431 protein-coding genes, 1 tRNA gene, 3 pseudogenes and 2 riboswitches (2 of these 437 only partly in view) are annotated in these 461,373 nt (G+C 47.6%); of the genes and pseudogenes, 218 read left to right on the forward strand and 217 right to left on the reverse strand.

Annotated features, from left to right (window positions below; translation table 11 throughout):
* The 8 genes from LDO05_RS08650 to LDO05_RS08685 form a co-directional block, all read left to right on the forward strand.
* Positions 1-438, forward strand: partial view of an AAA family ATPase gene (locus tag LDO05_RS08650; RefSeq protein WP_251378428.1) — the 3' portion only. Its footprint begins 1,065 nt before the window's first position; the window shows 438 of its 1,503 coding nt (coding positions 1,066-1,503); its start codon lies beyond the left edge, outside the window; it ends in the stop codon at positions 436-438.
* Positions 439-577: 139 nt separating this feature from the next.
* Positions 578-1,450 carry a 3-hydroxyacyl-CoA dehydrogenase family protein gene (locus tag LDO05_RS08655; protein WP_251378429.1) on the forward strand — a complete coding sequence of 291 codons (873 nt, stop codon included), beginning with the start codon at positions 578-580 and terminating at the stop codon, positions 1,448-1,450.
* Positions 1,447-2,664, forward strand: coding sequence for an acetate/propionate family kinase (locus LDO05_RS08660; RefSeq protein WP_251378430.1), 1,218 nt, complete (start codon positions 1,447-1,449; stop codon positions 2,662-2,664). Before LDO05_RS08655 ends, LDO05_RS08660 begins: the two co-directional genes overlap by 4 nt.
* Positions 2,665-2,690: 26 nt before the next feature.
* Positions 2,691-3,986, forward strand: coding sequence for an asparagine--tRNA ligase (asnS, locus tag LDO05_RS08665; RefSeq protein ID WP_251378431.1), 1,296 nt, complete (start codon positions 2,691-2,693; stop codon positions 3,984-3,986).
* 47 nt (positions 3,987-4,033) lie between these two features.
* The gene (locus LDO05_RS08670; protein WP_251378432.1) at positions 4,034-4,732 is read left to right on the forward strand and encodes a DnaD domain-containing protein; all 699 of its coding nucleotides are present in this window, start codon (positions 4,034-4,036) and stop codon (positions 4,730-4,732) included.
* Between the two features lie 171 nt (positions 4,733-4,903).
* The gene (locus LDO05_RS08675; protein WP_251378433.1) at positions 4,904-5,485 is read left to right on the forward strand and encodes an RNA polymerase sigma factor; all 582 of its coding nucleotides are present in this window, start codon (positions 4,904-4,906) and stop codon (positions 5,483-5,485) included.
* On the forward strand, positions 5,482-5,934 hold the full coding sequence (locus LDO05_RS08680; protein ID WP_251378434.1) for an anti-sigma factor: 453 nt from the start codon (positions 5,482-5,484) through the stop codon (positions 5,932-5,934). Before LDO05_RS08675 ends, LDO05_RS08680 begins: the two co-directional genes overlap by 4 nt.
* A 136-nt stretch (positions 5,935-6,070) precedes the next feature.
* Positions 6,071-7,057: a hypothetical protein gene (locus tag LDO05_RS08685; RefSeq protein WP_346657635.1), complete on the forward strand. Its 987-nt coding sequence runs from the start codon at positions 6,071-6,073 to the stop codon at positions 7,055-7,057.
* A gap of 233 nt (positions 7,058-7,290) precedes the next feature.
* Here the strand turns inward: LDO05_RS08685 and mtnB are convergent, their stop codons facing one another.
* From mtnB to LDO05_RS08720, 7 genes are all read right to left on the reverse strand, one after another.
* Entirely contained in the window at positions 7,291-7,935 is a 645-nt protein-coding gene (gene mtnB, locus LDO05_RS08690) for a methylthioribulose 1-phosphate dehydratase (protein ID WP_251378436.1), read from the reverse strand.
* Positions 7,932-8,609, reverse strand: coding sequence for a 2-hydroxy-3-keto-5-methylthiopentenyl-1-phosphate phosphatase (locus LDO05_RS08695; protein WP_251378437.1), 678 nt, complete (start codon positions 8,607-8,609; stop codon positions 7,932-7,934). Before LDO05_RS08695 ends, mtnB begins: the two co-directional genes overlap by 4 nt.
* Positions 8,606-9,820 (reverse strand): 2,3-diketo-5-methylthiopentyl-1-phosphate enolase, encoded by a 1,215-nt coding sequence (locus LDO05_RS08700; protein ID WP_251378438.1) that lies wholly within the window; start codon positions 9,818-9,820, stop codon positions 8,606-8,608. Before LDO05_RS08700 ends, LDO05_RS08695 begins: the two co-directional genes overlap by 4 nt.
* Positions 9,817-10,695 (reverse strand): pyrroline-5-carboxylate reductase, encoded by an 879-nt coding sequence (gene proC, locus LDO05_RS08705; RefSeq protein ID WP_251378439.1) that lies wholly within the window; start codon positions 10,693-10,695, stop codon positions 9,817-9,819. The genes LDO05_RS08700 and proC overlap by 4 nt, the downstream gene beginning before the upstream one ends.
* Before the next feature lie 16 nt (positions 10,696-10,711).
* Positions 10,712-11,959 (reverse strand): glutamate-5-semialdehyde dehydrogenase, encoded by a 1,248-nt coding sequence (locus tag LDO05_RS08710; RefSeq protein WP_251378440.1) that lies wholly within the window; start codon positions 11,957-11,959, stop codon positions 10,712-10,714.
* Positions 11,960-11,980: 21 nt separating this feature from the next.
* Positions 11,981-13,084: a glutamate 5-kinase gene (gene proB, locus LDO05_RS08715; RefSeq protein WP_251378441.1), complete on the reverse strand. Its 1,104-nt coding sequence runs from the start codon at positions 13,082-13,084 to the stop codon at positions 11,981-11,983.
* Between the two features lie 369 nt (positions 13,085-13,453).
* Positions 13,454-14,644 (reverse strand): pyridoxal phosphate-dependent aminotransferase, encoded by a 1,191-nt coding sequence (locus LDO05_RS08720; protein WP_251378442.1) that lies wholly within the window; start codon positions 14,642-14,644, stop codon positions 13,454-13,456.
* Positions 14,645-14,818: 174 nt separating this feature from the next.
* Between LDO05_RS08720 and LDO05_RS08725 the strand changes: the two genes are divergently transcribed.
* On the forward strand, positions 14,819-15,640 hold the full coding sequence (locus LDO05_RS08725) for a carbon-nitrogen family hydrolase (protein ID WP_251378443.1): 822 nt from the start codon (positions 14,819-14,821) through the stop codon (positions 15,638-15,640).
* A gap of 52 nt (positions 15,641-15,692) precedes the next feature.
* Here the strand turns inward: LDO05_RS08725 and LDO05_RS08730 are convergent, their stop codons facing one another.
* Positions 15,693-16,610, reverse strand: a complete 918-nt coding sequence (locus LDO05_RS08730; protein WP_251378444.1) for a LysR family transcriptional regulator — start codon at positions 16,608-16,610, stop codon at positions 15,693-15,695.
* A 364-nt stretch (positions 16,611-16,974) separates the two neighbouring features.
* Between LDO05_RS08730 and leuC the strand changes: the two genes are divergently transcribed.
* From leuC to LDO05_RS08835, 21 genes are all read left to right on the forward strand, one after another.
* Positions 16,975-18,399, forward strand: coding sequence for a 3-isopropylmalate dehydratase large subunit (leuC, locus tag LDO05_RS08735; RefSeq protein WP_251378673.1), 1,425 nt, complete (start codon positions 16,975-16,977; stop codon positions 18,397-18,399).
* 34 nt (positions 18,400-18,433) lie between these two features.
* Positions 18,434-19,036 (forward strand): 3-isopropylmalate dehydratase small subunit, encoded by a 603-nt coding sequence (gene leuD, locus LDO05_RS08740; protein WP_251378445.1) that lies wholly within the window; start codon positions 18,434-18,436, stop codon positions 19,034-19,036.
* 148 nt (positions 19,037-19,184) lie between these two features.
* Positions 19,185-19,961 (forward strand): SMI1/KNR4 family protein, encoded by a 777-nt coding sequence (locus tag LDO05_RS08745; RefSeq protein WP_481857032.1) that lies wholly within the window; start codon positions 19,185-19,187, stop codon positions 19,959-19,961.
* 229 nt (positions 19,962-20,190) lie between these two features.
* Positions 20,191-21,702 (forward strand): N-acetylmuramoyl-L-alanine amidase family protein, encoded by a 1,512-nt coding sequence (locus tag LDO05_RS08750; RefSeq protein WP_251378447.1) that lies wholly within the window; start codon positions 20,191-20,193, stop codon positions 21,700-21,702.
* Between the two features lie 29 nt (positions 21,703-21,731).
* Complete coding sequence (locus LDO05_RS08755; protein ID WP_251378448.1) at positions 21,732-22,346, forward strand: GerMN domain-containing protein; 615 nt, start codon at positions 21,732-21,734, stop codon at positions 22,344-22,346.
* 318 nt (positions 22,347-22,664) lie between these two features.
* Positions 22,665-24,038, forward strand: a complete 1,374-nt coding sequence (locus tag LDO05_RS08760) for an N-acetylmuramoyl-L-alanine amidase family protein (RefSeq protein WP_251378449.1) — start codon at positions 22,665-22,667, stop codon at positions 24,036-24,038.
* Between the two features lie 24 nt (positions 24,039-24,062).
* Complete coding sequence (locus LDO05_RS08765; RefSeq protein ID WP_251378450.1) at positions 24,063-24,695, forward strand: GerMN domain-containing protein; 633 nt, start codon at positions 24,063-24,065, stop codon at positions 24,693-24,695.
* A gap of 80 nt (positions 24,696-24,775) precedes the next feature.
* Positions 24,776-27,508, forward strand: a complete 2,733-nt coding sequence (locus LDO05_RS08770) for an S-layer homology domain-containing protein (protein ID WP_251378451.1) — start codon at positions 24,776-24,778, stop codon at positions 27,506-27,508.
* Positions 27,509-27,586: 78 nt separating this feature from the next.
* Positions 27,587-28,267: an endonuclease III gene (gene nth / locus LDO05_RS08775; RefSeq protein WP_251378452.1), complete on the forward strand. Its 681-nt coding sequence runs from the start codon at positions 27,587-27,589 to the stop codon at positions 28,265-28,267.
* Between the two features lie 25 nt (positions 28,268-28,292).
* Positions 28,293-28,574 (forward strand): NAD/NADP transhydrogenase alpha subunit, encoded by a 282-nt coding sequence (locus LDO05_RS08780; RefSeq protein ID WP_251378453.1) that lies wholly within the window; start codon positions 28,293-28,295, stop codon positions 28,572-28,574.
* A gap of 188 nt (positions 28,575-28,762) precedes the next feature.
* Positions 28,763-32,389 (forward strand): dynamin family protein, encoded by a 3,627-nt coding sequence (locus LDO05_RS08785; protein ID WP_251378454.1) that lies wholly within the window; start codon positions 28,763-28,765, stop codon positions 32,387-32,389.
* A gap of 342 nt (positions 32,390-32,731) precedes the next feature.
* Positions 32,732-33,913 (forward strand): formate-dependent phosphoribosylglycinamide formyltransferase, encoded by a 1,182-nt coding sequence (purT, locus tag LDO05_RS08790; RefSeq protein WP_251378455.1) that lies wholly within the window; start codon positions 32,732-32,734, stop codon positions 33,911-33,913.
* On the forward strand, positions 33,910-34,365 hold the full coding sequence (locus LDO05_RS08795; RefSeq protein WP_251378456.1) for a GNAT family N-acetyltransferase: 456 nt from the start codon (positions 33,910-33,912) through the stop codon (positions 34,363-34,365). Before purT ends, LDO05_RS08795 begins: the two co-directional genes overlap by 4 nt.
* A 188-nt stretch (positions 34,366-34,553) precedes the next feature.
* On the forward strand, positions 34,554-36,212 hold the full coding sequence (locus LDO05_RS08800) for a response regulator (RefSeq protein WP_251378457.1): 1,659 nt from the start codon (positions 34,554-34,556) through the stop codon (positions 36,210-36,212).
* Positions 36,209-37,993 (forward strand): sensor histidine kinase, encoded by a 1,785-nt coding sequence (locus LDO05_RS08805; protein ID WP_251378458.1) that lies wholly within the window; start codon positions 36,209-36,211, stop codon positions 37,991-37,993. Before LDO05_RS08800 ends, LDO05_RS08805 begins: the two co-directional genes overlap by 4 nt.
* Entirely contained in the window at positions 37,990-38,970 is a 981-nt protein-coding gene (locus LDO05_RS08810) for a substrate-binding domain-containing protein (protein ID WP_251378459.1), read from the forward strand. Before LDO05_RS08805 ends, LDO05_RS08810 begins: the two co-directional genes overlap by 4 nt.
* An 88-nt stretch (positions 38,971-39,058) precedes the next feature.
* Positions 39,059-39,889 carry an MBL fold metallo-hydrolase gene (locus LDO05_RS08815; RefSeq protein ID WP_251378460.1) on the forward strand — a complete coding sequence of 277 codons (831 nt, stop codon included), beginning with the start codon at positions 39,059-39,061 and terminating at the stop codon, positions 39,887-39,889.
* Positions 39,890-40,111: 222 nt separating this feature from the next.
* Positions 40,112-41,134 (forward strand): galactose ABC transporter substrate-binding protein, encoded by a 1,023-nt coding sequence (locus LDO05_RS08820; protein WP_251378461.1) that lies wholly within the window; start codon positions 40,112-40,114, stop codon positions 41,132-41,134.
* Positions 41,135-41,267: 133 nt separating this feature from the next.
* Entirely contained in the window at positions 41,268-42,779 is a 1,512-nt protein-coding gene (locus LDO05_RS08825; RefSeq protein WP_251378462.1) for a sugar ABC transporter ATP-binding protein, read from the forward strand.
* A gap of 26 nt (positions 42,780-42,805) precedes the next feature.
* The gene (mglC, locus tag LDO05_RS08830; RefSeq protein ID WP_251378463.1) at positions 42,806-43,816 is read left to right on the forward strand and encodes a galactose/methyl galactoside ABC transporter permease MglC; all 1,011 of its coding nucleotides are present in this window, start codon (positions 42,806-42,808) and stop codon (positions 43,814-43,816) included.
* A 172-nt stretch (positions 43,817-43,988) separates the two neighbouring features.
* Positions 43,989-44,534: a CAP domain-containing protein gene (locus LDO05_RS08835; protein ID WP_251378464.1), complete on the forward strand. Its 546-nt coding sequence runs from the start codon at positions 43,989-43,991 to the stop codon at positions 44,532-44,534.
* A gap of 171 nt (positions 44,535-44,705) precedes the next feature.
* On the opposite strand, the gene LDO05_RS08840 is transcribed toward LDO05_RS08835, so the two are convergent.
* Positions 44,706-44,778, reverse strand: a tRNA-Lys gene (locus LDO05_RS08840).
* A 167-nt stretch (positions 44,779-44,945) separates the two neighbouring features.
* Between LDO05_RS08840 and LDO05_RS08845 the strand changes: the two genes are divergently transcribed.
* The 7 genes from LDO05_RS08845 (at position 44,946) to LDO05_RS08875 (ending at position 53,907) form a co-directional block, all read left to right on the forward strand.
* Positions 44,946-45,758, forward strand: a complete 813-nt coding sequence (locus tag LDO05_RS08845) for a GDSL-type esterase/lipase family protein (RefSeq protein ID WP_251378465.1) — start codon at positions 44,946-44,948, stop codon at positions 45,756-45,758.
* Between the two features lie 25 nt (positions 45,759-45,783).
* Complete coding sequence (locus LDO05_RS08850) at positions 45,784-46,767, forward strand: ABC transporter ATP-binding protein (protein WP_251378466.1); 984 nt, start codon at positions 45,784-45,786, stop codon at positions 46,765-46,767.
* Positions 46,760-47,749: an ABC transporter permease gene (locus LDO05_RS08855; RefSeq protein WP_251378467.1), complete on the forward strand. Its 990-nt coding sequence runs from the start codon at positions 46,760-46,762 to the stop codon at positions 47,747-47,749. Before LDO05_RS08850 ends, LDO05_RS08855 begins: the two co-directional genes overlap by 8 nt.
* Positions 47,750-47,917: 168 nt before the next feature.
* Entirely contained in the window at positions 47,918-49,897 is a 1,980-nt protein-coding gene (gene parE, locus LDO05_RS08860; protein WP_251378468.1) for a DNA topoisomerase IV subunit B, read from the forward strand.
* A gap of 11 nt (positions 49,898-49,908) precedes the next feature.
* A complete protein-coding gene (gene gyrA / locus LDO05_RS08865; RefSeq protein WP_251378469.1) occupies positions 49,909-52,344 on the forward strand; it encodes a DNA gyrase subunit A in 2,436 nt (811 codons plus the stop codon).
* A 388-nt stretch (positions 52,345-52,732) separates the two neighbouring features.
* A complete protein-coding gene (locus LDO05_RS08870; protein WP_251378470.1) occupies positions 52,733-53,188 on the forward strand; it encodes a hypothetical protein in 456 nt (151 codons plus the stop codon).
* A gap of 281 nt (positions 53,189-53,469) precedes the next feature.
* Positions 53,470-53,907 carry a MarR family winged helix-turn-helix transcriptional regulator gene (locus LDO05_RS08875; protein ID WP_251378471.1) on the forward strand — a complete coding sequence of 146 codons (438 nt, stop codon included), beginning with the start codon at positions 53,470-53,472 and terminating at the stop codon, positions 53,905-53,907.
* A 55-nt stretch (positions 53,908-53,962) separates the two neighbouring features.
* On the opposite strand, the gene LDO05_RS08880 is transcribed toward LDO05_RS08875, so the two are convergent.
* Genes LDO05_RS08880 through LDO05_RS08890 form a run of 3 tightly spaced genes read right to left on the reverse strand, consistent with a single transcriptional unit; the run spans position 53,963 to position 56,479 of the window.
* Positions 53,963-54,688 (reverse strand): RluA family pseudouridine synthase, encoded by a 726-nt coding sequence (locus LDO05_RS08880; protein ID WP_251378472.1) that lies wholly within the window; start codon positions 54,686-54,688, stop codon positions 53,963-53,965.
* 6 nt (positions 54,689-54,694) lie between these two features.
* Positions 54,695-55,558, reverse strand: coding sequence for a class I SAM-dependent methyltransferase (locus LDO05_RS08885; protein WP_251378473.1), 864 nt, complete (start codon positions 55,556-55,558; stop codon positions 54,695-54,697).
* A gap of 36 nt (positions 55,559-55,594) precedes the next feature.
* Complete coding sequence (locus LDO05_RS08890) at positions 55,595-56,479, reverse strand: GNAT family N-acetyltransferase (protein WP_251378474.1); 885 nt, start codon at positions 56,477-56,479, stop codon at positions 55,595-55,597.
* Between the two features lie 167 nt (positions 56,480-56,646).
* Between LDO05_RS08890 and LDO05_RS08895 the strand changes: the two genes are divergently transcribed.
* The 5 genes from LDO05_RS08895 to LDO05_RS08915 all read left to right on the forward strand — a co-directional run bounded on the left by LDO05_RS08895 (position 56,647) and on the right by LDO05_RS08915 (position 62,273).
* On the forward strand, positions 56,647-57,426 hold the full coding sequence (locus LDO05_RS08895; protein ID WP_251378475.1) for an ABC transporter ATP-binding protein: 780 nt from the start codon (positions 56,647-56,649) through the stop codon (positions 57,424-57,426).
* A gap of 108 nt (positions 57,427-57,534) precedes the next feature.
* Complete coding sequence (locus tag LDO05_RS08900; RefSeq protein WP_251378476.1) at positions 57,535-58,371, forward strand: prohibitin family protein; 837 nt, start codon at positions 57,535-57,537, stop codon at positions 58,369-58,371.
* A gap of 352 nt (positions 58,372-58,723) precedes the next feature.
* Positions 58,724-59,791: an ABC transporter permease gene (locus tag LDO05_RS08905; protein WP_346657644.1), complete on the forward strand. Its 1,068-nt coding sequence runs from the start codon at positions 58,724-58,726 to the stop codon at positions 59,789-59,791.
* Positions 59,792-59,819: 28 nt separating this feature from the next.
* Entirely contained in the window at positions 59,820-60,497 is a 678-nt protein-coding gene (locus LDO05_RS08910; protein ID WP_251378478.1) for an ATP-binding cassette domain-containing protein, read from the forward strand.
* Positions 60,498-60,836: 339 nt separating this feature from the next.
* Complete coding sequence (locus LDO05_RS08915; protein WP_251378479.1) at positions 60,837-62,273, forward strand: M14 family zinc carboxypeptidase; 1,437 nt, start codon at positions 60,837-60,839, stop codon at positions 62,271-62,273.
* A gap of 104 nt (positions 62,274-62,377) precedes the next feature.
* Here LDO05_RS08915 and LDO05_RS08920 read toward each other — a convergent pair whose 3' ends face one another.
* The gene (locus LDO05_RS08920) at positions 62,378-62,701 is read right to left on the reverse strand and encodes a hypothetical protein (RefSeq protein WP_251378480.1); all 324 of its coding nucleotides are present in this window, start codon (positions 62,699-62,701) and stop codon (positions 62,378-62,380) included.
* Between the two features lie 207 nt (positions 62,702-62,908).
* On the opposite strand from LDO05_RS08920, the gene LDO05_RS08925 reads away from it, so the two are divergent.
* Positions 62,909-64,354 carry an MFS transporter gene (locus LDO05_RS08925; protein ID WP_251378481.1) on the forward strand — a complete coding sequence of 482 codons (1,446 nt, stop codon included), beginning with the start codon at positions 62,909-62,911 and terminating at the stop codon, positions 64,352-64,354.
* Between the two features lie 123 nt (positions 64,355-64,477).
* Here LDO05_RS08925 and LDO05_RS08930 read toward each other — a convergent pair whose 3' ends face one another.
* Positions 64,478-65,998, reverse strand: a complete 1,521-nt coding sequence (locus tag LDO05_RS08930; protein WP_251378482.1) for a solute symporter family protein — start codon at positions 65,996-65,998, stop codon at positions 64,478-64,480.
* The gene (locus LDO05_RS08935; protein WP_251378483.1) at positions 65,995-66,309 is read right to left on the reverse strand and encodes a DUF485 domain-containing protein; all 315 of its coding nucleotides are present in this window, start codon (positions 66,307-66,309) and stop codon (positions 65,995-65,997) included. Before LDO05_RS08935 ends, LDO05_RS08930 begins: the two co-directional genes overlap by 4 nt.
* Positions 66,310-66,783: 474 nt before the next feature.
* Here LDO05_RS08935 and LDO05_RS08940 point away from each other — a divergent pair, with 474 nt between their 5' ends.
* A complete protein-coding gene (locus LDO05_RS08940; protein ID WP_251378484.1) occupies positions 66,784-67,839 on the forward strand; it encodes a CotH kinase family protein in 1,056 nt (351 codons plus the stop codon).
* Positions 67,840-67,907: 68 nt separating this feature from the next.
* Positions 67,908-68,234 carry a DUF4190 domain-containing protein gene (locus LDO05_RS08945; RefSeq protein ID WP_251378485.1) on the forward strand — a complete coding sequence of 109 codons (327 nt, stop codon included), beginning with the start codon at positions 67,908-67,910 and terminating at the stop codon, positions 68,232-68,234.
* 152 nt (positions 68,235-68,386) lie between these two features.
* On the opposite strand, the gene LDO05_RS08950 is transcribed toward LDO05_RS08945, so the two are convergent.
* Positions 68,387-68,953 carry a beta-class carbonic anhydrase gene (locus LDO05_RS08950; protein ID WP_251378486.1) on the reverse strand — a complete coding sequence of 189 codons (567 nt, stop codon included), beginning with the start codon at positions 68,951-68,953 and terminating at the stop codon, positions 68,387-68,389.
* A 29-nt stretch (positions 68,954-68,982) separates the two neighbouring features.
* A complete protein-coding gene (locus LDO05_RS08955) occupies positions 68,983-69,306 on the reverse strand; it encodes an iron-sulfur cluster biosynthesis family protein (RefSeq protein ID WP_251378487.1) in 324 nt (107 codons plus the stop codon).
* A gap of 113 nt (positions 69,307-69,419) precedes the next feature.
* Between LDO05_RS08955 and LDO05_RS08960 the strand changes: the two genes are divergently transcribed.
* The 20 genes from LDO05_RS08960 (at position 69,420) to glnA (ending at position 93,945) form a co-directional block, all read left to right on the forward strand.
* Positions 69,420-70,937: a carboxypeptidase M32 gene (locus tag LDO05_RS08960; RefSeq protein WP_251378488.1), complete on the forward strand. Its 1,518-nt coding sequence runs from the start codon at positions 69,420-69,422 to the stop codon at positions 70,935-70,937.
* Positions 70,938-71,087: 150 nt separating this feature from the next.
* Complete coding sequence (locus LDO05_RS08965) at positions 71,088-72,092, forward strand: ABC transporter substrate-binding protein (RefSeq protein ID WP_251378489.1); 1,005 nt, start codon at positions 71,088-71,090, stop codon at positions 72,090-72,092.
* Positions 72,093-72,110: 18 nt separating this feature from the next.
* A complete protein-coding gene (locus LDO05_RS08970) occupies positions 72,111-72,902 on the forward strand; it encodes an ABC transporter ATP-binding protein (RefSeq protein ID WP_251378490.1) in 792 nt (263 codons plus the stop codon).
* Entirely contained in the window at positions 72,895-73,737 is an 843-nt protein-coding gene (locus LDO05_RS08975; RefSeq protein ID WP_251378491.1) for an ABC transporter permease, read from the forward strand. Before LDO05_RS08970 ends, LDO05_RS08975 begins: the two co-directional genes overlap by 8 nt.
* Positions 73,738-73,859: 122 nt before the next feature.
* Positions 73,860-74,843, forward strand: a complete 984-nt coding sequence (locus tag LDO05_RS08980; RefSeq protein WP_251378492.1) for an aromatic acid exporter family protein — start codon at positions 73,860-73,862, stop codon at positions 74,841-74,843.
* Between the two features lie 96 nt (positions 74,844-74,939).
* Positions 74,940-75,488 (forward strand): outer spore coat protein CotE, encoded by a 549-nt coding sequence (cotE, locus tag LDO05_RS08985; RefSeq protein WP_251378493.1) that lies wholly within the window; start codon positions 74,940-74,942, stop codon positions 75,486-75,488.
* A 183-nt stretch (positions 75,489-75,671) separates the two neighbouring features.
* The gene (locus LDO05_RS08990; RefSeq protein WP_251378494.1) at positions 75,672-77,132 is read left to right on the forward strand and encodes a putative amidoligase domain-containing protein; all 1,461 of its coding nucleotides are present in this window, start codon (positions 75,672-75,674) and stop codon (positions 77,130-77,132) included.
* 59 nt (positions 77,133-77,191) lie between these two features.
* Entirely contained in the window at positions 77,192-80,026 is a 2,835-nt protein-coding gene (mutS, locus tag LDO05_RS08995; RefSeq protein ID WP_251378495.1) for a DNA mismatch repair protein MutS, read from the forward strand.
* Between the two features lie 28 nt (positions 80,027-80,054).
* The gene (mutL, locus tag LDO05_RS09000) at positions 80,055-82,175 is read left to right on the forward strand and encodes a DNA mismatch repair endonuclease MutL (protein WP_251378496.1); all 2,121 of its coding nucleotides are present in this window, start codon (positions 80,055-80,057) and stop codon (positions 82,173-82,175) included.
* A 14-nt stretch (positions 82,176-82,189) separates the two neighbouring features.
* A complete protein-coding gene (locus tag LDO05_RS09005) occupies positions 82,190-82,972 on the forward strand; it encodes a class I SAM-dependent methyltransferase (RefSeq protein WP_251378497.1) in 783 nt (260 codons plus the stop codon).
* Positions 82,959-83,933 (forward strand): tRNA (adenosine(37)-N6)-dimethylallyltransferase MiaA, encoded by a 975-nt coding sequence (gene miaA, locus LDO05_RS09010; protein WP_251378498.1) that lies wholly within the window; start codon positions 82,959-82,961, stop codon positions 83,931-83,933. The genes LDO05_RS09005 and miaA overlap by 14 nt, the downstream gene beginning before the upstream one ends.
* Positions 83,934-83,958: 25 nt before the next feature.
* A complete protein-coding gene (hfq, locus tag LDO05_RS09015) occupies positions 83,959-84,198 on the forward strand; it encodes an RNA chaperone Hfq (protein ID WP_251378499.1) in 240 nt (79 codons plus the stop codon).
* Between the two features lie 140 nt (positions 84,199-84,338).
* Positions 84,339-87,020: a transglycosylase domain-containing protein gene (locus LDO05_RS09020; protein ID WP_251378500.1), complete on the forward strand. Its 2,682-nt coding sequence runs from the start codon at positions 84,339-84,341 to the stop codon at positions 87,018-87,020.
* 152 nt (positions 87,021-87,172) lie between these two features.
* Positions 87,173-87,733, forward strand: a complete 561-nt coding sequence (locus LDO05_RS09025; protein WP_251378501.1) for a ribonuclease FAU-1 family protein — start codon at positions 87,173-87,175, stop codon at positions 87,731-87,733.
* Entirely contained in the window at positions 87,717-88,340 is a 624-nt protein-coding gene (locus tag LDO05_RS09030; protein WP_251378502.1) for a YdcF family protein, read from the forward strand. The genes LDO05_RS09025 and LDO05_RS09030 overlap by 17 nt, the downstream gene beginning before the upstream one ends.
* Positions 88,341-88,454: 114 nt before the next feature.
* Positions 88,455-89,444 carry an AAA family ATPase gene (locus LDO05_RS09035; protein WP_251378503.1) on the forward strand — a complete coding sequence of 330 codons (990 nt, stop codon included), beginning with the start codon at positions 88,455-88,457 and terminating at the stop codon, positions 89,442-89,444.
* A gap of 42 nt (positions 89,445-89,486) precedes the next feature.
* The gene (hflX, locus tag LDO05_RS09040; RefSeq protein ID WP_251378504.1) at positions 89,487-90,776 is read left to right on the forward strand and encodes a GTPase HflX; all 1,290 of its coding nucleotides are present in this window, start codon (positions 89,487-89,489) and stop codon (positions 90,774-90,776) included.
* Between the two features lie 57 nt (positions 90,777-90,833).
* The gene (locus LDO05_RS09045) at positions 90,834-92,087 is read left to right on the forward strand and encodes a methionine gamma-lyase family protein (protein WP_251378505.1); all 1,254 of its coding nucleotides are present in this window, start codon (positions 90,834-90,836) and stop codon (positions 92,085-92,087) included.
* An 82-nt stretch (positions 92,088-92,169) separates the two neighbouring features.
* Positions 92,170-92,583 (forward strand): MerR family transcriptional regulator, encoded by a 414-nt coding sequence (locus LDO05_RS09050; protein ID WP_251378506.1) that lies wholly within the window; start codon positions 92,170-92,172, stop codon positions 92,581-92,583.
* Positions 92,584-92,616: 33 nt separating this feature from the next.
* Positions 92,617-93,945, forward strand: coding sequence for a type I glutamate--ammonia ligase (glnA, locus tag LDO05_RS09055; RefSeq protein WP_251378507.1), 1,329 nt, complete (start codon positions 92,617-92,619; stop codon positions 93,943-93,945).
* Here glnA and LDO05_RS18980 read toward each other — a convergent pair.
* Together LDO05_RS18980 and LDO05_RS09060 are read right to left on the reverse strand one after the other, a co-directional pair.
* On the reverse strand, positions 93,850-94,140 hold the full coding sequence (locus LDO05_RS18980) for a DUF6199 family natural product biosynthesis protein (protein ID WP_481857033.1): 291 nt from the start codon (positions 94,138-94,140) through the stop codon (positions 93,850-93,852). The two genes, glnA and LDO05_RS18980, sit on opposite strands and share 96 nt — an antisense overlap.
* A gap of 111 nt (positions 94,141-94,251) precedes the next feature.
* Positions 94,252-94,830, reverse strand: a complete 579-nt coding sequence (locus tag LDO05_RS09060) for a nucleotidyltransferase family protein (RefSeq protein WP_251378508.1) — start codon at positions 94,828-94,830, stop codon at positions 94,252-94,254.
* A 141-nt stretch (positions 94,831-94,971) separates the two neighbouring features.
* Between LDO05_RS09060 and LDO05_RS09065 the strand changes: the two genes are divergently transcribed.
* From LDO05_RS09065 to lepB, 3 genes are all read left to right on the forward strand, one after another.
* Positions 94,972-95,286 (forward strand): hypothetical protein, encoded by a 315-nt coding sequence (locus LDO05_RS09065; protein WP_251378509.1) that lies wholly within the window; start codon positions 94,972-94,974, stop codon positions 95,284-95,286.
* The gene (locus LDO05_RS09070) at positions 95,286-95,450 is read left to right on the forward strand and encodes a hypothetical protein (protein WP_251378510.1); all 165 of its coding nucleotides are present in this window, start codon (positions 95,286-95,288) and stop codon (positions 95,448-95,450) included. Before LDO05_RS09065 ends, LDO05_RS09070 begins: the two co-directional genes overlap by 1 nt.
* Before the next feature lie 104 nt (positions 95,451-95,554).
* Complete coding sequence (gene lepB / locus LDO05_RS09075) at positions 95,555-96,100, forward strand: signal peptidase I (protein WP_251378674.1); 546 nt, start codon at positions 95,555-95,557, stop codon at positions 96,098-96,100.
* A 77-nt stretch (positions 96,101-96,177) separates the two neighbouring features.
* Here lepB and lexA read toward each other — a convergent pair whose 3' ends face one another.
* Positions 96,178-96,804 carry a transcriptional repressor LexA gene (lexA, locus tag LDO05_RS09080; protein ID WP_251378511.1) on the reverse strand — a complete coding sequence of 209 codons (627 nt, stop codon included), beginning with the start codon at positions 96,802-96,804 and terminating at the stop codon, positions 96,178-96,180.
* Between the two features lie 185 nt (positions 96,805-96,989).
* On the opposite strand from lexA, the gene LDO05_RS09085 reads away from it, so the two are divergent.
* The 6 genes from LDO05_RS09085 to LDO05_RS09110 all read left to right on the forward strand — a co-directional run bounded on the left by LDO05_RS09085 (position 96,990) and on the right by LDO05_RS09110 (position 100,502).
* Complete coding sequence (locus LDO05_RS09085; RefSeq protein ID WP_251378512.1) at positions 96,990-97,355, forward strand: LysM peptidoglycan-binding domain-containing protein; 366 nt, start codon at positions 96,990-96,992, stop codon at positions 97,353-97,355.
* A 125-nt stretch (positions 97,356-97,480) separates the two neighbouring features.
* Positions 97,481-97,654 carry a DUF896 domain-containing protein gene (locus LDO05_RS09090; protein WP_251378513.1) on the forward strand — a complete coding sequence of 58 codons (174 nt, stop codon included), beginning with the start codon at positions 97,481-97,483 and terminating at the stop codon, positions 97,652-97,654.
* 91 nt (positions 97,655-97,745) lie between these two features.
* Entirely contained in the window at positions 97,746-98,738 is a 993-nt protein-coding gene (locus LDO05_RS09095) for an aldo/keto reductase (protein ID WP_251378514.1), read from the forward strand.
* A gap of 30 nt (positions 98,739-98,768) precedes the next feature.
* Positions 98,769-99,284, forward strand: coding sequence for a hypothetical protein (locus LDO05_RS09100; protein WP_251378515.1), 516 nt, complete (start codon positions 98,769-98,771; stop codon positions 99,282-99,284).
* Positions 99,285-99,300: 16 nt separating this feature from the next.
* Entirely contained in the window at positions 99,301-100,107 is an 807-nt protein-coding gene (locus LDO05_RS09105) for an HAD family hydrolase (protein ID WP_251378516.1), read from the forward strand.
* Positions 100,104-100,502 (forward strand): FixH family protein, encoded by a 399-nt coding sequence (locus LDO05_RS09110; RefSeq protein WP_251378517.1) that lies wholly within the window; start codon positions 100,104-100,106, stop codon positions 100,500-100,502. The genes LDO05_RS09105 and LDO05_RS09110 overlap by 4 nt, the downstream gene beginning before the upstream one ends.
* 105 nt (positions 100,503-100,607) lie before the next feature.
* On the opposite strand, the gene LDO05_RS09115 is transcribed toward LDO05_RS09110, so the two are convergent.
* Positions 100,608-101,150: a 1,2-dihydroxy-3-keto-5-methylthiopentene dioxygenase gene (locus LDO05_RS09115; RefSeq protein WP_251378518.1), complete on the reverse strand. Its 543-nt coding sequence runs from the start codon at positions 101,148-101,150 to the stop codon at positions 100,608-100,610.
* A gap of 193 nt (positions 101,151-101,343) precedes the next feature.
* Between LDO05_RS09115 and metH the strand changes: the two genes are divergently transcribed.
* From metH to LDO05_RS09235, 24 genes are all read left to right on the forward strand, one after another.
* The gene (gene metH / locus LDO05_RS09120; RefSeq protein ID WP_251378519.1) at positions 101,344-104,784 is read left to right on the forward strand and encodes a methionine synthase; all 3,441 of its coding nucleotides are present in this window, start codon (positions 101,344-101,346) and stop codon (positions 104,782-104,784) included.
* A gap of 97 nt (positions 104,785-104,881) precedes the next feature.
* Entirely contained in the window at positions 104,882-105,826 is a 945-nt protein-coding gene (gene rnz / locus LDO05_RS09125) for a ribonuclease Z (RefSeq protein ID WP_251378675.1), read from the forward strand.
* 207 nt (positions 105,827-106,033) lie between these two features.
* A complete protein-coding gene (locus LDO05_RS09130; RefSeq protein WP_251378520.1) occupies positions 106,034-106,825 on the forward strand; it encodes a TIGR01457 family HAD-type hydrolase in 792 nt (263 codons plus the stop codon).
* Between the two features lie 26 nt (positions 106,826-106,851).
* Positions 106,852-107,667: an Fpg/Nei family DNA glycosylase gene (locus tag LDO05_RS09135; RefSeq protein ID WP_251378676.1), complete on the forward strand. Its 816-nt coding sequence runs from the start codon at positions 106,852-106,854 to the stop codon at positions 107,665-107,667.
* The gene (locus tag LDO05_RS09140; protein WP_251378521.1) at positions 107,657-108,511 is read left to right on the forward strand and encodes a deoxyribonuclease IV; all 855 of its coding nucleotides are present in this window, start codon (positions 107,657-107,659) and stop codon (positions 108,509-108,511) included. The genes LDO05_RS09135 and LDO05_RS09140 overlap by 11 nt, the downstream gene beginning before the upstream one ends.
* A 33-nt stretch (positions 108,512-108,544) precedes the next feature.
* Positions 108,545-108,895 carry a cyclic-phosphate processing receiver domain-containing protein gene (locus LDO05_RS09145; protein WP_346657637.1) on the forward strand — a complete coding sequence of 117 codons (351 nt, stop codon included), beginning with the start codon at positions 108,545-108,547 and terminating at the stop codon, positions 108,893-108,895.
* Positions 108,896-108,943: 48 nt separating this feature from the next.
* Positions 108,944-110,008, forward strand: a complete 1,065-nt coding sequence (locus LDO05_RS09150; RefSeq protein WP_251378522.1) for an SAM-dependent methyltransferase — start codon at positions 108,944-108,946, stop codon at positions 110,006-110,008.
* A gap of 186 nt (positions 110,009-110,194) precedes the next feature.
* Entirely contained in the window at positions 110,195-111,709 is a 1,515-nt protein-coding gene (locus LDO05_RS09155) for a protein kinase domain-containing protein (RefSeq protein ID WP_251378523.1), read from the forward strand.
* Positions 111,709-112,596: an SAF domain-containing protein gene (locus tag LDO05_RS09160; protein WP_251378524.1), complete on the forward strand. Its 888-nt coding sequence runs from the start codon at positions 111,709-111,711 to the stop codon at positions 112,594-112,596. The genes LDO05_RS09155 and LDO05_RS09160 overlap by 1 nt, the downstream gene beginning before the upstream one ends.
* A gap of 54 nt (positions 112,597-112,650) precedes the next feature.
* Entirely contained in the window at positions 112,651-113,364 is a 714-nt protein-coding gene (locus LDO05_RS09165; RefSeq protein WP_251378525.1) for a hypothetical protein, read from the forward strand.
* The gene (locus LDO05_RS09170) at positions 113,361-114,191 is read left to right on the forward strand and encodes a P-loop NTPase family protein (RefSeq protein WP_251378526.1); all 831 of its coding nucleotides are present in this window, start codon (positions 113,361-113,363) and stop codon (positions 114,189-114,191) included. Before LDO05_RS09165 ends, LDO05_RS09170 begins: the two co-directional genes overlap by 4 nt.
* Entirely contained in the window at positions 114,192-115,985 is a 1,794-nt protein-coding gene (locus tag LDO05_RS09175) for an ATPase, T2SS/T4P/T4SS family (RefSeq protein WP_251378527.1), read from the forward strand.
* Positions 115,966-118,047, forward strand: a complete 2,082-nt coding sequence (locus LDO05_RS09180; RefSeq protein WP_251378528.1) for a hypothetical protein — start codon at positions 115,966-115,968, stop codon at positions 118,045-118,047. The genes LDO05_RS09175 and LDO05_RS09180 overlap by 20 nt, the downstream gene beginning before the upstream one ends.
* Positions 118,048-118,070: 23 nt before the next feature.
* Positions 118,071-118,556 (forward strand): ABC transporter permease, encoded by a 486-nt coding sequence (locus LDO05_RS09185; protein WP_251378529.1) that lies wholly within the window; start codon positions 118,071-118,073, stop codon positions 118,554-118,556.
* Positions 118,556-118,954, forward strand: a complete 399-nt coding sequence (locus LDO05_RS09190; protein WP_251378530.1) for a hypothetical protein — start codon at positions 118,556-118,558, stop codon at positions 118,952-118,954. The genes LDO05_RS09185 and LDO05_RS09190 overlap by 1 nt, the downstream gene beginning before the upstream one ends.
* An 11-nt stretch (positions 118,955-118,965) precedes the next feature.
* Positions 118,966-119,517, forward strand: a complete 552-nt coding sequence (locus LDO05_RS09195) for a hypothetical protein (RefSeq protein WP_251378531.1) — start codon at positions 118,966-118,968, stop codon at positions 119,515-119,517.
* Positions 119,504-120,493, forward strand: a complete 990-nt coding sequence (locus LDO05_RS09200; protein WP_251378532.1) for a hypothetical protein — start codon at positions 119,504-119,506, stop codon at positions 120,491-120,493. Before LDO05_RS09195 ends, LDO05_RS09200 begins: the two co-directional genes overlap by 14 nt.
* Before the next feature lie 168 nt (positions 120,494-120,661).
* Entirely contained in the window at positions 120,662-122,209 is a 1,548-nt protein-coding gene (locus LDO05_RS09205) for an ABC-F family ATP-binding cassette domain-containing protein (protein ID WP_251378533.1), read from the forward strand.
* Between the two features lie 122 nt (positions 122,210-122,331).
* A riboswitch (TPP riboswitch) is annotated at positions 122,332-122,438 on the forward strand.
* 168 nt (positions 122,439-122,606) lie between these two features.
* Positions 122,607-123,293 carry a thiamine phosphate synthase gene (locus tag LDO05_RS09210; RefSeq protein WP_251378534.1) on the forward strand — a complete coding sequence of 229 codons (687 nt, stop codon included), beginning with the start codon at positions 122,607-122,609 and terminating at the stop codon, positions 123,291-123,293.
* Positions 123,275-124,402, forward strand: a complete 1,128-nt coding sequence (gene thiO, locus LDO05_RS09215) for a glycine oxidase ThiO (protein WP_251378535.1) — start codon at positions 123,275-123,277, stop codon at positions 124,400-124,402. The genes LDO05_RS09210 and thiO overlap by 19 nt, the downstream gene beginning before the upstream one ends.
* The gene (gene thiS, locus LDO05_RS09220; RefSeq protein WP_251378536.1) at positions 124,399-124,605 is read left to right on the forward strand and encodes a sulfur carrier protein ThiS; all 207 of its coding nucleotides are present in this window, start codon (positions 124,399-124,401) and stop codon (positions 124,603-124,605) included. Before thiO ends, thiS begins: the two co-directional genes overlap by 4 nt.
* Before the next feature lie 4 nt (positions 124,606-124,609).
* Positions 124,610-125,377: a thiazole synthase gene (locus LDO05_RS09225; protein WP_251378537.1), complete on the forward strand. Its 768-nt coding sequence runs from the start codon at positions 124,610-124,612 to the stop codon at positions 125,375-125,377.
* The gene (locus tag LDO05_RS09230) at positions 125,374-126,465 is read left to right on the forward strand and encodes a thiazole biosynthesis adenylyltransferase ThiF (RefSeq protein WP_251378538.1); all 1,092 of its coding nucleotides are present in this window, start codon (positions 125,374-125,376) and stop codon (positions 126,463-126,465) included. Before LDO05_RS09225 ends, LDO05_RS09230 begins: the two co-directional genes overlap by 4 nt.
* 52 nt (positions 126,466-126,517) lie before the next feature.
* Complete coding sequence (locus tag LDO05_RS09235) at positions 126,518-127,273, forward strand: response regulator transcription factor (RefSeq protein WP_251378539.1); 756 nt, start codon at positions 126,518-126,520, stop codon at positions 127,271-127,273.
* A 44-nt stretch (positions 127,274-127,317) separates the two neighbouring features.
* Here the strand turns inward: LDO05_RS09235 and LDO05_RS09240 are convergent, their stop codons facing one another.
* Entirely contained in the window at positions 127,318-127,842 is a 525-nt protein-coding gene (locus LDO05_RS09240; RefSeq protein WP_251378540.1) for a C40 family peptidase, read from the reverse strand.
* A gap of 270 nt (positions 127,843-128,112) precedes the next feature.
* Positions 128,113-128,754: a thiamine diphosphokinase gene (locus LDO05_RS09245; RefSeq protein ID WP_251378541.1), complete on the reverse strand. Its 642-nt coding sequence runs from the start codon at positions 128,752-128,754 to the stop codon at positions 128,113-128,115.
* Positions 128,755-128,888: 134 nt separating this feature from the next.
* Between LDO05_RS09245 and LDO05_RS09250 the strand changes: the two genes are divergently transcribed.
* On the forward strand, positions 128,889-129,524 hold the full coding sequence (locus LDO05_RS09250) for a trimeric intracellular cation channel family protein (protein WP_251378678.1): 636 nt from the start codon (positions 128,889-128,891) through the stop codon (positions 129,522-129,524).
* 91 nt (positions 129,525-129,615) lie between these two features.
* Here the strand turns inward: LDO05_RS09250 and LDO05_RS09255 are convergent, their stop codons facing one another.
* A complete protein-coding gene (locus LDO05_RS09255; protein ID WP_251378542.1) occupies positions 129,616-130,344 on the reverse strand; it encodes an alpha/beta hydrolase in 729 nt (242 codons plus the stop codon).
* A 256-nt stretch (positions 130,345-130,600) separates the two neighbouring features.
* Here LDO05_RS09255 and pdhA point away from each other — a divergent pair, with 256 nt between their 5' ends.
* The 8 genes from pdhA to LDO05_RS09295 all read left to right on the forward strand — a co-directional run bounded on the left by pdhA (position 130,601) and on the right by LDO05_RS09295 (position 141,187).
* Positions 130,601-131,668 carry a pyruvate dehydrogenase (acetyl-transferring) E1 component subunit alpha gene (gene pdhA, locus LDO05_RS09260; RefSeq protein WP_251378679.1) on the forward strand — a complete coding sequence of 356 codons (1,068 nt, stop codon included), beginning with the start codon at positions 130,601-130,603 and terminating at the stop codon, positions 131,666-131,668.
* A 140-nt stretch (positions 131,669-131,808) separates the two neighbouring features.
* The gene (locus LDO05_RS09265) at positions 131,809-132,789 is read left to right on the forward strand and encodes an alpha-ketoacid dehydrogenase subunit beta (protein ID WP_251378543.1); all 981 of its coding nucleotides are present in this window, start codon (positions 131,809-131,811) and stop codon (positions 132,787-132,789) included.
* Positions 132,790-132,819: 30 nt separating this feature from the next.
* Positions 132,820-134,142 carry a dihydrolipoamide acetyltransferase family protein gene (locus LDO05_RS09270; RefSeq protein WP_251378544.1) on the forward strand — a complete coding sequence of 441 codons (1,323 nt, stop codon included), beginning with the start codon at positions 132,820-132,822 and terminating at the stop codon, positions 134,140-134,142.
* Between the two features lie 3 nt (positions 134,143-134,145).
* On the forward strand, positions 134,146-135,561 hold the full coding sequence (gene lpdA, locus LDO05_RS09275) for a dihydrolipoyl dehydrogenase (protein WP_251378545.1): 1,416 nt from the start codon (positions 134,146-134,148) through the stop codon (positions 135,559-135,561).
* Positions 135,562-135,725: 164 nt separating this feature from the next.
* Entirely contained in the window at positions 135,726-136,520 is a 795-nt protein-coding gene (gene thyA / locus LDO05_RS09280; RefSeq protein WP_276575582.1) for a thymidylate synthase, read from the forward strand.
* Positions 136,521-136,577: 57 nt separating this feature from the next.
* A complete protein-coding gene (locus tag LDO05_RS09285) occupies positions 136,578-137,081 on the forward strand; it encodes a dihydrofolate reductase (RefSeq protein WP_251378547.1) in 504 nt (167 codons plus the stop codon).
* Between the two features lie 207 nt (positions 137,082-137,288).
* Positions 137,289-138,776, forward strand: coding sequence for a glutamate synthase subunit beta (locus LDO05_RS09290; protein WP_251378548.1), 1,488 nt, complete (start codon positions 137,289-137,291; stop codon positions 138,774-138,776).
* Positions 138,777-138,925: 149 nt separating this feature from the next.
* Complete coding sequence (locus LDO05_RS09295; protein ID WP_251378549.1) at positions 138,926-141,187, forward strand: type IA DNA topoisomerase; 2,262 nt, start codon at positions 138,926-138,928, stop codon at positions 141,185-141,187.
* Between the two features lie 15 nt (positions 141,188-141,202).
* Here LDO05_RS09295 and LDO05_RS09300 read toward each other — a convergent pair whose 3' ends face one another.
* Together LDO05_RS09300 and LDO05_RS09305 are read right to left on the reverse strand one after the other, a co-directional pair.
* Entirely contained in the window at positions 141,203-142,000 is a 798-nt protein-coding gene (locus tag LDO05_RS09300; protein WP_251378550.1) for an HAD family hydrolase, read from the reverse strand.
* A gap of 32 nt (positions 142,001-142,032) precedes the next feature.
* Positions 142,033-142,950, reverse strand: a complete 918-nt coding sequence (locus tag LDO05_RS09305) for a winged helix-turn-helix domain-containing protein (RefSeq protein WP_251378551.1) — start codon at positions 142,948-142,950, stop codon at positions 142,033-142,035.
* Positions 142,951-143,125: 175 nt separating this feature from the next.
* On the opposite strand from LDO05_RS09305, the gene LDO05_RS09310 reads away from it, so the two are divergent.
* From LDO05_RS09310 to LDO05_RS09330, 5 genes are all read left to right on the forward strand, one after another.
* A complete protein-coding gene (locus LDO05_RS09310; RefSeq protein WP_251378552.1) occupies positions 143,126-143,851 on the forward strand; it encodes a phosphonate ABC transporter ATP-binding protein in 726 nt (241 codons plus the stop codon).
* A 112-nt stretch (positions 143,852-143,963) separates the two neighbouring features.
* Complete coding sequence (locus LDO05_RS09315) at positions 143,964-145,136, forward strand: hypothetical protein (RefSeq protein WP_251378553.1); 1,173 nt, start codon at positions 143,964-143,966, stop codon at positions 145,134-145,136.
* 35 nt (positions 145,137-145,171) lie between these two features.
* Positions 145,172-145,870, forward strand: a complete 699-nt coding sequence (locus LDO05_RS09320) for a response regulator transcription factor (protein WP_251378554.1) — start codon at positions 145,172-145,174, stop codon at positions 145,868-145,870.
* Positions 145,867-147,285 carry a sensor histidine kinase gene (locus LDO05_RS09325; RefSeq protein ID WP_251378555.1) on the forward strand — a complete coding sequence of 473 codons (1,419 nt, stop codon included), beginning with the start codon at positions 145,867-145,869 and terminating at the stop codon, positions 147,283-147,285. Before LDO05_RS09320 ends, LDO05_RS09325 begins: the two co-directional genes overlap by 4 nt.
* 46 nt (positions 147,286-147,331) lie before the next feature.
* Positions 147,332-148,426: a GNAT family N-acetyltransferase gene (locus LDO05_RS09330; RefSeq protein WP_251378556.1), complete on the forward strand. Its 1,095-nt coding sequence runs from the start codon at positions 147,332-147,334 to the stop codon at positions 148,424-148,426.
* 214 nt (positions 148,427-148,640) lie between these two features.
* Here LDO05_RS09330 and LDO05_RS09335 read toward each other — a convergent pair whose 3' ends face one another.
* Entirely contained in the window at positions 148,641-149,858 is a 1,218-nt protein-coding gene (locus LDO05_RS09335; RefSeq protein WP_251378557.1) for a glucose-1-phosphate adenylyltransferase, read from the reverse strand.
* A gap of 189 nt (positions 149,859-150,047) precedes the next feature.
* Between LDO05_RS09335 and glgB the strand changes: the two genes are divergently transcribed.
* From glgB to LDO05_RS09360, 5 genes are all read left to right on the forward strand, one after another.
* Entirely contained in the window at positions 150,048-152,042 is a 1,995-nt protein-coding gene (gene glgB / locus LDO05_RS09340) for a 1,4-alpha-glucan branching protein GlgB (protein ID WP_251375143.1), read from the forward strand.
* Positions 152,039-153,469 (forward strand): glycogen synthase GlgA, encoded by a 1,431-nt coding sequence (glgA, locus tag LDO05_RS09345; RefSeq protein ID WP_251375144.1) that lies wholly within the window; start codon positions 152,039-152,041, stop codon positions 153,467-153,469. Before glgB ends, glgA begins: the two co-directional genes overlap by 4 nt.
* A gap of 203 nt (positions 153,470-153,672) precedes the next feature.
* Positions 153,673-155,115, forward strand: a complete 1,443-nt coding sequence (locus tag LDO05_RS09350) for an ABC transporter substrate-binding protein/permease (protein WP_251378680.1) — start codon at positions 153,673-153,675, stop codon at positions 155,113-155,115.
* Positions 155,102-155,824 carry an amino acid ABC transporter ATP-binding protein gene (locus LDO05_RS09355; RefSeq protein WP_251375145.1) on the forward strand — a complete coding sequence of 241 codons (723 nt, stop codon included), beginning with the start codon at positions 155,102-155,104 and terminating at the stop codon, positions 155,822-155,824. The genes LDO05_RS09350 and LDO05_RS09355 overlap by 14 nt, the downstream gene beginning before the upstream one ends.
* A gap of 218 nt (positions 155,825-156,042) precedes the next feature.
* Positions 156,043-156,738, forward strand: coding sequence for a 3D domain-containing protein (locus LDO05_RS09360; RefSeq protein ID WP_481856976.1), 696 nt, complete (start codon positions 156,043-156,045; stop codon positions 156,736-156,738).
* Positions 156,739-156,793: 55 nt separating this feature from the next.
* On the opposite strand, the gene LDO05_RS09365 is transcribed toward LDO05_RS09360, so the two are convergent.
* On the reverse strand, positions 156,794-157,594 hold the full coding sequence (locus LDO05_RS09365; RefSeq protein ID WP_251375146.1) for a polysaccharide deacetylase family protein: 801 nt from the start codon (positions 157,592-157,594) through the stop codon (positions 156,794-156,796).
* 146 nt (positions 157,595-157,740) lie between these two features.
* Between LDO05_RS09365 and LDO05_RS09370 the strand changes: the two genes are divergently transcribed.
* The 8 genes from LDO05_RS09370 (at position 157,741) to mobB (ending at position 163,806) form a co-directional block, all read left to right on the forward strand.
* Positions 157,741-158,439 carry a dihydroorotate dehydrogenase electron transfer subunit gene (locus LDO05_RS09370; RefSeq protein ID WP_251375147.1) on the forward strand — a complete coding sequence of 233 codons (699 nt, stop codon included), beginning with the start codon at positions 157,741-157,743 and terminating at the stop codon, positions 158,437-158,439.
* Positions 158,432-159,364 (forward strand): dihydroorotate dehydrogenase, encoded by a 933-nt coding sequence (locus tag LDO05_RS09375; RefSeq protein WP_251375148.1) that lies wholly within the window; start codon positions 158,432-158,434, stop codon positions 159,362-159,364. Before LDO05_RS09370 ends, LDO05_RS09375 begins: the two co-directional genes overlap by 8 nt.
* A gap of 6 nt (positions 159,365-159,370) precedes the next feature.
* Entirely contained in the window at positions 159,371-159,706 is a 336-nt protein-coding gene (gene lpdD / locus LDO05_RS09380; RefSeq protein WP_251375149.1) for a prenylated flavin chaperone LpdD, read from the forward strand.
* 114 nt (positions 159,707-159,820) lie between these two features.
* Complete coding sequence (locus tag LDO05_RS09385) at positions 159,821-160,486, forward strand: PspA/IM30 family protein (RefSeq protein ID WP_251375150.1); 666 nt, start codon at positions 159,821-159,823, stop codon at positions 160,484-160,486.
* A 111-nt stretch (positions 160,487-160,597) separates the two neighbouring features.
* The gene (locus LDO05_RS09390; RefSeq protein ID WP_251375151.1) at positions 160,598-161,104 is read left to right on the forward strand and encodes a DUF4178 domain-containing protein; all 507 of its coding nucleotides are present in this window, start codon (positions 160,598-160,600) and stop codon (positions 161,102-161,104) included.
* Between the two features lie 11 nt (positions 161,105-161,115).
* Positions 161,116-161,859 (forward strand): DUF4247 domain-containing protein, encoded by a 744-nt coding sequence (locus LDO05_RS09395; RefSeq protein ID WP_251375152.1) that lies wholly within the window; start codon positions 161,116-161,118, stop codon positions 161,857-161,859.
* Positions 161,860-162,007: 148 nt separating this feature from the next.
* On the forward strand, positions 162,008-163,279 hold the full coding sequence (locus LDO05_RS09400; RefSeq protein ID WP_251375153.1) for a molybdopterin molybdotransferase MoeA: 1,272 nt from the start codon (positions 162,008-162,010) through the stop codon (positions 163,277-163,279).
* On the forward strand, positions 163,276-163,806 hold the full coding sequence (gene mobB / locus LDO05_RS09405) for a molybdopterin-guanine dinucleotide biosynthesis protein B (RefSeq protein WP_251375154.1): 531 nt from the start codon (positions 163,276-163,278) through the stop codon (positions 163,804-163,806). Before LDO05_RS09400 ends, mobB begins: the two co-directional genes overlap by 4 nt.
* Positions 163,807-163,839: 33 nt before the next feature.
* On the opposite strand, the gene xerS is transcribed toward mobB, so the two are convergent.
* Positions 163,840-164,922, reverse strand: a complete 1,083-nt coding sequence (gene xerS / locus LDO05_RS09410) for a tyrosine recombinase XerS (protein ID WP_251375155.1) — start codon at positions 164,920-164,922, stop codon at positions 163,840-163,842.
* A gap of 115 nt (positions 164,923-165,037) precedes the next feature.
* Between xerS and LDO05_RS09415 the strand changes: the two genes are divergently transcribed.
* A complete protein-coding gene (locus tag LDO05_RS09415) occupies positions 165,038-165,526 on the forward strand; it encodes a GNAT family N-acetyltransferase (RefSeq protein WP_251375156.1) in 489 nt (162 codons plus the stop codon).
* A 2-nt stretch (positions 165,527-165,528) separates the two neighbouring features.
* On the opposite strand, the gene LDO05_RS09420 is transcribed toward LDO05_RS09415, so the two are convergent.
* Both LDO05_RS09420 and LDO05_RS09425 read right to left on the reverse strand, forming a co-directional pair.
* Positions 165,529-166,515, reverse strand: coding sequence for a FecCD family ABC transporter permease (locus LDO05_RS09420; RefSeq protein ID WP_251375157.1), 987 nt, complete (start codon positions 166,513-166,515; stop codon positions 165,529-165,531).
* Positions 166,512-167,501 carry a FecCD family ABC transporter permease gene (locus tag LDO05_RS09425; RefSeq protein WP_251375158.1) on the reverse strand — a complete coding sequence of 330 codons (990 nt, stop codon included), beginning with the start codon at positions 167,499-167,501 and terminating at the stop codon, positions 166,512-166,514. The genes LDO05_RS09420 and LDO05_RS09425 overlap by 4 nt, the downstream gene beginning before the upstream one ends.
* Before the next feature lie 147 nt (positions 167,502-167,648).
* Between LDO05_RS09425 and LDO05_RS09430 the strand changes: the two genes are divergently transcribed.
* The 12 genes from LDO05_RS09430 to LDO05_RS09485 all read left to right on the forward strand — a co-directional run bounded on the left by LDO05_RS09430 (position 167,649) and on the right by LDO05_RS09485 (position 184,411).
* On the forward strand, positions 167,649-168,626 hold the full coding sequence (locus tag LDO05_RS09430) for an ABC transporter substrate-binding protein (protein ID WP_251375159.1): 978 nt from the start codon (positions 167,649-167,651) through the stop codon (positions 168,624-168,626).
* A 90-nt stretch (positions 168,627-168,716) separates the two neighbouring features.
* Positions 168,717-169,145 (forward strand): LuxR C-terminal-related transcriptional regulator, encoded by a 429-nt coding sequence (locus LDO05_RS09435; protein WP_251375160.1) that lies wholly within the window; start codon positions 168,717-168,719, stop codon positions 169,143-169,145.
* A gap of 122 nt (positions 169,146-169,267) precedes the next feature.
* Positions 169,268-170,251 carry a 2,3-diaminopropionate biosynthesis protein SbnA gene (sbnA, locus tag LDO05_RS09440; RefSeq protein ID WP_251375161.1) on the forward strand — a complete coding sequence of 328 codons (984 nt, stop codon included), beginning with the start codon at positions 169,268-169,270 and terminating at the stop codon, positions 170,249-170,251.
* The gene (gene sbnB, locus LDO05_RS09445) at positions 170,245-171,288 is read left to right on the forward strand and encodes a 2,3-diaminopropionate biosynthesis protein SbnB (RefSeq protein WP_481856977.1); all 1,044 of its coding nucleotides are present in this window, start codon (positions 170,245-170,247) and stop codon (positions 171,286-171,288) included. Before sbnA ends, sbnB begins: the two co-directional genes overlap by 7 nt.
* Entirely contained in the window at positions 171,281-172,654 is a 1,374-nt protein-coding gene (locus LDO05_RS09450) for an MFS transporter (protein ID WP_251375162.1), read from the forward strand. The genes sbnB and LDO05_RS09450 overlap by 8 nt, the downstream gene beginning before the upstream one ends.
* On the forward strand, positions 172,623-174,407 hold the full coding sequence (locus tag LDO05_RS09455; protein ID WP_251375163.1) for an IucA/IucC family protein: 1,785 nt from the start codon (positions 172,623-172,625) through the stop codon (positions 174,405-174,407). Before LDO05_RS09450 ends, LDO05_RS09455 begins: the two co-directional genes overlap by 32 nt.
* Positions 174,404-176,287, forward strand: coding sequence for an IucA/IucC family protein (locus LDO05_RS09460; protein WP_251375164.1), 1,884 nt, complete (start codon positions 174,404-174,406; stop codon positions 176,285-176,287). The genes LDO05_RS09455 and LDO05_RS09460 overlap by 4 nt, the downstream gene beginning before the upstream one ends.
* A 5-nt stretch (positions 176,288-176,292) precedes the next feature.
* Entirely contained in the window at positions 176,293-177,525 is a 1,233-nt protein-coding gene (locus tag LDO05_RS09465) for a type III PLP-dependent enzyme (RefSeq protein ID WP_251375165.1), read from the forward strand.
* Positions 177,526-178,180: 655 nt separating this feature from the next.
* The gene (locus LDO05_RS09470; protein ID WP_251375166.1) at positions 178,181-179,395 is read left to right on the forward strand and encodes an alpha/beta hydrolase; all 1,215 of its coding nucleotides are present in this window, start codon (positions 178,181-178,183) and stop codon (positions 179,393-179,395) included.
* Positions 179,396-179,965: 570 nt separating this feature from the next.
* Positions 179,966-180,889 (forward strand): tyrosine-type recombinase/integrase, encoded by a 924-nt coding sequence (locus tag LDO05_RS09475; protein WP_346657559.1) that lies wholly within the window; start codon positions 179,966-179,968, stop codon positions 180,887-180,889.
* A 66-nt stretch (positions 180,890-180,955) separates the two neighbouring features.
* Positions 180,956-182,047, forward strand: coding sequence for a DUF3900 domain-containing protein (locus LDO05_RS09480; protein ID WP_251375167.1), 1,092 nt, complete (start codon positions 180,956-180,958; stop codon positions 182,045-182,047).
* An 816-nt stretch (positions 182,048-182,863) separates the two neighbouring features.
* Positions 182,864-184,411: a 2-isopropylmalate synthase gene (locus LDO05_RS09485; RefSeq protein WP_251378684.1), complete on the forward strand. Its 1,548-nt coding sequence runs from the start codon at positions 182,864-182,866 to the stop codon at positions 184,409-184,411.
* Positions 184,412-184,488: 77 nt separating this feature from the next.
* Here the strand turns inward: LDO05_RS09485 and LDO05_RS09490 are convergent, their stop codons facing one another.
* The gene (locus tag LDO05_RS09490) at positions 184,489-185,418 is read right to left on the reverse strand and encodes an L-lactate dehydrogenase (protein WP_251375168.1); all 930 of its coding nucleotides are present in this window, start codon (positions 185,416-185,418) and stop codon (positions 184,489-184,491) included.
* 322 nt (positions 185,419-185,740) lie between these two features.
* Here LDO05_RS09490 and LDO05_RS09495 point away from each other — a divergent pair, with 322 nt between their 5' ends.
* The 3 genes from LDO05_RS09495 to LDO05_RS09505 all read left to right on the forward strand — a co-directional run bounded on the left by LDO05_RS09495 (position 185,741) and on the right by LDO05_RS09505 (position 188,616).
* The gene (locus LDO05_RS09495) at positions 185,741-186,697 is read left to right on the forward strand and encodes a polysaccharide deacetylase family protein (protein ID WP_251375169.1); all 957 of its coding nucleotides are present in this window, start codon (positions 185,741-185,743) and stop codon (positions 186,695-186,697) included.
* Between the two features lie 71 nt (positions 186,698-186,768).
* Complete coding sequence (locus LDO05_RS09500) at positions 186,769-188,049, forward strand: VPS10 domain-containing protein (RefSeq protein WP_251375170.1); 1,281 nt, start codon at positions 186,769-186,771, stop codon at positions 188,047-188,049.
* A 138-nt stretch (positions 188,050-188,187) separates the two neighbouring features.
* Positions 188,188-188,616, forward strand: coding sequence for a DUF2500 domain-containing protein (locus tag LDO05_RS09505; RefSeq protein WP_251375171.1), 429 nt, complete (start codon positions 188,188-188,190; stop codon positions 188,614-188,616).
* Between the two features lie 115 nt (positions 188,617-188,731).
* On the opposite strand, the gene LDO05_RS09510 is transcribed toward LDO05_RS09505, so the two are convergent.
* Positions 188,732-190,060, reverse strand: a complete 1,329-nt coding sequence (locus LDO05_RS09510; RefSeq protein ID WP_251375172.1) for an FAD-dependent oxidoreductase — start codon at positions 190,058-190,060, stop codon at positions 188,732-188,734.
* Between the two features lie 329 nt (positions 190,061-190,389).
* On the opposite strand from LDO05_RS09510, the gene gerQ reads away from it, so the two are divergent.
* Both gerQ and LDO05_RS09520 read left to right on the forward strand, forming a co-directional pair.
* Positions 190,390-190,866: a spore coat protein GerQ gene (gene gerQ / locus LDO05_RS09515; RefSeq protein WP_251375173.1), complete on the forward strand. Its 477-nt coding sequence runs from the start codon at positions 190,390-190,392 to the stop codon at positions 190,864-190,866.
* 299 nt (positions 190,867-191,165) lie between these two features.
* Entirely contained in the window at positions 191,166-192,467 is a 1,302-nt protein-coding gene (locus LDO05_RS09520) for a hemolysin family protein (RefSeq protein ID WP_251378685.1), read from the forward strand.
* A 110-nt stretch (positions 192,468-192,577) separates the two neighbouring features.
* Here the strand turns inward: LDO05_RS09520 and LDO05_RS09525 are convergent, their stop codons facing one another.
* From LDO05_RS09525 to LDO05_RS09535, 3 genes are all read right to left on the reverse strand, one after another.
* On the reverse strand, positions 192,578-193,087 hold the full coding sequence (locus tag LDO05_RS09525) for a hypothetical protein (protein WP_251375174.1): 510 nt from the start codon (positions 193,085-193,087) through the stop codon (positions 192,578-192,580).
* Positions 193,050-193,652, reverse strand: coding sequence for an RNA polymerase sigma factor (locus LDO05_RS09530; protein WP_251375175.1), 603 nt, complete (start codon positions 193,650-193,652; stop codon positions 193,050-193,052). Before LDO05_RS09530 ends, LDO05_RS09525 begins: the two co-directional genes overlap by 38 nt.
* 214 nt (positions 193,653-193,866) lie before the next feature.
* Positions 193,867-194,454, reverse strand: coding sequence for a TraR/DksA C4-type zinc finger protein (locus tag LDO05_RS09535; protein WP_251375176.1), 588 nt, complete (start codon positions 194,452-194,454; stop codon positions 193,867-193,869).
* Between the two features lie 267 nt (positions 194,455-194,721).
* Here LDO05_RS09535 and LDO05_RS09540 point away from each other — a divergent pair, with 267 nt between their 5' ends.
* From LDO05_RS09540 to LDO05_RS09570, 7 genes are all read left to right on the forward strand, one after another.
* Positions 194,722-195,807: an ABC transporter substrate-binding protein gene (locus LDO05_RS09540; protein ID WP_481857055.1), complete on the forward strand. Its 1,086-nt coding sequence runs from the start codon at positions 194,722-194,724 to the stop codon at positions 195,805-195,807.
* 88 nt (positions 195,808-195,895) lie between these two features.
* The gene (locus tag LDO05_RS09545; protein ID WP_251375177.1) at positions 195,896-196,744 is read left to right on the forward strand and encodes an ABC transporter permease; all 849 of its coding nucleotides are present in this window, start codon (positions 195,896-195,898) and stop codon (positions 196,742-196,744) included.
* A complete protein-coding gene (locus LDO05_RS09550) occupies positions 196,741-197,562 on the forward strand; it encodes an ABC transporter permease (protein ID WP_251375178.1) in 822 nt (273 codons plus the stop codon). Before LDO05_RS09545 ends, LDO05_RS09550 begins: the two co-directional genes overlap by 4 nt.
* Positions 197,559-198,623, forward strand: a complete 1,065-nt coding sequence (locus tag LDO05_RS09555; protein WP_251375179.1) for an ABC transporter ATP-binding protein — start codon at positions 197,559-197,561, stop codon at positions 198,621-198,623. The genes LDO05_RS09550 and LDO05_RS09555 overlap by 4 nt, the downstream gene beginning before the upstream one ends.
* Positions 198,624-198,626: 3 nt before the next feature.
* Positions 198,627-199,424, forward strand: coding sequence for a DeoR/GlpR family DNA-binding transcription regulator (locus tag LDO05_RS09560; RefSeq protein ID WP_251375180.1), 798 nt, complete (start codon positions 198,627-198,629; stop codon positions 199,422-199,424).
* A gap of 37 nt (positions 199,425-199,461) precedes the next feature.
* A complete protein-coding gene (locus tag LDO05_RS09565; RefSeq protein ID WP_251375181.1) occupies positions 199,462-200,286 on the forward strand; it encodes an alkaline phosphatase family protein in 825 nt (274 codons plus the stop codon).
* A 108-nt stretch (positions 200,287-200,394) separates the two neighbouring features.
* Positions 200,395-201,387 (forward strand): histidinol-phosphatase HisJ family protein, encoded by a 993-nt coding sequence (locus LDO05_RS09570; protein WP_251375182.1) that lies wholly within the window; start codon positions 200,395-200,397, stop codon positions 201,385-201,387.
* A gap of 90 nt (positions 201,388-201,477) precedes the next feature.
* Here LDO05_RS09570 and LDO05_RS09575 read toward each other — a convergent pair whose 3' ends face one another.
* From LDO05_RS09575 to LDO05_RS09585, 3 genes are all read right to left on the reverse strand, one after another.
* Positions 201,478-202,710 (reverse strand): aminopeptidase, encoded by a 1,233-nt coding sequence (locus LDO05_RS09575; RefSeq protein WP_251375183.1) that lies wholly within the window; start codon positions 202,708-202,710, stop codon positions 201,478-201,480.
* Between the two features lie 91 nt (positions 202,711-202,801).
* Positions 202,802-203,335 (reverse strand): PadR family transcriptional regulator, encoded by a 534-nt coding sequence (locus tag LDO05_RS09580; RefSeq protein ID WP_251375184.1) that lies wholly within the window; start codon positions 203,333-203,335, stop codon positions 202,802-202,804.
* A gap of 57 nt (positions 203,336-203,392) precedes the next feature.
* A complete protein-coding gene (locus tag LDO05_RS09585; protein WP_251375185.1) occupies positions 203,393-204,745 on the reverse strand; it encodes a TrkH family potassium uptake protein in 1,353 nt (450 codons plus the stop codon).
* Between the two features lie 232 nt (positions 204,746-204,977).
* On the opposite strand from LDO05_RS09585, the gene LDO05_RS09590 reads away from it, so the two are divergent.
* From LDO05_RS09590 to LDO05_RS09600, 3 genes are all read left to right on the forward strand, one after another.
* Positions 204,978-205,256 (forward strand): hypothetical protein, encoded by a 279-nt coding sequence (locus LDO05_RS09590; RefSeq protein ID WP_251375186.1) that lies wholly within the window; start codon positions 204,978-204,980, stop codon positions 205,254-205,256.
* Between the two features lie 119 nt (positions 205,257-205,375).
* Entirely contained in the window at positions 205,376-206,395 is a 1,020-nt protein-coding gene (locus LDO05_RS09595) for an AI-2E family transporter (RefSeq protein WP_251375187.1), read from the forward strand.
* A 329-nt stretch (positions 206,396-206,724) separates the two neighbouring features.
* Positions 206,725-208,506, forward strand: a complete 1,782-nt coding sequence (locus tag LDO05_RS09600) for a hypothetical protein (RefSeq protein WP_251375188.1) — start codon at positions 206,725-206,727, stop codon at positions 208,504-208,506.
* Positions 208,507-208,622: 116 nt separating this feature from the next.
* On the opposite strand, the gene LDO05_RS09605 is transcribed toward LDO05_RS09600, so the two are convergent.
* Positions 208,623-209,702, reverse strand: a complete 1,080-nt coding sequence (locus LDO05_RS09605) for a permease (protein WP_251375189.1) — start codon at positions 209,700-209,702, stop codon at positions 208,623-208,625.
* Positions 209,703-209,886: 184 nt separating this feature from the next.
* On the opposite strand from LDO05_RS09605, the gene selD reads away from it, so the two are divergent.
* From selD to LDO05_RS09640, 7 genes are all read left to right on the forward strand, one after another.
* Positions 209,887-210,939 carry a selenide, water dikinase SelD gene (gene selD / locus LDO05_RS09610; RefSeq protein WP_251375190.1) on the forward strand — a complete coding sequence of 351 codons (1,053 nt, stop codon included), beginning with the start codon at positions 209,887-209,889 and terminating at the stop codon, positions 210,937-210,939.
* Between the two features lie 55 nt (positions 210,940-210,994).
* Positions 210,995-212,035, forward strand: a complete 1,041-nt coding sequence (gene mnmH, locus LDO05_RS09615) for a tRNA 2-selenouridine(34) synthase MnmH (RefSeq protein ID WP_251375191.1) — start codon at positions 210,995-210,997, stop codon at positions 212,033-212,035.
* Positions 212,036-212,279: 244 nt separating this feature from the next.
* Positions 212,280-213,545 (forward strand): hypothetical protein, encoded by a 1,266-nt coding sequence (locus tag LDO05_RS09620; protein ID WP_251375192.1) that lies wholly within the window; start codon positions 212,280-212,282, stop codon positions 213,543-213,545.
* A 60-nt stretch (positions 213,546-213,605) separates the two neighbouring features.
* A complete protein-coding gene (locus LDO05_RS09625) occupies positions 213,606-214,331 on the forward strand; it encodes an ABC transporter ATP-binding protein (protein ID WP_251375193.1) in 726 nt (241 codons plus the stop codon).
* Entirely contained in the window at positions 214,318-215,070 is a 753-nt protein-coding gene (locus LDO05_RS09630) for an ABC transporter permease (RefSeq protein ID WP_251375194.1), read from the forward strand. Before LDO05_RS09625 ends, LDO05_RS09630 begins: the two co-directional genes overlap by 14 nt.
* Positions 215,071-215,291: 221 nt before the next feature.
* A complete protein-coding gene (locus LDO05_RS09635; protein WP_251375195.1) occupies positions 215,292-216,512 on the forward strand; it encodes a sensor histidine kinase in 1,221 nt (406 codons plus the stop codon).
* A gap of 16 nt (positions 216,513-216,528) precedes the next feature.
* Positions 216,529-217,224 carry a response regulator transcription factor gene (locus tag LDO05_RS09640; protein WP_251378687.1) on the forward strand — a complete coding sequence of 232 codons (696 nt, stop codon included), beginning with the start codon at positions 216,529-216,531 and terminating at the stop codon, positions 217,222-217,224.
* A 116-nt stretch (positions 217,225-217,340) separates the two neighbouring features.
* Here the strand turns inward: LDO05_RS09640 and LDO05_RS09645 are convergent, their stop codons facing one another.
* The 3 genes from LDO05_RS09645 to LDO05_RS09655 all read right to left on the reverse strand — a co-directional run bounded on the left by LDO05_RS09645 (position 217,341) and on the right by LDO05_RS09655 (position 221,090).
* Positions 217,341-218,597, reverse strand: coding sequence for an MFS transporter (locus tag LDO05_RS09645; protein ID WP_251375196.1), 1,257 nt, complete (start codon positions 218,595-218,597; stop codon positions 217,341-217,343).
* 673 nt (positions 218,598-219,270) lie between these two features.
* A complete protein-coding gene (locus tag LDO05_RS09650; protein ID WP_251375197.1) occupies positions 219,271-219,525 on the reverse strand; it encodes a hypothetical protein in 255 nt (84 codons plus the stop codon).
* Positions 219,526-219,995: 470 nt separating this feature from the next.
* On the reverse strand, positions 219,996-221,090 hold the full coding sequence (locus LDO05_RS09655; protein WP_251378688.1) for an L-dopachrome tautomerase-related protein: 1,095 nt from the start codon (positions 221,088-221,090) through the stop codon (positions 219,996-219,998).
* 491 nt (positions 221,091-221,581) lie between these two features.
* Between LDO05_RS09655 and LDO05_RS09660 the strand changes: the two genes are divergently transcribed.
* Genes LDO05_RS09660 through LDO05_RS09680 form a run of 5 tightly spaced genes read left to right on the forward strand, consistent with a single transcriptional unit; the run spans position 221,582 to position 223,893 of the window.
* Positions 221,582-221,824, forward strand: a complete 243-nt coding sequence (locus LDO05_RS09660; protein WP_251375198.1) for a spore gernimation protein GerQ — start codon at positions 221,582-221,584, stop codon at positions 221,822-221,824.
* Positions 221,825-221,836: 12 nt separating this feature from the next.
* On the forward strand, positions 221,837-222,223 hold the full coding sequence (locus tag LDO05_RS09665; RefSeq protein ID WP_251375199.1) for a spore coat protein: 387 nt from the start codon (positions 221,837-221,839) through the stop codon (positions 222,221-222,223).
* Entirely contained in the window at positions 222,220-223,356 is a 1,137-nt protein-coding gene (locus LDO05_RS09670; protein WP_251375200.1) for a zinc-dependent alcohol dehydrogenase, read from the forward strand. Before LDO05_RS09665 ends, LDO05_RS09670 begins: the two co-directional genes overlap by 4 nt.
* A 26-nt stretch (positions 223,357-223,382) precedes the next feature.
* Complete coding sequence (locus tag LDO05_RS09675; RefSeq protein WP_251375201.1) at positions 223,383-223,583, forward strand: hypothetical protein; 201 nt, start codon at positions 223,383-223,385, stop codon at positions 223,581-223,583.
* Positions 223,584-223,596: 13 nt separating this feature from the next.
* Complete coding sequence (locus tag LDO05_RS09680; RefSeq protein WP_251375202.1) at positions 223,597-223,893, forward strand: spore coat protein; 297 nt, start codon at positions 223,597-223,599, stop codon at positions 223,891-223,893.
* 235 nt (positions 223,894-224,128) lie between these two features.
* Here LDO05_RS09680 and LDO05_RS09685 read toward each other — a convergent pair whose 3' ends face one another.
* From LDO05_RS09685 to nirB (LDO05_RS09715), 8 genes and pseudogenes are all read right to left on the reverse strand, one after another.
* Positions 224,129-224,503 carry a DUF948 domain-containing protein gene (locus LDO05_RS09685; protein ID WP_251375203.1) on the reverse strand — a complete coding sequence of 125 codons (375 nt, stop codon included), beginning with the start codon at positions 224,501-224,503 and terminating at the stop codon, positions 224,129-224,131.
* A gap of 220 nt (positions 224,504-224,723) precedes the next feature.
* Positions 224,724-224,876 carry a DUF1963 domain-containing protein gene (locus LDO05_RS18985; RefSeq protein WP_481856978.1) on the reverse strand — a complete coding sequence of 51 codons (153 nt, stop codon included), beginning with the start codon at positions 224,874-224,876 and terminating at the stop codon, positions 224,724-224,726.
* Positions 224,803-224,994, reverse strand: a pseudogene (locus LDO05_RS09690) (DUF1963 domain-containing protein); the annotation flags it as partial. The gene LDO05_RS18985 and the pseudogene LDO05_RS09690, both read right to left, overlap by 74 nt.
* A gap of 50 nt (positions 224,995-225,044) precedes the next feature.
* Positions 225,045-225,602, reverse strand: a complete 558-nt coding sequence (locus LDO05_RS09695; protein WP_251375204.1) for an MFS transporter — start codon at positions 225,600-225,602, stop codon at positions 225,045-225,047.
* 6 nt (positions 225,603-225,608) lie between these two features.
* Positions 225,609-227,042 carry an FAD-binding oxidoreductase gene (locus LDO05_RS09700; protein WP_251375205.1) on the reverse strand — a complete coding sequence of 478 codons (1,434 nt, stop codon included), beginning with the start codon at positions 227,040-227,042 and terminating at the stop codon, positions 225,609-225,611.
* 505 nt (positions 227,043-227,547) lie between these two features.
* Positions 227,548-228,381 carry a uroporphyrinogen-III synthase gene (locus LDO05_RS09705; protein ID WP_251375206.1) on the reverse strand — a complete coding sequence of 278 codons (834 nt, stop codon included), beginning with the start codon at positions 228,379-228,381 and terminating at the stop codon, positions 227,548-227,550.
* Positions 228,374-228,739: a nitrite reductase (NAD(P)H) small subunit gene (locus LDO05_RS09710; protein WP_251375207.1), complete on the reverse strand. Its 366-nt coding sequence runs from the start codon at positions 228,737-228,739 to the stop codon at positions 228,374-228,376. The genes LDO05_RS09705 and LDO05_RS09710 overlap by 8 nt, the downstream gene beginning before the upstream one ends.
* A 20-nt stretch (positions 228,740-228,759) precedes the next feature.
* The gene (gene nirB / locus LDO05_RS09715) at positions 228,760-231,201 is read right to left on the reverse strand and encodes a nitrite reductase large subunit NirB (RefSeq protein ID WP_251375208.1); all 2,442 of its coding nucleotides are present in this window, start codon (positions 231,199-231,201) and stop codon (positions 228,760-228,762) included.
* Positions 231,202-231,773: 572 nt separating this feature from the next.
* On the opposite strand from nirB (LDO05_RS09715), the gene LDO05_RS09720 reads away from it, so the two are divergent.
* On the forward strand, positions 231,774-232,196 hold the full coding sequence (locus LDO05_RS09720) for a VOC family protein (RefSeq protein ID WP_251378690.1): 423 nt from the start codon (positions 231,774-231,776) through the stop codon (positions 232,194-232,196).
* 73 nt (positions 232,197-232,269) lie between these two features.
* Here the strand turns inward: LDO05_RS09720 and LDO05_RS09725 are convergent.
* The 3 genes and pseudogenes from LDO05_RS09725 to LDO05_RS09735 all read right to left on the reverse strand — a co-directional run.
* A pseudogene (locus LDO05_RS09725) lies at positions 232,270-232,574 on the reverse strand (SRPBCC domain-containing protein); the annotation flags it as partial.
* Between the two features lie 97 nt (positions 232,575-232,671).
* Positions 232,672-233,340, reverse strand: coding sequence for a hypothetical protein (locus LDO05_RS09730; protein ID WP_251375209.1), 669 nt, complete (start codon positions 233,338-233,340; stop codon positions 232,672-232,674).
* A 166-nt stretch (positions 233,341-233,506) separates the two neighbouring features.
* On the reverse strand, positions 233,507-234,424 hold the full coding sequence (locus LDO05_RS09735; protein WP_251375210.1) for an SDR family oxidoreductase: 918 nt from the start codon (positions 234,422-234,424) through the stop codon (positions 233,507-233,509).
* A gap of 190 nt (positions 234,425-234,614) precedes the next feature.
* Between LDO05_RS09735 and LDO05_RS09740 the strand changes: the two genes are divergently transcribed.
* Positions 234,615-234,908 (forward strand): winged helix-turn-helix transcriptional regulator, encoded by a 294-nt coding sequence (locus LDO05_RS09740; protein WP_251378691.1) that lies wholly within the window; start codon positions 234,615-234,617, stop codon positions 234,906-234,908.
* Positions 234,909-235,009: 101 nt separating this feature from the next.
* On the opposite strand, the gene LDO05_RS09745 is transcribed toward LDO05_RS09740, so the two are convergent.
* Both LDO05_RS09745 and LDO05_RS09750 read right to left on the reverse strand, forming a co-directional pair.
* Positions 235,010-237,502, reverse strand: coding sequence for an FAD-dependent oxidoreductase (locus LDO05_RS09745; protein WP_251375211.1), 2,493 nt, complete (start codon positions 237,500-237,502; stop codon positions 235,010-235,012).
* A complete protein-coding gene (locus LDO05_RS09750) occupies positions 237,499-237,813 on the reverse strand; it encodes an ArsR/SmtB family transcription factor (RefSeq protein WP_251375212.1) in 315 nt (104 codons plus the stop codon). Before LDO05_RS09750 ends, LDO05_RS09745 begins: the two co-directional genes overlap by 4 nt.
* Before the next feature lie 242 nt (positions 237,814-238,055).
* Between LDO05_RS09750 and LDO05_RS09755 the strand changes: the two genes are divergently transcribed.
* Positions 238,056-240,905: a PQQ-binding-like beta-propeller repeat protein gene (locus LDO05_RS09755; RefSeq protein WP_251375213.1), complete on the forward strand. Its 2,850-nt coding sequence runs from the start codon at positions 238,056-238,058 to the stop codon at positions 240,903-240,905.
* 107 nt (positions 240,906-241,012) lie between these two features.
* On the opposite strand, the gene LDO05_RS09760 is transcribed toward LDO05_RS09755, so the two are convergent.
* From LDO05_RS09760 to LDO05_RS09935, 36 genes are all read right to left on the reverse strand, one after another.
* Positions 241,013-241,540, reverse strand: coding sequence for an HPP family protein (locus LDO05_RS09760; protein WP_251375214.1), 528 nt, complete (start codon positions 241,538-241,540; stop codon positions 241,013-241,015).
* Positions 241,541-241,634: 94 nt separating this feature from the next.
* The gene (locus LDO05_RS09765) at positions 241,635-242,354 is read right to left on the reverse strand and encodes an alpha/beta hydrolase family protein (protein ID WP_251375215.1); all 720 of its coding nucleotides are present in this window, start codon (positions 242,352-242,354) and stop codon (positions 241,635-241,637) included.
* Between the two features lie 244 nt (positions 242,355-242,598).
* Positions 242,599-243,201 carry a YbhB/YbcL family Raf kinase inhibitor-like protein gene (locus tag LDO05_RS09770; protein WP_251375216.1) on the reverse strand — a complete coding sequence of 201 codons (603 nt, stop codon included), beginning with the start codon at positions 243,199-243,201 and terminating at the stop codon, positions 242,599-242,601.
* Positions 243,202-243,223: 22 nt separating this feature from the next.
* Entirely contained in the window at positions 243,224-244,018 is a 795-nt protein-coding gene (locus LDO05_RS09775; RefSeq protein ID WP_251375217.1) for a PaaX family transcriptional regulator C-terminal domain-containing protein, read from the reverse strand.
* Between the two features lie 248 nt (positions 244,019-244,266).
* Entirely contained in the window at positions 244,267-245,457 is a 1,191-nt protein-coding gene (locus LDO05_RS09780; RefSeq protein WP_481856979.1) for an MFS transporter, read from the reverse strand.
* Between the two features lie 11 nt (positions 245,458-245,468).
* Entirely contained in the window at positions 245,469-245,909 is a 441-nt protein-coding gene (locus LDO05_RS09785; protein ID WP_251375218.1) for a MarR family winged helix-turn-helix transcriptional regulator, read from the reverse strand.
* Positions 245,910-246,066: 157 nt separating this feature from the next.
* Positions 246,067-246,513 (reverse strand): OsmC family protein, encoded by a 447-nt coding sequence (locus tag LDO05_RS09790; protein WP_251375219.1) that lies wholly within the window; start codon positions 246,511-246,513, stop codon positions 246,067-246,069.
* A 215-nt stretch (positions 246,514-246,728) separates the two neighbouring features.
* Complete coding sequence (locus LDO05_RS09795; RefSeq protein WP_251375220.1) at positions 246,729-248,984, reverse strand: ATP-binding cassette domain-containing protein; 2,256 nt, start codon at positions 248,982-248,984, stop codon at positions 246,729-246,731.
* 114 nt (positions 248,985-249,098) lie between these two features.
* The gene (locus LDO05_RS09800; RefSeq protein ID WP_251375221.1) at positions 249,099-249,536 is read right to left on the reverse strand and encodes a GNAT family N-acetyltransferase; all 438 of its coding nucleotides are present in this window, start codon (positions 249,534-249,536) and stop codon (positions 249,099-249,101) included.
* Positions 249,537-249,580: 44 nt separating this feature from the next.
* A complete protein-coding gene (locus LDO05_RS09805) occupies positions 249,581-251,158 on the reverse strand; it encodes a stalk domain-containing protein (protein ID WP_251375222.1) in 1,578 nt (525 codons plus the stop codon).
* 227 nt (positions 251,159-251,385) lie between these two features.
* On the reverse strand, positions 251,386-251,934 hold the full coding sequence (locus LDO05_RS09810; RefSeq protein ID WP_251375223.1) for a flavodoxin family protein: 549 nt from the start codon (positions 251,932-251,934) through the stop codon (positions 251,386-251,388).
* Positions 251,925-253,193, reverse strand: coding sequence for an ATP-grasp domain-containing protein (locus LDO05_RS09815; protein ID WP_251375224.1), 1,269 nt, complete (start codon positions 253,191-253,193; stop codon positions 251,925-251,927). The genes LDO05_RS09810 and LDO05_RS09815 overlap by 10 nt, the downstream gene beginning before the upstream one ends.
* A 60-nt stretch (positions 253,194-253,253) precedes the next feature.
* Positions 253,254-254,468 (reverse strand): MFS transporter, encoded by a 1,215-nt coding sequence (locus LDO05_RS09820; protein ID WP_251375225.1) that lies wholly within the window; start codon positions 254,466-254,468, stop codon positions 253,254-253,256.
* Complete coding sequence (locus LDO05_RS09825) at positions 254,458-255,399, reverse strand: transketolase family protein (RefSeq protein ID WP_251375226.1); 942 nt, start codon at positions 255,397-255,399, stop codon at positions 254,458-254,460. Before LDO05_RS09825 ends, LDO05_RS09820 begins: the two co-directional genes overlap by 11 nt.
* On the reverse strand, positions 255,396-256,214 hold the full coding sequence (locus tag LDO05_RS09830) for a 1-deoxy-D-xylulose-5-phosphate synthase N-terminal domain-containing protein (RefSeq protein ID WP_251375227.1): 819 nt from the start codon (positions 256,212-256,214) through the stop codon (positions 255,396-255,398). Before LDO05_RS09830 ends, LDO05_RS09825 begins: the two co-directional genes overlap by 4 nt.
* Positions 256,215-258,062, reverse strand: coding sequence for a M20/M25/M40 family metallo-hydrolase (locus LDO05_RS09835; RefSeq protein ID WP_251375228.1), 1,848 nt, complete (start codon positions 258,060-258,062; stop codon positions 256,215-256,217).
* Positions 258,062-259,111, reverse strand: coding sequence for an N-acetyl-gamma-glutamyl-phosphate reductase (gene argC / locus LDO05_RS09840; RefSeq protein ID WP_251375229.1), 1,050 nt, complete (start codon positions 259,109-259,111; stop codon positions 258,062-258,064). The genes LDO05_RS09835 and argC overlap by 1 nt, the downstream gene beginning before the upstream one ends.
* Complete coding sequence (locus tag LDO05_RS09845; RefSeq protein WP_251375230.1) at positions 259,108-260,430, reverse strand: DegT/DnrJ/EryC1/StrS aminotransferase family protein; 1,323 nt, start codon at positions 260,428-260,430, stop codon at positions 259,108-259,110. Before LDO05_RS09845 ends, argC begins: the two co-directional genes overlap by 4 nt.
* A complete protein-coding gene (locus LDO05_RS09850) occupies positions 260,427-261,089 on the reverse strand; it encodes a degT/DnrJ/EryC1/StrS aminotransferase (protein ID WP_251375231.1) in 663 nt (220 codons plus the stop codon). Before LDO05_RS09850 ends, LDO05_RS09845 begins: the two co-directional genes overlap by 4 nt.
* A 23-nt stretch (positions 261,090-261,112) precedes the next feature.
* On the reverse strand, positions 261,113-261,982 hold the full coding sequence (locus tag LDO05_RS09855; RefSeq protein ID WP_251375232.1) for a RimK family alpha-L-glutamate ligase: 870 nt from the start codon (positions 261,980-261,982) through the stop codon (positions 261,113-261,115).
* A gap of 34 nt (positions 261,983-262,016) precedes the next feature.
* Complete coding sequence (locus LDO05_RS09860) at positions 262,017-262,190, reverse strand: lysine biosynthesis protein LysW (RefSeq protein WP_251375233.1); 174 nt, start codon at positions 262,188-262,190, stop codon at positions 262,017-262,019.
* Positions 262,191-262,253: 63 nt separating this feature from the next.
* On the reverse strand, positions 262,254-263,903 hold the full coding sequence (locus tag LDO05_RS09865; RefSeq protein WP_251375234.1) for an ABC transporter substrate-binding protein: 1,650 nt from the start codon (positions 263,901-263,903) through the stop codon (positions 262,254-262,256).
* 63 nt (positions 263,904-263,966) lie between these two features.
* Positions 263,967-264,848: an oligopeptide ABC transporter permease gene (gene opp4C, locus LDO05_RS09870; RefSeq protein WP_251375235.1), complete on the reverse strand. Its 882-nt coding sequence runs from the start codon at positions 264,846-264,848 to the stop codon at positions 263,967-263,969.
* Between the two features lie 16 nt (positions 264,849-264,864).
* Positions 264,865-265,815 carry an ABC transporter permease gene (locus LDO05_RS09875; RefSeq protein ID WP_251375236.1) on the reverse strand — a complete coding sequence of 317 codons (951 nt, stop codon included), beginning with the start codon at positions 265,813-265,815 and terminating at the stop codon, positions 264,865-264,867.
* A 23-nt stretch (positions 265,816-265,838) separates the two neighbouring features.
* Positions 265,839-266,831, reverse strand: coding sequence for an ABC transporter ATP-binding protein (locus LDO05_RS09880; RefSeq protein WP_251375237.1), 993 nt, complete (start codon positions 266,829-266,831; stop codon positions 265,839-265,841).
* The gene (locus LDO05_RS09885; protein WP_251375238.1) at positions 266,828-267,847 is read right to left on the reverse strand and encodes an ABC transporter ATP-binding protein; all 1,020 of its coding nucleotides are present in this window, start codon (positions 267,845-267,847) and stop codon (positions 266,828-266,830) included. The genes LDO05_RS09880 and LDO05_RS09885 overlap by 4 nt, the downstream gene beginning before the upstream one ends.
* 240 nt (positions 267,848-268,087) lie before the next feature.
* On the reverse strand, positions 268,088-269,566 hold the full coding sequence (locus LDO05_RS09890; protein WP_251375239.1) for an Lsa family ABC-F type ribosomal protection protein: 1,479 nt from the start codon (positions 269,564-269,566) through the stop codon (positions 268,088-268,090).
* Between the two features lie 292 nt (positions 269,567-269,858).
* Positions 269,859-271,358 (reverse strand): malate:quinone oxidoreductase, encoded by a 1,500-nt coding sequence (locus LDO05_RS09895; RefSeq protein WP_251375240.1) that lies wholly within the window; start codon positions 271,356-271,358, stop codon positions 269,859-269,861.
* 238 nt (positions 271,359-271,596) lie between these two features.
* Positions 271,597-272,619 carry a serine hydrolase domain-containing protein gene (locus LDO05_RS09900; RefSeq protein ID WP_251375241.1) on the reverse strand — a complete coding sequence of 341 codons (1,023 nt, stop codon included), beginning with the start codon at positions 272,617-272,619 and terminating at the stop codon, positions 271,597-271,599.
* A gap of 27 nt (positions 272,620-272,646) precedes the next feature.
* Complete coding sequence (locus LDO05_RS09905) at positions 272,647-273,471, reverse strand: MerR family transcriptional regulator (protein WP_251375242.1); 825 nt, start codon at positions 273,469-273,471, stop codon at positions 272,647-272,649.
* An 88-nt stretch (positions 273,472-273,559) separates the two neighbouring features.
* Complete coding sequence (locus LDO05_RS09910; protein WP_251375243.1) at positions 273,560-274,318, reverse strand: polysaccharide deacetylase family protein; 759 nt, start codon at positions 274,316-274,318, stop codon at positions 273,560-273,562.
* A gap of 105 nt (positions 274,319-274,423) precedes the next feature.
* Positions 274,424-274,948: a DUF4367 domain-containing protein gene (locus LDO05_RS09915; RefSeq protein ID WP_251375244.1), complete on the reverse strand. Its 525-nt coding sequence runs from the start codon at positions 274,946-274,948 to the stop codon at positions 274,424-274,426.
* Positions 274,949-275,163: 215 nt separating this feature from the next.
* Entirely contained in the window at positions 275,164-275,481 is a 318-nt protein-coding gene (locus LDO05_RS09920; protein WP_251375245.1) for a hypothetical protein, read from the reverse strand.
* A 140-nt stretch (positions 275,482-275,621) separates the two neighbouring features.
* The gene (locus tag LDO05_RS09925) at positions 275,622-277,064 is read right to left on the reverse strand and encodes a glycoside hydrolase family 1 protein (RefSeq protein WP_251375246.1); all 1,443 of its coding nucleotides are present in this window, start codon (positions 277,062-277,064) and stop codon (positions 275,622-275,624) included.
* Between the two features lie 132 nt (positions 277,065-277,196).
* Positions 277,197-277,970 (reverse strand): hypothetical protein, encoded by a 774-nt coding sequence (locus tag LDO05_RS09930; protein ID WP_251375247.1) that lies wholly within the window; start codon positions 277,968-277,970, stop codon positions 277,197-277,199.
* A 131-nt stretch (positions 277,971-278,101) separates the two neighbouring features.
* Positions 278,102-279,316 (reverse strand): MFS transporter, encoded by a 1,215-nt coding sequence (locus tag LDO05_RS09935; RefSeq protein ID WP_251375248.1) that lies wholly within the window; start codon positions 279,314-279,316, stop codon positions 278,102-278,104.
* Positions 279,317-279,481: 165 nt separating this feature from the next.
* Between LDO05_RS09935 and LDO05_RS09940 the strand changes: the two genes are divergently transcribed.
* A complete protein-coding gene (locus LDO05_RS09940; RefSeq protein WP_251375249.1) occupies positions 279,482-280,888 on the forward strand; it encodes an amino acid permease in 1,407 nt (468 codons plus the stop codon).
* Positions 280,889-280,975: 87 nt separating this feature from the next.
* On the opposite strand, the gene LDO05_RS09945 is transcribed toward LDO05_RS09940, so the two are convergent.
* The 9 genes from LDO05_RS09945 to LDO05_RS09985 form a co-directional block, all read right to left on the reverse strand.
* Positions 280,976-282,124 (reverse strand): NAD(P)/FAD-dependent oxidoreductase, encoded by a 1,149-nt coding sequence (locus LDO05_RS09945; protein ID WP_251375250.1) that lies wholly within the window; start codon positions 282,122-282,124, stop codon positions 280,976-280,978.
* Between the two features lie 16 nt (positions 282,125-282,140).
* Positions 282,141-282,875, reverse strand: a complete 735-nt coding sequence (locus tag LDO05_RS09950) for a methyltransferase domain-containing protein (protein WP_251375251.1) — start codon at positions 282,873-282,875, stop codon at positions 282,141-282,143.
* Entirely contained in the window at positions 282,862-284,019 is a 1,158-nt protein-coding gene (locus LDO05_RS09955) for a type III polyketide synthase (protein ID WP_251375252.1), read from the reverse strand. The genes LDO05_RS09950 and LDO05_RS09955 overlap by 14 nt, the downstream gene beginning before the upstream one ends.
* Positions 284,020-284,179: 160 nt before the next feature.
* The gene (locus LDO05_RS09960) at positions 284,180-284,308 is read right to left on the reverse strand and encodes a DUF6254 family protein (protein WP_251375253.1); all 129 of its coding nucleotides are present in this window, start codon (positions 284,306-284,308) and stop codon (positions 284,180-284,182) included.
* A gap of 125 nt (positions 284,309-284,433) precedes the next feature.
* Positions 284,434-285,384, reverse strand: coding sequence for a hypothetical protein (locus LDO05_RS09965; RefSeq protein WP_251375254.1), 951 nt, complete (start codon positions 285,382-285,384; stop codon positions 284,434-284,436).
* Positions 285,385-285,618: 234 nt separating this feature from the next.
* Positions 285,619-286,347, reverse strand: a complete 729-nt coding sequence (locus tag LDO05_RS09970; RefSeq protein ID WP_251375255.1) for an amino acid ABC transporter ATP-binding protein — start codon at positions 286,345-286,347, stop codon at positions 285,619-285,621.
* On the reverse strand, positions 286,340-287,779 hold the full coding sequence (locus LDO05_RS09975) for an amino acid ABC transporter substrate-binding protein/permease (RefSeq protein WP_481857056.1): 1,440 nt from the start codon (positions 287,777-287,779) through the stop codon (positions 286,340-286,342). The genes LDO05_RS09970 and LDO05_RS09975 overlap by 8 nt, the downstream gene beginning before the upstream one ends.
* Before the next feature lie 310 nt (positions 287,780-288,089).
* Positions 288,090-289,310 carry an MFS transporter gene (locus LDO05_RS09980; RefSeq protein WP_251375256.1) on the reverse strand — a complete coding sequence of 407 codons (1,221 nt, stop codon included), beginning with the start codon at positions 289,308-289,310 and terminating at the stop codon, positions 288,090-288,092.
* 27 nt (positions 289,311-289,337) lie between these two features.
* Positions 289,338-290,366, reverse strand: a complete 1,029-nt coding sequence (locus LDO05_RS09985; protein WP_251375257.1) for an ROK family transcriptional regulator — start codon at positions 290,364-290,366, stop codon at positions 289,338-289,340.
* 174 nt (positions 290,367-290,540) lie between these two features.
* Between LDO05_RS09985 and LDO05_RS09990 the strand changes: the two genes are divergently transcribed.
* Positions 290,541-291,005, forward strand: coding sequence for a DinB family protein (locus LDO05_RS09990; RefSeq protein ID WP_251375258.1), 465 nt, complete (start codon positions 290,541-290,543; stop codon positions 291,003-291,005).
* 76 nt (positions 291,006-291,081) lie between these two features.
* Here the strand turns inward: LDO05_RS09990 and LDO05_RS09995 are convergent, their stop codons facing one another.
* From LDO05_RS09995 to LDO05_RS10010, 5 genes are all read right to left on the reverse strand, one after another.
* On the reverse strand, positions 291,082-291,513 hold the full coding sequence (locus LDO05_RS09995; protein WP_251375259.1) for a VOC family protein: 432 nt from the start codon (positions 291,511-291,513) through the stop codon (positions 291,082-291,084).
* A 119-nt stretch (positions 291,514-291,632) separates the two neighbouring features.
* Positions 291,633-291,974, reverse strand: coding sequence for a cupin domain-containing protein (locus tag LDO05_RS10000; RefSeq protein WP_251375260.1), 342 nt, complete (start codon positions 291,972-291,974; stop codon positions 291,633-291,635).
* A 726-nt stretch (positions 291,975-292,700) separates the two neighbouring features.
* Positions 292,701-293,249, reverse strand: a complete 549-nt coding sequence (locus LDO05_RS10005) for a hypothetical protein (protein ID WP_251375261.1) — start codon at positions 293,247-293,249, stop codon at positions 292,701-292,703.
* Positions 293,250-293,551: 302 nt separating this feature from the next.
* A complete protein-coding gene (locus tag LDO05_RS18990) occupies positions 293,552-293,977 on the reverse strand; it encodes a DUF2178 domain-containing protein (protein ID WP_481856980.1) in 426 nt (141 codons plus the stop codon).
* On the reverse strand, positions 293,955-294,185 hold the full coding sequence (locus tag LDO05_RS10010) for a helix-turn-helix transcriptional regulator (protein ID WP_251375262.1): 231 nt from the start codon (positions 294,183-294,185) through the stop codon (positions 293,955-293,957). The genes LDO05_RS18990 and LDO05_RS10010 overlap by 23 nt, the downstream gene beginning before the upstream one ends.
* 359 nt (positions 294,186-294,544) lie before the next feature.
* Between LDO05_RS10010 and LDO05_RS10015 the strand changes: the two genes are divergently transcribed.
* Positions 294,545-295,243 carry an HAD family hydrolase gene (locus LDO05_RS10015; protein WP_346657560.1) on the forward strand — a complete coding sequence of 233 codons (699 nt, stop codon included), beginning with the start codon at positions 294,545-294,547 and terminating at the stop codon, positions 295,241-295,243.
* A gap of 135 nt (positions 295,244-295,378) precedes the next feature.
* Here LDO05_RS10015 and LDO05_RS10020 read toward each other — a convergent pair whose 3' ends face one another.
* Positions 295,379-296,215 (reverse strand): alpha/beta fold hydrolase, encoded by an 837-nt coding sequence (locus tag LDO05_RS10020; RefSeq protein ID WP_251375263.1) that lies wholly within the window; start codon positions 296,213-296,215, stop codon positions 295,379-295,381.
* A 178-nt stretch (positions 296,216-296,393) separates the two neighbouring features.
* Here LDO05_RS10020 and LDO05_RS10025 point away from each other — a divergent pair, with 178 nt between their 5' ends.
* The gene (locus LDO05_RS10025) at positions 296,394-296,852 is read left to right on the forward strand and encodes an ASCH domain-containing protein (protein ID WP_251375264.1); all 459 of its coding nucleotides are present in this window, start codon (positions 296,394-296,396) and stop codon (positions 296,850-296,852) included.
* A gap of 169 nt (positions 296,853-297,021) precedes the next feature.
* Here LDO05_RS10025 and LDO05_RS10030 read toward each other — a convergent pair whose 3' ends face one another.
* The 27 genes from LDO05_RS10030 to hemG all read right to left on the reverse strand — a co-directional run bounded on the left by LDO05_RS10030 (position 297,022) and on the right by hemG (position 327,377).
* Positions 297,022-298,161 (reverse strand): toxic anion resistance protein, encoded by a 1,140-nt coding sequence (locus tag LDO05_RS10030; RefSeq protein WP_251375265.1) that lies wholly within the window; start codon positions 298,159-298,161, stop codon positions 297,022-297,024.
* A 21-nt stretch (positions 298,162-298,182) separates the two neighbouring features.
* The gene (locus LDO05_RS10035; RefSeq protein ID WP_251375266.1) at positions 298,183-299,871 is read right to left on the reverse strand and encodes a vWA domain-containing protein; all 1,689 of its coding nucleotides are present in this window, start codon (positions 299,869-299,871) and stop codon (positions 298,183-298,185) included.
* 10 nt (positions 299,872-299,881) lie between these two features.
* Positions 299,882-300,613, reverse strand: coding sequence for a hypothetical protein (locus tag LDO05_RS10040; RefSeq protein WP_346657645.1), 732 nt, complete (start codon positions 300,611-300,613; stop codon positions 299,882-299,884).
* Positions 300,614-300,832: 219 nt separating this feature from the next.
* A complete protein-coding gene (locus tag LDO05_RS10045; RefSeq protein ID WP_251375268.1) occupies positions 300,833-302,254 on the reverse strand; it encodes an ATP-grasp domain-containing protein in 1,422 nt (473 codons plus the stop codon).
* 60 nt (positions 302,255-302,314) lie between these two features.
* Positions 302,315-303,574, reverse strand: coding sequence for an ATP-grasp domain-containing protein (locus LDO05_RS10050; protein ID WP_251375269.1), 1,260 nt, complete (start codon positions 303,572-303,574; stop codon positions 302,315-302,317).
* Between the two features lie 41 nt (positions 303,575-303,615).
* On the reverse strand, positions 303,616-304,539 hold the full coding sequence (locus LDO05_RS10055; RefSeq protein ID WP_251375270.1) for a DMT family transporter: 924 nt from the start codon (positions 304,537-304,539) through the stop codon (positions 303,616-303,618).
* A gap of 65 nt (positions 304,540-304,604) precedes the next feature.
* Entirely contained in the window at positions 304,605-305,873 is a 1,269-nt protein-coding gene (locus LDO05_RS10060; RefSeq protein WP_251375271.1) for an MDR family MFS transporter, read from the reverse strand.
* Positions 305,874-305,887: 14 nt separating this feature from the next.
* Positions 305,888-306,577, reverse strand: coding sequence for a B3/B4 domain-containing protein (locus LDO05_RS10065; protein ID WP_251375272.1), 690 nt, complete (start codon positions 306,575-306,577; stop codon positions 305,888-305,890).
* A gap of 31 nt (positions 306,578-306,608) precedes the next feature.
* Entirely contained in the window at positions 306,609-307,016 is a 408-nt protein-coding gene (locus LDO05_RS10070; protein ID WP_251375273.1) for a DUF6917 domain-containing protein, read from the reverse strand.
* Positions 307,013-307,933 carry a Gfo/Idh/MocA family protein gene (locus LDO05_RS10075; RefSeq protein WP_251375274.1) on the reverse strand — a complete coding sequence of 307 codons (921 nt, stop codon included), beginning with the start codon at positions 307,931-307,933 and terminating at the stop codon, positions 307,013-307,015. Before LDO05_RS10075 ends, LDO05_RS10070 begins: the two co-directional genes overlap by 4 nt.
* Before the next feature lie 28 nt (positions 307,934-307,961).
* Entirely contained in the window at positions 307,962-309,077 is a 1,116-nt protein-coding gene (locus LDO05_RS10080) for an Ldh family oxidoreductase (protein ID WP_251375275.1), read from the reverse strand.
* Positions 309,078-309,079: 2 nt separating this feature from the next.
* Complete coding sequence (locus LDO05_RS10085; RefSeq protein ID WP_251375276.1) at positions 309,080-310,396, reverse strand: M20/M25/M40 family metallo-hydrolase; 1,317 nt, start codon at positions 310,394-310,396, stop codon at positions 309,080-309,082.
* On the reverse strand, positions 310,393-311,271 hold the full coding sequence (locus tag LDO05_RS10090; RefSeq protein ID WP_251375277.1) for a sugar phosphate isomerase/epimerase family protein: 879 nt from the start codon (positions 311,269-311,271) through the stop codon (positions 310,393-310,395). Before LDO05_RS10090 ends, LDO05_RS10085 begins: the two co-directional genes overlap by 4 nt.
* Positions 311,264-312,394 (reverse strand): DegT/DnrJ/EryC1/StrS family aminotransferase, encoded by a 1,131-nt coding sequence (locus tag LDO05_RS10095; RefSeq protein ID WP_251375278.1) that lies wholly within the window; start codon positions 312,392-312,394, stop codon positions 311,264-311,266. Before LDO05_RS10095 ends, LDO05_RS10090 begins: the two co-directional genes overlap by 8 nt.
* A complete protein-coding gene (locus LDO05_RS10100; RefSeq protein WP_251375279.1) occupies positions 312,391-313,524 on the reverse strand; it encodes a DegT/DnrJ/EryC1/StrS family aminotransferase in 1,134 nt (377 codons plus the stop codon). The genes LDO05_RS10095 and LDO05_RS10100 overlap by 4 nt, the downstream gene beginning before the upstream one ends.
* Positions 313,525-313,528: 4 nt before the next feature.
* A complete protein-coding gene (locus tag LDO05_RS10105; RefSeq protein ID WP_251375280.1) occupies positions 313,529-314,584 on the reverse strand; it encodes a Gfo/Idh/MocA family oxidoreductase in 1,056 nt (351 codons plus the stop codon).
* Positions 314,585-314,607: 23 nt separating this feature from the next.
* Positions 314,608-315,249 carry a phosphoribosylanthranilate isomerase gene (locus LDO05_RS10110; protein ID WP_251375281.1) on the reverse strand — a complete coding sequence of 214 codons (642 nt, stop codon included), beginning with the start codon at positions 315,247-315,249 and terminating at the stop codon, positions 314,608-314,610.
* 17 nt (positions 315,250-315,266) lie between these two features.
* Positions 315,267-316,079 (reverse strand): tryptophan synthase subunit alpha, encoded by an 813-nt coding sequence (trpA, locus tag LDO05_RS10115; RefSeq protein ID WP_251375282.1) that lies wholly within the window; start codon positions 316,077-316,079, stop codon positions 315,267-315,269.
* Positions 316,076-317,269: a tryptophan synthase subunit beta gene (trpB, locus tag LDO05_RS10120; protein ID WP_251375283.1), complete on the reverse strand. Its 1,194-nt coding sequence runs from the start codon at positions 317,267-317,269 to the stop codon at positions 316,076-316,078. The genes trpA and trpB overlap by 4 nt, the downstream gene beginning before the upstream one ends.
* An 18-nt stretch (positions 317,270-317,287) precedes the next feature.
* Positions 317,288-318,100: an indole-3-glycerol phosphate synthase TrpC gene (trpC, locus tag LDO05_RS10125; RefSeq protein WP_251375284.1), complete on the reverse strand. Its 813-nt coding sequence runs from the start codon at positions 318,098-318,100 to the stop codon at positions 317,288-317,290.
* On the reverse strand, positions 318,084-319,133 hold the full coding sequence (gene trpD / locus LDO05_RS10130; RefSeq protein WP_251375285.1) for an anthranilate phosphoribosyltransferase: 1,050 nt from the start codon (positions 319,131-319,133) through the stop codon (positions 318,084-318,086). The genes trpC and trpD overlap by 17 nt, the downstream gene beginning before the upstream one ends.
* Positions 319,134-319,198: 65 nt before the next feature.
* Positions 319,199-320,701, reverse strand: a complete 1,503-nt coding sequence (pdxR, locus tag LDO05_RS10135) for a MocR-like pyridoxine biosynthesis transcription factor PdxR (protein WP_251375286.1) — start codon at positions 320,699-320,701, stop codon at positions 319,199-319,201.
* Positions 320,702-321,155: 454 nt separating this feature from the next.
* Complete coding sequence (locus LDO05_RS10140; protein ID WP_251378628.1) at positions 321,156-322,571, reverse strand: IS1182 family transposase; 1,416 nt, start codon at positions 322,569-322,571, stop codon at positions 321,156-321,158.
* A gap of 138 nt (positions 322,572-322,709) precedes the next feature.
* Entirely contained in the window at positions 322,710-324,215 is a 1,506-nt protein-coding gene (gene melA / locus LDO05_RS10145; protein ID WP_251375287.1) for an alpha-glucosidase/alpha-galactosidase, read from the reverse strand.
* Positions 324,216-324,357: 142 nt separating this feature from the next.
* Positions 324,358-325,248, reverse strand: coding sequence for an AraC family transcriptional regulator (locus tag LDO05_RS10150; RefSeq protein WP_251375288.1), 891 nt, complete (start codon positions 325,246-325,248; stop codon positions 324,358-324,360).
* 191 nt (positions 325,249-325,439) lie between these two features.
* A complete protein-coding gene (locus LDO05_RS10155) occupies positions 325,440-325,796 on the reverse strand; it encodes a group I truncated hemoglobin (protein ID WP_251375289.1) in 357 nt (118 codons plus the stop codon).
* A 126-nt stretch (positions 325,797-325,922) separates the two neighbouring features.
* Positions 325,923-327,377 (reverse strand): protoporphyrinogen oxidase, encoded by a 1,455-nt coding sequence (gene hemG / locus LDO05_RS10160; protein ID WP_251375290.1) that lies wholly within the window; start codon positions 327,375-327,377, stop codon positions 325,923-325,925.
* Positions 327,378-327,537: 160 nt separating this feature from the next.
* Between hemG and LDO05_RS10165 the strand changes: the two genes are divergently transcribed.
* Positions 327,538-327,771: a DUF2249 domain-containing protein gene (locus LDO05_RS10165; protein WP_251375291.1), complete on the forward strand. Its 234-nt coding sequence runs from the start codon at positions 327,538-327,540 to the stop codon at positions 327,769-327,771.
* Between the two features lie 135 nt (positions 327,772-327,906).
* Positions 327,907-328,839 (forward strand): multicopper oxidase domain-containing protein, encoded by a 933-nt coding sequence (locus LDO05_RS10170; RefSeq protein WP_251375292.1) that lies wholly within the window; start codon positions 327,907-327,909, stop codon positions 328,837-328,839.
* A gap of 266 nt (positions 328,840-329,105) precedes the next feature.
* On the opposite strand, the gene LDO05_RS10175 is transcribed toward LDO05_RS10170, so the two are convergent.
* The 4 genes from LDO05_RS10175 to nirB (LDO05_RS10190) all read right to left on the reverse strand — a co-directional run bounded on the left by LDO05_RS10175 (position 329,106) and on the right by nirB (LDO05_RS10190) (position 334,157).
* Complete coding sequence (locus tag LDO05_RS10175) at positions 329,106-330,287, reverse strand: TIGR04053 family radical SAM/SPASM domain-containing protein (protein WP_251375293.1); 1,182 nt, start codon at positions 330,285-330,287, stop codon at positions 329,106-329,108.
* 232 nt (positions 330,288-330,519) lie between these two features.
* On the reverse strand, positions 330,520-331,344 hold the full coding sequence (locus LDO05_RS10180; RefSeq protein ID WP_251375294.1) for a formate/nitrite transporter family protein: 825 nt from the start codon (positions 331,342-331,344) through the stop codon (positions 330,520-330,522).
* A 22-nt stretch (positions 331,345-331,366) separates the two neighbouring features.
* The gene (nirD, locus tag LDO05_RS10185) at positions 331,367-331,705 is read right to left on the reverse strand and encodes a nitrite reductase small subunit NirD (protein ID WP_251375295.1); all 339 of its coding nucleotides are present in this window, start codon (positions 331,703-331,705) and stop codon (positions 331,367-331,369) included.
* 31 nt (positions 331,706-331,736) lie between these two features.
* Positions 331,737-334,157 (reverse strand): nitrite reductase large subunit NirB, encoded by a 2,421-nt coding sequence (gene nirB / locus LDO05_RS10190; RefSeq protein ID WP_251375296.1) that lies wholly within the window; start codon positions 334,155-334,157, stop codon positions 331,737-331,739.
* A gap of 276 nt (positions 334,158-334,433) precedes the next feature.
* Here nirB (LDO05_RS10190) and cobA point away from each other — a divergent pair, with 276 nt between their 5' ends.
* Positions 334,434-335,198 carry a uroporphyrinogen-III C-methyltransferase gene (gene cobA, locus LDO05_RS10195; protein ID WP_251375297.1) on the forward strand — a complete coding sequence of 255 codons (765 nt, stop codon included), beginning with the start codon at positions 334,434-334,436 and terminating at the stop codon, positions 335,196-335,198.
* Between the two features lie 115 nt (positions 335,199-335,313).
* Here the strand turns inward: cobA and LDO05_RS10200 are convergent, their stop codons facing one another.
* The gene (locus tag LDO05_RS10200; RefSeq protein WP_481856981.1) at positions 335,314-336,291 is read right to left on the reverse strand and encodes a glycoside hydrolase family 5 protein; all 978 of its coding nucleotides are present in this window, start codon (positions 336,289-336,291) and stop codon (positions 335,314-335,316) included.
* A 313-nt stretch (positions 336,292-336,604) separates the two neighbouring features.
* On the opposite strand from LDO05_RS10200, the gene LDO05_RS10205 reads away from it, so the two are divergent.
* The 4 genes from LDO05_RS10205 to LDO05_RS10220 all read left to right on the forward strand — a co-directional run bounded on the left by LDO05_RS10205 (position 336,605) and on the right by LDO05_RS10220 (position 341,024).
* Positions 336,605-336,835, forward strand: coding sequence for a hypothetical protein (locus LDO05_RS10205; RefSeq protein WP_251375298.1), 231 nt, complete (start codon positions 336,605-336,607; stop codon positions 336,833-336,835).
* A gap of 177 nt (positions 336,836-337,012) precedes the next feature.
* Complete coding sequence (locus LDO05_RS10210; protein ID WP_481856982.1) at positions 337,013-338,629, forward strand: spore germination protein; 1,617 nt, start codon at positions 337,013-337,015, stop codon at positions 338,627-338,629.
* A 16-nt stretch (positions 338,630-338,645) separates the two neighbouring features.
* Entirely contained in the window at positions 338,646-339,875 is a 1,230-nt protein-coding gene (locus LDO05_RS10215) for a Ger(x)C family spore germination protein (RefSeq protein WP_251375299.1), read from the forward strand.
* Between the two features lie 54 nt (positions 339,876-339,929).
* Complete coding sequence (locus tag LDO05_RS10220) at positions 339,930-341,024, forward strand: GerAB/ArcD/ProY family transporter (protein WP_251375300.1); 1,095 nt, start codon at positions 339,930-339,932, stop codon at positions 341,022-341,024.
* 19 nt (positions 341,025-341,043) lie between these two features.
* Here the strand turns inward: LDO05_RS10220 and LDO05_RS10225 are convergent, their stop codons facing one another.
* The gene (locus LDO05_RS10225; RefSeq protein ID WP_251375301.1) at positions 341,044-341,442 is read right to left on the reverse strand and encodes an NUDIX hydrolase; all 399 of its coding nucleotides are present in this window, start codon (positions 341,440-341,442) and stop codon (positions 341,044-341,046) included.
* Positions 341,443-341,622: 180 nt separating this feature from the next.
* On the opposite strand from LDO05_RS10225, the gene LDO05_RS10230 reads away from it, so the two are divergent.
* Positions 341,623-342,411, forward strand: a complete 789-nt coding sequence (locus LDO05_RS10230; protein WP_251375302.1) for a protein-glutamine gamma-glutamyltransferase — start codon at positions 341,623-341,625, stop codon at positions 342,409-342,411.
* A gap of 80 nt (positions 342,412-342,491) precedes the next feature.
* Here the strand turns inward: LDO05_RS10230 and LDO05_RS10235 are convergent, their stop codons facing one another.
* The 5 genes from LDO05_RS10235 to LDO05_RS10255 form a co-directional block, all read right to left on the reverse strand.
* Positions 342,492-342,638 (reverse strand): type II toxin-antitoxin system antitoxin, encoded by a 147-nt coding sequence (locus LDO05_RS10235; RefSeq protein WP_251375303.1) that lies wholly within the window; start codon positions 342,636-342,638, stop codon positions 342,492-342,494.
* Positions 342,638-343,480, reverse strand: a complete 843-nt coding sequence (locus tag LDO05_RS10240) for an SPFH domain-containing protein (protein ID WP_251375304.1) — start codon at positions 343,478-343,480, stop codon at positions 342,638-342,640. Before LDO05_RS10240 ends, LDO05_RS10235 begins: the two co-directional genes overlap by 1 nt.
* 147 nt (positions 343,481-343,627) lie before the next feature.
* Positions 343,628-344,179, reverse strand: coding sequence for a YdhK family protein (locus LDO05_RS10245; protein WP_251375305.1), 552 nt, complete (start codon positions 344,177-344,179; stop codon positions 343,628-343,630).
* 72 nt (positions 344,180-344,251) lie between these two features.
* The gene (locus LDO05_RS10250) at positions 344,252-345,532 is read right to left on the reverse strand and encodes an ArnT family glycosyltransferase (protein ID WP_251375306.1); all 1,281 of its coding nucleotides are present in this window, start codon (positions 345,530-345,532) and stop codon (positions 344,252-344,254) included.
* Positions 345,533-345,715: 183 nt separating this feature from the next.
* A complete protein-coding gene (locus tag LDO05_RS10255) occupies positions 345,716-345,994 on the reverse strand; it encodes a GNAT family N-acetyltransferase (RefSeq protein WP_251375307.1) in 279 nt (92 codons plus the stop codon).
* A 237-nt stretch (positions 345,995-346,231) separates the two neighbouring features.
* Between LDO05_RS10255 and LDO05_RS10260 the strand changes: the two genes are divergently transcribed.
* Positions 346,232-346,438 (forward strand): hypothetical protein, encoded by a 207-nt coding sequence (locus LDO05_RS10260; RefSeq protein WP_251375308.1) that lies wholly within the window; start codon positions 346,232-346,234, stop codon positions 346,436-346,438.
* A gap of 99 nt (positions 346,439-346,537) precedes the next feature.
* On the opposite strand, the gene LDO05_RS10265 is transcribed toward LDO05_RS10260, so the two are convergent.
* The 10 genes from LDO05_RS10265 to LDO05_RS10310 all read right to left on the reverse strand — a co-directional run bounded on the left by LDO05_RS10265 (position 346,538) and on the right by LDO05_RS10310 (position 360,131).
* A complete protein-coding gene (locus LDO05_RS10265; protein WP_251375309.1) occupies positions 346,538-348,388 on the reverse strand; it encodes a LuxR C-terminal-related transcriptional regulator in 1,851 nt (616 codons plus the stop codon).
* Between the two features lie 380 nt (positions 348,389-348,768).
* Positions 348,769-349,923 carry a SpoIIE family protein phosphatase gene (locus LDO05_RS10270; protein ID WP_251375310.1) on the reverse strand — a complete coding sequence of 385 codons (1,155 nt, stop codon included), beginning with the start codon at positions 349,921-349,923 and terminating at the stop codon, positions 348,769-348,771.
* Entirely contained in the window at positions 349,920-350,267 is a 348-nt protein-coding gene (locus LDO05_RS10275) for an STAS domain-containing protein (RefSeq protein WP_251375311.1), read from the reverse strand. The genes LDO05_RS10270 and LDO05_RS10275 overlap by 4 nt, the downstream gene beginning before the upstream one ends.
* Positions 350,264-350,659 (reverse strand): ATP-binding protein, encoded by a 396-nt coding sequence (locus tag LDO05_RS10280; protein WP_251375312.1) that lies wholly within the window; start codon positions 350,657-350,659, stop codon positions 350,264-350,266. The genes LDO05_RS10275 and LDO05_RS10280 overlap by 4 nt, the downstream gene beginning before the upstream one ends.
* A gap of 21 nt (positions 350,660-350,680) precedes the next feature.
* A complete protein-coding gene (locus LDO05_RS10285) occupies positions 350,681-351,733 on the reverse strand; it encodes a protein-glutamate methylesterase/protein-glutamine glutaminase (RefSeq protein ID WP_251375313.1) in 1,053 nt (350 codons plus the stop codon).
* Between the two features lie 4 nt (positions 351,734-351,737).
* On the reverse strand, positions 351,738-352,544 hold the full coding sequence (locus LDO05_RS10290; RefSeq protein ID WP_251375314.1) for a CheR family methyltransferase: 807 nt from the start codon (positions 352,542-352,544) through the stop codon (positions 351,738-351,740).
* A gap of 82 nt (positions 352,545-352,626) precedes the next feature.
* Positions 352,627-356,355 carry a methyl-accepting chemotaxis protein gene (locus LDO05_RS10295; protein ID WP_251375315.1) on the reverse strand — a complete coding sequence of 1,243 codons (3,729 nt, stop codon included), beginning with the start codon at positions 356,353-356,355 and terminating at the stop codon, positions 352,627-352,629.
* A 12-nt stretch (positions 356,356-356,367) separates the two neighbouring features.
* On the reverse strand, positions 356,368-358,962 hold the full coding sequence (locus LDO05_RS10300; RefSeq protein WP_251375316.1) for a chemotaxis protein CheW: 2,595 nt from the start codon (positions 358,960-358,962) through the stop codon (positions 356,368-356,370).
* A gap of 10 nt (positions 358,963-358,972) precedes the next feature.
* Positions 358,973-359,422: a chemotaxis protein CheW gene (locus LDO05_RS10305; protein WP_251375317.1), complete on the reverse strand. Its 450-nt coding sequence runs from the start codon at positions 359,420-359,422 to the stop codon at positions 358,973-358,975.
* 283 nt (positions 359,423-359,705) lie between these two features.
* Positions 359,706-360,131 carry a hypothetical protein gene (locus tag LDO05_RS10310; protein WP_251375318.1) on the reverse strand — a complete coding sequence of 142 codons (426 nt, stop codon included), beginning with the start codon at positions 360,129-360,131 and terminating at the stop codon, positions 359,706-359,708.
* Positions 360,132-360,350: 219 nt separating this feature from the next.
* Between LDO05_RS10310 and LDO05_RS10315 the strand changes: the two genes are divergently transcribed.
* From LDO05_RS10315 to cntE, 9 genes are read left to right on the forward strand one after another with little or no spacing between them, the layout of a single operon-like run.
* Positions 360,351-361,184, forward strand: coding sequence for a histidine racemase CntK family protein (locus LDO05_RS10315; protein WP_251375319.1), 834 nt, complete (start codon positions 360,351-360,353; stop codon positions 361,182-361,184).
* A 28-nt stretch (positions 361,185-361,212) separates the two neighbouring features.
* A complete protein-coding gene (locus LDO05_RS10320; RefSeq protein ID WP_251375320.1) occupies positions 361,213-362,037 on the forward strand; it encodes an SAM-dependent methyltransferase in 825 nt (274 codons plus the stop codon).
* A complete protein-coding gene (locus LDO05_RS10325; RefSeq protein WP_251375321.1) occupies positions 362,034-363,353 on the forward strand; it encodes an opine metallophore biosynthesis dehydrogenase in 1,320 nt (439 codons plus the stop codon). The genes LDO05_RS10320 and LDO05_RS10325 overlap by 4 nt, the downstream gene beginning before the upstream one ends.
* Positions 363,340-364,947: a staphylopine-dependent metal ABC transporter substrate-binding lipoprotein gene (gene cntA, locus LDO05_RS10330; RefSeq protein ID WP_276575504.1), complete on the forward strand. Its 1,608-nt coding sequence runs from the start codon at positions 363,340-363,342 to the stop codon at positions 364,945-364,947. The genes LDO05_RS10325 and cntA overlap by 14 nt, the downstream gene beginning before the upstream one ends.
* Positions 364,944-365,876, forward strand: a complete 933-nt coding sequence (gene opp1B, locus LDO05_RS10335) for a nickel/cobalt ABC transporter permease (RefSeq protein ID WP_251375323.1) — start codon at positions 364,944-364,946, stop codon at positions 365,874-365,876. Before cntA ends, opp1B begins: the two co-directional genes overlap by 4 nt.
* On the forward strand, positions 365,877-366,770 hold the full coding sequence (gene cntC / locus LDO05_RS10340) for a staphylopine uptake ABC transporter permease subunit CntC (RefSeq protein ID WP_251375324.1): 894 nt from the start codon (positions 365,877-365,879) through the stop codon (positions 366,768-366,770).
* A gap of 1 nt (position 366,771) precedes the next feature.
* Positions 366,772-367,599 (forward strand): staphylopine uptake ABC transporter ATP-binding protein CntD, encoded by an 828-nt coding sequence (gene cntD, locus LDO05_RS10345; RefSeq protein WP_251375325.1) that lies wholly within the window; start codon positions 366,772-366,774, stop codon positions 367,597-367,599.
* Entirely contained in the window at positions 367,586-368,329 is a 744-nt protein-coding gene (locus LDO05_RS10350) for an ABC transporter ATP-binding protein (RefSeq protein ID WP_251378697.1), read from the forward strand. Before cntD ends, LDO05_RS10350 begins: the two co-directional genes overlap by 14 nt.
* A gap of 27 nt (positions 368,330-368,356) precedes the next feature.
* Complete coding sequence (cntE, locus tag LDO05_RS10355; RefSeq protein WP_251378698.1) at positions 368,357-369,544, forward strand: staphylopine family metallophore export MFS transporter CntE; 1,188 nt, start codon at positions 368,357-368,359, stop codon at positions 369,542-369,544.
* Positions 369,545-369,651: 107 nt separating this feature from the next.
* Here cntE and LDO05_RS10360 read toward each other — a convergent pair whose 3' ends face one another.
* The 5 genes from LDO05_RS10360 to LDO05_RS10380 all read right to left on the reverse strand — a co-directional run bounded on the left by LDO05_RS10360 (position 369,652) and on the right by LDO05_RS10380 (position 375,971).
* Positions 369,652-369,903 carry a YolD-like family protein gene (locus tag LDO05_RS10360; RefSeq protein ID WP_251375326.1) on the reverse strand — a complete coding sequence of 84 codons (252 nt, stop codon included), beginning with the start codon at positions 369,901-369,903 and terminating at the stop codon, positions 369,652-369,654.
* A 199-nt stretch (positions 369,904-370,102) separates the two neighbouring features.
* Complete coding sequence (gene cysI / locus LDO05_RS10365; RefSeq protein WP_251375327.1) at positions 370,103-371,824, reverse strand: assimilatory sulfite reductase (NADPH) hemoprotein subunit; 1,722 nt, start codon at positions 371,822-371,824, stop codon at positions 370,103-370,105.
* 38 nt (positions 371,825-371,862) lie between these two features.
* Positions 371,863-373,701, reverse strand: coding sequence for an assimilatory sulfite reductase (NADPH) flavoprotein subunit (locus tag LDO05_RS10370; protein ID WP_251375328.1), 1,839 nt, complete (start codon positions 373,699-373,701; stop codon positions 371,863-371,865).
* A gap of 248 nt (positions 373,702-373,949) precedes the next feature.
* The gene (locus tag LDO05_RS10375) at positions 373,950-375,203 is read right to left on the reverse strand and encodes a copper amine oxidase N-terminal domain-containing protein (protein ID WP_251375329.1); all 1,254 of its coding nucleotides are present in this window, start codon (positions 375,201-375,203) and stop codon (positions 373,950-373,952) included.
* A 147-nt stretch (positions 375,204-375,350) separates the two neighbouring features.
* Positions 375,351-375,971: a DNA-3-methyladenine glycosylase family protein gene (locus LDO05_RS10380; protein WP_251375330.1), complete on the reverse strand. Its 621-nt coding sequence runs from the start codon at positions 375,969-375,971 to the stop codon at positions 375,351-375,353.
* 258 nt (positions 375,972-376,229) lie between these two features.
* Here LDO05_RS10380 and LDO05_RS10385 point away from each other — a divergent pair, with 258 nt between their 5' ends.
* A complete protein-coding gene (locus LDO05_RS10385) occupies positions 376,230-377,567 on the forward strand; it encodes an amino acid permease (protein ID WP_251375331.1) in 1,338 nt (445 codons plus the stop codon).
* Positions 377,568-377,627: 60 nt separating this feature from the next.
* On the opposite strand, the gene LDO05_RS10390 is transcribed toward LDO05_RS10385, so the two are convergent.
* The 4 genes from LDO05_RS10390 to LDO05_RS10405 form a co-directional block, all read right to left on the reverse strand.
* Positions 377,628-377,909 carry a SunI/YnzG family protein gene (locus LDO05_RS10390; protein ID WP_251375332.1) on the reverse strand — a complete coding sequence of 94 codons (282 nt, stop codon included), beginning with the start codon at positions 377,907-377,909 and terminating at the stop codon, positions 377,628-377,630.
* A gap of 219 nt (positions 377,910-378,128) precedes the next feature.
* The gene (locus LDO05_RS10395; RefSeq protein ID WP_251375333.1) at positions 378,129-378,956 is read right to left on the reverse strand and encodes an ABC transporter ATP-binding protein; all 828 of its coding nucleotides are present in this window, start codon (positions 378,954-378,956) and stop codon (positions 378,129-378,131) included.
* Positions 378,957-378,972: 16 nt separating this feature from the next.
* Positions 378,973-380,019, reverse strand: coding sequence for a FecCD family ABC transporter permease (locus tag LDO05_RS10400; RefSeq protein WP_251375334.1), 1,047 nt, complete (start codon positions 380,017-380,019; stop codon positions 378,973-378,975).
* On the reverse strand, positions 380,019-380,999 hold the full coding sequence (locus tag LDO05_RS10405; protein WP_251375335.1) for a FecCD family ABC transporter permease: 981 nt from the start codon (positions 380,997-380,999) through the stop codon (positions 380,019-380,021). Before LDO05_RS10405 ends, LDO05_RS10400 begins: the two co-directional genes overlap by 1 nt.
* Positions 381,000-381,245: 246 nt before the next feature.
* Here LDO05_RS10405 and LDO05_RS10410 point away from each other — a divergent pair, with 246 nt between their 5' ends.
* Positions 381,246-382,265 carry an ABC transporter substrate-binding protein gene (locus LDO05_RS10410; protein WP_251375336.1) on the forward strand — a complete coding sequence of 340 codons (1,020 nt, stop codon included), beginning with the start codon at positions 381,246-381,248 and terminating at the stop codon, positions 382,263-382,265.
* A 190-nt stretch (positions 382,266-382,455) separates the two neighbouring features.
* On the opposite strand, the pseudogene LDO05_RS18995 reads toward LDO05_RS10410, so the two are convergent.
* Positions 382,456-383,714 (reverse strand): annotated as a pseudogene (locus LDO05_RS18995) (erythromycin esterase family protein).
* Positions 383,715-383,895: 181 nt separating this feature from the next.
* Here LDO05_RS18995 and LDO05_RS10420 point away from each other — a divergent pair.
* Positions 383,896-384,279 (forward strand): SET domain-containing protein, encoded by a 384-nt coding sequence (locus tag LDO05_RS10420; RefSeq protein ID WP_251375337.1) that lies wholly within the window; start codon positions 383,896-383,898, stop codon positions 384,277-384,279.
* Positions 384,280-384,401: 122 nt separating this feature from the next.
* Here LDO05_RS10420 and LDO05_RS10425 read toward each other — a convergent pair whose 3' ends face one another.
* The 6 genes from LDO05_RS10425 to ypfJ all read right to left on the reverse strand — a co-directional run bounded on the left by LDO05_RS10425 (position 384,402) and on the right by ypfJ (position 393,612).
* Positions 384,402-385,217 carry a DUF2935 domain-containing protein gene (locus LDO05_RS10425; protein WP_251375338.1) on the reverse strand — a complete coding sequence of 272 codons (816 nt, stop codon included), beginning with the start codon at positions 385,215-385,217 and terminating at the stop codon, positions 384,402-384,404.
* A 91-nt stretch (positions 385,218-385,308) separates the two neighbouring features.
* Positions 385,309-386,520, reverse strand: coding sequence for an MFS transporter (locus tag LDO05_RS10430; protein ID WP_251375339.1), 1,212 nt, complete (start codon positions 386,518-386,520; stop codon positions 385,309-385,311).
* Positions 386,521-386,717: 197 nt separating this feature from the next.
* The gene (locus LDO05_RS10435) at positions 386,718-387,914 is read right to left on the reverse strand and encodes a nitrate/nitrite transporter (protein WP_251375340.1); all 1,197 of its coding nucleotides are present in this window, start codon (positions 387,912-387,914) and stop codon (positions 386,718-386,720) included.
* A gap of 28 nt (positions 387,915-387,942) precedes the next feature.
* The gene (nasC, locus tag LDO05_RS10440) at positions 387,943-390,054 is read right to left on the reverse strand and encodes an assimilatory nitrate reductase catalytic subunit NasC (protein WP_251375341.1); all 2,112 of its coding nucleotides are present in this window, start codon (positions 390,052-390,054) and stop codon (positions 387,943-387,945) included.
* Between the two features lie 38 nt (positions 390,055-390,092).
* Complete coding sequence (gene nirB, locus LDO05_RS10445) at positions 390,093-392,459, reverse strand: nitrite reductase large subunit NirB (protein ID WP_251375342.1); 2,367 nt, start codon at positions 392,457-392,459, stop codon at positions 390,093-390,095.
* Positions 392,460-392,769: 310 nt separating this feature from the next.
* Positions 392,770-393,612 carry a KPN_02809 family neutral zinc metallopeptidase gene (gene ypfJ, locus LDO05_RS10450; RefSeq protein ID WP_251375343.1) on the reverse strand — a complete coding sequence of 281 codons (843 nt, stop codon included), beginning with the start codon at positions 393,610-393,612 and terminating at the stop codon, positions 392,770-392,772.
* A gap of 278 nt (positions 393,613-393,890) precedes the next feature.
* Positions 393,891-394,023: riboswitch (cyclic di-AMP (ydaO/yuaA leader) on the forward strand.
* 6 nt (positions 394,024-394,029) lie between these two features.
* Here ypfJ and LDO05_RS10455 point away from each other — a divergent pair.
* Positions 394,030-394,704, forward strand: coding sequence for a CAP domain-containing protein (locus tag LDO05_RS10455; RefSeq protein ID WP_251375344.1), 675 nt, complete (start codon positions 394,030-394,032; stop codon positions 394,702-394,704).
* 157 nt (positions 394,705-394,861) lie between these two features.
* Here the strand turns inward: LDO05_RS10455 and aspA are convergent, their stop codons facing one another.
* Positions 394,862-396,298, reverse strand: a complete 1,437-nt coding sequence (gene aspA, locus LDO05_RS10460) for an aspartate ammonia-lyase (RefSeq protein WP_251375345.1) — start codon at positions 396,296-396,298, stop codon at positions 394,862-394,864.
* Positions 396,299-396,522: 224 nt separating this feature from the next.
* On the opposite strand from aspA, the gene LDO05_RS10465 reads away from it, so the two are divergent.
* Both LDO05_RS10465 and LDO05_RS10470 read left to right on the forward strand, forming a co-directional pair.
* Positions 396,523-397,158, forward strand: a complete 636-nt coding sequence (locus LDO05_RS10465; protein ID WP_251375346.1) for a GGDEF domain-containing protein — start codon at positions 396,523-396,525, stop codon at positions 397,156-397,158.
* 85 nt (positions 397,159-397,243) lie between these two features.
* A complete protein-coding gene (locus tag LDO05_RS10470) occupies positions 397,244-399,262 on the forward strand; it encodes an S-layer homology domain-containing protein (protein WP_251375347.1) in 2,019 nt (672 codons plus the stop codon).
* Positions 399,263-399,330: 68 nt separating this feature from the next.
* Here the strand turns inward: LDO05_RS10470 and LDO05_RS10475 are convergent, their stop codons facing one another.
* Positions 399,331-401,928: a glycosyl hydrolase gene (locus LDO05_RS10475; RefSeq protein WP_251375348.1), complete on the reverse strand. Its 2,598-nt coding sequence runs from the start codon at positions 401,926-401,928 to the stop codon at positions 399,331-399,333.
* A gap of 542 nt (positions 401,929-402,470) precedes the next feature.
* Between LDO05_RS10475 and LDO05_RS10480 the strand changes: the two genes are divergently transcribed.
* From LDO05_RS10480 to LDO05_RS10500, 5 genes are all read left to right on the forward strand, one after another.
* Complete coding sequence (locus tag LDO05_RS10480) at positions 402,471-403,775, forward strand: ABC transporter substrate-binding protein (protein ID WP_251375349.1); 1,305 nt, start codon at positions 402,471-402,473, stop codon at positions 403,773-403,775.
* An 88-nt stretch (positions 403,776-403,863) separates the two neighbouring features.
* Entirely contained in the window at positions 403,864-404,757 is an 894-nt protein-coding gene (locus tag LDO05_RS10485) for a carbohydrate ABC transporter permease (RefSeq protein ID WP_251375350.1), read from the forward strand.
* A 2-nt stretch (positions 404,758-404,759) separates the two neighbouring features.
* A complete protein-coding gene (locus LDO05_RS10490) occupies positions 404,760-405,593 on the forward strand; it encodes a carbohydrate ABC transporter permease (RefSeq protein WP_251375351.1) in 834 nt (277 codons plus the stop codon).
* Between the two features lie 33 nt (positions 405,594-405,626).
* Entirely contained in the window at positions 405,627-407,444 is a 1,818-nt protein-coding gene (locus LDO05_RS10495) for a cache domain-containing sensor histidine kinase (protein WP_251375352.1), read from the forward strand.
* A gap of 11 nt (positions 407,445-407,455) precedes the next feature.
* Positions 407,456-408,958: a response regulator gene (locus LDO05_RS10500; protein ID WP_251375353.1), complete on the forward strand. Its 1,503-nt coding sequence runs from the start codon at positions 407,456-407,458 to the stop codon at positions 408,956-408,958.
* 95 nt (positions 408,959-409,053) lie between these two features.
* On the opposite strand, the gene LDO05_RS10505 is transcribed toward LDO05_RS10500, so the two are convergent.
* The 6 genes from LDO05_RS10505 to LDO05_RS10530 all read right to left on the reverse strand — a co-directional run bounded on the left by LDO05_RS10505 (position 409,054) and on the right by LDO05_RS10530 (position 414,045).
* Positions 409,054-409,740 (reverse strand): response regulator transcription factor, encoded by a 687-nt coding sequence (locus tag LDO05_RS10505; RefSeq protein WP_251375354.1) that lies wholly within the window; start codon positions 409,738-409,740, stop codon positions 409,054-409,056.
* Positions 409,737-411,215 carry a sensor histidine kinase gene (locus tag LDO05_RS10510; protein ID WP_251375355.1) on the reverse strand — a complete coding sequence of 493 codons (1,479 nt, stop codon included), beginning with the start codon at positions 411,213-411,215 and terminating at the stop codon, positions 409,737-409,739. The genes LDO05_RS10505 and LDO05_RS10510 overlap by 4 nt, the downstream gene beginning before the upstream one ends.
* A gap of 18 nt (positions 411,216-411,233) precedes the next feature.
* Entirely contained in the window at positions 411,234-411,980 is a 747-nt protein-coding gene (locus LDO05_RS10515) for an ABC transporter permease (RefSeq protein ID WP_251375356.1), read from the reverse strand.
* Positions 411,973-412,713: an ABC transporter ATP-binding protein gene (locus LDO05_RS10520; RefSeq protein WP_251375357.1), complete on the reverse strand. Its 741-nt coding sequence runs from the start codon at positions 412,711-412,713 to the stop codon at positions 411,973-411,975. The genes LDO05_RS10515 and LDO05_RS10520 overlap by 8 nt, the downstream gene beginning before the upstream one ends.
* Positions 412,714-412,789: 76 nt before the next feature.
* Positions 412,790-413,725 (reverse strand): hypothetical protein, encoded by a 936-nt coding sequence (locus LDO05_RS10525; protein WP_251375358.1) that lies wholly within the window; start codon positions 413,723-413,725, stop codon positions 412,790-412,792.
* Positions 413,726-413,904: 179 nt separating this feature from the next.
* Complete coding sequence (locus LDO05_RS10530; protein WP_251375359.1) at positions 413,905-414,045, reverse strand: hypothetical protein; 141 nt, start codon at positions 414,043-414,045, stop codon at positions 413,905-413,907.
* Between the two features lie 173 nt (positions 414,046-414,218).
* Between LDO05_RS10530 and LDO05_RS10535 the strand changes: the two genes are divergently transcribed.
* Positions 414,219-414,620, forward strand: a complete 402-nt coding sequence (locus LDO05_RS10535) for an SRPBCC family protein (protein ID WP_251375360.1) — start codon at positions 414,219-414,221, stop codon at positions 414,618-414,620.
* Between the two features lies 1 nt (position 414,621).
* A complete protein-coding gene (locus LDO05_RS10540) occupies positions 414,622-414,948 on the forward strand; it encodes an ArsR/SmtB family transcription factor (protein ID WP_251375361.1) in 327 nt (108 codons plus the stop codon).
* 145 nt (positions 414,949-415,093) lie between these two features.
* On the opposite strand, the gene LDO05_RS10545 is transcribed toward LDO05_RS10540, so the two are convergent.
* Genes LDO05_RS10545 through LDO05_RS10555 form a run of 3 tightly spaced genes read right to left on the reverse strand, consistent with a single transcriptional unit; the run spans position 415,094 to position 417,222 of the window.
* Positions 415,094-415,477, reverse strand: coding sequence for a nuclear transport factor 2 family protein (locus tag LDO05_RS10545; RefSeq protein WP_251375362.1), 384 nt, complete (start codon positions 415,475-415,477; stop codon positions 415,094-415,096).
* A 49-nt stretch (positions 415,478-415,526) separates the two neighbouring features.
* Complete coding sequence (locus LDO05_RS10550) at positions 415,527-416,816, reverse strand: ammonium transporter (RefSeq protein ID WP_251375363.1); 1,290 nt, start codon at positions 416,814-416,816, stop codon at positions 415,527-415,529.
* Positions 416,806-417,222 (reverse strand): hypothetical protein, encoded by a 417-nt coding sequence (locus tag LDO05_RS10555; RefSeq protein WP_251375364.1) that lies wholly within the window; start codon positions 417,220-417,222, stop codon positions 416,806-416,808. Before LDO05_RS10555 ends, LDO05_RS10550 begins: the two co-directional genes overlap by 11 nt.
* 461 nt (positions 417,223-417,683) lie before the next feature.
* On the opposite strand from LDO05_RS10555, the gene LDO05_RS10560 reads away from it, so the two are divergent.
* Positions 417,684-417,914, forward strand: a complete 231-nt coding sequence (locus tag LDO05_RS10560; RefSeq protein WP_251375365.1) for a hypothetical protein — start codon at positions 417,684-417,686, stop codon at positions 417,912-417,914.
* 190 nt (positions 417,915-418,104) lie between these two features.
* On the opposite strand, the gene rbsK is transcribed toward LDO05_RS10560, so the two are convergent.
* A complete protein-coding gene (gene rbsK / locus LDO05_RS10565) occupies positions 418,105-418,983 on the reverse strand; it encodes a ribokinase (RefSeq protein ID WP_251375366.1) in 879 nt (292 codons plus the stop codon).
* 76 nt (positions 418,984-419,059) lie between these two features.
* Positions 419,060-419,260 (reverse strand): DUF4177 domain-containing protein, encoded by a 201-nt coding sequence (locus LDO05_RS10570; protein ID WP_251375367.1) that lies wholly within the window; start codon positions 419,258-419,260, stop codon positions 419,060-419,062.
* Between the two features lie 164 nt (positions 419,261-419,424).
* Between LDO05_RS10570 and LDO05_RS10575 the strand changes: the two genes are divergently transcribed.
* Both LDO05_RS10575 and katA read left to right on the forward strand, forming a co-directional pair.
* The gene (locus tag LDO05_RS10575) at positions 419,425-420,423 is read left to right on the forward strand and encodes a glycine-rich domain-containing protein (protein ID WP_251375368.1); all 999 of its coding nucleotides are present in this window, start codon (positions 419,425-419,427) and stop codon (positions 420,421-420,423) included.
* A 480-nt stretch (positions 420,424-420,903) separates the two neighbouring features.
* A complete protein-coding gene (gene katA / locus LDO05_RS10580; protein ID WP_251375369.1) occupies positions 420,904-422,358 on the forward strand; it encodes a catalase KatA in 1,455 nt (484 codons plus the stop codon).
* Positions 422,359-422,447: 89 nt separating this feature from the next.
* On the opposite strand, the gene LDO05_RS10585 is transcribed toward katA, so the two are convergent.
* From LDO05_RS10585 to LDO05_RS10610, 6 genes are all read right to left on the reverse strand, one after another.
* Complete coding sequence (locus tag LDO05_RS10585; RefSeq protein WP_251378699.1) at positions 422,448-423,656, reverse strand: MFS transporter; 1,209 nt, start codon at positions 423,654-423,656, stop codon at positions 422,448-422,450.
* A 229-nt stretch (positions 423,657-423,885) separates the two neighbouring features.
* Positions 423,886-425,118: an aminopeptidase gene (locus LDO05_RS10590; RefSeq protein WP_251375370.1), complete on the reverse strand. Its 1,233-nt coding sequence runs from the start codon at positions 425,116-425,118 to the stop codon at positions 423,886-423,888.
* 14 nt (positions 425,119-425,132) lie between these two features.
* Positions 425,133-425,663 carry a methylated-DNA--[protein]-cysteine S-methyltransferase gene (locus tag LDO05_RS10595; RefSeq protein ID WP_251375371.1) on the reverse strand — a complete coding sequence of 177 codons (531 nt, stop codon included), beginning with the start codon at positions 425,661-425,663 and terminating at the stop codon, positions 425,133-425,135.
* Positions 425,664-426,272: a bifunctional transcriptional activator/DNA repair enzyme AdaA gene (locus LDO05_RS10600; RefSeq protein ID WP_251375372.1), complete on the reverse strand. Its 609-nt coding sequence runs from the start codon at positions 426,270-426,272 to the stop codon at positions 425,664-425,666.
* 208 nt (positions 426,273-426,480) lie between these two features.
* Positions 426,481-427,407, reverse strand: a complete 927-nt coding sequence (locus LDO05_RS10605; RefSeq protein ID WP_251375373.1) for a DUF4367 domain-containing protein — start codon at positions 427,405-427,407, stop codon at positions 426,481-426,483.
* On the reverse strand, positions 427,379-427,954 hold the full coding sequence (locus LDO05_RS10610) for an RNA polymerase sigma factor (protein WP_251375374.1): 576 nt from the start codon (positions 427,952-427,954) through the stop codon (positions 427,379-427,381). The genes LDO05_RS10605 and LDO05_RS10610 overlap by 29 nt, the downstream gene beginning before the upstream one ends.
* A 403-nt stretch (positions 427,955-428,357) precedes the next feature.
* Between LDO05_RS10610 and LDO05_RS10615 the strand changes: the two genes are divergently transcribed.
* Complete coding sequence (locus tag LDO05_RS10615; RefSeq protein WP_251375375.1) at positions 428,358-428,489, forward strand: DUF4023 family protein; 132 nt, start codon at positions 428,358-428,360, stop codon at positions 428,487-428,489.
* Between the two features lie 105 nt (positions 428,490-428,594).
* Here the strand turns inward: LDO05_RS10615 and LDO05_RS10620 are convergent, their stop codons facing one another.
* Entirely contained in the window at positions 428,595-429,164 is a 570-nt protein-coding gene (locus tag LDO05_RS10620) for an NADPH-dependent FMN reductase (RefSeq protein ID WP_251375376.1), read from the reverse strand.
* A 154-nt stretch (positions 429,165-429,318) separates the two neighbouring features.
* Here LDO05_RS10620 and clpP point away from each other — a divergent pair, with 154 nt between their 5' ends.
* The 3 genes from clpP (at position 429,319) to LDO05_RS10635 (ending at position 430,757) form a co-directional block, all read left to right on the forward strand.
* On the forward strand, positions 429,319-429,903 hold the full coding sequence (gene clpP / locus LDO05_RS10625; RefSeq protein ID WP_251375377.1) for an ATP-dependent Clp endopeptidase proteolytic subunit ClpP: 585 nt from the start codon (positions 429,319-429,321) through the stop codon (positions 429,901-429,903).
* 17 nt (positions 429,904-429,920) lie between these two features.
* Positions 429,921-430,127 (forward strand): hypothetical protein, encoded by a 207-nt coding sequence (locus LDO05_RS10630; RefSeq protein ID WP_251375378.1) that lies wholly within the window; start codon positions 429,921-429,923, stop codon positions 430,125-430,127.
* A gap of 192 nt (positions 430,128-430,319) precedes the next feature.
* On the forward strand, positions 430,320-430,757 hold the full coding sequence (locus tag LDO05_RS10635; RefSeq protein WP_251375379.1) for a MarR family winged helix-turn-helix transcriptional regulator: 438 nt from the start codon (positions 430,320-430,322) through the stop codon (positions 430,755-430,757).
* A gap of 38 nt (positions 430,758-430,795) precedes the next feature.
* On the opposite strand, the gene LDO05_RS10640 is transcribed toward LDO05_RS10635, so the two are convergent.
* From LDO05_RS10640 to LDO05_RS10665, 6 genes are all read right to left on the reverse strand, one after another.
* Complete coding sequence (locus tag LDO05_RS10640) at positions 430,796-431,125, reverse strand: AzlD domain-containing protein (protein ID WP_251375380.1); 330 nt, start codon at positions 431,123-431,125, stop codon at positions 430,796-430,798.
* Positions 431,116-431,808, reverse strand: a complete 693-nt coding sequence (locus LDO05_RS10645; protein ID WP_251375381.1) for an AzlC family ABC transporter permease — start codon at positions 431,806-431,808, stop codon at positions 431,116-431,118. Before LDO05_RS10645 ends, LDO05_RS10640 begins: the two co-directional genes overlap by 10 nt.
* 154 nt (positions 431,809-431,962) lie before the next feature.
* Positions 431,963-432,514 carry a glutathione peroxidase gene (locus LDO05_RS10650; RefSeq protein WP_251375382.1) on the reverse strand — a complete coding sequence of 184 codons (552 nt, stop codon included), beginning with the start codon at positions 432,512-432,514 and terminating at the stop codon, positions 431,963-431,965.
* Positions 432,515-432,664: 150 nt separating this feature from the next.
* Positions 432,665-433,555, reverse strand: a complete 891-nt coding sequence (locus LDO05_RS10655) for a carbohydrate ABC transporter permease (RefSeq protein WP_251375383.1) — start codon at positions 433,553-433,555, stop codon at positions 432,665-432,667.
* Positions 433,555-434,484 (reverse strand): carbohydrate ABC transporter permease, encoded by a 930-nt coding sequence (locus LDO05_RS10660; protein ID WP_251375384.1) that lies wholly within the window; start codon positions 434,482-434,484, stop codon positions 433,555-433,557. The genes LDO05_RS10655 and LDO05_RS10660 overlap by 1 nt, the downstream gene beginning before the upstream one ends.
* A 29-nt stretch (positions 434,485-434,513) precedes the next feature.
* Positions 434,514-435,845 (reverse strand): ABC transporter substrate-binding protein, encoded by a 1,332-nt coding sequence (locus LDO05_RS10665; protein WP_251375385.1) that lies wholly within the window; start codon positions 435,843-435,845, stop codon positions 434,514-434,516.
* A 178-nt stretch (positions 435,846-436,023) separates the two neighbouring features.
* On the opposite strand from LDO05_RS10665, the gene LDO05_RS10670 reads away from it, so the two are divergent.
* The 3 genes from LDO05_RS10670 (at position 436,024) to LDO05_RS10680 (ending at position 439,205) form a co-directional block, all read left to right on the forward strand.
* On the forward strand, positions 436,024-437,214 hold the full coding sequence (locus LDO05_RS10670; protein WP_251375386.1) for an MFS transporter: 1,191 nt from the start codon (positions 436,024-436,026) through the stop codon (positions 437,212-437,214).
* 85 nt (positions 437,215-437,299) lie between these two features.
* Positions 437,300-438,802: a methyl-accepting chemotaxis protein gene (locus tag LDO05_RS10675; protein ID WP_251375387.1), complete on the forward strand. Its 1,503-nt coding sequence runs from the start codon at positions 437,300-437,302 to the stop codon at positions 438,800-438,802.
* 148 nt (positions 438,803-438,950) lie between these two features.
* On the forward strand, positions 438,951-439,205 hold the full coding sequence (locus LDO05_RS10680) for a WGxxGxxG family protein (RefSeq protein WP_251375388.1): 255 nt from the start codon (positions 438,951-438,953) through the stop codon (positions 439,203-439,205).
* A 162-nt stretch (positions 439,206-439,367) separates the two neighbouring features.
* On the opposite strand, the gene LDO05_RS10685 is transcribed toward LDO05_RS10680, so the two are convergent.
* From LDO05_RS10685 to LDO05_RS10695, 3 genes are read right to left on the reverse strand one after another with little or no spacing between them, the layout of a single operon-like run.
* Complete coding sequence (locus tag LDO05_RS10685) at positions 439,368-440,087, reverse strand: ABC transporter permease (protein ID WP_251375389.1); 720 nt, start codon at positions 440,085-440,087, stop codon at positions 439,368-439,370.
* On the reverse strand, positions 440,087-440,875 hold the full coding sequence (locus tag LDO05_RS10690; protein ID WP_251375390.1) for an ABC transporter permease: 789 nt from the start codon (positions 440,873-440,875) through the stop codon (positions 440,087-440,089). Before LDO05_RS10690 ends, LDO05_RS10685 begins: the two co-directional genes overlap by 1 nt.
* Entirely contained in the window at positions 440,859-441,590 is a 732-nt protein-coding gene (locus tag LDO05_RS10695; protein ID WP_251375391.1) for an ABC transporter ATP-binding protein, read from the reverse strand. Before LDO05_RS10695 ends, LDO05_RS10690 begins: the two co-directional genes overlap by 17 nt.
* Before the next feature lie 204 nt (positions 441,591-441,794).
* Here LDO05_RS10695 and LDO05_RS10700 point away from each other — a divergent pair, with 204 nt between their 5' ends.
* Together LDO05_RS10700 and LDO05_RS10705 are read left to right on the forward strand one after the other, a co-directional pair.
* The gene (locus LDO05_RS10700; RefSeq protein ID WP_251375392.1) at positions 441,795-442,508 is read left to right on the forward strand and encodes a LytR/AlgR family response regulator transcription factor; all 714 of its coding nucleotides are present in this window, start codon (positions 441,795-441,797) and stop codon (positions 442,506-442,508) included.
* On the forward strand, positions 442,505-443,392 hold the full coding sequence (locus LDO05_RS10705) for a sensor histidine kinase (RefSeq protein WP_251375393.1): 888 nt from the start codon (positions 442,505-442,507) through the stop codon (positions 443,390-443,392). Before LDO05_RS10700 ends, LDO05_RS10705 begins: the two co-directional genes overlap by 4 nt.
* Here LDO05_RS10705 and LDO05_RS10710 read toward each other — a convergent pair.
* The 3 genes from LDO05_RS10710 to LDO05_RS10720 all read right to left on the reverse strand — a co-directional run bounded on the left by LDO05_RS10710 (position 443,389) and on the right by LDO05_RS10720 (position 444,900).
* A complete protein-coding gene (locus LDO05_RS10710) occupies positions 443,389-443,922 on the reverse strand; it encodes a hypothetical protein (protein WP_251375394.1) in 534 nt (177 codons plus the stop codon). The genes LDO05_RS10705 and LDO05_RS10710 overlap by 4 nt on opposite strands.
* A 30-nt stretch (positions 443,923-443,952) precedes the next feature.
* A complete protein-coding gene (locus tag LDO05_RS10715; protein ID WP_251375395.1) occupies positions 443,953-444,234 on the reverse strand; it encodes a hypothetical protein in 282 nt (93 codons plus the stop codon).
* A 69-nt stretch (positions 444,235-444,303) separates the two neighbouring features.
* Positions 444,304-444,900, reverse strand: coding sequence for a TetR/AcrR family transcriptional regulator (locus LDO05_RS10720; RefSeq protein WP_251375396.1), 597 nt, complete (start codon positions 444,898-444,900; stop codon positions 444,304-444,306).
* Between the two features lie 80 nt (positions 444,901-444,980).
* On the opposite strand from LDO05_RS10720, the gene LDO05_RS10725 reads away from it, so the two are divergent.
* Positions 444,981-446,042 (forward strand): alpha/beta fold hydrolase, encoded by a 1,062-nt coding sequence (locus LDO05_RS10725; RefSeq protein ID WP_481856983.1) that lies wholly within the window; start codon positions 444,981-444,983, stop codon positions 446,040-446,042.
* Positions 446,043-446,048: 6 nt separating this feature from the next.
* On the opposite strand, the gene LDO05_RS10730 is transcribed toward LDO05_RS10725, so the two are convergent.
* The 7 genes from LDO05_RS10730 to LDO05_RS10760 all read right to left on the reverse strand — a co-directional run bounded on the left by LDO05_RS10730 (position 446,049) and on the right by LDO05_RS10760 (position 451,300).
* Positions 446,049-447,134 (reverse strand): DNA alkylation repair protein, encoded by a 1,086-nt coding sequence (locus tag LDO05_RS10730; RefSeq protein WP_251375398.1) that lies wholly within the window; start codon positions 447,132-447,134, stop codon positions 446,049-446,051.
* 169 nt (positions 447,135-447,303) lie between these two features.
* Entirely contained in the window at positions 447,304-448,020 is a 717-nt protein-coding gene (locus LDO05_RS10735; protein WP_251375399.1) for a class I SAM-dependent methyltransferase, read from the reverse strand.
* A gap of 38 nt (positions 448,021-448,058) precedes the next feature.
* On the reverse strand, positions 448,059-448,286 hold the full coding sequence (locus tag LDO05_RS10740) for a DUF2188 domain-containing protein (protein ID WP_251375400.1): 228 nt from the start codon (positions 448,284-448,286) through the stop codon (positions 448,059-448,061).
* Between the two features lie 54 nt (positions 448,287-448,340).
* Positions 448,341-449,225 (reverse strand): non-homologous end-joining DNA ligase, encoded by an 885-nt coding sequence (gene ligD / locus LDO05_RS10745; protein ID WP_251375401.1) that lies wholly within the window; start codon positions 449,223-449,225, stop codon positions 448,341-448,343.
* The gene (locus LDO05_RS10750) at positions 449,222-450,109 is read right to left on the reverse strand and encodes an ATP-dependent DNA ligase (protein WP_251375402.1); all 888 of its coding nucleotides are present in this window, start codon (positions 450,107-450,109) and stop codon (positions 449,222-449,224) included. The genes ligD and LDO05_RS10750 overlap by 4 nt, the downstream gene beginning before the upstream one ends.
* 21 nt (positions 450,110-450,130) lie before the next feature.
* A complete protein-coding gene (gene ku, locus LDO05_RS10755; protein WP_251375403.1) occupies positions 450,131-451,114 on the reverse strand; it encodes a non-homologous end joining protein Ku in 984 nt (327 codons plus the stop codon).
* 39 nt (positions 451,115-451,153) lie between these two features.
* Entirely contained in the window at positions 451,154-451,300 is a 147-nt protein-coding gene (locus LDO05_RS10760) for a hypothetical protein (protein WP_251375404.1), read from the reverse strand.
* 230 nt (positions 451,301-451,530) lie between these two features.
* Between LDO05_RS10760 and trhO the strand changes: the two genes are divergently transcribed.
* The gene (gene trhO / locus LDO05_RS10765; protein WP_481857057.1) at positions 451,531-452,424 is read left to right on the forward strand and encodes an oxygen-dependent tRNA uridine(34) hydroxylase TrhO; all 894 of its coding nucleotides are present in this window, start codon (positions 451,531-451,533) and stop codon (positions 452,422-452,424) included.
* A 213-nt stretch (positions 452,425-452,637) separates the two neighbouring features.
* Here trhO and LDO05_RS10770 read toward each other — a convergent pair whose 3' ends face one another.
* Together LDO05_RS10770 and LDO05_RS10775 are read right to left on the reverse strand one after the other, a co-directional pair.
* Complete coding sequence (locus LDO05_RS10770) at positions 452,638-453,183, reverse strand: DUF1697 domain-containing protein (protein ID WP_251375406.1); 546 nt, start codon at positions 453,181-453,183, stop codon at positions 452,638-452,640.
* 28 nt (positions 453,184-453,211) lie between these two features.
* Positions 453,212-454,036, reverse strand: coding sequence for a hypothetical protein (locus LDO05_RS10775; RefSeq protein ID WP_251375407.1), 825 nt, complete (start codon positions 454,034-454,036; stop codon positions 453,212-453,214).
* A gap of 140 nt (positions 454,037-454,176) precedes the next feature.
* Here LDO05_RS10775 and LDO05_RS10780 point away from each other — a divergent pair, with 140 nt between their 5' ends.
* Positions 454,177-454,389, forward strand: coding sequence for a hypothetical protein (locus tag LDO05_RS10780; RefSeq protein ID WP_251375408.1), 213 nt, complete (start codon positions 454,177-454,179; stop codon positions 454,387-454,389).
* A gap of 48 nt (positions 454,390-454,437) precedes the next feature.
* Here the strand turns inward: LDO05_RS10780 and LDO05_RS10785 are convergent, their stop codons facing one another.
* From LDO05_RS10785 to LDO05_RS10805, 5 genes are all read right to left on the reverse strand, one after another.
* Positions 454,438-455,280, reverse strand: coding sequence for a hypothetical protein (locus LDO05_RS10785; protein WP_251375409.1), 843 nt, complete (start codon positions 455,278-455,280; stop codon positions 454,438-454,440).
* 53 nt (positions 455,281-455,333) lie between these two features.
* A complete protein-coding gene (locus LDO05_RS10790; protein ID WP_251375410.1) occupies positions 455,334-459,206 on the reverse strand; it encodes a PAS domain S-box protein in 3,873 nt (1,290 codons plus the stop codon).
* Positions 459,207-459,383: 177 nt separating this feature from the next.
* Positions 459,384-459,755, reverse strand: a complete 372-nt coding sequence (locus LDO05_RS10795) for a hypothetical protein (RefSeq protein WP_251375411.1) — start codon at positions 459,753-459,755, stop codon at positions 459,384-459,386.
* A complete protein-coding gene (locus LDO05_RS10800; protein WP_251375412.1) occupies positions 459,752-461,167 on the reverse strand; it encodes a radical SAM protein in 1,416 nt (471 codons plus the stop codon). The genes LDO05_RS10795 and LDO05_RS10800 overlap by 4 nt, the downstream gene beginning before the upstream one ends.
* A 37-nt stretch (positions 461,168-461,204) precedes the next feature.
* A protein-coding gene (locus tag LDO05_RS10805; protein ID WP_251375413.1) for a prolipoprotein diacylglyceryl transferase crosses the window boundary here: on the reverse strand, positions 461,205-461,373 show its 3' portion. It continues 599 nt past the right edge of the window; only the last 169 of its 768 coding nucleotides appear in the window; its start codon lies off the right edge, out of view; the stop codon is at positions 461,205-461,207.

Below are 461,373 nucleotides of genomic sequence, written 5' to 3' on the forward strand. Positions count from 1 at the left end.
GTTGCTCTAAGTCCTCGTGGGCAGGCCTTGGGATATGTGCGTCATAATCCACAGCAGGAGCAGTATTTATATACCAAATCATATCTTGAAGGACAGATAATGGTCGCTCTTGCAGGAGCTGCTGCCGAGGAGATCTATTATGGGGGCAGAAGTACGGGTTCCCGCAATGACTTTGAGCAGGCGCTCAAGCTTGTGCATACGATGATGACGTCAGGGCTCACCCGGCTTGGCATTGTCAATATGGATATGGTTACGAAGGAGGTTCTCATGAATGAGAACAGCCGGATCCTGGATGATCTTGCGGCACGCACCAAATCTGCTTTGATTGCGCACTCGGCGGTATTCGACAAATCTCTTGAAATTCTTATACATGAGGAACGTCTCTCCGGAGAACAATTTCGTTGTCAATTTCGTGACAGCGTTCTGTTACCAGCCTGATTTTATCAGGTTGGTAATTTTTTTTTACTTTTTATTCGTGCTAAGATATTATTAGATGTTGGGTATAAAAAGATGTATTATTCGACATCAGGGGTATAATAAGATGTAGGGATTAATACAAAGGATGGAGAGAGACACCATGTACTTTAAAAAAATAGGCGTTATCGGCGGCGGTACGATGGGCCAGGGCATTTGTGAAATGCTTGCAGCAAAAGGATTAGATGTTCTGCTCGTTGAGGAGAATTCAGACAAATTGAACCATGCATACAGCATGATAGAGACAAGCCTAGATAAACAGCTGGAGAAGTGGGCAATTACCCAGGCGGAGAAGAAGCTGATTCTGTCCCGCATTCAGAAAGTTACCCATTTCGCCGAACTCGGATCCTGCGATATGGTGATCGAGACAATCTCGGAAGATTTGAATGCAAAGAGAGAAGTCTTCACCCAGCTTGACCAGGTCTGCCCGAGCAATATCATACTTGCAAGTAATACTTCAACACTTAGCCTGACAGAGATTGCCGGAGGCACAATGTATCCGGAACGCGTCATCGGCATGCACTTCATTTATCCAGTATCCCGTATCGACCTGGTTGAAATTATTCGCGGCTTGAAGACCTCTGATAGTACTTTCGATAATACTAAACGTTTTGTTGAAGAAGTTGTAGAGAAACGCGGCATTATGGTATATGAATCACCTGGATTCGTGACCTCCCGTATCATCTGTATTCTTATTAACGAGGCACTGCATGTGCTTGGTGAAGGCGTTGCAACGGCTGAAGATATCGATGATTCCATGCGGGTCGGATATCAGTTCCAGTACGGACCGCTTGAGATGGCAGACCGCTTCGGACTTGACTCGGTTCTTGCCGCACTTGAGCGCATGTTCCGTGAGTTCGGCGAGCTTAAATACCGTCCTTCCTTTGTACTTAAGAAGATGGTCCGTGCCGGCAATCTGGGCGTGAAGACGGGCGAAGGCTTTTTCAAATACGACAAGGATGGTGACCGGATATGAAAGTTCTCGTCATAAATGCGGGCAGCTCTTCTCTAAAATATCAGCTGTACAATATGGAGGATGAGTCAGTTCTGGCGAAAGGGCTCGTTGAACGGATTGGTATGGATTCCTCTATCCTGACACACAAGCCTACTAATAAAGAAGAAGTTACCGAGGTAAGCGAGATTCTTGAGCACACTACCGCGATTCGTAAGGTGCTTGAGAAGTTGACAGACAAAGAGCATGGAGTCCTGGACTCCGTTGATGAGATTCAAGCTGTTGGGCACCGCGTCGTGCACGGCGGTGAGACATTTAAGGGATCCGCGCTTGTAACGAGTGAAGCAAAGGCAGAGATCCGGAGGCTGTTCGACTTGGCTCCGCTGCATAATCCGCCGGCTATTATGGGAATTAATGCGGCAGAGAAGAATATGCCGAATGTTCCGCAGGTTGTTGCGTTTGATACCGCCTTCCACCAGACGATGGAGGAGAAGGTGTTCCTGTATCCTATTCCTAGAGTGTTGTACAAGAAGCATCATGTCCGTAGATACGGAGCACATGGTACATCCCACGAATACGTAAGTAAGGCAGCTGCCGCGTATCTTGAGCGCCCAATCGAGGATCTTAAGATTATTACCTGCCACATCGGTAACGGTGCCAGTCTTACGGCGGTTAAAGGCGGGGTCTCTGTAGACACTTCCATGGGGCTAACTCCTCTTGAAGGACTGATGATGGGAACACGAAGCGGGGATCTGGATCCTGCTGTTGTCACTTTTGTCATGAACAAAGAGGAGCTCTCCATTAGTGAAGTGAATTCCATGCTTAACAAACACAGCGGACTGCTTGCAATCTCCGGTGTGAGCAGTGATATGCGTGACATTACTGACGGGATGGAGGCCGGAGAGGCCAATGCTACTCTCGCCTTCGAGATGTATGAGTATCGTCTGCGCAAGTATATCGGTGCCTATGCTGCAGCGATGAACGGGGTAGACGCAATCGTGTTCACGGCAGGTGTCGGAGAGAACTCCGTCGTTGTCCGCGAGAAGGTGTGCGAGAATCTGTCATACCTGGGCGTTGAGATTGATCCGGAGCTGAACAAGATCCGTTCAGGAGAGCCGCGCCGGATTTCGTCCGCTAATTCCAAAGTTGAGGTTCTAGTCGTGCCAACGAATGAGGAGCTTGTGATTGCACGGGATACGAACCGGATTGTTCAGGAAACCAAGCAAGCTAATAATTAATGCAGCAGTTAGAGGAGCGGGATAACATGGCGGTCAAGACAGTGATTCGTCAAGTCGGTAATCATGTAGGGGAGACAGTGACCCTGGGTGCTTGGGTGAACAACAAGCGCTCAAGCGGGAAGATCCAATTCCTGCAGCTTCGTGATGGTACTGGTTATATTCAAGGTGTGGTTGTTAAGAGTGAGGTGTCTGAAGAAATATGGGACAAGGCCAAGAGCCTGACCCAGGAGAGCTCACTCTATGTTGAAGGGGTAATCCGTGAAGAGCCCAGAAGCGCTTCGGGTTATGAGATGACGGTAACTGATATTGAGATCATCCATCTCACAGAGAATTATCCAATAACTCCTAAAGAGCACGGGGTTGATTTCTTGATGGATCACCGGCACCTGTGGCTTCGTTCTTCGAAGCAGCGTGCCATTATGGTCATCCGGGCCGAGATCATTCGCGCGATCCAGCAGTTCTTTGATCATAACGGGTTCACGTTGGTGGATCCGCCAATTTTGACGCCTACCTCCGCAGAGGGAACAACCAATTTGTTCCACACCAAATATTTTGATGAGGATGCTTATCTGACCCAAAGTGGTCAGCTCTATATGGAAGCTGCGGCTATGGCTCTTGGCAAGGTGTATTCCTTCGGACCAACCTTCCGTGCTGAGAAGTCCAAGACCCGCCGGCATCTGATTGAGTTCTGGATGATCGAACCCGAGATGGCGTTCACGGATCATGAGGAGAGCCTTCAGGTTCAGGAGAACTTTATTTCTTATGTAGTCCAGTCCGTGCTCAAGAACTGCAGGGCGGAGCTTGAAGCTGTTGGGCGGGATGTCTCCAAGCTGGAGAATATAAAGGCCCCGTTCCCGCGGATTACTTACGATGAAGCGATTGAGTTCCTTCATACTAAGGAATTTGATATTCCCTGGGGTGAGGATTTCGGTGCCCCACATGAGACGGCGATTGCCGAACGTTATGATAAGCCCGTCTTTATCACCCACTATCCAAAGGATATCAAAGCTTTCTATATGAAGCCGGATCCGAACCGTCCTGATGTGGTTCTCTGTGCCGACATGATTGCTCCTGAAGGATATGGTGAGATTATTGGCGGATCACAGCGGATTGATGACCCTGAACTGATGGAAGAACGCTTCAAGGAGCACCAACTCTCCACTGAGACCTATCAATGGTATCTGGATCTACGGAAGTATGGATCGGTTCCTCACTCAGGATTTGGTCTTGGGCTTGAGCGGACTGTGGCCTGGATATGCGGACTTGAGCATGTGCGTGAGACGATTCCATTCCCGCGTACCCTGTACCGTCTGTATCCTTAAGTAATAACAGCTATATGTTGTACCCGATTTGAAGAGGTGAACGTGTAATGGATTTGGGTGAGGGTTGGAAGCTTTGGGCGAATGGGATGGCCTTCGGATTGGAAAAGGGTGCAGCGAGCATCCCTTACGCTTTGCTGGCTTATTACCGGAAGCTCAAGCTTACCGATACAGAAGCAATGCTGCTGATTCAGCTGCTTGCTTTCAGACAGATAGAGCAATCGGATTTCCCCTCTATGGAAGAGATTGAGCGGAGAATGGGGGGGACACCCTCTGTGGTAGCCAGCGGAATCCGCAAGCTGATGAAGGATGGATGGCTGTCGATTGATGAAGTTACTGATTCAGCCGGGATACGCTCAGAACGTTACAATCTGACAGGCATGTACCACAAATTAAGTGTTTGTCTTGCTGAAGAAGCGGCTGCCGAACGGCAGAAGGATCGCTTCATGATGGACGAAGAGCCTGCTTCCACATCTGCTGAAGACGAGCAGCGCAATCTGTTCTTCGTCTTCGAGAAAGAATTCGCCCGTCCGCTTTCTCCGATGGAATGTGAGACCATTTCAGGCTGGCTGGATCAAGACGGGTATGTGGATGAACTGATCCGGCTTGCTTTGAAGGAAGCCGTGTTCGCTGGAAAAGTACACTTCCGATATATTGATCGGATTCTGCTGGAGTGGGGGCGGAATGGGGTCAAGACGGCCCAGGATGCCAAAGAGTATATGAAAAGATTCCGCGGAAATAACAAATAAGGTCCTATACTGGAGGTTGATCCATCAGCAGAGTCTGATCGGAGCAGCCTCTTTTTACATAGCAGAAGCATTCCTTGTCACAACTACTATAATTAATCATAGGAACATCTGAACTAAACTAATATAATCATGCAAAAAAATATGAAATTCATGCAGGGGTCAACTTCTCTCATGACGTCTATTAGTTGGAAGGAGGGGAGAGATATAGAAGAGGAACAACGGATCAGCCAGATCCTGCAAGGGAACCAGGAGGCGTTCAGACAGCTGGTGAATGACTACGGCCCTTATCTGTACCGGATGGCTTACTCGGTGCTGCATGATCAGAAGGAAGCGGAGGACACCGCGCAGGAGACGTTCATTCAGGTCTACAAGTCTCTCCCCGAGTATCGTTCTCAAGGCTTCAAGACATGGATCACGCGGATCTGCATCAACAAAGCAATTGACTGCAAGCGAAGGCGTATACGCCGCAGAGAAGATGAGTGGGAGAATGAAGAAGTACTACAGCATATTCCGGCCGCGGAGGGGGATGCGCTGGATAGCCTGGTAAGAAAGGAACGTATTCAGAGAGTGGCCAGCCGGATTCATGAGCTTCCGGATTCTCATAAAGAGATCGTAACAGCCTTTTACTTGAATGAGATGAGCTATGAGCAGATTGCCGCCGCACAGAGCATTGCGGTGAAGACGGTGGAATCCCGGCTCTATCGGGCAAGACACTGGATAAGGGAGCATTGGAAGGAGGAGGATTGGTCGTGACTGATGGCACGCAGCGGCAAGAAATGTGGAGACAGTACATACTTGGTGAATTAAGTCCCGGCAAGCGGGATGAGCTGGATCAATGGTTAGCTGAAGATGAGACCGCATTAGAAGAATATTTGGTTGTGTTCGAAAGTATGGAGCATCCCATTGGGGATTTGCCTGACATATATGCATTTACTGACCGGGTGATGAATGCCTTACCGGTAAATGATTCCTCAGTGAATCAGCCACTTCAGCTTCATCGTAAGTGGGCTTGGATTAAGCATCCAATCACGCATTATACGATAGCCGCGTCTATTACTCTGCTGCTTATAACCTCTGGATTCTTCGATCGGCTGGAGCAGAACGCTGATCATTTGTGGAGTGGAGATAACGGTTCTATCAGTGAGCAGTGGCTGAGCCGGACTACAAGCTGGCTGGATTCTTGGAATAGATCTGATAAGTGAAAGGATGAATGAAATGCCGGTAATACGTAATCGGGTAACGGCTTTTTTTATGAATTTTCTGCCCGGCCTTGGCCATTTATATTGGGGTAAAAAGATAAGATGTTTCTTCTATATGCTGTTCTTCTGCGGATTTTTGTTGGGAGGGTTCACACTAGCCCTGCTATCTAATCATGGTGAGCCATTTGTGTTCGGTATTGTCTGCGCGGCTTTGGTATGGGGAATCAGCATGTTTGACCTGTTCATTGTGCTGCTGAAGGATTACCCCAATCAGGGGTATAACTCAGGTTATCCAAGCCCTGAGAACAGCAGCCGACTTGATGCGGAACGCTTCTTCACCATTTTGCTCTCTTTCGTGCCTGGCCTGGGACACTTCTATATGGGGCTTATGCAGAGAGGGCTATCGTTTCTCGTTGCCTTCTTCGGAACAATTACAATGCTCGTCTTTCTCGCCGGGATTACTAACGATTCAGTTCTGGTCTTCCTGTGTGTACTGCCTGTAATCTGGTTGTACTGCATGTTCGATGCGGTGCAGTGCATTCACCGCAAATTATCGGGAGAAGTATTAACAGACCGGACTCTCTTCGGCGATTGGGAGATTAGCCGGGAGAGCGGGCGGAGAAGCAAGTTCTTAGCTACCTTGTTGTCTGTAATTCCTGGTGCCGGCCAGATGTATATGGGACTTCAAAAGCGGGGACTCCAGCTCATGGTCTTGTTCCTGGGAACATTCTATATCATTGATGTGATCCGGTTGTCCTTGTTCCTGCTCCTGCTTCCTTTGATCTGGTTTTACAGCTTCTTCGATGGACTCCAGATCGTCAGCAGATATGGAAGAGAGCCTTTGATTGACAAGCCTCTGATAGTGGCCCTCGGGAATCATAGGCGCTTGCTTGGAACCATCTTGCTGCTCTTGGGTATGTATTATATCAGTATGAATATGATTGTGCCCTGCCTGGCAGCTCATTTTCCGGAGCTCTGGATTGAGTATCGTGTTAATAAATATTTGAAGCCTTTCATTGTATCGGTTGTGTTGATTGGCGGGGGATTGAGGCTGCTTACAGGCAGTAAGCGTAAGGTTGCCAAGAATCATGTGGAGATTAGCAACTTTGATCATGACCGATTATAGAATCTTTGATTTGGCAGAAGTGCCTCAAGCCAGACTTTATACAAGTGTTAACTTGGGTTTGATATTATGGCAGGTGGGATAGGAACGTAAGAAGAGGAGACACAAGGTCCATGTCATTTGGTTAAGCTATATCAATGACATGGAGCGCTTGGTGCCTCCCCTTTTTTTGATTGAACTATAATTGAATCACAGACGGATATGATGACCAGTGAATGGATAAGTGTTCCGTGCTACTATTGACGGAGAGCTAAGCTCCGGTAAATATGCTCAAAAATAAACTCAAACGATTCCAAGTGGCGTTTGGCCTCAAACGCATTCGCTCCCCAAGCATAGATGCCATGATTGCGCAGCACGATTCCCGGGATATCCGGATTCAGTGCAGCTGGAATCAGCTCGGCAATCCGAGGTATCTCTGCATAGTTCGGAACGACAGGAATCTCAATACGGGCATTCTCTTCCCAGATTCCCAAGCCTTTAATCAGCTCAATTCCTTGAGCAGGAATTGCTCCTTTGTCGCCATAACCTTCACTAATGATGTTGTTGTAGATGGTATGTACGTGGAAGATCGCACCGCAACCGGTAAGGCGGTAGATCTCGGCATGGATGAGGGTCTCCGCACTAGGCTTTAAGCTGGTAGCTTCGCAGGGACGGCCTTGCTGATCCACGAACAGGAAGTCCTCGGGTGTATGGACGGATTTGTCTTTGCCGCTTGAAGTTACGGCGAAATGAAAGGTATCGGTTGAGAATTCACCTACGCGAATCGACAGATTACCGCTAGTGCCAGGGAACCAGCCGCGGGCAGCGAACTGTTCCTTCACCTTACGGAGCTCATCAAGAGCTCCAAGCTTCTCCTCGAGGGGGATATTAGTGAAACTCATCGTCTATATTCGCCTTCTCTCTTCTTGAAATCCTCAGTAATCTCTACAAATGTCTCAAAAGGGATGTGAGGTACACCGAGCTCTATACACTTCTCCGTCAGATGAGACCGGGAATAGATCCGGTCCGCCAGCTTCGCTGCTTCGAAGTCCGTTAAGCTGTCGCCGATCAGAATTCGTTCGTAGCGGTCAGCAGGGAACCTGCGCATAACCGTAGTCTTGCACATCCCGCAATCATTACTGCAATGTTCGTCACAGAGGTGCGGCCAGGTAATCTTGATATGGGATCCTGTGAAATCGGAACCGTTACAGTAGATATGGTCAGAAGGGATGTCAAAGGGCGCAAGAAGTGGCTGTACAAAAAAGTCAATGCCTCCGCTTGTGACATAGAAGGGGATGTCCCTGCTCCTCAGATAACCCAGGAATTCACGAAAACCTTCCCGTATACCAGCCTGGTTGAGCACGAACTCAAGAATCTCTTCACGTCTGTCAGAAGGGAGCAGCGCGAACATGGCACCGACGCCCTCATGGATCGACAGCTCTCCGGCAACCGTCCGCTCCATGATCGGTTCGTAGCCCTCAGGCTTGAAATGCTTCATAATCGCTACAATATTGTCGCTGTTCGTGATGGTTCCGTCGAAATCACAGAAGACGACGGGCTCTAAGTTAGAACTCATTTCTTGCCTCCCCAAATGTTGAGAGCTCCTTGAAGCTCGGGATTGGTCGTGGCTGCCTCTTCCAGAGATATGCCCTTCAGACTAGCATCGATGGCTTGGAGGAACGCTTGTCCGCCGGCAGCGGCGCCGCCCGGGTGACCATGGATGCCTCCACCGGCATTAACAACGACATCATTGCCGAAATCAGCAAGCAGTTGAGGTACAAGACCTGGATGAATACCCGCGGAAGGAACAGGGAAGCTGGTCTTCTGCGGTAGATCAATCCGTACAAGCTCATGGCGGATCGCCAGATTCTCTTCCCTTGGCATCACGACGGAACCATAAGGGGAAGGGAAGAGCACCAGATCCGCACCTGCCGTACGCATCAGCTTGCCAAGCAGCAGTGAAGCAGAAATCCCGTACTGGGGTGATGGATAGAGCGCTCCTGCGAGAGAAGGATGGGCAGCAATAGGAATCCGGATATCCGGGTCACCGCTCAGTTCCTGAAGAACATCCAGTCCGTAAGCAAGCGGGCTGAACAGCAGGGCAGTCGCCCCGGCGTTCATAGCTTTGAGGGCCTGGCTTCGGAGCTGCGAAGTGGGTCCGGTCAAATTCACCGCGTACAGCAGCTTCTTGCCTGTCGTCCGCTCTGCTTCTTCTGCAGCTTTCCTGCATACCTCGGCTCTTCGTTCGATCGGGGTAAGCGGGTTCTCGAACAGAATTTCATCGTCCTTAATCAAGTCTACGCCGCCCAGCGCCTGAGCCAGGAACTGTTCCTTCAGCCCTTCAAGATCATATCCAACCACAGATTTGAAAATGCTCATCAGAAGGGGCCGTTCAGGTGCAGCAAGAAGGCTGCGAATGCCCGGAATCCCGAATTTGGGACCAGGGAAGCCTGTAAGGAAGTCATCCGAGAAGCCCAGATCCAGAAGTTTAATCTGCCCATCCATAGAGATTTTGCCAAATGCCGTGATCAGCAAGGCTGGAAGGTCTCTGGTAAAGTTGATGTCCGGGTAAGCAATCGTCACGTCGGCATACCGTTCAGATTCTTTGGAACTTTCATGCTCCTCAATGTGAACGACATGGCCAAGGTGCTTCCGCATGCTCTCCTGCTTGAGCTGTGGAAGCTCTGTCCAGCTGCCGACTGTCATGCCTACGGCGATGGATTCTGCTTTGCGGCGGAAGTCTGCTTTGGCGTCATGAATTCTGTAAGTGGCCGTGCAATAGCTCATGATAGTGCCTCCTCTACAGCTGCACCCATCTCGCGGGAACGTTCTGCACAGCGACGTACAGCTGCTTTGACCGTCTCGGTGAAGCCGGCGCCTTCAAACACCTCAAGAGCAGCCTGAGTGGAGCCATTAGGTGAGGTGATGGCTTTGCGAAGACTGGCGGGGTCTTCACCTGTCTGTATCATCATGTTCGCAGCACCAAGAACAGTCTGCACAGTAAGCTCGCGAGCTTGCTCCGCACTTAATCCGCCTTCAATGCCTCCAGCGATCATCGCTTCCATCATGTAGTAGATGTAAGCTGGTCCGCTGCCGGATATTCCGGTTAGAATGTCCATTTGTTCTTCTGGGATTACGCTAACAAGGCCGACTGCCTTGAAGATCGAGAGGACCTGCTGGCTGTGCTCCTCAGATACCTCACTCGAGAAGGCGATGCCGGTTGCTCCAAGTCCTATGGAGCTTGAGGTGTTGGGCATGGTACGTGCAACGGGCTGTGTACGGCCGAGCAGAGCATGAATCGTATTGATCGATAGACCTGCAATGACAGAAATGATAAGCTGGTCGTCGCGAAGGAGGGGGCCAAGCGCCTTAAGCGCTTCGCCGGCATCCTTAGGCTTCATGGCAAGCACCAGAATAGAGGCTTCCTGCAGAAGCTTCTCCTTTGTCTGGGCGTCTGAGGCAGCCCGTACCCCATAAGTATTGTGCAGGAATTCAATCCGCTCCTGACTGCTGCGGTTGATCATGGAGATTTGGTCAGGCTTGGCGACAGCTGTATTGATAAGACCGCGGACAATTGCCTCGGCCATGGATCCCGCGCCATAGAAGCAGATGTTCAACTGATCTGTAATGGACCCGGATGACGGGTTGGATCGATCGGACATGGTAGTCTCTCCTCCTTTATTGACGAATTTGGCCGCTGCCTTGAATAGTGTATTTACTCGAAGTGAGGGCTGGAAGTCCCATTGGGCCCCGTGCATGAAGCTTCTGGGTACTGATGCCGATTTCTGCTCCGAATCCGAACTCGAATCCGTCGGTGAAGCGGGTGGAGGCATTATGATAGACTGCGGCCGCATCAATCTCGTTCAAGAACCGGACCGTATTCTCTTCATTAGCAGTGACGATACACTCAGAATGCTTGGTGCCATACTTTGAGATGTGCGCCAGAGCCTCGTCGAGGTGGGACACCACTTTGATATTGAGAATGTAATCATTATATTCAGTAGCATAATCCTGTTCAGCAGCTTCTTTGGCCCATGGTACCAGCTGAAGGGTTAACGGACATCCGCGAAGCTCTACTTTGGCTTCCTTGAAGGCTTCCGCCAGATCCATTAAATGAGCCGCCGCGAATGATTCGTGAACCAGCAAGGTCTCCATAGCGTTGCAGACAGATGGGCGCTGCACTTTGGCATTCAGCGAGATTTCCTTGGCCATCTGCGGATCGGCTGAAGCGTCCAGATAGGTATGACAGATTCCTGCGCCAGTCTCGATTACGGGTACCGTTGCATTTTGAACTACATTCTGAATCAATGAGGCTCCTCCGCGCGGAATGACAACATCCAGAAGACCATTCAGCTTAAGCATCTCATCAACAGAAGCCCGGCTTGCATCTTCAATTAGCTGAACTGCATTAGGCGGGATTGCTGTGCCGGACAACGCGGTATGAATCAGCTCAATGATCTTGCGGTTCGAGGAGAGGGCAGCTGAGCCGCCGCGAAGCACTACGGAATTTCCAGTCTTGAGGCATAGACCCACCGCATCAACCGTAACATTAGGACGGGCCTCATAGATGATTCCAATGACACCAAGGGGAACACGCTTCTTCACAATATGGAGACCGTTAGGGCGGTCAATCGTCTCCAGAGTCTCGCCAACCGGATCGGGGAGATGAACAATCTGCCGTAATCCCTCGGCAATACCGGAGATCCGTTCATTGTCCAGGGCGAGCCGGTCAAGCAGCGATTCAGGCGTTCCATTCTCCCGGCCTCGCTTAAGGTCCTCTTGGTTAGCTTCGATGATCTCAGATGCCCCTTTGACAAGAGCTTCCGCTACGGCAAGGAGAGCTTCGTTCTTCTGCTCTGTCGTTAATTGACTCAAGATCAAGGATCCAGAACCGGCCAGTTCTGCTTTGTTTCTCACTTCACTCATCGTAATTGCCTCCTTAAATTATTATTTCAGTGAAATCCACTCATCGCGGTGAATCACTTCCAACCTGTGGATTCCATCCATCTTCTTCATGACTTCCTGGCTCGGTAGTCCGAGCACATCAAGCAATTGGGCTTCATCATAATTCACAATCCCGCGACCAAGTATTTCCCGCTTCTCATTCATAACTTCTACGACATCACCGGTACGAAAATTCCCCTCGGCTGCACGTATACCTACAGGAAGCAGACTGCGGCCGCCATAGATTAGAGCTGTCTCCGCACCTTCATCCACAATAAGCGTGCCGAGAGGTGTTGAGAGGAAGCCCAGCCACTGCTTCTTCATGGGCAGGGAGCTTAGCCTGGTGTCGAAATAAGTTCCGCGGCCGTGTCCCTGTACAGCGCGCTGCAGTTCGCCCGGAAGACCGCCCTTGCCGATAAAGACAGGTACGCCTCCCCGTGTGGCAATCTTCGCTGCATCAATCTTCGAACGCATCCCGCCAGTTCCAACTTTGGAACCCGAGCCTCCTGCAATAGAGTAGAGTTCATCCGTGAATTCGCTCACTCTCTCAATCCGGGTAGCCGCCGGGTCGATCCGGGGATCCTTCGTATACAGTCCTTCGGTATCCGTCAGAATGATGAGGTGATCGGCCTTCAGAAGGTTAGCCACAAGTGCGGAGAGTGTGTCATTGTCCCCGAACTTCAGCTCATCGATCGAGACGGTGTCGTTCTCATTAATAATGGGCAGGACGCCCTGCTTAAGCAGTTCCTCGACAGCCATACTGGCATTGCCCATCCGCTTGCGGTTCAGGAAGTCCGTACGTGTCAGGAGTACCTGCGCAGCCGGAATTCCATGCACCTGAAAGGCTTCACGGTACGACTGCATCAGCAAAGCTTGACCTACCGCCGCCGCGGCCTGCTTCTCATGCAGCAGCCTCGGTCTTTCGGCATAACCAATCTCGCGAAACCCGGCCGCGACAGCCCCCGAGGTGACAAGCAGCACTTGATAACCGGCTTCCCGGAGCCCGGAGAGCTCGGCCGCGAAGAATTGCACCGCCTCCCGGTTAAGTCCGCCTTCGGGTGAGGTGAGCGAGCTGCTGCCTATTTTGACAACGACGCGTTGATGCATGACATTCACTCCTACAATAAATTAGTTCGACTTGTGATTATAATCCTGGTCGGTCGTGTGCTCCATATAAACAAAAAAACTCCCGCCTTTGCATCGCAAAGGACGAAAGTTCTGACTTCCGCGGTACCACCTTTATTGATGAACAGGGTTCATCCAACTTACAGCCTGTTAACAGGGGCAGCTGTCCGGCTTGATTAAGCCAGCCGTTCAGGGATAGGATTCCGAAGGGCGGACGGTAAATTCTCACAGCCATTAGGAATTTACTCTCTGGAATACGCCGCGTGTCTTCGTACTGGTCCCGTCATCACGTTTCATTAATATATCGATAGAATAACATGGGAAAAGTGGCTTTGCAAAGGGTGAGTCTGTTCAGAACAGTGAGAGTCTGCCAATGCGGTGTACCGCTTCGCGCAGACGGTCCTCGCTGCTAAGCAGTCCTACCCGGACAAATCCTTCTCCGTGCTTCCCGAACCCGATCCCGGGCGCTACGGCTACTTTGGCCTGCTCAAGTATGAGCTGCGCGAAGCGGGCAGAGTCATAACCTTCCGGTACAGGAAGCCATGCGAAGAACGAGCCTCCCGGCTTGCGTGCCTTCCAGCCGATCTCATCCAGCGCACCGAACAGGGCGTTTCGTCTCGATTCATACACTGCTACAAGATCAGCGACACTCTGCTGACTGGAGGTCAGCGCCACCTGGGCTGCCTCTTGAACAGCTCCGAACAAGCTGACATAGATATGGTCCTGAAGCTGATTAATAAGCGAGATAATGTTCTCATTACCCACGGCAAAAGCGACACGCCAGCCTGCCATGTTGTAAGTTTTGGAGAGGGTGTAATATTCAATCCCCACTTCCTTGGCACCAGGAGCTTCCAGAAAGCTGACGGGGCGATGTCCATCAAACCCAATCGCACCATAGGCAAAGTCGCTCGCAACAACAATATTGTTCTCGGCCGCAAAGTTCACGGTATCCTCATAAAAGGACAGCGGAGCCGTTGCCGAGGTTGGATTATTAGGATAGTTCAGGAACATCAGCTTCGCCCGTGCCTTGTCTACAGCCGATACCGCTTCGTAGTCCGGCAGGAAGTTGTTCTCCTCACGCAGGGGAAGGAAGGACATTTCGGCTCCAGCCAGTGCCACTCCAGACCAGTAATCCGGGTAACCCGGATCAGGCACCAGACACAGGTCTCCGGGGTTGAGCAGAATCTGGCTGATCTGAACGAGTCCAGTCTTGCCTCCAAAGAGAATAGCAACCTCTTTCTCAGGATCAAGGGTAACTCCGTAATCCTCAAGATAACGCTGCGCCGCAGCTTCCTTCAGGAATGAGTATCCAGTGAAGGGGGAGTACTTATGATAAAGCGGGTTCGATACCGCTTCCTTAGCTGCTTGAACTATATGTTCAGGGGTGGGCCGGTCGGGATTGCCCTGTCCCAGATTAATAACATCATGACCTGCCGAAATCTCCCGGTTCACGTTGTGCACCAGAGTGGCGAAGAACTGCTTGGGCAGACGGCCCATGACATCCGCCGCTTGTATGTTTAGGGAAGGCTTGGGTTGTTTCATGTGATACACACTCCGATCAAGGTCCAGTAATGAATTTGCCTGCTTGGCTATAGTCCATCTAATTTATCACGATTTAACCAAGCTGTATAGAATGAATTAGAGGCGGGGAGATTGCTTTTCGAGCTGCTCAAGGGATATGATTATATCTAGTTGCAAGGAAGGGAGTAGAGATTTATGTCCGCAGAACAAACCCATTCTACTCAGAGTAAGTGGAATATTGCGTTGATCCAGTCCGATATTGTCCTTGGCGAACCCAAGCTGAATGCCTTTAGATTGAAGCAGCTGATGGAGCAGTCTCTCCAAGCTGAGCTCAAGCCGGATGTTATCGTTCTTCCTGAGATGTGGAACACCGGTTACGCTCTAACAGAAATCCATGAGTTGGCTGATCTGCAGGGGCTGGAGACCAGAGCCTGGCTGTCGGATTTCGCGCGGGAGTACGGCGTTCATGTCGTCGGCGGCTCTGTCGCCCAGAAGACGGAAGGAAATGTGCGGAATACGACGTATATTTTTAACAGGCAGGGAGAACTTGCGGGTGAGTATTCCAAGATTCACTTGTTCCGGCTGATGGAGGAAGAGAAGCATTTAACAGCGGGAGACCGGAGGGTAACTTTTGAGATTGATGGAACCACCGCCGCAAGCTCGATCTGTTATGATATCCGGTTCCCCGAGCTTGCAAGGTCGCTGGCACTTAACGGAGCCAAAGCGCTCTTCGTACCGGCAGAGTGGCCGCATCCAAGAATCCATCACTGGCGTACACTGCTCACCGCAAGAGCTATAGAGAATCAAATGTTCGTCATCGCCTGCAACCGGGTCGGCGTTAGCGGGAAGGATTCCTTCTTCGGTCATTCCATGATTATTGATCCTTGGGGTGAGATTATCGCCGAGGGTGGAGAAGGGGAAGAGATTGTTACTGGACAGATCGATCTGTCTGTTGTGGATGAGGTTCGCAAGCGGATTCCTATATTTGAGGATCGCCGTCCTGAACTCTATATCTAGATCACACGGCAACCATATACATCGTACTTCGAACAGAATGACTCCGAGGGCTCTAGAGCTCCGGAGTCATTCTGTGTTCCAGCACACCTTTGAACGTGTCGATAAAAGCTTCCGCGGCTTTTGATAAATAACGGCCCTTGCGGTAGGCAATGACAAGGGTACGGCTGGGGATCGGATTCTCAATCGGTATGTATACCGGAATGAGTTCACTCCGCTTCGCCCGGGCGATAAAGCGGGGAACAAAGGTAATGCCCATCCCTGCCGCGACAAGTGATTGAATGGTCTCTATATTATTGCTCTCAAACACTACCCCAGGCTCAAATCCTGCCTTCCGGCACATTTCAATGGTCAAAGTCCGCAGCCCCTGGCCTTTCTTGAGAACGATAAAGGATTCATCTCTCAGCAGCTTCATCTGCTCGGCGCTGTTCAGAACCGGTAAGGCGGCCAGAGGGTGATTGGGCGGAACCGCAAGGTCGATGCGCTCTTCTCCGATGGGTTCATAAGTTAACGAGCCCTCGGTCAGGGGAAGAGATAGCAGACTAAGATCTGTACCTCCGCCAGCAGTCAGCTTCTCAAGATTCAGGGAAGTATCCTCGAGTAACGAAATCTGAATCTCGGGGTAAGCTTCCTTGAAAGCAGGAAGCACATAAGGCAGCAGGTGTGAGCCGGTAATCGGCATGCTTCCAACAACGACACGGCCTTTGCGCAGCTGGGAGATATCATCCATCTCCTGGCGAAGCTGCTCGACAGCGTCCACAATTTTGCGGGCATGGGTGATAAAGCTCTCTCCCGCATGAGTAAGCTCGACCGTGCTTGTATTCCTCTGGAACAGCAGCACGCCAAGCTCCTTCTCCAGCTTGGACAGCTGCTGGCTAAGGGATGGCTGGGCAATATGGAGCTTATCCGCAGCCCTTGAAAAGTTGCGTTCTTCGGCGATTTGAAGCGTGTACTGCAGCTGTCTGAATTCCATCGTTATAACCTCTCATTCGCGTACATTTATAAGTAAATCCTATTAACATTATATACTTAGATAGGCTGGGAACGAAACTAATGGATAAATAAGAGTCAGGCAGGAACCTGCATTTAGATGAAGCGGGCCGCGAAAATGGCAGATGCCGAAGCGGCCCTGTGTAGCATTTGGGGGTTTAAGCTAAATATGCTATTTCTCAAATGGTCAACTTATAGGCCAAACCTATCACAATTATAGAAATCATATCTTGGAACAATTAGTTGACAAATGTTATAGTAAATCTAACGAACGAAGTGGTAGTCTTTATAGGATGAGCCGCTTCGTCAACAAGTTCGCTATTATTGCTAATTTAGAGGTGATTATGATGAGTCAGAAGAAAACGATGTATGAGAAAATTTGGGAAAATCATGTTATTCATCAGGAAGAAGGCAAGCCAAGCATTCTGTATATTGACCTTCACCTTGTTCATGAGGTTACGTCTCCGCAAGCATTTGAAGGGCTTCGTCTAAGCGGACGCAAGGTGCGCAGACCCGAGCTTACTTTCGCTACTATGGACCATAACGTTCCTACCAAGGACCGGTATAATATTACAGATCCAATCTCTAAGCAGCAGATTGACACGCTCTCCCAGAACTGCCGTGACTTCGGAGTTACCTTGTTCGACCTTGATACGATTGATCAGGGCGTTGTACACGTTATGGGGCCGGAACTGGGTCTTACTCATCCGGGCAAAACGATTGTATGCGGCGACAGCCATACTTCCACGCACGGGGCGTTCGGTGCCCTCGCATTCGGTATCGGTACAAGTGAAGTTGAACACGTTATGGCTACTCAGTGTCTGCAGCAGGCTAAAGCGAAGACGCTTGAAGTGCGCTTCGTTGGCAAGCGCAACCCGGGCGTAACTGCAAAGGACCTTATCCTTGGAGTCATTGCCAAATACGGAACTGACTTTGCTACTGGATATGTCATCGAGTATACAGGTGAAGCGATCCGTGAATTGTCCATGGAAGAGCGCATGACCGTCTGCAACATGTCCATCGAAGGTGGAGCAAGAGCAGGTCTGATTGCTCCGGATGAGACTACATTTGAATACCTGCGTGGTCGTCAGTATGTGCCGCAAGGGGCTGCTTTTGATGAGGCGGTTGCCCGCTGGAGAGAGCTTGCTACGGATGAAGGCGCTCAGTATGACCGTGTTGTTGAATTCGATGTGGATTCTCTTATCCCGCAAGTAACCTGGGGAACAAGTCCGGGAATGGGTACCAACATTAGCGCAGCAGTGCCGAACCCGGCAGACTTCGAGTCAGAGAACGAACGTAAAGCGGCTGAGAAAGCCCTTGAATATATGGGACTTACCCCAGGCACTCCAATGTCTGAGATCGAAATTGATTATGTGTTCATCGGTTCATGTACAAATGGACGTATTGAAGATCTTCGCGCCGCAGCAGCAGTCGCTAAAGGTCATAAAGTGTCCGATAAAGTGACGGCAATTGTTGTGCCTGGTTCCGGCCGTGTTAAGATTCAGGCGGAAGAGGAAGGGCTGGACAAGATCTTCACTGAGGCTGGATTTGAATGGCGTGAAGCAGGATGCAGTATGTGTCTCGCGATGAACCCTGACGTTCTGCAGCCGGGACAACGCTGTGCCTCAACTTCCAACCGTAACTTTGAAGGCCGTCAAGGACGCGGAGGACGTACTCATCTGGTCTCCCCGGCTATGGCAGCGGCAGCGGCAGTTGAAGGACGCTTTGTAGATGTTCGTGATTGGAACTTCAAGACTGAAGTTGTCAGCTAAGATCGGGTAGCTAAATAGAGGGGAGACAATAACCATGCAAGCATTTACTAAACTTAACGGTATCGTGGGTCCTGTAGACCGTGTCAATGTAGATACCGATGCTATTATTCCTAAACAATTCCTTAAGCGTATTGAGCGCACGGGATTCGGACAATTCCTTTTCTTCGAATGGCGTTTTGATGAAGAAGGCAATGTGAATCCTAACTTTGAACTGAACAAGCCTCGTTATGAGGGAGCTTCCGTTCTTATCTCCCGCGTTAACTTTGGCTGCGGCTCCTCCCGTGAGCATGCGCCTTGGGCGATTATGGACTATGGCTTCCGCTGTGTAATCGCACCTTCATTTGCAGATATTTTCTACAATAACTGCTTCAAGAACGGAATTCTGCCTATTGTCCTCTCCGAGGAGCAGGTTGAAGATTTGTTCCAGCGTACAGCAGCTCATGAGGGCTACAAGCTGAATGTTGATCTTGAGAACAAGACGATTACGGATGAGTACGGTCTTGTAATTAACTTCGACCTCGACGAGCACCGCCGCCAGTTCCTGCTTCAAGGATTGGATGATATCGGGCTTACGCTTAAGCATGAGGACGAGATTTCTGCCTACGAAGAGAAGAACGCTGCCCGCTTATTCGCTTAATTTTTGTTATAATCCGGAACGAGTCTGATTTCAGACTATGGGATTGCACCTCTTGGTATAGACTTTGGACACCCTTTGGGTACAGCCAATGATATACAAGGGGTGCATTTTTTATGGCGGGATAAGGATACGAAGGGTGGTGGGTTATTTGAGTAGTAATTATCAAGAGATCGATGAGGTACTGGAGAAAATGCAAGCCGCTGTAAGGAGAACAAGAGAGCAGGATCCGGCCTTTTACGCCAAATATCCAATGCAGCTGTACACTGTGGCTGAGGATGAGGATCTACAAAGGGTCGCCGCTCAGTGGACGCTGCCTGATGAATACTTATACTTCCTGAAGCATTTTGTGCCCCAGGCGGTCTCCTGGAACACGGATGACTATATCAATCTAGATATTTATGGCGCCATAGACTTGACCCAGGGTCAATCTGGCTACAGCTTTAATCCAGTTAAAGAGGAGTTCATAACAGATTGGCCGACTGATTATCTGGTCATCGCATCTGATGAAGGCGATCCTTATTGTCTCGACCTGTCGAGAGGGGACACGGCTATTTATACGGCTCCGCATGGGGCGGGAACCTGGGATTTCCAGATAGCCTATGATAATCTGGCTGAATTTCTGAACAGCGTCCTGCTTCCCCGCAGTATGGAAGATGAGGAATCGGAGAATGACGTAGGCGGAACGTATGACTATTATAAAGTGTTCATTTGCGGACCCGGTGCCGACAGGGTGAAAACCCTTGTGTTCATCAAAAAGACGTTCTCTTGTGATTATACACAAGCGAAGACTTATCTGGAGGAAGTACCTCTTCTCGTATTTAAGGGCATTGAGAGCAGCGCTGCTCATATTGAAGATCAGCTAAAGAGCATCGGCGCAGATTATACAAAACAACAAATCAGTGTGGATGAATTTTTGCAACGCTGAGCAATAATGTTCTTTTTCACATGCGCATATTACAAATCTGTTTCTATTTCAACTCTATCAAATGCAATTTTTTCCTGATAAAATGGTACTAATTCGCAGCAATTAAGAGAAAGTAGCGACTAAATTGTCGCAATATGCCAGCTTTATTGTCCATGTATCCCGTTGTTCTCAGGTGAAGATACCTGAACGTCTTTGCACACAATTTTGATTAGGATGGTAGGGGAGAAGGATGAAGAAACTTGGATGGTTAGCATTTCTAATTTTTTTCTTATTGGCATTACCTGGCCAGGGACACGCGGCACCGGGCGAAACGCACATTAAGCTGGACGGAAGAGAGATCAAGCTGGCTAAGGGCAGTCAGGTTCAGGAGATTTCAGGAAATGTATTGGTGCCGATTCGTGTTGTTGTGGAAGAATTGGGCTATAGCGTGAATTGGGACAACAAATCCAAGAAAGTGACCATTGAGCAGGGAAGCCGGGTATTGAATTTAACGGTGGATAAGAGAACGGCATATGTTAATGGAGATAAGATTGTTATGTCTACTCCTCCTATACAAAAAGGAAATGTGACCTACGTTCCTCTGCGATTTGTATCCGAACAGACCGGACTCAAGGTGCTTTGGGATAATAAGCTGAAGACCGCTTTTCTTACCACGCCTGATTACCAGAGCGGGGGCGGCAGTGGTTCTAACGGTGGTTCCGGATCTGGAAATGAAAGCGTTAACCCAGGTCAAGTCCCTGTACCGGGCGGGTCTTCTGGAAATGGAACTACTAATGGGAGCAATGGAAATGCAGCAGGCGGATCTATTGGTGAGACTCAGCCAACGCAACTTTCCTCCATTAACGGGATAAGCTTTAGTGACAACAGGTTAATTGTGGCCATGGATGGGAAAGCGGCCACCAAAGTATCCAAGCTGAGCAATCCGGACCGGCTTGTACTGGATATCATCAACGCAAAGTTCTCGGATTCCTTCTTGAGCAGCCAGCCACTGGACAAATCCAATCAAGGGAGTCTTCAAGTTACTGATTATCCAGATGTTAAGCAGATCAGGTACTCGCAATTCAGCAATAATCCACCCACTATACGTCTTGTTCTAGATTTGAACTATACGAAAGACTATCAGCTGTTGAACGCTGGTGACGGGCTGGTTATCGTGGATCTGAACACAAACTCATCCAATCCGGTAACTTTACCGGGAGGGAATGGCAAGAAGCTGGTGGTGATTGACGCAGGCCACGGCGGCAGTGATCCGGGCGCCATCAGCATCACGGGCAAGAACGAGAAGACACTTACCCTGGCTGTCGTCCTGAAGGTTCAAGAACTGCTGAAAAATGTGCAGGGAATTGATTTTGTGCTTACACGAAGCGGGGATACTTATCCGTCACTAAGTGACCGGGTGAAGATGGCGAATGATTTGAAAGCAGACCTCTTCATCTCGGTACATGGCAATAGTGCAGTATCGTCTGCGACTGGAACAGAGACGTATTATACCAAGCCGGACAGTGTCGAGCTGGCCAATGTCATGCATAAATATCTGGTTGAAGCAACGGGGCTTCCCGACCGGAAAGTCAGACAGAAGAGTCTTAAAGTGACCAGGGAGACAAATATGCCGGCTGTCCTGCTCGAGATTGGATACCTAAGTAATAAGAATGATGAGCCTCTGTTGTACGATGATGCGTTTCAAGACCGGGTTGCTGAGGGTATTGTAGCAGGTATCAAAGAATATCTTGGCCAGCAGTAGACAAGGGGCCGGTAACAGGGGGAATGAGCATGAAGACAAAGAGTATGATTACAGGGCTGCTGCTCCTGCTTACATTAGTTAGTGCGGGATGCGCGCAGAAGCCACAATCTGCTCCTCCAGACAACGGGCAGACTAGTGCACCAGGAGTAACAAGGGTGAGTCAAGAGAAGGTGACTACTCCGGACACTTCACCCGACAGCACAATAGCAGCGGCTTCACCAGGCGAAACAGCGGAGCAAACTAAGGAAGCAGGCACCAAGCTAACGATTAGCTCTTATTACACGGATAGCGATATGCTGGAACTGAAAGAAGAGTCTAAGGACATTTTTTACAAGGACGGACAGGATAAATATGAGAAGGCCTTCAAGGCTCTGCAAGACAGTGGAAGTGACAAGCTGTTCGCGCTGTGGCAGAAGGTAGAATTAAAGTCCCTTGAAATCAAGAACGGAGAAGTGACCCTTGATATTCATTTGCCTGATGAAGCAAGACTGGGTGCAGGCGGGGAAGTCCTGGCCATAGAGGCATTGAAAAAGACCTTTTTCCAATTCGAAGAGGTCAAGTCAATCGAACTACTGGTTGACGGCAGCAAGGTAGATACCTTGATGGGACATGAAGAGTTGGAGCATCCAATGACCAGATCATGATCCATATAGCCTAATCAAGAATCCGCTATGGCGGGTTCTTTTTTTTGTGGAAGCAGTATCCAAATTATACAAATAAATTTATCTGTTCAGAGGTTTGGTTAGGTCGAATCTGGAGCTAAATATAGGTTGTTCTAATGAAAATGATAGGAATGACGATAATAGAAGTAGGGTGATGAGCTGGGAAATATGTCAGGAAAGTTGGCATTTTTCGCAACTTTTAAGAGTAACTCGCGTCTAATAGTCGTTCAGGTGATGTCGAAGGATAGCACAATGTGCAGAAATCATCTTGAACAAAAACAAGAATGGTAGGGGTGAAGGATGAAGAAATTAGGTTTTTTTGCATTTTTGTTCGTCTTTTTATTGGCTTTTCCCGGATTGGGGAGTGCGGCTGAAGCAAGCACGCATATCTATCTTGACGGGAAAGAATTGAAACTGACCTCTAATAATCAGGTTCAAGAAGTCAAAGGCAGTGTGATGATTCCGATTCGTGTCGTCATGGAGGAGCTTGGTTTTAAAGTCAACTGGGAGAATAAGACAGGCACGGTAACCATAAAGAATACGGATACCTCGATTAAATTGGTTGTAGGCAGCAAGACAGCTACAGTTAATGGGACGACTGCAATCGTTCCGGTAGCTCCTTACCTTAAAGGTGACACTTCCATGATTCCTCTGCGTTTCATTAGTGAGCAGATGGGCATGAAGGTCAACTGGGATCATACAACGAAATCTGTATACCTTATTACCCCAAGCAGTAATGAAGGAAACACTTCCCAGCCAGATGGAATTGCAACGATTAGTGGAATCAGCTTCAGTGATAACCGCCTTATTGTGGCAACAAGCGGGAAAGTGAAACCAAATGTGTTCAAGATGACAGGACCGGACCGGATTGTCGTTGATGTGCCAAATACACGCTTTGATGATCTTTTCCCATCCGGAATCCTGGATAACAAGCAGAACGGGTCCATTCAGGTCAATGGATATCCTGACGTTTCACAGGTGCGCTTTTCTCTATTCAGCAATAATCCTTCGACAGTGCGCATTGTAATTGACCTGAATTATGCCAAAAATTATGAATTGGTAAATGCCGGAGATGGCTTATTTATCATTGATTTGAACAAAGGTTCCTCTACGCCGGTAACCCCACCAGGGACAAGCGGGAAGAAGCTTGTGGTTCTTGATGCGGGTCACGGCGGAACAGACCCGGGCGCGATTAGCGTCAAAGGCCGCAAGGAAAAAGACTTCAATCTGGCCATTGTTCTTAAAGTGGAAGCGCTTCTTAAGAACAACAAGAATATTGATCTTGTCCTTACGCGAAGCGGTGATACTTATCCTTCTCTATCAGAACGTGTTAAGATCGCGGAAAAGCTAAAGGCAGACATATTTATCTCGGTACACGCGAATGCGGGACCAGCTGCGGCCAGCGGGGTTGAGACCTACTACACGCGCAACTCCAGTCTGGAATTGGCTAAAGTGATGCATAAGTATCTGGTTAAAGCTTCTGGAATTACCGACCGCAAGGTTCGCTACGCAAGTCTTCATGTAACACGCGAGACGACAATGCCGGCAGTTCTGCTGGAATGCGGATACCTCAGTAATGCGAAAGACGAGGCTCTTCTCTATACAGAGGCATTCCAAGACAGAGTGGCTGAAGGCATAGCGTCAGGTATTAAGGAATATCTGAAAGTTCAATAGGTTTCCTGAAAGGAGGAAGCGAAAGTGACAAGAAAAATCTGGATCACTGCGCTGTTGGTAGTAGTTGTAGGCATAAGCGCAGGCTGTGGGCAGAAGCCGCAGACAGCGGCTGCCCCGGACCCAGCTCCGAAGAACTCATCGACTGCTGGCAATACCGATAATTCCCTGAATTCTTTTAACGCTGCAGGAACTTCGAACACCTCAACTGGAGGAGCTGAGCAGCAGGGAACAGCTCAAGGTACAGTCGATTCGGCGGATCCGAAGCCAGAAACCTTGACCATCGATGCTTATTATACGGATGATCAAATGCTTGAGCTGAAGAAGGTTCAGAAAGAGATCAAGCCGGAGAGCGGTCAGGACAAATACGGAGCTGCCTTGAAGTCACTTCAGAGCAGTGGGGACAGCAAGCTGTACCCGCTGTGGGAGAAAGTGAATTTCAAGTCAGCAAGCCTCCAAGACGGAATGTTGACCGTGGATATTCACCTTCCGGACGAAGCGAGACTTGGAGCAGGCGGTGAATCCCTGGCTCTGGATGCGCTTAAGAAGACAGTCTTTCAATTTGATGAAGTGAAAAGCCTGGAGCTGCTGATCGATGGGCAGAAGACAGATACTCTAATGGGCCATGTCGAACTGACACACCCACTGACGAGAGAATAGGAACTGGAAAAGGAATATGACTGCTGTATGTCGAAATCTGAATACAGCAGTCCATTTTTTTTGTTAAAGGGGAGAATTTCATGTCTAACAAAAGAAGCCGTAAACATCAATCTCGTAAAGCAGTGTCCACCATGCTTGTTACTGCTATGTGCCTAAGCGGTGGAGCTGCTGCATTTGCGGATACAACCACAACGGCTGCCACAACAACAACTTCGGTTCAATCAACAGGAACAGCTTCGATCTTCAGTGACGTAGCCAATGGCTATTGGGCTGAGAAGCATATCTATAAACTCGCATCCCAAGGCATAATTCTTGGAGACAAGGGAAGATTTCGTCCTGGGGACAGCATTACCCAAGAAGAAGCGGTCACACTTGCCTTGAGGTTCATGAACCTGGACAGCAAGCTTCCTGCTGCACCTGTAGTTCCAGATCAGCTGAAGACCGGCAACTATTTCAAACCCTATGTCGCGCTTGCTATTCAGCACGAGTTGATTGACCAGACTGAAGAATTGGCAACCACTGGAGCCAAAGAAACATGGGGCACCAAGAAGGCATCCCGGGAATGGATCGCCAAAATTATCGTGCGTGCACTGGGCAAAGAAGCGGATGCTAAAGCAGCAGCATCGAAAGCTACTGCATTTGCGGACAATGCCAAGATCTCTGCAGGGGCAAGGGGATTCGTAACCGTCGCGGTGGATCTTGGCCTTACCAAAGGAGTGGATGCGAACAGATTCGATCCGCGAGGTGTCGTGACCCGGGCACAGATTGCAACGTTCTTCAGCCGCGCTCAAGCTTATCTGAATCCAGCATATGCCGGCGTCTATGAGGGCGTTATCTCGGAGCTTACAGATTCCAAGCTGACTTTGTATATGAACGGGAAGACGCGCAGCTTTGTGCTTGATAACCGCAGCGTATTCTTCACAAGTGATTCAGAGACCAAGAAAGCGAAGAGCGATCTGAAGCCATACACTAAAGTAACTGTGATTGACAAGGCGGGCTCCGCAGCTTATGTGGAGGTAACGGATCCGAAGCAGCAGGTGGATAGCGCCGAAGGAACTTTTGCCAAGATTACCGGGGATAATACCATTTGGCTTAGTACGGCCAGCGGATATACTTCATATGGTTATGACGCGGGAACCCAGTTCATTGACCAGAATGGTAAAGTCATCACAGCTGCGGCATTGACTGCTGACAGCACGATTGAAATTCAGCGTGAAACCTACTCGCCTGACAAGAAGACGGTCATGGTCAAAGTTAAGTCAGGACTTGTAAACAAGAGTGGGACCGGAACGATTCAAGCCGTTGATCTGAACAGTAAGACCTTGACCGTTAAAGATGCTGCCGGAGGTGTTGAACAGTATAAGGTGGATGACAGTACGATTGTCCGTTATCAAAGTCAGATTATCAGCCTTTCCGAGCTCAAGCCGAATTCGGCTGTGAAGTATACAGTGAAGAACAATGTCTTCACAAGCCTTGAGGTAACTCAGAGCGTTGAGCGAACAGTTAGGGGCATGCTGGTAGATGTTAATGGAACGAGCAAGCTGGTTACATACAAAAGCTCGGGAGGCTCGCTCGAGGCTAAGTTTTTAGCTGATAAGCCGACTATTCTTGTTGACGGAATTGCCGACGCAGGATTGTCAGATCTGATTGCTGATCCTAGCGCAGGTGATCAGGTGGAGATCACCCTGGACGCTCAGGAGAAAGTTACCCGGATTCAAGTGCTGGGCCGTCAGTCCGAGCTGCTTAATGATCTGAACGTGGTCTCTTATGACAGTAAATATAAGGCGCTTACGGTCATTAATGCACAGAATAAGCTTGAAGTGTACAAGCTGGATGACAAGACAAAGCTCGATTATAATACTACCCAGCCTACGCTGTCTGGAGCGGAATATCTGCTGACCAAGGATCGTAAAATCAGCATCACTCATATTGGCAACCGCGTATTGGCTCTGCAAATTGTCTATAAGTACGAGGGAACTTATGTATCAGCTAATACATCAGCCAAGACGGTGACAATTCAGCTATCAGGCGGAAAATTGCTGACTTTGTTCTACACAGGATCAATTCCGCCAATTGAAATGTATGGAATTGCCAATCCGTCAGTGCTGGATATCAAGGCGGGCAGCAGCGTGGTTGCTCTTCTTACGCCAGGGCAGGACGCTGTGCAGACCCTGGCTGTGAAGACACCGGTCCAATTTGAAGTGGTATCGGTAGATCCGTACAATAACCGGATCCGGGTCAAATCCAAAGGAGTAACGGATGAGTTCTACGTGGACAAGGCGGTTCTTCTTGGTGAAAATGGCCAGTCCATTAAGCTTGCGGATCTAACCGCAGGGCAATTTATCAATGTGGTGTTTCATGGCAGAACAGCGGTGTCTGTGCAGGCTGTGAAGCAGGAACTGGGTAAAGTTCTGAGCAGTGACGGGACATCTGTTACGGTGAAGAATTACACAGGAGGGACTACTTCTTATTCCGTCGCAAGCGGTGTTAAGGTAGTCAGAAATGGGGTCGTGAGCACGGGCTCAAGCACACTCACCGCATCTGATCATGTTGAGGTACGTAAGGATGAGAGCGGCCAGCTGGTGTTCACCGTTCTGAATTCTATTGTGCGTCCATTCAATTACTATAATGCTTCTACCAAAGAAGTGTATGTGAAACATGACTTTAACGATAACAATTATCGGTTCGTAATCACTTTGGAAACATATGTTCATCAAGGCGACACCACTTTAACCGTGCAATCCCTCAAAGAAAATGATAATATTGTATTATATTTCAACAATGACAAGCTGGTTGAGATCGAAAAACAATAAGTCATTTTCCAGAGATTGACCGTCCTGATACGGGCTTCAGTCCCGTATCAGGACTTTTTTTTGCCGGGAGGAATGCACATGAAGGCGGCCAGCGTCCGACACATACTGGACAGTATCGGAGCCATGTTTCCGGATGCACACTGTGAACTAAGCCACAGCAACGCCTTTGAACTGACGATTGCCGTGCTTCTGTCAGCACAATGTACAGATGCTACGGTCAATAAGGTGACGGCAGATTTATTCCAGAAGTACCGCACTCCGCTTGATTATGTATCTGTTCCGATTGAAGAATTGGAGCAGGATATCCGCAGGATTGGTCTCTACCGGAATAAAGCGAAGCACATCCATAATCTGTGCCGGATTCTGATCGAACAGTATGGTGGAGAGATTCCTTCAGAGCATGACCAGCTTGTACTGCTGCCTGGTGTAGGCAGGAAGACGGCTAATGTCGTGGTCTCTAACGCATTCGGGGTTCCTGCGATTGCGGTGGATACCCACGTGGAGCGTGTTAGCAAGCGGCTCGGGCTTGCGGGCTGGAAAGATTCTGTCTTAGAGGTCGAGAAGAAGCTGATGAAGCAGGTGCCGAGGGATGAATGGACTCTGACCCATCACAGACTGATTTTCTTCGGACGGTATCACTGCAAGGCGCAGTCCCCGAACTGCCAGGTATGCCCACTCCTTGATGTGTGCCGGGAAGGCAAAAAGCGTATGAAAACTGCGCAGCTTAGAGAAGATAGAGAGAGCAAAACCAAAAAATGATATTGATAGTAGAGGATGAGATTACATGAAATGTATTTCCGTGTACACAGACAATTTCGAGCTTTTCTCGGATATGTTCGAACAAGTGATTGAGATTAATCTGAATGAAAATGACGAGCGTGAGCTTGAAGGAATTACAATCAGTGACTCAGGTGAGGTTCCTGAGCATTACTTGGAGCGTATGGCCAAGAAACCGGAAGTGGTTGTAATGAAGGACAAGAACAGAGGAATTACGATTCTTCAGCATGGCAAAGTATTCGAAATCCTGATTCCTTCAGACGAAAGCGAAGTCGTCACAGCCGGCTAATAGGTTGGCAGACTGACGGAACAACTTCATCATGGAACGACCAGAAATGAAACCGAAGTTTTTCGGTTTTATTTTTTTTGCCTGAGGACGGCTTCCAAGCGCTGATCTCGAATGATAAAATAAACATATTTATATATTCAAGATCGACAGAGAACCTAGAAGAATGCGGTCAGGAGAGAGGCTTTCAAATGAAAACGTTATCAGAACAGAATGAGCTCACGATAGAGCAGTTACTTCATAGCTTGAGAACCTATCTGAGTGAGGAGGGCAATCACAGAGCCGTCAGCGATATAGATGAGCTGGGTCACAAACGGGAGTCCGGAGAGCTTACGATTGCCTTTTGCGGACACTTTTCTGCAGGAAAGTCGAGTCTGATCAACACCCTGTGCGGCAAAAGAGTGCTGCCAGCAAGCCCGCTGCCCACCAGTGCCAATGTTGTTATGATTCGTAATGGCGCACCTAAGGTGATGCTCACAAAAGCTGGTGAGGAAGAGCCGGTACTCGCACCTCTGGAGCAATTAGAAGAATACTGCCGCAATGGGGAGGAATATACAAGGATTGCGGTATGGGATCAAATCCCACTGCTCGGGAACCAAGGCGTGCTTCTGGATACCCCGGGCGTAGATTCAAATGACGCTGGCCATGCGCTTGCGACCGAATCGGCGCTTCATTTAGCGGATGTGGTGTTCTATGTAATGGACTATAACCATGTGCAGTCTGAGACCAATTTGTCCTTTGCCAAGAGTCTATCGGACTGGGGCAAGCCGGTGTATCTAGTCGTTAATCAGATCGATAAGCATCGGGATCAGGAGCTCAGCTTCGACAGCTATCGACGCAGTGTGGAGCAGGCCTTTGAAGTATGGCAGGTGAAGCCGGCGGGTATTTTTTATTTATCCCTGAAACAGCAGGATCATCCACATACGATGCTTCCCGAGTTAGAGAGGATTCTTGCCGAATTGATAGAGCATAGGGAAGGCCTGCTCGAGTATTCGTTGTCCTGCTCTGCGTTCCACACCGCCGAGGCTCATCTGAAGCAGTGGGTCCAGGCGGAAGAGCCGGAGCGCGAACGGTTACTCCATGAGCTGGGTGGGGAAGAAGAGGCAGCGCGGGTAGAGAACGAGATGGAAGTCCTGCGGCAGCAGGCGGAGGAGAATGAGACTCTTCCTTCCAGGCTTCAAGCGGAGCTGGCTGCCGAGCTGGACAAGCTGCTTGGCAGCGCCCAGCTGATGACGCCGCCGATCCGGGAGGCGGCGCAGCTCTATCTGGAGAGCAGAAATCCGGGCTTCAAGATAGGCTTCGTGTTCACGGCAGGCAAGACGGAAGCCGAGAAGCAGCGTCGGCAGGATGAGCTGTACCTGAAGCTGACGGAGCAGGTCTCGGCCCAGGTGGATTGGCACGTCCGGGACTTATTACGGAAGCTTGGGCAATCGCAGAACCTGTGGTTCGCCGGGTGGGAGGCCAGATTGGATGAGGAGCTGCCGAAGCCAAGTCTTGATTGGATCTCCGGCCCGGTCAAGGCCGGAGCCACGGTATCCGGCGAGTCAACGCTGCACTATGCAGCGGATGTCAAAGCCGGCATTACGGCGGCGTACCGCAGGGCCGCCATAGGTCTTGCTGCCGAGCTGCTGGCGGGCCTGGCCCCGCAGCAGGAGGCCATCCGCGGCGAGCTTGCGCAGCGCCGCGAGCTGCTCCAGACGCGCGCGAATCTTGCCGCGCGTCTGGAGGCCCTTGACCGCGGCGCCGCAGCACGCGCCGCGCACTTGCGGGCGCTGCTGGGCGCGCCCGCAGCCCTCACCCCCGGCGTACTGCCGGAGGTGAGGGAACCCGCTGCGCCGCCGCAGACGCAGGCGGCGCAGGAGGCGCCCGCAGCCGCAGCTGTGCAGGCGGCAGCTCCCGCGGTGCCCGCAGCCGCGCCGATCCGGCGGCGGCTGGACGAAGCGGCCGCGCTGCTGGAAGGCGCGGCCGGGGCGCTTGCGCCGCACCCCGCCTTCGCGGCGGGGGTGCGTGCGCTGACCGCGCGCGCCGGCGAGCTGCGCCGCGGGCGGTTCACAGTCGCGCTGTTCGGAGCCTTCAGCGCGGGCAAATCATCGTTCGCGAATGCCCTGCTGGGGCACCGCGTACTGCCAGTGTCGCCGCATCCGACCACAGCGGCGATCAACCGCATCCTGGCACCGGAGGGAGATTATGCACACGGCACAGCCGTAGTGATGCTGAAGACTCCGGAGGCGATGCGGGAGGACTTGGCCTACTCCTTCAGCGTGCTTCAGCTCGGAGACTGGAAGGAGCAGTCCTGGCTGGAGGTGGTCAGGAAGCTGAAAGTGAAGGATATTCCAGCCTCTGGCCGATCTCATTACAGCTTCTTGCAGGCGGCAGCTATGGGCTGGGCTTCCTATGAAGGCAATCTTGGGACAAGTCTAACTGTGGATATAGTCGAATTCTCGGCTTTCGTGGCTGAAGAGGCAAGAGCCTGCTTTGTAGCCGGGATTGATTTGTACTACAGCTGCCCGCTGACAGAGCAGGGGATTGTTCTGGTGGATACCCCCGGTGCGGATTCTATCCATGCCCGGCATACCGGTGTCACCTTTCAATATATGAAAAATTCAGATGCTTTATTGTACGTCACGTACTACAATCATGCGTTCTCACGCGCCGATCGGCAGTTCCTAGCTCAGCTAGGACGGGTAAAAGGCAGCTTTGCCCTCGATAAGATGTTCTTCATTGTTAATGCGTCAGATCTGGCGTCCTCTTCAGAGGAATTGCAGGAGGTTGTATCTCATGTGGATACAAGTCTTCGTACTGCGGGGATTGAACGCCCGCAGATTTATCCCGTGTCCAGCCTGAATGCGCTGGATGCCAAGCTTAGAGGCAATCAGGACCTGCTGTCCGCTTCCGGCTTCGAGGTATTTGAAGGCGCCTTTGATTCTTTTATAGGAAATGATCTCAGCGGTCTGGCTGCAAGCTCGGCTGCTGACGATCTTCATCAGAGTGTGCTTCGCGTTCAGCAGAGGCTTTCTGCATTATCACAATCCGGTCTTGACCGGGAGCGGATTCTCCTACATCTGGATCAGGAGCGTTCGAATTATGAGGAGGCACTCCAAGAACTGAAGAAGCTGGACCTGAGCAGTGAAATTATACAGGAGGCAAATGAGCTTTTATTCCATGTTCGGCAGCGTCTGCGTCTGGCTTCCATGGATCTCTACCGTGAATTCTTCCATCCCTCCCTGCTGCAAGAGGACGGAGGGGATCTGAAGAAGAAATTCGCTGTATCCCTGCATGATTGGACTGCCCAGCTGTCTGGTGAGCTGGAACGTGAGCTTCAGGCTACATCCTTGAGGCTGGAGAACAAGGTGGATAGTTTGGTGAAGAGAGAGTGCGTCAGTTGGGCTGAGCAAGCTGGACAGCGTGAGCTTGGACCGCTATTGTATGCCAAGGATCTTGAACCTTGGACCACTCCGGTGATCGGAGAAGGATTGCTTACAGGGAAGCTGGATTGGCGGCCTTACTGGAACTTTTTCAAGAACCCGAAATATTTCTTCGAAGGCGCAGGAAGAGAGGCGCTGCGGGCCGCTCTCGAGTCTCCACTGGAGGAGCTGGTCAAAGCTGCTGTGGATAAGATACAGGGCGAGTATGCTCAATACTACTGTGATGGGGCGAGACTCAGGAAGGAAAGCGCAAGTGACCATTATATGAATTTGTGGCTGGAATGGGAAAAGGAAATACGCGAAATTGACGGCTCCGGCGAGGAGACAGCAGCGCTTGAAGAACTCCAAAGAAGCCTGATCACAACCGAACAACAGCTTCGGCGGATCTACTGAGCAGATAGAGGATGGTTCGGCCCGGTTCGAATGGACTGAATCTCTCCCGGGTTATGTCAATATGGGAGGACCGGATTCCAGTGAATGGCCATGCCTGCCAGACGGGCAGGGAACCGTGACCAGCTTATGAAGCAATAGGGAATTTACCGTGAGTTAATAGAAGGGTATTTCAGATTTTTGTAACTAATTGTCGGAAATGAGTGAATTTTTAGTGGAGCACTCTTGCATTCTGGACGAGAAACCCGGAAAATAGATAAGAAGAAACTACTTATCGAATTGGATGATTAAGCAGATTTTACACTGACTTAATGGATCCATATTAATTAGGGGGATTTCAGACGAATGTGGGGTGCTCCTTTTTCTGATCATGCCAGAACAATGCTCCTGCTTGGCAGCGGAGAGCTAGGCAAAGAGGTCATCATTGAAGCCCAAAGATTAGGTGTCAGAACTGTAGCTGTCGATCGGTACGAACATGCGCCGGCTATGCAGGTTGCGCATGAGTCTCATGTCATTGACATGTTGGATGCTGAGGCACTGAAGAATCTGATTCGTCAAGTCAAGCCGGATATCATTGTGCCTGAGATTGAAGCTATTGCTACTTCGGCTCTGCTGGAACTGGAAGAAGAAGGATACCATGTAGTTCCAACCGCCCGTGCTGCCCGCCTTACCATGGACCGAGAGGGAATCCGGCGGCTTGCAGCCGAGGAGCTTGGCATACCAACGGCGGCTTACAGGTTCGCGGACAGTCTGGACAGCCTTATAGAAGCCGTGAAGGAGATAGGCACACCTTGTGTGGTCAAACCGCTGATGAGTTCCTCAGGCAAGGGGCAGACCGTATGCCGGACACCGGAAGATGCTGAAGCCAGCTGGAATGCGGCGCTTGAAGGGGCACGTGCGAAGGGGGCGGCGGTGATTGTCGAAGCTTTTGTCAAATTCGACAGCGAAATCACACTGCTTACCGTTCGAAGTGCTTCCGGTACGACTTTTTGTCCGCCCATCGGCCATATTCAACAGGACGGCGATTACATTGAATCCTGGCAGCCTCATTACATAAGCAGTCAGGCCCTCCAAGAGGCACAGGATATTGCACGCTCCATTACAGACTCGCTTGGCGGATATGGATTGTTCGGGGTGGAGCTGTTCATTACAGAGCAGGGCGTTCTGTTCAGTGAGGTGTCTCCCCGTCCGCATGATACCGGCATGGTTACCATGGTTACACAGGACCTATCTGAATTTGCTCTGCACGTTAGGGCTATTCTCGGGTTCCCGATACCTTCGGTGCATGTGCTGACTCCGGGCGCTTCAGCTACACTGAAGGCTGACCGGGAAGGCTTGTCTTTTAAGATTAGTGGGGTCCATGAAGCACTTGAAATTCCTCGAACACAAATTAGATTATTCGGTAAGCCGCTCAGTAAGCCGGGGCGTCGGATGGCAGTAGCACTCAGTGCACATGAAGATGTGGAGACTGCGCGCATCCATGCCAAAAAGGCGGCAAGTCTATTAAAGGTGGAATGGGCTGAATGAGTAATCAGGTATGTGCTCCGGCACTCTTAATCCGCAAATGTTCACGTGAAGATGCGAAGGAGATTACGTCTCTGATGAGACAGCTTCGTTATCCCACGACGGTAAGCGTAATGGAAGAGAGGCTTACCGCACTTGAGAATCATCCGCATTATCGTAATTTTGTAGCAGAACTTGACGGTGAAGTGGTAGGTACCGTCAGCCTTAAGCAGCTGCAGACCCATGAAATGGAGCAGCCCGTTACACGTATTACCGCACTTGTTGTGGATGAGCATCACAGAGGCAAAGGCATTGGAAAGAGACTGATTCATGAAGTTGAGTCCTGGGGTAAGCGAAAGGGCAGTCAGGAGCTTTTCCTGTCCACCGGGGATGATGAACGTATAGAAGCCAAACCGTTCTACGAACGGATGGGGTTCGAATGCTCGGGATACCGGCTTTACAAAACATTGGAATAGTAACCATTTCATCCGTCATCCCTAAGGGATGATTTTTTTTGTCTCCGGATTACATGCCAATATCTGATCGTGAGAAATTCATTGAGGGTTTAAAAGTAAACGGTTACAATGATTGTGCATCTTAATAATTTACGGGGTTGCACAAAGTTTATTTTAGAGGCTCATACCCTAATTCAAGGAGGGTAATCGTGTATAAATTAATTTTAGTCGATGATGAGTCAGATGTAAGAGAAGGGCTGCTGACTGAAATCGATTGGCATGCATTAGGCTTTACCGTGGCGGATACGGCCGAGAATGGTCGCGAGGCTGCGGAGATGATTGAGAAGCATCAGCCCGATATTGTAGTTACGGATATTCAGATGCCTTTTATGAACGGGCTTCAGCTGTCCGAGTGGATCAGGGAGAACTACCCGGCGACTCGAATCATCATTTTGACAGGGTACGATGAATTTGAATACGCCCAGAAAGCGATCCGGCTGCAAATTGATGAATACGTCCTTAAGCCATTTTCCTCCCAGGAAATTATCCAGATTCTGCTTAAAGTTAAGGGGAACATGGATGAAGAGGTTGCCCAGAAAGAGAACATCCATCTATTGACCGAGCACTATCGGCGGAATCTCCCTGTGCTGCAAAGTATCTTTTTGTCTTCACTGGTAACTCGCAGACTTCCCAGGAATGAAATCCATGACAAACTGCAGTCTTACTCATTAAGCCTGGAAGGCGGCAAATATATGGTCTCGGTGATCAGGCTGGATCCCAAAGCTCATGATGAGAGGACAGAGGTCACCAATCCAGAGTCAGAAGGGCCCCATACGATAAACGAAGCCTTCGATCATGATCTGGAGTTGTTCGCTGTGCTGAATATCACATCGGAAATTGCAGGGAAGTATGAGAAGGGCCATGCTTTTATTCACCATGATGAGGTCGTGGTACTGAGTATTAGTAATAAGAGCGATCCGGAATCGCTAAGCCAGTCAACACTCAGCATGCTGGAGGAGATCCGGCATAGTATGGAGCGGTACTTGAAGCGGACCATTACGCTTGGGGCAGGAAGTGTACAAGACAGTCTCGAAAGGCTGTATATGTCTTATAAAGATGCGGTACAGGCACTTGATTACCGGTTGCTGTATGGCGGGAACAAGGTGATCTGGATCGAGGATATGGAGAATCGGACCTTGGAGCCGTTCACCTTTAGCGATTTCAACGAGCAGGAGCTTGTCCGATGTCTGAAGGTTGGCACAGAGCAGGAGATCAGTATGCTGATGGATCAGCTGTTCGACCGGATTACGGATAGTAAAATCTCATATCAGGAATTTCAAATTTATTTGCTGGAGATGCTGACAGCTGCAGTGAAGGTGGCGAAGGAGATCCAGGTGGACCTGGATCGGCTGTTAGAGAACAGGGTAACCGGACTCGGAGAGATCACGAAGTTCTCACACGCTGGGGAGGCCAAAGCATGGTTCAGAGCTCTCTGTCTGAAGTTAAGGAACTCGATTGCCTCGGACCGGGAATCCAGCTATAACCGCCTTGTGATGGATGCAAAGGAATATATCCGGCAGCACTACCGGGAAAGCGAGATATCGATCAACAAGGTGTGTGAACATTTGCATATCAGCACAGGTTATTTCAGTGCCATCTTCAAGAAGGAGGTCAAAATGACCTTTGTGAATTATCTTCTCGGTATAAGAATGGAAGCGGCACAGGAACTGCTTCGGAATACGGAGTTAAAAGCATTTGAGATTGCCGAACAGGTAGGCTTTGCTGACCCGAATTACTTCAGCTTCTGCTTCCGCAAGAAGTTCGGAATCTCACCAAAAGAATATCGAGGCGGAGCCAAGGTGCAATGAAACTGTGGAAGACTTTATTTCAGCGGCTTGGAAGATTTCACTACAAGAAAATCCAGGTCATGATTACCTTATCGTTCATGTTAGTTACGATAATCACCGTGCTGCTGGTCAGTGTTATGCTGTACAACAAATTCTCCAAATCCTCGGAGGAGAACACATACCTGAATATAGGCCAGATTATTGATCAGGTGAACCTTAATCTGGAATTCTACGTCTCGGGTATGAAGGATATTTTTGAGCTGGTAGAGGATCGTGTCGGTAGCGCTCCGAAGTTAATGGGGCAGCTGGAGAGCCAATTGGGAACAATCCTTAATACCCGTGAAGACCTCGTATCCATTGCCTTGTTCACCAAGGACGGAGAACTGGTACTTAACACGCCAAGCGCCGGGATGCGTTCCAATTCCAGATTGACTAGACAGGGTTGGTTCGAAGCTGCCCAGGAGCATCCGGGACTTCTTCAATTCTCCGCGCCTCATATTCAAAATGTATTCAAGTCTCCTTACCGCTGGGTAGTCACTATGAGTAAGGAGATCAGCTATCAGGATCGGGGAATGAAGAGAAAAGGAATTCTTGCTGTGGACATCAACTTCCGTACTATTGATGAACTAAGTAAGCGGGTAAGCCTCGGCAAGAAAGGTTACGTCTATATCATTGATAGTCTTGGTAACATGGTCTATCATCCGCAGCAGCAGCTAATCTACGCCGGACTTAAATATGAGAATCTGGAGCCCGTGCTGAATTACTCCTTCGGCAGCTATGCGGATGCTTCCACGGGGGAAGACCGGATAATAACCATCAAGACTGTACACCCAACCGGCTGGAGGGTCGTGGGTGTGACCTACACGGACGAGATTATGACGACAAAGAAGGACATTAATGCGTTCATGCTGTGGTTTCTGTTCGTAATGCTGGGGATTGTTCTGCTTGTGTCTGTATTTGTCTCTTATCGTATCGCCAAGCCTCTGCGCAATCTGGAGAGGTCAGTGAAGAAGGTGGAGGATGGCGACTTCGGCACGATTATCGATGTAAGCGGAGCTTATGAGGTGGAGCAGCTCTCCAAGAGATTCAATCTTATGATCCGTAGAATCAGAGAGCTTATGGATCAGATTATATTGGAGCAGGAAGCGAAGCGAAAGGGGGAGCTTGAGGTTCTACAGGCTCAAATTAACCCTCACTTTCTGTACAACACACTGAATTCCGTCATAAGAATGGCGGAAGCGGGCCGAAAGGAAGAGGTGGTTACGACCATCACCTCCTTATCCAAGTTCTTCCGGATCAGTCTTAGCAAGGGCAACAACATTATCCCGGTACTTGATGAACTGGAGCATGTGCGAAATTATCTGATTATCCAGAAAATCCGTTTTAAGAATAAGTTTCAGTATGAAATTGAGGCTCAGGACGAGGCATTGAACTGTATGACGCTTAAGCTTATTCTGCAGCCGCTGGTAGAGAATGCGATTCACCACGGCATTGAGATGATGGTAGATGAGGGCTTTATTGGCATTTACACCTGGACCCAGGACGAAACTCTCTTCATCCGGGTGACCGACAATGGCATGGGGATGTCAGAGGAGGTACTTAAAGGGATATTATCTGGACGAGCCAGGCAGGGAAGCGGATCTGGCGTGGGAGTGAGGAATGTGCATGAACGTATCTCTCTGTACTATGGCAAGTCATATGGGTTGACTTTTGAGAGTGAGCTGGAAGAAGGAACGTCAGTAACCGCAAGGCTTCCTGTAGTCACCAGAGCAGATGGCTGGAACCATGGAGGACAATCATGAAGATCAGGCAGCTTGTTGTTCGGTTAGGCGTAATGATGATTTTGTTTATTTCAGCTGGATCGTGCTCCTTGCCTACAAGTTTCCGGGCTGAAGAAGAGTCCGTGACCCGGGTGAGCATGATTGTCAAAATGGATCACGGTGACTACTGGAAGACCATTAAGATGGGCGCAGAGGTGGCTGCCAAGGAGTATAACGTTAAGCTGGATTTCTTGGCACCAGCTAATGAGAATGACTTCAAAGGACAGATCGGTCTGATGAAGCAATCCATCCGGAACGAGACAGATGCCATTATACTATCGGCCAGTGATTATATGGCTTTGGCTCAGGTCACTGATCAGGCGTCCTATCATGGGATACCCGTACTCTCTATGGATGCGGAAGTCGCTTCCGCCAAAGTAAAGTCCTATATCGGAGCGAATAACTACGAAGCTGGGCAGAAGGCGGCTGAGCGTCTTGTGCAGCTTACCGGAACCGAGGGTGAGATTGGCATTGTCAATTTCGTGAAGGGAGCCCGGAATGCAGACGAGAGAGAAGAGGGCTTCATGGACTATATTGCCCGTTTTCCCGGCCTCAAGATCGCGGATGTGGAATACTGCGGGTCTGATGAGAGGCTGGCGGAGATGCTGACCCGGACCATGATTCACAATTTTCCTGATATTAAGGGTATAGTCGCATTAAATGCCGAGGCCTCAATAGGTGCCGGCAAGGCCATTGACGAACTGGGCTACGGAGGCAGAATCAAGTTCATTGCTTTCGATAATCCCCCTGAAATGCTGGAGAAGCTCCAGGAAGGAACGGTAGACGCTATGGTCGTTCAGAATCCGTACAGTAACGGTTATCTTGCCGTGGCTTCAGCAGTACAGCTGGCTGAGGGCAAGAGCATTTCAGAACGTTTTGATACAGGAACGAAACTGATTGATCTGGACAACATGCTGTGGCCGGATAATCAGAAGCTATTATTCCCCTTTATCAAATAGCTGTCCTCTTGACCCAAGTAATAGATCCGCTTGTCTATGGGTAAATTATGTTATATGCAGATTACCTAAGACTTGGAGGGATTCGGCCATGAATGAGAAAAGCCTGCTGAGAACGGGTACGCTCGATGTCGAGAACGTTACCGGTGATATTACCTTTGTGCGGACGCTGATCGCTAATGTATGTTTTGTAGGTGACCCGTTCCGCGGGGATTGGGTGTTAATTGACACCGGGCTTGAATCTATGACACATCTACTAGAGAAAGAAGCGATGGAACGGTTTGGTCGACCACCTAAATCGATTATCCTTACACATGGGCATTTTGATCATGTTGGTGGGGTGATGACTTTGTCCGACCGCTTTGAAGCTCCTGTCTATGCCCATCCACTAGAGCTGCCATTTCTGACAGGACAGCAGGACTATCCTCTCGCAGATCCGGCTGTTGGCGGTGGATTGATGGCGGAAATATCCCCGTTGTATCCGCATAAGGCTATCGATCTGAAGAACAGGGTGCATCCTCTTCCGAGTGATGGGAGCGTTCCTAATCTGCCGGATTGGCGCTGGATTCACACCCCTGGACATAGTCCGGGCCATATTTCTTTGTACCGGGAAGCGGATGGAGCTTTAATCGCCGGGGATGCCTTTATTACTGTTAGACAAGAATCTGCCTTAGCGGTAATATCCCAGAAGATGGAGATTAATGGGCCCCCGGCTTACTTCACCCCGGATTGGGAGCAGGCTAAGCAGTCCGTTCAGAAGCTGGCCGCGCTGAGGCCGCAGCTGGCTGTTACCGGTCACGGACAACCGGTCTCAGGTGATGAGCTGGTGCTAGGACTCAGCCGCCTAGCTGATAATTTCGATGAGCTTGCTGTGCCCGAGCAGGGCAGGTATGTTGATGAAGCTGGTCATAATGAAGAATAAGAATAATTATGAAGCGCCTCTTCCGTGTAGGAAGGGGCGCTTTTTCTATAAGTATGCTTAAGCAGATTAGTGAGAATTTTTATATAACTCATCAGAATTTTGAATTCGCAGAGGTCCGATTATCCTTCATAATGAAAGCGTACACAAGTTGTTCGCAGGTGAACAGATCAGAACACACAAGAAGAGATACTTCATTTCAGATTATGGGAGGTCAACAGAAATATGAAGAAGCTAAGCATGGTGGTACTGGCGACAACGGTAATGGGAGCGGCGCTGGCAGGTTGCTCGGGGAACGGAAGCAGCGGTTCTTCCACAGAGCCGAATGTAGGTGTGGCGATTTATAAGTTCGATGACACGTTCATGACAGGTGTTCGTAACTCAATCGAGACGAATGGAAAAGGAATCGCGAAGGTCGACATTGTAGACAGCCAGAACTCCCAGCCGACACAGAATGATAAGGTCGATATGTTCTTGACCAAGAGCACGAAGGCGCTTGTTATTAATCCGGTTGACCGAACGGCTGCAGGAGTCATTATCGATAAAGCCAAAGCGAAAGACACACCGGTTGTATTTCTGAACCGTGAACCTCTCCCTGAGGACATGAAGAAATGGGACAAAGTCTACTACGTTGGAGCCAAAGCTGAAGAATCCGGTGCCCTGGAGGGCGGATTGATCGTGGATTACTGGAAGGCTCATCCGGAAGCGGATAAGAATAAAGACGGCGTGCTCCAATATGTCATGCTCAAGGGTGAGCAAGGGCATCAGGATGCAGAGCTGCGTACGAAGCATTCGATCCAGGCTGTGGAAGAAGCGGGCATCAAGGTGGAGAAGCTGGCCGAAGACAATGCGAACTGGGACCGTGTAAAAGGCCAAGAGAAAATGGCTGCCTTCCTGGCCGCTCATGGCGACAAGATCGAAGCGGTCCTCGCGAACAATGATGATATGGCGCTTGGGGCTATCGAAGCCTTGAAAGCGGGCGGATACTTTACAGGTGGTAAATATGTACCGGTTGTCGGCGTAGACGCCACCGCGCCAGCGCTGCAGGCCCTCGGGGATGGAACCATGCTTGGCACCGTTCTTAACGACGCAAATAACCAGGGTAAAGCGGCAATCACACTGGCCTCCCTGCTCGGTCAGGGCAAAGAGATTACGAAAGAAAGTGTTGGCTATGACGTAACCGACAAGCAGTATATCTGGATTCCTTACAAAAAAATCACGAAAGACAACATGAAAGACGCACAATAATTGAATTTGAGCTTCTTGGTACAGGGCTGAAAAGGAAGGTTGTCTGCCAAGTGCAGGTAGCCTTCCGATTCTTGTGATAAGCAAGCATATACAAAATGGATAGGAAATGCGGCAGTAAGGAGGCGAAATGCAAATGGCTGAGCAAGAGTACTACCTTGAAATGAGAAATATCTCCAAAGAATTCCCTGGAGTTAAGGCGCTAGATCAAGTCACCCTGCAGGTTAGGCCGGGTACAGTGCATGCGCTTATGGGAGAGAATGGAGCAGGGAAATCGACTCTGATGAAATGTCTGTTCGGTATTTACAAGCCGGACGCGGGAGACATCTATCTAAATGGCAAGAAAAGCGAAATATTGAATTCCAGCGATGCTCTAGCCAACGGGATCTCAATGATCCATCAAGAGCTCCATCCCATTCCGTTCCGGGATGTAATGGAGAATATATGGCTTGGACGATTCCCAATGAAGGGAATTGGTCCATTCAAATTTGTGGATCACCGCAGAATGTACCGGGATACAGAAGAGCTTTTCAGGCAGCTGGATATTGATTTGAGGCCGGATACCCTGGTCGGTAAATTATCTGTGTCCAAAATTCAGTCGATCGAAATTGCGAAAGCGGTATCTTTTAACTCTCGAATTATCGTGATGGATGAACCTACCTCGTCGCTCACAGGTGTGGAAGTGGAACATTTATTCCGCATTATCCGTGATCTGAAAGCCAAAGGCGTCGCCATCATTTATATATCTCACAAAATGGAAGAAATCCTTCGCATCTCAGACGATGTTACCATCATGCGTGACGGGAAGAAGATCGGCACCTGGCCTGCAGCCGAGATGACCACAGATCTTATTATCTCCAAGATGGTAGGTCGTGATCTGACCCACCGGTTCCCGGACCGCGGCAACGTGCCTGGAGATGTTATTTTGGAAGCGCATTCATTGACTTCGCCAGTGGAGAAATCGTTCAAGAACGTTTCTTTTGAGCTTAGAAAAGGGGAGATTCTCGGTATTGGCGGACTGGTTGGTGCACAGCGGACAGAGCTCATTGAAGCCTTATTTGGTCTTCGGGACCTCGAATCGGGGAGCATCTCGATTCATGGCAAGCAGGTCAAGATCAAGTCGCCTAAAGATGCCATGAAGCATGGCCTGGCGCTGCTGACTGAAGAACGCCGGACAACCGGAATATTTCCTGTGCTATCCGTACATGAGAATGGGGCTATTGCCAACCTGGACCGGTATGTAACGCCATATATGCTGCTAAACGAGAAGAAAAAGCAGGCAGAGACTAACAAAATGATCGAGAAGCTGCGGACAAAAACACCGAATACCAAGGCACTCATTATGAATCTGTCTGGTGGGAATCAACAGAAGGTACTGCTTGCCAGATGGCTGCTGACCGAACCGGAGATTCTTCTGCTCGACGAACCAACCCGCGGTATAGATGTGGGAGCCAAATTCGAAATTTATTCCATTATTGCGGACTTGGCGCGTCAAGGGAAGAGCATTATTATGATCTCTTCAGAAATGCCGGAGCTTCTGGGGATGTCAGATCGCATTATGGTTATGTCAGAAGGGAAATTGACAGGGATATTAGATGGAGAAGCGGCCAGTGAAGAGACGATTATGCGGCTGGCTGCCCAGCATTAGAGGCGGGAGAGGGAGGAAGCATGAACATGAGTGCTAGAAGAATACAGGATATGATTACTCAAAATGCCATCTATATTGTACTGGTGGTATTAATTATCGGGATCGCGATCTATGACCCGTCATTTATCGGGATTAATGCACTGCGTGATGTATTGAACCAATCGGCTACGCGGACCATTATAGCGCTGGGTGTTGCCTTTATCCTCATAACGGGAGGAACGGATTTATCCGCAGGACGCATGGTTGGTCTAACTGCTGTTATCTCAGCTTCCATGCTGCAGGTCCAGGACTACCCAAGAAGGTTCTTCCCAGATCTCATTGATCTGCCAGTTATTGTTCCCGTACTTCTTGCTATAGCAGTTGGATTCTTGTTCGGTATGATCAATGGTCTGATTGTCGCCAAATTAAGGGTTCCCCCATTCATCGCTACACTGGGTACGATGGTTATCATTTATGGTGTGAACTCTCTCTATTTCGATATGGATCCGAACCATTCCCAGCCAATTGGCGGCCTGAGACCCGACTTTACAACCTGGTGGGGATCCGGTAGTATCGGTTCAGGCCCGTACTCTGTCCCTTATATCGTTATAATTGCCATTGTCGTCTCTATTCTGGTATGGGTTATCTTCAACAAAACACGGCTCGGTAAAAATATGTATGCGATTGGCGGTAACGAACAAGCCGCTAAAGTCTCAGGAATTAACGTATCCCGCAACCTGATCTGGATCTATTCTATCGCAGGCGCATTGTATGGTCTTGCGGGGGTAATGGAAGCAGCCAGAACAGGCGGAGCAACGAATAACTACGGTAACATGTATGAGCTTGATGCGATTGCGGCATGCGTGGTTGGCGGTGTATCGACAACTGGAGGTATAGGTACAGTACCGGGGGTCCTGACCGGGGTGTTAATCTTTACAGTGATCAACTATGGATTAACCTTCATTGGAGTAAGCCCCAACTGGCAGCTCATCATTAAAGGTATGATCATCGTTGCCGCTGTAGCCTTCGATATGCGCAAATATGCGAGCAAAAAATAATATAGGATAAGGATTCACCAGCCGCGGCAGAAATGTCGCGGTTATACCACATTTTGGTAATGCAAGGTCATTCTATCCATGTTAAAATGTAACATAGAACGAACTCTCTTGATCTAGATTTAAAGGTTATGGGTTGCTCGCAGTAAATTACTTCTTGGAAAGGGGGATTATCATGAATCAGCCATTAATGGGGCAACGGGCATTGCGTATGTGCTGCGCATTATTAACGGTGCTTCTGCTCGGTACGTTCTCCATTCATTCAGACGCTGCCGCTGCTTCCGCGGCGACACCAAAGTCCAGTCAATTGTCCAAGCAGGCGGAACTTGCGGCGAGGTTCGCGAAGATTCAGGCAGACCGGGCAGCCAAGGTGGTTGAGCTTGTGAACAAGGAACGGACAAGCGCGGGACTGAAGAAGCTTGTTGTGCATGACAAGCTGAGAGGTCTGGCGAAGGATAAGGCGATCGACCTGTACAAGCATAATTATTTCAGCCATACTTCACCCACCTTTGGTTCTCCGTTCGACATGATGGATGCATACCATATTACGTTTCGTTACGCGGGTGAGAACATTGCCAAGGGACAGCGTACCCCCGAGGAAGTAGTCAAGGACTGGATGAAGAGCCCGGGCCATCGCAAAAATATTCTTAACGCCCACTACACGCTGATTGGTGTCGGTTATTACAATGGACTCTGGGTCCAGGAATTTATCGGAAAATGATTCAAGCACTGCTTCACCCACTGGGGTAAGCAGTGCTTTTTGTGTCCGTCCTTTTTCTAAAGGGATATCGGCGTGTACAGCTTATACTTGCTAATCATCGAAGATCAAGAAGCAGGGGCATAGAACAATAAAGAAGCAGCGGAACATGTCCGCTGCTTCTTCAATACAATATGGGTTATGCAGGGGTCGAACCTGCGACCTGCCGATTAAGAGTCGGCTGCTCTACCAACTAAGCTAATAACCCGAAATAGGTACTCGGTGAAATTTATTATACTCTTTGACCTTGCCAATGTCCAGTGTTAACTCTAGTGAATTTGCAAATTGTAAAGAGGTGATTTATGTTAATTACATATGTCTAACCTATGTATATATGATTCAGAAACACCTGACAAATAAAGCGGGAGGGTTATTATGAATTCGTCGTCTTGGGCTTGGAGGACCATAGGCATTTCTTCTATTCTGGCAACGCTGCTGCTGTGTGCCGGATTTTTGTATGCCGTGAAAGATGTAATCGCACCGGAGGCCGGGAATCTGTGGGCAAGCATGCCTAGCGGGAGCTTGTCAGATGCAGCCCCGACCACGGATGCCAAGGAATTGAATATCGTATCACTTGGAGATTCCCTGGCTAAAGGGACTGGTGATGATACCGGGCAAGGATTTGTGCGCAGAGCGGTAACCGGGCTTCAGCAAGAACAGAAGCTTCCGGTTAAGCTTGTGAATAATTTGGGTGTGAACGGCATGACTACAAAGGGGCTTCTGCCAACGCTTAGCGAAGAGGGAGTTCAGTATGTGCTTAGGAATTCCAACATTATTCTCCTGTCTATTGGAGGAAATGATCTGTTCCAGGGAGCCCAGAATGTCCAAGCCGGCAAGGCACTTCCTACTTATGAAGAGTTGTCTTCCGAGGTGGAGGAGGCTTCCGCAAGGCTGAAGCAGATTGTCGATCGAATCCACAAGATCAATCCCACTGCTCAGCTTGTGTACGTTGGACTCTATAATCCTTTCAACGACCTGAAGGAAATGCGGATTCCCGGGAACCAGGCCGTGGCGGAGTGGAACATGAGGGCTTCAGAGATACTGAACAGCTATGAGACTGGGCGAGTAGTCTCGACCTTTGATATTTTTACGGGAAATACAAAGAAATACTTGGCGGATGATCACTTTCATCCGAATGGCGACGGATATCAATATATCGCGGAGCGGATTGTTCAGGGACTGCGTTAGCAGATAAGGTGAGGAGTGAGAAGAATTGGCCCATAACATTCAGGAAGAACGCAGCGGCTCTGAAGTCGTGCTCTCTGTGGATCATTTGCGGAAGAAGATCGGGAAGAAATGGATTATTGATGATGTCACCTTTGACGTGAGAAGCGGTGAGATCTTTGGATTTCTTGGACCCAATGGAGCGGGGAAGACAACAACTATACGGATGCTGGTCGATCTCATTAAGCCTACCGAAGGGAAGGTTCAGATCTGCGGTTATGATGTGAACCGGGATCCTGAGCGCGCACTTGCCTTTGTAGGTTCTATTGTAGAGAATCCTGAGGTCTATCCTTACCTCACAGGGTGGGAGAATCTCCAGCACTTTGCCCGGATGCAGCCGGGGATTGATGAAGCGCGCATACAAGAAGTGGTAGAGATTGTAAGACTGGATCAACGGATTCACGATAAAGTGAAGACATACTCACTGGGGATGCGGCAGCGCCTCGGGATCGCCCAGGCCTTGCTTGGCCGTCCTAAGCTGCTTATTCTGGATGAGCCTACGAACGGGCTTGATCCCAAGGGGATCAAGGAGCTTAGGGCCTTCGTCCGCCGTCTGGCTGAAGAAGGAATGGCCGTGTTCGTATCCAGTCATCTATTGAGTGAGATTCAGCTGCTCTGCGATCGTGTGGCGATTATAAGCCGCGGGCGGGTTCTGGCCGTAGGTGGAGTGAATGAATTGGTCTCCGGCAATGCCAACTATGTGATCTGGCAGCTGAGTCCGAGAGCCCGTGGAGTTGAAATTCTGGAGAGTCACGGAGCTAAGCTCGTTGCCGATCCCCATGCCGTGCTGGATGATACGATTGCGGCCGGTCTAAATGAGGATTCTGTGGTTACCCAGTTCACCGGCGGTTCTATATCCGCAACTGTTCCCCTGCTAGTGGCCGCTGGGGTTGAGGTGCGGGATGTTCATAAGATAAATCCTACTCTGGAGCAGCTGTTCCTTGAGATGACAGAAGGTGAATCGATTGAGTAGTATCATGCCTTTAATCAAGAATGAGACCATTAAGATGATGAAGAAGAAAAGATTCTATGTTGTCATCCTGGTACTCATTGTGCTTGTGCCGATCTTTGTATATGCCCAGATGAAGATTGCCCAGAATAACCGGGAGAAATTCAACTCGGATTGGCGTCTGGCTGTGCGCCAGGCCATAACCGATAATCAGAATTCACTGCAAAGCGCCCGGGTTCCCGAGGAATGGAAGAAATACAGAATCGTCTTTATTCAGCAGATGAAATATTACCTTGAGCATGATGTCAATCCCCAGGAGCCGGGAGGGGTCGGCTTCACACGGCAGTTCATGGATAATGCGGCTACTTTGTTCATACCGTTATTGATCATGGCCATAGCATCGGATATTGTATCCTCGGAGCGGTCTTCGGGTACGATCAAGATGCTGCTTACAAGGCCTGTACGAAGGTGGAAGGTGCTGTTAAGCAAGCTGATTGCGCTGCTCATGTTCGTGTCACTGATCGTTGTCTCGGCATTTATTGTGAGCTATTTAATATCAGGACTGGTGTTCGGATATAAAGGATTCAATATACCTGTGTTCACTGGCTTCAAGCTTAACGGCTCTGATGTAGATCTGTCGGGAGTGCATGCTGTACCCCAGTGGGCATATATTCTGATGCAGTGCGGGCTGATCTGGTTCATGAGCATTACCGTCGCCATTCTTGCCTTCATGGTATCCGTATTAGTCCGGAGTACAGCCGCTAGTATCGTTATTATGATGGCTTCGCTGATTGCGGGCACGATTCTGACAAATATGGCCTCTGCCTGGACGAGTGCTAAATATTTGTTCATGGTGAATCTGGACCTGACCAATTATCTGGCCGGAACTCCGGCACCTATCGAAGGCATGACATTAGGATTTTCCTTGACAGTTCTGGCGGTTTGGGCGGCCGTATCGCTCATCATTTCATTCACTGTCTTTACGAAACAGGATATATTGAATTAAAATGGACAAGGATAACAAAACATCTGTTTGCATTTTGATTGTTTTTGTTAATACAGTGTAACTCTTGAAGACTCCTCCTTGGGAAAGGTTAACGATCAAGCTAAGTCCCCGGGGGGATATTTCTTTGGATCACTGTATACATAAAGCGTAAATAAAGGAGGAGCATGAATGGTCGATCAGATCGATTTGTTTGCTGAAGAACCTGTGGGCAAAGACGGCTCAAAGGGTTACGGCGCAGACGACATTCAAGTGCTCGAAGGGCTAGTCGCAGTACGGAAGCGGCCAGGTATGTATATTGGGAGTACAAGCTCGTCGGGCCTTCACCATCTCGTATGGGAAATCGTGGATAATGCAGTGGACGAGCATCTCGCCAAATTCTGTTCGCGAATTGATATTACTTTGCACAAGGACGGTTCCGTTACCGTATTTGATAACGGGCGGGGAATCCCGACCGGCATGCATAAGACAGGGATTCCAACCCCTCAGGTCGTCTTCACAATCCTCCATGCAGGAGGCAAGTTCGGTGGCGCAGGCTACAAGAAATCCGGCGGTCTTCACGGTGTAGGTGCGTCGGTAACGAACGCATTGTCCGAATGGCTGGAGGTTGAAATTTTCCGGGAAGGCAAAATTCACAAGCAGCGCTTTGAATATTGGGTGGACACCAAGGGAATTGAGCATGTAGGTGAACCTGTTACGGGTCTTGAGGTTCTGGGTAATACGAACCGGACAGGATCGAAGATTACGTTCAAACCGGACATTCGAGTATTCCAGGGCGGAATAGCGCTGAATTACGATACCCTCGCGGAACGTCTGCAGGAGATTGCTTTTCTGAACTCGGGCCTGAAAGTGGTTCTGAAGGATGAGCGGTCGGATCGTTCCGACGAGTTTTTTTATGAAGGCGGGGCAAGACAATTCGTTCAGTTCCTGAATGAAGGCAAGGATGTTCTTCATGATGTCATTCACTTCCTGGGTGAAAAGGAGGATGTCGAGGTTGAGGTGGCGCTGCAGTACAATGCAGGCTATACCGAGACGCTGGCTTCCTTCGTGAACTCGATTCCAACTCGCGGCGGCGGTACGCATGAGACGGGGTTCAAGACCGCTTATACGCGGATTATGAACGATTATGCGCGCAAGAACGGCATGCTCAAGGAGAAGGACAAGAACCTCGAAGGAACTGATCTTCGCGAGGGCATGATGGCCGTGATTAGTGTGAAGATGTCCGATGTTGAATTTGTAGGCCAGACCAAGGACCAGCTGGGCAGCGCTTCGGCACGGAGCACGGTGGATTCGATTGTCTCCGAGCGGATGCAGGTCTACCTGGAGGAGAATCCGCAGGTTGCGCAGGTGCTTATTAAGAAGGCGGTTCAGGCTTCCCGGGCGCGGGAAGCGGCTCGCAAAGCGCGGGATGAGATGCGTACGGGCAAGAAGAGAAGCGAGAGCTCGAATCTTGGCGGCAAGCTGACTCCGGCGCAGTCCAAGGATGTAACCCGGACAGAGCTGTTCATCGTAGAAGGCGACTCTGCTGGAGGATCAGCGAAGCAGGGACGCGATTCCAAGATCCAGGCGATACTTCCGCTGAAGGGCAAACCGATGAACCCAGAGAAAGCAAAGCTGGCTGATATACTAAAGAATGATGAATACCGTTATATTATTTCTGCGATTGGGGCAGGAATAGGAACTGAATTTGCAGTGGAAGACAGCAATTATTCCAAAATTATCATAATGACGGACGCCGATACAGATGGAGCACATATCCAGGTGCTCCTGCTGACATTCTTTTATCGTTATATGAAGCCGCTGATTGATGCCGGACGGGTCTATATCGCCCAGCCGCCGCTCTACAAGATTACGCGCAGGTCCGGGAAGCTGGAGACAGCTAGATACGCTTGGACGGATGAGCAGCTGCAGAACTATCTGAAGGAATTCGGGAAGAACTTTGAGCTGCAGCGCTACAAAGGTCTGGGAGAGATGAATCCCGAACAGCTGTGGGAGACGACGATGAACCCCGAGACGCGCAACCTGCTGCAGGTTCAAATTGAGGATACTGCCAAGGCGGAACGGCGTGTGTCCACGCTCATGGGTGACAAAGTCGATCCTCGCAAGCGCTGGATCGTGGAGAATGTGGATTTCACAGAGTTTGAGGAATAGAAGGTGAAGGAATGAGCTCGCTAGAGAATTTTTTGCCCGCATATCTGGAAGAGGTTGTTGGAGACCGCTTCGGGCGGTATTCCAAATATATTATACAAGACCGCGCGATTCCTGACGTTCGAGATGGTCTGAAGCCTGTACAGCGGCGTATTCTGTATGCCATGTACGATTCAGGCAATACGCCGGATAAGCCATACCGCAAGTCGGCGAAGACCGTTGGTGACGTTATGGGTAACTACCATCCCCATGGAGATTCTTCCATCTACGAGGGAATGGTTCGTATGGCTCAGCCCTGGAAGATGGGCCACGTTCTGGTCGATGGCCACGGGAACTGGGGTTCACAGGATGATGATCCGGCTGCCGCAATGCGTTATACAGAAGCAAGGTTGTCCCCGATTGCAATGGAGCTGCTTCGGGATATAGAGAAGCGTACAGTTCTATTCAAAGATAATTTTGATAACACGACCAAGGAGCCGGTGGTTCTTCCCTCACGTTATCCGAACCTGCTGGTCAACGGGGTAAGCGGCATTTCGTCCGGCTTCGCAACCGAGATTCCGACGCACAATTTGCGTGAAATTATCGATGCCTGTATAGCTCTGATGGAGCAGCCAGAAATCGAGCTGGATGAGATTATGTCTTATGTTAAAGGCCCTGACTTCCCTACAGGTGGAACGATTATGGGTGAGAATGGCATTCGGGATGCTTATCAGACGGGTAAAGGCAAGATTTATATCCGTGCTAAGACGGAGATTGAATCCCTTCGTGGCGGCAAGCAGCAGATTGTGATCACCGAGATCCCTTATCAGATAGTCAAATCCCGCCTCGTTACCTCTATGGAGAACATCCGCCTTGAGAAGAAGGTGGAAGGCATTGCCGAGGTTCGTGATGAGAGCGGCCGCGGCGGACTTCGGATCGTTGTTGAACTCAAGAAGGATGCGGATGCCCAAGGGATATTGGCTTATCTGCTTAAGAAGACGGATCTTCAAGTGACTTACAACTTTAATATGGTTGCTATTGTGAATAAGACACCGAAGCAGCTTGGGATTAAAGCAATGCTGGAAGCCTATATCGCTCACCAGCGTGAAGTGGTTACCTTCCGTACGAAATACGAGCTGGAAAAGGCGGAGGATCGTGCTCATGTGGTGGAAGGGCTGGTTAAGGCTCTTAATATACTTGATGAAGTTATCGCTGCGATCAAAGCTTCCAAGAACCGGCAGGATGCGCAGAACAACCTCCAGTGGATGTTCGGCTTCACAGACCGCCAAGCTGATGCGATCCTAACGCTCCAGTTGTATCGGCTAACGAACCTGGAGATTACTTCCCTCCAGAAAGATCTGGATGAGCTGCAGAAGAAGATCAACTCCCTGAGAGCAATTCTGGAGAGCGATAAGAAGCTCACGAAAGTGATCAAGAAGGAGCTTTTGGAGATTCGCGAGAAATACGGGATTGACCGCAGATCCGAGATTCAGGGTGAAGTGGAAGAGCTTAAGGTAGGCTTGGAGGTTCTGGTTACCCAGGAGGATGTGCTCGTGACCCTATCCGGTGAAGGTTACATCAAACGGACAAGCATGCTCTCGTTCACACGTTCGGGCGGGGAACGGGATGGCTCAGGTGTGAAGGAAGGGGATTACATCAAGCATATCCTGGATGTGAATACCCTGGAGAATCTGCTTATCTTCACACAGCGGGGTCAGTACTTCCTGCTTCCTGTCCATCAGGTGCCTGAGTTCAAGTGGAAAGATAACGGTACAGCAATTGTAAATGTGATTCCATTGACCAAAGAAGACCGGATTGTAAGCGTCATTCCAGTCAAGAATTTCGAGGACAACGCTAGTCTCGTGTTCGTAACGAAGCGGGGTCAGGTGAAGCGGACAGAGCTCAAAGAATATCAATCGAAGCGCTCTGGAGCGATTGCTGCAGCAAAGGTAGGACCCGAGGATGCGGTGGTCTCTGTCACTCTAAGCCGGAATGCGCAGGATATCTTCCTGATCAGCAAGCTGGGGATGGCGATCCGCTTTAATGAGCAAGAGGTGAGCTCCATGGGTAGAGTCTCGGGAGGTGTCCGGGGCATTCAGCTGCGTGAAGATGATGAAGTGGCCGCTGCCTTATGGGTAGAAGGTGAAGAAGGAGAGATTCTTGTCATCTCAGATCTCGGCTATGCGAAGAGATCCTTGCTGCTTGACTACCCTACGCAGACGCGTGGGGGCAAAGGAATTCAGTCATTCGAGTTCAAAGAGGGCAAACGTGTGAAGCCGAATGGCAGCCGTATTGCCGGTGCTTATTTCTGCAAGGAGCCACTGCAGATTACCGCGGTGAACAAAGACGGCAAGACGTTCTCATTTAACTCCGAACAAGCACCTGTCATGGAACGCAAATCCATCGGCAAAGCGATGAGTCAAATGGACAAAAATGATGAAATTGTAGATCTTCTTGTAAAACGGGCTTAGAATAAAAAGACAAGCGGATAAAACAAATGAAGACAAAGACAGCCCTTTCAGCCGCAGCGTGTGGTTGACCTATAACGTAAGACAAATTAAAACACCTTCAAGAGAATGCAACCATGTGGTAAAATATGGAGGCGCCCTTGGAGGTGTTTTTTTGTTGGCAGATTTTCAATAGTTATGGTCCGGAAAATGATCTCTTAGTGGCGCAGCATTCAGTAACTAATAGCCATGGAATAAACATGTTTCGCTGGAGTCATATATTTTATTTGGATCGGTGATTCCCAATTATGATCAAAAATTAATTTATTATAAGGGAGTGAGGATAGTTATGCGAAGAAAGTCATTGTTTGTAATCACTATATGTTGTTCTGTCGTAGTCGGAGGCTTGGTGTTGGCCAATATCCGTACTAGCCAGGCTGACGCTAATAGCCCAAGTCTGAGAGAGAAAGTTTCATTTGCAGCTGAAAGCTATGAAGCACAGAAGAAGATTGCTGACGCGCCCGGTGCATCTACAGAAGAAGAGCAAAAGTTGAAGGAGCTGGCAACGAAAGCTGCTGATTTAGAAGCAGAACTAAATCCAACAAGTGCCGTTGAAGAATTTGAAGAAGTCTTTGCAGGTTATAAAGACCTGTACGCCCTCGAAAATGCTTATTACGCTGATCAAAAAGAATCAAAAGACCCTGCTGTTCAGAAGGTTCTAAATGAACTTGAGCGAAAGGGGAAGCTTATAGCTCAGTTCGAAAATCCGAAGTTAGCCAAATCGGTAAGTAGTGATTCGTTGCTAGAGAAGTTTTACGAAGAAACGAATAAATTGAACAGAGAGCTTTATCCGGAGAAATCCAAGTAAACTATCAAGTGCTTTCCCGTTTAGTCACCCTTCTAGTAGACATCACAAAGACTCAGACTATAAGCTGGTTCTGGTATTCAACCGGAGTCAGCTTGTTTAGTTCATGTTGTACTTTATCTTCGTCTTTTAACTTCTACATATACTTCTCATTTATCTCGCTACCCGGAAATTTTTGGAGGAAATTGGGATGGGCGGAAGGAAATTGAGCATTGGCGGCGAAAGTTTATCTGATGAAGTAATACATGAGCGTACTTGAGATCTGTTGATAACGGGGGGATTTAATGTACACGCAGGATTTCGCCCGCTTGTGGGCTAAGTTATCCAAGAACTATCAGATGCATATGGAGTCGGAGCTTTCTCCTTCACTCACTGAAGCTCAGCTCTCAGTGCTGGAGCTTCTGGAGGATCGCAAGAAGATGAAGCCTTCGGATCTGATCCCATATCTGGCAACCACGCCGGCTGCCGTAACGATGCTTCTGGATCGTATGGAGAAGGCGGGATTAATCACTAGAGAGAGAGATCTGGAAGATCGGAGAATTGTGTGGATTTCCATTACCGACAAGGGGAGAGAAGAGACGAACCGGGGGCTCCGGATCCGGAATGACTTCCTGGGCAATGTTCTTGATCAGATATCCTCCCACAATCAACAGCTGCTGATCTTCCTGCTAGGCAAGATTACGTCGTCTAATGAGACTGTATTGAACAAAGAAAGAGCTTAAGCCAACCGGCTTAAGCTCTTTTTTCTCACAATTGGACAAGACCATCATTCTATATCTAGAACGATCTCGCTGCTTGATCATATAAGGATTTGGGCCATTGGTTCCACGGGAACTCATCAGGAGGTGTGGAGACCAACGCGACAGGTTCCTTCGTAACCGGATGTGGAAAGCCTACATAAGCGGACCACAAAGCCAGCTGTTGACCCGGCTTGTTAAGCTTGGCCCCGTATTTCTGGTCGCCATACAGAGGACAGCCCATGTGACTTAACTGCACACGGATCTGGTGAGATCTGCCTGTCAACAGTTCAACTTGAATGAGGCTGAGCCCATCTGTTAACTGACCAAGCACGTTGTAGTCCAGTATAGCATGCTTGCCCCCGTTGGTTCCCTGGGGAACAACACGCACTGTGTTCGTTCGTTCGTCTTTGAGCAGAGTATCTTCCAGCCGTCCGGATGAGACGCCTGGAGATCCGTGAACCACCGCAAGATAGGTCTTGTTAAATGAACGGCTTCGGACAGCTTCGGACAGCCTTGAAGCGGCCTTGGAAGTCTTGGCGAAGATCATGGCCCCTCCGACAGGCCGGTCAAGCCGGTGAACAAGGCCCAGATACACATTGCCGGGCTTCTGGTAACGCTCCTTAAGATCGTGCTTGAGCAGGGTTAAGAGATCTGGATCGCCGGAGGCATCCTCCTGGGAGAGAACATTTACCGGCTTAATGATTCCCAGAAGGTGATTATCTTCGAACAAAATTGGAATCTTTGGATGCTGATTCGCACACATGGGGAGCTATTCCTCCCATCGTCCCAATATTCCACAAGGCAGATTGAGATCTGAACGAGTAATTGGCAGTCCCAATTCACCGGAAGAGATGCGGCCGCCAAATTTCTTCTTCACCGTCATGTTGAGGATATTGGTGAGAACGGTAGGAGATATTCCTGTGGTATAAGAATTGATCAGCATAAATAACGGCCGGTCCGACAAGATGGAGAGACAAGATTCCACAAAGGGATAGAGACTTGTTTCTAACTTCCACATTTCACCGCCAGGTCCGCGTCCGTAAGAAGGTGGGTCCATAATAATCGCATCATATCTACTGCCGCGTCGCTGCTCACGCTGAACGAACTTAAATACATCGTCAGTGATGAAGCGGACGGGGCGGTCGCCAAGTCCTGACAGCTGAAGGTTTTCTTTGCCCCACTGTACCATGCCCTTGGCAGCATCCACATGAACAACTGAAGCACCGGCAGATGCCGCTGCGACCGTGGCTCCGCCTGTGTAGGCGAATAGATTCAATACATTGATTGGACGTCCTGCATTAGCAATCTTGTCCATCATCCAGCGCCAATTGGCAGCCTGCTCAGGGAATAATCCGGTATGCTTAAAACTCGTTGGTTTAATATGAAATTTCAATTTGTCATATGAAATCGTCCAGCGTTCAGGGAGCTTTTTCTTCATCTCCCATTCGCCTCCGCCTGATGAGCTTCTGTGATAATGGCCATGAACATCCCGCCACTCAGTGTTCTCCTGCTGGATCGGCCAGATGATCTGGGGATCAGGGCGGCGGAGAATCACGTCTCCCCAACGCTCAAGCTTCTCACCGTTCCCGGTATCAATGACTTCATAATCTTTCCAATCATTTGCGATATACATAACATGCTCCATCCTTCGGTAAAATTCATTTAGACTTTATTGTACCTTATTATGTGTATTTGTTGCCATATTATCGAACGAGAATGATCCAAGTAATCGGTAATAGTCCTGTACCTCGGTAATTTGGAAGCCGACAGACTTGTACAATTTCATGGCTCCCGGATTGTTCAGAGCTACTTCCAGCCGCAGGCTGCGGCCGGAGATGGCTGCCTGCTGGATTAACTGCTTAAGAGTATCCCGACCTAATCCCTGCCGGCGATACTCTGGATAAATGGCTAATCCATATATCCAGCTTACCTCAGCTTCATGTACAACTCGTACCTTGCCTGCGGTTCGTCCGTCTGCCTCGATGATATAAGTAACGGAATTGGGTATATCTATGGTCGCTTCATAATATTGCTCAGCCGCATGCTGTGGATAGTCGAAGCAAAGCTCGTCCAGCTTGATCAAATCTGCCCGGTCGAGGCTTACAGCAGGCCGCAGAGCAGCTGAGGAGGAAGGCTGAACTTTATAATTGTCATTTTGTCGAGAGCAGGTCATTTGGTATTCCGAAAAGGCAAACTGGACGTCAAGCGACTGCAGAAGTCCTTTGGCAGATAGCGAGTTGGCTGGCGCATTCAATAAAATCTCCTCCACACTCTCCCTTCTCTCTCTTGTGAATGCTTGGCCCAGCAGGGAAGAGAAGAGACCTTGGCGCCGATAATCCGGATGAACCATCCCGCAAGCCTCGATTTTGTGACCGAAGCAATACAAGCCGAGATATCCGACAATTCTGCCGCTGCGTACAGCCACATAATCATCATGCTGATCCTCCCGGCGGGTTCTAAGCATATCCCAGTTCAGTTTCAAGTGAATGCCGTCATGAGCATTGCAGATCTGTTCGAGCTCGGCAATTTGACCCCATTGTGTGTGTGTAATCATACTATCTCCCCTTGGAAAGTCTTGCTCCCGATACATCTTAATTCTAACGGATTGAGGCTGGCGGGCACAGCCATTATCTGGATGGTGAATAACGCGTTAGTTGACAAGCATCCTGCAGCAGGTTTAGTTTGGAAATAGTGAAGATTGGATTCAGGAGGGTTAAGGAGATGGAGTATATTATCGAGATGAACCATATCTCTTGGGTAAGAGATGGAAAGTCTGTGCTTAAAGACATCAATTGGAAGGTCTCTAAGGGAGAAAATTGGGCTCTACTAGGACTAAATGGTTCTGGTAAAACGACCTTGTTAAATATGCTGAACGGTTATATCTGGCCGACTCAGGGCGACATTTCGGTGCTGGGCCACAGGTTTGGAGAGGTAGATATCCGGGAGCTGCGAAGATCAATCGGGTGGGTCAGCTCATCACTTCAGGAGAAGCTGTATGGAAATGATAAAGCCGAAGATCTGGTGGTTAGCGGAAAATATGCGTCCATAGGTCTGTATGACAAACCAACCGAAGAGGATTATGCCAGGGCCAAGCAGTTAATGGAGCATTTGAGATGCTCCCACTTAACGAATCGAACCTATCAGACCTGCTCACAAGGGGAAAAGCAGAAGCTGCTCATTGCGCGTGCCCTGATGGGGTCGCCCAAGCTCTTAATCCTAGATGAAGCCGCGAACGGGCTCGATTTCATCTCCAAGGAAAGCTTGCTGGACAGTATAGATGAGCTGTCGAAGCAGCCGGATGCACCGCATCTTTTGTATGTCACTCACCACACGGAGGAGATCCTTCCGATCTTTAGCAAGACGCTCCTAATTCGAAGAGGCGAAGTTGTCGCTTCGGGACCAACTAAGGAAGTGCTTGAGAGCAATAGCTTGACCGATTTCTTCGAGATGCCGGTGCAGGTATTTTGGAATCAGGACAGAGCCTGGCTGTCCAGAAAATAAAAATTTTTCCCTTTTTTGCCACCTTCGCTGGACTTCTGCGTAATATTCGGTAAGTACGCTTTCGTGTGAAGCGGAAATGAGACCTATAGACCAGTGGAGGGGATATCTGTGAATTCAGGTACAGAACCAAAGAAAAGAACAGGCAATCTTAAAACAGGAGTGGCAGCCATTGTTATCGCAGTAGCCGCAATTATTGTAGGACTTAATTCGTATGCTACCGTCACCTATGGACATGTTGGATTGTACAAGACATTTGGAAAGCTGAACGACAACGTATTATCACCAGGTATCCATCTGAAGATTCCATTCGTACAGACGATTATTCAGGTCAACGTTCAAGTCACCAAGGCGGAGACGGATACGACCGCGTCCTCCAAGGACTTACAGCCTGTGTCCACTCATGTTGCCGTGAACTATTCCGTGAACAAAGACTCGGTGTATAATCTAATGAACAATATCGGCGGCAATTTCGATCAGGTCATTATTAATCCGGCAATCCAGGAGATTGTGAAGGAAGTTACCGCAAGATATCCGGCTGAGGACCTGATCGCGAAGCGGGATGTGGTTGCGGGAGAGGTTAGTGAGCACCTGACCAAGCGGCTCTCGAAATATGATCTGGTCGTGAACGATATCAACATCGTTAACTTTAAGTTCTCCGAGGCGTTCAATCAATCGATTGAAGCCAAGCAGGTTGCTCAGCAGCAGGCGCTGAAAGCTGAGAACGATCTTAAGCGTATCGAGATTGAAGCCAAGCAGAAGATTGCCCAGGCTCAAGCGGAAGCACAGTCCTTGAAGCTGAAGAAGCTCGAAGTTACACCTGAACTGGTTCAGTTGAAGCAGATTGAAATTCAGGAGAAGGCCATTGAGAAGTGGAATGGTCAAATGCCACAGGTTAGTGGCGGGGCTACTCCATTTATTGATATTAATTCGCTGGGCGGTAAGTAACACGAATTTAGAGACAGTTGTACATGGGAACGAAGCTGCGGCTTCGTTCTTTTTTTATAAACGAGCACTCGCATGACCTTCAAACTCTCTGGAAGTGAAATAGATCATATTAATATTTTAGAAATACAGCAGGATTCGACTGTAACTTACACACACATCTTATATAGTGAAAATATGGATTATTCATACATAAATACATAATATTAATTGCGAAGAAATCTCATGTCTATACGATTCAGTCACATGTGTATCTGCCCCTAGTTGCTAAATAACGGTGAAAGGTAAGTGCAGAATGTTGAACACTCTCAGATATGTCTGGCGGAATCCTGGCAGGAGCATCCCGTTGGTATTAGTGGTTGTACTTTCGATTATTATTTCCGCAAGTGTTGGTACCTTAATTCGATCCATTATCAAGGACGGATACGCAAGCATTGCTTGGAATAAGCCATTTGTTGCTTTGTATTCTATTGGTGAGAATGTGCCTCAAAGTGTGATCCGAAATATTTTAGAGAAAGAGGGTTATGATTATCATATCATTCCGTTTGTGACAAGTAATTTGAACACTCCTTCCGTAACGGGTTCAGTGCCTAGAAGAGTGTTAGGAATGTCCACTGAGGATATCGAGAAAACATTAGAGTTAGAAGATTGGCGTCTACAATCTGGCAGAATTCCTAAGGAAGCTGCTAATGAAATATTGGTCAGTTCTATCGTTGCTAAATCTTTGAATATTAAAGTCGGGAATAAGATAGGGGCAGAGCACAATCGCGGTCCAGTCCCGGGTTCTTTGGAGGTGGTTGGGATCTTGGATACTGACGCACAGGTAGCACTTATGCCATATTCAACTTTAGCAAAAATAAAAGATTTACCATCGGCAGACAATGGATATTACCTACTCTATTCAGATACCGCATCTTCTCAAGAGATTAATAGACAGGTTCACGATCTGTTTGGAGAATCGCCGGAACTAAATGTTGAAGTGGAGGACTATTCTGAGGTAACAAGAGATAAAGAAGAAGGACTCACAAATCTGAGATATATGGGATTCTCATTTAACATAATGACGGCGATTTTGCTGGCGATATCCTTGATCTTTTTAACAATGGTATATATCATTCAGCGACTGTCGGAGTTTGCTACAAAATATGTCCTTGGGTGGACTGTACAACGGATTGTTGGTTCATTTGTACTTGAGATGTCCATTACAGCAATGCTAGGATGGTTAATTGGGTTGCTTGGATATACTCTCTTATTAGGTGTGTTATCACCTGTTTTCATGGATGTTGGATTAATTATAGATCGTTCCGTTATTGGAGTCCTTCCATGGACTCTGCCGCTTCCTATTACACTAATTGCGGCTTCGTACTTAATTTCAGCCAAGAAACTTAGTCGCAAAGAAATAGTCAGAATATTTGATGTTTAGTGAAATATTGAAGTTAGAGGTGTATTAAATGAAAATAGAATTTCCATATGAAACTAACCAACTGAGCTTGGAGTATTCAGGCCGGGATGAAACAACTAGTGCTTTGAAGGAAGTAACTGTGTGTTTCCCGAAGGGTACGATTAGCATATTAGGCGGTTCTTCAGGAAGCGGAAAGAGCACTTTATTAAACTGTCTGTTTGGGCTTAAGAGACCAACCAAGGGAACAATCAAATATGAAGGTCATGATGTGACCAACTGGTCTAATCGTCAATGGGCAGAACTCAGACAGAACGAAGTTCACTTAGTAACCCAGCAGACCGTACTATTTCCTTATCTGACAATTTGGGAGAATCTATGCTTTGTAATTTCTCCGCGAGATAAAGAACAGTTAGAGCAGGCAGCACATCTGCTAGAGAGCATGAATTTAATACAGAACAAGCATCGGTATCCACGTGAACTGTCCATCGGAGGGAGACAGAGAATTGCAATTGTCAGGGCACTGCTTGGTGATCCCAACGTGGTTCTCGCGGATGAACCGACATCGGCTCTTGATGAAGAGAATAGCAGGATTGTGATGGATTTATTTATGCATTACGCCGTGAAAGGTACCACTTTTATTGTAGCAACACATGATCCTTCTGTAATGACCTACGGGCATCATTGCCTCAAGTTAAAAGACGGAGAAGTTGTTAATGAAGTGAGTTAGAAACAAATAAAAAGGGAGACGGGCATTAAAGTGAGCTGTTACTGGGAGGTGGTTGTTTGTTAGAAATCGAAAAATAAGGGAAAAAATCAAAAGGTTAGATGAATCAAATGCTAAAAGCCTTTTAATGATAATTTATGCCAGACTTGATACCGCAATAAATGGTACGGGTGGGGATGAACTCATTAAGCAAACTGCGAAGGATATAATTGATATGTATTCGAAACTTCCTGAAGATCCTCCTATCGTTTGATAGGGGGTCTTTTTTACTAGACAATAGTTAATAGAATGAGATATTTTAGTAAAGGAGTGAAAATGTTCTGGGTGAGGGAATGAAGCAACATGAAAAAGTGGTTGATCGCGGGTGCTGCGTGTCTTAGCTTCGCACTTATACATACAAGTGGGGTATCTGCGGCCGCAAATATAGTGAATCCGAAGGAAACATATACGTATGATAGAATGACCCAGGATATCAAGGAGCTTGCAAGCCAATATCCTGATATCATTCATTACAAGTCCATAGGTAAGACGCCCTACGGACGCGAGCAATGGGCAGTAAGTCTTGGGAATGGGGAGTCGACTGTATTTTTTAACGGTTCTCATCATGCACGTGAATGGCTGACAAGCACGCTGAACATGTATATGGTTGAACAGTATGCCAAAGCTTATGCTAGTGGTACTAAATTTGAAGGGTATGATGTCCGGACTATCCTGTCCGAGTCGACCATCTGGTTCGTTCCGATGGTTAATCCCGACGGTGTAACTCTTCAGCAGTATGGGCTCTCCGCATTTCCTCGGTTGGTATGGTCCAGTCTGATCAAGATGAATGAGGGCAGCCGGAATTTCAAGCGGTGGAAAGCGAATGCCCAAGGGATTGACCCGAACCGCCAGTATCCGGCACTCTGGTCAGGTATTAAATTTCCTGCCAAAGCTCCGCGCTGGATGAACTATAAAGGCACCAAGCCTCTGCAGACCAGCGAGAATCAGAATATGGTCACATTCACCTATCAGATTAATCCGGAGATCGCGGTCTCCTATCATTCGGCAGGCCATATTTTATACTGGAATTTCAATACCAAACCAAGCAATCTGGCACGTGACAAGAAGCTTGCGAACACATTCTCAGCGATAACCGGATACTCTCAGGTGAAGCCCTCGCCGAATCCTTCGGGAGGAGGATATACCGACTGGTTCATTACTACCTTCGGCCGTCCTGCCTTCACACCGGAGATTGGGATCAAGGAAGGAGAGACCAATCTCTCGGTCTCTGTATTCGATTCGGAGTGGAAGCGTAACAAAAAGATCGGTTTATGGATAGCAGATGAGGGATACCGTCTCTGGCTGAAGAAGAATCACAGCAAGCATGCTGTTCAGGCTTTCCATAAAGAGATCACGATTTCTGAACTCAAGCAGCTGTTTAATTCCAACAACTTTATTTCAGGAACCGCAGGTACGGTCCGTCCGCAGACGTTAACGACCACAGCCAAATCGGGCAATTGGTACAAGGTGAAGACGGGCAAGGGAGAGAAATGGTTGTATGACAAGAACGCGGTCGTACGCGAACCCGCAGAGTCTACGATCCCAACAGGGGATCCTGTGGATGTGGATCTTACCTTAACTCTTGATGTGGAGACTGAGGTGTATTCTGAGCCAGCCGCAAGAGAAGCAAAAGCTACAATTACGCTGACCGAAGTACATGCGGTTCAAAAGTGGGGCGATTGGTACAAGATTAACACTCCGATTGGGGATCTGTGGATTTATCGGTCTCCATCCTTGTAATCAGCCCGCTGGATAATCGCTTAACACAAAAAGATCTGAAGATCGGACCAAATCCTGTCCGAACTCAGATCTTTTTTTGTGTTATTCTCCGCTACAGAGAATTCTTATTTAGTTAGCAAATATACAGCGAGACCTGCTTCAATTAGGAGAAGAAGGGTACAGACGCCGATGCTCAGCAGAGATAGTCCACGGGCAGCGCCGGTTCTCAGTGAATTCCGTCCAAAGAAGAGACCTGCAAGGCTGGCCGCTGAGGTAATCCCCATGGGAATCCAGATTCCTTCTGTGTTGGGAGATGTGTAGTTACGGTAAAAGATTAATAGCGTAAATAATGTGAGAATGAAAGCGATAATCAAGAACAGAATAGAGACGACAACGCTTCCCATGCCTTCCTTGGATTCTTGCAGCTGGTTATCTGATGTGTTGTTCAACGGGTGATTCCTCCTTAGTTCATTGCCTTATATAATACCATGTTTATCTAATCAATCCAAAGGCGGGACACGCACAATTATTCATCCGTCTCCAGAACTCGTGGTTAGCGGATCCTGATGCAAGATCAGCTAAATTGGAGTATAATATGCGATCTAGATACCGCTGACTCCACAATTAATTACAAGTTAAAGAATAGAGGTGTAAGCATGAAGGCAATTCCCCATACCTATCAGGAGAATGAGGCGGTCCAGCGAAGAAGATGGCTCATCCTTATCGCTGTTAATTTATTTACTTTCATGGCGACCTTGGATGGAAGCATCGTGAATATTGCCCTGCCGGAAATATCATCGAAGCTCTCTCTGGACGTAGCTCAGACCGAGTGGGTGGCAACCAGCTACTTAATGGCGATCTGCGCGGCGGTGCTATTCTTCGGGAAGCTCGGCGACCATGCTGGCAAGATACGGATATTCAAAATTGGCACTGTGGTGTTCCTGATCGGGTCTTTGTTGTGCGGCTTCAGTACAAGCCTGACCTTCTTGATCATTTCCAGAGTGGTACAAGCCATAGGTGCCTCAATGACCATGGCGAACAATATGGGGATCATAACAGATATCTTCCCGGCAAATGAGCGAGGGCGCGCACTCGGATTAATCGGCACTTTCGTATCGCTTGGAAGCATTGCCGGACCGAGTATCGGCGGCGTCCTGGTCTCTACGTTAGGCTGGGAGTATATTTTCTGGGTGAACCTGCCGATTGGGCTTGCGGCAATAGGTCTTGGCTGGAAGGTACTGCCGGATGATCTGGTGAGATCCCGAACGCGAATCGACTTGCCGGGAAGCTTGTTGTTCGCTTGCTTTATAATGCTTCTGTTCACGGGTCTCCTGCTGGGTCAGCAGACAGGCTATCGTAACGGATGGATTATCGCAAGTCTTGCTGCTTCGGTAGCAGCCTTCCTTCTCTTCCTGTGGGTTGAGAAGCGGAGCCAGAATCCACTTTTGCAGCTGTCTCTGTTCCGCAATTCCTGGTTCTCACTTAGCATCCTGTGCGGATTTCTTGTGTTCGTAGCGGTATTCTGCTTCAATATTCTAGCTCCGTTCTATACCCAGGGCATATTGCAGTTGACCCCTTCCCACGCGGGCCTTCTTCTCATGCTCTTTCCAGTCACTATGGTCATTGTCGCTCCTTTGAGTGGGGCGCTATCGGACAAGATTGGTTCTGAACTGCTTACCTTTGCTGGACTCATAGTCAACGTAACCGCCTTGTACGGGATGGCTACTCTTCATCAAGGAAGTTCGATTGGTTGGGTAGGGCTGTGGACCGCACTCCTGGGAGTAGGCAACGGGTTATTTCAGTCTCCAAATAATTCTCTGGTCATGTCCAAGGTGCCTAGAACCCAGCTCGGAGCGGCTGGAAGCATTAATTCATTAATCCGGAACATTGGCATGGTTGTCGGTATTACCGTAGCGACTACCACTTTGTTCAGTGTAATGAGCAGCCAGGCTGGACGCAGGGTAATCGGGTTAATACCGGGCCGGCCGGATATATTTTTAACAGGTATGCATACTGTCTTTATCCTTGCTGCTTGTATTTGCCTCGTTGCTGCCGTACTAACGGGGTGGAGGTTATGGGCTTCAAGAATGCATAGACATTAACCAACTCGGAATTAAAAAATATAGCGCACCCTCTATAGTTACTTGGAGAGCCTCTTAGGACTTTCCTTGTAAGGTTAGGGGGTGCGCTTGGCTTGAGAGTCAGAATTTAAGCTCGTTCATTGCTTATAGACCGGTATTAGCCTTGACCATAACCTCGGTATATTTCTTAGCATCGGTCTTGGACGATAGATACGTGCCTACAATAGCGCCGATGAACCCAAGGGGAATCGATACGATACCTGGATTGGCAAGCGGGAACAAGGCTTCTCCTGTGAAAATGGCTTTTCCCGCTGGGTCCCACACACTAGGGCTGACAGCCACAAGAAGAAGGGCGCTGATCAGACCGGTCAGCATCCCGCTGATGGCACCGGCTGTATTGAATCTGCGCCAGAAGATCGTAAAGACCAGCACAGGCAGATTGGCACTAGCTGCAACCGCGAAGGCAAGCGAGACCAGGAAGGCCACATTCAGCTTCATCGCGAACAGGGCAAGAATGATCGACAGCAGGGATACTCCGACGGATGCCCAGCGGGCAGCCTTAAGCTGCTGCTTCTCGGAGGCATTGCCTTTCTTGATGATATGGCCATAGAAATCGTGCGCGAATGCGGATGCGGCCGACAACACAAGACCCGTAACTACCGCAAGTATGGTGGCGAAGGCGACGGCGGAAATGAACGCGAACAGAAAATCGCCGCCCAGTGCCTTGGCGAGCAGCGGAGCTGCCAGGTTGCCTCCCTTGTCCTGAGCTGTAATCGCATCAGCTCCTACGAAGGCAGCGGCTCCGAATCCCAGGAATACGGTCATAATATAGAAAATGCCGATAATCCAGGTGGCATAGACGACCGAACTGCGGGCGGTTGGAGCATCTTTGACCGTGAAGAACCGGATCAGAATATGCGGCAGACCCGCGGTTCCAAGCACCAGCGCCAGATTGAGGCTCAGGGTATCAAGCGGAACCTTATATTTGTTACCAGGATTAAGGAAGGCTTCACCCAGAGGAGTTGCCGTCTTCAAATGATTGAACATCTCCGTCAGGGAGAAATTGAACTTCGCAAATACGATCAGGGAGATGATGAATGTACCGCCCATGAGCAGGACCGCCTTCGTAATCTGCACCCAGCTCGTCGCCGTCATGCCGCCGAAGACGACATACACGGTCATCAGAACGCCTACAATCACGATGGAGGTCATAGCGTCCAGCCCAAGAAGCAGGCGTATCAAGCTGCCCGCCCCAACCAGCTGTGCAATCATATAGAAGGTGGAGATCGTAATCGTATTAAGAGCGGCAACCCCGCGGATTTTCTTGTCATTGAAGCGGGCGGCAATCATGTCGGCCATTGTGTATTTACCTAAGTTTCTAAGAGGTTCGGCAATGAGATAGAGTACCACGAGGTAAGCGACAAGAAAGCCAATGCTGTAGAAGAACCCGTCAAAGCCTACCAGCGCAATGGAACCGGCAATCCCTAGAAAAGAGGCCGCGGACATGTAATCTCCCGCGATCGCAAGGCCGTTCTGCCAGCCGGTTAGACCACCGCCGCCTGTATAAAATTCATTGGTGCTGTTGGTCCGTTTGGAAGCGAAATAAGTGATGATCAGCGTAATGGCTACAATGGCGAGAAAGAGAAAGAAGGCGGTTGTATTCATGCTTTTTTCCTCCCAGCAGCTTCTTGCTTGATTTGCTCTATATCCTGGTCGAACTGAACAGATTTGCGCGAGTAAATGATACATAACGTCCACGTCATGATGAACTGGGCAAAAGCGAACACCCAAGCCCAGCTGATTGGTCCAATGGCTGGCTCGTTCAAGACATCAGTGTACGAGGTCAGCACCGGAAGCAGGAAGTAGAACACAAGGAAGAACAAGGTCATCGGAAATAAAAATCGTTTTTTCTTGTGCATCAATCGTTTGAAGTGGGGACTCGTCGAAATTCGATTGTAATCCGGGTTCGGTTCCATGTCATTCCCTCCAGTACAAAATATGATAATTCAGTGACATTATGTAAGCGCTTTATTAGCATATTAACATTTTTGGATTCTTAGAATAGGCCAATGGTTCTAAAAATTTTTATTTCATAATCCAGTCTATTACTATAAGCTTGTAATTAGATTATGGGGGGATAGCAGATGTTTCTCGTCTATTTCATGATTGTTGTCGTTGCGGTGGTCATTGTCTGGGCGACCTTCTGGGTCACGAAGAAAGCTTACTCCAAGAAGTGGGATCAACCTGAAGATTAAGCAGACGATAAAGATGTTCAAGAGGATGGGTGCGCGACAAGTGCATTCATCCTCTTTTTCGTGGAAGGGGGTTAAGTCTAAATCTGATTGTTGTTGCGTTCTGATCTGCAGCAGATCAGCTTCGGGTTCAGCCCAATCTGGCTTGGAAGCTGCTGCATAAGCTGTAACAGCAATTGTGAAATGAGGCGGTAGAATATGGGTCTGCCAGTTTACCGGATAGGAATGAAGAAGGCTGACATCACGCAGCTTAACCAGAATATCTGGTCCAAGGAATTCGTCCGCGGTGAATTCAGTATGAAGGGAATCAGCCGGCCAGCCCGGATCAGATTCCGCGGAGAACATACCCGTGAGTATCCCAAGCGATCGTTCGAGATCAGAACCAGGGGACGCACCTATCATTTCAATGCCCAATACGATGATCCATCCATGCTGCGCAACGCGCTGTCTTTTCAATTCTTTGAAGCTATAGGTGTACCTGCTCCGGCTGCACAGCACTGTGTGCTCGTAATGAATGGAGAACTGCTGGGCGTGTATTTGAGGCTTGAGGCCGTGAAGACAAGCTTTTTCCGCACAAGAGCTATACCAGCAAGGAGCATATTCTATGCGGTAAATGATAATGCAGACTTCTCCTTATTCGATAAGGACAATGGACTTCTCAAGGAGTCCTTGTTCTCCGGTTACAGCCTGATAAAAGGTTGGAAGAAGGACAGACAGAGGTTAGAGCAGTTCGTACATTTGCTGAATGCCAAACAAGGGAATGAGCTTCTCAGCTTCCTTCAGCGGCGGATAAATATAGACAATTATCTGCGGTGGCTGTGCGGCGCAGTGATGACGGGGAATGATGATGGACTGCGCCAAAATTATACCTGGTATGAGCATAAGACGACCGGTAAATATGGTATTGTTCCATGGGATTACGAGGGGACCTGGGGAAGGAATTTCTATGGTGCAAGGACGGACTCCAACGTAATCGAGATCCAAGGAGATAATCAATTAACAGGGAAAATGTTAAGCTTTCGACCGCTGCGTGCGGAGTATAAGAGGCTGCTGCGGAGCTTTCTAACGAAGGACTTCAGGACGGCTATAATCATGGGAGCAGCTAGGCGGATGCACAGCCGCATTACTGCCGATGCTGGAAGAGATCCGAACACGAAGTGGGCGATGAGCGATTTCCACGGTGAATTGGGAGTAATCCGGGAGTACACGGAAGAGAGAAGAGAATATTTGATTCAGCATCTGAAGGACCTATAGATCTCCTGTTCCCAGGAGGGAATATATGGTAACCTGTTCATACCACTATTTAGGAGGTCTATAACTCCATGTATCAAGAATCGCAGGATCCTTTTGCTTATGAACGTTATCATCAACGGCCACCTGTCCGGACAAATACCAAGTCAATCGTCTCCCTCGTGCTGGGGATATGCTCTATCTCCGTACCTTATCTCGGATTCGTAATCGGTATTGTGGCCATTATTTTTGCATGCCTTTCATTCAGAGAACTTAAGTATAGCGGTGAGAGGGGCAGGGGGCTATCGGTGGCTGGTCTGGTCTGCGGGATTGTAGGAACCGTGTTCTACGCAGGGGCTATTGTGCTAATCGTCTTATCTATGCTCTACATGTCGAACTATGGTGCGTATGTTTGGTAAAATTTGATACATCCCTGTTATCGCATGACTTCGACCCTCTGTCATAGACTCATAGGAGCTGTATGTCAGCTGATGACCTGCATTCACAAGTGTATTTCTGATCAAAAAAACAGCACGGACGCAGCGTCCGTGCCAAAAGCATTGAGAGATGTCTAGTCCTGTTCACGCCCGTCTACGACAAGCTCCAATTCTCCAGTTGTCGAATCGATAATCATGCCGTGTACAGGGAAATGGGGTGGGAGTAATGGGTGATTCTTAATAATCTCCACAGTATGGATTACCCCCTCTTTTTCGGTACTAAACCCGCGCAGCCATTTTTTTAATTTGATGCCTGAATTCTCAAGCGTATCGAAGACCTCAGTAGAAATTCCTTTTTCATGGATCGAATTGATGATCCTGTCCGAGTTGATGGAAGCCATGCCGCAGCCTGTGTGACCAACTACGATAACCTCTTCCGCACCCAGCTCATAGATGGCTACCAGCACACTACGCATAACACTACCAAACGGCTGGGAGATAATAGCGCCCGCGTTCTTAATGATCTTGGCATCTCCATTGCGCAGGTTCATGGCTCTTGGCAGAAGCTCAACGAGACGGGTATCCATACAAGTTACGATAGCCAGCTTTTTGGATGGGAACTTATCAGAAATATAACTTTCGTATTCTTTTTCCTCGACAAATTGCTTGTTGTAGTTCAGGATTTCGGTAATGTTGCTCATGATCTTATTCCTCCAGTATTTGTCGTTGTTTAGTTGCCGCGAATATCATGCAGTTTGACATTCTGGCCATAGATTTGCGAATCTCCTTCAAGCCGGAACGATCCGTCCAAGGGATCACCCTTGAGTCTTAGCTGATCCTCATAGAATACGGCGCGCTGGGGATCTACCCAGAAGGGGAACGACTCGTTCTCGATCGGGACGTCTGTAGGGTCTGGCTGGCTGATAATTTGAAAAGAAGTAATCCCGTAGCATCCACAGCCTTCAGTGTCATACAGCAGCCGGACTTGTCCGGGTTGCTCGCCGATCTTTGTGTTCAGAATATCCTTCGCCTGCTGGTCCAAAGTAATTCTCATGGTCTCCCTCTCCCTCTAGCTCAAGTAAGTACGCCTTTAAAAGTTGATTATATAGATTGTAATAAGTATCATCAAGAGGAACACCAAAATTTAGAATTGAGGTGAACCTGGTAATGGAACAGGATATTCAGCAGAAGCTGGAACAATTTAGGGAGCTTAACAAGAAAATTAGAAGCTACTATGAAGCCGTCGCTTTAATGGCATGGGATCTGCGCACAGGCGCTCCAAGAAAAGGGGCAGAGACCCGGGCAGAGACACTGGGTGTACTGTCAACGGAGTCATTCAAATTGCAGACTTCGCCTGAGATGGGCGAACTCCTTAAGGCTCTGAACCGTCCAGAAATATTGGAACAGTTAGACGATGTCAATCGCCGGATTGTGGAGAATGTACAGGAAGAATATGACCGCAGTATTAAGATTCCTGCGGATAAATATCAGGAATATGTGACGCTTGCCTCTCATTCGGAGACGTTGTGGGAGGACTTCAAGGAGAATTCCGATTTCGCAGGATTTGAACCCTATTTGACCCAAATCGTTGCCAAGCTGCAGGAATTCATTGATTATTGGGGACCCCGGGATACACGTTATGACACGCTGCTGAACCTCTATGAGCCAGGGCTTACCACAGTGAAGCTGGATGAAGTGTTCGGGCAGCTTCGTGACCGGCTTGTTCCACTTGTCGAAGCAATTCAAGCTTCACCGGACAAGCCCGAATTCCAATTTCTGAATCAACTGTATGACCAGGACCAGCAGGAGAAATTCAGCAAATTCCTGCTTGAGCAGATTGGCTATGACTTTGAGGCAGGACGTATGGATGAAAGTGTTCATCCTTTCGCAACTGGGCTGAATCCAGGGGATGTACGGATCACTACACATTACTTGCAGGACGATGTGACAAGTGCCTTATTCAGTGCTCTCCATGAGGGTGGACACGCGCTCTATGAGCAGAACGTGAGCCCCGAGTTGACCGGAACCCCGCTGGCTGAAGGAACCTCGATGGGCATTCACGAATCCCAGTCCCGGTTCTGGGAGAATATGATTGGGCGCAGCCGTCCCTTCTGGGACCGTTATTTCAGTGATCTGCAGCAGCATTTCCCCGAGCAGCTGGCATCTGTATCCGTAGAAGATTTCCACCGGGCAGTGAACCGGGTTGGGAATTCACTGATCCGTACCGAGTCGGATGAGCTGACCTATAATCTTCACATCATTATCCGGTACGAGATCGAGAAGCAGCTGTTCAATGAAAGCCTTAGTGTTCAAGATCTTCCTAAAGTCTGGAATGAGAAGTATGAGAAGTATTTAGGCATCGTTCCGCCAAACGATGGCGTTGGTGTTCTGCAGGACGTCCATTGGTCTGGAGGAAGCTTTGGATACTTCCCATCCTATTCCCTTGGCAACATGTACGCGGCACAGATCGCGCACACCATCCGCAAGGAGATCCCGGGCTTTGATGAATTGATCGCGGAAGGGAATTTTGCACCAATCAAGGATTGGCTGACCGATAAGATTTATAAGTACGGGAAGAGCCGGAAGCCGGCTGAATTGATTCTGGATATAACAGGAGAAGAGCTGAATCCGAATTATCTTGCCGATTATTTGGAACAGAAATATAAGGCGCTGTACAATCTGTAAATGTGTACTGAACTTAGGCCGAACTTGGGGTTACACCCCCGGGTTCGGTCTTTTTGGTAGGTTCATAACCTTTCGGTAGACGCGTGCATACATTGGAGCATAGCCTTAAGCTGACAGCAGCAGGGCACGTAAGCACAAGGAGGGAAGCAAATGAGGAAATCACGGGCAGCGATGTGGGTGGCCATTATGCTGGTGTGCAGTATAGCTCTTGGCGGTTGCGGTACCGACGGCCAGGGGGCGAAGATTCAGCTCGGCGAGGTCACACGTTCAGTGTTCTATGCTCCGCAGTATGTGGCACTTGAGAAGGGATTCTTCAAGGAGAATGGGCTGGATGTCGAGCTTAGAACGACTTCTGGTGGCGATAAGACGATGACTGCTCTCTTGTCGGGTGGCATTGATGTTGCACTTGTTGGAGCTGAGACCTCCATTTACGTATACCAGCAGGGTTCGGAAGATCCGGTTCTGAACTTTGCGGGGCTTACCCAGACCGATGGGACTTTTCTCGTGTCCCGTCAACAGATCAAGAACTTTCATTGGGACTCGCTGAAGCAATCGGTATTCCTCGGTCAGCGCAAAGGAGGTATGCCACAAATGGCGGGTGAATTTGCTCTTAAAAAGCACGGAATAAATCCGCATCAGGACTTGAAATTGATCCAGAATGTAGATTTCGCCAACATTACCGCCGCCTTTATTTCGGGAACAGGAGATTATGTGCAGCTGTTCGAGCCGCAAGCTTCAATCATCGAGAAGGAAGGCAAGGGCCATGTCATTGCTTCCTTCGGCACGGAGAGCGGCAAGCTGCCTTACACAGCCTACATGAGCAAGAAGAGTTATATTGATGGACATAAGGAACAGGTGCAGAAATTTACAGATGCAATTTTTAAGGCCCAGCAGTGGGTGAACGAGCACTCTCCGGAAGAAGTTGCCCAGGTGGTATCCCCTTATTTCAAGGATACGGACCAAGCGATCCTCGCTAGTGCCATTAAGCGTTACAAAGAGCAGGGAACTTATGCGCTGACTCCGGGGATTGACGAAGCATCCTGGAATAATCTTTTGGATGTCATGGCTGCAGCTGGTGAGCTTAAGGAGAGGATACCTGTATCCAAGCTTGTCGAACCTTCCTTCGCACAACAAGCCGCAGAAGCCGGCAAATAATAGAGAGGGGCGCGGGAAATGGAGCCGGTTATTGAACTACAAGATGTTGAGCACGTCTACGTTACGGACAGGGAAGCTGTCCTCGCGCTTGAAGGGATGAATATCGCGGTTCAGCCAGGTGAATTCATCAGCCTGGTGGGTCCGAGCGGCTGCGGCAAAACCACCCTGCTCTCGATCATGGCCGGGCTTCTTATCCCCACCAGAGGCAGGGTTCTACTGAACGGAAAGCCTGTCACCGGGCCTGATCCCGGTGTAGGTTATATGCTGCAGCAGGATTATCTGTTCCCTTGGCGCCGAATTCTGGATAATGCTGTTCTAGGTCTGGAGCTAAGAGGACAGCTGAGTCCGGAACGCAAGGAATCGGTGGTTCAGCTTCTTGAAGGCATGGGACTCGGAGGAACCGGGGAGTTGTATCCTTCCCAGCTGTCTGGAGGCATGCGCCAGCGGGTGGCTCTGGTGAGAACTTTAGCTGCGGAGCCGGATCTCCTGCTGCTGGATGAGCCTTTCTCTGCACTGGATTATCAGACCAAATTACAGCTCGAGGATCTGATCGCGGAGACGCTGCAGGCCCGGAGCAAGACGGCGATCCTGGTTACACATGACCTGGCTGAGGCGATCGCGGTCAGTGACCGGGTGATTGTCCTGGCGGCAAGGCCTGGGAGAATCCGGAAGACTTTCGAGGTACCGGACAATATAAGGTCCGCACAGCCCTTCTATGCCCGTGAGCAGGAAGGCTTCAATGAGCTGTTTCACCAAATCTGGAAAGAGCTTGAAGCCACTGAGAGAAAGGAGCAGGTGCCAGATGAGTGAGCGGGTAAGTTCCCAGGATAATCAGGCTAATCCTTCAGGTGATTGGCTGCATACTCTGCATCAGGACTACCGGCACCGTAAGCGCCGCAGAGGGCGGGTGATCCTGTTCACTCAGCTGTCGATTCTGCTCAGTCTGATCCTGATCTGGGAGATAGCGGGACGCTTCAGATGGATTGATGTCCTGATCTTCAGCTATCCCTCCAAGGTATTCGCACAGATCTGGAAGGATGTGCTTAGTGGAGAGCTTTGGCCGCATCTGGGCACTACCGTGCTTGAGACGTCTGCAGGCTTCCTGCTGGGCACCTTGGCAGGAACTCTGCTGGCTGTATTAATCTGGTGGTCCCCGTTCCTGTCCAAAGTACTTGATCCTTATATGGTAGTCTTCAACAGCATGCCCAAAGTGGCCTTGGGACCTATCTTTATTGTTCTGTTTGGCGGGGGATTTACGGCGATTGTAATGACAACCTTGTCAATCACGGTCATTATAACCACCCTTGTTGTGAACAGCAGCTTTAATGAGGTCGACCCGAACCTGGTAAAAGTAGTCCGGACTTTTGGAGGCAGCCGTAAGGATGTATTCCGCAAGGTGATCCTTCCCGCGTCATTTCCGGCGATCGTCTCTACCCTGAAGGTCAATGTCGGCATGGCCTGGGTAGGCGTCATTGTAGGTGAGTTCCTTGTTGCAAAAGAAGGACTCGGGTACTTGATCATTTATGGCTTCCAAGTCTTCAACTTCACTCTTGTGTTATCCAGCCTGGTAATCATCGCTGTAGCAGCGACTGGAATGTATCAGCTGGTTGTCTATATAGAACACAAGCTGCTTCGGGAGCGTTAACGCTCCCATCGCTGCTTGAGATTGGTAAAGGAATAAGGGCGCTTCCCGCCTGTATTATTGTGAACGTGTATCAAATCTTATAGGATAGAGAATAGTGAGAGACTACAAGTGGGGGGTGTACGATGGGTTTTAGAGTGATCAAGACCACCATTGCAACTGTGCTTGCGATTGTTATTGCTCATTTGCTGGGGATTCTGAATCCCTTGTCAGCAGGTCTGCTTGCTATATTGGGCGTGGATGTTACACGGAAAAGGAGCATTCACACCGTATCCTCCCGTTTTTTTGCTTCCATAATGGGGCTCGTGATGTCCTCAGTGTTATTCTACATATTCGGGTTTCATATTTGGGTGCTTGCCGTATATATCCTGATCGGATTCCCGCTGATCTCAAGAGCTAATCTGAAAGAAGGCATCGTGACAAGCTCTGTAGTTGTATTTCGCGTGTTCGGCGGGGAGGATGTCAGCTTCGAAGCCCTGTTCACACAAATATTGCTGCTGATTATCGGGCTTGGAAGTGCTGTGGTCGTTAATCTGATCTATATGCCAAATGAAGAGGACAAGCTTACAGGCATCCGAAGGAAAGTCGATAGCTTGTTCGGACTCATCTTCGAGCGGATCGCCTCCCAGCTCCGTGACCCCGACTATGTCTGGGATGGCCAGGAGTTGATTGAGGCGAGCCGGGAGGTGGAGCTGGGCTTGTCCACCGCTAACCGGGCCTTGGACAACCAGGTTATTGCTCCGGATGAGGCATGGGCGATCTATTTCTATATGCGCAAGCAGCAGCTTGACCGGATCGAGAGTATGCTGCAGCTGATCTCGCAGGTCTATCAGAGAATGCCGCAAGGAGAGAAGGCCTCGGTACTGTTCGATCAGCTGTCCATAGATGTGAAGAGAGAGACGTATACGGGCAACACAGAACATATGCTGCAAGAGCTGGAGAAGGAGTTCAAAGCGATGGAGCTCCCGCACAGCAGGGAGGAATTCGAGATTCGCTCCGCCATTCTTCAGCTGTGCAGGGAGCTGGCTTTATACCTGGATATTTCCAGGACGAGCAAGTATCCTACCGAGAAGAGCATCCGAAAGCGGGCAGTGAAACAAAAAACATAAATATAATGAATTCATCCCTCCAATTAATCAACATTCGCCCATGTCCTGCATACACTTGATAGTGAATGATTGATTTGTATGGAGGAGGTTCAAACCATGTCATCGAAATATCAAAGTAGAGAGATTATTACGAAGGCGATCTGCGGCAAAGGTCGTAAGTTCTCTACCGTAACACATACCGTGACTCCGCCTCAGAATCCGTCAAGTATACTGGGGGCCTGGATCATCAACCACCAGTATGAGGCGGTTGCTGCAGGTGACGGAATTGAAGTTATTGGGACATACGATATCAATATTTGGTACTCGTATGAGAGGAACTCACAGACCGCCGTGGCGAAAGAAAAGGTATCTTATGTTGAGCTTGTACCGCTTTCTTATCTGGATTCCAGACACCGGTCTTCGTCGGTGGAGGTATCTGCGGATGCGACGCAGGAACCCAGCACCGTCGAAGCCAGTGTGTCGGGAGACGGCAGCGTGCTTATTCGTGTGGAGCGCGAATTCGCTGTCGAGCTTGTTGCTGAGACCAAGATAAATGTCCTTGTCGTACCGGGCGGCAGCGACTTCGAAGACAAAGACTTTGACTTCAGCGGAGATGGCGGGGATTACGAAGATCTTGATCCGGATCTCCTGGATGATGATCTGTAACTGAATACTCTATTGTATGCAGCTGCCTGAGCAGCGACGAGGGCGGGAGCCCTCTTTTTTTTGTTATTTATTCTGGGATGCCGCTCGAAATACCGAGGATTGCAGCTCTGCTCATGGCAATACCCAACCGAAAGCAGGAAGCTGCATTGGAGTATGCATCATAAGGGGAACGGAGGCGGAGGAATGGAACTCAGAATCATGCTGGGGAGTAATGAGCGTTCTTCGGGAAGACTGAACGCGGTGCTGAAACGTATGGGCTATGCGCATTTGGTACTACAAGATCAGCCCGGGCTCGGCTGGACTGGGCCGCTATCCGGATCCGGCTTCCGCACACATAGCATGAATAGTAATCAGGAATTCGAAGCGAGTCTCGATCCATCAATTATGATCATGAACAAGGAGATTGGTGCATTTCAAGCAGCTGATACACAGTCCATTGAACGCAGACTTAGAACAGCGGGCATCAGAGCTGAATTGGTGGAGGGGCCGGATAAGAATGATGAGCGTGAGCGGCCGGCTTCATATATACGAAAATTCCTTGTAAGGGTCCTTCATCTTAGAGCGGTTGAGATTATTCCCTGTGGCTGGGCGGAGCGGACACTTAGATCAGCGCAGGAGAAGAGGGATCAGGGTTGTCATTCCGGAATGACAACCCTGGAACGGAGACTGGAGAAAATAGCGGTAAGGGCGCTCTACACTCTTGGTCTGGACCTTGGTGAAGTTGTGATTAGCGCCGGTGATGCCGGGACCATGGTGATTCAGCGTGTCCGTGCTCTACCTGACCTGGAAGATGAATCCGCTGCCCTACAGTTCGCCGAGGCCATTGTAGATGAGTCGGTCCGGCTTGCGCAGATCAGCTCTGAACCGCTGAAGCTCGGTATGGATCCCGAATTTCTGCTCTATAACCGGAATGAACACAAGGTGATTCCGGCTTCGAGATTCCTTGAACGGGCAGGTCTTGCAGGCTGTGATGCAGTCCGGTCAAGCGGTCGTACCCTTTATCCCATTGCCGAGCTGCGTCCCTCACCAGGCTCTGAGCCTGCCGAGCTGATCCGCAATCTTATGGGCGCAATGAAATATGCTTCACGGCAAATTCATGATACCTCACTTGTCTGGCTGGCGGGCGGAATGCCGCTCCCTGGACTTCCGCTCGGCGGTCATCTTCATTTCAGTGGTCTGCCGCTGACTAGCGGGCTGCTGAGAACACTGGATAATTACTTGGCTCTACCGGTAGCGCTATTGGAAGATGAGCGTTCTAAAGTCCGCAGACCCAGGTACGGTTATCTTGGAGATTATAGACACCAGGATCACGGAGGGTTCGAGTATCGCACACTTCCAAGCTTTCTCCTTTCCTCTCTTCTGACTAAAGGGATCGTTGGACTTGCAGCACTGATTGCTGAGGAGCATGGTCATCTGCCGTCCAGACCTCTGATCAGCGAGGACGTCCATCAAGCCTACTATTTAGGTGACAAGACCATTCTGAGAAGCGCTTTTGCTCCCCTTGAAGAGGAAATCCGCAGTATGAAGGGTTATCACCGTTATGAGAGATATATACACCCATTTCTGGAGACGATCCGCCTTGGACGGACCTGGGATGAGAGCAGGGATATTAGAACAGTCTGGAAAATAGAGCGAACCTCGTAAGCCCGACTTCTTTTCTGCTATAATAGAAGTCTGTTGAATGAAGGGACGGGAGGTACACCATGGCTAAATATACGCCGATGATTGAACAATATTTGAAGGTGAAGGAAGGCGCTAAGGACGCTTTTCTATTTTTTCGTCTAGGAGACTTCTATGAGATGTTCTTCGAGGATGCAACCTTGGCATCCCGCGAACTCGAGATTACATTAACTGCGCGCGATGGCGGGGCAGAGGGCAAGATTCCGATGTGCGGAGTTCCCTATCACTCTGCTGAAGGCTATATACACCGTTTGATTGAGAAAGGCTACAAGGTTGCTATCTGCGAACAGGTGGAAGATCCTGCAGAGGCGAAGGGCATCGTCAGGCGGGAAATTGTTCGGGTGATCACACCGGGTACCGTGATGGAAGGTAAGACAATCGGGGACAAGGCGAATAACTACCTTCTCTGTGTAACTGAAGTGGGCGGTGTGATGGCGGTATCGGCGTGTGACCTGTCAACTGGTGAGTTATATGTCACCTCCGCACCATCAAGCTTTGAATGGCTCAGAGATGAGATCGGACTCTACACACCTGCTGAAATTATCGGAGATGCGTCATTGCTGGAGTGGATTGAATCCACAGCGAACCCTGTGGGAAGACCCGTCGTCTATACCCCTTGGGATAAGCAGAAAGAGGAAATGGCACGCAAGCAATTTACCGAAGCGGTTTGGATTCGGCTGGAGGAGCAGCGCAGACACAATGTTGCTCTGCTTGTTGCGTATTTGTCGGAGACGCAGAAGCGCTCGCTTGGCCAGCTTACGCGGATAACCGCCTATGAGCCGAATCACTATATGATACTGGATCCATTTACGCGCCGGAATCTGGAACTCGTAGAGACGGTTAGAGAGAGGTCGAAGAAGGGTTCACTGCTCTGGCTTCTTGACCGGACCGAGACCTCGATGGGAGCCAGACTCCTAAGGAGATGGATTGATAAGCCGCTGCTTCAGCGCAGCCTGATTGAGGAGCGTCTTGAAGCGGTGGAGAAGCTGCACGCCGGGTATATTCTGCGTGAAGATCTGCGGGAGAAGCTTGGGGAGATCTATGATCTGGAACGTCTTGTCGGGAGGATTGCTTTCTCCAGCGCCAATGGACGCGATCTGATAGCACTCAAGAAGTCCCTGCGGCAAATTCCGGCGATCAAAGAGCTGTGTGCGGATTCACCATCTGCAACGCTTAAGCGAATCGCAAAGGAGCTGGACCGGTGCGAAGATCTCGCTGATGCCATTGATGCGGCTGTTGCGGATGAGCCCCCGGTCTCTGTGCGGGATGGCGGAATTATCAAGGCAGGATATCATGACCATCTGGATGCTCTGCGTGAGGCTGGAATGAACGGCAAGCGGTGGATTGCAGAGCTTGAGAGTGCGGAGCGGCAGGCAACGGGCATCAAGTCGCTTAAGATCGGATACAACAAGGTGTTCGGATATTACATCGAGATTACCAAATCCAATCTGGCTGCGCTCCCGGAAGGCCGCTATGAACGGAAGCAGACACTTGCCAATGCCGAACGATACGTCACGCCTGAGCTTAAGGAGAAGGAAGCCTTAATTCTTGAAGCAGAGGAGAAAATGGTCGATCTGGAATTTGCGCTGTTCAGTGAGCTGCGTGAGCGGCTGAACCAAGAGATCCCTCGCCTTCAGCAGTTGGCACAGAAGATTGCGGAGATTGATGTGTACCGGTCGATGGCCGAGATTAGCAGTGAGGGCAACTTTGTGAAGCCAACCCTTACGGACGGGTATAACCTAGTCATCGATCAAGGTCGTCACCCGGTTGTCGAGAGTGTAATGGAGGGGACAGGATTCATTGCCAATGGAACCGGTCTTCGCAAGGATGAAGCGGGAATTCTGCTGATCACAGGACCAAATATGGCTGGCAAAAGCACCTATATGCGCCAGGTGGCCTTGATCGTTATCATGGCGCAAATCGGCTGTTTTGTCCCTGCGGCCAAGGCTGAGATTCCGATGATTGACCGGATCTTCACCCGCATCGGGGCAGCCGATGATCTGATCGGCGGGCATAGCACCTTCATGGTGGAAATGGCTGATATTCAGCTCATGACAGAGAAAGCCACTAAGCGCAGCTTAATAATTATTGATGAGCTCGGGCGCGGGACCTCAACAACTGAGGGAATGTCCATTGCCCAGGCTGTCATCGAATATGTGCATGATCATATCGGATGCAAGGCACTTGTGTCTACACATTTCCATGAGCTGGCCCATCTGGAGTCAAGTCTGAGCGGCCTGAAGAATTACAGCATGGCGGTACAGGAGAGCGGGGAGAAGGTTCATTTCCTGCGCAAACTGATTCCAGGCGCGGCAAGCACCAGTTATGGCATCTATTGTGCCCGGTTGGCAGGTCTTCCTGACAGCATAATTAATCGGGCCTATGGATTGCTTCAGAGTCATGAAGAGGCGGCGCCCTTGATGACAGCCGGACAAGCTGCATATTCCGGAGCGCGGCAGGAAGCTCAGAAGACGGTTCGGGAAGAGATGGCCGTTCTGGTGTCCACGTCAGCCGCAGAAGACAGATCGTCAGAGAGGCTCATGGCCAGTTACGAAGATGAGCCTAAGTCGGCCGGAGGTAATGAAGTATCTGAACGAACTGAACGAACTGAACTAACTGAACGAACTGAGCAAACTGAGGTAATTGACCGGGCTGCAAGCTCACGGGCAAATGGCGAGGTTCAGCAGCTTTCCATTTTCGGAGATGAGTGGACTTTGGACAAGCCTGAACCAACCAAAGAGGATGCAAGAGCTAAACAGATCATTAAGCTCGTTAAGAATGCCGACCTGATGAATATGACGCCGATTCAGGCGATGCAGCTGCTAAATGATTTGAAAATGAAGGTAAAAGATATGTAAATTCCTGTGTAGAGAGTGGGGGAGCCAAATGGGACAAATTCAAATTCTGGACGAGCATATTGCGAACCAGATTGCTGCAGGGGAAGTAGTGGAGAGACCTTCCTCTGTCGTGAAGGAGCTGGTGGAGAATGCTATCGACGCGGGTGCGCGGCGAATCGATGTTACGGTAGAAGAAGGCGGGTTGTCACTTATCCGCATTACGGATAACGGCTCCGGAATCGAGCCGGAGGACTGTGAGACGGCCTTTTACCGGCATGCCACCAGCAAGCTCTTGCTAGGACGCGATCTGTTCCAGATCCGGACTCTCGGGTTCCGAGGAGAAGCGCTGCCGAGTATAGCCGCAGTATCCAAAGTGGAGCTGGTGTCCTCGAATGGGGATCATGGACTTGGGCGCCGGGTCATTATTGAAGGCGGTTCACTCAAGGAGAACGAGGATACGCCCGCTCCGCAGGGAACAGATATCTCAGTGAAGGAATTATTTTATAATACCCCGGCAAGGCTGAAATATATGAAGACGATTCAGACCGAGCTTGGGCATATCTCGGATGTGATGTATAGGCAGGCACTTGCCCATCCTGACATAGCGTTCACTTTGCGGCATAACGGCAATCAGCTGCTGCAAAGTCCGGGCAACGGGGATCTGCTGCAGGTGATTGCTTCCATCTACGGAACCCAGGCAGCCAAAGGCATGCTGGGCATTGAGGCAGAGAATGCGGATTATAAGGTCGAGGGATTCATCGGCAGGCCAGACCTCACGAGATCAAATCGCGGTGCGATCTCCATGATGGTAAATGGGCGTTATATCCGCAACCCGGGTCTTCAGGCTGCCATGATGAGAGCCTATCATACCCTGCTGCCGATCAACCGGTATCCGATTGCGGTACTGCAGCTGCATATGCACCCGTCTCTGGTGGATGTTAACGTGCATCCTTCCAAGCTGGAGGTACGGTTTAGCAAAGAGCAGGAGTTATATACTTTTCTGGAAGAAAGTATACGTGCTGTGCTATCCCAGCAGGTGCTCATTCCCCATGTAGTGAAGCAGACAGTTACCCGTGGAGACAGCCAGTCTATTATTCAGGAACAATTTAATTTCCACTCGGCTGGCAAGCAAGGGACAAACCCTGATCAACCAGGTCAGAAGACCCAGATCCCAAGCGCTGAGGGGGAGCTAACAGAACCGGGCTTGCTGAATGCGGACGGCGCATCCATAGGCAGAGCACCTTGGTTCCCGGTAAATGAGAGTCCATTTGCGGGTTATCAAGCTAGCCCCTCAGCCTCTGGTGGCAATGTGAAGGAGACGACTGCTGGCAATCAGCATGCCCCTGAACCATCAGCGGAACGGGGAGACCAAAGGTCGGGGGCATACCCGTCAGGACTACGGGGAGACAGCAGCTCCTACGGCTCTAATCCATCCGGGGATTCTAGGCATGTAAATACTTCCCGGTCCACCTCAGGCAAGGAAGGCGTTAACAGGTATAATAGCTCAGCTGCTTCGGCAGGTATCTCGGCCAGAGCGCTGCCGCCGGAGCAGCTGTACGGTTCCGCAGGAGACAAGCCGGAGCTGCCTGTCTTCCCGGAGCTGACCCTGATTGGTCAGCATCACGGCACCTATCTAATAGCCCAGAACGAGCACGGCTTATATCTGATTGACCAGCATGCGGCCCATGAGCGTGTTAATTACGAATATTATTATGAGAAATTCGGCAATCCGGCTGACGCCTCCCAAGAGCTTCTGATTCCGATTACCTTGGAGTTCACTTCAGCAGACAGTGAGAAGCTGAAGAGCCGCTTGCAGTGGTTCGAGAACGCGGGAGTGATTCTGGAGCATTTCGGGGGTGGAACATTTAGGGTCATCTCCCATCCATACTGGTTCCCGCAAGGGGAGGAGTCTTCGATTATTGAGGAAATGGCAGAATGGGTGTTAAGTGAGAGGGCCATTGATCTGGCCAAGCTGCGTGAACGCTCATCCATACTTTGCTCTTGCAAGGCCTCAATTAAAGCCAATCAGAAGATTACAGCGGAGGAAGCGAATACCCTTCTGGCCAGGCTTGCCGCCTGCAAACAGCCTTATACGTGTCCGCATGGACGGCCTATAGTAGTCTCCTTTTCGACTTATGATTTGGAGAAAATGTTCAAACGAGTGATGTGAACGGAGGAAGAAGATTGATTATTACAACAGGTGATAATGAGGCTTCAGGGACGGTAAGCCGCGCGGCAGCGCTGTCCCAAGAGCTCGGTGTCCCTTACGTTCCAAGAAGCCGGACTTCATTATCCAAATTGATATCCCGTCATCAGGCCGATGCTGTACTGGTCATCCTGGAGAGAGGAATCCGGATCGTGAGCGCAGAAGGCGAGCCGCTCGAATTTCATCCGAGCATGTCTTTTGTCAGAGCCAAGCGGCTGATGAGGGGAGAACCTGATCATATGCTTGAGGTTTCGAGGGCGAAGCGGGGAGACAGCATTATAGATTGTACTTCAGGACTGGGATCTGACTCGATTATATTTTCACTTGCAGTTGGAGAAGAGGGGAGTGTTACTGCGCTGGAGAGCTCGCTTCCCATCTACGGGTTGCTCAAGGAAGGTTTAACAACCTACCAATCTGGGTTAAAAGAGTTTGACAAGGCAATGCGCCATATTGAAGTCAAGCATGCCGATCATCTCCAGCTGCTTGGTAAGCTTCCGGATAAGAGCATGGACATCGTCTACTTCGACCCTATGTTTCGGGAACCGGTGAAGGAATCCTCCTCCATTTCACCGCTTAGGACTTTTGCCAATGGAAGTCCCCTGGACAGCAGATCTATAGAGGAGGCCTGCCGGGTAGCGCGAAAGACCGTTGTCCTGAAGGAGAAAAGAGACAGCGGCGAATTCGCCAGACTGGGGTTCACAGTGCATGAACGTGCCCATACCAAAATAGCTTACGGAGTGATTACGCTTGACAACAGATAAGAAACCCAAACTGCTAGTCCTTGTCGGACCTACTGCGGTTGGCAAGACACGCATGAGTATTGAGCTGTCCAAAATGTTCAACTGTGAAATTATATCGGGGGACTCCATGCAGGTATACCAAGGGATGGATATCGGAACAGCCAAGATTACGCCGGCCGAAATGGATGGCGTGCCTCATCATTTGATTGATGTGCTCACTCCTGATGAGCCTTTCTCTGTAGCCCTTTTTCAGGACTATTGTAACAAGCTTATCCCTGAGATCACTTCCCGAGGGCATTTGCCCTTTATTGTCGGAGGAACGGGTCTGTACGTGGAATCCGTCTGTTATGAGTTCAAATTCACGGACGCAGCCGCGGACGAAGTGTTCCGGGAGGAGCAGCTCAGGTATGCAGAGGAGCATGGGGCAGAGGCTCTTCATGCCAGATTGGCCCTTATTGATCCAGAGTCCGCTCAGCGGCTTCATCCCAATGACCAGCGAAGAATTGTCCGAGCCCTTGAAATTTATCATTTAACGGGTCAGACCCTCTCATCCCAGCTTGCCCTGCAGAATAAGCAATCTCCGTATGATCTGTGTATCATCGGTTTGACAATGGACCGTCAATTGCTATATAACCGTATAGAAGCACGCATTGACGAGATGATGGGCCAGGGGCTGGTTCAGGAAGTTAAGTCACTGCTTGGCAAAGGCTATGCCAGGAATCTTGTGGCCATGCAAGGGCTTGGCTATAAGGAGATTGCCGAGCATTTGGTTGACGGGGTGCCACTAGAGGAAGCTGTATTCAAGCTGAAAAGAGACACGCGGCGATATGCGAAGCGGCAGCTTTCGTGGTTCCGGCATATGCATGACATTCATTGGGTGGACATGACATACCCGGAAAATTACCCGGAGAATTTGGCGAAAGTACGTGCTATAATAGCAGGAAAGTTCCTTGAAGATCTTGAATATACTTCAAAACACTAATTGAAACTCATTGGGGGTACCGCTAATGAACAAGTCCATTAACATCCAAGATACGTTTCTGAATCAATTACGCAAAGAGAATATCCCTGTTACTGTATTCTTGACAAATGGTTTTCAAATTAGAGGGACGATTAAAGCCTTTGACAACTTCACCATTGTCATCGATAGTGATGGACGCCAACAAATGGTGTACAAGCACGCCATTTCCACATTCCAGCCGCAGCGTAACGTCTCTTTGATGCAAGAAACGCCTTCTGAAGGCTAAGAACTAACATGAAACTTTTTTGAACAAAGCACGTTAAAAGGTATAAGATGAAGAGATGGAGCAACCTGAAGAAGGTTGTTCTTTTCTTTCCGTCCTTTATAGAGAGAGAAGATTGACATGAAGGGAGTCAGTACAGAACCATGTCTACGAACAATAACAGACCGTCTTCCAGACTTTCGAGGTCGAATCCGTCTGGAGGCAGCGAGAACACAGCTAAGTCAAAGGGAACGAAGCAGAAGAAAAAGATCACGACAAAGCGTGTGCTTTGGACCATGTTTTTCACCATGGCGTTTGCAGTCATCTGTGCAATTGGCGGTTATATATTCATATCTATTAATGGTGAGAAAATTCTGAGCGAGAACCAGGATAAGCTGACGATTTATGAGACTTCGAAAGTATATGATCGCTCAGGCAATTTAATGGGCGAGTTATCCATTACCAAGAGTGAGCCTGTAGATATCAAGCAGATTCCTAAGCTTCTGCAGGATGCTTTCATTGCAACGGAGGATAAACGGTTCATGGAGCACTCCGGTATCGATCTCTGGTCGATCGGCCGTGCAGCGGTGAAGGACATAGTCGCGCGCTCCAAAGTGGAGGGTGGAAGTACAATTACCCAACAGCTTGCGAAGAATATGTTCCTCTCGCGCGATAAGACCTTTTTCCGTAAGGCAACAGAAGTGTCCATTGCCATGGCTTTGGAGCGTAATTTCAGCAAAGACAAGATTCTCGAAATGTACCTGAACCGGATCTATTTCGGTCAAGGCTCTTATGGGATTAAAGCCGCTTCTCAGCGTTATTTCGGCGAGGGTGATTTGAATCAGCTGGAACTATGGGAAATCGCTACGCTTGCAGCGCTTCCTAAAGGCCCATCCGCCTATAATCCAGTGACGAATCCGGAGCTGTCCAAGAGCCGCCGGGGCATCGTGTTGGACCTGATGCTTGATCAGGGATATATTACGGCAGCCCAGCGTGATGAAGCGAAGAAGGTGGAGTATGATTATACACCTCCGAAGAAGAGCCAGAATTATCTCGCCTTCAAGGATTACGTGATGAAAGAGGCGGAAGCGAAGACAGGTCTGACGGAAGATCAGCTGAACCGCGGGGGTTACAAAATCTATACAACCATGGATAAGCAGGCTCAACTGGCTGTAGAGAAGGCTTTTGCAGATGACAGCAATTTTGAGCAAAGCAAGGACGACCAGCAGGTGCAGGCAGCGGTTGTCATCATGAACCACCAGAATGGCAGCTTGGTTGCTCTGCAGGGCGGGCGCGATTATGAACGCAAAGGCTTCAGCCGGGTCGAAGCCAGACGTCAGCCTGGATCGGCTTTCAAGCCAATTGTTGACTATGCGCCAGCACTGGATACGAAGAAATTCACTCCGAACTCCTTGCTCAGCAATGAGAAGCAGTGCTTCGCGAATGGAACCTATTGTCCGGGTAACCTGCACGGATATTCCAAGACGATTGGAATGGCAGCTGCCTTGGAAGAATCCGCGAATATCCCTGCAGTGTGGCTCCTGGATCAAGTGGGAGTCAAGACGGGTGTCGAGTATGCCACCAAGATGGGCATAACGATGGATCCTAATGACGCGAATCTCGCCATAGCCCTTGGGGGTCTGACCAAAGGAACGAATACACTTGAAATGGCAGAGGCCTATAGTGTATTTGCGAATGGGGGATACCATAATCCTGCCTACTCCATCAAGAGCATTGTAGGACCAGAAGGCAAGGACGTATATACCTACAATCCTCCGGAGCCAGAGTCTGTCCTAGGTTCTGACACGGCGTACTATATGACCGAGATGATGGAGAGGGTAGTTACAAGCGGAACGGGTAAGCGCGCAAGCTTGGGAGGACGTCCGGTGGCCGGCAAGACCGGAACAACCCAACACGGAATCAAAGGCCTGAACAGCAGCCGCAACCGGGATGCATGGTTCGTCGGCTACACGCCGGAATGGACTGCCTCTGTCTGGATGGGTTACGACAAGCCGGACAAAGACCATCTTCTCAAAGGAAGCAGTGGACAGTCAGCGGCACTCTTCGGCACCATCATGAAGGATGCGCTTAAGGATGTTCCAATCAAGGATTTCCCGGTCCCAAGTAACCTTCAGAAGAAGGAAGAGGAGCCTGTTCAACAGGTAAATACTACAATTAGTGGACTTGCCGGAGCCTTCAACCAGGATACGGGTACTGTACTGTTAAGCTGGAATGGAGTCGATGTGGCAAATGTGAAGTACCGCGTATATCGCAAGGAAGCTTCTGAATCCGGTTATACTCAACTGCTGGAAGCTGATTCAACGTCAGTAGAAGATGTAACGGTAATTCCGGATACAACTTATGAATACTACGTTACTTACGTAGATCCTGCTACAGGCCTGGAAAGTGAGAAATCGGCTGTGACCCAGGTATCGACACAGCAAGCCGCGCCGCCTGTAGTCGAACCTGAGCAACCGGATCCAGTTAATCCGGATGATAACACCACAGATCAAGGAAATAATCCGGATAACAATAATGGAAATGGAAACGGCAACGGGAACAGCAATGGTAACGGGAATGGTAATGGTAACGGCAATGGGAAAGGGAACGGAAACGGGCAAGGCGGTGATGATCAAGGGGGAGGCACTGGCCAGGAAGATCAGACAGGAGGAACCGATCAAGGTTCAGGTACTACGAACCCTGACACGACCACGCCTGGAACTACGACTCCAGGCACGACCACACCGGGTACTACTTCTCCAGAAACGGATACTGGAGGAACCTCTAATGATTCCTCTGGAACGGATGCTGGTGCTCAGACCCAGGGTACCAATTCAGGAAGGTAATTCTTCAAGATACAGATAACTATGAGGCCCCGTGATCTAATCATATAGATCACGGGGCCTTTTCTGGCATAGAAGCGTATAATTACTGATTTGGTGCGGCTTAGTGAAATATGGTAAGCTGAATGTAAGAAGAGAGTGAAAGGGTAATTTTCATGAAGCGAAAATTTGGAGACCGGGCGAACTGGCGCCGTGTGACCCGGCGCCAATTCACATCACGTTATGTGGATAATGAAAATTTCACCGGTTACATTACATTGTACAGTATTCAAGCATTGAAAGAGCCGCTGTGGAAGTCTTATGGTAATCACACTTTCAGAATTGCAGACAAGGGCTATTCCTGGTTGCAGTACTATCCGAAAGGCTCTAATTTTATCGTTACAGCGATGTTTGATGATAGACAGCAAATTATTGAATGGTATATAGATATTTGCAAAAGTCAAGGGATCACCGACCAAGGAGTACCCTGGTTCGATGATCTATACTTGGATATCGTTGTTCTCAAGAATGGAGAAGTGTTCGTGCTTGACCAGGATGAGCTGGATGAAGCCCTAACCCAAAGGCTGATCTCTCCGAGAGACTATGAGCTCGCCGCCAAGACTACCCGTGAGCTGCTTCATGCCATTGATGCCCATACCTTCCCTTTCTTTCTGATGTCGCTGGAGCATCGGCGCAGTGGGTTCCTTGAGGAGAAAGATCATGATTCGCTCCAATAAGCCTTATGTGCTTAACAAAATCATCCGCGGAATTATTTTGGCAGCTGTGCTTGGCTGTCTATGGCACGGATACGCATGGTATCAGATTGGCTGCTTACCCAGTACGGAAGTCCATGGCAAGGCTGATGCTGGAATCGTGCTGGGTGCAGCCATGTGGGGGGATGTGCCCAGTCCCGGGCTTAGAGAGAGGCTTGATCAGAGTCTGAAGGAATACCGGGCGGGTTCTTTTCGGTATTTCATCGTTTCGGGAGGACTGAACGCATCGAGATCAAGATATACCGAGGCGGAAGGTATGGCTAAGTATTTAAAAGATCACGATGTTCCAGCCCAAGCGATCCTATTAGAGAATGAAGCGACCAATACTTATGAGAATCTTTTTTTCAGCAGGGAAATAATGAAGCGGTATCAACTGAACACGGCCATCATCATTACCCATACTTTTCACGGAAGGCGTGCGAAGGAAATGGCCGAATCTCTTAGTTACATAGACCCGCAGCTGAGCTTGGTAGAATCCAAGGTGCTGAAGAAAGTACCCAATCATTTTAGAGAAATATTAGCCTATAGCAAATGGACGCTGATTAAGCTGGGCATTCCTCTCTCTATATAACGTATCCAGCCATACGGCATACATTTCTATGACAAACTTCTAATAACCCTTGCATAGAAGGAATACAATCTTATAGTAGTTATCTGCCCCTACTCTAAGATGAGGTGATGCCGCATGCAAGGGCGTGTTGTGGCCGCTGGCGGCCGTTCTGAAGAGAGGCCATCCAGACAGATCAATATTATTCTGCGAAATAGTGATCCTCCTGTCATCTCACAGGCACTTCCTGATTCCGAACCTGCGGGGGTGTCCAAGACTGCCGGACAGCACCAGGGAGTTTTTGCCGAGATACAGAAAGAACTGGATTCATTAATTGGCCTAGAGAACATTAAGGAATTGGTATACGAAATATTCGCTTTGCTCCAGGTTAAGCAGCTGCGGACAGAGGCGGGTCTGCTGGCGGGTTCTCAAGTCTACCATATGATCTATAAAGGGAATCCCGGGACAGGCAAGACCACAGTAGCCCGAATTGTTGCCAAGATGTTTCAGAAGATGGGGGTACTAAGTAAAGGTCATTTTATTGAGGCGGAGCGCGCTGACCTTGTTGGTGAATATATCGGACATACTGCACAAAAGACGCGCGATTTGGTTAAAAAAGCTATAGGCGGTATTCTTTTCATTGATGAAGCATACAGCCTGGCTCGCGGTGGAGAGAAGGATTTTGGTAAGGAAGCCATTGATACATTGGTGAAGGCCATGGAGGATTACAAGGATCAATTCATACTCATCTTAGCCGGGTATTCCGGTGAAATGGAGTTTTTCCTGCACACTAATCCTGGACTTCCCTCACGCTTCCCGATTCAGATTGATTTCCCGGACTATTCCATTGATCAGTTAATTCAAATATCCGAGAGCATGGTCAAAGAACGTGATTATATCCTCATGCCGCAGGCGATACTCAAATTGAAGCAGCACCTCGCTGCAGAAAAGAGTGAAAGCCCTCACGCGTTCAGCAATGCCAGATATGTGAGGAATGTAATTGAGCGTTCCATCCGCCATCAGGCTGTTCGTCTATTGAATCAATATTCAAGCGGCTCTCCGGGCAAGCTTGAGCTAATGACCATACGAACCGAAGATTTCAAATTTGACAAGATTAGTAACAAGTAGATCTTACACTATATCGTTGTCGCTTAAAGGGAGCAATGATCTATGAGAAATTCAACCTATGAGACAAAGACCACACTGCCGGACAAGGCAGTTCTGGTGAGTCTGGTAACAAACGAAGTTAAACGCAGTGGAATCGATCCCGAATATTCACTTAATGAGCTTGTTCAATTGGCAGAGACCGCAGGCGTTGAGATTGCGGATGTAATTGTGCAGAACCGGGAGACACCGGATACGAGATGGTTCATTGGTAAAGGTAAGGTGGAAGAGCTTCGGGCAGCGATTGATGCAATGGGAGCCAATACCGCGATATTTGACCAGGAGCTGTCAGGTGCCCAGGTCCGCAATCTGGAAGAGACACTTGATGTCAAAATCATCGACAGAACCCAGCTTATCCTGGATATATTCGCTCAGCGGGCCAAGACTCGTGAAGGGATCATCCAGGTTGAGCTAGCACAGCACAGTTACTTGCTGCCTCGACTCTCGGGGCATGGCAAGAACTTGTCGCGCCTTGGAGGCGGTATCGGTACCCGGGGCCCAGGGGAAAGCAAGCTGGAGACAGACCGCAGACATATCCGGAACAGAATCAGTGAGCTGAAGGCCCAGCTTGACGAGGTAACCAAGCACCGCAAGCTGCACCGGGAACGCCGCAAAGAGAATGGAGTTGTACAGGTAGCGCTCGTGGGATACACGAATGCTGGTAAATCCACACTTCTCAAGCAGCTGACGGCTGCGGATGTGTATATTGAGAACCAGCTGTTTGCTACGCTTGATCCGACTTCACGGGCCTTGATTCTGCCCAGCGGGAAGGAAGTCGTCTTGACAGATACCGTTGGTTTCATACAGAATCTCCCGCATGATCTTGTTGCGTCCTTCAGGGCTACGCTGGAAGAAGCTAATGAGGCGGATCTCATCCTGCATGTCGTTGATGCTTCTTCTGACACAAGGGATGAGCAGATGAAGGTTGTTGACCGTATATTGAATGATTTGGGTGCAAGCGGGACTCCGCAGGTGGTTCTGTACAACAAGAAGGACCTTTGTACGCCTGAACAGCTGGAGCTGCTGCCGTCCGGTGAAGATCATATCAAGATTAGCGCCTATGATGAGAAGGATTTGGAGATCATCCGCGAGGTTATCCAGGACAAATTAACCGGCGAGACGGTAACTTTCCGCATTCCGGCAGCTCGCGGGGACCTAAGCTCAGTCATCTATAGAGTTGGCGATGTGATCGGGCAAGAAATTGAAGAAGACGATTTGCTGTTTGAAGTAAGACTGAACCAAGCAGATTATGAGAAGCACGGTTACCTTTTGAAGGAATATGAAGTGCGTTCATAAAAGGATCCGTTAAATATATTTTGCGACAGCTAATGGGATAACGAGAGGATAATGGGAATGGCCGTATTTTCAGATCAGATTATGAAATGGATGGAGCTTGCCGAGACGAAGGCGGCTTCAAGATTCAAGGCGATTGACCGGATTGTAGATACCAACCAGTGGAAAGTCATTGAGGCTTTCAAGAAGCATCAGGTTAGTGATTTTCACTTTGCTGGTTCTACTGGATATGCCTACAATGATCGCGGACGTGAGGTGCTTGATCTTGTATACGCAGAGGTGTTCGGAGCAGAAGCCGCATTAGTCAGACCGCATTTTGCTTCTGGAACTCATACTATTGCCACTGCCCTGTTCGGTGTTCTGAGACCAGGGGATGAGCTTTTGTATATTACAGGACGTCCGTACGATACACTTCACAAGGTAATTGGTAAGCCTGGAGACGGTACCGGGTCTCTTGGGGACTATGGTATCCTTTATAAGGAAGCTGCGTTGCTTGATGATGGTGGTGTAGATTGGGACCTGGTATCCAGCTTAATTACAACGGCCACTAAAGTTATCGGGATTCAGCGTTCAAGAGGATACGATTGGAGAGATTCGTTCCGGGTTGACCAAATTGAAGAGATGGTTAAGCGGGTAAAAGAAATCAAGCAGGATGTCATAGTATTCGTGGATAACTGTTACGGCGAGTTCACAGAAGATCGGGAGCCCACAGAGGTGGGCGCCGATCTTATTGCGGGATCCCTTATCAAGAATCCCGGAGGTGGTCTTGCCGAGACAGGTGGGTATATCTGCGGCAAGGCTGAATACGTCGAACTCGCTGCATACCGGCTGACGGCTCCGGGTATTGGCGGGGAAGTGGGTGCCATGCTGGGCACAACAAGAGGGATCTATCAAGGATTATTTATGGCTCCTACGATTGTTGGACAAGCCGTCAAAGGCAGCGTGATTGCAGCAGCAGTATTTGAGCAGGCTGGGTTCGAGAGCAAGCCGAAATGGGATGAACCCAGAACGGATCTGATTCAGGCTATCGCTTTCACGTCTTCAGCCCACCTAATTGCCTTTGTCCAGGGCATTCAACGCGCTGCGGCGGTGGATGGGCATGTTGTGCCCGAAGCCTGGGACATGCCCGGGTATGAACATCCTGTGATTATGGCCGCCGGAACCTTTATCCAGGGTGGCAGCCTTGAGTTGTCTGCGGATGCGCCTATTCGCGAGCCTTTCATTGCTTATATGCAAGGTGGGCTAACCTATTCCCATGTGAAGTACGGCATACTTACAGCACTTCAAAATATGATTAATCACAATTTATTGTGAGCATTCCTAACATGTGCTTGACACTGTAAGACAATATGACATAGAATGGGATTATGATTATTTAAGTGGAAGGTTGAGAGCGATGGGTGATGAAATTCGTAGAAATATGGCCTTGTTTCCAATTGGGATCGTAATGAAGCTTACTGATTTGTCGGCCCGTCAGATTCGCTATTACGAGCAGCATCAGCTAATCGTGCCAGCGAGAACTTCTGGTAATCAGCGTCTCTTCTCCTTCAATGATGTCGAGCGTTTGCTCGAGATCAAAGCATTGATTGACAAAGGCGTGAATATAGCCGGGATTAAGCAGGTAATGACCCCGATGATCAAAGAGTCACAGGAAGCGACAGTAATTACGAATGACACTGAGGAGAAACGCAAGGTTCTGACGGACTCACAGCTCTATCGTATGCTCAAGCAGGAACTCGTTACAGGTGGCAAGAGACCAGGTCAGGTTTCACTGATTCAAGGAGAGTTATCACGGTTTTTCAAGCAATAACCATATAACTTAATCACAAAGGGAGAGGGTACAGTGAGTTACACAAAAGAAGATATTCTTCGTATTGCCAAGGAAGAGAATGTCCGTTTCATTCGTTTGCAATTCACAGATTTGCTTGGAACAATCAAGAACGTTGAGATTCCGGTAAGCCAACTGCCTAAAGCACTCGATAACAAGATGATGTTTGACGGATCTTCTATTGAAGGTTATGTCCGCATTGAAGAGTCTGATATGTACTTATATCCTGATCTTGAGACATGGGTTATCTTCCCGTGGGTAGCAGAAGATCGTGTTGCCCGTCTCATTTGTGATGTCTATATGCCAGATGGTACACCATTTGCTGGTGACCCACGCGGTATCTTGAAGCGTAACCTGGCTGAAGCTAAGGAGCTTGGTTACACCTCTATGAACGTTGGTCCTGAGCCGGAATTCTTCTTGTTCAAGACAGACGAGAAGGGTAATCCAACGATGGAGCTGAATGACCAAGGTGGTTACTTCGACCTTGCGCCTACAGATCTTGGTGAGAACTGCCGCCGCGAGATCGTTCTTACTCTAGAAGAAATGGGCTTTGAAATCGAAGCTTCCCACCATGAAGTTGCACCTGGGCAGCACGAGATCGATTTCAAATATGCTGATGCTGTGAAAGCGGCAGACCAGATTCAGACCTTCAAGCTGGTTGTAAAAACAATCGCTCGTCAGCATGGTCTCCATGCAACATTTATGCCAAAACCGTTGTTCGGTGTGAACGGTTCCGGTATGCACTGTCACCAATCCCTGTTCAAAGGTGATGTGAACTCGTTCTACGAGGAAAGTGATACTCTGGGCCTTAGCCAGACTGCCCGTTATTACATGGCTGGTATACTGAAGCACGCTCGTGCTTTTGCAGCGATTACTAACCCGACAGTGAACTCATACAAACGTCTGGTTCCTGGTTACGAAGCGCCTTGTTATGTAGCATGGTCCTCCAGTAACCGGAGTCCAATGATCCGTATCCCTGCTTCCCGTGGTCTGGGGACTCGTGTCGAGGTTCGTAACCCGGATCCGGCTGCAAATCCTTATCTTGCGCTTGCGGTAATGCTTAAAGCAGGTCTTGATGGAATCAAGAACGAGATTCCTCTTGTAGATCCAGTTGACCGTAACATCTATGTAATGTCAGAGGAAGAGCGCGTTGAAGAGGGCATTCCTAGCCTTCCATCTGATCTGAAGGAAGCACTAGGTGAGCTGATTCGCAGTGAAGTGATTACCGAAGCCCTTGGCGATCATGCACTATCCCACTTCTATGAACTCAAAGAAATTGAGTGGGATATGTTCCGCACTCAAGTTCACCAATGGGAACGTGACCAATATATTACTTTGTACTAAGATTGAGAGAACCCCTGGCGCTTTAAGCGGCAGGGGTTCTTTTTTAGTGGAAATTCCAACCAGACATAATACAATTCCCACGATCCCGCCTAACTGGACCATAACCAAGTATGCCTCGCATCGCTCAGAATCTCCTTCAACCTTCCATCCTTCATTAATATACCATCCCCAGTATGGCTTAAATAACTGAACCACGCCAAGAGATAAGGTTGTGGGCCTAATAGGAGCACCATTTGATCATCCACTTATTAAATATAACGTCAAAGCTAGTGAATTATTCCAGATGGGCATCTAACAGAACGTTAACTACTGTTCGTCTGCTCGGTAGATTGAGAGGCGCGGCCAAATACGATCCCATTGCTTTTGGTCCATCCGTTGTTCGTATACTCGCAACCTTTCAGGAGTGGCCTTGAAGAAAGGAGTTGGTTGTACTTGAAGATCAATAAGGTCTTGAATTCCCCAAGGGGCAGTCAGTATAACAGCTCCGCTAGAGCTTAAGGAAATCCCAATAGAAGTGGCTGTCTCTGGGAATTTAGATATGGCATCTTCACTTGATTTGTAGGGTGGAAGGTTGTTAGGTATATGCATGCGCGCTTGATTCTTGATAGACCAAGGGAGGCCTGGTTGAATGGATAGCAGCCTCTGTTCCAACTCCTTCTCATATGCCTCATTCGGATTATTTGGATCAAAGAAGATTACATCAATGTCAGCGAGAGGGGTAGGACTGGAATAACCATGCACAACATCCCAGAGCTTCGAGCGGATGGCGCCCGCACAGATCCACCAATCCGGCAGCTCTAATCTGGCAGCAGCCTTTAGCAGGCTTAACATCCATTCATCATGTTCAATTAGACAGATAATGTCCTCTTCAGTACAAAACAGCATAGGTACCCCCTTATTCACGTTAAGAACATACGTTCTAATAATTATAGTCCTCAATAATTTTTAAGTAAATAGAGAATTGACTATCTCTCCTAATCTAGTAATAGCATACATTGTAATATACTCTATCGGACAGGAGGAAGGATGATGGAATCCGGTGAGCTATCAACCATTGAGAAGCTGCTGCCGCTTGCTGAGAAGTATGGTCTCGCGGTTCTTCTTACCTTTATCCTGCTTATGGTATTGATTGTCCTTGTTAGAATGATAATTAAGGGAGATTTGGTGCCAAGGAGACTGCTGGATAAAGCTGAAGAGGATCGGGATCGGCTGCAAGCGATTCTGGACAAGGAACGAGAAGAATTGTGGGAACCGGTACTGGATGTGTTCAAGAGTATTAAGAAGGTAGAAAAGAATGAGGGGAGTGATACCGCATGTGGTGGTACAGATGGATCGAACTAATGCTGCAGCAGCAACGAAGCAAGGAGGAGGACCTGCACCAAGCCTCGCGGCGGATCACCGTATCCATCGAGCGCTACAGAAGCTTGTCTCGCGAGATCCAGGCGGAGATAAGGAAGAATCATTTTGCTAAGCAGCTGATTTACCGCAATCATAATGAGAAATAACTAGGCAATAGAAGGATGAATAGGGGAAATTTGTATTAGTAAAATAGGAGATGATATACTTCCCTTAACAAGTTAAAGGGAGGTTGCTAACTACCGTGAAGCTGTTGAAAATTATTATTGGTTATATTCCCGCTATCGCCATTGCATTTGTTCTAAGTCTTTTTATTGGTATCTTTGTCTTCCAGCCCTATAAGGTTGACGGTCAATCGATGGAGCCGACACTGCAGGATGAGCAAAGAGCATACACCTCCAAGCTTGCCCGAACCTTCTCACACATGCCAGCTTATGAAGATATTGTTGTGATTGACAGCAGGGTGAACCGTGAGCGTTCATTCATGGACAATATTGTGGAGCACCCTTTGATCCAGCTGATAAATGGTACCACAAATGATCATATCTTCTTCATTAAGCGGGTGATCGGCAAGCCTGGGGATGTGATTGAAATTAAGAATCAACAGGTGTATCGAAACGGCGATGCTTTGGTTGAGCCTTATATCAAAGAGAAAATGAATCCTTCCGAAGACAGGAAATGGATTATTCCGGATAACCATATTTTTGTCTTAGGGGATAACAGGAATATTAGTAGGGATAGTAGAGAACTAGGCCCAATTCCATTTGATCACGTCATGGGTATTGAACAATTCAAATAGTATTATAAATAGTGAAAAGAGGATGCCCGAGCGGCATCCTCTTCTTTGTGGTTGTATGAAGGGAAGAATCAGGAAGGTTAATGAATGTCGCGAAACAGCCCGACGACTTTGCCCAGAATGGTAACATGCTTGAGGCGAAGAGGTTCGTACGTAGGGTTCTCGGGTTGAAGGCGAATATGGTCTTTCTCTTTGTAGAAGGTCTTCACTGTTGCCTCGTCATCTTCCGTCATAGCCACAACAATATCGCCATTCTCGGCGGTCTGTTGCTGACGAACGATAACAAAGTCACCATTATGGATACCTGCCTCGATCATGCTGTCGCCCATGACAGAGAGCATAAATACTTCTTTATCACTCACGAAATGGTTAGGGAGAGGGAAATAGTCTTCAATATTCTCTGTGGCTGTAATGGGTACGCCCGCTGTTACTTTACCGATAACAGGCACGCGCGCAACCGTATGTGCGAAGAGATTATAATTGTCTGCATCCTCTTGACCCAGCAGTTCAATTGCCCGCGGCTTGGTAGGGTCTCTTCTAATGAAACCTTTCTTCTCCAGCCTGTCCAGATGACCATGAACCGTGGAGCTGGAAGCTAGTCCAACTGCTTCTCCAATCTCTCTTACGGAGGGAGGGTAACCTTTCAATCTGACTTCATTTCTTATAAATTCAAGGATCGCCTGTTGGCGACTGGATACTTTAGACATATGATATCAACCCCATTTAGTAACGTTTGGAAAAATTATAACATAGAACTACCGTTCGTACAAACGTAAGTTCTAAATGGTTCTAAAATTAAAGCGAACAATTGTTCTAAAAAACTATTGAACGAAACAAGTGTTCGTGTTATATTAATTTCAGAAACAAGAACAAACGTTTGGAGTGAGAGAACATGTTAAGATATTCTACATACCAAAGTATTCATGAATCAATTCCTGCCGAGCCCAGCAGACATAAATTTAATTTGGAACACTTGATGTCCAAAGTCATATATGTTCGGGTTGCCGCCCTAGTATTACTCATCGCTGTAACCTGTACGGGGATGATTACAGCCTTTGCTTCCTCAAGCAACCATTCCGGTTCAACCGAGCTTCCTCAGGTCATCGTACAGCCTGGCGATTCTTTATGGAGCATTGCCTCCGCCCACAAGACGGACGACCAAGACATTCGGGACGTTATAAGTAGTATTAAAGAAGTGAACCAGCTGCCAACCAGTGAAATTCAAGCTGGGGATGTACTTGCAATCCCTGTGAATTGATCAATTGCTATAATCCAATCAGATTAACTGACAAGAGAGTTTTTCAAGGATTTGACATGCCTTGACAAGCTCTTTTTCTCATGTCAAAGTAAGAGTTAATGCCTTAACTGAAGGAGGAGTCACGCATGGATATTGATAGCTTGGTACAGCGCATCAACGAGCTTGCGCGTAAACATAAAGAGTCAGGACTGACTGAGGAAGAAACGGTTGAGAGAGCTGAGCTGCGGGAAATTTATCTGCAGAATATTCGCAGAAACTTCCGTCAACAATTGGATTCAATAGAAATTGTAGATAAATAATTAGTCCGGCCTTTGGCCGGAAGTACATACTTTCATTTAACTAACTTATTACATGGTGGACGATTTCATGATTTCAAGAGGGGGGCAAGTAATGAAGTACGCCTATCTAGGAACAAGTGGTCTGGCAGTGTCGAAGTTATGTTTGGGCACCATGACCTTCGGTGGGACAACCAGTGAGAAGGACTCTATGGCAATGATCCACCGGTTCCTTGATCTTGGAGGGAACTTTATTGATACCGCAGATGTATATACTGGCGGCCAATCAGAAGAAATTGTAGGTAATAGTATTCGTGACCGCAGATCAGAAGTTATTCTAGCCAGCAAGGTGAGGATGTCTACCGCTGGGCATGTGAACGGCCAAGGTGCCTCCCGCAAGCATATCATGGACGGCATTGAGGCAAGTCTGAGAAGGCTTGGAACAGATTATATCGATCTGTACCAAATTCATGTATGGGATCAAGCTACCCCGGTAGAGGAGACGCTTCGAGCACTTGATGATCTGGTCACATCAGGTAAAGTACGATATATTGGCTGTTCGAATTATTTATCCTGGCAGTTGATGAAGAGTCTGGCTGTGAGTGAGATGAGGGGCTGCGCCCGGTATGTGTCACTTCAGCAGCAATATAGTCTGCTTAATCGTGAGGCCGACAGAGAAATGATGTCTCTTTGTCTGGAAGAGAATGTGGGCATTATACCATGGGCACCTCTGGGCGGTGGATTCCTCACGAACCGGTATTCACGGGGACCAAAGCCAGATCAAGGGCGGCTCAGTGCGGCCAATGGCGGTGAGAGCTCGTGGGAATACAGGGCTACGGAGAAGAATTTTGACATCCTTGAGCAGGTGGTTAAGATCTCCGAGGAGGTCAATCGCACTCCTTCTCAGGTTGCCCTTAATTGGCTAATGGGTCATGAGGGAATCACTTCACCCATATTTGGAGCGAGTACGCTTGAGCAGTTCGATGAGAATATAGGTGCAGCGGATTTTGAGCTGGATGGTGAGCAGCGACGTCACCTTGATGAGGTAAGCTGTCTTCCAGACGAGTATCCTGGCCGCTTCATTCGAAAGTTCAAGAGACAGATTTAACAGCAGACAACCGAGGAGGAAAGTCGTAGTATGGCACGTTCATTTGAGAAACAAGTTGAGAAGAACAAACAAAGACTGCTTATGCAGCAGAAGAAGCAGGGGATTCAACCAGGTAAGATGGGCCTGAGTGGAGAAGGAGAAACATTCAAAGGCCGAAATTTCATTCTACCTTCAATTCTGATCCTGTTCGGGGTAATGTATGCTTCACTTGGCTTCATAGGAGGGGGCAGCGAAATTAATTCCTTCTTGTATTGGCTTACCATCGGTCTGTATATCATGCTGGGGGTTATCACCTTTATAAGGAAGCCGTATCTGAGAATTGGCAAGAATGCTCTGTATACCTCCAAATTCAACCGGGATCGCATGCTGTCCGCAGATAGTATCCAGAAGATTGTTCTAAGTCAGGGTTCTGTTACGATTGTACCTAAAGGCAGCGGTCAAAAGTGGATCTTCATGCGCTCCCGTAACAGATTCAATACCGAGGTAATGGGTGAGCGTCTGAGAGAATTTGGGAGAAATAACAAAATTACAGTAGAGAATCACTAATAAAAGGGGAATCACAATGTCAATTAAGGCCGTATGTTTTGATCTGGATGATACACTATTATGGGATGAGCGAAGTATAGCCGAAGCTTTTGAGTTCACATGCAAATCAGCAGCAGAGATCACAGGACTGGATGCCACGCAGCTGGAGGAAGCTGTTCGCAGGGAAGCGAGAGCTTTATATGAGTCCTACGAGACTTTCCCGTTCACCCAGATGATCGGGATTAATCCATTCGAAGGACTCTGGGGGAACTTCAATTCTGGTGTGAATTCGGACTTTCAAGCCATGGAGAAGATCGCTCCGGTCTACCGCAAAGAATCTTGGCACCGGGGGCTGCTTGCCCTAGGAGTTAACAATGAGGAGCTTGCAGGCCAGCTGGCTGAGCAATTTGGTGCTGAACGCCGGGCTCGCCCTCATATCTATGAGGAGACTTTCCAAGTGCTGAACGATCTTAAGGGCCAAGTGAAGCTGCTGCTGTTAACGAATGGCTGCCCTGCACTTCAACAGGAGAAGCTGGATGGCGTACCCGAGCTGGCTCCTTACTTCAATGAGATTATTATTTCGGGTTCCTTTGGTAAAGGAAAGCCGGACCGCGCTATTTTTGAACACGCATTGTCCCTGCTTGATGTGAAAGCCTCCGAGGCCCTGATGGTTGGTGACAAACTGACTACGGACATTAAGGGAGCTTTAAGTGCGGGCATTCATTCGGTATGGGTGAACCGCGATGGCAAGACGCGCTCAGACGAAATTATACCTGATTATGAGATCAAGCATTTATATGAATTACACGGAATTATTGACAGTTTGGGAGGTAGCGCTAGTTGAGATTACAACGCTTTGGGATAACGGCGTTAATCAGCTTAGTTCTAATAGTACTCTCTGGATGTGGCAGTGACTCCCATCATGAGGCTGCCGAGATGCCGCAACCGCTCGAAGTGAAGCTTACCGTTAACCCTTCAAGTGCGAAGATGAACGAGAAGGTTTCTTTTGAAGCGAAAGTGACTCAGAACGGGTCGAATGTGGATAATGCACAAGAAGTGACTTTTGAAATATGGAAAGATGGATCTGAGAATCACAGCAAAGTTACGGTACCTTCGGCGGGAGATGGCAAGTATGTTATGCTTAAGTCCTTCACTGAAGCAGGTAAGTATCATGTAATCTCTCATGTAACTGCTGATAGTCAGCACTCGATGCCCTCGGCAGAATTTGTTGTTAAATAAATATGAAGTATAGAATGTCATGTTAAAAAAGCTGTTTGCTATCATCCTGGGATGAGGCAAGCAGCTTTTTATTCATACTATTAAATATTAGCGAATCGCAGTTAGTTAAGCCTTCTGGAAGTTAGGATCTTCATAGGGATGAGCGATCCAGCCATTCTCCTCTACGAACAGACGAATGGCCACAACCTTGCGGTTGTCAGTCAGGGTGAAAAAGTGTACCGTGTTCTCTGGAACCGAGATCAGATCGCCTGGCAGCAGGTTAACATCAAAGTAACCTATTTCGTCCGATCCTTTGATCACGAAGGTTCCCGCACCACCAACGATGGCACGAATCTCATCTTCGGTATGTGTGTGAATCTGTTCGAACTTAGCTAGCAGTTCTTCAATATTGGGAGTCGCTTCCGATAGCGTGATAACATCCCAAGTGCGGTAGCCGCGGCGTGCAACCAAGTCTTGAATCTCCGTATCGAATGTAGCAAGCACTTCCGCTTTCTGCTCATCAGTAAGAGTGAAATTCTCCTGCAAATGGGCTGGCAGCTTGCTGATATCCCAGTGTTCATAAATTACTTCAAATTGATTTAGGAAATTGCGAACATTCTCTTCGCCTGAAATAATTTCGTTCGTTTTTCTAATTCTTATTTCCGCCATGGGATTACTCCCCTTTCATTGATATATAGTTAGGATTATAAACGATTACAGAGGGCGTGTCGACCCCTTATTTGGAAGGATGTCCTTAGATAAACAAGCGTTTTCATAGACACGGAAATGAATCCAATGCCTTTCCTAAAGCGTTTGATTCTGCTAAACTTAACTTTAGCGTTTTACAGGGGGGAATGAAATCTTGATTAAGCCAAGTCTGCAATCCAGAATGAGAGACAAAATATTGATTCTTGACGGGGCCATGGGAACCATGATTCAGCAAGAAGAGCTAAAACCCGAAGATTTCGGTGGAGAAGAGCTTGATGGTTGTAACGAGATGCTGGTTCTCACCCGTCCGGATGTAATCTCCCGAATTCATGAGAAATACCTTGAAGCGGGAGCCGACTTAATTGAGACTAATACTTTCGGGGCAGCCTCTGTTGTTCTGGCCGAATATGATATCCAAGATAAAGCCCGCGAGATTAACCTGGCAGCGGCCAAGCTAGCGGTTGATGCGGTTAATAAATACTCTACGCCTGAACACCCGCGTTATGCGGTGGGGGCTATGGGGCCAACGACCAAGACACTGTCCGTAACCGGCGGTGTGACTTTTGACGAGCTAATTGAAAGTTATGAAGAGCAGGCGGTGGCTCTGATTGAAGCTGGCGTAGATGCCATGCTGCTAGAGACATCCCAGGATACCTTGAATGTGAAGGCGGGAAGCATCGCTATACGTCGTGCATATGAGACTACGGGCATCACTCTGCCCCTAATGATCTCAGGAACGATCGAGCCGATGGGAACTACGCTTGCCGGACAGAACATAGAGGCGTTCTATGTCTCGCTTGAGCACTTGAATCCCGTCTCGGTGGGGCTTAACTGTGCCACGGGGCCAGAGTTCATGCGTGATCATATTCGTACCCTATCGGATATGGCGAGCACAGCCATCAGCTGTTATCCGAACGCGGGTCTGCCCGATGAGAACGGCAATTATCATGAATCTCCGGACTCTCTTGCTGCGAAAATGGCGGCTTTTGCCGAGAAAGGCTGGCTCAACATTGCGGGCGGCTGCTGCGGTACGACACCCGAGCATATCTATGCCATGTCTGAGAAAATGAAGCAGTACGAGCCTCGCCAAATGGATGAGGTATCCCATCCGCCGGCGATTTCCGGAATTGAACCTGTGTATATTGAATCGGATAACCGGCCTTACATGATTGGTGAGAGAACGAACGTTCTAGGTTCTAGAAAGTTCAAACGCCTAATTGTTGAAGGGAAGTACGAGGAGGCATCTGAAATTGCCCGTGCCCAGGTCAAAGGCGGTGCCCAGGTTATCGACGTCTGCGTACAGGATCCGGACCGCGACGAGACCGAGGACATTAAGAAGTTTCTGGAACTGGTAGTCAAAAAAGTAAAGGTGCCCCTGATGATCGATACCACCGATCCGGCTGTCATCGATCTCGCACTTAAATATTGTCAAGGCAAGTCAATAATTAACTCTATTAACCTTGAAGATGGTGAAGAGAAGTTCGAGCAGGTTACGCCTATTATTCATAAATATGGGGCTGCAATCGTAGTTGGTACAATTGATGAGCGCGGACAAGCCATCACGAGAGAAGACAAGCTGGAAGTTGCTGTACGATCGCATGATCTGCTTGTTAACAAATATGGTCTTCAAGCCGAAGATATCATATTTGATCCGCTTGTATTCCCGGTCGGAACAGGGGACGAGCAGTATATCGGCTCTGCTAAGGAGACGATTGAGGGAATTCGTCTGATCAAGGAGGCTCTACCTGCCTGCCATACTGTGCTCGGAATTAGTAATGTGTCCTTCGGTCTTCCAGAAGCCGGACGTGAAGTTCTGAACTCGGTATTCTTGTATGAATGCACCAAGGCGGGCCTGGATTATGCAATCGTGAATACGGAGAAGGTGGAACGATATGCTTCCATTCCTGAAGAGGAACGCAAGCTCGCCGAAGATCTCATTTATGATACTAATGATCAGACACTCGCTTCCTTTGTTGCAGCCTTCCGGAACAAGAAGGTTGAGAAGAAGGAGAAGATCAGCAATCTGTCGCTTGAAGAGAGACTCGCCTCTTATGTGGTGGAAGGAACTAAGGAAGGGCTGATTCCCGATCTGGAGCAGGCACTTGGCAGCTACACGGCCTTGGAGGTAATTAACGGGCCTCTTATGGCGGGAATGGAAGAGGTAGGACGCCTCTTCAATAACAATGAACTGATCGTTGCCGAGGTGCTTCAGAGCGCTGAGGTGATGAAGGCCTCTGTAGCTTATCTGGAGCCCTTCATGGAGAAGAATGAGTCCTCAGTTAAAGGGCGGATTATGCTTGCGACGGTGAAGGGCGATGTTCACGATATCGGAAAGAATTTGGTCGAGATCATCCTTTCCAACAACGGTTATGACATTGTCAATTTGGGTATAAAAGTACCACCGGAGCGTATAATCGAAGCTTTCCGGGAGCAGAAAGCCGATGCTATTGGTCTATCTGGACTTCTGGTTAAATCTGCTCAGCAGATGGTATCCACTGCCCAGGATCTGCGTAACGCCGGAATCGATGTGCCGATTATGGTGGGCGGTGCCGCCCTAACCCGGAAGTTCACCAAGACCCGCATCCGGCCTGAGTACAACGGGCTTGTAGTCTATGCGAAGGACGCCATGGACGGGCTGGACCTGGCTAACAAGCTGATGGATCCGAATTCCAGAGAGAAAATGCGCCTGGATTTTGAAGCAGAGAAAGAAGCAGGCGAGCAGGAAGTAGTTAAGACGGTTCTGCCTGAACTTACCCGCGCTGTCCGTTCCAATATCTCGCAAGATGCACCTGTATATTTGCCGCCAGATCTGGATCGTCATGTGATCAGGAATTATCCAATCAATCACATTATTCCCTATGTGAACATGCAGATGCTTTTGGGGCACCACCTTGGTTTGAGAGGCTCAGTAGAGCAGCTGCTCGCTTCCAAAGACCCTAAAGCAGTAGATCTCAAAGAAAAAGTGGATCAAGTCCTTCATGAAGCAGTGACCAATGAGATTATTCAAGCACATGCTTTATACCGTTTCTACCCGGCTCAATCCAGTGGGAATGATATTTTGATCTATGATCCTGAAGATCACACGAAAGTGCTTAAGACCTTCAGCTTCCCACGCCAGCGAGTGGAGCCGCACTTGTGCTTGTCTGACTATTTAAAGACTGTCGAGAGCGGCATAATGGATTACGTCGGCTTTTTGGTGGTGACTGCTGGCCACGGAGTAAGGGATCTGGCTGAGGAATGGAAGAACAAAGGCGATTACCTTCGTTCTCACGTGGTTCAAGCAACCGCACTTGAAATTGCTGAAGGTCTTGCAGAGCGGGTTCACCATATCATGAGAGACAGCTGGGGCTTCCCGGATCCAGCCGATATGACAATGAAGCAGCGTCACGGCGCAAGATATCAGGGCATTCGGGTCTCCTTCGGGTATCCTGCTTGTCCAGATCTTGAGCTGCAGGAGCCGTTGTTCGAACTGCTTAAGCCCCAAGATATAGGGGTTGAGCTTACAGAAGGGTTCATGATGGAGCCGGAGGCATCTGTCTCTGCACTCGTATTCGCCCATCCCGAAGCACAATATTTCAATGTAGAGAAAGCTTAAGCTGCACTAGTATAAAGATTGCTGCAAAAATCCTCCGGGTAACGGGGGATTTTTGCTAATTTGTAACTAACCAAGAATGCGGAAGAAGGTTGAGAAGATGGAACTCTACTTTATGGGAACCAACGCAGGTGTTCCTTCCCTGCAGCGTAATGTCACTTCCTTGGCCCTGCGAATGTACGAAGAGAGAAGATCATTCTGGCTCTTCGATTGTGGGGAAGGGACACAGCATCAAGTGCTGCGTTCACCGCTTAAGCTGAGCAAGCTGGAGAAAATTTTCATTACGCATCTGCATGGAGATCATTTATTTGGTCTTCCGGGTCTGTTATCAAGCCGCTCCTATCAAGGAGGGGACACTCCACTTGTCTTGTATGGCCCGAAAGGGCTTGAACAATATGTAAGAATGTCACTGGGCATTAGTGAGTCACATATTAATTATGAGCTGATTGTAAAGGAGCATAACGGGGGCCTTATTTTTGAGGATGATTCTATTCGTGTAGAGTCCGCACTGTTGGAGCACCGAATAGACAGCTATGGTTACCGTGTTACGGAGCTTGATAAGCCAGGCCGACTCGACTTTGAGGCACTTGCGAAGCTCGGAGTCAAGCCAGGGCCACTGTATGGAAAGCTCAAAAGGGGAGAGAGCATAGAGTCAGAATCGGGAACGGTTCATGCCAAAGATGTACTAGGTGTACCCAAAAAGGGAAGGGTCGTGACCATTCTTGGGGATACTAGACCTTGTAGTGCCGGAATCCAGCTAGCCAGAAATGCGGATGTGCTGGTCCATGAGGCTACATTCTCACATGAAATGGTTGAGACCGCATACAACTATTATCATAGTACAGCTGTTCAGGCGGCTGAGACGGCTTTGGCTGCGCAAGCCAGACAACTTGTTCTTACTCACTTCAGTTCCCGCTACAAGGACGATGAGCAGCTTGAGGTGCTGCTTGAAGAAGCAAGTACAGTATTCCCGAATACAAGGCTCGCGAAAGAACATGAGCTTGTGCCGGTATGGCGGAGTGAGCAGCGTGAACAGGAAATATAGATGAATTATTTTCCGGGAAAGCGCAGGAAATGACACTGGGCTGCAAAGTTTTTCTTCTTCTAAAAATATACGGTATCAGCCTTCGATAGAGTTCGACGCAAATGTGTACTATTTCTGGCGAGTGGCGGGATTAATGAATTTGCCCGCACCGCTGCTTTCTTTTACAATGGGAATAGTAATGGGAAGAAGATGAGGGAGAGAACAGATTTGAATGAGGCCTGGAAAGCTTTTTTAATTGATTTGGATGGAACTCTGTATCATGGAACACATATGATTCCTGGGGCAGATGAGCTGATACGCCGGCTAAATGAGAAGGGAATTCCTCTACTATTTGTCACGAACAATTCATCGCGCACGCCTGAGGATGTAGCTGTGCATTTAGAACATATGGGAATTGCGGCAGAGCCAGATCAGGTGTGTACATCGGCCGTGGCGGCCGCGCAGTATATTGCAGAGATCGCTCCAGGCTGCCGTGTGGCTGCTATAGGGGAAAAGGGACTGCTAACTGCTCTGGACCAGGCGGGATTACAGCTTACCCACGACCAGCCTGATTATGTGGTTCAAGGTATTGACCGTGCATTTACATATGATAAGTTGACAGAGGCTGCACGCTGGATATTTGGCGGTGCACAGTATATTTTGACGAATCCGGATCTGCTGCTGCCATCGCAGGACGGATTGCTTCCAGGAGCAGGGACTCTGTCGGCTGCAATCAGAGCAGCAACAGGTGCTGAGCCAGTAGTGATCGGCAAGCCTTCAGGCATATTGATGAAATTTGCAACAGATCGACTTGGACTGCGCGCTCAGGATGTGGCCGTTATCGGGGATAATATGCTTACAGATATTACTGCCGGTGTAAATGCCGGCTGCGGGACTATCTTAACCTTAACAGGAGTTACGACAGCTGAGAATCTGGATACCTTTCTGGCAAGTACGGGTGTGAAGCCGGATATGATATGTTCAGATCTCCATGAGCTCACACAGTTAATCACAAGATGAGATTGATGACGAAGGGAAGATGCATTATGCCGGAGCTTCCGGAGATGGACAATTACCGAATATTACTATCCCAGCTTATTCTTGACCGTCCCATCACACAGGTCGTGATTAACAGGGATAAATCAATTAATAAAGAACGAAATGTCTTCATCCAGGAGGTTACTGGGCGCCGTATTATCTTCATCGAGCGGCGCGGCAAGCATCTTCTATTCCATCTAGACAGCGGCCGCCGCCTGCTGCTGCATCTCATGCTGGGTGGATTGCTGTATCTTGGAACCGAAGAGGATAAACCTAATCGCAGTACCCAAGTGGAGCTTAGCTTTGGAGAGCAGACGTTGTATTTTATAGGTCTCCGTCTGGGTTATCTGCATCTGTATAGCGCCAAGGAGACGGATGAGTTCTTGGCAGATCTGGGTCCTGAGCTGATGGACAGGAGAATGGATCAGGACAAATTCATTCAGTTGTTCAGCAGACGGCGCGGCGCGCTCAAAAGTACGCTTGTGAACCAGCATGTCATTGCGGGAATTGGGAACTGCTATGCGGATGAAATAGCTTTTGAAGCTGAACTCAGGCCATCTGCCAAAATTCAGAATCTGTCCGGAGAGGATCTGGCGAGGATCTATCATGCGGCTAGGAAAGTATTTCATCATGCTACAGAGCATGGGGGCTACATGGAGCTTCCCTTAACTCATGAGGATAAACTCACCGGGGGATTTAATGAATTATGCCGGGTCTATGACCGGGAAGGGGAACCTTGTATCCGCTGCGACGGAGTAATCGAGAAAAGCGAGATTGGCGGTAGAAAAGTGTTCTACTGTCCGACATGTCAGCATGACAAGTAAGATCAAGATTGGCGGTCATCTTAGCATTCGCAGAGGTTACTATCAGGCTGCACAAGCAGCATCTGCCATGAATGCCGGCGCGTTTCAATATTTTCCAAAGAATCCACGGAGCTTGACCATTAAGCAGTATGACGCCCGGGACGCTGAGAGATGCAGGCAGTGGTGCAATGACAATGGGATAGTCTCTGTCGGTCATTCTCCGTACCCTAGCAATCTGGCTGTTAATTCGGAAGACGAACCCGCGGTGTATCGTAAAATTGTGGATTCCTTGCGCAATGATCTTGAGATTGCTGAGGCGTGCGGGTCGCTCGGGATAGTTGTTCATTTTGGCACATATAAGGCGGGTAACCCCTTACAGGGATATAAAAATGTTATACAATGTATTAACGAGATACTAAGCGGCTGGCAAGGGAATGCCAAGCTGCTCATTGAGAATCAGGCTGGCGATCATGGAGACATGGGCATGACGATGGAGGAAATGGTTCAAATCCGCAAATTATGCGAGGCCCCCGAACATATCGGCTTTTGCCTGGATACCTGCCATGCATTTGGCGCGGGAATATGGGGCGGAGCCGAGGATGATTCATTCGCAGCCAAAGGGAGAGAACTGGAATTCTGGGATCACGTGGTCGCTGTACATCTAAATGACTCCAAATATCCTTTTGGCTCACGAAAGGACCGGCATGAGCGGGTTGGCCAGGGCTTCATCGGTGAGACAGGGTTCCGTAAGCTGATTGCGATCGAAGAAATTAAAGATAAAGCCTTCATCTTCGAAAGCGAAACAGGGGATGATGGTACATACACATGGGATATGGAGCTGGTAAGACGTTGGTCTGAAGCTTAGCTGATTACGCATCTGGGGAAAGGAAGAACAAATGTGATCCACTTGTATATGGATGATATGCGGCGTTGTCCTGCGGGTTTCACCTTGGTACGAACAGGCCAGGAGTGTCTTGAAGTACTGCGTACAACTCAGGTTGATATCCTTTCACTCGATTACGATATGGGACCTGAGGGAATGACTGGTGGTGAGGTAGCGGCTGTTATGGCTAACGAGGGCTTGTTCGCTAGAGAAATCTATCTCCACACCTCCAGTCTGCAGGGAAAAATGAGCATGTACGAAACACTGTACACTTGCAAGCCTGAGGATGTCATTCTTCATAATGGTCCTATACCTTTTGACCGTCTGGATGAGATCGCTGATCAAGCAGCCAAGAAGACAAAATAAGCAGCGGCGTCTGTTACGCAAGTGCATTTTACTGGAGGTTAAGAGCTTTTGAATAGTCAAGACGAGTTAGAGAACGTAATACCTGGCGTGTCATCACGATTTATTTGCACGGCCAATCATGGGTTCGCCCCCTATGCCCAGGAGGAGTTAAGAAGAAAGTTTGGTTCTGTGAAAAGCACGGTTATCGTGCCGGGCGAGGTCTTCCTTGGAACACTGGAAGTATCCAGCCAAGAGGCGATTGAGAGGCTGCGCGTGGAGCAGCCTATCTTTCTAAGGCATATATTCCCGGTCCAGTACCAAATCGGCATTGTCGGCGGGGACAAAGAGAATGCTATGCTTCAATTAACTTCCTGTCTCAGGCATCTGCCAGAGCTGCGGGGGACACAGGTGACGGTTCAAGCACGCAAGGCCAGTCAAGATTCCTGGGAAGGGACTTCTACGGATCTGAAAGATGCGATTCAGGTGGGTCTTAATGAGTTTGTGCACGAATTTGTGGTAAAGGATGCGGAGCTGGTGGTCTCAGTTTTGGCTACAGACAAAGCTCTATATGCAGGCATTTCTTCTCCTAAAGACAATTTGTCGGATTGGAACGGTGGAGCTGTCAGATTTCAGAAGGAAGACAGTCAGATTTCCAGAGCCAAATTCAAGCTGTTGGAAGCTGAGCGTGTATTCGGGATTGATTTCAGCTCATTCACTGAAGCGCTTGATATTGGAGCCGCACCGGGAGGATGGACCTCGTTTCTGCTTGAAAGAGGCCTTCGGGTTACCGCAGTTGATCCTGCCAAGATGCATCCCTCATTGATGAGTTCGGACAGACTAACATATTTGAACAGGAATGCAGACAGTGTTAAATTTCGGGAAGAACAATTCGATTTGTTAGTATGTGACATGAGCTGGAGTCCTAAACTAACCGCTAAGCTGGTTACTGGTCTGCTGTACAGCCTAGTTCCTGGAGGAACAGCAATTGTTACTGTAAAGCTCTTGAGCAAGAAGCCGCTTGCGCTAATCAGAGAAGTAATGGACACGTTTGATAGGGCAAATATGCAGATCCAGAGAGCAAAGCAGCTGTTCCATAATCGCGATGAAATTACACTATATATGATTAAATATTAATGTCGTTAACTATTATTTTGTAAAATTTGCACTTTACTTAACGGCTTAGGTGTTCTATACTGATTCCAATATTATACAGTGACCACTTAGGGAAAGTATCCCAAGTATTCGTTTGGTTAGCACAACTAACTGACCGGAGCTTGGGACTTTCTCTTTTTTGTGTTGGTTTAGAGAGGAGAGGATCGAGTGCATTTTCCTTCAAAGCTTGAGCCGGGGAGCCTACTTGGGGGCAGATATCAGATCGAGAAGTGGATAGCAAGCGGGGGAATGAGCCATGTCTATTGTGCAGTGGATTTGAAGCTTCATGACAAGAAATGGGCTATCAAAGAAACCATGACGGTATCCGGGCAGAATGCCCGGCTGGAAGAGGAAGCCAGACTGCTCATCAGGCTGAACCATCCCCGATTGCCGCACGTTGTTGATTTTTTCCCGCCTGATGAGGAAGGTTATACCTATTTGGTCATGGACTTTATTGAAGGAGTTACGTTGGAGAATTATCTTGCGGGCTTGACCTGCCTGCCTTCAATCGAAATGGTTCTGCAAATTACCGGCCAGATATGCGAAGGTCTGGAGTACCTTCATACTTTTGACCCGCCCATTGTATACCGGGATTTAAAGCCAACGAATTTAATGATTGATCAAGCGGGCAGCCTGCGCTTTATTGATTTCGGAATTGCCAGGCAATTTAAGATGGATCAGCCGGAAGATACGGTGAAGCTGGGCACGGTTGGTTTTGCCGCACCTGAGCAGTATGGAGGTAAGCAGACTGATGCCAGAACGGATCTGTATTCACTGGGCGCGCTGCTCTTGTATTTAATCACAGGCGGCCAGCTGAGTGAGTGGAGGCCTGAAGTACAGCAGTTGCTTAAAGTTGATGCCAATCAGTCTAACACAACCGCTCTGCTAAAGGTTATAAAGAAGCTGCTGCAATATAAGCCTGAGGATCGTTATGTGTCAGTGAGTGAGGTCAGGAAGGCGCTCCAATCCGTAATCGTGCATCCTTCTTCTGATCGCACTCAGCTTGAGAAGTCAGAGTCCTCCAGAACAAAGGTTATTGCAGTTATCGGAGTCTCGGGAGGTGTTGGTACTACGCATACGGCAATCATGCTGGCTTATTCATTAATTACTCACTTTAAGGAAGTTACTTTGCTTGAGCTTACGGATAAATCGAGTGCGTTCGCAAGACTTCAGACTTCAGCTTCCAAACCAGGTGTAACCGGGGCTTTATCCGCGGAGAGAAGCTTCTCTATCGAAGGTGTTCATTACTGCCGGCGGCCGACCAGAATGGAAATGCTGGATATGATCTCAGGCGAGGGTGGATTGGTCATTCTGGATTTGGGGAGCGACCAGAGCAAAGAGACAATTGAAGAGTTTGTGAGGGCAGACATATCGCTTGTTGTGGGCTCCGCTGCAGCATGGAGATTCCAAGATATTGTATCCTTCTGCAGATTGTCAGCTTCTTACTCTAAAAGTAAATGGATTTACGCAATTCCATCGGCGCCAATGACGGTAATTCACCATCTGCGAAGGAAGCTGGGAACCTCTAGACTGCTTCCTATTCCACACGAGACGGATCCCTTTCAACCTTCTGAGGAGACTGTAGCAGCGATGGAGAATGTGTGCAGATCTATTATCAGCAGCGATAGGCCAACCCGTCTGTTCAAATTTGGTTTTAAGAGAATGTGGAGAGGAGGAGTTTGATGTTTAGGTTAAGACAAAGAACCCGGCATATGCTCTATGCGGCTCTGACGGGTGCAGGTATTGTTATGTTTGTGTTCATCGTGTATCTAGTTATAAGCCAGAACCATAATAAGCAATCCATGAATTTAATTGAACAAAAGTATGAGGGTGAGATTAACCGGCTTAAGGAGGGCAAGGCCAATCAGATGACGTCTGGCTGGATAACAGTCCGGGAGATAGGGGCAGGAGAGAAATTGCGGACAACTGATCTTGAGCAGAAGGATTTCCCGGCTGATCGGGTACCCAGCGATGCACTTCTTCAGAAGGACGATATTGAAGGGAAGATCACCAAGATAGCGTTAAAGTCCAAAACCTTGGTTACCGGATCAGTGCTCTATGAGGCGGAAGCAGCTAGTAATGATCTGCGGAATCGTGAGATTAGCTTCGTGAAAATTCCCGCGGTTCTGAAGTCAAAAGATGTAATTGATGTAAGAATTCAGTTCCCGACAGGCCAGGACTACATTATTTTATCGAAGAAGAAAGTGAAAGATCTAAAGACTACCACCATGACATTAACCTTGACTGAGTCAGAAATCCTGTCTTTATCCAGTGCGGTAGTTGACGCTTATTTACATAAAGCATCTATTTATGCACTTACATATGTCGAGCCTGAGCTTCAGATGTCCGCTATCCCGACCTATCCGGCAAATGATGAGGTGCTTAAGCTGATCTCCAAAGACCCGAATATCTTAAGGCGTGCGGAGCAAGGGCTCAGTCACACATCAAGGGCGCTATTGGAGAAAGACTTGAGCGCTCTAACTCCACAGTCAGCTACTGAATTTGAAGGGAAGCAAGTGGAATATTTACAGTCTGCGCAGCAGACGGATCAGAATACTCAAGTAAAATAAAGCTTCGATTATGAAGATGAAGACCGGGCATTAAACATATACGGAGGGATAAGAGTGAAACACTGGATTTTTGCCGGCGTTAGTGATAAGCGGGAACTGCTGTTGTACCTGAGTAAAATACTTACTAGTAATGGGCAGAGAGTTCTGCTTGTAGATGCTACGGAACAATCTAAGTACAAGTATTCGATTGGTGTGCATGACAACGAAATGCGGTTAACTGAATTTTGCGGGATTGATGTCGCTTCAGGGTATGAGAGTGCGCTTGAACTGTTTAGCGATCTGGATAGCCACGGGGAGTCAGAGCTGTCTTATGATTACATCTTGTTTGACCTGGAAGATCCAGCTTTCTGTGGTCAGGATATTTGGGTAGAAGCAGATGCTGTTGTCTGGGTGACCAGCTTCGAGAGGTACGCCTTGGAGAAGAGCAGAGAGCAGTTCTCTGAGCTGCTGGGTCGGTATCCTCAATTACAAGGAATGAAGATTAGAAGAGTATATGTTCAGAGTGTAGACAGCCGCTTAAGTGAGCCCTACATCCGAAGCTTTGTCAGCAGTCTGCCGTTTGCGTGGCAAGAGGATTTCATTGAAATGCCATGGGATGAGGCGAATGTGGCCGTTCACATAGAAAGTGAGCATGCCCGGACAATTGGATTCAATAGGGTAACCCGGGCATATAAAAATGCTCTGAAAGAGCTGCTGGAGCAGTTAACTGAATGGGATAAGCCTCATACCCGCAAACTGCTGCGTTACGCTGAAAGGAGGAGAGCATGACAACAATCGCTTTCTGGGACTATGGTCAGGCCGGAACCTCAGAGGTTGCAGTGCCTCTCGCTGTGATAACAAGTCTGGATTATCGAATCCGAATTTTGCTTACTCAGACAGGCACGAGGAGAACCGGAATCGGAGAGGCATTTAAAGAAAATAAAAGTTACCCATCAAATGTGCTTGTTGCAAGCTCGAATCAGCAGGGAATCGACTCATTAATGCGTCTATCTGCCAGCGGGATCCTGGACAGGCACAATATTGCGGACTACACGATTCCGCTAGTACAAGACAGACTGGATATGGCCCCGGGGCCGGAATTTGGAGAAGCGGGTCTAGCAAGATATCACGAAGCCCAGTTCAATCATCTGCTTGGAGTTGCCAATGAAAGGTATGAACTTGTGCTGGTGGATTCCCCTGGGAGCGGAACCTTTAATGAATTGACAATGAAGGCCGGGCAGGTAACGGTGATACTGCTCAGGCAAAATACAAGGCTGCTTGAGACTTATTTTGAAGAGGCTAAGTATAATCCACTGATTACGAACAAGCCGCATGTGCTTGTCATTAACGATTATGATGCCGACCAGCATTGTTCTATTTCCAATATCAGACGAAGATACGGCTGCAAGGCGCCATTAATCGGAATCCCGTATAGCCGGGAAATGGCCGATGCCTGGAATTCCCGTGAGGTGATTGCTTTCTTTAGGAGGAACTATGATGTTAACCGGAGAAACGTGCCAGTCTCGAAGTATATGGGTGCCATTAGGCAGTTAAGCCAAAAAGTAATGGAGCTCGCGGATATTCAGCAAATCCCTAACTCAGGAAGGGGGGCTTAAATGGCTTCTGGAATAAATGCGGTAGCTATTGGGGTTATAGGATTGTTCGTTCTATTATTCGTAATTCTCAAAGTCTTCGTACCGAGCCGGAGTCAACATGAGACGGTTCATCAAGAGGAACGATTTACTTTGAATGCACTTATTCAGTCTATTAAACAAAGTCTTCATGAACTCAGCCGGACAAGAGTGGATGACTGGAAATATGGAGAGGAAGAATACCGTAGAATCTCTAACCAAAGAACAGAGCTGAGAAAAGCATTAAAGGGCTGCGTATCCGGGGATTATTCAGATAAGGAATATGTGAAGCTGTATATTGCGGATCTTCTTCAGACCTCATACGGTATTGATTCTATAACGATTAACAAGATCATTCCCTTTGAGGAGCTCCATTTATTATCCATACAGGATCGGTTTGAAATCCTGCTGTACTTGTACAAATCTAGTCATGGGGAGAATGCCATCAGCACCCTTATCGAGAAATATGAGCTGGATAAGGTAAGAACCTCATCGGACGGTGATGATCAGGTATTTGAGATTACGGCGGAAGATATCGACTATGTTTTTTGTCTTGAGAATCGTCCCCTCTTGTTCCAGGAGAAGCTGGACATTGTTGTCCAAAGGATCTATCAGCAGTATAAGGGGTTCTCTGTAGCCGATGAACTGCGTGACCAAAGAATAGATGGAGTAAGCGGCGGTGTAAGTGGGGTTCCCGAGCAAGACTGCCGTAGGGGGATCAGACAGGACTTTGAAGTGGCAGGTTATGACACTCAGCTTCGTAAGGGACCATGTCATGGGCCGAAGAATTATGAAAGCCTATGGATCTTTTACAAAGGAAAATCAATACATCTTCCCTTTCTGTCGTTCGGGAGTGAAAGTGAACTGAAGCGAGTCTGTCAGAATATATACAAGTACAATCTCCCAGGTCAACTCTCCGAATCCAGCGGTTATAAAGTGAACGAGATGAAGGATGGTTCAAGGGTAGTCGTTGTAAGACCTCCTTTTTCGGAGTCTTGGGCATTTTTTGTAAGAAAGTTCGATGTCAAATCTGCTGTACTTGCTCAGTTGATTAAAGACGAGAATGCCGAGCTGCCGATTGAACTCCTGAAATATCTAATGAAAGGCGGCAGAATCACAGCGATTACAGGAGCACAAGGCTCGGGGAAGACTACCCTGCTTATGGCCATGGTCAAACATATTTATGCATCCTATACCCTCCGTGTTCAGGAAATGTCTTTCGAGCTCCATCTAAGAAGCTTGTACAGCAAACGCAACATACTCAGCTTCAAGGAGACCGATTATATTAGCGGCCAAGCCGGCCTGGATCTTCAGAAGAAGACAGACGGGGCAGTGAACATTCTGGGCGAAGTGGCAACAGATGAAGTTGCTACGTGGATGATTCAAATGGCGCAGGTGGCGAGCCTGTTCACGATTTTCACCCATCATGCCAAGACATTCGATGACCTCATTCAGTCATTACGGAATTCCCTGCTTAAATCCGGGATGTTCCGGGATGAACGCATGGCCGAAAGGCAGGTTCTGAGTGTAATTAATTTCAATATCCATCTGCGCGCAGATCTCAATGGAAATCGGTACATCGAACGGATTACCGAATGTGTGAATAGCAACCGTGACAAAGGGAGAAACATTATCGAATTTCATAATGGTCGTTATGTATTGGTTAACTCTTTATCCAGCCACAGTATTCAGGAAATGACGGGACAAATGACTTCTGAAGACGCAAGCAGCTTCCGGACTTTTGTTAGCACTTATTGGGGTGAACACATTGGAGCTTAAGCAGTGGCTGATATGGATTGGAATAGGATCGGGAGTGGGCTTCTTAAGTTTGATCATAGCTTTAAGAGTGATACATAGAAATGAGCAGACGAGCGAAGGGTATTTTGCTTTTACAAAGCCGGCTGCATCCAGTAGCTGGGTTCATCGGTACAAAGTGTGGATGCTGATCTGTTATCAGAACAGTATGAAGGTTCCTGTATTACGTACATACATTCATAAGATTCGCAAAAGAATAGCCGGTGTGAACATCCATAATGAATTTGACTTAAGAATACATACCATGACAGCGGCCCTGTGTATATTGGGAACCTATGGATTCAGCATCACCATATTGTACAGTCTGAATCCGGATTTTATTTATCTATTGACACTAATTCTTACAGCGATCATTCTGAATAGCATGTTTCTGGACTCATATATCCATCGTTTGGAGAAAAAGCTGCTGCTTCAGATGGTTGATTACTTCACAGAGGTCAGACACGCCTACCACCGTCACGGCATAGTAGAGGAAGCTTTGTATGATGCTGCAGAAATTGCGGAAGAAGAAATTGCGAGACACGGATTCGCTATAGCAGACGCGCTGGTCTCAACAAATCCGGCTGATGAGCTCGACAAGTATTATGAGACTTCACCCAGCCGTTTTCTTAAGTCGTTTGCGGGAATCTCGTTTTTAATTATGGAGTATGGGGATAAGGTTAAGAAAGAGGGCTCTATTTATTTAAAGGCACTGAGCAGCCTGACCCAGGAAATCCATCTGGATATTATACGCCGCAATAAACTTGATTATTTATTAAAAGGGCTGCACTTTATTGCACTAATTCCTGTTTTTTTCACAAAACCGATTGAACTTTGGGCGAGAAGAAGCTTCCCATTAATGGAAGACTACTATTTAGGTAAGTATGGGCTGCTGACCAAAATCGTAATATATGTCATTATCATTCTTGCTTACATAATGCTTCAGAAATTAACAGGTGTTGAAGAAAAAAATTATGTTCCCAAACCTGGAAGGGCAGGCTGGGAGCAGACATTATATGAGAATTCAAAATCTGGAAAGCTGGTAAACCTATTTATCCCCGGATCTCATACCATTAGCTACTTGAAAATGTCGGAACTGCTAAGGGACACCAATCATCCGCTAAAGGTGGAATGGATGTATATCCGGCGCATTGTGCTATTTATCGGTGCTGTTCTAATCACACTCGGCTGCACTATCTTCCTGCATTCAAGTGAAAAGGCCCGGATTGTATCCGAGAGTCCCAGGGAATCTATCATGCTCGGCTCAAGTTCTCGAGCAGAATCAACACAACATAACAAGGTACGTGAACAAGATCGCAAGTGGATCAATAGACTTAACGGTTCGGGCTCAGCTGTTAGTTATGAGCAGGTATCAAGGATAGTGGCAACGGATGCGGACAAGAATCTAACTGAAGAGCAGCTAAAAGCAATTGTTAGCAGAATAATGGACAAATTCAACCGGCTGAATCATGAATACTTGAAATGGTGGGAAGTTCTCTTATCGCTTGGAATAGGATGGCTTGGATATTGCTGCCCACTATGGATGCTCTACTTCCAAAGACGAATCAGAGCCATGGATATGAAGCACGAGGTGTACCAGTTCCAGACCATGATTACAATTCTTAGGGAGCTTGAAAGGATATCTGTAGAGGAAATATTGGAATGGATGCATGCTTATTCAGTGATCTTTAGAACACCCATCGAGAAATGCCTGCTTCATTACGAACATGGGGCAGAGGCTTCCCTTCAATCCATGAAAGAAGAATCGGCTCTTCCGGAGTTCACCAGACTCACGGAGAAGCTGCTGCTGGCGGTTGAGAAGATTCCGATTGCGCAGGCTTTCGATGATTTGGAGAGTGAGATGGCTTTTCGATTTGAGCAGAGGCGGCTGGATTACGAGAAAATGCTGGAGACTAAGGCAGGGCTTGGGCGGGTGATCGGCTTCACTCCTATGTATGCACTCATATTTATGTATCTCGTTATACCTCTGATCTGGATGAGCTTTACTCAGATGAGTCAATATTACGATCAAATTCAAAAAATCTAATTAAATTTGGAGGTTTATTTCTCATGAATAACGCGTCTACAGCACTTAAAGTTGCAGCAGGTATTTTCCTGACTATTGCCTTGATTACGATTGTCGTCATTCTATTTATTTCGGCTCAAGAGGCAACCAAGACAGCCCAGAATAACTTCTCAGATATTCAGACCGAGCTTGCTCAAGCCTCATTCACGGTATATGACGATACTTCGATAAGCGGTTCCCAGGTAGTCAACGCGATTAGAAAATACAAAGGGAAAGACCAATTTGGAATTAAAGTTCTAACCGGGAAGAATCAAAGCGGAGTATGGTACGGATCCTCTTTGAACACTACGGATGTTACTGACGGTGCTTATGGATCGGTGACAGGTAAAAGCGCTACTGAGGTCACCAAATCCTGGGATGAAACAGATCCCAACTATGTGAACCCGAGTGGCAAATTCAAGGCTCAAGTCGTTAAAGACAGCTCCAACGTCGTTCGCGGCTTAATCTTTGTGCAAAGCACGGCCAGATAATGACGGAGACAACAAAAAAGCTGCTGTGGTTATCCGCAGGTCTGGCCCTATGGATTACCGCATTGGTCTATGGCTGGGCAGGAGTTTCTCTTAGCAGCCAAGCTCTAGACCATGCTTCGGCGATTGCAGAATCGCAGAATCGTAGTATTACCAAGAGCTCAAATATGGATTCGGTTGAGACATATACCGGAGCACAGGTTCTTGTATTAATGCAAGACCGTCATAAAGAAAATCCTGATGTTAATGTTGAATTTGAAGGTCGGCTGTATCCTGTTCAAGCTGAAGCTGGAGGGGATTTTCCATCCAGCGAGATCAGCGTAACAAGCACATATAAAGTAGAGTATGGCAGGGATTCAACAGGTAAGCTTGAGCAGATCAGTTTTACTAAATTAAATTAAGGGGCAAAGATATGATTAACTCTCTGTCCAAAGTACTTGCGGCCTTGCTTGCCGTACTGCTGCTCTATTTCGTACCTGCTGTGCAGCATGCCCAAACCCAGAAGGAGATAACCTATTTAACCGTCAATCACAGTTTGACTGAGTTTGTGGATTCTGTTAGAAATAAGGGCTACATTTCTCCGGTGATGTATGAAGACTTTCGGAAGGAGCTTGGAGCATCCGGCGGCCATTTCGAGGTTGAGCTTGAGCACCAGCATAAGAAGTACCATCCTGAGTATACAGATCCTTCGAATGCTTCAACATTTTTGAATGATTATAGTGTTCAGTATGAAGGCCACTATATGGATGAAATGGAGAGCAGCCTGTATACGGACACTTCACAGGATAAGGACAGCAGCAAGCGTAAGTATTATATGCAAATGGGTGACTACTTCATGGTAAGTATTCAGCGGAAGGACCAAAGTCAATGGAGCATCCTGACAAGTATACTGTATGGTTCAGAGCCGGAGATCGAAGATGGCCCGCTTCATTATGGAGGTATGGTCTTGAATGAAGATTACTGATCTTGCGGTGTTGTTCATTCTAATAATGGGACCCTTCTTATGGATAACCTCAGTACACAGCCAGGATAGGATCGAAGCTCAGCGGCTAAGCAGCCGCTATACCGCTGCTCTAAGAGCAGCGGTACAGGATGGGGCAAGCCAGCTCGATGACAATGAGCTCCAGAGGTATGAGGCTGGGTACGCCTCGGACAAGCATTTTCGCGCTAACCGGGATTTGGCGCTTAAGACCATGCTTCATACTCTATATCTCAATTTTGGAATAGGAGAAGATCCTGCAGCGCAGCGGACATTTATGCACTATATTCCCTCTATAGTGGTTCTTGACTATGATGGTTATTACATCTATCAGTTCAGCGATTATACAGGAGCATTTCATGAGCCTCTTGCCGACTTTAAATGGGGCGTGAAGAAGCCATATGCTTACGCGGACAAGCAGGGGAACGTAATCCATTTCACACTTGATCATTATGTTACAGTATACGATGCCGCATATGGCAAATGGTTGGATGGGCCGCTCGCAGAAATATCAGAGGTAAGCAGTGTCCCTTTGTTAGATCACGAAGATGTGTATGAAGCTAAAAGGCGGACTGTTATCGTTCAGAGTATTGAGGAAGACTTGGAGAAAACGATCAATAGACATAATATGTACACATCGAAATTGGGCATGGCTTATCAGTTCACATTGCCGGACATTTCAGGTGAGGATTGGAATAACACGCTTGATGATATCGGAATTATGCTCTTTCTACAGGGAATTCCCGTTGGGGATAAATACTATAACAATTATGCCTTGGGAGGCGCCAGGCTGGTGAAGCGGCCTGTCATTTACGGCGGAATCAACCAGGCTAATGGAATCAAATACTATTACAGGGACTCAACCGAATCCGGGTTTAAGCTTGAAGAGGTATTTACGAGTGAACGGGAAGCAGCGGCCAAGGGTTACTTTGAGTACAATGTCTTCAATAAGGAACCATGATATAACACTTTGCGGCATAAGTAATAATAAGTTAGTTGTTTATAAGATAAATTAAATTTTGTTTCAGTTATTTCGGGAATGCTCCCTCTTATGCTAAAATAAATTCTTGAATGTCTATAACGATTATTGAATTTATTAAATATATAAGATAGGGGTCTGTTCTTTTTTATGAGTTTATTAACAGTTGAGAACGTATCGCATAATTTTGGAGACCGCACGTTATTTAAGAATGTCTCATTCCGCCTGCTTGCAGGCGAACGGGTAGGGTTGGTTGGCGCTAATGGCGTTGGGAAATCTACGCTTATGAATATCTTGACAGGCAAGCTGCTCAAGGACAGCGGGAAAGTAGAGTGGACTCCAAAGGTGCGTTACGGCTATCTGGACCAGCACTCTATTCTTACTCCGGGCAAGACGGTTCGTGATGTGTTGAAGGATGCCTTCCTTCCGCTGCTGGAACTTGAACAGGAAATGATAGAGATTACCAATAAGATGGGCGATGCCTCTCCAGAGGAGCTTGAAGAGCTGCTTATTCAAATGGGCGACATTCAGGAGCAGCTGGACCTTGGAGACTTCTACCTGATTGATGTCAAAGTCGAAGAAATGGCTAATGGACTTGGGCTATCCGCGATTGGTCTTGACCGTGATGTCTCTGCTCTTAGTGGTGGACAGCGTACGAAGGTGCTTCTAGCTAAGCTGCTTCTTGAGAAGCCGAATGTGCTGCTCCTCGATGAGCCTACGAACTATCTGGATGTGGAGCACATTCAGTGGCTAACCAATTACTTGCAGAACTATCCTTATGCATTCATGCTGATCTCCCACGATACAGAATTTATGAATAAGGTTGTCAATGTGGTGTATCATCTTGAGTTCGCCAAGTTGACCAGATACACGGCTAACTATGAGAAGTTCCTGGATATGGCGGATATCAACAAGAATCAGCATATTGAGGCCTATGAGAAGCAGCAAGAATTTATCAAGAAGCAAGAGGATTTCATACAGAGAAACAAAGCTCGTTACTCAACTTCTGGCCGTGCCAAGAGCCGTGAGAAGCAGCTTGAACGTATTGAGCGTATTGACCGTCCGGAGGAGGCTGCCAAGCCTACATTCGGATTTAAGGAAGCGCGGGCCAGCGGAAAGACGGTATTTGAGGGAATTGATTTTGAGATCGGTTATACTCACGCATTGCTGCCCAAAATGTCCATGATCATTGAACGCGGGGACAAGATTGCTATTGTTGGGTGTAACGGTGTCGGTAAGTCTACGCTGCTTAAGACAATTCTAGGCAAAATTCGTCCAATTAGCGGGAAAACGTACCAAGGTGATTTCTTGTTCCCGGCTTATTTCGAGCAAGAGGTTCGCGCAGAGAATATCACACCGATTGATGATGTATGGAATGAATTCTCTCATCTGAATCAGCATGAGGTACGTGCTCATTTAGCGCGCTGCGGCTTGAAGAATGAACATATCACCCGTCCTCTTAAGGCGCTGAGCGGGGGAGAACAAGCTAAGGTACGTCTGTGCAAGCTGATGATGCGCGAGACGAATTATATTCTGTTCGACGAGCCTACGAACCACTTGGATGTGGTTGCGAAGGAAGAATTGAAACGTGCCCTTAAGGAATTCAAAGGGACTGTTATTCTTGTATCACACGAACCTGATTTCTATGAAGACTGGGTTACCAAGACTTGGGATGTAGAAGCCTGGTCAACAAAATAGACATAGCTCCATAGCTCATCATTTCTTTAACCACATGAACCCTTAGATCACTCCTTAATGGAATAGTGATCTGAGGGTTCTCTATATTTCCAAAACATGTTACAATGGCACTAACCTGAATAGTTACACACTAGGGGGGCCGATTCTGGCTGAGATGGAAGTTCACACTTCCGGACCCTTTGCACCTGATCTGGGTTATACCAGCGTAGGGAAGTGGTACTCGTGAATGTCACACCATAATTTAAGCTATGGGAAGAAAGGAATTAACCATGCTGTAATATGGCCGTGATCAGAGCTTTCGCTTTGATATGAACGTGTTGCCGCTCTCTATGAGAGCGGCTTTTTTGCATGTGCGTATACCACTTTACTCATACGTCTGAAAGGGAGTTGGAGATTAATGAGCTCTTCTCATGAACTGCACGTTATTTCAAATGGAGAGCAGGACCCTTCTAAGCTGGTATCGGTTGTAGATGCCATTCACCCTCACATCCATGCTTTTCATCTAAGAGAACGGCGCTGGAGCGCGAGAAAGATATCTTCTGCGGTCGAGCAGCTTCTGGAACTAGGAGTCCCTGCCCACAAATTGTATATCAACGACAGGCTGGATATTGCGATGTCCTACACTCTGGGAGGTGTGCAGCTGGGAGCAGAAAGTCTTAATCCGTTATTGGCAAGAGCTGTCAGTGCAGGTAAGCTCCGAATTGGCCGTTCGGTTCATACTATCGAGGAGTCTTCGGCTGCTTATGGGCACAAGGCGGATTACATTCTGTATGGCCACGTATACCCAACAAGCTCGAAAGATGGGCTGCCAGGGCGCGGAATCTCCGCTCTTGCCGAAGTCTGCAGTAAATCCAGAATTCCAGTCATTGCTATAGGGGGCATTACACCCAATTGTGTGAAAGAGATCGTGCAGGCTGGTGCATCAGGGATTGCGATCATGTCAGGAATTATGAATGCGGCAGATCCGGCATCGGCCGCGAAAGCCTACCGGTGCGCGCTGGATCAGGCTGCGGCAGCCATGTTTAATGGAACAGCAGCCTTAATCATGAAGGAGAGTGAACCCTCTTGGGCGGACGGAAAATAATTATTATTGGCGGAGGAATTATAGGAAGTTCCCTTGGTTATGAGTTGGTGAAGCGAGGTGAGAGTGTAACGATTGTGGAACAGACGGACCTGGCTTCTGGTGCTTCTGGCGCTGCTGCAGGCATGCTGGCTGCGGATTGTGAGCACTTCGAGCATTCAGAGCTTCAGAACCTGGCCAGATTAAGCAGGGATCTTATCCCGGCCTTGGTGCATGAAGTGAAGGAGATAAGTGGGATTGACGCAGGACTGAATCAACAAGGGTTCCTGACCCCAGCCAGAGACAATCTGGAAGCTGAAGAACTTCAGGCCAGAATAATTGCTGAAGCAACAGGACAATGGTGGGTGCCGGAGCAGCTGGCAGCAGCGGAGCCTGCACTCGCTAAGGGATTAAGCGGAGCCATTTACAGGTCAGAAGAGATACAAGTTATGCCCTCCAAGCTTACTGAAGCATTGGCATTCAGTGCGCAAGCCACAGGTGCAGTATTGCTTCGTCAGACTGAGGTTACCCGCATACAAGTGCATAATAAGCGGGTTGAAGGAGTCCAGACTTCTAGAGGATTCCTGCCTTGTGATCAAGTAGTGCTGGCCGGGGGATGGGGAACAGAGCAGCTCTTGCAGCCGCTGGGCTTGTCCTTTCCTCTTGAGCCGGTAAAAGGGGAGATTGTCGAAGTACAAAGCAGCGTCCCTCTATTACAGGCTACGTTGTATGCGAAATCTATCTATATTGTGCCCAAACCAGGCAACAAGCTGTGGATAGGGGCAACAAGCATTCCGGGTGACAGCTCACAGGGGGTATTCGCTGATAGCATTGTCAGATTGATAAGTGAAGCGGCCAAGTGGATCCCAGACCTGAGACATGCCCAGTTCGAACGAGCCTGGGCGGGCCATCGTCCCAAGTCACCAGACGGACTGCCGTATATAGGGGGATTCCAAGAGCTGCAAGGACTTTATGCCGCTGCTGGCCATTATCGTAACGGAATTCTTCTGAGTGCCATAACAGCGACAATGCTGGCTAACGAGATGGAAGGCAAGGATACACCTGGGATTAACCTGGACGCATTTAGACCTGACCGGTTCCAGCGCCAGCTTGAAGGAGGCGTGCTGCGATGAAGCTGCGTATTAATGGTCAATACATGGACTTGAACGAAGGCACAATTCATACGGTTGAAGATCTGCTGGATCACTTGAATTTGGGCGTCAAGACAGTGGTTGTCGAGAGAAATCAGGAGATATTGAATAAGGAACAGCATTCGGTTACCTCGGTTGAAGATGGCGACACAATAGAGATTGTACATTTTGTAGGGGGCGGTTAAGATCATGTTAACAATAGGACCACATCAATTTCAGTCACGGTTATTGCTAGGAACAGGCAAGTTCTCTGACCTGGAGCTACAGAGTCAGGCGGTTGAAGTGTCTGAGACCCAGATCCTTACTTTCGCTGTTCGCAGATTAAATTTGTCGAATCCGAACCAGGAGAATTTCCTTGAGCGGCTTGATCTGAAGAGATACACATTACTTCCTAATACCGCGGGAGCCGTTACTGCCGAGGAAGCCGTCCGTATAGCCAGACTAGCGAAAGCCTCGGGACTTTGTGATATGATCAAAGTAGAGGTGATCGGCGATCCTCACACGCTTCTTCCCGATCCGCTTGAGACCTGGCGGGCTTGCGAAGTTCTGCTTGAGGAAGGATTCATTGTTCTTCCTTATATCTCCGATGATGTCGTACTAGCGAAGAGGCTTCAGAAGCTGGGCGTACATGCGGTCATGCCAGCAGCTTCTCCTATAGGCACAGGACGCGGAATCATTAATCCTTTTAACTTGGAACTAATTATTGAACAGGCCGAGGTTCCAGTAATTGTGGACGCGGGTATTGGCTCTCCTAAGGATGCGGCTTACGCCATGGAGCTGGGGGCTGATGGGGTACTTCTGAATTCAGCCGTCTCGGGAGCCAAGGATCCTGTGAGAATGGCTGAAGCTATGAAGCTTGCTGTTCAGGCGGGACGCCTGGGTTATGAAGCGGGGAGGATACCGGTCAAACGTTATGCTGCGGCGAGCAGTCCGCAGGAAGGGATGATCACGAAATGACTAATGGAAGACCCGGTGCTTCCAAGCAACATGAACAAGAAGTCAAGAAGCATCCAAGTCAAGGTCAAGGAGACCGGTATTCCAGACAGGAGCGGTTCACGCCTATTGGGCAGGAGGGTCAGGAGAAGCTGGGAAGCAGCAGTATTCTGATCATAGGAGCAGGTGCGCTGGGAACAGGCATAGCAGAGACGATGGTCCGGGCCGGCGTGGGACATGTCCGTATTGTGGACCGGGATTATGTGGAATGGAGCAATCTGCAGCGGCAGCAGCTTTTCTCAGAATCAGATGCGCACAACCGGCTTCCCAAAGCCATTGCCGCCTACAGAAGGCTTAGCGAGATTAACTCTGGTGTTAAGATTGAGGCTCATGTCATGGATGTTACCCTGCAGGAAATTGAAGAGCTGCTTCCCGGGATACAGCTTATCCTTGATGCTACCGATAACTTCGACACACGGCTGTTAATCAATGATATCGCCCAAAAGCATGATATACCTTGGATTTATGGCGGATGTGTTGGCAGTTACGGAATTACATATACCATTCTCCCTGGTGAGACACCTTGTCTGAATTGTCTGCTGGGGTCCATACCTCTTGGCGGAGATACTTGTGATACAGCAGGCATTATTCCTCCGGCTGTACAGACCGTGGTAGCGCATCAGTCGACAGAAGCAATAAAGCTGCTGACAGGAAATAAGGAGGCTCTCCGGGGAACCCTGCTCTCATTCGATTTGTGGCGTAACGAGCAAGCATCTATCAAGGTCGGGGGCGCGATCAAGCACGACTGTCTGTCCTGCGGGCCACACCGGACTTACCCATTCCTTTCGGCAGCCAATCTGCAAAAGACCGAAGTACTGTGCGGCCGGGATACTGTTCAGATTCGTCCTGCTGTCCGTAGAGAAGTCAATCTTGCCCAGATTGCTGAAACGTTCATACAACTTGATGAAGGACCGGTTGAGCGAAATCCTTTTCTGGTATCCCTCACGCTCCAAGATAAAAGGCTGGTCCTCTTCAAAGATGGTCGTGCCATGATTCATGGTACCAAGGATATTGCCGAAGCCAAACGGCTGTATCATCGTTATTTTGGCTAACGCAAGCTGCGATTAATCATTTAGAAGTTTATCCATACTGCCCTATGGCAGTATGGATTTTTTTTATTGTGAGACAATAAGCGATACACCTGAGTGGATCGGAAGGAGGTCGGAGCCTGTTCTTAACAGAACGATTTGGATTGTGGGTGAATGGAAGGGTACAGATGAAGTATGGACGAAGCTGCTTACCCGGGAAGGACATAATATAGACAAGAAGGACACTTCGGTGGCGGCCCAACAGCTTGCAGAACAAGAGGTTCCGTTCCTTCTCATCATCAGCACTTTATTGGTGAACGTGGAACTTCATGACATCCTGATATTACTGAGAGACGGTACCGCAGCCATGAAATGTCCCGTTATGGTATTCACCTCTCATCCATCAACCTCAGAGCTTGTTCAAGTCTTTCAGGAAGGTGCCCATGAATACCTGGATTGGCTAACGCCACCCGAAGAGATTGTGGCCCGGGTCAAGAAGCTGCTCGATTTGTTCTATGGAACTAGAGCGGGAGCCGAGACTATGCTTACATTTGCAGATGTGCAAGTGCAGATAAAGAGCCGGAAGGTATACCGGGGAGATCAATTAATAAAGCTGACGCCGAAGGAGTATGATCTACTCTGCTTCATGCTGCGCCGGGTGAATCATGTGTGCAGCCGTGAGGAACTGCTTCAGGAAGTATGGGGTTATGATTTTCGGATCGATACGAATGTGGTGGATGTCTATATCCGTCATCTGAGGAGCAAGCTGGACCGCGGTCATTCCCGGAAAATCATTCATACCGTCAGAGGCACGGGCTATATGATCAATTAAAAAAGCCGATGTCTGCTGACATCGGCTTCAGAAATTCAACTGAACTAGATTACACGGCGCGCTTTCAGATAAGTGCGATCCCAATTTCCCTTAGTCAGACTGGAGATCGTAACCCCGGGTTTGCCGTAAGTGTGTAGAATTTTACCCCCGCCAATATAAATGGCCACATGGGTTACGTTCTTCCCGTTTGCACGGCTTCCGCTGGAGAAGAAGACCAAATCACCGGCTTTAAGATTGGCACGGTATACGAATTTACCCACTTTGGATTGTTGGGCAGATGTACGAGGCAATGTAACGCCTACAGACTTAAATACATACTTAGTAAAGGTAGAGCAGTCAAAGTTTCGGGTTGTTTTGGTAGATGCGCCGAATTTATAAGGAACACCCATGTATCTTTTACCTAGGTTGATCACCTTTTGGGCTTTGGATGTTGCTGTAGCTTGTGCTGTAACCGAGGAAGAAGCTGCATCTACTGCAGTTGCTCCTGCGGCGAAGAATCCTGAGAATGTGATAGTTGCACACACCCCTAGAGTCAATACTTTTTGGAATAATCCATTATGCTTTCTCATGTCGTACCTCCAAATTTCTTTTCTTGTTGGGCATGACACTACTATAGCAGGTTATTGACCTGCTAGATTCTGGATAGGTACGAACAAACCCAGTTCTGTCAGTCATTAGAGCATCATTATTAAAATATCATTAAAGTTACAAAAACTTTAACTATAATAGCGCATACAAAAATAACACAAACAAAAACCCTTGATGTATCAAGGGTTTGAACTGAGTGGACTATGAAACACCATTCAATCATTATGACAAAATTGTTACCACAGAATCGCTTAGTCTTTGCTTTGAATCACTAAGAGCAGGCCGCTATCAATCCGAATGGTTCCTTCGGGACCCGTCAGCTTGTTGCTAATACCCAAGGACTGCCCCATGTGAATGGACGCATTGTGCAAAGGATACATAAAACCGCTCAGTGTAATCCCGGTTACTTCAGGCGTCAACGGCAGAAGGGAGACGTAGGAGAAGCCGCGGTCCTGTACTTGCAATGTGGATCCGGTAAGCGAAATATAATTGTGTTCGTCCATGATGGAGCAGGCCACTTTGTGCTGAAGTCCTCTTAGCATCATCTGAATATTGGCCAGGGAATGGTCAAGTCTTGATCCAACCGCCCCATGCATCATAATCTCGTCAGGCTGCTGATCCAAGGCTATATCGAAAGCGAGCTCTGTGTCGGTAAGGTCCTTATCAACCGGGTCGCACGTGATCATCTTGTGACTGAACCGCCTGATTTTCTCAAGCTCATCCTCGGTTACTGAGTCAAAGTCGCCTACGGAGATATCAGGCTGTATGCCGCTATCCACAAGAAAAAGTGCGCCTTTGTCTGCGCCTATAATGAAGTCACCTTCTTTTATTTCATGGATACTGTCTCTCTTAATACTGCCGCCTGTAAAGATCAAAACCCGTCTTGAAGACATTGCTCTCTTCCTTTCTGCTGTGACATGATTTCTATACTAAGTATAGGTCAACTTTATATCTTGCACAATTTGGGAGGTGGGGGCTACAATAAATAAGTCGTGTAAAAAGCAGGAGAGGGTAGGACTTGAGAGAAATGCATATATTTGAGATTTTCAGTATTATAGGTACAATTGCTTTCGCTATGTCCGGCGCTTTTGTAGCCATGGAAGAGGAGTACGATATCCTGGGGGTGCTGGTGCTTGGAGTGGTGACTGCATTCGGCGGGGGGATTGTCCGAAATGTGCTCATCGGTGTGCCGGTAACAACACTTTGGACTCAAGGGGATCTGATCATTCTTGCGAACCTCTCTGTGCTTGTAGCTTTTGTACTTCCTCTTAAATGGATACAGCATTGGAAGAAAACAGAGGCTCTCTTTGATGCAATCGGATTGTCAGCCTTTGCCATCCAAGGTGCCTTGTACGCTACGAATATGAAGCATCCGCTCAGCGCTGTAATCGTAGCGGCTGTACTTACCGGAATAGGCGGAGGAATTATCCGTGACTTGCTGGCCGGCCGCAAACCGCTTGTGCTGCGAGATGAAATATATGCGGTGTGGGCGATGGTTGCAGGTATCGCGGTTGGTCTCGGTGTAGCCAATCGTAACTGGGAACTGATTCTGTTATTCGTGATCGTGGTAATCTTCCGGATGCTCTCCGTGCTCTATAAATGGAAGCTGCCGCGGCGTTCACTCAAAGAACATCTGCCGAATTCTCAATATTTGGATTCATAGCTGTTATTCTGCGTTAATACATTACATAGCTGAAGCACAAAAGAGCCGGGATCGATTAGTATCGAACCCGGCTCTTTTGCTTAAGTTGGAATTATCTCAGGAAATGTCTCAGTGCGTCAGGAAGCTCCTTTTGCCAGAAGCCCCATAGGTGCTTACCTTCCTTCTCAAGATAATGAACCTTGGCTCCCCGGGCCTCCAGCAGCGCTTTGGTGTTCCGGTTAAGCTCAACAAAATCATAGATACCGGTATCCGTCTGGTAATCGCGTTCCTGCAGACCTACGATCATATATAAGGAAAGTCCGGACAGGTCGGTCTCTTGAGCTACGTATTCCTGTGTCGGAATGTAGAATGCGCCGGACAAGCTGATGATTTTGGAAAACAGGTTGGGGTTTTTCATAGCTAAATGCAGCGATACGGTGCCGCCTAATGAATCTCCGGCCAGAATGCGTTCGTCACATTCCCTTCTGACCGGATAATTGCGTTCCACAAAGGGAATGATTTCTTGTGTAAAACAAGTGGTGTAGGCTTCGAACCGGTGTCCGAATGGGGCATATTCAGAAGTGCGAACCTTTGTATCGACCTCAACCCCAACAACAATAAAAGGCTCGATGTCCTCATCCAGGATCAATTGGTTGGCGAGCGTCGCAATGCGACCGTAATTGAAGAATTCCTCTCCATCCTGGCAATAAATTACAGGGTAACTCAGAACTTCATTATAGCCAGGAGGCAGATAAATCCGAAGATTACGCTTCTCATTCAGGATCTTGCTGTCAATGACTTCTTTCACTATGGTTCGTTTTAAATAACGCGAATCTGTCATGCTTTTGTTCACGCTCCGCCCGTTGTTTTTTTGCTTTTGAAAGTGCAATCATGTAAGATTACCGATGAAGGCATGTCCTGGGATATTCATAGCAATCCCTCAGGTGTTATACAATTATCGTTCTTCTGTTATACATACAAAAAACAGAGTGGAACACATTTTAAAGTATATCCTTTGACTTAATCGGTGAAACAGATGTATAATAATTCTATAACAGTGGAACATGATATTCAAATTTTTTGTCGAGGTGAAGATAATGAGCAAGGTTCCTTATGAAGTATATACGGAGGAAGTTGACACGCTGTCCGTGCTCTCACCGGAAGGTGAAATCGTCAACAAAGATAAACTTCCTGATTTGACCGACGATCAACTGAAAGAAATTATGTACCGTATGGTGTTTACCCGTACTTGGGATGATCGTGCTGTCAACCTGGGCCGCCAAGGGCGTCTTGGTTTCTATGCACCGGTATCCGGCCAGGAAGCTACGATGGTAGGCAGTGAGTTCGCGCTCGAGAAAGAAGATTTCGTATGTCCGGGATACCGTGATATGCCGCAAATCGTATGGCACGGTCTTCCTTTGTATCAGGCGTTCTTATATTCCCGTGGTCACCAGCATGGTGGAGAGATTCCACAAGGTGTCAATGTGCTTATGCCGCAAATTATCATTGGCGCGCAAATTCTGCATGCTATGGGTATTGCAATGGGTTACAAGCTCAGAAAGCAAAAGCAAGTTGTAATTACTTATACAGGTGACGGCGGTTCCTCGGAAGGCGACTTCTACGAAGGACTTAACTATGCCGGTGTGTACAAACTGCCGGTTATTTTCTTTGTGCAAAATAATGGCTACGCCATCACAACTCCGTTCTCCAAACAGACGGCTGCCTTGTCCATCGCTCACAAAGCGGTTGCAGCAGGAATCAAAGGCGTTAAGGTTGACGGCATGGACATCTTTGCTGTTATCAAAGCGGTTCAAGAAGCAGCTGAGCGCGGCCGCAATGGTGAAGGCGCTACTTTGATTGAAGCTGTAACTTACCGTTTCCGTCCGCACTCCCTGTCTGACGATGCTTCCAAATATCGTTCGAAGGAAGAAGAAGGTGAGTGGAATCTGAAGGATCCAATTGCCCGTCTCGCTAAATATTTGGAGAAGAAGGGTCTTTGGACTGAAGAAGACACAGCACGCGTGAAAGAAGAAGCGAAAGCGAAAGTGAACGAGCAGATCAAGAAAGCGGAGCAGACCGAGAAAATGACCGTTGCCGGCTTGATTGACAGCATGTTCGAATCCACACCGAAGTATCTGGAAGAGCAAAAAGCAGACTTCCAATAATATAAAGCAGCCTAAGACTCCCCAGAGCAAGAAATGAGAACGGACGGGGAGCTGTTGCAATGCCGGTTTGACCGGCTGTCTCAAAGCGTATTCATAACGATTTCAGGAATCAAACCTGACTTTTAGGAGGATATCTAGCAATGGCACAAATGAACATGAAAGAAGCGATCCGCGATGCACTGCGCGTGGAATTGAAGCGCGATGCCAACGTCCTGCTTTTCGGGGAGGACGTGGGTAATGTTGGCGGTGTATTCCGTGCAACTGAAGGTCTGCAGAAGGAATTTGGTGAAGAACGCGTATTCGATACACCGCTGGCTGAGTCCGCTATTGGCGGTCTGGCTTTTGGTCTTGGGATTCAGGGATTCCGCCCTGTTGCCGAGATTCAATTCGTAGGTTTTATTTTTGAAGCTCTTGACCAGATCATTGTTCAAGCTGCTCGTCTGCGTTACCGCTCTGGTGGCCGTTACAACGCTCCAGTTGTATTCCGTACCCCGTTTGGCGGCGGTGTTAAAGCGGCTGAGCTCCATACCGACTCCCTCGAAGGTTTGATCGCACAATCTCCAGGTATCAAGCTGGTAGTGCCTTCCAACCCTTATGATGCAAAAGGACTTATGATCTCGGCTATCCGCGATAATGACCCTGTATTCTATATGGAGCACCTTAACCTTTACCATGCCTTCCGTGCAGAGGTTCCAGAGGGTGAATATACTGTGGAATTGGGTAAAGCTAATATTGTAAAAGAAGGTTCCGATGTCACCATTATCGCTTATGGACTTATGGTGCACACTGCGGTTAAAGCAGCTGAAGAACTTGAGAAGACTAAAGGCATTAAGGCCGAGGTTATCGACCTGCGTACTTTGGTTCCGCTTGATATCGATACTATCGTGGCTTCCATCAAGAAGACCAACCGCGCTATCGTAGTACAGGAAGCACAGAAATCTGCGGGTATGGCAGCAGAGATTATTGCTCAAATCAATGAGAGAGCTATTCTTCACCTTGAAGCTCCAGTGCTTCGTGTTGCGGGTCCGGATACCGTATATCCATTCGCTCAAATTGAAGATCAATGGCTTCCGTCACCTGCACGTGTAATCACAGCAGTGAACAAAGTACTCGAATTTTAATTTTTAACGAACTCAAGGGAGGTCCTCTAGGTGGCAAAATTTGAATATCGTTTCCCGGAACTCGGTGAAGGGTTGCATGAAGGCGAAATCATCAAAATGCACATCAAGCCGGGAGATAAAGTAACCGACGATGACATCATCATGGAAGTACAGAACGATAAGGCTGTAGTTGAAGTTCCTTGTCCAGTAAACGGCACGGTTCAAGAAGTATTCGGCAAAGACGGCGCTATCTTCCGTGTAGGAGATGTAGTGGCTGTAATTGATGCAGAAGGCGAAGTGCCTGATCAGGAGTCAGCTCCTGAACAGCATGGCAGCCAGGAAGCTGACGCTTCCAAGGGTGGAGTGGATACGACTTCTTCACCGGCTTCCGACAGTCCTGCCGAAGCGAAGCAGGGTGGAGCAGCAGAGACATCCGCACCAGCAGCTCCGAACAAGGAAGTTCTGGCAACACCTAGCGTTCGCAAGTTCGCTCGTGAGCAAGGAATTGATCTGTCTCAAGTAACTGGCACCGGCACAGCAGGCAAGATTACCAGAGAAGATGTTGAAGCCTTCAAGAATGGCGGCGGCACAGCAGCTCCGGCTCCTGAAGCTGGAGAAGCGAAGACGGAAGCTAAAGCGGCTCCTGCAGCAGCAGCGGCTGGAAATGCATATGTGGAAGAAGAACGCGTTCCATTCAAAGGCATCCGTAAAGCAATCTCCAATGCGATGGTTAAATCCGCATATACGGCGCCTCACGTTACTATTATGGATGAAGTTGACGTTACTGAACTGGTTGCATTCCGTACACGCATGAAGCCGATTGCTGAGAAGAAGGGTACTAAAGTAACTTACCTTCCATTCATCGTGAAAGCTTTGGTTGCGGCATCCCGTCAATTCCCTGCACTTAACGCTTCCATTGACGAAGAGGCTGGCGAAATCGTCTACAAGAAGCACTATGATATCGGAATTGCCACAGATACAGATAGCGGCTTGATCGTACCTGTAATCAAGGATGCCGACCGTAAGAGCATCTGGATGATCGCGGACTCCATCCGTGACCTGGCTGCACGTGGACGCGAAGGCAAGCTAAGCCCTGCCGAAATGAAAGGCAGCACAATTTCAATCACGAATATTGGTTCCGCTGGCGGTATGTTCTTCACACCGATTATCAACTACCCTGAGGTAGCTATTCTAGGCACTGGACGTATCTCTGAGAAGCCAGTTGTCAAGAACGGTGAGATTGTTGTCGCTCCAGTAATGGCTCTTTCCTTGAGCTTCGACCACCGTCTGATTGATGGTGCAACCGCTCAAAACTTTATGAACTACATTAAATCACTGCTCGCTAATCCTGAGCTGCTGGTTATGGAGGTGTAAGTAATGGTAGTAGGAGACGCTTCTCTTGATATCGATACATTAGTAGTTGGTGCCGGTCCCGGCGGTTATGTAGCGGCCATTCGCGCGGCTCAGCTTGGACAAAAGGTAATCATCGTAGATAAATCGGAACTTGGCGGTGTGTGCTTGAACCGCGGTTGTATTCCATCCAAAGCCCTGATCTCGGCAGCTCATCAATATGAAGCTGCCAAGCATGGCGAGGCGTTCGGGATTTCTGCTGACAACGTGAAGGTTGACTTCTCCAAGACACAAGCGTTCAAGAACGGTGTCGTGAAGAAGATGACTCAAGGTGTTGGCGGCTTGCTGAAGGGGAACAAGGTTGAGGTATTCAGCGGTGAAGTGATGTTCATTAACGAGAACGAAGCTCGTGCGTTCAATGATCACGAATCCCCGCGCTACCGTTTCAAACACTGTATCCTGGCTACGGGTTCCCGTCCAATTGAACTGAAGCCATTCCCGTTCGGCGGACGTATCCTTTCTTCTACGGAAGCACTGCAGCTTGAAGAGATTCCTTCAAGCCTGGTTGTTATCGGGGGCGGATACATCGGTGCTGAGCTTGGGCAAATGTTCTCCAAGTTCGGAACAAAGGTAACAATCATTGAAGGATTGGATACTGTGCTTCCTGGCTTTGACAAAGACATGACCCGTCTTGTCGCTAAGAGTATGGAGAAGACAGGTATCGAGATCGTTACAAATGCAAAAGCAGAAAGTGCTGAGCAGACTGACAAGAACGTAACCGTGAAATACTCCGTTAACGGAGAGAACAAAGAAGTAACCGCGGATTACCTGCTTGTAACAGTTGGACGCCGTCCAAATACAGACGGTGATCTCGGTCTTGATCTTGCGGGTGTTGAACTGACTGACCGTGGTCTTGTCAAAGTTGACCACCAAGGCCGTACCAGCAATCCGAATATCTTCGCGATTGGCGATATTGTTCCAGGCCTTGCCCTGGCTCATAAAGCTTCTTACGAAGGTAAAGTGGCTGCTGAAGCTATCTCTGGACTTCCATCTGTGGTTGATTACAAAGCTATGCCAGCGGTTGTATTTACAGACCCTGAGTGCTCAAGTGTAGGATACACAGAGAAGGAAGCTAAGGAGAAAGGATACAAAGTGAAGGCAGGCAAATTCCCGTTCGCGGGTAATGGCCGTGCGACTTCCCTTAATGCTCCTGATGGCTTCATCAAAATTGTAGCTAATGAAGAGAACAATGTGGTTCTGGGTGCTCAAATCGTAGGTATTGAAGCGTCCAATCTGATTGCTGAGCTTGGCTTGGCAATTGAGATGGGAGCGACTCTTGAAGATATCTCCCTTACCATTCATGCTCACCCGACACTTGGTGAGATTGTTATGGAAACGGCGGAGCTTGTTGAAGGTCATCCGATCCACGTATTGTCCCGCTAATCTTCAAATCGCCTGTGTTATCAACAACATAGGTCTCTTAAGCAAATGTTTACTTTTGTGGCAAGAACGTCTTGACGTTCTTGCCTTTCTTTTTTTTGTCTGTTAACAAGAGGGGCAGCCTCATGATATATTACATTCAAAGGGATAGTCGGAGGAGTGGTAGCGTGCATAATTATTTAGAATTGCTTCAGGATATATTGGATCACGGCACAAGGAAGGACGACCGGACAGGAACTGGCACAATTTCCGTGTTTGGCCGTCAGCTTCGCTTTGATCTGAGCAAGGGCTTTCCACTTGTGACGACCAAGAGAATTCACTTGAAATCGGTTATTCATGAATTATTGTGGTTCCTTAAAGGAGATACCAATATTTCTTATTTGAAAGAGCACGGGGTTAGAATTTGGGATGAATGGGCCGATGAGAACGGGGATTTGGGTCCAGTCTACGGCTCTCAGTGGCGTTCTTGGGAGACTCCGGAAGGCAAGCATATTGATCAGATCTCGAATGTAATTGATGCTATCAAGCGTAATCCTGATTCTCGAAGACACCTAGTCAGTGCTTGGAATGTAGCGGAGATTGAACAGATGAAGCTTCCTCCCTGCCACTTTGTATTTCAATTCTATGTCGCAGACGGCAAGCTATCGTGCATGCTCACGATGCGCTCTGTCGATACCTTCTTGGGTCTTCCATTCAATATTGCCAGCTATGCGCTGTTGACGCATATGGTAGCCCAGCAGTGTGATCTGGAGGTCGGTGAGTTCATTTGGTCGGGTGGAGATGTGCACATTTATACAAATCACCTGGAACAGGTCAATCTTCAGTTAACCCGGACTCCTTATGAGCTGCCTAAGCTTGTCATCAAGCGGAAGCCGGATTCGATCTTTGATTATACGTATGAAGACTTTGAGTTCTTGAATTATGTTCATCATCCGGCTATTAAAGCTCCGGTGTCAGTCTGATCAGTTAATGGCGGGAAGAAGAGAGCATTCTATCCCGCAGAACAGGAGGTCGTTGTTATGGGAATTACGCTTATATGGGCGATGGCTCAAGGAGGCGTTATAGGGAAGGATAACAAGCTGCCGTGGCGCCTGCCGGCTGATTTGGCTTTTTTTAAGGCACAGACACTCGGGAAAACGATGATTATGGGCAGAAAAACCTGGGAATCTATTGGAAGCAAGCCTTTGCCCGGCCGCCACAATGTAGTCCTCACGTTGGACGAGCGTTATATCGCTGAAGGTGGGGTGACCGTGCATTCCATACACGAGGCGCTGGATCTGCAGAAGCAGAATGAAGAATTGATGGTTATCGGTGGGGCGGGGGTGTTCCAGCATTTCCTACCCTATGCGGACAAACTGCTGGTTACTTTTATTGATGAGGAGATTGAAGGAGATGTTGTCTTTCCTCAATTCGATTGGTCCGAGTTCAGGATTACGGAAGAGATCCAAGGTGTTCAAGACGAGAAGAATCGCCATCCGTATCGATTTGTAACCTATGAACGAATTAGATCAGCTGCGCAATAATGCAAATTATTGTTGATAAAGTCCATTAATAAGAGTTCGATCGAATGATAATATATTTTAATATCAGGATAAGATTCGACAATTTCTATAAAGGGAACAGTGGATTTAAATTTTTCATTGTTCTTTTTATTGCGGATGAGCTGGTCAGAAGAAAATTCCCAGTTCATTCCTTGTAGATAAGCATTTGAAGAGATGGGGGAAAGTTAGATGTCTACACCTACGGGGTTCATGGAATTCAAAAGACAACTTCCGGGAGACCGCAGTCCCTCTGAACGGGTGAAGGACTGGGAAGAGTTCCACAAACATATGTCTGAAGAGGAACTACGGACACAGGGCGCCCGCTGTATGGATTGCGGTACACCATACTGCCACACTGGCATTGATATGACTGGCGGAACATCCGGGTGCCCGGTGCATAACCTGATTCCCGAGTGGAATAACTTGGTCTACCGCGGACAATGGAAGGATGCGCTGGATCGTCTTCATAAGACGAACAACTTTCCTGAATTCACGGGCCGGATTTGTCCAGCGCCTTGTGAAGGTTCCTGTACAGTTGGACTAATTGGTCAGCCTGTTACGATTAAGACGATTGAAGAAGCCATTATAGAGAGAGGCTTTGAAGAGGGATGGGTTGTAGCAGAACCACCCGAGAAGCGTACAGGTAAGAGGGTTGCTGTTGTAGGTTCCGGACCTGCTGGACTCGCCTGTGCGGCTCAGCTGAACAAAGCTGGACACGAGGTTACTGTATATGAGAGATCCGATCGTGTCGGCGGCCTGCTTATGTACGGAATTCCTTCAATGAAGCTGGATAAGGCTGTCGTTGAGAGACGTGTGAATCTTCTTGTTGAGGAAGGTGTTAAGTTTGTTACCAATACGGAGATCGGTAAAGATATTCCAACTCAGCAGCTTGTCGATGAGTTCGATGCCGTTGTCCTGTGCGGTGGAGCAACCAAGCCTCGAGAGTTCAACATTGAAGGCAGCAACTTGAATGGTGTGCAGTATGCAATGCCTTTCCTGAACAGTACGATCAAGAGTTATCTGGATTCTGGTCTGCAAGACGGTCAGTATATCTCTGCAGAAGGCAAGGATGTTATCGTAATTGGTGGCGGTGACACGGGCTCTGACTGTGTCGCTACTTCACTTCGCCATGGATGCAAGAGTATTACTCAGTTCGGTACACATACGAAGGCTCCGCTTGAGCGTGATCCTATCGAGAACCCTTGGCCTCAGTTCCCGAATGTATATACACTGGATTATGCGCAGGAAGAGGCCAAGGCGATCTACGGTGAGGATCCTCGCGAATTCTCGATCATGACCACCAAATTCGTAGGTGATGAAGAGGGCAACCTGAAGGAGCTTCACACGATCCAGATTCAACGTATCGTTGATGAGACGGGACGCAAGATCTATCAGCCAATTCCGGGTACGGAGCGAGTATTTCCGGCACAAATGGCTTTGATTGCAATCGGGTTCGATGGACCTGAGAATACGATCATTAATGAACTTTCCCTGGATACAGACCGCCGCTCCAACGTGAAAGCCCAGTACGGCAAGTATAAGACCAGCAGAGACAAAGTGTTCGCAGCAGGCGACATGCGCCGCGGCCAAAGTCTGGTTGTATGGGCAATTAATGAAGGCCGTGAGGCTGCACGTGAAGTGGACAAATTTTTGACAGGTGCTTCTGTTCTTGCCTAAGTCAAGTCCAATTGGTAAAGGCTTGGAATCATGACCATTCCCTCCTTCTACCGGATGAAATATGATATAATAATAGAATGCAACGGAGCTGCGCTGTGCGCGGCTCTTTTTGCGCCGAATAGGACTTGGGAGAGGGGAAGCGTCTCACCATGAAAACGCTAGTAATCGCAGAGAAACCGGATATGGGACGGACAATCGCCGCTGTTATTGAGCCAAAGGCGAAGAATAACCGGTCTTACCTGGAGGGCGAGCAGTATATTATAACCTGGGCCATAGGTCATCTGCTCGGCTTGGCTGAGCCGGATGCTTATGACCCCAAATATAAAAGATGGAACTTCTCGGATCTGCCGATTCTTCCAGATGCATTCAAGATTGTTCCGAATCCGAAGACGAAAGACCAGCTGAAAATAATTGGCGAGTTGGCCAAGCGTGCTGACCGAATTGTAAATGCTTGTGACGCCGGACGTGAAGGCCAGTATATTTTTGCCTTGATCCAGCAGCAATTGAAGCTGTCACAGCCGGTTAGAAGGTTATGGATTTCAGATTTGACTGCCGAGAGTATCGCAAAGGGCTTCGCTGAGCTTAAGGATGGCTCGGAATTCGTGAATCTGACCATTGCTGCAAGGGCGAGAAGCGAGGCAGACTGGCTGGTTGGCATGAATGCGTCAAGAGCCTTTACCACCAAGCATAAAGAGCTGCTCTCTGTCGGGCGGGTGCAGACACCTGTACTTGCTTTGATTTATGACAGACAGAAGGAAATTGAAAGCTTTGATTCACTCACTTATTACGAGATTAAGGCTGAATTCCAGCAGAAAGAACGCCGTTACTCAGGCTCCTGGCAGGGCGAAAGGATGACAGACAAGGAGAAGGCCGACAGGATCGCGGACAAGGTGCGTGGGAAGGAAGGCCGGATCACGGAGTATGAGGTTAAGGAAGCCAAGGAGTATCCTTTCAAGCTGTATGACTTGACCCTGCTGCAGCGTGAGGCTAATGCGAAATATGGGTATTCAGCCAAGAAGACGCTGGACATTGCCCAGGCACTTTATGAGAAGCATAAAGTGATAACGTATCCGCGTACAAGCTCGAATTATGTTACCGAGCAGAATATTGAAGGGATGCACAAGGCACTCCATATGCTCAAATCAACCGGTTATCAGGAGCTGGCGAGTGGAGCCCAGCCTCACCTGGTTCACAAGAATAACAAGTCGATCTGCAATCCGGCGCGCGTTGAGGATCACCATGCGATCCTGCCAACCCTCAAGCGTGCGGGCACACTGAGTTCGGAGGAGCAGAATGTATACGACCTTGTTATCCGGAGATTCCTGTCCCATTTCTATCTCCCAGCGGAGTACAAACAGCATACGGTGCTTACCGTTGTTGAAGGGGAGACGTTCAAGACAAACGTGAAACAGCTCATTTCCTTAGGATGGAAGGTCTGTCAAGGAAGTGACGACTCCCGGAGATCCAGCGGGAAGAACAAGAAGAAGGATGAGGAAGAGGAAGCAGAAGAGCTTGTTAGTGAAGCATTCCATGTGGACACGGACCTGCCTGCCCTCTGTGCGTCCTCAGAGGTGAAGGAGAAGGCTACCCAGCCGCCCAAGGCTTACACTGAGGGAACACTCCTCAAAGCCATGGAGAGCGCCGGGAAGCAGCTGGAGAACGAAGAGCTGCGCGAGGTCATGAAGGATGCTGGGCTGGGTACTCCGGCGACCCGCGCGGCGACAATAGAACGGCTGAAGAAGGTTGGATATATAACGATGCAGGGTAAAAGAATCACCGTCACGCCCAAAGGCCGTACCGCGGTTGAATTGATTCGGCATGCGGGCATTGAGCTTCTCACCTCGCCAGAGATGACAGGGCAGTGGGAGCGGCGCCTGCATCAGATCTCCAAGGGCGAAGCAGCCGGAGAGAAGTTCATGGAGAACGTGAAGAAATTTACCGTCTCCATTATTGAGAAGGTCCGCAGTCAGCCCAAAGCTTCCGCGTCCCTGTTCGAAGGGGAAGCCAAAGCGGCTGGACACAGCCGGACTGGCGGCACAAGACAGAGTGCGGGTGCAAGAGGAACAAGAACGGTCAGAACCAAGTCATCTGGAAGCCAAGCTGAGCATACAGGCAAAGCAAGCGGCCCAGTAGAGCGAGTCCCCATGGGAGCATGCCCCCGTTCGGGCTGCGGCGGGCAGCTAATTGAGGGTAAGAAGGGGTACGGATGCACTCATTTCAAGCTGGGATGCGGGTTTGTAATCTGGAAAGAATATTCCGGCAAGAAGATTTCTCACAATATGCTGACTTCGCTTATTGAGAAGGGGCAGACGCAGCTCCTGTCCTTCAAGGATGGGGAGCGTGAGTACAAAGCGCGGATCGTCTTACATGACAAGGAGAAGGGTCAGCTTCAGCTGGAGCGGACGGAATAGACAAGAAACGGACTCTTATGGAGTCCGTTTCTTGTGTTTGATCGCGATACTCTCAGCGATGATGCCTGGTACCTCCTCCAGAGACGAGACGGTGTACATCGCGGTAGACGGTTCATTTTTGAGTTCGACAATATTGTAAGACCATTCGTTCGGCAGCTTGATATAGATCGTGTTAATGCCTGCTGCAAGAGCAGGAATAATGTCGGTGCGCAGACTATTTCCAATCATCCACGTATGTTCTCTGTCAAAATGCCGGGAGGTCAGAATCTGCTCAAGCGCTTCCTCGTTCTTGTGCTGACGGATGTAGATCCGTTCGTTGAAATACGAAGCAAGCTTCATCTGCTCGATTTTGCGCTCCTGAATGACTCTCTCTCCGCCAGTATACAAATTAAGTTCGTGACCTTGACGGGATAATACCTCAAGAGTTTCGACCATGCCCGGATACGGCTCGATGGTCTGTTCATAGACACTCATGCCCAAGTCCATCAGCTTGTTCTCCTCAACCAGACTAATCTCGCGGCCTGTCATTCTGGAGAAGTAGTGGTAGGTCTCAATCAGGGATTGAGGAAATCTCTTGCTGGCAAATCCTGATTTGAGTACGCCTGCTACGTCGATTTCAAGCTGTTTGCTGCGGATTTCCGATGCCGTTAACCGATATTCACGGAACCATTCAAGCATTAGGTCGGCATACTTGCTTAAGATCATTTCAAAATACTTATTGCAGTGTATAAGGGTGTCATCCATATCAAAAATGAGTTGTTGACGAAATTGAGTAGGGTTCAAAGCAGGCTGCTCCTCTCTCCAATAGTACATATCTGCTGCTTAGTATAACTAGATAGCTTACATTATATTTGAATATACGTCTCCAGGAAGATCTGCAGCTCGGAGATGCCATCCGGACGGAAGCAGAATTTCTCCTGGTCGTTGGTTCCCAGATGAACTCTAAGTAGCCCAGCGACCCGCAGAAGCCTTAAATGATACATTAGCGTCTCCGTTGACTCATTCAGGAATTGCTGCATTTCCGGCATTGACTTGGGCTCGTCCGCAAGATAACGCAGCATGCGCAGACGTTCAGGCGCAGCCAAGGCACGGGTCAACCGGAGGAGGTGATTCGGCGCCTCGTCGGCATCCTCAAGCGGCAGGTCAACAGGATACTGAATCAGCAGCATATTGTTATAGAAACAGTAGGTGTTAATCGGCCGCAAATGAATAATGGGCAGGAGAATAACCTGCTCAATTGGCAGCTCATCAGAGACGATGAGTCCGCCGGAGGCATATTCTATGAGACTCTCGGGCTCCATTTTGTGCAGCAGGGCCAGCTTTTCCCCAGCATCCTCTTCAAGAAGCGGAACATATACGGATTCGATCTCTCTGAAATACACATCGTACCAGATTTGCAGCAAAGGTACATAATTATTACGTATCAGAAGCGCTTTATCGGCAGTCATATCAGGTATGTATGAGCGAATCATATCGCAGAGCGCTTCGGAAGAAGTGGACTTCAGGAAATTAAGATAATCCTCAATCTGGTTATGTTCGCCTCGACCAACCGCCCAGGCATAGAGCACATCATAATCCTCGAAAGGCCATGATGCCGCATCGGCAAAAGCTGCCCGGGTCGTATCGCTAAGGCGGGAATTAATCGTGTCAATCCACTCGGGACCCATGTCGATATTATTTGTCCATTTGCGTACAATATGAACCATGAAGCTTCCAAGCAGTTCATAGACCGGAGACACGTCTACTTTAACTGTATAAGCCATGTGAAAGGTGACCTCCCCAATTATTGCTTTATTTTTTCATTATGGCTTGTTCGCTGACAGGTGTCCACTATAACAATTGACCAGTTGATTATTAACGCGGGGGCACTCCTTTCAAACATGAAAAAGATAAGATAGAATAAGGAATAGAGATTTGGGAACTAAAGGGGATCTGAGGATGATTGAAGTCAGTCAGTTAAGCGTAGTAGCAGGAGCAGATAAGAAAGTCATCATCGATCAGATGAATCTGGGTTTTGAGCAGGGTGAGATGATTGGGGTGGTTGGCCCAAGCGGGAGCGGGAAGAGCACTCTCCTCCGCTGTCTGGCCCTGCGTGCAGGTTGGTCAGCTGGACGTTATGTTTTTGAAGGCAAGGAGATCATTAAGTCCGGGGGTAGAGGTTCCTCGAAGTACCGTTCGAAGTTCGCATATTTGGAACAAAATCCTGAGCTGAATACGCAGAAGACAGCCTTGAAGAATGTTCTGATCGGTCAAGCCGGCCAGACTTCGTTGATCCGCAGATTAACCGGAATGATTCGCTCAGATGATTACATGGGCGCTATGGATGAGCTGGAGAGGTTCGGACTATTGGATAAAGCCCATGTGCAGGCAGGCAAATTAAGCGGAGGAGAGCGTCAGCGTGTGGCAATATGCCGGGCTTTGGTTCACGGCGCCAAGCTGATCGCAGCGGATGAACCTGTAATCGGCTTGGATAAGTATGCAACCGACAAAGTACTTACCACTCTGAAAGAACTGTGCACACGTGAACAAGCAACGGTTATTGCCGTGCTGCCAATCGAGCTTGCCGAGCAGTACTGTACACGAATATGGGGAATTAATGACGGACGGCTGCAGTGGGATGTTAGAGGAAGAAGATTGACCTCGGAAGAGAAGCAGCTGATCTAGAATGGAAAGAGTGATTGGTTTGACTAAAGCAAGATGGAAGAGGATGACGGCTGGGTGTCTATGCCTGGCTGTCCTGAGCGGTTGCGATCTGATAACAGACCCTAAATTACTAATGAAGCCCCCTCAATTAACATCTCCTCAGCAGAATCTGAGAAGTGTCATTGATGCTCTCACTCCGCCGGATACCCGTCTGCAGCCCCGGGGGCTCAACGGCATTCAATCGATTCAGACTAAGGATCTGGACGGGAATGGGAAGCTGGATGCGGTTGTGTTCTTCGAAAGTACACAAGGAGATACATATACTCAAGGCATGGTTCTGGAAGAGATCAACGATACCTGGGTCGTCAAGAGCAGGTTTGAAGGGGATGGTCGGAATCTGCTTTCTCTGGAATATAGGGATCTCAACCAGGACGGGAAGAACGAGATTCTCGCCGGGTTCAGAACGTCTGATCTAAATGACCAGAACACTCTGGCTGTGTATGCTTACACAGGACAGAAGGTTAACAAGCTCCTTCTTGCCCCGTATTCCAAATATGTGGTTGAGGATTTGAATGGCGATCATCTGCTTGAATTGACAACGATAGCTTTTAAGAGGAATGAATACAATCTGGTCACTTGTTATCAGGTACAAGACGGACAAGCTGCTGAGCTGGACACCCTGCAGCTGGGAGCTGGACTCAACAATTACCTGAATGTTATGTCAGGTATGGTAACTCCGAACCAGAAGGGCATTATTCTGGATGCTTCATACTTGACGCATTCCGCTTATTCGACCTTGATCATGATGAGGGATAACAAGCTGGTTAACGTGCTCGACCAGGATGATAATCTGAACGACCTGCCGATCCGCAGCGGGGATGTGAATGACGATAACATTCTGGAAATGGGACGGCTTAAGATTCCTTCAGGCTGGGAGAAGGTCATTCTCGACAAACCGCCGCGCTTCCTTGATTATTACCAGTGGGAAGAGAAGGTAACCTCGGGGGATCTGAAGGATATGAAGTTCATCAAGGAGCAGTATATGGATCCTGATGGCAGGTTCGTATTCAATTTCCCGGATGATCTGAAAGGGAAGGTGACACTGGATCAAAGCTCAGTTATGGACCAGTACTTAAAGTTCATCAAGATAGAGAATCAGGAGCTGGTCGCTGAGATCAAATTCGTCCCACTGTCCCAGTGGGAGAAGCTGAAGCCGGATTGGTCTATGCTGATGCGGGATAATGACCAGGTCATCGCCTATAAGACATCATTCAATAACGAGATCATGAAGAAAAATTTGAGATAGAAGACCGTTTTAATCAGAGAGGATGTTTGGTAGCAGTGAGTAAAGTTCTTATCATGGAGGACGAAGAGTCTATCCGTAGTTTTATTGTAATTAACTTGAAACGCAACGGCTTTGAAGTCCTGGAGGCAGCGGATGGAAATGAGGCACTCAGCAAGCTGACAAGTGTTCCTGATATTGATATTGCGCTGCTGGATGTCATGGTACCCGGGATCGACGGCTTTGAAGTCTGCAGGCGCATACGTGAGACGAATGAGCGGATCGGAATTATCTTTCTGACGGCCAAGGTTCAGGAGCAGGATAAGGTGTACGCCCTGTCCGTAGGCGCGGATGACCATGTCAGCAAGCCGTTCAGTCCAACTGAGCTGATTGCACGTATTCATTCCTTGCTCCGCCGGGTTAATGTATATAGAGAGACAAGCGCAAAGGTAAGCTTCACCTCAGGACCTTTTACCTTGGATCTGATCAGCAAGCAATTCAAGAAGAACAGCACCATGATAGAACTGACACCGACAGAGTTCTCGCTAATTCAGTATTTCTTGGAGAAAGAGAACACACCGCTGAGCAGGGATCAGCTGCTGGATCATGTATGGGGCAAGGAGTATATGGGAGATCCTAAGATTGTGGATGTCAACATTCGGAGGATTCGCCAGAAGATCGAAGCCAATCCGTCAGATCCTGCATATCTGCAGACCGTATGGGGACACGGTTATAAGTGGAAGGGCGAAGGTCAATGATTCGTAAAGGGATCGGTCGGCAGATCGTTCTTCATTATTTTATCGTAGTATTTGTCACCCTGCTTCTGGTTGAGGTTATCTTTCTGTTCGCAATCCGTACTTACTATTATGACAGCATCTACAGCCACATTGCCAATCATGCGGCGATGGTCACAGATAACTTTCAGAATTCAAGCCAGTCCGAAATTCAGGAAGACACCGCCTTTTATACCAACATTATTTCCGTCTTCTCATTGGCCAATACGGAGCTGCAGATCCTGGACCGTCATGGGCATATCCTTATGACCAACAGTTCATTTCTATCTCATAAGCCCGTCCAGACGAGTGATTTGTCCCAGGCACTCACAAGCAATATAGGCAAATGGATTGGTCGTGAACCGGCTACCGGGGAGATGGTGATGTCTGTCTCAAGCCCGATTCAACTGCTCGGAGAGAACAAATATGTAATCAGGTACATTACTTCTATGGAGCCGATTAACTCCAAGCTGCTGAATATTACTTTACTTGCCGCATTGGTGGGTGTGGTTATCCTTGCGGTGGTACTGCTGTTCAGCATGGGACTGGCTAACTCCATTGTGAAGCCGATCAATAATATCCGTGCGGTATCTGCTCAAATGGCCCGGGGCAGGTTTGACGTTCGGGTGAAAGGGGAATATAAATACGAGCTGGGTGAATTGGCCGGCACCCTTAACTACATGGCACAGGAAATTGTCAGGGGCAATCAGATCAAGGATGACTTCATCTCTTCGATCTCACATGAGCTGCGCACGCCGCTTACAGGGATTAAGGGGTGGAGCGAGACGTTAACCTCAGGCGGGTTTGACCCGGAGGAGACCAGGATTGGCATGCAGATCATTGCCAAGGAGACGGATCGTCTGATTGGTCTTGTTGAGGAGATGCTCGATTTCTCCAAATTGCAGCAAAATGAGATGAAGCTTGTAATTGCTTCTGTGAATCTCAAAGAGCTTCTTCAAGAGACAATGCTGAACGTATGGGCTAAGGCGGAACAGAAACGGATACAAATCAAGCTGGATGACCATACGGAGTCAGCAGTCATGGTGCCTGGTGACGGGAACCGACTGAAGCAGGTTTTTCTGAATCTAGTCGACAATGCCATCAAATTCTCTACAGAGGATTCATGGATCCATCTCGGAATCCGGATTCAGGATGGATGGGCTGTCGTTGAAGTTATTGATAGTGGAATCGGAATAAGCGATGAGCATCTGCGCCGTGTTAAGGACCGCTTCTTCCAAGTGAACCATCAAGGAGGAGGAACAGGGCTTGGACTTGCGATAAGTCAACAACTGGTAGAACTGCATAATGGGGATATGGAGATGCGCAGTGAGCTGGGTGTCGGAACGACCGTGAGTGTTCGTCTCCCTCTGCTTGATGAGCTGGATAAGAATGAAGCTTAAGTTATCCGTATAGGTAATAGGATTCGGGAGAAGAGGATGATCTGTCATGAGCAAGCCTGTAGGAATGCTGACACTGCCAGACCAACAGCTGGAAATTCATCTGGCGGACCACGAAGATACTGATCTGATTTGTCAAATGCTGATTGAAGCAGCGGAATGGATGATCTCACAAGGTATTTATCAATGGAATCCCGAACAATTCACACAAGAAGAGATTATGTCGTATTTCCAATACAGACAAATCTATATTATCTATGCCCGGACGGAAGCTGCAGCTATGTTCACATTACAGCAGAGTGACCCTGATTACTGGGGGATGCGTAACAGCAAGGGGTATAACTATCTTCATCGTCTAACAGTAAGAAGAAATTTCAGTAATTCAGGGCTCGGTGCTTACATTATCGAGTGGGCTGCCGAGCGTACCCGTAAGAGTGGAGGGAAGGGACTTCGTCTTGATTGCCTTGCCCAGAACCTTAAGCTGAACGGCTTTTATCAGAAGCTTGGCTTCCGCTACATGGGCACGGCGCTCAAGAACGGACGCGAATATAATCTCTATGAACAGTGGGACACCGTGGATTCATCTCCCGCAGACGATCTGGTAGATTTTGTCTACTTCAATGATAAGGATATCCACCTGCTGCAGAGCTGGTCGGCTTCTGAAGCATTTCAGCTGCAGTGGGCAGGGGGAAGGTGGTCATATCCACTTACTGAAGAAGATATGAGGGCATACATACAAGATGCCAACTTCCCTTGGAAATCAGATACGCTTATCTTCAAGGTGATCCATCGTCGATCCAAAGAAATCATCGGGCACATTAGTCTGTCTGAGATTGACCGCAGAAATCGTTCAGCGCGCATTTGCCGTGTGATTCTTGGAGATCCCAAGTACCGGGGTCGCGGAATAGGCAAAGCCATGATTGTAGAGATGCTGCGAATTGGCTTTCAAGCCCTGAATTTGCACCGCGTCACACTTGGTGTATTTGATTTTAACAGGCCGGCGATACAGGTGTATCTCTCCGCGGGATTTAAGAAGGAAGGGCTAATGCGGGAGAAGATTCTGTACCGTAATGAGTACTGGAGTATGCTGGAAATGAGTATGCTGCGTCACGAGTGGGAGGAGCTATACGGTGAAGACCGTTAGCCAGAATCCCGTACACACTTGTGCACATCAGTTGCCAATCGCTAGGGTAGCAGGGGCTATTTCCTTAGTCATCTTGATGACTAGTGGATTGGCCCTTTTCTTGTTAATTCTGCAGCATCTCCTGTATGGATAAAGCAGCAGTAATACTTACCATTACCATTCATAAAAGCACGCACAAAAAAAGCGGATCATGTTGATCCGCTTGGGTCTAAGCTTAAGATGACATTCCACCAGCCCGCAGGCGGTTGGCATCATATACTTCTTTGAGAAGACGGGCTGGTTGAGGACGAACAGCAGGCTTCGCTACAACCGTCTCTCCAGGGCCAATGACTAACACTTCATTGATATTACCCTTGATCACGGCACCGTCCTTGATCACAGCGCCTTCTCCGATGATAGCACGTTCAATAACTACGTTACGTCCAATCTTCGCATGGGGCATAATAATACTGTCCTTGATTTTGCTGAAGCGTCCAACCTCAGTTCCCCCAAACAGTACTGAACGTTCTGCATAACCTTCAAGGCCACAGTTATCATGCACCAGTGAAGAATTAGCTTGTATAGCGCGATGTTTTGCACCCGATTTTCTGGTGTGCTGCTCATTGGTGTACATCGGCCAATCTTCGTTATGAAGCTGCCACTCAGCGGATTCATCCAGAAGGTCCATGTGAGCTTCCCACAGACTGTCTACGGTACCTACATCTCTCCAGTATCCTTGAAATTCATAGGCATACAGGGAGGTGCTGTCGGCAAGCATGTTAGGGATTACATCTTTACCAAAATCATGAGATGAATTTGGATTATTAGCATCCTGAATCAAATGCTGCTTCAAGTAATCCCATTTGAAAATGTAAATGCCCATGGAAGCCAGATTGCTTTGAGGCTCCTTCGGCTTCTCGGCGAATTCCGTGATCCGGTATTGATCATCTATCGACATAACGCCGAAACGATGAGCTTCGTTCCAAGGAACAGGCATCACTGAGATTGTAGCAGGGGCATTGGAATTTACATGAAAGTCAAGCATCTCGCGATAATTCATGTGATAAATGTGATCACCTGATAAGATCAGAACATTCTCGGGATTCTGGGCATCGATGTAATCCATATTTTGATAAATTGCATCCGCTGTGCCAGAATATTCATCAGAACCTGTATTGTAAGAAGGTAGAAGTGCGATACCTCCATTGTCTGTATGTGCAAGACCCCAGGCATCCCCTTCACCGATATGCTCATGAAGTGATTCAGCCTCATACTGGGTAAGTACTCCGATCGTATCAATACCTGAGTTAACGCAGTTGCTGAGAGGAAAATCAATTATTCTATAACGACCGCCGAAGGGCACAGCCGGCTTTGCTTGCTTAGACGTAAGCGGAGATAATCTGCGACCCTCTCCTCCCGCAAGCAGCATAGCAATGCATTCTTTCTTATTCATTACGTTTCCCTCCCAAGGATGATGTCAATATAGTATTTAAATAAACTTATTAGGCTATAGTTGAAACTATTCTATTGTGGATTCCATGAAAAATTACATTTTTATTTTCTTTTTGTAAAATATTAATTCATTCCTGTATTAATTGGGTAATAAACTAAGTGGACAATGCTTATAAAAGGCGGTGTAGAGTTGTCAGAGTACTTGTATAATCAGAATTCAATTTCGCCTCTGGACGTATATTTGTTCCATGAAGGAACTTTATATCGCAGCTACCGCTCACTGGGGGCTCATCTAACAGAAGAAGAAGGGATTCCTGGTGTAAGATTTACGGTCTGGGCCCCTCATGCCCGGCAGGTGGGACTGGCTTCTGACTTCAACCAATGGAAGGGACACAATGATCCTTTATTTAAGATGCCCGATTCGGGACTTTGGAGTCGTTTTTTTCCCGGGCTTACGGAAGGTACATTTTACAAGTATGAAATAACAGGTCCGGATGGACAGACGTTCCTCAAGGCAGATCCGTACGCATTCCATGCTGAAGTAAGACCCGCCACAGCGTCTGTGGTAAGCTCACTGCATGGGTATCAGTGGGGAGATGCCAGCTGGCGGCGTAAGAATAGAGCGCCTTACCAAAAACCGATGAATATTTACGAAATTCATTTCGGTACCTGGAAGCAGAAGGAAGATGGTTCTTTTTACACTTATCGTGAAATGGCTGACCTGCTGATACCTTACATACAAGAGATGGGCTATACACATATAGAGATTATGCCCTTGGCCGAACATCCTTATGATTTATCCTGGGGGTATCAAATCACCGGTTATTTCGCCCCAACCAGCCGCTACGGTACACCGAAGGATCTGATGTATTTCGTGGACCGTTGTCACCAAGCGAACATTGGTGTCATTCTGGACTGGGTTCCGGGACACTTCACCCGTGACGCGCATGGATTAAGGCTGTTCGACGGGACTCCCCAGTTCGAGTATGCGGACCCGCACAAAGCTGACAAGCCGGGATGGGGAACTCTAAGCTTCGACTTCGGCAAGCCTGAGGTTCGCTCGTTCCTGATCTCTAATGCCCTTTACTGGCTGGATATGTATCATTTCGACGGTCTCCGTGTCGATGCAGTCACCAGTATGGTACGGCTTGATTTCGAGAAGAGCGAAGGACAGTATGTGCCTAACGAGTATGGCGGTTATGAGAATCTGGAGGCAACCGCGTTCCTTAGGCAGCTGAATGAAGCTGTATTTCAGGCTTTCCCGCATACGCTGATGATGGCAGAAGAATCCAGCGCCTGGCCGCTTGTTACGTCACCCGTTCATGAAGGTGGACTCGGGTTCAACTATAAATGGAATATGGGCTGGATGAATGATACGCTGGATTATGTAGAAACAGACTTTTACAATAGGCCGCACCATCATAACCTGCTCACATTTCCGATAGTGTATGCCTACTCTGAGAATTTCACGCTGCCACTCTCACATGATGAGGTCGTTCATGGCAAGAAGTCCCTGCTTGATAAAATGCCTGGCAATTACGAGGAGAAATTTGCAGGTCTGCGTGTACTGCTGGGTTACCAGATGACAAGCCCCGGTAAAAAGCTCCTCTTCATGGGAGGCGAGTTCGGGCAGTTCATCGAGTGGAGAGACCAAGGAGAACTGGATTGGTTCCTGCTCGACTATGAGTCCCATCAGCGAATGCTCAAATACACGGCGGCCCTTAACCATTTCTATTTGGGCGAGAAGGCTTTGTGGGAGATGGATCATGGGATGGAAGGTTACGAATGGGTATCTCCGCATGATGCTTCACAAAGTGTGATTTCTTTTGTCCGCAAAGGGAAAAGGCCAAGCGACAGCTTGCTTGTTGTGATTAACTTCCAGCCTGTGTGGAGAGATCCATACCGCCTAGGAGTAGCCAAGCCTGGCACATATGAGCTGGTATTCTCAAGTGATGCTGAAGAGTTCGGAGGCTCGGGGAAAGGCTTGCAGGCGGTCAAGGCCGAGAAGATATCCTGGCACGGTCAGTCATACAGTGTGGAGGTACAAATACCTCCGCTCAGCATTACAATCTGGAAGAAGCTTGGAAGAACGGTGAAGAGACAGCAGACTGAGCTGCAGAGCAGTAACAGCGGGAATGAGGCTGCTAAGAAACGCCAAACTACACAAAGGAGGAAAACGACATGAAAATTCTGTTTGCGGCCGCAGAAGCCATTCCTTTCGTAAAAACGGGTGGTCTGGCCGACGTGATCGGCGCGCTTCCCAAAGCGCTGCTAAAAGCCGGTCATGATGTGCGTATTGTGCTGCCTAAATACAAAGCGATTCCGGATCATTTCCGGAGTCAGCTTGCACCGGTAGATATCACCAAGGTGCCTTTAGCGTGGAGATCTAAATACTGCGGGATTGAACAGCTTGTGTATGAAGATATTCCCGTCTACTTCATCGATAATGAGTTCTACTATGGCCGTGATGGGATCTATGGTTACGGGGACGACGCGGAACGCTTTGCTTTCTTCAACCGGGCAGTACTTGAAATTTTGCCTTACATCGAGTTTCAACCGGATGTCATCCATTGCCACGATTGGCATGCTGCATTGATTCCGGTGCTTTTACAGCATCACTATGCTCACAATCCTTTCTATCAGTCCATGAGGACCGTCTTTACGGTACATAACTTGCTTTATCAAGGCATATTCCCTTACGAGGTACTGCCTGATCTTCTTGACCTCCCGAATCACTATTTTACGCCGGATGGCTTGGAATATTACGGAAATGTCAATTACCTCAAGGCTGGGCTTGTCTACGCGGATCATGTGACCACCGTTAGTCCCACTTATGCGGAAGAGATCAAAACAGAGTATTATGGCTATGGACTTGACGGCCTTCTTAGATCGCTAGGAGGCAAGTTGTCGGGGATCGTTAACGGTATTGATACGAAGCTGTATAACCCGGCAACAGATACCGAAATACCTGCCAAATACCGGACCAGTCTCAATAAGAAGCGTGAGAATAAGCCATTTCTTCAGCAGGAGCTGGGACTGCCTGTAGATCCGAAGATTCCTCTAATCTCAATGGTAACCCGGCTTGTTGACTCCAAAGGATTAGAGCTTGTCAGAAGAGTTCTGGATGAGCTCCTGTATTTTGACAACATTCAGGTCGTTGTTCTGGGAACAGGTGAATATGAGTATGAGCAGTGGTTCCGTGAAGCGGAGGCACGTCATCCCGAGAAGCTGTCCGCCCAAATTAAATTTAATGACGGGTTATCCCGCCGGATCTACGCAGGAAGTGACATTTTCCTGATGCCGTCCAAATTCGAGCCCTGCGGCATTAGCCAGCTGCTGGCTCTCCGCTACGGAAGTATTCCAGTCGTCAGGGAGACCGGCGGTCTGAACGACACCGTTCATTCTTACAATGAATTCACAGGTGAAGGGAACGGGTTCTCATTTAACCATTACAACGCTCACGATATGTTATATACGATTCGTAGAGCAGTTCATATGTATCATCAACCAGATCAATGGAAGAAGATTGTTCGCAATGCATTCGCCGGAGATTACAGCTGGAATGTATCTGCAGAGGAGTACTTGGAGATCTATCAGAGCTTGCTTAATTAGGGAATTAGATAACTGGAATAGGGACCATTCACAGACGGCATTCTAAGGAATGTCGTCTGATCTGTTATATGGTGATATTTTCTGACCCAAAAACGAACCTTTTTTATTGCATAATAATACATGCTGTTTTATAATGACTCAGTCCTAATACGATAAATAACATACAGAAGCAAGGAGCGATAACAAAATTGAGAAAATTACAGATGCTGATCATAGTCCTGCTATGCTTCATCCTATCTTATTCGGGGCTGCATGGGTCGGCTTATGCGGAAGAAAGTACGAGTACAGCGAAGAAGACGATCGTGCTCGGCACAAGTGCAGATTTTCCGCCATATGAATTTCACAAGGTTATAGACGGTAAGGATCAAATTGTCGGCTTTGATATTCAGATTGCCAAGCAGATTGCTGCGGACATGGGCGCTGAATTGAAGATAGAGGACATGAGCTTTGACAGCCTTCTGCCCGCACTGACAAGCGGACGTGTAGACTTCCTAATCTCGGGGATGAATCCAACACCAGAACGCAAGAAAAGTATTGATTTCTCCCACGTATATTATCGGGCCAATCAGTCCATTATGGTGCGCAAGGCAGACAAAGATAAATACAATACGATGGAGACGTTAAAAGGAGCCAAGATCGGGGTTCAGAAGTCCTCCTTGCAGGAGGAGATTGGCCAGAAGATTGAAGGGGCACAGTTAACTTCACTTGATAAAGTGTCGGATATTCTTTTGCAGCTGCAGACGAGCCGTGTGGATGCCGCAATTATTGAAGGACCCGTGGCACAAGCGAATCTGACGGAGGAATTTGCGATTACGGATGCGGTACCTCAAGTTGAGGATTACGGGTATGCGATCGGGGTCAAGAAGAATAACCCGGAGCTGCTGAACAGTATTAATAGTACACTTGATCGGTTAATCAAGGAGGACAAGATTCAGCAGTTTGTGGACGAAGCCAGCAGCCTGGTTAACGGGAAGCAGGCTTCCCAAGACACGTTCTCCTTCTTCCTTAAATACAAGGATTATTACATCGCGGGAATTAAATATACACTCCTTCTATCGGTGCTTGGAGTCATTTTCGGATTCATTATCGGGCTCTTTATCAGCCTTCTGAGAATGAATAAAATTGCGGTTCTCCGCTGGATCGGGACCGCGTACATTGAGGTCCTGCGCGGCACGCCTATGCTTGTCCAGCTCTTGATCATTCATTATGGTCTGGCACTTTCTCTGGGTATCAAATTCACCGCGCTCGAATCGGGAATTATCACCTTGTCCATTAACAGCTCAGCCTATCTGGCAGAAGTATTCCGGGCGGGAATTCAAGGCGTTGACAAAGGGCAAATGGAAGCTGCAAGATCTCTCGGAATGCCAGTTAGCAAGGCGTACCGCTTTATCATTTTGCCACAAGCGATCAAGAATGTTCTGCCTGCGATTGGTAATGAGTTCATCACTATTATCAAGGAATCTTCGATAGTCTCATTCATTGGCGTCGCTGATCTGATGTTCCAAGCCCAGGTTGTTCGCGGTATTTCATTCTCGGGGCTCAACCCGCTCCTTGTTGCTGCCGTGATCTACTTCATCATGACCTTTGGACTTTCTAAATTGCTGGGTGTTCTGGAAAGGAAGCTGAGAACTAGTGATATCCGTTAAAAATTTGCATAAATCCTACGGGAAGCTTGAGATTCTTAAAGGCATTAATGCTGAAATTGAGAAGGGTGAGGTTGTGGTTGTAATCGGGCCAAGCGGCTCGGGTAAAAGCACGTTCCTTCGCTGCCTCAACTTGCTTGAACAGCCAACGGCTGGCGAAATCCGTTTTGAAGGTGAACTGATTACAGATAAGAAGCACAATATTAACCTGACACGTGAGAGAATGGGAATGGTCTTCCAGCAATTTAATCTGTTCCCTCATAAGACGGTACTGCAAAACATTATGCTTGCTCCGATGCAAGTTAAGAATCAGGATCGGGCTAAGGCGGAAGAGATAGCCCTTGATCTGCTGCGTACGGTTGGTCTGGAAGATAAGAAGGGAGCTTACCCCGCTCAGCTGTCAGGCGGACAGAAGCAGCGGATTGCCATTGCTAGGGCGCTTGCGATGGAGCCGCATGTAATGCTATTTGATGAGCCAACATCAGCGCTTGATCCGGAGATGGTAGGCGAGGTTCTGGATGTTATGAAGAAGCTAGCGGAGAAGGGGATGACCATGGTCATTGTTACGCATGAGATGGGCTTCGCCAGAGAAGTCGGCGACCGTATTCTGTTCATGGACCAAGGCCACATTATTGAGCAAGGTACACCGGATGTTGTTCTGGGCAACCCGACCCATCCACGTACCCAGGATTTCTTAAGCAAAGTGTTATAAATAGAAGGTTGGTACCCTATAAGTATGAGAGCTCTATCCACTGGATAGGGCTCTTTCTTTATCCAGGTTATACTCCTCTTAGTTACTTTATTGTAATAATTTTCGTGTTTCAGTAGAGTGCTTCCAATAATTACTTGATTAATTGGTTACAAAGTTGTGATATATTCGATGTGCCAAAGCCTGTGACTCCGCAGGCATGACAAGGAGGATTACAAGTAATGTCATCTAAGAATCTGATTCAGAGTAGAAAGCTTAACAAATTGTCATTAGCCGCAAAAACGGTCACAGCCGTGCTGGGCATGACTGCCTTTATTCACATGACACCTGTCCATGCCGATACCGTACATACCGCAGTAGAGGGAGATACATACTACACACTATCCAAAAAGTATGGAATCTCTGTCCATAACCTGATGATAGCGAACCCCAAGATCAGTCCTGTTAATATCTATGCAGGCCTGCCGATCAAGCTGCCAACCAGCTTGAAAACAGCCGGCAGCAAAGTCAGTCTAATTGCCCCTAAGAAGAATCCGCTTGCCACTCTTAAGGTGTTCACCACTGATAAAGTCGTGCAGGCATGGGGCAAAACTTTCAACTACTCCAAGACTGTGAATGTTGTGGCCACAGCCTACTCAGCTCATCCCAGTGAGAATGCATGGGGGCCCGTCGATTATTATGGGAAGCCGCTTGCCCTGGGGACAATCGCCGTAGATCCGAAGGTAATCCCTATGGGTACCAAGGTGCTGGTGACAGGACATAGTCATTCCGGTCTTCCGAAGAAGGCATTTGTTGCGAGAGCGACGGATCAGGGAAGTGCAATTAAGGGGAAGCGCATTGATATCTTTATCCCCGGAAGCCAAGCGAGTGTGAACAAATTCGGCTTCCAGAATATTAAGCTCTACGTCATTAAATAATGTGTGGAGACTGGAAGAGGATAGGCTCAGTTACTAGAGCCTATCCTCTTTAATTTTATCGGGACCCTTTGATGTGAAGGAGTTCACTCAGATCAACAAAGGTATATCCGTGACTTTGGAGTGTTCGTATGATTTCGGGCAATGCTTGAACAGTACCCGAAAGATCAGCGCCATCTCCGCCCCCGGCATGCTGAAGAATAATGGAGCCCGGCCCGGCTGAGCTAAGAATATTAGCTTTTACCTGCTCTTTGCTCAGCCCCTTCCAGTCCTTTGAATCCACGTTCCAATTAATCACTTTATAACCACTGCTTTTCACCCATTTCAGCTGTTGCTCGTTGATCTCACCATAGGGAGGCCGAATGAATCTGGGGTGAACACCAGTAAGGTTATGAATAATCTCCGCAGTACGCAAGATCTGGCCCTTGAAATAGGCAAGCTCCCGATTCTTGAACAAAGGATGATTGTAGGAATGGTTGCCAATCAGATGTCCCTCCCGATATATACGCCGGACTAGTTCAGGATGTTTCTCTGCCCGCTGGCCCACCACGAAGAATGTGGCTTTGACATGGTATTTAGCGAGTACAGCAAGGACCCCTGGTGTGAAGCGGGGATCCGGCACATCATCGAAGGTCAGCGCGATTTGTCTAACATGAGGACCTCTGAATTTAAACGTCTCCGCATACTTGCGTCTTAATTCGCTAAGTGTCAACGACTCATGAACCGATGCAGCTTTACTTGCTGAGTTCTGCTCCTGAGGAGCAGGAGCGCGGGTTAGATGGGCTGCGGAAGCAGCCTGAAAGCTTGGCAGCGTGGATAGGACAAGAAGCACAAATAAGATCACGTATCTGTTACGCATCAAGCAGTCACTCCTTCAACAGGACATATTACCTGTTGTTATTTCCTTAAGAAGCCTGTTTTATCCAGCGGCTTCCTGCTCTGTGAGCAAAATCACGGCAACACCTTGTGAAAAGAGGCATCGTAATATCCAGGGGGGAGTAGGCAATGGCTGAAATTATGTCTAATATCCAGGTCTCGCCTGGTGTGTTCCGGATGAAGATAGCAGGGAATTATGAGGGCCGTATGGGACAGTTCTATATGCTAAGGAGCTCTGGGATGGAACCTTTGCTTTCGAGGCCGCTAAGTATTTTTGATCTGCAGGAGCATTACATAGAATTCTTGTATCAGGTTGTCGGCAAGGGAACACATCTGTTCGCAGGCCTGAAGCGGGGAGATTCACTGAACCTGTTGGGACCTCTAGGGAACGGGTTCCCGGATATTCAAGGCAGAGTGGCACTGGTCGGTGGAGGAATTGGGACAGCTCCACTGTATTATTCGGCTAGGCAGTTATCGGACGCGCATGTGTATTTGGGGTTCCGCGAAGAGACCTATTTAGTCAGGGAATTCGGCGCAATTAGCAGTCAAGTCCATGTTAAGGTTGGCGGGAGTATTCTGGACGATGTTGATTTTGATGCCTATGATCATATCTTTGTATGCGGGCCAACCGGCATGCTGAAGGCAGCTAAATTGAGAGAAGCTGAACAGGGCTATTCCGGCAATCTTTATGTATCGGTCGAGAACAAGATGGCCTGCGGAATCGGAGCCTGTCTCGTATGCAGAGTCAAGGCTCCGGGCGGTGGCACCAAGCGGGCATGTGTGGAAGGTCCTGTCTTTCTTGCAAAGGAGGTTGATCTAGATGATTAATCTGTCTGGAAGTATTGCGGGTGTTCATTTCAAGAATCCGATTGTGATGGCTTCGGGTACATTCGGATTCGGTAAGGAGTATGTGGAGTATTACAATATCACAGCCTTGGGAGGGATCGCAGGCAAGGGATTGACGCTGCATCCCAAGTCGGGCAATGAGGGACTCCGCTTATACGAGACTCCTTCAGGAATGCTCAACAGTGTAGGTCTGGAGAATCCCGGAGTGAAGCATTTCCTGGAGAATGAGGCTGCCTATTGGGAGGGCCTTGACCTGGCGAGGATTGTGAATCTGGGCGGGGACCATATTGATGAGTATATTGAAGGGGCTGTAATGATCAATCAGGACTCCCGGCTAAGGGAGGCCAAGGGTCACAAGGCAGTTGATATCATTGAGCTGAACATATCCTGCCCTAATGTAAAGGAAGGCGGGATTGCTTACGGAATTAAGACAGAGAAAGCAAGGGAAGTTGTGCGTGAAGTAAGAGCCGTTACCTCTATCCCCTTGGTCATTAAGCTGTCACCTAATGCGGAAGACTTGGTATCCATGGCCATGATGTGTGAACAAGAAGGCGCTGATGGAGTTACTCTAATTAATACCATTTCCGCCATGAAGATTGACGTATATAAGCGCAAGAGCGTTTTTCGAAATTTGTATGCGGGCCTGTCAGGTCCCGCGGTGAAGCCAATTGCTCTGAGAATGGTCCATCAGGTAGCCAGCAGGGTAAGTATCCCGGTTATTGGAGTAGGCGGCATCTCAAGTGCCACGGATGTAATTGAGTTCATAATGGCCGGGGCTTCCCTGGTACAGGTAGGTACTTATAACTTTATTAATATTCATGCCGGAATTGACTTGGTTAGTGGCATCGAGGAGTTCATGATGCAGGAAGGTATTCAGACTTTGCAAGAAATTCGGGGAGTTGTCTAGATAAATATGAAGGATATCCGTGTGGAATATCGCGAAATAGGTTCTGATATCCTGTTGATCATCACCGGTGGAGATGCTCATATTGGTGCGGTGTCCACATCATATTCATCTGGAAAATTTCCGGCAGAAGTCCATACTGCAGCAGTACCCGGACACAAAGAGCATCTGCTGAGTGCAGATTTTGCATGGCGTGCTTCCAAGCGGCTCAACCGGACAGTAACTGTCGTTATGGGAATCCATTACGATAATCTAAGTTCTGTCGGAGTCGATGAAGTATGTCGGCTGGCTGAACGTGAGCTGGAGGTGCTGTTACACAAATTAACTCCCTCAAGTAATGAGTAAAGCGGGATGCAATAATCGGGTTGGCGGGTAATAATATAAGAATGTTGAAACGCTTCGCCATCTGTCTGCGTACATCATTACATAAAACATTTTATTCCTGGGAGGAAATTAACCATGTCTATTTTCAAGAGATTGCGTGATCTTACAATGTCCAATATTAACTCTCTAATTGATAAAGCCGAGGATCCGATCAAGCTGACTGACCAATACATTCGTGATATGCAGGAAGACCTTGAGGATGCCGAGAGATCTGTCGCAGCTCAAATTGCCATTGAGAAGAAATTCAAACAGCTCTACGAAGAACAAGAAGCTTTGGCTGCAAAACGTAATGAGCAAGCTCACGCGGCCGCACAGGCTCAGAATGTTGACCTTGCCCGCCGTGCTCTGGAAGAGAAGAAGGCTGCCGAAGTGAAGCTTGCTGAATATAAGACTAGTTATGAGAGCAACAAAGCAGCCGCAGACAATCTTCGTGACAAGCTCGAGCAGATGCGTAAGCAGCTTACCGAGATGAAGAACAAGCGTGAAACCCTGGTTGCCCGTTATAATGCAGCCAAGGCACAGAACGAGATTAACAAATCATTGTCAGGCCTTAACTCCGATACCGCATCAGCCGGATTGAAGCGTATGGAAGAGAAGATGCTCCAGATGGAGGCACAGGCTGAAGCAAGCAATGAAGTATCAAGCAAAGGTAAATCTCTGGACGAAGAGTTCGCCGAACTTAATAAGGATAAAGCGGTTGAAGATGAGCTGGCGGCCCTGCTCAAGCAGTACGAGAAATAATAATCTGCGATATGCAAGCGAGGGAGGAGAGACAATTCATTGTTTCTCCTTTGCTTATAACGAACAAGCTTTGAGCAGTGCATATCATTCTGAAGGAGCGAGCCAGGAATCATGAGTGTAATGAAGAGAATTGGCAGACTATTTGCCAAGCCGGAACAGCCAGTTCGTGAGAAGAGCATGCTGGACCTGAATCCGGGGGATATATGTGAGGTATCACTAGTTACCTATGAGGTTGTGGGAATTGTACGCAATCCTGGGCGGAATGCCACTATGCTGTCGCTTCAGGACGGTAACGAAATTCGCTATCTGCACATTGAGGAACGTGAAATTCTGCAGTATGCTTTATACGACCCCATTGACGGTCGTCTCGATAATCCGAATGAAGTGCCAACAACCATTGATTTGGATGATAGATCCTACCATCTTGAGGAAGAATATGCCGGTAACGTAATTATTAAGGGCAGAACTCCTTTCCGCCAAGGTGGAGAACAGCATGTATGGCAATTTCAGTCCGACGATTATCGCCTGTTAAGGATTGAATGGCAGGATGGAAGATTCATGCTTTATGAAGGAGATAAGACGATCTCCGGAGATGTCAAAGTCATCCGTGCCTCTTAGGAGTGATATATGTGAAGAAAGGGTCTTCTTTATATCTAAAGATAGCTCTGATTCTCAGCTTGGTAGTGTCATTATTAGCTGGCTGTGGTTCACCTAATGTTAAAGAGAACTACCCGCTGGAATCCGTGAACCGAAGCGGGAACTCGACCTCCTATGTCTACAGGGCAGCAGGGGAGAAGGTTCCGCAGGTTGCGGCTGGTCTGATTGCGGCGCAAGAGCCAGATCAGAAGTCGCCGGAGAATGAGGAGCGTATGTTCCTTGTGTACGACAAGGAATATTACCATCTTCAGAAGGATCCGGATAAGCCGGAAGATACACTTATTGAAGTGGACTCTGAAGAATATGTTCGCAGCAATTATGATTCAAGCTTTCTGCAGGGATATCTTACAGCTACGTTGATCGGAAGCCTGTTCGATTCCTTTGGGGGCCATGGTTCATACCGGGGATATTCAAGTAGGGATACTTATAAGCCGAAGCAGGACTATCATGCGCCTACCAAAGCTGACAAGAAAGCAGCTCCGCCGCTGACTGTGGACAAGAAAGGCACCATCACCAAACGTGGGGGCTCTGGATCGAGCAGTGGGAGTGTAGGCGGTGATACGCGTCGCTCAGGCACAGATTCAAGTAAGGGAAGCATTACGCGGAACAAGGACAGGGGAAGCTCGGGGTCTGGCTCGTATTCTTCACCAAAGAGGTCTATTACGAAGCCTAAGACTCGATCCGGTTCTGGGGGGATTACCCGAAGGAAGCGGTAGCTTGGTCTAATGTTCTTAACTCAATTCCGATTCCACATGGGAGCATGCACATAGCTGCATGCTTTTTATGTTATAAGGATTGCAATCAGGCAGGATTCAGCGATAACATGTATACATAATAAGACAGAACAGTTCAGGGGGGACAGATATGCATCAATCTTATTCATCTAACAAGCTGCACAGGAACGCTTTGCAAGTGGAGGAAGCACAAGCTACCATACAGTCCCACGTTCAGCTCGGGAGTTGTGAATATGTTAATCTATCTGAGGCTAAGGGACGGTATTTGGCTGAAGACATTAGAGCGCCACATCCTTATCCGCACTTTCGCCGTTCCGGAATGGATGGATTCGCGATAATAAGCAGGGATACCAAGGGGGCAACAAGTGAGAACCCAGTGTGGCTTGAGGTTGTGGACGAGATCCCAGCTGGATCACTACCGTCCGTTGCATTAGTACCGGGCACGGCTTCCCGAATTATGACAGGAGCTAAGGTTCCGGATGAAGCGGATGCTGTAGTTATGCTTGAAATGACAGAAAGTGTTATTAACCAGGGGAGAACTACAATTCAGGTGAAGAGGGAAATAGAGGCAGGCAAGAATGTGACTCCGGTAGGCCGGGAGCTTGAAGAAGGGGACATGATCCTTGAAAAAGGGACTTTTATCTCTACAGGCGAGATTTCTGTACTTGCTACATTCGGGGTTCATCAGGTTAGCGTGTATAAGCGGCCAACTGTGGCCATCTTCTCAACAGGTTCTGAGCTGCTGGGGATTGAGGAGGCCATTCAGGACGGCAAGATAAGGAATAGTAATACCTATATGCTGGCTAGTCAGGTTAGAGATGCGGGTGGTGAGCCGATTATACTTGATGCAATCCAGGATGACCTGCAGATTGCCAAGCGGCGGGTAGAGGAGGCATTTCAGCTCTATGATATTGTAGTAACTACGGGCGGTGTCTCTGTGGGTGACTTTGATATTATGGCTGATCTGGTTCAGAGCGGAGAGGTGGCGATGCTGTTCAATAAAGTAACGATGCGTCCGGGAAGTGTTACTACCGCTGCTGTCAAAGGGGATAAGCTGCTTTTTGCACTCTCCGGGAACCCGGGAGCCTGCTTCGTAGGATTTGAACTGTTCGTAAGGCCGGCACTCCGAATCATGCAGGGCAGCACACAACCATTCCTGACAGAGTTGAATGCGGTGCTAGGCAGCAAATATGACAAAATCAACAGCTTCACCCGCTTTGTCCGTGGAAGTCTGCGTGTTCTAGACGCTCAGCTTGTGGCTACACCAGCAAGCCTGGACGAATCCAATGTCATGATTACAATCAAGGATAGTGACTGCCTTATTGTTGTGCCTCCAGCTTCTGGTGTACTTAATCCGGGGGATAAAGTGCAAATATTAAGACTTCCGGGCAGCTCACTATGAAGTCAGCACCTGTCCCGGTATTTCAGATTGTAGGATATAAGAACACAGGCAAGACTCATCTGGTCTCAAGACTGACATCCTATTTCACCGCCAAAGGGCTGAGGGTTGCTGTAATCAAGCATGATCTGCATGAATTTGAAATGGATAAGGAGGGGACAGATACTTACCAGCACACGGCGGCAGGCGCGGCGGCGGTTGCGATAACTTCACCAACACGTACTGCTGTTCTGGAGGAGAAAGGAACGGCCTTGTCTGATCTGATCGCCCGATTCGCCGAATATGATCTTGTTCTGGTAGAAGGATTCAAGCAAGAGGCTTATCCCAAGCTACTCATTCTGCGTAATGAGAAAGACCTACAGCTGCTAAGTGAGCTTACGAACGTGAAGAAAGTTGCTGTCTGGCCTGAATTAATCTTCGACATGGAAGAGCAAGAAAATGCCCCAGAGTTGGTGGGAGGCCTGGAGCGATATGATATTGACGATACGCACGGAATTGCTACAGCAGTATCACTTCACTTCTCACTGTGAGGAGAAGACCCGGAAGTGCAGGGCATTATTGCCTTACACTTCTGAACGTCTTTCAATAGCATCAGACATGGTTTTGTCCGTTAGATGTGTATAGACTTCAGTGGTCTCAGTCGAGGCATGGCCAAGCTGCTCCTTGGTCTTGTAGATATCATTCTGCAGATAATAATCAGTGGCGAAGGAATGTCTCAGCTTGTGAACCGTTAAGTAAGGCTTGCCAAAACGGCTGGCATACTTAATAATCATCGCCTGGATCGCTCTCTTGGTCATGCGCTTGCCCTCCTGCCGGCCGTTGGGCAGGGCTACGAACAAAGCCTTCTCACGCTTAGGCGTCCGGTAGCGGGTACTGCGTATAGCTAAATAGGTCTGAAGCTCATCCTTGCTCTGCTCCCGGAAATAGACAGGAGTCTTAAAAGACTCGTCGTTATTACCCTTGCGATATACATACAGCAGCTTGTTAGCAGGATCAATATCGTCAATGTTCAGATTCACAACTTCGGATACCCGAAGACCCGAATTCAAGATGAGGCTTGCAATACAAGCGTCTCTCTCTTTGTTCAAATGATAATTATACAGCGCCTGTTTGTTATTCTCCACATCAACACCGTATCCTTCTAGTATATATCCGATGAACTCCAGGAGCTCATCCTCCTCAAGGATCTTGCCTTTGAGCTTGGCGGCAGTGTCTTTTGGCTTGTGGATTCGCTTAATCTCTACTTTGGCCATAATATTCCGCTTCAGAAGCGGGTAGAAGTCCTCATCCTCGGCAATCTGGCTTAAGTAATGGAATAGAGAACGTAAAGAAGACATTTTGCGGGACACGGTTACTTTGGAATTGTTCCCCTCTACACGGGTAGTTAAGTGCAGACGATAACCGACAATACTCTCCATTCGAAGCACTTCAAGCTCTTGAAGCGTGACGTCCCTATTATTCTCAGCAGCCGACAAGCCCTCCGCTCGCAGCCATCCGAAGAATTGCTCATAGTCCCGGATATATTCCAGCAGGGTGGAAGGGGATAAATCGGGCAGCTTGTAGTCAATGAACTGTTGAACATACCAGGGCATGTTCAGAACTCGTTCGTCCATTTTTTTGCGGTCGGAAATCTTCTGAATGTTCATTAAGTCAGCTCCTCTGTACCTGCACACCATTATAAAAGTCTACTCTTAATTATATCATACTAACGGGAACGGGAATGAGAACGCTCAGACTGAATTGTAGAAGGAGGCTCTGTGTATGCAAGTAGATTTGGTGCGTGCAGATTTTCATTTGAAAGAGAAGCTTCGTAATCTAATGCAGTTTTACATCTATGATTTTAGCGGTTATCTGGGTTTTGACATTGATGAGGAGACAGGTTCGTATCCCCCATATCCGAATTTTGATAAATATTGGGAGGGTAACGATAGCTATATACCGTATTTGTTCAAGGTAGGGTCATGCACGGCTGGATTCGCACTGATCGAGGCACTGAATGGGAAGAGAAGCGCTGACAGCTACATGACTGAATTTTTTGTTCTCAAAAAATACCGCAGGCAGGGTGTCGGGAGGTCAGCAGCTATACAGCTGTTCGAGAAATACAGAGGGAGATGGTTAGTCTCCCAGCTCAGCTCCAACGTTCCGGCACAAATCTTCTGGAGAACAATCATTAGAGATTACACGAGTGACGAATACGAAGAGGACATCAGCTTGGATCACCGCCAAATCTCCCAGCGGTTCACCAGCTAGTCTCAGTGATTACGAACACGAACTAACAAATATAACATATAAGGGCCGCCTAATATCGCGGTAATCAAGCCGCATGGAATTTCAACAGGTGCAAGAACAGTGCGTCCAACGAAATCGGATGCCAATACGATGAAGGCTCCGAGCAGGGCAGCGGTTGGAATCAGTACAGCGTGCTTCTCTCCAACCAGCTGTCTGGCAATATGGGGGGCCATCAAGCCTACGAAGCCGATGGTTCCTGCTGTAGCAACAGAGGAGCCTGCCAAGGCAACGGCGATGACCAAGATCCAGGTCCGGCTTGAGTGAATACGGCTGCCAAGCCCAGTTGAGGTCTGATCATCCAGACCCAGGATGTCCAGCTGCCGATAACATAACCAGGCAACAGGGAGGAAGATAATTACCCAAGGCAGATAGGGCCACAGCTGTTCCCAGCTTCGTCCATACAGACTCCCGGTCATCCAGATGGTGGCTTGATTCACAAGCCGGATGTTGCCCGAGGTCGTCACGATCGTGATGAACCCCTGGCAGATTGAGGCGATGCCGATGCCGACCAGCACCATGCGGATCGGTGAAAGTCCCTTTTTCCAAGCTAGAGTGTAACTAAGAAATGCAACCACAAGCGCACCTCCGAAGGCAGCGAACGGGAGCCAGTAAGAGGGGACTTGTAACCATACGATAAAAATTACAGCGAACAGCGCTGCACCGGCATTTAGCCCGATCACGCTGGGGGATGCAAGCGGATTGCGCGTTACACCCTGCAGCAGAGTTCCCGCGGCGGCAAGACAAGCCCCCACACCTACGGCAATCAGCGCCCGGGGAAGCCTGAGTGTGCGTACAATGATCTCATGATCAGGCTGCCCTATACCGAGAATTGACTTCGCTGTATTTAGAGGGGAGATGGCATACTCCCCTGTGCCTACCTGCAGTACGAACATCAGGAGGATCAGGAGCAGAAGGGCGAACTGAATTAATATTCCCCTGCGCATACTCATAGCCTCCACTCCTTTTGTCTTGCGAGATAGATGAAGAAAGGCGCCCCCATCATGACCGTCATCACTCCAGCCGATACCTCATCCGGATGAATAACAAGCTTGGCAGCTACATCGGCGAGCATTAGAAGGGCAGAACCCATCAGGATCGAGTGAACAACAATCCATCTGTAATCGGAACCAGCAATGGATCTTACGATATGCGGGACGGCAAGTCCGACAAATGCGATTGGACCAGCAATGGTCACGCAGCCTGCGGATAACAGAACAACTACAAAGAACAATATCTTTTTGGTGAAACGGGTGTTAGAGCCTATCCCCACAGCTACCTCTTCTCCAAGCTGCAGAGCATTCATCCGGCTTCCAAGGGCAAGAGCGATCAACAGTCCGAGTATAATTAAAGGTCCCCCGTAGATAAGATCCTGCAGCTCTTTCCCGGCAACCGATCCCGCGAGCCAGAAGCGGACCTCATCAATGGACTTCTCATTGAGAACAAGAACACCTTGAGTGAACGAAGCAAGCAGCAGCGAGACGGCTGTGCCGGCTACAATCAGCTTAAGAGGCGTCAATGGCTTGCCGCCTACACTGCTTAACACAAAAATAAATGAACCGGCACAAGCCGCCCCGGCTACTGCAAATATTTGATAGACCCAGATAGATGAGCCTGGCACTAGGAAGAAACCGATTACGATCGCTAGTGCTGCCCCGTTGTTAACCCCTAATATTTCAGGCGAAGCAAGCGGATTACGGGTTAATGCCTGCATACAGGCGCCCGAGGCTGCCAAGCCTGCACCTACACACAAGGCGATAAAAGCTCTCGGAACACGGATAGAAGAGACGACTTGATGAAGCTCTGTACTGCGGTCTCCCTGGATGGATGACCAGACGGTCCGGAAGTCAATGATTAGGGAACCGGTGGATAGATCCAACAGAAAAACAGCAATAACTGTAACTATCCCGAGCCCTAACAAAATCAACTGCTTAATCATGAACTTGCTCCCTCTTAAGAAAAATAATCCAAAATTGTAATTGACAAATAAATGCATAGGAATTTATACTGGTGCTTGTTGCAGGATAATGATAATCATTATCAATTAGCCTTGACATATATTATCAGAAGCGGGAGAGTGTTGTCAATGTTTAGAAGTAGAAAGAAGACTTTATGGTTAATAATGCTGGTTGTGCTGGCAGGAGCTTTATCCGCTTGTTCAACAAGCGGTTCAAAAGATACTGCTGTAAAAACTTCAGGTGAGCCTGCCAAGACGGCAGATACGGCAAAAGAAATAGTTATCAATCACGCTATGGGAAAAGAAACTCTAAAGGGAGTTCCACAGCGGGTGGTTGTTCTTGACAATGGGGCACTGGATAACTTGCTGGCCCTTGGGGTCAAACCGGTTGGAGCCCCGACCGTCCAGCTGGAGGATCCATATCCAGCCTATCTGAAATCACAGGCGGAAGGGATTACAAATATCGGTACCATCGATGAGCCCAATCTGGAGACGATTGCCTCTCTGAAACCGGATCTTATTCTTGGTAGTAAAGATACGCATGAGAAAATTTACGATAAGCTGAAGCAATTTGCTCCTACCGTATATGTAGAATCTTTGGGTTACACGTGGAAAGACAATTTGAAACTGCAAGCTTCCGCGCTGGGTAAGGAAGCAGAGGCAGACAAACTGTTAAGCGCCTATACCGAACGGCTACAGCAGTTCAAGGAGCAAATGGGTGACAAGCTCGCAACGACCACCGTATCTGTGCTGCGTCCGCGTACAGACCATGTGCGTATTTACTTAAGACAGTCCTTCAGCGGAGTTATTGTTGAAGATGCCGGTCTGAAACGCCCTGCGGCCCAGCAGGCTGATGAGTTCGCAAGTAAAGCTACCGAAGAACAGGTTGCGGATATGGATGGAGATGTGATTCTTTGGTTCAGCCGTGATACTGACAATCTGCTCGAGGGCAAACTGGCCAATAATCCTTTGTGGAAGAATCTTAAGGCTGTGAAAGAAAAGAAAGTATTTGAAGTGGATGCTGAGCTTTGGTTAAGCGGGCTTGGTTATCAGGCAGCCAACTTGGTTGTTGACGATCTGTTCAAAATCTTTGTTCCAAGTAAATAAAGATAGACCAGCTGGGGGGCTGACAGTTGAAAGACTGCCAAGTCCCTTTTTGCATGGAAATTAATCTATTTCTATTCATAATGGAGGGAAATGATGACAAGAAGACAGCGGCTGATTGTTGAGAGTCTTAGGAGAACCCAGGAAGAACAGAGTTTGATGGATGAACTGCAGAGATTGATTCTGGAGAAGCTCAGTTCAACAGATGGGCATGCGTCAATCCATATCATCTGGGATCATGAGGAACAGGAGGAGGGACAGCAGGTACCTTTTCAGGCTGCTAACGGTCCGAATTCACAGACTACTACCGTCCCTCTCAGTATGAGACAGATGGAGATTGCCCGTCTAGTGTGTTCACACTATTCGGTACGCCGAATTGCTGCCGCACTGCATATCTCGGAAAACACAGTCAAGAAGCATATCCAAAACATAAAAAAAACACTGGAAATAAATGAAAGCGGTTCAGATTTCGTCTACGAGTTAAGAAATAAGCTCGGCTCCGTACTCCTTTTAGATAACTAAAATAACTCAATTGTATTATTTACAGTCCAATCCGGTGCATGTACGATAAAGAAGTACAATTGATAATGATAATCAATATCAACAATATACCCACATTGGTTATTTGAAGGGAGGAACAGTTCATGATCGAACTCAAGGAGTCTCGAGTTATAGAGTCCCTAACGGATTGTATCGGACATACGCCGCTGCTCAGGCTGAACCGGTTGTTCCCGGGGGATCAGGTCCAGGTCTACGGGAAGCTTGAATTCATGAACCCTGGCGGCAGCATGAAGGACCGGCCTGCACGCTTTATTCTGGAGGAGGCATTACGGAGCGGCGTCATCAACCAGGACAGTCATATCATTGAGAGTACATCCGGTAATTTAGGCATAGCACTGGCTATGATGGGCCGGATATATGGGTTGACGGTCACTTGTGTAGTTGATCCGAACATTAGCCAGACGAACCTGAAGATCATGAGGCAGATGGGGGCTAACATTGAGATGGTCACCGATAAGGATGAGCACGGTGGCTATTTAAATACACGAATTGCTGCGGTCAAGCAGTTGCTGCATACGATTCCCGGCGGGTACTGGATTAATCAGTATGCGAACGAGTCTAACTGGAAGGCGCATTATCACGGCGCTGGGGACGAGATTGCCAAGCAGCTGGATCAGCTGGATATCTTGATAGCCGGCATAAGTACATCAGGAAGCATCATGGGTACAAGCCGGAGACTTCGGGAGAAATTCCCTAGATTGAAAGTGATAGGCGTGGATGCCGTAGGATCCGTGATTTTTGGCGGGCCAAAAGGCAGGAGAGAGCTACCAGGCATTGGGGCAAGCCGGGTACCGGAGCTGCTGAACCGTGCGGAAATTGACAGAGTCATTCATGTAAATGATTATGAGTCTGCCATGGCTTGCCGGGAGTTGGTTCAGACTGAAGGGATATTTGCCGGGGGCTCTTCAGGCTCAGTGATTGCGGCGATTCAGAAGCTGCTTCCTGAGCTTCAGGGCACAGTGCGAATTGCTACGCTCTTGCCGGATCGCGGTGATCGTTACATGGACCTGGTGTACGACGATGAGTGGTTGAGTACTGTTAAGGAAAGGGTGAGCAGAGAGTGTTAATCAGTCAAGAGCAGCATACACCCTCCGTGCTATATTTAAGCCGCAGACAGGTTGCGGAAGCAGGGGGAGAATCGCCGGAATTTTTTGCAAAGGCCATAGAAGAAGTCTTGGAGCTGCATGCTCTGGGCAAATTCGTTCAGCCGTTGAAGCCATATCTGCGAGTGAAAGGAGAGGACGGTGAACTTGGACATATTGCGGACCGGATTATTGCCATGCCTTCTTATGTGGGGGGAGATCTCCAAATCTCAGGCTTGAAATGGATTGGCAGCAAGCATGATAACCCTGCGACTCGGGGATTGGAGCGTGCGAGCGGCATGATTGTACTCAACGATCCGCAGACGAACTATCCTATAGCGATCATGGAGGCTGCGCTGATTAGTAGTATGCGGACAGCAGCAGTTACAAGTGTAGGAATAAAGTATTTGGCCAGACCAAACTTCACGGATGTGGCGATCATTGGCTGCGGCGTGATTGGACAGCGTCAGCTTGAGAGTGTGGTTCAGCTGTATTCCCAAGTGGAGCGGATTCACTTGTACGATGTTCATGCAGAGAGTGCGAATAGGCTCGCCGAAAGCATGAACACAGCGTATCCTCATCTCACTTGCCGAAGCTGCGAATCTGCTGAAGCCGCGGTACGCAGCGGAGATATCGTAATTCCCTGTACGGTGACAGATCAGCCTTATATTCAATATAGTTGGCTGAAGAAAGGCTGCTTTGTCAGCAATGTATCCATCATGGATCTTCATAAGGATGTATTTACAGGTGCGGATAAAGTGGTTGTGGACGACTGGGAACAATCCAATAGAGAGAAGAAGATAATCAATCAGCTTGTATTGGAAGGTACCTTCTCTAGAGAGAAGCTGCACGCTGAGCTTGGAGAAATTGTGGCCGGAATCAAGGCAGGACGTGAGCATGAGGATGAGATTATCGTCCTGAATCCGATGGGTATGGCAATTGAAGATATTTCATGTGCGTACCGGATTTATGAACAAGCGATTGCCAGAGGGATAGGAGTTACTCTCTCTTTATATGAGTAAGAGAAAAGGAACAGAAGCAAGGCAGAGCGGGAACATATCTGCCAGTATGCGATGGCCGTTATGGAAGCGGAATCTCGCTGTATTATGGATGGGTCAATTTGCAGTCACGCTCGGACTGACCGGTACAACCCCTTTCATGCTGTTCCACATAGAAAGACTGGCCACTGGATCGGAAGGTTCGATTATGCTGTGGACCTCGATCGCACTGGCCGGACCGTCGGTAACCTACATGCTTACGACCCCGTTATGGGGTAAGCTTGGTGACCGTGTCAGCCGCAAATGGATGTTCGTTAGAGCTCTGGTGGCTCTCGGAATTTGTATGCTTGGGATGGCCTGGGCGCCGACGATACTAGTGTTCGTTATTTTTCGACTGCTGCAGGGAGGGTTAGGAGGCATCTACGATGCAGCAATCGCGATGATTGCTGTTACTGTGCCTCCGGACCGGAAAGGCGAAGCGATTGGCCGCTACCAGCAAGCGGTCATCGCAGGCGGACTCACAGGCCCGCTTATCGGAGGATTGGCGATGGGGTGGATCGGCAGCAATATGTTCCTGACGGCAGCCGCACTGATTACTCTGGCCTGTAGTGTATTGGCCTGGAGCGTGCTAAGCGATCCTCCTAAGTCCCGTGTGAATTCCGTTCTTGGCGCGGACCAGACAGTGAATGAGGCTACTGATCATAAGAATAGTGATGAGAAAGGGACAGGTTCGAAACCGAACGGCGTGTGGGCTAGCATCCTTTTGTTCTCCAAACATTCGGAGATGAGATATTTGCTGACAGCAGGCATCCTGTCCAAGTGCGCAGGTACAGCCCTGGTGGCTATATATCCTCTGTTCATAAGAGAGCATTATACGAGTGGCCCTTCGGCGGCCAATATGATAGGCATGCTTGAAGCCGCTACAGGAATAGGAGCACTTTACGGAGCCGGGAAATGGAGTAGAGAAGGGGATCGCAAGGACCCTGTACTTCTAATCCTGATTGCTCTATGTCTTAGCGGAATCGTTGTACTCCTTCAAGCAAGCACGCCGGCTTTTGCCGTTCTAATTGTACTTAAGCTTGCGCAGGGTTACGTATTCAGTGCAGTGATCCCCCTGGTACTCCGCTCAATCCTTCAGCATTCGGCTGAAGGCAGACAGGGAGTGAATATCGGCACAGCCAACAGTCTGCTGGTTACCGGTCAATTGGCGGGATCCTTCATGCCGCAGGCACTCCATATCTTCCCTGGCCTATTGTTAGGTATAGGAGGAATTGGAATACTTCCGCTCATCGGTGCAGCTGTAGTTAGCATCCTGCCTATCAAAAAGAAGTACACGGAGAGGAGAATTCAAAAGAGATATGAGCATCAAACAAGAAGTGATGTCCGATGAAATGTTATCACAGCAATTAGCGGAGCAGAGTGCGTTAACGCGGCTTCTCAACGCTTATTTGCGAGAGGTACATGGTACCCCGGTGACTGGAAATAGGTTGGAGTTAGAACTGCCATTTACACGGCGAATGATGCTTCTGGAGTTCAGCCACATTTCTGCCGGGGGCCATCACAGGTACGTCTTTCCTTTAACAGGCAGAGACGCGAATGAAGAGAGAGAGGTCTATTCACTTAATTCACGTAATGCCATTGAGTGGCTGTTGGCAGAAGTGGGTGCTTCCGACTCGGACACCTTGACGGCAGTAGGCAGAATTGCAGATCTCCGCAATCAAATTTATAACAGTATAGACAAGACCACATTCTATGTTCTCCAGCGGTTACAACACGATCAACAGCAGTCACCAGGGGGAGCAGTGGAATATCAGAATTATTCCGTCCTTCGTTCAGAGCAATCCTTGCTCTTCGGCCATCCCTTTCATCCTACTCCCAAGAGCTCGGAAGGCTTCACAGAGGATGATCTGCGCCGCTATGCGCCAGAAATGCACGCTTCATTCCAACTAACCTGGTTCGCGGTTCATCCCGAATTGTTCCGTGAGGAGTGGTTAGAGGGGAGTGCTCTAAAGTCAGATTGGCAGAATGAAGAAGACAAGCGGCAGGAGGAGATTAAGGCTCTTTATCAATTACATGGACGTAATGCTGAAGATACAGCAGCGCTCACTTCTTATCGGTTGCTGCCCACTCATCCATGGCAATCTGAATACTTGTTACAGCAGGCTAAGGTCCGCAGCTGGATACAGAGCGGTAAGCTGAAATTTCTAGGGAGTCTTGGGCCAGAGCAGTATCCAACTTCCTCTGTAAGAACAGTCTGGTCGCCGGAGCAATCATTCTACTTGAAGCTGCCAATACATGTGCGAATAACGAATTTTATTCGTACGAACAATGAGGAACAGTACAAACGGTCGTTGGATGCGGCACGGATCTGGGCGGCGGTGGAGCCTGCATTTCTTTATCCTGGGTTCGGTATTCTGCAGGAGCATGGCATGGTCTCTTTGTCAGACAGCACGCTTTCAGAGGAGTTCACCGTATTAGTGCGTGCTTCTCTTCCAGGTGCTCAGTCACGCGATGAAGCTTGGCATGTAGCCGCATCCTTGCTTGAAGATGAGCTGTCAGCGCCTGAATACCTTCCACTTTCAAGGATAACAGCCCTTGAGTGGATTAAAGGTTATGTTGATGTCTATGTAATTCCTATACTCCAGCTGTATGCGGAGTATGGAATCAGTCTGGAAGCCCATGTACAGAATACACTGATTAGAATACAGAGTGGGGTTCCAACCGGATGTTACGTCCGTGATTTAGAAGGGGTAAGCGTGTGCAGGAACAAGGCAGAGGAATCAGGCTGGGTTAATCACACGATCGGAGAGGATAGTCCTGTACTCAGTGACTCAGAAGAGACATGGAAGCGATGGTTATATTACAACGTGACCAATCACTTGAGTCACATGGTTGCTGCTGTATCCCGGTCATCACACACAGAAGAAAGAGAGCTGTGGAGAGAGACAGCACAGGCCTTGTCTACGCAGGCTGAGAATAGAGTTCCCTCACTGCAAGCATGGATTAACCGTTTGATAGACACACCTGCTCTTCCGGCAAAAGCAAATCTGATCAGCCGCTTCCATCAGCATGGCGAGCAGCCCCTTTATGTAGACATTCCGAATCCGCTGCACGGATCCTATAACAAGAAGGTGAGTCAATGACGAAGCAGTGGATAGACAAGTGGACAGCACAATGCTCAGTAGAGGAGATGGAACCCTACAGGCGCCGGGTGCTGCGGCAGCTGATGGAATCCATGGTGCATGAAGGGATTATACGTGTTGAAGCTGCTGATCCTACTGGGTCCAGGGAAGAGGATCAGGACAAGCTGGAGTACCGGATAATAGGACAGAACGTGGATGGACAGGACGTATTGTATACATTTCAAGCAAGAGACACAGGGAGCTTTGGACGTGTTCGGATTGTGTCACCGATCTATCGAAGTGAGCCGGGCTTGGAGTCCCGGAGAGTGGAAGTAAGCTCAACTGCTCAGCTCCTGCAGGAATTGAGAGCACATTATCCAGATACCACAACTGAACGTTTATCCGGATTTGCACTTGAACTTGAACGAACTCTTGTGAACGATGCCTTCCACTATGCGTGGACACGGCAGGGTGCAGAGAGCGCTACGGCAGACGGAACAAGTCAGAAGCCAGGCTCATTAACGGAATGGGAAGCTTCTACGAGTACAGGGCATCCTTATCATCCGAGCTACAAGTCGCGTATTGGTTTCTCCCTGGAGGATCATCTGTCGTACGCCCCCGAATTCGGTCCGAGCTTCAGCTTATTTTGGGTTGCTGTCCATCGGTCCTATGCTGAGTCGCATACGTTGACTTCTTTGAATTACGAAGACTACATTGATGAGCTGCTTGGGGATGACCGTCAAAGGCTGTTTGAAGACAAACTTGCTTCCTACGGCGCTGAATTGAACAATTATCTCCTGATGCCTGTTCATCCATGGCAGTGGAAGCATAAGCTCACCATGGACGCCGGTGAGCTGATTAGAAGCAGAATTATCATTCCACTAGGTAATGATGAGGACTATTATCAGCCGCTTCAATCGATCCGTACTTTAGCAAATGTGACAAGTCCGGCTAAGCCTTACGTGAAAACCTCCATACAAATCATGAACACCTCCGCACTTCGGGTAATCGGTATACATCATATCCGTAATGCTCCCGCCATCTCAGAATGGCTGAATCAGCTGCTGAAGGACGATGTGTATTTAAGAGAGAGATGTGGAGTAGTTATATTGCGGGAGACAGCCTCGGCTGCGCTTCGGTATGATCTTCTTCCCGAGCCATTATCCAGATTGCTGGAGGGTTCCATGAGTGCTGTGTATCGCGAAAGTCTAGAGCCGCTGCTGCAAGCGGGTGAAGAAGCCGTTCCTTATACGTTAGTTACCCACCTTAGCGACAAGGTGCCGGAGATAGATGCATGGATAGACCAGTATGGGGTTGAGGAATGGGTCAAGCGTCTGCTAGAGGTAACGATGTACCCTATGCTTCACCTCCTGTATGCCTATGGCGTTGGACTGGAATCTCACGGGCAGAATATGATCCTCATCCATAGGAATGGTTGGCCAGAGCGAATTGCATTGCGTGACCTGCCAGGCGGAATTAGATGTCTTGACAAGCAGCAATTGTATAAGAATCGTCTGCCTCTGCCTACGCTTGCGCTCAAGCCTGGAGAGAGCGGTCATCCGATCCTGACGGATACAGCCGAGGATGTCCGGGACTTCTGGGTAGATGCTTTCCTGCATATTCAGCTGTATGAGATAGCTGTATTCCTGACAGAGCAGTACGGTTGTACGGAGAAGAAGTTCTGGAGTATGGTGGGGGCTGCAGTTAAGAACTATCAGAGTTTTTTCCCCCAACTGCAAGAACAATTTGACCTGTTCGATCTCTCCGTGGAGACATTTCAGGTCGGTCAGCTAACTGCCCGCAAAATATATGGCGAAGGCGAAGGAAGAGAGCACACCGTGCCCAATCCTCTTCATGCTGTACTAACTCCGCAGATCATCACAACAAAGGGAGGAGGTTAATCATTATGAATGAGCTAGTCTTGACGGAAGATTGGACCCGGGCAGCAAAGTCCTGGATACAAGGATATGAGAAGAGGGACACTGGCGAGCTTTTGTGTGCATTTGTGTATGATCTCGAGTCGCTGAGGAAGCATGCCAGAGATGTAGTTCAAGCTCTTCCTGATTATTGCCGGATGTATTATGCCATGAAGGCAAATAGCGAAGAGCCGATATTGAACACCATTTACCCGTATGTAACCGGGTTCGAGACGGCCTCGATTGGAGAGATAAGAAAGGCCAGAGCAGTGAGCGCGGATGTTCCGATTATCTTCGGCGGGCCCGGCAAGACCGATGAAGAGCTGCGGGAAGCGGTTCTGCTAAATGTTGAACGTATTCACGTAGAGAGCCTGCATGAATTAAGGCGTCTGATTCATCTCACCGAAAGATCAGGAACTGAAGTCACCGTATTGCTTCGCGTTAATATTAGTATGGATCGTGATCTCCCGGAAGCAACCCTGCAGATGGGAGGGAGGCCGACGCAGTTCGGTATGGAGGCAGGGAGTCTGAATGAAGCGGCCCGGCTTCTTAAGGGCGCCAGGTATGTGCGCATGGCAGGATTCCATCTTCATACCGTCTCCAATCAGATGGATGCGGATGAGCATCTTGCGTTGATCGACCGTTATATTAACACAGTAGAGTCCTGGATGCCTATGTTCAAGCTGGACCGCCTTATTCTAAATGCGGGAGGCGGGATTGGAGTCAATTACGCAGATTTGGATAAGCAGTTCGACTGGCAGAGATTCACGGAGGGACTACATCAACTAGGGCAAAGCAATCAGCTTATCACAAGCGGTAGGCTTGTAATGAACTTTGAATGTGGAAGATATTTGGCAGCTTTCTGTGGTACCTATGTAACGGAAGTCATTGATGTGAAGCATAATCATGGCAAAACGTATGTCATCGTGCGAGGCGGAACACAGCATTTCCGGCTTCCCGTATCCTGGAAGCATAATCATCCTTTCGAGATCCTGGAGCAAGACAGGTGGGATTATCCTTTCCCACGTCCAACCGCAGCGGATGCTCCTGTCACAGTTGTCGGGCAGCTGTGCACGCCCAAGGATGTATTTGCAGATCACGTTCATTTACCAAAAGTCCGGAGTGGAGACTTGCTGCTATTTATACTTGCGGGCGCTTACGGATGGGCGATCTCCCACCACGACTTTCTAAGTCATCCGCATCCCCAATTGGTGTATATTTAGCACAAATTCAAGCACGGGACAGTTACTCCTACGGAGGGCTGTCCTTTTTGTGTTGGTTCAGATCTTCGATAGATGTACGAGAACGAAAGAAGTGAGTAAGAACAACTGCATATTTCAACATATGAAAAATTCACAATACAAACCATAAATTATCTAGTTACCATCACCCTAAACAATACAGCTCCTATACCTTGCTCATCTAGAAATGTTTAAACAACGGAGTAAAAAGAAAGTATAAATAATATTAATTATGTAAACTTCAATCATTGGCTCCACACTTTATTGTTGATTTTTAACTGAATTTAATCTGATTTTAAAGTTCAGGAAGCGCTTGTTTTAATCTGGGGCAAGTATGATCAAGGCATATGAACGATACTATTAGGAGGATAATATGAGACCTTATGAAGTTATTTTGCTTATCTCTTGTTTGGCACTGTTTCATTACTTGATATTTTTTAGGAAGCCGCGGAAAAGGATAGGAACAGTCTTTGCTCTGGCAATCCTGATCGCATTATTCCTCCAGCTAGGCTTGGAAGGGTACAGGTGGCAAATGCTGCCCATCTACATCACCGCTTGTATATACATATGGATAAGCTTAAAGCGAAGCTGGAGTACAAAAGTGCAAGAAGCTAAACCCAAGCTTAGGCTGTTGAGAATGAGTATGTATGTTATATCTGTGCTTGCCCTTGGTATTTCTACCCTGGCATCGGTGTATTTGCCTGTTGTCCAGCTGCCGGAACCCTCAGGAAGCTACGCAGTGGGCACTAGAACCCTTCATTTTACTGATACCGAAAGAGAAGAAATATTTACAGAACGTTCAGAGGATAAAAGAGAACTTATGGTTCAAATCTGGTATCCCTCAGTTCATCAGCAAGGAGATAAATCAGCACCAATCTTCCCGGAGAATAATGAAATTTTCCGGAAATATATTCATGCTTACGCTTCTTATTTAAGGCTTCCTGATTTCGTTCTCGATTATTGGAAGTATTTCAGAACTAATTCTATTGAGAATTCGAATATACTGCGTTCTTCCCAGTCTTATCCTCTAATCATTCTCTCGCATGGCGAAGGTACGGGACGAATTCTGCATATCTCTCAGGCAGAGAATCTTGCCAGCCATGGATATGTCGTAGCAGCGATAGACCATACCTACAGTACAACAGCTACGGCTTTTCCGGATGGAAGAGTAACCTTACATGACCGAGTAAATACGGAAGAAGATAAGTTTCTCGCATTTGCCAAAGAGACGGGCAAGGTGTGGAATAGCGATATGAACTATGTGATCAGCCGGTTGGAACGAATGAATTCAGGTGAGGAGATCAGCTTTCTTAAGAGCATGCTGGATATGAAGAACATTGGAATCATGGGGCACTCTTTTGGGGGAGCAACAGCTTTTCACGAGGTGCAATTTAATCCCAAGGTCAAAGCAGGTTTGAATATGGATGGAACCCTATATAACCTTAGTCTGCCGAACGGTCCACTTAAGCCGTTCATGATCCTGAGAGCAGAGGATTTCAACACATGGACCACCAAGTATAAGCAAGGCGCTATTCAAGATCCACAGCTGAACAAAATGATCTCTTCTGAGCTTCAAGTGATGAATCAGATAGTCAAGAGCGGAGGGGATATCATGTATATACAAGGAACTTCACATTATAACTATACAGATCTCCAACTATATTCCAAGCTTATACAGCTTACAGGGATGACCGGAAATATAGATCGTTACAGAAGCGCAAAAATCGTGAACGAATATGTATTGAACTTCTTTGACAGGCAACTCAAAGGGACAGGCGGAGACCTATTGAATGATTTTTACTCCACGTATCCTGAAGTGAAAATGATGAAGAGCAGCGATTTAAGTAAGTAAACACAATATTAATATTACAATGCCTGAAAAATTCACACTAAAAAACAATACTGAACCTAGCTACATTATCTATCCCACATTCAAATACTTATCTAGCTTTGAACACCAAAGTAGAAAGAGTCCATCTAGGGTCATAATATTTATTATGTTAACCAATACTATTTGCCTGCCATAGCCTTGGTCACAAGTGCCCCACGCAACAGCTGATGTGTGTGAACTGGACAAATACACTAGGACAGAGATGGTCAATGTGGATTTGCAGAAATTACTCACTAGTTTTCATTATTCAAATTCATATTCGGTCAATGATCAGGAAGTGGACGATTCGTAAACATACAACAGCGGCTAAGTAGCCACGGTTCATATTATTTGTAGCATTCTATGCAAAACAGCGTATAATATATGTTATACGCTGTTTTTGATAGAATGAAATAAGATTATTTCCTATGACCTATTGGTCTTAATAATTGGAATCTATTTAGGCACTAAATCCCTACATAGCTCAACAATTCACAGCGTCCTGCCCATCGTTATGTTAAAATAAATGCCGGTACGAAGGAGTGAATCAGCTTGCAAGACACTACCCAGGAATTATATGCTGATGAGCTGGAAGCTTTTCTGATATGGATGAAAGATGCTGGTTACACCAGTCATACACAGAAATCCTATCTCAGTGATGTTCATGAGTTTCTGGGCTCATTAAATGGCAAACCCGTAGGTTTAATCAAAAAGTTTCATGTTGTCGCTTTTTTGTCTGCGGTACGTGAACGGGGAGTCAGTGACTCCACACGGAATCGCAAGCATGCTTCGGTGAATTGTTTTTTTAAGGCATTGATTGAACTCGAGCTGTATTCCGATAATCCGGCTGCGGGCATCAAGAAATCAAAAATGGACAAGAACCGTGCACCCGTATTCCTCGATGAGGCGGACTTGAGCAAGTTCCTGCAATCTGTTAATGGCAAACACAGGCTTCGGAACATGGCTATATTTCTGCTAATGGCCTACATGGGGCTTAGGGTTGGAGAGGTTCATGCTTTGAACCTTGCCGATTTCAACCCGCAAAGGAAGCTGCTTAGTGTATACGGTAAGGGCCGCAAGTGGCGTTCGATTCCTATTCCAGAGGCTGTTAATGAGATTCTCGAGCAAGCTATTGAAGAACGTCTCAGTCCTTGGCGCGCCAAAGAGACGGCAATGTTTATCTCGCAGAAAGGAAGAAGGCTGTCTATTCGCTGTATACAGCAGGTTGCGGCGGATACTTTTGAGCGATTTCAGAATGAGGTTCCTCCTGATCGAAGAGCTGCTTATTCAAGCCATAAGCTTAGGCATTCATTTGCCACCATGCTGCTGCGAAAAGGCGCGGATCTAAGAACCGTGCAAGAACTGCTTGGTCATTCCTCCATTCAGACCACCACGATTTATACGCATATTACAAATCGGGAGAAAGAGGAGGCCGTTGGCCGGTTAGAAATTCAAATCCCGATTTTAGATAGTTAACTTAATTTTTATTATGTAAACCTACACTATATATTTACTAATTTTCACTAGCAAAGGGGTCCATACATGCAGTTCTCAATCCAATTCTTGTCCTTCTTCGTCATTCAAGTCGAGGGCAGCGAATCTCAAGGCACAAGATCATACAAACACTATCAAACGTTGGATGGATATGAATATATCGATAGCGAGATTAAGAAGTTCCTCGACGGGGAGTTCACCCGCATCGCCAAACGAAAGGTAGAGAAGAATCCCTCTGCTGAGCAGGCCCCTACCAAAATAGGTACCTTCATCGTAGAGCCCGGTCATGAGCTCGATAGCAATCCGAACTTTAATCTGTTCACACGCCTCCGGGCAGCTGAAGAGAAAGAAGACTTCAAGAATGCATGTGATGATCTGATGCGGAGTTATCTGGATACTAGCGCTGTACGCGGAGGAGCCATGATTATCGTACAGGCTGAGCTGGCTACCCATTCAGATACTCCTATTATTTTCTTGCTCAAGTGCGATTTCGAACAAAAGATTGCCCGGATTTCAGACGAGAAGAGCCTCGTGAATCAGGTGGAAATGGCCATAAGTGCCCGTAATATGAAATCTATTCAATATCCTTATATGCCAGAAGAGGGCATGTTCGAGGAATGGGAGCTTAAGATTCACCAATCTTCTCATGCCCGTTACTTTGAGGATTTTTTAAAGTTCGTGACCTACGAACAATCAATTCCAGAGATCGTGAATGATCACGTTATGAATTTTGTCCAAGATTATGTGGAGACCAAGTGGCCGGATGAGACTCACGAAGAACGCCAACATGTGGAGAGAGAACTGGAGTTCTGGGCAGCAAGCGAGAAGAGGGATATCCAGGAGAAATGGGAACCTGAAGCCGTCGTAGAAGCAGCCGAAAGAATCATTGAGATCAAACCCGAAATCGAGTTGAAATTCCGTATCGGAGACACCATGGTACGGGGACGGCTTGCTGACTTTGGAGATAACATTCACATCGCGAAAGTGAACGGCAGATACGCAGTTATCCTGGAAGGTGATTCATTCGTATTCGACAAAGGCTTCTCCCCTGTGGAACTGCTTCAGCCTGAATCTTTCGAGGTAGTAGCTGAGCGCATCATACAGAAGAAAACCGAAGAACCCGAAGAATATCCGTTCTAAAAGCGCAAAATACCATATAATTAATAATATTAATAATAATCATTAATGCTATTAATTACCTCTGAGAAGCCTTACTCCTTAAGGATTTTTCTATCCATTGGGATTTTTTTCATAAAAAAATATTGACTATTTTCTTCCATCCTGCATATAATAGCTTCAACCTCAGAAACATCGGCATTGAAGAGGATCTGGACCGGGCGATTATGTTGCAGAGAGTGGGGAGCATGCTGAAATCTCCACCATAATTCCGATTCCATCTCACCTTGGAGCTGCTGTTCCCATCATGGATATTCCATCAAGAACAGCCGGGCTGCACCCGTTACCGTGCGAAAGCTAATCGAAGTTTAGCTTTCATGAGACAGCTAGACCTAACAGGCCGCTGTGAACATGGGTGGTACCACGGAAGATAACCCCTTTCGTCCCTGATTGCAATTTAGAATTGCATGGGATGAATGGGGTTTTATTTATTTTTATAACATACAACAATGCAATGACAAGGAGCAGGCATACGGGCCCTTAAGTCCAGAGAGCGATGAGATTGCTGGAATCATCGTCTTAAACCCGAAGCCAACTCGCCTTGGAGCAGCTCTTCTGAAGCTTGTACTCGGGTCAGAATAGGAAGAGCCGGTTGGCACCCGATATACGTGCTGGATCACAGCATTACGCTATGATCTACTGAGACGGCAGAGCTGAACGCTTTGCCGTGAATCAGGGTGGTACCGCGGAAGAAGAATCCTCTTTCGCCCCTGTTGCCGATGTGCAGCAGGGGCGAAAGAGGTTTTTTTCATATAAAAAAAACGAAAAGGTGGAATGATGATGCGCAAAATCTATGTATTGGACACGACGCTCAGAGATGGAGAACAATCACCAGGAGTCAGCTTATCTTCACAGGAGAAGGTTGAGATCGCTCTTCAGCTTCAGCGCCTGGGTATTGACCGCATTGAAGCTGGATTCCCCATTACTTCAAGGGGGGAAGTTACGAGTGTGCAGGAAGTTGCCAAGGTCATTACCAACGCTACCGTAGTAGCATTCTCACGATCCAGAGAGCAGGATATTGATGCCGCAAGAGAAGCGCTGAAGCATGCGGTTGATCCTTGTCTGCACCTGTTCCTGGCCACCTCACCTATTCACCGGGAATACAAACTTCGGATGGATAAGAGCAAGGTGCTGGACACTCTTGAGGCAGCGATCCGATATGGCCGGAAATACTTCGATAAGGTGGAATTCTCAGCTGAGGATGCCAGCCGTACAGAAATCGAGTTCTTATGTGAAGTTACAGACCGGGCGATTCGGGCAGGGGCTACCGTCGTTAATCTTCCGGATACTGTGGGATTCGCCACTCCGGAGCAGTTCGGACGTATTTTCAAGACCGTGAAGGAGAAGGTCAGCGGAATTGAACGGATTCAGCTCAGCACACACTGTCATGATGATCTGGGTATGGCGACGGCGAACACGCTTGCGGCCATTGAAGGCGGCGTGGACCAGATCGAAGGAACAATTAACGGAATAGGGGAGCGTGCAGGGAATACGGCAATTGAAGAAGTGGCGCTTGCGCTAGAGACCCGGGGTGACCACTATGGAGGCGCCAAAACTTCTCTGGTACTAAGCGAAATCTATCGTACCAGCCGGCTTGTGAGCAAGCTGACAGGCATGACGGTGCCCGGTAACAAAGCCATAGTGGGAGCCAATGCATTTGCCCACGAATCGGGGATTCATCAGGACGGCATGCTGAAGAACCGCGCCACCTATGAGATTATTAGTCCCGAGACGATCGGAATCAGATCAAGCAAGCTGGTGCTTGGCAAGCATTCGGGCAGACACGCCTTCAAGGAGCGCTTGATTGATCTCGGTTACACGCTTGATGAGGAACGTTTAAATATTGCTTTTGCCAAATTCAAAGACTTGGCTGACCGCAAGAAAGAGGTCCTTACAGAAGATATCCGGGCTATCATGGACGAGAACGTTACGGAAGGTCCCGTTCCTTATAAGCTGGACAGTATTCAGGTATCCTATGGCAATCACTCTCTGCCCACGGCTGCGATTCGGATAGTCAGGGAGGATGGCAGCACGGTGGAGGAGGCATCCATAGGCAACGGTTCCGTAGATGCTGTATACCGCGCGATTGACAAGGCCACTGGACTGCATTCCCAGCTTGAGGATTACAAGATACATTCCGTAACTCAGGGCACCGATGCATTAGGAGAGGTTCATGTTGTGCTTCAGATGGAGGATATATCGGCAACAGGAAGAGGAATCAGTACGGATATTATCGAAGCTAGCGCCAAAGCATATCTGGATGCCTTGAACAGATTGGCAGTACGAACTCAAGATCCCGAGCGGGAAGGGAACATATCGATTCAATAAACATTTACTTAACAGCTCTATGTTCAGGCTATATAAAAACAGACGGAACGCCAAAGCGCTCCGTCTACTGCCTGTTATTACAGTTCAAGCTTCTCAATCTCGGATTTGAGTTTGTTCGCCGAGGCGCGAAGTTGCTCCAATTCTTGATCGCTCAGGTTCAGATCCAGCACTTCTCTAACACCAGAACGATCCACTACACTCGGAATTCCGAGATAGACGTCGGATATACCTTTGTAATCAGTAAGCAGGGTAGATACGTTAAGCACTGATCCTTCGTTCTGGAGAATAGAAGCTACAATCCGGTCCAAAGCCAGGGCAATAGCATAGGATGTAGAACCCTTGGCGTTAATAATCTCATACGCGGCATTCTTGGTATGGGAGAAGATATCCTCGCGTTCTTCCTCAGTGACCTCAAGCTTCACACCGGCTACATTCGCAAGACTCCACAGTGGCAGCTCAGAATCGCCGTGCTCACCCACGATATGAGCATGGATACTGCGCGGGTTGATTCCCTTGTTCTGGCCAATCAGATAACGGAATCTTGCACTGTCAAGCAGAGTACCCGATCCGATAACACGATTGGTAGGGAAGCCGCTCTTTTTCCAAGACACATAAGTCAGGATGTCTACCGGGTTCGTTGCAACAAGGATGATACCATGATCGTTATATTTCACAATGTTCTGAATAATGCTGTCGAATATGCCAGCGTTTCGTTTCAACAGATCAATCCGAGTCTCTCCAGGTCGCTGTGACGCCCCTGCTGCGATGATAACAATGTCAGCACCCGCACAGTCACTGTAATCGCCAGCCCACAATTTAACTCCACCTGTAAAAGGCAGTCCATGATTCATATCAAGCGCTTCACCATGGGCTTTCTCATGATTGGCATCAATCAATACGAGCTCCGAGACACGCTCTCTTAGTAGTAAAGTGTATGCGGTGGTAGCCCCTACCGCACCTGTTCCAATAATTACAACTCTGCTGGAACTCATTTTGGATGTTGTCATTAAATCATCTCCTCAGGTAAAAGTTAAATGCTTGGGTAATAAATTGGCAATCAATACTCTTCCAATTTATACCCAATAAAAGGCCTTTTTACAACTTCCTTGGTTATTCATTCACTATGTATACAGGAAATTGTTGCTAGCCTAGCCCTATTGTACACGTAAATCGACAATAAATTAAGCACATATACATAATAATAATTATGTCAACTATATTGGCGGATTAATAATAGTTTAGGAGATTGTAACCACAGGTGTAACCTTTCTGTAAGATTCACCCTGTCTATTTATATTATCCTAGTATTAATAAATAGAGAGGAAAACGGTGAATTTGGTCATGGAACGGAGTAACAAGACACGTACGGAACGGGCACACCAGGTAAGGAGAAAGAGAAACCGGCTAATCATCACCATCAATTTGCTTCTGATCAGCGTTATCGCATTTACAATGGTTCTCACCTACAATATTAAGCAGGAACAATCAAGCTCGGCGCTTCCGAAGCTGTCTGCCTTGAATTCAGAGAGACCAGACGCAAAGATTCTTAAAGAGAAGCACCAGCATGCTCCATCCCCAGTACGGCAGCAGCCTGTTAGACAAAGTCAGAAATCACCTGACAAGAACACTAGAGTCACTCCCGGGGCCGCCACCGTAACTACAGAGCAGAGTAAGATAAAAGTTGTCTACTTGACCTTTGATGACGGTCCGAACCAATATACAGATCAGCTTCTGAATATATTGGGCAAGAATAACATTCATGCCACTTTCTTTATGATAGGTTCCCAGCTTCGAGATGGGAATGACTCGGTGAAACGACTGATTCGTGAAGGCCATTATCCCGGACTCCACAGCATGAGCCATAATTATAACAAGCTGTATAAGAGCGGAGACGCCAAGCATTTCATTCAGGAGTTCAAGCAAGAGCAGGCACTGCTCTACAAACTGACCGGGGCGAATACCAACCTCATTCGGGCCCCTTATGGAAGCGCTCCCCAAATTGGTTACCATTTCCGGACAGATATCTATAAAGCAGGCTTCAAGCTGTGGGACTGGACTACGGATTCAAAGGACTGGAGCTATGAAGGACACCCTGAGAAGATCATTCAGCAGGTGAAGCGTCAGGCTCACCGGAGACAGGAGATTATTCTGCTGCATGAGAACAAACAAACTGTTCAGGCGCTGCCTCAGATCATTGCCTGTCTGAAGCGAAGAGGTTACTCCTTCGCCGTATACAAGCCTGAACATCATATTATAGTTAATTTCGGGAAGGACTCCCGTCTATAGTTGCAATAAATCTATATGATATAATATAGTTTATTAGTTATTTATCACTTCTTAGAGGAGGGGATTGGTCTTTGATCTTATGGCGTTCTATCACCTTGATCCTACTGATAACGGGCGTACTGTTAACAGCCTGTACTTCAGATACATCGAACGAAGCTTCAGTCCCTGCACAGGATGAGACCCAAGATTCCGGACAGACAATTACAGTAATTGAGCAGAATACCATCAACAAGATTAATACCAATGCAGAGACGGCGAGCAAAGAGAAATTTCAAATACAGACAAGATTGTCTGATTTTCAGCTTATATCGGATACAACAGGTATTGCCTGGGGATCCACACGGAACGAGCTCAGGCTGTATCTGACTCAAGATAGCGGTAAGATATGGAAGAATATATCCCCTTCATCTTCGGTCCAATTTCAGAGTAATCCTCATTATGGCAGGGATATCTTCTTCATTGACTCCCAGACAGGATGGGTTGTCCGGAATTCGTCGGGATCAGCAGAGACCGTTGTCCTGCGTACGGTGGACGGTGGCGTGAACTGGAAGTTAGCTTCGTTACCCCAACAGGCTAAGTCGGCTGCCATTTTCTTCGTATCGAAGAATGTGGGATGGATAATCACAGAAGATGATCAGAACTCGCTTGAGCCCCATAAGAGCCTCTACCGCACGAAGGATGGCGGAGTGAAGTGGGAGAAGATTATGGATAACTCGCCCAACACAGACATTAGAGGGGGGAGTCTGAACCCTGCGATAGGCACACTGAGTGGAATGGTGTTCACAGATGTGCACCATGGATATGTCACTTCGATATGGTTAGATCAGCCCCATCTTCACACCACAACGGATGGGGGAGTAACCTGGAAGGAGAACAAGAGCTTCTTCAATATGGAGAAATATCAGGGCTGCGAGCAGTTCACAAGCAGCGCGCCGGATTTCTTTGGGGAAAGTACCCAGGAAGGCTGGATTTCGGTAGGCTGTACCAAGAATGGACAGACGAAGTTCAGTGCTTATTTTACTACGGACTCAGGCAATAAGTGGAATTATGTTCCTTTCCCGCTTGGATGGCAGTCCGGGGTGAACCAGCTGCTGTCGCCGACCTTTCTGAATAGCAAGGAAGGTTGGGCCTTGCAGTCAGGCAAGGTATTTCATACCACATCTCAGGGTGTAAAGTGGGCAGAGCTGCCTGAAAGTTCTGTGTTAAAGACGACTATGAGCAAGTACCCGGAGGTCGTCAAGTTTCAGTTCTATTCCTCCAAGGTGGGCTGGCTCCTGGTTCAGACCAAAGATCTAAAACGGTCGTTGCTGTTACAGACAAAAGATGGGGGAATACGCTGGCACGTGCTTTGAACAAGCCGTGTCAGTTTTTTTATTATCGTTGTAGCCATTTAACGAAAAGGATCATACAATTTTCTCACTTACAAGCATATACATTAGTATGTGGAAAGTGATTGCTTTCCTTGGTACCCATGGGAAAGGGGGCAGAACATGATACAAACTGGCTTTGAAGTCTTCGACTTGGCTGGGACCATCTTTCCAATTTTCTTCGTAATTGTGATTACTATTATTCTAGTGTCGGTGTCAGGAGGGCTATACCGCTGGTTCAGCAACAACAAACAGCCGGTGCTCAGTGTCAACTCTGTAATCAGCAGTAAGAGAACAGCAATTTCACATCATCAAGACTCCGATTCCTCTGCTCATCATTCCATTATGACTTACTATTTGACCTTCGAGGTGGAGAGCGGAGACCGGTTGGAGTTCAGGGTAAGCGGTGAGGAATTTGGCCAGTCCGCGGAAGGTGATGAAGGAAAGCTTACCCTCCAGGGAAGCCGTTATCTTGGATTTGAACGGAATAGCCGAATTCATGCCGATGCTACACTGGATCGAAGCAATGTACGGCGACACTCGCATATGTGAATATTACGTCTTGGCCACCTTCCGCTTGCAGTGGAAGGTGGTCTTTTACTCTAGGTTAAGCGGCTATGGTATAAATAAAGACCCCCAATTAAATTGGAGGTCTACTGCAGCGTAGTTATTCAGATGCCACTTTCTCAGGCTTGATCATTTGACTAAGGAGCTTCAAAGCAACCTTGCGCCCGCTGGAGAATGCTCGTTCAGCCAGTTCCCCTTTACCTACACAGCCATCGCCGCAAAAGAAAAAGGGTACATCCGGCAGCCGATTGGGAAGCAAGCGGTTCGTACTGATATTCTTCACGCTGGAGACCATCGCCTTTTTCGAGACCCGTTTCACCTCGACAGCCTCCCGCCAGCCTGGATAATACTTATCGAACAGGGACTCCATGCTGTTCGTCTTCTTCTCCAGATATGCCTTACGTTCCTCATCATCCTTAAAGTCATCGTTCAGATAAGCGATCCCCTGCAGCAGTTGTCCCCCTTCGGGTACAACGGTATAATCCGTGGCAGAGACGTCACTGATGAACATCTTGTTCGTCATGTCGCTGATGTAGTGGAAGGGTCTTGCTACGACTTCCTTGAAGCCAATATCATAGACCATAACCTCGGTAGGAGTATTATCTTTGTATGGATCCAGGTGAACCGACCATTCGGTATTCTCAAGCAGCTTCACAGCTTGTTGAACAGGAGTAGCAATGATTACTTTATCAAATACAAGTGCTTCATGATTCTTGGTTCTAAGAAGGAATTTGCCGTTCTCCTGGGCAATAGATTCCACAGGCTCCTTGAGGGCGATGTTCCACTTCTCATTGTGGTCAATCTTGTCCTGAAGCTGATCCGTAATTGCAGCCCAGCTGCCGAGGATATAGTTCACCGGCTTGGAGGACAAGAAGAGATTATGGTAATATTCCGCGATAACCTCACCGGATACTTTACGGGCATCCGAGGGGGTAATGAAGAAATTGGAGCACACAAGATGCTTCCATAGTTCTTTGACATCATCTGAAGCGTGGGAATGATCCAGATAATCACCCAGGGTATCGTAATTCTTCAGGTGATGGACATGACCGATGATGGCGGCGATCTCAGCTACAAAGCGGACTTTCTCCATACTGCTGAGGACATCCGTCTTCATAATATTCATGAAATCAAGCGGAGCGGGAGTCAGATGATCGTTCTTCGCGTATACCACTTTGCGCTTATCCACCTGTTTGCTTTCAAAGACCAGACCGAGATCTTCCTCCAGATGATGCAGGGTATGGCGGTCAATTCCGTATACAGCGTGGGCCCCATAATTGAGCGTGAAGCCTGACTTCTGATAAGTAAAAGCTCGGCCGCCGAGCTGTGGACTGCGTTCAAATACCGTGCCTTCCAATTCGCGGTTCTCGGATAAATAGGCGGCGGCGGTCAGACCAGCTAAACCTCCACCGATAATGGCGATCTTCATGAGAGCGTACCTCCTAAAAGTTCTGCGGACTCAATACCACTTTAATTGGAACTAAGTGAACAAGGATTCACTATCAGTATATGCTATTCATGAAAGCGCGTCCATAGAAATAGACACGTTTTGTCCACACTTGTAATCGCAATCATTTCCTTAAACGAAGATGGTGAAGTAAGGATTTTACATTTTTTATAGTCACAAAATGGGCGAATGCACATAGGATATACCGTTGATGAAGAATGTTAAAAAAAGAGGCCGCGTGATTGTCGTCAAAAGCCGTTTCTGAAGACGTCAAGCTGCCGAAGATTTAACTTTTGAGGAGGAAGCAAGTTATGTATAATCCGCAATATCGTCCGGTTTCTTACAGGGTTGGCAATAACAACAACATAGGAGCACCCATGGGCAGCACTTCGGGTCCAGGAATGGGCTCCACTACAGGTCCTGCAGCAGGAGGAACTGGTACTTATCCACCAGCAGCACTCGGTATTCCATTCTCGCCTCAAGGAACCGCAATGGTATCCCCAGCGAATATCACGGAGCAGTCCTTCATCGAGAATATTTTACGTCTCAATCTGGGCAAGGTCGGAACCTTCTATATGACTTACGAGAACAACCGGGAGTGGAATGCCAAAATATTCAAAGGCGTGCTCGAGGCAGCTGGCCGCGACCATATTATCATCAGCGATCCCAATACCGGGATGCGTACAATCCTGCTTATGGTTAATCTGGATTTTGCCACGTTTGATCAACCGTTAATTTATCAATATCCAGGTGTCATCGGGAATCCACCTGCCCAGTCGGGAAGGTAAGATGATATAACGGAGTCTGAACACGAGATACAAGGCATCACGCTAAGTCTGGATCATTATCCGGCTTGGCGTGATTTTGCATATAGACATATCACCCACACCGGGCGAGATTTGGATTAAGAACCAAAAAATTAAGTGTATATGTCATATCCTGAAATTTGACTGTATAAGGTATAATAATATAATAAGATATGAATGAAATTGACATTCATGATTTGAATACCGAAGGAGGTGCACCTGTTCACCGCAGAACGCAGCTGTGGACAGGAGATGTATTGGACAGTGACCCTTTACCAAGTATTTTGCAAGTGGTACTCATTTTATTTTTGGTGGTGTTAAATGGATTCTTTGTGTCCGTAGAATTTGCGATGGTAAAAATCCGCAGCAGCCGAATTGAAGCCTTGGCAGAAGAGGGTCGGCGCAATGCCCGGATCGCCAAACGGATGATCAACAATCCCGAAGCGTTCCTGTCTGCCTGTCAGCTCGGAATTACCCTGTGCTCTCTTGCGCTGGGCTGGTTAGGAGGGCCGCTTGTAGCGGCTATGCTTAAGCCGGTATTCTCTCTATTTGGTTGGGGAGATCCCCTAATCCAGGGAGTATCCTTCACCACTGCATTCATTCTCATTGCCGTGCTTCATATTGTACTCGGAGAGCTTGCTCCCAAAGCCATAGCAATCCGCAGGGCAGAGAATATTACCCTGCTCTCGGCTGGACCGATGTCGGTCTTTCACAAAGCCGTTTATCCATTCATCTGGGCCCTTAACGGGCTGGCGAATGCCTTGTTACGTCTTTTGCACATCTCGCCGGATTCGGATCAGGACAATGTGCATACGGAAGAAGAGATTCGGGTCCTGATGAAGGAGAGTGGAGAGAGCGGCCTGCTCGACAGCACGGAGCTGACGATGGTGGACAATATCTTCGAGTTCGCCGACACGACCGCCCGGGAGATTATGATCCCCCGTACGGAAATGATCTGTTTATACTCCCAAAACACACTTGATGAAAATTTGGAAATCGCGCTTGAAGGTATGCGCACCCGTTATCCGGTATGCGATAACGATAAAGACCATATCATCGGATTCATCCATATCAAGGATTTGATTCGCACGGGCAGTCCCGATTACCGGGATTTACTTCGGCCGATGATGACGGTCCCTGAGTCCATACCGATCAGTGACCTGTTGAAGCGCATGCAGAGAGGGAAGACCCAAATCGCGCTTCTGATCGACGAATATGGAGGGACTTCAGGGATTGTTACCCTAGAGGACATTGTTGAACAAATTGTAGGTGAAATTCAGGATGAATTCGATGAAGAGCGGCCTGGATTTGAACAAATTGGCGACAATATGTATTCGATTGATGGGTTGATGCTGATCGATGCCGTTAATGACCGTTTCGGTCTTGAGATGGATTCGGATGATTATGATACGATTGGCGGATGGCTGTACTCAAGGATCGAGGTACTCCCGCCGCGAATTGGCCAGTCTGCCGAATATGGGGGCTGTACATTCATTGTAGAAGAGACGGATCAGAAGCGGATATCGAGGATTAAGCTGCTCAGACATGAAGCATTCGTACAGCTTGAAGAAGCAGGGGCTTAATCAAAAATCTCACTATTAAGCAGAGTCTGCCCAGAAGGCAGGCTCTTTCTTATTGAGTCGCAATCCTAACAGAGCGGACCGGGTAGACTCAATGGCTATATTCCCTATGGCTATAGATCCGGCGAAGGTGGAGTAGGGAGCGTCGGAAGGACGAAGGATATACGGTACACAGCGTCTTTATGAGTTAAGACTCCTAGCCTATGCTCCTTGGGGGATGTGGATCTGTCATGTGGTTCTTCATCCGCTGCTTGGGAGGGGCTTGCATTTACGTGCTTGGTACCGATGCAATCTTCATGAACGATGACCACTTGAGCAAATCCCATGCCGAGCATCTGCGCATGCTGCAATATCGGTGACATCGTCTGTGTGATTGTGGGAACAGGCCATATCAGCGCGCTAGCCGTCAACCCTGCTGCTGCCATGCCAATCCAACGAAATCTGCGCCAAAAATTGTGACGACGCTTGTCCTGTCTGATAGCTTCACTGATACTCAGCCACGAATCGCGCTTTTGTTCCCTGGAGGGCAGCGAAGCAAGCGGAGATGTAATTATCGCTTCATATATGAGTGCGTCAAGCTCATCTTCAAATTCGCGTTCCCACTTTGGTGAATTTCTTCGCATCGATCTCACCCCACTCCTTATACAGCATCTTCTTGATACTTTCACGCGCACGATACAGCCTCTGCCTAACCACATTCTCGTCTGTGTCCAACTCCTCTGCAATCTCTCTATACGAGAGACCGAGCTTCCACCGATATTCTATTAACAGCTTATACTCTGGCTTAAGCCGATCTAAATAGCATACAATTGCTTCCTCCAGAATCTTGGTCTCTACAGTCTGTTCTACGGAAGGCTCGGGATTATGAGGCTCTATATTTATAAAAACACTGTCCGAGTCTACATGGTTACGGTAATGTTTATTTTTTCTCAAGTAATTAATTGCCGTATTACGGGTTACGACCTTGATCCATGACTTCATCTTCTGTTCATTCTCGAACTTGGGCTTCTTACGGATAACCTTCAAGAAAGCCTCCTGGATAATATCCTCTGCTGCCGAATGATCCTTCACTATATACACAATGATGCCGTACACAAGATCATAAAAATCATAATATATCTTCTCTTGAATGATCTCATTGAGATCGTGATAATTGGCAGCCAGAAGATAGTGCAACCTCTCCGGCATGATAATCCCCTCTCTAACTGCTGTGTTCCTAAATGAAAAAACCACCGGCTACAGAAGTTAGTAATTATCAATAGAAGAAAGGTGGTATATGCTGCTATTTTACCTCATTTTTCCTTATAAAGATATGTATTACATAAATATCTACACAAAGAGGGTTAACAAAAAAGGGCTCTTCTCTATAAGAAGAACCCTTGAACAGCAGCTGTTCATCTAGTTATTCCGCTGAATCCTCGTCCACCGTAAGTGAATTATAATCCTTGGCATCCCGTTTGGCAGCCATGGCCGGTGAATCCGAGTTCCCGAACTCCTCAACCGTATGCCAGGCATCCGCATCGTCAAAGCGGCCGGCATTCTGCTGGCGGTGTTCTCCCGCCCCCTTAGGAGGCAATGTCATGACTTGTTCTTCGACCGGACGGGCATCAGATACTGTGCTTTCAGGCGTATGATCAATGCAGTATGCGGTATAAGGGATGGCCTCAAGGCGTTCGAAAGGAATCTCTGCGCCGCAGGTTAAGCATTTGCCATATTCTCCTGTCTGTATGCGCTCTAAAGCCTGGTTAACCTGATCAAGCTGGTTATCCAGATTCTCGTTAATGGCCATATCCCGGCTTCGCTCGAAGGTCTCTGTTCCCACATCTGCAGGGTGATTATCCACCGCGCTTAATTCACCCGTCGACACCCGGAGCGATTCGGTAAGCTCGGCCCCCGGCTCCTCTTCAGCGAAATGCTGCTCAAAACCTTCTTTTTCTTCCAAGAGACTATGTTCAAGCTTGCTCAACTGTGATTTCGTTAAATGGCTCATTGTGTGTTCCTCCTCAGCTTTTCATATGCATTCTTACCCCTTACACAGGCACGATGACACATTCCGGCAGCAGACAGTAATTGTTAACAGCCTTCCCGCTAATTGTTCGAGCAGTAATTTGGCCTCTTTTGAGAATTTACAACAGGTTAACCTGCAACAGAAATACAAATGATGAACCGCTCCTACAATGAAAGCATACGGAAACAACATAAAGTCACAACAAATCACATGAATGCTTAAGGAGGAGTAAGGTCAGTGAAAAAAGCGATGATGGGGTTAGCCGCTGTGGTTCTCGCCGGTTCCATGCTGTCCGGATGCGGGAAGACAGAGACTACAACCGCAAATGCTACGGCGAATGCAGGGGCAGCGATCAGTCTTGAGGAGCTGCAAAAAAGTGCCAAAGGGGAAGGGTCTGTCGTGAGTGTGGGGATGCCGGACTCCTGGGCCAACTGGAAGGATACATGGAATGACATTCAGACGAAATACAGTCTGAAACACACAGACACAGATATGTCGAGTGCCGAAGAGATTGCCAAATTTGATTCCGAGAAGGATAAGCCTACGGCGGATATTGGTGATGTAGGCATGGCTTTTGGTCCGGTTGCTGTAGATAAAGGTGTGACACAGCCTTACAAGACCTCTTACTGGGACGAGATTCCAGAATGGGCCAAGGATAAGGATGGCCACTGGATCGTTGGCTACCAGGGAACAATCTCGCTCCTGACTAATTCCAAGAAAGTGGCTAATCCACCGAAGAGCTTCGACGATCTGCTTAACGGGGACTATAAAATCTCCGTAGGCGATGTATCCAAAGCGGCTCAAGCCCAAAGCGCTGTATTGGCAGCAGCCATCGCATTCGGCGGCGATGAGACAAATATTGAGCCGGGTATTGCTTATTTTGAGAAGCTGGCTAAGGCAGGCCGTCTGTCCAAAACCGAGCTTTCGCTCGCCAACCTGGAGAAGGGTGAGATTGATGTCGCCTTCCTGTGGGACTTTAACGCCCTGGGTTACCGTGCGCAGCTCGGCGCGGATCAGTATGCCGTATCCATTCCGTCGGAAGGAAGCGTAGTCAGCGGCTACGCGACAATTATTAATAAATATGCGCCGCATCCGAACGCGGCCAAGCTGACTCGTGAGTATATTCTCAGCGATGAAGGGCAGATCAATCTTGCCAAAGGATTCGCCCGTCCGATTCGTGAGAATGTCAAGCTTCCGGAGGATGTTGCGGCCAAGCTTCTTCCAAATGAAGAGTACAAGACCGCGAAGCCGATCAAGGACTTCAAGGCGTGGGAAGAAACCTCCAAACAAATCCCAGAGCTGTGGCAGGAGCGTGTGCTTGTTCATTTGAACTAACGTCCGTATTCGCTAATTATATCTGTACACCTATACAGTTACTTCCTATCCTGGGGAGTAACTGTTTGGGCTAAGAAGGAGATTCCCTATGTTGAAAAAGCGTGTGGACTTCAAGCTGATTCTGGCTTTGATTCCATTTACGATCCTGATTATCGGCTTCGAGCTTCTCCCTGCCATTTCCGTGGTTGTGGAAAGCTTCACAGGTACTGAAGGGGGCTTCTCCCTGGAGCATTACGTCTCCGCATTCACGAAGATGTTCTACTTGCAGGCGATCAAGAACAGTCTTATCATCTCGGCCGTCTCCAGCTGCATCGGGATTATCGCTGGTCTATTCATCGCTTACGCGATTACTAAGGTATCGGAGCAGACGCGCAGCCGTGTACTGATGATCTCCAATATGACCGCTAACTTTGCGGGTATCCCGCTGGCTTTTGCCTATATTATTCTGCTTGGAAGTAACGGGATCTTCACGATTCTATTCGATCAGTGGGGACTAACCATCTTCTCGGGATTCAATCTGTATTCCTGGTCAGGGCTGATTCTTGTGTATGTCTATTTCCAGATTCCGCTGGCCACGCTGCTTCTCTATCCTACATATTATGGCATCCGGGAAGAGTGGAGGGAGGCTTCTTCTCTCCTTGGAGCAAGCACCTATCAATTCTGGCGCCGTATCGCGCTGCCGATTCTTCTTCCTGCTGCAGCAGGCACGTTCACAATTCTGTTCGCAAATGCTATGGGTGCCTATGCAACAGCTTATGCGCTCCTTGGAGGCAACTATAATCTGCTTGCGATCCGGATTGGCTCCCTGGTAGCGGGTGATGTCTTCACCAGACCCCAGCTTGGAAGCGCGCTCGCTATGGTGCTCGGTCTTACCATGGTGCTGTCACTATGGATTAATGAGCGGATGATGCGCCGGGTTAGGAGGGACCTTGGATGAAAAAGGGAGCAGCTTTCCCGCGTGTAATCTTGACGGTTACCATGATCTATTTGCTAATCCCGCTGCTGGCAACCTTGCTGTATTCGGTCGCGAACTCCTGGCAGAACACGATCCTGCCTGAATCCTGGACCCTGAGATGGTTCCAAGAATTATTGACGGATCCGCGGTTCACGCAGTCCCTATGGAGAACCGTCTGGATATGCCTCTTAAGCGTAGGGTTAAGTGTCGTTGTAATGCTTCCTACGATCTTCATTGTCGTCGTGTATCTGCCAAGACTTGAGAAGCTGCTGAACATATTGGTGCTGATCCCCTATGCGGCGCCCGCTGTAGTGATGGCCGTAGGATTGATCAAGCTGTACTCTTCCGGCCCACTTCCAATTGCCGGCACTATGTGGATACTTGTTGGCGTGTATTTCGTTGCCGTACTGCCTTACATGTACCAAGGGATCCGCAATAGCATGCGCACGGTCCGTACAGTTGATCTGATCGAGGCAGCTGAACTGCTTGGTGCAAGTAAGCTGACGGCCTTCCGCCGGATTATCGTGCCGAATGTTCTTCCTGGAATCCGGGTGTCGGTCCTGCTGTCGTTCTCCATCCTGTTCGGAGAGTTCGTCCTGGCCAACCTGCTCGTCGGGGGACAATTTGAGACGATTCAGATCTACTTGTATCACAGGTTAAGCGAGAGCGGCCATTTAGCCAGCGCGGTTGTCATCTGCTATTTCCTGGTTATCCTCGTCCTCTCGGGTATACTTCTGGCTCTTAGCGGAATCCTTGGACGTGATTCAACTGCAGCCTTCAAGAAAGGATCGGAACAATGAGCTATTTACTAATCGATAACGTGAACAAAACTTATAATGGCACTTCCGTATTGCAAGAGCTGTCGCTCGAGGTCAAGGAAGGGGAGATGGTGACGCTGCTCGGCCCTAGCGGGTGCGGGAAGAGTACTCTGCTCAGATGTATTTCAGGCCTAACGGACATGGACACTGGCTCGATACTGCTCGAAGGACGTAATATTACCACGTTAGCTCCTAAAGAGCGAAATGTGGGCATGGTCTTCCAATCCTATGCGCTCTTTCCGAACATGAATGTCTATGACAACATTGCTTTTGGTCTGTCCATGAAGAAGAAATCCAGCCAGCAGATCAAATCCAGGGTAGGTGAGATGCTGGAGCTGATTGACTTAACAGAAAAGGCCAAGGCATATCCGCATGAGCTGTCCGGCGGGCAGCAGCAGCGCGTCTCTCTTGCAAGGTCGATGGCTGTTGAGCCTAAGCTTATGCTGCTGGATGAGCCATTGAGTGCGCTGGATGCCAAGATCCGCAAGCATCTGCGTACCGAGCTCAGACAAATACAGAAGCGGGTAGGCATGACCATGCTGTTCGTGACCCACGATCAGGAGGAGGCATTAACGATCTCCGACAAAATCTGTCTGATGCATCAAGGACGCATTGTCCAGACCGGCTCCCCAGGCGAGGTCTATTCCAGCCCGAAGGATGAATTCGTCGCCCGGTTCATTGGCAGCTACAATGTCTTGACCAATAAGGAGGTGTCCAGGCTGTTCGCACAGCCTTCCTACTCGAATACAGATGTGAGTTATGCCCTCCGGCCAGAAGCCATTATCATTCAGCCTGATCATTCAGAGATTCAACTGACAGCCGCAGACAGCAGCTTAGCACAAGCACCGCAGTTCTGTCGCGGCATAATTGAGGAGGCTGTTATGCTCGGCAATATTATTCGTTATCGGATTGAGATCCAAGGGGTAAGGCTGCATGCAGATGTATTGAACGATAACCAGGCGGTCAAGTTCAGCGAGGGAGACCATGTTCAGGTTCTGATTGACAGGCAGGCTTGTATTCCTCTTGCCCCTTCAGGTATATGAGCGATGTCTGTATTAGCAGAAGGGCGCAAGCTTCAGATCAAGCATGAGCTGGAGCGCGAAGGCAAAGTTATGGTAGTGCCGCTGTCCCGGCAGTTCGGTGTATCCGCCGAGACCATTCGCAGAGATCTTCAGGTGCTTGAGAAGGAAGGGCATCTCAGACGTGTCTACGGAGGCGCGGTCAAGTCCTCGTTCCGCGGTAATGAAGCCCCTTATAATCTTCGGCAGAAGATGTACGCTGCCGAGAAGAGAGCCATTGGAGAACGTGCCGCCATGATGATCAAGGACGGGGGAACCGTCGTTATTGATGGAGGAACAACTACGCTGGAGATGGCTAAGGCTATCAGGGGCAGAAGAGGGTTAACCATTCTAACCAGTTCACTTCCGCTGGCCGCGTGTCTGCTTGAAGGTCTGAGCCGTGACCAGTTCTCGGGCAAGGTCATCATGCTTGGAGGAGAAGTAAGTCCCCTGCAGCACTCCATTACAGGGATTGCCGGTGAGCGGATGATGCGCGGCTTCAGCATAGACCAGGCGTTCATTTCCGTTGGAGGGGTATCGTTAACGCATGGGTTCACTGACTTCGATCTCAATGAGGCTTCCATGTCCTGCGCGTTCGCGGAAGCCGCCCAAGAGGTCATTGTACTAGCTGATCATTCGAAGTTCGGGATCAATACCTTTGCCCCAATCATGCCCACCGAGCAATGTGATTATATCGTGTGTGATCAGGTGCCTACTCTCCAGTGGCAGGAGCACCTCAGGAAGCGAAAAGTAGCTTGGGTGATTGCCCCGATGGAATCAACTTAAAGATCATCATTTTTTCATTTCAGGGAGGAACAGCTTGATGTCAAAAGTAATAATGATTGTGCTGGATGGTCTTAAGTATGAGACTGCCAGGGCCTCTATGGGTTATCTGAATCATCTGGTCGAGGTATCCAAAGCCGCATGCTATAAAGTACGCTCCGAGCTTCCAAGCTTATCCCGCCCCCTATATGAGGTGCTGCTGACCGGAACTCCCTGTTCTGTTAATGGGATTACTGCCAATCATATCGTAAGGCTGTCCCATCATAAGAGTGTGTTCCACCTTGCAGTAGAGCAGGGCTTGAAGACAGCGGCTGCAGCCTATTATTGGGTGAGCGAGCTGTATAACCGGGCGCCGTTCGATAAGATCGAAGACCGCGAGCAGCATCATGAAGAACTACCCATCCAGCATGGAAAGTTCTACTTCGACGACGCATATCCGGATTCTCATTTATTCATCGATGCTGAAGTGCTTCGCCGGCAGCACGACCCGGATTTCCTGTACATCCATCCCATGGGAATAGATGATACCGGTCATAAATTCACCTCGGACTCGAAGGAATACCGGGGCAAGGTTCTTGAAGCTGATATGATACTCGCCACCTTCGTTCCTCAGTGGATGTCACTGGGATATGAGATTATTGTTACTTCAGATCACGGCATGAATACAGACGGTCACCATGGGGGAACAGGGATTGAGGAGAGGGAGGTTCCCTTCTATGCGATTGGCTCGGCGTTCACGCCGGGTGAGTATCCGGATCAGCTTCCGCAGCTCGCAGTTGCGCCACTACTCTGCAGGATGCTGTCTCTTCCACTCCCGGATGCCATGAGCTTTGTCCAGGTGCCTGGCTTTAAGTTGAATCTCTAAAAAAGAATTAGACTGGAAAGTTACCCATAGTTAAGCGTTCCATATGCTCTGGAAAAGCATAGCTTTAATCAATAGTTCAACTTATCTAGCATCCGGGAGGGAACTAGTGTGAAGGTAGATTTTCATTTTCATTTGGAGGAAGGTCCTTATACGCTGAACTGGCTTCAGCGCACAAGTCTGGCTTTGCAGCGAACCCGAAGGACGACGGAAGCTTCCGAGAGGCTGGATAGCTTGGAATCTGTTCAGTCAGTCGTCCGCGGCCTATCCAGGAGGATGGATGAAGGCTGCTTCTCCGAGCGGTGGATAACGAAGTATATTGAGCAGGGAACAAGGCAAGGCATCGAACATTTCGGTGTCGTTGATCATTTATACAGATTCGTTGAATTCAAGCCTTATTATGAGAAGCACATGCTGATCGATGGAAGTCCACTTGGACAGCTTCAACAGGCTTGGCTTAACCAAGTATGTGTATACTCTATTCGTGAATATTTGGATGGAGTTCAGAATGTCGCCCGGTTCTATGGGAATCTCTCCATCGGAATTGAGGCTGATTATTTCGAGAATGGGGAAGAGGAGCTAGAAGAGCTGCTCTCCAGCTACAGCTTTGATTACGTAATCGGATCTGTTCACTTCCTGAATGGATGGGGGTTCGACAACCCTAATACCCAGCACCTCTTCAAGGGCCGCCAGTTGGAGGATCTATATGCGCAGCATTTCGAGAATGTGATTCGAGCCGTGAATTCCGGCTTGTTCCAGTTCATTGCCCACCTCGATAATCTGAAAGTATTCGGATTCCGTCCATCGGAAAGGGACCTGCTTGGCTGGTACGATGCGGTGGCTGCGGCACTGGCGCATGCAGGCGTGGCTTCAGAGATCAACACCGGGCTGGCTTACCGTTATCCGGTTAAGGAAATGTGTCCAAGTCCCAACTTCCTCCGGGTACTGCATCGGCACGGTGTTCCGGTAACTTTAAGCTCGGACGCCCATTTCCCCGATGATATTGGAACGATGCTGGATGAAGCTATTATCATGGCCAAATCCATCGGATACGAGGACATTGTCTACTTTAAGAACAAGCAGCAGTATTCCTTACCGATCTAGAAGTGAGAGGAAATAATTGAAAAGGATGCCTTCCGATACCTGCCCTGAAGCAGATCGTGAAGACATCCTTTTCATCTGAGTTAACCAAGTCTAGATTGCCCAGTTCCCTTTATGGAACAGCTGAATCTGCTCACCGTCTTCAGTAATCCCGAAGATATCCATCTCGCCTGAGCCGACCATGAAGTCTACATGGGTAATGCTCGTATTGAGCCCGCGTTCGAGCAGCTGCTCTTGTGATAGACCCTTGCCATCTTTCAGGTTGAAGGCGTAAGCACTGCCGATGGCCAAATGGTTGGACGCATTCTCATCGAACAGGGTGTTGTAGAACAAGATATTCGACTGGGAAATTGGTGAACCATGTGGAACCAAGGCTACTTCGCCCAGATAGTGAGAGCCTTCATCCAATTCCACCAGCTGCTTCAACGTTTCTTCACCCTGCTTGGCTTTGACATCCACAATACGCCCTTCTTCAAAGGTGACGGTGAACTCGTCAATAATGTTACCGCTGTGGCTGAGCGGCTTGGTGCTGGATACAGTACCGTTCACGCCTGTTCGAAGGGGTGCTGTAAATACCTCTTCGGTTGGCAGGTTGGCAAGGAAGGTATTTCCCTGTTCATTCACACTGTCCGCCGCCACCCACAGGTGGCCTTCAGGGAGTTCGATGGTAAGATCGGTACCTGGAGCTATGTAATGAAGCTTCTTGAAGATCTTCTCATTCAAATAGTCCGCTTTCTGGGTCAGGTTAGCAATGTGCTTCTCCCAAGCTGAGATGGTGTCAGGCTGGTCTACACGCACCGTGCGGAAGATCGCTTCCCACAGCTTACCCACTTGCTGCTCTGCTGGCACATCTGGGAATACCTTGGCTGCCCAAGCTTCAGACGGAACAGCGACAATAGACCAGCTGAATTTATCCGCCTGTTGATACTGACGGAACTTGCTCATGGCTTTCCCGTAAGTTTTCTGATGATTGGTCAGACGCTCGCTTGAGACTCCCTTGAGCAGGTCGGGATCGGATGAGATGACATGAAGGATAGCGGCCCCATTCTCCACCAGTTCGAGCAGCTCACCAGCGTACCATTTAGGCTCATCAAGAAAAGATTCTTCTGCGGCAAGCTGGTAACGAAGACGGGTTACCGTGTCATCGCTCCAATTCACTTTGACGGTTCTGGCTCCCGCTTCATAAGCTTTTTGGACTATGAGACGGACAAGCTCTGCACCATCAAGCGTTGAATTAACAACCAAGGTTTGTCCAGGCTGAACATTGACCCCAACTTTTACAGCAAGCTCCGCGTATTTGTGTAATTTATCCTGAAAATCGGACATGGAATTGACCTCCATTCAATTAAGTTACAGGTACTATATTACAGCAAAATAAAAGATAAGGAAAATTGCATCTATCTATCAACAAGAAGAATTAATTGATCATGGCTAGAACCCAGCGGCACCACGCAATCTCCTGCTGTTCCATAAGCAACTTGCGCTGGTGGACAATATATCTGCCGAATATCTGATGCTCCTGGTCCTTCAGATCCGTTCCATACTCGGCTTCCATCTCCTGAATGAGCTTCTCGCGGCGAAGGAGCTTCTCTTTGTAGTAGGAGAGCCGGTCTTCGAACAGCCTTTGAGCTGTATCAGTATCTGTTAGAGATATAGAGTAGGCTTTAATAAGAAATTCATCCCGGCTGACGGGAACGGAAGGGGCCTTGTCCATCCAAGCCCTCAGCATCTCCTTGCCTTCGCTTGTTATATGATACAACTTCTTGTTGGGTCTCCCGGTCTGTTCAACATTCTCCGGTATCAAATAACCGTCATGTTCAAGCTTGGCAAGCAGCGGGTAGATCTGACTGTGCTTGGCCTGCCAGAATACCTCCAGCATCTCTGCCAGTTCATAACCGGAGCATGGCTTGCGGACAAGCATGGCAAGCAGGGCATAAGCAAGACTGTTCATCGTGAATACCTCCTGTTCATTTGCGATCGGGTAAGAATACATTGGGTCCTAATTGAATTAGCCGATCGTGATTCTCCCTTCAGGGGATCGGTACAAATCCTGCTTGGATCTGGGTGCAAGTGCGTAGGCCAAAGTCAAAGGACCGACCCGACCGAGGAACATGACTATACAGATGATAATTTTGCTGAGCGGGGTCAGAGTAGGGGTGAGGCCCAGGCTCATTCCTGTCGTCCCAAAGGCGGATGTCGTCTCGAACAATATTGGCAGAAAGCTGCGATCCTCCAGAACAGACAGCACCATGGCAACAAATATGACGAGGAACAGAGCAAGCCATGTTTGGGTTACAGCTCTGACAATAGAGTCCTTTGCGAGCCTCCTCTTGAAGAGCACAATGTCTTCCTTCCCCTTAATCATAGCCCACATGGCGCCTATGAGCACCGCGAACACCGTTACTTTGATGCCCCCGCCGGTTGACCCGGGAGCCGCCCCGATGAACATTAGAATAGTCAATAGAAACTGGGTGGAATGTTCCATATCGGCTACATTCAAGGTGCTTACCCCACCTGAACGGGAGCTGATGGATTGAAAAAAGGAACTCAGAATACTGCCTCCCTGGCCGAGCGGCTTCATGGTCAGCTCGTTGCCGCGCTCCATGATATAGATGAGAAGGGCACCGCCTAGCACCAGGATCGCCGAGTAAGTCAGCACGACCTTGGAGTGTAGGCTTAATTTTCTTTTTGCGGGAAATTCAATCAGATCGGCCATCACAACAAACCCGATGCCACCAAGAAATATAAGACCCATAATGACCAGATTCACATAGGTATCCTGAACATATCCGCTTAGACCCGCGAAAGGACCATGCACCGCTCCAAAGAGATCAAAGCCCGCATTGTTGAACATCGTTATGCTGTGGTATATCCCGTAGTAAATGGCTCTGGGCAGCGGCATGTCCGCCGACCAGCGAATCGCGAGCAGCAGAGCTCCTGTAATCTCGATAACGAAGGAATACAGGATTACACGCCTGATCAAGGACAGGAGGCCTTCCATCGAGTTATAGTTCATAGCCTCTTGAAGGATGAGCCGCTCTCGTAAGGAGATCCGCCGGTTGAAGGCAAGAGCAATCAGTGTTCCCATCGTCATGAATCCCAGACCGCCAAGCTGGGTAAGCACCAGCAGCACAAGCTGCCCGAATAGCGACAGCTGAGTTCCGGGATCAAGGACAGCAAGGCCTGTCACACAAGTTGCAGAGGTGGCCATGAAGAAGGCATCGAGCAAGGGCAGCTGCTGGCCCCCTGTCGATATGGGAAGTGACAGGAGGAATGTTCCGGTCACAATAATGAGCGCGAAGCCGAAGGTGAGCACTTTGGGTGGAGAGAGGGTTCGGCGTATTTTCGCTTCAGATTTCAAATCTATGCACCTCTTTGGATGTTATATAAAGGTAGAGTCCTCTTGGCTCATATAAAAAGCATGTATGACCTCCTAAAACATGATACGATATAGCGTGAACATTCTTCAATTTTTATTCACAAATGGAGGAAGGATGCTCTTCCAATTGCTTTTACTGCTGCTGTCTCTGATTATGCCAGTAAGACAATGGATATACAATAATATAGTGATATAGTTACACAAGAAGGAGAGAATGAGATTGGAACTTGAACTAGTCAGTGCCACCATGGAAAGACAAGAAGATCTTACTTATCTGGGCAAAACTGTGTTTAAAGTCAGCGGACACAAAGAGGAATACGAAATTACCTTTTACAGCAAGCGGGGCAAAGACTGGGATTACAGCCTGCATTTCGCTCATGAGTCTGGAGATGAAGATCAGCTCCTGGCTGTCGATGCGCGCATTGAAGAAGATGATGAGTGGTTCGACAAGCTGCTAGACGCCGCACTGGATACTTTGCCTGAGCAAGCCTGATCCATGAACAAGAAGTGAACTGAATAATTCTATTGAGAGAAAAGGGGGGATGCTGTTTGCTGCAACATCCGTTTTTTCGGACATGTCTCGGAATAATCATGCTGCTAACCATTATCTTCTTGCTACATCAAGTCCGATTCATCTTCAACCCGGTTGTCACCTTTGTGCAGATCCTGATTGTACCTATGACGATATCCGGGTTCCTGTATTATCTGCTGAGGCCCATCGTACATTATCTTGATACCAGAAAAGTGAACCGGATGCTCTCTGTGCTGCTCATCTATCTGTGTATAGCCGGTGTCATTACGATCTTCTTTTTCTTGGTATGGCCATCGCTTACCCGGCAGGTGCAGGAGTTCATCAGTAATCTTCCTACATTGCTTGACGGGGTGAAGACCCAGATCGCGGCAATCCAGAAGGGGCCTCTCTTCTCAATGATTGATTCTGGCAACACCGAAATCTCTGAGAAGATTACAGGCTATATTAATAATGCGGTTGAGATGATTAGTGGTTACATGTCGCATTTCTTTAACTTCATCAGTGAGTTCATTGTCATCATTGGTACTGTTCCTATCATTCTCTATTACATGCTAAAAGAGGACAACCGGATCTCCCCGGCTGTAGTTAGAGTAATGCCCAAGCGCTTTGCCCGTGACGGCGCACAGGTTGTAAGCGACATTGATGCAGCCCTCAGCGGCTTTATCTCCGGGCGCATCATCAGTGCCTTGATCCTGGCGGTCATGAGCTTTATCGGCTTCTGGATTGTGGGGCTTCCTTATCCGCTGCTGCTTGCGATCATTGGGGCTCTATTTAATTTCATACCTTATGTAGGAGCTTTCCTGGGTGCCATCCCTTGTCTGATTGTTGCCTATACGGTATCGCCATCCATGGCTCTTTGGGTGCTCATTATCATTATCATTGCGCAGCAGGTGGAGGGGAATCTTATTGCCCCTTACATTTATGGCAAGACTATCAATATCCATCCGCTGACCACTGTCATTCTGCTCCTGATTGGCGGAGAGTATGCCGGAATTCTTGGCATGATTCTGGTCATTCCGGTATATATGATTATCAAGATTGTCGCGGTAAGAATCTACAAACTATTCCTTTCCGACAAAGTGGAAGAAATCGTAGATTAAGCCTATATTTATGCAAATAAACCGATCCTTGTGATCGGTTTATTTGTATTTTGCTTGCTAATCAAGTTAAAATAGAGAAGCGTAGTACATAAAAATGAAAGATTTTAATAAATAATAGTATTTTTTTGTATAAAATGTTAAGTTCCACTCGCCATATTCCGATAAATATAGACATGAGCCGCTAAAATTCGACGGTTCAAACAAACTTATATTGGAAGAGGGGGAGAATAATGAAACGACTGTACTCTTGGACAGTTCTTGTTCTTATAATTTGCTCAGCATCACTACTTATGGGGTTTTCCTCAAGGGAGGATGTCAAGGCAACATGGGTGAGGCAAACAGAACTGGCCGAGAATGGTGGCAGTAAGCTGATCAGTTACGCATCCTCACATGGTGTGAACGTCATCTATCTGCAGATCAACCAATCAATATCGAACAATGTGTATGGGCAATTTATTGCCAATGCGAGCAAGAAAGGCATAGCCGTGCATGCGCTGGGGGGTAACCCGGACTGGGCTCTTGGGGAGAACAAATCAAAGTATACAGATCTCCTTAACTGGGTGAGTGCATATAATGCCCAGGCAGCTGCCGACCAAAAGCTGAAAGGGATTCACTTACGGGTGGAAGCCTACTCCCTGCCTCAGTGGAGCACAGATCCTGGCGCAGTAACTACATCATGGAGAGCTAACCTGCAAAGCTTCCTTACCACGGCCGCTTCGAAAGTGCCGGGACTGGAACTCGGAATTGATCTACCTTACTGGTTAAAAGGAGACAAGCTTCCTGGAGGAGATACCACACTTCAATGGTTCATCAAATCCTTTCATCATGTAACTATTCTTGATTACAAGACAGATGTCTACGGCAAAGGCGGAATCATTGAGAGTGTAAGTCAACACATTCAATTAGCCAATTCGCTGGGCAGACAAATTGTAGTCGCTTTGAACACGAAAGAGGATACCAGTAGCGCGGACTCTTCCTTCTATGGAAAGGATCCCCAGCTTGTAGATGATGCCTTGTGGGAGGTCAACGATCAATTCAGCAGCGAGAGCTCTTATGCTGGATCAGCCATTAATGATGCAGAGAGCTGGGCTAAGCTGATGAAGGCGGATATCGTTACACCGGCACCAGCGCCAACGCCAGTACCGACACCTACGCCGACACCGGTACCAACGCCAACACCGACGCCTACGCCGACACCGGTACCGACGCCAACACCAACGCCTACGCCGACACCGACGCCGGTTCCAACACCAGTGCCAACACCAGCACCAAGCACTGAGGTTCCTGTTGCCAAACCGCTGAATCGCAGTCAGCAGGTAAGAGCTACCTACATCTGGGAAGCGGGAGACGCTGTGAACCGTGGTGACGAGGTTCTTGCATTCGCCAAGAGCAAGAATATTAATTTGCTCTATCTACACATCAATACGGACTACAAGTTATCCGCTTATCGTCCATTTATGAAGAAAGCATGGAATGCAGGCATAGAGGTCCATGCAATGGGCGGAAATGGAAGCATGGCTTTCACCGAGAATCGTCCGAAGATCACTAAGTTAATTGATTATGTGAAGGATTATAATCGGCAAGCCGAGCCCGAAGAGAGATTCTTCGGTATCCATTACGATATTGAACCATGGGTTCTACCACAGTGGTATTCGGCCACTGACAGAGTTATCAGCGAGTGGACAGGCAATATGAATTACTTTATCGGAGAAGTGAAGAAAGACTCCAAGCTACTAACCAGTGTGGATCTGTCAGCATGGCTGGACAGGTATACTGTGAAGAACGATGGAGGAATCTCGATCAGCAAATGGTTCATTCAGAAGATGGACCATGTAACAATCATGGACTTCCGGAACTATGCTTCCGGTAGAGGGGGTCTTGCTGATATGGCCAAAGAAGAATTGGCTTTCGGCAAGGAACTGGGCAAACCAATCTATCTGGCTGTAGAGGCCAAAGCAAGTTCAGAAGGTGCTTATGTAAGTTTTTATGAGCTGGGTAGTGCCGTTCTTGAGAGAGAACTCGCCAAGCTCCCTGCGCTGCTGACCGATTACCCATCCTTTGGCGGAATAGCGGTACACGCCTATGAGTATTGGAAAGCACTTAGACCTTAAGTCCAGGACCTTAAGTCCATTTGTTATCATCATACAATGTCAGTGTCCTTATAATACAACTTCATCTTAACAAGAAACCCCACAGCCAGATGGCTGTGGGGTTTTGTAATCTTATATTAAATGACAACAGCACCTATGGCGCCGCATAACAAGCCTGACAGGACAACGGAGCCCAAGACGAACCAAATGACCTTACGGGGGAACGCGCGGGACACCATCATTACGGATGGCAGGCTGACCGCAGGAAGTGTGATTAGCAGCGCTCCGGCAACGCCTCCTCCAAAGCCAAGGGACAAGAATGTTGCGATGATAGGGATCTCGGCAGCGGTAGGAATGACGAACAAGGTACCCGCAACAGCAAATATAATTACGGCCAGAACTGCATTCATACTGCCAGCTCCAAGTACCGGGAACATCCAGGCGCGTGCCGCGCCGAGCAGAAGCACGGTAACAAAGTATGCGGGTACGATAGTTAGAAGCATGGTCCCCATATTCTTCAACCAGAGCGTAAGGAAGGAGCCTTGCGGCTCTTCCGGCTGATTAACCACCTCTTCGACTTCATCAGGTACCTGGGTAGTTCCGGCGAATCTGTTCGCGAAGTAGCTTACTGCGAAGGTAAGTATAATTCCGAACACGACACGAAGAAGAGTGAACTTCCACGACAGTACAAAGGTCATGAAGATCAGCGTAGCCGGGTTGAGCACCGGATTGCCGATCCAGAAAGCAAGACTTGCTCCGATCGAGACATTTTTCTTGCGTAATCCAACCGCAATTGGAGCGGCGCAGCAGGAACACATCATTCCGGGAAGTGACGCGACTCCGCCGAGCGCCGTGCTTTTGAAATTCATCTTACCCAAAGTCTTCAGCAGCCATCTTGAGGGCAGGAGAACCTGTACAAGAGAACCAAGCAGAATGCCCAGCACCGCAGCCTTCCAGACGGACTTAAAGTATACCATTCCGTAGTCCCAGGCAGACTGTAAGGACGGAGCAGGAGCAGTTCCCTGGTCGCCTGTCAGAATAGAAGCTCCGAGGCTGTGTTCCGCGGCGGCTTTGAGAGCTTTGAAGTAGTATGGCCACCACTTGACATAAGTGAGACCCGCGATGGCTATGATCAAGAAGAGGACGACAAGCAGGACTGTTCTTGAAGAAGCAGGTCTCTTGCCCCCGTGCAAGGAATTGTAGTTATTTGATGACATATGTCCGATTGACCCCCATTTGTAATAGTAATCAAGGTTACAATTATAGCATGCGGAGGTATAGAAAGTAACTTGTTTTTTGTACAATAGTTGATTTTTGGTGTAAAATATATTCTGTTGCGTAAGTGCAAGCAGACGAGTTTTCTCTAACATTCTTATTAATCATTAAGGAGCTGAGTCCATCATGTCTCAAGCTGGAAATATAAAGCTAACCTCCCTGTCCTCCAAAGGGGGCTGCGGATGCAAGATTGGTCCTGCGGACCTGATGCAGGTTCTTCGAACACTGCCGGCGGCTGAACCAAACCCCAATTTGCTGGTCGGTACAGATACGAGTGATGATGCGGGCGTGTACCGTCTCACCGACGATCTGGCCTTAGTGCAGACTCTTGATTTCTTCACCCCGATTGTGGATGATCCCTATTCGTTTGGCCAGATCGCGGCTGCGAATGCACTTAGTGATATTTACGCCATGGGCGGGAAGCCGCTTACCGTTCTTAATATTGTAGCCTTTCCTATTTCTGTTCTGGATAAAAGCATACTCGCAGATATCCTTCGCGGTGCAGGTGATAAAGTCAAGGAAGCCGGAGCAACGCTGGTTGGCGGACATTCGATCGATGATAAAGAGCCAAAGTTCGGTCTATCCGTAACGGGAACTGTCCATCCGGATAAAGTGAGAACGAACGCTGGGGCTCGGGCTGGAGACAAGCTGATCTTAACAAAGCCAATTGGAGTGGGGGTATTAACGACCTCCATTAAGAAGGACCAGTTAACAGAGGATGAGACGGCCCGGCTCGTCACCGTCATGTCCACACTCAATAAGACTGCTGCTGAAATTATGGAACCTTATCCGGTACACGCGTGTACAGATGTAACGGGCTTTGGCCTGCTCGGTCATGCCTCTGAAATGGCCAAGGGCAGCAAGCTTGGACTTATTATCCATAAAGAAGCCGTGCCTGTGCTGCCTAGAGTCAGGGAGCTTGCGGAGAATGGCTTCGTGCCTGGTGGAACCAAGAATAACTTTGCTCACCTGGAAGGCAGTATTATCTATCCGGATCAGCTGGATCAGATCGATCGTTATATCCTGTGTGATGCGGTCACTTCAGGCGGATTATTGATCTCGGTGGACGCCGATCAGAGTGATTCCTTGCTGAAGGAGTTGATAGCCGCCGGAGTAGAGGCAGCAATCATTGGTGAAGTCACAGAGGATCATCCAGGTCAAATTCAAGTAATCGTGTGATTATGACAAGGCCATAATCCTGAGTTAAGCATCGAACAAGAAGAGGTGGACGACATTGTTTCAGGATATAACATTAGAGCAATTAAGAGAGCTTAGGAACAAGAAGCAGCTAACGGTGATCGATGTGCGCTCTCCATCTGAATATGAGGATTCAACTTATCCTGGCAGTCTGAACATCCCTTTCTTCAATGATGAAGAACGCGCTGAAGTAGGTACGTTATACAAACAGACCAGTGTTCAGGCCGCGAAGGACCGGGGGCTTCAGATTATCTCTTCCAAGCTTCCAAGCTTTATCCGGGAATTCGGTGCCATAGAAGGTGACAAAGCGGTATTCTGCTGGCGTGGAGGCATGCGCAGCCGCACAACCGCAACGGTTCTGTCGCTAATGGACATCCATGCTTACCGTTTGGTAGGAGGATATAAAGCTTACCGGAAATGGGTTATGGATGAGCTGGAGTCTTTTGAGTTCAAGCCCAAATCTTTGGTGATACATGGAAATACCGGAACAGGCAAGACCAACCTGCTTCTCCGGCTTAAGAAGAAAGGGTATCCCGTGCTTGATCTGGAGGGACTGGCTGGACACCGGGGATCTATATTCGGTCACATTGGCCTTAAGGCGAACAACCAGAAGACCTTTGACAGCCTGCTGCTTGAGGAGCTGATCAAGCTTGAGGACTCGCCTTACGTTCTGTTCGAAGCGGAAAGCAAGCGGATTGGTAAGGTGGTTATGCCGAACTTCCTGGCTCATCAGAAAGAGACCGGAACCCAGATCTGGATTGAGATGCCGATTGAGGCGAGAGTGGAGCAGATCTTGCAGGATTACCAGCCGCAGCAGTATAAGGCGCAGTACATCGCTTCTTTTCAAAGGATTAAATCCCGTATTCATGTGCCAATTGCCGCGGAGATTGACCGGTGTCTGAACGAGGATCAGTTCGCCGAAGCTGTAAGGCTGATGCTGGAGTATTATTACGATCCCAAATATGATTATACCTCACAGCAGTACGATGAGGATGAGGGCAGCAAGGTTACTTTCAAGGTGAATAACCTGGATGAAGCTGAAGCTGCGGTTATTCAATATTTGAATGGAATGAACTAAAGATGGCGTTTATCTAGCGCAATAGTTAATGGCATCTTGAAGAATTAAAGCTAACTCCTGTCCTTCCAACTATGGAAAGGCAGGAGCTTTTTTGTGTGGAAACAGCATATGTCAACCCTATGTAACTAGAACGCTGGTTCTAGTTAATATTTTGTTAATAAGTTATTTAGATAAATGCAATTGTCCTCACTTATAATGAATCATGAGGAAACGTTTCCCAATATGAAATAAAGGAGTTCCAACAATGAAACTTAGTAAAAAAGGGATTACCGTACTTTCTTTTACCCTTGGAGCCTGTCTGTTTGTATCGACAGCCTTCGCCGATGCGCTGCTGGGATCTGGTTACGACCAGCTGAAAGGTTCTGTAAAAAACACTGCGTCCCAAATGGAGAAGGGACTAGACAGCTACACGATAGAAGTTCTATATTCACTTGAAGATAACGGTCACACCATGTTTGAGTCATCCGATTCTAACAAATTTGATGTGCAAAAGCAGGCTAGGGAGAATACGAGTGTGACTCAAGGCTCTAGTGGAATTACAACAACGCATTACTCGTACAACGACCCAAAGCGTTCGATTTGGAAAAACGAGACAGAAGACAAATATTATGTGACAGAATTCCCTGAAGATGATGTGAGGACAAATATGTTTGACAGTCCGTTCAACGCAAAGGGAGCTCCAGAGATTGAAAAAATCGTTGACGCCCTGGTGGGTAATTTGAAAGATTATGTACAGGCGGAAGAAGGGGCTGACGGCGGAAGAGTCTATTCAGGAAGTCTATCCGAGGCACAGGTTCCCGCGGTAGTGAATGCTGTTACATCCTTTGGCATCAAGAAGATGATTAATGATCAGGGACGCATGCAAAGGGATGCGAAGATGCCGGAAATCGAGAGCGATATTTTTGTGAAGAAGGTTGTGGGTACGGCCGCTGAGAACAAATCTGGATTACTTGAAAATGTGACTGGCGAGGTGATCTTGTCCGGTAAGGATAAGAACGGAACACAGCATGATTTGACGTTAAATCTCGTTTTGAAGCTTTCCAACATCGGAAATACGAAGATTGCCATGCCTGATCTGACTGGAGCCAATGTCGAAAATGTAACTGATTCAGGCGGCTTCAGCAGCAAGTTTGTCGGAAAATATAAAAATAATATTATTACTGAGAAAGACGGCAAATTTATCAAAATTGGCGAGAGAACCCTTGAGATTACAAGTGTGGAAAAGGACAAAGTAACGGGCAAGTATCACGAAACCGTGAAACCCGGGTTTGAAGCGGAGTATGGCGACAAGTATAACTTTACCTTTGAGTACAATCCTAAGCGTTCCAATTCCATATCCACATTCACTTATAACAATGCAAAAGGTGAGCAGGAACATGGGAATCTCTTCCCGAGTGGTTCCGGAAAGGTTTATCTCGATTTAAACATCAAGATGAACGATAGTAATTCGTATCAGTCCAACAACCAGCAATATTATGATGGGGAATTTAGCCGTGTATTTGAAGAGTAATTGGTTAAGGGAAGCCGCTAATGCGGCTTCCTGACCATTATGGGGGAGATGTTGAAACACATGCATAAAGCTATCGAAATTACCGGACTTACCAAGGTGTATAGCAATGGCAGAGGAATTAGTAATATGAATTTAACGATAGATCAAGGTGATATTTTCGGCTTTTTGGGACCCAATGGTGCAGGAAAGACGACGGCTATGAAAGTAATGGCAGGCCTAATGAGACCGGACCGAGGCGATGTGAAGATATTCGGAGCCAGTGTTATAGATGACTATGTCAATGCGATGAAGCATGTAGGCTGTATCATCGAGACAGCGGAGTCTTACCCTTACTTGACGGCCAATGAGAACTTGAGGCTGTTTGCACGGTTCTACCCGCACGTGGACCAGAAGAGAATCGATGAATGTCTTGAAGTCACCGGATTGCTGAAATATAAGAACGAAAAATCCCGAAAGTTCTCATTAGGGATGAAGCAGCGTCTGGGTTTGGCCGCTGCAATTTTGTCGAAACCCAAGCTGTTAATTTTGGACGAACCGCTTAACGGACTCGATGTTGAGGGGATATTGGAGATGCGTAAGCTGATCAAACAGCTTGTGCACGAGTCAGGTACAACCTTTTTTATCTCCAGCCATTTGATTCATGATGTGGAGCTAACCTGCACAAGAATCGGTGTTGTGTATGGGGGACATCTTATCAATGTCGACTATACCCATAACATTCTCTCGAATTATTCTTCTCTTGAAAATTATTTTGTTAGTGAGGTGGACAGGAATGGCCGGGTTTAAAGCTGCATTCTTCATTGAAGCGGTCAAGCTATTGAAAAAGAAAAAAATAATTGCGGCCGCCATTTTGTCAATATTCGCAGTCGTGATTGGACAAATTGCGGTTACAGCGATTAAACATGGGCTTGGACTTCGGGTTGCAGGCAGCACCGAATTTCCGTTCTTGGTTCTATCGATTTTCAGTTATACGATATTACCTCTATTTGCTACGTTTGTGGCAATTGATATGTTTAGCGGTGAATTTTCGTCCAATACGATGAAAATAACGCTCACCAGACCTGTATCCAGGTTCGGCGTTTTTAGCGCAAAGGTTCTGAATTTAGCATTATTCATTTGTTCAAACTTAGTGTTTGTTATGATTCTCTCGTTGTTGGCCGGTTTCCTGTTTAATATGTCCTCTGTCAGCCTGTTAGGATTCGTTAGAGTTGTATTATCCTATATGGCGACGTTCTTTCCTGTCTTTGTATTTTCTCTTCTGGTTGTATTACTGTCTAATTTGCTCCGCGGGGGTTTGGCCGTTTTTTTTCTGGCAATTATTGCTTTTATCGCATTTAACTTTTTAGATATCGTGTTTTCGAGTTATTCCAGTTTTTTCATTACGTCGATGTTCGACTGGTACACGCTCTGGATCTCCGAATCAATTAACGTGTATAAAATATTACGCCAGATCTTAATCATGTTGGGCTGTGGTATAATGTTATTTACTGCTGGTTACTACTTGTTTGATAGAAAGGATATATAGAAGGGGAAATGCATGTAACGAAACGCTTTTTCATGATGAATGCGCTGACTGTACTGCTTTCTATCGGTTTCACCGTTTTGGCTGCCGTCATTTTTGCTGCTGTGTATACCAAAGTTTTTGGCCAAGAGATGTATGTCCATGAAATGAAAAGAGTCTTCGAGGTCAGGACAGGAATTAGTGAGATCAAACGTGAAGCCATGAACTCCGAGTTCGAACAGCTTTTGGATAAGCAGTATCAGCAAGAAATGTCTGCGCGGGTTAAGTCTTTGGGCGCAAGTGCCATCCTTCTAAAAAACAGGGAGGTATTATTCTCCACAAAAAAATTCAGCGAACTTGATATCGAAAGAAGCTTAATGCTAACCAGCGGTATGCCCGATCAAGATACTGTGGAGCTGGACGGCACAACTTATATGTTTGCTCGAGCGACATACAAGCTTCCGACTGGCGAAGACGGGGTTTTACTATTGTTAGCGCCCGTAACGCTGAATTCGGACTTTTACATACTGCTTGGCATTTTTGCGATCAGCTTTTTCATATTGACTTTTCTGCTGATGAATTTTTGGGTTTCTTACCGATTCTCACGCGGGATGCTTACTCCAATCTCCAGGTTGAAGGCGGCCGCCGTACGAATAAGTGAAGGCGATCTGAACTTCGGGATTGCGGAGGAAGGCGAAGATGAGGTAAGGGAGCTCTGCAGAACACTGGAACTCATGAGGCTCAAGCTGAAGGAATCGATTTATCTACAGAACAAATATGATGAGAACCGGAACTTTTTGGTGTCAAGTATCTCTCATGACTTAAAAACGCCGGTTACATCCATTATTGGTTATATTGAAGGGATTATCGATGGGGTAGCGAGGACACCCGAAAAAATGGAAGAATACTTAGAAACGGCCCGTTCCAAGGCGGTACTGGTGAATATGATGATTGATGATCTTATTTTATATTCCAAGCTTGACTTAAAACAGCTCCCTTATCATTTTCAGAGTACGAACCTAGTCGGCTATTTCGAGGATTGCGTGTCAGAATACCAATATGAGTTTGAACAGGCGAACTTCACCTTCGAGCTTATTAATGAGCTAGTTTCTCCCGTCACGGTCTTAATCGATCGTGAAAGGTTCAAGAGGGTCATTCAAAACATTCTTGGCAATGCGGCGAAATACTTGGAAAAGGCTGACGGAAGGATTGTCATAATACTCAGGGAGACGCGGACTTCCGCCATAATAGAAATTAAAGACAATGGAAAAGGGATCCCGGAGAAGGATCTTCCCCATATTTTTGACAGGTTTTATCGGGTGGACCCTTCTCGAACAAATACCGATGGCAGCGGCCTTGGACTTGCTATTGCCAAGCAGATTGTGGAAGGGCATGAGGGAGAAATTTGGGCTAGAAGTATTGTGGGAGAAGGAACTCGGATAATGATATCCCTGAGAATAGTGTAGAGCTGTGGAGGTTATGATGAAAAGGCTGCTCATTGTTGAAGATGACCAAAGCATTGCAAATCTGCAAAAGGACTACCTGGAGCTAAGCGGATACTCGGTTAGGATCGTGAACAATGGATCCGAGGGTCTCAAGGCTCTCGCGGAAGAAGAGTTTGGCCTAGTTATATTAGACATTATGCTTCCTGGTATGGACGGGTTTGAAGTATTAAAAACCATCCGTGAACAGGAAGATATCCCGGTGCTTCTTGTATCCGCCAGAGCAGATGAAATCTATAAAATAAACGGCCTCGGCCTCGGTGCGGATGATTACATCACCAAGCCGTTCAGCTCAGGCGAGCTGGTAGCCCGGGTTAATGCGCATCTGAATAAATTCGAACGGATGAAAGAACGTTTTGGTAAGAAGGAAGTGGGCACTGTTCTTAGCGTTCGGGGCCTGGAGATTCAAAAGGATTCCAGAAGGGTGTTTGTGAACGGAAGTGAGGTCATGCTGACACAAAAGGAATTCGAGCTGCTCTTGTTTCTTTTCCAGCATGCCAATCGGGTATTCGATAAGGAAGAGCTTTTTGAGCGAATCTGGGGGATGGAAGCCATAGGGGATGCTTCTACGGTAACGGTGCATATCGCCAGAATCCGAGAGAAAATAGAGAAAACCCCTTCCAAGCCCCAATATATTGGGACGGTTTGGGGAGCAGGATACAGATTTATGGTCTGACCATACTTGCATTTGCTTCTTAATTTGCCGAGCGAAATCTAGGTTGTTTCTATACAAAAGCTCCTGTCCATGCATAATTGCCATGGCAGGAGCTTTTGTGATTGTTGCCAGGATTACTAACCAGCGGCTTCATTCGGTTCAGGCTGAATGTTCCCTTTCATTTTGAACAGCGGTACCAAGACCGCCACCCCTATAAGAAAGAACACGCCTGCAATCACATAGAGAGGAACAATAGAGATCAAGGTCTTGAGTGGGCCTGACAGCAGCATGGTTATTACCATTGAGCCCATAAATAACGGATTCAATATGCCGTTAACCCGGCCGATGAAGGATTCCTCTGTATTTTGCAGGATCATCGTATTAATTCCAATTTGAATACATGGCAGTACAAATCCACTAATGAACTGCAGGCCCAGTGTGAACCAGTAATCTGTCGAGAGACCCATAGCCATCATCGCCAAGCTGTCTACAGCCATTCCGAATGCGAGCAGCTTCTGGGGAGATACCTTGCTTAGAAAGCTCATCGCCAGTACACCACCGATAATCATGGCGATGCCGTTGACCAACAAGAACCACTGCAAGTACTCTTCAGGCTTTCCAAGCCGCTCTGTAATTAGAAAGATACCCATGGGTTGAATAAGACCTAGACCAAGCCCTGCAGCAATGAACCCACCGCCAAGCTTGCGAAGTATACTCCGTGACCATACATATCGGAAGCCTGCCTTAATATCTTCAATCAATCGCGGCTGGTCTGCTGCAGCTCGCTCCTGACGATCACGGGGTAGGAAGGCCAGTGAAGCCGCCGAGAGAAGGAAGGCAACACCCATAATTCCGATTGCCATCTCAATACCGTAACTCTGGTAGACGAAGGTACCAACAACCGGACCAAATATCATGAACACGGCGAACATGGTCTGGTAGATTGACATACCTTTCTGTACTAAATGCTCGGGCACATGCAGCTTGAACAGCTTCATGCCGGCGGGCTGCGAGAACTGGGACAAGATGGCTGAGACTAGAGTAGCAAAGAATACCGCTTTCCAAGAACCGACCTCCATAGCGAAAAGCACCGCAAATACGGAGACCGCACTAAGCAAATCGCACCAGACCATGGTTTTCTTTGCTTTCCAGCGGTCAGCGAACGTCCCGCCAATGAACGAAAATACAAAAATCGGTGCAAACTCAGCGACCGAAATTAGAGAGACCGCGAATGCGTTATCATTCGTCATCTCTTTGACGTAGAACAAGATCGCGATATTCCGAACCCAAATCCCAATCTGCAAAAATAACGTAGAAACTAAAATCGATTGTACAAATCTGTTGCTTAACAGGGAAGATGCTGAAGCGGGCAAAGCTTGCTGATTGGTCGTCATATTTCCTTTCCTTTCATATCCAATTTAATCAGATGTTACTTACTTATTCTATACAAATTTTACCTGTAAATTCGATCTGTAAAAAGGTTCGTGAGAACGAAAGATTTCTCCGTCTCGGGAAGGATGGATTGATTCCGTAAAGTGAGGTTTAATTTAGTCAACTATGTAATGGTTACGATTAAGGAGGGAGTAATTGATGAGACCAATACTCCTGCCATAAGTTAGCCGGAAAAGCAGGAGTATTAGGTTAGGAACGAGAAGTATCGAGTAACAGCGAACTAAATATTAAACACTTTTAATATAAAGGGGTGCCTTCATGACTAAAAAAATTTGGTTATCTCACTAATAGCAATTATTGTAGAGAGAATAAAACAACTTCCGCAATTGATATAAACTACTTCTTCACAAAACCCGTATTTTGTACATATGTATAAATTGATTCTGCCCTTTATAATAAAAGGATTTTTATTTAGTATCATACACTACAGGCTATTTGTTTTTCACATTTAAAATATAAGTTTCTCCTCTGCTCTGTAAAACCCTTTGTTTTAATAAATTTTCTCAACCAAGGTCTTGATAATTTTGAGTCTAACACTTTATTTCCCATTAATTCAAACGATATTTATCTTGGTATCTGATCGATTATTTTTCCAGTTTTTGTAAAGTCTCTATTTTAGTCAAAGAAAGACCATCCTATTTTATGTTCCTTTGGTGATACTGAAGTTAAACCACCACCATTTAAATGCCAACCAAAAAAGTTCTTCTTTAATATTGCAATCCCAAAATAATTATCAGGTGCTGTTCCCCATTCATAAAACGCAATAGCTTCAGCTTTTTCACTTTCCATGTCATTGTCTTTTAGTCCAATGCTCAAAAAATATAAAGCGATTAATAAAATGGCGATGAAACAGAATATAATGATTTTCAAATTCTTCGACAAAAAACATCTCCCACTCTAAAACTTATAAAGACATGTTTTGATCTCATGAATAGTCACCCAAATATACCACATATTGGGACTATTCTGCCCGTTACTTCAATGAAAAACAGCAACTAACCTTGATGTCAGTTGCCATTGTTCATTACGCCGATCATGGGAATTCTAACACGACGTCTTCTGCGAAAAGTTCGAAGCTCTCTTCAGTGCCGGACTTGGTATAATGAATCTCTAACCATTTGATCTGTAGCTCTACTCGTCATTTGTAGAACGGCAGTTTTGTTTTTTGATCTTTAGGAGCATCACCCTGATAGTCTCGTATTTCGTCTTTCCTCCAAAGGTAAAACAAAATTCTTGCTTGTGTTGCAGTTAAAGTATTAATCAGATTCCCTGTGTTAACCATAAGATCATGTAATGCAATTTCTATACAAATAAAATCAACTTTGTAAGTGAAATATTTTTTAAAAAGTTGGAGCAGGTAATTCATCAATTTTTATACGAAGTAAACTGTAAGGTTTTTGTCGCAAGTCTTTTCCATAATGAAATCTTGCCTGCCGATGAAATTGGTTCACAATAACATATAAGTGTTGGTCTGGACCAATAGAAAAAGTATCCGGCCATAATATTCTCGGATCATGTGCGATGGTTTCCATTATCCCATTCGGAAATATCTTTCGAATACTGTCGTTTTCATAGTCACCAGCGTATATGTTTCCTTTTGCATCTGTTATCAATCCATCAGACGCACCTTTTTCTCCCCAATACTGCACATGATAATGTAAATTGAAATCCGGTATCGTTCTGTCTCTTAGGGCTTCTGTTGGGATCGAGTATAGATGACGACTGGTTAATGGACAAAAAAATATATTATTTCCATCAGGGGAAATTGCTATACCATCAGAAGCCAATCGAAAGGGAGATGTCGAACCATCTGTGTTTCGATTCATCAAAATTTTACCTTCCACTTTCGGTAAAAAATACGGATCGGGTGAAGTTGAATTTGCTCCATTTAACCGTCTAAACGCATTTCCATTTTCTAAATTTACGACTATAATAGCACCTGGACCTTTGGAAGAAGAATCTGTTATATATGCGTAACCTGATTCACCAACACGAAAATCAAATCGGACATCATTCAGATACGTTGTCGGCAAGATTGCATCTTCTGCAAACGTGTATACTTTTCTTATTGTATTTGTTTTTAAATCTACAGCGACTAATTTTGCCCCTCCTTTAATAGGCTCAGAAAAATTTGGTGCAGCTGTATCCAGTACCCACAGGGTTCCCCTTCCATCAGCAATTACACTTTGGACACTGATGAAGGACATACTATGATTCAAAGGATTTACCAAATTCGTTTCTATATTAGGATAAGGCTGCAACCGACCCTCAACAATTTCTGCTACCGTAAATCTAACGTCATCTCCCCATCTCGGAAAACAAATGAAGATACGCCCGGTTTCTGATACACTAACGCCTGTAGGCATAGCCCCATAAAATGAATAAACGAGTTCTAACTTACCGAAATATTCTTCTATAGGTAACATAGGTTTTATGATATCCTCCACAACATTTTTGAATGGATATTACTATTACCTATAATATGTTTACAACTTTCTATAATGCCTGCCTCTTAATGATACCGTCTCAGCCTGATTCAGAGACGGTCCCGCGGACTCAACCGTGGAAGGAGCGAGCATTAAACTAGCTGCCGTTGTTTCCTACATCATGGGGCCTGATCGATGGTGAAGAACCAATAGTGGTTTATTGTTTGTCCGGCAAGCCCAATTCGTTTGCTGAAGTTTGCGCTTGATCTAAAAAACTCCTCTGCTCGGGTCAATTGCTGCCGGGCCTTTCCAAAGCTTGTGAACCCTCCTTCCTTTGAGCAAAGATCAATAACTTTAACAGAAATAAATATTCGGTTTGGATTTTGTTTATATTCTTGCGACTGCATGGGAATATCCGGACCCACACAATCATTTTTAGTATAAGAACTGATGAAGCCGGAGAATCTAACGCTGATGAAAAAGGAGGGAATAATTTCTCAATGAACACGCCAACGCTAGCGCCGCACGAATCGATGGAACTACATGAAGCGTTAAACTTCAAAACGCTCTGCCTCGCCAAGTCAAAACTTATGCAAGGCTTGGTATTTGACCAAGAGCTAAAAGCGTTAATGCAGAAAGACGTAATTCAATCCACACAGCAGATAACCGAGCTGCAAGCACTTTACGCAAGAGTTCCTTTCCAAGCACCTGTTCCGAATAACCCGACACCAATAACACAATAAAGGGGAACGCAAATGAATACCGATTATTTAGACCCGATTAATTCATTAAACATGCCGGAGATGGCTGACATGACTTTTGCAATGGACTTCCTCCTTCGTGCCAAGGAAGGTGTGCGAAATTTGTCCGTCGCCCTGACGGAGGCGGCTTCTCCAGATGTAAGAGCGCTGCTTCGCAATCATCTTAAGCAGGGGATTGCCATGCACCAAGAAATTTCAGAGCTCATGATGCGCAAAAAATGGTTTCATCCTTACGAGCTGAACGAACAATACCAACTCGACCAGCTTTCGGTGAAAAATACGTTGATGATCGGGCAGATGAATTTGTTCCCGGATGATACGTCGCGTAAAGGCATGTTTGATCGAACCCCAGATGAACATATTGAAGGACATGAAGCATGAAGGCGGTAACGTATCAAGGAATTAAAAATGTCGTGGTCAAAGAGGTACCGGATCCCAAGATTGAGAAACCGGACGATATGATCGTAAAGATCACCAGTACCGCCATTTGTGGTTCTGACCTTCACCTGATTCACGGGATGATCCCTAACCTTCAAGAGAATTACGTCATTGGACATGAACCGATGGGGATCGTAGAAGAAGTAGGGCCCGGCGTGACAAAGGTAAAGAAAGGCGATCGTGTGATCATCCCGTTCAATATCGCATGCGGAGAATGCTTTTTCTGTAAAAATCAGTTGGAAAGCCAATGTGACAAGTCAAACGAACACGGGGATATGGGAGCATATTTTGGCTACTCCGGAACAACCGGCGGATACCCTGGCGGACAAGCCGAGTATTTACGAGTCCCATTCGCAAATTTTACCCACTTCAAGATTCCCGAAAACTGCGAACAACCGGATGAAAAGCTAAGCTTGATTGCCGATGCCATGACAACAGCATTCTGGAGCGTAGATAACGCTGGCGTAAAGAATGGAGATACGGTCATCGTGCTCGGCTGCGGTCCGGTTGGACTTCTCGCCCAGAAATTCTGCTGGCTGAAGGGAGCCAAGCGGGTCATCGCCGTTGACTATGTCAATTACCGCTTACAGCATGCGAAGCGGACGAACCATGTAGAAATCGTAAACTTCGAACAGGATAAGAATATCGGCAACCATCTCAAGGAAATGACCAAAGGCGGCGCCGATGTCGTGATTGATGCGGTTGGAATGGACGGCAAGATGAACGATCTCGAATTTCTAGCCAGCGGTCTGAAACTGCAAGGCGGCACCATGAGCGCATTTATCATTGCGTCTCAGGCAGTGCGCAAAGGAGGCACCATTCAGGTCACTGGGGTATACGGCGGACGTTATAACGGATTCCCGCTCGGCGACATCATGCAGCGCAACGTGAATATTCGTTCCGGACAAGCTCCGGTCATTCATTACATGCCGTATATGTACGAGCTGGTTACTTCAGGCAAAGTAGACCCTAGCGACATTGTTACGCACGTCATTCCGCTCAGCGAGGCCAAGCGTGGTTACGAAATGTTCGATACGAAAACCGACGATTGCATCAAAGTTGTCTTAAAGCCATGACTATATAAACGGGAGGAAAATCCAAAATGAATTCCAATTACGCTTTGCATGAGATGCTGGAAGTTCATGAAATGGCTGCGTTCAAGACTGTTTGCAAGACCAAATCCCAAACCATGCAAGCTCTCGTAACCGATCCGGAGCTCGTGCAAATTCTGCAGCAAGACGCCCAATTATCACAGCAGCAGCTTCAGGAGCTCAGTGGAGTGCTGTCCAAAGCCACACTATAGGAAGGAGAAAAAAATGAACACAATATTAGAACACATGATAGGGCTTAATACATTGACTGACGACGTGATTGCAATGGATTTTTTGATGAACGCCAAGAGCGGAGTCAGAAACTACGCCATGGCTGTGACCGAATGTGCCACCCCCGAAATTAAGCAAATTATGATGAAACAGCTCGACGAAGCTATAGACACTCATGAGAAGATAACAAACTACATGATGCAGCGGGGCCTATACCATCCCTACCATATTTCAGAGCAAATTCAGCTCGATCTGAAAAATATTCAGACCGCAGAGAATATGCCGTCCTGATACCGTACTCGTCCGTCAAAACACGCACAGCCACCATGGTTGGATTGTGTCATTAGACATCAATCGGTACAACTTCTCGTCCTCGAGTCTGGACAAGAACTTGTACCGATAAAACAAAAAAAGCCGCTACAATAGCGACTTTCAATGGGACTATGTTCTTGTCCATTAACAAATTTATCTCCTCGCAGCAACCTGCGGGATTAGCCTATTAAAAAAAGGTAATAAATTTTACATCCTATTTCACCTTTAAATGTAGATTAGGGGAGGTACTGTATACGGGTGAAGTCGATCTTATCTCCGATGCATCGTTGTTCCCCAGGACCGAATCCGTGACTTGATGGATGACTTCCCCCACATCATGAGCCGTCTCCAGCAGAGGATCAACCGCATTTATCTTCCCCTTCACATCGGCTGTAATTTTATTGGCATTGCGAATGAGGTGTTTGGCCTCTTCAGACAATCCGCCCAGTGTCCCCCTTACTTCAGCCAAGGTTTTATCCACTTCACCCAGGGTACCCATTGTCTTCTTCAATGTCTTGATCAAATATACATTAAGCGCTATAAATCCAACTGCAGCCCCGGCCACGCTATGTTTTATTTTGATTTCCATAAGTCAGCTCTCCTTCCTTATTTCACACTTTATGTTCGAAGAAGCCGCCTCATTCCATATGCAGAAAGAGATTCCGATGGGAAGAAATAGTCTGCTGAGCCATATAGAACAAAAACATACACCGATATATTTAAAAAAAACGCGCTAAGCACGGATTTCAAAAGGTATATGTTCTTGTCCTCTTACAATAACCCGTTCACTTCCAGTCTTTCTTTAACACCTACAAACATTGCATCTCACATCTTACTCTCTCAAAGCATAAATCAGTAAGATCACCTTCATGAATCCAGAAATAAATCCTACCTACATCTCCCCACACATGTGTGAGGATCATTATAAAAGTCATCGTCCTCATACATAGGTTTTCCAGCATAGAAAAAAGACAGTAACCCACTCTTAGGAAGAGAAATATTTACTGGACAATCTGCCAGGTTAATTTGAGCAATAAAAGTCATATCATAGTCTTTCCATAATGGCCATTCCATATCATCAGGAAGATCAGGAAACTATCGTTCCTCGTTAGCTGAATAGAAAGATAGTCTCATTTAGTAACCTTCCCTGCATTCAACCTTTTACCGAACCGCCAAGTCACTAACGCACTCCAAGCGTAAAGAATTGCACTAAAATAGAACAGAACGTTAATTGTTAGCCAGTCAATTAAGTACCCTCCAATAATTACGGCGAATCCCGACGCTACTGAGGTCCAAAAATGAAACTCCCCAATCACCGCCCCTCGCTTACCTTGCGTTGTATGATCGGCGATGAGTAGACGTTCACTCATTTTTTGCATCGAATTGCACACACCCATCAACAGTTGCAGTATCAATACCCACAAATAGCTTCCTACCCATGGAAACGCGAGCATCGCAACCATCATACCGAGAGAGCTCCATGTCAGCATCTGAACACCGTTTCGATCAAGCTGCGGGGCCAGCCACTGAGAAATAGCAGCAGAACTGATCGTAAATACTGCGAATGCGAGTCCATACTTCGAAAAAGTGTTACCCAGATTTTTAAGGAACAACAAGTAATACGGAAATATCATCCCTGCAGCCAACGTCACAATGCTCTGAGAGCTAATGAGCCATCTTGCGTTCATGTTCCCCTAATCCCCTTTATAGTCCATATAGAAATAGTTCATAAACAAATGGTCTGGATCGTATTGCTCCTTCTTTTGAAAGAACTCCGAGTATTTAGGATATGCCGACTGGAACTGATCAAGCCTTGGATAAGCAATATACGGCAAATAGTAAGTCCCATTATGCTCAATAACACGATCGAGTACCTTTTGAATGCCTTTTCGAACTTTATTCTGCCCTTGCTCAGATAGGGGGACATTAAACAAACAAACAAGTGCGAACATATCATCCTTAGCATATGAAAGTGTCGATTCCTCATCGTGATTAACATAGCGCACCGTGATGTTGAGTAAATTTAAATTCTCTGCCTTTAACACAGTCCTGAAATCGTCCACAAACCCTTCAAACTCCTGAACGGGTATAAAGTATTCCTGTAAAACGTCATTGCTTCCCGCTTCACGGAATTCCATAAACTCAGACTCCGATCGCATTGCGTTGTTCCTCGTAATAAGCTTTCCTTCCTGGCCTTCAAAATGTGATTTTTGCATACTCCAAAGCGCATTTTTTCCCCATCCGAAGCTGCGGCTTAAATTGAACATCAGCTTGGTTGGAATCACACCCTCTTCACGAGTTTTCAACTGGTCATTACCCTTCAAAGGAGCATTCCGTTCTAACACATAATTGATTGCATACATCTCTTTTAGAAAACTCTCCGGCGCCACTGAAATCCGCGCAATGTGCATATGAATATCAGGGTCAGCCTTTACTTGCTCTTTAAAATATGTACTGTATGAGCTAACGTCCATTTCGTCGATCGCGAGTTTATACATTTCGTTATCTGTCAATTTAAGTGTCACATCGAGAATAATCCCTAACAGCCCGTAACCACCGATAACAAGGGGAAAGAGTTCCTTATTTTCAGTACGGCTAACGTTAAGGATACGACCATCTGCTGTAAGCAACCGAAACGATTCAACGCTTTTAATTAATGAACCATTGTGGATATCACGTCCGTGAGCATTAACGCTAATCGAACCACCTATTGTGAAAATATTTTGCGATTGCATCGTCTTCACGGCCAGACCAAAGGGGTTGATGTAATCCTGTACATCCTTCCATGTAGCACCGGCTTGGATGCGAATTATTTTTTTCATTGGGTCGAACGACAATATGCGGTTATAGGACCTCATATCGACAACGATGCTATCCTTGTAATACGTGTGTCCACCCTGACTATGCCTTTGCCCCGCGATTGAAACAGTAAGATGCTTCTTTCGTGCTTCCTGTAATATTTCTTGTAACTGCTGCTCTTCACGTCCTTGGGCAACCCGGGTTACTTTAACCGGACGCAGTCTGCTATAGTCGGAGATAAGGTATGGGTCCTGATCGATGGTGTTGTTTTGAAAATAATTTACTAGGCAAAGAACGGTGAGAAGGAGGAGAACAATCCTTTTCTTCATAAGTACCTCCATTGGTTATGAAACTATCAAAGCGATGGATTGGTTTAACTGCTGTGCTCTCGTTCCGAGATAGCTTAATTCGACTTTTTGATTTATTCTTAAATAAATACCGAATTCCTTGCTTGTTTCAAAGTAAGTGTCATATATCCACTCATCTACACTAATCCATTCTATTATCAGAGGATTTCCATTTCTGATTGTTTTCCGCTCGATATATACATGAATGTTGGTCCCCAATTGGTTTCCCTCCCCCTCATTAATGAAGTTCTACTACAGTTAATCACTACTAAATCTTAGCACAAATTGGAGGTATCCTGCCCGTTACTCCAATGATAATCAATTGGTTGAAGTAACTTTCTTCGTTAGCTTATTGCTGAAAAAGCGACTCTGAATGGAGCACAATTCTAGTTCCACAAAAAAGCAAGGACTGACCCTACTCGCTAACAATCCGAGTGGACAGCCCCTGTATTCCTACCTTTACGGTAGAAGTTTCTGTTCTCCGCTTTTAATCTGCTTTCACTCCACTTTGCTGACCTTCATAATATTGCGCGATCTCCACTATTAGAGCACCCATTCGTTCTTTCTCCGGCACGATAATCCGGCTTATCCCTCGATCTCGAAGCGCTTCAGCCGTTACTTTGCCGACCGCGGCAGCAAGTACATCCTGTTCAAAGACGGATTTCAGCTCATCTTCATGTCCATGTTCTCTTGCATAATCAAATAAATATCCGACTTGAACTCTTGTCGTGAAGCAGACGGCATCCACTTCCCGCTGAATCAGTTCGTTCAGAATCGATGCCAGCGTCTCCTGTTCAGGAGCTTGATAGTGATAAGGCAGTATCGCCTGAACATCCATGCCGCCCTTGCTTTTGATGAACTGATATAACTCCGACGACAACTCGCCGTGAAGCTGAATCCACACCTTCTGATCATTAAAATCAAACACTTCAAGCTTCTCAATCATACTGGCAATCGTTCCATCGTCATCACAGACAACCGGATGAATACCAGATTTCTTTAGAAAAGCGTTTGTTTTGTAACCGCGGCAGGCAATCTTGGTTTCTTTCAACCTCTCTTCGAATTCAGAGACAGCGTTAAGCCTCTCCGCAGCTTGAATCATAGCTTCAAATCCAATCCCTGTCGTGAAAATAAACCAGTCTGCCCCCTGCTGGATAAAACGCTTTACATCCTCTTCCACTTCAACCGGATCCGAGTACGTTAATCCCTGAAGTGACCGGACAAGTGGGACCCCGCCTCTTCGTTCAATAATTTCAGCCATTTCTTCGGTCTTTCGCGACCCGGCAATGACTATTCTTCTGTTCTGAAGGTCTTTACTCATGGAACTCCCCTCCTTCATTCTTAAGTAATCCAATTCGCACTTCATCTCCGAGAACATCAACCGGATAAGTTCGAACCTGTCCCGTATCAGGATCAAGCACATGACCATCCGCCAACGAAATTTGCCAGTCACAGATCGGGTCGAACAGGACTTGCCCGGATATAATTCCTTCTGCAATGGTGCCTCCGCGTGGCCCAGGGCTTTTATTTTCAAGTGCATAGATTTGTCCATCCGTTGTCTTGAATACCGCAATCTCTTCCTTACCCAAGCGCACAACCCGTCCCATTCTCTCGGTGAAATCATCTACATGGCCAACCAGGTAATACGTGTATTCATTTCTGTTCACTATCGGTTCCATCTTGCAGCCCCTCTCTGTTACTAGTCCTGTTTCGTAGAGACACTGATCTCTTCAAACATGCGTTCCCTCAAATTTGAATTATTAAGGATCTCACTCCAAGGTTCCTTCACCTGCGCCAAAGCGAGCTCCATACGCTCAGCCAAAGCCCGGCGGTTATCCAGATCATTGACTACAGCTTCGGTGACGGATTTAAGTCCCATCCTTTCAATCCATTCCGAGGTCCGCTCCAGATACTTGCCTGTCTCCCGGTAATGCTGCATGAACGCGGAGACAATCTCCAGAAGCTCTTCATCTGTTCGCACCTTGCACAGCAGTTCAGCAAGCCGGGCTTTAATCCCGCCATTACCACCAACATAGATCTCCCAAGCGCCCTCATTGCCAACGATCCCGATATCCTTGGTTGATGACTCCGCACAGTTACGCGGACAGCCGTTAACAGCAAGCTTGAACTTGGCTGGCATATCTAACCGCTCGAACTTCTTCTCGAGTATAATTCCCATACCCATTGAATCTTTCGTGCCAAAACGGCAGAACTGTGATCCCACGCAGGTCTTTACCGTACGCAGCGCCTTCGCATACGCATAACCGGACGGCATGCCAAGGTCTTGCCAGATCTTCGGCAGGTCCTCCTTCTTGACCCCGAGCAGGTCAAGCCGCTGACCACCGGTTACCTTAACCAGCTTGATGTTGTATTTCACGGCAATATCGGCAATGAGTCTGAGATCCTCCGGTGTGGTTACCCCGCCGTACATCCTCGGCACAACGCCAAATGTTCCGTCCTTCTGGATGTTCGCATGCATACGTTCATTCACAAAACGTGAGTCCTTCTCGTCCACATGCTCGGCCGGCCAGATCATACCCAGATAGTAGTTCAGCGCAGGACGGCATTTGGAACAGCCCTCCGGGTTATCCCATTCCAGCGCATACCTTACCTCCTTGGAGGTAATTAGCCCCTTTTCCTTGATCGCCGTGACGACCTCATCTCTGCTCAGTGAGGTACAGGAACAGATTGCTTCCTTTTTCGCCGCCGCTGAATCATATTTATCCCCGAGCACATATTGAAGAATTTGTTCTACAACAGGCCGGCAGCCTCCACATGAACGCGTTGCACTTGTTGCTACCTTGATCTCATCAACTGTAGTTAATCCTTTTTCGTTAATGGCATCCACAATGTTCTTCTTCGTTACCCCATTACAACCGCATACGATTTCCTCATCCGCCAGATCTGCGGCTGTATTCGCAGTTTCGACCGAAGCTTGTCCTACAATCGCATTATGAATGGCTTCTGTCATTACGGTGCCTGTTCGAATCCACTGCTGCAGCCTGGAGGATTCCTTTCCGTCTCCAACCAGGACACCGCCGACGATCCGTCCGTTGCGCAGCAGCACTTTTTTGTAAATACGCCGCCAGTCATCATGCACCCGCACAATAGACAGCCCTTCCGCATCCATAAATTCACCAGCGGAGAACACATCTACGCCAGATATTTTGAGTTGAGTAGATACCACAGATCCTTCATATGGCTTCGTATCCACTCCACATAGATGCTTAGCAAGAACCGCCCCCTGCTCGAATAGCGGAGCTACGAGTCCATAGCTAATACCGCGATGCTCGTTACACTCCCCTACCGCATAGATATTCGGTACTGAAGTACGCATAAAATCATCCACAAGAATACCTCGATTAACCTCGATACCGCTCTCCTTGGCTAATGCTGTGTTTGGTCTGATCCCTACCGCCATGACTACGAATTCCGCATCCAGCGTTGTTCCGTCCGAGAACCGAATACCGCTGACCCGATCATCTCCAAGAAATTCCTCAGTCTGTTTGCCGGTAGCAAATTTCAGACCCTGGCTTTCCAGCTCTGCCTGGAGCATTAGTGAGGCGGTATGATCGAGTTGACGTTCCATGATCTCTTCGAACAGATGGACCACGGTCACATCCATCCCAAGTTTAAGCAGCCCTTTGGCCGCCTCGAGTCCTAGCAAGCCACCGCCAATAACAGCAGCCTTCTTGTACTGATCTGCGGCATGCAGCATGTTCTGGCAATCTGCGATATCTCTGAAGCCAACAATTCCTTCTTTATCTGCTCCTGGAACAGGTAGTATAAACGGGTTGGAGCCGGTAGCAATGATGAGGGTGTCATAGGGAACCTCCATACCATTGTCTGCCTTCACGATTTTCTGTTCTGTATCAATATGCGTTACAGTTGTTCCGGTATATAGCTCTATTCCATTCTCTAGATACCAATCCCAGTCGTTCAGAATGATGTCTTCAACTGCTTTACTCTTCTCTAGCACATACGATAACTGAATACGATTGTAGTTGGGATAAGGCTCGCTTCCAAATACGGTGATCCTGTAGGTGCTCGGCGCCAATTTTAATATCTGTTCCACCGTGTTAATGCCCGCCATCCCGTTGCCGATTAAGACCAGATGCCGACGTTCTTGTACTTTCACCATGCAGAAACCTCCTAAATAGATGTACGAATCCATGCAAAAGAGAACTTGTAACCTACTAAACATCATAACTACAGTCGAACCAGTTTTAGCAGATTTTCTCTGTTTCTATCATAAGAAAAGAGTGTTGTATACGGAACCCCTTAACTTATTTTTTAACTGAATGCTTCATTTACTGGTAATCTGATGTCTCTCCTAGAGCTTGGCATGAAAAAAGCAGCTTCTGTTAATCAGAATCAGCTTTGGTTGATTAATTATCTTGTTGTACCCTTTCAACGAATACTTTCAACTTCGGGTATGCTTATCCCGTTGTACCCTCCTCTTATTAACTTTGCTCACTAATTTGTCCATATTAATACGGACCGTTGGTATGAATATGCCTAAAAATAAGCTGCCTTTCGGCAGTGTTGATACATTTGCTCATCAAAAAGATCAAGCCCCAAGCCTTTCACAAGTTGTTTTCTGAAATTTATGGTTTCGAATCCATAAGAACGATGAATTCCCGGGTCGGCTGTCGTCTATATAAACGAAGGCATAATGAACACAAACTAATTTTACAAAGAGGTGTTATGAGAATGGCGTTAATCTCCACATTCACGAGCTTCAACCTGCCTGTGAAAAACGTAGAACAATCGAAAGCATTCTTCACCGGACTCGGATTCGAGCTCAACCCCCAATTCCCCGAGAGCGAGAATTCGGCAGCCTTTGTGATCGGCGACAACCTGCAGGTCATGCTGATCAGTCATGCATTCTTTAATACGCTTACGGAGAGGGAATCCGTCGATACGAGTAAGTATGCTCAGATGACAATCGCATTGGCCTTCGAGAGCCGGGAAAAGGTCAATGAAATCGTGAATACCGCGATCTCCTTGGGCGGGAAATTACACGCTGAACCTGAAGATCATGGGTCCATGTATCATTGGGGTTTCGTGGACATGGACGGCCATCTATGGGCTATCAACTGCATGAACATGGATGCGGTACAAGCTCAAGGATAACAGAGAGCACGTTCGTACTAGTGTTCTAAAAGAAAGACGCCGTGCATCTTCTCCGGCGTCTTCTTCGCGATGATTAGTTTTGTTCGGTGTACTCATTGAAATTGTCCATAATCGCTTGCCAGCCTGCTTGCTGGAATTCGACAGGATTTGTGCTTTCCGCGTCGAACGATTCAATGACCTTCGTCTCATTCCCTAGATCGATGAAAGCTATATCCACTCTTCTTCCGTCTTCCATGGTGTAGCCAATCGCCTCATGCTGCTTCACGACATCATAGACGCCGCCAAAATCAAAGCCCATGCTTCCATCCGTGTCAGAAACATGCCGCCGAGCCGCAGACCGTTCTCGGCTCTCGGCTCATGCCAGTCCTCGGACGCCTTGATTCCATGGGCAATAAGTTATTCACTAAAGCTGAATATTCCTTGAAGCTTCGTATGATGAAATGCTGAAAAACCGCCCAGCAAAGGGGCGGTTGATTTATGCTTGCATGAATGCTTTTAACGGCTCCAAAGTCGAGAACGTCTTCTTTCCATCCTTTTTACGTTGTTCATCATAGAGTTTGGTCAACTCTACGAATGATTCAGCTTTAATCTTCGTATAACTCAATTTAGTGTATCTGATTATGTACGCCTTTTCCCCTTCTTGTTCAACCCACTCGTAAACGAGGTCATATTTGGACCTCAGATTCTTAAAATGAAGTGAACGGCGCAACACTGCATAATGTTCTTCAATGGCTTCATCGCATTCCTCCATAATCTTCTCGTATGCGCAGCCAACTCTCATCTGGATCTCCAAGGCCCGTTCACCGCCGTATCTCGCGAGAAATTCCTCCAACGAAACCAGCGCATATAGCAATATTTGTTCTTTGTCATTCGGATTCCTGAGTTCATAACAGCCTACAACCAGATTACGGTCGGCCAATTCATCTTTACTGAATTGCATGTTGAACAAAGACTCAAGTAACTCCTGCTTCATAACGGTATCCAACATCTGATCTTTATCAATCTTGATGCCTGTCGGCACCCACGGAAACGATAGTTGACCATTAATTATGTTACCCCTCATATTCAAGATCGGCAGACCCGTAGCAATAGCGTACGACCTGTTATAACCATTGCCCGCGAATACTTCATGTTCTTCTCCCATTTGTCCTGCCCCTCCTATTAATTCATCACTGCTTTTTATTGAGCAAGAAAATATTTCTGGGATAAATTGTATCATATGAGAAACATAAGTTCATCTGATGGTTACATTATCATCTTTTCCTTTATTACAGACTAAACTCACTCAAACTTTGCTAATGATCATATTATCAGGTGTCTCTGTTCTCCCCAGCGGCATGAGCTAATAATCCATTATCCACAGCTTGTTTCACCCACTCGATAAGCGGAGTGCCCGGTGTAGCAGAACGCAGCTCGTCTATAACTTGGTCGGGCTTGGGAAGTAAATGAGTATTTAATCCGATCCATTTATACGAATCAGCCAGGCCTGACGCCGTGTCCTTGCCCAGTATCGGAGATAAAGCTTCTTCGAACGCTTCCACTGGGAGAGAGAAGAACTGTATCTCTCGGTCGAGTGCAGTGCTAAATTGCTCTGCCAGCTGATTGCCGGTCAGCGCCTCCGATCCTACGATAGGCAAAATCTGTCCTGCCAGCTCCGGGTGATTAAGCGCGTATACGCTATAAGCAGCTGCATCTTCCATGCTAATCCAAGCAATTGCAGAATCGGCAGGCACTGGATAAGCCAGTGTTTGATTGCTTAGAACGCCCGGAACCAGGAAGTTTTCCATATAAAGTGTAGGTTTAAGAATAATTGACGGAATACCGCTTTCCTTCACATAAGCAATCAATTCTCTCTTAATATCATAGAGTGTGACTCCTGTAGCCTCATCAGGATTGAAAGCGCTGGTATTAACAACGAGAAGCTTAACCTTTGCTTCCTTGGCAGCATCAACGGTATTGCGGATGAATCGGCGATTACGCTCCAGATTGTAGTCCACCGGCAACAGCAGGAACACTTTGCTAACTCCTTCATGAGCTGCATGGAGGCTGCTTGCATCTGTCAGATCGCCTACAAAGGCGGTAATCCCTTGCTCCTCAAGCTTAGCGGCCTTGTCCGCGCTTCTTACGATTGTATGAACGATATAACCTTCCTCAAGAAGCCTGCGTGCAACCGCTCCTCCTTGCACACCGCCAGCTCCATAAACTAATACTTTATCCTTCTTTTCCATTTGCTCAACATCCTTTCGTTTGCTTAAAGTAATTTTGTATATTTGAATCATATAGGCTTAAAATTAAATATGTAAGTACGCACATTTATGATATATTGTATCCTTTAGGATACTATAAGAGGAGGGAAGCACAGTGGATAAGCAACAACACTCGCATAGCTCACCATGTCCTGTTGAATTTACAGTCAATATGGTTGGAGGCAAGTATAAGCTGGTCATTTTGCACAAGCTTTCGATGTACGGGGTTATGCGCTTCAATGAATTAATGAGGGAATTTCCCAATATAACGCAGCGTACACTCACTCGCCAGCTGCGCGAGCTAGAAAGCGATGGGCTTATTAACCGGCAGGTGTATTCTGAAGTTCCACCCAAGGTAGAGTATTCACTCTCTGAGACTGGTAAGAGCCTCTATCCTATACTTCTCCCTATAGAGCAATGGGGCCTGGATTATATGCAAAAAATTCAGAATACTCGCCTTGTGTAACGATCAACGATAATGCCCAAGGTTATTTCCAAAAAAAAGAGCCGCAATATATGCGACTCTTAGGTCAACTGTTTCATATTTTATAACTATATTTTGTTATATCATATAAACAGATTATGATTGGCTTGTGCTGCCTGTCCCAGATAATAACCTACGCCGCCAATGGTAACCTGATCGATCAGCTCTTCACGCTGAATCCCCATCAAATCCATAGACATCTGGCAAGCGACCATCTCAACGCCTTGCGCAGCTGCGGATTCCATCAATTCCTCTAGCGAGGCAACATTGTTCTTTTTCATTAATCCGCGAATCATTTTCGGACCGATTCCGAACATATTCATTCTGGACATTCCAAGCTTGTGGCTGCCACGAGGCAGCATCATGTCGAACATGCGGCCGATCACGGATTTGGATACTTGTTGTGGTTGATGCTTGCGAATTATATTCAATCCCCAGAATGTAAAGAACATCGTGACCTTGCGGCCACTTGCTGCTGCTCCATTAGCTATAATAAGTGAAGCAATCGCTTTATCCAGATCCCCGCTGAAGACAACCATGGTACTTGCAGGCTCAGCATCTGACTTAACTATTGCGGAGGATGCGGTTTGTTCTGCCTTCTTGGCAAGAACCGCTTCAATAATTCCGCCCTTGCTTCGTTCCAATTGCAGCAGCGGAGAACCAGACATTTTGGCCCATGCTTTCACATCTTCATAGAATCCCGGATCGGAAGCTTTGACATGAAGGGTCTGCCCATCCGTAAGTTGATCCATCCTTTTCTTAACTTGGATCAATGGACCAGGGCAGCTGAGGCCACATACATCCAGCTCGTTATCCATATGCATGGCTTGCCCCATAGTTTGATTTTTCGTATGTGGTAATTGTTCTTTTGAGACATGTTCATTCGGGTCTTGATTAACATTATCATTATTTCCAGAAGTCATGGGAGTTGGCTTAAATTGCGCTTGCCGGTATGTTTTGTACCCCCCACTCAGATTTTTAACGTTGAAGCCGTTCTGACGTAATATTTGTGTAGCCGTATATCCACGCAACCCGACTTGACAGTACACCCAGATTTCTTTTGAGGGATCAAGTTCACTTGTCCTCTGACGCAGCTCGTCCACTGGAATGTTCACTGAGCCCGGAATATTCCCGTTGTGATGCTCCAGTTCACTGCGTACGTCCACCAGTATGATATGATCTGAATGGCGTTCAGACAATTCATCAAAAGTGAAAGTATTCACACGTCCATTGATAATATTCTCCGCTGCATAGCCGGCCATATTAACAGGATCTTTGGCAGAGGAATAAGGTGGAGCATAACTCAGCTCAAGTTCAGTCAGATCGCTGATGCTGCCCCCAAAATGAATAGCAACAGCTATGTCATCAATTCGTTTGTCCACTCCCTCATAGCCGATAGCCTGAGCTCCCAGAATCTTACCTTCTGGCGTGAACAGAAGTTTAAGTGTGATTGAACTGGATCCGGGATAATAAGACGCGTGAGAGGCAGGATGCACGATAACCGTACGGTAATCTACACCAAGCATCTTTAGTGTTCTCTCATTGCTGCCGGTCGTAGCACCTGTCAATCCAAACACTTTAATAATGGAAGTCCCTTGTGTCCCTTTATAGGTAGAATTAAGTCCGGCGATCCGATCCGCAACAATACGTCCCTGTTTGTTCGCAGGACCAGCCAGCGGAATAGCTGTCTTAGTTCCATGAATATAGTCTCTAACTTCAATGGCGTCCCCAACAGCATAAATATGTGGAACATTTGTCTCTAATGCTTCGTTGACAATGATATGTCCTCGCCCGCCCATAGTTATACCGCTATTAATCAGGAAAGAGGTATCTGGCGTCACACCTATTGCGAGAATAACTAAATCGGCGGATGCAACATGACCATCCGATAGTTCAACTCCTATTCCTTGCTTAAGTGAACGAAAGCCCTGCACTCGCTTAGAGAAAAGCAAATTCACCCCATGCTGCTCCATCTCCTGTGCAAGAGAAGCTGCCAATTCAGGATCAAATGGAGTAAGCACTTGTTCGTTCCCCTCAACCAGCGTCACTTCCAGTCCTGCTTCCCTCAGATTTTCTGCCATTTCAACCCCAATAAATCCACCGCCAATCACGATCGAAGAACGGATATTCGATGTATTCAATACCTCTTTGATACGGTCAATGTCAGAAATATTGCGGACAGTATAGATAAGAGGATTTTCCTTTCCAGGTAAATCCGGAATGACTGGACGCGCACCCGGGGACAGAATCAATTCGTCATAACTCTCCTCATACAGACCGCGCTCTTGGCTTTGTACTTGAATCGTCTTAGCATCTGAATTAATTGCAATAACTTCGCTCTTTGTTCGCACATCGATCCGAAAGCGGTCCTCCATGCCTTTAGGAGTCTGTACAAGCAAGCGTTCACGGTCAGCGATCGATCCACCAATATAATAAGGCAGCCCACAATTGGCAAATGATATGTGAGGTCCTTTCTCAAATATAATAATCTCGGCATGTTCATCTAGACGGCGCAGTCGTGCAGCTGCAGACGCCCCCCCTGCTACTCCACCAACAATAAGAACTTTTTTATTCATGATTCATGGTCATCCTCTCCAAACAAGATGGTTACTATGTGCTCAATACGTTCATCAGCAAGTATATAATTCACTTCGAGACCGTTCCGCTCCGTATCTACTATGCCTGTGCTGCGAAGCTTCTGTAAGTGCTGAGATACTGTGGATTGCGGCAAATCAAGACATTCCTGCATATATGACACATTACATTTCTTCTTTCGAATCAGTCCACGCACGATGCATAAGCGAATCGGGTGAGACAGAGCCTTCAGCAAATTGGCAGGTTCTTCGAATCGCTTTAGATCACTACTGTTAAAAGCCGAGTTATCCATCTTACTGCCTCCGATCTATATTGTTATATTAGAATAATACGATATAGTTTCGCGATAGTCAATCTACCGGATAATACTTCCTAATTCTCAACAATAATCTAGCAATTGTTCTAATTCCAAGGCCCTACTCATTACCAAATTTATGTAATTCGTGCGATATCTAATCTCTTAACCTTACGGAATAATTGAGATGAGTCTTGATCATATAAGCCTAGCACCAAATCCTGAAGGGAGTGTCAAATTTGTTACATAACCTGCTACGTAAAGTCAGTTCTTCTCTTCTCAGCCTCACCCTTGTATCAGGTATGATGGCTGGTGTCGGTTACGCATCTTCAGATACCGGAACACCAACCCTGGAATGGTCCCGACAATACGGTATGGATGAACAATTCTTCACGGGTCGTGATGTTGCCTCAACCTCTGACGGAGGATCCATTGTAACTGCGAACTTCAGTGCTTCAACAGGACAGACCCGTATTCTGAAGCTGAATTCCTCCGGAAAGATGCAATGGGAACGAACTATTCAGCACGACACCAGCAGGCTTACTACAGCGAACGAAACTATGGAGACGAGAGACGGTGGCTTCCTGGCTGTTGGTAGTATTCAGAGTCAGAACGGGAAGCACAATATTTTACTGATTAAGCTGGGCGTACAAGGCAACATAGTATGGGAGAAAGAATATGACCTGGGGTTTAGCGCCTCCTCGCTATCCTTGGCTGAGACTCAAGATGGAGGCTATGTCATTACGGGTGAAAGCTACGGGTGGCCAAATGGCCAGCACGCTTTCGTACTCAAGGCAGATACACAGGGACAAGAATTGTGGCTTAAAAAGCTTAAATTTAGCGATGAGCAGTACTATACGGATATCATAGCCACCCCGGACGGCGGATCCATTGCGGTTGGCACCCAATACGACCTCTATTTCAACGATCCTAATAAGGGCGCGCTTATTACCAAATTAAATGCAAATGGAGAAGAAGCGTGGACCAAGAAATTGTCCACACCGGATTCCCTGCGCACAGCAACTTCTATCGCACCTTCAGAAGACGGTGGGTATGTGATCTATAGTAAATCCTCCAGAGATGATCACTATTTGACCCAAATAGACTCAAGCGGCGAGATTAAATGGGAGAAGAGGTTTGATTCTCCAACCGACCGTGTCTTGTTCAAAAAAATCGTTCCATTCGGAGAAGGGTACGCCCTTTTCTCAGAATACAGGAATACTTCTAATGCTCCAGAAAGAAAATATCAGCTTTGGGAGCTGGACAATACCGGTGAAAGCGTGAATAAGCAGGACTTCACCATCAAAGGCTTTGATCGTATGACAGGGCTAACCCCTTCGGCAGATGGTGGGTTTGTGCTGTTAGGCGAGGTGAAAGGTCCAGATTATAACCGTTATATACAGGTGACCAAGCTTGCCGGTCCACACAGCCAACCGGGAGAACGCACGTTGGAGGACATCCGCTTCGCCGATACCAGCATAACGCTAGCTGTCGGGGAGCATACGGCTCCCCTACTCATTGGCACTTATTCGGATGGGTCCAAGGAGACCATCAATGTCCCCGTGTCCCTCACATCGGATGACAATGGAATAGCCGCGGTTGACCCGAAAGGCTTCATTACAGGCATCAATCCGGGAACAACCTCCATTTATGCAGAATTTAAAGGCCATCAGGCCAAATTATCAGTAAAGGTGTATCAGAACCCTAACCTTGGAGATTCTCTTCATTGGTCGTATCAATACGGAACAGAGCAGAGTTACATGCAGGGACGGAGCATTACGCCTGCCTCAGACGGCGGGTATATTATAACAGCGGACACCAGAGATCAACTGTATGGCAGCACAAAAGCCTATATCCTGAAGCTAAATGCAGATGGCAGCCTTAAGTGGCAGCACAAAATCCAGCATGGCTTGTCTGAATTCACCCTGCCTTTAAAAGCTATGGAGACCAGCGATGGCGGAATTATTGTCTGCGGAATCACTCGAATTCAGGACTTCCGTGCCCGTAACCAGGTCTTTTTGGCTAAACTCAGTGCCCAAGGCACCCTGGAATGGGAGAAAGAATTTGATGGTGGTGGCAATAAGTCGGGGAACTCCGTGGACGAGACAACCGATGGCGGGTTCGTAGTTACGGGCGCAACTCTCTCGATTTCTGGTGAGGACTTAGCTTACGTTTTGAAGACGAACGCCCACGGGGAACTTCTGTGGGATAAACGCTTCCGGTTCGAGAGCAACCAGAACTACAACGACATCATTGCCACTCCTGACGGTGGATCGATCGCTGTCGGTACCATCAATACCTATGTAGGCAGCAAAATAAATGATAGAGCTATCGTGACTAAGCTAAGCCCGGATGGAGATGAGATATGGACCAAGAAGTTCGCTCCAGCGGGTCGTGATGCCTATTCTATAATTCGCGCGGATCAGAACTATTTGATCGCCAGCAGAGCACCGGACGGTGTTAATTATCTAACTGAGCTGAGTGCATCCGGTGACGTAATATGGGACAAGTCTTATGAAGCTATAGAGGGACAGCATTTCTATATAGTATCACGTTATCAGCAAGGATACGTACTACTTGGAAACTATACAACTGGAGAATATCCAGACCGGCAATCTAGGCTAATCGCATTACAGCTTGATAACGAGGGGCAGGTCGTATCGAACTTACATTTCAGTGAGGCCAATGTATCCGGCCTTGACATGGGAACGGTCTCCTCTGATGGTGAATTTGTGTTCATGGGAGCCGTTCAAGTTGGCGAAGATAAAACGGGACTGCAAGTAACTAAGAGTGCAGGATCGGACCAACCTCTAGGCGACCCGGAATTCTTCCTGGATTCGGAAGAGTACTCCTTGGCGGCGGGAACTTCGCTGGATACGGTAGTCTATTTCAAAGATAAATACGGTAAAATCCATAACGTTACTCCGCAAACCAAGTTCGAGAGTGAGAATCCTGCAGTAGTCGACTACGACAAGGACGGCAATATTATCGCTGTCCGCGCAGGAATTACCTATATTACGGCTGAATATCAAGGCATGACTTACAGAGCTCTCGTACAAGTGGTTCGCGCCTCAGTCCCGAATAAGTGAGTTGAACCTCGAGGATCGCCACATGAACACGAAAGGGGGAAGACCATGGTCTTCCCCCTTTTCAATCCCTAACACTATGTATGATCAGTCAACCGCAGAGGATGAACCTAATGTCTTGTTTCCTCTGTAATCCCAGCAATGGGAGTGCTGCTGCCTGTTCCGGCTATCCATGATTTCCATCTCATCAGGGCTTGATCCATTCTTGATATCCAGGTCAATTGTTCTAGCTTACCGATGAACCAAAGAGTAAGTGCCAGCCCGGCCAGCGAGGCCATTACAGACGCGGGTAACATCCATATGGTAACGGGATGAGCGAAGAAGGGAATCAAGGAGACAGCTAAGATTGGAGCAGCATTGCATCGGAATAACTTGATTAGCGAGAGTGTAATCATCGCAGTCGCGAAGAAGGACAGCACCCCTGAATCGATAGTATAAAAAAGGCTGCCTAAAGTCGCGGCAACGATCGCCCCGATTATGATACGTCCTGTATCTTTAATATGACCCTGACGATGTATGAACAAAAAGCTGAAGGCGCCAAGGGTGGGATAAAATACCATTTTCAGAGATGGCAATTGAATGGATGCAAAATAGATAATTGCTAAGTAGCTGCAAATGATTAATGAACGTAAAAACATTAGAAGATAGATCATCCTTTCTATTTAGCAAATGCCGAGTTGATTACTCAACATTTAATTTTACAGAAAGGAAATGCTTTATGTCAAGAAATTTTCATGAAAGACGATTACCCTGCATAAGCTCGGATATTTTGGAGATCAGATCTTCCGAATTCGCATGGAATTGTTCATTCGCATCTGTCCATACGGATCTTAGGAAGTACGAGGCATGAAACCGCCAGCCTTGATGAGTCGGATTGAACTCTATTTGAATCTCGCGGCCCGGCTTGCCGCGGTAACTCTTGGAACCTGGTCTGCGCCAGCTTCCAATTTGAGTAATTCTGTCGGGATTTTGACCTGTTATATAGGTGAATCTGTGGTTGTAAGGAATATCTTTCAAAAAGAACTTTGGACTTCCTACAGCAAATACCTCGGCCCGTTGAATCCCATGCTCCTTCTCCAGATAAAGCCCTGTCCGGTAAGCAACCACACCTCCAGCACTGTGGCCGATTAGAATGATATTATCCGCACAAGCGATGTCTTCACGGATGAACTGTGCCGCCTCGGTCACCCTCTTCGACTTATCTAACGCAAGATCATAACCAACCTGGGTCAGCTGCCGGGCCAGCAGACGGAATAAGGATGAACCCGATGTGCCGTTCGCAGTCCCATAGGGGAAGATACTTACAATCTTGGCGCCTGGATATCTTTTGGCAATCTCGCTGGCAGCATCTTCGAAGTTATCCTGATATGTCAGTACACCGGCAAAAAAGCATACGAGCGTTCGGCATGCTCTCGTACATGTGCTATTAGGGGATACGAAACCTTCCATCATGATGTATAGCCCCCTCTCTGTTCTTATATATTAATCTTGCTCAATCTATACACAGGATATTCCAGTCGTCTCAGGCCTAAGTAAATATTACTTCTTATAATTAAGTCAAGTATGTATAGATGAAACCCTGATCTGCTTGTGGGAATCGATGCTTCTCCTCCAACAGAGTGAACACTAAATAACCCAGCACAAATACACTATACATAGGTATAGTATATTTGCGAGCTGGGTATACGGGCAAGGCCTACTTGACCTCATAGAAACCGTTTATTTCAGCTGATCCCAATATATGATCTTTCTGAGAAGCCAGGAATGAGGAATAGGTGACTGAATCAGGAAGGTTGAGATTCTTCTCATTTAATGCGAAGACGATACATTTGTAATTGTGGTCTCCAGAACCAGACGGTGGAAGTGGACCGCCATAACCTACGTTACCGAAAGAGTTAAGGAGTTCTTTAGAGCCTGCGGGAAGTGTATTCGTCCCCGACACACCTTCTGGCAGTTCAAGCGTGTCTACGGGAATATTCACAACCCCCCAGTGAACCCACTGGTCGGCAATCGGGTGAACATCAATCATTAACACGGCGAACGATTGTGTATCCTTAGGCGGGTTGCTCCATGTTAGTGGTACACTAACATTCTTGTCGGCACTCGTATACTTGTCAGCAATCCTTCCACCATCTTGAAAGGCAGCAGACGTAACCTTGAAGGGTTCATCTGCAGCAGATTGATTAGAAGAAGCCGGAGAACTGCTTGAGCAACCGCTTACAAGAAGTGTTAGTACAATAACTACTGCAAATATCCCTTTCTTTTGCAGCAGATGGAACCAATTACGTTCATTTAGCACATTTATCACCCCCTTTCGGAGTTCAATCACTTGTCATAAGCTCATAATAATAATTTTCCTTTGGTACATCCTGATGCAGAGTGCTGAATTCCGCATAAAATTCGCTCATAATCTCCTGTCCCCGCCAATCCCCAGGAAGCAGTTCAGCAGGAAGCATCGGATCAAGGATGGTTAACTCCCCCATCTTCTCTCCTAGTTCTAAATATAGAATGAATAATTGAAGGGCATTCTTCTCTTTCTTGTACAACCGCGCTGATGGAAGGAAACTATCCTGGAACCAAGCCCATTTCTCAGTGTGAGCCGTACGGATTGTATCCAACTTCCACATCCTTGCTGCGAGAGCGGCGTCAATCTTGAAATGGTGGAATATCCCCTTCATCTGCGTCAGATATGCTCCCAGCTCAAGACGTTCGGAGAGACGATGAATCTCTTCTGTATAATTCCATGGAGAAATATATGTGTTCTTATGTAACTCGGCAAAACCGAGATTTAAAAGAGACTGGACAAGCCGATAGCGTTTGGCCCGCTCAACTTCAGGGATCTCAAAGGTGACCAGCTGCCATTCTCCATCCCACTTCTCTCCGTAATGGAACCCTTTGCTTGCGATGGATGTCAAGGTACTCCGTCCGTGCTCCGTAATCGAATAACAAGAGCGAGCAACAGCTTCGATATAACCTTCTCGCTTAAGATTGGAGACCACATTGCGAATCGACTGAGCCAAGTAACCTCTAGCCGTGTAAATTTCAATAAAACGCTGAATCGTGATCGTTGAAGCTTTGGTTAATAAAAAAAGAATCTGCTTGTCTATAGAAATCATTTGCCTACCTCATTTATAACATTTATTTTACGATTCGTAAATAATGGATTATAAAATTACCAAAATATTTTTTTTTGAATCGTACCTAACATCATCCTATACTGAAAGAAAACTTAGAGCAAGATCGAGCCCTTGGGCCATACAAATAATTAACCCCGCATGACAAAAAGCCAGATAGAAGCGATCCGGTACAAATCAATACGGAGAGCTTACCTCCTTAGATGCAAGCTCTCCGTATTCAAAAAGTATCAATGTCCCACTCGTACTCTACCCTTCCATGTCATGAACATCACGAACGCTGCACACAATACAACCGCGGCAAGCAGGTACGGCAGATTTACATGTACATCGATCAGGATTCCGCCTACGGCAGGTCCGACAATAATGCCCAAGCTTGTGTAAGCGGAGTTCATGCCAGCTACAAATCCTTGATCCTCCCCTGCCATTTTGGAGAGAAACGTGGTTACAGCAGGACGGAGCAAATCACAAGCAAAGAATACAACACACGTTACAGCCAGAATCCCCCTGTAGCTGTTAACGAAGACCGTTACGACAATGAACACAGCGGCCAGCATGAGCATAAAAAGAATCAGCTTTTTCTCGCCGAACTTGCCAACCAGCTTCTCAAAGAAAGCAACCTGTACAACTACACCGAATATAGAGCCTATAGTAATAATTTTGGCAATATCTTTGGCCGTCATACCAAACTTCAAGTCGACAAACAAGCTGAACAGCATTTCATAAGCTGCCAATCCGAAGGAGAGTACAAAGACAATCACCAACGGCACAAAATAGACAGAGCTTACAGACTTCTTAACCTCTCCAAAAATATTGGCCCTTCTCTTGTCAGCTCTATTCTTCTCAAGCTGTTCCTTCGATAAGGATTCTTGCAGAATAGACAAAGAGATGATTGCCGCGATAAAAGAGAGTCCTGCCGCAAAAAAGAACGGTGCGCGAATGCCCAGCTCAGCGATAAATCCCCCCAAACCGGGGCCGATGATGAACCCCCCACTGATGGCAGCTGCTTGATAGCCCAGCACTTTTGCTCTATTCTCTAATGAAGTTCGGTCCGCTATATAGGTGATCACAGCGGGCATAATGAACGCATCACTGATACCTCCTAGAATTCTGGACAGGAACAGCATCCATACTTGGTTCCCGAACCCAAACAATAACTCCGAGAAGGAGAACAGAAAAAGTCCAAACACAATCATTTTCTTTCTGCCAACCGTGTCTACCCATACTCCCGTTATCGGTGATGCCAGAAGCTGTGCAAATGCAAAAGCGGAAATCAGCAGTCCTACAGTTTCGCCGCTAAGCTCCATTTCCTTCGCAAATGAAGGGATGACTGGAACTACTAGACCGATCCCTACATAGGCAATAAATAAATTAAACAACACTAAACCTAATGATATCTTTTCCTTGCTGACTGTATGCATGATTCTCCCCGCTAACTTTGATCTGAAATAGCCTGATTGAGATTATTTATTGTTCGAAGCATCTGCTCCAGATCCTCTTTCTTGACCTGGGAGAAGTATTTTTCAACAAAAGCCTTATCGGCCTCCTCGATGAGGTGAGCATAATTCTCACCTTCTCGCCCGAGAAGAATGAATGATTCTCTGCGATCGCTTGGATTACTTTCCCGGCGTATGAATTCCCTGGACTCTAAATGGGACAGCACTTGGCTGACTGCGCCTTTGGTAATGGAGAAGTGCGCTGCGATCTCATTTACGGTAGTTCTCTGATTCCGCATAACAAAAAGCAGCATATTCTCTTGTTGAACAGTTAGATTATATTGATCCAGCTTTTTGGCCCCTTTATTGTAGTGCATGTAATATTCGTTAAATGCCTCATGCAGCTCTTTGACAATTTTTTGGTGCTCAGATAACATGCTCATCCTCCTGCAAGAAAGTATTTACCAGAATATCGAACGAAATAAGTTTAGTTAACTTAACTATACTAACTCTATAGCATGTTTTCTTGATTGTCAAATGAACTCAACAGGATATGCAAGTAAATGTACAACAAAAAAAGCCGCTAATAGCGACTTAGTTCTCGATAATAATATCCTTTAATCTAAGATTAACCGGGTTCGCAATGGTATCTCCCACGGGGCACTTGCTCTCCAGGAACCGGACGAACTCGTCAATTTTATCTTTTGGTGAATCGGTTCTGATTCTAAATGTATACCGAATGTCAGAGTAACCAGGGCGGACAGGGGATTTGTCGAAGAATCCATCGAGGTCAATTTCACCTTCTGCCTCCACACGGAAATCATCGAGTTGTACACCAAATTTGGAAGCGTACACCCTAGCGACGATGGCTTGGCATGCTCCTAATGAGGCAAGTAGAGCTTCAACGGGATTCATTCCCGTATTCGTTCCGCCCAGGCTCTCCGGCTCATCAATGATCAGCTCGAAATTTCTGGAGGTGGTTCTGACCTGAACACTGTCTTGTAAATGTGCAGTTGCCTTGAAAGTGTGAACGTTCGCCATAATATAAACTCTCCTTAATATAAATGTTATGTATCTAGCTTGTATAAAACCAACTTAACCACTATGTATTATTTGTATTATAATAGGGGTGTATATTACTGTCAATCGATTTCGGTCCTGACTCATTATGCTACTACCAATACTGGAGTGGAACCTACCAGAAATCTTAATATAAATAACAAAAAACCGCGTAAAACGCGGTTTTTGTTCCTGGATTATACCAAGTATCTTCCCGTGATCGACTTCTCCGCATGAACAATCTGTGAAGGCGTCCCCTCGAACACCACCTCGCCGCCCTTGCTGCCTCCGTCCGGTCCCATATCGATGATCCAGTCCGCTTGACTGATTACATCCAGGTTATGCTCAATCACGATGACCGTATTGCCGGCGTCCACAAGACGGTTCATGATCTCCAGAAGGTGGCTGATATCTGACATATGCAGGCCGGTTGTCGGCTCGTCCATCACGTAGATGCTGCCCTTCTTGTGCAGTTCACTCGCGAGCTTAATTCGCTGGCATTCCCCGCCTGAGAGCGTACTGAGAGGCTGGCCAAGAGTAATATAATTCAGGCCCACATCACTCATTGCCTGGAGCTTCCTCACCACTTCTTTTAACTGGAAAAATGCTAGTGCTTCTTCCACGGTCATCCCAAGCACTTCGGCAATTGACTTACCATTCAGCTTGTATGCCAGCACTTCTTCCTTAAACCGCCTGCCCCCGCATACTTCACACGGCAGCTTGACGCTGTCGAGGAATGCAAGATCTGTATAGACAACTCCAAGTCCCTGGCAATTCTCGCAAGCTCCCTTCGAGTTGAAGCTGAACAAGCCTGGGCTGACCTTGTTCGCGGAAGCAAACGCCTTGCGCACATCATCCATAATGCCCGTGTAGGTCGCAGGATTGGAACGTGTGGATACACCTATTGCCGATTGGTCAATGACGATCGCATCCGGCTGCTGACTGAGAAACACTTCGTTGATCAAGGTGCTTTTGCCCGAACCCGCGACACCCGTTACGACAGTCAGGACCCCAGTCGGGATATCAACACTCACGTTCCGCAAGTTATGAAGCTCCGCATCCCTAATGGACAGCTTACCAGATGGCTGTCTGCAATCGCGCTTCAGATGCAGAGGACGCTTCATATGGGTGCCTGTCAGTGTCCCGGATTCCAGCAGACCCTGGAAGCTGCCTTCGTACATGATGTTCCCACCTCGGCTGCCGGCGTGCGGCCCCACGTCAACGATATGATCCGCCACCTTGATTACATCAGGATCATGCTCAACAACAATGACGGTATTGCCCTTGTCGCGCAGCTTCTGCAGCAGTTCATTCAGCCGGTGTACATCCCTTGGGTGTAATCCAACGCTGGGCTCGTCGAAAATGTAAGTGACATCCACAAGACTGCCGCTCAGGTGCTTCACCATCTTGACCCGCTGAGATTCTCCGCCGGACAAAGTATCCGTCTCACGATCCAAAGTCAAGTAGTCAAGCCCGATATCCACCAAGTGCTGGAGGCGCTCCGTTAATGATTTGACAATCGGCGCTGCGGCGGGAATGTCAATCTCATGAATGACACGGATGAGCTGTCCGACCTCCATCGAGGACATTTGCGCAATGTTATATCCATTGATTCTGCAGCTGAGCGCAGCCTGACTGAGTCTCGCGCCATGACAGCAGGTACAAGGCCCTTCAGAGATGAATGGAGCCACCGTTTTTTGGGTACGTTCGGACTTCGTCTTTACATCCTGCTTGATGTACTTGTTAGTGAATTTCTCAATAACGCCTTCCACGGTAATGTTAATCGTCTTCCCGCCGAACTGGGTTGCCAGCTTCCTTGCTTTGCCGTATAGCAGCAGTTCCAGCTCTTCTTCCGGATAATCACTCAGCTTCTTGTCAGGATCAAATGGTCCCGACTGCACGGTCATCGACCAATCCATGCTGTCCACCGAATAGCCCGGCAGCAGGATTGCCCCTTCACCCAGTGACTTTGACATGTCGAGGGCTTTGTTCATATCGACGGACAAGCTCCGTCCAATTCCGCTGCACTCAGGACACATGCCTTGTGGATCATTGAAGGAGAACTGATTCACATGTCCAATATACGGCTGGCCCACACGGGAGAAGAGCAGACGAAGAATAGGAGAAATATCAGTTATCGTGCCCATCGTAGAGTGGGAACCGCCGCCCAGCCGCTTCTGATCAACAATGACAGCCATGCTTAGGTTCTCGATTGCGTCTGCATCTGGCTGCGGATAACGCGGGAGGAAATTACGCACGAACATACTGAAATTCTCATTCAGCAGCCGAGTGGATTCCGCTGCAATTGTATCGAAGACGATGGATGACTTGCCAGATCCTGATACTCCGGTGAAGATCGTAATCTTCCGCTTCGGAATACGGAGGGATACGTTCTTAAGATTGTTCTCCCTTGCCGCCGAGATCATGATATATTCCTGATTAGACTCACTCATATGGAACATCCCTCCAATAATAGTGTAGCTATCACACTGCTATTCGCATTATATCATCCATCTTACCTGGATAATCAGATGGGCAAATAAAAGATACCCCATAGCCGAACTCCCTTATAACTCCTTGTTCATAAATATCAGTCTTTCAATTTCAACAAAACCATGTTTCTTATAAAAATCTTCTGCTGGTATCCCTCTATTTGTTAAGAGCGTTATGCGAGAAATACCTCGAGATTGCATATCCTCGTGTACAATATTGATTAACTGTGACCCGATTCCACTTCTCTGACAACTTGTATCCACGCACATTTCATTGATAAAAAATTCATCTCCGCTCCACCACTTCTTGCGTATCCCCATAATAAAGCCCTTAATACCCTCCTCATCTTCGGCAATATAACCTCCAAAGCCAGAAGCGTTAACGTAGTCATTCAAGTAGTGTCCAGCATAGTCTCTAGACCATTCATCATTCCATGGTTCCTGGTTAAACACTCTAATAAATAGGTCAACACATGAATCAATATCCGCCTGTGAAAAACTTCTGATTTTCATATAATTCCACTCATTTCACGTTTATAGTTTTATTTGGAGCTATTCTATTGAATTGTGTAAGTCAGCTCTTGAACAGGAGAATCTTCGCTAATGGTTAATTGGGTAGGACCTTTTAGATTGAATTTCTGTTGAGAAGAGTAGATTGCAGTTATGAGGTAACTTCCAGGAGGTAGTGCCAGATTAAATCGACCCTCCACTACATGTACAGAGGAAAGGGTCCTGGAGTTATTATTGGCAATTAAAAAAGTGTTGACTTGATTTTCCTTGGTTGATCCGTTAATTGTCCCTTTCACATTAATTTTGGGAAGTCTTAGTGAAGTTGGCTCAACAACCCCCTGTGTAATTCTGATTAATGTATTTAACGGAAACATATAGCTTGTGTCTCTCTGCCAAAAATCGGTTAATAGATATTCTCCATCCGGCACACCAAGATTGAATGCTTTTCCCGACCAATATATCACCTCTTTATTTGAACCAATTCGGGTATTCTTAATAATAAGTTGACCATCCTGTACAGGAGTTCCATCATTATATTGGATGGTAAGAACAGGAGTCTTTTGAGCCGGATCAGGTTTGATCCAGCTGCCAATGCTCATTGACTGTGCTCTCTCATAAGGAGTAACGCCGAAAGAATCAGGACGATTAGGATCTGCTCCCTTGTTAAGTAAAGCTTGTATAATTTCATAATTGGCTGCGGTTACAGCTGCTGCAAGTGAATCATCGTTGGAGGGATCAGCACCGTATTCTAGCAGCATATTTACGATTTGAATATTTGGCCGTATCTCATTTGAAGATCCATCTGCCTGAGTAACATGTATAATTCCAGAGGCAACAGATAAAATTGTGCGCGACAAACTCAATTTATAATTAGGATCCAGGCCATGCTTGAGGAGCAGCTCTAGCATTTTAACGTTACTGAACCTGATCGCTTCGGACGACAAATCAGGATTAAAGATTCCTTGTTGATCAAGTAGAATTTGGACAGCCTCGGTTCTATTAGACATTATCGCATAATCAAGGACGGTATGATCTCCGAACTCTTCAACTAATTTTAAATTCACATTCACTCCACGACTAAGCATTTTTTTTAAAGTGGCTACATCCCCGTTACGGGCGGATTCATAAAGCAATTTCTGAAATTGATACATTTGAGCATCGCTGAATCCAACTCTTATCTGCCGCTTGGTATGGTCATATGATATTTCTTTGTCTAGAACCAGAGAAGCAATCCGGGCGGGTACATACAATCGGCTATTGAGGACTGTTGGGGCTGTGGGAAGAACAATCGTTATCTTTCCTTTAGTTGCTTTTAGTGAGTTTAGTTTCCCTTCAACGCGCACGTCACCTTTTGATACAGTGAACTTATCCTTTTCAAGAGAGACCTGAGCTCCAACAATATCAAAAAAAGATTTAGCGGGAAGCAAAAGATTATTCTTAATCAGAAGTGGCGGGGCATGCATTTTTACAGATTTCTGGTCAATAATCAATGAGGTTGCCGGTAATAGAACTTGTTTTTGTGAGGCTTGTCTTGGGGCAGCATAAGAGGCTGGCACGGTTAATAGGATGGTGCCTATTGTAGCGGCAGGAATTAAGATACGAATTAAGATGGTCTGCTTTGTCATTGTTATTCTTATTCTCCTTCATATTCTTATTACAAATCAGGATTAGCTCTTGTTATGTATGTTTATCTCTTCCAGATCCTATTATAGTATTCCATATTAACCCAGAATAGTTAAGTGTCTTAGTGACCCCACCCGCCTAACTCCCTTATAAGACAGAAAAAAGTACAGCCTCTTCAATGTTCTTGAAGATCTGTACCTGTCTGCCTGCCTAAACCAAATGTCAGCCATTAATTAGCTGAGTCTTCCCGCCATTGTCTTCGAATTTGCTCCACAGCAGCCAGAGCATTCCCGTCTTCCAGGATGTCGCCCGGCCGGTTCGCCTTGCCTAGGATATATCCTTCATACCTCGTGCCCGTAAAATCAAAAATGTACTGAAACTGTTGAACCAGCGGAAGTCCCTTAAGATGGGGCTCATCATCACCAATGCCGATCACCCATGCCGATTTGCCCCGGAGCTTCGCAAGAAATCCGTCCCTGTCTTCCCGTAGTGACTGAGACCAGCGGTCAATGAACGTTTTTGTAAGCCCGGATGCCCCATACCAATAGATGGGCGTGGCAAAAACAAACTTATCCTGTGCCAGCACACGATCTATAACAGTGCGATAATCGTCTTCGGGATATGGTTCTTTATCGGTATGACGGTAATCCTTAATCGGCTCGATATTATAATCGGCCAAATGAATATGATCGGCTTCGAATCCTTCCGTTAACCGTTTGGCTAACTGTTCCGAGTTACCGTTTCTTCTCGAACTTCCGTAAATGACGGCTATGCCCATAAGTTAGCACCCACCCTTTCCTGATTCCGATAGACGATCTTCAATCCATCAAGCAGGGATAGCGCTGTTCGTTTGGCTTCATCCGGCGTATCGCCTGCGACTATAAAATAAGCGAGCCGGTCATCCGAACTTTTGGCCTGGGCAATTTGATCGCCAGCCTCCACTAAGATATGCGTACGCACGACAGCCGGATGCTTAGACAGCAGCTCGAACCCTTCAATTCGTTCAAGTACACCATCACTTTCCGCTGTAATATAAGCGATTGTGGCCGCCCGGACGTGCTTCTTCTCAATAGAGATCGGACTGTCCAGATAGTAATTAACCGTCGCTTCAAAAATATCAACACCGAAAGCCAGCACCAACAGATCCGATGAAATGTTATCCCCGCCAGGTCTGCCATTCACTTCGATAATCCGGGGGCCGGAAGACGTAAGCTTTACCTCGACATGACTAGGTCCGTTCGTAAGCCCGATCGCTTTAAGCGCATCGACAGCAGTCTTGATTATTTCGTCCTGGCGTTCGGTATATGACGGGGATGGCAGCGTATGAAGCGTCTCAACGAAATAGGGCAGAGGCGTCGTCAGCTTCTCGGTCACGGCCGCGAATAATGAATTACCATTTTGCAAGAACAGCTCTACACTGAATTCCGGTCCTTGCAAATATTGTTCGATCAAGTACTCCTCCCGCACTTTGAAATCCATATACGTCACTTTGAAATTGACAATAACGTCCATGGCCCTCTGCAGCTCAGCCTCATCGTTAATAAAATAGACATTTTGGCTGCTGGCACAGTTGGTCGGCTTCAGAACGACTGGATACCCGATCTCCCCAGCCGCTTGGGCTGCTTCCTCGAATGTTTTTAATTTGCGGAATTTCGCACTAGGCACCCCGTGTTCGGCATACGCCTGTCTCGCCAAATCCTTGTTCCTCGATTTCAGAGCCGCTTCATAGGGTACACTCCGCAGACCAAGCCGCTGCGCGACTTTGGCTGTCAAGTGGGAAGCGTAATCCGTTGCAGGGATAAGCGCATCCAGCTTACCTGCATAGGGTGATTCGGCTATTGCTTGATAGAGCGAATCCTCATCCCGTATATCCGCAACAATCAAGTCATGGTAGATGCCTTCATACCCGTATTTCTGTGGATTGTCCGTGGACGAGACGACCGAAATGACCCGATGCCCCTGTTCGTAGGCTGCTTTGGCGAAGCTGACACCATAAAAGCTAGGCTCGACAAACGCAACCGTTTTAACCGTTGACATGTTCTTCACTCCTTTAAGCTGCAGAGCAACCTGCAGCATAAGCATAATTTGGAAGAAAACTTACACCTCTATCGTCTGTTTCTGCGTGGACTGGCTGTTCAGGAAGTAATAGACGAGGAGTCCGGCGAACATCAGACCTGCCATCAGGATAAAGCCGAGTCCTGGCGAGTATCGGTCGATGATGACACCAAGTCCCGTAGCTGAGACCGTCTGCAGCAATAAGGAGATCCCCATCCAGACCGAAGTCGCGCGCCCCATATATGATTTCGAGACCGACTCCATAAGCGCTGTTGTGATCAGAATGCGTAGCGAGGAATTCGTTAGACCTATGAGTATGCAGCCTACATAGAGCAGAATGATCGTCGAATTAAAGGAGATGGCCACCAGATTCAACACAGATACTAGGAAAATGATCAGAATTGTCCCATGCTGTGTGAGCCTTCTCGCCAAGGGGACAGCCAGGAAACCGGACAGCAACCCTCCTAATCCGTAGCACATATCAGACAGACCGAATACGACCGAATCTCCTCGAACGGCTGTGCTGACATAACCAGGCAGTACGACATTGAACACCATCGTTGTCACTAGCGGAATGATGGATACGATACCCAATACAAATATAGAAGGCCTCTTCGCCAAATATCCAATACCCGCCTTAAATGATTCGAAGAATGACGCTTCAGCTTCTTCAGAAGGCATGGCCGAATAGGAGATCCTGCTTAGGAAGAGGCTGCTGATCAGAAAAGCCGCGGCATTCAGCAGCAAGATCGCTTCAAAGCCGATATAATTGTATAAAAAGCCTGATAGTCCTCCAGCCATGAACATGCCGACCTGCAGGCTGATCTCGATCAAAGAATTGCCATGGATCAGCTCTTCCTCAGGCAGAAGCTCCTGCACGAGGCTCCGTGAAGCCGACATGTAGAGCGCCCATCCCATGCCGTTGACCACAGCGAACGCGTACAAATATTCAACGTGGAATCCGGTGCTCCAGAAGGCACCAGCAATCAGCAGCAGTGCGGCAGCTCTAACAATGTTAGCCCACAGCAGAATCGTCTTTCGGTTCCACTTATCGACGAAGGTCCCGGCGAACGCCGATATAAGAAACCCCGCAATCACATTAAGTGAGAGCATTAGCCCGACAGCGGTCATCGAACCCGTCCGGTCCATTAGATACCAATTGGCGCCGATCGTGCTCATGCCCACGCCGAAGCCGGATATTATGTCCGAGATAAAATAGTTGCGAAACCTGCCAGTCTTTAGCACGCTAAATACCATTCGAACCTCCTAATAGAGACTGGATTTGCCGACGCAGCGGCTCTAAGCCAAAGCCTAAATCGGCCAGCACTTCCGCATGCGTCCCCCCATAAGTCGGCCACTGGTCTCCACAGTTATGCGAATAGACCGGCTGCTCGGGCATTAATAATGCCAAATAAGAAGCGGTTCCACCGGTCGCCCGATGCTCCTCAACGACAAGGAAGCGATCAGCTAACCCTTTTAACGGCTCTACATACGATTTCAAACTTTGACTATCGATGTAACAAGCATGAACGTGAACGACACTTTCGTACTCTTGGGTTAACGTCTTGCATAGCTCCGTCGCTTGCTCTCCGACCGAAATCAGACACAGCTCCGCACGGACCTCCGCCCTCCTGTCTTCAACGAGCAATTGACTGCATGAGATATTGGATGCTCGCGGCAAGCTTTCGAACGCTTCATTGCGGGATAGACGAATATAATAAGGTTCCTCGGAGGCGGCCGCTTCGCGGATGACCCTCCTTGTCTCTTCTTCCCCATGCGGGCAGGCAATCCGGATATTCTGGAAGGACTGGATGACCGCGATGTCCTCAAGGGCATGATGGGTCGTACCAAACCATCCGCCTGACACTCCGCCGTACGGAGCGACAAGCTTCACATTTTTGCCCATATAACCCATCGACAGCTTCACGCTCTCCGCTGCCCGCAATGCCGCGAAGGCGGCGAAGGTCGAGAAGAACGGAACATATCCCGCTTCGGCAAGTCCGGCCGCGATATCCACGCCCGCAAGCTCGGCGATGCCGAGATTGACAAAACGTTCCGGGTAACGGCTCTGGAATGGATGGTTTTTGCCCCCTAGATCCGCTTCGAGACAAATGATTCGACTTTCAGTCTCCGCAAGCTTGGCAAGCTCGTCTTTATAGGCATCACGCCCTGACAACGTCGTAGTCATGATAGCTTCACCTTCCATCTTTTCGCCAGATTGGCGGGGATTTTGGCATAGTGTGCATCTGGATTTCCTTCGAGGGCGGCAACACCTTTACCTTTGACTGTATGGGCTAGAACGGCAAGAGGCTTCTCGCTATCTGGCGTAAGAGCGGAGAAAATGGCCTCATGCTGGTGTCCGTCAACCTCCCGAACTGCGAACCCGAACGCCTCGAAGCGTTCCCTCAGATTGCGGATCGGCGATATGTCGTCAACGTACCCATCGTTCTGCCCGCCATTGCAATCGACAATATAGATGAAATTTGAAAGCGACCTCGCTTGTGCGATTTGTGCCGTTTCCCAGATCAACCCTTCCTGCAGCTCACCATCTCCGCCGATCACGATGCCAAGTCCTCGGGTTCCCTGAAGCTTTTGAGCTAGAGCCCAGCCCGCCGCATAAGCAACGCCGTGCCCCAGACTCCCCGTGGCAAAAGGAATACCCGGCAGCTTATGGTTCGGGTGCCCCGTATAGAGCGAGCCTTGCTGACCATAGCTTTCCGCCGGATTTGAGGGCAGCTTCCCATGCACGTAAAGTGCCGCATATAGAGCCGCCGCCGCATGCCCTTTGCTAAGGATGACGGAGCTGTACTCATCATGCCCGTATTTCGCCAAAGCTGTGACCAGCAGGTCGATAGCCGATAGACTTCCCCCAATGTGGCAGCCTGTCGGTGTGGCCGCCATGTCGATAATTAGCTTCCTCGCTTCTTTCGCCAGATTGGCCAGATCAATGGATAACGGAATCGTACCTTCCTGTTCATGCAATACTGGTATCGACTGTTCCATTCAGTCCTCCGTTCGCAGTCGGAACCATTCGTTAACTGCTTCTCTCAGAATGGCTCTCGATGATTCTACTTCCTCGTAATGCAAATATTCGTCGTTCGTATGATCCAGGCTGGAATCGCCCGGGCCATAAGCTACCATCGGAACGGTAGACCAAGCCGAAGCCAGAGTATTCATGTCACTCGTTCCCCGTTTCTTCAAGTAACGGATCGACTTCCCGTGTTTGGCGAAGCTTCGGACAAAAGCCTTCACCAGCGTATCCGAACGCGGGTTAGCGAAACCAGGAGTGGCGCGAAGCACCTCGACCGTAATGGCGTCGCCGAAAGAGAGGTCGACTTTGTCTGTATATCCATTGCCCGCTTCAGGCGATATCCTGAAATTCAAGATGGCCGTGACCGTGATATAACCACGCTCGTTGCGATGCTCGATATCAATTAAGGACGACAAGCCTTGCGGATCAATATCCCGGACTCTGCCGCGAATGTCTGCCGCAACTTGATACAGCTCGTCGATAGCGCTCACACTGTCCTTCGCCGCCGTATGCTCCTGTGCGCGCCTAATGGTTATCCGCAGCTTGAACAATCCGTAATACCCTAGAGTCAAGCTGTCTTCGCCGCTCGGTTCACCAATGATGACCGCATCCGCCCGGTAATGATCCCGGATGTAGAATGCGCCTTTGGAAGACGAGATCTCTTCCTCCACGGCTCCAATGACGAGCAGCGAGCCGTTCTCGGGCACCTCCGCTTCCTCCAGCATGTGGACGAAGTTGACGAAGCTGCCTTTGGCGTCCACGACACCTCTTCCCGCAAGTCCTTCAGTGTCCGACCTTACGGGCCACACGTAAGGCACAGTGTCGAGATGGCCTAGAAGCAACAGCGTATGAGGACCGGCGCCTTTGCGGAACACAACGTTGCCGGCATCGTCAACGTGCCCGGTCACCGATGGATCTTGGATCTCGCCCAGCAAGAACCGGGCAAGCTCGTGTTCATCTTTGGATACGGAGGGGATGCGGGCAACCTTGTTAAGCAGCTCGAAGGCGGCAGGACCGCGCTCCGCTTGCCAGAACCATGTCCGGCCGCCATGTTCAAGCGAATGCGGACCGGAAATATTCACATCGCAGATCCCCCGTTCTGCCGCCAGCCTTGCCGCCCTTACCTTCTGCTTCATACGTCCCTTGACGGAGATGAGCTCTTCTTCTCCGTAGACATCCGGAATGGTTGAGTCTTCGTCTTCGATATCCTGCAGCAGCCCCGCCGTGCCAGTCACGAAGCGCAGATGATGCGCTTCGAGCTCTACGGCAAGTTCGGCCGCCAACACGTCAGCGTCGATATTGATATAGGATGCGAGCTCGGGATCCCAGATTGGAGGCGTCAAGCATACGACATCGAAATGATTCAGTGCATCTTGCAGGAACGAGGAATGACTGCCCGTATATTGTCCGAAGAACGAATCGCGCACAATAACGGTCTTTCCTCCTTGAACAGCCTTGATCGGTTTGGCCTTCCTGCCGAGCACAAGCCCGTTGTCGCCGCCAAGCTGCGCGAACGTGCTGAGCCCTTGTTCCTTCAATCGCTCCCGAACCGGAGTCAGGATATTCTCATAATAGGCATCGCGGATATAGGGCAACTCCTCAGGGGAGCAATAGCGCACTTCATCACTGGATGGCAGCGTCAAGAAGGGCATTGGCCGCGACAGGTCTTCGTACTTCCGGCGTATCGCTTCCGCTCCGCCCGCGACGAGCAGCACCTGGTTCCCTCTTCGCGAGATGCGGCCAATCTCCTCGAAGATGCGTGGGTGATTGACGATGGTACTGCTGCCAAGCTTGATAACATATAGACTGCCTTTGCTCATTATGGCCACGCTCCTTCGCCTTCTTGGGGCAGCCCTTCTTCCTCGGGGAATCCGAAGTACAGATTGGCCGCCTGGACAGCTTGTCCCGCCGCTCCTTTAAGCAGGTTATCGATCGTCGCCAAGGACACGCAGTTTCTGCCTTCCACGTAAGCTCCAATCTCTGCAAAATTCGTGCCATTAACCGTCTTGATCATGGGAGTCCCGCTGCCGGCCGGGATGTAATGAAGAAACGGCTTGGCGGCATAGGCGCCATAGAATGCTTTTCTCACATCAACAGCCGTTACGCCCTCTTTGAGCAAGGAATAGGAGGTCGCCATAATTCCCCGCGGCAAATCGAGACTGTATACTGAAAATTGAAGATCGACCGTACGTTCCAAATGGTAGGTCAGCGCATGTTCGATCTCCGGCTTATGCCGGTGTCCGTGCACTTTGTATGCCCGGAAGTTATTCGTGCGCTCGGCGTGATGCTCGCTCGTCGACTTGCCTCCGCCGCTTGAGCCGGTCTTGGCGTCCGTGATGACGCGTTCCTCAATCAGGTCATTCGCTACTAGAGGATATAAAGTATAGATCGTTGCCACAGCCATACATCCTGGCAGATTTACAACCTTCTTGCTCCGGTCGATCTCGCTGAACTCAGGTATGAAATAATGCCATCCGCCTTCGAAATCATGCTTCAGCGTCTCCGGGTAATGCCGCTGCAATAACGCGGTGTCGGTTATCCTGTAATCGCCGCTTACGTTGAAGATGTAGTCCGTGTGCTCGGCAACTTCACGGATGATCTTCGGCAGCTCACCCGTTGGCAGACAGGAGAACACGGCATCGAAATGCCCGTCCAGCTCAGAGACCCGGCTGAATTTGAGCCCTCCCGGCTTCTTCCTGTGGATAGATCCCGTGTAATATTTGTCTACTGGAAGTCCGGCGTTTGACTCCGATGAGACAAAGGTAACCTCGAATCCGGGATGCCTGCGGAGCAGCCTGTAGAGCTCGGCACCCGTGAACCCGCTGCCGCCAAGAATGGCCGCTTTCTTCAATTGCGACGCGCTGCTCATCCTAACCTCGCATCTCTTTCGTAGACGACCTTCAAATCGCCGCTTTGCTCAGCGAGCTCGCGGATCTTATCCGGATTCGCATCCACCTTCTTAAATGCCAGGGCATAGGCCTGGATCCGCTCGTATTCGATCGGTGTCCGCAGTTCTCTGCATATTGTAAGCGTGCTGCGCAGCATGTTCAGCGTTACGGGGAACCGGTCCAGATCGTACCCGAAATCCTGCCGATCTGACAGCGAGAACGGATAACCATTGCCGAAGCCTCTCCTGTTCTTGAACGGAAGATGCCCCGGAATCGGTACGTTCTGCCATTCTCTAGCGAAGACGCCTTCCGCATGAATCAGCTGCTCTACCGCATGCTTGACCCGGTAATCCTCCAGATCTCCAAGTCCAAGCTGTTCCGGTGACAGCTTAACGCGATACATATTGTAGCTGTGTTTATAGCCTTCCGGGACGAAAGGACCGCTAAAGAGCTTCGTCTCCTTGAGTGCATTCGTCAAATAATCGGCGTTACGCGCGCGGATCGCATCGTAATAAGGCAGCCGGTCCAGCTGGCTTATTCCAAAAGCCGCAGCGATCCAGGACATACGGTAATCGATGCCTGATTCATTCAGGAACGTGAGTGCGCGCTGATAATCTTCCTTCTCCCGGAAGAACGCGATGCCTCCTTCGCCGCCGACGGGAAAGTTCTTGTCCGCCATCAGGCTCTGTCCCGCGCCATCTCCGATGGAGCCGGCTACGCGGCCGTCAATGGAGGCAGAATGGGCATGTGATGCATCTTCGACTAACCGCAGCGAATGCTTGTCCGCCAGTTGGCGCAAGGCATGCAGATCGGCAGGCAAGCCGTGCACATGGACGGGCATGATTGCTTTTGTCTTGCTGGTGATGGCTTGCTCCACCTTCGAAGGATCCAGGCAATACGTGACAGGATCGATATCCACGAATATCGGAATTGCTTTGGCGGCAACGACCGCTTGGGCGGTCGCGATGAAGGTGAAGGCAGGTACAATGACTTCATCACCAGGCTCCACGCCAACTCCGACAAGCGCCAAGTGCAGACTCGATGTTCCGCTTGATGTGGCGATTGCGTAATTAGCACCCACGTAGCTGCGATACGCTTCCTGGAACTCTTCTACGACGCTGTCGCCATCCTGTTGAATGGAGACGAACATTTGAATAACGTCTTCTTTAGTGATAATGGGAAAGTTGGTTCTGCGGACATCTTCAGGAATGATCGAGGGTCCTCCATCTACAGCTAGTGGAGTCCATACCAATTCCTCGTTAGGCAGCTGGAGCGGTTTGCGGATAAAATCAGTTTTCATGAGGACGATTTCCTCCTTAGTAAAGAAATCTTGACACAAGCCGCCACGAGCGGGCTGAGCCTGTAATTGAACTGGACGGCCGGTTGAAGCTCCGGCTCGCTCTCCTCCTGCGTCCACATCGTCTGCAGGTCGAAGGCGCCGAAAATTTTGAGCCGTTCGGCCTTCTTCCAGATGAGCTCGTCATTTGACGCGACCGCAGCAACCGGGCCAAATCCTAGTCCCGTGAAATCGAGGACAAGGACAGGTGACTGGACGGCGGAGCTGCGAACTTCCTGCTCTAACCGGTGAAGATTATGCTTATCCACTTTTATGGTGGAATAAGCGATCCCCGTGTAGGAATCTGCATGGAGCTGAATACCCAGCCACTTCGCGAATTTCTTTTCTTGCTCGCTGGCATGCTCAAGCCGCGCGGTCGAGCCATAACCGATGTCCTGACCCCAGAATGCTCCGTGCACAGCTCCCGTGAAGCTATTGAACAAAGATACGTGTTTGGTATTCGTGAGCTTGGCTATCGCCTTTTCCAGTCCTTTTAACTCATGGTCGTTCTTTTCGATACTCATAATAACGCCTGAGTTCAGCACTCTGGAGAGAACAAACGATAATGAAAAATAGTGTTCTTTCTCGATTGGAGCCGCTGGCTTCGTTATGGTGTCTCCCATTCGCTATTGTTCCTCCCTTTATACTATGAATTAACCGTAAGATTTACCTTGTTTGTGCTGCTAATCTTCTCCTTTACGTACTTGGCTATATGATAGGCGACATCAACCCCATGTATCTTCCATGATTTCGCGAATTCCGGATTCTGGTTCACTTCGCATACGACATAACGAAGCTGTTGGTAATCGAAAAATAAATCAGCTCCATAAATGCCTTCTCCTAATACGCCGACCAGATCCTTAGTGATCGCAGCGATCTCGCTGTTGATCTCGATCGGTTCAATCTCCGCGCCCAGATGTGTATTCGTCTTCCAATTCTCGGCTGATACCCGTCTGAAAGCAGCGATCGGCTTGTGTCCGACAATGACGACACGAATGTCGTAATCACCTTTCTCCACATATTCCTGCACAAGAACGGGGAACGATTGGTGGCTCGGATCAACCGATTCCCTGGCGGCGATCCATCCATCCAGGCATTCCTTGCCCGTCATCCTGGCGATACCCCGCCCCCATGAGGAGGTTGCGGGCTTAATGACACATAGATCCCCAAAGTCTGAAAGGGCGTCGTACAGCTTCGCTGGGGTGAAGGCAACTTGATAACGAGGCTGTGGGATGCCATGCTTCTCGAACACAATTGCCTGATGGATTTTATTCGTGCAAATGGTGATAGCTCTTGCCGAATTCAATGTCTCGAATCCGGCAAGCTCAAGTAGCTGGGAGCGGCTGAGCGCATTTTTTTGAGACAGGCACCGAATGAGCGCCAGCCCATTTGGCGGGACTTCTTCCCCTCCGACAGGCAGATCCATGGAGTCCAGATTCACTTGAACACGGATGCCGAGCTGGTCAAGATGGGAGGCGATGAGCTGCTCTTCTTCCCTTAGTTTCGTGACGCACATTAGAATCGTGCTATTGTTCTCCATGGGTGTATACCTACTCTCCCCAAGTTTCTTCGATTTCGGGAGCCAAAGCGATGGTGACACGGCTCGCTTCAACCTGGACTTCATGCTCCTGGCCGCAGGAATCGCACTCCACAATCTCCCCTGTGGTCGCGCGTTCTTCAACCTCAATGTCCGACTTGCATACGAGACAGCTAAGATCTGCCATTCTCCTTGCACCTCCTATTGGTATATAAAAAAATGTATTATAACGGAATGTATCCCTTATAACTTACTTGACCGCCAAATCCCACTCGTTCACGTTGTTGAACGTGCCAACATTCAGCGGCTTGCCTGCAAGGACATCCTTAGACACAACCTGCAGTCTCTTCTCGGAATAGACGGCCAGTGTCGGCACGTCCTCGTGCAGCACCTCTTGAAGACGGTTGTAAATCTCGTGGCGCTTCGCCTCGTCGATTTCTTGTTCACCTTGGGCAATTAATTCGTCGACAACCGGATTGTTGTACCGGATTACGCTTTCGGGATCATCACTTTTGTAAGTAGTAAAGTAAAGACTAGGTTCGATGTAATAGTCCCGGGTAAAAATCGTGATATCGTGTTCGCCTTTCTCAACTTTATCGATAAGTGTAGGGAAATCATATTGTTGAACATCGATTTGTAGCCCCACGGCTTCCAGGTTCTGCACCAAAATATCGGCAGCCTGTTCGCGGACCTTGTTGCCAATCGGGATGAGAAATGCTAGCTTCCGGCTCGAGTCGAAGCCGGCTTCCTGCAGCAGCTGCTTCGCTTTTTCGGGATCGTACGGGTAAGGGGTAATATCTTTATTGAAATACGGATGTGAGCTTGGAATGCCGCCGTCGATAATCTCCGCTTGCCCCTTAAGCAGCTGTTCTACAATAAGCGGCCGGTTGAGGGCGTAAGCGATCGCTTGACGGACTTTCTTATTAGGCAGCTTCTCTACGTTGAAGAATAACTCTGCCGGCTCAGAAGCGGAGGCGGAAGTCACATTCACGTTGTCGAAGCTCTTCACTTTATCGTAATCCGTGATCGGAACGAGTCCGACCGGCAGTGAATTCATATGGACTTCTCCCGTCTGCAGCTGGGCAACCAGATTAGCTGCTGGCAGGACCTTAAAGAAGATCGAATCGATCTTGGGTGCGCCTAAATAGTACTTTTCATTTTTGGTAAGTTCGACATATTGACCTTGCTCGTAAGCGGCGAACCGGTATGGACCGTTCGTGACGTCCGGCTTCTGGAAATAGGGATGTGTTGACAGCTTCGCAGGATCCACATCTTTCAAGAGATGCTCCGGCAAATAATAGACCTTCGCGCCAAATCGTTCGTTGAACACAAGAGGATCAATCGGTGTCTTGGCTTTGATCTCGAATGTATGCTTGTCGATGACATGAAGTCCTGCGATTTCCTTGACACCTTTTCCAAGCTTGCCAAAGTCGTTCAGTCCTTCAATGAAGTTCAGCTTGAACGAGGTTTCTACATCGGCATGAAGCGCTAGCTTGAGTGTGAATGCCACATCCGCCGTTGTGAATGGGGTTCCATCATTCCACTTGGCATCCGGACGGAGCTTGATCGTGTAATTCAGCTTATCCTTCGTCTTGATCGATTCCGCAAGCTTGGGGATGAATTCAGCCGATTCGGTCACGTCAAGCAGCGCATCGTTAAGCAGTCCAATTGGGGCAAGCGATGCGGAATTGTCCTGTGTATTAATCTGATTCAATGTGACAGGCGCGTTAACGATACCGATCGTCAACTTCTTCTTGCCTTGAGCTACCTTGGTCGTTGCTTGCTGTGTCGGCTGGTTCTGAGTACCTTTATTCGCCTCGCTGGATTGACTGCATGCCGCAAGCAAGAGTATTGCAGCGGTAGAGATAATCAACAAGCTAAGTCGTCTGTATCGGTTCATACTATTACACTCCTTCATCTTCTCTATCTATTTAACAGAATCTATTTGTCTTCGCCGGTATAGTTACGCCTTCGCATCAAGCGCATCGCGCAGGCCGTCCCCGACGAAGTTGACGGCCAATACGGCGATCAGGATCATGCATCCCGCAGGCATCCACAGCCACTGCTGCTCGGTTAATACAGTCAAGGACTGTGCATCGTGCAGCATGTTGCCAAGGCTCGCCTGGGGCGACTTCACTCCCATGCCGAGAAAGCTGAGTCCGGCTTCGCTCAGAATCGTGCCTGCTACGCCGAATGTCGCACTCACGATAATGGGGCCAATAATGTTGGGCAGCATGTGGCGCAGAAGAATGCGCGGCGTACGGTAGCCGAGCGCAGCGCCCGCTTTTATGTAATCTTGCTCCTTCGCAGCCAATACACTTCCCCGCACAAGCATTGCAATCGTAGGCCACTTGAACAAAGCGAGCACAATCATAATCGTTGCAATGTCGGCACCGAGGATGCTGACGATCACTAGCACAACCAGCATGTAAGGAAAGCTTAAAAAAATATCGGTGAGTCTCATAATGGTCATATCAAGCCAGCGTCCGTAGTAGCCAGCGGCCATACCTACTATAGTTCCGAACGTTACATAGATCGCCACGGTAGTAAAGCCGATGAACAGAGAAATGCGGGTTCCGTAGAGCATACGGCTTAACACGTCCCGGCCTACTTGATCAGTACCGAGCCAGTGAGCGGCCGAAGGCTTGGCACCGAACTCATTCATAACTTCATTGGGCGGATAAGGCGCCAGCCATGGGGCGAGCAAGGCGATCAGGATCAGAAGTATCGTGACAGCCAGACCCCAGACAGCAAGCTTGTGCTGCAAAAACTTTCTTTTAACCTGACGGACGTAACCTTCAATCCTTGTATTCGACTGATCCCAAGGCAGCGTTGTTGCAGACATCCTAAGCTTCCTCCCATCATCCATAAGTAATGCGCGGATCGGCAGCCGCATACAACACATCCGTGAACAAGTTGATCAGCAGCACGACGCAGGCCGCTATAAGGTTAAGTCCCATTAGAACCGGGTAATCGCGTGACAGAATAGCCTCCATCGTCAACTGGCCGATTCCAGGCCATTGGAATACTTGCTCGATGACAATGCTGCCGCCGAGGAGCAATGGAATCTCTGCTCCGACTACGGCAATCACCGGAATTAGCGCATTACGCAGCGCATGCTTATTCGTCACCACAAGTTCCCGCAATCCCTTCGCTCTGGCCGTACGTAAGAAATCTTGATCCAGCACTTCCAGCATACTGGCCCGGACATAACGCACCTTCTTCCCTGCGATAGCGGCTCCTAATACTGTTACCGGTAAGATCATATGCAGAAGAACATCGCCTGTTCCACCATCACCGCCTAGAGTCGAAATGCCCCCGGTTGGCAGCCATTTCAGCTGTATCCCCGTTATGTAGATCAGTCCGAGCCCTAGGAAGAAGGGCGGAATGGAGATCCCGAGGAAGGTCATTCCCGTCAGAAAGTAATCCAGCTTGGAATTCCGCTTCACGGCGCTAATAACGCCGACAGGAATCGCAATGAGCAATCCGATTAATAAAGATGCCGCTGCAAGCAGTAATGTCGGACCAATTCTCTTGCCGATTAACTCGGAGACCGGGGCATAACTGCTGAAGGAGTAACCCAGATCACCTCTGAGTATACCTCCTAGCCAATTCGCGTACTGCACGTATAGGGGATCGTTAAGACCCAGCTTTTCCCGCTTTAACTCAAGCAGTTCCTTCGGAATATTAGGATTGATTAACATGTCTACTGGATTACCAGGCGCCAAATTCATGATGAGGAAGCTGAGTACCGTAATGCCGAAGAAGACAGGGACCGCGATGAAGAGCCTCCTGACGATATAAGAGCCCAATTACGTCACCTCCTCCCTTTCTCTTAAGCCAGCGGATAATGACAGGCAACGGCATGCGTGTCATTCGTTAAGCCTGGGGCCTCCTTTCGGCACCGTTCCTGTACATATGGACAACGGGTATGGAACCCGCAGCCTGAAGGTGGGCGCGACGGGTCAGGCACATCTCCCTGGATAATCGGACGTTCCATACCCCGGTACACTGGATCCGGTGGATGATATGCGCCGAGCAGCAGCTTCGTGTATGGGTGTCTTGGCCTCTCAAATAGCGATTCCGAAGGAGCCAGCTCTACAATTCGTCCCAGATACATGACAGCGACTCGGGTACTCACCTGCTTCACAGCGCCGATCCCGTGGGCAATGAACAAGTAGGTCAGCTTCAACTCGTCCTGCAGATCCTGCAGCAGTCCGAGGATTTGCGCCTGGATCGATACGTCGAGCGCGGACACGGGTTCATCACACACGATCAGCCTTGGCTTCAGCGATAATGCCCTTGCAATGCCGATCCGCTGCTTCTGGCCGCCCGAGAACTCATGGGGATACCGATAAGCTGATGCACGCGGTAATCCCACCAGCTGAAGCAGCCTTTCTACCTCCTTCTGTACGTCACCGCGCTTGACCAATCGATGGGCGAGCATCGGCTCCGCCAAAGTATCAAATATCCGCATTCTAGGATTAAGCGAGGCATAAGGATCTTGGAAGATCATCTGCATGCGCAGCCGGGCAGGTCTAAGTTCGCTCTGCGAGAGATTCGTAATGTCTTCACCCTCGAAAAGAACGCGGCCAGCATGCGGTTGCTCCAGCCGGATCACCGATCTGCCAATTGAAGACTTGCCGCAGCCCGATTCGCCGACGAGCCCCAGCGTCTCTCCTTCGTAGAGTGATAAGCTGACGCCATCCACGGCTTTGACATACCCGGAAGTTCGGCCAAACAGCCCCCGGCGAATCGGATAATAGGTTTTGAGATTCTCGATCTGCAGCAGCGTCTTTGGCATCACTTCCTGTGTCGTGATCGTCATATGGTGATCACCGATCCCAACTGAGGCAGCTCCTCCTGGGCAAGGCTGGACGAATGGGCTGCCCAGCATCTGACGCTGTGACGGTCTCCTATACTTTGCAAGCTCGGATTCTCGAGCCGGCATCGATCGACCGCATAGGTACAGCGAGGGTGGAAGCGGCATCCTTCGGGCATTTCACGAAGCGAGGGTACAGCTCCTGGGATCGGCTGCGCGCGACTTCTTCCCGCTCCGTCAATTGCCGGTACCGCTCGAATTAGTCCCTGCGTGTAGGGATGCTTCGGATCCCGGAATAAAGTGAAGACATCCGCTTCCTCCACGACCTGTCCCGCATACATGACAATGACTTGATCAGCCATTTCAGCTACAACACCCAGATCATGCGTGACGAGCAGAATAGCCATGCCAACTTCCTGCTGCATTTGTTTCATCAGCTGGAGGATCTGTGCTTGTATCGTTACATCAAGGGCTGTCGTCGGCTCGTCCGCAATCAACAGCTTCGGATTCCCAGCCATGGCCATGGCGATCATCACCCTCTGGCGCATACCTCCTGACAAGGCATGGGGATACTCCTTCGCTACGGCTTCAGCTCTTGCGATGCCGACTTTCTTCAGCAGCAGAGCCGCGGTCGACTTCGACTCCCTGCGGCTGCATTTATGGTGAAGACGCACACATTCTCCGATCTGCTCGCCAATCTTCATGACTGGATTCAGAGACGTCATCGGCTCTTGGAAGATCATTGCAATTTCCTTCCCCCGCAGCCGCCGCATCTCCGTTTCATTGAAGCCCGTTATGACGCTGCCTTCAAATCGTATTTCCCCTTGGGTAACGGCACCAGATGCACCGAGCAATCCCATGATAGAGAGCGAAGTCACGCTTTTTCCACATCCTGATTCCCCGACGAGCGCCACGGTCTCACCGCGTCCTATCGCAAAACTAACTTCCTCAACAGCAACAACTTCTTCGTGCTCGGCTTGAAAGGCAATTCGCAGCCGATCTACATTAAGGATTCGAGCCATGCCTTCCACCCGCCCTGTTCCAGATTGTTAGAGTCATTTATCTTATAATTCCAATGAGTTTAATAAACTTTATATCAAAAGGATACCTTACCAGGATTTATTTGGATAATAGAAGAATCTATTTACCGATAGAAGAATTCTAATCGCCGGATCAGACAGCAATGGCCGCTGTACGCTCACGGCTGATCGGCCATTCACGGACAGCGGCCATAGAAGGCGGCTTGTTAAATATGCTCAATTTTACAATTTCACTATCTTTGTAGCCACTTGGCTGCAAAATTCACGATCGTGCTCGACAAACACTAGTGTTGGATTATAATCCAGCAGCAGCTGCTCAATTTGCATGCGGGAGATGACATCAATAAAGTTCAGTGGTTCGTCCCAAATATGCAAATGAGCTTGCTCGCACAAGCTTTTGGCTATAAGCACTTTTTTCTTTTGTCCCCCGCTAAAGAACGACATGTCTTTTTCAAATTGGATGCGGGAGAAATCCAGCTTACGGAGTATAGCTTTGAACAGACTCTCATCAATTCGCTGCTCGCGCGCATAATGGGTTAACGTTCCATGCAAATGCGAGGTATCCTGGGATACGTAGGATATGCTCAGCTGCCTGCCAATCCTGAACTCACCCGTATAGCCAATATCCTCGCCGGTGAACAGCTTCAGAATGCTTGATTTGCCTGAGCCATTTCTGCCGGACAGTGCGATCCGGTCACCCTTCTCGATCGTAAAGCTTACATCTGAGCATACGGTGTGATCTCCATAATAGAGCGATACATGACTCAGCTCTGCAAGCTGACTTTTGTGATAATGAAGCTGGGACAGCTTCAGATTATCGGCGCTCTCCATGTTTCTCAAGAGTGAGGACTTCTCTTCGATTGCAGCTTGCTGCCGGTTCTCTATGCTTTTGGATCGTCTCATCATCTTGGCTGCCTTGTGGCCGATATAACCTTTATCCACCTTGGAGCCTGAATTCCGCGTCCCATTCTTGGTCTTCTCCACTTCATGTGACCAGCTGCTTGTGCGTTCAGCAGCCCCCGCGAGACGTCTAATGTCTTTTTTCAGCTTTTCATTCTCCGCAAGCTCATATTGATCCTGCCGCTCTTTCTGTTCCCACCAAGCTGAGAAGTTCCCTTTCTGAATTACAATATCTGTTTTGTTAATAGACAAAATATGGTCCACACAGTTATCCAGGAACGCCCGGTCATGGGAGACCAGTATGAACCCACTCTTCGTATTGAGATATTGACTGACAAGTTCCCTTGCTTCCATATCCAGATGGTTGGTCGGCTCATCAATTAGCAGAAACTGATTCTCTCTAAGGAACAGCGCGGCCAGCATCACCTTCGTCTGCTCTCCTTGAGACAGTGAATCGAACGGGCGGTACAGCACATTCTCCGAAACCTGCAGCCAAGTAAGCTCTCTCATAAGCTCCCAGTGGACGTAGTCCGGGTAGATTTCCTCAATCACATCAATTGTGTTCCGTTCCTTGTTCTGAATTGGGTAAGGAAAATAGTCAAACTGCACTTGGGCCGAGATCGTCCCAAAGTACTCATATTTGCTCATAAATAAATGAAGCAGTGTCGTCTTTCCCCGGCCGTTCCTCCCTGTACACCCCAGCTTCCACTCCGTATCTATATTAAAACTTACATCTTCAAAAATGTTATCGTAGCTGCCGTCATAGGCAAATGTTAGATCTTTGACCTGAATTAATGACATAGCGCAGTCCCCTTTCGCAAATAAAAAAGCTGCGAGAAAAGTTACTTTTCTCGCAGCTCAAATACATCTACGACTAATTCAGCCCCAAGGGAGCCGGACCAGTGCCTATCCGTTTGAGTGGAAAAGAATAAGTAACTTTAATCCCGCTAATCCATAATAAAACAAAGCGATGGCCGATAACGGCAGACCGCAGCTTCTCGTTTTATTATGTTCCTGATCAGCAAGTTAAGATTACATTATCCTCTTCAACTCCTTTTGCTTAGCTATAGGGATCGTAGCATACCTAGACTGGTTATTTCAACACAGGCTCGTTCTTATTCAGGCCAAGCGACTTTGCTGTGGTTGTATGAATTTCGCGCAGCAGCTCAGGGTTATTCATTAGCGACTGACCGTAAGACGGAATCATCTCTTTGATCTTGCCTTCCCACTCATTCATACGTTCCGGGAAGCATTTATTAATAACTTCAAGCATAACGTGAACAGCTGTGGAAGCCCCCGGGGAAGCGCCAAGCAACGCAGCAATTGAGCCGTCCGAGGACGTAATGACTTCAGTCCCGAATTGGAGTTTTCCTTTGCCGTCGGGCGTATCCTTGATAACTTGAACACGCTGGCCTGCTACGACCAGGTCCCAGTCCTCGCTCTTCGCCGTAGGGATAAACTCACGGAGTTCCTCCATACGCTGTTCTTTCGATAGCATGACTTGCTGGATCAAGTATTTGGTCAATGACATCTCCTTGGCTCCTGCCGCCAGCATCGTGAAGACATTATTCGGCTTCACCGAAGTCACCAGGTCAAATAAGGAACCCGTCTTCAGGAATCTTGGGGAGAAGCCGGCAAATGGACCAAATAACAATGATTTCTTGTTATCAATATATCTTGTGTCGAGATGCGGAACAGACATTGGCGGGGCCCCGACTTTTGCTTTGCCGTATACCTTGGCATGATGCTGCTCGATAACTTCGGGGTTGTTGCACACCATGAATATTCCACTCACAGGGAACCCGCCGATATGCTTCCCTTCGGGAATACCGGTCTTTTGCAGTAAATGAAGGCTTCCGCCACCGCCACCGATAAAGACAAACTTTGCCTTATGCCGGTCGGCAGCACCGGTGTTCAAATTACGAACCTTTAGTTCCCACTGCCCGTCGCTTGTGCGTTTGATATGATCAACACTATGCTTATACTTTATATCCACATTCCTGGTCTTTAGATGGTCAAATAACATGCGTGTTAAAGCGCCAAAGTTAACATCGGTTCCCGTGTCAATTTTGGTTGCCGCTATAACCTCACTTGTTGGACGGTTCTGCATAATTAGAGGAATCCATTCCTTAAGCTTAGCCGGGTCCTCAGAGAACTCCATCCCTTGGAACAAGGGATTGCTTGACAGCGCTTCATATCTTTTCTTCAAAAAAGCCACATTCTCTTGTCCTTGCACCATACTCATATGCGGCAGCGGCATGATAAAATCGATCGGATTATGGATCAGCTTGTGAGTAACCAGATAAGACCAGAACTGCATCGAGACCTGGAACTGCTCATTAATGCTGATCGCTTTGCTTATATCGACGGATCCGTCCGGCTTCTGGACAGTGTAGTTAAGCTCACATAAGGCGGCATGGCCTGTTCCTGCGTTGTTCCACTCGTTCGAGCTCTCTTCGCCTGCCTTGTCGAGCTTCTCGAACACTTTAATATTCCATTCCGGTGCTAATTCCTTCAATAGTGTACCAAGAGTGGCACTCATAATCCCGGCACCAATCAAGATCACGTCTGTTTTAGTTAGGCTGTTGCTCATTGTAACCATCCTTATAGGCTAGTATTTACTTAAGATTAACATATCCATGATTATCTGATAACTATAAAGTAGTAGGTGGTGACAAAAAAAGTGAGAAATTCGCCAGAAGGTACTAAAAAAAGACATATTTCCCGCGTCGCCGTCATCTGCATGTACAGACGCTTAATTAGACCAGTATATGAACCTAGCCGCGACCACGTGAATGAACTTGAATTGGATGCAGGCGGGGTTGAAGTAGTTAGGTCTTTGTTACAGCAGGAATGATGCTTTGCTTGATCAAGGTCCACCTGTCACGGGCATTCGTTGTGAATTCAGATGCAATAGCTACCACCAGACTCAGAGACGGAATACAGCAGATCAGATTCCCGCCATCACCGGCTGCAGAATAAGCATAAATTCCATCCTCTTCACGTAACCACCATAAATATCCGTATGTATTAGCGTTCCTTGCAACTGATTTTTCAACCCAGCTCTCGGAGATGATCTGGCGGTCTAGCCATCTGCCGCGATTCAGATAGAGAAGACCGAACCGTGCCATGTCACGCGGCGTCAGTGTTAATCCCCATCCTCCTGTAGAAATGCCGCTCGGATCATGGACCCAGCCCTTCACATTTCGTCCGAACAGATCATCGAACCCGAATGATTGCATTTCGTAATCTGGAATCGCTCTCATTCCAATCGGACTGAACAAATGCTCGCCCGCAAATTCACGGGCACTTCTCCCCGTGCTGCGTGAAATAATGGCCGACAGCAAGTGCGTGCCTGCAGTGGAGTACTTAAATGCTCCAATCTTCCCGTTCTCCCCCAAAATATCCAGCGTATATTTCACCCAGTCAGGCTGCATACACAGCTTATCCAGCGGTTCCTTCCAATCCTCGAATGAATAAGGCGCCGTCATGGTAAGCAGATGTCTTAGCGTGATCTCTTGCTTCTGGGAATCCAAATTCTCAGTTATATATTCGGGGAAGTAATCCAGCACCTTCTTGTCCTCATGTGGAATATACCCTTTGTCAATAGCGATTCCAACAAGCGCAGAGATGAGGCTCTTCGTTACAGAAGCTACATGATGCGTATCCTCTGGACCATGGCCATTGAAGTACCTCTCATAAGCGAGATATCCGTCTTTGATTATCACAATTCCATTTATATTGCTGTATTCGGATTGGATGATTGGTTCCAGCGCTAATAACTTGTCAGTGTCGGTTTCAAGGGCAGCAGGGCCAGCAGTCTGCCAAGATAGAGAAGGCCTTTCGTTGAACATAATAATTATCCCCCTATGACGTAAGAATTATCTTTTTTTCACTGGAAAATAAACTTCAGTTACCAGATCATCAGGCGCGGCGATGTGATCCGGATCACTCAGGTATACCTCATACGGTGATCTCACCAGCACGTAACCTTCCTGTTCAATCCACTCTGTCAATCTTGCAAAAACCGATGTTAATCCTGAATACGTGCCCTTTAAGATTGATTTCGCGCATAGACCGCCAGGTAAATCTCTAGTGCCTTTTACGAACTCCTGTATCGGGATAGCGAATTCGGTATCATTGCCGGATGGATCGTATTCCGGACTGTGATAGATTGTCATGGGGGTACCCAGCATGGTGAGCTTATCCGTTGTAATCCTTTTAAATAACCTGCCTAGAAAGGGTCCGTAACCCGCGTTATACTCCTCACCACTTATCTTCTGCCGTATAGACAGAATGTTCATAGGCGGAGTGTCCACAAGCTGTACGTCTATATCATTCAGGTATGACATCAGCGGTACGCCCTTCTCCAGACTTAGAATGTCCGCATTCATCTGCAGCAAAGTGTGTTCATATGCATGCAGCTTGTCCTGGATCTCCAATCTTTTGCGATGAAGGGCTGAGCGGATCACTTCTTCGAATGAATCTTCCTCCATCTTCAGCAGGCCCTTCATCTCCTCGAGTGAGAAATGATAGGACTTCAGCCGATTGATGAAGAGCATTCTCTTCATTTGTCTGACAGAATAGTATCTGTAAGCATTCTCGGGATTAATTACTTCCGGTTTAATTAATCCGATCTCATCATAATAACGAAGCGTCTTGGTTGACACTCCGCACATCTTAGAAAATTCTCCAATCGATAACAATAGTTCACCCCCAATCACGTACTGTGTACACTTCTACTTAACACCTTCCCCTAAGGGCAAAGTCAACCACAAAGATACAATCTGCCCATCATAGCTCAGTTATCGCGCCTTTGAACTGATCAAGCGTTAAATCTCCTGTGATGAGGATTCGATGCAGCTTGAATCTTCCCTGCTTCACATCTGCGGCTCCCGGCTCGGTGATGACAGCGAGCTGATAACCCGCCTTCTGAACCGCGTCGATAGAACGCCTATCATAGAAGCCATACGGATATGCGAATACGTCTGCTGGATGCCCTAATTTATGTTGTATTTCGTTCCTGGAATTGACCAGTTCCTTCATCTTCTCCTCATCGCTAAGCTTGGTTAAGTTGAAATGGGTTACGGTGTGTGATTGGGTATCTACCAAGCCAGATGACTCCATCGTGTGCAGCTGGTTCCATGTAAGCCTGCCCGGTGCGCCGATGCTTCCCGTTACCGCAAATATGGTTGCTTTCATACCTGTTCGGAGTAAAATGGGGTACGCCGCACTGTAGTTATCCTCATACCCATCATCAAAAGTAATGATAATCGGCTTGGGGGGTAAAGCTCGTCCGTTGTACCACCCCTCCCGAAGTTCATTGAAAGTAATCGAATGATATCCCTCATTCATCAAATAGGTCATCTGTTCTTCAAACCGGGCTGGTTCTATCTTGAGCGGATCCCCCTGATCACCGGATACCGAGTGATAAAGCAGAATCGGTACAGGAGAAGGGCCAGCTGCCCTACTCTGATCGAACAATTCTCCCCGCAGATTGCCGCTAAATAAGCATAGTGTAATCAAAGAAAGCCCAACAAGGTATGTTCTCATAAACTCACCTTTCAGAAGTTACTTTGCCAATAGGAAAAAGTCCATATCGCTAAAACAAGATACCTTCCACGTTATTTTCGGGGGGAAGGTATCCTGTACTGATGATCATTTCATGGATTCAGCTATTTTAATCATATCCTGTTTTGACAAATCTGCGCTATCCATCTCCATGTAAGTACCTTCCTGTATCCATCTCAGTACTCCGCCCTTAGAATTGTTAGCCCACGCTTCAAATCGCCCCTCTATTCCGTTCACATTTACAACGTCACCTTTGGTATTATAGGTAAAGTCTTCTTCATGAGTAGTGGTAGTTATTTTATCGCTCTTTATATCAATGTTAGTCACTTCTTGTTTTGTTTTATATCCCTTGGCCTTGTGTTGGGTGATTCCAAAAATATAGGTTCCTGATTTATCGAAATAATGGATTCTTAGTAAATTTACTGTTTTGCCAGGATCGAGCTTAGACGGTTCTTTTATTTCGAAGTTAAAGTCAGAGGACGAGGGTGTAATAACCCTGAAATCGGATTTGACCTTCTCCACGAAGGTGGGAGGTTGGATAGATGTAATTTCGTTTCCTGAGGTAGATCCAACCAGTAACAAAAAGCTTAGTACCAAGGTTTTAAAGAACACTACGTCTCAACCTCTCCTACAATTTTTTGCTGTAAGTATTGGCAGTGCTATATGGAATGAAATAAAGAAATGAAATTTTGGATTCTGGTAACCGCTTGTTGTGCTAAGAAATCGATCACGCAGTCTTAAGTTCAATCCATATAACTTTAACTTAGTTGTTTACAAGGACCAAAGATTCCATGCGTATGTAATAAAATAGTTTTGAATTCATAACTTCAATTGCTTCTTGTTCTGTGGCGATACATAATTAAATTAGTTACATTTAAAATGAAGGTAACAATTACCAGAACTGTTGCGGCGAAGGCAGCAACCCCATTGGTATCTATCAGAGCTGAAATATCTTCATTTCTTACCATAAAATAATATTGGTAGATCTGTGCCAGCAATGACACAGCACAAGAACACAGACTAATCATCAAATAGACGGCCCATCGGCTAGTACTCAGCTCCTGTACCCGAATGAGACTAATAATAGGTAATATCCAAGCAATAAAGCCTAGTACAAGACTAATGACATTAAGTTCACCGCTCATATGCATCCCCCTCTTCATACCTTTGATCAAGGTTAGCTTAACATAAAAATACCCTACCGAGAGACTTTTTTACAGTGTTCTCAGGTAGGGTACAGTATAAATATCCGAAAAACTTCATTGGGTCCTCGCCTAAATAATCGTTAAGTTAACAACCGTCCACCGTTGGTCTGAATAACCTCTTGATACCAGTAAAAGCTGTCCTTTTTGATTCGACGCAGCGATCGCTCATGGGTCTCATCCCGGTCAATATATACAAATCCATACCGCTTCTGGTACCCGTTCAACCAGCTGAGCACATCGGTGAACGACCAGCTGCAGTATCCGATTAAGTCCACCCCGTCACTAATCGCCTGCTGACATTGCATCAGGTGTGACTGGAGATAATCAATCCGGTAACCATCATGGATGGTATCATCCTGTTCAAGCTTATCAAATTCACCAAGTCCATTCTCAGTAATGAACACAGGTAGACCGTAACGGCTGGTAATCCGGCGCAGCCCAATCCGCAGTCCGATCGGATCAATGGCCCAATCCCAGTTGGACGTCTCCAGATTCGGATTGGATGCTGTCTTGAACAATCCGGGCATCCCGGTTGATTGATTACTTCCCTTTTGACCAGTGGTATTCATCTTCCCTTCAGCTACTCCACCTTGCGGATTATACTCATAGGTAAGGGTCTGATAATAATTGACCCCGATGAAATCGGGCTTCCCCTTACGAAGCATCTCGGCGTCTCCTTCCTCAAATACAGGCGCGAGCCCGTTCTCTTCCAGATACCTCAGTGGAATCCGAGGATAGTGTCCAAGGCAGTAGACGTCCAGCCACCAGAAATTGGTGAACTCCTCCGCGTTCTCAAATGCAAGCATATCCTCCGGCTTGCTTGAGGCAGGGTAGGCTGGAGAATACGCGAAGCTCGGCCCGATTAGACCTTCCGGCACATACTTGCGAAATGAGTCAATAACCTTGGCATTAGCGAGAAAGGCATGGTGATTCGCCTGGTAGAACCGTCTGCGATCCTTAACCCCCGGCGGATGCATAGCGGTAATGAAGCCATGGTTGGTATTATAATTCTGCTCGTTGAGCGACACCCAGTACTTCACCCTGTCTCCATAGCGTTTGAACAAAGTGATACAGTAGCGGTTGAAATCTTCAATAATCCGCCTAGATTCCCATGCACCATACTCATCCATAAGCGCCTGCGGAACATCCCAATGATACAGGGTAAGCACGGGCTCGATATTATGGGCAATCAGTTCATCGATCACCTGGTCATAGAATTTGAGGCCCGCTTCATTCACTTCCCCATGACCATTTGGATAAATCCGCGGCCAGCTGACCGAGAAGCGGTACGCTTTCAGACCCATCTCAGCCATGAGAGCAATATCTTCCTTATACCTGTGATAATGGTCCATGGCTACATCACCGTTGCTGCCTTGATAGGTCTTCCCCTCTATCTTCGTAAAAACGTCCCATACAGAAAGACCCTTCCCGTCCTCCTCCCACGCTCCCTCGATTTGATATGCAGCAGATGCTGAACCCCAAAGAAAGGCCTTCGGAAAAGGGCTTACATTGTCGTGAATCATCGATGTCCCTCCTTTTTCCCTGAATGCACATTTCTTATCTTCTTCTAAATCACTTATCTTTAACCAATCTCAATCACAATGCAAACCACTAAAGCGCAATGGGAGCAAGCTTCATTCGCTCCAAGGACAAAGTTAGACTGTCCGGGCTAACTTTCGAATTTCTTCACTAAGTCTGCCATTAACGGGATATACACGTTCCAAGTAGCTCAAGATATTAAGGGCCGATTCCGGAGTCCGGTTGTATCCAAGCATCATTTCTCCAATTAAAGCCCCAAACTTAGGGAATCGCCTTTCGAGACGTCTTTCATTGCCGAAGGGATCGGGATAATAGTCTTCTTCCTCCTCAAGCAGGTGCAGGACGGATAGAATAGAATCAATGGCATATCCTTGAACGAATCTCATGGCAGACAGCTTCTCTCCCCGGGCATATCGGCCGAGTCCGACATACAGATTGGTTAAAGCTTCGTTGAGTGAATAATCCAGCTGATCCTTTCTTATGCTCGGAATGCGTTCAGCGTTGTTATCCCCGATGATGAAGTGAGCTGCTTTGGGACTTCTCCAGACGACGCGAGCGGCCTTGTATGGAATATGCTTCAGTTCGCCTTCCTCGAACACCGCGAATTCACCATAAATACCATCCTGATACAAGAATTTGTAGCCGTCATCCGTATTTTTGAAACAATACTCAAGTGGCAGCACGTCTTCAAGCCAATCAAGCCGATCGATGAATCTCTGTTTGGCACCGGACTCAACAATAACGAAAAAGTCAAGATCCGAATACTCATCCATACGATCCAGCTCCTGACCGACAGAGCCCACACCAAGCAGAGCAAGTGCTCCTTCCTTTTGTTCAAGTGAACTTCCAATGTGATCTAGACGCTGCAGCAGTGTGTCCGGTTGTGGCATACCAATCTTCTCCTTATATGGATGCAAAAAAAAGGGCCCACCTCATTATGAATAACGAGGTTGAACCCTTTGGTTGCATGGCCTTTATTTGTATATATAAATATCATAATCTCACTGGGCGAGTCAACTCCCTATTTACTTCCCTCCCTTCTATATCGGGGATTTAGCAGTTGACGCATATAGAACCAGCTTAGCAGGGGAGCGCATCCAAGAACAACCAGCACCCAGGTAAGTGCAGACGGAGTTCTGCTGTAAGAGACTACCCCTATAAATACAAGCGTTCCAGCTATGCGACCGGCCATTAGACTCAGTTCACGCAGTACCACGAGCTCCACTCTCTTCTCGACATTACTGGCACTCGCTCCCATCAGGTCGAAGCCCGCGGATACCATGGGCAGTATATAGAGCGGCATGAACAGCGAGGTGCCTATTCCCCAGATCAGCAGTGTGCTATAACTGACCTGCCATAGCATTGGAAGGATTACGAGCACCAAAAGCACCGATCCAATCAGCATGCCTTTGTACCGATAACCCGGTTTGAACCATTTGCCGGCCAACCAGAAGCTTCCAAGTCCGACTGCAGATGTAATGAAAGAAAATTGTCCCAGCTTCGATTCCTGAGTTGTAGCGACATAGACAAGCAGATATATCAGAAAAGAGAAGACGCCCTCGCGCAGCCCTTGGGCAAATAAACCGGGTACGGCAGCCCGCCACGGGTCCCCCTGTCTGCCTAATCTGCGAAAAGGTTCCAGCCACTCGTAGGTTCCTTGCGCCTTGCGCTTTTTCAAGAAAAAGCTTAGCAGGACACTTACGCCGTAAATCACCAGCGAAATAGTGAAAATAATCCGGTAGCCCTGATCGTCCTCTAATCTCGATATGATCCAGCCGGATAACAAGGGACCCGCAATGCCGGTAACAGATCCGAGCAATCCTACCCATCCGTTGAACAAATCACGATTCCCCGCATCGGTCACTTCAAAGTAGACCACGTTGAAAGCAAGCCAAAAAAGTCCCAGTGCGGTTCCCAGCAATATGCCCAGCGGCCAGATATAATTTACGGCTTCTTTTCCTGCCCACAAAACCAGCAGATAAAATAGTCCCGTCACGGCGGTTCCCATACGCAGCGCATTCATCTTGTTGTGCTCCTTTACCCACTTTCCCGCCACCCAGAAGGTGAGGCCGAGTGCAAGCTGCTGACTAATGGTGAACCAGCCGATCATGCTGTAATCCTGCCTGCTTTTCCACAAATATACATTCAGGAACGTTCCCGATAGCGCTCCGGCAAGCACAAACAGTCCATTCACGCTAAGCAGCAGAATGGACTGTTTGTTAAGCGATATCTTCATGGTAACCCCCCTTTTCACTGAAGCCTTGATCCTTCTCCGGAATAATATGCCCCATCTCCTGAAATTTACGCTGGTGCTTTAGCAGAAGAAAGTGTATTATGATTACCTGTTGGTTTATTTTTAGTTCAAATTCTTAATTATTCATGAAAAAGGGGTTAATTCAACATGACCAGACATAAATTAGGCTTCTGGATTCTTACCGCTCTTGTTGTCGGGAACATGGTCGGTTCAGGCATATTCATGCTGCCTCGGTCTTTGTCGGAAGCGGCGAGTCCGCTAGGGGTTATTCTTGCCTGGGCTGCAACCGGACTTGGAGTACTAACGCTTGCCCTAGTCTTCGGGAGTCTCGCGGTCCGCAAGCCAGAGTTAAGCGGGGGTCCGCAAATCTATGCGAAAGAGCTGTTCCGGGAAGGGTCGCACGGCTCATTATTGGCTGGGTTTATGTCCACCTGGGGATACTGGGTCGGCAATATCGCAGGTTTTGTAGCGGTCATTACTACTTTTGCCAGCTACCTGTCCACCTTCTTCCCTGTTCTAACCAGTAACCGGGTATGGATTGACCTTGGGGGCTTCACGCTAAAAGCAGGGAATGCCTTGACATTCCTTGTCTGCTCAGTGCTGCTGTGGGGAACGCACGCCATCTGTCTCAAAGGAATGAACAGTGCCGGACGGTTGAATTTTGTGGCCACGGCAACCAAGGTCATAGGCTTCGCCCTATTCATTGTCATTGCTCTCTTCGCTTTTCAGCAGAGCAATATTGGGCCTATGCTGGCTCCGCGGACGAATGAAAGCGGCGAGTCGATGGGTCTGCTCTCCCAGGTTAACTCTGCTGCAATTGCCACGCTGTGGGCCTTCATTGGTGTTGAGTCGGCCATGGTCTTTGCCGCCCGTGCCCGCCGCAAGCAGGATATCCGTTATGCAACGATCGCCGGGCTGCTTATCTCGATCGTTCTGTATGTCGGGATCAGTATTCTGACTATGGGTCTGCTTACGCAGGATCAGCTCATGTCTTCCCAGAATCCGCTCGTAGACGGCATCTCCACTGTACTTGGACCCATAGGCGGGAAGATGCTGGCCGGTCTTGGACTGATCAGTCTGCTTGGATCCACGATCGGATGGGTTCTGCTAAGTGCTGAGGTACCTTTTCAAGCGGCCAAGCTTGGGGTCTTCCTCCCGTCTTTCGCCAAGGAGAACAGCAAGGGCATGCCCAAGGTATCCCTGTGGATCTCCAACCTGCTGGGTCAGCTGCTGCTGCTGTCTACCATCTCCGGCTCGATCTCGGCAGCTTTTAACTTCATCATACACATAGCTACGCTTGCTTATCTTGTTCCCTATTTGATTGCTTCCCTCTATCAACTTAAGCTGGCCTGGACAGGTGAGACCTACTCGCTGCGCAGAGAACGGGTAACGGAAGGCATTCTTGCAGCCTTGGCAGCCATCTACTCTTTATGGGTAATCATAGCCGGTACGGCCGATCTCCTGACGTTCGTGCTTGGACTTGCGTTGATTGTCAGCGGCATCCTGTTCTACCCTCTTCTGATGAAATACCGCAAGATGAATAAGCAAGCATAGCTGAGAGTAAGGCTAATGCTAGTATGGCCAATCATAACAATGCCCCCTATCTGACCAAGCTCAGAAGGGGGCATCGCTGTATCACCTTTATACGAATGTACGTGTCTCTGTTAGCCGTGTAGCTTTAGCTAAATAGCTGGCTAAGCCAGGCACAAGCCTGATAAGTCCTGGATATAGACGATTGGCCTTGGTGAAAGCCAGCCTTTGTATAATCCTTGCTCTCCGGAGCAGCTGTCTGAATTCGCGGTCCGCATCTCTACTGTACTGGTCCTTCCATCCGCTCAAGCTTAAATGTCCCCTTAGATATCTATCTGCGGAGCGGGCGCATAACAAAGCTGAACGAAGGGCAATGGACATGCCGTCTCCGCATAGCGGCGGTAGTACAAGCAAGGCATCCCCAATGTGCGGGAAGTCCGACCACGGCTCAGGCACGCGAGACAGGCGGACAGGTGCAACGGAGACCTGCGTGCCTGGAACTGGTGAACCTTCCGCAAGCCGAGCCGCCAGCTTCGCATGGGTACGCGAGACCCCTTCCAGAATATCAGTTACAGATTTGCCAAGCTTCTGAACGGCATCAAGAGTTAATAAAGCAGCCGCATTGGCAAGTCCATTCTCTATAGGCGAAATACCGACATACCCTCCTTCACAGAAATACATCTCGACCTGGGAAGGAACGTGAATGCCGCTATAGTGGGATTTGACCCCTACATATACTTGCTCGCCTTCTCTTGATTGTGAATGGGATACGCCCCGCGGCCGCTTGGTTCCAAATGCGCCGATCACAGCCTTTGCCTGATACCGGGCCTCCACTCCCTCTTGACGGGTAATCACCTCATATGAATTGGTGTCAAGCTTATGGATGTCTGTAACTACCACATTTGTAACTATATCAGCCCCTGACTCAGACGCCTTCTCATGAAGGAGCTGATCCAGCGTGTAGCGGCTGATCCCTGACGCGCGTCCGGGTAGGGGAACCTCAAACTCTCCACCGTGCGGCAGGATAATGTGGGCTTTGTCCATGGAGCTGGGTTCAGCTCCATGTCTATGCGGATTCACACCCAGATATTCGAGCATCTCCCTGGTCTCCGGGGACATGAACTCACCGCAAGTCTTGTGCCTGGGGAAGCTCAGACGGTCCAGTAGAAGAGTCTTGTGTCCTTGCCTGGTAAGCTCAAGGGTACAGCTGCTTCCAGCAATCCCTGCCCCTATAACAATCGCATCCACCTGCTTCAGCATATGAGATCACCTGCCTTTAATATGGCTTATGTTCAGATCCAGCCTTGGGAATGACAACACAATACCGGAATAAGGGCTTCCAATCGTATGTTAACGTGCCATGGTTAAGCTGTGTTTTTAATTCCTGCCAATCCCTGGCCTTGAACCCTTTGGCAACAGACAGCGGGCCGTCATGACGGATATATCGATTGCGCGATATCATCCTTGTCATTAACCACACTGCGGTATAAGATACCCGGTGCCTGTGAATATCGTTAATTACGACCCCGTATTTCGAAGCCTTAAGCATATGGAATACCATATCAATCAGCTCATCACCATCGAAATGGTGGAGGAACTGCGAGCCGGTTACGATATCGGCAGACCCCTCTGCTAACTCCTTGACATTGCCCTGCCATACCTCAACCCTTGGCTCTTTCTGGAACAACCGTCTTGCTTCATCACAGGCTTCTTTGGTCATATCAACAAGGGTGATATGCATGGAGATACCTCGCTGAGCAGCCCACTTCAGGAGCTTGCTATTGATATCCCCCGAACCTGCGCCCACATCCAGAATGCTGAGTGACGCGGGTCTGCCTTTCAGTATCCAGAGCTTCTCTACACCATGGAGAACAGGTCCTGCAGCGGGAAAAATGGTATTTAGCCGCCTCAAATGCTGCAGGGCTTCACTCAGCTCTTCTCCTCCCATGGAGAAGTCGTCCATAAGTTCATCTTCCTGTGCCCGCTCCCGCAGCGTTCTAAAGAAGGGCATGATCCTGCTCCTTGACTGCTACCGATTGAGCCGGCATATAAGTGAAGCGCATAAGCTCCGCGGTCAGGCCTGGCCCGAACGCCATGGCTACCCCTTCCGATCTGGCCTGATCCAGCGACTTCATATCTTCGCGCATGGCATGAAGTACAAAGATAATTGTCACGGAGGACACATTGCCAACGGTTCTAAGTATCTCCCTGCTGTATTTTGTCTGATCACCAGTCAGGTTCATAACTTCTTCTACCGAGTCCACGATGCCCCGTCCACCCGGATGTATGGCCCATAGCTCTGGAAGCTCATCCCCTTCGAGCAGTGAAGCAAGCTCAGTCTCCAGGTGTTCACCAAGCAGCTTCGGAATGCGTGGCGACAGATACAGATCATATCCTGTATCCCCCACTTCCCATGTCATATCTTCAGTTGAGTCCGGCAGCAGCACCGAATAACCTGTTCCCAGGTCCAGGTAATGCCGATGGTGAGGCTCAGGGCTCCCAATCACACAGGCTGCGGCGGCATCACCGAAGAATGACGCTGCGAAGAGAGCCTCCCTCTCTTTGGCTGGCTGAAAATGCAGACTGCACAGCTCCACACAGACCACCAGGACTTGGGATCCGGGAGCACCCTGAACAACGTCCCGCGCCATTTGAATCGCTTTAAGCCCTGCGGCGCATCCTTGGAATATGAGCGGAAGCCGGTTAGTCCGCGGCGATAATCCCAGCTGGCGAATCAGCATTACATCTAAGCCGGGCAGATATTGACCGGTACAGCTGACAGTAATAAGGTGGGTAATACTGTCCGGCAATATCCCGGCGTCATTAATTGCTGCCTGGGCTGCTTTCAACCCCAGCGGGGCCGCCTCCCTTTTGTATGTATCCATTCTGTCTTGAGTGGTAGGAATATCGGATGGGTCGCCTTCAGGCAAATAACGGCATTCCTCTGGAGAGCCAAGGAAGGCGGGTTCACAGGTATAACGTGTCTCTACTCCGCACGACCGGAATACTCTTCTGGCGAAGCGGGCAAGGTCCGGACTGTCCTGCAGGGAATGAGCAATGAATTCGGCAATATCTGATTGTGCAATCGAATGAACCGGCAATGCCGTTCCAATCCCCAGAATAGCAGCCTGGGAAGTGCTGATCGTTGACGTCATGTATTAACCTCCTGATAAAAGTGGGAAATACCGGGGTAAAATAGTATTCCTATAATAAGATAACCCGTTCACACCAAGCTGTATCCAATCAGACTGGAATTAGTCAAAAAACAAAGCGGCTGCCGATAGATATCAGCAGCCGCTCATGTTCAATGTGAAGCTAATGTGTAGTATGTTCCGCATCATACTCGCGAGATAATTCCTTCAGCGATTTGATTTTACCATGGGGATGTACTTGCTGCTTGCGTGACTTCCAGGCAGCTTCTTGTCTTCGCTTCTGATCAGCCATTACAGGTATCCTCCTCTTGGCTTGCGCGTGATCTACTACATCGTTAGGATGGTGCTTAGAGCTATAAATCATGCGTAAATCACGCATACAATTATTATTCGTTCACCCTCGGATGTCCAAGGTCATCAATCTAAGCTTAAACTTCTTATCCTTGGATAGACGATAACCTTGGCTGTTGCTGCGCGACCCTTGTATGAGACCGTTATAGTTGCCTCTCCAGGACCAACCGCAACAATTTCACCCGTATTTCTGTCCACCCAGGCAACATTAAAGTTATCAGAATAGGTCTGTACAAACTCCTGCCGGGGATCAACCATTTCATTACTTCCGTTCGGCTGTATGATTGAAAATCTCATATCCAGCCGTTCGCCTGGCATCAAGCTGTATTCTTCCGAATCCACAGTAAACTTGTAATTGTGTTTAAAGGACGTCACATGAGCAGTCGCGACTTTACCTTGGTACATCGCCGTAATTGTAGTTGTGCCCGGTACACTGCTATATAACTCATACATGCCGTCATGGATAGAGAATAAGACAATATGATAAGAATATGTACTTAATATTGCGTCCGAAGTTACATCTCTGACTACGCCATCCTTTCCTTTAGCAGTTACTCTGAATTCCAAGGGTCTCTCAGGAACAACACTATACTCATCTGAATCGAAATTTAGTTCTAAGTCAGCTGGGGGATCTCCTACCACCCGGACCTCTGCTCTAGCCATCTTCATTCTTACAGGGTTATATCCATATATATAGATGGTTCCTGGATTAATACCCTCTATTGTGCCAAAATTATCAATCTTTGCAATATGTGGATTATCAGATACTAGATTTGAAGCTACAGTTACATCCTCATAACCATTATTCCCTTTTGAGTAAAGTATGGCATTAATTTTTTCTCCCAGCTTCACTTCATAGACGTTCTTAGAGAACTCCAAGTTGAAACTGCTGCCGGGAGCTTCTGCTTGTGCTGCATTCAAAGGTTCATGAATCCAAACCACACTTATACCAACCAAAGTCATAAAGATGGCTATCATCTTTCTCCAGAATGAAGCTGCAGTTGGCCGTATCAACATTTAATCACTCCTCGTTTTTTTCTTCGGCTATCATAGCAATTTCAGTTTAAATAATAAAAAGGATGGAACAAATAGGAAGAACTTATTATTTCGCCAGACCAGAAAATGGGAGTATTTCACCATATACAAAAACCCTCCGGCACCAATGTCTAAGTCAATCCATAAAAGCTGATGACTTTTAACACAAATTACCGTGAGGGTTTGTAATTTTTCACTAAGTCTAAATCCTTAAGCCTACAGTACTTTCTCTAGAAAACTGATCGTACGCTCGTGCTTGGGATTACCAAATACTTGCTCGGGCGGACCTTCCTCCACAATATATCCCCCGTCCATGAAGATGACACGGTCGGCAACCTCGCGGGCGAAGCCCATCTCATGCGTGACAATCATCATGGTCATGCCTTGGCGGGCCAAGTCGTTCATGACACCAAGCACCTCACCGACCATCTCAGGGTCCAGTGCCGAGGTTGGCTCATCGAACAGCATAATATCCGGATTCATCGCGAGCGCTCTGGCGATGGCTACACGCTGCTTCTGCCCACCGGACAGCTGGCTTGGAAAGGCATCGGCTTTGTCGGACAGGCCAACCTGATCCAGCAGCTTCAACGCCGTGGAGCGAGCTTGTTCCTTGGACTGCTTACCTAGCTCTGTAGGAGCGAACATGATGTTCCGGAGCACGCTGAAATGCGGGAACAGGTTGAAGTGCTGGAATACCATGCCGATATTCTCGCGAACCTGGTTGATGTCCGTCTTGGGATCGTTAATGTTCCGGTTGTCAACAATGACTGTACCGGCTGTAATATCTTCCAGCCTGTTAATGCATCTAAGGAAGGTACTCTTGCCTGACCCCGATGGGCCGATGACACAGACGACCTCTCCCTCCTGCACTTCCATATCAATTCCTTTTAGAACCTGGTTGGCTCCATAGCTTTTTTTAAGACCTTCTACCTTGATTTTACCCATGGCGCACCTTTCCTTCCAGACGGCTCGAGATTTTGGTCAGTATGGTGATGACAACTAGATACATGACGGCAACCGTGAGCCATATATCGAACGAAGCAAAGGTTCTGGCAATGACAATCTTCCCTGATTGCGTAAGCTCTACTAGACCGATTACCGATAGTATAGAGGTATCTTTCAGCGTGATTACCAGCTGGTTGATGAATGCGGGAATCATGATACGGACCGCCTGCGGAATAATGATTTTGAACATCGCCTTCCGGTAAGGCAGACCCAGAGATCTGGCAGCCTCCATCTGACCGCGGTCAATGGACTGGATACCACCTCGGATAATCTCCGTCACATATGCCCCCGCGTTAAGGCTAAGCGTCAGAATTGCTGCCAGGAACATCGGCATCGTGAAGCCTAAGGCTTGGGGAATCCCGAAATAGATGAAGAATGCGAGTACAATCAGCGGAATTCCGCGGAACAGGTCGACAAATACAGTTGCAATACCCCGAAGGAATTTATTCCGGCCAACCTTCATGAAACCAAAGATTAATCCCAATATGAATGCAAAGAATAGGGAGATAAGCGTATACAGGAGTGTCTTGCCAAGTCCCACAAAGAGCGCTGGCAAAGAGCTCTGAATCAGCCCCCAGCGGCTTTGGTTCGCAGGTACGAGAGCATTCTCACCAAGATACTTATCAAGTATCTTCTGGTACTCCCCGCTCGCACGGAGGTTCGTGAGGCCCGCATTGAATTTATCTAGCAGCTCCTTATTCGCGCCCTTACTTACGGCAAAACCATAAGAGGCACCTTTCTCCTTATCCGTGACCGTCTTGAGTCCATTGTTTTGTTTCACTCCGTAGGCAAGAACTGGATAGTCATCAAAACACGCAATTGAATTCCCGGTATTAACATCATTGTACATTTGAGCCGAATCATCAAAAGGCACGATAGTGAAGCCATACTTGGATGCGACAGACTCAGCGAAGGTGTAACCCTCTGTCCCCGTCTTTACGGCCACCTTTTTCCCTTTGAGGTCTTCATAGTTCTTAACCTCGTCATTGTCTTTCCGAACGGCCATGATCACGCCAGAGTCGAAGTAAGGGTCCGAGAAGTCAAACTTCTGTTTGCGCTCCTCCGTAATGCTCATACCAGCAATTACGCCATCTACCTGATTTGACTCGAGCGCCTGGACAGCCGCGTTAAAGCCCAAGGATTTGATCTCGAACTTGAAATTCTGATCCTTGGCTATGGCTGCCAATAGATCCATATCAATGCCTACGAACTTGCCATTCGCATCTTGGAATTCAAATGGCGCAAACGTGGTATCTGTACCAATTTGATAAATTTTGTCTGAGGCTTGAGCTGCCTCAGCATTCACTGTCCCGGCCGGAATGCCCGCTATAATCAGGAAGAGCAAAGACATAAAAATTAAGAACGTCCGCATTGTTTTCATTTAAGTCCTCCTCTTGTTGTTCAACCACATCTTATGAATGTTACCCAATAATCATTCTTTGCTAAACAGGCACCTGAGAATTCAGAACTTATCCGATGATGTCAGGTATGACAAACATCATAAAAATCAGCCTTATCGAAAATTTATAACATAGAAATGAACATATTACTACTTCCAAAATATTGAGGTAAAAACAATTTTTCGCTGCTAATTCTCCTCAGCGAGAAACAAGCCCCTTTTTCAAGGGACTTCTTTCTTGGATATTATTATGAATTTTTCATATGATGAACGTTGCTGTTGATCAGGCTGCCTTCCGGCGCGCATGCCTTGTGCCAAGGCTCAAGTTCAACTTCTCGGAGAATATAAGCATGGCTGCCGCGCAGATCAAGATATAGAAAGGGAATATGCTAATGCTCAAGCTGGAAGCTAGCATCCCCAGCAGCGGTGGCATGAATGTGCCGCCTGTATAGGCCAATGCCATCTGATAGCCCATGATGGTCTGAGCATGCTTGTTCCCAAAACGCACAGGAGTTTCATGCAGCATACATGGGAAGATGGGAGCGAGTCCTAATCCGATGATCATCAACGCGGCTAATGAGAATGCCGCTGGCAAAGGCAGCACAAGCAGAATCGCTCCGATCAGTGCAGTCACCTGTCCTCCTAGGATAAGATTCCGGTTACTGACCTTGAAAGTGATAAAACCTGTAATGAAACGCCCAACTGTAATCCCTCCGTAATAGATGGAGACCCAGCTAGCAGCTTCAGCCGCAGTCAGCTTCTTGAGGCCTACCAGAAAGCTGCTTCCCCATAAACCAATGGTAGCTTCGACACCACAGTACAGCAGAAAAGTAACCATGGCCAGCTTGACTCCTCTGATCTGAATCGGTTTCGTAGAAGGGGTGAGTGACTCGTCAGCTTCGATATTATTACCGGTTCGCTCTCCTTCTTCAGAGGAATTGGCCTGGCTCCTGCTTGCCACACGGTCCCATAAAGGAAGTGATACAAATAGGATGATAATCAAAAGTCCTTGTATACCCGCAACAGCGAGGTATCCTTGTCTCCACAAATTCTGCCCCGTGATGAATTGGGCCATGATAACGGGTCCCAGGGTAGCCCCCACACCCCAGAAGCAATGCAGCCAGCTCATATGGTGGGCTTTGTAATGAGCCGCAACGTAGTTGTTCAACCCAGCGTCAACAGCCCCGGCGCCTAATCCTAGCGGAATTCCGCACAAGATAAGCCAGATCAGCGAGGGAGAGATGGCAAATCCCGCTAATGCACCCGCTGTCATTATGCAGCTGACCAAGGTCACTTTTCCGGTACCAAAACGCCGCAGCATAGCTCCGCTAATCAGACTGGATACAATGGTTCCACCTGCAATAACCATGAACAACATACCCGCCGTCTCCAGCGGCGCTCCTAGACTGTAGCGCATGACCGGCCATGCCGAGCCCAGAAGAGAATCTGGCAGCCCCAAGCTAATGAAGGCCAAATAGATAATAATTAGAAAAAAAGTAGCCAATTAATGCCTCACCTCTAACTGTTATAATTAAGTATTTACTTCCGATACCATAAGCCCGATCCCCAGTGTCTGCAGTCCAAGCAAATAATCCTGTGTCCAGTCACTGGATATCAATTCCGGAAGAGTCTGCTCAGGTATGTAGATGGCGCTTCGGGCAGCAATCTGGCTAAGCATAACCGGATTCACCTCATCCTGAGAGAATATGATTGAATGAGGATTAACAATTGCAGTGAACGCAGCCACCAGACGGCTGATCGCGTCTATCCTTTGACTGATAAGCTGTGTCTGGTCCTGTTCGCCACTAGGATTCATAGCTTGCTGGAAGTTCCGCTCGTCATATAGAGGGATGAAGGATACTTCCCCCGAGAAAGATGTACTCCCCCGCACCAGCTCCCCATTAATCATAATTCCCGATCCCGGTCCGTTCTGACCGAAGTACAGATAAATGAGTGATGGCCGATCCAGTATCCGCTTAGTATCTCGATATCCTAGAACTGCGGCATTCATATCATTCTCTACAACGACTGCAACCGGCAGCTTCTCCTCCAGATACTGCTTAAGGTCCACGTTCTGAAACGGCTCAAAGTCGGGTATATAGAGAATGCGGCCATGATTCACCACACCGGGGACTCCGATAGCTACCGTCCGGATCTTCGGATATTTGGATATAATCTCTTCGATTTGTCTTGCCAGATCATCCAAGTCATCTGTCAGAACACTTGCTGATACTCCTTGTTCCTTGTTCTCACCCTTGCAGTTGAAGACCGTGTAGTGCGTCTCCTTCTTCTCAAGATAGATGGCTAAGCCCAGCATATATTCAGGATTGTAAGCATACCGCTTCGCCCTTCTTCCCCCGCTTGATTCGTCCATACCGGCCAGAATGATCTCCCCGTCCTGCTCCATTCTTGAAATAAACTTGCTTATAGTCGGGAAGCTGACACCCAACTCTGATATGAGCTCGGCCTTGGTTGCACTTTCAACCTGAAGAAGCTTTGTACGTAGATCTCGTAGAATCGCCTTCTGAATCTCTCTTGGATGGGTAGTCAAGTCACCCAAATTACCACCACCTATAGTGATTTGTCCGAACTTAATTAACGTGTTAAATAAGTCACCGTGATAATAGCAGAATTTAATTTCACGTGCAAGGTGCCTTACCCGAAATATTAATGGATTGACTATGTTAAAATATGGATGTATTTAGAGACAATTTTCTAAAAGGAGAGGATTATTATGGACCATTACTTGTTCGATCAATTGAAATTTGTACGAGGTGCTACAATTAATCAGGTAAAAGCGATGAGCGAGGATGAGGCGCGTACTGTACCGCGTGGACTCAACAACAATATTCTGTGGAACCTGGGGCACATTCTTCTTGTTCATGAAAAGTTCTCTACTGTTATAACAAATGAAAAAGTGGAGCTGCCACTGCATTTTACTGAAATGTTTGCTCCTGGAACTAAGCCGGACAACTGGGGAACGCAAGTACCAGACTTGGAAGAGATATTGCTATTGCTGTCTCAGCAAATTGAACGGATTGAGCAGACCCTGGGGAACCGTCTGGACGAAGAAATCAGGCCACCCAAGGTTACTTCGTCGGGTCTTAAGATATCTACAGTAAAGGAATGCCTAAGTTTCTGTCTGTATCATGAAGGCATGCATTTTGCAGCGATTAAAGCTATTAAACAGCTGTTATAGTATCATGAGTATTATGGGCTGGAAAGCAACATTGAAAATTAAAATAAGCTGCCTAGGCAGCTTATTGCATCTTAGCTTATTGGTTATCAGAACCTAAGGTGGATAACTGCCACTGTACACCGAACTTGTCGGTAACTTGTCCGTATAACGGACTCCAGAATGTCTCCTGCAGCGCCATATCAACCTTGCCACCGTCCTGAAGCTTCGCAAAGACTTCTTCAGTCTTCTTGGCATCGTTAAGAATTAAAGCGATCGTCACTTGTGAACCAAGCTGATAAGGTAATCCCGGGAAGTTATCGGACAGCATGAGATCCATATTGCCCACCTTCAGATGTGCGTTCAAGACGAGATTCTCGGCTCCCGGCGGGGTAGGATGCTCTGGATTCTCAGGCAAATCCCCAAAAGTCTGTACAGCTACTACTTGGGCATCCAAAGCAGCTTCATAAAATTTCACAGCTTCTTGTCCATTTCCATTCGTTACTAGATAAGGATGCATTCCTACGATCATACCGCACCTCTTCTAAATTATTTTGGAATACAGAACAGACATTCCTATCTTATTTTACTGTATTTACCATAGAGGTGCAAGCTTTGCCTGTCGTTGCTGCTGTGCGCATCCGCTATTATTTATATTTCCTTAGCATACCGTTCATCGGGAATTTTAGTCAGAACTACATACAGACTGGATGGTTCGCTTCCCGTATTGGAATAGGAGAACATCTCTCCCCCATCCACATGAACGACATCTGATTTGGAGACCTGAACCACATTGTCGTCAACTATCATTTCGCCGCTTCCCTCCACCACCATAAGATATACATCCGCTCCTGGATGCTTATGGGCGGGCAGGGATTGGCCTGGCAAGAAATGAAGCATGAATACGACATTGTCCCCTTGCTTGAACAGGATTTTCTTGGTGAACGAATCATCGCGGAATTCCGTATGCTCGGCTATTGTTTTCTTTTCCATATTAATACCCTCCTAAATTTCATTCGTGCTCTTGTCCAGGATAACACACATCATCCGGAAATGTTCCGGGTCTAGCTAATGTACTACCAAGGGGCAAACGTGTCTAGCATAAAGCTCACTTTTTCTTACAAACTACAACGTATATATATGTAGAACACTCATGTACATCTCGAAAATCTTCAAGACGGACGCAGCATGCAATTCCCTTTCCCCAGTCCTGTGATAGTTGTCAGTAAGTCTACTCAGTGCGTACTGGCTGGCAATAACTTCGAGGAACACCTCAATTAGTAATATTTAGGATTAAACTGGACAAAGTTCAGTAAAACAGAATCTACATTTTTCAAAATACATGTGTACTGATTTTAGATAGTAGTATGCTAATGCGATGTCTTTCAAACAGCATTTGAAAAGAACTACACGCTTATCTTTTACCAATAAAGGTAGGTATATGTTATTCCTAAAGTTATCTACAAACAAGGCTACCCGCTTTCTTGAGTAGCCTTGTCATTAATCATTTTTAAAAATAATTATCATATATTTCCCGATTTCATTTTATTCGGTAGAACACTTATACTTATTCATTCATTAGTAGATTCTCTGTTTTTCAGTAAAAAATCAGAGAAGTAGATATTTGGTGTTCTAAGTCGTTAGAGAACTGAAACTTAACGAGCACGAACAAGTGTTGTTTCAAAATAAGCAATCGAATATATAGTCAATTACTTTAAGTTAAAGAGATACCCATGTCAAAGTTTTTGTAACCCACCAAGCTACAGTCTCAGACATACCTAATGCAAGACAGCCTTGATAGATAGCATCTTCAACAGATCCAGTAAAGTGATCAATGGTATTAAGCAGTGCAGCAAAACCAGCTGTACCCCCAATTGCATCTTGAACCCCTGATGGGAGTTTATCCCAACCTGCTTTTAATAATTTGATAACTGCGGTAAATTTTCCTTGAGTTGTAATGGTATTTGGATCACTTTGTTCTATAAGCTTGCCGTTTCGGTCATAGGCTACACCATCAATTAAATAAACCCCGGATGATTTTGTTAACAACAGTTTTTTAATCTCACTAACTGTTACCCCTAATTCTTTTAACTCATTGATATTGGGGGAAACTTTTTCTACTATAGACGGTACTTCGGTTCTGAAAGATGATGTATTGTATTCCTTTTTATTTATTGCATCTGCAAAAACACTAGTACCAATTCCAATTGATCCGAATGCAATAACAGAAGACAAAGAAGCAATCCATATTCGACTGACTTTTTTCACCTAATCCATCCCTCTTTCCAAATATAGTATATAAAAACCAAATTATAGCATTAAAATTTCTATTAGTCTACTTAATTTACTATATTATACAAAAAAGTTACTATATATTCGTACCGGCATGGTAGCCTTTGACAATCAAGTATTACTGAGATCAGCTATTCAAACCATTACAATCTACTCACAATGCATATTTTTTGTTTCTATTCCGCCAACAATAACTCACAAACAAAGAAATGGCCCGATTTCCAAGATAACTAGGAATCGCGCCAGTGCTTTGCATTTCATTTTGCCTATACTTCAAATTACAACCGCTTCTCAAAATATAAATTACTCCATAACTCCGATAGAATAGTTGTTATTATTAACAATGACAGGGTTAGAACAATCCAGACAAAGGTCGGCTCCCTGAATATTGCAAATAGTATAATAAACAATACTTTGAGCAAAAAGATGGTATATTGAACTATTCGGAACGATAATGCGCTACTCTTATCACTAACAAGCTGATTCCGTTCATCTAGCTCCTCAATATTTGACCTGTAAACAAAAGATCTTGAAAGACTGTTTCGGAGTTCGAAAATTGAAATCATAAGAATAATTGGTATCAAAATTAATAACTTTAAGTTGAAACCTTTAATAATTAGCGAGGCTATTCCTATTATTGCGATCAATAATAAAATTCCGCCAATTATAAATTTCCTCTTGCTATAAATTTTCATACTCAACATCCTCCAATTCTTTATTTTGCTTTAAGCAGAATAAATCTTCAACTGAAGTATCAAAAAAACAACTCATACGATAAGCTAACATAATTGATGGCTTGTATTGGCCCTTTTCTAGAGAAATAATTGTTCTCTGAGATACATACACTGCTTCCGCTAGTTGTTTTTGAGTTAGGTTAAGAATGTTTCGATATTCTTTAACACGGTTTATCATAAATTCCACCACCAATTATGAAGCGAATTTCATATGAAACACGCTTCATGCGAAGTATACTTCATACTGTAACTGGTTTGTTTCATCTTCGCAACCCTTATTATTGAATTTTAAATATTTATTTCCAGTTGTAGTCGCTGTGAAGTCAAAAAAGAGGTTGGGGGAGATTGTCCTTTTTTCTAAGCGTAACAGAATCTCTGTATGTCCTGAGCCAGGGGCTTGTGAAGCTTACCAAGATTACGGTGAATGTTAACTATATAGGGTGACTAGAAAAGTTGAACTTATCTAAATAGAAGTTTAAAGTTAGGTTACAGCCCGCTAATTTATTCTATCTAAATCTTGGTTAAGGAGAGATGAGAGTGAAGCCAACCTTTGAACATGATTGGAAGCAGGATTACATAGAGGCCGTCATTTTCGATATGGACGGTGTGCTCGTCGATAGTGAACCTATCTATTTTGATATCGAACGTGCCTCCTTCGCTCATTTTGGTGCCTTTCTGGATGATGAAGAGCACCATGGCTATGTGGGCACGACTTTGGAGACGATGTGGCAGCGTGTCCTGGACAAGCATCAGCTGAATTTCACATTGGAGGAAGTTCTCAATCACCATAATAGTAATGTAATCAAGATCATGACAGATCATCCTGATCTGAGGCCTATGCCTCAGTTAGAGCGTTGGTTGGATTGGCTGGCGGAGAATCAGATTCCAGTAGCAGTTGCCTCCTCTTCCCCCAAAGTGCTGATCGACTTGATTATGAACAAGACTGGCCTTGGACGTTATTTCAGCATCAGAGTGTCCGGAGAGGATGTCGCTCACGGGAAGCCCGAGCCGGATATCTTCCTTCAAGCGGCAGATCAGCTTGGCATCAAGCCTTCGGCCTGTCTCGTCATAGAAGATTCACGCAACGGGGTAAAAGCAGCCAAAAGTGCAGGAATGCGCTGTATCGGCTATAACAATCCCGGTTCTGGTAGTCAGGACTTATCTCTAGCGGATCTGCAGATCACGGGATATGAACAGCTATGGAACCTGAGAAATGAGCTGTTATTCAGCTCCTGACCGATTCGTCCACAGTTCGCCATGTGTGCTAACTTTGCACCTTAAACTGTTCAAGTTCTTTATACAACAAGTGCCCTCTCCGGCGGAGAAGGGCACTCTTAATAGCTGGAACACTAATATATAGGAACTTTATGCTTAACTGCCGAGGAATTCAATCAGTGCTCTGTTGAACTCATCCGCATGCGTTGCATTGAGGCCATGCGGTCCGCCTTCTATAACAACGAGCTTACTTCCTGAGATCGCTTTATGGCTTCTCGCCCCGCTGACTTCAATAGGAACGATGGCATCTGCATCGCCATGAATTATGAGCGTAGGAATATTGAACTTCGCCAAATCTTCCCGGAAATCGGTATAGCTGAACGCTCCGATACAATCAAGTGTTCCTTTTGGAGAAGCAGACGCTGCAATATCAAGGTTATACTGCCGGAATGGCTCGCTTACCAGATCCGTTCTGTCTCCAGCTGCGAAGAATCCCTTGGTAAAGTTGTCGAGAAAGGCCAGACGGTCGCCACGTACTCCGTTCTGGAAGTCCTGAATCGTTGCATCGTTCAGTCCCCCTTCCGGATTGTCATCTGATTTATACAGGTACGGAGGCACGGCAGCCGCGAATACTGCCTTGCTTATCCGGTCACTTCCATAAGCACCGACATATCTTGCAACCTCGCCGCCTCCCATGGAGAAGCCTACAAGCGCAGCTTCACGCAGGTCCAAATGTTCAAGGAGCTTATTCAAATCCGCCGCAAAAGTATCATAATCATAGCCATTCCATGGCTGCGAGGATTGTCCAAACCCACGTCGGTCGTATGTAATCACCCGGTAACCGGCTTCAATCAACGCAGGTACCTGCTTTTCCCACGAACGGCCGCTCAGGGGCCATCCATGAATCAGTACAATCGGCTTGCCTGCACCCAGATCCTCATAATACAGCTCAATCGGCGCGTTATTCTCTGTACCTACTGTTAACTTTGGCATGTTAATCTCCTCCGGAATTTTAATTTTCATCAAATTATACTGGACGAAGTTTACGTACATAGATTAGTAGGAAATACATAAATTGTCAACAATGCGGTAAACGCATGATATAGTTCATGATATAGTTATTGAATTAACCTTTTGACTGGAAATATAAACGTTGTGGGGAGAGAAGAAGATGAACGAAGCATCACAGCAATATTGGAACGACTACTGGAATTCTCTAGACCAGTGCAAGCCAGCAAAAGTAAGTGCGTGGCAATTCGGAGCAAGTCCGGACCATTTGGCCCAGTTAGTCATTAACGGAGTGAAAACAGCCACCTGCTCAGGACTTGTCTTCTATGAGATTGAGAACGAACCACTGCCTTCTATTGAAGACTACAGCATTATCTTGAGCAGCAAGGATGAACCGTTAGCAATTATTAAGACAACTGATGTGACCCTCATGCCCATGAATGAAGTTCCTGAGGAGTTTGCTATTGCAGAAGGTGAAGGAGATCGAACTTATTCGTATTGGAGACAAGCACATGAACAATTCTTCACTAGGGAGTTAAGTCGGATCGGGCTGGAATATTCGGAAGAAATGATGCTGGTGTGCGAGCGTTTTGAATTAGTAGATGTGAATAGGATGTCATGACCACCCTTAGACGGTCTGGTTTTTTGTTACACGCACTCAACCAGCTAAAGCCATAAAAAACGCTTGGAATTTCTCCAAGCGTTTCCACATGTACATTTGCACCCAGTCTCAGAGCCAAGGACTGCTCCAACCATTAGTAGATGTGAGGATAGATATTTATCCGGTCTATCTACAGCCCTAGCTTATGGCCTTTCTCAAGCCGCTGTATCTGAGCCTCTCCACTATCAGCAAGTTCACGGAACTGATTAATTGTATCGTGCATTTTGGGCAGAGCTTCCTGCTTATAGTTACTGATTGAATCCAGTGCTGATAGTACATCTGTGAAGGCTTGCTTCAATGTATCTACAGAAATACTAGTCTCTAGGGATTGCTTATGGATCTCTGCACCCTGATTCTTCAGCATGCGGGACGTGCCCGCTATTAGCTCATTCGTCGTTTGGTTAAGAAGTTCGATCTTCTTCAGGACAATCTTCTGATTATAAAGTGCACTGGCTACCGTTACAGAAATCTTCAGTGCCGAAATCGTTACATTCTTCGCTCGGTCTACCCCGCGGATGAGCTCTTTATTGTTCCTAATAATCACTTCAATAGCCATGATCCCCTGTTGGTTAACTACGAGCATCTGCTGCAAATCCATCACCCGCTGACGAAGAGGGAACAGAACTTCCTCAGTGATGAAACGGACCCGGTCGGGGTCTTCATTCCGCACTTTTGCCGCTTCTATTTGAGATCCAATGGCTTCATCCATCAGACTGCCCAGTTCAATCTCTTTTTGCAGCTTCTTGGTTAGGTCCCGCAGCGTCTGCTGCTCAATCTCTAGAGTCGTGTTATCATTTCTAAGCGTAGCCTTCCCTTTATCTAGAGAAGTAACAATATCCGCAATGACAATATCCGCTTTTTGGAACTTCAAAAAGTATGCTCGTATCGGGTTAAAGAACATCCCCAGAAACCCCTGCTTGGCAAAATCGATTACGCTTGGATCAAGGTCCTTAAGCTGTAAATGAAGTTCAGCAAGGCCTTTGGCCACTTGGCCGCCTTCATCACCCGTCTTGGACAGCTTCCCTACTGATACCTGCAGCAATGTATTTTTATCTGATGACAATTTCATAGTATTTACACCGAATGTATCAATGGATTGCAGAATTTCTCTGCGCTTCTCCAGTGAATCCAAATCCAGCTCCATAATTGCGGCTACATTGGAATCAGCAAGCTCTTTAAGCTTCGCAACCTCTTCAGGTACAGGTTTAACTTCCTCTTCAATCGCTGCCTTGATTTCTTCCGGACTTGCTATCTCCAACGAAAACGACATGGTCATCCCCCTCTATTCTTACTACATCTGAACATTGAACAAGTTGCCGATCTTGTAGACAACATCATCGGTATCGGCATTTATGCTTGCGGCCTCGTTAATGCTTGAAATACTTTGTAGCGCTTTGATATTCGCGTTATAGCCAATCGTATATATGGGAACCTTGTAAGTTTCAACTATACTTTTAATGTCATCCAGCGAATAGCCCTGATTCGTCTCGCCATCGCTAAGTACGAAGATGATGGGCTTAACATCCGGATGTGCTGTCACCTCATCCTGCAGCATCTTAAGGGCTACCACGATTCCATCAAAAGTCGCTGTCCCCCCGCTTGCCTGAAGGCTGTTCACTGCACCGACGAACAGGGATTGCTGATTCGTAGTATATTGTCCAATAGGCAAATTAATGGTTACACCGTCCGAATAAGAGACAAGTCCGATTCTATTGTCTTTGCCTAGATATTTCTGACCCTTTAACAAGGATTCCTTCAGTCTGTTCATAGGCTCTCCCGCCATACTCCCTGATACATCTGTTACAAATACAGCGGCAATTGTTTTATTTCCGTTCTTCTTCTCCTTCCAAAGCTTTTGTGCTTGAGAAAGAAGGTTACCATCGACGGTTCCAAGCTCCGACTTATAATCCTCGAGATTGTTAAAACCCTTTTCCTTTGCATCTTTCTGATATTTTTCCTCTGCAACAAATTCTGCAAACCGCTTGAGAATCTCTTGCTTGGTCTTGGACAAATCGCCTAGTGCATATAACGGACTGTCATGTCTTACTCCAAATGGAGTAAACACATAGCCATTCTTCAAGTCTTCTGCATTGACATAGGTCTGATATTCCAGAACGAACCCGTCCAGCATCCCCGATTTGGCTGCCTCTCGCATCTGAATAGTTGTAGAAGCTGTAAATGGGACATTGGCCTGGAACTTCTCAAAACCCTTAATCGCTTTATCGCCTAGTATATTCGAGCTGTCGAAAGTATTCAGAGCAGTTAGCAGGAAGTTCAGACCAGTAGAACTTGCAAAAGGATCTGTATAGCCCATTGAGAAGTCATTCCTCGCAATCGCTTCTGTAAGAACCTTGACATTTACGGAACCATATTTATTCACCAGGCTGTCGTATTTAGACTTCGCTATTACAATACCAGGCACGTTCCCGACAAGGCGCTTCGCGACCAGCTGAGTTTTAATACCGCCTGACTTCACCAGCTCACCCCAAAGCTCATTGGAAGGTGTAAAGGCATCCGGGACATATTTACCTGACTTGATATAATCTGCGGCTGTCCCGGAAGCAATGTTCCGAAGCTTCACGGAAGCTGTCTTCCCATCAACACTGATGTTGGCATTATTGAATTCAGCCGCAACCTCGCTCAACCAGCCATCAACGCCAGTTCCCGACTTCTCGGTTGAAGAGAAGATTTCAACAAAGTTGTCCGTGGAGTTATCCACCGTTACCGGGTATTTTGAAATATCCGGAAGTGACTCGCCGACATCAGCCGGATTGAGGTCAATCTGACCCTTCACTGGCTCAGCGTTTGCAATGGAAAGGCCTGAATACAGCTTGCTTAGATCTTTGGATGCATCTTCGGAAGCCACTTGTGTAGTGGTCTTTCCTAAATTCGAGGTCAATTTAATACCGAAATAGACCAGCGCGAAGACAACGATTAGAATTAATGCTGAGATCATAAAGAACCTGCTCTTTTTTGCCATACTGCACCTCTCACTGTTTATAATATTTGGTCTGCTTAATTAATGAATCGATCTCCTGCATACACGGCATATTCTCGATGTCCCCAGAATCAATACTATCTAACCGTGAAATTTCAAGTAGAAGCTTATCCAGCTTCAGGATAATCTCTTCGTTCGTCTCTAGAGAATCCTGCATGAATATGAGGAAGTCATTATAGACGTGCATCTTCTCCTTAAGAAGCTCAGGCGAGAACTTAGCCCCTTTCTGGCTCATTACCCGCTCGAACTCAGACTCATCAAACACATGAAGTCTGTTCAGGATACTTCTGATATTCAGGAAAAATAACTTCTCGACTTCATTAGTTACGGAAGCGAACTTCTTGAAGCTTAGCTCCTCCTGATCAAACCTCTGAGCCAGAACGTTGAAAATCATGGCTTTCTTCTTCCTGATTCGTTCCATCTGCTCCAAGGTTAGGTTAATATCAGCCAGTAGAGGTCTGACACGGCGGAAATGACTTATAGCTTCTACATAATCATCGTGTGTCTTGATTTGTGGTACAGGAAGCGGAGCAGGCTGACTGAATAGTAAAGTATAACTCCCGTAAAACAGGCCGAGCGCACTCCCGACCAATAAAGTTACCCCTAGTGCTGTTGACAACGCGCTGCCACCGATCTCAAGCCCTATGAATCCGGGAGATAGCACGATTATATTCAGACCTATTACTCCTAGTATCAAACCTAACAGCTTTATGTACTTAGTCACGCCCAACAACTGTAACCTCCTCTGCCACTGCCAGGAATTTCAGTAAGTAGATACCTTCTAACTTACAGGAAAATTGTACCACATGTTAACAGTTTAGTGCGGATCTGTGGCGAGATTGAAATAAAATAAGAAAGAGCCCTCGAACTAACGAGAGCACAAAGACCCGGATGCATCGGTATCATTACCTTGCATCCGGGATACTGATCCATTTTTCACTTTCTAGACTTTGACCTCGGCCTTCTGACCTTCGATTTCAGTGACCCGCAGCTGGACTCCCTTACGGATATTAGAGACCGACTGTGCCAAGGCCCGCGGATGTGCACCTTCCAAATCCAAAGTGGATACAAAGCTCATAGCATTCAGATGAGGGTTACTGCTAACTAGAGTTCCGCGCGGAATTTCTGTCTCCGTACGGATAAGAACGCCATCATCCAGAAGATGATTCAGCTTCTCATAACCGGAATAGTGGTATTTGAGCGCGGGATCTAAGGGATTATCCTCCAAATAAATACGCATATTACAGCGTGCCTTACTCGAGGCTTGCAGCAAATGGTCCGGCAGATCCGGTGAACTTCCATAGAGCAGGACTTCAGCCCATATCCGGGTCATATCAAGACCGTACACATCGTTAATCTGCGGGATGATGTTCCATCCTCCGAAGCGTGCTGCTGTTTCTATGATCCCTACCTGCCTGTTCTTCATCAGCTTGACCTCTGTATGTGTCGGGCAATTCTCAAGCCCCAGGCTTTCATTGGCTTTGCGGCAAGCCTCCACTATGATGCTCTGTGCTTCGTTATCCAGAACACTCGGAACAAGATGTGAGGTCTCTGTAAATGAAGAAAGCATGGGCGTCTTATCCGTAATGGCTACAGGATGATATACTCCATTTACCATCATTCCCTCTACGGAGACATAGTCTGCATAGAGCTCATCTCCGTACCAATCCGCATTGCAGCCCTCCATGTACTTTTCTACCAGGAACAAGCATTCTTCATTGAACAGGAGTGAGTCCCCCGTGTTCTCCTGAATGTCCCGCTGAACTTCCCGGAATACTTCAACGGGGCTGCGGCTTCCATCCAGGAGGGTAACCCCGATAGAGCAGGCCAGATATGTCGGCTTGAGCACCAAGGGATAGCCAAGCTCACTGACAGCTGCAAGCATATCTCCCTCAGAATATATTGCGCGGAAATCCGGCGATGGAACCCCGGCACTACGAAATCTATCCCTCATAGTATATTTATTCCGGGCCCGGCGTGCGGCCTCCACCCCTGCTGAGCGCAATCCAAGGGCTTCGGCCGCCTTCGCAACGGACAGTACCATGTTCTCCGCCCCGCCGAATATAATGGCTTCCGCTTCGAATATTTGCGCATAGCGAATAATTTGGTCCACGATTTCATCTTCCGTTAGTGTATAAGCTTCGGCCCCCGTGAATGTCACCCACTCGGGATGGTCATATCCTCGGGAACTATGCGCGGAGCTTTCTTTTATGATTCCAGCAGCATAACGGTTAATGGAAGACATATATCTGCTTGTCACCGCGCTCGGCCGGGGAATATAAACGTACACGTTGGCGATCTTAGCCAGTGATTCCAGAGCTGGCGGAAATCCTCCCAGGTCACTGACTAGCAAAATATTTTTCATATGAGAGTCTCTCCTTCATTAAGGAATGTGATCATAGGCGAGTGAGAATTTGCAGGCGAATTATACTGATGAAGGCTCTAATGGCTTGGCCTCAATATGGAATATCTCAATCGCTTTGTGAATTGCAGCTTCAACCTCCGCTTCGCTATTTCCCCGGAACATGTATCTCCCGCTGATATGGTAATACGAGCCTTGTCCGTCCATAATTTCTCCAGGCTTTGGAATTTGCTCATGGAATATCTCCGGGATCAAGCCTTTGATGCTGGTTACGTGAACCACTTCTGCCGGAACGCAAGGAGGCTCCGGGAACTGCAGCAGGCCGCCATGAACCCCCGTCTCGGGAACCGATAATTTCTCGAAGGTCCCAAGTTCGATACGGATCCATTCTTCACACAAATTAACCCCGTATAATTCGAGTGTTAGGAAAGGGGTCTCCGCGCCTCCCATCCGTGCCCCGATCTCAAGAAATACCGCTTCCTGCCCATTTCGGTCGATGACCTCCAGATGAAAGCACCCATTACGGAGTTCAAGGGACCGCAGAACCTCTTCCGTAAAGCTCGTCATCCGGTTCCTTAAGTCCAGCCTGTCCGTCACAATAAACGAACCATTGGGCATCCCTTGAGAAAAAGCAAAGCACCCGTTCACATATTGTGATATGGCTATAAATTGCAGCTCGCCCTGCTGAATTAATCCGTCGATATGGAAGATTGGCCCCGTTACGAACTCTTCACACTGGAAGCTCGCGGCTTCGTTCGCCTTATCAATATCAGCAAGGATCTCTTCCAGCTCCGCCCGATTATGGGCTTTGCTCACTCCCTTGCTTGCAGCACCGAGCTTAGGCTTAAGTATAATTGGATAGCCGGTATCTTCAGCGAAAGATATGGCCTCCTCCGGCGTCTGATAGTCCAGAAACTTAGGAATCCGCAGGCCATCCCTCTGGAGCCTCTCTTTCATGACAATTTTATCTCGATACAAGGAGATCTTCTCTTCGGAAGTACCCGGAATGTTGAATCTCGTCCGCAATTTAGCCGCGTTAATCAGGTCAAATTCAGACATAGCAATAATCAGATCAACTTGACCATACTCTTCCACTGTAGTCTGCATTGCTGCTTCCAACGACGGGTAATCTTCGATATCAGACAGTTCATGAACACCGGCCGCCTGTTCCCTGTATTCACGAATATCCTGATGTCCTCTGGCATTGACCAGATACACTACCCGATTCAAGCTGTGATCAATGACACGGGCATAGTTAACAAACCCGCCAAGAACATAGTCCCCGAAACGGTGAATCACGACGATCACTTTGCCTTCCTTCATGTAGATACCTCCGTTAATCTGATTAGTTGGTCTTCCATTTCTCACAGACCTGATGATCGATCAGCAAGTGTCGATTGTCTTCCAGGACGGGCAGATAAAATAATTGCACCCATGACGATCACCATGCCCAGCAGATGATTCCAGCCCATCGGTTCATGCAGCAGAAGGCTTGACAGTACAAGCGAAGATACAGCTATTAGCCCAGTAAAGGATGCCGAAGTACTCGTGGGTACTGCCGAAACGCCGTAATACCAAAGCACAAAACCTATTACAGTTACGACAACAGCCAAATAGACAAGGCTAAGCCAATCCCTTGCTGCAGGAATGCTGAAATCATATATCGCTGCCTGATAGAGGCCAACCGGGAGAAACAAGACAAATCCCAAAATCGTTACATAGGTGGTTATAGCCAGGGGAGACAATGTGCTTGATAGCCTTTTTCCAATGAGCGTAAAAAGTGCCTCGCTTACAACCGCTACACTCAGCAATGCATAGCCTTGCCAGGAAAATCCTTCTGGTTCAGCGGAAGAACCGGGTGCTTCCAGCAGTCGAATGATCGCTATTCCGATGACAGCAAGAAGTACACCAGACCAGGCTCTCGCCGGGATTTTGTCTTTAAACAGGATTACTGAAAGCACGGAGATTACAAGCGGTGTGGTGCTGGTTATAATCCCCCCTTCAACTGCCGGAGCCCATTTAAGACCAATCAGCAGGCAAATATTGAATAAGAAGATCCCGGTTAACGATTGCAACAGTAGAAGAAGAACCTCTCTGCCCGTAACTCTGGGTATGCCCTCCTTGAACAGAAGAATCAAGAACAAAAGAACGGATGCCAGTCCGAATCTTAATAGAGAAGCGAGAAATACAGGAAAGACCAGCGTTACCCATTTGCCCACCACGATAGAGCTGCCTACCGTGAACATGGCAAAAGACATCGCAATGTATGCTTTGAAGCTGCTTCTCATCCTGGTTCCCGCCCCTCAATTAACGTAACGCTTTATGACTTTTAACTTCTCCCTTTTATTTGGGTTTAAGTTGAGAAACTTTCCTCATTTCTAAGATTCAAGTGAGTTAAATCTTGCTTCATGACAGCCTGCTTCTGCTTTGTAAGCCACCTGAGCAGGATAACCTGAGCCGATCCGGTAACCAAAAACAAGATTCCCAGGAGCATGAACATCATAGTCCCGTTCCAAGCTGTGTAGACTAAGCCTCCAAGAACAGGACCCAGCGCCAGCGGCAGCTGCAGATGAAGTCCGTAGATGGCAAAATAGAATCCTCTCTTGCCTTCCGGAGCTATTCCCGATACTTCATTTTGCAGCTGCGGACCAATCAGCATTTCACCTATAGAAAAGATAAATTCAATCACGAACAGAAGCGCGACATAGCGTGACCAGCCATAACCGAATGCTACCACCGCATATAAGGCGTAGGAGAGGCCGATGACCCGATAAGCCAGCATGAGCTGAGTTTTCTTGGTTACCCAGAGCTGGAGTGCGATGACCATGATTCCGTTAAATGTCATTAGAGACGCTAGAATATCCGCTGAATGCTTAAAGTGGTCAGATAAATGAAAAGGAAAAATTGAAATAATCAAGGCATAAATCATGCCGATTGGCATCGCAAGCAGCGTGATACCATAGAGCAATTTATGATCGTACCAACGTCCCGAGGTTCTTATTGCAGGCTCAGGTTGCGCTGCAGCAGGCACCCGGTTAACAGACTCTGGTACTTTCCATAATACTAACAGCAGATACCCCAGAAGAATCACCGCGTTGGTTATGAACACTAATGTGCTGTCCCATTGGAACAGAAGAAGCCCTATTACAGGCCCAAAGGCTGCCCCGACATTGGATGCGGTGTGCAGCAGCGCGAATACCTCGGTCTGCTGCTTGGGATCAACCACATCAGAGATCATGGCATTCGCAGCCGGGTTAAACAAGGCTGAACCTACTCCCATGACCGCGGTGATTACTGCAAATGCCCAAACATGATCTGCAAGAGTATATGCTCCAAGCCCTAGAATTTGAATAAGGAGCGCAATAATCATCACAGGCTTGCGTCCGAACCGGTCACTAAGACCGCCTCCGAATATACCGGTCAACATGCCTGCAAAGGGCTGAAGACCAATGACGAGCATGGCGCTCACCAGGGAACCACCCAGCTTGTCATACAAATAGATGGCTAAGAATGGCCGGATAATGAAGGTAGTCATCGCATTCAGCGCATTGCCGAATATGCGAATCCAGATCGCCAGGTCGTACCGTCTCATTATGGAAGGCTGCTTGTTACTGGCGCTCATGTAGAGCCCTCCTTTCAGCCTGCATGGATCTCTCTTAATTCACACAGGTATGCCCTGCTAATAAAATCAACTGCTGCTAACAGTGCTGCTTTCACCACTTCTTCATCCACACCAGGAACTTGACAGCCGAGCAGCCAGACCTGCCGGGTCGCATCAGTCACTTTCTGCACCTCGCTGTCTCGATAGCAGAATCTGGAGAGAGTCTTCTCTTCATCTGCAAGTACAAGCAGTCCTTCAGGCAGGGCCTCCGGCTCACTTGCCCCCAGTCCCTGAAACTCCTCGCCACCCTGGGTAAAGGTCAAATGGATATCTCCGTTTACACATTCAGCATCAAACACGCCAAGCGGAATCAGGTGCTGAAGAGCTGCCACATTCACCGCATCCACAATAGGATGAACCAGTGGAAGCCGCTCCAGCTCGTCCTTGATAAAGAAGCGCTGAATCAGATTTTGTACGGAAGGGGGATACTTCTTCGGATTCAAGCCGATCTGCTGATAAAAGCTTTGATAAGCCGCCATGGTTGGAACCGCCGCAACTTCTGATTTGCTTTTTCCCCGCCAAGCCGTGTGGATCTGCTCCCATTCCGCTTTATAGTCTGCCTCGCCTCCGGCTTCCTTGGGAGTAAGCTGCAGCTGCAGTCCGTATACCTTAACCCCATCCAGGTTTTGTGCTACCTCAGGGCTCATTTTAATTTGAGTGTACATTACCGGCCTCCTGTGTATAAATCCATTTTGTTCAGCCCTCTTCTATCCCAGAACCAAACATGATAGGGCTCTCGACTTCAAGCTTCAGATCCTCGGCAGTCCAAGTCTCCGTAGTGGAGATCAGGATATTATAATGATTCGGGAAATGGCAATCATCGAAACCGAGAACGTACCCTATCACCTGGTTATGAATGACCACGGGATCTCCGCGGCCAATTACCCCACCACACTTCATCTCAGCGAAACCGAGGAAGCCTACCCGGTTAATCAGATCCCCGGCTACACAGTCCGAGTGCGTGGTTGTGACAATCTCATGTATTTCTCCCTGCTGCACACAGCGCGTCTCGAACTCGATCAGGCGCATGCCGCGCTCCTCTTGTCTATGAAAGAGCAAGGCTGCGAATACACCTTGAACAGCCCTTTTTACCAGCAGACTCATATTCTCATGGTCTCCACTTGATAGGTATCGTGTACCAGTCTTACCGCGTCTCTGCCGTCTTCCCCGTGGCAGGCTCCCGCGGCTGCTTTGGCAGCGAAGTCAAGCAGGATCTCCTCGTACTCGTGATATAGGGAGGACTTGAATTCGGTGAAGCCTGCCAGCATATCTGCCTCAATAGTGCGGCCGCTCTTCAGATAGATGATAACATCCTTCTGCTCTCCATTCGGATAGGCCCAGTCCAAGTGTACAGACACCGGAACACCTGAAGCTGTCACGAGCTCCACGCGAGCTTCGATATCAACACCATGCTCATTACGGGAAATATCTGCGGAGACTACTTCAAGATGCCCCAGGAAAAAGGCCAGCGTATCATATACATTCGGGCCGTTATCGGCGATACATCCACCCCCGCAGCGATCGGGCTGCAGATACCATTTGTCGTCTCCGGCATGCTCTTCAATCTTCTCCAGATAACTCGCAGTAACTTTCACGATCTCATCGTCTGGCTCAATCTGCTCTAGCGCATTCACGAAGTGGATATTGTACCTTCTGTGAAAAGCCGTGAACATCGTGCGACCGGACTCGGCAGATACACGGACTAAGTCATCCGCCTCTTCCATGTTCATGGTCATCGGCTTCTCGCAGCAGACATGCTTGCCCATAAGCAGGGCATCGCGGCATATTTCATAATGCTTGTCGTTGGGCACGTTAATGATGACTGCATCAATATCATCCCGTCTCAGCATCTCTTTGTAATCCTGGTAGCAAGGGATCCCGTCTTGCTTGAACAGCTCCAGACGCTCTTCACTTAAATCACATACGGCAGTAAGTATGGGGTTGCTCAGCTTATGCTGCAAGGCGTGAACATAAAATTTGGAAATGACACCCATTCCGATAATTCCTACTCGTAGCTTCATAAATTAACCCCTCCCGATTTGGCGCTTATCACCTTGTGTGAACCTCTTCCCCAGAAGACAGCGAAGCAACATTCAGCTTAATTCCCAAACGTTCAAGCTGTTCAAATACACTTTGATCAATTGCTACTTCGTCCGCAGCCTCCCGGCCGGACGCTTCCAAGTATCCTGGATATACGACCTTTCTATCTGGGGACACCGGAGGGCAGTCCAGCAGGGTCTGCAGCATCTGATCCATATGTGAAGTGAAGTCTTGCTTTGGCCGGAAGGCATCGACCTGGATGGCGAGGAAGAAGTGCCCGATGTTCTGGTCTTCTTGACCGGATCTGTTCGGATCAGACTCAAGAAGTCCTGGATCAGGTCCGACATCAGCCCCAGACAGGATTCCGCAGAGAATATCTACGACCAGGGCCAGTCCGTAGCCTTTAGCACCCCCAGTGGCCAGGGAACCTCCGAGCATTTGCAGGTGTCCTGTTCCTTGATCATAAGCAGCCGGATCAGTTACCGGTTCGCCGTTATCATCGACAAGCCAGCCTTCCGGGATCGATTCGCCTCTGCGCTCGGCAGCCCGAATTTTACCTGTCGCCACTACTGTTGTACTCATATCAAGGACAAAAGGAGGCAGCTTCTCCGCAGGCGCGCTGACTGCAATTGGGTTGGTGCCCAGCATGTTCACCTTCCCGTTAAGCGGTCTGGCAATAGTCTGTGTTCCAAGATTGGTCATTGCCATGCCAATCATCCCTGCTTCCAAGGCTTGTCCGGTATAATATCCAGCGCTTCCAAAGTGGGAGGAATTGCGTACCACAACACATCCGATTCCAGTCTGCTTTGCCTTTTCAATAGCCAGTTCCATGGCTCTGACTCCAGCGGACAAGCCAAGCCCATGGTTGGCATCAATTACGGCTGTAGCCAGTGATTCCGCAACCACCTTCTGCTCTGCCGAAGGATCCACCCGGCCATCCAGCAGCCGTGATACATAGATTCTCTCCAGGTTAGTTACCCCGTGAGTATCGAAGCCATTCTCATCGGCATAACACAGAACATCCGCAGACATTCGGCTGCTCTCTTCATCAACACCACACGCTTTGAATACACTCGTAACGAACTCATGCAGGCGATCCTTCTTGACTTTAACTTGGTTAATCATGTCTACTGACCACTTCCAATCGATTCATATTTCATATTCCTTTTCGCTGCATAGAATACTCCCATCAAATCACGGATATCGGCCGCATAGCGCTCCAGCTCTTCAAGCGTTATATATTCTCCATCCGCATGAGCATTGTGACTGCCTAGGCCTCCGGGTCCGTACACAATGGTGTAAGCTTCCGGGCACTGGGCCCACATGGCATCACAGGTGAAAGCCTGCCCCGGGTATTCTTCTGGATTGCGGATCCAGCCAAGCCTGCCAAGCTCCTCTTCCCACTGGGGGTGCCGGTTATTTAGAACAGGAAGCCCTTGCTTCACCCAAGTCAGTTTACATATGTGATCCGCAGCTGCGGCAGTGTAACGTGCCTGTGAGAACTCACGATATTGCTGGGCAAATTCACTCAGCAAAGCTTCCAGAGCTTCTTCTACGAGTTGACGTATTTGCCGTCCGCCTTCAGTTGAATGATATGCAAAGTTCATAAGCAGACGGCCTGAACCATAAACTTTGTTATGCATGAGTCCGGTATGGATACCCGCTAGACACATCTTCCCCCCAACAGACTCAACAGGAGCAGATAGTCTGGCAAGCAAATGTGAGGAAAGATAACCAAGCAGCAGGGTTGCATTATGCCCGGATTCTGGAGCATCATCGGTGGAATCCTGACCCTGCACCTCAATTCGTGCGGTCATTGAAGTCGTGGAACTGTCGAAGAAGACACCTCCCGAGGGCTCGGCGAATACATTAAGACTGCCCAGATAGCCCCGATCTGCGAGAAGCTTGGTGCCATATACACCCATGGCCCCGCCCTCTTCCCCAGATACACATTGGAGCAGCAGCGTACACTCATCCGTCCATCCCGGATTATCCTTCAGCGCAGCCTCAATGCCTGCAAGCAGGGCAACTCCGGGTCCCTTCATGTCTACCGCTCCCCGGCCTGTGAACCGGCCTTTTCCAAAGGATACCGGTACATTTCCATCAACGGTATCCATATGGAAATTGAACATCAAGGTATCTGCGGCCGGTCTTTTAGCTCCCCACCTTAGCACAAGATTAGGCTGCGAATTCCAGAAGTCAGAGCCCATCTCAGCAGCACGTTCCCGTACGCTGAGGGGAACATATTCGTTCTCCAATATTTTGGGATCAGGCGACTGATGGTACAGCATCTCCGAACCTAGCTGTTCATAAGCGAATATGGCATACTCAGACTGAGCCTGACCAAGACAAGAAGGGAGTCCTGTCTCCATTGGTGAGATCGTATTGAGCTTAAGGAGTCTTAACAGCAGATCGGAATACTTGTCCGTAAAAAGAGAACTCATGCCTGTGTCTTCACCTTCTCTCCGCTCACCCTAATTTCTTCCAGAAGCTTCTCCAGCCTTTGACCGTAAGCAATATAGGAGTCTTGATAGCCTCTCGAATTCTGACTTTGCCGCAGGTGTGGAATCAGATGCAAATGAGGTTCAATAGACAGAATTCCATCGTAGTTGTGCTCCAGAAGCCAGATCAGGCACTCTTTTACTTTGGAATCCCCTTCCCCGGGAAGGGTATAGACTTCCTTGCCTTCCTGTAGAATCCCGTCTTTGATATGAACATGCTCTACATAAGGCCAGACCCGGGTTAAGTAATCAAAGGCATGATATCGATAGGCAATACCATTGCCAGTGTCGAACAGCAGGCGCAGGTGCGGACTGTTCACTCCCTCTATCAGCTGCAGCGCACGCTCCGGGTCTGTCCCGGCCCAGCCCGAGCAGTTCTCGTGAAGCAGAATGATGTTCGCTTCGCTGGCTAATTCCGTCAACTTGTGTATACGGTCGAATACACGCTCCCGCCACTCCGTCTCAGGTAATCCATCATTAGGGTACGACATGATCCGCACGTATTTAGCCCCAAGAAGCTGCATGCGTTCTGATATCCTTCTCAGTTCTTCCAGGTCCTGCTCGAAGTCGCTGGTAATAGGTCTCTCCCAGTTCGCGATTCGAGATGCTACAGAAGTGACTTTCAGAGAAGCGTCCGAGATTCCGCTTCGCACCTGATTGAACAGAGCGGAATCCCAGTCTCCTAAGGCCAGCCCTTTCACGCTCCGGATTTCGATCTCACTCCATCCAAGCTTATGATGGGCTTCAATCTGATCTGCAAGCTCTGGCCCGGCTTCATCACTTAGTCCCGACAGCTTGATCCCACGCAGATCAGACATGAATCTTAACCTCAGCGTAGAATTCAGTTACAGCCTTAATAACTTCCTGCACATGATCATCCGGCATTTCAGCATAGAGCGGGAGAGCCAGAGATCTGCCAGTAATGGCTTCCGCATTCGGGAAGTCCCCAGGCTTATGTCCCAGATAGGCAAAAGCTGGCTGAAGAGGCAGCGCCGAAGGGTAGTAGATCTGTGTCTCGATTCCACGTGACTGAAGGAAGTCTCGCAGTTCGTCTCTTTTCTCAGCTTGCAGCACATAAGTATAGTAGACTCTCTCTTCATGATCATGAGTAACCACTTCTACCATAGGGGCCAGGTCACCAAGGGCACCATTGTATGCCGAGGCGATATCACGACGTCGGTTCAATAGCTTGTCGTATCGCGCAAGCTTATGAGTCAGATAATCTGCGACAGTCTCATCCATCCGGTTGTTATAACCGAGCATATGATGATAGAAGCGGGTGATTCCGTCTTGTCCATGGTTGCGCAGCATCCGGCTGATTCTTCCGTATTCATCATTATCCGTTACGATCACCGCGCCATCACCAATTCCACCCAGCGGCTTGGCCGGGAAGAAAGAGTATAGACCCGCATCACCCAGCAGACCTGCCATAGTGCCGTTCTGACGTGCTCCCAAGGCTACTGCGCTGTCCTCAAGAACAATCAGATTATGCTCTCTGGCAACTTCAGTTATGGCACTCATATCCGCCATTACGGAGAAGAGGTGCGTCGGAATGACAACCTTGCTTGCCGGGGTAATTCGTCTCTTCAGATCAAGCGGGTCCATCATTCCCGTTAGCGGATCTACATCTACAAATACAGGCGTACCTCCGAGCAGCGCTATGGAACTAGCCGTTGAGATGAAGGAGAAAGCGGGAGTAAGGACCTCCACGCCTGGACCAACGCCCATGGCTTTTAGCAGAATCGTTAGGGCGGTTGTTCCATTCGCAACGGCAATAACATGCTTGGCACCTGTATATTGTCCGATCGCCTCCTCGAATCTGGTCACCCGCTCTTTAAGAATGAAGTTATCCGAGGTTCCTACGTTATAGACAATCTCCTTGATCTTCTCCCGGTCTTCCGCATACCGGTCAGGATAATTGAAGAAAGGAATCTTCATCATTCCACCTCCTTCTCATAGAAAAGACGTATTTGTCCGCATACTTCATTGACCTGCTCCTCGGTCAAGTCTGGATAAAGCGGCAGCCCAACCGCTTTTTGCGCAGCCCGTTCAGCCGCAGGCATGTCCCCGTTACGATAGTTAAGATGAGAGAAGCAAGGTTGAAGATGCAGCGGATGAGGGTAATATACCTCGGTTCCAATTCCCTGGGAATTCAGATGGGCAACCAGTCCATCCCGATCTTCGGTCTCAATAAGATATACATAATACACGGCGTTCGCAGCTTCACCAGAGCGTCTATCAATAATTGGGGTACTTACCTGTGGAATGTTGGCTAGCAATGAGTTATAGCAGGCCGCCAAATATTCACGCCGCGCGATCTCCCGTTGTAAAAATTGAAGCCTGACGAGCAGTACCGCTGCCTGAATATCATCCATTCGGCTGTTATAGCCGACGGAATGATGAATATAAGGAACCCCTTCGTCTTGTCCGTGTATTCTTAGCCTTCTGGCTTCATGGGCTATCGAATCATCATTTGTCAGAATCAAGCCGGCATCGCCGATCGCACCCAAGGTCTTAGTAGGGAAGAAAGAGATTACGCCAGCATCTCCGACCAGACCTGCATGCTGCCCTTCGTGGAACATACTGATCGCTTCTGCGCTATCCTCAAGTACAAGCAGATTGTTCTTCCGTGCAATCTGATTGATCCGTCTCATATCCGCCATATGCGTGAATAAATGAACGGGCATAATGGCTTTGGTACGAGGTGTAATTGCCTGCTCAATCTGCTCGGCATCAATCATGTAAGTTGTGGGATTAATATCACAGAAGACCGGGGTAGCTCCTACATGGGCGATACTGGAAGCCGAAGCGAAGAAGGAGTAACAGGGCACGATCACTTCATCTCCTGCACCGATTCCCGCTGCACGCAGCATGATGATTAAGGCATCGGTTGCATTTCCGACGGCAATACAGTGCTTAGCTCCGGTAAAAACCTCAAGTGTCCGCTCCAGTTCATGAACTGCTGGGCCATTAGTGAACTTCCCTTCATCCAGGATTTGATCCAATTTATCTGAAATCAGGGGCCACTGCTGCTTGAAAGATTCAGCCCCCGAGAAAAAAGCTACACTCATTCCCTCACCCCATATTGACCATATTGTAAGTCTGTCTTGCATTCACAGGCTCTGTCTCCTCTGCTAGAAGACCGCACAATTTCTTAGCCTGGCAGATTAGCGTGACCACCTTGGCATTGAAATCCAGATCACTTACCGGCTTCTCTCCAATACCTGCAAAGTACTGATAATACTCGATAAATACCGTAGGCAAAGGATCATCATGCAGAATTTGTTCATCCAGCAGACGGCCATCCCCGTCACAGATCTCCAGCCAGGCGTGACTGTCATCCTGAGCCGAAGGATAGTGACCAAAGATCACATGGCTATCAAAATTAAGTTGAATTCTCCGCTTGCGCACCGGCGTTGCCAAGTTGGAGCTTAGGCGCGAGACTACACCTTGATCCTGGTGCAGCGTCAGCTTGGCCATCCCCATATTCGGAATGACATGATCCCCGAAGAGCATATCCTTGACTTCGGATTCCTCTATGCTCGCATTCGTGCCTCCCAGCAGCAATGCCAGAGCAACCAGATGCGGGATTTCAACATCAAAGGCATTATGATGGCTGGGATTAGCCAACGTACGGGAAAGGCGTGATTTGTTCTGCTCCGCTGTCAGATATCGCAGCGGGCCAAAAATGTTTGATTTGATCAAAGCATGGATGTTCCTTGTTAAGGAGCTCGACAACCAGTTCGCGACCACCAACACTTCACACCCGTATTGATCCTGAATGCCGCGAATGACGTTCAGTTCATTTACGGATGTCGTCAAGGGCTTTTCCATTATGATCTTGCGGTATCCCTGCTTCACCACCTCAAGCAGTGAAGCGGTATGAAGTTCCGGTGGCGTGCAGATATGCACGACAGTATTCTCCGGCTCAAATCCCTTCACCTCTGAGAGGCTTGAGAATCCCGTCAGCTTGGAATGGCTCATGCCTAGGTGATCGAAATTGGGATCCACAACTCCTACTTGAGGGTTGAAAAGGCTCGTATGATTTCCCGTCTGGCAAGCTTTACGGAGACAGTGGTAATGGAGACCTTTTCCCGCTCTTCCAAATCCGACAATCAAAGATTGAAGCATGCACGAACCTCCTTTTATACGTATTAGTGCGGGTCCCCTATGGCCAATTGACAGTCCCGGACGGCCTGAACGAAATCTGTCATTTTGACCGGATCCTTCATTCCATTCGTCTCCACCCCACTGCTTACATCTACAGAGAATGGCTGTGTCAGCCTAATAGCCTGGGCTACGTTACCCGAATGGAGACCTCCGGCGAGAATGACGGGGGTACGAATACGCAGCTTCTGTACATCTTCCCAGGGGAATGTCTTCCCGGTTCCACCCGTCTCTCCTTTCACATAGGTGTCCAGCAATAATCCTCGTACTACTCCCTCATACTGATTCAGACTGTCTTCATGATCAGCACCTTCGGCACCCATATGAATCGTCTTAACAACCGGCCGGGCAACAAGGCTGCAATAATCGGGGGATTCGTCACCATGCAGCTGAATAAGATCCAACCCGCACAATTCCGCTATTTGATTAACCCGATTCAGTTCTTCATTTACAAAAACACCCGTAGTTGTGATATAAGGGGGAAGTGTGCGGATAATCTCCTTCACAAGTTCCGGATGGATCTTGCGTCTTCCCTCAGCAAAAACAAAACCTACCGCATCAGCGCCAGCCTCAATTGCTGCCCAGGCCGATTCTTTGCTTGTTAAACCGCATATTTTAACTCGAACCATTGGATTCTCCTTCTTCATTAGAGCGTGGCTGCTGCTTTTCTTGTGGCCTGCTTCAGTTGGCGGATGAATTCCCCTACATTGGTCTCGATCTCATTGGATGCCGATTGCTTGATCACATTAATTAAGGCACTTCCAACAATCGCTCCATCCGCATACTCACTGACCTCTCGAACATGCTCCTCATTGGAGATCCCGAAGCCAACCGCAAGCGGCAGCTCAGTGACCTGTCTGGCTTGGTGTATGAAATCCCGCAGCTCTGCTGGCAGTGACTTTCTCTCCCCGGTTACTCCTGTAACCGAGATACAGTACAGGAAGCCTTGTCCCTGCTCTACAACCGCTGCCTCTCTCGCTTCACTCGTTGTCGGGGCAAGGAAGAAGATGTTCTTGAGCCCTCTGGCTTCAAAAATTTGCACAAATGGCTTCGCCATTGTAGATGGCAGATCCGGGATGATGAACCCGTCTATACCAGCTTCCTTCGCGTCATCTGCCAGCTTGTCCAGTCCATAAGCGAGAAAAGAATTGCAGTATCCCATTAACACAATCGGGGTCTCTAACCCTTTATCCCGAAGTGTACTAACCATCGAGATACATGACTTAAGATTGATTCCATTCGAGACTGCGGTTAAGCTTGCCTCCTGGATGGTCGGACCATCCGCCAATGGATCAGCATAAGGCACTCCAAGTTCAATCAGGTCTGCACCGGATTCAGCAATGGTGCGGATCAGAGATTCAGATCCTTCCGCAGTCGGATATCCCACAGGTATATAAGGAATCAATGCACATTCCTCTTGCTCCCGCAGTCGGGCGAACATCTGGTCAATACGGCTCATACCAGCACCTCCGAGTTCTTAAGTTGTTCCAGAGCGGCAATCGCCTGACTCAGGTCCTTGTCCCCCCTGCCGGACAGATTAACCAGCACGAGAGCATCTTTGGGTAATTGGCTCACCAGCTTAAGCGCATAGGCCACAGCATGGGACGATTCCAACGCAGGGAGAATGCCTTCCTTCCGGCACAATTCCTCAAAGGCCAACAAGGCTTCCCGGTCATTCACAGAGGTATACTCCACTCTTCCAGTATCCTTAAGGTAACTGTGCTGAGGACCAGCTCCCGGATAATCCAGTCCCGGTGCAATACTATGTGTTTCGAGAATTTGTCCGTCCTCATCTTGAAGCATATAGGTCAGACTGCCCTGAATAATTCCATGGGTTCCCTTTAGCAAGGGTGAAGCATGCTTGCCCGAATCAAGACCTTCTCCTGCGGCCTGTACGCCAACAAGCTTCACTTCGGCATCATTCAGAAATGCGCTGAACATCCCGATCGAGTTGCTTCCACCGCCAACACAGGCAATCACATAATCCGGTAATCTGCCTTCCGCCTCCAGAATTTGTTCCCTGGCTTCTTCCCCAATCACCGACTGGAAATCCCGGACCATATTCGGGAATGGGTGGGGTCCTACGGCTGAACCGAGAAGGTAATGTGTATCTTCAACATGGGTAATCCAGTCACGTATAGCTTCGCTGATGGCATCCTTCAGCGTCTTCTGTCCGCTATGGACCAGATGAAGCTCAGCTCCAAGCAGCTGCATCCGCTGAACATTCGGTGCCTGACGTTCAGCGTCAACGGCTCCCATATAGACGACGCACTTTAGCCCAAGCAGACTGCAGGCTGTAGCAACGGCCACTCCATGCTGACCAGCCCCGGTCTCGGCCACGATACGTGTTTTGCCCATTCGTTTGGCAAGAACAGCCTGAGCCAGTGCGTTGTTAATCTTATGGGCCCCGGTATGCGTCAAGTCCTCACGCTTGAGATAGAGCTTGGCTCCTCCAAGCTCAGCGGTAATGCGGTGAAGCGCCGAGATCGGCGTAGGCCTGCCGACAAAGTTTTTTAGAAGCTGTGAGATTTCTTCCCTGAAGTCTTCCTCGTCCTTGATTCTCTCGTACTCCCCGTACAGCTCCTCCAGATTACGTATTAACGTCTCCGCCACGTACGCTCCGCCATATTGTCCGAAAAATCCTTCCATATTGATCAGCTGCCTCTCTTATCGATTAGATTGGTGTTCAGTGACTTTCAGACCGGCAAAGCCCCGGATACTCGAAGTGATATCTTCTGATTTAAGCAGTGCCTCTCCCACCAAAATGGCGTCGAACCCGCGCTGCTCAGCCTCAAGCGCATCAGCCGGAGTCTTAAGCCCGCTCTCACTTACCGTCAAAGCTCCTTCAGGTATAACGGATCTGATCTCTTCAGAACGCTTCAGGTCGACTTCAAATGTCTGCAGATCCCGATTATTCACGCCAATAATACGCGCCCCGGCTTCAACAGCATCAGCAGCATCCTCTACGGTGAAGCACTCCACCAGTGCCTGCATGCCAAGGTTATGAACCGTGCCAATCATCTCTGATAGAACTTCTTTGTCTCCAATACTGCGAACAATGAGCAGAACTGCATCGGCCCCAATCGAACGCGCCTCATAGATCTGATACGGATCAATAATGAATTCTTTATACATCACCGGCAGATCAACGCCAGGGTCGTTAGCGACCCGCTCCACCACATGCGCCCCTCCGCCAAAAAACTTCTCATCCGCCAGTACAGAGATGGCTCTTGCACCATACCGGCAGTATAAATGAGCTAGCTCGGCAGCAGGAATTTGGTTCGGGAATTCACCCTTGGACGGTGATTTCTTCTTGATTTCGGCAATCAAAGAGATTCCAGGCAGACTTAAAGCATGGTAGAAGTCTCTAACAGGTCTGGCTTCGCGAAGCTTAGCCTGGAGATCCTCGAGTGGACTTATACGCTTCTTGGCATCAATCTCGAGCCGTTTGTTAGCAATGATTTCATTCAGCATGAACATAATTTTGAGCCTCCTCATGGTTATGGGTACTGCTGTTCACAAGTTCCTGCAGCTTTGCACCAGCTTTTCCGGAAGAGATGGTCTCTTCAGCTATCCAGTAGCCCTCCCGGAGATTCTCTGCAAGGCCTGAGATCATAAGAGCGGCCCCCGCATTTACACAGGTCACCTGACGTATCGCAGAGACTTGGCGGCTCCCCTCGAACAACATGTGTAAAATATTCACATTATCGCGTACCGTTCCTCCCTTCAAATCATTGATATCAACATACTGGAGTCCAATCGACTGCGGCTCCCACAAAGTCCTGCTGACCGTCTGTCCCTTAATTTCATAGAGCACCGTTGGTGCAGAAAGACTGATCTCATCCATCCCGTCCATTCCTAGTGCGACTAGGGCATGTTCAGTTCCAATCGAGGAGAGTATCTCGGCATACAGAGGCGCAAGCGCTGCACTGGATACACCCATTAGACGCCTGGTTGGCTGGATCGGATTGCCTAGAGGTCCCATAAGATTAAAGATTGTCCGGAACCCGAGACTTCGTCTCAGACTAGACCAGGAGCTGATCAAAGGATGGAACTTGGGCGTGAATAGGAATACAAAGCCATGCTCCTGCAGCCAGCTGTCCGCCTCTTTGCTGGATAACTCAATACAAATGCCGGCTCCTTCAAGAAGATCCGCACTTCCACAAGAACTGCTGGAGGAACGGTTACCGCACTTTGCCACCTTCGCTCCAGCTGCACTTACGGTTAAGGCGGCTGCGGTCGATATGTTAAAAGACCCAAGCATGTCTCCCCCTGTACCGCAGATATCCACTACATCTCCAGCGCGTTCAACTGGAATCATTTGAGACCACATCGCCCTCAAATACCCAAGCAGCTCCTCCTTTTCAGTCCCTTTACCCTCGGCAATACTGAGGAAAGCCGCAACCTGCGAAGGTTCCGCTGTTCCGGACAGAATATGATTCATGCAGAGTTCTGCCTCCTCCCTGGAGAGGGACTGTTGGCTGAGCATCTTCTTCAAGGCTCCTTTCAACAACTACATACACCTCCTATGGAATGGGTAAGCCATATGCATCAACCAAGCTGATCAGTCAAGCTGTATCAGGCTGTGATCACTTCCCGGCTGGTGCAATCGATCTCTGCCTGAGCAAAACGTCGGATTCCCACATCGATTTGCTCCTCACATAAATTGGAATAACCGAGTACAAAGGTAGGGTTGTCCGGTTTAAATCCAGTAAAATAACATCCGGCGGGATACACACGTACTCCATAATGCAGTGCCCGGGCAGCTACCGCTTCTTCACATACATTTGAATTAATCTCGATCAGGAGATGCAGCCCGGCCTGATCACCGTAATAGCGGATTCTCTTACCGAATTCCCGTTCAAGTGCAAGAACAAGAGCCGATCTCTTAGCGGCATACAATTTGCCCATCTGATTCACATGCTTCGCATACTGCCCATTCCGTATGAAATCGGCAAGTGCCTCCTGCTCGACAGATGGGGTCATACGATCCGTTATCTGTTTGATACTGAGGAAAGGTTGAACAAGAGCATGCGGCAGAACAGCATAACCTATGCGTAACGCTGGAAACAGGATTTTACTGAAGCTGCCTACATACACAATCCGGCCAGACACATCAAGCCCGGCAAGCGCCGATACCTTCTTCCCGACGTAACGGTATTCACTGTCATAATCATCTTCAATAATGTAAGCCCCTTCCCTCTCTGCCCAATCAAGCAGCTCAAGTCTGCGTTCGAGTGAGAGAGTTACTCCTGTAGGAAATTGGTGGGACGGTGTGACATAGGCCAGCTTGGCTGGACCAGTGCCTTGTTCCTGCGGCATAACCAGCTTGTCTATCTGATCTACACGCAGACCCTGCTGATCCACAGGTACCGGGACAACCTTGGCGCCTGACAGATGAAAGATATCATGCAGGAAACTGTGAGCCGGATCTTCAGCAATGACCTGATCTCCAGGCTTGATGAATAATCTGGCCAGAATATCAAGCGCTTGCGTTGCTCCAGTTGTAATGACAATCTGTTCAGGCTCTACGGGAATGGACCGGCTGGAACGAAGAAGCCGGGCAATCTCCTTGCGAAGTGCATAGGAGCCTTCAACTGGACCGTAACCTAGCAAATCAGGAGTTGCTTGGCGACAGGTTCGAACCAGAGATTTCTGCCACTGATCCATAGGAACGACATCCCAAGCGGGGACACCGTGTTTGAAATCATACTTAACGGAAAATTGGTCTTTTTTTGCGGTTTCATGAGAGGAGCAATCGATCAAGTTAAGATTTGAATCTATTTTCATTCGATTCAGTTCATTCTTGGATTGGCTTAAGTGGAGTACGGCATTGTCTGCGACGAAAGTGCCTGATCCTTTTTTCATGATCAGATAACCTTCTGCCTGAAGCTGTTCATAGGCTTGAATAACGACCGAACGTGAAATCTCAAGCTGTCCAGCCAATTGCCTGGATGGTGGAATCAGATCCCCTGTATGCAGTGTGCCAGTCAGGATCGCTTTTCTAATACGTTCATAAATCTGTCGGTTTAAGGGAATATTCTTTGCTTTATCAATATCAATTAAGAGCTCTTGCACCATGATGGCCTCCCTAGCTTTTTGGAATTCTGAGAAGTTCTGGGGTCTATCAGATACAATCTGGGTGATAAGTTCTTTACTACATAAAAACACTAATGTTACAATGCGTTAACGTTACAATACATCAACGTTACATCACGCTAAAGCGTCAATACAGAAGGTAGCGTATTAAGACTTAATATCCTATAAATCATGTTGGTTTGGTTTTTTTCTAGTACTTGTGGAAAATTATAACTGCAATAATTGGAAATTGGAACGACCAATTATATTTCAGTTAACCATACCAATTATATTACCCGGTTCATGATTCGAACCAACACGTTGTATCAGTACCCCTTTCTCATTTTCCATTATATTACATAATTTACAACTAGTAAAATAAGTAAATTTCCATTAATACACAAGAAAAGGAGCCACCTCAGGTGGCTCCAGATTGCAGACAAACTCCTTGTTCCCGTTAGGAACACAGGAGTTTGTCTTTGTTTTTTCTGTAAGAGATCATAAATAAAGCGAAATATCGCTTTGAGCCACCGGACTTCCAGAGCCAGGTGGCTAACTTTTTGAGGTTCATGCAAGCAAAAACGAGCATCGCCTGCATGGAAACTTTACGAAGTCCTCGTAAAGTCGTCCAGCGCATGCCATGCTTTTCCTTTAGATCTGCAAATACGCGCTCAATCGTTTCCTTGCGCTGTGAGTAAATTTGTTTGTTTTCATCGGTATGCCGAAGGTGGTCTGCTTCTTCCAGATAGTCAGCCCAAATATGGCGGCTAATTCGCTTAGTGAAGTCCTTGCTTTCGGTACACTGACTCAAGAAGGGGCAGTCTTTGCATATTGTGGGATCGGAACGATACATCTTGTACCCTTCCCGGTTCGTCAATTCATAGGTTAGAAACTCATGGTTCGGACAGATATAGGCATCGTAGTGCTCATCGTATACGTAATCATATTTCTTGAAAAAGCCATCCTTTGTACGAGGTCTTGTGTATGGCATAACAGGCCGTATCCCGTCATCGATCAGCAATTTACTAATGTAGGGAGTCTTGTATCCAGCGTCAACTGCTACAGCTGTGGGCTTGCCCAGAGACTTCTTTACGAGCTCAAGCACATCCTCAAACACCTGGCTGTCATGTACATTTCCTGGAGTTACTTTCGCACCCAGAACAAAGCCGTTGCGGTCGCAGGCCGTATGAAAACTGTAGGCAAATACACGTTCTTTTTCGCCCTTTACAAATAGTCCGCTCTCAGGGTCGGAGATGCTTGTTTTTGTTTCTTTCAGAGCGGACTTAGGCTTTTTTCCGAAAGGCTTCTTCCCATGCTGGATCCGGTCTTCATTAATCTCTTTATCAAGCTGCTCTTGGTACTTTTTGCTTTGCTCCTGTACCATCGTTTTTTCATATTTATTTTTGTTGGCGTTTGCCTTCACATGCGTTGCATCCATGAAAAGCACGTCAGGCTCTACAAAGCCATGCCCTAAAGCTTCTTCCAGAATACGTGCAAAAATGGATTCAAAAATATCCGTGTCCTTAAACCTGCGAACATAGTTTTTACCAAAAGTGGTGAAGTGGGGAATGGGCTGGGTGAAGTCATAGCCGATGAACCAGCGGTAAGCTACGTTCGTTTCAATTTCCCGAATGGTTTGGCGCATGGAGCGAATGCCAAATAGATACTGGATAAGCACGATTTTAATCAGAACTACGGGATCGACACTCGGACGCCCTGTAACCGCACTGTATTTATCTTGAACCAGCTCGTATATAAAACTAAAATCGATCGCATTTTCTAACTTGCGAACCAAATGATCCTTAGGCACAAGGTCGTCTAGCGCATTCACAGAAATCTGAAAGCGACCTTCATAATTATTTTTACTAATCATCATTTACACCTCGAATCAACCTTTTCCTTGACTTATTCTACAAAAAAAGTCTGTAGACCTGCTCCTTTCGGAACTTTGTCTACAGACTGGAGCCACCTCAGGTGGCTCTTCTATTTAGAGACAAGAACTCAATTTCACTCACTTCACCTCTGCAGGCCGTTCCTTTGCTTTATCGGATTCCCCCGCATTCCGGCTCGCTTCTTCCCGGTTCTCCATCATCTCATCGACCGTCTTGACCTTTAATCTTGCGGCTCCTTTATATTCCTTCGTGGGAAGCAGATTGCCTTTCGACTGCCGATCCTTCGCCTGAGCTATAGCTTCCGAATATTGAGGAAGCCACGGCTCTTGAGCCACGAGCATCTCATCGACAAGCTGCCAGATTTCTTTGGGATTACATACAGCACCGACAAGTGGATCCATCATCATCGCCTGGCGAAGCAGCAGATCGTCACCTGCTATCGCAGCCTCAACAGCGAGCCGCTGCACGGAGATGCTTGCATTGCAGACGGCTGCGCAGCCCATCGGCAGATCGCCAACATGCGGCATGGAGATGCCGTTCCGATCCACATAACCTGGAGCTTCTATAATAGCGTCATCTGGAAGGTTCGGGATAATTCCATGATTAACGACATTGAAGTGCCCCCTGTAGACCCGGCCAGTCTCCAGGCCTTCAATGATATAAGATCCATGCTCCTGACCGCAGTGCTCCGCGCTGTACTTCATCGCAGGCTCCTTCATCCAGTTCGGAAAATCAGTCTCGAACCAATTGCGGCCTTCCGTACACACCCTTAAATATCCACCTGTCTCCCCGTTGATCCACGTGCCCAAATCGATCCACTCTTCAATCTCCTCTGGACGCTTGCGGTACCAAGGTACATACTCGCTCAGATGTCCATTCGACTCTGTGCTGTAGTAGCCGAAGCGTCTAAGCATATCGATGCGGACTTTCTCAGTCACTTTGAATTCGGGATGATTCTCAAAGGCTTCCAGCAGCTTCCCCGTCATATCAGCGCCGTTATGTTTGACCTGCACATACCAGGTCTGATGATTAATGCCGGCACAGATGATGTCTACTTCCTCCTGCTTCAGACCGAGTGCTTCGGCGATCTGCCAATGTCCACCCTGGACGCCGTGGCATAATCCGATTGTGCGCACGCCGCCGTATTTGTTACATGCCCAGGTCAGCATAGCCATGGGATTCGCATAATTCAGCAGCAGACAGTCTGGATGCGCTACCTCTCGGATGTCTTTGCAGATATTCATCATTTCTGCGATACCCCGCTGTCCATACATAATCCCGCCAGCACACAGCGTATCCCCTACACATTGGTCGATTCCATATTTCAGCGGAATATCCACATCCATCTGGAAGGCTTCAAGTCCCCCGATCCGCACAACGGTAAATATATACTTGGCATTCTTCAGGGCCTCCCGGCGGTTAAGCGATGCCTGAATCTGTATGTTAAGGCCATTCTCGTCGATATCCCTCTGACATAGTTCGGTAACCATATCCAGATTATGCTGATTGATATCGGTAAACGCCACTTCAATATCCTTAAACTCTGGGACTGACAGCAGATCCCGCAGCAGCCCTCTCGTGAATCCGATACTGCCCGCTCCAATAAAAGCAATCTTGAACGACATGATTTAGCCTCCCTTGTGACTCTTGAACAGTCTGGTGCATCCAAATGTTCAGGGCCTATCCTTATAAGTCGGATTGTATCAGCTTCACAAGAGAAAGCGTTATCAAAATCCTATCCGCATAGATCTTAAATGTTCAAAATCCTCACCTCGGGCTCCTGAATTCCTGCGGGGTCCGCCCTGTGATCTTCTTGAACAGCGTACTGAAATACTGGGAACTGTTAATCCCCACATAGTCTGGGATCTCTACTACCGGAATGTCCGTATGGGTAAGCAGCATCTGTGCTTTCTCTATCCGGTATGAAGTCAGAAACTCAGTAATCGTTCGGCCGGTACAAGCTTTGAAAATACGGTGTACATAACCAGGATGAAGGTTAACTGAACCGGCCATGTCCTTGACTTGGATATCCCGGTCATAATTCTGGTGAATGTACCGGATCAATGTACTCACATATTCATTGCTCTCATAAGCTTCATTGGCAGTGACCTCCACCGCAAGCGTGGCTATACGAATGATCAGCTGGGAGAGCAGCAGGCTTATCATCAGCTGATTATCCGATGTCTTGGCATCCATCTCATGGATTAGGTTCTTAAGCGTGGGATAGATATCCCCATTCTCTCTTAACAGGACATAGGGCACCTTTAGCGCCAGAAGCCGGGCAACAGCCTGGTTCCCTTCAGCCATTCCCTTCATGCTTGGAGCAGCCGAGTCCTCTTCAGCGAAATGAAATTCCACATTCAGCATTCTGCAAGGACTTCCCTTGTCCACATGCAGCTTGTGGGTGACGTCCGCGTCTATCAGGATAAAATCACCTTTCTTCATTCGGATAGACTGCGATTCTGTATCCACCCTGCACGTGCCGGAGATGACATACATCACCTCCACACGGTTATGTCTATGAAACTTCATCTCGAAACCATCCCATTGCTTATAATAATAAGCTGCAATCTGCGGAATATAAGCACCTTCCAGCAGCTTGGGCTCGTACAAGCTGTAAGTGCGTTTAAGAATATCCTCACCCCCGTTGGCAGCCATGCTAACCCTTGATATCGTATCGAACTAACCGCTCAAGTTCTATTATAATAGGTTGACAGTAGATTTTCGCAGCAAAAATCCCTCTACAACCTAACGACCAGACCTTCTGGGCAAAGGTCTCAACCAGCATCGTTACTCGTAAAGGGATATATAGTTACGGCGGCCTCCTTAGTCGCTTTTCTCTCTTAAGTCTATTTATATATAATATCTCCGCGAAGAGACTCTACCTTATCCAAGGCAGCGGCAATATCTTCTTCGCCTACCCCGAAATGAGCTAGCGCCTCACCCAGATGCTTGACAATGGCATTGAAATGCTCTGGCTGAAGATTCATCCCGGTGTGAACCTTAGCCATGGCTCCTCCTGTATACTGGTTGGGCCCGCCCAAGGCATAGCTAATAAATTTGGTCTGGTGGGCACGCTGTTTGGTCATATCCGTATTCTCGAAGAAATGATTCACTTCACTATCGGCCAACACCAGATCATAGAAATAATCCACAACTTTAGCTATTGTGCCTTCACCGCCTAATTTCTCGTATAAAGTGCTCATAAAGTCATCTCCTATTCGATTGATATGGTTAACTTACCCATCCACTGTAATATAATACATTACACAATCCGGCTACAAACAACTCTTTGTTAATCCTAACTGTCTCAAGGGAATATAGACATCCAGTTATTGGGCAAGGAGTCTGTCTGATAGAACCTTCGCGGCCTGCTCACCTTGAGAAATGCAATCGGGGATACCCACACCGTCGTATCCTGAACCGCATATTAGCACTCCAGGATAGCGCACAGACATCACTGTTCGCAGACTCGAAATTCTATCTTTATGGCCAACCCTGTACTGGGGCATGGATTCGGGCATATGGGATACCACGCACAGCTCGGGTTCTGCAGTAATTCCCATAATGTCAGTTAATTCTTCTCTTACCTTCCTTGTCAGCTCCAGGTCTCCCATATTCACATCTGCTTCGGCACCGGCCCGGCCTATATAGGCTCTAAGCAGGATCTTGTCCTCTGGTGCGGTATGCAGCCACTTGAAGGATGTCCAGGTGCACGCCGTCATCAGCCTGCCCTCCGATCTTGGGATCACGAATCCCGAGCCAGTGAGCTTGGTGCGAATCTCACTCGCCTTGTAGCCTAATGCGACATTGGCAACAGATACATAGGGCACAGAGCCGAAGGCTTCCGATTCTCCAAAGCCATCCAGCAGCTTGCCGCAGGCAAAAGCGGGAACCGCCAGGATGACGGCATCTACCGGATAACTTTCCCCCGTATCCAGCCTGATCTGATATAGATCACCCTCCCGGCGTATGGACTCAATCGCGCAGCCTTTCAATATAGCAGCCGAGGAAAGCTCGCTTTCCAGCTTCTCGATGAGCGTCGACAGACCCTTCTTAAAAGTGAGGAACATACTCCGCTTGGCAATTTCAGGCAGCTCCCTTGCTGGTTCTGGAGTTCCAGAGGATGCTGCTGAGGACGCTGCCGTTCTACCGGCCATCATTCCAAGAATCAGACTGCGATACCTGCTCTCAATCTCATGGAACTGGGGAAAGGTAGACTGCAGGCTCAGCATACTGGTATCTCCGGCATAAATACCTGCAAGCAGCGGTTCAACCAGACGTTCAAGTACCTCCTTGCCAATTCTCCGCTCAATGAAGTCGCCGAGGGCTTCATCCCCCTTCCCTCTCCTTCTTGGAAGAATCAGATCCATCGCCGCCCTTGCCTTCCCTTGAATTGAGATTAAGTCTGTTGTGATAAAAGGCCCTACTTTCGTCGGTATTCCGAGAGCCAGTCCGGCCGGCATCTGCCGCAGCTTCCCCCGGTGTAATATGTAATTCGTTCTCGCCGCCGGGTTCGTGCCTGTTAACTCGCTCTCCAGACCGAGAGACTGTGCCAGGCGCAAGGCAGCAGCCTTCCGTCCGATAAATGAATCAGGCCCTCTCTCGATAATATAGCCATCTTGGCGTATTGTACGGATTTTGCCTCCTAATTCATTACTCTTCTCCATAATTGTGAGCTCAAGCGGTCTCCCTGCCTTCTCAAAATAAGTCTTCAAGTAATACGCGGCACTCAGTCCGCTGATTCCTCCACCAATGACAGCTATTCTTGGAACGTTATTACACATTTAGTATCCCCTGCCCCGCTTTTTTGTGTTAACGTACCATAACTAAAATTCAGCATTTGTGACAGTAATCACAAGGTCCTCAAGGCGATGGCCTATAATCTTAATAAGAGGACCCTCATTCGGTCCCAGCTATTCAACACATCCGAGGAGGAAGATACACATGAACGAATATACATCCACCGTGAACGCTACAGAATATCCCCCACAGCTTAAGCACAAGGTGATCTTTGAGACCTTTGATGAGCTGGAGCCAGAACAGGCCATGCTGCTCGTCAACGACCATGATCCCCTGCCCCTGTACTATCAATTCGCGGCAACCCGCGTGGATCAATTCAGCTGGGAGTACATTGAACAAGGTCCCGAATGGTTCCGTGTAAAAATAACCAAACAGTAAAGAGAACAATCGGGGATCCGGTGACTTCTGCTTCTGCCAATAGCAAGCAGCCTGCCAGCTGAATTCCCCGCTCTTCCCAAAAGGAGGCTGTTCGAGATCACAATAAAGATTAGGTCTGTACAAGCTGCCTTACTTATGCTTGTCATCCTGTTAATTATTGGAGGCTGCGATTGGAGCGTAGGTCAGCCAGCTGAATCCAGGCTGCCCTCTGGCAAGCCTGAAGTGCAGCGGCTGAATCAACCTCCGGTGCCGCCGGTAATCAGACGCAAGGGCAGAGAAGTATTTATTGAAATGACCGCCCAGATCACGCAGATTGAAATCTCCAAAGGTGTGCCTTATGAAGCCTGGACGTTCGGAGGCACCGTACCTGGACCCCTAATTCGGGTGAAAGAGGGGGATCAGCTTCATTTTACATTGAACAATATCGATCCCGAGACGCCTCATTCCATGGACTTTCATGCCGTGCATGCGGCTCCGAACCACAAATTCACCGATGTCATGCCAGGTGACAGGATGACCTTCAGCTATCCGGCGAATTCGCCGGGTGTGTTCATGTATCATTGCGGGACCAAGCCGGTACTTATGCATTTGGCCAATGGCATGTATGGCATGATTATTGTTGAACCGAAGGATGGATACCCTACCGATCAACAAGTAGACCGGGAATATATGATCGTGCAGAGCGAATGGTACAAAGAGAATGACTACCAGGATTTCTTGAACGGCAGGCCGCGCTATGTTGTCTTTAACGGGGACAACTTCACCCTGACCGATCACCCTCTGACAGCGAGGACGGGGGACCGGGTAAGGTTATATGTGCTCAACGCCGGCCCGAACGAAGTATCTTCCTTCCATGTGGTCGGAACGCTGATGGATACCGTCTATCTCGACGGCAACCCCCTTAATGTTCTGCACGGCATGCAGACCGTGCTGCTGCCAGCAAGCGGCGGCGCGGTGGTGGAATTTCAGCTGACTGAAGCCGGGGATTATACGATGCTCAGCCATCAGTTCAACCAGGCTTCTAAGGGAGCCGCGGGCCTAATTAGAGTTATCCCGGACGGCAAATAATCTTAGTGTCCCGCTCATAGATAAGAGACTGGCATTTATGTCAGTCTCTTCGTCTTCGTCGTTTAGTATCTTCGTCTCTTCATCTATTAGTCTCTTAGTCTCTTGCAATTTAATTGAACGTGTCTGAGATTTCGTCCTATAACCCTGACACCGCACCTGAGATCACTCTACTTCGCTAATACCTTAATTCTACTTCACTTACACCTTAACTCTACTAAACGAACACAGGTGGCTGTATAAAATTAACTGCCCATGCTAGTGGTCTGTTATCTTGTTAATCTCTTTGGGAGGGAACTAGGAATGTAGGAGCAATAAGGATCGCTCTCCAGATAATCGCCGGTCATCGCATACGCTCTCGCCCTAGATCCCCCGCAGAGCTCCTTGAACTCGCAGACACCGCACTTGCCCTTCAGAAGGCTCTTGTCACGGAGCTCTCTCATAACAACGGAGCTGCGATAGATCTCGCCAAGCGATCTCTCACGGACATTCCCGCATACAACGGGCAGGAACCCGCTGGGGTATACGTCGCCAATATGGCTGATGAACACAAATCCATCGCCGTCATTCACTCCTTTTGGTGCCCGGCCGAGTAGATCTTCACGCTTCATGACTTGACTTGGTGACGCAGTATTCAATCCTTCAGCAGTCTCAGTATTCTTCCTGCCTCTATTCCCAGCAGCCTCCGCTGTCCATGAGATTGGCTCTAGTCGCCGACGCTTCATTTCCTGCATATAGACCCGCCGGTAATGAGGCGCCTCCGTAGCCTTGATGCCATAAGGAACTCTGCCGGACAGCTCTGCCAGCCATTTCATGACCTCCTCATGCTGCTCGGCAGAAATAATATCCTTAACCATCCCCCGTCCGGTAGGCACTAAGAAGAATACACTCCATAGCACGGTGCCCATCTCGTGCACTTTCTGCGAGATCGCTTCAAGATCATGAAGATTATAATTTGAGACCGTTGTATTAATCTGAATCGGAAGCTCAAGCTCCTTCAGCCACTCAATCCCTTTCATGGTCTGATCAAATGAACCTTTGGTCCCCCGAAAGTAATCGTGAATCTCTGCGCAAGAACCATCAAGACTGAACGCCCATCTTGACAGTCCAGCCTCCTTGGCTTGCTCAATCGCCGGCTTGGTAACCCTTGGTGTAGCACTTGGTGTCATCGAGACTGACAAATGCTTCTCTCTAACGGCGTATTTAATAAGCTCGTAGAGGTCTCGCCGCATCAAGGGATCTCCCCCGGTGAACACGAACAAGGGATTGTCGAGTTCTGCGATCTGATCAATCAGTCTCTTCCCCTCTTCGAAGGTTAACTGCCGGGGGTCTGCCGTATACTGAGCCTCCGCCCTGCAGTGAAGACATTTAAGCGCGCATGCGCGAGTAACTTCCCATATAACAATGAACGGCGAGTCGGAGTAATCCCTCTCCTGCTTCATCATATTCATGCTGATTCCCCCAATCCAAATGTCTGTTATTCGAAACTAACACACACATGTGGGCAGCATTGTGACAGCTGTCACTTTTCATGAATAATAGGAACCAATATCTAGCCTGAATAGATCAATATCAGCCGGTGCGCGATGCCTATAAGCGTGCTAACAATAAGAAACCCCGCTTGGTTTGAAATGGGTTGGTACTCCCATTCTACAAGGCGGGGTTTCTGTCACTTGCTGTAATTCAGACTGTCTTGGAATTCTCATGCTTGACTGTCGCGGTTCCCGAGAGGCCATGTGTAATGAAAAGCAATATTCCTGTAAACAATACCCCACCTGCAAAGTTACCTAATAAAACCGGAATTTGATTCCACACCCACCAGTCACCCAGACTAACCTGCGCCCCGTACATAATCCCGGCAGGAATGACGAACATATTCACAACGGCATGTTCGAAGCCTTGGGCGAAGAAGATTAGAATCGGCAGCCACATAGCCAGGATCTTACCTGTTACCGAGCTTGAGGTGAAAGCCATGACTGCACCCAGTGTAACCATCCAGTTACAGAGTACCGCCTTCACAAATACGGCAATCATTCCATCACTGCCTAGTGCAGAATATCCATTTGTCTTGGTCTCTGCCAGCTTGATGATGTACTTGATTACTGGCTGGTCATGAATATGGCCAAAGTTCGTTACGGCCACATAATACAATGCCGCGTAGACGATGGAACCAACCAGATGCCCAACGATCACCCAGAAGAAATTCTCCAGCATACCTCCTATTGTTGCCCGTCTGGCTATTACTGCGAGTGGCGCAAGCGCAAAAGTACCTGTTACCAGCTCAAGTCCAAGCAGAATGATGATGACAAATCCTACCGGAAAGACCAAGGCTCCTATCAGTCCTAGTCCCGTCTGGGTCACTGCAGAGAAAGCAAGTGTAGTCGCGCAAGACAAGATAGCCCCAGCGAGAAATCCCCGAATAAGAAGATCCTTGACGGAAAGATTCGATTTGATGGTGCCAGCTTGAATCATCTGATTCAAGACTTCCTTCGGCTGTATATAACTCACAGTAACTCCCCCTCTTGATCCTCTAGGAGGCCCTTGTGGGCTCCATGGTCTCCACATGCAGAATGATATTGTCTGTGCTCTCTTCTACTTCCACATGGTAAGACTTGACACAGCCTTCGTCTGGAGCTTGAACCATCCCATCGTTCAAATTGATCTTCCAATCATGCAAAGGACAGTAGACATGATGATCACACACTAAGCCCTCAGACAGCTTCCCATTCTTGTGCGGGCATAAGTTCTCAATTGCGCGCAGTTCTCCGCCTGTCAATTTGAATATGGCAATCTCTGTGTCCAGGATCCGGACTACCCGCGCCCTCTTCTCCTCAATTTCGCTGGCTTGACCTATAACGTAACTCTTCATGTCGCATTTCCCCTTTGATATTGTTATTTGATTACATTCGTATGGGCTGAAGTGGTTCGTAGTTCTTGTTCAGGCGTTCCTGCTCAATGATTTCTGTCCAAGGGTCGGAAGTAAGTCCTGCACTAAATTCGTAGCGCTGCTGCAGAGCCCGGCGCTCTTCTTGGGAAGCCAGAGCTCTCTTGATGAACTCCAAACCAACACGTTCAATCCATTTGGATGTACGCTCATTGTAATTGGCATTCTCGCGGTACAACTGGAAGTACGCCAGTGTCCACTCGATAACTTCAGCTTCCGACTTCAGCTTGACCAGCAACTCAGCAGCCCGGACATCCGTCCCTCCGTTACCGCCAACATAGATCTCCCAACCCCCATCAATGGCCACAACCCCCAAGTCCTTAATAGTTGCTTCAGCACAATTTCGGGGACAGCCAGATACGGCAACCTTTGTCTTTGCCGGGGTACTTATACGTTCAAGTCGTTTCTCCAGCTCAATCCCCATACTCATTGAATCCTGGGTTCCGAACCGGCACCAGGTAGAGCCAACGCATGTCTTGACTGCGCGAAGGGACTTGCCATATGCAAATCCAGAGGTCATATCCAGCTCTTCCCATACTTTTGGCAGATCTTCCTTCTGGATCCCATATAAGCCTATCCGCTGAGCACCCGTTATCTTCACCGTTTCCACATTAAATTTGACCGCGACATCGGCAATTCTTTTCAGATCCTTCGCAGTTGTAACCCCTCCATGGATCCGGGGGATGACCGAGTATGTTCCGTCCTTCTGGATGTTGCCATGATTGCGTTCATTCACAAAACGGGATTCCTTCTCATCCTCATGCTCTACCGGCCATATCATACCCAGATAATAGTTAACCGCAGGTCTGCACTTGGAGCATCCCTCCGGGTTCTTCCAATCCAGAACATGCATTACCTCCTTCGAAGTAGTCAGCTTCATGGAACGTATTGCTTCTACCACTGCCTCACGTCCAAGCGGCGTGCACCCACAGATTCCTTCCTTAACTTCGGTAACCCCATCGGACCCGAGGACATAGGTTAGCAAATCTTCAACCAATGGTTTGCATCCGCCACAGCTTCCGGTCGCTTTGGTGCAATATTTAACATCATTCACATTGGTACAGCCCTTCTCCTCGATGGCCCTCTGAATGTCTCCTTTGGACACTCCGTTACATCCACACACAATTTCGTCATTAGACATAGCTGCCACGAATTGAATACCTGATTGTGGCTTGGCAGTTCCCTGCGAACCAAGTACCAGTTCTTTTTCTTGGCCGCTGATATCCTGACCAGTCCGGATCATTGAGAAGAGCTTGGAGCCGTCACTGGTATCACCAAAGAGCACAGTACCGATCAGCTTGCCGTCCTGAACCACAATTTTTTTATATACATGATCGAAATCATCCTGAATCCGGAATGAGCGTGTCCCGGGTTGATCCAGGAATTGACCTGCCGAGAATACATTCACACCCGACACTTTCAATTTGGTAGAGACCACCGAGCCTTTATAACCTGGAGATGGAATTCCAGCAAGTCTCTTAGCCAGCTCACCTCCTTGCTCAAAGAGAGGAGCAACCAAGCCGTACACCACCCCTTCATGCTCTGCACATTCCCCGACGGCATAGATATGGGGAGTACCTGTTTCCAGATAGTCGTTCACCACTATTCCGCTGTTGACCTCAATTCCACTCTCTTTGGCCAACCCTACATTCGGGCGAATCCCAACAGCCATCACAACTAAATCGGCCTTAACTTCACTGCCATCCTTGAATCGGACGCCAGTCACCCGTTCGTCCCCTAATATGGAGTCGGTGTTCTGTTCCATTAAGAAATTCATTCCCTGGCTCTCCAGTTCAGAACGAAGCATATTAGAAGCAATCTCATCCAACTGGCGGTCCATCAAGTACTTGGAGTTGTGAACCACCGATACTCCCATATCCAGATTAAGAAGACTCCGGGCAGCCTCAAGCCCCAATAATCCACCTCCAATCACAACAGCATGCTTATACTGCTTGGCAGCATCCATCATAATTTCACAATCTTCAATATTTCGAAAAGCTATCACACCCTCCTTATCAGCTCCTGGAAGCGGCAGCATGAAAGGCAGTGAACCTGTTGCGATGATCAGGTCATCATAACTAACACTTAATCCCTTATTGGTGGTCACAGTTCTGAGCTCAGTATTTATCCGTGTTACTGTCTGGCTGGTATGAAGGGTTATTCCGTTGTCTCTGTACCAGTCCAAGTCATTAATTACGATGTCTTGAACTGATGCATCACCAGCAAGCACAGAAGATAACAAGATACGATTGTAGTTCGGATGCGGTTCACTACCCAGTACTGTGATATCGTACTTCTCCGGTGCCAGCTTTAACAATTGCTCAAGTGTGTTGATTCCTGCCATACCATTACCAATAAGCACAAGTTTCTTTTTCATTTGCCCACTCCCTTATGTTAGGTTTGTGTTAATTAATGACTAAAAATAATCAAATCATCAAACTCGTGTAACTATAACTAACATATCCAGTGACTATAAATTACAATCTTTTTCTTGAAAAATCAACCATTTTTTTATGAAAAGGTTTACTTCTACCGCTATATAAACGCATTTACTTAATTTTTTGCTTGAAATATATAGGGGATGTCACTTATATTGAATACAACATTATGTCATATAATCTTACATTATGTACGAGAGGAGACAATGAGACAAATGAGAACCGTGTTTTTTGTTGGAGCGGGTCCTGGTGATCCCCAATTGATTACTCTTAAGGGACTTGAATGTATTCAACATTCTGATGTCATTATTTATGACAGGCTGGCTAATCCTGCACTTCTTGAACATGCCCGTGCTGACGCGCTCAAGATCTATTGTGGCAAGCACCCCAATCATCACTGTATAGAGCAATCACAAATTAATGAGATTATCATTGAAAAGGCCTTAGAAGGTAAGATAGTAACCCGGTTAAAGGGCGGAGATCCGTGCATATTTGGAAGGATTCATGAGGAGCTTGAAGGATTGAAAGCTTTAGGGATTCCCTATGAGATTGTTCCCGGCATTACAGCAGGCATCGCGGCTCCAGCCTATGCCGGCATCGCAGTCACACAACGTAAGGTTGCCACCTCATTTGCTATGATCGCCGGACACTTATGTCATGGCAATTCCATATCGGAGGAGAAATGGAAGGCATACGCCGTGGGAATTGATACGTTAGCCATCTATATGGGAATAAGCAATATCGATTATATCTGTAATCAGCTTATTGATTATGGCAGAGATCCTTACACTCCGACGGCTGTTATCACTTGGGGTACCACATCAGATCAGCGTACTCTGGCAGGAGAACTTCATAGAATTCCTATACTTGTACATGAACATAAGATTCAGAACCCAGCAATTATATTAGTCGGGGAAGTTGTGAAGATGCACGAACAGTTAGCTTGGTTCAATGAGCAGCCAATAGACGTTTTTGATTAGCATGATGCCACAACATCTATGCCTTCCAATGGATACAAATAAGCTCCTGGAAAGTGAACACTTCCCAGGAGCTTAACAACAGCCTGAAACTAACTATTGATTTATAATAACAAGATTAATAAATTCCTGCTTTCACCGAAGTTAATTTAATTCCATTGGCGCCGTTCACCACCGTGTTGCCCCAGCTTGTCAGACTTCCTGCAGGACCTGTTGCCAGATCCAGGTAGGATAGATCGGAACTGTTCCCGTACCATGACCAGGCCAGCCAGCCAACACCCTTCTCCTGACCGTATTTCATAATTGCAGTCTCGTCTACATCCGCGCCTTGATGGTAACCTCCAAATTCACCAATGATGAGCACGAGTCCCTTAGCCAGCACATTCTCCATGTTGGCTTTAACGGTTGCGGCATCCTTTCCCGCATATTCGTACATATGAATTGAGAAAATGGTATTCTTGAGCGTATCAGCAGCAAAGACAGATGTACCGTAATCCACAATGGACTGCGGATATTGCCCCCAACCCGCACAATCTACCATTAACGTATTCTTGATCCCCGCATTTCTAAGCTTAGGAATGGCCGCTTTGTAGCCATTGGCCCAGCCGCTTCCGTTCCAAGAGCCATACCACTCGTTAGCAATATTCACAATTACCCGGTCTTCTTTGCCTATAAGCGCATCTTTAATGCTAATCCAGTAGTTAACCGCATTGTCAAGAGACGCCGTATCGTCTTTGCCTGTGGCATCATGAACCTCAAGTACGGCAACCATTTTGAACTGAGACACCAGTGAGATGATATTCTTGACAGAATTCAGATCATCCTTGGTATATTGACTCCCATTCGACAGCACGATCCGGACGGTATTGGCTCCAGTCCTGGCGATAGCTGGAATCGCCGTGTATAGATCATTCTTATACCAGCTGTGCGCATGATTTACCCCCCTCATTACAAAAGGTTTGCCAGTTGAATCATACAATTTGGTACCGTTTACATAAAAACCCGAAGCTGCAGATGCTTTAGGAAGCGTGCTGCCTATTCCTACAAAGAACAACAGAGCAGCCAGCGTAACGAGAAAACCTCTTCGTAAAGTCATGTTGATGAACTCCTCCTAATCTAGTTGTCGAATGACGATCCATAGGCACTAAATCTTCAGTATCCTCGCGAGATAACCGTTGTAAAATATCACCAACCAGCTGGTCTGTCGCCATTCTATCATTCCTATTTATGTAATAACATTGGATTCATTTGTAATTCTCATTGTCCTATTTTCTTTTTTCTATAACTATTTTGTGTTAGATTCGCCTTTTAGGAATTCATTTCGCATCCACAGGAGACACTACTGCTCAGGACTGCGCTGGTAACAGACAGCGGCTCTCCACAATTAGATGCGAAGGAGTGTGACAAAAATGGCTGACAACAAACAAAATCGTAACCGTGACAGCAAGGATGGGATTGACGCAGGCGAAGCCGCAGGAACAGTTGGCGGTGCAGCGGTAGGCGCAGCCGTAGGTTCAATTCTGGGTCCGCTGGGAACCGTGGTTGGCGGTGTTGCCGGCGCGGCATTAGGAAATAAAGCTGGCGAGGGCGCCACAGGCGATGAGAATCAGTCAGGGCAAGGCAATAAAGGCAGATCTTAAGCTGGCGAAGCAGCCTTGTAATGAAGCTCTAAGAGGAGAACAGCATGATGCTGTTCTCCTCTTTTATTTTCACAATCGAGTGGCCTATATGTCCTGCTCTCTAATGCGGCTAACGCATGCATAAAAACATCAAATTGGGAGCAAATTACATGGAAATTAAGTGAAGAGGGAGAGCTTATGCTGTTCAAACTTCTAAAGCAGATCCTGTTCCACACCCGCCGCAATGAAAAGCAGAACAACGCCGACATCCAGATGGATAAGGGCTCACATGGGAGACATATAAGTCCGGTATTAAGCGATAAGCTGGCTATGATCCAACAGCGGATGGGGAACAGCTCTGACTTCATCACCCGTGAGATCAAGGGTTCCTCCGATGCCTCATATCCATTCGCTATATGCTACATTGATGGATTGATTGACCAGACCCTTCTTACAGATCTGATGGAATCCCTAACCTCCATGCTCGGTGAACCCAGACAGAGTGATGAAGACAAGAATCCCGGAGTGTGGCTGAAGAACAAGCTGCCCGCCGGGAATCTTAACTTCGTTCATACTGAAGACGAGATGCTGCGCTTTATACTCGAAGGCCAAGTTCTTGTTATGATCCATGGTGTGGAAGAAGCTTACGCGGTCTCTATTCCAGGCGGATTCAGGCGGGCTGTTGAAGAACCCACCTCACAAACAGTTGTGCGTGGGCCTAAAGAAGGCTTTACAGAAGACATCTCAACAAATATCTCCCTGATTAGGCGAAGAATCCGGTCATCGGATCTTCGCTTCGAATCCCGCACGGTTGGGGAATATACCCAGACCAAGATTTCTGTCGCGTATATGAATGGAATTGCAGATCCAGAGGTGGTCAAGGAAGTTCTGGCCCGAATCGATAAGATTCAGACTGACAGCATTCTGGAGAGCGGCTACATTGAAGAGTTCATTCAAGACGGCGTCAGATCCACCTTCCCCACCATCTATAACACCGAGCGGCCTGATACCGTTGCCGGCGGGTTGCTGGAGGGCCTGGTTGCCATATTGGTTGATGGAACGCCATTTACCTTGATTGCACCTGTAACCTTCTTCCGGTTTATTGTGTCGAGTGAAGATTATTACCAAAGGTATGATCTGGCTACTTTTCTTCGAATCATTAGGTTTGTCTCTTTCTTCGTTGCTCTGCTGCTTCCGTCTGTCTATATCGCCACTACTACCTTCCATCAGGAAATGCTGCCTACAACCTTGCTAATTGCATTGGCCGGTCAACGTGAGAATACCCCTCTTCCCGCGCTATTGGAGGCTCTGGTGATGGAAGTAACTTTCGAAGTAATCCGCGAAGCAGGTGTTCGTATGCCGCGTGCAATCGGGCCGGCCATCTCTATCGTGGGTGCGCTTGTGCTGGGCCAAGCGGCTGTTCAGGCGGGTATCGTATCAGCTGCCATGGTCATTGTGGTCTCATTTACCGCGATCTCCAACTTTGTACTCCCTGCTATTAATATGGCCGCAGCAGTGAGACTGCTTAGGTTCGTGCTGATGTTCCTTGCAGGTTCACTGGGACTGTTCGGGATACTTGCCGGTCTGGTTCCTATCTTGGCTCATATGGCCTCGCTTCAAAGCTTTGGTGTTCCCTATTTGATGCCACTCGCACCATTTAACAAAACCAATTTGAAAGACTTTATTATCCGTGCCCCCTGGTGGAGAATCAAGACCCGTCCCGTGAGGATTGGGGACCAGAACAGGATGAGACAAGCTGATAAGCCTAAATCCTTTGCTCAGCAGGCTACTGATAAGTCGAAAGATCCGATGTGATAAGGGGTGGAGTTATATGCGCCGACTCGGGATTGGCATAGTCATGCTAATGCTCCTACTGGTCCTAACGGGCTGCTGGAACCGGATTGAACTAAATGAACTGGGCATCGTTGTGGGTACGGGTGTGGACTATAAAGACGGGGAATGGGTCATCTCCTACCAAATGATTGCCGCCTCATCCACGGCTTCAGGAGGGAGCAGCAGCTCGGGAGGCTCTTCCCAGTCTTCAGTTAACGTCTTCTCCGTGAATTCCAAGACCATTCACCAGGCTCTAAATCTTAGTAATCTGGAGAATCCGCGCTATATCTATGTGGCCCATAACAAGGTTGTAGTGATTGGCAAAAGCGCAGCCGAACACGGTATTGGTGAATTAATGGACTACTATCTACGTAATTCACAGCCCAGAGAGACTGTCCTGATGACTCTAACTGAAGGGCGGGCTATTGACATTCTGAATAAGCTTAGCCCACCAGAAAGACTCCCGGGCTCAAGTATCTCAGATATGTTAAATAAGGAAAACAGACAGGTCTCTGTATTTCCCATTATTAACGTATTCAAGTTCGCTTTAGCGATGAGCTCAGACGCCAAGGGCGTTAGAGTTCCGGTTATAGAGCTAGCCGGAGATAAGTCAGAGAACAATGAAGAAGAGTTAACAACTGAAGATGTTCTGAAGCATACTCAGCCTCCTCTTAAGCTGAAGATTACGAAGCTCGGGGTATTTCGCGGTGACCGCCTGGCGGGTCTGCTTGATTATAATGAAAGTCTCGGAGTCTCCTGGATCACAGGAGATATTAACAGAACTGAATTCTCCTTCCCATGCTCAAGAGAAGGATCACCCGGAGAGCGTGCCGGATACAGCGTGAATTCCTCCAAGACCAAAATCACTCCAAAAAAGTCCGGCTCCCGTTATGTCATGCATATCAAGGTGACGATGAAAGGTAATTTGACGGAATCCACATGCCAGCTGGATCTAAGCAGTTCGAAAGTGATTAATGAGCTAGAGGCTCAAATTAACCAACGAGTTGAAAATGATATTCATACAGGTTGGGCCGCCATGAAGAGACTTAAGACAGATGCCGCAGGCTTCGCGGATAGAATACACAGGAAATTCCCGTCCGATTGGAGAGAAATCAAGGAGAGCTGGGAGGATAAATGGTCTCAAATGGACCTGGATATCCAAGTGCAAGCCACCATTAGACGTTCAGGGCTCATTCAGAAATCTTTTGAATTCTCCCAGGAGAAATAGCGACATTGTCACGGCCCTGAGACGTATTATTGCCCATGAAGGAGTTCACATCAAATGAACAAGCTTCCCGTTCGAATATCAGGACTTGCCATAACGTTATCATTGTTCCAGTTAGGAAGCACCACACTCTTCCTGCTGGGCGGGACAGCCAAGCAGGATGCGTGGATATCCATGTCAATAGGAGCAGTAAGCGGTCTCCTTCTGCTGCTCCTATATCTTGTAATCTATAATCTCGATGCCAAAAAAGACCTGTTCGAACTCTTCCGCAAGTATTTTGGTAAGATTATGGGTAGTGTGATCGCATTAGCCTTTGTTGCCTATTTCACTTATGAGGCTTCCCGGAATCTGCGTGACCTGGGTGAATTAACTGTGATGACACTGCTTGACAGAACCCCTTTATTCTTCACTTTGCTGGTTGCCATCATCGTAATTGCAAATAGCGTGAGATATGGCCCCAGGGTATTTTTTATTATATGTACGACTCTGATGCCTGTCCTTGTTCTCGCCTATGGTCTGCTGCTTCTGTTCATATCTATAACTGGAAATGTCCATCTTGAATTCCTCCTGCCTGTACTGGAGAACGGAATAGGACCTGTATTATCAGCAGCGATCCCCGAGCTTGTCTCATTTCCATTTGGTCAGACCGTGCTGTTCCTTGTCTTCTTTCCCTTTGTCCCGAAGAGCCGACATATGAACAAGACGATCCTGTACGCCTACTGCATCACGGCTCTAATTCTAATTGTTCTGAATCAGCTCGTCATTCTGATACTAGGACCCGGAATCGCGGCGAACAGTACCTATCCTTTGCTCCAGGTCGTGCAGATCATCCAATTGACCAAGGTACTCGAGCGAACCGATGCGCTTTTTACACTGGTTCTCTTCCTGGGGCTTGGAATAAAGATAACCTGCTTTTATCTCGGTGCGGTAATCGGTCTCTATAGAATCACTTCAGTTGACATCAGAATATGGGTGATTCCGCTGGGAACCGTGATCCTGCTGCTCTCCCTTATGTCCAAGGATTACACAGAATTCATATGGATTGGACTTCATTTCACCGTCACAAAGGTATTTCCCCTGTTCCAGATTGCTCTCCCGATCCTGCTGATCTCTGTCATGCTGCTTCGCAAGAATAAAAGAAAAGAAGGCTGATATCCAGCCTTCTTCATGCCTATTCAAGCCACTTCAGCGCGTAAAGCTGCTCGAAGATCTTCTGACTTACCTGAGAGACAAGATCCAGATCTTTGTAATTCAACCAAGCCAGTTCCTCGATCTCGGAGGCCGGGCTTAAGGTGCCTGTGAAGCTTGCGGTATAACATGTCATCTTCACCTTGATATCCTTGGACTTCCCGTGAGCTTCGGCCTCGAATATACCGAAGAATTTGATGGTGTCGAGTTCAATCTGTACGGATAGCTCTTCCGCAATCTCCCGAATCAGCGTGCTTTTATCACTTTCTCCAGGGTCTCTTTTCCCGCCTGGCAGGTAGAAGCTCTCTTGTCCTCTCGACCGGGCGCACAGAACCTGGCCATTCTTCACATGAATCCATGCAATCTTGTCGATTGTATTCACTCCAAAGTCCCCCTAATTGGTATACTTCTACGCAGACTTGCGCACCAGATTTCTATTCTACCAAATTTTCATAATATTCACACTCGATTTCCTCTGGCATTCAGGGCATGTGCACAGTCACCAAATGCCGGTTATCCGCCTACAATAGAAGAAAGCTTGACAAGATTGGAGGAAGATATCGTGATTGTTATTGGTGATCACACGCCGAGTGAGCAGATCAGTCAGTTGATTGGCTCCGAGTCCGCGAGGGCCATCATAATGCAGAAGGAAAAGAGTTCATTCACATACTGGTATCCTAATCTGGACGCTCTGAGATTTGAATTACAGCTAAGAGAAGAGATCACGTCTGCAGCAAGAAGGTTGAATTCCAGTGGTGCCAAGTTCGCCAAGTTCAATAACTCACGCTGTAATGAGGCGTACTGGAATCGGGAGAGCAATGGAGGCTTCCGGTTGAAGCAAGGAGTCGAGCCATCGAAAGCCATTCAGGACATTTACGAGAACGGGCCGTTGTATGCTTTTGAGTGCGGTACTGCTATAGTTATTGTCTGGTATAAAGCGGTAATTGAGTCGATCTCCCCGGATGCCTTTGACGTCTATTTCACCAATCTGTTCCTGTGGGATGGAGAGCATGACCCCAATCTTGTCCTGAAAAAGCTAGAACAACACGAGGATGCCTGTCCTGGCGATGTCCAGTATTTCGAGAATCCCGATGTAGATCCGGATAAGCCCGAGTGGCAGGGTGAAAATGTGGTTCTGCTGCAGACTAATCTCTATTACGGGCATGGAATTGGCATTGCAACCTCGGAGCGGATTATCGCAGCGTTGAACAAGCGACGTAAGCCGAACAGCAGCATTTCAGCCTATCTAACCAAGTATGTGCTTCATCCGGATTTTGAGTTTTTGAGACAATTTCAAGCTAAACCGGTCACGGCACGCATCGGAGGACAAATGCTGCAGGTGTGGGCTTAACGGGCACAAAGAAGCCTTGAAGGTCTATGCCTTCAAGGCTTCAGTCAGCTCTGCTGCAGCAGTCAGTACAGCCGCAAGGATTACTTATCTCGCCCTTTTTGCTTGAGTGCTTCGCGCAAAATAACTTCAATCTGTGCATTGACACTGCGAAGCTCGTCTTGTGCCCATTTCTCCAGAGCTTCATATACTTTGGGATCGAGACGAAGCGGGAAATTCTTCCTTGCCATTAATAAATAGTTCCGGTGTTGATTATAGGTTGGGCAGAGCGTTCAGAGACCATTGCAACCATCAGATTGTTAATCATTTGCGCTTTCTTCTCATCATCAAGTTCGGCGACTCCGCTGGCTTCAATGGTTGCCATAGTTGATTTGACCATTTCAACAGCTCCTTCTACGATGATCTTGCGTGCTGACAGAATAGCTGTAGCTTGTTGTCTCTGAAGCATGGCATGTGCAATCTCAGGAGCGTAGGCCAAATGCATCAATCTTGCCTCAATCACCTCAACACCCGCTAGTTCGAGACGCTTTTGCAGATCCGTGCGAAGTTCATTTGCAATCTCGTCCGCATTCGCACGAAGAGACAGGACCCCTTCCACATCATGGTTATCGTATGGGTATTTACTGGCAATATGACGAAGACCTGTCTCACTCTGAATTTGAACAAAGCGGTCATAGGAATCCACGCCAAAGGCGGCTCTTGCCGAATCGGTAACCCGGTAGACAATTACAGCAGCAATCTCAATCGGATTTCCTGAGACATCATTAACCTTTAGCTTCTCCGAGTTAAAGTTGATCACCTTGAGAGAGATCGTCTTGCGAACCGAGAACGGAGTTGTGAAGTATAAGCCGGCTTCATTGATCGACCCTATATATTTACCCAAAAAAGTGATCACCTTGGATTCATTCGGACCTACGACGACAAAACTGGATGCCGACAAGGCAGAAATGACAAAAAAGGCTGTTCCCGCTGGCTGTCCGTTCAGGACCAGCAGCACACCTGCACCTACCAGAATCAAGAGAAATACTGCGGCGATAAGTCCGCCAATTCGAAATGCCTGTTTTTCCTCCACTTACAATTCCCCCTTTAAAATAACTAATTAATTTCATATCAATGTGATATCACTTTTATATTACTTTTATATCATCACTTCCACATTTTATCAATGGGTAAAATAAAAAAACCTCTATTCGAGGTTTTTTGGGGGTTGGTGTTCATATCACTTTGCTGTAAGCTCGTCTTCTGTTACCCACTTATGATTGGTCACCTTGGGTCCGCCATTGGTAGGCGTATAATCAATCATGTACACGGTTGTACGCTCGGCTGAGTCGATGGTTGCCTTGGCTCCCTTCATGCCTTTCATATGATCCGCTTCAAGGACCACTTCATCGCCAGGATTATAAGACTCGGCTTGCGCGGCTTGAAGTTCTTCGTGAATCACCCATTTGTGATTGGGAACCTGCTCTCCGCCAGTTACCGGAGTATAGGTCACGGCATAAACGATCGTGTCGTAAGCACCCACTATGGTTCCAGTTGCCCCCTTCATACCGGACATGTGGTCAGTCTGAACCATTGCTTGGCTTCCTACTTTGTAGGTAGGATTTGCTGCACTCTTCAGCTCAGGCGGCACCTCTCCTGACCCCGAGTGGTCCATTTCCTCATGACTGCCAGAAGAATGGTCAGAGGACGAAGTCTCCTGCTCATTACCGTTCCCGCACCCGCTCAGCAAGAGAATGAGGACAGCAGCGATCAATAACCATTGTTTTTTCATAAAGTACACTCCTCTGTAATCAAATGTTCAATATCTATACTATACCCTCCTAAGGTATATTGCAAACTTAACTCACGCATTTACATTTGTAGAACTTTTTTGCACTGAAGCCGGGCGTGCTCTCCGCCAGTTCAGCTTATGAATTCCCCACTGCTCCATGAAGTAAGCTAACGGAATCATCATCAGCAGCATCGTAGGATAGAAATAGCGCTCCATCGTTATAAATGGCAGATAAATTACCACAAAATAAGCAACAACTGCCAAAAAGCCATAGTGTGCAGATGTTCTGTACCGAAGCATTTTGCACACGCCTGCAATACTGAGGATTAGATATAAGATATGCTGCAGAGCAGCTAGCCAAAAGGGAATACCGAATATAGGCGCCCAGTAGAACGGAACAATGATCAGCCGAATTAATTTGCCAAAAAGCAGCCAGGCTCCAAATGTGATCGGATGATGGGTAATCTGATATTTGAAGATCAGCTCAGCCAGCTCTTTCTGCTGTTCTTCCGAACCGTGACGATAAGTCTTATATAATTCTTCGTGGTCTCTGATGAAATCTTGAGGTTCTTGTCCATTGATCAACATGCCGAGCAGCAGCGGATTGGCGGACGAATTAGTTAATGGGATGAATTGATGGAAGACTTGATAATTCCGAACCCACCAAGGACTTAAGCAAATGATCAAGGTGAGACCTAAAATGATGGTGTTTCTAGCTATCAACTGAAATTTCTCTCTACGGACTAACCAGATTAATCCAATAATCAGAGGAAGCATCGCTGCGGTGGGTCTGAAATAAATAGCACCCGCAATAGCCAAACCGAGAATTACATAATCGCGCTTGCGGTTCGTATCTAAGGCATTTAACAACAGATAAGTCAGCAGCAGCAAAAAAAAGGTGAAACAGGTCTCAGTCAGAATCAAATCAGCCGCATAATAAATAGGAACATACGCAGCCGCCAGGATAACCGCGAGCTTGGCCGTCCGCTTCCCAAAAAGACGATCAGTAATTAAATAGATGAGTCCTACTGAAGCTGAAGTCAAAAGGGCCTGGAATATACGAAAAGCATAAATTCCGGCATCCCCTGTTCCAAACACCTTCATAATACCGGCTATCAACACAGGCAGCCCAGGCATTATAAAAGCGGATAGTGTCGTAACCGGGTTATAATAGATTAATTGACCATGCTCGAGCAAATACTGCCCGCTTCGCAAATACCTGACATCATCGTTATCCAGCTTGCTAAAGCTTCCTAGAAGCAGTGAATGCTGGTGAACAAATATAGTAAGAACACATACTGCAAATACAACACCACAAATCCATAACACAAACCAGTCTCTCTTCTTCTCCATTTCCCTCTCTCTTTCACTAATAATTCGATTCCATAGTTATCATATACGTTCTTGAGTAGAATCTCTACCTCAGTGAAATAGTTGTCTTCATAACAAAAAGCCGCTCAATTCCTTGAGCGGCTCCCTAAATTTAATTCATTCCGCACACCTCGGCGACTAGCAGGCAGGAACGAATTCTTGCTTTTACGATCTCTGCCAGACATCCTCGTATTCCTTGCGGCGCCGGAACTGGGCATCGGCATACGAGCATGCGGGTATGATCCGGTTATGAGTCTCACGGGCATGCTCCACAACCCGGCGAATCAGTTCTTCTGCCAGCTTCTGACCCCGCATTTCCTCGGCCACGTAGGTATGATCAATAACCAGAGTACCTTCACCCGCTGGCTTAAAGGTTACCTCGGCGATCATCTGTCCATTTTCTTTAATTACAAATGCGTTGTCTTCCTGTATCGTCTCTCTCATCTCAAGCTGCTCCTCTCTTGTTCGAAAGATCCTCACTAGTTATATACCCGTCTTGCATCGCTTTCATACATAGGATAGCCTACTCAGGATCCGCTAACATGTGATCCGGTTGTTTAAATAACCGAAGAACGGGTAATTTCCTATACATGATGGAATGAACTTCTGTTACCGCGGTTGATGCGGTCTCAAGTTCATCCATTTAGCTAGACCAATTCTCAGAAAGAGGAGTGTACGACCATGAATAAGAAACTGATGTTCACTGCAGCAGCGATGGGCGCCGCCTATCTGATGAGAAATCCGGAGTCCCGCCAGAAGCTGATGGGACAAGTGCAGAACTTTAGCAAATCCGGTACGGGTGCTTCTATCGGTAAATACCTGAATCAATTTGGCCTGGGGAAAAGCTCAAGCTCCACTTCGGTCACCAACAGCTCTAACCCAAATTAATCTCAACTAAGCTTAAAGTGGATAATAACCACGCACATGAAATAACCGCTCTCCGGGGACTGCCGGGGGGCGGTTGTTTTTTGTGTTTTATATAAGGAATCAATCCTCGCCGTACTTGATCCGGTATATTTTGGCCATCGCATGAACGCGATCTGTCACATTTAGCTTCTTGAAGATGTTGGTCACATGATTCTTAACCGTGTGAACGCTAATTTTCAAATATTGACCTACTTCATTATTATTCAGGCCCTCGAGGATCAAATGTAAAATTTCCTTCTCCCTGTTAGTCAAATCCAAAGTCAAAATCACACTCTTTAAATCTGTTAATTCCTCAATCTGCTCATGGCCGATCTCCACCTTAGTGGTACCGGAACATTCATGGGAAGAGTCATGACAAGCTTCAAGAGTGCTCATGCATAATTCCTTTAGATCATGGTCCAGGAAATCCCAGCTTGCCTTTTTATCTTCCTTGATAATCCCTATATATATGAATCCGAGGATTTTAGTCGATACACTAAGCTCTTCAGAGTCTGTGCGGCCTGGTAAGGTATACATTTCCTGCATTAGCCTCCATTCAGGTGTGTGGCTGATACGCTTAACCAGATAGTCCTGATTATAAGGGAGCACTCTACAAATATTTAGCAGCAGCTCTGTATGTTCCTGTGATATTTGCACAGCAGCCGCCAACCTACTTAGTACCTTCATTGCCAAATGAGTGGCATGATACTGCTTGTCGTTCATCTCCCCCATACTCGAATGCAGAACTTCAAAAATGGATTCATCCTTGTGAGGAGGCAGTTCATTAGAGGATTCCAGTCCACTCTGTCTAAAAAATGTATTCACCATGCCAAGGATACAGGAAGCTTGCCGCAAATCTGCATTCTCAGCAAATTCAATTGTAAAGAGGCCCTGCTGCTGTTGCCCCATAAGTATATAAAAGTGTATACAATGTTGTTCCACCCACAAGCTCACCGGGGATGGATTCGCGGAGCGCCCTGCAATATCACGGTGTAATGTCAGTATGTCATGCGACATATCTCCGCGGTACATGAAATCCCCATTCGTTGAGGAGAAGCATGTGAACTTGCCGTTATTTACAGTCTGACAGAAATCCAAAATCTTATAAAAAACATGCTTGCTTTCTTTGGCGTAAGTAGTAACATCCATTAATTCCAGCCAATTATAAAATACAGCTTCGATATATTGATAAGTTCGCAGCTTGGCGTTATTTGTCTTCCTCTGGGATATGAAATGTACAATGAAATTCAGCGCTTTAAGTAAATTTTTGCTGATATCCATATCTTTGAAAGAGCCCCCGAAGATCATGCCAACTACAGTCTCATCTTCCTTAATCGGAAAGCCGAACAGATGATTCGGAAATACACCATGTCTGTTGAAGAATTCAGCCTTGTGATTATCGCTGCCTTTACTCCAGTATAAATTCTGCCCTGTTATAACCGCTTTGCCGAGAAGTCCTTCTCCGATATAAAATTTCTTGTCAGCTAAATGCCGGACATGTTCACCACAGATATGCTTGATGACAAATACATCATCCTGATTCTTGAGAGCCAGGCCTAGGAAATCAAAGGATTCTATTCTGAGCAGGTCGTTCAGTACTTTGGAGTTATACTGGTTGTAGTCCACCACGTTATAATCCAGGTCTCCTAATGATTCAATGACCTCAAGTATCCGTTCAGGTATTGAATAAGTGGTCTCCACTTTAGCTTTATTTGACAGCAGGTGATATAACTTTGACATTTTATTTTTTCTGGTATCCAACTCAATTTCGTCGAGCCTAATCAGGAACTCTCCGATCCTGTCAGCCTCCATTCCTTCACGGCTGCCTTCAACCAAGAAAGGCCCTGCAGCTATAAATCGGTTAGACTCACTCACTTTAAATGCAGGAGAAATGATATAGAAAAGGCCTGACGTATATGATTTGTACGACAAATTCACCACTGTAGGATGATTTAAGTGCAATGATACCTCTTGCAGCTCTAACAAATAGTCATTAGATTCATAAACCGGTAATCCGCTTTCCACCACTGCATACTCGATACTTCCATTCAAATTAACAAGTAACAGGGGAAGTCCGATATATTCTGAATATACCTCTATTAGTTCTCTCGTTGCCTGCATTCATCTCATTCCTTATTACTATTAAAGTTAATTCTTCATTCATTTTACATTGTCTTTTCTATAATCGGACAGAAATCGGTCTAATTTAGACTAAAAACGACAATTTATGCCTAATTTTTTACAAATTAAAGGGTGATTCATTTGAATCACCCTTCTCCATTGCTATATAGATCTTGTATGAAAGACCATTATTATAAGAAATCTATTTTTAATATGGTCACATCATCATGATCAAAGTGGAAATCCCTTGTTTGCAGCACTTCATTTAGATAATCTTCCGTTTCTGATTGATCATTCTGGATGAAATAAGCTTGCATTCTACCAATAGCCCCTTTAACCGAGGTCTCATCAAGATAGTCTAACAAACCATCTGTATATAATAGCAGTCTCGAATTATTGAAATAGGGTATCTTAACACTAGAAAAAGTCATGGTTTCAGAGAGCCCGAGCGGCGGTGAACCGGAATCCAGGGAATAGGATTCTCCTTCATGAAGCAGAAGGCCTGGCGGGTGACCTGCGTTAATATACTCCATTTCCTGTTTTCTGGTATTAATTAATACATAGATTGAAGTTAGGAACCGGGCAGTGCTTGTATTCTCAGTAAACAATTTATACATGTATCTGTTCAGTTGAGCCATGACAGCATGAGGGGTTCTGTACCTCATAATAATAGGTTCCAGCAAAGACCTCATAGCCATTGTAATTAAGGCAGAAGATATTCCGTGCCCCATAACATCCAGTATAAGGACACCATACCGATGGTCATCAATTTGATACCACACATACATGTCTCCGCCGATATCCGATGCTGGCTGATAAGACCCAGAGACACGGAGACTTTCATGATTAAGAGGTGCACATAGAAGACTTCTCTGGATTCGGGAAGCCAGCTCCAGGTCCTTCTTGATTCCCATCTGCATTCTTTTGCTGTTCGTAATATCCCTTGCCACTACAAATATCCCTTCACATTGATCATCGACCATAACAGGAATACCTTTGTAATGGATATGAAGCGGAGCCCCGTTCTTGCCTTTGATTACATCAGATTCATGAATTAGCTCTCCTTGTTTTAACTGGAGAAAAGTATCGAAGGCACAAGAGGTCTTCTTGTCATATAACAGGTCTTCAAAATGCATTCCCGTAGCGTCATATCCGATTGTGTCAATTAATTTCTGATTGACCTCCGTGATGTAGCCCTGTTCATTAAGTACGCTAATCATATGAGGATTATAATCAAACAGGGATTTGTATCGCTTCATTAACTTTTCATTCTTCAGGAGCTGCATCTCAGACTCTTCCGCACTTCGGTTATAGGAAGCCGCTGTTCTGACAAATCCGGCTCTCATCGTTTGGGTTCCTGATGGTTGAAATATTCTAGGGCCTCTTGTCTGGTAGCAAACAGCTCCATGAATGCATTGAATTTTACTATTTCAAAAATCTCGTTAATAGGGGGCTTAATGCCGGCAATGACCAGCTCCTTATTATGCTGCTTGGCGCTCATAGCGGAGTGGGCGATAATTCCAAGCGCAGAGCTGTTCAAATACATGACTTTATCCAAATCAAGTATCAGAGAGCTTCCCGACTCCAGTAGGAATTTCTCCATTCTCTCCCGGAACTCATCCGTATTCTTGATGGTGATCTCATGTTCAATTTCAAGGATCCCGGGTACATCGGGATGAATATATGTCATTGTTGCTCACCTATTTCCTTCATCATATATAATTCCACGAATTGATTGACCTTTCTAACCTCTACTTGATCCAGCAGGCTAAGAATTAAGGTTAGCCCTCTGCCCCGGAGTCCTACATTCACATCGTTCTTTTGAAGCAGCGTGATCGTTCCCCCTGTCTGCCTCACTACAATTTCAAATTTCTTATTTCTGAACGACCAGCAGATTTGAAAAGAAGAGTGGGTCTGCTCCTGACAGTACTCATACGCGTTCATGCATGCTTCTTCTGTTACCAATTGGAGTTTCAACGTCTGCGGATAGGAGCATCCACACTTCCGTGCCAGATTTGCAGTAATTTCCATTGCATCTGCAATATCGTCTTTCGACTTAATGTCCTTCATGGTGTGATTCATGCTGTTCTCCTATATCCTTGTCTAATTGTATACAATGGTCATAATTTGATTGAATATGAGCGGCAGGGGAAGCTGCTTATCTACCAGACCCGCTTCAAATACTACCTTTGGCATGCCATATACAATGCAGGTTTCTTCGGATTCCGCCAATATCATTCCCCCGGACTTTTTAACAGAGGTGCAGCCTCTAAGACCATCATCACCCATTCCGGTCAAAATTACGGTTAAGAGCCCCACCCCTGCTTCAGCAGCTATAGATAACAGAGTGACATCAATTGATGGCTTGTACAGAGTTTCAATATTGGAGGTGATTTTTAGTCTGACAATATACTCACCTTCAACGTTTTTTTTCAAGGTGGTCTGCAGCCCTGCAGGAGCTATATAAATAGTCCCGGGCTGTAATATTTCATTGTGCTCGGCTTCTTTGACCCTTAGGCTGCATAGGCCATCGAACCTGTCTGCTAAAGGCTTCGTGAACCCGGGGGGCATGTGCTGAATGACCAGCACCGGAACACTTAGCTCTGCCGGAAAGCGTGTCAGAATGGTCTGTAGTGCCGCCGGGCCGCCGGTTGAGCTTCCGATGATAAGAATATCTTTATTGCTGTTATTCTTTTGGTGCGGCGCTTCTTTGATGATTTCAACAGGAGAAGCTTCCTCCGCAGTCTTTTTTAGCGGGGTTGGTAATTTTGCGGTCGCAGCCGCAGTTAATCTACGGTAGAAATCTTCTAATAAAAGACCATCATTCTGCTGAATTAGCTGCTCTTTTATCACAAAATCAACTGCACCCAATTCAAATGCTTCCAATGTGGAATCTGCGCCGTTGCTTAACATAACAACCGGAACGGGGTACTCATTCATCAGGATTTCCAGCGTTTCCAGACCATTTAATTCCGGCATTTCGATATCCAAGGTGACGATGGCTGGCTTAAAGCGCTTCACTTTGTCGATGGCGTCCACCCCATTCCTCGCTCTGCCAATCACAAAGAAATCGGGGCTGTCTTCTATCATCGAGCTAATGGTCTTGCGCATAAAAGCTGAATCGTCCACAACCAGAACGCCATATCGTTTCTCCATTATTTCACCCCTTCCGGTAATAAAAGGTCCCATTGGTGTTAATCGTATCAAACCCGATATCCAGGTTTGAGATAATCTCAGCATGGCCGAGAAATAGAAACCCACCTTTTTTCAAGGACTGATAAAAATGGGTGACAACCTTTTTAACGGTTTCTGTATCAAAATAGATGAGTACATTCCGGCAAAAGATTACGTCAAAGCCTGCCTTTCTCCGCATACTTTCTTCATCCAGCAAATTCGTATAATCAAACGAGACCATATCTTTGACAGTCTCCTTGATTTGATAAGCTTCCGGTGTCTCGTGGAAGTAGTCTCCAAGCCACCTCTGCGGGATTCTCCGGAACGAAAGCGATCTCTTGCTATATATGCCTTTCTCCGCTGTTCCAAGTACCTTCTTATTGATATCTGTTCCTATGATGGTGACATCACTTGGCTGGCAGATTCCTGAATCCATATTCGTCATAGCGAGGGAATAGGGTTCCTCGCCAGTTGAACAGGCTGCACTCCATACCTTTATGGGCTGATTGAAGTTGTTAGCTTTTAGCAATGGCAGAACTTCATTCTGATAGACGGTGAGCTGTTTATCTTCACGATAGAAATAAGTCTCGTTAATTGTAAGAATCTCCACCAGAGTATCCCACTCGGCCTTGTTAGCCTCTAAATAACGAATATAACTCCATAAGGTGTTCATCTTTAACTCGGTTAACCTTTTTTGTATTTTCATTTCAAGAGACGTAAGATTATCAAGATAGTTCAAGCCGCAGTAATCATATACCAGGTCTGCTAAATGATTCAGTGCAAAGTTCTCCATGTTCTCGTACCTCGTGTGAATATTAAGATTTTAAATGAAACCGAAGATGATAGATGATGCTCATCCCCGGTTCCGATACTCATTAATAATTAGAAGCGAGCGAAAGTGTTTGTGCTATCTGCCCTCTTTGATTATTGAGCTGATCAGCGGTTCTAGCCGCACTGGCTATTTCCTTGCCAGACCTGCTCACAGAATGGGTGACCTCGGTGATCATACTCTCCACATTCTTCACTGCATCCGTCTGGACTTTCGCTGCCTCAGTTACCTCATCTGCTTGCTTCTGGGCATGTTCCATCTTACTGACCACATTCCCGCTATCTTCGGTCAATTCTTGCACTGCCTTGGTCATCTTCTGCATCTCGCCACCTATGGATGTAATGCTCTTCACAATATCATCCATGTTAGCTGTCTGCTCCTTCGTAGATTGGGACACGATCTCTGCTTGTGACGCTATTTCTTCGGTAATAGACACGATTGTTGCGGATTCTCTTGCCTGGTTCTCCACAGCCTGATTGATCTGCAGCATTTGTTCTTTGGCCATGATAATGTCCTTCGCAATGCCCTCAGCTTCACCAGTCTGTTCAACCATTGCCTTTGTAACCAGACCAGCCTGCTCAGCGACACTTCCCACCGAAGCAACAATACTCTCCACATTAAGGGTCTGCTCCTTGGCTGAGGCTGTCATCTGCATGACTTGTTCGCGGGCCTGCGCCACTTCTGTATTAATCTCTCTTATTCCTGCAGCCTGCTCTGTTACCGCGTCCTTAACCTGGCTGGCTTGACTGGTTACGTTCTCTACGCCTTGAACCAGCTCCGCCGCTTGCTTCGCTTGCTCTTCCATAGCCTGTGTAATTTCTCTTACCTGTTCTCTGGCATTTACTACTCCCTTAAGTACCTCGATCGTGCTCGCCTTTTGTTCCTCGGTCGCCCGGGTCACTTGCTCAGCTTGATCCGTTACATTTAGCATGGATACCACAATTTGCTGGGTTTGTCTGGCTTGTTCTTGTGTGGCAGTAGTAATCTGCTTCACCTGTTCACGTGCGTTAACAATACTTCGAATAATGTCTTCAACACCAGCTGCTTGTTCCTTCACAGCCTCAGTGACCTGTCTCGTCTGATCCACCATGCTGGCAACTTCAGAGATAATTGATTTTGCTTGCGTCGCCTGCTCACCCGTCGCGGCTGTAATCTGCCTTACCTGCTCACGTGAGTTTCTCACACCCTGTATGATCTCTTCAACAGCTGTAGTCTGTTCATTCGTTGCATTTGTAACAAGCAGTGCCTGATCTGTAACATCAACCACCAGACGTACAATGTTCTGGGCATGCTTAGTCTGCTCCTCGGCAGCAGACGTAATCTGTTTCACTTGCTCTCTTGCGTTGATGACACCTTTAATAATATCTTCGACGCCAGCTGCTTGCTCCTTGACTGCCTGCGTAACCTGTTCAACCTGAAGCGTCATGCTCTCTACTGAGCTTACGACCTGCTGTGATTGCACGGATTGCTCGATGGTCACATCTGTGATCTGTTTCACTTGCCCTCTGGCATTGATCACACCTTTGATGATTTCTTCAACACCCGCGGCTTGTTCAATCGTTGCCTGTGTAACCTGAGAGGCCTGATTCGTCACATTCTCAATCGACTTCACTATATCCTGAGACTGGGTGGCTTGTTCTGAGGTGGCAGTTGTGATCTGGGAGATTTCGACTGTTATATTCTCAACGCCCTGAACAATCTTGTTGATCGCATCACTAGCCCGATCCGACAGCTTATATCCGCTTTCCACTTTTTGCTCGCCTATCTCAATGGCCTTGATGGCATCCGTAGTTTCGGCTTGAATGCCTTTAATAAGTCCGGCAATTTCTTTCGTTGCCGAAGCCGATCTCTCCGCAAGCTTGCGCACTTCATCAGCAACTACACTGAATCCTTTGCCATGTTCGCCAGCACGCGCGGCTTCAATGGCGGCGTTCAAGGCAAGCAGATTCGTTTGCTCCGCAATGTCATCAATAACTTCAATGATACTGCCTATCTCGTCCGAGCTTTTACCCAGGCTTTGCATTACTGTGGAAGCCCGTTGAATAACCTCTCCGATCTCCTTCATGCCATCAACCGATTCAAGCACTGCTTCCCGGCCGTTTTGAGCATCATGTACGGCTGCTGAAGTTAGTCTGTTCACATTCTCTGCATTGACCGCGACCTGTTGGATCGATGCAGCCATCTCCTGAATGGAATCGCTGGTCTCATTTGCCGATTTGGTCAGGTTCTCAGCGTTAACCGACACCCCTTTGATCGATTTGCCCATTTGCTCAATGGATGCGGACACCTGCTCAACTGAACTCGCCGTGTTCTGTGCATTACCTGACACCTGCTGCACAGAAGCGGCCAACTGCTGAATGGCAGCCGATACTTCAAGTGTGGAGGTATTAAGGGAATCAGCATTCTGCGCAACCCCCTTAATCTGGCTTCCCATTTCTTCAATTGCAGCGGATACCTCTTCTACCGATCCTGCCGTACTCCGGGCATTACCTGCCACCTGCTGAATAGAAGCGGCCATTTCCTGAATTGCTTCACTTGTGCCCTTTGCATTTTCTGTTAAGTTCTCGGCATTTCCGGCCACATTCATGATCGATTTGCCCATTTGCTCAACGGAAGCTGATATTTGTTCTACAGAGCTCGCCGTACTCCCCGCGTTTCCTGATACCTGCTGAATGGAGGCTCCTAGCTCTTCTATCGCAGCACTGGTGGTTTCGACTGAGACAGCCAATACCTCGGCATTTCCAGCCACACCTTTAATTTGACTCCCCATCTCCTCGATGGCCGCAGAGACTTCCTCTACGGATGCCGATGTGCTTAATGAATTCTGAGCTACCTGCTCAATAGATGCAGCCACTTCCTGAACACCGTTATTGGTCTCTATTGCCGATAAAGTAAGTCTCTCAGCATTCTTGGCGACTTGCTCAATTGAAGCGGCCATTTCTTCACTGATAGCGGATACCTCTTCTACCGATCTGGATGTGCTGTCCGCATTGCCCGCAACCTGCTGTATAGAGATGGCCATTTCCTGAATAGACTGACTTAATTTCACTGCTGAACCGGTTAAGCTCCCGGCATTCTCATTAACTCCATTAACCGAACGGGCCATCTCTTCCATGGATTTAGAGATTTGCTCAACCGATGAGCCAGTCTTCTCTGAATTGCTTGCGGATGCTTTTACAGACAAGGCAAATTCCTGGATCGTATTGTACATTGACGTTGCGGATTGTGTCAGGCTCTCTGAATTTGTAGATACACCCAGTATCGACTTACTCATCTGTTCCATGGAGACCGCGATTCTCTCTACAGACGAGGTTGTGCTCTCTGAATTCCCGGAGACCTGCTGGATGGAAGCCGCGATCTCTTGAATAGAGCTTGATACACTTACGGCGGATTTCGTGAGATGCTCGGCATTTCCAGCTACTCCTTTGATCTGGCTGGCCATCTCTTCAAGAGCCGCTGTGATTTCTTCAAGAGAAGATGAGCTGCTTCCCACATTCGAATCAAGACCTTTGAGAGACTCCGATATGTCCTCCAGTAACCGAAAAGCACTGCGGTTGGAGGCGCTTAAGCTCTCCGCATTAGACACTACGCCCTTAATTGAAGTAGTCAGCGTGGTCACCATTCGGCTGCTTTGATCCAGCGAGGAAGCCTGGTGCTCATTTCCCTCCGTGAGCTGTCTAATTACTTCTGTTAGTTGCGATAGTCCCTGTTCGAGACCTACCGTAGATTTTATAATTTGCTCTTTTTGTACTTTCGATTTGTTAAAAAAACTCATGAAAGCAGCCTCCTAGTAAATGTTGTGGTTTGAATGAGTGACGGGTTCTTTTAGGTCTTCTACTTCCATGGCGGCCAGAATTCTATCAAATTCCAGCATTAGCACCACTCTATCGTCTAATTTACATATCCCTTTAATAAGATTGGTCCGGTTATAATGGCTGAACTCCTTGGGCTGTTCAATCATTAGATGGTTCGTTTTTAATACCTGTGTGACTTCGTCTACCAAAAATCCAACATCCTGCGTGTCATTCTCAACTACAATAATTCTGGATTTCTTGGTGCGCTGTGTGCTTGGCAGATTGAATCTTATTCTCAGGTCCATGACAGGGAGCATAGTCCCTCTTAAGTTGATAACTCCCAGCAGATGCTCCGGTGTGTCTACCACTTGTGTGATAGGAGGGACGGAGATAATATCCTTCGCCCGCTGAATCTCAAGACCGTATTCTTCCGCGCCCAGCTTGAACGTTACCAGCTGTCTTTCATCCTCAAGCTCCCGCTTGACGTTCTGGTGATCATGATCAAGCTCCTGCGTGCCATGCTCCCGAACCACTGTGGATATATCGAGAATCAAGGCCACATTTCCATCTCCCATAATCGTAGCTCCTGCTATGAATGGAGGTGAGCCAATGTACGGCCCAAGGGATTTGATCACAATCTCCTGGTTCCCGATCATCTTGTCCGCAATGATACCGATTCGCTTGTCTGCAATCCCGACTACGATCACGAATTCCCTTTTCTTGGTCTCCAGATCCTGCTGGTCTGCAATGCCTAACCGTTCCTTCATCCTCACAAGAGGAAGGACTCTTCCCCTAACCATCCCTACCTCCTGGTCCTTGACCATTTGAATCTCATCTCTGTTTAATCGAATGATCTCCAGTACATTCACTAATGGGATCGCAAATGTTTTTGGACCGAATTTGACCAATAAGGATCGGATGATAGCAAGGGTCAGCGGAAGCTTGATTGTAAATGTTGTTCCACGTCCGACAACGGACTCAATATCAATAATCCCGTTAAGCTTCTCAATATGGGATCTAACAATATCCATGCCGACGCCTCGTCCTGAAATGTCGGTAATTCGCTCCGCTGTGGATATGCCAGATTTGAAAATAAGGAACATGGAATCCTTGTCGCTCAGCCTCCTTGCTTCTTCCTCACTGATCATCCCCTTCTCAACCGATGTTTGTCTGATCTTGGCCGGATCAATCCCTTTTCCATCGTCAATAATGGAGATGACAATATGATTCTCTTCATGGGCCGCACGCAGAATAACCTTGCCTTTGACAGGCTTCCCGAGTCTCTCTCGTTCCTCCGGGCTCTCAATCCCGTGATCCACCGCATTCCTTAACAAGTGAATGATCGGGTCACTGATCTCTTCGATCAGAGTGCGATCCAGCTCGGTCTCCTTCCCCTGCATGACGAATTCAATGTCCTTACTCGCTTTGATCGCTGTGTCCCTTACCATTCTTGGGAATCGGTTGAACAGCTGCTCAATCGGCAGCATTCTCGTCTTCATCATGCCTTCTTGAAGCTCTGTAATAACCCGGCTGAGATGATTGGTCACTTCATCCAATACTTCATATTCACCCTCAAGATTGGACTCGCGATTGGCAAACCGTCCCCGGACATCAACAAGCCGCGTCTGATCGATCACCAGCTCCCCGACCAAGTTCATTAGATGCTCCAGCTTGTCTACATCCACTCTGACTGTCGGGTTGATCTTCGCCTTAGGCTGAAGAGCCTTCTCCTCGGGGGCTGCTTGTCTATTCATGATCTGGGATGAAGCTGCACCCTTACCTTTCATTTCAGCAACGGTCCTCACCTCTGAACTTACGCCAGTCTCCGTTATTTCATTGATGTCAACTAGCCGGATATCTGAAATCTGGTTAATATTCTCCAGCAGTTCCTGCTTCGTTTGCATGGTTAGAAGGACAAACACCATTTCCCCGTCAAAACCTTCGTCCTTCTCCATAACCTCGAGAGCCGGAGAAGCAGCGATGATCTCACCAGCCTCCTTCAGATTGTTGTGAATAAGAAGGGCTCTTACATTTTTCATCAAGGCGTCTTGAACCAGCTTGATTGTAATCTCAAGCGCATGGTAACCCGCATAGATTCCGTTCAAGATCACATTCTTATGACATTCTTCCAGTCTGATCGAGAGCCTGTCCTGCTTCTGCATATCACTTCGCACGCTTCTAGGCGGCGAACTGGGCATTTGTCCATCGCTAAATTTCCCAAGCTGCTGTATGAACGGCTGAATGTCAATTTCCTCAAGCTTTCCGTTCACAATGGCATCTTTCAGCTTTTTGATAAAATCAATACTGTCAAATATGACATTGATCAGCTCTGGCGTAACCTCTAATTTCGACTGGCGAATCTGATCAAAAATGTTCTCTAGGTGATGAGTAAAGTCTTTCATTTTCTCAAAGCCCATCGAAGCCGAAGAGCCTTTCAAAGTATGCGCAGCCCTGAAAATATTCTGGATTGTCTCGCAACTTCCGGGGTCTTTCTCCAAATGTAATATTTCCGTATCTAAAATCAGTAATTGCTCATCAACCTCATCCAGGAACACACCCAGATAGGTGGATATATCAAATTCAGGCATAAGACAACTCCTAACTTAAATCGTGATGGTCATACAGCACTTTATTGAGATTCAAGACACCTATGACCTGACCTTCATTCTTCGCAAAACCCAAAAACATATCTTCTTCCAGTGCCTGTCCGGGCATGGGCTCTACATCATCTTCGTCGAATTTGGTTACCATGCTGACCTCTTCAACCATCAGACCGATGTTCTCATTGTCCCCTTGAACAATGACTACACGATTCTTTTTGTGCTTGGTTGGAAGAGGCAGATTGAATCTCTTGTGCATATTGACGACAGGGATAATACTTCCTCTTAAATTGATTACACCCTCAATGACTTCACTAATTCCAGGTACGCTAGTAATGGAAGGTACTCTCAGGATTTCAACAACTTCTTCAATCGATAGAGAATACAATTGACTGTTAATGGAGAATACAACAAACTGCACTCCGCCGATTTGACTTGTGACGGTCACTCCGATCGCCTCCTTATGTGGGAGTAATATAACTTGATTGTGAATTAAAAAGGCAAATATAGGTATTGGAACGGATTCCTATTCTTAAAATATTCAAATTCGAGCGATATATAGGAATAGTGGACTATTAAGTTAAGGGACTAATGATAGATAGGAACATAGGGATGGAAAAGGGGGAATAGATTACTAGACGCCTGCTTGGCGCGCTAAAAAAAAGCCCTGTACAGGACTGAACAAGGCATACAAAGCGGTTATTTTGTTGACGTTACGTTGATGTACGACATTAATTGCGCTGCCACTTCAGGAAGATTCTCTTCAGGATGCTTTCAATAACAAAGAATGCAACCGAGCTGCTTATGGCGATAACATAATAGCAGCCCATTTCTTGTTCAAATAGTCTATTCAAGCGCTCTCTCTCACTAAGGATATAAAAAATGACAAAGGCAGCAATCCCTCCTATTCCATAAAGCAAGCAGGCCGTTATGAAGTCGTAAGCTTTAGACTTTGTTGTCATCTTTTGACTCAATAAGTCAATTAGTAATGAGAGAGGTATACCTATAAGTCCAAAAATAATCAGCAGAATAAATGTACCGAATAACACGATCATAATCCAATCTTCATGACGGAATGAGGCTGTGGCAACAAACATGGTTACGCATATGCTCGTAATTATGGCTGACAGCAGCTTGATTAATAATCGCTGTTTCATGTCACTCTCCTTAGATAATGTAGTTCCAAATGCGGTTCTCAATGATTAATATTACATAAAAATACAGACATGGGATAATCTACCATGGAACATTTACAAATACATGTTGACGGACTCCCATTAATTGGGTATGATCTCATTAAATTTATTCGTAATATTTACGATTAGACAGAAAGGTGATCTGATGAGTCCATTCAAAGTATTAAGAAGGTACGTGAAATGAAACGGGAGATCGATTTCGTGAAATTCAATCCTACACAGAATATGACGATTCTTGTGAAGACAAAGCATGCGCCAGAAGAGCATACACCCATTGCTTCCAGAATGATGTCCTATGATCATGTGTACGCCGAACAGGTAGGTTTTATTGAGGAACCCCGAAAGCATGAGGCCGCAGTCCATCTTCAAATGGCGGGGGGTGAGTTCTGTGGCAACGCTTGTATGGCATTAGCCGCTTATCTGGCTTCCGAGCAAGGAAGCGGCAGTCACGAGATGACAGAAATCGTATTGGAAGCGTCGGGAATAGATCAGCTTGTCACCTGTCAGGTCAAAACCACCCCAGACAAGTACTTCGTTCAAGTCGCTATGCCTGTACCCTCAACAGTAGAGCTAAAGACTGTGAAGTACGACGGGGAAGCCCTTCGCCTTGTCATTGTAAGGTATAGGGACTTTGTTCATATTGTGATTGAAGTTGAACAATTCAGCGCTCACATGAGACAAACGGCCGAGGGCTTGGCAAGGCTGCTTGGTGTAATTATGGATGCGAGTTTGATCGGGATTCTGCTGTTCAAGCCGGATTCCGATGAACTGGCCCCGCTCATCTATGTTCCCCGGCTGGACAGTATGATCTGGGAAAGGGGCTGTGGATCTGGCACGGCTTCAATTGGTGCCTATCTTGCATGGAAGAACAAGCGCGAGATTACTCTCCCGGTTATGCAGCCTGGCGGCACAATCCATGTAACTGCCAACTGGACGAATGACGGGATTACAGCCATAAGCATAGAGGGAACCGTTGGAATTGTGGCTCAGGGTAAGGCTTTTATTGAAGTATAGCTAATTATAATCTGCAGGAGGTAAGTGAATGGAGATCAGACAGTTTTACCAACAATTAGCGTATTTTCAGGAGAAGTTCGGCATACTTGCTGAACAATACGATGGAACCCTGCATCCCAGCACAGAGCTGGAGACGATTATTGACGAATACTCCACATTTGTAACCCGTGAGGACTACCGGAAGATCTGGATCGAGGCCGTGCACCAGGCACCCCTTGAGCTGTTACATAAGATAGAGAAATTAAGAAGTTCGTCAGCACTGTGTGTTGAGATTATGGAGAAATACCGGGCCTTGAAGCTGCTGAAAGGAGCGTCAGAACGAACCGATTATTTCCATAACATCGAAGCCTGCATTGAGAAAGAGTTCGGCAGCTTTCACGTCACAGCCGACTCCAAAGTGGTCATGGTAGGATCGGGATCCTTCCCAATGACCCCGCTGTTAATTGCCAAGCGAACCGGTGCCAGGGTAACCGGGATTGATATTGATGAGGAAGCCATAGAGCTTGGGCGGAGAGTCATTGACAGGCTGGGAGATGGGCTGGATATCACGCTGGAGCAGGTTACACTTGAACAACTTGCAGCCACCCGGGACGCCACACACATCATTTTCAGCTCGACAATTCCAAATAAATATGAGCTGTTAGATCAGCTCCATCCCATTACCCAGGAGCAGGTCGTCGTAGCCATGAGATACGGAGATCAGTTGAAATCCTTGTTCAACTATCCTATGAGGGAAGTCGACGAACACAAATGGCGGCTCGTCCAGAATGTGATACAGCCTTCCCATGTGTTTGATATCGCGCTGTATCAGCATGCCGTATCCCAAGCTGACAACCTGAGGAGGTCAGAATGAGTGTAATGAAGCGCATCCTGATTGCTGGAACTGGCCCCACTTCCGTTCAAATGGCTGTATCTCTGAAGACACATTTGAATTGCTGTGTTGGCATTGCCGGTCGCCAATCGGTCCGCTCAGACCCATTTTTTGCCGAGGTTAAGAAGAATAATCACGTCCTCCGGGCAGACATACAGAATGAACAACACCGCAAGCTGCAGGGGGAGTGCTGTATTGACCATGTGTTTCATGGATATGGAAGCATTCATGGAGAATGGGATACCGTTATTCTATCCGTAACCGCGGATGCTTACATCGAGGTACTGACCCAGCTCAAGGATGAACTGCTGCACCAGCTCCGGTGTGTGGTCCTGCTCTCCCCCACTTTTGGCTCGTGTGCTTTGGTTCGCGGCTTCATGATGGAGCGGCATTCTGACGCTGAGGTGATCAGCTTCTCCACCTATTTGGGGGATACCCGCTGGGCACAGGGCTGCCCGTCCAATCATGTGATCACAACGGCCGTGAAGAGAAAGGTGTTCATCGGATCAACGCACGCTCCCTCCTTTCATCTCGAGAAGTTTGGAGAATTATTTGGACAATTAGGGATCGCCCTGGAAGTAATGAAATCGCCAATTGAAGCGGAGACGAGGAATATTTCTTTGTATGTCCATCCTCCCCTGTTCATGAATGAATTCTCACTTGGCATCATATTCGGCGGCGATCTGCCAAGCAGGAAATATGTGTATAAGCTCTTCCCTGAAGGGCCGATCACACAGGGATTGATCCGCAGTATGCTCACCTTGTGGAAAGAAATATCAGCAGTTATTGGGAAGCTGAACTTGGAGGGTGTCAATCTGCTGAAATTCATGACTGACGATAACTACCCGGTGCGGCCAGAGAGCTTAACCCGCCATGATATTGATCAATTTATGCATTTGGAAGCCATTCATCAAGAATACCTGCTCTACGTCCGGTATGCCTCCCTGCTGATTGATCCTTTCTCAGAGCCGGACCCGGATGGGAGATATTTCGATTTCTCGGCAGTCCCCATTCCACGAATATTCAGCAATAAGGAAGGACTTTGGGACATTCCCCGTATGCCTAAGGAAGATTACTACCGTCTCAAGATCATTCAGGGGATTGCAAGACATTTGGACTCGGCTTGTCCGGCAATTGACCATTTCATCGGCATCTATGAGCGCACAATCTCGGAGACCGCGTTGTCACTGGGAGGTGAGCCCTTGTCAGAAGCCTTTGTCGTCCAAAGCTTTGACAAGGACATTAAGCGGATTTGCAAGGAAATTCAGCACTGGAGGAATGAACATGTTGAGAAATAGGACTATTATGATTACTACCATAATCTTAGCCATGGCGCTGCTTGCTGGCTGCAGCGGAGGCTCGGCGGCTGAGAGCAAGACGGTGAACAAAGTTCAGGAGCTGGTCTATGCCACATCCAAGGACATTAATGATATGAATCCCCACTTATACGGGGGCTCTATGCCGGCACAAGGCATGGTATATGAGTCATTGGTTGAGAACACGCAAGAAGGTATCAAGCCCCTGCTCGCTGAGTCCTGGGATATCTCCGAAGACGGGAGAATCTACACCTTTCACCTGAAGAAAAATGTGAAATTCCACGATGGGGAACCCTTTAACGCGGATGCCGTGACCCGAAATATTGAAGCCGTTCAAAGCAATGCGGCTAAGCATTCCTGGATTAAGCTGTCAACCAAAATTAAAAGCGTCCGCGCGGTAAGTGAGTACGATGTCCAATTAGAGTTGACTGAACCTTATTATCCGGCGCTGCTTGAGCTGGCGATGACCAGACCCTATGTATTCCTGTCACCTAAGGACTTCGAGAATGGCGGAACGAAGGATGGAGTAAGAGGTTATAACGGAACCGGCCCCTACAAGCTTGCTGAGCATAAGACCGATCAATATGCCGTCTTTGAAGCCAATGAGCATTATTGGGGTGGGACTCCCAAAGTCAAGAAAGTTACAGCTAAAGTACTTCCAGCAGGTGAGACCACATTCCTTGCTCTGCAAAAAGGAGAGGTCAATTTCATCTTCACGGATGACCGGGGCGCTGACAGCATCGATGTGGAAGCGATGAAGCAGCTGGCGGACACGGGCGACTACCAGATTGTCACAAGCGAGCCGATGAATACGAAACTGATCGTGGCCAACAGCAGCAAGGCAGGTAGTCCTGTGCAGGAGAAAGCCGTTCGCGAGGCGCTATGGTACTCCATCGACAGGGACACCATCAGAGAACAGATTGTTCAAGGCACCGAGACCACCGCGAACACCTTGTTCTCCACCAATGTCAATTATGCCAATGTGGAGCTGAAGCAGCGGGATTATAATCTGGACACAGCGGGCAAGCTTCTGGAACAAGCGGGCTGGACCCTTGATGCTGGAACTGGAATCAGAAGCAAATCAGGCCATAAATTGATCATGAAGCTATACTACGACGCCAATTCTTCTTCGCAAAAAACACAAGCCGAGTTCATCCAAAGCACAGCCAAGCAGATCGGCATCAGCCTGGAGCTTGCGGGTGAAGAATCCTCTTCTATCGCCAAAAGAAGAGCATCGGGAGACTACGATTTGCTGTTCAATCAAACCTGGGGGCTGGCGTACGATCCGCAGAGTACGATCAGTGCATTTACCTCTGAGGCATCCTACTACCACACTACCAGAGACATCATTAGAGCAGGTGAGCTGTACAAGAAGATTGATGAGGTCATGGTATCCAGGGATGAGGCAGTTCGAAAGTCATTATACGCGGATATTCTGCAAATTGTTCATGATGAGGCGCTGTTCATTCCTATTACGAACGGGCGCGTTACCGTAGTCGCTCCACGAAGCCTGAACGGTATTTCATTCAAGCAGACCCAATTTGAGCTGCCATTTGAACAAATGTACTTTAAATGAGCCGCTATATCTTGATGAGAGTGCTTCTCTCCATCCCTTTACTAGTCATCATCTCGTTTCTTACCTTTGTCCTTTACAATCTGACACCCTCTAACCCGGCCGAATTCGTATTACAAGCACAGGGTGTCCCCGTGATTACGAGCGGGTTAATCGCCGAGACCGAGAAAGCGCTCGGCTTGGATCAGCCATTTTTTCTGCGTTATTTGAAATGGTTCATTTCCTGCCTGCAGCTTGATTTCGGCAGCTCCTACGTGACCTCACAACCGGTGTGGTCACTGCTAGGTCCTGCTCTCCTCAACACATTCAAGCTGACCATAGTATCCATTACAGCCATTATTGCGGTATCTCTGCTGCTTGGCATTATCTGTGCATTAAGACAAGGGAGAATGCTGGACACATCTGTCCGGGGAATCGCCTTTCTTATGACCTCCACCCCCTCCTATTGTCTGGCCGCACTTCTAATATGGTATTTCTCTGTAAAGCTGGACCTGCTGCCAACCAGCGGCATGGATTCCTATGCAAGCTATGTCCTGCCAGCCTCGGTAATTACGATTAGTTATGCAGGGATTTATTTCAGAATCATCAGAAGCTCGATCATCAGTAATCTGAACGAAGATTATGTGCTGTACGGCAGGGCCTGCGGTTTAAGCGGTTATACAATCACCCTTCATTTGTTACGAAATTCATTGCATACCGCCCTGTCTGTGTTCGGCATGGCCATCCCGGTAATCCTGGGGAGCACGGTCGTTGTGGAGAACCTGTTCGCTTGGCCCGGACTTGGAACGCTTAGTGTCAGAGCTATTCTAAGCCGGGATTTCCCGGTCATTCAGGCGTATGTGCTTGTCCTTGCAGCGGCCTTCGTCCTGTTCAATACCTTATCTGACATTATGAGCGTGATGCTGAACCCCAAGCTAAGGAAGGATCTGTAGATGAGAATTATTAGACAAATAAGCAGAGACAAAATAGCTGCACTGTGCTTATTCATGATTACAGCAACCCTGCTTGCTGGCATCTTTGCTCCCATAGTTGCACCTAATGACCCTCAGGAAGTACATATGGAGCTGCGTTTCGCAGCCCCTTCCTGGGAATATGGACTAGGCAACGATCAACTTGGTCGCTGTATTCTGTCTCGGTTAATCTATGGGATCCGCCCTAGTGTACTCTGGGTGCTGGCCGCTCTGGCCATATCCGTAGGAATTGGAACGATGGTAGGTTTGGTTGCGGGCTACTTTAGGGGCGTTACGGATGCCATCCTGATGAGGATATGCGATATTATGCTTTCTTTTCCGGGCTATGTCATGGTACTGGCTACCATTGCTATTCTGGGCGTAGGACTGGAAAGTATTCTTGTTGCTTTTATTCTAATGAAATGGGCATGGTTTGCCCGCATGATCAGAGCCACAGTTATGCAATTAACAGATACCGAGTATGTAATGTTCTCCAAAGCAATCGGGCAGAGCAGCATGAAGATCATGATGAAGCATATTGTTCCCGTCTCACTGCCGGACATTGCTGTCATCTCAAGCAGTTCTTTTGGGTCTATGATTATGCAAATTTCGGGTTTCTCTTTCCTTGGGCTGGGCATCCAGGCTCCCGGAGCGGAATGGGGAATGATGCTTAACGAGGCAAGAGCCGTAATGTTCTCAAGGCCTGAGCTTATGCTGGCCCCGGGTATCGCGATAATCACGCTTGTCTCGGCTGTCAACTTTTTGTCGGACGCGCTTCAGACCGCTCTTGACCCAAAGCTCGCAACCACACGGTATCTGATGAAGGATGAAGCCTATCAGGCGGACAGGAAGCTTCAAGCGAAGGAGGTGATCTGACTTGTCCAAGAACATTCTGGAAGTCTCTAACCTGCAAATATTGGATAGCCTGACCGGCAAGAAGCTGGTTCATGACAGCACCTTCCAGCTTGCACATGGCAGCTGCCTAGGCATTGTCGGGGAGAGCGGCAGCGGCAAGTCCCTGACCTGCAGAGCCATATCAAGATTGAACAAGGCCGGTCTTCGCCAATCCGGCGGCATTCGGCTTGGAGAAGTTCAACTAGCTGAACTGTCCGAGAGAGAAATGAGGAATATAAGAGGACGGCAGATCTGCATGATCGTGCAAAATGGGATGCGGGCCTTTGATCCCTCCTCTGTCATAGGTGTCCATCTTCGAGAAACGCTAACCAGGCATTTCGGCTGGAGCCGGGCAGAGATCATTACCCGAATGAAAGCGTCCATGGAGAGCGTGATGCTGAAGGACCCGATCTCGGTGATGAACAGTTACCCGCACCAGCTGTCAGGTGGCATGCTGCAGCGGGTGATGATCGCGCTGGCCCTTGTAATGGAGCCGGATGTGATCATCGCTGATGAACCGACCACGGCTCTTGATACCCTTTCACAGTTCGAGGTCATCGAACAGTTCGTTCAGTTGCGGGCAAGGATAGGCAGCTCGGTGATCTTCGTCACTCACGATCTGGGTATTGTCAGAAAAATTGCGGATGAGGTGATAGTCATGAAGGACGGTATCATTGTGGAGCAGGGACCAACTCATGATATATTCGCTAGACCGAAGCATGAATATACCCGCTGCCTGGTATCGACCAGAGCCGCGCTGAATCAGCACTTCAAGGAGATCATGGGAGGTGTGAGCCATACTGATTGTTGAGCATGTTGACAAGTCATATAAAAAAGGCGGCCTGTGGTCCAGGAATCACCAGCGGGTATTGACCAACATCAGCTTCAACTGGAAGCCGGGTGAGTGTCTTGGTATTATCGGTGAGAGCGGGAGCGGCAAATCCACTTTAGGTCGGCTGCTGCTCGGGATTGACAAGCCGGATCAAGGCCGTATTGCATGGCAAGACAGGCATGTTGGTGAACGTGGAACAAGACTTGGAAGTCTCAGCGCTGTCTTTCAGGATTATACCTCCTCTATCAATCCGTTCTATACCGTGGAACAAGCCATAGCAGAGCCATTAAAGCTGCTTAAAGTGAACCCTGGAGAGTGTCAGGCCAAGGTTGAGCAGCTGCTGCACCAGGTCGGCTTAAATTCCTCTTACCGAACTAGATATCCCCATGAGTTATCCGGCGGGGAAGCCCAGCGGGTATGTATTGCCAGAGCCCTCTCGACAGAGCCGCGATGTATTCTACTAGATGAGGCGATCAGTTCCCTGGATGGATCTGTTCAGATTCAAATCCTCGAGCTATTAAAAAGCTTGAGAGTGCTGTATAACATGGGTTATATCTTCATCACCCACGATATACAGGCCGCTGCTTATATTTGCGACAGAATAATGATCCTTAAAGACGGCCAGATCGAAGAAATAGTGCGCACTCAGCAACTGAACGACGCTCAGTCCCCTTACACGAGGAAACTGCTGCAAATGATCATTGCTTAAAGGGCATTAACGAAAGGAGTCACCATGTTGAAAGGAGCGCTGTCTTGGGCTTATCTAAGGTTATATCTATTAACGCTGCTATACTTCAGCGCTAATTCCATACTCGGTGTCATCATTCCTCTGAAGGGTGATTCGCTGGGAGCCACCAATACAACAATCGGGTTGATCATGGGAGCGTATTTGGCAACAACGATGTTGTGCAGGCCCTGGGCAGGTCTTCTCATTCATAGATACGGACCCATCAAGGTGCTTCGCTTTATACTTGTGATTAACGGCCTGGCTCTTATTATGTATTCTTTTACCGGATTGGGTGGTTATTTTGCTGCCCGCATGCTGCAGGGAATATGCACAGCTTTTTTCTCCATGGCTTTGCAGCTCGGGATTATCGACTCGCTGCCCGACAGTGACCGTTCCCAAGGCATTTCGATGTATTCACTATGTGCTTCCATGCCAGGGGTTATTGGTCCCCTGCTGGCGGTGGGGATATGGCAGAACGGAGATATGCAGATCTTCACGGCGGCAATGATTACGATTGCGATCCTGACAGGAGGCGTGGGTTATAGTGCCAGGATGGGTCCTGGTGGAACTGCCCCTGCGAAAGCTTCGGAGACACAAGGAATGACCGGGTTATCCATGCTGAAGACTTTCGGACAATTAGTCACCAACCCGCATTTATTCAAGTGCAGTGTCCTCATGCTAACCGCTTCTCTTGTGTTTGGAGCGGCCACAACCTTCATTCCTTTATATGCTGCGCAGGTTACAGGCGGCAGTGCGGCAGTCTATCTGATGCTGCAGGCGGGTACCGTGGTTGTGGCACGATTTGTCTTTAGAAAAAAGGTACCTTCAGACGGACGATGGCACCCGGGATTTATGCTCGCCATCATGCTCATTCTGGCTTCGGCGGCGCAATCGGTCAGCTATGCATCAACAGGCGGAGCCATATTCTTCTATGTAGGCGCAGTTCTGATGGGAACAGCACAGGCACTCCTCTACCCTACGTTAACCACGTATCTGACCTTTGTTCTAACGCCATCAACCCGCAATGTGCTTCTTGGATTGTTCATTGCAACGGCTGATTTAGGTGTATCGCTAGGAAGCATGCTGATGGGCCCGCTTGCGGACCTCACCTCGTATTCGGTTATGTATACGTTTTGTGCGGCTTTGGGTTTGTCGATGACTCTTGTTGCATACAACCGCCGGCGCTCTTTAATCTGAATGATCATACAAGAGCAGGAGCCCGCAATAATTGCTGGCTCCTGCTCCTGTTATGATCTGTATAAAGTTCGACTCTACGAGTCTAATCGAAATCCTCCCGGGTCACACTAATCTCTGGGATATTCAACATTCATGATGTCCATGAAGGGAACCTTGGTCAACGCTTCATTCTGCATAACATGCACCTTTCCCGTACGGGAATCCATCAGGACAATTTGTCCCCTTACCGTCTCTTCCCAGCCCCACACGGTTAAGACAATCTCCGATTTCTCCTGGAAAGCTTCAGTTAGCTGATTTCCTAATTCCTCCAACACAAACTCATCACGGGTTGGCCTCTTGGCAACCTTTGCTTTAGCCATTATATCCTCCAAATGTATAGTTAATTAAATAGATCTGATCCTTATTCTATTATACTTCTCTCTCTACTAAAAAAGGAACCTCTCTGCCAGTTCTCCCCAATGGGTATCCATCTCGTTATCTCACCCATTTATAAGAAAAGGCTGACTTCCCGGTTCAACACCAGGGAAATCAGCCTCTTTAATCTAAATTATTTTTATCCTAAGCGTGGAACTGCTGTCCGTCCAGAACCTCTGGAACATAACCGGCACGGATCACAAAGTCGCCAAGATGCTCTCCGATATTGCGCTCTTTGGCATACCGGGCAAAAATCTGCTTAAGGGAATCCAGAATTTCGGTCTCGCCGATATTCTCCTTGTACAGCTTGTTCAATCTGCTGCCCGTGAAGCTGCCTCCCAAATACATATTGTATTTACCAGGCGCTTTACCGATAAATGCCAGCTCTGCAAGCGCAGGTCTTGCACATCCATTCGGACAACCGGTCATCCGGATAACAATCTCTTCGTTCTGTAGTCCATGCTCAGCCAGAATCGGATCAATCTTATCCATCAAGGCTGGCAGATAACGCTCCGATTCGGCCATTGCCAGGCCGCAGGTTGGTAGTGCTACGCAGGCCATAGAATTTCTCCGCAGCGCGCTGTAATGATTCCCGTCAGTCAGACTGTATTCCTTGATCAAAGCTTCAATCTTCTTCTTATGCTGCTTGGCTACGTTCGAAATAATCAGGTTCTGGTTCGGTGTGAGACGGAACTCCCCGGTATGGACTTTGGCGATTTCGCGAAGCCCCGTCATCAGCGGATACCCTTCCTCATCCTGAACACGTCCATTCTGGATGAACAAGGTGAAGTGCCATTTGCCATTGCTGCCTTTCACCCAGCCATAACGATCACCATTATGGTCAAAATGGTAAGGCCTTGCTTCGGCCAGTTCCCAGCCAAGACGTGCAGTTAGTTCCTGCTTGAACCAGTCCAGGCCTCTGTCATCAATTGTATATTTGAACCGGGCGTGCTTGCGAACAGACCGGTCCCCGTAGTCTCTCTGAATAGTGACTGTCTTCTCAGCTACGTCAATCATCTGCTCTGGGGTGCAGAAGCCGATAACCTTGGACACCTGCGGATATGTCTTCGGATCTCCGTGGGTCATGCCCATTCCGCCGCCTACCGAGACATTAAATCCTTGCAGCTGGCCATCCTCAACAATTGCAATAAGTCCCAGGTCTTGAGAGAACACATCCACATCATTGTTAGGCGGAATAGCAATACCGATCTTGAACTTCCGAGGCAGATAGACATGACCATAGATCGGCTCCTGTTCTTCCCCTTCCCGGCTGTCTACAACCTTCTCCCCATCCAGCCAGATTTCATGATAAGCGCGTGAGCGCGGATCCAGATGGTCACTTACTTTGCTCGCCCAATCATACACCTCCGAATGAATCTCAGACTGATGAGGATTCGGGTTGCACATCACGTTCCGGTTCACGTCACCGCAGGCGGCAAGCGTGCTGAGCATGGATTCATTCACTTCGCGAATGGTATTCTTCAGATTCCATTTCAATACACCATGTAGCTGGAAGGATTGACGGGTAGTCAGACGAATCGTGCCGCTGGAGTATTTCTTGGCTACCCGGTCCATCATCAGCCACTGCTCAGGTGTAACTACGCCGCCAGCAGCACGCACGCGGAGCATGAATTGGTAAGCTGGCTCAAGCTTCTGCTTCGCACGTTCATTCCGAAGATCACGGTCATCCTGCATGTAGCTTCCGTGGTGCTTCATCAATCGGTTATCATCTTCAGGGATTGACCCCGTCAATGGATCTTGAAGTGTCTCTTCCAGGCTCCCGCGCAAATAGTTGCTTCTGCGCTTGATCTCTTCCACATCACTGTGCGGAGCACTGTTTGGAGACAACAAATTATTCTCGGACATCGCTGATTTCTCCTCTCGCAATCGTTGGTCTGCCCTTATTAATAGACATCCCGCTGATAACGTTTCTGCTGTTGCATTTGTGTCAAATAGTCTGCTGCTTCCTCCGGGCTGAGGCCGCCTTCTTGCTGGAGAATAGAAGCCAGTGCCGCATGAACATCATGAGCCATCTTCTTCTCGTCTCCGCACACATAGACCGCGGCGCCTTCCTGCAGCCATTGATACAGTTCCTTGCTCTTCTCCAGCATTCGGTGCTGGACGTATACTTTCTGATCGGTATCCCGGGAAAAGGCAACATCCATACGGGTCAGCACGCCATCTTTGAGCCAGCGCTGCCATTCAACCTGGTATAGGAAGTCCGTCGAGAAATGCTGATCGCCATAGAACAACCAGCTCTTGCCTTCAGCTCCGGTCTCTTCTCTCTCACCAAGGAAGGCACGGAATGGGGCAACGCCCGTACCGGGACCAATCATAATAATAGGAGTGTCGCTGCTGTCAGGCAGCTTAAAGTTCGGATTACTCTGTATAAACACTGGCAGGGTGTCACCAGCCTCTACCCGCTCGGCAAGCTGTACGGAGCACACGCCATAACGCTCTCTGCCCTGATTCTCATATCGTACAGTACGTACAGTGAGATGTACTTCATCCGGGTTCGCTTTCAAGCTGCTCGCAATTGAGTACAAGCGGGCTGGAATTTTGCGCAGAAGAGCTGTGAAGGAACGTGCGGACACGCCTTTCAGATTGAAATCCTGTACCAGGTCAAGCAGATCATGTCCTGCAAGATAAGCTCTTAGCTCTGTCTCATGTCCAGCACTTAAAAGGTTCGTCAATTCCGGATTTGAAGTAAGCTCCGCAACTTGCGTTAACAGGGGTTTGGTCAGCACGGTAATCTCGTAATAACGGAGCAATGCTTCTCGGAGAGTCTGTTCTTCTCCATTCTTGCCCACAGGGACAAGCTCTTCCGCATTCCATGCAAAAGCTTCGATAAGCTCATCCACAAGCCGTGGGTGGTTCTCAGGATATATTCCCAGGCTGTCACCTGGTTCATATTGTAGATTGGAGCCTTCAAGAGAGAGCTCGATGTGGCGAGTCTCCCGATCTGATCCACGGCCGTTCAAATTCAAATTCTCAAGGACCTCAGCGTGAAAAGGATTCGTTCTGGAGTATTCCGATTCGCCTTCAGCGGATACGGCAGTCTGGCTTGTTATTCCTGCTGGCTGAGCAGATGAACCCTCATTTAATGAGGCAAGAACTTGTGTCATCCACTCAGCTGCCGCCTCATCAAAGTCCACATCACAATCCACACGGGGAGTCAGCGGCTTGCCTCCGAGCTCTTCAAGACGCTTGTCGAAGTCCTTGCCTGTCTGACAGAAGAATTCGTACGAAGTATCGCCAAGAGCAAGAATGGAATATCGAAGACCATCCAGCTTAGGCGCTCTCTTACTATGAAGGAATTCATAGAAAGGAATCGCATTATCCGGCGGCTCACCTTCACCATGGGTGCTCACTACGATCAGGAGATTCTCAACCTTCTTGAGGTTGTTAGACTTATAACTTCCCATATCAGAGACCGTCACCTGGAATCCGTTCTCTTCCAGCTGCTTGGTCAATTTCTTCGCCAGCCGGTCACTGTTGCCTGTCTGGGATCCAAAGAGAACGGTGACCTCTTTGGAGATTGAGGGTGCAGTCTCGGTCAGCGTTGCAAGCGGAGCATTAGCAGGCGCAGAAGCTGTTGCTGCTGCAGCCGAAGCCGTACCAAGCGATGCTGCGATATAACCACCTAGCCAAATCCGCTGCGTATCCGTTAGTGTAGGCAGAAGACGATTGAGCAGATCAGCCTGCTCTTGATTAAAAGGACTGTTCGTTACCTGGAGTTCCAACAAAATCCACCTCACGTAGCATTCTAAGATTTAATTCCTAGCAATATGATCAACTTAATAAATCTACTTACTAGAACCTAACACACAAGGGATTTCCGGTCAATTTGAATGAATTTATAGGATTCATTAGTTAATCTGATAAAGTGAATTTAACGAACAAAACGGAGCGAAAATAATCGAAGCAAGCGATGTAAGACCGCTTGCTTCGATTCCATCCTCAATATGTCATTTCACTAATTAGAGTTATCTTACTCATAAGAATCATTTAGAACATCCATATCAAGGCTCACCGCATCATCTGGAATAATGCGCCAGCTTCCTTCCGGAAGCTTGATTGCCTTAATAAGGTTGTACACTCTAAGTTCCATTCCACTTTCCGGTAACCGAAAGTTCTGAACCAAGTAGATCGTTGCGGAATTATTAGCATAAGCAGCGATAGACATACTTTCTGCTATAATTTCAAAATCACTCAGCCCAAATGTAGCAAACAGACTTTTCTTAACATCCTTGATCGTTGTTGAATCCGTATTTAAGGTACTTAGTGCCGCTTCAACGTCCTTTTCATTCATAGCTTTGATAAAGGTATCAAACAGTGCATGAATAGCGGTTTTATCAGCTTCAGGTACTTCGGCTTCCTTCTTCAACACTTCCTTGAAATTTGCATATTCTGTATGCTCTGATTCAAGGTAACCAAAAGTCCATTTGTAATTCTTGTCAAGCTCCATATAAATACCGAGATGTTCGATCCGGTCAAGAAGCTCGCCAGGTCCCTTAGGGATAGATAATTCTACATTGAACTTTTGCTCTGAAGGGTAATAATCAGGGTCAGAAGAAAGATTGTCTATGGAGGAATAGCCCGCGTATTTAGTAAGCAGAGAAGGATCCTCTATTACTCTTTCATAGAACTCACTATCCGATTCCTTATTAATAAGAGATAAATATGTTTTAGAATCTCCATCTTTTATGGCTTTTAACATTTTTTTGACTAGGGCAGTCATTTCTCTCAAATCTGCTTTGAGAGGTGGGCCATAGGTTGATTTGTGCACCTTCACCATTCTGCCTGCTTGATCCCACTCTGCCTCCAGTCCTGTGGCTTCATTGAGAAATTCAAGGTCCACAAATGTGCTGGACGCGCCTATAATGACATAAGGATTCTTAGAATCGTTAGGGAAAGCTTGGCCATTCAAATTCGCCTTGCCTGACTTCATATCAATCTTGATGGTCTTGTCTTCAGATACAGCCGAGAAAATCTTCTTCTTGCTATCATAACTCAGTGTGTAATCTAATGTTTTGAGAATACTGCGAAGTTCCACGAACACACGGCCATGACGTATAATTGGAGAGGAACTTGGGCGGACTTCCTTGTTGTGGACATAGACACGGATAGGTTTGGCTGCTGGTGTAGAGGCGGCAGCTGCAGTGTTCAAGTTCAGTATAGGAGTAGCACTCAACCCTAAACTGAGTACAGTAAGTAATATGCATTTCATCATCTTCGACTTCATCTTATCGCTCCTAATATGTGATTTGATTATCCTTTCTTAATATTATTCTAGGAAAAATTACCCATATCCCTTATCTTACTGTGACCCTGCTTAAGATAGCAATGACTTTTTTTATCGAACAATAGTCCTCCCTTCAATCCAGAGAACTCATTGTTCAGATGAGATCTTCCACAAATAGATCGAGGCCACTGAACCTAAAGGAGAATAGGCCAACCGATACGTGTCGAATTGCTCCCTGCTTAGTGATGAAAGGTTGTACAACCTCATCATACCGCGGCGAATAGCCAGGTCCCCCCAGCTGACCACATCCGGCCGCCCCATGGCATGGATCAGCAGCATTTCAGCCGTCCATCTGCCAACCCCAGGCAAGATAGTAAGCTTACGAATGACCTGTTCATCCGGCAATTGATGCAGTTCTTCAAGGTCAAACTCTCTTTCGGCTATCATTTGCGCAATACGATGGATGTTCACTGCTTTCTTCATTGTCATCCCACACTCTTGGATCTGATCAGCACTCTGATTCGCTAGCGACCGAGCGGATATATCTTCGAAGTGCTGCAGCATTCGCCCCCATATGGTTGCCGCTGCTTTGACGGAGACAAGCTGACCCACCATGGCATGGATGAGCGCAGTGAATAGATCCGGAATCATAACTCGTTCGACTTTCCCGTATTGGTCTATTGCTGCTCCCAATCTTTTATCCGCTTTCCTTAGCTGATCCATTTCCTTTTGTCCATATTCAAAAACGCTATATTCTACGTTACTCATCCTCCTCTCCCTCGCTGCAGTATTGCATTCTCCAGCACAATAGTAACTCTTGCTCTAATTATAGCCCAATAATAATTGGAAGAATATTCAATACGCTTCAACATTCAAACTAATTGTGGAAGATGAATGGTTACCTCATGCTAAGGGAATGCTCAATATGGTTTCGTGATTAAATATATTTCATGCCATTAAGTTTTGGTATATGATGTACAAGTTAGTTACAAAGACTTATGTTCATAACATCTAGGAGGACTGAACTTGACATCAACTGAGGATTCACTTCAGAAAAGGCTGCTCCCCCGACATATCACCTTTATGGCGATGGGCGGGGTCATTGGTACGGGTATTTTCAAAGGAAGCTCCGAGACGATAAATCTCGTGGGTCCGGGAGTTATCTTTTCCTATATCTTTGCCGGATTACTGTTGCTGGTCGTTATGGGCGCTATCGCAGAAATGGCCACTGTATATCCGAACAGAAATATGAAAGATTTCATACGTGAGGCTTTCGGGGAACGCGTATCCTTCATCGTGGGCTGGCTGTATTGCTTCATGTGGCTGTCCGTGTGTGTTATAGAAGTAATTGCGGCTGGGAGCTTCCTTCAATATTGGCTTCCCGGCGTTCCATTGTGGACTTTAAGCCTTGCAAGTGCGGCATTGATCATTCTCATTAACATGATGAATGTCCGGGGATATGGTGAGATGGAATTTTGGCTTGCCGGGATCAAGATATTTATGATTATTGTATTTATCGTGTTAGGTGCGTGCATCCTGCTTGGTATCCTTCCTGGCCAAACCTCCCCCGGACTCAGCAACTATACCGAACACGGGGGGTTTTTCCCGAATGGATGGACAGCGATCTTCTCTGCCCTGCTGATTGTTATGTTCTCTTACGGTGGATCTGAATTGATCGGTCTTACCCTGACGGAGACGGAAAATGCGGAGAAAATCCTGCCGAAAGTGGTTAAAAGCTTCATTCTGCGAGTGGTCTTTTTCTATACTCTGCCGATTCTGATCATTTGCGGATTAATTCCTTGGAATCAGCTAAATGAGACAACAAGTCCTTTTGTGCAGGTACTCAGTTCCACAGGGCTGCAGGGCGCCGCGCATTTGATGAATTTCATTCTTGTTACAGCTGTCCTCTCTGCAGCCAACTCTGGAATCTATGGGGCAACACGTATGCTTCATTCCATGGCTAAAGATGCCGAGGCCCCTCGCTGGATGGGTAAGCTTTCAACGCAGGGAGTTCCTGTAGGGAGTCTGTATTTCTGTGCCGTTCTTCTGCTGATTGGTTCACTCTTGGCCTTCATTACGCAGGAAGGATTATTCCGTGTGTTAATGGCTGTGCCGGGCTTTGTCGTGATGCTGGTATGGATATGCATTTGTCTCTCCCAGATCAAGCTTCGTAAAATGTATCCGAAAAAGCCTGCCTTCCAAATCTGGGGCTTCCCTTATGTTCCGGCTCTTACTGCTCTAACTCTTGGAGTCATCGCTATCTTGTTCATGCTTGATGTCCAGAATCGAATCAGCATTGTTGTATGCTTGAGCTTGGCGGCTCTCCTGACCATTTGGTCGATATTCAAATTCCAGAAAAGATAAATATACGCGAACCAAAAAGCCCCTTCTACTCAGGTAGAGGGGCTTATCTTATTTCCACACCTAATGTGACTGTGTATCCTGTGACTCGGTATAAGATTTGATTTTATTTAGAAGGGTGCCACTATTTGTAGTGAATAATATATATGACTTTGTGCTGGTATTAATAACAATTCGATCTGTTGTATTGTAGGGGGTACCGATTCTCACAGCATCTGCTCCTTCACCAGCGTAAGTGTCATCTTCGTACACTTCTTTGATGTCCGAGAGAGGTATTTCAGTTGAAGACATCTGCCAATGAATAATAAGATTAAAATCGTTTCTCGTAACGTTGATGCCTAGCATAATCTACTCTGCCCCCTTTAATCATGAGGAATTAACTTGAACAGCCGATTGACTAATTTATTTATGGGTACACGGGGTACTATATTTTATTTAACCAAAATTTGGAATACAAAACAATAAATACTCCTTTCTCACAAAGAGAGAACTTATAGATCCTTCCAAACTCAATTATCCAACCATATTACTCATAAAAAAACACAGCATCGACTCTCGAACAAGTCAACGCTGTGCCTCTCTCTGCTTCGACTGTATTCCCTTTGCCGCGCTCAAGCTGCTGGTGGTGTAAGGAATACATAATGGCGTGCCGTACAAGGGATCTGGAATGATCTCACATTTCAGACGAAATACCTGTTCAATCAACTGCTCGTTCACAACCTCTCCCGGCTCACCTTGCGCCTCGATTCGGCCAGCCCGAATGGCTACAAGATGATCGGCATACCGGCATGCCAGATTAAGGTCATGCAGCACCATCACAATGGTGCGCTCGTCCCGCCTGTTCATCTCATACAGAAGATCGAGAACCTCAATCTGATGCGTCATATCCAGATAAGTTGTAGGCTCATCCAGCAAAATAATAGGTGTCTCCTGAGCAAGGGTCATGGCGATCCAGGCTCGCTGCCGCTGACCCCCCGACAGGGAATCCACTGTGCGTTCCGACAGCTCACTCATTCCCGTGGCTTCAAGTGCTGCCCCGACAATGCGCTCATCCTCTTGTGACCATTGTCTCAGCCAGCTCTGGTAGGGATAACGTCCTTGCTTAACGAGCTGAAGGACGGTTAAGCCCTCCGGTGCAACCGGCCCCTGGGGCAGGATCGCGAGCTTGCGGGCAACTTCCTTGGTCGCCATGCGGGAAATATCGCCCCCATCCAGCATAACTGTTCCATGCTGAGGCTTAAGAAGCCGTGCCATAGATCTTAATAGTGTTGATTTGCCGCAGCCATTGCTACCTATAAATACCGTTATCTTCCCTTTAGGAATCGATAGATTCAGACTCTTGAATATATAGTTATCCCCATAGGATAGTCCCAGTCCCTCAGCTTCGAGCATGAATAGTTCCTCCAGTCTAGTAACGATTGCGATTCCGGTATAGCATGTACATGAAGAAAGGGGCTCCAATCGCGGCGGTCAATACGCCGGCAGGCACATCCTTGGGCATAAAGAGAGTTCGCGCTGCCAAATCTGACACAAGCAGAATAATCGCGCCCAGCAGAGCGCTTACCGGAACAACGCTCCCGAATGATGAGCCGACAAGCTTCCGAGCCATGTGTGGTGCCATGAGGCCAATGAATGCGATCGCGCCTCCGATAGCCACAGCAGCTCCAGCCAAGGCTACACTCAGCATAATCAATATTAGGCGCTGTCTCTGCACTTGTGCCCCTGCACTGCTGGCGGTATCATCTCCAAGTGATTGGATATTCACATTGCGGGCTTGAAGCCAGGTAACAGGAAGCAGAATGGCTGCCCAAGGCAGCAGGATGAGCACATCCTTATCCCAAGACACACCGTAAATACTGCCGGTCATGAACGTTAATGAACGTTCCGCCAGCTGCATGGGTCCCGAGATGATGAACATATAAGACAGGGACTTAATGGCTGCCGAGAGGCCGATTCCGATGAGAACGAGCCTTAGAGGGTCGACCCCTCTTTTCCACGATAAGACGTACAATAGTCCTGTCACCAACAAAGCTCCAAGTATGGAAGCAATGGGCATCCAGTGCAGTGGAACGGTTCCTTTCAGCAGAAAGATGAACAGAACAGCCCCAAGGGAAGCGCCTTCTGTAATGCCGGCTACATCCGGGGAGGCCAGGGGATTACGAATAACTCCCTGCAGAACAGCACCCGCGACAGCAAGCGAAGCTCCAACCAAGATCGCAATCATCATGCGCGGGAGCCGAAGCTTCTCAACAACAACCTGATGTGCGGGCTCCCCCATTCCCAGAAGGACCTTAACTACGTTCATCGGGGATATGTACATACTACCCAAGCCAGTGCTGACAATCATAATAGCTATAGCAAGGACCAGCAGAACTGCGCAGATCCAGATTGTCCTTTTCTCAATAAGTAAGGAGAATCGCGAACCTGCAGATCGTATCGATTTGTATTTGCTCATTACGTCCGTCTGCCTTTCCTAGCGATGTAGACAAAGAAGGGTACTCCCATAATCGCGGTCATGACACCTACAGGGACCTCCCTCGGCATAGCTATATATCTTGATCCTAAGTCGGCTGCCACAAGCAGGATCGCACCGAGCACCGCGCTGTAAGGCAGTATCCACCTGTGATCGGTTCCCACCAGATAACGGACAATATGCGGTATGATAATGCCTATAAAAGCAATCGGTCCTGCGGCAGCAACCGAACCGCCCGCCAGCAGGATAACAGAAGCTGCACCAAGCCATTTGATTCGGGCCGGATTCTGCCCAAGTCCCTGAGCCAGATCGTCCCCCATGGCAAGCACATTCAGATGCCTGCCCATCAAGAGAGCTATACCCAATCCGCAGGCCATATAAGGCCATACAGCCTCAAGCTGGCTCATTTCCCTGCCGGCTACCGAACCGACCAGCCATGCCAGAATCTGATCGAACATTTTACCATCTGTAAGCATTAGCCCCTGCGTAAGTGAAGCGAAAAATGCCGTCATGGAGGCCCCGGCCAGTGTGATTTTGACCGGTGTCATTCCATCTCTACCGATACTGCCCAGCAAGAACACGATTCCCCCGCTTAGTGTAGCTCCGATCAGAGCTACCCAGGTGAATGCATGCTGACCGGTAATACCAAGAAATGTACCGCAGAGCATAATGAAGAAGGCCGCGCCTGCGTTCACTCCAAGTGTGCTTGGAGAAGCAATCGGATTACGGGTCAACACCTGCATGACCGCCCCTGCAACCGCAAGACATGCTCCAACAGCAGCAGCTATTACCGCTCTCGGAACCCTGGTCGTCCGAATAACCAGATGTTCATTGCTGCCATTGTAATGGGTAACAGATTCCCAGACAGTTCTAAGCGGAATGTCGGTTACCCCAAAAGCGATGCTGCACACCATAACACCTGTAAGTACAAGCAAAGATAAGATTAGATACACAACTCTCATATAGATCACATTCTTCTGTTAAATTTCTAAATATAATGACCAGAACCAGCTTGGGCCTATTAGCCCAGCCGTCCGCCGTTACCTGTATGAATTTTAGATTAAAGACTATGAACTTGTCAACGAACATGATAATCATTCTCAGTTTGTTGTTGACAACAGGGCTAAACTCCTATTATAGTTTGATCTGTCAGTGATAATCATTCTCATCATAGACAATACATAATTTATAGGGGGACATCGATTCATATGTTATCTAGAACAACATCCAGCCGGTTAAGCCGGTCCGCCAAGCTTGGCACACTTGCCTTAATCCTGATCCTGATTCTGTCAGCATGCGGGAACAAAAACGCATCAGAATCAAGCCAGTCCGAAAAATCTTCATCTAATACCGCTGCTCCTTCCACCACGGAGAGTCAGGTGCGCAAAGTTAAGCACGCTATGGGAGAAAGCGACATTACAGGCACTCCGCAAAAGGTTGTCGTATTGACGAACGAAGGAACCGAGGCACTGCTCGCCCTTGGCGTCAAGCCTATCGGTGCTGTAAAGTCATGGACCGGCAATCCCTGGTATGAACATATCAAGGCTGACATGGAAGGCGTGACCGAGGTTGGAGAAGAAAGCCAGCCGAATCTCGAGCTTATCGCCAGTCTCCAGCCAGATCTTATTATCGGCAACAAAATGCGTCAGGAAAAAGTCTACGAGCAGCTGAAGGCGATCGCGCCTACCGTGATGGCTGAGGATCTGCGCGGCGAGTGGAAGACAAACTTCAAGCTCTATGCCGAAGCTCTCGGCAAGACGACCGAAGGCGATGCCTTAATGGCCGCCTATGACAAACGTATTGAAGATTTCAAAGCCAAAGCAGGTGATAAACTTAAGCAGACCGTCTCCGTTGTCCGGTTCATGGCCGGTAAGACCCGTGTGTATCACACCAATACCTTCTCAGGGGTGATCTTCGAGCAGTTGGGTATTGCCCGCAATGAAATGACCAAGAATGCCAAAGACACCTTTGTTGATGAGATCACCAAGGAAAGGCTTCCGGAAGCGGACGCGGATATCCTCTTCTACTTCACCTACGATACGGGTGACGGCAAGGCGAGCCAGACCGAGCTGGAATGGACAAAGGATCCGCTGTGGAAGAACCTGAGTGCCGTGAAGAGTGGTCATGCGCACAAGGTCAATGATGCCATCTGGAATACTGCCGGTGGTTACAAAGCGGCGAACCTGATGCTGGATGATTTGTACAAAATCTACGACATTCAGCCATAAAAGAATTTCAGTTCAAATACGGGCTGTCCCAAGTCATCATGGATGACGAAGGGATAGCCCTTTCTTTTGTCCAGGCGCACAGATACAGTACCCTAGTACCTTGATCAAATGAGATGAACATGTGTAGTTCCGACCGGCTTATATCTGATTTGGAAGCGTTGGAACTGCGCCCGGGTTAAATCATTGCTGACTAGGTAAAAGAACCCGCTGTAATCGGAGTCAAGGCACGGGTCTGATCCAGATAGATGAAGGCATCGTAGCGCCTTGCGATCCGGGTGGGCACATAGTTCCCCAGCTCCCATTCGGGGTGGTACACGACTCCAATGGCGCGATGGCCTATAATGGAGTCCTCTAATATCGAATCAGCAGACTTGAAAATAAGCAGCTTGTCTTCGGCTCCATGCCTGTGCAGCAGTTCCTCCCAGCTGTTCCTGATCGCACCCGGTACACGCATCTCCTCCTGGGGAGCTCCCCAGGCCTGGCCCGCTATCACGGTTCCGCGATACGTACCGAAGCCAATTGCAAATACCTCATCCGCATACTTTTCTCGAAGCAGCTGACCTACGTTGACCATTCCCTCGTCTGCCATATCGGTAGCCCTGGCATCACCAATGTGTGTATTGTGTTCCCATACGACTGCGCGTGCATCTTGACCGTGATAATCCATCAGCCTCTCCAACGCATCCACCATGTGGCGGTCCCTTATGTTCCATGAAGCCGCATCGTGCCTGATCATGGTTCTGTAGTAAGCTTCTGCACCCTTTACAGCGAGAGCGTTCATCTCGGCACCAAGTGCCTTCTCCCGATCTTGGGTATAAGCACCTTCCACCTGTCCTGAAGCCTGCGTAGAAGCGAAATGATCTCATCTTCGCAGCCTTCCCCATAGAGAGAAGCTGAAATTCCATAAGATTGTTCGTTCCGATGATGAGGCTCAAAGCATGCAAAGGCCCGTTTTGCGGCATCCAGATCATCTGTGCTTCGAGTGCTGCTCAGATACTTCAAAATTTCATCCATCGATTCCCAAAGGCTGTAGACGTCGATTCCGTAGAATCCAACCTTCTCCTCTTCTGACTTGCCCTTGTTGTAACTCCGCAGCCATTCGGCCAGCTCACGTATTTCATGATTGGCCCACATCCAGGTTGGCCAGCGTGTGAAGTCCCGCATAGCGTCTTCGGCATTAGCACCTGCCCCTTCATAACCCTTCACGTAGCGGTTCAGCGTATAACAGGACGGCCAATCCCCTTCAACAGCGATAAATCGGATACCCTTCTCCATAATGAGCTGTTTGGTCAGCTTTGCACGGATGGTGTAGTACTCTGAGGTGCCATGAGAAGCTTCACCAAGAAGCACATACCTAGCTTCCCCTATATGCTCCACCAGGTGATCCAGCTTGTCCCGGTTGAAGAGAACAGCAACCTTGTTGATTGAATCCAGTATCGACTGATACATCGATTGATCCTTCATGTTATCCGCCTTCCGTTTAAAGATGAATATCTCTTCAGAAAGTGTGCACGCAAAACCGGTTAAACATGCGTCTTCGTGATAATCATTGGTTGCTCTATTTGATGGGTTAGGTTAAAATTAATCTTCCTAATTATGAATGAAACACATGAGATCGTGAGGTAAACCAATGATTGAGATAAAAATATCCACAATTAGCGGCGGCGAGTTCAAAAGAGGAGTCTTCGCAACAAGAGATATTGCCAAAGACGAGCTTATCCATGAAGCGCCTGTCATCCCCTATCCCAATGAACAGCATGAATTCATAGAGAAGACTATACTCGCAGATTATGTATTCGAGTATGGGATTAACCATACCGCGGTTCTCTTGGGGTATGGCAGTCTGTTCAACCACTCTTATGAGCCCAATGCCATTTATGACATTAATTTTGAGCAGCATACCTTTGATTTCTACGCCTACACCGACATCAAGGCCGGGGAAGAGATTTTTATTAACTATAACGGGGAAGCCGACTGCGATGATCCATTATGGTTCTATGAGGAACAGGAATAAATAACTACGTCTGGTTGCCTGGCCTGTCCGGGACGCAAAGAGTCTGCCTTCAGTTCAGAAGGCAGACTCTTTGCGCGTTTTTCCAAATATACCTAACTTTCTGCTAACCACTTTCTTCCTCATCAGTGATGGATCAGAGGCGCATTTCCTTTCCCGGTTAAGGAGTTCTCGAACATATCAATAATCTCCAGGAACCGTTCAGCTTCGCGGAATACATGGTCCGCAAGGAGCGGATGAATAATGCTTTTAATTCTGCATTGCTCGATCAGATCCCGGGCGGTTTTCTTGAAATCCCGTAATGATTTAACGGATACCCTGTTCTGATCCAGGAACTGATCCAGAATCGGAGCAGTCTGGGACTGAGGCCGCATGGAGTCGAGATCACGGGCCTGGAACAACAACTGATCGAAGTCGTTGCTGAATTCTCTCGCCTGATCCACAAGCTTTCGTTCAGAAGGATCGAGAAGGTGCCCGATGAACTTCGCATGGTCCGCCATAATCCGCAAGAAGAATACATTCTCGTCAATAATGGCATCGTATAAAGGCTCTAGCTTGCCTTCATTTAACTCCTCCAAGCGATTTCTGAAATAGTTGGCTTCTCTACTCACATGATCAACCAATAACGGGAAGTTGTTCTGTCCAGGAAGCTTACAAGTCAAGATTAAGCCTAGTACTTTTCTTTTGAATGCCCATATATGACTGACCGCTGTATGGACCTCCTGATTGAACTGCCGAATTAATTGCGGGTCCGTATCAAGAGAGAAGGAATGAACCCGGTTCTCAATATCCTCAAAAATCCGGTAGAAGTGTTGAGCTTCCTTAATGAGTTCCGTGTCTTCTGCGCGGAAACCGAGTCCCAGAAAAAAAGAATGTTCTTTCATAATCCTCGACCAGAAGCTGACTTCTTCAAGCGACTGAGCCACAAAACGGTCTGACATTTGCTTCCCTCCTCAAAATCAACCTATTTAGACCCTATGCTGACTAAGCTTGGATCAATACCTGATTTAATCAGGAGGTTAAGCAGATGACCTACTCTCGCTCAGGACAATTGGAGGTCTTTTCAAGGTTCCCTTGTTGTATCCGGAAGGCTAGTCCACTAATTAACAGAAGCCCTCCGGCAAATCCAGCGAACATCCACTGAGTCTCATTCACAGCCATATGATCAAGACTCCAGCCAGTCAGGAGAGGAAGCACGGCTCCTCCTACCCCTCCGGAAGCAATTAGAATGCTAGGTGTAGCTTCCTCTGTTCCGGGGAGCAGCTTACTTGCGAAGACCAAAGCGATCGAGAATATCCCCGACATGGCAAGTCCAAGCATGAGAATGACTGCAAATGAGGACCAGACCTGCAATGTAAAAGGAAGCAGTAATAGAAGCACGGCGCTAGCAAGACAACTGAAGAGAACATAAACTCTGTACTCGAATTTCTCCGCAATATATCCGGCAAAAATCCGTCCGACGGACATGGCAATCCAGAAGCATGTAACACTAAGCGCAGCACCAGCTTCCTTCATGCCAAGCTTCTCAATCAGCATCGCAGGCATGAAGTTGGCAAGACTCATTTCTGTACCGACATACAGGAAGAAGAAAGCGATGAACAGAGTTAGTATCAACATACGTCGTCCGGAGTAGGCCCGCATTCCTTTAGATGGCTGTGTCCCAGTCTTCTCAGGAGCAGATCGCTGATCCAGTACCTGATCCATTTCACCAAAGGAACCTTTTGCCCAGAAAGCGATGGTTGCAACCCCGAACAAGGCAACTACCGCAAACGAGATACGCCAATACCCCGCTTCCATCAGGCCGCTTGCGATTAATGGCATCACCAAGGCACCAATGCCGAATAAGACCTCCAGCCTGCTCATCGCAATGGCGGTATTCTCTTTAATGGCGGATATGATAACGGTCCCTATAACCGCCTCAATCATGCCGAATCCGAAGCCTGCCCCCAAAGCAATGATATATAACCAGCCCCAAGGCGGCAGTGCCATATACAGAAGCTCACAACAGCACAATAATCCGGTAGCGATCAGAAGCTCCACTCTTTTACCAAAACGGCGGTTGAACCAAGGGGATACTAGCACACCTAGCAGGAAACCTGTGAATTGGGTAAAAATCAATGTTCCACTATCACTGTAATCCCGGTTATAATGCTCCAGAACAACAGGTAAGACGGAGCCTAGAATAACATGGGCCAGTCCGATCAAGAAGTAAGATAAACAGCCTATCCAAATCAGTTTTTTCATAAGCAGCCTCCTCTATTGTAGTAATATCGTGTTTCTCTCCCTGTTAATCTCATCTATATAGATATAGTATACTAGAGAAATATATATGGAATATAATCGCTTGCCCTGAAATTGCCGAAAAGCACAAAGAGCTGCTGCATCCCAGTAAGCGGGACACAACAGCTCTTTTCTTCTTACACGCCCATGCTAATCTTTCCTTACCTTGCCTGGTAGGCTGCCACAGCCGCCCTCCCTTCTTTCACAGGCTTCCCGGATAATTTAAGGTAGATTAAGGCAATGACGAGACACATCCATGCATAGCCACTCATCATCAAGAATCCAAACATATAATTACCTGTGAATCCCTTGATCAGGCCTAGACAGAGCGGCGGGAAGAAGCCCCCAAGGCCACCGAGTGCGGAAATTATACCGTTCGCTACTCCTGCCTCAGATATAAAATACATAGGAACCAGTTTGAACACTGCCCCATTGCCAACCCCAGCGAATAAAGCAATACTCATGGTCGCCGCAGTGTACACCCCGAAGTCTGGCGAGAGGCTGAGAACAAGTGACGAAATCCCCATACTAGCAAATACGAAAGTTAATAGGATATAAGGATTTATTTTGTCAGCAATTAATCCCCCTATTGGACGGATTAGAGTAGCCAGGCCTATGAAGCACGCGGTGTAGACACCTGCCTCCAGCTTAGCCAAACCAAAATATTCCACAAGGAAATTAGGAAGAAATACGGTAAAAGCAACAAACGATCCAAAAGTAATGAAGTAGAACAAACTGAGCATCCATAACTGCGGCTGCTTGGACAGGTTCTGGATCTGCTTCATGAGCGGCTGGTTCATCCTGGACTCCTCCTTGTCCCCGGCCTTATATACGATCAAAGCCATGAACAGTATGACACCTATATAAATCCATGGAGTATTGCGCCAGCCGAGGGAAGCGGCAAGAACCGGTAATCCAAAAGTGGTCAGTGCAGAGCCCAGATTACCAAGTCCGTAAATCCCGTTAACAACCCCCATTCGTTCTTGCGGATAATACTTCGGGAGCGAGGTTACCCCAATAGAGAACATAGATCCTCCTGCGCCTAGAAGCAGTCCGATCACAAGCAGCTCTTCAAAGTGATGAGCGGCGGTCAGCCACAGCAATGGAATTATAAGAATGAGGAAACCCGTTATGAATATGACCCTTGCTCCGTATCGGTTCGTCAAGTAACCGGCAGGTATCCGAAGCAGGGATCCAGAGAGTACAGGAATCGCCGTAATCCAGGCAATCTGACTCGGCACAAGCTGAAGATCAACTTTTATTGTAGAGATCATCGAGGACAGAAGTACCCATGCGGCAAAGCCCAGTATCAGACTTAGCGTCTGAAGAGGAAGCTGATATACACGCTTATTATTCATCGATTCCACTCCTATCTCTATATCTCTTCTACACGTAAGCTTGAATTCGTACTGTACAGACCTTGAATCCAGGCATTTGGCAAAAGGGGTCCAGTGCCTGGTTCGTAAGGCGGTTCACATTCTGTGTATCTCCCCAGTGCATTGGAACGAACAAGGTGTCTTCCCTGATGTGTTCGGTAACCTTGCACCGCACAACAGCAGATCCCCGGCGCGATTCCAGGAGAACCAACTCCCCATCCCGAACCTTGTAACGCCCAGCGGTGTTCGGGTGAATCTCAACGAAAGACTCTACATTCCGAGCTGCCAGAGAGGCGCTCCTACGTGACTGCACCCCGGATAAATAATGCGCGAGGACTCGGCCGGTAGTCATGTAGAGTGGAAATTCAGTATTCACTTCCTCGGGGAGATCATGTGCAGGAACACAGACAAACTCAGCTTTTCCATCCGGATGTGCAAATCTCTCTTCAAATAACCGGACTTGACCCGGCTGCCTCGCTTCCGGACAGGGCCAGTATACACCTTCCTCCTCACGTATCCGGTCATAACTAATCCCATAATAATCAGCTGCTCCTCCTTTACTGGCCACTCTTAGTTCATCAAAAATTTGCTCCACAGACTCGTAGGGGAAATATTCCGGCTTGCCCATACTGTGAGCAATCCGCGTGAGAATCTGCCAATCATGAAGCACTTCTCCCGGAAGAGGGCGGTCAGCTGGGCGGAGCAGGACCCTACCTTCCAGATTCGTGAGCGTCCCTTCGTTCTCAAGATAAGAGGACACAGGAAGGATAAGATCAGCCATTCGCGCCGTTTCAGACAGGAACATGTCCGCGACCACCAGGAAATCAAGCTTTCTTAGTCCTTGTTCAACAAAATCGGCGTTAGGGTTCGAGACAATTGGGTTGGAGCCCATAACGAACAGAGATCGGATTTGCTGCTCATGAATCTTTTCCATCATTTCATAAGCCGATACTCCCTTCCTTGGAAGATCAGCCTGGTCAATTCCCCACACCCCGGCAATGTGTGCACGATCTTGCTCGTTCTCAATCATCCGGTAACCGGGAAGCTGATCCGCCTTCTGTCCATGCTCTCTGCCACCTTGCCCGTTCCCTTGGCCTGTTATCGCACCATAACCGCAGTATTCACGGCCGATTTTGCCAGTTGCAAGCACCAGGTTCAAGTAATTGCGGACGGCAAGATGTCCGTCAGTATGCTGTTCAACTCCTCTTGCTGTAAATAACATCCCTGTCTCGGAAGCACCATACTTCACAGCCGCTATACGGATATCCTGTTCGGAGATCCCTGTCAACTTAGCAAGCTCTTCGAGACTGGATGACTTCAAATGAGTCTTCAGCGCTTCAAAGCCTCTCGTTCTGTCTCCAATAAAGGCCGGGTCTGCGAGTCCCTCTTCCATGATCACCTTCAGCATTCCATTAACAAGAGCCGCATCCATTCCGGGCTTCACCCTCAAATGCAGATCTGCCATATTTGCTGTTGCAGTATTTCTGGGATCAATGACAATTAGGTAAGCCCCATTCTTCTGGGCTTCGGTGAAGTAGGGCATCAGTGTGGGTTGGCACTCGGCAATATTCGTTCCCGCCAAAATAATACAACGGGTGTACGGTATATCAGATAGAGGATTGGTCAGTCCCCGATCAATTCCAAATGTCTTAATCCCCGCTGATGCAGCGGATGACATACAGAACCTTCCGTTATAGTCGATATAACGTGTCCCCAGAGCTACCCGCGCGAACTTGCCGAGTAAGTAGGCCGACTCATTGGTTAATGAGCCGCCTCCATACACACCTATTGCATCCTTGCCATTCGCAGCTTGAATGGATGTGAACTGCTTATGAATAAGCTTGAACGCCTCTTCCCAAGAGACCCTTACGAAGCTTCCATTACGCTTCACATGAGGATACAGAAGTCGCTCCCGGTGCAGAGCATGCTGGTGAGCATTCATTCCCTTGATGCATAATCGCCCCTGTGAAGCCTGGTTAGGAACAGGTTCAACTGACCATAGCGACCTGCCTCCCGCCGTCTTCTCTTCGGTAACCTGCATTTTGCACTGAACACTACAGAAGGGGCACTGCGTATTCATAACCAATCGTTCTGTTGATACCGACTGCCCGGCAGCACTCATTTACAACACCTCCCATAATGGACTGAAGTCAATCACGTTTATTTTTCATGAATCACAAGGGTATACGGATCAGCATGCTCAGTAACAGGCTGCTTGCTCCAGCGCCCCGCGAGATCATCTCTGACCTGCTCATCGAACAGCTCTTCACGCAGCTTAATGATCCCGCCCATACGCTGAAGCCATTTCCAGCTTGGTTCCATGTACCATGCCGACTCCTGGTACCACTGCAAGAAGGCTGTCGCAAGCTTCACCGCCTCTTCCTCGCCGGCTTCCACAGACAAGAGCTGCCCTTGAACAAGCGGCGGCTGGCTGCTTCCTCCCACGTACACCTCCCATCCGGCTGGCGCCGCGGCGAAGCCCAAATCCTTGGTTAGAGTCCCAGCTGAATGCCGGGGGCTTCCAGAGACTGCGATGTAGAGCGGGCTCGGCATCTGCCTGTTCCCGAAGCTCATTTCAAGCTTGACTGCCAAGCTGACCGGATCATGGAAGGCATCTATTTGCCAGCCTGGATCTGTACAAGTCGTAATTGGGGGCAGGGGATAACCGTATTGATATTCCATTACCTCTACTCCAAGATGGTGGATGAGTGAATCGATATTGGATTCCAAAATCCCAGGCAGTTCTATTCCTCCATTCGTTAGCCGAAGATACGGAATTTCGTAGTTCCTCACCATTTCGTTAAGTAGCATCAGCCCCTTATCACTCAGACTTCCACCTGGAATTCGAGGAACCACTGTATAAGTTCCATCACTCCTTCTTAGAGCCCCGGACCTCTTTAGCGGATGCTCCGTATTGAACAGATAGGAATTCTGTGAGCCTAGATAATAATGAAGAGCAGGCCGACAAATCAGGCAGCCCATAGGTTGAGTCCAACCCAGCGAGGTCATGAGTTGGTACTCGTCCTCGTAACGATGACAAGAAACTGCCTCCTTAACCATGTCATGAGAGTAGGTTGTGCATCCGCAAATAGCTTCTACGTTCTGAGCCCCCGTCTCCATGTTCGTAAGGGTATATTTCAAAAGTGCAGCTACCCGTGGGGTACATCCACCGCAGGTTCCAGCCGCCCTGGTACAGTCCCGGATTTGCTCAACTGTCTCCAGTCCTTCCTCACGTATAGCGTTCATAATTCTCGACTTACTGACCCCGTTACAAGAGCAGACGGTCTCATGATCTGACATTTCAGCAATCTGCAGATTGCTCTGGGACGAGACTTCTCCGTGGCTGTCCGCCTTGTATAATGCAGATACGTCCGCGTTGCGACGAATAAGCTCAAGCAGGCTCGTTCCCTCCCGTACATCTCCAAATAACACTGCTCCTGCTATGTTACCTGTAGGAGAGATTACAATCTTCTTATAAGTTCCTCTCTGACCGTCATAGGAAATGATGGACTGTTCGGCATTTTCTTCATGAATTTGTCCTGCCGAGAACACCTTAGCACCCGCAACCTTTAGCTGAGAGAATAATATGGAGCCTTGGTAAGGAGCTGTCTGTATGCCGCACACGGTGCGGGCGAGCACCTTCCCTTGTTCATAAAGTGGAGCTACCAGTCCATAAGAAATGCCGCGATGCTCGGCGCATTCACCAACTGCGTAGATATTCGGGATACTGGTCTCCATGAAATCGTTCACGATAATACCGCGATTCACCAAAATGTTGCTTCTTGAAGCCAATTCCACATTTGGCTGGATACCGACCGCCATGATCACCAGATCAGCTGAAATATGCGATCCATCGGAGAAGCGCAGCCCCGAAGCCCTCCTTCGTCCCGTAACTCGGGTAGTATTCTTATCCAGAAGGAAGCTCATCCCCTGTACCTCAAGCTTCTCTTGAAGCATCCGGGCCGCAGTCCTGTCCAACTGGCGGTTCATCAGAAAGGGGGAATTGTGGACGACCTCAACCCTCATGCCTTGATTAAGTAGTCCCCGTGCTGCCTCAAGACCTAATAATCCTCCACCGATCACTGCTGCTTTGCGATATGTCCGGGCTGATTCGATAATCTGAAGGCAATCTGTGATATTACGGAAGGCCATTACGCCAGGCATGTCGGCACCCGGTAGAGGAAGCATGAAGGGCAGGGAGCCTGTAGCTAGAATCAGCACATCATACCTGCGAATTCTCCCGGAATCTGACAGTACGGTCATCTTCTCAGGATCTATACAAGTGATCTTCTCTCCGGCATACAGCTGAATTCCGTGTTTGGCATACCAATCCCAATCATGGAGAATAATCTCCTGGATCCCTGAATCTCCTTGGAGCACTTTAGATAGCAGAATGCGGTTATAATTGGGATAGGGTTCGCTTCCGAACACTGTAATTTCAAATTCATTCGGTGCAAGCTTCAAGATTTCTTCAATGCACCTCACTCCCGCCATTCCATTGCCTATCATCACAAGTCTTTTTGTCATCTACACTCACTCCAATGTAAGTAAACCTAACTAAATTCTGAATTTACTTTAATGTTAGTTTCTATAACATAGATGATAAATTTCCATTTATAAATACTAATTTTTAACAAATATAGCCTTAGTAACAATGTATAGTCAACATTTATGTTAGGTAATATGACATTTGTTATTTGTATTAATCCTATTTTTAATTTTTATCAGCAAATAGTTAACTATAGTTGTTATAGTTATGTCATAAATCTTATGTATAAAGCAAACAGGCTCTTCCGGCACAATGCCGAAAGAGCCATACGATAACAATATGCCTGTTCTACAGATTCTTGGCAGAGAAAGTATCCCCGCCTTCTATACGACCAGTCTCGAAGCCTTTGTAGAACCATCTTTTCCTCTGCTCGGAGGTCCCATGGGTGAAGCTCTCTGGCACTACATAACCTCTTGCCTGCTTCTGCAATGTGTCATCCCCCACTGCACTGGCTGCAGTCAAAGCTTCATCCAGATCGCCTTCCTCCAGCACACCCATCCCTTGAGCACGGTTGGCCCATACACCAGCCAAATAATCTGCCTGAAGCTCGAACCGTACAAGATACTTGTTGAATTCAGCTTCACTCAGCTTCTGCCTAAGGGGCATGACTTTGTCACTTGTTCCAAGCAGAGTCTGCACATGGTGTCCAACCTCATGGGCGATCACATAAGCCATAGCGAAATCACCTGGCGCATTGAACTTCTGCTTAAGCTCGTCATAGAAGCTCAGATCAATATACAGCTTCTGGTCTCCAGGACAATAGAACGGGCCTACCGATGATCCTGCTGTCCCGCAAGCCGACTGCACACTGTTCGTATACAGCACCAGAGTCGGGTTCTGATATCTAAGCCCTTCCTCCCTGAACACTTCTGTCCATACATCCTCAGTATCAGCAAGCACGACCGAGACGAAATCCTTCATCTCCTGTTCTTGCTGTGTAGGGGTATATGCAGAATTAGAATCTGTTCCTGACCCCGTCATATTGCTCAAGAGGTCACCGCCATTCCCGCCAAGCAAAGTGACGAGCAGCATAATAATAATCCCGCCGATTCCCCCGCCTACAAGGGTCTTGCCTCCCATCCCCCTACGGTCTTCGACGTTGGAGCTTCCTCTTCTACCTTTCCACTGCATACGGCAACCTCCCTTATCGCATCCGCCTAGCGCATTTAAGATGTTATAAGTGTTTATACCCGGGAATGGCTGCTGTTCACACTCCATTTACTGGAATCTGCATAAGATTCTCCATCATTGCTGCTTGAATGGTGCCTTATTCGTCGTCACGCGTTAGCTGCTTAGGTTAGTTGTTGATTGTCATGGAAAGTTTTGACCCATGAACTGTCGGGACAGGCGTGCTACAATTTGTAGCGAGCTTGGATCCTCAATCATAGCTACTGCAAATTCTGGGATCCAAGCAAATAAGGCCGAAGCTTAATTTACAAGCACGGGGGACCCATACACTGGGGTGAAGCCATTCCATGGCAGGGTGATTACTCTTTGACCCTAATCCGTCAGCTAACCTCGCAGGCTGTTAAAAGGAGAAATGTACAAATGAAATTACAGAAAAATCTAGTTACAGGCGCACTCGCGCTTAGCCTATTCGCAGTCACCGGTGCGGCATCAGCATCTGCAGCCGCAGATACCACCACAGAGAATTACAACAAGGTCTGGTCTTACAGCACGAACCAAAGCTTTTCATGGAGTCATGTACTGCAGCAGCTCAGAACTATGAATAACCAAGCATCCGCTGCGACTAAAGCTCAAGGCACTACCGGGAACCAGGCATCGCAGAAGACCAAGAGTAACACCCATACTACGCAGAACAACACGAACACTGCCAAGACTGGCACATCCGAATCCGCCTATGCAGATCAAGTGGTAGCTCTCGTTAATCAGGAACGTGCCAAAGCGGGTGTAAAGCCGCTGGCTGCTGATAAAGCACTGACTGTTATGGCGCTTGACAAAGCCAAAGATATGTATAACAACGGCTACTTTGACCATAATTCACCTACCTACGGATCCCCTTTTGATATGATGAAATCGTATGGTATTCGTTACACTTATGCAGGCGAGAACATTGCCAAGGGCCAGAAGAACCCCGCCGAGGTTATGAAAGCATGGATGAACAGCCCTGGACACAAGCAGAATATTCTAAGTCCTAACTTCACCAAGATCGGCGCTGCCTATTATAATGGCGAATGGGTACAAGAATTTATTGCGGACTAATCAAGCTAATTCAATCTTATTACAGCAAGAGACTAACCCGGCTTAGCGGATTAGTCTCTTGTTCTATATTATGAATTTGGAATGATAACTAGGGTCTCCTACAAAAAGATACATGCTTAGCCTGCCTTAATAAGCATATATGTATGACTTAAGTAAGTTACACTTTCTTCTCATCTCTATAGAATACTTGGGCACCGGCAATGCCGGGATGGGTCATCTCATAAGGATCCAGAATCTGATCAAGTTCCTCTTCAGTAAGCACATTATATTTGAGACACAATGCCCTCACAGACTCTCCAGTGAGAATCGCTTCTCTAGCTATTCGGGATACGACCTCATAACCAAGATGTGGGTTCACGGCAGTAATTATGCCTACACTTCTCTCCACATCGGCCTTCGTCTTCTCCGTATTCGCTTCAATCCCTGATAAGCAGAAGTCCGTGAATACCCGGAATGAATTATTCATCATACTGATGGATTGGATAAGATTGAAGACTAATACAGGCTCCATTACGTTAAGCTCAAGCTGCCCAGCTGATGAAGCCAGGCAGATCGTGTGGTCATTGCCGATCACCTGGAACGCGACCTGATTGATCACCTCGGCCATCACCGGATTGACCTTGCCCGGCATAATGGAGGATCCCGGCTGTCTCGCAGGGAGGAAGATTTCGTTAAATCCAACACGGGGGCCTGATGCCATAAGTCTCAGATCATTAGCGATCTTCGACATATTCATCATACATACCTTCAAAGCCGCCGATACTTCGGTATAAGCGTCTGTATTTTGAGTAGCATCAACAAGATGAATAGCTGTTACAAGCGGAAATCCGCTGATCTGTGTCAAATATTCAACTACGAGCTCAATATATTTCGGGTCCGCATTAAGCCCTGTCCCTACGGCTGTAGCGCCCATGTTAACTTCATACAGATGCTGTCTCGAGCTCTCTATCCGAAGAATATCCCTCCCCAGAACCCGATGATAAGCCTCAAATTCTTGTCCAAGGCGGATGGGCACCGCATCCTGCAGGTGCGTTCTCCCCATCTTGATCACATGGTCGAACTCTTTGGACTTGGCAACGAACACCTGATGCATATCCCTCATGGTGACCAGAAGCTGTTCCATCAGAGATAATACGGCGATATGTATAGCTGTTGGGAACGCGTCATTGGTCGATTGAGCCATGTTAACATGAGAATTTGGACTGAGATAGTCATAAGCACCCTTGTTCTTCCCGAGTAGCTCCAAAGCCCGGTTCGCGATAACCTCATTCGTGTTCATGTTAAGAGATGTCCCGGCTCCTCCTTGAATGGGATCCACGATGAACTGGTCATGCCATCGCCCATCTATGATCTCTTCGGCGGCCTGCACAATGACTTTGCCGTGACCGGCGTACAGTCTGCCAATCTGCATATTGGCCAAGGCTGCCGCTTTCTTCACCATTGCCATGGATTTAATTAACTCCTTGTGTACCGTATAACCGGTAATTGGGAAGTTCTCGACCGCACGAAGCGTCTGAATCCCATAGTAAGCATTTGCCTCAACTTCTTTGGTACCCAGAAAGTCACTCTCCACACGATACAATGGCTCTGTCACACTGCATTCCTCCCGATATCAAAATTCGATTGCCCGGTTAGACTGGGTCTATACGACTCTTATAACATACTTCAAGCTAGAAAGGAACCGCCCTACGGCTGCAACCAGGCAGATTTATTATTATTATTTCTTATCTATACTGGTTCCACTAGCCTGTAGAATACAGTACAATAGTTCTAAGACAAAAGACTTAATTTTGCATGCTTATAAGGGAGTAATCCATCATGAAATATTATGGCAGAATTTATACGGTACTCATTGTAGTTGGATTTCAAATTATTGATTTCCTGAATAGATACTTCAATCATCTTGGCTTCAATTTCGTTGATTCGCTTTCTTACACACTCACGCTCACCGCCGGGTTTCTGGTAGGACGCAAATATGACCAAGCCGTCTTCTATTCTCAAAGGGACGAGCTAACCACCTTGTACAATCGCCGTTTCCTGAGCAAATTCTTCAGTAAGCTATCACCGACTGAGCGAACCAAGTATTTCGTCCTGGTTATTGATTGTGATAACTTCAAGGTCATTAATGATACTTATGGGCACCACATGGGGGACTTGGTTCTTCAAAGAGCTGGTGCCATTCTTATATCATCCACCCGCAAAAAGGATATTGTGGCCCGCTGGGGAGGAGACGAGTTTGTGATAATCGGACATTACGAAGGCAAGGATGCAATGAGGAACTTCATGCAGCGCCTGAACGAGCAGTTTCATGACATCTCCTCCACCTTTGGATTTCCGGTATCCATCTCCCTAGGGTACTCCTTGTACTCTCATGAAAATGAAGAGCTTCAAGAACTGCTTCGGCTGGCTGACCGAAATATGTACGTATCCAAGGAAGGTAAGAAAAGCGGCTGATGGAGAACAAATTCTATTCATTTCTTCATCAATCTTCTATAATATTTGGGAAATCAATGAAATAACACACAGAAAGGTGGATTTAATGAAAAAGATTGTGCATTCAGCAGCCGCTGCACTTCTACTGACATTATCTCTTCACACTGCACAAGTCTCAGCCAAGACATCAGCAGACTTCTCGGATCTTAAAGATCTGGATGCCGCAACCAAGGCGAAATTTGATGCCATGATCAGCAGCGGTATATTTGAGGGAGTTCAGGAAGGCAGATTTGATCTGAAAGACCAGATGAACCGAGCTCAATTCGCTAAAGTGGCCGCGCTTATTCTGAAACTCGAGGTTAATTCCGGACTCAAGACATCCAGCTTCACAGACGTGAAGGCTGATGATCCGGCAAATGGATATGCGCTTCCCTTTATTGAGGCACTCAAACAAAGCGGCATTACCCAAGGCGATGGGAATCCAAATCTCTTCAATCCTGCTGGCGATGTAACCAAAGAGGAACTGGCCGCCTTCCTGGTTAGGTCGCTCAAGCTCCCTGTTACCGGGAAGAATCGAACCGATGAGTTCAGCGGGGTCAGCGATTGGGCTAAGGGGTATGTGGCAGCGGCACTTCAATACAAGATTATGGATGCACCACAGAATGTCCCCGACTGGCAGTCTGGCGCGAGCCGCAAGGATCTTGTGCTAGGCAGTTATGAGACCAAGACGCAGTTAGATCCTTTGAAGCTGGTGAGCGCCTCAGCTACGGATCAGCATGAGCTTAGCCTCTTGTTCAGTGCTTCCCTTAAGGAATCTCAAGTGGATTTGTCCAAGATTTTTGTAAGCGGTAAGCCGCTGGACAAGACAAAAGCACACTTCAAGCTGTCTCAGGACGGGAAGACGTTAACGATTATTTTCGATGAGCTTCTTAGCCCCGAAGTATTGAATCAGCCTATAGTGTCTATCCAAGGATTCGAATCCATTGCCGGGAAGCCATTGACGACTGATCATCCTGTTCCGATTCAACAAGCAAATCTTCTGCCTTCCACTCCTTCCCCAACTCCACCAAGCAATGGCGGCGGATACAACCCACCTGCTGATACTACAGCTCCACAGCTGATTACCGTCACGCGGCAAGGAAGCGGGAACTCCATACAACTGATCTTCTCTGAAGCATTGAATGAGGCCTCGGCAAGCAATAGCAGTTCCTATGAGCTGGAAGTCAAAGGCGATACGTCATCCACATTCACGAATCTGCCGGATGGTTCTAATATTCAAGTATCCGCGGACAAGAAACAGGTGACGATTACCTTTCCTGAAACTTTTACAATCAACGATTCGACATATACGGTACCAAGCTACTTCACTGGCAATGTAGGTGTTCAGGTATCGGGAGTCCTTGACTTAGCCGGTAATAGATTGACTAAGATTAACAAACCAGTGGTAGTAGTGAATCCTGGATTGACCAGTCCAATCAGCTTCGTGAAGCCGGCTAAGACCAACGACAATGTTAACAAGACCCAACCTGTAATTGGCCAGGAGAATGCGAATGAGCCCCTACTTCATAATTATAGATATGTGATAGGAGAATCCGCTGTCCCTGTAGTTATCGGTCTTCCTTATAACTCTGAAATCAATGGAGACGTATGGGAAGGCTCCAACCTGCTTGATTCGGGAACGCCTATATTGATCGAAGACAACAGAAGAACCATCACCGTAATCGATTATTATAATGATGAACACAACGAACAGGTTCAGCCTATTGTCTACGGATATCAGAGCTTTGAGATAACGGAGAACCAAGTGTTACGGGAAGACCTCCTCTCTAAGCCAATTTCATTTACCGAGAAGTTCCCCGCTGTATGGACTGCCGCATTCTCATCACTTGAACAAGGGCACTCCTACTATTATCAAGTCGGTAACAGTCCAGTTCCTGTTGATGTGAAGTACAAAGAACTCGCTTACTCCTGGGCTCACTCTTACGAACTGACCTTAGATTCAACAATTCAAGCTGCATCGGGCCAGTATATCACTGTTATTGAGGTTGTTCCTGTGTCTGAAGTATCTAAAGAAATTATTGCCCATCAATCCTTCAGGCTTACCTCTACCGCTCCTGTTAACTAGCAACAGCAACAACCACCAGACGCTTGGTCTGGTGGTTGTCTTCGTATTTCAATATATATCCAATCTGTCTATTTGGATGAGATAGCTTCAATTCCGTCTAAATAAATGGTGCTCTTGAACGGATTATCCTTGGTGTATGATTCGCCGGCAGGTGCATTCACATATATAGAGAACGCTTGGACTTTGGCTGCATGTACAGCATCCAGTTTTTTGCCGGCATTGTTAGTATCCCAGGAGGCTACCACGAAATCCTGGAAAGGAATCTCAACCCAGCGTGGTGTTGTATCTGCCAGGGAAGGATAATATTCAAAAGAGACATCGTTGGCCTTGACCTGAATGACGAGCTTCTTATTTTTGCCATCAGGCTCTAACCAGAATTTCAGCTGGTCTTTGGAAGACCAGTCGCGGCTTCCAAGATTGCGGGTTACCCCCGTGTAGCCTTGTCCTGCCAAGGTATAATCAAGCTTCAGACCATAGTCACCCGCTGCCTTGTGATCCGCGGCAAGCGAGATCGTGTTGGCATCCCCATTAGGGCTATACGCCGCGCGAAGCAGATCGTCGCTTCCCTTGTAGCCTTCATAGTTATCCACCAGATAAGGATCGTTAGATTCTCCGGTGTAAGCATTGCTTAGACGGATGTTATCTACATAGACAGGTCCAGAATAATCCAGACCACTGCCAATGAATGCTAGCGAAAGCCCGGTTGCAGCTTGTACCAGCTTCTCATCGGTAAGATCAATTAGAGCTGTATACTTGCCATAGACTGTTCCATTCGCTGTGACAGTCTCCAGCTCGCGCAGCTTGGCTGTAGCCTTAGTCTCGAACTTAGTGCTGCTTGGAGGCAGTTCGGCCGCCCCGTGTACGTGGGCATCCGGGTTCTTCGAACCGGCAGACACGGGAATCCAGGCATCGAAGGAGACCCGGTTCACATTCCCAAGATCAGCAGCTGTAATGCGGGGAAGTCCGATCTTCAGTTCCTGCCAGGAATCAGTCCCTATCATGTTCTTCACATCGATCCGCAGCTTCCCGTCATCTCCAAGCTTGGCATAAGAGAATTGGGATTCCATCGCTTCCGGCCATGTTCCATTGTTCTGTACCTCTTCAATTCCTTTGTCAAAAGTTATAGTCTTAAGCGTAATCTCCGGAATACCCACATATACGGTAATCGTCTGCTTAAGCACAGTCTTGTTTTTCCCGTAAGATTTCACGGTAATCTCCGTGCCTTTCCCATTTAACTCTGGAGAAGGACGCCATTCGGCCTGGTACATACCGTTCTTGGCAAGAGACATTGGATGTTCAACCGATGAATCTCCGATCGAGTAGACAACCTTCGATACTTTCTCATTCAGCACCCTGGCCCGGATGGTGGTCGTATTTGTTTTTACGGTCTCTTGTCCGGTTGGAGAGACGATGTGCATGAATGGATTCTCTTTTACAGTCGTGACTTTGTTCGTATATACATTCTTCAGATCACGGCTGAAGTAGGTATAAGGATCTTTGTAGAAATTCACGAAGTCCGGAAGGAGCTCATGATTCCCGTACTTCGGAGAATTCCGGTAAGGCAAGAAGATGGAATCATAGTTGAAATTGGCCCAAGTCAGCATATATGCCATACGACTCGCGTCAGGATCAGACTTCATAGCACGAATCAGCTTGGTGTAGAAGTTCTTGTCCGCAGTTCCAGTCGGCTTCACGTTCGAGTATCCAAACTCCGTGAATGCAGCAATCTTCCCTTTGGCATCCGCCAGCTTCGAGATGAGCTTCGCATCATCGACAACCGTATCGAACCAGCCTTGGTTACTGCCGTCATAATACGTATCGAATCCCAGAATATCCACATAATCATCTCCAGGATAGGTCTTCAGATAGGTAGCATCCAGGTTGTTAAATGGACTTCCCGGGGAGAAAGCGTACAGGAAGTTATGTACTCCCTTGATATCACGTAAGTATTCAACCGTGTAACGATAGATTTCAATGTACTGTTCCTTGGTGGCATAAGGTGCTCCCCACCAGAACCAGCCGCCATTCTGTTCATGGAAAGGTCTGAAGATAACCGGAATGTTGTTGCCTTTCGCATCCTTCAGATGGTGTGCGAAATCCGCGATCTTGTCCAGAAAAGCATTATAATCGGCGTGTTTGTCGCCGCCAGGCAGAATATGGCTTACTACATTTCCACTCGTATCATAGAAATCTTTGCCTGTCACAAAGTTAGGCATGTGTGCGCTGAGACTCAATACGCCCCCTAGCTCATAGGCTTGTCTCATGCTCTTCACGAGATTATCGCGGTTCTGCGCAGGTGTGTTGGAGGTTGAGCCTGGCTTCTCGAACCCTTCCAGACTCAAGGTATCCCATCCGAACATGGCGGGATAATCACCCACCGCACTCTTGGAGTCGGATGCAGGACCTGTTCCTGTCGCTGCTGACAATACCTCATCGGTCGCATGCTGATGGCCAAAGAGAGTATGCTGTCCCCTAATACTTTGCAGGTATACAAACAGGGATCGGGTACTCGCTGTAGCTTGTGAATCCGCAAGATTAATTTTCTTGAGGGAACTGGTGGAATTCCCCGACTGCTTCGTCTTGCTTGCGGCAAGCGCCGGCGACATGACGGACATCATCAGAACAACCGTAAGCAGTGTAATCCATGCCTTCTGAAATTTCTTCATAACTACCTCCTTATTCATCTAGAAGTTAAATGAGAATCTCGTTAGCCTTAAATCCACTTCCTCTCTCACCCTGCCCTCCTTTATTCAGATAGTACTAAATAGAAAACTCGCTCCATTGTAAATGTAAGCGGTTTAATATGGATTTTAACAAGCCCATTTTGAGAAATACAGGGACTGTGTTTGTTTTTATATAACTATCTTATGTAGATTCGAAGATTCAGGTTAACTGCCACGGATAGGGCTGGACACACCTGCAAAATTCCATCCATAGATATCCTTTCAAAGACACTGAATTAACAGCTCTGCATTCCAACTGATCCGTTGTCTTGGGTCGGCCTCTCCCTCTCCACTGTATGCCATTTATTGTACTGATTTGTGATTCATTGTATTAGGATATAATTGAGTACAGGGGGCTCGTCCCTCTTCTCTTAAACAAGATAATTCAGAACAACAAATCGCATTTGAGCACCTTTAAATCAGTTTCAAGTCAGCTATATAATAAAAATGTAAACGCTAACATACAACGAAAAGGGGCGAATGATTTGAAGAAAAAGTTATTCTCATCCGGTATATCAATGGTAATGGCTATGTCCTTGTTGCTGACGGGCTGCGGTTCAGATAGCTCAGGCGGCAATACCGCCACCAAGACTGATCCAGGCACTTCAACGGCGACTAAAAATGAAGGCGCTGACATTAGCGGCAAGATCACATTCCTGACCAACCGGACCGATATGATCGGGAAGGAATACGATGACTATCTCAAACGCTTCAATGAAAAATATCCAAATATCGAAGTCGAGCTCGAACCATCCCAGACCGACTATAACCAGCAAGCTAAAGTAAGAATGGCGAGCCAAGAGCTGCCTGACGTTATGTTCATTCCAACCATTCCGAATTCCGATCTTCCTAAGTACTTTGCTCCACTGGATGATATGGGCCTGAATGAGAAGATCACTTTTAAAGACTTCAAATCATTTGATGGTAAAGTATACGGTCTCACAACAGGTAACTCTACTTCAGGTATCGTATACAACAAGAAGGCTTTTGCTGATGCAGGCATCACTGAAGTACCTAAAACTTGGGATGAATTCCTGGCAGCGTGTGAGAAGCTGAAGCAGAAAGGCATCGTTCCACTCGCTTCGAACTTCAAGGACAAATGGCCGCTCAACAACTGGGTATATGATCTGCCGCGTCTGATTGAGAACAACCCAAGCTTCCCGAACGACAAGTTGAACACGGATACGCCATTTACTATGGATAATGGTTATGGTAAAGCTATGGGTCTGCTCCGCGAGCTTAACGAGAAAGGCTTCCTAGAGAAAGATATCAACTCCACGAACTGGGAGCAGTCCAAGAAAGATGTCGCTTCAGGTAAATTCGGAATGTATTTCCTTGGGAACTGGGTAATCAATCAGGTTATTGGTGCCGGTACCACCTCGGATAATGTTGGATTCTTCCCACTGCCTTATGATAACTCAGGCACTCCTTCTGCAGCGGTAAGCCCAGACTTCTTCTATGCTGTTGCCAAGGATAGTGAGAATGTAGATGCTGCTAAGGCATTTGTGAAATGGATGATTGAGGACTCCGGTTATGAGGATTTCGCTGGATTCATGCCTCCGCTTAAGGACAAAGAGTCCAAGCTTGCACAACTGAAAGAGTTCCAAGCTGGTGGCGTTAAGCTTCAAGAAGGAACGGTTGATGATCCGGTAGTCACAGATATCAGCAACAAAGCCCAGCTTGACCTGCCTGCAGTTGCACAAGAGTTCGTACTTGCTTCAGATCCTCAAAAAGTTCTGGATAAATGGAATGCAGCATGGGCTAAGGCCAGAAAAGAAATCAAGAAATAATCTAGTCTCAAATATGAAAATGGATTATCTCCTTCGGATAATCCATTTTCCTTTAAAACCTGAAGAAACGAGAAAGAAGGTCTGATCGATGTTTGGAACTATGTCTTATAACAAACAAAAAACCATCATTATCGTGTCGTTCCTGACCATCCCTCTGCTTCTGCTGGGCTTATTCACTTACTATCCAGCAATCAAGCTCGTCTACTACAGCTTCACGAACTGGGACGGATACAGTCCAGAGAAACCATGGGTAGGCTTGGCCAACTACCGGGAGGTATTCAGCAATCCGGATATCTTCAAGGTATTTCAGCATAACTTTGCTTATTTCGTCATGGGTGTCGTGCAGAACATTATCGCGATCTATTTCGCTGTTATTCTGAGCAACCGCCTTCGGGGAAGAAATTTCTTCCGCATCCTCTTGTTCCTTCCTTATATCATGAATGGTGTTGCGGTAGCCTTCATGTTCGGTTATGTGTTTGATACAACAAATGGCTCCCTCAACCTTCTGCTGGGTACGCTTGGACTGTCCGGTCTTGCGGATACTAGCTGGCTCGGTACAGAAGGCCTGGTGAACTACTCCCTCGCTTCCACGGGGTTATGGCGCTTTATGGGATATAATATGGTGATCTACATCGCTTCACTGCAGGCCATTCCGAGGGATATATTTGAAGCGGCAAAAATTGACGGCGCAGGCTCTATGCAGACTTTATGGCGCATCACACTCCCTAATATGAAGCCAGTTATTCAATTGAACCTGTTCCTTACCGTTACCGGAGCACTTGAAGTGTTCGATCTTCCATTCGTACTGACCAAGGGTGGTCCTGCCGGTGCCAGTCAGACTTATGTACAACGGGTGGTTGAGACGGCCTTTGCCTTTAACAACTACGGCCTGGCTTCAGCCATGAGTATTATCCTGCTGTTCTTCGTTGTCTTTGTCCTCTTGATCCAGCAGCTTGTACTTAGCAGAGGAGGTAACAAATAGCTATGAGACAATCCAAATTCCGTGTAATAGATATCATCAAATACGTATCTCTGCTCATAGGTGTATTCGTGGTCTTATTCCCTCCTTATGTGGTGATCGTGAATGCCTTCAAGTCTACGGAAGAATTTAACGGCAGCAGTTCGATGGCAATGCCTCAGAGCTTTTTCAACTTCGACAACTTCATGATCGTGTTCAAACGGGGTCATTTACTTAGCGGATTCAGTAACATTCTCATCATTATTGTAGTTGCGTTGGCCCTGAATATACTATTCGGTACGATGGTCGCGTACGTTCTCGGGCGATTCAGCTTCAAGTTGAAGCCGGTTATCTTTGGCGCCTATCTAGTAGCAACCATTATCCCAAGCATTACAACTCAAGTTGCTACATTCGGGATTATCAAGAGCATGGGGTTGTACAATACGCTTGGAGCGCCTATCATTCTATATATAGGTGCCGATGTCATACAGATTATCCTGTATCTGCAGTTCATCCGGAACATTCCTGTGGATCTGGATGAAAGCGCTATGGTAGAAGGTGCCTCTCTGTTTAAAATCTACCGTTCAATCATCTTCCCTTTGCTAACGCCTGCGACCGCTACCCTGGTCATTCTGAAGACGATCAGTATCTACAACGACATGTACATTCCTTATCTATACATGCCAAAACAAAGTCTTGGCGTAGTGACTACCGTGCTCATGCGTTTCCAGGGTGTCAATACGGCCGACTGGAATTTAATATGCGCCGCGATCCTGGTCATTCTGCTGCCTACTGTAATTCTGTACTTCTTCCTGCAGCGGTATATCTTTGAAGGCGTTACCAGTGGTGCGGTGAAATAACAGGCATATAGGGATGGAAAGGAAGGCTGCGAAGTGAAGTTCTCTAAGTTACGTGCTGCCCTGCACCGAGGATGGCTGTTCCTGGCCAACCTTTCCATGCAAAAAAAGCTGATCGTCATTTTTATCTTTCTGATATCCCTGCCGATCACTTATGTCAGCTATCTGTCTGCCCGATCCACATTTGAATCCGTACTTCAAAATGCAACGAACAATGCCGCCCAGATGACAACCAACGTCTCTGATACCATCGACGGATATGTTGCCGATCTTAAGCGGTATACCGTTCTTCCCTTGTATAACAAGGATGTTCAATATTATCTGGAGGAAAAAGGAACGAATTGGGACAAGAATGTCAGTATCTATATGTTCCTCAGTTACCTTAGCCATACCAAGGAAGAGATTACTGCTGTCTATCTCGTCGATAAATACGGAGCGGTATTCTATGACAAGGATACGACGATCACAGAGCTCTATCCCCATGAACAGATTGGACAATGGAACCAATTGATTCGGAATAACGGATCTTCCACTATACTTACAGGCAAGCACACGATCCGAACTAATCCAAGCGCTTCCAAAGATGTATTCACAGTTCTGCGCACAGTCAAGTCCGCCAGCACACTTAAGGATATCGGAATGATCGCATTCGATACGGATACGCGGATGCTCAAGAATATACTGGAGCCGGTGAACCAGGTAACACGTGGCAGTTCAATTATTGTTGATGATAAAGGATCCATCCTGTACGCCAGTGAGAACAGTAGCTTTGTTCCCTCAGAGCAGTTAGGGAGCCTAATGAAGCAGATCAAGTCATCTAAAGGCTCTTTCCAGTCGGAGATTGGCGATCATAACTATTTGACGGTATATACCATCTCTCCAGTGACCGGCTGGACTACCATTGTTAACATTCCGCTGACTCATATTCTGTCATCCTTTGAACAGAACCGGTCGGCATTAATTGTTACCACTCTGATTATTATAGGTTTCGCTTTATTCGTGGCTACAATAATCTCATACGCGCTTACTAAGCCTCTCAAATCGATGGTACGCTTGATGAAGCAAGTTCAGCGGGGGAACCTTGAGGTGTCCCTTAATCCTAAATATAATGACGAGATTGGACTGCTCGGCAGTCAATTCAATCGAATGATCACCCGGATAAAAGATCTGCTGGAAGAGGTCTCTCTTACCGAGAAGCGCAAGCAAAAAGCAGATATGCGGGCGCTTCAAAGCCAGATCAATCCTCATTTCATATATAACACACTGGAGTCCATCAGAATGCTTGCAGAGAGCAACGATGACCCCCGCGTCGCGGAGCTAACCTACTTGCTTGGTCTGCAAATGAGATATAGTATTATTCGAAGCGAAGCGACGGTAACGATCGCGGAGGAGCTTGAACATGTGCGGAATTACTTTCAGCTGCTGCAGATTCGTTTTCCGGGCAAATTTGATCTGGTGATTGATGTCCCTGACATCTTCCTTGACCTCCCCGTACTTAAGCTGGTATTCCAGCCTATTGTTGAGAATGCGGTATTTCATGGCCTGGAGAAAAAGGTAGGCCCTGGCCTTCTCACAATTTCAGCCCGGAATGTGGACGATACCGCCATCTTCTCGGTAGCTGATAACGGGGTTGGGATGGATTCCGAGACTCTTCTCGCTCTCAATCAGAGTCTTCGGACTCCGAATACAGGAGAAAGATTCGGCATCGGCCTTCGCAATGTGAATGAACGTATCTGTCTCCATTACGGATATACGTATGGTCTGCAGGTAGATAGTTCTCCGGGAGCAGGCACGGTGGTTACGCTTCGAATTAAAGGATTGTCCAAGACAGCACAGATGAACGATATAGGTTAGGGGGAATCACTTTGCTGCGTATTGTGATTGTAGATGATGAGGTCTTAATTCGCGAAGGGCTTGCGCGTATGATTCAAAAAGAAAACATCGAATTCCAAATTACCGCCAGCCGCTCGGATGGGCAGCAGGTGCTTGATGAACTGGATCCCAATGAAATTGATGTCGTTATCACTGACATTCGAATGCCCCAAATTGGCGGTCTTGAATTAATCCGGGAGCTCAAAGAAAGTCATCCCCGGGTCCGTACCATTCTGATGAGCGGCTTCACAGATTTCAATTACGCAAGAGAAGCAATCAAATATTCTGCTGTAGAATATTTGCTTAAGCCCATCAACAAGGACCAGCTGTTCGAGCTTCTATACCGGCTCAATGATGAGAAAATCTCGGCACAGCTCAAAGAAGACCGACATCGCCGGGGTATGCTGTTATCTATCCTGCTCAGTAGATCCTCATCCCCTCAGCTCCTGCCCGAGCTTGTCATGCCGAGGCCTTTCTTCACCCTTATTGCCATCAAGCTGAGCAGAAGCAGCGACCTGCAAATCCAGCAGAATAATCAATCGATTGTTGTAGATCAATTGGAGCTTCAGGAGCGTATGCAGGTACTCATTTGTTATTCAGACAAGGAACTCACGGATCACGAGCTTAGAGTCTTCTGCAGCTCTATCATCTCTTATGTGTCGTCCAGACCTACTCTTCACATGGGAATAAGCCGTTCTTACCCTGATCTGTCGAGTCTGTACCCGGCCTACCAGGAAGCCAAGAAGGCTTGCGACAGGGGAATGTATAGTGATTCCTACTTATATATCGCCAACATTCAGGACCAGGAAGCTCCCCAATCCGGCACGCTAGAAAGGTTAGCCAGCAGCAGAGCTGAACTGATTCACGAGCTGCAGATTCTTAATCTTGAGAACGTGATGAAATGGATCAAGAACGGACTTCTCTCCTTGAGGTCCGAGCATGCGCCTCCGGAAGCCTATCTCAATTATGCTCAAATGATCCGGGAGACTTCAGCCAATGAACTGCAGGAGTTCGACTTGATCTACCGTTCATATACAGAGCTTGAGCAGTACCTCCTTGAATGTATGAGTTATACCGAACTTGAGCACCAGTTCATGAATGCGTTCCTCTCTATGTTCACGGAGATACGAACGAAGCGGATGGGGATGGGGGCCAACGCTGTAGAGACTGTTAAGCAGTGGATATCCGCCAACTATAGTCAGCAGGCAGACCTCCATGAGCTAGCTCAAATGGTGTTCCTGACACCCAGCTATTTAAGCAAGCTATTCAAGCAAGAGACAGGGATGACCCTGACTGATTATATGATTGAGGTCCGCATTAAGCGGGCGAAGCATCTTCTGAGGACGGAACCGGGGATGAAGATTCACAGCATTGGCGCAGAGGTTGGATATGCGGACCCTGCTTACTTCAACAAGCTGTTCAAGCGTATTGTAGGTGTAACTCCCAATACGTACAAGCAAATATCCAGACAATCCTCCGGCTTGATCTCCCCTTGAATCCAACAAGGGAGCTTCTGATCGGAGAGGATTACAGATATAATGAGGACGTGGATGCTTAGTCATCCACGTTCTTTTTTGTGCTGAATCATAAGTCAGTTCCGGAATCGGTAGCCTGCCCCCCAGATGGTCTCAATATACTCCGTTCTAGCTGATCCCGTCTCAAGCTTCTCTCTCAGCTTGCGGATATGAACAGTCACCGTTTGGGCATCGCCCAAGGAATCGAAGCCCCAGACACTGTCGAACAGATGATTCTTGCTGAAGACCCGGTTCGGGTTCTGGGCAAGAAAATGCAGCAGATCGAACTCCTTGGTCGTCAGTGTCACCTCATGCTCCTGCAGAAATATTCTCCGCGAATCTGCATCGATTCTGAGATCACGGATACGAATCTCGTTCGGCACAGCCTTTTTTCCAATTAACCGCTCATATCTGGCCAGATGGGCCTTGACCCGGGCGACCAGCTCTCCCGGCTTGAAAGGTTTAGTAATATAATCATCTGCGCCAAAGCCAAGTCCTTTTATCACATCAATATCTTCTTTCTTGGCAGTCACCATGAGGATCGGCACGTTCAGCTTGGCGCGAATCTGCTTACAGACCTCGAATCCATTCAATCCTGGCAGCATCAGATCCAGCAGGATTAGATCATACTGTCCGCTAAGCCCAAGCTCGAGCCCCTTCTTCCCGTCTGACGCGATATCTACCCGATATCCATTGACTTCCAGATAATCTCGCTCGAGCTCCGCTATAAGCTGTTCATCTTCTACAATCAGAACACTCTTCATGCTTGATCCCCCTCTTCATTTCGAATTAGCGGGAGTGTGATTTTGATACTGGTTCCTACGCCCTTCACACTTTCTGCCTGGATGCTTCCATAATGACCTTCAATCATCTGTCTAGCTATAGCCAGACCAAGACCGCTGCCTCCCGTATCGCTGTTCCGCGAAGCATCCTCTCTGTAGAATCGTTCAAACACGTAAGGAAGCGCTTCGGCATCGATTCCCTGGCCATTATCTGTGATCAAGAGGTTCAGGTAACCTCTAGACTCATAAGCTCTAAGCTGAATCTCCTTCTCGGACTTGTTCATATATTTCAAGCAGTTGCTGATAATATTCGAGAATACACGCCGGATCTTATCACGGTCAATCGAGATCTCCGTCTGTTCTGTGACTTGCAGATCACAAGCAAACTGGACCCCCTGTTTATTAAGCTCGAACCGTAATTCTTCTGACCAGTCCATCAAGAACGAGTGCAGATTGATCTTCTCGAAATGAAAAGGAAGACGATTAAGATCCAGCTTCGAGTACAGGAACAACTCATCGATCAAGTGGTCCATCTCTTCTGCCTTAAGCGAGATTATATTCATATATTTTTGAACTTTATCCGGTGTATCCGCGATTCCGTCTCCAATTCCCGCTATATACCCACGAATCGCTGTAAGCGGTGTTCTCAGGTCATGCGAAATATTCGAGACCAGCTCTTTGCGGTTCTCTTCATATTGATGCTGGGTCTCAATGGACTCCTTAAGCCGTACACGCATTTGTTCAAATGCCTGACTTAGCTCCCCGATCTCATCCTTGTTCGTAATTTGAAGGTCAAAGTCCAGATCGCCAGACTTGATTCGCTTGGTGGCATCCTTTAATTTGCGCAGAGGTCTGATAATGCTCCTGGATACGAAATAAGTAAGCAGCGTGTGCGTGAGAATCAGTATAAATATCAGGCTGAGGAAAAGAATGAACGCGAACTTTTGCACAAAATGGACTACAGAATTCACGTTAGTAATTATAAATACGGTCCCCGGATGACGATCATCGTAGATAAAATTGTATTGTGTCAATTCAAGCGACTCTGTGCCCAGCTTAAGCGCCTCATTCTTTCTGCCAGTGCTCTTGTCTTCATATTTAGCCAGCAGGGAAAGTAGATTATTGTTATTCAATGCGGGTGACACATATACGAACTGGTCCTGCTTACGTACAATCAGATTGGAATTGCTGAGCTCGAGTTCATCTTCTATCTCTTCGAGATATTCAGTATCAGTCAACGTGGATGGGCTGATCTTCGCCGTCCTTCCGAGCTCCCTGACCAAGCGCTCAAGGTTGTGATCCTCATAATAATCCTGTGAGAAACCATATTTCTCATGCAGAGCCTGAAGATCACCTTTGAATACAAATGTCAGCAATATGGCCGTGATCACCATCATAATCAACGGGACCACCAGCATGGCTGCGTAAGACAAGATTAGTTTTAACCGGATGGACATCCACATCTTCCTTTATCATTAGACCTGGGTGCGATCAAATTTGTAGTAGCCCAGTGAATAGAACAACACACTGCTGGCGAGCAGGAACAAGGCGCCTGTGAACAGCGTACCTGGCCGCACATAGGAGCTAAGCCATAACATGTGCCAGTCTGTATAGTTCATGGGTGAGAACGCCGAGAAGGAGCTTAACAGAAAGGGTGCTATTTTGAAAGCCGCATACAATACAAGAGCTGAGATAACGAACCCGCTTACACTTTTGAAGAATTGGGCTATGAACACAAATACTGCAGATACCGCAAGCATCGCGGCAAAAGCGGCGGCGTAAGCGGTCAGGTTACTTAAGATTTCGCCGGAACCGTTCACAGTTCCTGCAACTAGATTGCATACGAACGTGGTTATGAACAAAATCACCAGAATGCCTCCAACTGCCGTAGCCAGCGAGGCTGCCTTAGCCATGAATATATGAAGCCTTGTAACAGGTCTCAGGAACGCCAGCTTCAAGGTTCTCGAAGCTACTTCCTGTGGGAACAGATCTGCTGTGAGCGTCAGTATGACAAGAGGAATCCACAGGCCAGTGTATAGGCTTAACATCTCAATAGGAAATGATGGGCCCACAGCAAGCAGGGCAAGCAGCGGCTCTAGTCCTTTGAGGGCGAAGGCGATTAATACTGGGAGTACTGCCGAGAAGATGGCAATCACGATGACCTTCCTGCGATAAAACAACAACGTAAGCTCGCTCATGTATGCGGCTGTCCACTTATGCATGCTGGATCGCCCCCTTCGGCTCTTGTTGAAGCTGCCCGATATAGAACGCCTCAAGAGACTGGTTTTCTGTTAGCAGGTCTGTAACATAGCCTTCCTTGATCAGCCGCCCCTGAACAACAACACCCACCCGGTTGCACAGCTGCTCAAGTTCATGAATCATGTGGCTTGAGATGAGGAACGTAGTCTTCTTCTCATAAGACATCATCTGTATAAGCTTGCGGAACATAACAACGCCTTCAATGTCAAGGCCATTCGTAGGCTCATCAAGGATCACGAACTTTGGTTCCGGCAGGACAGCCGCCGCGAGCGCTAGCTTCTGCTTCATTCCGGTTGAGAAGCTCTTGATCTTGTTATTGCAGACATTGGCAAGTCCAGTGAACTCCAGAAGCTCATCGATCCTGCGGGCTGTTACATGTGGGTGGAACCGGGCAACACTCCCGAGATACTGCTTCGCGCTCAGGTATTCATAGAAATCCGCTGATTCAATCATACATCCCACCTGCTCCAGAGTCTTGGCGTTGCCGACCCCGCCATCTTCTCCGAACATGGACACAGTCCCCTGGTCATAACGGATCAATCCGGTGACCGCCTTAAGGAACGTAGTCTTGCCGGCCCCGTTAGGACCCAGCAATCCGTATATGTCCCCGGCTTGAAGCTCAAGGTCTATCTGCTGAATGCCTCTGGCATTTCCATATCGCTTGCCCAGGTTAACAGTCTTCAATATCGTGTTCAAGTGTATCCCCCCAAATTAAGAAAATAAGGACAGACAGGTTGTTGAAGGCACCTGTCTGTCCCTCGGCCAATCATCATTATTTATTAGTGTCTTTTACAGCTAAATGTCCGTTCCCGTGGCCTGATTTCAAGGTTTCTATCTTCTTCCCTTTCAGATCAAGGGTGTCCGGTGTTGTACTGCCAATGCCCGTGAAGTCTGTCTGCAGATGAAGGGTCAGCTTGTGAACTGCACCGCTGCTGTCTTTGCCTGACACTATGAGATCAGCTTCCTGATGCTCAATGTAATTAGATGCATTGACATTCGCCTTCACAGAGACATGGTCAATCTTGATATCTTGAGTAAGCTGAGGAACCTCACTCTTCAATAGATCCTTATGGAACGGGCGGGTCTGGGACTTGCTGTCTCCAGACTGTAGCTCATCTCTATGCTTCGTAGCTTCTTTGATGGCCAGAGGGGCAATCGCATTGACAACGGCAGGAAGCTGCGCTTGATCAAGCTGCAGGGAGATCTGTCTGGAACCGTCCGCCGCCGAGTCCATGATCACGTAATCCTTCAGATTGCCGACCAGCGCATCAATCACGGTCTCTACCTGGCGTGAAGTTTCGGGGTCAGTGGCTCCCGAGTGATCCGTTCTCTTGAACCCGGCTTCATCGGTATGCTTCTTCACATAATAAGTATCGCTGTGATCCGGCTTCAGTACAGTCTGATTATTCTGGCTGTAAATACTAACCTTCTGATGCTCTCCTCCAGCCGAGAAGTCCGTATTCCCGCTTGATGTCCCGTTCTTCAAATTCAGTTTGAACTGTGCATTCGCCGTGCCCAGAACCTTGCCGTTATCCTGAATAGAGGCCGCAGCTTGCAAGGTAACACTCTGAACCGTCTTTGTGTTCTTCAGAGCAGACTTGTAAGCTTCATAACCGGATGTGCCTGCCATGGCGCTAAGACCTGTTGTCACCATTAACGCCGCACTAAGACCAACTGTACTTCCCAACACTAACCATTTCTTTTTCATATATATCCTCCTGTGTTCTGTGATTAACTACAATTGCTATGTTAAAAGGAAAAAATAAATTGCCAGTGAACCATTTATTAAAATTTTCTTAAATGGTTCGATGTCTACAAAAACGTCTGCGAACACAAAAAAAGCAAGTCTCCATAGCCCGGAGACCTGCCGCTTCGACCTCATCTTCCCTATTTCTCTTCCTGTCTTGATGCATTGCCCTTAACGACTTTGGTTACCATATCTTCCGCGAGCTCCTGCCCGAATTGATCCAGCCGGCTGGGGCTGGCTGCTGGCCCTGTGTTCTTCGGCTTGTTATTTCTTCCCGTCAAATCGATCACCTCCTCATCTTAACATGATCGACTTGAGCGGGTTTCATGCATTGACATGCAACCTATGGGTGTCATATAATCACAAATGGAAACCTTTTGGTTTCATATAATTGTGAATCTTTAATCACAGCAGCAGCGAGATTGACATTAAATTTATTGGAGGCTAAATTCACATGAGCAATTCCAGTTCCAATTCACTGCCGGATATCCGGCACACCTTTACTTTCCAGGCACCGATCCACAAAGTGTGGAATGCAGTCGCCACTTCTGAAGGCATGTCCGCCTGGTTCATGCCCAACGATTTCAAGGCAGAGCTTGGACATGAGTTCTATCTCGACGCAGGCCCATATGGCAAGAATCTCTGCAAAGTCACCGAGCTCGATCCACCTGCCAAGCTGTCGTTCAGTTGGGCCAAGAACTGGACCATTACCTTCGAATTGAAAGAACTGGACAACCAGACTGAGTTCACGCTGATCCACGCCGGCTGGGATGCTGCCGATCAAGTGCCTTACAACAACATGAATCATGGCTGGGCGGAGATTGGACAGCGGCTCGGCAAATATGTCCAGGCCTAGCATGGATGGAGGTCCCGCCAAGCATGATATCTTTCAGGCTATTGCGGACCCCACCCGCCGCAGTCTGCTCCAGATGCTTGCCGGGCAGGAGATGCCGGTTACCGCCATAAGCGGACACTACCCAATCAGCCGAACGGCTGTATCCAAGCATCTGAGAATTCTCGCGGATGCCGGGCTTGTCATAGAAAGGAAGGTCGGCCGGGAGACCCGGTACCGCCTTGATCCAGAACCGCTTACAGAATTGAAGCGGTGGTTAAGCTTTTACGAGCGATTCTGGGATAATAAAATGGCCATGCTGAGAAACTATGTGGAGTCTGAAGACAACTAATAACAGAGCATGGGTGTACCAACATACATCACAAAAAAAGACCGCAGCAGCGGTCTTTTTGGCGTCTAACACTGTTATGATGGGACTCGGCTATCTTTTCACGAACCCGCATTTCTCTATAATGATCATGTGCCAATCAACAAGCTCAGCTGTGATCCTCAATAAGTGTTAATTTACCTTCCTTGATCTGAAATACGGACTTGCCTTGCAAATGAATCTTGTCGCCCGCCTTCAGCCCATTCGGTAAATCAACCGCAAGTGTACCTTCATAATCAATCTGAACTTCTGCTTGATCGTCCTCAGCCGCATAACCAGTAATGGTCTGACACCGATTCGAGAACATAGCTGCCGACTTGCCCGCCAGTTCCCGAAATTCCTCGATGCCTTGGATCTCCGTGTCAACTTCTCCGTTAGAGATATTTCTGAACAGGATTTCCTTATCTAACAGCCCAACCATACCCTCGATATCGAACGTGTTGTAAGCCTCAATATATTTCTCAATAATGTCTCTCTTCACATCTCCAGCCATCGTCATTCTCCTCTCCAATTCCTAGCTCTTTGATCCTTCCCCAAAGCCACTATTCTTTGTGATCTTCTTGCTTACGAGATATCTCGTTGTACAAGCGTTCATCATCGATGAAATCATGCGACTGATGGGCAGCCATCACCCCATGGTAGCTAATATCCAGTCCAATCTCTTCCTCTTCCTCCGTCGAACGTACAGGAAGCCAGCGGTTAATTAACTTGAGACCGAACCAGGTAAGCGTGAAGCCCCAAGTACAAAGGACGACTAGGCCGAGAACCTGAACCCCGAACAGCTGCCAGCCCCCTCCATACAAAAGTCCGCCATCCTGTGCAAGCAGGCCAGTAGCCAGCGTGCCCCACACCCCCGATACAGCATGGACCGGGAAAGCGCCAACCGGATCATCGATCTTCCTGGCTTCCAGCCAGTTCGTTGCGGCCATCATCAGAAGCCCGGACACAGCTCCAATGAATATCGCAGCTTCATCACTGACAAAAGCACACCCGGCTGTAATACCGACCAGTCCAGCAAGGGATCCGTTAATAACCGAAGGAGCATCGGAGCGGTTATATCTGATGAGTGTATACACAAGAGTGCTCGCTCCACCAGCCGCAGCAGACAGCATCGTAACTATGGCGATATGGCCAATCCGGACATCGGAAGCCGTCAAGGTGCTGCCCGCATTGAACCCGAACCAACCGAACCACAGCAGGAATGCCCCGACTGAGGCCAACGGCAGATTACTAGGCAGTGAGATTGTACTAGAACCCTTAGACGTGAATTTACCAATACGTGGTCCGATGACAATAGCTGCAGCCAGTGCCGAGAATCCCCCCAGGGCATGGATGACTGCTGAACCGGCGAAATCCCGCATGCCCAGCGCGCCAAGCCAGCCGTTCCCCCATACCCAGTGGCCCGCGATTGGATAGATTAACGCCGTCATCAGTACAATGTAGAGCAAGTATACCCTGAAGTTAATCCGTTCGGCCACCGCACCGGATACAATCGAGATAACAGCGATCGCAAATGCCGCCTGAAACAGCCAATACGTATCGATAGAAATCGAGAACTTGAGATGCGACAAATCACCGTGCAGCAGAAATCCACTCGTGCCGACAGCTCCCCACACATCTTTGCCGTACATTAAAGCAAATCCAAGGACATAGTAACATAACGTTCCAATCGTAATATCAGCAAAGACCTTCATTATAATGTTAACATTATTCTTGTAACGGACAAATCCAGCCTCAACTAATGCGAACCCGCCCTCCATGAGCAGAATCATGGCCGCTGTAAGGACTACCCATACGGTATCCAGTCCAGCTTGTAAAGACTCAATGTTCATCTGAAGGCTCCTCTCCCCGCTGCATCGTAATCTGGCTAATAATGTGACCAGGAAGTATTATTTCATCAGCGTCAGGGTGATCGTGAATTTGTCTAAGCACTCTTTCCAATTGTCGAATTTCTTTCTTGATTACCTCAACCTTCCTGAAAGGTTCCTTTACATAGACCATGTACTCCACAGCTGTATGATGACTGGGTGGCCGTCCGGTGAAGAGCTTGCGAAATGGGGAGAGCGATTGGTACAAAGTCTCCTGTTTTCTCCTTTTCTGTTCGTATTGTGCAATTTTGGCTTTAATGTACTCAATATCTTCTTGTTTTCTTCTGACTAATGATTGTATGATATGAATGAAGTCGTGGGTAGGAATTCGAAAAGCAACACGCTGATATATTTCATCTACAATATCCATGTCAGATCTCCTCACATGTTAGGTTACTTATCTGATTGTATTTTCATTTTTCTGCTATGTCAACATTTATTACATAGGCACTTGATTGAAGCAACACAAATAGGCTGCTCGCTCAACTTTGAAGTTGAATGAGCAGCCTATTTGGTTAACAAGCTATGGACTAATTCATTCCGTATGGGACAACTCGGTCGCGATGACTCGGTTACGGCCGGACCGCTTGGCTGCATATAAGTTAACTTATGATGAGATGATCTGAATTTACTTTTCACAATAATAGGTAAAAGATATATTACTAAATAGAATAACATGGATAGAGATGTTCTACGACTATGTATTTATAGATTATGGAAGTGTACTTAATTTTAAAGTATCTATTAGTAGGCAAATAACTTATTGTTAGTGTATAATGAGATTTCCACATAATTTTTTGTGACTATTATTCACTTATGGGAGGTGAGAACATGGAACAAGAGATTCTTCGTTTTACTTTTGCATACCAAGTTATCTCAACAGGCAAAGAAGAACAAATCAGCGTTCTGGCGGACAGCAAAGAGAAAGCCCTTCAGCTGGCACTCGAGACCGCTTACGACTATGAATTCACTACAGAGGATGACATTAATATAGGAGATCTTCTGAGTATTAGCAAAGCTGTTGGCGACAATTACATCGAGTGTGCCGGTTGTGCATCTTAATAAATAAGCAGGCTACCTGAAAGATTGGGTATCCTGCTTTCTTTTTGAGACTTATCATGAACGATTCATATGGTTATACCGTTCTCGTTCTTACGTTGACTCAGGACGTTGTCCGGTAATTCTTGGATAAGATGGACCGTGAAGTTTCGTGGTAGCAGTAACAAGCTCTGGGTATATAGGTATAGAGACGCTAGAGACCTGCCTCTACCTCGTCCCGCGCAGGCATCCCGCCTTGCGCTCCAAACCCAGCTACGGACAGCGATGCTGCACGATTAGCGAACCTGACACTCTCAAATATAGACTTACCTTCAGCTATCGATACGGCAAAGGCTGCATTGAAGGTATCGCCAGCTCCCGTTGTATCTACGACTTCAACCTTATAAGCCGGGACTAGCACTTCCTCCCTGCCATTATAATACCGGGCACCCTGTGCCCCTTCTGTAATTATCAGCTTATTTGGATACTTGCGGAGTGCCTGCGCTGGACTCAGACCGCCAAACAGCAGAGCCGCCTCGTGCTCATTTGGTGTAAGGTAAGCCGCGTGCTCAATGACGGACGGGTCTACTTCCCGGGCGGGTGCCGGATTCAGCAAAAGCGGGATGCCCGCCTGCGTACAGATATGACTGACATAAGCGACGGTATCCTCCGGAATCTCTTGCTGGATCAAGACGATATCCATCTCCTGAATAACATTCAGCTTCTGCCTGATATACTCAGGAGTTACGAGATCATTGGCTCCCTTCACAACCACGATACTGTTATCGCCCTCAGCCAGGACAATATGAGCTGTCCCGCTCTCCAGATTTGGAGCCGCTTCCACGTGACTCGTATTAACCCCATTTAACTTGAGATTGTTCAGAATAACATCACCAAAGTTGTCTTCACCTACCCGGCCAATCATCACGACTTCAGCCCCCAGCCGGGCAGCCGCGACAGCCTGGTTCGCCCCTTTACCGCCGGGCACGATCCTGAAGCTCTCCCCAAGCACAGTCTCACCCGCTCCCGGCCGCCGGTCCGAGGTTACGACCAGATCTACCGCACAGCTGCCAATCACACAGATCTTTACCATGTCCTGCCACCTTCCTTGCCGCTTCCACTTTGATTAAAGCTAAATTTGCAGAAGACACTATATTTATGATGTTGGATCAGAACCCTTTCTTTCTTTTAAAAACAACAATAATATACCGTGATGCACCCTCAGTTTGACTTGTATCAAAGCAGGATACGAGCTCCCATCCCTCTTGGCCGTGAGTATTCAGTTCATCCTGAAACTCCTGCTCGTCAATCTTTCCACCCAGAAATCCACCGGTCTTGAATTTAATTGTCCGGTATTCCCAATTCTCCATCTCAGTTCAATCCTCTCAGCTCAGATTTAGTAGAATAGATTCGTATACGCTAATTATATCCAGTAAGGTATGAAAGAACCACCTGAGTTAAGTGGAGTTGATCTTTGCAACGCCGCAGAATTTTGTAATAATGTTATTAATTACCCACAAGAAGGGAGTACTTCATGAACACCATCTTAACGATTGTAACCATCTTTGTCATCGTATTTCTGTTAATTATAATTCGCAAAATTAGCAGCAGCAGGAAGGGCCATCGGCAGAATCCGTTAGCACGGCGATTCCGCAAGGCGCCCGCCGCCCCCCCACTAGCCGAGCCGGGTAGCCCGGCCTATAAACTCTCCATTAAGCTGGAGAGCTCCATCCCGGCGGAGTGGGCGCATGCCTTGAAGAGACGCGTCCTGTCCGAGCATTCGAATATGACGGAGCTTGAGTACGATTGGCGCTGGGTGGAATTGAAGCGGTTCTTTATTATGTGTTCCGTTCTGAAGCAGGTGCCTATGTTCAGCCGGGCTGTTGATGAGGTATGGCATGAGATGCTTATGTACACCCATGAATATCAGCAATTCTCCAAGCGGTTCCTTGGCCAGATGCTCCACCATGCACCTAATGGAGAACCCACGATTCCTATGCCAGATGAACGTGCCTGGTTCGATCTCGTCTATGTGGAGCTGTTCGGCTGGAATTACCACAGTGCCCTGATCTGGGGGGCTTTCTTCAGAACCCCTCTTCCCAAAGAGGAACTTGAACTATACAGGCAACCTGTGGGAGGGCTGGAACCGCAGGGACGCTTTAACGCTTGGGCATATGAGAACTCGCCCGAAGCAAGAACAGCGATCAACGGGATCCTGGATAATCTGAAGCGGCGTATCAAGAAAACAGGCCACCAGCATACGCCCGACCGTAATACCGATTTTCGAAACACAGAGCTCCTGTTATCCACTGCTGTCTTTTACTCAATTAATGATCCAGATAACTTTGTGAATCATATAGTACCTGAGCAGCCTAACCGAAAAGACAGCTCCGGCTGTTCTTCCTCTTCAGCCTGCGGCTCAGGCGGCGCAGATTCCTGTGATCGGGGCTGTTCATCGAACAGCTGCAGCAGCTCATCCTGCAGCAGTGGTTCATCTTGCGGCAGCAGTTGTGGCGGCGGGGGCGGCGATTAAGCTCTTGCCGCTAATAGGAGCGGGACAGATATTGGCTTAGTGCCAAATCCCGCTCCTTCATTATTTCTCTTTTCCTGATCGAATAGGAACTATCCTTGAACTGATCACCAGTCGGCTTACTAGCTGCAAGCTTAGTTCAATGCTCTCTCGTATGAATGAATACTCCATCTCATATAATACTTATTCAGCCTCTCGTTCGTATTCATGCAGTCCATCCGCTTTGCGTTCCTGCTCTTGTCCTCCATGTAAATTTCCCGGCAAGCTCAAGTAGTTCCCCCCCTCGGTCCTCTCTATTGGTATTTATCCAAATCTTCAACATACACATGAAGATGATGAGCCGCAAGAGAAGATGACCTCACTCTTCATTAAAACCTCATCTAAATCTCATGATGAAGCCAACCAGCCCATGCTATAATAAACTCAATATTTAGATTAAGTCTAAAAATAAATATAACCATTTTGAAAGGATGATCCTTATATATGGATACTCAAAAGCCACTTACGACCAGTACCGGAGCACCGGTTGGTGACAATCAGAACTCAATGACCGCCGGACATCGCGGCCCGACTTTAATTCAGGATTATCATTTACTTGAGAAATTAGCGCATTTCAACAGAGAACGGGTACCCGAGCGTGTAGTTCATGCCAAGGGAGCTGGAGCTCATGGCTATTTTGAGGTCACTCAAGATATTTCAAAGTATACCAAGGCGGCTTTTCTGTCCGATGTAGGGAAACGCACTCCCATCTTCATCCGCTTCTCTACGGTAGCTGGGGAACTTGGCTCGGCGGATACAGTCCGCGACCCGAGAGGTTTTGCGGTGAAATTCTATACCGAAGAAGGGAATTATGATCTGGTTGGTAACAATACACCCGTCTTCTTCATTCGTGATGCGATTAAATTCCCGGACTTCATTCATACGCAGAAACGTCATCCCCAGACACATCTGAAGAATCCTAACGCCGTTTGGGATTTCTGGTCCTTGTCCCCTGAGTCCTTGCATCAGGTTACCATTCTCATGTCTGACCGCGGTATTCCCGCTTCCCTCCGTCACATGCACGGATTTGGCAGCCATACCTTCAAATGGGTGAATGCGGAAGGTGAGGCCGTATGGGTTAAATACCATTTCAAGACAGAGCAGGGCGTGAAGAATATGGACGTTGCCGTAGCGGCCAGACTTGCCGGAGAGCATCCGGATTATCATACAGAAGACCTGTTCAATGCGATAGACAAAGGGGATTACCCTGCATGGAAGCTTTATGTTCAGATTATGCCGGTCCAAGACGCCGATACTTACCGGTTCGATCCCTTCGATGTCACGAAAGTATGGTCTCAGAAAGACTATCCGCTTATTGAAGTAGGCCGGATGGTGCTGGACCGGAACCCGGAGAACTATTTTGCCGAGGTGGAGCAGGTTACCCTATCTCCTGGCAATTTCGTACCAGGCATTGAAGCTTCTCCTGACAAAATGCTGCAGGGACGCATCTTCGCCTACGCCGATGCCCATCGCTACCGTGTAGGCGCGAACCACAACACGCTTCCGATTAACAGGCCGATTGCCGAGGTTAACAATAATCAGCGTGATGGGGCCATGCGGGCTGATGGCAATGGTGGTTCATCGGTCTATTACGAGCCTAACAGCTATGGCGGGGCAGTCGAATCTCCTAACCACAAGCCTGCACCATTTGCCGTAACCGGTCTGGCTGACAGCGTACCTTATGATCATAATGACCATTACACCCAGGCAGGTGATCTCTACCGTCTGCTGAATGAAGAGGAACGTCTGCGTCTGGTTGCCAATATTGTGGCGGCGATGACACCGGTAGATAGGGATGAGATCAAAATCCGCCAAATCGGACATTTCTATAAGGCAGATCCCGAATACGGAACCCGAGTCGCTAAAGGCCTCGGACTGCCTGTCCCACAAGGCGTTTAAATAAATGAACTCATTGCAGCACCAAAGAAGCCTTCCTTCAAGGGAGGCTTCTTTGGCTTGATCTCTTGGAGGTCTTCTTACGGCTTAACTCATCTCACACCAGCCTCCAAGCTAACTTCCGGTCTATTGTGCCATAGAGGTATGAGAATAATAGTGCCTAGAAGCAGAAGAATTCCACTTGTCATATAGACAGTAAGCAATGAAGTTGTCTCCTTAAAATATCCGGACACGAACATGCCCATAACCATCATTCCCGAAAATACGGGAGTGATCGCCCCGCCTACCCGCCCTATGTAAGCAGCCTCCGTATTCTTGATGATGAGCGTCTGAATGCCAATTTGAATACAAGGATAGAATAACCCATTAATCACCATAAGCATCATTGAAAAAGCAATAATTGTTGAGGCTCCAATTAAGGCCGTAGTAAGTGCACTTATAACCAACCCCGCTGCAAGCAGCGTCTGCGGTCTGACTTTATTGGTGAGGGTCATGACCACACCGCCTCCTACGAGCATCGCAGCTCCATTGGCCATCAAAGGCCACTGCAGGAACTCTTTATGCAGCCCCAATTTCTCCGTAACGACAAAGAGTGCGAGAGGCTGCGTCAAGCCCGCGGCAAGACCAACAACAGCGAAAGTCCAGCTTAAAACCCGCAATGACCGATTGGACCACATATACCTAAGACCGGCCTTCATCTCCTCTTTAAAGTTGCTTACCGTCCCTGAACTGCTCTGTTCAAGATCCTTGGGAAGCAAGATCAGTACCAGTGAAGACCCGCCAAACAAAATACCCGTGATCACAAGCGATGTGACGATTCCATACTGCTGAAAGATAAATGCCCCCGCCATGGGACCTAGTACCATGAACACCGCAACTAACGACTGGGACAAGGCCATGACGCTCTGCAGCATCTCGCCAGGCACATGATTCTTGTACAGCTTCATGGCCGAAGGCTGTGAGAATTGAGAGATGCAAGCAGATACGAAGGTGCCCGCCAACAGAACGTACCAGGAACTTTGGGATAGAGCTGCCAGCACAAGGCCGACAGAAATGGCGGACAACAAGTCACACCACACCATGGTAAGCTTCGGACGCCACCTGTCTGCGAACGTCCCGCCAATAAAAGAGAATACAAGTATGGGGGCGTACTCAACTACAGAAATGAGGGATACATATCTGGAGTCATTATGTGTCAGGTCAGTTACGTAGAGCAGAATAGCGAAATTTCGTATCCAGATCCCCAGCTGTTGAAGGATACGGGATAACATGACAACTCGGACATAACGATTACGGAGCAACTGAATCATTCCTTTGCATTTTTTATCGGAAATATAAACCTCAATCTAATTAGTTTATTATATTATAGATAATTATCTATATTGTCTATAAAAATTTACCGACCTATGTATTTAGGTAACAAAAAAGCTGATCTACCGTCATTCATCATGACAATAGATCAGCCTTTCATTCTAAGCTAGGTTATCGACTTATTACACATTCCGTTCTTTCATTCACCTTATTAACGCATCACACCCAGTTACCTCTGCGGAACACAGGCTCCATGCTGCCATCCTGCAGCTCGCCGTCAATCTCAAGCTCCGCTGATCCGATCATGAAGTCCACATGAATTAAGCTAACATTGGCGCCACTGGCCAAAAGCTCCTCCTTGCTCAGCTTGGTGCCCCCTTCCAGATTCACCGGATAAGAACTGCCGAGCGCGAGATGACAGGAGGCATTCTCGTCAATGCCCGTGTTATAGAAGATCCTCCCCATTCGCGAGATAGGAGAATCCTCAGGAACCAGAGCCAGTTCACCCAAATAAGAGGCGCCTTCGTCGGTCTCCAGCAGGGAAGCCAGATCCTCTCTTCCTGTGTCCGCATCGAACTGGGTGACCTTCCCCTCCTTAAATGTCAGCTTAATTCCATTAATCAACCGGCCGTTCAAATTCAGCGGCATTGTACTGCTTACCGTTCCATTTACCCCTGTACGCAGCGGCATAGTATAGATCTCCTCAGTCGGCATGTTCGCTACAAAATAAACCCCGGATGCGTTCTCATCCCCACCGCCTAGCCACAAGTGCTTCTCAGACAGCTCAACTCGCAGATCGGTCCCGGGGGCTCTGTAATGAAGGCTCTTATAACGCTTCTTGTTCATGCGCTCCTGACTCTGTTTCAGATGGTTGATATGTTCCTGCCAAGCTTCAACGGGATTCTTGTCCAGGCTTACTCTATTCATCTGGAATACCGCGTCCCACATGGCTTCTATCCGCTGCTCTTCCGGCAGGTCGGCAAAGACTTTGTCTGCCCACGCCCGTGTAGGCGCTTTGATCAGGCACCAGCTAACCTGATTACTGCGCACATAAGCAGAGTATTTCTCACGGGCAACAGCCGCGGCTCTGACCGATCGCGATACTTTTGAAGAATCGATTCCCTTGAATAACTCAGGATCAGGCACCTTAATATGCAGCACAGCTCCTCCACCCTCTGCGAGCTGCTCCATCATATCCGCCTGCCACTTAGGGTAATAATCGAAGGATTCGTCCCTGGCTTTCTCGTATCGGATTCGGGTAACCTGCTCATCCTCCCACTCCACATGCACATATTTGGCTCCAGCTTCATAGGCTTTGGCTGCAACAAGCCTTGTGAATTCCGCTGTCTCAAGCGGGGCTTGTACAATCAGCACCTGACCCTGCTGTATGTTAACCCCGACTTTGACGACCAGCTCAGCATACTCAGCCAGCAACAATCCGAACTCTTTCATGATATATATCCTCCTTAGACATCAGTGACACTTAATTGTTCAAGTTGCAGAAGCCTTGTCTTCATCTCAAGTCCTCCACGGTAACCTGTAAGTGAGCCGTTTTTGCCAATAACACGATGACATGGGACAGTAATTAACACCGGATTTGCTCCAATCGCTGTCCCAACGGCACGAACAGAAGAGGGTCTTTGAATATGAAGCGCAAGGTCTGAATAGGAGCGCGTCTCTCCATACGGAATCTCGCCTAGCGCGTTCCAGACGGCAACCTGAAAAGGAGTTCCCCTGAAATCACAGGCTTCGGCAAATTGCTTCCGTTCTCCCTGCAAGTATTCTCTTAGTTCTCTCACGTAACTCTCCATTCTGGCATCATCCTGGATCAGCAAGCTGCCGGGCAACCTTCGGCTAACCCAATCAGCCATCTCGTCAAACGGTCTGTGATCTGAACCTACGTAACATAGACCCTTGATGGTTGCCGCCATAAATAAGTCCCAATTATTATGGACGAACCGGGTCCAGTAAATTTGCTCCTGTGCTGATCCGTTCATCTACGTGTCACCTCCCATGCTTACGTTTAATTTTTCTCTATGCCTATAGCTGGCCGGGGTGAAGCCGGTAATCCTTTTGAATAAAGTAACAAAATAAGCCGGGCTAGGGATTCCCACCAACCCTCCAATTTCTTTGGCGGTGTAGTCTGTCCCGTTCAGCAGTTCAACCGCTTTCCTAACCCGAGTCCTCTGAATATATTCAACCGGCGTTGAGCCGGTTATCCGCTTGAACGTGCGTTGAAGATGATAAGGACTGCCGTGACACATGTCCGCCAGGGTATGAAGGGAGAGCCGCTCATTGTAATGGAGTTCAATGTACTTGGTAATTTGATCTACCCAGTCCTCATCGGGCAATGTCTCCCCGGTAGGCTTGCATCTTTTGCATGGCCGGTATTCCGCACGCATTGCCTGCTCAGCAGACTTGAAGATCCGGACATTCTTGCGGTTAGGCTCTCTGGACTTGCAGGACGGCCGGCAAAAAATCCTCGTTGTCTTCACCGCATACAGGAATTGATGATCGTAAGCGCCATTATTTGTAATAATAGCCTCCCAGAATTCGTCGTTCAATGCACCCGCCCCCTCTTGCCTTATGGCTGGATCGTACTCCATTTAAGTATACTCCTTTATCAGGATGTTGGAATCCAATTAAGAGTGGAAGAGCAAGATAACGAAACACTACAACACTTTGACCACTTGCGTTTACTAGCCGTTAGCGCATTAAGAATAGAGCAGTTGCATGCGGCAACTACTCTATGGTGCGTTCAACTGTCGTTTCCCGTTAGTTGAATATTAAAGCCATAAAGATAAGATCTTTAACTTAATCAGAAAGGATACTTTTTGCAATTTTCAAGAGTTCACTTTTGCTCGCGGTTGTACTACTCAAGACAAAATGAGCTGTTCTCTCATTCTCTTGTTTAGCCCACAGCAGTGTTCTCTTCTGTGTATCCTCGTCAACATAGTAATAGGTGTCCACATCATTGATGACCGTTTTAGCATCCACTGACGGAGAACTATCGAACAAGATCTTATCTTCCCTTCGCAAGAAGTAACTTGTATAGTTTACTTCATCCTCACGATTCGTATAAGTGATTACTATGGAGCTTGGTTGATTTCCAATTATTTTCTGCGTATAGTAACCAAGCTCCTGTCCATTTGAAGCTTTATCAAAAATCATATTCCCTTTTTTTCCGGCTCCGATCGCAGGGTCCATATAAATTGATGCTTCTTTAAATTGGTAATCTTCTGAGAGAATAGGCTGAAATTGACTCGATTCGAATGGAGCTGCAATCGCCTTTATAAATTGACTAAAATCAGTGTATTTATTCGGGGCCCCAGAGGTATGCATGACCTGATCTGTTTTTTTGTTCAGAATATCATCTTTACTACCAAACCAGACTGTAGCAGTTTCCTCAGGAGAAAGCTTATTCCCGATTTCATCGAGTGCTTGTTGATAAGCAGGTAAGATTCTACTATCTGTTGGTCTTACCTCTATAACAGCGTTTCCGTTGTTGTCCTTTAACTCAATCCATTTTGTTGTTGCATAGGTGAATCCGCAGAGTATTCCCACGATCGCGAGAACGAATGCAGTTCGTTTAAATACATTAGGTTTTAGATTCGTTTTATATTCCCGTTCATCAATAAGATTCATTATTCGTGTAGAAAAATCCTGTATAGGCAAATCGGGTTTATTAAATAAAATTTTCAACTCTTCCATATTATCTTCGAAATGCTGTTTTTGGGACATTTGGACTCTCCTCCACTTGAATCATTTTCATCTTCAATTTTTTGCGAATACGCTCAAACCTTTTACGTACTGTTGACGGTTTGCAGTTCATAATCCTGCTAATTTCATCAAAGCTTTGGTCTTCCCATACTCTAAGCACAAGCAAGTTTCTGTCCTCGGCAGATAGTAAACCTAATACGTCATGGATAGATAATGATGCATAATCAACTTCCTGCTTTGCTTGAGCCAATTGTGTACGATAAAGTGCTATCAACTTATGGCGTAAACTTAGCTTCTTTAGTAAATTAATGCAGTGATTATATGCAATTGTATACAACCATCCGGAAAAGGACGTTCCCTGGGAATATTGGTGTATATTTTGGTAACACTTTAAAAAGATTTCCTGGACCGCATCCTCAGCCTCTTCTTTATTCCTAAGCATGTGGTAACTATATACGTGAATTTTACGTTGATATTCACAAACAAGCGCTCGAAACGCTTCCTTGTTTCCGTCTTTTACTTGTGCCACAATATTATCTATTTCTAACTCTTCACTTTTCTGATCCATATTTTCTCCTTCCTTACCAGGGCCCTGTATATACGAGTAATAACAATCAAAATAGATGCTTTGTGACATCTTTATAATTATTTATTGAAAAAAATCAATAAACCATAACAAAAAGTCAGTTCCTACGGCCGTATCAAAGTTATTCATTTAGCTATTGCAATGCTAGCTTTCCCTACGCTAAACTGCCCGTTAGCCTAATGAATTAGAGTAGTGACGAGTAGTTATATTCTTATCTAATCGGTAAAACAAAAAGCCGCTAATTTAGCGACTTTCAATGGAATCAATTTCTTGTCCCTCGACAACACGGGTAATTTAACTTTTTCAGAATCTGTACCGCCCCAATCATCAAAATCCCCACTTTGGTTATAGTAACAAGGAAATCTAATTAAAGGAGGAGATCAGCATGACGCAGGACCTGCATGAATTTGTGGAGAAAGTGCATGATACCCAGAAGAAGGCCGAAAAGAATAAGCACCGGGCCAAAGGAAATCCTGGTTCTCAGCTTCCGAATAAGCAGCACAGCACGAATAAATAACCGATTCGCGTGATCTCATCACAAAGAGAAAGGATGTTCCAGGCGCACGCCATGAAGGGAGACGCTTGAACATCCTTTCTTTTACGCTGAAATGACTGTAAATAATTACGATTCCTGCTGCTCTTCCAGTTCACTCTTTAGTGCATTCAGAATCCCCAGTAGAGTTAATCTTAACTCTGAGTCGGCCACTTCACCATCCGGACCTATCTTGTTCCTATTCATCTGAGGAATACCGACAACCCCTCCGCTGAACATTCTTGCGTCAATCATCCTGAGCGTTGCCTCCAGTGATTCCAGCGCTTTGGCTCCGCCTTGCATAGAAGGAGATGCGCTGATTGCTGCAACAGGCTTATTCATCAGCTCACCTGAGGACACAATCCAGTCCAATGCATTCTTTAAAGTACCTGGGACCCCTGCCGCGTACTCTGGCGTGCATATAATCACTCCGTCTGAACTGCGCAGCTGTTCCCGGAAATGCTCCACCGCCTCAATGGCTTGGGGCGTGTCCCGATCCGGGTTGAAATGAGGCAGCTCGCCCAGTCCCTCATACAATGAAAATCTCATCGTCATCGCCTCATCGGCCAGCAGGGTTAGTCCTTTGAGAATGGCCGTGTTGATCGAGCCCAGCTTCAAGCTGCCCGAAATCATCAAAATTTGATACATGTGATGACTCACCGAATCCCCTCCTCCATCGTACTTTCAGCATATTCTAACACAGTGTGCCCACATCCCAGTCAGGATTCATCTTACCTTCACGTATCCTTCATCCGTTCTTCTTCGTTAAGTTAGTGTAATCAGAAAACGAATGTGACGGAGGGATTCAAGAGAAATGAGTCATTATGTACCCTATGTAGTTGAACAGACGAGCCGGGGTGAGCGGTCTTACGATATCTATTCACGGCTGCTTAAGGACCGCATTGTATTTGTGGGTTCTGCGATTGATGATCAGCTTGCCAATAGTATTACAGCCCAGCTGCTGTTCTTGTCAGCGGAAGATCCGGACAAAGATATCTTCATGTATATCAACAGTCCCGGTGGATCTACAACGGCTGGATTTGGCATCTACGATACGATGCAATATATCAAGCCGGATATTCATACGATCTGTACCGGATTTGCGGCATCCTTCGGGTCATTGCTGCTTCTGGCGGGAACTAAAGGCAAGAGATTCGCCCTGCCGAACAGTGAAATTATGATTCATCAGCCTCACGGGGGTGCACAGGGGCAGGCGAGTGATATCGCGATTAGTGCCAAGCGGATACTTCAAATTCGCCAGAAGATCGTTCAGATCACCGCGGATAGCACCGGACAAACACCGGATAAGGTTGAGAGAGATATGGATCGTGACTATTTCATGTCCGCTCAGGAAGCTGTGGAATACGGCATTGTTGACAAGGTTATCACTTCAATCTAAGGAGGCGTTCGGATCTCATGTTCAAGAGCCTGGAAGGTAAGGAAGTCACCATTCATTTCATTGATAACACAAGCGTCACTGGCGGTACTATTCAGGAGGTGGATGACCACGGTGTTAAATACCGCGATGAGTTCCAAATTCTATACATCCCTATCTCTTCCATCAAGTCGGTTGCCTTAAATACGAAGGATAGGCAGCGTCCCCGCGTCGGATTCTCCCTGTAGCATCAAGAGAACCTCCAACAAACCCGTCAGCCTGAGGTCTAACTTCAGCTGACGGGTTGTTCAACTTCCAGTCCTGATACTAACCTTTGTTCCTTGAGTCCTAAAAATCTTAGTGATATTATGAAAGGAAATGATTAGGGATTAGGATGTCCCAGGGATTCATAAGGGACAAGCCACCACTCGTGAAGGAGAATGGAATTGAACCGGACAGAGCTTCTCAAGGATTTATCCAAGCTGTACTTAAGCCATTATCAGATGTGGCAGAAAGAGTGGAACAAGCGAAATACGAACGGACTATCCAGGAATCATGAACTCATTCTGAAGCTGCTTCATGAAGAAGGCCCTCAGAATCCATCCAGACTTGCCGCTGCCTTGAAGGTCACTACCGGAGGGGTGACCGGACTTGCCGACACCTTGGTAAAAGCAGGTCTTATCCATAGAACCCGCGGAGAACAAGACCGCAGATCTGTCTATCTCGAGATTACCGATGCGGGACGAGCAATCATCGCTGAGGCACGTCAGCTGGGAAGCACCCAATTCACCAGCTTCTTTGATAAGCTGTCGGATGAAGAACTGCAGCAGCTGACTAAGTTGTATAGGAAGCTGGTCGGTGAACCTCCAAATTCATAAAAGCCCCCGAAAAATTCAGGGGCCTCAGTATCATGATTTCAAGCAGACACAAGCAGCCGCAGCATCATGGCCAATAGGCATCCAATTACGACAGTCCAGAGCAAATTCCGGGTCTTGACCGCTACCAGAAACGTTAGAACACCGGCAGCAAGATCCATATGCTCACGGAGCTTGAAGCCCCCCTCCATGTGGAACAACTCTTGCCCCACCAATGCGGCCATCACCGCGATCGGAATGTGACTCAGCCACCGCATAAGCGGCTCGGGCAGCGCTATCCGGCTTAGAAAGACAAGCGGTACAACTCTAGGGAGAAGAGTGACCACCGAGCATCCTGCGATTAGCAGGAATATATCCCACCTCACTTCCATTTCTCAATCACCGTCCCTACCGCAGCAGCCACAATTGTCGCTGCAATTACTCCTACACTCTTCGAAATGAAGAAGCCGCAGACCACGCCAACCAGAATGGCGGTAAGTCCAACGGCTGCATCCAGAACGTACCTTTTACGCTGCATGATCTGCAGGACCAACAATCCGATAAACATAGCTGGGAGCGCAAAATCGAGTCCGAATTTCTCTGGATCGGTGATCCATACTCCAAGATAGGCCCCCGCCAAATTGGCTGCAATCCAGTTCAAATATGCCGTCAGATTCAGTCCCTGCATCCAGCTGTAATTCAGTCGATTTGATCTTGCTGCTTCGCTTGCGGCTACTCCAAACGTCTCATCCGTTAGCAGTGCACCAACCAGAGCATTCTTCACGGAGGACAGCTGCCGAAAGTAGGGTGACAAAGCCGCACTAAGCAGCAGATGACGGAGATTGACGAAGAATATGGTAGTGATGATCCCTGTAACCGTCCCTCCCGTGCTCACCATTCCTGCAAAAATAAACTGGGCTGACCCCGCATATACTAGAATACTAAGCAGACCGATCTCCATTATGCTTAGTCCGGCCGTCTTCTCGATAATGCCTGCGGCGAACCCTATACTCAGATACCCAAGTAAAGTGGGTACTCCATCTTTAACTCCTCTGACAAATTCCTCTCTCTGCACAATCTCTGTCCTTTCATGTTGTTATAATCCATCCAAGTGAATGTCCATTATAACATCCAGGTTGAAGCGGACATAAGTTCCAGCGATTCGATTACATAAGAACCAAGCTCTTGCAGGGCAAGAGCTTGGCAGGTGGTATTGCTTGAGATTATTCTCAGTCTTGCAAGGCAGCTTCAATATCCTGTTCCATATCGAGCGGATCTGTTGTCGCTTCAAATCTCTTAACAACCTCACCCTGCCTGTTAATCAGGAATTTAGTGAAGTTCCATTTGATTGAGTCTCCTAGCATATACTCCGGGTGCTTCTCCTGGATAATGTCCATCAGAATTTTGGCTACCGAATGGGTTTGATTGAATCCCTCAAAAGGCTTGCTGGAAGCGAGGTAGCTGAACAATGGGTGTGCTTGGCTGCCTCGAACGTCAACTTTCTGGAACATGGGAAAAGAAACGCCGTAATTCAGTGTACAGAAAGTACTAATCTGCTCATTTGTTCCCGGCTCCTGGTCAGCGAACTGGTTCGACGGGAATCCCAGGATGACAAAATCCTTATCCTTATAACGGTCATACAAGCGCTGAAGGTCCTCATACTGGAATGTGAAGCCGCACTCACTTGCCGTGTTCACAATCAATACGGTTTTGCCTTTGTACTGTTCTAGAGAAACCTCCTTGCCGTTCATGGCTTTGGCAGAAAAGTTATATATGCTCATTATTTGTTATCCCCTTACGAAAAGTTAATTGACCACAGCTATATACTAACTAATTGTAAGCTATATATCCAGTAAAAAATTGAAAATCAGCACAAATAACACCGAGCGGGCCCGCGCGGCCCCCGGTGTTATTTGCCGCCTACACTATGATCAGCCTTTTGTTCCAGCCGTGATATTCATACCTTCAATAAAGTACCTTTGAAAGAAGAAGAACAGCAGGACTACAGGCAGCAGCACGATGACGGACCCTGCCATCAGATAGTGCCACTGGGTAGACTCCGTGCCCTTGAACGACTGAAGACCAATCTGCAGATTAAATAGCGATTCTGAGTTGATATAGATCAGGGGGCCGGTGAAGTCATTCCAGGCGCCCTGGAAGGTCATGATCGCTACTGTGGCAATTACCGGGAGAGACAGCGGAAGCATGAGCTGCCACCAGATCCGGAAGTGGCTTGCGCCATCCACCTTCCCGGCTTCAATTAATTCATTGGGAATGGTCATGAAGAATTGACGAATCAGGAAGATCTGAAAGGCGCTTCCGAAGAACCCCGGCACCGTAAGTGGGTAGTACGTGTTAATCCATGACAACTTCGAGAAGAGAATATACTGCGGAATCAGAGTGACGAAGCTTGGGATCATCATCGTACCGAGCATGACCGCGAAGAGCAGCCTTTTACCAGGGAACCTGATCTTGGCAAATCCATACGCTACGAACGTGTTCGACAGAACATGCGATAACACACCGATCCCTGCCAGCAGCAGGGTATTAAGCGTATATCTGGCGAAGTTCCCCTTCTCCCAAGCGTGCTTGTAATTCTCGAAATGTATCACTTTGGGCAGCAAGGTTGGCGGATAGGACATAATCTCCTGCATGGATTTCAGGGAGGTGGAGAGCATCCAGAAGAGTGGAGTCAGCAGAAGCAGACTCAGTCCAATCAGGACCAAGTAAAGTAAGGCCGCCGCCCATTTACTCCTGATCGTTCTATATGGGGCACCTGTTCTTGGCATCGGGGGACGACGCTCTCCAGTCAAGAGACTCATTATCGCTCTCCCCCTTCGTAATGCACCCAGTATCTGGATAATGTCAGGTTGATCAGCGTAAGCACAAGCACAATCAGGAACAGGAACCAAGCCATCGCCATCGCATAACCCATATCAAATACTTTAAATGCCTTCAGGAACATGTGCAGGTTATAAAATAGCAATGAATTCATGGGCGCTCCCGGTTCATTGTTATACCCCATCACATATCCCTCCTGGAAGATTTGGAATCCTCCAATCATTCCGGTCACAATCTCGAAGAAGATCACCGGGGTAATCATGGGAAGGGTGACGTGCCGGAACTTGCGGAACCTCCCAGCCCCATCCAGCTCTGCCGCTTCGTACAGCTGCCGGGGAACGGCCTGCAGGCTTGCCAGATACAGCAGCATCATTCCCCCGGCTCCCCACAGCTTCATCAGAATGACCGCATTCTTGGTCCAATCCGGATCGGTTAACCAGGCGGGGCCATCGATGCCAATCCAGCCAAGCATCAGATTAACCAGCCCCGCACTGGGGGAGAGAAGCATCATCCAGAGGACATACACGCCCACTCCCGACAGAATGGAGGGCAGATAGAAGACTGTGCGGAAGAAGCGGATGCCGGATGCCTTCCGGTTCAATACAACTGCAAGAAGCAGCCCCCCTGCCGTTTGAAGCGGAACAGAGATCGCCACGAAGTAGAGCGTATTCTTCAATGACTTCCAGAACAGTGGATCATGATTGAACATAGTGTCATAGTTCTGGACACCGATCCAGTCCATCCGTGAGGTTATATCATAATTTGTAAAGCTCGCGTACAGCGAGAATAACAATGGACCCGCCGTAAAGAGCAGAAATCCAACAATCCAGGGGCTGGCGAAAATATAACCCTGCCAGGCCTCCCGGCGCTTAAGAGAGCTGCCGGGAGAACTTGCCGCAGTTCGGGCCATGACTTCTACCTTCTTTCTAATGCTCTTGCTTATTTATTATTCGAGATCAGCTTCTCTACATCGGCCTGCGCCTGAACAAGCCCCTCCTGAACCGATTTCTCACCAAGCATAATTGCGTCCCGCTGAGGATTAATCAAATTAATATAATCGGGTGCGTTGAGCGGTGTGGGTGTGATCTTGGTGACAGCCAGATTATCCACCGACGCTTTGTAGACCGGATTCTTCTGGAGATCTGCCTGATTGGAAGCTTCCTTATTAGCTACATTATCGAAATTTTTCTGAGCCCAATAGGTCTGTGCCTGAACATCCGTCATATACTTCAGAAATTCCCACGCCTCATCCGGATGTTTAGCCCCGTAAGGAATCTCAATAACGAAGCCCCCGCCTACACTGTAATGGCCAGCGCCTTCCTTCGTCTCTGGAAGCGGGGCGACACCAAAGTTCATGTTCTGTCCATAATCCCGGATCTGGGTGTAGAAGTTTGTTACATCTGTCCAGATCGACACTTTGCCTGCGATGAACGGGTTAGCCTGTTTGCTGCCGAAGTCTGCTTTGAATGCATCAATATTGCTTTGACCAAGGCGCTTGGCGTTGTTCAAAATGTACTCCATGGCTTCTGCCTTGGCAGGCGCATTCACAACTGGCTTCCCGTTCTCATCGAAGAAATTGCGCCCCTGATCAAAATTAAGCTGAAGCAGGTTCCAATCCGAGTTGAACTGCGGGGAGTATCCAATACGGGTATATTTGTCTCCATCCTTCTTGTCCAGCTTGGCTGCAGCCTTCTCCAGCTCTTCCCATGTGGCAGGGAATTTCTCCGGATCAAGTCCGGCCGCCTTGAAGTCATCCTTGTTATAGAACATCATTCGGGTATCCGTGTTGAAAGGCAGCGCGTATGGATCGCCCTCATACAGAACGGTATTCCATAACTCGGGGAAAAAACGGTCTTTCACTTGATCTTTCTCGGCATACTTGGCGAGATTGACCGCCTGCTTTTTGCTGGCCCGCTGCTGCACGGTGTTGATGTCATTCATCATGATGTCTGGCGGATTGCCGGCACTGACCGCGGCAAGTTCTTTGGTGAAAATATCGGAGTAAGGATAATAGCTGTGCTTCACCACAATTTTATCCTGTGACTTATTGAAATCATCTACGAGCTTCTCAATAATAGGTCTGCGTGTCTCTGAGCCCCACCAGGTCCAGTAGTTCAGTACCACCTTCCCGTCTGCAGATTTGTCATTTGTCTCCTTCGTTGCTGATGTGCCTGCAGGCCCTCCTGACGTTCCCCCGGAACATGCGGTAAGCATGAAGAAGGAAGACAGGATGACTAGTAATGCTGTGAATTTTTTTCCTTTTTTCATCATATATCCCCCTTTTTTGTAAGCAGCCGTACCCCTTACTTAACCAAGCAAGCTCGAATTGCATCAGATTATGTATTTTTCATGAAAAGCCGTCCGTTTTTATTCATTTCAAAACTGAAAATTCCGATATAAACCTATGCAATCCTTCTTTTTAAGTGCAATACGTCTAGGAGATGAAAGTTTGAGACCCGAAACACGGATTTATATGGATGCCGTCCTGCAAAATATGAAAAATATTTTGTTCTTCATGTTCCTTCCCATTTTGATCGCAAGGCTTGGAGCCTCACCGCTGGAGATTACATTAGCGGCATCGCTTCCGCCGCTGATGTCGGCGATCTCGGTCGTCTTCGTTACCCGGCTGCTCCCCTGCAACTTCAAAGTCTATTATTCTGCCGGAATCCTGCGCCAGATCGCATTTCTATGTATTGCCTTCGCCGTGCTGCTTCCGCATTCCATCACCTGGATTCTTGTATTCTGGTCGATTAACTGCATTGTGGTTATGATTCTGAACGTGCAGCAGCACTCTCTGATCAAGCACAACGTCGCCGAATCGAACATGTCAACATTATTTGGCAATATTCGAATCATAGCCATTCTGGTGACCATCGTCTGCTCCTACAGTGCAAGTACGCTTCTCGACCGGTATGATGCAATATTTCCATATAACTATTTCATCTGCATGCTGATTGGAGCGATATGCACATTTACCGGGATGAACCTGATGGCCCGTCTCGCGCCGAGAGAATCGAAGACAGTCAGGCTCCAGTGGAAGCCGCCGCTGCGCAAGCTCAGTCCGTTCCTGATCATGGTCGGCTTTATGTCGCTTGGAAGCGCACTTCCAGGCTCTCTATGGGTAATCTACCACGTCAATGTTCTGCATTTCAGCAACATGCAGATTGCGATGTTCTCGATCTGCTCCGGCCTGGTATCCGCAATCACGATCCCGCTGGGCCGCCGCTGGATCAAGCGGCTCGGTTACCGCAACACGCTGCTTACCGGTTACGCTCTGCTCATGTGTACCGTAAGCCTGTATGGACTCTCCCATACCTATGCTGTACTGCTTGGCCTGCAGATCATTCGGGATCTGATCGGCAGCTTCACCGGAATTGCTCAGGAGACGCTCTCGATCGAAGAATCCAGGAAGCACGAAGACGAGGCCGGTTTCTTTTCGGATGTAGCCCTCCTTACCAATGTGGGCGGCGCCCTTGGGCCTTTCGCCGGAATGCTCATGCTGCAAATGTTCAATATTCAGACCTGCTTTGTTCTGCTTGGTGTGATCGCATTAGTTCCAGCGGTATGGTTCGTTTTACGTATGCATGAGACAAGTCAGCCCAAATCAGCTCAGATTGAGATCATGCCCGCGGTCAAATAAAAACAACGATCCATTGGCGCCAATCTGAAAAATGCGTGCTATAATGAAGACCTTCATACATTAAATCGATAGGAGAATTAAGAGAATGACAGGAGAGCAAAATGCATTTTCAAAAATAAGACAAGAGGATGTGCGCAAGAAGAACGATTTGATCTTTCGAGCATTAGCGGTAACAGTAGTTCTTGCAAGCATTACATACTTTTCAGTCGACCAAACGATGAGTATCAAGATCATTATGACTGTACTGGATCTGTTTGTCCTGCTGGTAATTGGCGTTCTACACTTCGGCAGAAAGTGGGAAGCATCTGTTCCTTACGTAGCCATAGCCGGAATCGTCTCCATTTTTACCGTATCCACCATTTACATGCCAAGTCTTTCTAACCTGTTTCAGGCCTTCTTCTTATTGTCTGTCGCATTAATCTATATGAACAACAAGATTCTAGTTACCGGCGCCGTCGCTGGAGCTTATGTCCTGGCCTTGAACATGTATATAAATGGGGCCGCCTTTGGATTAAAGAAAGATAACATCATCGGGTTGTGGTTCTACTATTTGATTGTTGTTGTGCTTCTGATTGCTTTCCAGAAGGTCGCTAACCGCATGATTACAAATTTAGCGGATACACAAATGAAGACAGAACAATTGATGAATAAGCTAAGTGAGCATGAGAAGTCGCTTCGTGAGAATGTAGTAACGATTTCGGGGAACATGGAGCTTATATCACGGGGAAGCAGTGAGAATGCCGTCTCCTTTGGCGAAATGAATCATGCCTTTCATGAGATTACGAAAGGGATTGTCTCCGAGTCCGAGGTTCTGGTAACGATATCGGAATCCGTCCACAGCAGCAATGCCAAGCTTGCCGACATGTTCCAATCTCTGGGTCAGCTTCGTTCAGGCATTCAAGACGCAGCAGATTCCTCCGAACGCGGGGATGCCACCATTGATGAAATGCACCGGATGATCACCGACTTCGGCGGACAAATTCAGGCGGTTAGCGATCAGGTCGATGCCCTGGCTGCGCAGATCAAAGGCTCCTCCGAGCTAATTACCACGCTGCAGGATATCGCGTCTCAGACCAATTTGTTGTCCCTCAATGCAAGCATTGAAGCTGCAAGGGCCGGTGAGAGTGGACAAGGCTTTGCCGTTGTCGCTTCAGAGATCCGCAAGCTGGCTGACTCAGCTTCCAGAGCCGCAGACGAGATTTCGGGCAACTTGACTGCCGTCATTGACCAATCTGGCAAGACCCAGGTCAATATGAATATGATTGCTGAACAGATGGAGATCTGCCTGGCTATGACGCAGGAGACCCGGGATGTCTTCGCCGAGATTAACGAAGCTGTGGGAGAGCTTAATGAGAGAACGGCCAACTATGATCAATCCATCTCAGACATTCAGTCCTCCTCCCATTCTATTGAGGAATCCTCCGTGCATCTGGCCTCGGTAAGTCAGCAGACTTCCGCCACGCTCGAAGAACTGTCAGCCACCATTGATTCCTTGGTTCAGCAGAACAAGGCTGTGCTAGAGCATATTAAAGAGAACGAAACAGCACTTAACCAACTTATTCAAATCGAAGAAAAATCTAGTTCATAACTAAATTATATACTTGCCAATAAGAACGGCAGCCACTGGACTTTAGACCGGAGTCCTCATGGCTGCCGTTTTTTGTCTTTGATTCACTTTAACTCAGATAGGTTAGATAATGAACAGACTTCACACTAACACCGAGGAGCTGATCATCATGAAAAAAGTAAAGACTATGTTTTTGACCGTACTCATCGTTTCCAGCTTGGGAGCAACTTCTGCCTTCGCCGAAACCGAAGATACGAATGCAACTACCGACACGGGTGCAACTACTACTCAGACGCAGTCTACCGATAATGATGATGATAACGGGAATTGGGGTCTGCTTGGTCTGCTTGGTCTAGCCGGATTGGCTGGTCTGAAAAGACGCCATCACGATGACCATGTGGTCCGCACGCCAGATAGACACTAAATAATCCAAGCAAAATCGACTTATTGCAATCTTTAATTGAGGCATAGATGCTCTCGTTATGATTAACGAGACAGCACCATACAGCCCTTTCGCTTCCCCATAGGAATCGGAAGGGCTGTATGCATTTACCGACAGAGTTCCCTTGCCCCGCTGCCCGGCTAGCTAACGTACACTGCGACAAGAGAACAACCAAGCAGAAATCGTTAGCAATACTACTGCCCATGATACTTGAGTCGTTAGCCCGGACCATTTGTCCAAATAGATATTTACTGATGGTATAGAAAAAAGATTCATTGTAGCGAGGGTTGGTAAAAACTTGGCTAAATGAGAAATAGCTAACAACATCTGGCTAAGTCCCAGCACAAGCGGAAGCATAATCGCAATAGGTGTTATAAGCGATTTAGTCATAATTGATAACGCTGAGGTAATCCAAGCTAATTGAATCCAACTCAGTATGGCAACAGAAGCATTTTCGAGCAACCGGAGCATGAGGGAATCTGTCCATTCCATATTATGTTGTAACATAAGGAATATTAAAGCAAGCACACAGCAGACGATCCCCATGAGCAGCACATGAATCCAAAGGTTAGCCAACTTCACACCTAATAGTTGCAGCCTTGATGGTTGCGTGAGAAGTGTTGTTCTGAGACTGGAATGAGAATATTCTTGTCCGAAATACGCTGCACTGGCAACAATGATGCCCGGATGACCTAAATAGAGGGCTTGCATGAAGAGGGAAATGATCTTCTGCTCGTCCACTGACCTGGGAGCATCCAAGGTTATTAAGTAGATTAACGGTAAAATAACTGCTCCAATTGTTCCTAGCACACACCAGCCATAAGAGAAAAATTTGGTTCTCTCACTCCCGAGCGCCGCATACATCAATATCTTCCTCCTACATCTCTACGAGTAAAAGTGTAATAACAAGCAATGAATACAATTATCAACCATATGAATAGTACGGTACCACCTTTTATTGGATCGTGTTCATATGCGTCTGTTGGTGATGCAAAGAGAAGGTTGCCTGCTGCCACCGGTAGATACTCCCCCCACTCCCACCTTTGTGCCAAATAATTACCGAGATTATAAATTTGCGGAACCAAAAAGGCCAACGGAATAACCGCATTTCTAAAGAGTATTCCGATCCCACACGAAAGTAAGGTCAATACAATCCAGTCCAGTACAGAGAAGCCGATAAACTGCCAAGCAATTGAACTTAAATATAATGGATGCAATCCCAGCTCCCCAAAAGCCAGATGCGTGATCGAAATTGAGGCATAAATAGCCAAAAATGACATGACCGCCGTACTTATGATAATGGCGATTATTTTCGCGCCTAACACCTTAATACGACTGCTTTGACACAACAAAGTAGTCCGCAGTTGGTGATGCTTATATTCACTTGCCCCCGTAATACCTCCAAATACAACCATCGGCAATATTCCAAATGCCACCATATCAAAACCGAAGTAGTCTAAAGGGGGTAGAGCTTGCTCTAGATTAGGGTGAAGCTCTGGTGTCGCGTCTAACCCAATCTGAAGATAGCTTTTTGCTGCTATAAGAGCTAGCAAGGGTTGAACGACAATAACTAAAGCACACATGATCCACCACGCATTGCTGGAATAGATCTTTTTCAGCTCAAAACGAATGACTCTAGAAAATCCCCCCATCGCCTCTCCCTCCTTCTGTTAGAGAAAAGAACACATCTTCCAGTGATTCCAGATTGCTCATAACATGCTGGAGTTCACCAGCTGCTATTATTCGTCCATCATTAATAATAATTACATCGTCTGCCACGGCCTCAACTTCAGATAGAATATGTGATGACAACAATATAGTCTTGCCCATGTCTGATTGCTGACGAATAAATGTTCTGAACCAGCGAATTCCTGTTGGGTCAAGTCCATTAGTCGGTTCATCAAGAACAAGATATTGAGGGTCTCCCAATAAAGCCGCAGCAAGTCCGAGGCGTTGTCCCTCACCCACTGATAAAGTTCCTAGCTTCGCTTTGTTTCTATTTGACAGACCAACTACACTCAGTACCTCAGATACACGCCGGATAGAGATGTTGTTGCTTTGTGCTATGATTTTCAGATGGGTCTCCACTCTCCTGGATGGATTCCCTCCTATTCCGTCAAATGTGGCTCCTACTACCTTCAAAGGAGCAGCAAAAGATACATAATTACGCCCGCCGAAGGTTGCCGTTCCAATTGAACGATCTAGTCCTAATAAAATACGAAGAGTTGAACTTTTACCTGCACCATTGGGTCCAAGAAAAGCCGTGATTCTCCCTGGCCTAGCTACAAAAGACACCTCGTTAAGGATATCTCTGCCTCCTTGCCGTTTGGATAAATTCGATATAACAATATGGCCCGTAGTATCCATCGATTTAAATATCCCTCCATACATTACTAAATTCAGTTCTAATCATACATCCACTGCCACGCAGTTTTTCTTTCACGTAACAAACAACAACCTACATGTAACAATTGGAAATGATGTGTTAGAAGTTAATAAATGGATACGGGGACCGGTATCTTTTATAATGATTGTAAGGGGTTTCCATAAATAACAGGGGGGAGCGAATCGGTGGTTATTAGAGTTGCTATTTGTGATGATGTACCTGATCTAGCAAAAACGATCGAAGATTTAATGTTAGACTATGACTCTTCGCTATTTGAGATTGATATATTCTACAGTCCATTCCGACTGATTGAATATCTTGAAGCACATACATATGATTTGTTTGTCTTGGATATTGAGTTTCCCGATTTATCCGGAATAGAGATTGCGGAGACCATCAGACGGCATAACACTTCTTGTCCAATTATCTTCATCACGAGCTTCAAAGAGTATATGGAGAAGGCTTTTAAGGTTAACACGTTTGATTACATTTTGAAGCCAGTAACCAAAGCCTCCTTGTATCCAGCCCTGGATCGCGCGATTAAATATCTGGATTTGGATTCTTCCAAATTCATGTTCACCTTCAACAAGGTTTTTTACAGCTTATCTTTTAGTGAAATTATTTACTTTGAGAAAAATAAACGAAGTGTGCTTATTCATACACCCTCGGGAACCTATGAGACGATACTTCCGACAAAAACCCTTTTATCCAAGATTAATGAGCATTTTGTGCAGGTTCACACCTCATATATCGTTAATATTAGACATGTGAAGCAGATCAGCCATAATACCATTATTGCCCGCTTAAGTGGGAAGGACACTGTGGAAATACCCATAAGTCGTAAATACATTGACCATGCCCGAACACAAATTTTAATGAAACTAAGGGACTTCATATGATGAATAAACAAGATTCAAGAAAGAAACCAACAAATGTATATCTTCAAATGACACTCGCGTCCCTAATTTTGGTATTGATTCTTGGTTCGGGTACGGTTGTATTATCTGAGAGCACCTTTATTAACAATCCAAAATCTACTTTAGTATTGATTGCGGCTTGTGTTATTTATATGAATATTTGCATCCTATATTTCTACAGATCCCTCGGTAACTATTACAAGCAGCTTGAGAGAGCCACCACGCAAAAAATTGCCTACGAGGCGGAGTTGAGGTTCTTCAAGCAGCTTAAGCATTCTCAAGCTAAACTCTATGCAATGAAACATGACCTGAACAATCAGTACATCGTTCTAATGGGGATGTTAAATAAGGGGGATGTTGCTGGGGCTGAGAAATATCTAGAGAGTTCGATGCAAAAAGTCGAACATCTTGATTATTTTTTCACAAATAATTATGTGCTGAACTACCTTCTTAATGAGAAGAAGTCGATTGCCGAGAGCCACGGCGTAACTTTTAACGTCAAATCTTTTCTCTCGGACAAAATAACCTTAGATACGGATATTATCGCTGTAGTGCTAGGTAATTTAATAGATAATGCCTTAAACGCAGTCTTACGTCTCTCTAACCCTCAAGAGAAAGAGATTTCACTTCTTATCAAACAATTTGATAATAACCTGCTTATCGAAATTACGAATATGTTCGATCCTACGGAGCTGGGAACTCGCAAAAATAGACAAATCAAGGGGATCGGGATTAAAAATATCAAAAGAATTGTTGAGGAGAATGGCGGCATTTATAGACAATGGGTTCAAGATCGTCAGTATACCGTTAGCATACTTATACTTAATGTATATGAAACAGAAATTAATCTCTCCCCCGTCCATTAATTCACTTCGATAACAAAAACCGATGAAGTATCACCACTTGAATAGTCTCCAACACCAGATGCCCATACCGCCGAAACGTGGTAGTAATAAGTCCCTTTTTCTAAAGGTGCACTAAAATATCCTTCCTTCAAGAGCACGGGGACTGGTGTATCGTTATCCTTTAACTGATGAAGGTTCAACACCTTCGGAGCAGGCTTGTAGTCGTAGGAAATATATACTCTTTCTCCGGCGCCCACAACAGTTGGTTTCTCACCTTCCAACAGGGTTCTTCCTCCTACATAGTCAGCACAGCCTAACTTACCCCAGCAATAACTACTTTGCGTCACTTTGATCGGGGATGTCCGTGAAGTTACCCTGGGGAGCGGTGGGGATTCTTCATGCACAGGAATACCCACCCGTGCAGCGAAGCCTTCAAGCCTTGTATTATTTATGAGCTGACCGCCTAAGGTTGTTAAATAAAAGAAGAAGATCATAACCAATACTATAAGCAAACCGGTACCCACAATAAGCTTTCGCTTTCTCCTCGTCATGCCTATGCCTCTCCCTTTATCTGATTGTGCTCACTTACGCGGGTTGGACGAAGTGAGCTTGATCAGTTTAATTACAATAAATAAGACAATAACGCATAGTACAAAAATCCGATCCAGATTCAGCACCATGTCCTCATAAGCAACCTTTCCAGGATCCGAATAGAACGTGTATTTTTCATATAAAAGATCAAAATTTACATAATAATCCATACCAGAACTGCGCATAACAGTAACGTTCTTATTTTCTGTTGTAATCCAGGCAGACAGGAAATACAGAACAATAGGGACAAATATAGCTATCAACTTTTTCATATGATCTCCTCTAGATTAGTTATCTATAGTACAAACGTTCATATAATCAAAAAAGTTTAATATTTTGACTCATTCATTTCTGCACAGCATACTCAGATGGTCATCAATCATGAACTCTATTCGCTTCGCTTCCAGCCTGCCTGGCTGCATGATCTGATGAATTGCCAGTCCATCAATCAAAGCATACAGCTTCTCGGTCTCAATCTCAGGCTCCAGATTAGAGCTGGCGAGCCCGCGTTCTACTAAGGTATCAATGACAAATTTAGATGTCCTGTACAGGCCATCATGCATTTCATTGCTTAATGTTCTGAGTTCTGGGTGAATCAAGGCCTTCGCGTTAAACGAGAACCAAACCTCCATTTCTATCGTTCTCTCATCATCAAGGGGTAGAAATTGCAAAATGAGCTGCTTCAATTCCTGAGTTATGGGCCCGTTAAATGTCATCCGCTCAATGCGCTTCTCGATCCGTTCACGAAAAATGTTCATACAGAAGGCAAAAAGCTCTGCCTGAGTAGAGAAATAATGTCTCATTGACCCAACGGATAAGCCTGCTTCCGCCGCGATGTTGCGCACACTCGCTTGCTCTAATCCGGACCTCCGAATAACCTGAATTGCCGCATCGGCAACCCGTTGTCTTTGTTTATCATGATCTACAATTTTTGGCATAAGTTCATTATAAGTTTTTGTCTTATTTAATACAACGTGTTATATTCTTTTTAGTACGATGTACTATAAAGGAGGTTGTTATGATATCCAATCACTTGAATCAACCTGATACACCCGTAAAGGCATCTAAAAAGTTCCGATGGAGGAGAACATTCCTCCTCTTGTCTGCTGTCCTGCTACTGCTGGTCAGCTCCGGATTCGGATATGAGTGGTATGCATCAAGGCAAGCGAAGGCGGATTATCCACCGCCCGGAAGGCTGATAGATGCGGGAGGCTACAAGCTGCATATCAACAAAATCGGCAGTGGATCCCCCACCATTCTCCTTGAGGCTGCGTCTGGAGAGACAAGTCTCTCCTGGAAGGACATCCCGAAGGAGCTGGCCAAATCTGCCACAGTGGTCAGCTATGACCGGGGAGGCTTCGCTTGGAGTGAGCAAGCAACGACACCGCGAACGGGGCCCAATATTGTCCGCGAGCTGCATACTGCGCTGAAGAATGAGGGTATTCAGGGGCCCTATCTGCTTGTGGGTCATTCTCTTGGAGGGGTGTATTCCAGGCTGTTCGCACAGACCTATACGGAAGAGGTTGCCGGTCTGGTACTTGTTGATGCCAAGCCTGAAGATGATGATACAAGAACCGCTCCCATCTTGGCCGAGGAACATTTTCAGAAGCCTACCCCTTCTGCCTTTGTCTCTAAGCTATTGAAGCAGTCTGGAATTATGCGCATCTTCCAGGACAGTCTGTTAGAGGGCCTTGTTAAGGAGAGTGACCGCCCTGAATTCATCAATGTCATTGCCCAGCCCAAATACTTCGATGCTGTTGAGGAAGAGGGGGAATCCGTACCTCAATTAGCTAACCTGGTGCGCGGGCATCAATTAGGCGCTCTACCCATACGGGTTATTGCCCGTGGACTTATTCCGCCTGAGAATGCCCGATCCGGACTCTCTGCAGAAGCCGGTAAGCGTATTGAAGAAATTTGGCAAGAAGGCCAAAGGGAGATGCTGAGGCTATCTACAGACAGCAAGTTAATCATTGCCAGGAACAGTGGGCATTACATCATTCATGATGAACCTGGACTCGTCATTAAGGTTATTCAGGATTTGATACAAGAAATCGCTGAGCGGACACCAAACAGACCTTAGCTCCAGCTAAGGTCTGTCCATAAGCTCAAATGGAACGGTCGCCATTTCCTGTCCGTTCACAATAATACCCAGCCGATGCATTCCCGGGTAGTACTTGCGCGTGGTAATCGGCTTGAAGGATTGCTTTTTCACTATAGTAGTGACACCCGGGTTATACAACCTCTCGGACAGCTTGAACCGCTTCAATGACAGCTGTCCATTGCTTCTCATGTATCCGATCTCATATTCGATGCGTACCTTCCTAGGCTCGTCCGACTGGTTGAGAATATCGAAGGAGAAGTGCAGGTAATCGCCGACGATAACGCTTGGATTAATCACGGTGAGTACTTGAACCTCCAGGGCTGAACAATCTCCCAAGCCGAACAGTGCAAGTGCCTGCGGGTTACCTCTCTTGATCAGAGTCCGCAAGCCGTGCCTGACAATCCAGTCTGTATTCGGGTTGTGTCCGTTCCACTCTTTTGCAATATCAAGTACAAGCTCTGGATGATCCTTCGAAATGTCATTGAGATTATTCGCCACACTCTTGCGGACATATTCGGAAGTATCCTCCTTCAATGCTTCAAGGATCGGCAGAATGGGCTGAGGATCTTGCTTGAATAAGGTCAAGCTGATGCCCCAAGGCAACCTCGGTCTGCATCCTTCTGAAGCAAGCCTGCGGACATGCTCACTGTCACTCGAAGACCATTTCAGCATTTGCTGCATCATCCGCTCAGGGTCTTGAATGATGAACGGTCTCACCGCGAATTCCGAGCTGGAAGAGGATGTGAAATGCTCCAGAGCGCGAATTGAGATATCGTAATGCTCAAGACCATTCAACTCAACAAAATCCGGGAAGAATAAATATTCAAACCCCTTGCACTTCGGCGCAATCTCGGTCAGAATGCCAATCGCATCCCCATAACGATCCGGCAGAGTTCGCGTCAACGTGGCTGCTATGTGACGGATCCGCTGCTTAAGCTCCCGGTCTTCCCAAGCGTCATCATAGATGAGGTTAAGGAAGGTCTGTTCATCGAACAACGAATAGGCTTCCTTTACAATACATACGAATTGATCAAAGAAATCTCTTGAATACAAGTCCTTCAGTGCATCCATCAGAACCAGCCCCCTATCTTGGTCTGATGATAACTGAAATAACTTGCAATGTCTATTTGGACCTGGACCATCACGTCCATGGCTAACAGGAACGGGCTGTCCCTCTAAGTCATGGAATGACTTGTTAGAACAGCCCGCGTTGGAAGTAGTATAATATGAGATATCTATTCTACTTAATTCTCTGGACAGCAAAAGAAATAGACTGTGCCCGAAACTCCGTAGGCTCCTCATACTTGTCCTCTTCTATTGACTGCAGAACGGACGTCTGCTCCAGCACATTCCAGCCATCATACACCTGTTCAAGGATCTGAACTGCTCGGGTTGATGACAAATTGAGCTCTATCAGTGTCTCAAGCTCTTTGCCCGAGTTCATCTCAACCTCCTGTACATTGGTATTCATCCCGATACAGTGGATTCCGCCAAGACGTGTCCCCTGCTTCATCCGCTCCAGAACCTGGATGAGGGCTTCTTCAGAAGAGACATGCTCCAGACAGCCGCAAGCAATTATATAGTCATATTCTTCATTACCAAAATCGGTATGCTCGGCATCGCCCTTCCTCGCATCAACAAGCTCCTCAACGTCATACTGTGTCGCGTTCTCTCGAAGCTTATCCACAGCCTCGTCAAGCAGATCGATACCTGCCACTCTGCTTCCGGATCCCTTAAGCTTAAGGGCTACTGGAATCGTATTCCGGCCAGCACCGCTGCCGAGATCCATAATATTAAGCTTCTTCGTATGTCTCATCAGGCGATCCAGCAGTTCCATAACTAAGGGAATGGGCTCCGACATCCAGGTTCCTGGTTCCAGAATTTCCTTCTCGTTGTACAACTTGCTATGATAAGTCTCTTCAGCCTTGCGGGCTTCCTCGAATTTAGCCTGGTCCATCTCCACTCCACTCCTATTCATGTTGTTCTCACAAGATCTCAACCCCGCGGGGGAAACGGATCATTCCCATAGCTGTTGGATTCGGAGATCTTGCCGTCCTTGTTGTGTATCTTATGTTCCGTCTCTTCCTTCTTCGCTTCTTCCCGGCCCTGGTCTTCAGCAGCAGCCGTGGTTCTATGGTGATTAATCTTGTTCCCGTCCTGCTGGTTATCCCAACCGCCATCCGGATTAGGCGTAGTATGAATAAATTCGTTTGTTTTCGACATTCGTCTTCACTCCCTATAGTTGAATTACAGATCCAATTTACCCGGTTAAACTCTCTATTTCACAAAAGCGAGCACAGCATCCAGCGACTGCTGTGGTGTCTTGGCTATCAGATCGCCGTATTTGTTCAGACGATCTTCCGTATTCAGAAGGTTAAAGTCCTTAGGGTCCACACCTGCCCGAACCTCCTCCCAAAGTAAAGGGGTGGACACGGCAGCATGCACCCCGGCTCTCGGCGTATAAGGCGCTGACAAGCTCTTGCCTGCGGCATGCTGAACATAATCAATGTAGATTTTGTTCCGCCGCTCCTTGATCATCCTCTCAATGGTGAACAGATCAGGATACTTCTCTGTTAGGAATTTCGCGAGAAATCGCCCCACCTTGCGCAGCTCACCAAACGTATAACCCCGCTTCACGGGAATGATAATCTGTACTCCTGTAGCTCCGCTGGTCTTGGGCACAGACTCAATATCCATCGACTCCAGCGCCTCACCGATTAATGCTGCGGCTTCCATCACTCTTGGCGCCAGCTCTTCACTTGGATCGATATCAAGTACCCATTCCGCAGGCTCCACGCCCCCGATATACTCGAAGGATGGATGAAATTCAAGTGCAGCCAAATTGCCAAGCCACAACAACGTTGGAAGAGAATTCAGATTAATATAGTTCACGCCGTCTCTTACAGCGGTATGAACGAATTCTGGAAGCGGATTGGGAGCATTTTTCTGGTAAAAGGACTTGCCTCCCACCCCATTCGGATACCGGATGGTAGTAAGATACCTGTTCTCGCAGTAAGGTAGGAGATAGGGCGCCAGCATAATCAGCTTTTGCAAATACATAGCTTTGTTAATGCCAAGCTCCGGCCAGAGCATCTTATCCGGGTGTGACAGCTCCAGCTCGTATCCTTCCACCTCGAAGATTGCTGTGTTCCCGCTGCTCATAAAGGAATTCCCCCTAAATCTATTAACCTTGGATGCCGAAGAAGTCCCTGAGCGGTGGTCTCCCTGCCGCTTACTCTGGCTTCCAGCGGAATATCAAGCCACCTGACATCGGCATTTCTCAGCCCTTCCGGAAGCTCACAGAAATAATCTTCCTGCTGCGAATGGGCACGGAGCTGTCTCAGCCTCGTCTTCACCCGCTCGTTCAGTCCTGAGGAGATCCGCCCGAAATATTGCTCTCCTCTACGCATCACCAGACTGGAGATTCGCCCACTCTTCCAGATTACGCCTACGATATCCACATCGAAATGAAGGATCGTCTTCCGCTTGAACCAATCTTGGTGATCCTTGCCTTCGCTGTATTTGCCCCAGCGTGTCTTGCACACCATTCCTTCCCAGCCTTGCTGAACTACCCAGCTCCAAATGGCATCGCCATCCTCGAATTCATCAGCTAGATACAGGGGCGGTTCCCATGCTTCTGTCAGCCTCTGCAGCTGCGCTCTTCTCTCCTCATAGGCCAGGCCGCGAAGGTCCAGATCTCCAAGGCGCAGGAGATCGAACATGATGTACTGCACCGGGTTCCGGGTTGCTGCTCTACTAATCAGGGAAGCATCCGTTAGCTTGTCCCGCTGCTGCATAAGCTGAAAGTTGGGCTGGCCGGTAGCCCCATCAAGAATAACGGCCTCCCCATCCAGCAGGAAGGTCCCTGAATACTGGGAGAGGGCCTGAACCAGATCCGGGTAGCTGTTGTTCCTCAGCAGCATTTTCTTGGAATACAGCTCAACTGTACCTTCGTGAACCCAAGCGATTATCCGGAAGCCGTCCCATTTCAACTGGTAGACCCACTCTTCACCGTAAGGATGCTCATCTGTAAGTATGGGTGACATTGGCGTGAAAAGACGCATTGCTTATGAGCCCGTCTTTCTTCGCCGTGGCTTGGCTGTTGTCTTGCCAGCGGATGGTGATTTGGCGGCAGATCTTGAAGATGTGCTGCGAGCTGTTGCTTTGCTCTTGGATTTTGAAGCGGGCTTGGAACCTGTTTTGGCTGAACGCTTTGCTGTCGGCTTGCTTACAGGTGTGTTCTCTGATTCTTCCCCGTTCCCCCCTTCCTTGGCTCCTACTGCTTCCTTGCTCATCTTGAGACTCGCTTTCAGTGCATCCATCAGATCGATGACATTCGTCTTCTTCTCTTCTGGAGCAACTTTCACTTCTTTGCCTTCCACCTTATCCTCGATCGCATCCATTAAGCGCTCCCGATATTCATCTTCGTACTTGCCCGGTTCGAATGGTGCGGCGAGCTGGTCAATCAGCATTCGGGCCATTTCCAGCTCCCGTTCATCTACCTTCGTCTGCTTCGGCAGGTTAGGAATCTGTTCCTTCGGACGAATTTCTTCAGCATAATACATCGTTGACATGGAGAGGACCCCGTCCACAATCCGCACGGCAGCCAGACTGCTCTTGGAACGGATGCTGACATTCGCGATACCGATTTTCTTTGTATCGAGAAGCGCCTCCACCAGCAGATTATATGCGTGCTCGCCGCTCTCCTCCGGAGCTAGATAATACGTCTTCTGGAAATAAATCGGGTCGATCTCGGAGAGGTCAACAAAGTCGAGAATCCGGATTTCACGTGATGTCTCCGAAGCAAGCTTCTCCAGCTCTTTTTTCTCAAAAGTCACAAAATGTCCCGGTTCATATTCGTAACCCTTGACGATTTCGTTCCAGCCCACATTCTCTTCACATTTTGGGCATGTGCGGTGATACTGGATAGGAACATTAAATTCCTTATGCAGCATTTTCATTGGAATATCGTTGTCATGAGTCGCGGTGAACATTTTGACCGGGACATTGACGAGACCGAAGCTGACTGCACCTTTCCATACCGTTTGCATCTTGAGCCCTCCATTTGGTCAATTCCCCGTGCGGGTAGATTACTTCGTATTACCCTTAAGCAGCGGCCTGCTAATCAGGTTAGATGCATACCTTACCGGGGCGGGAATTCGATACATGACCAGGTTCCAGAATGAATCCTGCCAGAGCTCGCTGTCGGATGCAGCCACATGCAGATCTTCAACCAACGGATTCTGGTAAGGCAGCCAGAGATCCTAAATTGACGAATCCTTGAAATGGGTATAAAATTTAAATTTACCTTGATAATATGGATGAACCCCTTAAATTGGGGTGCTTCCATAGAAATATGGATGAACCCCTTGGATTGGGGTGCTTCCATAGAAATATGGATGAACCCTATGAAATTGGGCTGAACTCCATACACAGAGGTATTTATATATTTCCAATAGTTAGGGTGATTGCATTGTCCAGTCCATACCAGATTCTATTATTTTATAAATTTGTTAATATAGAGGATCCGGAAGCTTTTACTGCTGAACACCTTCAATATTGTAAGGACTTAGGTATAAAAGGCCGTATCCTGATCGCCAAAGAAGGCATCAACGGTACTTTATCCGGCACTGTGGAACAGACCGAGAAATACATGGCTGATCTGCGCGCTAATCCTTTGTTCGAGGATATTGTGTTCAAGATTGATGAATCTGAAGGACACGCCTTCAAAAAGCTGTTTGTACGCCATCGGCAGGAGCTCGTTACCTTCCGGGTTGACGACAGAGAGCTTGATCCGAACAAGATCAGTGGTAAAAGACTGTCGCCCAAGGAATGGCACGATACGCTGGAGCGTGATGATGTCATTGTGATCGACGGCAGAACCGATTATGAGTATGATATCGGCCATTTCAGAGGCGCGATCCGGCCTGAAGTGGAGTCATTCCGCGAATTCCCGGAATGGATCAAGGAGAATTTGAGCGAGTACAAAGACAAGACCATCCTGACCTACTGTACAGGTGGTATCCGCTGCGAGAAGCTGTCTGGCTATTTGCTTACAGAGGGCTTCAAGGACGTCGCCCAGTTGGAAGGCGGTATTGTGACTTACAGCAAGGATCCTGAAGTACAAGGCCGGCTGTTCGACGGCAAGTGTTACGTGTTCGATGAGCGGATCTCCATCCCCATTAACCATACCGATGAAGATATCGTGGTCGGAGAATGCTATCACTGCGGAACAGCCAACGATCATTATGTGAACTGCCCTGTCTGCAACCTCCAGCATATCAGCTGCCCTGAGTGTGAAGAGAAGCATGAGCATTACTGCTCCGATGCGTGCAGAGAGAAAGCAGAAATGGTTGTATAAACGTAAGGAGCTGTCCCAATGTTGAACCTGGGACAGCTCCTTTTTGCCTGGATATTCGATCGAGCAAGGGGAACTGAGTTGTGTTCTGTATGGTAAGCAGGGTTGGTCTTGGTTGGTCTTGGTTGGTCTTGGTTGGTCTTGGTTGGTCTTGGTTGGTCTTGGTTGGTCTTGGTTAGGCTCGGCTGGTTTAGGTCGGTCTGAGCCGGTCAGGGCTCAGACCTGCTGCTTCATTTCAACGGCCAGCGCATGCAGTTTGTTAATGGTATTCCAGTTACGGGAGGTGGACGGAATCTTGGTTTTCACAAGTGCATCTCCTAGCTTGGAATCCAGGATACTGCGGCGGAAGAGGAAGTACACCTCTCTACCCACCACCGCGAACTCATCATTAGCCTTCTCACATTGTTCAAGCTTCTGTAGTCCCTCTTCAGACAACGGCTCTCCGAGCAGGGATACATATAGACTTTCTCCATCACTTAGTTCACGATGTGCGAACGGCGAATGAACGATTAGATCCTCCAGTTCCTGCGAAGTCCGCAGCATGACTTTGAGTCTAATCCCGAAAGTGGTATAGATCTCATCTTCGATCTCTATTGCAAGCGAAGCTTCATCTTTCTCTGACTCAAACAGAACATTCCCGCTTTGAATATATGTCTTGACCCGCTTCAGACCTCTGTTCTCAAGGGCTGTTCTCAGATCAGCCATCTTGATCTTGTTGTTACCCCCCACGTTAATCCCCCGCAATAAAGCTATGTAGATCATTGTACCACCTCCATAATAAATTCTGGACCTACAATATATTCTGCAGGCGCAACGCTTCCGAGAAATAACCTAATTCTTCAAGTTTATCGCATATTAGATTAAGTGAAGGTGTATCCCAGATTGCCTGATTCTGATAATCTCTTACAAAAGCCAAGATAGTTTCGAGCTGCTCCGTCTCAAGGAAGTTCTTGAGTATCTCATAATCCCTACAAGGGATGATATCCTGCTTCCACCAAGGATGCTTTCTATAACTATCACGACGATTGCTCGATATTGGCATTATACCCAGACCATCTTGTGTTTCTAGCACGATCTCTCTTCTACGTTCTGCCCGAAGTTCCTGAATATATGTATATGCATTCTTAATTGGCCGAAGATTAAGTGAGGATTGTGCCGATTCAGCTGCTATTTCTTGTTCTGCCTTCCAACTTTTATAATCAAAATAAACACTTGTCGTGTCCTTTTCCTGTTCTTCCAAAAACTCTACATAGGCTTCCTCACTCAGAAAGTCATTAAAGAGCAGGTCTGCATTTCCACACAACTGAAGAGAAAAGAAATCCTTAATATTTCTTGCCACTACCTGAATCGCGGTTGGATTCATAGGTGATACACGAATAATTAAGCATTCATCCAAGTTGTCGTATCGGCCAAAGTCAGTCAGAAATGCATAATGAACCCCGTCCGCACCTGTATTTGCAAAATTAACAGCATCCACAGGGGTGCAAAAATAGCCGTTTGTCCCTTCGTAATCTAATTTCAAAAAAAGCCCAGACGGCGTTTCCAGTTCACGCAGTTTTGGAGTGAGTTCTTTCTCCCATCGTATCACTTTACTCAGAAAACTAGAATCTTTCATTTCTTTACAACCTCCACCTGTTCTAAAACAACTTTGCCCATACATGCTGCGACATTCCCTTTAACAGCTTATAATAACAGTAATCCATACAATTCTTATCTATATCAAGAACAACTTACAGACATAGGGGGATGGCGCGAATGGAACTTGTTCCTTATATCCTTATTATTCTGGTTGCGGTAATTGGCGGTGTCAGTACGCTTGTGATTGGCCATTCCGCAGCCAACAAGGTTAGCAATCCAGAATATGACAGACGGACAAAAGGGAATTGGAGACGGTTATCATGGATTTATATCGCTGCCACAGTATTAAGCTTTACAGCGGCAGCGATCTACTTGTCCACTAATTCCTGACAGAAACAAGAAGCATCTGACCTTAGTTCAGATGCTTCTTGTTTCTGTTTATTTTGCGTAAGTGGGATTGATTGCCTGAAGGATTGCCACCTCTTGTCCGCCGATCTCTTTTACCTTGCGTACCTGGTTCTTAGACCTTGTATACCGGTGAAGCACATAGACATTTTCTTCGCCCGCGCTTACAAAATCGAACTCCTTGCCATTCTTATGCCACACGACCACGAGTGTGTCCTCATATACGACAGAAGTCGGAATATCCAGCAGCATCTTTTGATCCGTCTGGTAGAGTGCCACACTGCTGCGGGTATTGTCTCCATACGCCAGAGCCAACTGGTTCCCACCCGGGGCCCATTGATAGGCGTGGATAGTATCTACCGTTCCCCTGCCATTTCTGCTTAAATAATCATTGAGCGGATAATATCCGCCCGTTTTCATATTTACAATAACCAATCGATGTCCATTACTATGCTTGAGGTGTATGGCTAAATATTGTTGATCTGCTGATAAAGAGACCGCAGAGATTGCGGTGTGCCTTTGATCCACTTGGATAGGGTAGCGGTGGTCTCCCTTAGACACCGTTATAGCACCAATCTCTGAAGCTGCTCCCTTCTGATCCGTCTGAACCATCGCAGCAAATAACGATACCCCTTTCTCTTGCCAGCTGATCTGTCCAGAATCTTGAATCCGCACCTCGCTAACCGTGCGGATATCATAGATTCCCTTATACAATTGCCTGTTCGCCTGGGCTGCGTTCTGATTCCTCGCCTGCTGATCGTATGCTGGTGTACGAAGCTCTTCCGCCTGTGCTATAGGAAGGCCGCCCTTATGGGCACATCCAACTAATACTGCGAATGCCATTATGATTACGGCTGTGCTGAAGAAGAATCTCATCTGTCTGCTCCCTCCCTGTTGCCTTGTGGGTATCTGATTCAAGGTAAACTGTATTAATTAAGCTCGATCTGCTTACCAGCAGGAAGCAACCATTCCTTCAATACCCGGTCGACTTCTGAAATATAGATCGGCTTGGCGATGAAATCCTGCATTCCACTAGCCAGACAGTTCTCCTTGTCCTCATTCTTCGCAAAAGCCGTGACCGCAATGATAACAGGCTTATGAAGATGTTCCGGATGCTTTCGAATGGAAGAAGCCGCTTCCAGGCCATCCATCATTGGCATTTGCACATCCATGAAGACGAGATCATAACTCCCCTTCAGAACGGCCTCTACCGCTTCCCTCCCGTTAGATACGATATCGGCATTGTACCCTCTTCGAGCCAGAATGGTGTGCAGCAGCTTCTGATTCACCGGATGGTCTTCAGCGATAAGAATTCGAAAGTGTTCTGGTCCCGCTGTAAGAACGGGAGTCAAATTGCCCGATTCTGATGCATCGAGTCCCTCAAGCTTATCAAGGTCTGAAGATGGCCCGGATGAATCCCGATATGGGCTGGAGTGTATCGTGAATGTGAAAGATGACCCTTGTCCGGGTTCACTGTCCACGTATATCGTCCCTCCCATAAGCTCCACCAGCTTTTTGCTGATGGCAAGTCCCAGACCAGTTCCTCCATATTTCCGGTTGATGGAGGGGTGAAGCTGGGAGAATGACTGGAAGAGCTGGCTCTGCAGATCCAAGGGAATTCCAATTCCAGTATCCTGAATAATGAACTCCATGATCAGCGATTCGGGCGAATATCTTAATTTTTTGGCAGATACCGACAGCTTGATTGTGCCTTGATCTGTGAACTTCACCGCGTTGCTGACCAGATTAATAAGCACCTGCCGCAGCCGCACCTCGTCTCCCATAATCGAATCGGGAACGGAGGCATCAATCTCATAGATAAGCTTGACCTGCTTCTCTTCCGCCTTGGGAGCGAATAGCTCGATCACATTCTTCATAACCTGAGCAGGGCTGACAGGATCACGGCTGAGGACCATTTTACCAGCCTCAATCTTACTGAAATCGAGAATCTCGTTCAGAATATGCAGCAGCGAATTACTGCTCTGGACAATGATGTCAGTATATTCCTGCTGTTCCTCATCCAGTTCCGTAGTAGCGAGCAGACTGGTCATTCCGATTATGCCATTCATAGGCGTACGCAGCTCATGACTCATAATGGCAAGAAACTCCGATTTGGCACGATCCGCTTGTTCCGCCGACTCTTTGGCCCGAATAATCTCCTTCTCATCGGTTACGTCACGGAAGACAATAACTGCACCTATGCGCTCTCCCTTGTCGACCAAGGGACTGATCCGGTACTCCACCAGGAAGCTCGTTCCATCCTTCTTCCAGAAAATCTCTTCCTTGCTCTGGTACCAGCGACCTTCCTTAACCGCCTTGTAGATCGGTGTCTCTTCAGGCGCATAATAGGTTCCGTCTCCACGAGTCTGCTGGATCCAGTTCAGATGGAAATGTCCGATAATATCTTTGGCATCAAGACCCAGCATGGCTGCTGCTGCCGGATTGATGAAGGTGGTCTTCCCCTCATTGTCCACACCAAATATCCCTTCGGATACCGAGCTCAGGATGAGGGTATATTCATTGCTCAGCTTCTCAATCTGCTTGATGTAATCATTGCGGTCTGTGATGTCACTGGAAATTCCGTACACACCCACAATTTCTTCATCAATAACAATCGGAATGTTGGCTACCGAAATATCCACCAGATGTCCCTGCTTATGAAGAATCGAAATTTCGTAATTCTGCGGGAACCCCTTAGCTGCCAAGTTGAAATGGTGAAGGGTCTTGGAAATGTAGGCTTCTGGCACGAGCGGCCCGAAATAATTGCCTATCAGCTCTTCCAGTGTATAGCCCGTTAGCAGCTCCAAATTCTCATTTGCCGTCAAGTAGTCTCCGTTCAAGTTCATGGAATAGACTGCTGCGGGATTGTATTCGAACAAGGACTTGTAGCGGCTTTCGCTCTCTTTGAGCATTCGCTCCGAATGCTTACGGGAAGAGATATCTTGGGCAATCCCATAAGCCCCGACGATCTGATGGTTCACAACTATAGGAAGCAGGGTAAGACTGATATCAACCAGCTGCTCTCCCTTTGAGAGAATACGGGTCTCATAAGAACTTGTCTTCCCGCCGAATACCTCCAGGATACTTAGATTAATTTCTTCCTGATCATTGGCACCGAAAAACGGCAGGAGCAAGCTTCCCATTACTTCTTCACGGGAATAACCAATCAATGCCTCCAGGCTTGTATTGACCGAAATTAACCTGCCCTCAAGATCAATCGCAAATATACCCGCAGGGTTATACTCAAATAGCGACTTATACCGGCTCTGACTCTCCTGCAGCCGCTGCTCAATCTGTCTGCGCTCTGTAATATCGCGGGAGACCGCAACTACTTCCTTAACCTGCCTGGATTCATCGTAGACATAGATAGAGGAAGTCTCAAACCATACATAGGACCCGTCCTTGCGTTTGAATCGGTATACAACAGTCTCGGGGCCTAGACCAAGCTGATTCATATCGAGATAATATTTGACCGCATCCCTGTCTTCTTCATGGATAAAGGATAATCCGGAGACCCCTATAATCTCTTCAGGCTCATATCCCAGATTACGGCAGGCGGGAGATGCATAGAGAAATGTGGCTTCCTCATCCGCTGCATGTCTGGAGATGAAGTCCAGCGAGCTTTCCGAGATTAACCGGAAGTCCCGTTCACTTTCTCTGAGCTTGTCGATCGTCTCCTTGCGTTCGGTAATATCCTGAACCGTCCCCAGCATCTGGATGGCTTGTCCGCTAAGCGGATCTACTTCCATCTTCCACCTGGAATACAGTGTCCTTATAGTTCCATCGGGTCTGATCACACGGTATTCCGCTTCCCCGTCAATTCCTTTGGATATCGTGCTTTCATACACCGCGACAATCCGCTCCAGGTCCTCTGGATGAATAATTTGTGTCATGGGCTTCATCGTGTCCACGGGCTCGACGCCATAACTCAAGATCCTTCTCATCTCCTCCGAGAAGTTAACCTTGTTGTTAGTAATGTCCCAATCAAAAGTACCCACATTCGCTATACTTTGAGCTTCTGCCAGCATTCTCTCAAAGTTGACTCTATCCGTAATATTCCGGCCAATGGCAAGAACCTTCTCAATATTATTAGATTCATCCCTGACAATTTGAAATGAGGTCTCAATCCACAGATAATGACCATCCTTGTGCCGGACACGTCTTCTATACACATCACTATCCGAATATAAGGTATTATCACGCATCATATGATCGGCATCTTGAGGGTGATAGAACATGGTCCGGTGGCGGCCCAGCATTTCAGCTTGTGTATAACCCAGCAAGGATTCGCAGGAAGGAGAAATATACGTAATATATCCATCGGGTGTACTCACAGTAATCAGGTCGGGAGTGTTGCTGGTAATCAATTTATACAGATCATTATTGATCTCCAGCTGCCCCATACCCGGAGGTTGAGCCGGAAGCTCCATAAATTGTACTACCAAGCATTCAGTTACGCTGGAAGCGTTATCTACAATCGGGACAATCTCCAGCTTAAGGGTTAATGTCTCACCTGATCTATGCACATAACGTCCCATTAGACTTATTTCTTGTTGATCCTTAACTGAAGCCGGCGGATCCGGGATCAGCGAAGATAAGCTTGGATGTCTGTCATCCGGGTGAAGCAGCACCGCAGGCTCATGAGCCAGCAGCTCTTCTTCCCTGTATCCGAACAACTTACCTAAAGCAGGATTCACCATGAGGAACCGGCTTCCATTCGGGTCCATTACCGCTGTACCTATGGGTGATCGTGTGTATAATTGATTGAAAATTGCCAGTTGGGTAGATGAGGACACCGCCACTGCATAGGCCTCCTTATACATAGAAATGACTTATCTTAGTTGATAACTTAAGTATACGATATTCTTTAGTGAAATACTTTATATTCGGTATCAAGTATATATATCCTAAAAAGGGCCCCAATGAAGCATCGGGGTCCGTCTTTTCGGTTAACTTTCCAAACTTTATTTACAGAGGAATCAAAAAGAGAGCGTAACAACTCCGAAACAGGCGGCGTTAAGCAGGAAGGTAATCACACCTCCAAGAATAAGCCCCTGGGCCAAGCCAACTTTCTTTTTGACTAGCGCTATTACAAGGGCTGGAATTAAATAGACAACCTGAGCTATACCAATTGCGAAATAGGCGAAAGGAAACACAACAAGCAGTACGTGCAGAAGGGCTAACAGCAGCACGCCATTTAGCACTTCTCTGCCATGGTTCGGCTTCTTCTGAAGATCATGATGCTCATCAGGGTTCGGATCGTTCCGGTAGTCCGCTTGCTGGACAAGCTGCCGATCCTGCGAAGGAGCAGGCGAAGAGTCTTCTGTTAAATGGTCTTTGTCATCACTCATATTCTAGCTCCTTCCAGCTCGGCCTTCAGCTGTTTCAGATTCTCCTCCAGATCCCCGCGATAGAACATGTTATAGGTATCAAACGGGATAATTCGTCCATCTGGATGGACGATATGAACACAGGATTTCTTGACTGAGCGGACATCGAAATGATAAGGGTCCAGGAACTGCATGATGATGACCCGGAATACATGATCATAATGAATCGTCTCCGGAGCTTGAACAAGTGGAAGGCAGCACAACAGGCTCTTTAGGGAAAGTGCCGAAGACTCCGGTGAATGATTGGTAGAGAACAGTTCAAATATCCGGTTCTTGATGTTCTCATCCTGTTCAAAAACTATCGTATTGCGCCCACCCTCCAGTAGAATCGCAGGATCCATCATACGTGTTAAAGGGATGACCTCATCTTCCAATTTGAGTGCATATCCCATGGCCAGGCAGTCTGGATGACAAGGAACCGGAACCATATCTTCGGCCTGGAACAGGTTGGACTGGTCAATAATTTGCTGCCGGACTTCACTCAAGGTAAGCCGATCGGTGGCTGGGTCGAACTCTTCCAGACGCCCCGCCGCTTGAATCGGCTGGAAGGTCACTCCTCTGACTGCGCGCTGCTTGAGACCGTACTGGATAATGTCTCCAATTTCGTGGTCGTTCAGCCCTTTCTTTAGTGTGACCACCAATGTCGTTGAAATGTTGAATTCATTCAAGTGCTCAATTGCCTTGCTGCGGATCTGTCTAAGATCTGCACCCCTTAATTCCTGTAAGGTTGACTTCTCAAAGCTGTCGAATTGCAGATAGATCTCGAGCCCCGGAGTGAACTGAGCGAGCTGCTTCACAAATTCGCGGTCCTGGGCGATCCGGATTCCGTTCGTGTTAATCATTAAGTGCTGAATTGGCTTTGACTTAGCCAATCTGAGAATATCGAAGAACTGGGGATGGATGGTCGGCTCTCCCCCACTGATCTGAACGATATCCGGCTCTCCCTCATTGCGTACGACAGCATCCAGCATACGCTCTACCTCTGCTAATGAACGCCATAACTGCTTATCTGGTGAGGAATCGGCATAACAGATTGGACACTTCAAGTTACACTGATCGATGATCTCCACAATCGTCAGGCAGCTGTGCTGCTCATGATCCGGGCAGAGACCGCAGTCATAAGGACATCCATACTTGATCGGTGTGTTCCAATGAAGCGGCATCTCCGATGGCTTGATGAATTCGCGGCAGCGCTTGTAATAATCCACATCGGTGGAGATAAGCACCTTCTCGCGTCCATGCTCGAAGCAGTATTTAGACAGGTACACACAGTCATTTTCGATAATAATTTTGGCTTCTACCTTCTTCATGCATTTAGAACAAATACTGTTTGTTAATTCATAGAATAGATAAGGTCTGTTTTTGGTGGTCATATGGACTTTAGACATCCCTTCACTGCTTGATTTTGGACTATTCTACAAGGGCACTCCCTTGCTGCGTATTAGTTTTGTAGACAAACAAGAAGTAGATCATGCCGAGCGCACAGGCAACCTGTATATTGTTCAATCCCAAATAAAGATGAGGCGTTGGTTTGATGAAATCAACCCAGAATCTGAAGAACAAATATCCGAACATCGAC

It is taken from the genome of Paenibacillus sp. YPG26 (assembly GCF_023704175.1).
GTDB lineage: Bacteria > Bacillota > Bacilli > Paenibacillales > Paenibacillaceae > Fontibacillus.

Excerpts from the sequence above, each read along its gene's own strand:
- LDO05_RS08750 (WP_251378447.1), top strand. The coding sequence starts at position 20,191 with ATGAAGAAACTTGGATGGTTAGCATTTCTAATTTTTTTCTTATTGGCA.
- LDO05_RS09830 (WP_251375227.1), bottom strand. The coding sequence starts at position 256,214 with ATGGAACAGTCGATACCAGTATTGCATGAACAGGAAGGTACGATTCCG.
- LDO05_RS09245 (WP_251378541.1), bottom strand. The coding sequence starts at position 128,754 with ATGTCTTCAAGACGGGTTTTGATCTTTACAGGCGGCAGTATTAAGAGA.
- LDO05_RS10310 (WP_251375318.1), bottom strand. The coding sequence starts at position 360,131 with ATGAAACAGCGATTATTAATCAAGCTGCTGTCAGCCATAATTACGAGC.
- asnS (WP_251378431.1), top strand. The coding sequence starts at position 2,691 with ATGGCGGTCAAGACAGTGATTCGTCAAGTCGGTAATCATGTAGGGGAG.
- LDO05_RS08980 (WP_251378492.1), top strand. The coding sequence starts at position 73,860 with ATGGGTTTTAGAGTGATCAAGACCACCATTGCAACTGTGCTTGCGATT.
- LDO05_RS09505 (WP_251375171.1), top strand. The coding sequence starts at position 188,188 with ATGATACAAACTGGCTTTGAAGTCTTCGACTTGGCTGGGACCATCTTT.
- LDO05_RS09925 (WP_251375246.1), bottom strand. The coding sequence starts at position 277,064 with ATGATTCACGACAATGTAAGCCCTTTTCCGAAGGCCTTTCTTTGGGGT.
- LDO05_RS10285 (WP_251375313.1), bottom strand. The coding sequence starts at position 351,733 with ATGGAGAAACGATATGGCGTTCTGGTTGTGGACGATTCAGCTTTTATG.
- LDO05_RS10685 (WP_251375389.1), bottom strand. The coding sequence starts at position 440,087 with ATGTATGCGGCGCTCGGGAGTGAGAGAACCAAATTTTTCTCTTATGGC.
- LDO05_RS09680 (WP_251375202.1), top strand. The coding sequence starts at position 223,597 with ATGAACACAATATTAGAACACATGATAGGGCTTAATACATTGACTGAC.
- argC (WP_251375229.1), bottom strand. The coding sequence starts at position 259,111 with ATGAGCAGCGCGTCGCAATTGAAGAAAGCGGCCATTCTTGGCGGCAGC.
- LDO05_RS09945 (WP_251375250.1), bottom strand. The coding sequence starts at position 282,124 with ATGCTGAAGCAGGTGGATGCGATTGTTATAGGGGCAGGGATTGCTGGA.
- LDO05_RS09115 (WP_251378518.1), bottom strand. The coding sequence starts at position 101,150 with ATGGCGGAAATAAGAATTAGAAAAACGAACGAAATTATTTCAGGCGAA.
- LDO05_RS09620 (WP_251375192.1), top strand. The coding sequence starts at position 212,280 with ATGAAACTTAGTAAAAAAGGGATTACCGTACTTTCTTTTACCCTTGGA.
- LDO05_RS09050 (WP_251378506.1), top strand. The coding sequence starts at position 92,170 with ATGGGTGATGAAATTCGTAGAAATATGGCCTTGTTTCCAATTGGGATC.
- LDO05_RS10615 (WP_251375375.1), top strand. The coding sequence starts at position 428,358 with ATGACGCAGGACCTGCATGAATTTGTGGAGAAAGTGCATGATACCCAG.
- LDO05_RS09190 (WP_251378530.1), top strand. The coding sequence starts at position 118,556 with ATGACGGAGACAACAAAAAAGCTGCTGTGGTTATCCGCAGGTCTGGCC.
- LDO05_RS10260 (WP_251375308.1), top strand. The coding sequence starts at position 346,232 with ATGAATAAGAAACTGATGTTCACTGCAGCAGCGATGGGCGCCGCCTAT.
- LDO05_RS10780 (WP_251375408.1), top strand. The coding sequence starts at position 454,177 with ATGGAACTTGTTCCTTATATCCTTATTATTCTGGTTGCGGTAATTGGC.
- LDO05_RS10535 (WP_251375360.1), top strand. The coding sequence starts at position 414,219 with ATGAGCAATTCCAGTTCCAATTCACTGCCGGATATCCGGCACACCTTT.
- opp1B (WP_251375323.1), top strand. The coding sequence starts at position 364,944 with ATGAGCCGCTATATCTTGATGAGAGTGCTTCTCTCCATCCCTTTACTA.
- selD (WP_251375190.1), top strand. The coding sequence starts at position 209,887 with ATGTCTCAAGCTGGAAATATAAAGCTAACCTCCCTGTCCTCCAAAGGG.
- LDO05_RS08695 (WP_251378437.1), bottom strand. The coding sequence starts at position 8,609 with ATGAGTTCTAACTTAGAGCCCGTCGTCTTCTGTGATTTCGACGGAACC.
- LDO05_RS09675 (WP_251375201.1), top strand. The coding sequence starts at position 223,383 with ATGAATTCCAATTACGCTTTGCATGAGATGCTGGAAGTTCATGAAATG.
- LDO05_RS09855 (WP_251375232.1), bottom strand. The coding sequence starts at position 261,982 with ATGTGCGTCACGAAACTAAGGGAAGAAGAGCAGCTCATCGCCTCCCAT.
- LDO05_RS10730 (WP_251375398.1), bottom strand. The coding sequence starts at position 447,134 with ATGGATGCACTGAAGGACTTGTATTCAAGAGATTTCTTTGATCAATTC.
- LDO05_RS09185 (WP_251378529.1), top strand. The coding sequence starts at position 118,071 with ATGAATAACGCGTCTACAGCACTTAAAGTTGCAGCAGGTATTTTCCTG.
- pdxR (WP_251375286.1), bottom strand. The coding sequence starts at position 320,701 with ATGGTGCAAGAGCTCTTAATTGATATTGATAAAGCAAAGAATATTCCC.
- LDO05_RS10435 (WP_251375340.1), bottom strand. The coding sequence starts at position 387,914 with ATGAATAATAAGCGTGTATATCAGCTTCCTCTTCAGACGCTAAGTCTG.
- LDO05_RS09225 (WP_251378537.1), top strand. The coding sequence starts at position 124,610 with ATGTTAACAATAGGACCACATCAATTTCAGTCACGGTTATTGCTAGGA.
- LDO05_RS09540 (WP_481857055.1), top strand. The coding sequence starts at position 194,722 with ATGATGGGGTTAGCCGCTGTGGTTCTCGCCGGTTCCATGCTGTCCGGA.
- LDO05_RS10630 (WP_251375378.1), top strand. The coding sequence starts at position 429,921 with ATGTTCAAGAGCCTGGAAGGTAAGGAAGTCACCATTCATTTCATTGAT.
- LDO05_RS10710 (WP_251375394.1), bottom strand. The coding sequence starts at position 443,922 with ATGACGAGGAGAAAGCGAAAGCTTATTGTGGGTACCGGTTTGCTTATA.
- LDO05_RS09480 (WP_251375167.1), top strand. The coding sequence starts at position 180,956 with ATGCAGTTCTCAATCCAATTCTTGTCCTTCTTCGTCATTCAAGTCGAG.
- LDO05_RS08710 (WP_251378440.1), bottom strand. The coding sequence starts at position 11,959 with ATGAGTGAAGTGAGAAACAAAGCAGAACTGGCCGGTTCTGGATCCTTG.
- LDO05_RS08950 (WP_251378486.1), bottom strand. The coding sequence starts at position 68,953 with ATGAGCAACATTACCGAAATCCTGAACTACAACAAGCAATTTGTCGAG.
- LDO05_RS09720 (WP_251378690.1), top strand. The coding sequence starts at position 231,774 with ATGGCGTTAATCTCCACATTCACGAGCTTCAACCTGCCTGTGAAAAAC.
- LDO05_RS09560 (WP_251375180.1), top strand. The coding sequence starts at position 198,627 with ATGTCTGTATTAGCAGAAGGGCGCAAGCTTCAGATCAAGCATGAGCTG.
- ligD (WP_251375401.1), bottom strand. The coding sequence starts at position 449,225 with ATGAGCAGCGGGAACACAGCAATCTTCGAGGTGGAAGGATACGAGCTG.
- LDO05_RS10080 (WP_251375275.1), bottom strand. The coding sequence starts at position 309,077 with ATGATTAACCAAGTTAAAGTCAAGAAGGATCGCCTGCATGAGTTCGTT.
- LDO05_RS09375 (WP_251375148.1), top strand. The coding sequence starts at position 158,432 with ATGATTAATCTGTCTGGAAGTATTGCGGGTGTTCATTTCAAGAATCCG.
- LDO05_RS08880 (WP_251378472.1), bottom strand. The coding sequence starts at position 54,688 with ATGTGTGCGAATCAGCATCCAAAGATTCCAATTTTGTTCGAAGATAAT.
- LDO05_RS09070 (WP_251378510.1), top strand. The coding sequence starts at position 95,286 with ATGCTGCAGCAGCAACGAAGCAAGGAGGAGGACCTGCACCAAGCCTCG.
- LDO05_RS09205 (WP_251378533.1), top strand. The coding sequence starts at position 120,662 with ATGAGTTTATTAACAGTTGAGAACGTATCGCATAATTTTGGAGACCGC.
- LDO05_RS10475 (WP_251375348.1), bottom strand. The coding sequence starts at position 401,928 with ATGAAGAAATTTCAGAAGGCATGGATTACACTGCTTACGGTTGTTCTG.
- ku (WP_251375403.1), bottom strand. The coding sequence starts at position 451,114 with ATGCAAACGGTATGGAAAGGTGCAGTCAGCTTCGGTCTCGTCAATGTC.
- LDO05_RS09960 (WP_251375253.1), bottom strand. The coding sequence starts at position 284,308 with ATGGCTGATCAGAAGCGAAGACAAGAAGCTGCCTGGAAGTCACGCAAG.
- LDO05_RS09630 (WP_251375194.1), top strand. The coding sequence starts at position 214,318 with ATGGCCGGGTTTAAAGCTGCATTCTTCATTGAAGCGGTCAAGCTATTG.
- LDO05_RS08780 (WP_251378453.1), top strand. The coding sequence starts at position 28,293 with ATGAAATGTATTTCCGTGTACACAGACAATTTCGAGCTTTTCTCGGAT.
- LDO05_RS10090 (WP_251375277.1), bottom strand. The coding sequence starts at position 311,271 with ATGTCTGATCTGCGTGGGATCAAGCTGTCGGGACTAAGTGATGAAGCC.
- LDO05_RS09750 (WP_251375212.1), bottom strand. The coding sequence starts at position 237,813 with ATGGATAACTCGGCTTTTAACAGTAGTGATCTAAAGCGATTCGAAGAA.
- cotE (WP_251378493.1), top strand. The coding sequence starts at position 74,940 with ATGTCATCGAAATATCAAAGTAGAGAGATTATTACGAAGGCGATCTGC.
- LDO05_RS10105 (WP_251375280.1), bottom strand. The coding sequence starts at position 314,584 with ATGCTTCAATCTTTGATTGTCGGATTTGGAAGAGCGGGAAAAGGTCTC.
- LDO05_RS10170 (WP_251375292.1), top strand. The coding sequence starts at position 327,907 with ATGCTTGTCATCCTGTTAATTATTGGAGGCTGCGATTGGAGCGTAGGT.
- LDO05_RS09390 (WP_251375151.1), top strand. The coding sequence starts at position 160,598 with ATGAGTGTAATGAAGAGAATTGGCAGACTATTTGCCAAGCCGGAACAG.
- LDO05_RS10720 (WP_251375396.1), bottom strand. The coding sequence starts at position 444,900 with ATGCCAAAAATTGTAGATCATGATAAACAAAGACAACGGGTTGCCGAT.
- gyrA (WP_251378469.1), top strand. The coding sequence starts at position 49,909 with ATGAGCTCGCTAGAGAATTTTTTGCCCGCATATCTGGAAGAGGTTGTT.
- LDO05_RS09885 (WP_251375238.1), bottom strand. The coding sequence starts at position 267,847 with ATGGCTCGAATCCTTAATGTAGATCGGCTGCGAATTGCCTTTCAAGCC.
- LDO05_RS09710 (WP_251375207.1), bottom strand. The coding sequence starts at position 228,739 with ATGGAACCGATAGTGAACAGAAATGAATACACGTATTACCTGGTTGGC.
- LDO05_RS09850 (WP_251375231.1), bottom strand. The coding sequence starts at position 261,089 with ATGGGAGACACCATAACGAAGCCAGCGGCTCCAATCGAGAAAGAACAC.
- LDO05_RS09255 (WP_251378542.1), bottom strand. The coding sequence starts at position 130,344 with ATGACAGATTCGCGTTATTTAAAACGAACCATAGTGAAAGAAGTCATT.
- LDO05_RS10510 (WP_251375355.1), bottom strand. The coding sequence starts at position 411,215 with ATGTCCATCCGGTTAAAACTAATCTTGTCTTACGCAGCCATGCTGGTG.
- LDO05_RS10425 (WP_251375338.1), bottom strand. The coding sequence starts at position 385,217 with ATGTCAGACCGTTTTGTGGCTCAGTCGCTTGAAGAAGTCAGCTTCTGG.
- trpB (WP_251375283.1), bottom strand. The coding sequence starts at position 317,269 with ATGGAAGGATTTTTCGGACAATATGGCGGAGCGTACGTGGCGGAGACG.
- LDO05_RS10095 (WP_251375278.1), bottom strand. The coding sequence starts at position 312,394 with ATGATGAAGATTCCTTTCTTCAATTATCCTGACCGGTATGCGGAAGAC.
- LDO05_RS08730 (WP_251378444.1), bottom strand. The coding sequence starts at position 16,610 with ATGGAATTCAGACAGCTGCAGTACACGCTTCAAATCGCCGAAGAACGC.
- LDO05_RS09660 (WP_251375198.1), top strand. The coding sequence starts at position 221,582 with ATGAACACGCCAACGCTAGCGCCGCACGAATCGATGGAACTACATGAA.
- LDO05_RS08660 (WP_251378430.1), top strand. The coding sequence starts at position 1,447 with ATGAAAGTTCTCGTCATAAATGCGGGCAGCTCTTCTCTAAAATATCAG.
- LDO05_RS08655 (WP_251378429.1), top strand. The coding sequence starts at position 578 with ATGTACTTTAAAAAAATAGGCGTTATCGGCGGCGGTACGATGGGCCAG.
- LDO05_RS10085 (WP_251375276.1), bottom strand. The coding sequence starts at position 310,396 with ATGAGTTCTCTTTTTACGGACAAGTATTCCGATCTGCTGTTAAGACTC.
- LDO05_RS10430 (WP_251375339.1), bottom strand. The coding sequence starts at position 386,520 with ATGAAAAAACTGATTTGGATAGGCTGTTTATCTTACTTCTTGATCGGA.
- LDO05_RS10140 (WP_251378628.1), bottom strand. The coding sequence starts at position 322,571 with ATGATTAGTAAAAATAATTATGAAGGTCGCTTTCAGATTTCTGTGAAT.
- LDO05_RS10200 (WP_481856981.1), bottom strand. The coding sequence starts at position 336,291 with ATGACTTTACGAAGAGGTTTTCTCGTTACGCTGGCTGCTCTGTTGTTC.
- LDO05_RS09965 (WP_251375254.1), bottom strand. The coding sequence starts at position 285,384 with ATGTTGATACGGCCAACTGCAGCTTCATTCTGGAGAAAGATGATAGCC.
- LDO05_RS10570 (WP_251375367.1), bottom strand. The coding sequence starts at position 419,260 with ATGGAGAATTGGGAATACCGGACAATTAAATTCAAGACCGGTGGATTT.
- LDO05_RS10695 (WP_251375391.1), bottom strand. The coding sequence starts at position 441,590 with ATGGATACTACGGGCCATATTGTTATATCGAATTTATCCAAACGGCAA.
- LDO05_RS08755 (WP_251378448.1), top strand. The coding sequence starts at position 21,732 with ATGAAGACAAAGAGTATGATTACAGGGCTGCTGCTCCTGCTTACATTA.
- LDO05_RS09295 (WP_251378549.1), top strand. The coding sequence starts at position 138,926 with ATGAAAACGCTAGTAATCGCAGAGAAACCGGATATGGGACGGACAATC.
- LDO05_RS10410 (WP_251375336.1), top strand. The coding sequence starts at position 381,246 with ATGTTATCTAGAACAACATCCAGCCGGTTAAGCCGGTCCGCCAAGCTT.
- LDO05_RS10420 (WP_251375337.1), top strand. The coding sequence starts at position 383,896 with ATGATTGAGATAAAAATATCCACAATTAGCGGCGGCGAGTTCAAAAGA.
- hflX (WP_251378504.1), top strand. The coding sequence starts at position 89,487 with ATGAGAAATTCAACCTATGAGACAAAGACCACACTGCCGGACAAGGCA.
- nirD (WP_251375295.1), bottom strand. The coding sequence starts at position 331,705 with ATGAAGAGTTACGTTATAGGTCAAGCCAGCGAAATTGAGGAGAAGAGG.
- proC (WP_251378439.1), bottom strand. The coding sequence starts at position 10,695 with ATGTCCGATCGATCCAACCCGTCATCCGGGTCCATTACAGATCAGTTG.
- LDO05_RS10290 (WP_251375314.1), bottom strand. The coding sequence starts at position 352,544 with ATGGAGAACTTTGCACTGAATCATTTAGCAGACCTGGTATATGATTAC.
- LDO05_RS10055 (WP_251375270.1), bottom strand. The coding sequence starts at position 304,539 with ATGAGAAGCAGCTTCAAAGCATACATTGCGATGTCTTTTGCCATGTTC.
- LDO05_RS09100 (WP_251378515.1), top strand. The coding sequence starts at position 98,769 with ATGGCACGTTCATTTGAGAAACAAGTTGAGAAGAACAAACAAAGACTG.
- LDO05_RS18985 (WP_481856978.1), bottom strand. The coding sequence starts at position 224,876 with ATGCTGGAAAACCTATGTATGAGGACGATGACTTTTATAATGATCCTC.
- leuC (WP_251378673.1), top strand. The coding sequence starts at position 16,975 with ATGAGTCAGAAGAAAACGATGTATGAGAAAATTTGGGAAAATCATGTT.
- nirB (WP_251375208.1), bottom strand. The coding sequence starts at position 231,201 with ATGGTGAAAGTACAAGAACGTCGGCATCTGGTCTTAATCGGCAACGGG.
- LDO05_RS08760 (WP_251378449.1), top strand. The coding sequence starts at position 22,665 with ATGAAGAAATTAGGTTTTTTTGCATTTTTGTTCGTCTTTTTATTGGCT.
- LDO05_RS09310 (WP_251378552.1), top strand. The coding sequence starts at position 143,126 with ATGATTGAAGTCAGTCAGTTAAGCGTAGTAGCAGGAGCAGATAAGAAA.
- LDO05_RS09060 (WP_251378508.1), bottom strand. The coding sequence starts at position 94,830 with ATGCTGTTTTGTACTGAAGAGGACATTATCTGTCTAATTGAACATGAT.
- LDO05_RS09625 (WP_251375193.1), top strand. The coding sequence starts at position 213,606 with ATGCATAAAGCTATCGAAATTACCGGACTTACCAAGGTGTATAGCAAT.
- LDO05_RS10065 (WP_251375272.1), bottom strand. The coding sequence starts at position 306,577 with ATGTACACTCAAATTAAAATGAGCCCTGAGGTAGCACAAAACCTGGAT.
- LDO05_RS10775 (WP_251375407.1), bottom strand. The coding sequence starts at position 454,036 with ATGAAAGATTCTAGTTTTCTGAGTAAAGTGATACGATGGGAGAAAGAA.
- LDO05_RS09565 (WP_251375181.1), top strand. The coding sequence starts at position 199,462 with ATGTCAAAAGTAATAATGATTGTGCTGGATGGTCTTAAGTATGAGACT.
- LDO05_RS08990 (WP_251378494.1), top strand. The coding sequence starts at position 75,672 with ATGGAACTCAGAATCATGCTGGGGAGTAATGAGCGTTCTTCGGGAAGA.
- LDO05_RS10560 (WP_251375365.1), top strand. The coding sequence starts at position 417,684 with ATGGAACAAGAGATTCTTCGTTTTACTTTTGCATACCAAGTTATCTCA.
- LDO05_RS08875 (WP_251378471.1), top strand. The coding sequence starts at position 53,470 with ATGTACACGCAGGATTTCGCCCGCTTGTGGGCTAAGTTATCCAAGAAC.
- LDO05_RS10245 (WP_251375305.1), bottom strand. The coding sequence starts at position 344,179 with ATGAAAAAACAATGGTTATTGATCGCTGCTGTCCTCATTCTCTTGCTG.
- LDO05_RS10635 (WP_251375379.1), top strand. The coding sequence starts at position 430,320 with ATGGAATTGAACCGGACAGAGCTTCTCAAGGATTTATCCAAGCTGTAC.
- LDO05_RS09090 (WP_251378513.1), top strand. The coding sequence starts at position 97,481 with ATGGATATTGATAGCTTGGTACAGCGCATCAACGAGCTTGCGCGTAAA.
- LDO05_RS10650 (WP_251375382.1), bottom strand. The coding sequence starts at position 432,514 with ATGAGCATATATAACTTTTCTGCCAAAGCCATGAACGGCAAGGAGGTT.
- LDO05_RS09730 (WP_251375209.1), bottom strand. The coding sequence starts at position 233,340 with ATGGGAGAAGAACATGAAGTATTCGCGGGCAATGGTTATAACAGGTCG.
- LDO05_RS09895 (WP_251375240.1), bottom strand. The coding sequence starts at position 271,358 with ATGAGCAACAGCCTAACTAAAACAGACGTGATCTTGATTGGTGCCGGG.
- LDO05_RS08795 (WP_251378456.1), top strand. The coding sequence starts at position 33,910 with ATGAGTAATCAGGTATGTGCTCCGGCACTCTTAATCCGCAAATGTTCA.
- LDO05_RS09670 (WP_251375200.1), top strand. The coding sequence starts at position 222,220 with ATGAAGGCGGTAACGTATCAAGGAATTAAAAATGTCGTGGTCAAAGAG.
- mtnB (WP_251378436.1), bottom strand. The coding sequence starts at position 7,935 with ATGAGTTTCACTAATATCCCCCTCGAGGAGAAGCTTGGAGCTCTTGAT.
- LDO05_RS10100 (WP_251375279.1), bottom strand. The coding sequence starts at position 313,524 with ATGAGTGTAGCTTTTTTCTCGGGGGCTGAATCTTTCAAGCAGCAGTGG.
- LDO05_RS08965 (WP_251378489.1), top strand. The coding sequence starts at position 71,088 with ATGAGGAAATCACGGGCAGCGATGTGGGTGGCCATTATGCTGGTGTGC.
- LDO05_RS08835 (WP_251378464.1), top strand. The coding sequence starts at position 43,989 with ATGAATCAGCCATTAATGGGGCAACGGGCATTGCGTATGTGCTGCGCA.
- LDO05_RS10250 (WP_251375306.1), bottom strand. The coding sequence starts at position 345,532 with ATGGAGAAGAAGAGAGACTGGTTTGTGTTATGGATTTGTGGTGTTGTA.
- LDO05_RS10800 (WP_251375412.1), bottom strand. The coding sequence starts at position 461,167 with ATGACCACCAAAAACAGACCTTATCTATTCTATGAATTAACAAACAGT.
- LDO05_RS09845 (WP_251375230.1), bottom strand. The coding sequence starts at position 260,430 with ATGAAAACTGATTTTATCCGCAAACCGCTCCAGCTGCCTAACGAGGAA.
- sbnA (WP_251375161.1), top strand. The coding sequence starts at position 169,268 with ATGATCGAACTCAAGGAGTCTCGAGTTATAGAGTCCCTAACGGATTGT.
- leuD (WP_251378445.1), top strand. The coding sequence starts at position 18,434 with ATGCAAGCATTTACTAAACTTAACGGTATCGTGGGTCCTGTAGACCGT.
- LDO05_RS09400 (WP_251375153.1), top strand. The coding sequence starts at position 162,008 with ATGCATCAATCTTATTCATCTAACAAGCTGCACAGGAACGCTTTGCAA.
- LDO05_RS09835 (WP_251375228.1), bottom strand. The coding sequence starts at position 258,062 with ATGAGCAAAGGCAGTCTATATGTTATCAAGCTTGGCAGCAGTACCATC.
- LDO05_RS10735 (WP_251375399.1), bottom strand. The coding sequence starts at position 448,020 with ATGGACCAGGCTAAATTCGAGGAAGCCCGCAAGGCTGAAGAGACTTAT.
- LDO05_RS09195 (WP_251378531.1), top strand. The coding sequence starts at position 118,966 with ATGATTAACTCTCTGTCCAAAGTACTTGCGGCCTTGCTTGCCGTACTG.
- mutS (WP_251378495.1), top strand. The coding sequence starts at position 77,192 with ATGGCTAAATATACGCCGATGATTGAACAATATTTGAAGGTGAAGGAA.
- LDO05_RS08915 (WP_251378479.1), top strand. The coding sequence starts at position 60,837 with ATGAAAAAGTGGTTGATCGCGGGTGCTGCGTGTCTTAGCTTCGCACTT.
- LDO05_RS08895 (WP_251378475.1), top strand. The coding sequence starts at position 56,647 with ATGGAGTATATTATCGAGATGAACCATATCTCTTGGGTAAGAGATGGA.
- LDO05_RS10405 (WP_251375335.1), bottom strand. The coding sequence starts at position 380,999 with ATGAGAGTTGTGTATCTAATCTTATCTTTGCTTGTACTTACAGGTGTT.
- LDO05_RS09460 (WP_251375164.1), top strand. The coding sequence starts at position 174,404 with ATGACGAAGCAGTGGATAGACAAGTGGACAGCACAATGCTCAGTAGAG.
- cobA (WP_251375297.1), top strand. The coding sequence starts at position 334,434 with ATGAGAACCGTGTTTTTTGTTGGAGCGGGTCCTGGTGATCCCCAATTG.
- LDO05_RS10010 (WP_251375262.1), bottom strand. The coding sequence starts at position 294,185 with ATGATAAACCGTGTTAAAGAATATCGAAACATTCTTAACCTAACTCAA.
- LDO05_RS08815 (WP_251378460.1), top strand. The coding sequence starts at position 39,059 with ATGAATGAGAAAAGCCTGCTGAGAACGGGTACGCTCGATGTCGAGAAC.
- LDO05_RS09995 (WP_251375259.1), bottom strand. The coding sequence starts at position 291,513 with ATGATCGTAGGAATGCATCCTTATCTAGTAACGAATGGAAATGGACAA.
- LDO05_RS10045 (WP_251375268.1), bottom strand. The coding sequence starts at position 302,254 with ATGAAAAATATTTTGCTAGTCAGTGACCTGGGAGGATTTCCGCCAGCT.
- LDO05_RS09300 (WP_251378550.1), bottom strand. The coding sequence starts at position 142,000 with ATGTACTATTGGAGAGAGGAGCAGCCTGCTTTGAACCCTACTCAATTT.
- mobB (WP_251375154.1), top strand. The coding sequence starts at position 163,276 with ATGAAGTCAGCACCTGTCCCGGTATTTCAGATTGTAGGATATAAGAAC.
- LDO05_RS09095 (WP_251378514.1), top strand. The coding sequence starts at position 97,746 with ATGAAGTACGCCTATCTAGGAACAAGTGGTCTGGCAGTGTCGAAGTTA.
- LDO05_RS09210 (WP_251378534.1), top strand. The coding sequence starts at position 122,607 with ATGAGCTCTTCTCATGAACTGCACGTTATTTCAAATGGAGAGCAGGAC.
- LDO05_RS09105 (WP_251378516.1), top strand. The coding sequence starts at position 99,301 with ATGTCAATTAAGGCCGTATGTTTTGATCTGGATGATACACTATTATGG.
- lpdD (WP_251375149.1), top strand. The coding sequence starts at position 159,371 with ATGAAGGATATCCGTGTGGAATATCGCGAAATAGGTTCTGATATCCTG.
- LDO05_RS10175 (WP_251375293.1), bottom strand. The coding sequence starts at position 330,287 with ATGAATATGATGAAGCAGGAGAGGGATTACTCCGACTCGCCGTTCATT.
- LDO05_RS10750 (WP_251375402.1), bottom strand. The coding sequence starts at position 450,109 with ATGTCACCCATACTTACAGATGAGCATCCTTACGGTGAAGAGTGGGTC.
- LDO05_RS09900 (WP_251375241.1), bottom strand. The coding sequence starts at position 272,619 with ATGTTCAACGAAAGGCCTTCTCTATCTTGGCAGACTGCTGGCCCTGCT.
- pdhA (WP_251378679.1), top strand. The coding sequence starts at position 130,601 with ATGAGCAAGGTTCCTTATGAAGTATATACGGAGGAAGTTGACACGCTG.
- LDO05_RS09785 (WP_251375218.1), bottom strand. The coding sequence starts at position 245,909 with ATGTTATCTGAGCACCAAAAAATTGTCAAAGAGCTGCATGAGGCATTT.
- trpA (WP_251375282.1), bottom strand. The coding sequence starts at position 316,079 with ATGAGCCGTATTGACCAGATGTTCGCCCGACTGCGGGAGCAAGAGGAA.
- LDO05_RS10550 (WP_251375363.1), bottom strand. The coding sequence starts at position 416,816 with ATGAACATTGAGTCTTTACAAGCTGGACTGGATACCGTATGGGTAGTC.
- LDO05_RS09890 (WP_251375239.1), bottom strand. The coding sequence starts at position 269,566 with ATGTCATTAATTCAGGTCAAAGATCTAACATTTGCCTATGACGGCAGC.
- LDO05_RS10300 (WP_251375316.1), bottom strand. The coding sequence starts at position 358,962 with ATGCCTGAATTTGATATATCCACCTATCTGGGTGTGTTCCTGGATGAG.
- LDO05_RS09065 (WP_251378509.1), top strand. The coding sequence starts at position 94,972 with ATGATGGAATCCGGTGAGCTATCAACCATTGAGAAGCTGCTGCCGCTT.
- LDO05_RS10455 (WP_251375344.1), top strand. The coding sequence starts at position 394,030 with ATGAAATTACAGAAAAATCTAGTTACAGGCGCACTCGCGCTTAGCCTA.
- LDO05_RS10715 (WP_251375395.1), bottom strand. The coding sequence starts at position 444,234 with ATGAAAAAGTTGATAGCTATATTTGTCCCTATTGTTCTGTATTTCCTG.
- LDO05_RS10640 (WP_251375380.1), bottom strand. The coding sequence starts at position 431,125 with ATGGAAGTGAGGTGGGATATATTCCTGCTAATCGCAGGATGCTCGGTG.
- LDO05_RS08890 (WP_251378474.1), bottom strand. The coding sequence starts at position 56,479 with ATGATTACACACACACAATGGGGTCAAATTGCCGAGCTCGAACAGATC.
- LDO05_RS10665 (WP_251375385.1), bottom strand. The coding sequence starts at position 435,845 with ATGATGAAAAAAGGAAAAAAATTCACAGCATTACTAGTCATCCTGTCT.
- gerQ (WP_251375173.1), top strand. The coding sequence starts at position 190,390 with ATGTATAATCCGCAATATCGTCCGGTTTCTTACAGGGTTGGCAATAAC.
- LDO05_RS10000 (WP_251375260.1), bottom strand. The coding sequence starts at position 291,974 with ATGGAAAAGAAAACAATAGCCGAGCATACGGAATTCCGCGATGATTCG.
- LDO05_RS08675 (WP_251378433.1), top strand. The coding sequence starts at position 4,904 with ATGACGTCTATTAGTTGGAAGGAGGGGAGAGATATAGAAGAGGAACAA.
- hfq (WP_251378499.1), top strand. The coding sequence starts at position 83,959 with ATGAACAAGTCCATTAACATCCAAGATACGTTTCTGAATCAATTACGC.
- LDO05_RS08975 (WP_251378491.1), top strand. The coding sequence starts at position 72,895 with ATGAGTGAGCGGGTAAGTTCCCAGGATAATCAGGCTAATCCTTCAGGT.
- LDO05_RS10295 (WP_251375315.1), bottom strand. The coding sequence starts at position 356,355 with ATGAGTTTTTTTAACAAATCGAAAGTACAAAAAGAGCAAATTATAAAA.
- xerS (WP_251375155.1), bottom strand. The coding sequence starts at position 164,922 with ATGAACATTCAGAAGATTTCCGACCGCAAAAAAATGGACGAACGAGTT.
- LDO05_RS09525 (WP_251375174.1), bottom strand. The coding sequence starts at position 193,087 with ATGCGAAGAAATTCACCAAAGTGGGAACGCGAATTTGAAGATGAGCTT.
- nirB (WP_251375342.1), bottom strand. The coding sequence starts at position 392,459 with ATGACAAAAAGACTTGTGATGATAGGCAATGGAATGGCGGGAGTGAGG.
- LDO05_RS09450 (WP_251375162.1), top strand. The coding sequence starts at position 171,281 with ATGAGTAAGAGAAAAGGAACAGAAGCAAGGCAGAGCGGGAACATATCT.
- LDO05_RS10545 (WP_251375362.1), bottom strand. The coding sequence starts at position 415,477 with ATGGCTGGAGATGTGAAGAGAGACATTATTGAGAAATATATTGAGGCT.
- LDO05_RS09580 (WP_251375184.1), bottom strand. The coding sequence starts at position 203,335 with ATGAACAGTCTTGCTTATGCCCTGCTTGCCATGCTTGTCCGCAAGCCA.
- LDO05_RS09935 (WP_251375248.1), bottom strand. The coding sequence starts at position 279,316 with ATGAAGATATCGCTTAACAAACAGTCCATTCTGCTGCTTAGCGTGAAT.
- LDO05_RS10060 (WP_251375271.1), bottom strand. The coding sequence starts at position 305,873 with ATGAGCGCCAGTAACAAGCAGCCTTCCATAATGAGACGGTACGACCTG.
- LDO05_RS09775 (WP_251375217.1), bottom strand. The coding sequence starts at position 244,018 with ATGATTTCTATAGACAAGCAGATTCTTTTTTTATTAACCAAAGCTTCA.
- LDO05_RS10705 (WP_251375393.1), top strand. The coding sequence starts at position 442,505 with ATGATGAATAAACAAGATTCAAGAAAGAAACCAACAAATGTATATCTT.
- LDO05_RS08810 (WP_251378459.1), top strand. The coding sequence starts at position 37,990 with ATGAAGATCAGGCAGCTTGTTGTTCGGTTAGGCGTAATGATGATTTTG.
- LDO05_RS09530 (WP_251375175.1), bottom strand. The coding sequence starts at position 193,652 with ATGCCGGAGAGGTTGCACTATCTTCTGGCTGCCAATTATCACGATCTC.
- trpC (WP_251375284.1), bottom strand. The coding sequence starts at position 318,100 with ATGTTCATGCTGAATGAAATCATTGCTAACAAACGGCTCGAGATTGAT.
- LDO05_RS09790 (WP_251375219.1), bottom strand. The coding sequence starts at position 246,513 with ATGGCGAACGTTCACACTTTCAAGGCAACTGCACATTTACAAGACAGT.
- LDO05_RS10380 (WP_251375330.1), bottom strand. The coding sequence starts at position 375,971 with ATGAGTAACGTAGAATATAGCGTTTTTGAATATGGACAAAAGGAAATG.
- LDO05_RS10110 (WP_251375281.1), bottom strand. The coding sequence starts at position 315,249 with ATGGTTCGAGTTAAAATATGCGGTTTAACAAGCAAAGAATCGGCCTGG.
- LDO05_RS09415 (WP_251375156.1), top strand. The coding sequence starts at position 165,038 with ATGCAAGTAGATTTGGTGCGTGCAGATTTTCATTTGAAAGAGAAGCTT.
- LDO05_RS09370 (WP_251375147.1), top strand. The coding sequence starts at position 157,741 with ATGGCTGAAATTATGTCTAATATCCAGGTCTCGCCTGGTGTGTTCCGG.
- LDO05_RS09735 (WP_251375210.1), bottom strand. The coding sequence starts at position 234,424 with ATGGAAAAGAAGGATAAAGTATTAGTTTATGGAGCTGGCGGTGTGCAA.
- LDO05_RS10150 (WP_251375288.1), bottom strand. The coding sequence starts at position 325,248 with ATGGCTGCCAACGGGGGTGAGGATATTCTTAAACGCACTTACAGCTTG.
- nasC (WP_251375341.1), bottom strand. The coding sequence starts at position 390,054 with ATGAGTGCTGCCGGGCAGTCGGTATCAACAGAACGATTGGTTATGAAT.
- LDO05_RS09665 (WP_251375199.1), top strand. The coding sequence starts at position 221,837 with ATGAATACCGATTATTTAGACCCGATTAATTCATTAAACATGCCGGAG.
- LDO05_RS09910 (WP_251375243.1), bottom strand. The coding sequence starts at position 274,318 with ATGAGAACATACCTTGTTGGGCTTTCTTTGATTACACTATGCTTATTT.
- LDO05_RS10205 (WP_251375298.1), top strand. The coding sequence starts at position 336,605 with ATGGCTGACAACAAACAAAATCGTAACCGTGACAGCAAGGATGGGATT.
- LDO05_RS10470 (WP_251375347.1), top strand. The coding sequence starts at position 397,244 with ATGAAAAAGATTGTGCATTCAGCAGCCGCTGCACTTCTACTGACATTA.
- LDO05_RS09160 (WP_251378524.1), top strand. The coding sequence starts at position 111,709 with ATGTTTAGGTTAAGACAAAGAACCCGGCATATGCTCTATGCGGCTCTG.
- LDO05_RS10595 (WP_251375371.1), bottom strand. The coding sequence starts at position 425,663 with ATGAACGGATCAGCACAGGAGCAAATTTACTGGACCCGGTTCGTCCAT.
- LDO05_RS09305 (WP_251378551.1), bottom strand. The coding sequence starts at position 142,950 with ATGGCTTATACAGTTAAAGTAGACGTGTCTCCGGTCTATGAACTGCTT.
- opp4C (WP_251375235.1), bottom strand. The coding sequence starts at position 264,848 with ATGTCTGCAACAACGCTGCCTTGGGATCAGTCGAATACAAGGATTGAA.
- LDO05_RS09285 (WP_251378547.1), top strand. The coding sequence starts at position 136,578 with ATGGGAATTACGCTTATATGGGCGATGGCTCAAGGAGGCGTTATAGGG.
- LDO05_RS08960 (WP_251378488.1), top strand. The coding sequence starts at position 69,420 with ATGGAACAGGATATTCAGCAGAAGCTGGAACAATTTAGGGAGCTTAAC.
- LDO05_RS10255 (WP_251375307.1), bottom strand. The coding sequence starts at position 345,994 with ATGAGAGAGACGATACAGGAAGACAACGCATTTGTAATTAAAGAAAAT.
- LDO05_RS09170 (WP_251378526.1), top strand. The coding sequence starts at position 113,361 with ATGACAACAATCGCTTTCTGGGACTATGGTCAGGCCGGAACCTCAGAG.
- LDO05_RS10325 (WP_251375321.1), top strand. The coding sequence starts at position 362,034 with ATGAGTGTAATGAAGCGCATCCTGATTGCTGGAACTGGCCCCACTTCC.
- LDO05_RS10610 (WP_251375374.1), bottom strand. The coding sequence starts at position 427,954 with ATGGATCAGAAAAGTGAAGAGTTAGAAATAGATAATATTGTGGCACAA.
- LDO05_RS09250 (WP_251378678.1), top strand. The coding sequence starts at position 128,889 with ATGCATATATTTGAGATTTTCAGTATTATAGGTACAATTGCTTTCGCT.
- LDO05_RS09465 (WP_251375165.1), top strand. The coding sequence starts at position 176,293 with ATGAATGAGCTAGTCTTGACGGAAGATTGGACCCGGGCAGCAAAGTCC.
- LDO05_RS10605 (WP_251375373.1), bottom strand. The coding sequence starts at position 427,407 with ATGTCCCAAAAACAGCATTTCGAAGATAATATGGAAGAGTTGAAAATT.
- LDO05_RS09425 (WP_251375158.1), bottom strand. The coding sequence starts at position 167,501 with ATGATTAAGCAGTTGATTTTGTTAGGGCTCGGGATAGTTACAGTTATT.
- proB (WP_251378441.1), bottom strand. The coding sequence starts at position 13,084 with ATGCATCAACGCGTCGTTGTCAAAATAGGCAGCAGCTCGCTCACCTCA.
- LDO05_RS10360 (WP_251375326.1), bottom strand. The coding sequence starts at position 369,903 with ATGGCTAAAGCAAAGGTTGCCAAGAGGCCAACCCGTGATGAGTTTGTG.
- LDO05_RS10395 (WP_251375333.1), bottom strand. The coding sequence starts at position 378,956 with ATGCTCGAAGCTGAGGGACTGGGACTATCCTATGGGGATAACTATATA.
- clpP (WP_251375377.1), top strand. The coding sequence starts at position 429,319 with ATGAGTCATTATGTACCCTATGTAGTTGAACAGACGAGCCGGGGTGAG.
- LDO05_RS09235 (WP_251378539.1), top strand. The coding sequence starts at position 126,518 with ATGGATTTTTTTTATTGTGAGACAATAAGCGATACACCTGAGTGGATC.
- LDO05_RS09930 (WP_251375247.1), bottom strand. The coding sequence starts at position 277,970 with ATGCCACAACCGGACACACTGCTGCAGCGTCTAGATCACATTGGAAGT.
- LDO05_RS09240 (WP_251378540.1), bottom strand. The coding sequence starts at position 127,842 with ATGAGAAAGCATAATGGATTATTCCAAAAAGTATTGACTCTAGGGGTG.
- LDO05_RS09365 (WP_251375146.1), bottom strand. The coding sequence starts at position 157,594 with ATGCGTAACAGATACGTGATCTTATTTGTGCTTCTTGTCCTATCCACG.
- LDO05_RS10795 (WP_251375411.1), bottom strand. The coding sequence starts at position 459,755 with ATGAGTGATGACAAAGACCATTTAACAGAAGACTCTTCGCCTGCTCCT.
- LDO05_RS09740 (WP_251378691.1), top strand. The coding sequence starts at position 234,615 with ATGGTTGGAGGCAAGTATAAGCTGGTCATTTTGCACAAGCTTTCGATG.
- LDO05_RS08955 (WP_251378487.1), bottom strand. The coding sequence starts at position 69,306 with ATGAGAATTACTTTGGACCAGCAGGCGAAGGATATTCTGAACACAAAG.
- LDO05_RS09330 (WP_251378556.1), top strand. The coding sequence starts at position 147,332 with ATGAGCAAGCCTGTAGGAATGCTGACACTGCCAGACCAACAGCTGGAA.
- LDO05_RS10770 (WP_251375406.1), bottom strand. The coding sequence starts at position 453,183 with ATGATCTACATAGCTTTATTGCGGGGGATTAACGTGGGGGGTAACAAC.
- LDO05_RS10210 (WP_481856982.1), top strand. The coding sequence starts at position 337,013 with ATGCTGTTCAAACTTCTAAAGCAGATCCTGTTCCACACCCGCCGCAAT.
- LDO05_RS09470 (WP_251375166.1), top strand. The coding sequence starts at position 178,181 with ATGAGTATGTATGTTATATCTGTGCTTGCCCTTGGTATTTCTACCCTG.
- lpdA (WP_251378545.1), top strand. The coding sequence starts at position 134,146 with ATGGTAGTAGGAGACGCTTCTCTTGATATCGATACATTAGTAGTTGGT.
- LDO05_RS08805 (WP_251378458.1), top strand. The coding sequence starts at position 36,209 with ATGAAACTGTGGAAGACTTTATTTCAGCGGCTTGGAAGATTTCACTAC.
- LDO05_RS09745 (WP_251375211.1), bottom strand. The coding sequence starts at position 237,502 with ATGAATAAAAAAGTTCTTATTGTTGGTGGAGTAGCAGGGGGGGCGTCT.
- LDO05_RS10465 (WP_251375346.1), top strand. The coding sequence starts at position 396,523 with ATGAAATATTATGGCAGAATTTATACGGTACTCATTGTAGTTGGATTT.
- LDO05_RS09265 (WP_251378543.1), top strand. The coding sequence starts at position 131,809 with ATGGCACAAATGAACATGAAAGAAGCGATCCGCGATGCACTGCGCGTG.
- LDO05_RS10070 (WP_251375273.1), bottom strand. The coding sequence starts at position 307,016 with ATGAGTCTGCTGGTAAAAAGGGCTGTTCAAGGTGTATTCGCAGCCTTG.
- LDO05_RS18990 (WP_481856980.1), bottom strand. The coding sequence starts at position 293,977 with ATGTTGAGTATGAAAATTTATAGCAAGAGGAAATTTATAATTGGCGGA.
- LDO05_RS09795 (WP_251375220.1), bottom strand. The coding sequence starts at position 248,984 with ATGAGTGAGTCTAATCAGGAATATATCATGATCTCGGCGGCAAGGGAG.
- LDO05_RS09760 (WP_251375214.1), bottom strand. The coding sequence starts at position 241,540 with ATGTTTTTACGTTCATTAATCATTTGCAGCTACTTAGCAATTATCTAT.
- LDO05_RS10315 (WP_251375319.1), top strand. The coding sequence starts at position 360,351 with ATGAAACGGGAGATCGATTTCGTGAAATTCAATCCTACACAGAATATG.
- LDO05_RS10525 (WP_251375358.1), bottom strand. The coding sequence starts at position 413,725 with ATGAAAAAGAAATGGTTAGTGTTGGGAAGTACAGTTGGTCTTAGTGCG.
- LDO05_RS09535 (WP_251375176.1), bottom strand. The coding sequence starts at position 194,454 with ATGAGCCATTTAACGAAATCACAGTTGAGCAAGCTTGAACATAGTCTC.
- LDO05_RS09485 (WP_251378684.1), top strand. The coding sequence starts at position 182,864 with ATGCGCAAAATCTATGTATTGGACACGACGCTCAGAGATGGAGAACAA.
- LDO05_RS10275 (WP_251375311.1), bottom strand. The coding sequence starts at position 350,267 with ATGACATATATTCATCCCGATGTACCCGGGATCCTTGAAATTGAACAT.
- LDO05_RS09385 (WP_251375150.1), top strand. The coding sequence starts at position 159,821 with ATGTCTATTTTCAAGAGATTGCGTGATCTTACAATGTCCAATATTAAC.
- LDO05_RS09200 (WP_251378532.1), top strand. The coding sequence starts at position 119,504 with ATGAAGATTACTGATCTTGCGGTGTTGTTCATTCTAATAATGGGACCC.
- LDO05_RS08945 (WP_251378485.1), top strand. The coding sequence starts at position 67,908 with ATGTATCAAGAATCGCAGGATCCTTTTGCTTATGAACGTTATCATCAA.
- LDO05_RS10725 (WP_481856983.1), top strand. The coding sequence starts at position 444,981 with ATGATATCCAATCACTTGAATCAACCTGATACACCCGTAAAGGCATCT.
- LDO05_RS09420 (WP_251375157.1), bottom strand. The coding sequence starts at position 166,515 with ATGAGTATGCGCAGGGGAATATTAATTCAGTTCGCCCTTCTGCTCCTG.
- LDO05_RS10155 (WP_251375289.1), bottom strand. The coding sequence starts at position 325,796 with ATGAGCACTTTATACGAGAAATTAGGCGGTGAAGGCACAATAGCTAAA.
- parE (WP_251378468.1), top strand. The coding sequence starts at position 47,918 with ATGGTCGATCAGATCGATTTGTTTGCTGAAGAACCTGTGGGCAAAGAC.
- LDO05_RS09815 (WP_251375224.1), bottom strand. The coding sequence starts at position 253,193 with ATGTCAACGGTTAAAACGGTTGCGTTTGTCGAGCCTAGCTTTTATGGT.
- LDO05_RS08820 (WP_251378461.1), top strand. The coding sequence starts at position 40,112 with ATGAAGAAGCTAAGCATGGTGGTACTGGCGACAACGGTAATGGGAGCG.
- LDO05_RS09950 (WP_251375251.1), bottom strand. The coding sequence starts at position 282,875 with ATGCCCTTCTTTAGAACGCTGCGGGAGCGGGCACAGGAAGATGAACTT.
- LDO05_RS09575 (WP_251375183.1), bottom strand. The coding sequence starts at position 202,710 with ATGTCCGATTTTCAGGATAAATTACACAAATACGCGGAGCTTGCTGTA.
- LDO05_RS10740 (WP_251375400.1), bottom strand. The coding sequence starts at position 448,286 with ATGTCGAAAACAAACGAATTTATTCATACTACGCCTAATCCGGATGGC.
- LDO05_RS09860 (WP_251375233.1), bottom strand. The coding sequence starts at position 262,190 with ATGGCAGATCTTAGCTGTCTCGTATGCAAGTCGGACATTGAGGTTGAA.
- LDO05_RS09030 (WP_251378502.1), top strand. The coding sequence starts at position 87,717 with ATGATTCGCTCCAATAAGCCTTATGTGCTTAACAAAATCATCCGCGGA.
- LDO05_RS10390 (WP_251375332.1), bottom strand. The coding sequence starts at position 377,909 with ATGCTAGGCATCAACGTTACGAGAAACGATTTTAATCTTATTATTCAT.
- LDO05_RS08785 (WP_251378454.1), top strand. The coding sequence starts at position 28,763 with ATGAAAACGTTATCAGAACAGAATGAGCTCACGATAGAGCAGTTACTT.
- LDO05_RS09800 (WP_251375221.1), bottom strand. The coding sequence starts at position 249,536 with ATGAAAATCAGAAGTTTTTCACAGGCGGATATTGATTCATGTGTTGAC.
- LDO05_RS09020 (WP_251378500.1), top strand. The coding sequence starts at position 84,339 with ATGTCTACGAACAATAACAGACCGTCTTCCAGACTTTCGAGGTCGAAT.
- LDO05_RS10270 (WP_251375310.1), bottom strand. The coding sequence starts at position 349,923 with ATGAGAGCCGGATTTGTCAGAACAGCGGCTTCCTATAACCGAAGTGCG.
- LDO05_RS08910 (WP_251378478.1), top strand. The coding sequence starts at position 59,820 with ATGAAAATAGAATTTCCATATGAAACTAACCAACTGAGCTTGGAGTAT.
- LDO05_RS09545 (WP_251375177.1), top strand. The coding sequence starts at position 195,896 with ATGTTGAAAAAGCGTGTGGACTTCAAGCTGATTCTGGCTTTGATTCCA.
- LDO05_RS10485 (WP_251375350.1), top strand. The coding sequence starts at position 403,864 with ATGTTTGGAACTATGTCTTATAACAAACAAAAAACCATCATTATCGTG.
- LDO05_RS09605 (WP_251375189.1), bottom strand. The coding sequence starts at position 209,702 with ATGTCATCAAATAACTACAATTCCTTGCACGGGGGCAAGAGACCTGCT.
- LDO05_RS09435 (WP_251375160.1), top strand. The coding sequence starts at position 168,717 with ATGATGACAAGAAGACAGCGGCTGATTGTTGAGAGTCTTAGGAGAACC.
- LDO05_RS09810 (WP_251375223.1), bottom strand. The coding sequence starts at position 251,934 with ATGGGCATAGCCGTCATTTACGGAAGTTCGAGAAGAAACGGTAACTCG.
- LDO05_RS08940 (WP_251378484.1), top strand. The coding sequence starts at position 66,784 with ATGGGTCTGCCAGTTTACCGGATAGGAATGAAGAAGGCTGACATCACG.
- LDO05_RS08970 (WP_251378490.1), top strand. The coding sequence starts at position 72,111 with ATGGAGCCGGTTATTGAACTACAAGATGTTGAGCACGTCTACGTTACG.
- LDO05_RS09140 (WP_251378521.1), top strand. The coding sequence starts at position 107,657 with ATGACAAGTAAGATCAAGATTGGCGGTCATCTTAGCATTCGCAGAGGT.
- LDO05_RS09805 (WP_251375222.1), bottom strand. The coding sequence starts at position 251,158 with ATGACAAAGCAGACCATCTTAATTCGTATCTTAATTCCTGCCGCTACA.
- cntA (WP_276575504.1), top strand. The coding sequence starts at position 363,340 with ATGTTGAGAAATAGGACTATTATGATTACTACCATAATCTTAGCCATG.
- melA (WP_251375287.1), bottom strand. The coding sequence starts at position 324,215 with ATGTCGTTCAAGATTGCTTTTATTGGAGCGGGCAGTATCGGATTCACG.
- katA (WP_251375369.1), top strand. The coding sequence starts at position 420,904 with ATGGATACTCAAAAGCCACTTACGACCAGTACCGGAGCACCGGTTGGT.
- LDO05_RS10655 (WP_251375383.1), bottom strand. The coding sequence starts at position 433,555 with ATGAGTCTCTTGACTGGAGAGCGTCGTCCCCCGATGCCAAGAACAGGT.
- hemG (WP_251375290.1), bottom strand. The coding sequence starts at position 327,377 with ATGTGTAATAACGTTCCAAGAATAGCTGTCATTGGTGGAGGAATCAGC.
- LDO05_RS09685 (WP_251375203.1), bottom strand. The coding sequence starts at position 224,503 with ATGGAAATCAAAATAAAACATAGCGTGGCCGGGGCTGCAGTTGGATTT.
- LDO05_RS09175 (WP_251378527.1), top strand. The coding sequence starts at position 114,192 with ATGGCTTCTGGAATAAATGCGGTAGCTATTGGGGTTATAGGATTGTTC.
- LDO05_RS09315 (WP_251378553.1), top strand. The coding sequence starts at position 143,964 with ATGAAGCCCCCTCAATTAACATCTCCTCAGCAGAATCTGAGAAGTGTC.
- LDO05_RS09975 (WP_481857056.1), bottom strand. The coding sequence starts at position 287,779 with ATGCGGACGTTCTTAATTTTTATGTCTTTGCTCTTCCTGATTATAGCG.
- LDO05_RS09510 (WP_251375172.1), bottom strand. The coding sequence starts at position 190,060 with ATGAAGATCGCCATTATCGGTGGAGGTTTAGCTGGTCTGACCGCCGCC.
- LDO05_RS08770 (WP_251378451.1), top strand. The coding sequence starts at position 24,776 with ATGTCTAACAAAAGAAGCCGTAAACATCAATCTCGTAAAGCAGTGTCC.
- LDO05_RS10540 (WP_251375361.1), top strand. The coding sequence starts at position 414,622 with ATGGATGGAGGTCCCGCCAAGCATGATATCTTTCAGGCTATTGCGGAC.
- LDO05_RS09335 (WP_251378557.1), bottom strand. The coding sequence starts at position 149,858 with ATGAATAAGAAAGAATGCATTGCTATGCTGCTTGCGGGAGGAGAGGGT.
- LDO05_RS10165 (WP_251375291.1), top strand. The coding sequence starts at position 327,538 with ATGAACGAATATACATCCACCGTGAACGCTACAGAATATCCCCCACAG.
- cntC (WP_251375324.1), top strand. The coding sequence starts at position 365,877 with ATGAGAATTATTAGACAAATAAGCAGAGACAAAATAGCTGCACTGTGC.
- LDO05_RS09555 (WP_251375179.1), top strand. The coding sequence starts at position 197,559 with ATGAGCTATTTACTAATCGATAACGTGAACAAAACTTATAATGGCACT.
- LDO05_RS10690 (WP_251375390.1), bottom strand. The coding sequence starts at position 440,875 with ATGGGGGGATTTTCTAGAGTCATTCGTTTTGAGCTGAAAAAGATCTAT.
- ypfJ (WP_251375343.1), bottom strand. The coding sequence starts at position 393,612 with ATGCAGTGGAAAGGTAGAAGAGGAAGCTCCAACGTCGAAGACCGTAGG.
- LDO05_RS09085 (WP_251378512.1), top strand. The coding sequence starts at position 96,990 with ATGTTAAGATATTCTACATACCAAAGTATTCATGAATCAATTCCTGCC.
- lexA (WP_251378511.1), bottom strand. The coding sequence starts at position 96,804 with ATGTCTAAAGTATCCAGTCGCCAACAGGCGATCCTTGAATTTATAAGA.
- LDO05_RS09230 (WP_251378538.1), top strand. The coding sequence starts at position 125,374 with ATGACTAATGGAAGACCCGGTGCTTCCAAGCAACATGAACAAGAAGTC.
- LDO05_RS10035 (WP_251375266.1), bottom strand. The coding sequence starts at position 299,871 with ATGGCAAAAAAGAGCAGGTTCTTTATGATCTCAGCATTAATTCTAATC.
- nirB (WP_251375296.1), bottom strand. The coding sequence starts at position 334,157 with ATGAAAAAGAAACTTGTGCTTATTGGTAATGGTATGGCAGGAATCAAC.
- LDO05_RS08930 (WP_251378482.1), bottom strand. The coding sequence starts at position 65,998 with ATGAATACAACCGCCTTCTTTCTCTTTCTCGCCATTGTAGCCATTACG.
- LDO05_RS10020 (WP_251375263.1), bottom strand. The coding sequence starts at position 296,215 with ATGCCAAAGTTAACAGTAGGTACAGAGAATAACGCGCCGATTGAGCTG.
- LDO05_RS10660 (WP_251375384.1), bottom strand. The coding sequence starts at position 434,484 with ATGGCCCGAACTGCGGCAAGTTCTCCCGGCAGCTCTCTTAAGCGCCGG.
- LDO05_RS10505 (WP_251375354.1), bottom strand. The coding sequence starts at position 409,740 with ATGAAGAGTGTTCTGATTGTAGAAGATGAACAGCTTATAGCGGAGCTC.
- LDO05_RS09490 (WP_251375168.1), bottom strand. The coding sequence starts at position 185,418 with ATGACAACATCCAAAATGAGTTCCAGCAGAGTTGTAATTATTGGAACA.
- LDO05_RS08845 (WP_251378465.1), top strand. The coding sequence starts at position 44,946 with ATGAATTCGTCGTCTTGGGCTTGGAGGACCATAGGCATTTCTTCTATT.
- cysI (WP_251375327.1), bottom strand. The coding sequence starts at position 371,824 with ATGTCCGAGAATAATTTGTTGTCTCCAAACAGTGCTCCGCACAGTGAT.
- LDO05_RS09035 (WP_251378503.1), top strand. The coding sequence starts at position 88,455 with ATGCAAGGGCGTGTTGTGGCCGCTGGCGGCCGTTCTGAAGAGAGGCCA.
- rnz (WP_251378675.1), top strand. The coding sequence starts at position 104,882 with ATGGAACTCTACTTTATGGGAACCAACGCAGGTGTTCCTTCCCTGCAG.
- LDO05_RS09705 (WP_251375206.1), bottom strand. The coding sequence starts at position 228,381 with ATGAGTAAAGACCTTCAGAACAGAAGAATAGTCATTGCCGGGTCGCGA.
- LDO05_RS09865 (WP_251375234.1), bottom strand. The coding sequence starts at position 263,903 with ATGAACCGATACAGACGACTTAGCTTGTTGATTATCTCTACCGCTGCA.
- LDO05_RS09780 (WP_481856979.1), bottom strand. The coding sequence starts at position 245,457 with ATGCATACAGTCAGCAAGGAAAAGATATCATTAGGTTTAGTGTTGTTT.
- LDO05_RS10075 (WP_251375274.1), bottom strand. The coding sequence starts at position 307,933 with ATGAAGCTACGAGTAGGAATTATCGGAATGGGTGTCATTTCCAAATTT.
- LDO05_RS08885 (WP_251378473.1), bottom strand. The coding sequence starts at position 55,558 with ATGTATATCGCAAATGATTGGAAAGATTATGAAGTCATTGATACCGGG.
- LDO05_RS09955 (WP_251375252.1), bottom strand. The coding sequence starts at position 284,019 with ATGACGTCAACGATCAGCACTTCCCAGGCTGCTATTCTGGGGATTGGA.
- LDO05_RS09350 (WP_251378680.1), top strand. The coding sequence starts at position 153,673 with ATGCTGATCATAGTCCTGCTATGCTTCATCCTATCTTATTCGGGGCTG.
- LDO05_RS10235 (WP_251375303.1), bottom strand. The coding sequence starts at position 342,638 with ATGGCAAGGAAGAATTTCCCGCTTCGTCTCGATCCCAAAGTATATGAA.
- LDO05_RS10575 (WP_251375368.1), top strand. The coding sequence starts at position 419,425 with ATGAACACCATCTTAACGATTGTAACCATCTTTGTCATCGTATTTCTG.
- LDO05_RS09940 (WP_251375249.1), top strand. The coding sequence starts at position 279,482 with ATGACCAGACATAAATTAGGCTTCTGGATTCTTACCGCTCTTGTTGTC.
- LDO05_RS09455 (WP_251375163.1), top strand. The coding sequence starts at position 172,623 with ATGAGCATCAAACAAGAAGTGATGTCCGATGAAATGTTATCACAGCAA.
- LDO05_RS10025 (WP_251375264.1), top strand. The coding sequence starts at position 296,394 with ATGAACGAAGCATCACAGCAATATTGGAACGACTACTGGAATTCTCTA.
- LDO05_RS10555 (WP_251375364.1), bottom strand. The coding sequence starts at position 417,222 with ATGGATATTGTAGATGAAATATATCAGCGTGTTGCTTTTCGAATTCCT.
- LDO05_RS10215 (WP_251375299.1), top strand. The coding sequence starts at position 338,646 with ATGCGCCGACTCGGGATTGGCATAGTCATGCTAATGCTCCTACTGGTC.
- LDO05_RS10515 (WP_251375356.1), bottom strand. The coding sequence starts at position 411,980 with ATGCATAAGTGGACAGCCGCATACATGAGCGAGCTTACGTTGTTGTTT.
- LDO05_RS09290 (WP_251378548.1), top strand. The coding sequence starts at position 137,289 with ATGTCTACACCTACGGGGTTCATGGAATTCAAAAGACAACTTCCGGGA.
- LDO05_RS09045 (WP_251378505.1), top strand. The coding sequence starts at position 90,834 with ATGGCCGTATTTTCAGATCAGATTATGAAATGGATGGAGCTTGCCGAG.
- purT (WP_251378455.1), top strand. The coding sequence starts at position 32,732 with ATGTGGGGTGCTCCTTTTTCTGATCATGCCAGAACAATGCTCCTGCTT.
- LDO05_RS10600 (WP_251375372.1), bottom strand. The coding sequence starts at position 426,272 with ATGGAGTACGATCCAGCCATAAGGCAAGAGGGGGCGGGTGCATTGAAC.
- thiS (WP_251378536.1), top strand. The coding sequence starts at position 124,399 with ATGAAGCTGCGTATTAATGGTCAATACATGGACTTGAACGAAGGCACA.
- LDO05_RS09990 (WP_251375258.1), top strand. The coding sequence starts at position 290,541 with ATGGACCATTACTTGTTCGATCAATTGAAATTTGTACGAGGTGCTACA.
- LDO05_RS08670 (WP_251378432.1), top strand. The coding sequence starts at position 4,034 with ATGGATTTGGGTGAGGGTTGGAAGCTTTGGGCGAATGGGATGGCCTTC.
- LDO05_RS09970 (WP_251375255.1), bottom strand. The coding sequence starts at position 286,347 with ATGGGTAAAATCAAGGTAGAAGGTCTTAAAAAAAGCTATGGAGCCAAC.
- LDO05_RS10220 (WP_251375300.1), top strand. The coding sequence starts at position 339,930 with ATGAACAAGCTTCCCGTTCGAATATCAGGACTTGCCATAACGTTATCA.
- LDO05_RS08825 (WP_251378462.1), top strand. The coding sequence starts at position 41,268 with ATGGCTGAGCAAGAGTACTACCTTGAAATGAGAAATATCTCCAAAGAA.
- LDO05_RS10490 (WP_251375351.1), top strand. The coding sequence starts at position 404,760 with ATGAGACAATCCAAATTCCGTGTAATAGATATCATCAAATACGTATCT.
- LDO05_RS10320 (WP_251375320.1), top strand. The coding sequence starts at position 361,213 with ATGGAGATCAGACAGTTTTACCAACAATTAGCGTATTTTCAGGAGAAG.
- mglC (WP_251378463.1), top strand. The coding sequence starts at position 42,806 with ATGAGTGCTAGAAGAATACAGGATATGATTACTCAAAATGCCATCTAT.
- LDO05_RS09695 (WP_251375204.1), bottom strand. The coding sequence starts at position 225,602 with ATGAACGCAAGATGGCTCATTAGCTCTCAGAGCATTGTGACGTTGGCT.
- LDO05_RS08720 (WP_251378442.1), bottom strand. The coding sequence starts at position 14,644 with ATGAAACAACCCAAGCCTTCCCTAAACATACAAGCGGCGGATGTCATG.
- LDO05_RS09640 (WP_251378687.1), top strand. The coding sequence starts at position 216,529 with ATGAAAAGGCTGCTCATTGTTGAAGATGACCAAAGCATTGCAAATCTG.
- LDO05_RS09880 (WP_251375237.1), bottom strand. The coding sequence starts at position 266,831 with ATGACGATCACGACACAGGAAGTGATGCCAAAGACGCTGCTGCAGATC.
- LDO05_RS10785 (WP_251375409.1), bottom strand. The coding sequence starts at position 455,280 with ATGAGATTCTTCTTCAGCACAGCCGTAATCATAATGGCATTCGCAGTA.
- LDO05_RS08725 (WP_251378443.1), top strand. The coding sequence starts at position 14,819 with ATGTCCGCAGAACAAACCCATTCTACTCAGAGTAAGTGGAATATTGCG.
- LDO05_RS09825 (WP_251375226.1), bottom strand. The coding sequence starts at position 255,399 with ATGACTACGACGTTGTCAGGGCGTGATGCCTATAAAGACGAGCTTGCC.
- rbsK (WP_251375366.1), bottom strand. The coding sequence starts at position 418,983 with ATGGTAAAGATCTGTGTGATTGGCAGCTGTGCGGTAGATCTGGTCGTA.
- LDO05_RS09765 (WP_251375215.1), bottom strand. The coding sequence starts at position 242,354 with ATGATGGAAGGTTTCGTATCCCCTAATAGCACATGTACGAGAGCATGC.
- LDO05_RS10675 (WP_251375387.1), top strand. The coding sequence starts at position 437,300 with ATGACAGGAGAGCAAAATGCATTTTCAAAAATAAGACAAGAGGATGTG.
- LDO05_RS08700 (WP_251378438.1), bottom strand. The coding sequence starts at position 9,820 with ATGAGCTATTGCACGGCCACTTACAGAATTCATGACGCCAAAGCAGAC.
- LDO05_RS09025 (WP_251378501.1), top strand. The coding sequence starts at position 87,173 with ATGAAGCGAAAATTTGGAGACCGGGCGAACTGGCGCCGTGTGACCCGG.
- LDO05_RS09820 (WP_251375225.1), bottom strand. The coding sequence starts at position 254,468 with ATGGTATTTAGCGTGCTAAAGACTGGCAGGTTTCGCAACTATTTTATC.
- LDO05_RS08925 (WP_251378481.1), top strand. The coding sequence starts at position 62,909 with ATGAAGGCAATTCCCCATACCTATCAGGAGAATGAGGCGGTCCAGCGA.
- LDO05_RS08935 (WP_251378483.1), bottom strand. The coding sequence starts at position 66,309 with ATGGAACCGAACCCGGATTACAATCGAATTTCGACGAGTCCCCACTTC.
- LDO05_RS10050 (WP_251375269.1), bottom strand. The coding sequence starts at position 303,574 with ATGAAGGAAGGCAAAGTGATCGTCGTGATTCACCGTTTCGGGGACTAT.
- LDO05_RS09590 (WP_251375186.1), top strand. The coding sequence starts at position 204,978 with ATGAGATTGGAACTTGAACTAGTCAGTGCCACCATGGAAAGACAAGAA.
- LDO05_RS10400 (WP_251375334.1), bottom strand. The coding sequence starts at position 380,019 with ATGAGCAAATACAAATCGATACGATCTGCAGGTTCGCGATTCTCCTTA.
- LDO05_RS10590 (WP_251375370.1), bottom strand. The coding sequence starts at position 425,118 with ATGAAAGAGTTCGGATTGTTGCTGGCTGAGTATGCTGAGCTGGTCGTC.
- glgA (WP_251375144.1), top strand. The coding sequence starts at position 152,039 with ATGAAAATTCTGTTTGCGGCCGCAGAAGCCATTCCTTTCGTAAAAACG.
- LDO05_RS09360 (WP_481856976.1), top strand. The coding sequence starts at position 156,043 with ATGTCATCTAAGAATCTGATTCAGAGTAGAAAGCTTAACAAATTGTCA.
- LDO05_RS10030 (WP_251375265.1), bottom strand. The coding sequence starts at position 298,161 with ATGTCGTTTTCGTTGGAGATAGCAAGTCCGGAAGAAATCAAGGCAGCG.
- LDO05_RS09135 (WP_251378676.1), top strand. The coding sequence starts at position 106,852 with ATGCCGGAGCTTCCGGAGATGGACAATTACCGAATATTACTATCCCAG.
- LDO05_RS10680 (WP_251375388.1), top strand. The coding sequence starts at position 438,951 with ATGAAAAAAGTAAAGACTATGTTTTTGACCGTACTCATCGTTTCCAGC.
- LDO05_RS09645 (WP_251375196.1), bottom strand. The coding sequence starts at position 218,597 with ATGACGACCAATCAGCAAGCTTTGCCCGCTTCAGCATCTTCCCTGTTA.
- LDO05_RS09325 (WP_251378555.1), top strand. The coding sequence starts at position 145,867 with ATGATTCGTAAAGGGATCGGTCGGCAGATCGTTCTTCATTATTTTATC.
- LDO05_RS09430 (WP_251375159.1), top strand. The coding sequence starts at position 167,649 with ATGTTTAGAAGTAGAAAGAAGACTTTATGGTTAATAATGCTGGTTGTG.
- LDO05_RS10375 (WP_251375329.1), bottom strand. The coding sequence starts at position 375,203 with ATGAAGTCGAAGATGATGAAATGCATATTACTTACTGTACTCAGTTTA.
- LDO05_RS09700 (WP_251375205.1), bottom strand. The coding sequence starts at position 227,042 with ATGAAGAAAAGGATTGTTCTCCTCCTTCTCACCGTTCTTTGCCTAGTA.
- LDO05_RS10280 (WP_251375312.1), bottom strand. The coding sequence starts at position 350,659 with ATGAATCACACCATGAAGGACATTAAGTCGAAAGACGATATTGCAGAT.
- LDO05_RS09920 (WP_251375245.1), bottom strand. The coding sequence starts at position 275,481 with ATGAGCGGTGAACTTAATGTCATTAGTCTTGTACTAGGCTTTATTGCT.
- mutL (WP_251378496.1), top strand. The coding sequence starts at position 80,055 with ATGGGACAAATTCAAATTCTGGACGAGCATATTGCGAACCAGATTGCT.
- LDO05_RS09550 (WP_251375178.1), top strand. The coding sequence starts at position 196,741 with ATGAAAAAGGGAGCAGCTTTCCCGCGTGTAATCTTGACGGTTACCATG.
- nth (WP_251378452.1), top strand. The coding sequence starts at position 27,587 with ATGAAGGCGGCCAGCGTCCGACACATACTGGACAGTATCGGAGCCATG.